The organism is Acidovorax sp. Leaf73 (genome assembly GCF_916855635.1).
Lineage (GTDB): Bacteria > Pseudomonadota > Gammaproteobacteria > Burkholderiales > Burkholderiaceae_C > Acidovorax > Acidovorax facilis.
This window is the reverse complement of sequence record NZ_CAKASI010000004.1, coordinates 1-453,004: the sequence shown is the minus strand read 5'-3', so window position 1 is coordinate 453,004 and position 453,004 is coordinate 1. Positions and strand designations below refer to the sequence as shown.

The window sequence follows — 453,004 nt, the reverse complement described above, 5'->3', positions numbered from 1 at the left end:
GTCCGAGCGCGAGAACGCACGCACCGACTTGGTTGCAGCGAGCCACAGCCTGCGCTTGCTGATCGTCACCGTGACGATTCCCTTTGCCTTGCAGTGGAGCGGTCTGCATGGCCTGGACATTCTGCCGCCCACCGTGCGGGCGGTGGACTGGCCCGGCTTGGCGCTGATGGCGCTGCTGACGGGTGCTGGTGCCCTGGTGATGGACCGGCTGGGCCGTGCCAACCCCTGGTTTATGGGCGCCATGCTCGTGTCCATGGTGCTCACGATGGCGGGCATCAGCCTGTCCGCCGTGCCGGCGGCCATGGTGAACGCAGCGCAACTGGTGATCGGTGTGAGTCTCGGAGTGCGCTTTCGGGCTGATTTCCTGCGCACGGCTCCCCGCTGGCTCGTATCCGTAGCCGCCGGTACGCTGGTGTTGATGGGGGCGTGCACGTTGTTCGCGGGCCTGCTGGCCTGGGCCACGGGGTTGCCCTGGGTCACCTTGCTGCTGGGTACTTCGCCGGGCGGGATCACGGAGATGGCGATTACCGCCAAGGTGCTGCAATTGGGCGTGCCCGTGGTCACAGCGTTTCAGGTATGCCGGTTGATGGCGGTGCTGATGCTGGTAGGCCCGCTATATCGGCGTATCTATCCGGCAGCGGCGATCTGACCGAGGGGGCGCTCGCGTCACAATCTCCCTTTTATTGGCGCTGGAGGGTTGTCCTGGTGACGGCCGTTCCGCGTTTCTATCCGCTGCACACCCTGGATCATGAGCATTCACTACAACTTCGGAATACGCCCTCCCCAAGTGACGAAAGCCCAACTGGCTGCGTGGTTGGACCAGGCCATGCGAGCACACCGGGAGGGCGCCATTGCGCAGGCCAACCAGCTCTACAACACCATTTTGAAGAATGACCCCAAAAACGTTGGCGCCCTGCACATGCAAGGCGTTTTGGCGTACCAGGCGGGTCACTTGCAAATTGCGGTGGACCTGATCGGCCAGGCCATCAAGCTGGCTCCGGACGATGCTGCGCCCCATATCAATCGTGGGCTGGCTTTGAGCGCATTGAAGCGCCATGACGAAGCACTGGCGCATTTTGAGCGAGCCACCAGCCTGCGCCCAGATTTCGCAGAAGCCTACGTCAACCGGGGGATCACGCTCAAGGAGTTGTCGCGGCCCGAAGACGCCATCGCAAGCTACGACCGGGCCATCGCCCTTCAGCCCAGACTGGCTGCCGCCCATAACAACAAGGGTAATGCCCTGCGCCAGATGGAGCGGCTGGACGAGGCGCTGAAATGTTATGAACAGGCCTTTGCCCTGGACGGGCAGGACGTGGACGCGTGCCAGAACATGGGCATGCTGCACGCCGATGCCGGCCGTTCGGACGAGGCCCTGAAATGTTTCGATCAGGTTATTGCACTGAGGCCTCAGCACGCCGAAGCCCATAACGGCAAGGGGGCGATCCTGGCGCAAAAAGAGCAGTGGACGCAGGCCATTGCGCACTTCGAGGCCGCCATTCAGGGCAATGACAAACTGGTCCAAGCCCACAAGAACCTGGGGATCGCGCAGCGCAGCCTTTTCCAACTGTCCAATGCGGTACAGGCTTTTCAGAAGGCTGCCCAACTGAGCCCACTCGACGTGGAGATCCTGGCGTTTCTAGCCCTTTCGTTGCTGGAGGCGGGGCGGTATGCAGAAGCACTTGCCGTCTACGACCAAGCGATTCGGCTGGCGCCTGAAAGGCCAGACCTGTACTACAACCGCGCCAATTTGCACATCCGGTTCAACCGGCATCAGGACGCCGTGGCCGACTACACGCAGGTGTATCGCCTCAAGCCAGATGCGAAGTATCTGCTCGGGTATCTTGCGAGCTGCAGGCTCAAGACCGGCGATTGGGGGCACTTGGCAGACGACATGGCGCAATGTGAGCGGAGCATCCGGGCCGGTGAGCTGGGTGTGAAACCCTTCATCGCGCTTTCGTTGTTCGACTCGCCCGAGTTGCACAAGCAGGCGGCACAAGCTTCCGTACAGCAGGATTTTCCTGAATCCACCGTCCTGGGGCCCATCCTTGCGCGTGCTGGCGCAGGCAAGATCCGGGTCGGTTACTACTCTGCGGATTTCCACGGCCACGCCACTTCGTATCTGATAGCGCAGCTTTTCGAAGTCCATGACCGTGAACGCTTCGAGTGGTTTGCGTTTTCGTTCGGACCTCCCGCGACGGATGCCATGCGCGCGCGTCTGGTTGCAGGTTTCGACCATTTCATCGACGTGCGCGAGCGCAGCGAGATCGATATTGCCCGCTTGTCGCGGGAGCTGGGCATCGACATCGCCATTGACCTGATGGGTTTCACCACGGGCTGCCGCTTTGGCATTTTTGCCCACCGCTGCGCCCCCATCCAGGCCGGTTATCTGGGCTACCCGGGGACGACCGGGGCAGACTATATGGACTACGTGATTGCCGACAAGGTGGTTGTGCCCCCCGACGCGCGGCGCCATTTCACCGAAAGACTCGTCTACCTGCCGCACAGCTACCAGGTCAACGACTCGCAGCGCGCGATCAGTGACCGGATGTTTACCAGGGAAGAGGCGCGGCTGCCTGCCACGGGGAGCGTGTTCTGCTGTTTCAACAACAACCAGAAGATCCTCCCGCAGGTATTCGACAGCTGGATGCGCATTCTGCAAGGGGTGCCTGACAGCGTTCTGTGGCTTCTGGCAGACAATCCTGCTGTGGAGGACAGCCTGCGGCGCGAGGCGCAGTCTCGCGGCGTGGCGGCCGAGAGGCTGGTGTTTGCACAGCGCCTGCCTCTGAGCGAGCATCTGGCGCGCCACCGGTTGGCCGACCTGTTTCTGGATACCTTGCCCTACAACGCTCACACCACGGCCAGCGATGCCTTGTGGGCGGGTCTGCCGGTGCTCACGCGGCTGGGAGAATCGTTTGCGGCGCGAGTGGCGGCCAGCCTGCTACATGCTGTGGGCCTGCCGGAGCTTGTGACCTACAGCGCCGCCGAATATGAAGCCCTGGCGATCTCGCTCGCCCAGGACCCTGCGCGCCTGAAGGCGCTGCGCGACAAACTCCAAGCGGAAAAAGCCCAGTCCCCCTTGTTCAACACCCACCAGTTTGCGCGTGATATCGAGGCTGCCTATCTGGCGATGCATGAACGGCACCTGCAGGGGCTGCCGCCCGAGGTGATTGAGGTGTGACAACTGGGGGCGCTGCCCCAGTCTGCCGAGAATGGAGGAGACCGATCTGGGCCCCCTGGGCCATCCAGGGATGGCTGCTGTGGAGGATGCGGTCAGTGCACCACGACCGGGTTCTGTGCCAGGCCCGCATAGCGGTCCAGCGCGTCTTCCACTTCTTCCTGTGTGGGGGTGTCGCGCTGCCAGGCCAGGATCTGCTCCTGGAACATCTCGGCCCAAGAGCCGTCCAGGTACACCTCTTTGCCGGAGCGCTTGTCCACGATTTCAAAGCCGTGGCGCGCGAGCTGGGGAACGGCGGGGGCGGTGTCGTTGAGCACCTGGGCGCTCTTTTTCTCCACGGCGTCGGGCAGCATGTGGACCACCACGAAGGATTCTGAGTCGTAGAGCATGTGCATCGTGTTCCCCTTGTCGATATAGATGTCAGATGACAGCGGGTGCGCAGAGTTCAAGTGGCACAGGCAAAGCCCGTGGCTTTTGTCCCCTTGCCGATGCAGTATTTCATGAAAACCCGGTGCTTCCGGTTTCGCGGGTCTATTTTGGTGGGATGGCGCTCCTGCGCAACACTTTTTAACAAGACCCCTCCAGACTATCAAGGCGGGCCGCTGCGGCTCAGTTGCAGGTCGGCGAAGTCGCCGTTGGCTTGGGTGAGCTTGATGCGTACCGGCAGATAACCCAGTGCGGGGGCCACCCACAGTTCGGCCTTCTGGTCGTAGTCCTTGCGGGGCAGGCGCTGCAACTTGAGGGTGGGCGTGGCGCCTGCGGGCAGGTCCAGTGTTTCTGCACCCTCGATGGTGAAGGTCCAGCGGTCGGCGCTGCGCGCGCTCACCGTGGTGAGCGTGATCTGGGTGCCGGTCACAAACCGGGCAGGATCGGCGGCGAGCAGGGCACCGAGTTGGATGAACACACTCAGCCGGTCCTGCACCCCCGGGCCCACGGTGGCGTCCGGCGTGTTGGCGCTGAAGGTGACCCGGCCCTTGGTGTAGTCGAAGTGCGCTGCCTGCTCGCTGCGGGACTTGTCTGAAAATTTCTCGGGCAACAGCCCTTGGGCCGTGATGGCGCCCACGCTGCGCTGCGTGCGGGAGCCCACTAGGAAGGCGCTGATCTGCTGCCGCGCCTCGTAGCGGCTGCCATCGTGCTGCCACAGCAGCTCGGCGCGGGCACTGTAGGCAAATTTCTTGGCCTGCCCACTCACGTCAAACGCCAGCCGTGTAGGCGGGGGCAGGCGCACAGGCGGTGGTGCCGTGTTGGGCGTGTGGTCCGTGCCAGCCCCGGGTGGGGCGATGTCCACGCCTGTTGTGGCTTCAGAGGGGAGAGGCGCTGATGATGCCTGGGCTGGTGCCGATGCAGGGGAGGCTGCCGTTGTGGGGAGCGTTTCCTCCACAACGGTCGAGACAGCTTCGGCGGGGGCGGCCAGCGCGACGTCTGCACCCGCCTCGGTGCTGGGGGCCGTGGCCTCGGTGGAGGGGGATGCAGGGGATGGCGCCTGGGCGACCGGGGGTTGGTGTGTTGCCCGTGCCTGTGGTTTGGGGCGCGCGGGCGGCTTGGGCGCGACCGCAGGTTTCGCCGCAATGGGGGCAACGGCTGCCACAGCTGCCACAGCTGCCACAGCGGCAGCGGGTGGCGGCGGGGCCGCAATGCTGCGCGTGCTGAACACTTTGCCGACAGGCGACCGGGGGCTGTCCCAAGCCAGCGGCACGCCGCTCAGCACCAGCCAGTGCAGGGCCAGCACCAGGACTGTGATGAGAAAGAGCGCGCGCCGTGGCATCTACCTGCGTGCCGGGGCCGTCAGGCGCTGCCCGCGCCCAGATCACTGGAGAGCTGGGCCGCAGCCGCGCGCAGCGGCGCGTCGATGGCGCCGCCCCACTCGGGGTCGAAGGTGGCAATGGAGCCCAGCGTGGTGATGCCCAACTCCAGGTGGCCGTCCGCGTCAAACACGGGTGCGCAGAACGCCACGATGCCAGGCAGCAAGGTATCGACCACCCGCGCGGCACCGCGTTCGCGTACCTCGGCCAGCAGGGTGTTGACCTCGGTCATGGTCGAGGGCAGGTCGGTGCGGCGCATCTTCACGGCGCGGGCCAGCTCCTCCTTGAGCAGCGGCGCCACCACATCAGGCGCCATGTGCGCCGCAAAGCAGCGGCCGGTGGCCGACGACAACAGCGGCATCACGTCACCCAGGCGCAGGTTGGCAGTGACAGCCTGGGGCGACTCCTCCCAGTGCACGATGGTGGGGCCGTGGTTGCCCCACACGGCCAGCGCCAGCGTGTGACCGATGGCTTCCATGAGTTCCGGCATGCGCTCGCGCGCCAGGCGCACGGCATCGAGCCGGGCCAGCGACGCCAGCCCCAGCTTGAGGGCGGCGGGGCCCAGGTCGTAGCGGGCGTTGCGCGGGTCTTGTGTGACCAGGCCCAGGCGCTGAAAGCTCACCAGATACCGGTGCGCCTTGGCCGCGCTCATGCCCGCCGAGGCCGCCACATCCTTGAGCATGAGCGGCCCGCGCGAGCGGGTCAGCCCCTCCAGCAGGGCAAAACCCACCTCGACCGATTGAATTCCTGCACGTTCTTTGTCCATGTGCACTAAAATTTGCGAGTTTTGTTTAGTTAAATCAATTTACCCAAGCGTAATTCGTGTTGGGTGAAGACTTTCAACCCCTTGAGACAAAGGTCCTGCCACCATGAAACTCGCTACCTACAAAGACGGCTCGCGCGACGGCCAACTGGTTGTCGTCTCCCGCGACCTGGGCACGGCCCATTATGCGACCGGCATCGCCAGCAAGCTGCAGCAGGCGCTGGACGACTGGGGCTTCATCTCGCCCCAGCTGCAGGACCTGTACGACCAGCTCAACAGCGGCCGCGCGCGCCACGCGTTCCCGTTTGACCCCAAGCAATGCATGGCCCCGCTGCCCCGCGCCTACCAGTGGGCGGATGGCTCGGCCTACATCAACCACGTCGAACTGGTGCGAAAAGCGCGCAACTCCGAAGTGCCCGAGAGCTTCTATACCGACCCCCTGATGTACCAGGGCGGCAGCGACGACTTCATCGGCCCTTGCGACGATGTGGTGGTGCCCAGCGAAGCCATGGGCATCGACTTTGAGGCCGAGATCGCCGTCATCACCGGCGACGTGAAGATGGGCACCACCGCCGACCAGGCGCTGGACGGCATCCGCCTGGTGATGATTGCCAACGACGTGAGCCTGCGCAACCTGATCCCTGCCGAGCTGGCCAAGGGTTTCGGTTTCTTCCAGAGCAAGCCCGCCACCGCCTTCGGCCCTGTGGCCGTCACGCTGGACGAGCTGGGCGACGCCTGGGACCATGGGCGCGTGAACCTCACCGTGCAGTCCACCTGGAACGGCCGCAAGGTCGGCATGTGCGACGCGGGCCCCGAGATGACCTTCCACTTCGGCCAGCTGATCGCCCACGTGGCCAAGACGCGCAACCTGCGCGCGGGCTCCATCATCGGCAGCGGCACCGTGAGCAACAAGGGCGTGACCGACGCCAACGGCCGCACCGAATGGCCCAAGGGCTACAGCTGCATCGCCGAAAAGCGCTGCATCGAGACCATCCAGGACGGCAAGCCCAGCACCGAATTCATGAAGTTCGGCGACACCATCCGCATCGAAATCAAGGGCAAGGACGGCGCGAGCATCTTTGGCGCCATTGACCAGAGCATCGCAGCCCCCTGAGCCGCCTTCGGCGTCTTCCCCCTCAGGGGGACGCCACCCGTGGCCTGGCAAAGCCAGTTCCACGGTGGTGCTGGCCTTAGCGCGCGCCGGTTTCAAGCGACGCGCGCATGTGCAGTCAAAAATACAAGAAAAAACAGGCTCTAGCGCTTATTGGATAAGCGTTAGCAGCTATTAATTTAATAGTTTCATATAGGAGACAACCCCATGCAGCGTAGAACCCTCTTGTCCGCCCTGGCCGCCGCAGGCGCCACCACCGCCGCCCCTTGGGCCCTGGCCCAGCAAGCAGCTTGGCCCGACCAGCCCCTGCGCTGGGTGGTGCCCTACCCCGCAGGCGGCGGCACCGACGTGCTGGCCCGCACCGTGGCCGAAGCCATGCGCCAGACGCTGGGACAGCAGATCATCGTGGACAACCGCCCAGGCGCCTCCACCAACATCGGCGGCCAGGCCGTGGCCACGGCCAAACCCGACGGCTACACCTTCATGTCGGCCGACAACGCCATCCTGGCCTACAACGAACACCTGTTCACCAAGCTGCCGTTCAACCCCGAAAAAGACTTCACCTACGTGGGCGGCATCAGCCGCTTCCCGCTGGCGCTGGTGGTGCATCCATCGTTCGAAGCCAAGACGGTGAAGGAGTTTCTGGACTACGCGCGTGCCAATCCCGGCAAGCTCAACTACGCATCGCCCGGCAACGGCTCGCCACACCACCTGGCGATGGAGATGTTCAAGAACCGCACCAAGACCTTCCTCACCCACATCCCCTACCGCGGCGCCGCGCCCGCGCTGCAGGACGTGATGGGTGGGCAGGTGCCGTGCATGTTCCTGGACCTCGCCGCCGGCTTGCCCGTGATCACCTCGGGCAAGGTGCGTGCCTTGGCCATCGGCTCGGCCAAGCGCGTGGCCGCGCTGCCGGACGTGCCCACCCTGGCCGAAGCCGGTGTGCCCAACACCGAGGTGTTTGCGTTCCAGGGCATCTTGGCGCCCGCCGGTCTGCCCGCTGCGATCACGGCGCGCCTCAACGGCGACCTGAACAAGGCCCTGCTCAACCCCGCCGTGGTCAAGCGCATGAACGACTTCGGCATGGAAGCCCTGCCCGGCACGCCCGAGCAGTTCCGCGCCATGGCACGCTCCGAGTCCAAGCGCTGGGGCGAGATCATCAAGGCGGCAGGCGTGAAACTCGACTGACCCCCCTGAGCGGCTGCGCCGCTTCCCCCCAAGGGGGACGCACCCGGTGGCCTGGCAAAGCCAGTTCCACGGGTGCACTCGCTTGGCGACGCGCCCTCTGCGGGGGGGGGCTGCGGTGTTTCTTACTCCGGCAGGTGGCACACCGCTTCGATGTTGTTGCCTTCCGGGTCGATGACAAACGCGCCGTAGTAGTTCTCGTGGTAGTCGGGCCGCAGGCCCGGGGCTCCGTTGTCTTTGCCCCCGGCTTCCATGGCGGCGCGGTAGAAGGCATCGACCTGGGCCCGCGTGGTGGCCCGCCACGCCAGGTGACAGCCCGTGGTCGCGGGCGGGCCGCCGTAGGGCGAGGGGCCATCGATGAACCACACATCCGCCTTCTTGCCGTCGGGCTCGGACGGAGCCGGGTAGGCATAGCCCAGCATGTTGGAGCCGTAGTTGCCTTCAAAACACAGGTTGTAGCCCAAAGGCGCGAGGGCAGCGGTGTAGAACGCCTTGGTGCGGGCGATGTCGGTGACACGGAAGGTCATGTGGTCCAGCATGGGAGGGACTCCTAGGGTTGTTGTGTGCGGTTTTATATCTGAAATACTGATATTAAACACAGTATTTTTCATCTGGATACAGAACTCACCGCAGCCTCAAAGGCCGCCCCGCCCATGCCTCTGACTCATCGGACTGGCGCTCTTCAGGTCCACCCCTCCAGCACCAGCTTGCCCCGCGCCTTGCCGCTCTCGATGAGCGCATGGGCGCGTTTCAGATTCGCCGCATTGATGCTGCCCAACCGCTGGTCCAGCGTGGTGCGGATCAGCCCCGCATCCACCAGCTGCGCCACCTCGGACAGCAGCCGGTGCTGGCCGATCATGTCGTCCGTGCCAAACAGCGCACGCGTGAACATCAGCTCCCAGTGCAGCGACACCGACTTGCGCTTGAACTTCGTCACATCGAGTGACACTGGGTCGTCGATCAGCGCGAACTGGCCTTGCGGCGCGATGGCCTCGACGATCTGGTCGAAGTGCGCATCGGTCTGCGTGAGGCTCACGATGATGTCCACCGTGGGGTGGCCGATGCGGGCCAGCTCTTGCGTGAGCGGCTGGCTGTGGTCGATGACGTGGTGGGCGCCCAGGTCGCGCACCCACTGCTGGGTTTCGGGGCGTGATGCGGTGCCGATCACCGTGAGGCTGGTGAGCCGAGCCGCCAGCTGCGTGAGGATGGAGCCCACACCACCGCTCGCGCCGATGATGAGCAGGGTCTTGTTGGTGGGCTGCTTGCCTGGCGTCACGCCCAGGCGGTCAAACAGCAGCTCCCACGCGGTGATGGTGGTCAGCGGCAGCGCAGCGGCTTCGGCAAAGTCCAGCGACTTCGGTGCGTGGCCCACGATGCGCTCGTCCACCAGATGCAGCTCGCTGTTGGTGCCGGCGCGCGCGATGGAGCCTGCGTACCAGACGCGGTCGCCGGGCTGGAACAGCGTCACCTCTGGCCCCACGGCGCGCACGATGCCGCTGGCGTCCCAGCCCAGCACCTTGTAGTCGGGGCCGTCGCCGCTGCGCGAGCTGCTTTTGCGCACCTTGGTGTCCACGGGGTTCACCGAGACGGCATGCACCTCCACCAGCAGGTCGCGGCCGGTGGCCACGGGGTCGGCTTGGGTGATGTCGAGCAGCGATTCGGGGTGGTCGATCGGGTGGGCGGTTTGGTAGCCGATGGCTTTCATGGGGTGGTCCTGGCTCTAAAAATGAGATGCCTCGATGATTGGTCTTGCGGGTTTGTTTTTAAATGGGTGGATAGTTGAATGAATATTCAATCAATATTTGAAAATAAAGCCGACAACACCTGAAGTCGCCATGAAAAGCCTTCAAGACCTGGACATCTTTGTGCGTACCGTGGACAGCGGCAGCCTGTCTGCTACGGCCAGGGCGCTGGACCTGACACCGGCTGCAGCCAGTGCGGCGCTCAAGCGGCTGGAGGCCGAGCTGGGCGTGCTGCTGTTCGTGCGCTCCACGCGCAGCCTGCGGCTCACGCCCGAGGGCACGCTGTTTCTGGAGCACTGCCGCCCCGCGCTGGCCGCGCTGCAGCAGGTGCAGGGGCAGCTGGCCAGCGGCCGGGCGGGTGCGCTGAGCGGCACGCTGCAGCTGGCGGCGCCGTCCGACCTGGGGCGCAATGTGTTGTTGCCCTGGCTCGACGAGTTCCAAGTCGAGCACCCGGGCATCGCCGTCCGATTGCAGCTGTCAGATCGCATGGCCAACGTGTACAGCGAGCCGGTGGACGCCGCCTTTCGCTATGGCAAGCCCCAGGATTCGGCCCTGGTCGCGCTGCCGCTGGCGGCCGAGCACCGGCGCGTGCTGTGTGCGGCCCCGGCCTACCTGGCGGCCCACGGCGCGCCCGCCACCCCGCATGCGCTGGTGGACCATGACTGCCTTTGCTTCATGCTGGGCGAGGATGTGCACGACCGCTGGCGGTTCTGGGATGCGGCGGGCCAGGAGGCGCAGGTTCGTGTGCGCAGCCACAACGTGGCCAATGACGGCGATGCCGTGCGCCGCTGGGCCGTGCTGGGGCGCGGCATTGCCTACAAGTCGTACTTTGACGTAGCGCACGATCTGGCTGCCGGTCGTCTGGTGCCACTGTGCACCGACTGGACCACGGAGGCGGTCCCGCTGTTTCTGGTGGCCCCCAGCCGCAGGCAGCTCACGCCGCTGGTGCGTGCGCTGCGCGACTTCATGGCCACGCGGCTGCAGGCGCTGCTGCAGTAGCAAGAGGTCGCCTCCTGATCTTTGCGTGTCGCGGGCGAGGGAGGAGGGGGGGGCCGCCGGCCGCCAATCGGTGGTCCGGATTCAGCGAGTGCCTGGGGCAGGGCGGTTTTACGCTCCGGTCGGAGTGGGGCGCCAAGCCATCGCTCGCCCGGCTGGCGGCGCAACTGGCGCCCGGCATTTCTCCCCAAGACCCAAAGGCATCTTCATGAATATCGTTCTTTTGCACGGCAGCTGGCATGGCGCCTGGTGCTGGCACAAATTGGTCCCGCTGCTGCAGGCCCGGGGGCACCAGGTGCATGTGCCTGACCTGCCCGCCCATGGCCGCCACTGGCGGGTGGCGCGGGGGCGCACCACGCTCTCGGCCATGGCGGCGCATGTGTGCCGGGTGCTCGATGCGCTGGACGGCCCGGCGCTCATCGTGGCGCACAGCCGGGGCGGCATTGTGGCGTCCACGGTGGCCGAGTTGCGGCACCACAAGCTGGCGGGTGTGACCTACCTGGCCGCTTACATGCTGCGCCATGGCGAGCGGGTGACCGACTTTTTCCGCCAGGACAAGGCCTCGCTGGTGGCGCGCCACATCCATGTCAGCCGCAGCACCTTGACCGACCACCTGGCGCCCGAGGCCTACCGCCCCGCGCTGTACGCCGATTGCTCGGACGCCGACGTGGCGCTGGCCCAGGCGCTGCTCACGCCCGAGCCTTCGCTGCCCGCACTCACCCGGCTTGCGCTGACGGCGCCGCGCTACGGCAGCGTGCCCCGGCACTACATCGAGCTGACGCAGGACCGGGCCGTGACCATCGAGCTGCAGCGCAAGATGATCGCGGCCTCGCCCTGCGCCACGGTGTCGTCCATCGAGGCGAGCCACTCGGCGTATTTCTCGCAACCCCAGCGGCTGGCGGACACCGTGCACCAGATCGCCGGTTTCCGCTGAAGGGCCCGGGATGAGCGCGGCGGTGGCAGGGCTATCGCCCACGCGACGCCGCCGGGGCGCGGGTGCGCCGCACAATGCGACCCCCAACGGCGCATGCGCCTGCCTCGCCCAGAAAGACCCCCATGCTGAATTTCGACTTCCACAACCCCACCCACATCGCCTTCGGCCAGGGCCGCATTGCCGACCTGGCCAAGCTCGTGCCCGCTGCCGCCAAGGTGCTGATCCTCGTGGGTGGCGCCAGCGCCGAAAAGACCGGTACGCTGGCCGAGGTGCGCGCCGCGCTGGGCGAGCGCCAGCACGCCACCTTCAGCGGTATCGAGCCCAACCCCAGCTTTGAGACCTCCATGAAGGCCGTTGCGCAGATCCGCGAAGGCGGGTTTGACTTTCTGCTCGCCGTGGGTGGCGGTTCGGTGATCGACGCCACCAAGTTCATCGCGGCCGCTGTCCGCTTTGAAGGCGATGACCCCTGGGCCATCCTCGAAAAGCACGGCCGCAACGTCAAGGGCGCCATGCCGTTTGGTTCCGTGCTCACGCTGCCCGCCACGGGTTCTGAAATGAACAACGGCGGCGTCATCACCCACCGCGCCAAGGGCGCCAAGCTGTCGTTTGGTAGCGTGCACACCTACCCCGTGTTCTCGGTGCTCGACCCCACCAAGACCTACACCCTGCCGCCGCAGCAGCTGGCCAACGGTGTGGTCGATGCGTTTGTGCATACGGTGGAGCAGTACCTGACCTACCCGGTCAACGCGCCCGTGCAGGACCGTTTTGCCGAAGGCATCCTGCAGACGCTGATCGAGATCGGCCCGCGCCTGCTGACTGCCCCCGAGCCTGTGTACGACGACCGTGCCAACCTCATGTGGGCCGCCACCATGGCGCTCAACGGCCTGATCGGCGCGGGCGTGCCGCAGGACTGGGCCACGCACATGATCGGCCACGAGCTGACTGCCCTGCACGGCATCGACCACGCGCGCACCCTGGCCATCGTGCTGCCCGCGCTGCTGAATGAGCGCCGGGTGGCCAAGCGCGCCAAGCTGCTGCAGTACGGCGAGCGCGTATGGGGCATCACCACCGGCAGCGAGGACGAACGCATCACCGCCGCCATCGAGCGCACGCGCGACTTCTTTGAAAGCATGGGCATCGCCACCCGCCTGTCGGGCTACGGCCTGGGCGCCGACACCGTGGGTGCCGTGGTGGCGCAGCTGGAAGCGCATGGCATGGTGACCCTGGGCGAGCAGCGCGAGATCACGCCCGCCGTGAGCCGCCGCATCCTCGAAGCCGCGCTGTAAGCCGCCGCCGAGCGGGAGGGCGGGCGGGCAGACGCTCGCGCCTCCCGTGGTGCATTTCGCGCCGCGCAGCGGCGTTTCGTCGCAGGGCGCTGGAGCCCGCTGCGGGTGCTGCCTACAGTGCCGTCAAGCCGCCACCTCGGGCGGCCATTGACGAAAGGCGCACCGTGATCCTCATCCTCTTCCTGGCCCTCCGCACCACATGGCGGGTTGCCCGTGCCCCGCTGCTGGCAGCTTTTGTGGCAATGCTGGCCTGGGCCGCGCCGGCATCGGCCCAGCACGCCGGCCTGCGCACCCTGGTGGTACCGGGCGCAGAGCCCGTGACCGTGGCGCTGTTCTACCCCACCCCGGTGGTGGCGCGCACCCAGCCCATGGGGCCCTGGCGGCCCGTGGTCACGCCGGGCGCCCCGGTGGCAACCGCGCCCCTCAAGGGCCTGATCCTCATCTCGCACGGCACGGGCGGCCATGAACTGGGCCACCACAACCTGGCCACACGCCTGGCGGCCGACGGCTATCTGGTGGCGGCGTTGCGCCACCCGGGCGATAACTGGGAAGACCGGTCGATGATTACCTCGGGCCGCTACTTCAGCGAGCGCCCCCGCCAGGTGAGCCGCGTGCTGGACGCGCTGCTGGCCAGCCCCGAATGGGGCCCCCGCATTCCGGCCGGGCGCATTGGTGCCGTGGGGCATTCGGCAGGTGGCTACACCGTGCTGGCCCTGGCCGGTGCGCAGGCCGAACCGGCCCGTGCGGCGCAGCACTGCCGCAGCGTGTCGGACGACCCCGGCTTTTGCAGCCTGGGCAAGCTGCCCGCCCGTGGCCAGACCGCCCAGACTTCCAAGGAGGCACCTGCGGCCGCCACTGCGGCACCCACGCAGGCCGGCGCCTCCGCGCTCGATGGTCCACTGGTCTCGGTGGCAGACCCCCGCATCCGCGCCGTGGTGGCCATGGCGCCCATGGCGGTGGTGTTCACGCCAGACAGCCTGAAGGCCATCAGCGTGCCCGTGCGGCTGATGGTGGCCGAGCGCGATGCCGTGCTCGTGGGCCCCTACCATGGCGGCTATGTAGCGGCTAATTTGCCGTCTGCACAGGCCAGTACGGTGCCGGGTGCAGGCCACTTCGCCTTCATGGCCCAGTCTGTCTGGCCGCTGGCGTCCGAGGCGGGAGACGCCGCAGCCAACCCCGAAGGCTTTGACCGCGTGGCTTACCATGCCACGCTGGAGAACGAGGTGGCGGAGTTCCTGGCCAGGCAGCTGCGCTGAGATGCTGGGGGGCTTACAGCGCGGTAGTACCGTCCTGTAAGCCAATGCCGCAAACCTGCCTGCATCGCGGGACAACGGGCCCTATGGCTGGTACGGTGGTGGTTTGCTTTTTCCGATCAATCCCCACAACGAAAGCGACCTCCATGGCACACATCCTCATGGTTCTGACGTCCCACGACCAACTGGGCGACACCGGCAAAAAGACGGGCTTCTGGCTGGAAGAGTTTGCGGCACCGTACTACGTGTTCAAGGATGCAGGCGTGCAGATCACGCTCGCATCGCCTCACGGTGGCCAGCCGCCCCTGGACCCCAAAAGCGACGACGAAAACGCCCAGACCGATGCCACGCGCCGCTTCAAGGCCGATGCTTCAGCGAAGCAGCAGCTGGCCAGCACCGTGCCCCTGTCCAGCGTGAAGGCCGAGGACTTTGACGCCGTGTTCTACCCCGGCGGCCATGGCCCCCTGTGGGACTTGGCCGAAGACGCGCAGTCCATCGCACTCATCGAAAAGACCTTTGCGGCCGGCAAGCCGCTGGCGCTGGTGTGCCACGCACCCGGCGTGTTGCGCCACACCAAGGCGCCCGACGGGTCGCCCCTGGTGAAGGGCAAAAAGGTCACGGGTTTCACCAACACCGAAGAAGACGCTGTGCAGCTGACCCAGATCGTGCCGTTCCTGGTGGAAGACATGCTCAAGGCCAACGGTGGTGTGTATTCCAAAGGCCCTGACTGGGCACCCTATGTGCTGACCGATGGCACGCTGATCACGGGGCAGAACCCGGCATCGTCAGAGCAGGGCGCCCATGCCTTGCTCAAGCAATTGGGCTGATGAGGAAAAGGGGCTTCGGCCCCATATTTGCGCTGGGTGGCTGCACCGGAATATCCGTGTTCTACATTGGAAGCAAAAAAGGCAGCCAGCGCTTTATCCATCAGCGCAAGCAGCTATCAAATTGGAAGTTATCGTGTGGTGATGCCTGTCGCCAGCCCACGCAACGCGCTCGCTTCATTCAATACGGCAGGATGCCTGGCAACAGCGGGCGGTCCAGCCGGTGGCGCCACCACTTGAGTGCCTCGCCCATGTGCTCGGGTCGCCAGGCCAGCCAGAAGGTTTCGTCCGGGCGGGGCTCCTCCACCTGCAACTCCATCAGAATGCCGGTCTCCAGCTCCACGCGTACACAGGCGCGGGGCACAAAACCGTGGCCCAGACCTGCGGCCTGGCAAGCGATCTTGGCCTGCATCGATGGCACGGTGATACGGCGCTGGCCTGACAGCAACCCCACCGTGCGGTCGTTCAGCGAGCGCGCCCCGTCGCCCACCACCACGGCCGTGTGTTCCAGCAAGTCGCTGCGCGTGAGCGGCCGCTGCAGCTTGGCCAGCGGGTGTGTGGCCGTCACGCAAAAAGCGAAGGCCAGGCTGCCCACGGCCACCGCCTTGTAGCCACCCCCCGCTGGGCCTTCGCCTGCGGCCACGACGATGTCTGCGCGCCCTTCGCGCAGCGCCTCCCAGGTGCCTGTCAATGCTTCGCTGCTGATGCGCAGTCGGGTGCCGCAGTGCAGGTCTTCAAACGCGCAGATGTCCTGGTTGAACGCGTGCGTGGGGATGAGCGAGTCGTGCATCAGCCGCAGCTCGGACTCGAAGCCCGTGGCGATCTGCCGCATCCGCGATTCGAGCTGCTGCGCGGCGGCCAGCAGCCAGCGCCCCTCCTTGAGCATCTCTTGGCCGGCAGGGGTGAGCGTGACGCGCGGGCCGTTGCGGGTGAACAGGGCCAGGCCCAGCTGGTCTTCCAGCTTGCTCACGGCGTACGAGATGGTGGACGGCACCTTGTGCAGCCGCTCGGAGGCACCTGCAAACGAGCCGTGGCGGGCAATGGCGTCGATGGTTTCAATGGCTTCCAGCGTGAGTTTCAGCATGGTCCAATTCCTTGATCTGCATCATCGAAATTATCGATGATGAGTTGGAAAACCTTTCAGCATACGCCCCGGAACGGCGCGAGATACTTTCTTCACTGCAGCACTGAAGCCTTGATGAATAGGGCGGTGAGGCAAAAACCTCCCAGTGTGAATCACATCGACGAAGAAAGGACCTGCACCATGCTCGACATCCGCAAAGCCCAACACCGCGGCAACGCCAACCACGGCTGGCTCCATTCGCGCCACACCTTCTCGTTCGGCCACTACCACGACGCCAACCAGCAAGGCTTTTCCGACCTGCTGGTTATCAACGACGACCGCGTGGCCCCGGGCAAGGGCTTCGGCACCCACCCGCACCGCGACATGGAAATCTTCTCGTACGTGCTGGAAGGCGCGCTGGAGCACAAGGACTCCATGGGCACGGGCTCGGTCATCCGCCCCGGCGACGTGCAGATGATGAGCGCCGGCACCGGCGTGCGCCACAGCGAGTTCAACCACTCGGGCGTTGAGCCGGTGCACTTCCTGCAGATCTGGATCGTGCCGGGTGTGCGCGGCGCTGAGCCCCGCTACCAGCAGGTGCACTTCAGCGAGGCCGACAAGCGCGGCCGCCTGCGCCAGATCATCTCGCCCGAAGGGGCTGACGGATCGCTGGCCGTGCACCAGGACGCCTGGGTCTATGCCGGCTTGTTCGACGGCAGCGAAGAGGCGGCCGATCTGGACGTGGGCCCGGGCCGCAACGTGTATGTGCACGTGGCCCGCGGCAGCCTGGAGGTGAACGGCGAGCGTCTGTCCGAAGGCGACGGCGCCCGCATCCGCGACGCTGGGGCCCTGCGCTTTGCCAACGGCGAAGGCGCCGAGGTGCTGGTGTTCGACCTGCGGCCCAACGAGCTGCCCACGATGCCGCACTGAGCGCATGGGGCGCACTGGGGAGCGGGGTGGGCGATGCCGCCCATCCCTTGCGCCCCGGCCCGCCGCATTGCCTTGTCTATTTTTTGTTTTTCTCGACGTCCTTCATCTTCAATTTCCAGGGAGTTCACCATGACCAACGCCAACGCCAACGCCAACGCCAACGCCAACGCCAACGCCAACGCCAACGCCAACGCCAACACGACCGCCGCAGCCAACGCCACCGCCCGCCCCGTCGCCTACGCCAAGCCCGGCGCCACGCTGCTCAACGCCGGCGACCACACCCTGGTCATGATCGACTTCCAGTCGCAGATGGCCTTTGCCACGCACTCCATCGATGCAATCACGCTGCGCTCCAACGCGGGCCTGGTGGCCAGCGCGGCCGCCGGGTTTGGCGTGGACACCATCCTCACCACCGTGGCCGAAAAGAGCTTTAGCGGCCCCATGTTCGAGGAAGTGACTGCACCATTCCCCGGCCAGGCGCTGCTGGACCGCACCTCCATGAACACCTGGGAAGACGAGGCCGTGATCGCACGGGTCAACGCCATCGGCAAGCCGCGCATCGTGCTGGCCGGCCTGTGGACCAGCGTGTGCATCGTGGGCCCGGCGCTGTCGGCGCTGGACCAGGGCTTCGAGGTGTATGTGATCGCCGACGCCAGCGGCGACATCTCCGTGGAAGCCCACAACCGCGCCATGGAGCGCATGGTGCAGGCCGGCGCGCGGCCCATCACGGCATTGCAGTACCTGCTGGAGCTGCAGCGCGACTGGGCGCGGGGCGAGACGTACGACATGACGACGGGCATCGCCAAGAAGTTCGGCGGCGGCTATGGCCTGGGCATCACCTACGCCAAAAGCATGTTCAACGCCCAAGAAGCCTAAAAAAAGGGTGCATTGGCCTACTGCGCGACCCGATCCCGCACCTGCGGTTCTCGCCGTACGCTTGTACGGCTGCGGTCCTCGATGCAGGCTAGGGCCGCTCGCTACGGCCAATGCACCCTTTTTGCGCTCTGCCATTGCTGAATTTTCGAAGCAGACCATGACACAACCTGCCATCACCCCCGACCTCATCCTGCGCAACGGCCGCTTCACCACGCTGGACCGCGCCAATCCCACGGCCAGTGCGGTCGCCATTGCGCAAGGGCGCTTTACCAAGGTCGGTGACGACCGCGAAGTGATGGCGCTGGCTGGTGCGGGTACGCGGGTCATCGACCTGGGCGGGCGCAGCGTGCTGCCGGGGCTCATCGACAACCACCTGCACATCATCCGCGGCGGCCTCAACTTCAACATGGAGCTGCGGTGGGACGGCGTGAAGAGCCTGGCCGACGCCATGGCCATGCTCAAAGCCCAGGTAGCGGTGACGCCCGCGCCGCAGTGGGTGCGCGTGGTGGGCGGCTTCACCGAGCACCAGTTTGCGGAAAAGCGCCTGCCCACGCTGGCCGAGCTGAACGCCGTGGCGCCGGACACGCCCGTGTTCATCCTGCACCTGTACGACTGCGCGTTGCTCAACGGAGCCGCGCTGCGCGCCGTGGGCTATGGCAAGGACACGCCCGCGCCGCCCGGTGGAGAGATCGTGCGCGACAGCGCGGGCAACCCCACGGGCCTGCTGCTGGCCAAGCCCAATGCGGCCATCCTGTATGCCACGCTGGCCAAGGGCCCCAAGCTGCCGCACGACTACCAGGTCAACTCCACGCGCCACTTCATGCGCGAGCTCAACCGCCTGGGCGTGACCGGCGCCATCGACGCGGGCGGCGGCATGCAGAACTACCCGGATGACTACGACGTGATCCAGGAGCTGGCCGATGCCGACCAGCTCACCATTCGCCTGGCCTACAACCTGTTCACGCAAAAGCCCCAGCACGAGAAGGAGGACTTCCTGAACTGGACGGCCACCTCGCAGTACAAGCAGGGCACGGACTACTTTCGCCACAACGGCGCGGGCGAGATGCTGGTGTTCTCCGCCGCCGACTTCGAGGACTTCCGCCAGCCCCAGCCCGAGCTCGCGCCCGGCATGGAAGGCGAGCTGGAAGAAGTGGTGCGCATCCTCGCGCAGAACCGCTGGCCCTGGCGCATGCACGCCACCTACGACGAGACCATCGAGCGCGCGCTCAACGTGTTCGAAAAGGTCAACCAGGACACGCCGCTGGCCGGCCTGAACTGGTTCTTCGACCACGCCGAGACCATTTCGGAAAAGTCCATCGACCGCATCGCCGCCCTGGGCGGCGGCGTGGCCGTGCAGCACCGCATGGCCTACCAGGGCGAGTACTTCGTGGAGCGCTACGGCGCCGCGGCGGCCGAGGCCACGCCCCCGGTCAAGCGCATGCTGGAGAAGGGCGTCAATGTGTCCGCCGGCACCGACGCCACCCGCGTGGCCAGCTACAACCCCTGGGTGTCGCTGTCCTGGCTAGTCACCGGCAAGACGGTGGGCGGCCTGCAGCTCACGCCGCAACGCAACTGCCTCACCCGCGACCAGGCCCTGCGCATGTGGACCGAGAACGTTACCTGGTTCAGCAACGAGCAGGGCAAGAAGGGCCGCATCGAGGCGGGCCAGCTGGCCGACCTCGTCGTGCCTGACCGCGACTTCTTTGCCTGCCCCGAGTCCGATATCGCCGACACCACGGCCCTGCTCACCGTGGTGGGCGGCAAGGTGGTCTATGGCGTGGGCGACTTCGCGCGCTTCGACGACGCGGCCCCGCCGCCCGCCATGCCCGACTGGTCGCCCGTGCGCACCTTCGGCGGCTACGGCGCCTGGGGTGCCCAGGGAGGGGCGGACGGCGCGCCGCTGCAGGCCGTGCTGCGCAACGCGGCGGCGAACTGCGGCTGTGCGAGCAACTGCAACCTGCACGGCCATGCCCATGCCACGGCCTGGAGCAGCAAACTCCCCGTGTCCGACCTGCAGGGCTTTTGGGGTGCGCTCGGCTGCGCCTGCTGGGCGGTGTGACGGTGCAGCACGCATTGCAAAACGCCGCCACCGCGCCCTGGGTGCAGACGCTGGCGCTGCTGTGCCTGTGCGCCGCGTACCTGCAGGGCGGCATCGGCAAGGCCCGCAACTTTGCGGGCGCCGTGGCCGAGGTGCGCTCGCTCGGCCTCGCGCCCGCCGCGCCCATCGCTGCCGCCACGCTGGTGCTGCAGCTTTCGGCCTCGGCGCTCATCCTGTCGGGTTGGTACCGCTGGCTGGGGGCGCTCGCCCTTGCGGGCTTCACGGCGCTGGCCACCTTGCTGGCAGACCGCTTCTGGGCCGCGCCGCCCGCCGAGCGGCAGCGCAGTGCCAACGCATTTTTTGAACACTGGGGCCTGGTGGGCGGCATGCTGCTCGTCGCCTGGCACGACCTCGGAGGCCGCCATGTCTGATCACCGCCCAACCAAACCCGACACCACCACCGCACCGGGCAGCTTTGCGCCGCTGGCCATTCCCGTCTTTGCGGTGCTGTGGACCGCCACGGTGCTGGGCAACATCGGCAGCTTCATGCGCGACGTGGCCAGCGCCTGGATGGTGACCGAGCTCTCGTCCAGCCCCACCGCGGTCGCGCTGATCCAGACGGCCGCCACGCTGCCCGTCTTTCTGCTCGCCATCCCTGCGGGCGTGCTGTCGGACATCCTGGACCGCCGCCGCTTCCTCATCGGGGTGCAGGTGCTGCTGGCGGCCGTCAGCGGAACGCTGCTCATCCTGGCCAACACCCACACGCTGACGGTGGAGTGGCTGGTGGCCCTGACCTTTGTGGGCGGTATCGGTGCCGCGCTCATGGGGCCCACCTGGCAGTCCATCGTGCCCGAGCTGGTGCCGCGCAGCGAGCTCAGGAGCGCCGTGGCGCTCAACTCGCTGGGCATCAACATCGCACGCGCCATTGGCCCGGCGGCGGGCGGCCTGCTGCTGGCCAGCTTCGGCGCGGCCATGGCCTACGGCCTGGACGTGCTGAGCTATGTGTTCGTGATCGCCGCGCTGCTGTGGTGGAAGCGCCCCAAGGCCGAGGCCTCAGGCCTGAACGAGCAGTTCTTCGGCGCCTTCCGCGCCGGCGTGCGCTACGCCCGCGCCAGCCGCGAGCTGCATGTGGTGCTGCTGCGCGCGGCCGTGTTCTTCCTGTTCGCCAGCTCAGTCTGGGCGCTGCTGCCGCTGGTGGCGCGCCGCATGCTGGGCGGCTCGGCAGGCTTTTACGGTGTGATGCTGGGCGCCGTGGGCGCGGGCGCCATCCTGGGCGCCGTGCTGCTGCCCCGCCTGCGCCAGCGGCTCGACACCGACGGGCTGGTGCTGCTGGCCTCGCTGCTCACCGCTGCTGTCATGGGCGTGCTGACCGTGGCCCCGCCCCAGTGGGCCGCCGTGGCGCTGATGCTGGTGCTGGGCCTGGGCTGGATCATCGCGCTGACCACCCTCAACGGCGTGGCCCAGGCCGTGCTGCCCAACTGGGTGCGCGGCCGGGGCCTGGCCATCTACCTCATGGTCTTCAACGGTGCGATGGCCGCGGGCAGCCTGGGCTGGGGCCTCATCGCAGGGCAGGCCGGTTTGCCGGTCACGCTGCTGATGGGCGCGGTCGGTCTGGTGGCGGCGTCGCTCATCTTTCACCGCGTGAAGCTGCCCACCGGTGAGGCCGACCTGCAGCCCTCGAATCACTGGCCCGAGCCGCTGCTGGCTGAGCCTGTGGCGCACGACCGGGGCCCGGTGATGGTGCAGATCGAGTACCGCATCGCCAAGCCCGATCTGCCTGCCTTCCTGCAGGCCATGCAGCACCTGTCTGCCGAGCGCCGCCGCGACGGCGCCTACGCCTGGGGCGTGGCCGAACACACGGGCGAGCCGGGCAGGGTCATCGAATGGTTCCTCGTCGAATCGTGGGCCGAGCATCTGCGCCAACACCACCGCGTGTCCAAGGCCGATGCCGACCTGCAAGCGGAGGCGCTGCGTTTCCATGTCGGTCCGAAGCGGCCCGTGGTGCACCACTTTCTGGCACTGACGGCTGGCGGATCGGATGGGCAGGGCGCAGCCCCTTCAACCACGGCCTTGCACACGCATTGATGAAGAATGTGATTGAAAATGGCCTCTAGCGCTTATTGGATAAGCGCTGGCAGCTATCAATTTGATATTGCGTCAGGTTAGCAGGTGACGCCCGCGATCAGGCGGATGCCAACGCCAGGGTGTCCGCCGAACTGGCCTCCACCTCCACCAGGCAGTCATAAAACGTCGGCGCGCGGCCCAGGTCCGTGAGGGCCTGGCTGGTGACCTCGTTCACATTGGTGCCGCCCAGCCCCAGCTTTCTCCACCAGATGCCCAGGCCATTCACAACCCCGGGCCGTGCGCGGCGCGACACGGTGGCGTGGCACAGGTAGCTGCCCCGGTCGTTGAACACGCGCACCACGGCGTCGTTGGCAATGCCGCGTGCTTCGGCATCGTCGGGGTGGATCTCCAGCACGGGGCGGCCCTCGATGTTGCGCAGGCTCTGCACGTTCACGAAGGTGGAGTTCAAGAAGTTGCGCGCGGGCGGCGAGATCATGGCCAGCGGGTAGCGGGCGTCCGTGCCCTGCAGTTCGTAGTTGGGCAGGTGGTCGGGCAGGCCGTCCAGGCCCTGGGCGGCCAGGCGGGCGCTGTAGAACTCGCACTTTCCAGAGGGTGATGGGAAGTTGCCTTCGGCGAACGGCGCATCGGGCAGCGCCAGCGTGGCAAAGCCTTGGCTTTCGAGCAGTGCGTAGTCCACTGCGTCGCCAAACGCCTGGCGGCACAGGGCCTCGTCGCTCTCGGCAAAACAGGGCTCGGCAAAGCCCATGCGCGCCGCCAGGTCGCGGAAGATCTGTGCGTTGCTGCGCGCCTGGCCCTGCGGCGCAATAGCGGGGCGGTTGAGCAGCACGTCGGTGTGGCCGTAGCTCAGGTGCACGTCCCAGTGCTCCAGCTGCGTGGTGGCGGGCAGGATGTAGTCGGCGTAGTCGGCCGTGTCGGTGCGGAAGTGCTCCAGCACCACCGTGAACAGGTCTTCGCGCGCAAAGCCTTGCACCACCTTGCCCGAATCGGGCGCCACGGCCACGGGATTGCTGTTGTAGACCACGATGGCCTCCACCTTAGGTCCGAACGCAGGCGAGGCCTCGCGCAGCAGGTCGTCGCCAATGGTGGACATGTTGATGGTGCGCGGTGTCTGGGCGGGCATCAGGTCGGGTCGCTGCAGCACGGCGCGCTGCGCGGGGAACTGGCCCGAGCTGGACAGCAGCACGCCGCCCGCTCGGTGGCGCCAGGCGCCCGTGAGCGCCGGCAGGCAGGCCACGGCGCGCACCGCATTGCCGCCGCCACGCACACGCTGCATGCCGTAGTTCAGGCGGATGGCGACGGGCTTCGTCGTACCGTAGTCCTTGGCCAGCTGGCGGATCTGTTCCACCGGAATGCCGCACACCTCGGCCGCGCGCTCGGGCGGCCACTGCAGTGCACGCTCGCGCAGCTGGTCCCAGCCCAGCGTGTGGCGGGCGATGTAGTCGTGGTCCAGCCAGTCGTTCGCGATCAGCTCGTGCATTAGCGCCAGGGCCAGCGCGGCGTCGGTGCCGGGGCGCAGGGCAATGTGCTCGTGGCATTTGTCGGCCGTCTCGCTCTTGCGGGGGTCAATGCACACCAGCTTGGCGCCATTCCTCTTGGCCTGCTGGGCGTAGCGCCAGAAGTGCAGGTTGCTGCCGATGGAGTTGCTGCCCCAGATGATGATGAGCTGCGATTCGGCGAAGAACTCCACCTTCATGCCCACCTTGCCGCCCAGGGTCTGCACCAAGGCCTCGGCGCCGGCCGATGCGCAGATGGTGCGGTCCAGTTGCGAGGCACCCAGCTTGTGGAAGAAGCGGCGGTCCATGCTCTCGCCCTGCACCATGCCCATGGTGCCCGCGTAGCTGTAGGGCAGGATGGCTTCGGGCGCGCGCGCGGCGATGGCCTGCAGGCGCTGGGCGATGTCGCTCAGCGCCTCGTCCCAGGTCACTGGCACGAACTGGCCGGCCCCCTTGGCGCTCGTGCGCTTGAGCGGCGTGAGCACGCGCTCGGGATGGTAGCTGCGCTCGGTGTACTTGCTCACCTTGGCGCACAGCACGCCGTCGGTGTGTGGGTGAGCGGGGTTGCCCTGTACGCGGGTGGCCACGCCGTTCTCTACAGTCGTCAACAGGGCGCAGGTGTCTGGGCAGTCGTGGGGGCAGGCGCCGCGCACCTGAGTCGGTACAGATAGAGGGGGATTTGCAGCAGAAGACGTGGGCATTTGGTAGGTTGATCGTTAAACTGGCAATCAGGGTTGGAACGGTTGTGCATATCTAGCCACCCTTCCAAGGAGGCTGCCTACCGGCAGCGCAGAGGGATCGCCCTCGATTCACAAGAGCAGAGATTTCACCATGAACCAACCGGTATTGGGTCGTAGACAGTTTTCCGTGGGCCTGGGCGCTGCAGCGCTGGGGGGCTTCCAGCTGGCACACGCGCAAAGTGAAGGCCGGATTGTGCTGGGCCAGTCTGCTGCCTTCACGGGCCCCGCCGCGCAGCTGGGCGTGCAGTTCAACCTGGGTGCCAAGCTCTTTTTCGACCAGCTCAATGCGCAGGGTGGCGTGGGCAAGCGCACGGTGGAAATCCGCACGATGGACGATGGCTACGAGCCCGACCGCTGCGCCGAGAACACCCGCAAGCTCATTGCCGAAGACGTGTTCGCCCTGTTTGGTTACATCGGCACGCCCACCAGCCTGGCGGCGATGCCCATCTTCACCAAGGAAAAAGTGCCATTCTTTGGCCCCTTCACGGGGGCCGAGGCGCTGCGCCAGCCGTTCAACCGGCTGATCTTCCATGTGCGCGCCTCGTACTACGACGAAACCGCACTCATCGTGCGCCAGCTCACCAACCTCGGCCTCAAGAAGATTGCGGTGTTCTACCAGAACGACGCCTACGGCAAGGCCGGCCTCGATGGCGTGACGAAGGCGCTGACCGAACTCAAGCTCTCGCCTGTGGCCACTGCCACGGTGGAGCGCAATTCGACCGACGTGAAAGCGGCTGTGGACAAGCTGGTGCCGGCCAAGCCGGATGCCGTGGTACAGATCACTGCCTATGCCTCGGCCGCATCCTTCGTGCGCGCAGCGCGCAAGGCGGGCTTTGGCGGCACGTTCTACAACGTGTCTTTCGTGGGCACGCAGGCGCTGGCCGACGAGCTGGGCAAGGATGGCGCCGGTGTGGTGGTGTCGCAGGTCGTACCTTCGCCCTATCAGCCGTCGCGCCAGATTACCCGCGAGTTTCTGGAAGCCATCAAGAAGGGCGGCGACAAGGTGCAGGCCAACTACTCCAGCATGGAGGGTTTTCTGGCCGCCCGCATCTTCACTGAAGGCCTGCGCCAGGCCCAGGGCAGCGGAAGGCCCACCCGCGAGAGCCTGATCACCGGCATTGAGTCGCTGGGCAGCCAGGTGATTTCGGGCTTTCCGGTCACCTACAGCGCTACGAGCCATGCGGCATCGAAGTTTGTCGAGATGTCCATGCTGACGGGCGACGGCCGCGTGAGGACTTGACTGCAGCGCCGCAGGCCCCGGCGGAGGGCTCTGCGGCATCTATCTGCAAGGCGATCAGTCCAGTGTGCGTGTGCGCGCCAGACCTTGCATGAAGGCCTCGCAGCGCGCCAGTTGTTCCAGGCTCACGTATTCGTCGGGCTGGTGGGCCTGCTGGATGCTGCCGGGGCCACACACCACGGTGGAGATGCCTGCGTTCTTGAACAGGCCCGCCTCGGTGCCAAAGGCCACCAGCGTGGTGCTTTTTTCGCCGCTCAGCTCCTGCGCCAGGCGCGTCACCGGGTCGTCCTTGCTGCCCAGAAAACTCGGAATCTCGCAGATGGTCTCGAATTCAAAGCCTGCTGCGGGCGCCACCTTCTTCATCGCAGGCTCCAGCGACTTGGCATAGGCCACCACCTCGGACTGCATCTGCGCAGCATTGGCCGTGGGCAGGTCGCGGAACTCGTAGCGGAACTCGGCGTCGCGCGGCACCACGTTGTCGGCAATGCCGCCGTGGAACTGGCCCACGCTGGTGGTCGAAAACGGCACGTCGAAGCCCTCAAAGCGGGGCTCGTTCTTTTCAAAGTCTTCCGCCATGTCGCGCACCCGGCCCACCACGCGGGCGGCCATCTCGATGGCGTTGACCGAATGCGGCGTGAGGGACGAATGCGCCTCCTTGCCGCGCACGCAGCACTTGTAGCGGTACACGCCCTTGTGTGCGATGGCGGGCACCATGCTGGTGGGCTCGCCCACGATGCAGGCCAGGGGCTTGATGTTGGCATCGCGCAGGTCGGCGATGAGCTCTTTTACGCCAAAGCAGCCGATCTCTTCCTCATAACTGAAGGCCAGGTGGATGGCGAAGGGCGCGTCGCTGTTCAGGAATTGCTCGGCGTGCGAGACCGCAATGCCAATGAAGGCCTTCATGTCTGCACTGCCACGCCCGTACAGATTGCCGTCCTTGACCAGAGCGCTCAGTGGGTCCATGGTCCAGTCCTGCCCGTCCCACGGCACTGTGTCGGTGTGGCCCGAGAGGATCACGCCAGCGGGTTTGCCCTCGCCCAGCGTGGCGAACAGGTTGGCCTTGGTCTTGTCGTCGTTGAAGGTCAGTCGGCTTTTCACACCCAGCCGAGCCAGGTGGTCGCGGATGAAGTGGATCAGCTCCAGGTTGGAGTGGTGGCTGACGGTGTTCATGCGCACCAGGGTTTGCGCGAGTTCGAGGGCGTGGGGGGAGAGTGTCATGTTGCAGTGCAAATAAACCCGGAGTGGCGCAAGGGACGGCCAGCGGGCTAGACTGTGAGATCGTAAGGACACATATCATGAACGTTATTGACTCCATCGTCACCCAGGCGGCCAGTATTGCAGCGGTGCGCCGGGACATTCACGCCCACCCCGAGCTGTGCTTTGAAGAGGTGCGCACCGCCGACGTGGTGGCCCAAAAGCTCACCGAATGGGGCATTCCCATCCACCGGGGGCTGGGCAAGACGGGCGTGGTGGGTATCGTCAAGGGGCGCGACGGTGGCGCCAGTGGCCGGGCGATTGGCCTGCGCGCCGACATGGACGCCCTGCCCATGCAGGAGTTCAACACCTTCGCCCACGCCAGCAAACACCAGGGCAAGATGCACGCCTGCGGCCACGACGGCCACGTGGCCATGCTGCTGGCGGCGGCCCAGCACTTTGCCAAGCACCGCAACTTTGACGGCACTGTGTACCTGATCTTCCAGCCCGCCGAAGAAGGCGGCGGCGGCGCCCGCGTGATGATCGAAGACGGCCTGTTCGAGCAGTTCCCCATGGAGGCCGTGTACGGCATGCACAACTGGCCCGGCATGCCGGTGGGCACTTTTGCCGTCAGCCCCGGCCCGGTCATGGCATCGACCAGCGAATTCAAGATCACCCTGCGCGGCAAAGGCGGCCATGCGGCCCTGCCGCACACAGGCATCGACCCGGTGCCGATCGCCTGCGGCATGGTGCAGACCTTCCAGACCATCATCAGCCGCAACAAGAAGCCGGTGGACGCGGGCGTGATCTCGGTCACCATGATCCATGCGGGCGAGGCCACCAATGTGGTGCCCGACAGCGTCGAACTGCAGGGCACGGTGCGCACCTTCACCGTGGAAGTGCTGGACCTGATCGAAAAGCGCATGCGCCAGATTGCCGAGCACACCTGCGCCGCACACGACGCCACCTGCGAGTTCGAGTTTGTGCGCAACTACCCGCCCACCATCAACTCGCCCGCCGAGGCCGAATTTGCCCGCAAGGTGATGGCGGGCATCGTGGGTGAGGAGCGTGTGCTGCCCCAGGAGCCCACCATGGGCGCCGAAGACTTCGCCTACATGCTGCAGGCCAAGCCCGGTGCGTACTGCTTCATCGCCAACGGCGACGGCGCGCACCGCGAGATGGGCCACGGCGGCGGGCCTTGCATGCTGCACAACCCGAGCTATGACTTCAACGACGACCTGATCCCGCTGGGCGCCACCTACTGGGTCAAGCTGGCCGAGGAGTGGCTGGCCCAGCCCGCTGACGCCGCCTGACGCACAGATCCGAGCCATGCCCGCTCTGGCGCCCATCGCGCGCGCCGGGGTGTTTTGTTTCCACCCCCGTCTGAAAGTCCCTGTCCATGATCGGTCTCGTTGACGCGTTTTCGCCCAGTTACGCTAAGGCGCGTACAAAGTTTCTGGAGGCGGCCGCCACCGCAGGCCTGCCCATCGAGTCACATGCCCACCCCCTGAAGGGCCGCGATGGTGAAGACCTGGCCATGGACGTGGTGCGCGACGGCCCGGCCGATGCCAAGAAGCTGCTCATCGTGAGCAGTGCCTGCCATGGCGTCGAAGGCTATTGCGGCAGCGGCGTGCAGGTGTTTGCACTGCACGACGCCGAGTGGCGTGCGAAGGCGCGCGACGCCGGTGTGGCCACGCTCTATATCCATGCGCTCAACCCGTATGGCTTTTCGCACGTGCGCCGCTTCACCCACGAAAACGTGGACCTGAACCGCAACTTCCAGAACTTTTCAAGGCCCCTGCCCGTGAACACTGCCTACCGAGAGGTGCAGCCCCTGCTGCTGCCCGAGCAGTGGCCACCCGGCCCCGACAACGTGGCCGCCGTGGAGCAGTACATCGCCACCAAGGGCGAAGCGGCATGGCAGGCCGCCATCTCGCAAGGCCAGCATGAGTTTCCGCAAGGGGTCTTCTTTGGCGGCACCGAGCCCACCTGGAGCAACCGCACGCTGCGCCAGGTGCTGCGCCAGCACGGTGCAGGTGCGTCGCACATTGCCTGGATCGACCTGCACACCGGCCTGGGCCCCAGCGGCCATGGCGAACGCATCTATGCGGGCAATGACGACGACGTGGCCGTGGCCCGCGCGCGGGCCTGGTGGGACGGCGGCGGCGCCACGCCAGTCACGTCCATTTATGACGGCTCGTCCACCTCGGCCTTCCTCACCGGCCTGATGTGGACCTCGATCTACGACGAATGCCCGCATGCCGAGTACACCGGCATCGCCATGGAGTACGGCACGGTGCCCGTGCTCGACGTGATGAACGCCATCCGTGCCGAGCAGTGGCTCAACCTGCACCCCGACACGCCCGCCGACAAGGCCGCCCAGATCAAGGCGCAAATGCTGGCTGCCTTCTACACCGACACCGATGCCTGGAAGGGGCAGATCATCAGCCAGGCGCGGCAGTCGATGTTCCAGGCGGTGGAGGGGCTGGTTTCTTGAATACTTGGTAAAAAATGGACCTGGCGCTTATCCAGAAAGCGCAAGTAGCTATAAAAAATATAGTATTTCAGGTCCATGGGCCTGGTTTTTACGAGGGAGCCGCTGGCGCATGGCGGCTACCATCGTTCCTAAAAACCAGGAGACCCTATGGCGCCACGCCCCCGCACACTCCCCATCCCGCACGCAGCAGAACACGCTGGCCCATGAGGCCGCCCAGCGTGGCACACGTGGCAGCGCAAGCGCAGCAAGCCGATCCACTGCGCGCGCTCAGCCGCAGCCTGCTCAAGCTGGCTGAACAGGTCCAGCACGCGCCGCCGCAGGACCTGCTGCACCAGGCGCTGCAGACGCTGCGCGGGCTGGTGCCTTTTGATTCGGCGTGGTGGGGCGAGGTGTCTGCGGGCGAGTCTTGCGCAGGGGGCGGTGCGCTGGAGGTGCAGGCCGCACCACGCAACTGGCTGCACGGCAGCATCGGCCTGGCCCGGGGCTTTGCCGACGAGTGGAACGCCCTGGCCGCTGCGGACGATTTTGCGAAGCATTCCATGCGCCACCTGGGCGAGGTGATCCGCGAGCGCGACCTGGTCGGCGCGCCACCTGAAGACCCGCAGGTGATGGCCTTCGCAGAGCGGCACGGCCTGTACCACTGCATGGCCCTCACGGCCGAGCTGCCGCACAGCGGACTGCTGTTTTTTGTCTCGGTCTACCGGACGCCCACGCGCAGCGAATTCACCGATGCCGAAACCGTGCTGTTTGGCGAGTTTGTGCTGCACCTGCTGCAGCACTGGCACCACCGGCTGCAGCGGTTGCAAAGCGATTCGCCACTCCGCCCGTGGGACAGCTTTGCGCTGGCCCAGCTCACGGGCGAGCTGCTGTTTGCGGGCTTACGCATCAGCCAGGCCTTGCGCGCGGCCTACCCGGAGTGGGCGGGCACCCGCCTGCCACCGGCCGTGGTGCAGGCGCTGCCCGGCGCGCCCTGCAACCTGGTGCTGGGCAAGGCCTGCCGCCTGCGGCTGGAGCCCTGCGGCCCGCTGGTGGCGCTCAGCATTGCCTCGCGCCAGCACAAGCAAGTGCTGGCCCCGCGCGAGCTGAGTGTGGCCATGCTCTACGCCCAGGGGCAATCGCACAAGAACATTGCCGCCACGCTGGGCCTGACACCCGCCACGGTGCGCACCTATCTGCGCACCGCCTACGCAGCGCTGGGCGTGCGCAACAAGCTGGAGCTGGTGGCGGCGCTGCGCAACGCGTAGGGCGTGACGCGCAGAGCACCTTCCGGCCCGCTAGCGTTAAGAGCGCCTGTTGCCGTGCAGGCTCGGTAGTTTCCCGCTCCCTCTGCATTTGCAGAGGCCGCAGCGGCAGCTTCTTTTTCTATCGTCCGCACCGGAGTCCCAGAGACTGCGGTGGCGCTGCCGCCACAAGCTGGGCTCCTGAGAAAAACACACCACAGGAGACTTTCCGCATGTTCTCGAACCCCACCCGCGCCGCCGTGGCGCAACCCCGTCGCACCGCACTCGCGGCACCCTTGGGCCGATGGCCCGCGCGTGCGCTGAGCGGCCTGGGCGCCGCAGCCACCCTGGCGCTGACGGCCTGCGGCGGTGGCGGCGATGCCCCTGCGCCCCTGGCCAGCAAGCCCCTGGCAGAAGCTTGCGCTGCCTACACGTCAACCACCTTGCCCCATGGCGCCAAGCTCACGCGCACCGAGCTGCGCAAGGCCGAGGGCACGTTGCCCGACGTGTGCATCGTGCGCGGGCAGATCGTGTCCTCGCCCGACTCCACCATCAACTGGGCGGTGGAACTGCCCACGCTGGCGCAATGGAACAGCAAGACGCTGACCATCGGCGGTGGCGGCTTCGACGGGTTTATCCCCACGGACGACCCGTGGTACCAGCAGCTGGTGGGCCCATCGGCCAATCCGTATGTGAAGATCAGCTCCGACTCCGGCCACCAGATCCAGGGTTTTGCCTGGGGCAAGAGCGATGTGGCGCTGCGCAACCATGCGTTCGACGCCAACCATTTTGTGCTGGAGGTGGGCACCGCCATCGCCACCGAGTTCTACGGCAAGCGCCCTGTGCGGCGCTACCACATGGGCCATTCCAACGGCGGGCGCTCAGGTCTGATCTCCACGCAGAAGTACCCCAAGGACTACGACGGCGTGGTGGCCATGGAGCCCGCCATCGCCCAGCAGGCGCACCAGGTCAACCTGGGCCCCACGGTGCTGCGCCACATCTTCAAGAGCCGCGAGAACTGGATGAGCCCCGCCAAGATCGCGCTCTACGCCAAGGCCGAGACGGCCGCGTGCGACGGGCTGGACGGTCTGAAGGACGGCATCATCGGCAACGTCGAGGCCTGCAACTACGTGCCCACCGAGCTGCTGTGCCAGGGCGCGGACAGCGACAGTTGCCTCACGGCCGGTCAGATCGAATCCATCCGCCTCATCTACAGCGACCACAAGACGCCCGTGACCCTGTCGCGCGGCGCAGTGGGCTACCCGCGCTTTGGCCGGGGCGGCGCGTCCACGTCCGATTGGCAGTCGTACATGTTCGGCACCAGCTTCGATGCCCCCGATTCGTTCAACCATATGGCCGTGACGGCGGCTGCGCGCCTGGTGGAGGGCAACCCCAACGCCAACATCCTGAGCCACGACCCCACGCAGTACCAGGCGCAGTACAGCCGCCTGGCCGAGATGATCGACGGCACCGACCCGGACATTGCTGCCTTTGCCGACAACGGCGGCAAGCTGCTGATCTGGTACGGCGCGGGCGACACCTGCGTGTCGATGTACCGCACGGTGGAGTACCTCGACACGGTGAAGCAGCGCCTGGGCGCCAGCAAGGTGCAGAGCTTTGCGCGCATGGTCACCTCGCCCTCCAACGGGCATGACCTGGACGGCGCGGGCACCGAGCCCCGCTCCATCGACCTGCTGGCCGCCATGGACGCCTGGGTGGAAAAAGGCACGGCGCCCGACAAGCTGGTGGCCACCAAGTTCGCACCCGGCACCACCACACCAGTGGCCCAGCGCCCGGTGTGCGAGTACCCCAAGTTCCCGCGCTACAACGGCACGGGTGACGTCAGCAAGGCGGAGAGCTTTACCTGCTCGGTGACCTGATGGTGCAGGGGGCGGATGGCGGGCTGCGCTGCGGGTGTCCTGCGCGCAGCCCACGGTCTGGGGCTCACAGTCCCAGATCGCTCAGCCCCGCATGGTCGTCCGGCCGACGCCCGAGCGGCCAGAAGAACAGCCGGTCTGCGGCCTGGATGGGCCGGTCGTTGATGCTCGCGTGGCGCACAGCCATCAGACCCGCATCGTTGAACTCCCAGTTCTCGTTGCCATAGCTGCGGTACCACTGGCCCGCGTCGTCATGCCATTCGTAGGCGAACCGCACGGCGATGCGGTGGCCGCTGAACGCCCAGAGCTCTTTGATGAGGCGGTAGTCCAGCTCGCGCGCCCACTTGCGCTCCAGCAGCTGCCGGGCGGCCTCGCGGCCCACGGGAAACTCAGCCCGGTTGCGCCAGCGGGTGTCCTCGGTGTAAGCCAGGGCCACACGCGCCGGGTCGCGCGAGTTCCAGCCGTCTTCGGCCAGGCGCACTTTCTGGATGGCGGTTTGCAGGGAGAAGGGGGGAAGAGGCGGACGGGTTTCCATGGGGAGCACCTTGGGGTTGTGGGTCAAGAGGAATTGGTAGACAAGTCTGTCTACATCGCATCATAGCGAAATGTAGACAGACTTGTCTACAATGCACGCATGATTCCCCTGCCGCCTTCTGACTGGAAAGACCTGCCTGCCCGCGACCGCCTGCTGCAGACCGCGCACGCGCTGTTTTACCGCGACGGTATCCGTGCCACGGGCATCGACCGCGTGATCGCCGAGTCGGGCGTCACCAAGGTCACGTTCTACCGGCATTTCCCCAGCAAAAACGATCTCATCTGCGCCTATCTTGAATACCGCCATGCAGGCTGGATCGCATGGTTCGCTGCGGCCCTGGAGCGCCATGGGGGTGCAAAGCGTGGTGGTGCGTCCGGCCTGAATGCGCTGGTGGCCACGCTGGCCGAATGGTTTGGCCGCGATGACTTCCGGGGCTGCGCCTTCATCAACAGCGTGGGCGAGCTGGGCAGCACGGTGCCGGAGGTGATGGAGATTGCACAGCGTCACAAGCATGAGATGACGGACCTTCTGGCCACCCTGCTGCCGCCTGGCGCACAGCGGGCGCGCGACGCGCAGGCCGTGACGCTGGTGGTGGAGGGCGCCATCGTGCGTGTGCAAATGGGCGAGCCGGTCAAGGCGGTGCTGGGCAGCGTGGAGCGCCTGCTGGCGGGCCTGGCCGCATAGCCTGCCTGCCCGGAGCTGCGCATCACCTCACGCGTACTGCGCCAGGCCGTGGCCGAAGGACCAGTTCTCCTTGGCCACCTCGACGATGTTGATGAACACGTCCTCGGGCCGCAGGCCCGGGCTCTCGCCCAGCAGCTGCGCGATGCGCGCAAACAGCGCCTTCTTCTGCTCCAGGCCGCGCGTGTTGTTGGCGGTGATCTGGATGAACACTACGTCGTCGCTGCGGGCCACGCCCAGGTAGGTGGGGCTGTAGCGGAAGTTCGCGGCTTCGTGCTCGGTGATGGTCATGAACTGGTCGTCCTCGGGCACGTTGAAGGTCTCGCGCAAGGCGCGGTACAGCGTGTCAAAGATCGCCTGCCGGTAGGCCGCAGGCTTGCCGGCGCGCATGGCAATGTGGATGAGGGGCATCGCAAGATCCTTTCTGAACAAGATGCTGGCGAAATCCTATCCATATGAATATGCTATGGATATCTATTTCAGAAATATCAAATTCAAATGGTTGAGCGATCCCTGGATCTGGATGCCGTCGAAGCCTTTGTGCGCATTGCCGAGCTGGGCAGCTTCACGCGCGCAGCCGAAGCCATGGGCACGGCGCAGGCCGCGATGAGCCTGAAGCTCAAGCGGCTGGAGGACCGGCTGGGCTGTCGCCTCATCGAGCGCACGCCGCGCCACGTGCAGCTGTCGGCCCGGGGCGCGGCATTTCTGGAGCATGCGCGTGAACTGCTGGCCGCGCACGACCGGGCGCTGGCCACGTTCGCTCAGGCCCGCCAGCGCCTGACCATCGGCATCAGCGACCATGTGGCCGGGCCGGAGCTGCCCGCGCTGATCGCCCGCATGAACCAGCAAGACCCACAGCTGCTCATCGAGATCCGCATCGGCTCGTCGGGCGACCTGCTGCAAAACTACGACCGGCGTGAGCTGGATGCCGTACTGGCCCGCATGCACGTGGGCCGCAGCGATGGCGAGCTGATCGCCGAAGAGCCCTTCGGCTGGTTCGCCGCCCCCGGCTGGCAGCACCGTGCGGGCGAGCCCTTGCCCCTGGCCACGCTGGCCGAGCCCTGCGGTGTGCGGGCGATGGCGGGGCAGGCGCTGGACGCTGCGGGCATCGCCTGGGCCGAAGTGTTTGTGGGTGGAGGCGTTGCGGCCGTGGCGGCGGCCGTGATGGCCGGGCTGGGCGTGGCGGCACTGGCGCCGCGCATGCTGCCGCTGGGGGCGGTGGATGTGGGTGCCCGCCTGGGGCTGCCTGAGCTGCCGCGTCTGCCGGTGCTGCTGCACACACGCAACCAGGAAGGTCGCCCGCGCGATGCGCTGGCAGCGTTGTCGGCGGCCTTTCGCAGCGCGGTGCGGGGATAGCGCACAAGCCTGTACGTTTGTTGATGGACCCGGCCTTTCACTCCAGCCTTGCGCCTTGCGATGCGCCGTGCCGCGTGTCGCGGTCGTACTGTTTTTCGCGCTCCGCGTGTTCGCGCAGCAGGCGGTGGCCCAGCGTGTTGGCCCGGCGCTCCAGCGCCGCGCAGTCGGGGGCAGCAGGCAGTGCGGCAATGCCCTCGTCAATGGCCTGCGCCGCATCGCGCCCGAACTGGACATGGCCCTGTTCGTGGCGGGACAAGGCGCGCAGGTACCGGTCGAAAACCGCCTGCTGGGCGGGCGTGCCACTGCGCAATTCGGGCAATTGCACTTCGGTGCGCAGCCGGGTGGTCACCTCGGTGATGGCGCAGCGGCCCGATGCCTCGCGCCACCAGCGAAAGGTCCAGCGCACGTTCCAGCGGGTGTAGCCGTGAAAGCGCTGGCCATCGACGGTGATGGGCGTGGCGGCGTTCAGCGCTTTCCGCAGGGTCTCGCCGGGCAGGGCGCGCACGGGGTAGGGCTGCTGGATATGTTCTTCCGTGACGGCGGCATGGGCGGTGCCCGCGCAGACCAGGGCCAACAGCACCCCGGCAAGGTCCACCAAGCGCGCCCTCAGCACCACCGAGGCTCCCCGGTTCACTCGCCCCAGGGCAGCATCAGCGTGAGCAGCGACAGCTGGTCAAACTCGGGCGCAAACGCGTCGATGATCTGCTGCGGCTCGGGGCAGAGCGTGGTGTCGGTGATCACGCCAAACTGCACACCACCACCGTAGCTCAGGATGGAGACACCGAGGCCGATGTCGCCCGACTGCGGCACCCAGAACATGCACTGGGTGACGCGTGAGCCGCACAGTGTCAGCTGCTCCTTGGGCCCGGGCACATTGGTCATCACGGCAGTGGTCTTGCGGCCGAAAAGATTGAGCAGCGCGTCCTGCGCGGGTTTGATCATCAGTCCCGCCACGGCCAGCATCGCAAAGGCCAGGATGGGCTGGGTGCTGCCCTTGAGCGCGTTCATGCGCTTGCGCACCTCGTACACGCGCTCGACGGGGTTGGCCACGCCAATCGGCAGTACCAGCGGCACCAGCCCAAAGCGGTTGCCCAGCTTCCAGGCCTCTTCCATGGGGCGCAGGTTGACCGGAATCATGGCGCGGATCTCCTGGCCCGTGGGGTCGTCGCCCTGGCTGCGCAGGTAGCCGCCGATGGCGCCCGCCACGCACGACAGCAGCACATCGTTGATGGAGCAGTTCAGCGCCTTGCCAATGGCCTTGACCTCTTCGAGCGGAATCGGCGGGCACCAGGCCACGCGCTTGGCGCTACCGGGCTGGCCCTTCAGGCGCGTGGGCGAGTCATCGGGCATCAATGCCAGGGCAGCGGCATCGCTCACCAACTGGTAGGCCACGCGTGCCATGTCCATGGTGCCAGCCAGCCCATGGTGCATGGTCTTCTCGGGGTCGCTCAGCATCTTGAACGACTTGGCTGCGCCGTCACCGGCCAGATCCAGCGCCTTCACCGTCATGTCGGTAAAGGGCTTGATGAGCGCGTCCGCAATCCAGTCCTCGGCCGTGGCAGCCTGCTCGCGCTCTTTGCGGGTGCGCTTGGGCGGTTCGGCGCCGCCGTCCACGATGGACATGGTCACCGAGATCAGCGCAATGCCGTCCGCAATGCAGTGGTGAATGCGCACGATGAGCGCGCTGCCGGGCTGGCCGTCGTCACCTACAAAATCTTCGATCAGGTGCATTTGCCACAGCGGCCGCCGGGTATCGAGCGGCTGCATGGCGAGTTCACCCACGCGATCTTGCAGGGCGCGCTGCATGCTGTGGCCTTGTCGGTGGGGCAGCTTCTCGCGCAGCACATGCGCGGCGATGTCGAAGTTGCGGTCCTCCACCCAGGTGGCGCCCGCCGCGTCTTCCACCACGCGCTGGCGAAAGCGCGGGTACTGCAGCAGGCGCTGCTGAACGCGCTCACACAGGGCGTCCCAGGTGATGCCGGGCGACAAGGTCCACACGCCGTTGATCATCATCAGGTTGCTGTGCGAATCCATGCGCAGCCAGGCGGTGTCGACCTTGGTCATGCGTTCGCCCGACAGGCCCAGCATGCCGGTGGCAGCGCGGCGCACGTTCTTCTGCACCACGGTGGCGGCCTTGCGGGCGGCTGGGGGCAGGGCCTGGGCGGCCTTGCGCGCCACCTCGGGGGCCTGGTTGCGCATCGTGCGCAGGGGGCTGGAGCCTTTGCCCGGAGTGGCTTTGCTGGGGGCTGGAATGCGGGTCACCATCGGATGTACACCTGTTGTTTGATTTTTGGGGACTTGCCTCTATGGATTGAGCGGTCCCAGACTGTGCTCAGCCCGTAAGATACAACGCAGCAAACCCTTGCCGACACCGTTCTTTCCCTCCCCCAAAGATCTCAAGGAGCACACCGACATGGCCGACCTCAACGCCACCTTCGAAGCCGCCGTGGCCAATTCCAAGAACCTGAGCGAGCGTCCCGACAACGCCACGCTGCTCAAGATCTACGCGCTGTACAAGCAAGCCACCGCCGGCGACAACACCGAGAAGAAGCCCAGCTTCTCCGACATGGTGGGCCGTGCCAAGTGGGACGCTTGGGAAAAGCTCAAGGGCACGGGTGCCGACGAGGCCAAGCAACAGTATGTGGACCTGATCACCTCGCTGAGCTGATACGGCGGTACCCCAAAGCAAAAGGCGACTTCGGTCGCCTTTTGCTTTGGGGGCAAAGGTGCCTAACGCCGGACCCACCCCTTGGGCAGTCCCGCTTCCGGCGTCATGCCGTAGACCGGCTCTCCTGGCAGCCCCGCCTGCAGCGGCGCGCGTGCGGCCATCAGGCGCTCCAGGTCTACCCCTGTGGCAATGCCCATGGCTTCGAACATGAACACCAGGTCTTCCGTCACCACGTTGCCCGACGCGCCCGGCGCATAGGGGCAGCCGCCCAGGCCGCCCAGCGACGCATCAAAGGTGCGCACCCCCACGTCGTAGGCCGCCAGGCAATTGGCCAGGCCCAGGCCGCGGGTGTTGTGCATGTGGGCCGCACCGGCCTTGGCGCCCAGCTCGGCGCGCAGGCGCGTGAAGAGGCGGCGCACCTGGGCCGGGTTGGCCATGCCGGTGGTGTCCGACAGGCCCACCTCGTCGGCCCCGGCCTCTGCGCACAGGCTCGCGAGCCAGATCACGTCGTCCTCGGGCACCTCGCCCTGCAGGGTGCAACCAAAGGCGGTGGACAACCCCACCTCCACCAGCATGCCGGGGGCCTGCGCGTCGCGCAGGTGGGCCACGGCGCGTACTTCCTCGACCATGGCCTCGCGCGTCTTGCGCACATTGGCCAGCGAATGGGCGGCGCTGGCCGACACCGGCAGCGTGACCTTGTGCACACCTGCCGCGAGGGCCGCCTCGGCGCCACGCAGGTTGGGGGCCAGCGCCATCACAGTGATGCCAGGGTGGGTCAGCGCGTGGCGCACCACCTCGGCCACATCGGCCATCTGGGGCAGCAGGCGGGCAGGCACGAACGAGCCCACTTCAATTTCGCGCAGCCCGGCGGCCACCAGGGCGTCGATCCAGCGCAGCTTGTCGGCCGTGGGCATGGTGGCTTTGACGGACTGCAGGCCATCGCGCGGGCCGACTTCGCTGATGAGGACTTGGGGTTGCGTCATGGTGCGGAATGTTGTCGGACGTGCGTGGAATGTGCCGGATGCGGGAGGATAGCGCCCCCATGCCCCCATGGCGCGGGGCCGACGATTGTGCAAAGTGGCAATTTGTTCTGCCATACAGGCAAACCACTCCACAACATGCGGCAGTTTGGGCAATTCCCATTGCTGCGTTGCTCCGGGACACTGCTTGTATCCCACCCGGAGACAAGCACCATGCCTTCCAAGAACCACTTTTCCACCCTCTACCTCAGTGCGCCCGATGTCATCGAGTTGGTGCAGCGCAAAGGCGTCGAGGCTTGCCTGCGCGGCATGGCCGACTATCTGCATGCCGACTACCTGCGCTGGAACGCCTTCGACAAATCGGCGCGTGTGGCCAGCCACTCGCGCGATGGCGTGATCGAACTCATGCCGATTGCCGACAACCAGACCTATGCGTTCAAGTACGTCAACGGCCATCCCAAGAACACGCGCTGGGGCTTGCCGACCGTGATGGCGTTTGGCGTGCTGGCCGATGTAGCCACCGGCGCGCCGCTGCTGCTGAGCGAACTCACCCTCACCACCGCCCTGCGCACCGCCGCTATGTCGGCCGTGGCCGCCCACGCCCTGGCACGCCCCGGTGCGCGCACCATGGCGCTGATCGGTAACGGCGCCCAAAGCGAGTTCCAGGCGCTGGCCTTCCACCACCTGCTGGGCGTCACCACGCTGCGGCTGTTTGACACGGACCCGGCCGCCACCGCCAAGCTGCAGGCCAACCTGCAAGGCACGGGCCTGCGCACCGTGGTCTGCACCAGCACGGCCGAGGCCGTGCGCGGTGCTGACATCGTCACCACGGTGACGGCCGACAAGACCAATGCCACCATCCTCTCGCCCGACATGCTGGCGCCCGGCATGCACATCAACGCCGTGGGGGGCGATTGCCCTGGCAAGACCGAACTGCATGCCGACGTGTTGCGCCAGGCCCAGGTGTTTGTGGAATACGCGCCGCAGACGCGCATCGAAGGCGACATCCAGCAGTTGCCTGCCGACTTTGGGGTGACCGAGCTGTGGGAAGTGCTGGCAGGCCAGCACACCGGCCGGGCCAGCGATGCGGCGGTGACGGTGTTCGACTCCGTGGGTTTTGCGCTGGAGGACTTTTCTGCGCTGCGGTTCTTGCGCGATGCGGCCACCGAGCTGGGCATGGGCCAACCCATCGAACTCATCCCCCAGCTGTCAGACCCTAAGAACCTGTTTGGGCTGCTGCAACCAACGGCCTTCGCAACGGACACCTCCTTCGCTCCCCGGCTCAAAGCCGTCGCTTGACAAAGGTGTTGGGGCTGGGCCTGGTCAGCCCCGACGCAACACCACTAGATCGGATTCGGCGATGAGCAAGCTGTTGGGCTCAGGGTTGTGGCAAGCGAGGCCATGCCCTGCTATGTCAACATCCCAGCGCACCAGAATCCGCCTCTCGGCGTTTGGCGGTGTGAGCACCGTGCCGGTAGCCCCCAGCAGCAGCCAATAGTTATCGGAGGGTCGGCAATTTGCGGGGGCGTAGGTCGTCCCGAGAAAGGTCTGCAGCGCCACGCGTGCACCTGGCTCGTATGAAGCGCTCATTTACTCCCTCCACACCACGCTGCTCCCCGGGTCGGCGCGAGTGGTGCGGAAATGGTTGGCCGGGTGGGCGGTATCTGCCACGCCAAACGAGATGCCGCAGACGATGCTGCGGTCCTCTCCAATGCCCAGCACCTCGCGCAGCACGCCGGGGTAGGACGCGAGCGCGGCCTGTGCAATGGAGCCCACGCCCAGGCTGTGCGCGGCGAGCATGAAACTGCTCACGTAGGCGCCGCAGTCCACCGCGCCGTACACGCCCAGTGCCTCGTCGCTGCTGATGATGGCCACATGCGGCGCGCCGAACATCGCGAAGTTCTGCGCCGCCTGTTGCGCGGAGGCTTCGCGGTCGCCCTTGGCAATGCCCAGGGCTTCGTACAGGCCCCAGCCACATTCGCGCCGCCGCTCCTGGTACACGCCCCGGTATTCGCGCGGCCAGGGCAGGTCGGGCGCAGGGGCTGCGTTGGCCATGTGCGACTGCAGCGCGCCGCGCAGGCGCTCCAGCGTGGCGCCACTGGCGATGGTGAGCTGCCAGGGCTGCGCGTTGCACCACGATGCCGTGCGCTGCGCGGTGACCAGGATGGCTTCGATGGTGGCGCGCGGTAGGGGTTCGGGCAGAAACGCGCGGCAGCTGTAGCGGGTGTGGAGCAGCGTGGAGAGGGTGTCGAATGCCGTGCTGTGGGTGGCAGAGTCCGTGACGGTGGATGTCATGGTGACGGCCCTGGTGGCTATGCCTTCTTGGCTTTGGCGGCAGGTTTGGCCGCCGCCTTGGTACCCTGCTTGTCTGCGCCTGTCTCAGCTGCGTGCTTCTTCTTGTCGGCCGCGGGCTTCTTGGCGCCGGGGTGGGGTGCGTTGAGCAGGGCATCGAGCTGTTCACCAATTTCGGCCTCGATGCGGTCCTTGAACGCGCCGAACAAAAAGCCCAGCTGCGCCTTCATCTCGAACTGGTGGGCATCCACGAGCAGCGTGCCCTTGACGCCCGAGCGGGTGAATGTAAGCAGGTCTTCCGTCTCGCCCTCTTCGTAGGTGCACTCCATGTCGAATTTTTCTTCGGCCTTTTCGGCCCAGGAGAAGGCGACCTTGCGGGCCTCCTTGAAGCCCAGGTGGTGGTCGCGGTGGATATGGATGTCAGGCACCGGGTGTCTCCTTGAGGTGGTGGGTATCAGATAGAAGGGCGCGTAGTGCCTCGTGCCGTTGTGGCTGGGGCTGTTGCGTCAGTTGCCGTACGGCATCATAAAACCGGGGCCAGTCGCGGCCCTCGCGTTCGAACAGGGCTTCGAACGCGGGCACCAGTTCATCGTAGGCAGCCTGGGCGGCAAAGCTGGCGTTGTTGGCCTTGGCCACCCAGCGGTCGTAGCCCGCCACCTGGGCGGTGGTGGCTTGGGGTGCCCCCCCGCTGGATGTGTTCAGCCATTGCGTGCGCAGGGCCGCGTAACCGGTGCGGAAAGCCTCCATTGCTTCACTTTTCATAGCTGCTAGCGCTTGATCATCCAGCGCTAGAGCTTCTTTTTGTTCATAAATGGCTGCCAGCCGAGCGCGGGTGGCGCGGGTCAGCGCGCGGAAGGCGCTGCGCCGTGCCTCGCTGGTGGCAAAGGCCTTGCGGGCCTCCGGGGTGGACTGGGTTGCCAGCCACTGCACAACGCCGATGCGCTCCACCGCCGTGGCAAAGGACTCGTTGAACAAGGTGTCGTTCTTGGCATAGACCACCTGGTGCGCCAGCTCGTGGAACAGCAGGCGAACAAAGTCGCCCTCGGGCCAGGCGACAAAGGTGGAGAGCAACGGGTCGCCGCCCGCCCAGTTCATATAGCCCAACGTGGAATACGCGGGCACGCCATACACCTCCACTTCCAGCCCCTGGGCGGCCAGCTCCGCTGCCTCGGCTTGCGCGGCAGCCTCGGTGAAGTAGCCCCGGTAGCCAATGCAACCCGTCACAGGGAAGCACCAGGTGTGCAGCGTGAGGGAGTACGGCGGCGCGGCCACCACGTTCCAGACGGCGGCGGGGCGTTTGAGGTCCGCATAGCGGCGGTAGCTGGCGTTGTCAGGCAGGCCCAGCTCGGCCACGGCAAAGGCGCGGGCGCGCTGCGCCAGTTGCAGCCGCTCGCGCAGGGCGGGGGGGATGTCGGTGCGGGCGATCCAGCGGTCGATGGGTTCGGCCGCCTGCATGATCTGCATGTGCCCCTGCACCGACTGCCAGTAGTAGCCCAGCATGCTGGTGGGGCCGGTGGTGCTGGCGCAGCCCGCCAAGGCAAGGCTGATCATGAGGGGAGACACGGCTCGCAGATGGGGGAGAAACTGGCGCATGCGGGCAGTTTATGGGCAGATCGCGCGGAGCGTTTGAAGGGGTGTCAGCAGTGTGGCCGGTGCAGTTTCTAGAATGCAGCGCATGACCGCTGAATCCGCCCCTGACCTGCCTGCCGGCCTGTTTGCCGACGAGGCCGATTGCCCACGCTGCATCTGGTGCCAGGCCACGCCTTTCTATCGCCATTACCACGACCACGAGTGGGGTTTCCCCGTGGCGGACGACCGGCGGCTGTTCGAGAAGATCTGTCTGGAGGGTTTTCAGTCGGGTCTGAGCTGGCTCACCATCCTGAACAAGCGCGAGGGCTTTCGCGCCGCGTTCGCGAACTTCGACGCCGAGCAGGTCGCGGCCTTCGGCCCCGCCGAGGTCGAGCGTCTGGTGCAGGACGCGGCCATCGTGCGCCACCGGGGCAAGATCGAGTCCACCATCAACAACGCGCGCCGCGTGCTGGAGCTCAAGCGCGAGTTCGGCTCGCTGGCGCACTACGCCTGGCGCTACGAGCCCACTGCCGCCGACCGGCCCGAGCGCATCACGCGCGAGGTGGCGCGCACGCTGTCCACTTCGCCCGCATCCATTGCCATGTCCAAGGACCTGAAAAAGCGCGGCTGGAGCTTTGTGGGACCCACCACGGTGTACGCCTTCATGCAGGCGATGGGTCTGGTCAACGACCACCTGGAAGGCTGCCACTCGCGCCCCGCAGCGCTCGCGGCGCGGAAGGCGTTTGAGGTGCCGCGCGGCTGACCGATGGATTGATAGCTCGTTCAGGCCCGCGCCACGGGCCGCAGCAGCCACAGCGCTCCCAACGCGGCCAGGCCCAGCAGTGTGGTGAGCCACAGGGCAGCTGCCCCGGCGCTGTCCAGCAGCATGCCAAACAGCACCGGTGCAAAAGCCTGCGCCACGCGGGCGGGCACCATCATCAGGCCCTGGCGCGCGCCGTAGCCTGCTGGCCCAAACAGCACCAGTGGCAGCGTGCCCTTGGCAATGGTCAGTATCCCGTTGCCTGCTCCGTGCAGCACGGTAAATACTGCGGCAGCAGGCCCGCCCAGCACCATCAGCAGGCCCGCGCCCACGGGGTGTGCGGCGGCAGCCAGCTGGGCCGACAGCAGCGGGTGCAGGCGGCGCAGAAAACCAAACTCCAGCAGGCGCGCCGCCACCTGTGCCGGGCCCACCAGCGCCGCCAGGGCCACTGCCGCCTGCAGCGATGTGCCACTGGCCTGCAGCAGGCGAGGCAGGTGGGCTGCCATGGCGGTGCTCGTGAACCAGGTGACCGCAAACACGAAGGACAGCAGCACGGTGGTGCGCAGCGGGTGTGCTGGAGTGGGCGGGGCGGATACGGCCGGTTCTGTGGCGGGCGCTGCGATGGCGTCCGTCGATGGTTCGGTAGCCTTTTCTGCGGCGCCGGCGCGCGGCAGCCAGCCATTGAGCGGCACGCCCACCAGCAAGTGCAATGCGGCCCAGCCCGCACACGCGCCGCGCCAACCCCACTGCGTCTCCATCCAGGCCGACAGCGGCCAGCCCACGGTGCTGGCAAACCCCGCGATCAGCGTGATGCCGGTGATGGCGCTGCGCGCGTCCTGGCCGTACAGCCGCACCAGCGTGGCAAATGCGGCTTCGTACAGGCCTGACCCCATGGCCACGCCCATCAGTACCCAGGCGGCAAACAGGCCCACGGGGCCTTGCGCCAGCGCCATGCCGACCAGACTGGCGGCAAACAACAGATTGGTGCCCACCAGCACCGGGCGGCCGCCATGGCGGTCGATGCCCCGGCCCGCGAAAGGCCCGAGCAGCGCCGACACGATGAGCGCCACCGAAAACGCGGCGAACACGGTGGGTGTGGTCACGCCCAGGTCGCGCGCCATGGGCGCGGCCAGCATGGCGGGCAGGTAGTAGGACGAGGCCCAGGCCAGCGTCTGGGCCGTGCCCAGGCGCGCCACGGTCCAGCGTTGCGAGGTGGCGCTCATGCCGCGCGGTGGGCCATGGTGGGGGCGCGCGAGGTTGCCTCAGACACGCTGGCCCTGCGCGTTGATGACGACTTCGCCATCCTCCTTGGTGAAGGCGCCTTGTTGGGGCGCGGGCAGGATGTCCAGCACTTTCTCGGACGGGCGGCACAGCCGCGTGCCCAGGGGCGTGACCACGATGGGGCGGTTGATGAGGATGGGGTGCTGCAGCATCGCGTCGATGAGCTGTGCGTCGGTGACGCTCGGTGCGTCCAGTTGCTGCTCGGTGAAGATCGCTTCCTTGGTGCGCACGGCGTTGATCACCGGCTCGCCCGTGGCAGCAATCAGCGCCACCAGCGTGGCACGGTCGGGCGGGGTCTTGAGGTACTCAATGACCTCGGGCTCCACGCCGCTGTTTCGGATCATGGCCAGCGTGTTGCGGGACGTGCCGCATTTGGGGTTGTGATAGACGGTGATGGCAGTCATGGTGGGTGCTGTGGATGGCTGACGGGATGGAAAGGGTTACGAATAGGCAGGTTGTTGGCGTGAAAGTTTGCCACTGTGCAGGGGCCAGCCCGGCAACTGCTCCAGCGCGTTCAGTAGTCGCTGGCCTGCATTGCCCAGCGCGTCGTCGTTGTGTACCTCCAGGCTGACAGTGCCTGGGGGCGGTGTGTAGGCCATGGCCCGTTGCACGCGGGCCTCCACCTGCTCAGGACCCTCGCGGCCCCGCGACAGTATTCGCTCGCGCAGCACCTGGGGGCTGGCGGTGATGTGCACCGCTACGAGGTCCGGGAAGCGCGCCAGGGCCTCAGGCAAGTAGGCGCGCGAGCCATTGAGCAGCACCCAGTGGCCTTGGGCCAGCGGCGCCAGTTGTGCATGCCGCACGCCGTAGCCCAGGCCGTTGGCTTCCCAGTGCAGGGCAAAGGCCAGTTCGTGGCGCAAAGCAACAAACGTTTCGGGCGAAACACTTTCATGGGCTTCGCCGCCGGGCATGGCGGCACGGCTGATGGTGCGCTGCGCCCAGTGCACGGGGCACGGGGTGGGCAGGTGTGCCCGCAACCAGTCCAGCAGGCTGTCTTTGCCCGCGCCCGAGGGGCCCATGCAGTAGACCAGCCGGCCCGCGGTCATGCGCCCATCTCCAGGTGATCCAGCAGCACAAAGTCGGCGCCGGGTGTGGGCTCTGCGAACAAGGCCAGGCTGTTGAACTTCAGGATGGGAAGGTCCGAGAAGAACTCCTGCGCGGCCTCGAACACCAGCGCCTGCGTCTGTGTGTCCACCTGCGCCAGGCTGCCGGTGAGCGACATGTGGAATCGGAACTCGTCCAGCACAAACGGGTAGCCCCATTGCTCCAGCAGCGCGTCCTGCCGGGCAGTGAGCCCCGCCGCGCGGCGCCGGGCCAGGTCGGCGTCGGACAAGGGGGCGGCCAAAGGCTGCAGCGCCGTCACGCAGGTGGCGGCGGTCTCCTGGATCTGCGCATTGGCGGGGTGCAACGCCGGGGGCACCAGCGCCAGAAAGTCGTCGATCCGTTGCACCTGCAGGGGCGGAAGCACAAAGGGTTGCAGCCCGCGCGCCACGGACTGCACGGCCTGGTGCAGCGCGATCCAGTCGGTGCCGGGCGCCAGTGCAAACGGCGCCTTGAGCGTGGCGTGCCAGCCGTAGCGGCGGGGCGCCGCCGTCAGGCGGTGCAGGTGGTCCGCCGCCACGCCGTCGATGGCGAGCTGCTGCAGCGGCTGCAGCAGCGCGGCGCAGCGCCCCAGCCAATGGCTGCCGGCCAGCCAGCCCAAGCTGCCCGGGTTGGGTGCGAAATAGACCGCATAGCGGTGGTGGGTGGGTGGCATTTCAGGCGTTTTCATCGTGGTCAATGGTCAGTTTCACGCGGTCGCCCGCAAACCAGGCGCGCGCCCATTCGATGGGCGTGCCTGCCAGGTCCACGTTCAGGCTCTCTACCTGCAGCACGGGGCGTGAGGTGGGCTGGCGCAACTGGGCGGCCACTTCGGCGCTCGGCAGCTCGGCGGTGATGCGGCTTTCGCGGCGGGTGTAGTCGGCCACGCCGTGGGCGGTGAAGCCTGCGGTGATGGAGCCCGTTTCGCGCACCACGGCCGCCAGGTTTTCGAAGCGGGGCAGGGGAAAGTAGCGCTCGCTGATGTGCAGGGGCTGGCCCTCGGCGTCGCCCCGAACGCGCAGCGCCAGCAGCGGGCTGCGCGCGGGCACTTGCAGCGCCTTCGCCAGCGCCGCCGTGGCGCGCGTGGTCTGGGCCTGCAGCACCAACAGGCTGCCGCGCAGACCCGCTTGTGCCAAGCCCTGCTGGTGGCGCGTGCGCTTGCCCAGCACCAGGTCCACCGCAAAGTCTTCCACATAGGTGCCACTGCCCTGTGTGATGCGCACCAGCCCCTGGCTGCACAGGCTGGCGAGCGAGCGGCGAATGGTGTGGCGGTTCACGCCGAACTGCTCAGCCAGCGCGTGCTCCGAGGGCAGTCGCTGGCCTGGCGGATAGACGCCGCTGCCGATGGCCTCGGCCAGCTCGGCGGCAATGCGCGTCCAGAAGCTGTCGCGCGCAGGGCGCAGTGGTGGTGCTTGCGGGACCTGCAACGGGGTCGTGAGAGAGGTGGTGCTGGCTGTCATGAAACCTACATGCGCGCTCTTTAAGCTGGCGCCAGTTGTTCAATTTGTCTATACAACTTTCAGGGTACCACTTCAATGTTTCAAGCCTTTGACAACCCGGGGCCGGGCCGCCCCCTGGGCCGCGCGCAGTGGATGGCGCTGCTGGCCCGGGCGCCGCTGGGGCTGCTCGAATCTGTGTTGCACGAGCACGCCACGCGCCCCGCGCGCTGGCTGCGTGCACCAGAGACCGGCCTGATGATGGTGCAGGGCCGCGCCGGTGGCACGGGCGAGCGCTTCAACCTGGGCGAGGTCACCGTCACCCGCTGCGCGCTGCGCGTGGCCGACGCATCGGACGCCGCCGAGGCCACTGTGGGCGTGGCCTACGTGCTGGGCCGCTCGCACCGCCAGGTGCAGCTGGCGGCCCTGGCCGATGCGCTGCTGCAAGACCCTGTTCAGCAACCGGTGCTGGACGCACAACTGCTCGAACCCATCCGCAACCACCTGCGCAATACGCAGGCCGAGCGCCAGGCGCGGGCTGCCAGCACCAAGGTGGACTTTTTCACCGTGGCGCGCGAGAGCGGTGCCGACAACGACGAGGACACCGAATGAGCACGACCCCCTTGGCATCGCTGGGTGCCGGATTCTCGAACGAAGCTTTTGGCAGCCAGGCGGTGTTCCGCGCCGTGCTGCAGGCGCTGTCGCACCCCGGTCGCACGGTGGCGGTAGAACACGACGCGCAAGCTCCTGCCGTGGTGCATGCCGCATCAGCTGCCGTGCTGCTGGCACTGCTCGACAGCGACTGCACGTTGTGGCTCTCGCCCAGGCTGGCAGCCAGTGATGCCGGTGCCTGGCTGCGCTTTCACACGGGCTGCACTGTGGTGGCCGACGCTGCGCAGGCTCGTTTTGTGTGGGTGGCGCAGGGTGATGCGCTGCCTGCCCTGAACTGTCTGGCCCTGGGTACCGACATCTACCCCGATCAGTCAGCGACTTGCGTGGTCGATGTATCGCGTGCCGCCACCACGGTGGACGCGAGTGATGCGTGGCACTTGCGTGGCCCCGGCATCCAGGAGGTGGCGGCCTTGCAGGTGGATGGTTTGCCCGACGACTTCGAGGCCCAGTGGGCGGCCAACCATGGGGTGTTTCCACGCGGTGTGGATCTGCTGCTGGCCACTGCAGACCACATCGTGGGTCTGCCACGCACCACGCGGGCAACGCGCGGTGCCACTGCCCTTCAGGAGGCCTGAGCATGTACGTAGCCGTCAAAGGCGGAGAAGCCGCCATTCTCAACAGCTACCAGTTGCTGGCCCGCCAGCGCAGGGGCGATGCCGCACAGCCTGAACTCTCGGTAGCGCAGATCCGCCAGCAGCTCAAGCTGGCGGTGGACCGCGTCATGACCGAGGGTTCGGTGTACGACCCTGAGCTGGCGGCCCTGGCCATCAAGCAGGCAGCGGGCGACCTGGTGGAAGCCATCTTCTTGCTGCGCGCCTACCGCGCCACGCTGCCGCGCCTGGGCACCACCTGCGCGCTGGACACCAGCCGCATGGTGCTGGACCGGCGCATCTCCGCCACCTTCAAGGACCTGCCGGGCGGCCAGGTGCTGGGCCCCACCTACGACTACACGCAGCGCCTGCTCGACTTCAAGCTGCTGGCCGAAGGCCCGGTGGCGCCGCCTGCCGCTGCGGCAGCTGCGGTGCCACCCGGCCCCACGCCGCGCGTGGTGGACCTGCTCAACCAGGAAGGCTTGATCGAAACCCGCCCCGTGCCCCCGGGCGACCCGGCGCCCACAGACCTGACCCGCGAGCCGCTGCGCTTCCCCGCCAACCGCGCCACGCGCCTGCAAAACCTGGCGCGCGGTGATGAGGGCTTCCTGCTTGCCATGGCGTATTCCACGCAGCGCGGTTACTCGCACTCGCACCCGTTTGTGGGTGAGGTGCGCCTGGGCACGGTGGCAGTGGAGATCGAACCCGAAGAGCTGGGCTTTGCCATCGACATCGGTGATATCGAGATCACCGAATGCGAAATGGTGAACCAGTTTGCGGGCAGCAAGAGCCAGCCCCCGCAGTTCACGCGCGGCTACGGCCTGGCGTTTGGCCACAGCGAGCGCAAGGCCATGGCGATGAGCCTGGTGGACCGAGCCCTGCGTGCCGATGAGCTGGGTGAACCGGTGGAGTCGCCCGCGCAGATGCAGGAATTTGTGCTGGGCCATAGCGACAGCCTCGAAGCCTCGGGCTTTGTGCAGCACCTGAAGCTGCCGCACTACGTGGACTTTCAGTCCGAACTGGAGCTGGTGCGCAAGATGCGCGCCGCTGCCGCCCACCCCACCACCCCCGCTGAGGAGGATGCCGCATGAACGCGCCCATGGAACCCACCGTGATGGGCCTGCCCGCCGACGCCGCACCGGTGGACGGCCACTTCAACTTTGCCTACCTGGACGAGCGCACCAAGCGCATGATCCGCCGCGCCATCTTGAAGGCCGTGGCCATCCCCGGCTACCAGGTGCCCTTTGGCTCGCGCGAGATGCCGCTGCCCTATGGCTGGGGCACGGGCGGCATCCAGGTTACCGCGTCCATCATCGGCCCGCAGGACTGCCTCAAGGTCATTGACCAGGGATCGGATGACACGGTCAACGCCGTCAACATCCGCCGCTTCTTCGAGCGCACCACGGCCGTGGAGACCACCACCCGCACGCGCGAAGCCACGCTGATCCAGACGCGCCACCGCATCCCCGAGACACCGCTGACCGAAGGCCAGGTCATCGTCTACCAGGTGCCCGTGCCCGAGCCCATGCAGCGCCTGGAGCCACGCGAGACCGAAACGCGCACTCTGCATGGCCTGGCCGAGTACGGGCTCATGCACGTCAAGCTCTACGAAGACATCGCACGCTACGGCCACATCGCCACCACCTACGACTACCCCGTGCTGGTCAACGGCCGCTATGTGATGGCGCCGTCGCCCATCCCCAAGTTCGACAACCCCAAGATGCACATGAACCCCGCGCTGCAGCTGTTTGGCGCGGGCCGCGAAAAGCGCATCTATGCCGTGCCGCCCTATACGCCGGTGGAGAGCCTTGGTTTTGAGGACCACCCGTTCGAGGTGCAGCGCTGGGATGCTGCTTGCGCGCTGTGTGGCGCCACCGACAGCTTTCTGGACGAGGTCATCACCGACGACCAGGGCGGGCGCATGCATGTCTGTTCGGACTCGGATTACTGCCACGAGCGCCAGGCGCAGCAGGCCGAAACGGCGCAGGTGGAAGGCGGCGCGGCATGAGCGCCGTGCACATTCGCGAAGCCCGGCAGGCCGACCTGGAGAGCGTGCTGGTGCTGTATGCCGCCATTGAAGACAGCCCGGTCGACCTGCTGACCCTGGAAGAAGCCGAGGCCGTATGGTCCCAGTTCGCCCGCTACCCCAGCTACCGACTGTGGGTGGCCTGCGACCCCGCGCAGCACGGCGCCGTGGTGGGCACCTATGCGCTGCTCGTCATGCACAACCTGGCGCATCGGGGCACGCCCTCGGCCATCGTGGAAGACGTGGTGGTGGCACAGGACCAGCAGGGCCGAGGCATTGGCCGGCAGATGATGGCCCACGCCATGCAGCGGGCGCGCGATGCGGGCTGCTACAAGCTCGCGCTCTCGTCCAACGCCCGCCGCAAGGGCGCGCATGCCTTCTATGAATCCTTGGGCTTTGCGCAGCATGGCCTGAGCTTTGTGATTGAAACCCTCACATGAACCACTCTGAACCTGCTGCGCCGCTGCTGAGCGTGCGCAACGTCAGCAAGCGCTATGGCGACCGCGTGGCGCTGCAAGGCGCGTCCTTTGACCTGTGGCCCGGCGAGGTGCTGGCCGTGGTGGGCGAGTCGGGCTCCGGCAAGTCCACGCTGCTCAACGCCATTGCAGCACGCAGCGCTCCGGACGAAGGCACGGTGCAGTTCCGCCAGCGCAGCGGCGAGCTGCAGGACATCTACGCCATGACCGAAGCGCAGCAGCGCCTGCTGGCGCGCACCGACTGGGGCTTTGTGCACCAGAACGCGGCGGACGGCCTGCGCATGGATGTGTCCGCCGGTGCCAACGTGGGCGAGCGCCTGATGGGCCTGGGCGAGCGCCACTACGGAAAGCTGCGCGCCACGGCCACCGAATGGCTGCAGCGCGTGGAGATCGACGCGGCGCGCATCGACGATGCACCGCGCACGTTTTCGGGCGGCATGCGCCAGCGCCTGCAGATTGCCCGCAACTTGGTCACGCAGCCCCGCCTGGTGTTCATGGACGAACCCACCTCGGGCCTCGATGTATCGGTGCAGGCGCGCCTGCTGGACCTGCTGCGCCAGCTCACGCGGCAGATGCAGTTGGCGGCCATTGTGGTCACGCACGACCTGGCCGTGGCACGCCTGCTGGCCCACCGCATGGTGGTCATGCAACGCGGCCGCGTGGTGGAGGCGGGCCTGACCGACCAGGTGCTCGACGACCCGCAACACCCCTACACCCAGCTCCTCGTTTCTTCGGTACTGCAGCCATGAACCAGCCTTCCATTGCGCCCATTCTCCAGATGCAGGGAGTGGCCAAACGCTTCACCCTGCACCACCAGAACGGCATTGAACTGCCCGTGCTCGCCCACGTGGACCTGGCCGTTCAGCCCGGTGAATGTGTGGTGCTTGACGGACCCTCGGGCATGGGCAAGAGCACGCTGCTCAAGATGATCTACGCCAATTACCGGGTCAATGCAGGGAGCATCACCGTGCGCTCGGCCGATGGCGCCGTGGTGGATGTGACACAGGCCACGCCGCGTGCGCTGGTGCAGCTGCGGCGCGACACCGTGGGCTATGTGAGCCAGTTCCTGCGGGTCATCCCGCGCGTGTCGGCGCTGGACGTGGTGGCCGAGCCGCTGGCCGAAGACGCGGGCGACGACCCAGCGGGCATCGAGGCCGCGCGCGAGGCCGCCCGCCAGTGGCTGACCCGACTGCGCATTCCCGAGCGGCTGTGGCATCTGCCACCCGCCACGTTCTCCGGCGGGGAGCAGCAGCGCATCAACATCGCCCGCAACATGATCAAGCCCAAGCCGCTGTTGCTGCTGGACGAGCCCACCGCATCGCTCGATGCGGCCAACACCGAAACGGTGATTGCCATGATCCGTGAGGCCGTGGCGCGCGGCGCGGCCCTGGTGGGCATTTTTCATGACGCACAGGTCGGCGCTGCCGTGGCCACGCGCCGCGTGAACGTGGGTGACTTCCGGGGAGCATCGGCATGACTGCAACCGTGTTCAAGAACGCCCGCATGGTGCTGCCGGGCGAAGTGGTATTGGGCAGCCTGCACGTGGATGGCGGGCGCATTGCGTCGCTGGACAGCGGGGCCACCTCAGCTTTGCAAGGTATCGACCTGGGGGGCGACTACCTGCTGCCCGGGCTGGTCGAAATCCACACCGACAACTTCGAGCGCCACCTGATGCCGCGACCCAAGGTGCAATGGGCCGAGATGCCCGCACTGCTGGCGCACGACGCCGAGATTGCGGCCGCAGGCATCACCACGGTGCTCGACGCGCTGGGCGTGGGCGAGGCCGACGTGGACAGCCTGCGCGGCAGCGCCTGGAACCGTGTGCTCGACACCATCGACACCTGCACCGAGCGCAACCTGCTGCGGGCCGACCACCACCTGCATGTGCGCTGCGAGCTGCCTGCGCCCAACACCATCGACCTGTTCGAGCCGTTCCACGGGCACCCGCGCCTGTCGTTGATCTCACTGATGGACCACACCCCAGGTCAGCGCCAGTGGGAGAACATCGAGCAGGCGCGCACCTACTACACCGGCAAGAAGGGCTGGAGCGCCGAGAAATTCGAGCGCCAGGTGGCGCACGCTGCCACGCTGCAGGCGCAGTACGCCGAGCCACACCGTGCGTACTTTGTGGATTACTGCCGCACGCACGGCATCTCGCTGGCCAGCCACGACGACACCACGGTGGCCCATGTGGAGCAGGCCCATGCCGAAGGGGCCGCGATGTCGGAGTTCCCGACCACACTGGCCGCAGCCCAGGCCGCGCACGAACGTGGCTTGCTCACCGTGATGGGCGGGCCCAACGTGGTGCGCGGTGGTTCGCATTCGGGCAACGTGGCGGCGGCCGACCTGGCGCGCAGGGGGCTCTTGGACATCCTCTCGTCCGACTATGTGCCCGGCAGTCTGCTTAGCGCGGTGATGCGGCTGGTGCAGGACGACATCCTGCCTTTGCCACAGGCTGTGGCCACCGTCACCCACAACCCGGCCAAGGCGGCGGGCATGCTGGACCGGGGCGCGCTGGCGCCCGGCCTGCGCGCCGACCTGGTGCAGGTGCACATGGCCGAGCTGCCTGATGGCGGTCGCCAGGCCGTGGTGCGTGGGGTGTGGCGCGAAGGGCAGCGGGTGCTGTAGAGCGCGTGCAGGTCGTTTCCTGACATCCAAACTTCTCCCAACTGTCAAAGCACTGTCACGCCCGACCACCACACTCCGGTTGTCTAGACGACTTATTCCGTTTCCAAATCATCCGTGTCGTTGTTGCTTCGCCTTGCCGTGCTACAGCACTGTCTGCGGCTTCGCGCCTAGACACGAATGATTTGGAAACGGAATTAACCCCCCAAGGAGGCTGCCATGACCGCCGCACTGCACATCCACCAACTGAACAAGCATTTCGCCAACGGCAAACACGCCCTGCGCGACATCAACCTCACCGTGCAGCGCGGCGAGATGGTGGCGCTGATTGGTGCCTCGGGCTCGGGCAAGTCCACCCTGCTGCGTCATGTGGCGGGCCTGGTGGTGGCCGATGCGTCCAGCGATTCGCTGATCGAGGTGGACGGCCGCTGCGTGCAGCAGGGCGGGCGCATCCACAGTGACATCCGCAAGGTGCGTTCCCAGGTGGGCTTTGTGTTCCAGCAGTTCAACCTGGTGGACCGCTTGCCCGTGTTGATGAACGTGCTGGTGGGCCTGCTGCACCGCACGCCCTGGTGGCGCGGCTGGCTGCGCATGTTCAAGCCGCAGGAGCGCGCGCTGGCGCTGGAAGCGCTCCATCGCGTGGGCATTGCCGAATGCCATGCACAGCGTGCGTCCACCTTGTCCGGCGGGCAGCAGCAGCGCGCGGCCATTGCCCGCACGCTGGTGCAGGGCGCCAAGGTGGTGCTGGCCGACGAGCCCATCGCCTCGCTGGACCCCGAATCCTCGCGCAAGGTCATGGACATCCTGGCCCGCATCAACCGCGAGGACCGCTGCACCGTCATCGTGTCGCTGCACCAGGTAGATGTGGCCATCAAATACTGCCCCCGCGTGGTGGCGTTGCACCACGGCCAGGTGGTGTACGACGGCCCATCGGCGGCCCTCACGCCCGCACTGCTGCGCAGCCTCTATGGCGTGCACGCCGACGAAATTCTGTCGGATGCACCGGGTGCCCCCACAGCACCCGTGCACGCCCCAACACCCGTCCCACAGTGGGCGCCCGCCATGGTCCAGGCCGCCTGAACGGTCTTTTTGTTTCTTTTCAATTCCTTTCTCTGGAGTTTTCAACATGTTCAAGAAACTGTGTGCCGCCCTGACGATCGGGCTGGGTTTGACCACGGGCGCGTTGGCCCAGGACATCAACTTCGGCATGATCTCGACCGAGGCCTCGCAAAACCTCAAGGCCGACTGGCAGCCCCTGCTGGATGACATGGCCAAGCAGACCGGTCTGAAGATCAATGCCTTCTTTGCATCCGACTACGCAGGCCTCATCGAAGCCATGCGCTTCAACAAGATGCAGGTGGCCTGGCTGGGCAACAAGTCGGCCATGGAAGCCGTGGACCGCGCCAACGGCGAAGTCTTTGCGCAGATGGTGAACGCCGACGGCACGCAGGGCTACTACTCGCACCTCATCGTGCACAAGGACAGCCCCCTGGCCACCCTGGATGACGTGCTCAAGAACGGCAAGTCGCTGAGCTTTGGCAACGGCGACCCCAACTCCACCTCGGGTTTCCTGGTGCCCGGCTACTACGCCTTTGCACAGAACAAGATCGACGCGAAGACGCACTTCAAGATCACGCGCAGTGCCAACCACGAGACCAACGCGCTGGCTGTGGCCAACAAGCAGGTCGATGTGGCCACCAACAACAGCGAGAACCTGGAAAAGATCAAGGAGCGCCAGCCCGAGAAATTCAAGGACATCAAGATCGTCTGGACCTCGCCCCTGATTCCGCTGGACCCGCTGGTGATGCGCAAGGACTTGCCTGAGGCCACCAAGACCAAGATCCGCGACTTCTTCTACAACTACGCCAAGACCGATGCGCGCGAGAAGGAGATCGTGATGAAGATCTCCAAGCTCTCGGGCTTCAAACCATCGACCAATGCCCAGCTCACCCCCATCCGCCAGCTGGACCTCTTCGGCAAGCGCAACAAGATCGAGGCCGACGCGACGCTGGCCGATGCCGACAAGAAGACCCGCCTGGCCGAGATCGACCAGCAGCTGGCGTCGTTGAAGTAATTCGTAGGTTTCTTGTTGCGGCCCGGGTGTCTCCATGTCCTCTGCTTTGAATCCCTCGCTGGCCACACTGGCCAGCACCTCGTCGCCCAAGCGCAGCCTGGCCTGGTACCTGTCGTGGGGCATCCTGCTGGTGTTGCTGGCGGCGTCCTGGAAGGGCGCCGACATGCGCCCGCTCGACCTATGGAACGATTCGGGCAACATGGTCAGCTATGCGGCGGAGTTCTTTCCGCCCAATTTTGCACAATGGCAGATCTATGTGCAGGAGATGCTGGTCACGCTGCAGATTGCGCTGTGGGGCACGGCGCTGGCGGTGGTCACCGCCGTGCCGCTGGCACTGCTGGCCTCGTCCAACATCGTGCCCTGGTGGGTGTACCAACCAGTGCGCCGCGTGCTGGACGCCTGCCGCGCCATCAACGAAATGGTGTTTGCCATGCTGTTTGTGGTGGCCGTGGGCCTGGGGCCTTTTGCGGGCGTGCTGGCGCTGTGGATCCACACCTCGGGCACCTTGGCCAAGCTGTTCTCCGAAGCCGTGGAGGCGATTGACCCACAGCCGGTGGAAGGCATCCGTTCCACCGGTGCGAGCGCACTGCACGAAATCATCTACGGCGTGATTCCGCAGGTCATGCCGCTGTGGATCTCGTACACGCTGTACCGCTTCGAGGCCAACGTGCGCTCGGCCTCGGTGGTGGGCATGGTGGGCGCCGGAGGCATTGGGGTGGTGCTGTGGGAAATCATCCGGGGCTTCCAGTACGCCGAGACCTGCGCCGTGATGCTCATCATTGTGGTCACGGTGAGCGTGATCGACCTGGTGTCGGCCCGCATCCGCAAGGCATTGGTCTAGTAAGGAAAGACGATGGCATTGAGCCTTGAAGACATTGCCCACCTGCTCTCCACTCGGGGCGTGAACCAGTACGGCCGCGAGGCGGTCAGCCAGCTGGAGCATGCGCTGCAGTGTGCGCAGTGGGCCGAAAAATCGGGTGAAACCCCGGCCACTGTCGTCGCTGCCCTGCTGCACGACCTGGGCCACCTGCTGGCGCCCGGGGGCGACACGGCCGAGCAGGACGACCTGCACCAGTACATGGCCATCCCGTTCTTGCGGGGCCTGATGCCCGACGCGGTGCTGGAGCCCATCCGCCTGCATGTGGATGCCAAGCGCTACCTGTGCACCATGGAGCCGGGGTACTGGGAGACACTGTCGCCCGCATCGCAGCACAGCCTGGTGCTGCAGGGCGGTCCCTTCACACCCAAAGAGGCGATGCAGTTTGCGGCCCAGCCCTTTGCGCAGGAGGCCATCCGCCTGCGCCGCTATGACGACCATGCCAAGGTGCCGGGGTTGGTCACGCCCCCGCTGGGCTACTACATGGCGCTGGTGCAGCGGCTGGCGCCAGTTCCAGCGGCGGTTGCCGCTGCGGCTGAACTCGCCCCGGTGGCAGCGTAAAAAGCCGCGCGGCCAAGCCGAGGCCGCCCCTGCGCGTCAACCTCCCTTGTCGCCATTCACCCAGCCCAGGTCCAGCGGGCGGTCCTCGAACTCGGTGTTCAGGACCACCGTGCTGGTGGTGCGAGCCACGCCCGCGATGGCCTTGATCTCGTAGATCACGTCTTCCAGCGCGCGGGCGTGCGTGGTGCGGATCTTGGCCAGGAAGTCGTATTCACCCGCCACGCTGTGCAGCTCTTCGACCTGGGGCATGGCGCGCAGGCGGGGCGCGACATCGCGGCAGTGGATGCCGCCATCGTTGCGGATGGCCACGAACGCGGTGAAGTTCAGCCCCACACGTTCCGGGTCCACGCTGATCGAAAACCGGCGGATCACGCCCTTATCCAGCAGCTTCTTCACCCGCTCATGCACGGCGGCGGTAGATAGCCCCACTTCAGCCCCTACATCGGCATAGGAACGTCGGCCATCCGCACCTAGTGCCGAAATAATTCTGGCATCCATGTCATCTGTCTGAATATTTGCTTGCATAGCCGCTTGATTTTGGTAAAAATTCCGAAAACCTCGCGGTTTCCATAAATTATTCGGTCAGGTGAAGAATATGCCGGCAATTTTCAACGCGCAAGCCCGTGCACAGCGCAAAGGGGCGGTGGCCATGGCACTGCTGTTGGTCTACATCGTCTGGGGCACTACCTATTTCGCCATTGGTATTGCGCTGCAGAGCATGCCGCCGCTGCTGATGAATGCGATCCGCTTTCTGTGTGCAGGGGGGGTGATGCTGCTGATTGCGCTGTGGCAAGGCCATGCATTGCCCACGTGGGTGCAATGGCGCAACTCGGCGGTGGTGGGCGGCTGCATGGTGTTTCTGGCCATGAACCTGATGGGTTTTGCGCAAAAGCTGGGCATCGGCTCGGGCCTGATGGCCACGGTGGTCACCACCATGCCGATGTGGTTGGCGCTGTGGTCGCGCTGGGGCGGCGAGCGGGTGCCCTTCACCAGCTGGATCGGTCTGGCGCTGGGCGTGGTGGGCGCACTGCTGCTAGCGCTGGAGGGCGATTTCTCGGCCACCTGGCTCGGTGCGCTGCTGGCCTTTGGTGCGCCGCTGTGCTGGAGCATGGGCTCGTATGCATCGCGCAAGCTGTCGCTACCTGCGCCCGCCATGGCATCGGCCGCGCAGTGGTTTGCGGGGGGCGCCATGGGGCTGGTGGTGGCGTTGTGGTTTGAGCCTTTGAGCGCCCTGGGCCAGGTCACTGCCAAGTCGTGGGCGGCGTGGGTCTATCTGCTGGTGTTTGGTACCTTGGTGGCGCTCAATGCATACCTGTGGCTGCTGCAGAACACGTCGGCCGCGCTGGCGGGCAGCTATTCGTTCGTGAACCCTGCGGTGGCTTTGCTGGTGGGCGTGGCGCTGGGGGGCGAGCTGCTCACGGGCTGGGTGTTTGCCGCGCTGCCGTTGATTGGGGCGGCGCTGGCGTTCATTCTTTACGGTCAAGCGCTGCAGCGGTGGCTTGAAAAGCTCAGTCCGGGATTACAGCGGTTGCTTCAATCTCGATCTTCGCGCGCTCTTCCATGAGTCCCGCCACCTGCACACAGGCCATGGCCGGAAAGTTCTTGCCCAGCACCTCGCGGTAGACCGCACCCAGCTCCTTCAAGCGGCTGTTGTATTCGTTGCGGTCGGTCACATACCAGGTCAGCCGCACCAGGTGCTCGGGGCCTGCGCCGCCAGCCTCCAGCACCGCCCGCACATTCAGCAGCGTCTGCCTCGTCTGGTCGATGAAGTCGTCGCTTTCAAACTGCTGCTGCGCATTCCAGCCGATCTGTCCTCCGGTAAAGACCATGGTGCCGCGTGCGGCCACGCCGTTGGCGTAGCCCTTGGGGGTGACCCAGCCTTCGGGCTGCAAAAGGGTGTTTTTCATCGTCATGTTGTTTTTGTGGAAGTGGGCGATCCGGCGGAGGGTGATGCGGCCGCACCCTGGCGCAGCTTGAAGCGCTGCAGCTTGCCGGTTTCGGTGCGGGGCAGGGCCGTGACGAACTCCACCACGCGCGGGTATTTGAACGGGGCGATGGTGGCTTTCACATGGTCCTGCAGCGTCTTGACCATGGCGGCATCGCCCGTGTGGCCGGGCTTCAAGACGCAGATGGCTTTGACCACCATGCCGCGCTCCTCGTCGGGCACGCCGATCACGCCGCACTCGGCCACGGCCGGGTGGCGCAGCAGGGCGTCTTCCACCTCGGGGCCGCCCACGTTGTAGCCGGCGGTGATGATCATGTCGTCGTCGCGCGCCTGGTAGAAGAAGTACCCGTCGGCGTCCTGCGTGAACGCATCGCCCGGGTAGTTCCAGCCGTCCTTCACATACTTGGCCTGGCGCGGGTCGTCGAGGTACTTGCAGCCCGTGGGGCCGATCACCGCGAGCTTGCCCACTGTGCCGCGTGGCACCTCGTGGCCTTCGTCGTCCACCACCTTGGCGGTGTATCCGGGCACCACCTTGCCGATGGCGCCGCGTCGGCTCTCACCACCGGGCGAGGAAATGAAGATGTGGAACATTTCGGTGGCGCCAATGCCGTCCGTCATGTCCAGGCCGGTCGCCTCTTTCCACAGCTGGCGTGTGGCGTCCGGCAGGCCCTCGCCCGCGCTCACGCTGGTGCGCAGCTGGGGCAGGCCGATCTGTTTGGCGAACGGCGCCATCTGCCGGTAGAAGGTGGGGGCGGTGTAGCAGATGGTCACGCCCGCATCGCGCATCAGCCGCACCATGGTTTCGGGCGTGTAGGGCTGGTCGGGGAAGTACACGCTGGCCCCGGCCCACATCGGAAACACCAGCAAGCCGCCCAGGCCAAAGGTGAACGCCAGGGGTGGCGAGCCCGCCACGATGTCATCGGGCGTGGCCTTGAGTACATGGCGCGGCCAGGCCTCGCAGCCTGCCAGCACGTCGCGGTGGGTGTGCACGGCAGCTTTGGGCGCGCCGGTGGTGCCCGAGGTGAAGGCCATCAGCGCGATGTCGTCGGCCGACGTGGGGCAGGGCGGCGTTGTGCCGGGTTTGCCCTGCGCGCGCTGCAGCAGGTCGGCCGCATCTGGCGCTGTGTGGAAGGGCACGATGGTGGCGAGCACGGGGTGCTGCGTCTGCGCGGCTTGCAGCTCGGTCAGCAGGCGGCCGTCGCACAGCGCCAGCGTGGGTTGGGCGCGGTCGATGATGCTGCCCAGCTCGCCCGCGCGCAGCAGTGGCATGGTGGCCACCGCGATGAGCCCGGCATACACCGTGCCCAGCCACGCCAGCGCCATCTCCACCGTGTTGCCGCCGCGCAGCAGCACGCGGTTGCCGGGCACGAGGCCGTGGTCCTGCGTCAGTACCTCGGCAATGCGCGCGGCCTCGGTGCGGGCGTCGCGGTAGGTATACGTGCGGTGCGGGCCGCGCAACAGGGGGCGGTCGATGTGGCCCGCACGTTCGGCCTGGTCGAACAGCGCCTGCACCAGGTTGGCCTGGTTGGCGATCTGCAGTTCGGGCAGGTCGTAGCGCAGTGTGGGCCAAGCCTCGGGTGCAGGCAGGCGGTCGTGCACGAAATGGTCGGTCTGGGCGGAGGGGGCTTTCATGCGATTACTCCTGCAAAACGGCCTTGCCGATGATGAGCTGCTGCACTTCGGTGGCGCCTTCGTAAATGCGCAGCGAGCGGATGTCGCGGTACAGCGATTCGACCTTGCTGCCCACCTCCACGCCGCGCCCGCCGTGCAGCTGCAGCGCCATGTCGATCACCCGCTGGGCGTTTTCGGTGGCGGTCATCTTGGCCATGGCCGCTTCAGCCGTGACGCGCGTGCCGCCGCGCTTCTCGCCTTCATCGCGCAGCCAGGCCGCACGGTAGGTGAGCAGCGCGGCGCTGTCCACCAGCGCGGCCATCTCGCCGATCTTGGCCTGCGTGAGCTGAAAGTCCGCCAGCGTCTGGCCGAACATGCGGCGCTGGCGTGCGTGGTGCACGGCCTCGGCCAGTGCGCGGCGCGCCATGCCCAGTGCGGCGGCGGCCACCGATGCGCGGAAGATGTCGAGCGTGCGCATGGCCAGCTTGAAGCCGCCGTTCTCGTCGCCCAGCAGCGCGGTGGCAGGCACGGCGCATTGGTCGAACTGCAGCGTGGCCAGCGGGTGCGGCGCCATCACGTGGATGTGGCGCGAGGTGTCGAGCCCCGGCGTGTTTGCATCCACGATGAACGCGCTGATGCCGCGCGTGCCCCCGGCCGGGTCGGTCTTTGCGAACACGCAGTAGAAGTCGGCGATGCCGCCATTGCTGATCCAGGTTTTGGTTCCAGTCAGCGAATATGAGTCTTTTTGGCCGTTAGCGCTTGATGGATAAGCACTGATGGCTATAGTTTTCATAGCGCCAACGTCAGAGCCTGCTTCGGGCTCGCTCAGCGCAAACGCCGCGATCAGCTCGCCACGCGCCACGCCCTGCAGGTAGTGCGCCTGCTGCGCGGGGCTGCCCGCCAGCGTGATAGCACCGCTGCCCAGCCCCTGCATGGCAAACGCAAAGTCCGCCAGCGGCGAGTGATAAGCCAGAGTCTCGCGCAGCAGCACCAACGCGCGAGAGTCCAGCGAGGGCAGCGCGCCGCCGTGCGCGGCAGGCACGCAGTAGCGCAGCCAGCCGCCCGCGCCCAGGCGCCGCACCCAGTCGCGGCAGGCGGCGCGGTCGTCGGTTTCATCGACCTCTTGCGCGGCGGCCCAGGGCACCAGGCCTGCGGCCAGCGCGCGGTGGGCATCGTCGAAAAACGGCAGGGCCAGGTGCGCCGTCGAAGGTGGGCAAGGGGCGGGTGGCGTGGCTACGTGCATGTTGTTAGTCCCCTTGGAAAACGGGCTTCTGCTTGGCGGCGAACGCTTCGTAGGCGCGGCGGAAGTCTTCGGTCTGCATGCAGATGGCCTGGGCCTGCGCTTCGGCTTCGATGGCCTGTTCGATGGTCATGCTCCATTCCTGGCTGAGCATGGTCTTGGTCATGCCGTGGGCAAAGGTCGGGCCGTCGGCCAGCGCGCGCGCGGTGGCCTGGACGTTGGCCAGCAGGTCGGCGCTTTCGTACAAATCGTTGAAGAACCCCCAGGCCAGGCCTTCGTGCGCCGTCATCGCGCGGCCGGTGAACAGCAGCTCGCTCGCGCGGCCCTGGCCGATCATGCGGGGCAGCAGCGCACAGGCGCCCATGTCGGCCCCGGCCAGGCCCACGCGGGTGAACAAGAAGGCGGTCTTGGTGGCCTCGGTGCCGTAGCGCATGTCGCAGGCCAGCGCCATCATCGCGCCCGCACCGGCACAGATGCCGTCGATCGCGCCCAGCACGGGCTGCGGGCAGGCCCGCATGGCCTTGACCAGGTCGCCCGTCATGCGCGTGAACTCCAGCAGCTCGGGCATGGTCATGGTGGTCAGCGGGCCGATGATCTCGTGCACGTCGCCGCCCGAGCAGAAGTTGCCGCCCGCGCCGGTGACCACGATGGCCTTCACGTCGGTGGCAAAGCGCAGCGCATAGAAGAAGTCGCGCAGCTCGGCATAGCTCTGGAAGGTGAGCGGGTTCTTGCGGTCGGGCCGGTTGAGCGTGACGGTGCCCACACCATCGGTAAAGCTCCAGGCAAAGTGCTCGGCCACATAGCTGGCCTGCGGGTTGAACTGCTCGCGCATGGGGTTGCTCGCCCCGATGTAGTGCTTCATTCCGTTGTCTCCAAAGAATTGTTCTGTGTGTGTTCCTTCACCTTGCCCAGCAGGCGGTACAAGGTGGCGATGTCGCGCTCGCCCAGCGTGGCGAAGGCCTCGACGATCCATTGCTCGTGCTGGCGCGCCATGGTGTTGAACTGCTCGCGGCCTTGCGGCGTGAGGCGTACGAGGTAGGCGCGGCGGTCGCCCTCCACGTCCATGCGTTCCACCAGTCCTTCCGCCACGAGCTGGTCGGTGATGCCGGTGATGTTGCCGCTGGTCACCATCATGCGGCGCGAGAGTTCTTTCATCTTCATGCCATCGGGCGCACGCTCCAGCTGCGCCATCAGGTCAAAGCGCGGCAAGGTGGTGTCGAACTGCGCGCGCAAGTGGCTGCGCACCTGCTTTTCGATGAGCTGGGTGCAGGTGAGCAGGCGCAGCCACAGGCGCAGGGCCTCAGGGTGTTCGCTGGGGGCGGCGCCGTGCAGGCGGGCTTCGAGGTCCATGGTGGCTTACTCGATGGCTGCGGGTTTGCTGGATTCCTGCGCCGGTGCGGTCAGCGCGGCCATCTGCTTTTGCTTGGCAATCTCGCGCAGCATCTGGTCGCGGCCGCTGTGGTATTGCACAGGCCAGTCGGTGTGCGTTGCGGCCTGGGGGCTCAACTGCGCGGCGGCATGCAATGTCCAGGCCGGGTCGGCCAGGTGGGGGCGCGCAATGGCACACAGGTCGGCGCGGCCGGCCGCGACGATGCTGTTGGCATGGTCGGCTTCGGTGATAGCGCCCACGGCCATGGCGGCAATGCCCACCTCGTTGCGGATGCGGTCGGCAAACGGCGTCTGGTACATGCGGCCATACACCGGGCGCGAGTCGCGCGTGGTCTGGCCGGAGGACACGTCGATCAGGTCTGCGCCTGCCGCCTTGAACAAGCGCGCAATGGCGATGGCGTCGTCGGCAGTATTTCCGTCGGGGAGCCAGTCGTGGGCCGAGATACGCACGGAGAGCGGCTTGTCGGCCGGCCACACGGCGCGCAGCGCGGTCAGCACCTCCAGCGGGTAGCGGCAGCGGTTCTCCAGGCTGCCGCCGTATGCATCGGTACGCTGGTTGGTGGCGGGGCTCAAAAAGCTGGCCAGCAGGTAGCCGTGTGCGCAGTGCAGCTCCAGCCAGTCAAAGCCGCAGGCCACGGCGCGGCGGGCGCTGTCCACAAACGCGGCGGTCACGCGGTCCATGTCGGCGCGGGTCATGGCGGCAGGTGTCTGGTTCTGCGCGCCATAGGCGATGGGGCTGGCGGCCAGCAGGGGCCAGTTGCCCGCCTCCAGCGGTTCGTCCGTGCCTTCCCAGCCCACGCGGGTCGAGCCCTTGGGGCCGCTGTGGCCCAGCTGCAGGCCGATCCTGGCCGTGCTGCTGCCGTGCACAAAGTTGACGACGCGCGCAAAGGCGGCTTGCTGTGCGTCGTTCCACAGGCCGGGGCAGGCGGGGGTGATGCGGCCCTCGGGCGTGGGGCTGGTCATCTCCACCATCACCAGCGCTGCGCCGCCGAGGGCCCGGGCGCCCAGGTGCACCAGGTGGAAGTCCTGCGGCACGCCCTCGACTGCGCTGTAGGTGGCCATGGGCGAGACAACGATGCGGTTCTTGAGCGTGAGGCCTTTGAGCGTGAAGGGCGTGAGCATGGGCGGAATCGCGGCCTTGCCACCCGCGAGCCAAGCCTCATAGCCCTCCAGCCATGCGGCATCGCGCAGCCGCAGGTTCTCGTGGCTGATGCGCTGGCTGCGCGTGAGCAGCGAGTAGGTGAACTGCTCCACGGGCATGCCGACGTAGCGCGCCACGTTCTCAAACCACTCGGTGCTGTTGCGCGCGGCGTTCTGGATCTTCAGCACCTCCACGCTGCGGCGCGCTTCATAGTGCTGCAGCACCTCGTCAATCGGCAAACCCGTGGCGAATTCGTTGGCGAGGTCAATGGCGTCTTCGAGCGCGAGCTTGGTGCCGCTGCCAATCGAGAAATGTGCGGTGTGCGCCGCGTCACCCATCAGCACGATGGGCACCTGCTTGCCGCCGATGGTCTCGCGGTGCACCCAGGTGTTGCAGATCACGCGCGGGAAGCGGATCCAGTTGGCGGAGCCGCGCAGGTGCGTGGCGTTGCTGATGAGCGCGTTGCCGTCCAGGTATTTGGCAAACAGCTTTTCGCAGAATGCAATGGCCTCGGGCTGCTCCATTTGGTCGAGGCCGTGCGCCTTCCACACCGCTTCGGGTGTCTCGATGATGAAGGTGGAGGTGTCGGCATCGAACTGGTAGGCATGCGCCTGGAACCAGCCATGCTCAGTTTGCTCGAAAGCAAACGTAAAAGCATCCAGCTTTTTGTGCGTACCCAGCCAGACAAAACGGCACTCGCGCAGGTCGATATCGGGCTGGTAGGTGGTGGCGTAGCGGGTGCGGATGCGGCTGTTGAGGCCGTCGCTGGCGATCACCAGGTCGGCGTTGTACTGCACAGCCAGCGCCTGGTCGTCGGCCACGTCGGTCTCGAACACCAGCTCCACGCCTACCGCCAGGCACCGGTCCTGCAGGATGTTGAGCAGGCGCTTGCGGCCAATGCCGCAGAAGCCGTGGCCGGTGGAGCGCACGCTGCGCCCCTTGAAGAACACTTCGATGTCGTCCCAGTGGTTGAGCGCATCGCCGATGAGCGCGGCCGTGGGCGCGTCGGCCGTCTGCAGGTTGGCCAGCGTCTGGTCCGACAGCACCACCCCCCATCCGAAGGTGTCGAACGGCCGGTTGCGTTCGACCACCGTGACGCGGTGCGCGGGGTTTTGCTGCTTCATGAGCAGGGCGAAGTAGAGCCCGGCGGGCCCACCGCCAATGCAGAGGATGTTCATGCCAAAATAGTTTAGGCTTAAACAAAATGCTGTCAATGGGGCCTTCCCGGCGAAACCCCTGATGCCATCGCGGGGTGTTGACGCAGTGCAGCAAATTTCTCAAGATGCGCCGCATGAAGCACTTGCTGCACACCTTGGAGGGGCGGCTCGCGGCCTTGCCGGTGCCGATGGCCGTCCAGTTGCCTGCGGGCCAGCAACTGGGCGCGCCCGAGCCTGCTGTAACGCTGCGCTTTCGTGACCGCATGGCACTGGTGGCGCTGGCCACGGGCGAGATCGGCAATGTGGGGGCTGCCATCGTCGAGGGGCGCGTGGCGCTGGAAGGCGGCATGCGCGACCTGATGGCCGCCGCTGCGGGCCTGTTGACCCGCGACCCGGCCCGCGACCAGCACCACGGCTGGTGGCAGCGGGTGCTGGCACGCGCGCGGTCGATGGCGGTGCACACGCTGGCGCATGACGCGCGCCATGTGCAGTTCCATTACGACCTGTCGGACGACTTCTACGCGCTGTGGCTGGACCCGCGCCGCGTGTATTCGTGTGCGTACTACCGGTCCCCAGACCTGACGCTGGCCCAGGCGCAGGAGGCCAAGCTTGACCACATTTGCCGCAAGCTGCAGCTGCAACCGGGGGACCGGTTTCTGGACATTGGCGCGGGCTGGGGTGGCCTGCTGCTGTGGGCGGCCGAGCACTACGGTGTGGATGCCACAGGCATCACGCTGTCGCGCAACCAGCACGCCCATGTGCAGCGGCGCATTGAAGAGCGTGGGCTGCAGGGGCGCGTGCGCATGCAACTGGTGGATTACCGCGAGCTGCAGGTGGCGCAGCCCTTCGACAAGATCGCCTCGGTGGGCATGTTCGAGCATGTAGGCCGCGCGCAGATGCAGCGCTACTTTGAGACGGTGGCGCGCCTGCTGCGGCCCGGAGGGCTGGTGCTCAACCACGGCATCACAGCGGGGGGCGCAGACAACGCGCAACTGGGCGCGGGCATGGGTGACTTTATCGAGCAGTACATCTTCCCCGGCGGCGAGCTGTTGCATGTGAGCACGGTGCTGCACGACATGGCCCGCGCAGGCCTGGAGATGGTGGACACCGAGAACCTGCGCCCACACTATGCGCGTACGCTGTGGGCGTGGTCCGACGGGCTCGAAGCCCAATTGCCTGCGGCCCGTGAGGTGCTGGCCGCACAGGGTGGGGCGCAGCCGGGTGATAAGGTCTTGCGTGCGTACCGCCTGTATCTTGCGGGCAGTGCCCTGGGGTTTGAGCGCGGCTGGATGGCACTGCACCAGATGCTGGCCATCAAGCCTGACGGAGATGTGGCCACCGGGACCATGCCCGGCGCACAATCAGGCTATCCGTTCATTCGCGATTACATCTACCGCAGCTGAGTCTGCTTCTTCCACGAAAACGCTTCTCCATGCTCTACAAATTCAAATCCCGCGCCGCAGCCGATCTGATCATGCTGGAGCCGCAGGGCCGCCAGGTGGTGACCATCATGGGCAAGACACCCGGTGCCAGCGGCATCGTGACGGCCGCCCAGATCCCTGCCGCCATCGCTGCGCTGGAGTCCGCCGTGGCGTCCGAAGAGGCTCAGCAGGCGTCCGCAGACGCGGGTGGAGAGGACGAGGCCAGTGCGGAAGACCGCGCTGAGGCCGTGCGTCTGCGGCAGCGGGTGGCACCGCTGATCGACATGCTCAAGCGCAGTGCTGCGGCGGATGTGGACGTGGTCTGGGGCGTGTAGCGCCTCGTCTTTGAGCCAGTGGGTTGCGGGCAGCTTCGTTCGCGGCGCATCTTCACGGTAGCCCCCTGCAGGCTTCTTCTTTCTCGTGCAACCCTCCAATGACCCGCGACCTTTCTCCGCTGGCCGTCGTCCAGGCTCAGCTGGACGCCTACAACGCCAAGAACATCGACGCCCTGTTGGCGACCTACGCCGAAGACGCGCAGCAGTTTGTCCTCCACGGAGAACGGCTTGCGCAAGGGCATGCCGAGATGCGCCCGCGCTTTCTGGCGCGCTTTGCCGAGCCCGACCTGCATGCACGGCTGCTGTCGCGCACGGTGGTGGCGAATGTGGTGGTGGACTGCGAATTGATCACGCGCAATTTTCCCGAGGGCCTGGGGACGCTGGAGATGCTGTGCGTGTATGAAGTCTCGAACGGGCGCATCCAGCGCGCCTCGTTTGCCACGGGTGAAAAGCGCCTGCAGCACGCGCAGGCAGCCATCACGGGCTGACCCGCAGGCCCGTCACCACGGCAACAGGTCAGTCCACTTTCGCCCCCGACGCCTTCACCACCTGCGCCCACTTCTTGTGTTCGTTGTCGATGTGTTTGGCAAACTCGGCGGGTGTGTTGCCACCCGGAATAGCGCCTTGCGCCACCAGCCGTTCTTTCATCGCCGGGGTGGCCAGTGACTTGGCCACTTCCTGCTGGATGCGGTTCACGACCTCGGTCGGTGTACCGGCTGGTGCCAGCAGGCCGAACCAGGAGCTGGCCTCGTAGCCCTTGAGGGCCGGGCCTCCGGCCTGCTCCACTGTGGGAACGTCGGGCAGGGCGCTGGAGCGTTCTGAACTGGTCACGGCCAGGGCCGTGAGCTTGCCCGCTTTGATCTGCGCCATCGACGAAGGCAGGTTGTCAAACATCACGTCGGCGTTGCCCGCCACCATGTCCATGAGCGCGGGGCCGGAACCCCGATAAGGCAAGTGCAGCATGAAGGTGCCCGTCATGCTCTTGAACAGCTCGCCTGCCAGATGGATCGATGTGCCGTTGCCGCTGGAGGCCATGTTCATCTTGCCGGGGTTGGCCTTGGCGACGCGGATGAAATCCTGCACGTTGGCGATGCCCTGGGCCTTGGCCTTGTCGGCATTCATCACCATCACATTGGGCACCGCAGCCACCAGCGTGACGGGGACAAAGTCCTTGATGGGGTCGTAGGGCAGCTTCGCGTACAGCGCGCGGTTGATGCCGTGCGTGCCCACGGTGCCCATCAGCAGCGTGTAGCCGTCCCCCGGCGACTTGGCGACGATGTCGGCGCCTACATTGCCGCCAGCACCGGCGCGGTTGTCCACAATGAACTGCTGGCCAAACGCGCGCGAGAGTTCGGGCGCCATGGCGCGCGCCAGGATGTCGGTGGTGCCACCGGGGGCAAAGGGCACCACGATGCGCACGGGCTTGGTGGGCCAGGTGCTGGCTTGTTGTTGGCCGTGCGCAAGGGGCAGCAGGGCAGCGCAACCCAGGGCGGCGCAGGCCAGTGCCGCAACGGTGCGGCGGCGTGGATGGGGGCGTGTTGTCATGGCGGGGGCGTCCTTTCGCAGGTGTTTCGTATGCATGCAAAGCTTTTTACGCGGCACGGCGCGATCCGTGCAGATGGATTACCCCAAGGTGGTGGTGCCGAGCTCAATGGCAGGCACAAAAAAGCCGCCTCGGCCAAGGCCGAGGCGGCTATTCCATCAATGGCTGGAAGGGAAAAATTGATCAGTCTGCGTAGGTGCCTGCAGCCTTGATCACAGCGCCCCACTTGTCGATTTCGGCCTGTACAAACTTCTTGTGCTCGGCGGGTTCCATGCGCTTGTCGGTGACGACCACCGCGCCCAGGCCTTCTTGTTTCTTGATGAACTCGGGGTCCTTCAGTGCAAGCTTGAGGGCTTCGTTGATCTTGGTCACGACGGGAGCTGGCGTGCCCTTGGGCGCGTACAGGCCGTGCCAGATGCTGACGTTGAAGTCCTTCAGGCCCGACTCCGCCAGGGTGGGCAGGTCCTTCAGAGCCGGGGTGGTCAGGCGCTTGGGCGTGGTCACGGCGTAGGCCTTGACCTTCTTGCCTTCGATCTGTGGCGTGGTGTTCGTGGTCTGGTCGCACAGCAGGTCGATCTGGCCGCCAATCAGGTCGGTGATGGCGGGGGCCGTGCCCTTGTACGGCACGGGGGTCATGTCCACCTGCATGGCGCTCTGGAACATCAGGCCACACAGGTGCGACGCTGCGCCCAGGCCGGCATTGCCCAGGTTGATCTTGCCCTTGTTCTGCTGGATCCAGGCGGTGAGTTCCTTGAAGTTGTTCGCAGGCATGGTGGGCCGAGCGATCAGCGTCATAGGCACATCGTTGACCATGCCCAGGTATTCAAAGTCGTTGGGCACGCTGAACGACAGCTTGCGGTACAGCGCGGGCATGGTGGACATGCCAATGTGGTTGAGCAGCAGCGTGTAGCCGTCCGGTGCGGCGCGGGCTACGCGGGCTGCACCGATGGAGCTGCCGGCGCCGGCCGTGTTGTCCACCACCACAGTAGCACCCAGGGGCTTGCGCAGTGCTTCGGCCAGGTCGCGCGCCACGCGGTCGGTAGGGCCGCCCGCAGCAAAGGGAACCACGATGGTGATGGTCTTGTCCTTGGCGGGATAGTCTTGGGCACTGGCGCCAAAAGCGGTGGCTGCGGCCGCAGCGATCAATGCAAGTTTCAGCGTTGTTTTCATGGGTCTCTCCTGTGAATGACGGGCCATGATAGCGAGGGGGGTTTGCGGGAACATTGCGGATATTACGTAGCACACAGGGGGCATGGTCTTTAACAAAAAGACGTCTGTAGCGCTTGTCTATAAAGCGCTGAATGCTACAAAATAAGGAGCAATGCTAGGGTAAACACTGCGGCATGCCACCGCGCAAAGCGGGCACTTTTTGCGCTGACGCAAACCTTTGGGCGGAGCGGGAAGGGCACGCGTCTGCGCATTGACAGCACGCCCATGCCCCTCATCACCGAGACAGGCACGATCCGATGCCAGCGCCACCGTGGAACGCTTTGCCAGGCCACGGGCGGCGTTTCCGTTGGGGATAGAGGAGCTGCAGCCCCTGGCAGCTGCGGCTAGGCGCCGCAGGGCGCCATGGCGGAGGCTACTTATAGCTCCGCGCGTCCTCAATCACCTTGCCATCGTTGGGCAGCGTGCCAGGGGCCACCATCTGCACGTCGCCCCGCAGCTTGGTCACTTCGCGGATCGCGTCCGAGAGCTGGTGTGCCAGGCCCTCGGCGGTCTCCACGGTTTCCACCTGCAGCACCATCTGGTCGTTGGCCATCTCGCCGCTGACCACCAGGCGTGCGCGCAGCACCTGCGGAAAACGCTGTGCAATCGTGGCCACCTGGCCGGGGTGCACGAACATGCCGCGGACCTTGGTGGTCTGGTCGGCCCGGCCCATCCAGCCCTTGATGCGGGTGTTGGTGCGGCCCGTGGGGCACTGCCCTGGCAGCACGGCCGACAGATCACCCGTGCCAAAGCGGATCAGCGGGTAGTCGGGGTTGAGCGTGGTCACCACCAGCTCGCCCACCTCGCCCTCGGGCACCGGGTCGCCCGTGCCGGGACGCACGATCTCGACGATCACACCTTCATCGAGCACCAGGCCTTCGCGGGCCGAGGTCTCGTAGGCAATCAGCCCCAGGTCGGCCGTGGCGTAGCACTGGTAGCCCGCGATGCCGCGCTCGGCAAACCACTCGCGCAGTGAGGGCGGAAAGGCCTCGCCCGACACCAGCGCCTTGGTCACCGTGGGCAGCGTTACACCCATCTCGGCGGCTTTTTCGACAATGATCTTGAGAAAGCTGGGCGTGCCGATGTAGCCCGCAGGTTGCAGTTCGGCCATGGCCTGCACCTGCTGCTCGGTCTGCCCCGTGCCGCCTGCAAACACCGTGCAGCCCAGAGCGTGTGCGCCGGTTTCCATCATCGAGCCCGCGGGCACGAAGTGGTAGCTGAAGCTGTTGTGGATCAGCTCACCGGGCCGAAAGCCTGCGGAGTGGATGGCGCGCGCCATGCGCCAGTAGTCGCGCCGCGTGCCTTCGGGTTCGTAGATGGTGCCGGGGCTGGCAAACACACGCGGCATGGCCGCGCCAAAACCCAGCGCGCTGAAGCCACCAAACACGTTGGTGGCGCGGCCTGCCTGCTGGCGCTCCAGCAACTCGTACTTGCGCGTGACGGGCAGCTTTGCCAGGGCCGCGCGGCCGGTGATGGTGGTTGCATCCACGCCAGCCAGGATGCCGGCAAATGCGGGCGATGTCTTCTGGGCATGGGCGATCTGCTGCGGCAGCGCAGCCATCAGCGCCGCTTCGCGCTCGGCGGGGCTGCGCGTTTCCAGGGCGTCATAAAACGTGCTCATGCCTGGGGTTCCTTGTGAGGTGGTTTGAAGTGAAATTGGCCTCTGGCGCTCATCCATAAAGCGCAAGCAGCTATGAAATTGAGAGTGAATTTGTCCGAGGTCCGAAAATGAGCACTGCGCTGGCCGCCCGCGATGCCCCACCAGCGCACCCGTGGAACTGGCTTTGCCAGGCCACCGGGTGCGTCCCCCTGAGGGGGATGGCGCGTCAGCGCCTCAGGGGGCTCCCTAAGCAAGCCAGCGCTTGCGCCGCTTGTAGCTTTTGACATCCTTGAAACTCTTGCGCTCGCCGCCGCCCACGCCCAGGTAGAACTCCTTGACGTCCTCGTTGTTGGCCAGGTCGCTCGCTGCGCCGTCCATCACCACGCGGCCGCTTTCCATGATGTAGCCGTAGTCGGAATACTTGAGCGCCATGTTGGTGTTCTGCTCGGCCAGCAGGAAGGTGACCTTTTCTTTGGTGTTCAGGTCCTTCACGATGTTGAACACCTCCTCCACGATCTGCGGCGCCAGGCCCATCGAGGGCTCGTCCAGCAGCACCATGCTGGGGTTGGCCATGAGCGCGCGGCCGATGGCGCACATCTGCTGCTCGCCACCCGAGGTGTAGGCGGCCTGCGAGGTGCGGCGCGTCTTGAGGCGCGGAAAGTAGTTGTAGACCTTCTCCAGGTTGGCTGCGATCTCGGCCTTGCTGGTACGGGTGTAGCTGCCCGTCATCAGGTTCTCTTCAATCGTCAGGTGGGCAAAACAGTGGCGCCCCTCCATCACCTGCACCACGCCACGCTGCACCAGGTCCGCGGGCGAGAGGTTTTCGATGCGCTCGCCGCGCAGCTCGATGGAACCCTTGGTGACCTCGCCCCGCTCGCCCTGCAGCAGGTTGGAGATGGCGCGCAGCGTGGTCGTCTTGCCCGCCCCGTTCCCCCCCAGGATGGCCACGATGGAGCCCTGCGGCACCTGCAGTGACACGCCCTTGAGCACCAGGATCACGTGGTTGTAGATGACCTCGATGCCGTTGACGTTGAGAACGATATTGCTGTTGGAGTCCATGGTGTTGCCTTCCTGTACCAATCCAAAGAGCTGTTGCACAACCCTTTGGATTGGCGGCTGCCAGAAAGCAGCCGTTACGTCACTGGCCCTTGAAACGGTCGCAGCCTGAAATACCAGTGCCACCGCGCAAGGGCCGCCCCGCCGTGCTGGTGGCGTCCCCCTTCCCGCAGCGCGAAGCGCTAAGAGAGAAGGGGGAAGCGGCAAAGCCGCCCAGGGGGATCTGCTTAGCTCTGGCAGTCCGCAGCGTCGCGGCGCGTCATCTTCTTGTCGGCCAGGTACTTGTCCGCACCGGCCTTGACCATGGGCTTCAAGATCTGCTCATCGGCCTGGTACCAGTCGGACGAGAAGTTCCACTTGCTGCCATCCCAGGTGTGGACGCGCGCCCAGGTGGATCCCATGTGGTCAGCGCAGCTGGTGGACAGCGGACGCATCACGCCGCCAAAGCCCAGCGCATCGAGCTTCTTCTGGTCCAGGGCCAGGTTTTCCATGCCCCAGCGCACTTGTTCGCCGGTCATGACCTTGCCCTTGCCAAAACGCTCCTGTGCGCGGCGCACCGATTCGACGGCCAGCATCTGGATGATCACGCCGCGCGTGTACAGCACCGAGCCCACTTCGTCCTTGGGACCCGTGCCCTGGCCCTTGTCATGCACGTTCTTCAGAATGTCCTGGATCACCTTGGGCTGCTGGCCCGAGGTATTCAGTGCCAGCGCGTTGTAGCCCTTGGCACCTTCGCCCACGTCACGCACATCGGGCTCGGCACCAGCCCACCACACGCCGTACATCTTGTCGCGGGGGTAGCCGGTGGCCTGGGCTTCCTTGAGGGCGGTGGAGTTCATCACGCCCCAGCCCCACAGCAGCACGTAGTCGGGGCGGCTCTGGCGCACTTGCAGCCAGGTGGCCTTCTGCTCCACGCCGGGCGCGGTCACGGGCAGCATCTGCAGCTCAAAGCCGTGCATCTTGGCGCGTTCTTGCAGCAGCGGGATGGGTTCCTTGCCAAACGGGCTGTCGTGGTACACCAGCGCAATCTTCTTGCCCTTGAGCTTGTCCAGACCGCCGTTGGCCTTGCCAATGTGCTGGATCAGGATGTCGGCGCCGGTCCAGTAGCTGCCCATGAACGGGAAGTTCCACTTGAACGCCTGGCCGTCCTGCGCCACCGACAGGCCGTAGCCCAGCGTCATCAGCGGAATCTTGTCCACAGGGGCTTTTTCGGTCAGTGCAAACGTGATGCCGGTGGCCTGGGGGTCGAACAGCGACACGCCGGGGCGGCTCTTGAGGCGCTCGTAGCATTCGACGCCACGGTCGGTGGCGTAGCCCGTTTCACATTCTTCAAAAGTCAGCTTCACACCGTTGATGCCGCCGTCGCGGGCGTTGATCATCTTGATGTAGTCCTGCTTGCCGTTGGCCCATGGCACACCGTTGGGTGCGTAGGGGCCTGTGCGGTAAGACAGCAGCGGGAAGAACTGCTCCTTGGCTTGTGCGAGGGCGCTCGTCGCAACGGACGAGGCACCGGCAGCAACCACCGCAGCGGCGATCACGAGTTTCGAAAGCTTCATGGATGTCTCCTTTGGATGAATGTGTTGAAGCACTGGGAAAACTGGCAGGGGATCAATGGGGGAAGGGCCAGAGGCGGAGTTTTTGTTTGGCGGTGGACCACAGCTTGGCCAGGCCATGGGGCTCCACGATGAGGAACCACACGATCAGAGCGCCGAAGATCATCAGCTCGGCATGCGAGACACCGGCGGTGGACACCTCGATGCCAAAGATCCCCATGAAGGCCGGCAGGAACTGGTTGAGCACGATGGGCAGCACCACGATGAAGGCCGCACCAAAGAAGCCACCCATGATCGAGCCGAGACCGCCGATGATCACCATGAACAGCAGGCGGAACGAAATTTCCACCGAGAAGGCCGCAGGCTCCCACGCGCCCAGGTGCACAAAGGCCCACAGCGCGCCGGCCATGCCCACGATGAACGAGCTGACCGCAAACGCGCTGAGCTTGGCGTACATGGGGCGGATGCCGATCACGGCCGCAGCCACGTCCATGTCACGGATGGCCATCCACTCACGCCCGATGGCGCCGCGCACCAGGTTCTTGGCCAGCAGGGCCACCACCACCAGGATGGCTAGGCAGAAGATGTACTTGCTGGTGGCGCTTTCGATCGGCATGCCCAGCACCTGCAGGTTGGTGACCGACACCGAGCCCGAGTCGGAGTTGTTGGTAAACCACTTGATGCGCAGGAACATCCAGTCGCTGAAGAACTGCGCGGCCAGCGTCGCCACGGCCAGGTACAGCCCCTTGACGCGCAGGCTGGGCAGCCCGAACAGGATGCCGAAGAACGTGGCGCACAGCCCGCCCAGGATCAGTGCCGGGATCAGCGGCATGCCGGGGAAACGCACGAAGAAGTTGTAGGCCCCGTAGGCGCCCACGGCCATGAAGGCACCCGAGCCCAGCGAGATCTGTCCGCAGTAGCCCACCAGAATGTTCACCCCCAGGGCCGCCAGCGCCATGATGACGAAGGGGATCAGGATGGCACGGAAGATGTAGTCGCTGGCCAGCATGGGCACGGCGATGAAGGCAATGGCCAGGATGATGCCGATGGCAATGCGGTCCTGCGCGATCGGAAAGATCTGCTGGTCAGCGCGGTAGCTCGTCTTGAACTGGCCGTTTTCGCGGTAGAGCATGGAAGTCTCCTGTTCTTGTTGTTATGGGTTACACGCGGTCGATGATCTTTTCTCCGAACAAACCTTGCGGTCTGAACAGGAGGAACACCAGCGCCAGCACATACGCAAACCAGATCTCGATGCCTCCGCCCACGAACGGGCCCAGGTACACCTCGGAGAGCTTCTCGCCCACGCCGATGATCAGGCCGCCGATGATGGCGCCGGGCACTGAGGTGAGGCCGCCCAGGATCACCACCGGCAGCGCACGCAGGGCCACCGTGGTGAGCGAGAACTGCACCCCGAGCTTGCTGCCCCAGATCATCCCGGCCACCAGGGCCACCACACCTGCCACGCACCACACGATCACCCAGATGCGGTTCAAAGGGATGCCGATGGATTGGGCCGCCTGGTGGTCGTCGGCCACGGCGCGCAGTGCGCGGCCGGTAGAGGTTTTCTGAAAGAACACCGACAGCAGGGCCACCAGCGCGGCGGCAATGGCCGCAGCAATCACGTCTTCCTTGTTGATCAGGATGCCGCCCTGGAACACCGTGTCGAACGCAAAAATGGGCTCCTTGGGCATGCCCACGTCGATTTTGTAGATGTCGCTACCAAACAGCGTCTGGCCCAGGCCTTCAAGAAAGTACGTGATGCCCAATGTGGCCATCAGCAGCGTGGCACCTTCCTGGTTGACCAGGTGGCGCAGCACCAGCTTTTCAATCAGCCAGGCCACCACGAACATGATGGCGCCCGCAATCACGAAGGCGGCCAGGTTGGCCACGATGGGGTTGTCGATGCCGGTCCACTTGGGGATCCATTCGGCAAAGCGGGCCATGGCCAGCGCTGCAAACAGCACCATCGCGCCCTGCGCGAAGTTGAACACGCCCGAAGCCTTGTAGATCAGCACAAAGCCCAGCGCCACCAGCGAATACAGCATGCCGGCCATGAGGCCGCCGATGAGGGTTTCCAAAAAGAATGCCATGAGTTGTTCTCCCGATCAGTGGCTTGTGCCCAGATAGGCACTGATCACGTCTTCGTTGTTGCGCACTTCGTCGGGGCTGCCGTCGCCGATCTTCTTGCCGTAGTCGAGCACCACCACGCGGTCGCTGATGTCCATCACCACGCCCATGTCGTGCTCGATGAGCACGATGGTCGTGCCGAACTCGTCGTTCACATCGAGGATGAAGCGGCACATGTCCTGCTTTTCTTCCACGTTCATGCCGGCCATGGGCTCGTCCAGCAGCAGCACCTGCGGCTCCATGGCCAGGGCGCGGCCCAGGTCCACGCGCTTTTGCAGGCCATAGGGCAGCTGGCCCACGGGCGTCTTGCGAAACGCCTGGATTTCCAGGAAGTCGATGATGTGCTCGACGTACTCGCGGTGGCGGATCTCCTCGCGCTCGGCCGGGCCGATACGCAGCGCCTGCATCAGCAGGTTGCTTTTGATCTTGAGGTTGCGGCCGGTCATGATGTTGTCGATCACGCTCATGCCCTTGAACAGCGCCAGGTTCTGGAATGTGCGCGCCACGCCCATCTCGGCCACCTGGCGCGAGTTCATGTGCGAGAACGTCTTGCCCCGGAAGGTGATCGAGCCGTCCTGCGGGGTGTACACGCCGTTGATGCAGTTGAGCATGGAGCTTTTGCCCGCGCCGTTGGGGCCGATGATGGCGCGGATCTCGTGCTCTTTCACGTTGAACGAGATGTCGGTCAGCGCCTTCACGCCGCCAAACCGCAGGCTGATGTTCTTGACGTCCAGGATGACGTCGCCGATCTTCTTTTTGGTCATGGTGGGGTGTTGCTGCTCGGGCGGGTAGAGAGCGGGTTTCATGCTGCAGCCTTGACGGGCGCGAAGGTCTTTGTGTCCGACAGCTTCAGGGTGGCGCTCACGCTGCCTGTGCGGCCGTCCTCGAACTTGACCTGGGTCTCGATGTACTGCTCGGTGCGGCCTGCGTACAGCGCATCCACCAGCACCGCGTACTTTTCGGCAATGAATCCCCGGCGGACCTTGTTGGTGCGCGTGAGTTCGCCGTCGTCCGCGTCCAGCTCCTTGTGCAGCACCAGGAAGCGGCTGACCTGGCTGCCCGCCAGCATGGTGTCGGTGGCGAGGTCGGCGTTGACCTTTTCGATGCACTCGCGGATCAGTTCGTACACCTCGGGCTTTTGTGCCAGGTCGGTGTAGCCCGCGTAGGGCAGATTGCGGCGTTCTGCCCAGTTGCCCACGGCGTCGAAATCGATGTTGACCATCACACACACCTTCTCGCGGCCGTCGCCCAGCGCGACCACTTCCTTGATGTGCGGGAAGAACTTGAGTTTGTTCTCTACGTACTTGGGGGCAAACATCGCGCCGTCGTTGGCGCCGCCCTTGATGCGGCCCACGTCCTTGACGCGGTCGATGATCTTCAGGTGGCCATGCGCGTCGAGGAAGCCCGCATCGCTGGTGTGGTACCAGCCATCGGCCGTGAGCACCTCGGCCGTTGCCTTGGGGTTCTTGTAGTACTCCTTGAGCAGGCCGGCGGACTTGACGAGGATCTCGCCGTTGTCGGCCACCTTGATCTCCACACCGCGAATCGGCACGCCCACCGTGTCGGCGCGCGCCTGGTTGTCGGGCTGCAGGCAGACGAACACGGCGGTCTCGGTGGAGCCATACAGCTGCTTGAGGTTGATGCCGATGGAGCGGTAGAACGTGAACAGATCCGGGCCAATGGCCTCGCCTGCCGTGTACGCCACGCGCACGCGGCTAAAGCCCAGGTTGTTGCGCAGCGGGCCGTACACCAGCAGGTTGCCCAGCGCGTACTTGATGCGGTCCAGGGTGCCCACGGGTTCGCCGTCCATGAGGGCGGGGCCCACCCGCTTGGCCACGCTCATGCAGGCGTGGAACATGGCGCGCTTGATGGTGCCTGCGTCTTCCATGCGGATCATCACGCTGGTCAGCAGGCCTTCAAAAATGCGCGGCGGCGCAAAGTAGTAGGTGGGGCCGACTTCCTTCAGGTCGATGGTCACCGTGCTGGCCGACTCGGGGCAGTTGACCACGTAGCCGCAGGCCAGCCACTGGGCGTAGCTGAAGATGTTCTGGCCGATCCAGGCTGGGGGCAGGTAGGCCAGCACTTCTTCGCTGCTGGTGAGCTTGTCGAACTCGGCACCTGCGCTGGCGCGGTCCAGCAGGGTGCTGTGGGTGTGCACCACGCCCTTGGGGTTGCCCGTGGTGCCCGAGGTGAAGAACATCGCCGCCACATCGTCGGGCTGGGCCTTGGCGACCTCGCTCTGGAACCACTGGGGGTTCTTGGCGACGTGCGCCTTGCCTGCTTCGATCAGCGAGTCCAGCGACGCCAGGCCCTGTTCCTCGTAGTTGCGCAGGCCGCGCGGGTCGTCAAAGTAGATGTTCGAAATCTGGGGGCACTGCTCGCGGATCTCCAGCAGCTTGTCCACCTGCTCCTGATCTTCCACCAGGCAAAAGCGCACTTCGGCATTGTTGAGCGGGAACACGCATTCAGCCCCCACGGCGTCCTGGTACAGCGGAACAGGAATCGCGCCCAGTGACTGCGCGGCCAGCATGGTGGCGTAGAGGCGGGGGCGGTTGGCGCCGATCACCACCATGTGTTCATGGCGCTGCAGCCCGGCCAGGTGCAGGCCAGCGGCCACCTGCTCCACCAGCCGCACCAGGTCAGCCCAGCTGTGGGTTTGCCAGATGCCATATTCTTTTTCGCGCAGGGCCGGGGCCGTGGGGCGCTCGGCGGCATGCTTGAGCAGCAATTGCGGGAACGTGGTCAACATTGCAGGTTCCTGAAAGTAAGAGGTGTCCGTCCGGTGACTGCCGGGAGCGCGGCCTTGTGGCTGCGTATCTGTGTATGGGATGGATGCTAGGACTGACTTTGACGTCATCTTGTCTTGCCGACGACAATTTACGGGAAACTACTCCTCGGGTAAAACCCTGACGCACGGCGAATGGCCGATTGGCGAGGGTGGCGGACGGGGTATCGCGGAACGCTTCACAGGGGGGCGGTATCCTCACGGGCTATGTACGCCCCGTTCTTCGGCCTTCAGCACCCGCCGTTCTCCATCGCCCCCGACCCCCGCTACCTGTTCATGAGCGAGCGGCACCGCGAGGCGCTGGCCCACCTGCTCTATGGACTGGATGCAGGGGGGGGCTTCGTGCTGCTCACGGGCGAGGTGGGGGCGGGCAAGACCACCGTGTGCCGCTGCTTTCTGGAGCAGATCCCGTCGCACTGCAACGTGGCCTACATCTTCAATCCCAAGCTCACGGTGCGTGAGCTGCTGCGTTCCATCTGCGACGAGTTCGGGGTGCCGCACAAGCCCACCGTGCCGGGTGGTGTGGAAACGGTCAAGGATTACATTGACCCGCTCAACGCCTCGCTGCTGGCGGCGCACGCCGCCGGGCGCAACACCGTGCTCATCATCGACGAGGCACAGAACCTCTCGGCCGACGTGCTGGAGCAGCTGCGGCTGTTGACCAACCTGGAGACCAGCGAGCGCAAGCTGCTGCAGATCATCCTCATCGGCCAGCCCGAGCTGCGCGCCATGGTGGCCAAGCCGTCGATGGAGCAATTGGCCCAGCGCGTGATTGCACGTTTTCACCTGGGCGCACTGAGCCCGCAGGAGACACAGCAGTACATCGCACACCGCCTGGCCGTGGCCGGGCTCACCGGGCCGCTGCCGTTTGACCGGGGTGCCCTGCGGCGTGTGCATGCGCTCTCGCACGGCGTGCCCCGGCGCATCAACCTGCTGTGCGACCGGGCGCTGCTCGGTGCCTATGCGGCTGGCGCGCGGCAGGTGAACCGGGCCATCGTCAACCGCGCTGCGCGCGAGGTCTTCGATGCGCCGGCCTCGGCCGCTGCAGCGCGCAGCGCCCGGCAGGCGGGACTGCCACGCTGGGCTCTGGCGGGCCTGGGTGCCGTGGCGGGTGCTGCAGCGGTGGCGGCTGCGGGCTGGGGCATGGGGGTGTGGCCTGCGCACCGTGGCGGCCCGCAGGTGGCCACCACAGGCCCTGGTGCCGCCGTGGCGCCGGGGGCGGCGTCCAGCCCGGGCGCGAAACCCCCGGCGGCTGCGGCGCCTGCGGCAGTGCTGCCCGCATCCGCTGCGGCTGCCTCCGCCCCGGTAGCTGCCGCGCCCGCTGTACCGGCGTCATCGGCGGCACCGTCTTCTGCGCTGGACCAATTTATGCAGGCCCAGCCTGCCACCGATGCGCCGGCTTGGCAGGCGCTGGCCTCGGCCTGGGGGGCGGCTTTGCCTGCGGGCGCCGATGCCTGTACTACCCTGCCGCGCGAGGGCTTGCGCTGCTACCGCAACCGCCGTGCGGGCCTGAACCTGGTGCGCCAGATCGACCGGCCCGTCCTGCTTGCGCTGTACCCGTCGGAAGAGGCCGAGGCCCCTGTCTCGGTCTTGCTGCGTGGACTGGATGGCGACAACGCCACGCTCGAAGGCGGCGGCCGCAGCTTGCGCGTGCCCGTGGCCGAGCTGGCCCAAGTCTGGCGCGGCGAGATTGCCACGCTGTGGCGCGCCCCGGTGGGCATGCCCGACCGGGGCGAGATCACCGATTCACCGGCGGGCGCGGCCTGGCTGGACCAACGGCTGGCGAGCAAGGCCGCCGGTGGCTCGGGCCCCGGCAGCAAGCCGGTGACACCCGCCCAGCGCCAGTCGCGCATCCACCGGTTCCAGCTGGCCCAGGGCGTGACGCCCGACGGCCGCGCCGGCCCCCTGACCCTCATGCTGCTCAACCGCGCCACGGGCGTGAACGAGCCACGTCTGCGGAACACGCCTTAACCATGTCCTACATCCTTGATGCCCTGCGGCGTGCCGATGCCGAACGCGGCCGGGGCGCCGTGCCGGGCCTGCACACGCAGGCTGCGCCCACTTCTGGCGCTTCTTCCATGCCGGGTCAGGCCGGGCCGATCAACCTGTGGTTTGTCGCAGCGGGCGTGGTCGGAGCCGCTGCGCTGGCGGCCGGCGGCACCTGGTGGGCCCTGCGGCCCCAGGCCCCGGCTGTGGTGGTGGCAGCGGCCCCGGCTGTGCCAACGCCCGCTGCCGTGGCGCCCCCCGTGGCAGCGCCAACCCCGCTACCGCCCCCCGTGCCCGCGCCGGAGCCTGCCCCGGCACCCGCACCCGCACCGATGGCACCGCTTGAGCCCCGCAGCGCCGACAAGCGCCCGGCAGACAAACGCAGCGCAGCACCTCAGCCACCCCCGCGTGAACGTGAGCGGCCCGTGGCCTCCGTGGTGGTGGCGGCTCCTGCGGCGGCCCGCGCCCCCGCAGCCGAGCAGCCCGCGCGCCCGCGCAGCCCGGCAGCTGCGCCCGCCCCCCAGGCCCCCTCAGCGCCTGCGCCACGGCCGTCACCAGACGCCGGAGTTGCACCACCGCCCGCCAGCCCCGTGTTTGCGCAGGGAGACCTGCCCGAGGCCTTGCGCACGCAGTTGCCTGCGCTCAAGGTGACGGGCGCCACCCATTCGAACAATCCGGCCTACCGCATGGCCATCGTCAACGGTCAGGTGCTGCACGAAGGCGACCAGGCGGCACCCGGCCTGGTGCTGGAGAAGATCGAGCCTGGGCGTACCGTTTGGTCGTTCAAGGGCTACCGGTATGGGGTGGCGGCGCAGTAGGCTTGCAACCCTCGAGTTTTTCCGGCTCGCCAACTCTGTTTTACGCCCCTGTTTTCATGATGAAGATCATCCTTGCCGACGACCACACGCTGTTCCGGGAGGGCCTGCAGTACCTGCTGCAGGAACTGGACCCGCACGCGGTGATGCTGGCCGCCGGGGACTATGCCGCAGCGGCAGCCCTGTTGGAGGAGCACGCCGATGCAGCGCTTGCCTTGGTGGATCTGGACATGCCGGGGCGTGAGCGCGAGGGCGGAATAGAGCGGCTGATCGCGCTGGCGCCAACCATGCCGGTGGTTGTCCTGTCGGCCTGCGAAGACGCGAGCATGGTCCGGCGTGTGCTGGATGCGGGGGCCATGGGCTTCATCCCCAAGCGGGAGCGGCCGGATGTCATGCTGGGGGCGCTGCGTCTGGTGCTGGCCGGTGGGGTTTACCTGCCGCCGATGCTACTGGCCTCCACGCCCACTCCAGCGCCCGCCACGCCTCTGACTCCACGGCAGGCGCAGGTGCTGCACTGTTTGGCGCATGGCCATTCCAACAAGGTCATTGCGCGCCAACTGGGCATGACCGAGGCCACGGTGAAGGCACACACAGGCTCCATCTTTCGCAGTCTGGAGGTCAGCAACCGCGCTCAGGCGGTCCTGGTGGCCATGCGGCAGGGGCTGCTGCCACGGGAGTAAAGCGCTCCTGTTGCGTGCCGGCCTGGGGGCTGGGCTCCGGCGTTGCCGATGGGCGAGGGTTACAGATGTGGCTACCCGGTCAAGCCAGCCCGTGCTGCGGCGCGTGGACGGCGTGGCGCAGAAACGCACGCAGGCGGGCTGCTGCAACGGGCTTGTGCAGCACCGGGTGACCGCTGGCGCTGGCTTCACGCAGCCGGTCGGGTGCGGTGTCGCCGGTCACGATCAGCGCAGGAATATTGGCTCCCCAGGTCTCGCGGACTTGCGCAATCGCCTCGGCGCCGGTGCGTTCGTCACGCAGTCGGTAGTCTGCGACGATGGCCTGCGGGGCTTCGCGCAGCAGTGAAAGGGCCTCGCCGACAGAGCTGGCCAGCGTGACGCGATAGCCCCAGTCACCGAGCAGCAGCGCCATGGCATCGCGCACTCCCGCCTCGTCATCGATGACCAAGACCCGCAGGCCGATGGCGTCCGCGGTGCCTTCTGTCGCGGTTGTCGCCAAGGTGGATTCCGCCTCCAGCGCTGGCAATGCCAGCTCGAACGTGGTTCCACGCCCCGGGGCCGAAAACAAGGTAAGCGGGTGGTCCAGAAGAATGCCCAGACGCTCCACCACCGCCAGTCCCAGGCCCAACCCCTTGCTCCGATCCCGCTCAGGGTTGTGCAATTGGAAGAACTCCCGGAACACCGTCCTATGGTGTTCGGGCGGGATGCCAACGCCTGTGTCTTGCACGCGCACCACGGTTTGGCCTCCGCTGCTGCGCCATTGCAGGGACACTTCGCCCGCTGGGGTGTAGCGCACGGCGTTCGACAGCAGGTTGCGCAACATGGTTTCCAGCAGGGCCGGGTCGGAATCCACCATGGCCTCTGGCCCCTCGCTGCGCCATGCCAGCCCCTTGGCCTGCGCGAGGGGTGCGAACTCGGCCCCCAATCGGCCCAGCAGGTCGTGCAGGGCCACAGGGCTGCGCTGCGGCTGCATCACACCTGCGTCCAGCCGCGAGACATCCAGCAGTGCGTTGAGCAAACCTTCCAGGGCTGCCACGCTGCTGGCAATGCGGTCGGCCAAGGGCTCGTGGGCCGAACCCCTGAGGCGCTGCCGCATCGCCGTGACAAACAGTCCCAGTGCATGCAGCGGCTGGCGCAGGTCGTGGCTGGCGGCCGCCAGAAAATGGGTCTTGGCCAGGCTGGCCTGTTCGGCCACTTCCTTTTGCTGCTGCAGGCTTTCCGCCAGCGCGGTCTTCTCGAACTGCAGGCGGATGGTCTCCATGGTCATGCCATGGGCCTGGCCCATGATGCCGTACAGGATGCCCAGGAAAAACACCAGCCCGATGGCCATGCCCACGCCGCCTTCGCTGCCCTGCAGAGCAAGGCCCAAGGCCGTCAGGCCCACGGAGGGGACGGCAAAGGCGTATTCCGAGAGCGGCCAGAACGAGGTGACGAAGACCGAGCCTGCTGAGGTCCCGACGATCATTGTGATCAGCAGCATTTGCAGCGCGGGTGAGTCGGGCACCAGGAACAGCATGCCGGCAACGCCCCACGCCAGTCCGTCCAGAAGGGCCGAGACCGTCACCTCATTGGCCCAGCGCACAGCGCCTGCTGCATCTGCGGCAGCAGCGTGGTACCTGCGCACCAGCAGATAGCGCAGGCCTGGCGCGAGCAGGGCCGCCAGCAGCCAAGCCCCCAATTGCCAACCACCGCACCGGTTCCACAGCGCCGCTGCTGCGACCAGCGGCAACGTCGGCATGAGCGGTACCGCCCCGGCCAGGACGGCCTGCATGCGGCGTATCGCCTCCTGCTCGATCTGCGCCTGCGTGTGTGGCGGCTGTGGCTTGTCTTCCTCGGCCATGGCTTCTCCCGGACTTTTTGTAGTGAACCGATCCCACCGGCCTGGCATTTTGCGGGCTCTGGGGTCGTACGACCTGTGGTGTGAGGTCGTAGTCCTTCAGTCGAATGGATCAACTGCAGTGCTCTCAACACAATCAAAAGCTGACTGATCTGGCTCGGCCCATAACCCGCAAGACCCTCCCTGCGGTGGCTGTTTCACCATGAATGCCAGGTTTTCATCTCACTGGCCTGAGGTGCTGGTGCAGGGCTTGGCTACGCACCAGCAACTCTGTTCAGGCGCTTTGAGTCAATGCGATATATGCTCATAAATTCATAGCTGCTAGTCCTTATTGGTAAAGCGCTAGATCCACTTTTAGATCAATATCAAACATGAAAAATCTGCTCCGCACCACTGTTGCCTCGGTGCTCTTGTACGCGTGTGCAGCAGCCTGCGCAGCCCCGTACGCCATCACTTACACCGGTGTGGTCAGCAATTCCACGATTCCTGGGGTCGTGGATGGTGACAACTACCGCGTCACGTTTGTGATGGATAACGGAGGCAGCACGGCCCTGGGCCAGACCTGGATTCCTACCGAACTGCAGTGCACCATCTGGCGGCTGAACAGTGCAGGCACAGCCATCTTCCGGCACAACCTGCGCGCGGTTCCACTCCAGGTGCTCAACGGAAGTATCGCCACCGATGCCACGGGAGCGCTCACGCAGATGATGACGGCGCTTTCCATCACCAGCATGCAATCGAGCCAGTACGACACCAGCGGCATCGCGCTGGCTCCGCGAGTGTCGTGGAGGGCCAATGGCAACAACTGGGTGCTGTCTGACCGGAACAACGGCAGTGGAGGGACGCGCAGCTTCAGTGACGCGGCAGGTGGCGTGCAAATGGCCCCTGGCCAGTGGAGTGCCCCCCGCGCGGTCATGGGGCCCTGCGACGACACACCGGTGAACCCGGGGCCCCAGGCCACCCCTGTGCCCGCAGCGGGTGCGCCTGCCCTGGTGCTGATGGGGCTGACTGTGGCTGGCGTGGGTGTATTGCGGTTGCGCAGGCGCGGATGGCGGGGGTCTTTGTGACGGCATCTTCGCTTCCTCTATCTCCGATTCAAAAAATGCCAAAGGTGCATTTGATCGAAGGCCCTGCCGGGGCTGGCAAATCGACCTATGCCTATTCCTATGCCATGAACAACCAGGGCGTGCACATTGCGCTGGATACCTGGTTTTCGGTGCTTTTCAACGCAGATCGCATGGACGCCGGGCTTGACCCCGAGTGGTATGTGGCTCGCAAAGAACGGCTGACCCAGCTGATCTGGGACCACAGCCGCCAGCTTCTTGCCAACGGGGTGGACGTCATCCTGGAACTGGGGCTCATCCAACGCCGCGCCCGGGAGGTGTTCTTCAGGCAGGTGGAGTCAGACGGGTTTGAAATCCAGATGCACGTGTTGGACGCCCCTTGTGAAGTACGGCGTGCCAGGGTTTGGCGACGGAACCGGGAAATGGGGAGAGCACTGTCTCCCACGGCGTGGGAAGAGATTTTTGAGATGGACAGCAAGCTTTGGGAGCCTTTGGACGCTGCGGAGTGTGAGCAGTACCAGGCGGTTTTTGTGTCGGGTGCGAAATAGTTGGTTGGGAATTTTGGAATGCAGTGGCTCAAAGTAAGCAGAGGTCCCTTTGGGGCACTCCAAAGCTGGTATCGCGCTGTACTGGCGCGGCGTTTCAGGTGTTGGGGGCATCGCTGGGACTCATGGGCATCAGCGGCACTGCGCCCACCCGCACGGCCTGCATGCGGCGGATCGCCTCCTGCTCGATGGCGGCCTGCGAGCGCGCTGGCGTTGTCGTCTGCGGTGTGGCCTCTGCGGCCATGGCGCCTGGCTCGTTTGCGCGGTGCGGTGATCGGTTCTGCGGGCCTTGCGTCGTGCAGGTGCCCTGGTCGTACGACCAGGGTTTCGAAGTCGTAGTCCATCAGGCGAATGGACCCGCGCCGGGGCGCTTTCCAAAATCGCATGCAGTTGGGTGGCCGAAGCCGCCAGGCGTTGCCAAGCACTGCCAGCGCTGCTGGATGGACTGCTCATTTGCTCTCTATTTGATAGCTGTTTGCGCTTGCTGAATAAGCGCTGGAACTGTTTTTTTGTTCAAATTTTATGGCCGCATCTTTTCGCACTGTCCTTATCGCGTTCGTTCTGTCGACCGCCGTTGCCACGGTGGGCGCCGCGCCCTATGCCACCACATACGCGGGCACGGTGGCCGATTCGACGATACCCGGGGCGCTGGACGGCGACCGCTACAGCCTCACTTTGGTGATGGACAACGGGGGCACCATGTCCCGCGCGCAGACCTGGACTCCGGGCGATCTGCAGTGCGCCATCTGGCGGCTCGACAGCCAGGGCACGGCCGTCTTTCGGCACAGCCTGCGCGCGTTCCCGCTGGAGACGCTGGACGGCAACATCGCCACGGACGCGGGCGGCGCGCTCGCGCAGATGGCCAGTGCGTTGGTGTCCGACGGCTTGCGCAGCGGCCAGTTCAGCGCCACCGGCATCACGCTGGTGCCCCCCGTGACCTGGGAGGCCGACGCCACGAACCAGGTGTTCTTTGACCGCGGCGGCCCTGGCGGCCTCCCGCGTGGCTTTGGCGACGCCGCAGGGGGCGTGCAGATGGACCCGGCCCACTGGAGCGCGCCCCGCGCGGTGATGGGGCCTTGCGACGACACCCCGGTGGTGGTGGCGCCTGCGGCCGTTCCCACCGCCAGTGGACCCGCGCTGGGCATGGCGGCACTGGCGTTGGCCGGCCTGGGCGGGCTGCGGCTGCGTCGGCGTGCGGGACCGCGGGGTCCGCGGTTTTGAGGGGAACGAAGACATGGACATTTTTTTCAAGGGAGGTTTTCTGATGCACCTATCACACGCACATGGCGGCTTCGGCCGCAGCAGCGGCGCTGCGGGGCCTGCCCCACGGCGCCCGCGCACGGGGCTGCGCGCCTGGGCGCTGCCACTGGTGGCTGCGCTGGCATGGACCAGCGGCAGCGCCATGGCCCAGGTTTGCGCGCCCGCCCAGTGGCTGGCCGAGTATTTCCCCAACACGGCGCTGTCCGGGCCGGCGGTGCTGACCCGCTGTGAAAACGGCCCCATCGACCGCTACTGGATGACGGACAGCCCCGACCCCCGGCTGCCCGTGGACAGCTTCTCGGCGCGCTGGACGGCGACCCTGACGTTTACGGGCGGCTCCGCAACCTTCACCACCTTCACCGATGACGGCGTGCGCGTGTTGGTCGACGGGCAGCCGGTTATCAACAACTGGACGCCGCATGGCATCACCATGGACACCGCTTCCGTGCCACTGGCGGCCGGCGATCACACAGTGCGCATGGAGTATTTCGAAGCCGGCGGCGAGGGGCTGGCGCAGTTGGTGGTGGAGGGCACCGGCCAGGCGCCCACCCCCGCGCCGCGCATCGTGTCGTTCATGGCGGAGCCGGGCACCATCGACGCGGGCGGCGCCAGCACGCTGGGCTGGTCCACCGAGGGCGCCGTGGGGTGCGTGGCCTCGGGTGGGTGGACGGGCAACCGCCCCGCCAGCGGCACGGCCAGCGTCACGCCGGCCGCTACCACTACCTACAGCCTGGACTGCCAGAACGCGCAGGGCGACAGCGCCAGCGCATCGACCCTGGTGATGGTGCGCGGTACTCCACCGGGAGCGCCGACCATCGCTAGTTTCGGCGCCACGCCCAGCCGCATCCGGCGCGGCGAAAGCGCCAGCCTGAACTGGCAGGCAAGCAACGCGACAGGCTGCACGGCATCGGGCGGCTGGAGCGGTGCGCGCCCCACCCAGGGCAGCGAGCCGGTGAGCCCGTCCGCCACGACGGCGTATGAGCTGGTGTGTACCAACAGTGCGGGCCAGTCCGTCAGCGGGTCGGTCACGCTCGCGGTGGACAGCACCAATTCGCTGCCGCAGGTGAGCGGTGTCACGGCCAGCCCCACGTCCCAGGGCGTGCGCCTGGGCTGGAACCCCATTGCCCAGAGCGGCAAGTGGGTCTACGGCTACTACGCTGGCTGGTTCTGGACCATGTACCCACCCGAGGCGGTGGACATGACCACCATGACCCATTTCGTCTTCGGGCGCTACGCGCCGGGCACGGGCCCGCTGGGCGGGCAGGCTGGCGACCTGGTGGAGGGGGCGGGCGGCGCGCACACCGAGGTCGAGGAGCCACTGATCACCAAGGCCCACGGCAGCGGCGCCAAGGCGGTGATGATGGTGGGCGGCGAAGGGGATGGCCCCGGCTTCCGCGCCGCCACGGCCGACCCGCAGACCCGCGCACGGTTCATCAAGAACATCCTGGACAAGGCCGAGCAGAAGAACTACGACGGCGTGGACATCGACTGGGAAGAGGGCCTGGACACCGAGCAAAGCCGCGCCCAGGCGCTGGCCCTGCTGCGTGAGCTGCGCGCTGCGTCGCAGCAGCGTGCCCGCTACCAGGCCACGCCGCTGGAGATCAGCTGGCCCGGCTTCTGGGTGAACGTGAACCACAAGGATGTGACCGCCTGGCATGCCGAGGTTGCCTCGGTGGTGGACCGCTTCAACCTCATGACCTACAGCATGACCGGCGACTGGGGCTGGCTGTCTTGGCACCACTCGCCGCTGTTCGGCGAAGGGCCACAGCACCCGACTTCCGTGGCGTCCACTGTGCAGACCTACCTGGAAGCCGGTGTGCCACGAGCCAAGCTGGGCATCGGCATCGGCCTGTACGGCGCCTATTTCAACAACCCGGTGACGGGGCCGCGCCAGAGCACGGCCGGCATGCAGGGCTGGATGAACAACGGCGACTGGATGAACAACTACCAGCGCCTAGTGGAGGACAACGCCTTTGGCCAGATTGGTGCCACCTACCATTGGGACAGCGTGGCCAAGCAAAGCTACATCACCTATAGCAACCCTTGGTGGCGCGCTGCAGACACGCCCGTGACCTATCTGAGCTACGAGGATGAGCGTTCCATTGCGGAAAAAGGCCAGTGGGTCCGCGACCAGGGCCTGGGCGGCACGCTGGTGTGGACGGTGAACTACGGCTACCTGCCATCGGCCGGCACCAACCCGCAGATGCAGGCGGTCAAGCAGTCGTTCATCGCAGGGGCTGCGGCTGGCTACCGGGTGTACCGGGACGGTGTGGCGATCGCCACCACCACGAGCCCGAACTACACCGACGCAGCGGCGGCATCTGGCAGCCACAGCTACCAGATCGCCATGCTGGACGCATCCGGCAACGAAGGTCCGCTGTCCAATCCGGTGGTTGTTCAGGTGCCGTGATGCCGGGGCCCTGCGGATGCAGGGTCCGGTGATGAGATTCAGCGCAAAAACCTGCCGTCGCGCCCCACCAGCGTCAGCTCCACAAACCGCGATGCATTGCGGTCGGGGGTGCTGGCGTTGATTTCGAAGCCACCCAGGTCCCACTTCTTGAGGTTCCAGGTGGCGTCGATGAAAGCGGCTCGTGTGGGGTTGCGGCCCGCGCGCTGCAGGGCCTCGGCAAAGACGCGGGCGTTGATGTAGCCCTCCAGCGCCAGGTGCGATGGCTCGGCCGCGGCGCCCGAGGCCTTCCAGGCGGCCTGGAAGTCGCGCACCACCGGCATGACCACGTTGGAGGGCAGGGGCACGACCTGCGAGATGGCCATGCCCGTGGCATCTGCGCCCAGGGCCTTCACGGTAGCGGGGGTGCCCATCACCGACAGTGCATACAGCGTCACGCCGCGCTTGATGGCGCGAAACGCCTTCACGAATTCCAGTGTGGGCTTGCCTGCCAGGCCGATCACGATGGCTTCGAGGTTGCCGCTTGCCAGTTTGGTGGCTGCGGCGCCAGCATCCGACGCGTTGTTTTCGACCGTCACCGTCAGCGCCTCGGGCAGCTTGAGGCGGTCCATCGACTGTTTGGCGGCGGTAAAGATCTCTTTGCCGAACGCATTGTTCTGGTAGACGATGCCGATGCGCTGGATGCCGATGGTAGACAGGTGTTGCACCAGCTTTTCGGCCTCGTCGGCGTAGCTGGCGCGGATGTTGAAAACACTGCGAGCCTTGGTGCGGCTCAGCTGCGCGCCGGTGAAGGGTGCAAAAAACGGAATGCCGCTCTCGATCACCTTGGGCAGCATGGCGTCGATCATGGGGGTGCCCATGCAGTTGAACAGCGCAAAGTACCCAGGGTCTGCCAGGAACTGCTCCACATTGGCCAGCGCCTTGGGCACATCGTAGGTGTCGTCCTGCGTGACCAGTTCAATGGTCTTGCCGTGGATGCCACCCCGTGCATTGATGCCCGCAAACGCCGCCTTGGCACCCTGGTGCATGGCCGACCCGAGATCGCCCAGCGGGCCGGTGAGGGCGGTGGACTGTGCAATACGGATGGTCCCTTCCTGTGCGCGGGCGCTGCCCAGCCCCAGCCAGGGCAGGCTGATGGTGGCGGTCGCGGCAGCCAGCAACTGGCGCCGGGCGATGTGGGACGGTGGGCGGGCGGTGGTCGGGGGCAGGTCGGCGGGCATGTGTGTCTCCTCAAAAGGCCCGGGCCTGCGCAGCGGCGGCCGGGGGAGGCGACATCATCCAATCACGATTGGCATTTTTTTGTCGGTCTGGCGACAATTGGGGTCGTGGTATTCCCGCACTTCCCCATCGCGGCAGACTGCCCTTTTTCATGAGAACCTTCGCGCCATGGACTCACGCATGAACCAGGATCTGTCTTTGCACCAGCGTCGTCGGCCGCCCACGGCGGATGAGCTGGACGGCATTCCCTGGCTGCGACTGCTGCTGCCCGCCGAGCGCGAGCGCGCTGTGGCCTCGTTGCTGGTGGGGGATGCCAAGGCGGGCGACTATGTGTGCCGCGTGGGGCGCCCGGTGACCTACTGGTTTGGTGTGGTCGAGGGCCTGCTCAAGATGAGCACGGACAACGCCCAGGGCCAGACCATGACGTACGCGGGCCTGCCGCCGGGCGGCTGGTTTGGCGAGGGCACCACCATCAAGCGCGAGCCCTACCGCTACAACATCCAGGCGCTGCGCAAGAGTGTGGTGGCGGGGTTGCCGATTGACAGCTTTCACTGGCTGCTGGACCACTCCATCGGCTTCAACCGCTTTGTGATGAACCAGCTCAACGAGCGCCTGGGCCAGTTCATCGCCGCGCGCGAGATCGACCGCCTGAACAACCCCGATGTGCGTGTGGCCCGCAGCCTGGCATCGCTGTTCAACCCGGTGCTGTATCCGGGCGTGGGCGAGGTGCTGCGCATCACGCAACAAGAGCTGGCTTATCTGGTGGGCCTGTCGCGCCAGCGCGTGAACGAGGCGCTGGCTGCGTTGGAAGCGCAGGGCGCCATCCGTGTGGAGTATGGCGGCCTGCGTGTGCTGGACCTTGCTGCGCTGCGGTCGAGCGTGTTTCCCCCCTGAGGCGATCGGCGCCTGGGGACCACGCCCTTGCTGCGGGGCGGCCCTTGCTGGGCGTCCCTGGCGTGGGGCGCGCCGGTTTCAAAGTCCGGTTAGCTGCGCGGCAGGGCGCGGGGGCGGGAAGGTGGCGAGGACAGGGGGCGGCTGCCGGTGGTGCGGGCAGGGGCGGGCACAGCCATTGGCGATGCAGAGGGGCTGCCTGCCCCCCAGCTGTTGTCATCGCCGCCGTCGCGCGTGAGGCGGAAGGTGCCCACCATTTGTGTGAGGCGCCCGGCCTGGTCTTTGAGGCTGTCGGCGGCGGCGGCGCCTTCTTCCACCAGCGCCGCGTTCTGCTGGGTCATTTCTTCCAGCGCACCCACCGAGTGGCTCACGTGGCCAATACGCTGGCTTTGCTCCTGTGTGGCGGCGGTGATCTCGCCCATGATGTCCGACACACGGCGCACCGAAAGCACCAGTTCTTCAATGGTCTTGCCGGCGTGGTTCACCAGGGTGCTGCCTTCCTGCACCTGGTCGACGCTGGTACCGATCAGCGCCTTGATCTCGCGCGCTGCATTGGCCGAGCGGCCCGCCAGGTTGCGCACCTCGCCCGCCACCACGGCAAAGCCCCGGCCTTGTTCGCCTGCACGGGCGGCTTCGACTGCCGCATTCAGTGCGAGGATGTTGGTCTGGAACGCAATGCCGTCGATCACGCTGATGATGTCGGCGATCTTGCGCGAGCTGGCGCTGATGGTGTCCATGGTGCGCACCACCTGCGACACCACCTCGCCGCCGCGCGTGGCGGCATCCGATGCGGTGGAGGCCAGCTGGTTGGCCTGGCGGGCCGAGTCGGCGCTCTGCGACACCGTACCGGTCAGGTCCACCAGCGAGCTGGCCGCGCTTTGCAGGTTGTGCGAGGTTTGTTCGGTGCGCTGGCTCAGGTCCAGGTTGCCCGAGGCCACTTCCGAGCTGGCGACCAGGATGGAATCTGCCGTCTGGCCAATCTCACCCACCAGGGTGCGCAGGCGTTCCTGCATGGCGGCGATGGCTTCGAGCAGGCGGCCGGTTTCGTCGTGGATGCGCACTTCGACCTGCGAGGTGAGGTCGCCGCGCGCAATGCGTTCGGCCACCACCACGGCGCGGCCAATGGGGGCCGTGATGCTGGTGGTGATGCGCCAGGCAATCAGCGCGCCCAACCCAATGGCCAGCAGCACCAGCAGCCCGCCCACCACGCGGGCCTGGCTCTGCGTGTGCTCGGCCGATGCAGTGGCTTCGGCATTCAGCGTGTTTTGCAGGTCGATGAGTTCGCCCAGTTTGGTGCGCCAGGCGGTTTCGGCGGGGGCCACGCGGGTCATCAGCGCCAGGGTGGCGCTCACGGTATCGCCGTCGTCGGCGGCCTTGATGGCTGTGTCCAGTTCGGGGCGGGTCTTCTTGCCCAGGGCCTGCACTTCGCCCAGCAGTTTGATCTCGGTGGGGGTGGCGTTGGCGGGGGTCAGCAACTCCGCCAGCGCGGCTTCCTGGGTCGCATACAGCTTGAGCGTCTTGGCCACAGCATCAATCTGTTCGCGGGCCTGTTTGGGGTCGATGTCGTTGAGCATGGCCGCCGACCGGCTCTGAATGCCTATGGCGCTCACACTCTCCAGCATGCCATTGACCAGCTTGGCCTTGTTGGCGCCGATGCCCGTGATCTGGCGCATCTGCTCGTGCACCTTGCCCACCGAGAGCTGGCCCACGGCGGCCACCGCCACCAGCAGCACCAGCATGCAGCCAAAGCCCAGGCTCAGCCGGCTGGAAATCGACAGGGATTTGAGTGACGTTGCGGCCTGCATGGTGTTCCTTGGAGTCTCTGGGGACAATGAATCATGTGGGGAGAACGAAGCAATAAGGGTGCCCGTGTCAGCCACCTGCTGAATGGCCTTGGTCTGCGTCCGGGTTCAAGGCAGTGTAGGCACAAATTACAAAATGTGTCATGACGCTTGCGGATAGTGGTATGCCCAATGTGCATGGGCTCGTTGTTACAAATTTGCGGGCAGTTTTTTGCCATTTGTGAAAGCGTATGGCGGTATTGTTGCTTCGCAAGATTACAGATAGAACTGGTGTTTACGCCTGTATTTAAAGCATCAAATGCTATACAAAATATAGCAAGCCATTTTCCCTGGATTGCTCTGTGGCCACACGGGAGTGGCCCATCAGGTATAAATCCGTTACAGATGCGAGGCCCCACGATGAAAGCTCTTTCCTTCCCCTTGGTGCGCCATATGGCTGCCGCAGCGCTGGTAGGCGCCGCGCTGGCGGGTTGCGCCACCGCACCCGCACCAGAAACCAGCCAGCGCGAACTGGTCGTTGCGATCACGGCCTCGCACGAACTCATCACCTTCCACGCCGGCCAGCCAGACCGCATCCTGGAGCGGCGCCCCGTCACGGGCCTGCCCGCAGGTGAGCGGCTGGTGGGTATCGACTTTCGGGTGGCGCGTGGCGTGCTCTACGCGCTCTCTCAGGCGGGCCGCCTGTACACGCTCGACATTCCCACTGGCGCGCTGCGCCCCGTGGGGCCAGCACCAGCGGTCCTGGGCCTGCGGGGCACGGCCTTCGGCTTCGATTTCAACCCTGCGGCCGACCGGATCCGTGTGGTGTCGAACACGGGCCAGAACCTGCGCCTGCACCCCGACACCGGGGCTGCCGTGGATGGCGACCCGGCCGTCGAGGGTGTGCAACCCGACCCGGCCCTGCGCTATGCGTGGAGCGACACCCACGCCGGCCGCAATCCCGACATCGCAGGCGCCGCCTATACCTACAACGCCCAGGACAGCAAGATCACCACCAACTACGCCATCGACCGGACCCTCGGCGTGCTGGTGATGCAGGGCTCACGCGAAGGCACTACGCCTGTGGTGTCGCCCAACACCGGTCAGTTGCGCACCGTGGGGTCGCTGGGGCTGCCACGGCTCACCGACGTGGCGTTCGATATTTCGGACGTCGGCAATACCGCGCTGATTGCGGTGCGCACTTCGGTAGACAGCCAGACGCGGCTGCACCTCGTGGACCTGCGCACAGGGGCCACCCGGCCGCTGGGCACCGTGGGTGAAGGCGCCCCCCTGCTGGGCATGGCCATCGAACCATGACCACCAGCTGCCATGCCCAGCGCACCAGGGCTTTGTCTGCGCTGACCGGCGTGGTTGTGGTGTTTGTGGCGTGTCTGGCAGGCCTGCCCACCGCTGCCCAGGCTGCCACAGTGCAGGTGGAGGTGCTGGATGCGGCGGGCAGGCCGCTGCCAGACGCCGTGGTGTTTCTCGAATCCGCCGATGCCCGCAAGGCGGTCAGGCCGCTGTCCGGTGCGGAGATGGCGCAGGAAAAGCGGCAGTTTGTGCCCGGCGTGCTCGTGGTGCCCGTAGGCACCGAGGTGCGGTTCCCCAACCATGATTCGGTGCGCCACCACGTCTATTCGTTCTCGCCGGCCAAGAAGTTCGAACTCAAGCTCTATACAGGCACGCCTTCCAACCCTGTGCTGTTCGAGCGCCCTGGTGTGGCCGTGCTGGGCTGCAATATCCACGACCAGATGGTCGGCTGGATTGTGGTGGTGGACACCCCGTACTACGCCCGCACACCTGCCGCACCGGGCCGGGCGCAGATCGACAACGTGCCGCCCGGCACCTACACCTTGCGCACCTGGCACACGCGGTTGCCCGTGGGCGCGCCCGCGCAGGAGCAGGCGCTCACGGTGCCCGCCACGGGTGCTGCGGCGGCATCGGTGCGTTTGGCAGGGCTGCAGCCTTGAACCGGAAGAAGCTGTGCGAACTCGGGCGCAGCCTGATCTTGCGGCTGATTGGGCTCACGTTGCTGCTGTTGCTCATCGTGCAGGCTGCAGGTTTTGCCGTGGTGCGTGCCACCATCGAGCGCAATGCCCGTGCGCAGATTGCCCAGGCCCTGGACCTGGATGAAAACGTCTGGCGCCGTCTGTTGGAGCAGAACGCCGACAAGCTGCGCCAGGGTTCGGCCTTGCTGGCCGCCGACTACGGTTTTCGCTCGGCCGTGAATTCGGGCGACGAGGAGACCATCCAGTCGGTGCTCGAAAACCACGGCAACCGCATTGGCGCGGCGGTCACCGCGCTGCTGGGCACCGACCTGGAACTGCGCGCGGTCAGCCTGGCGGGCAACATGGAGGCGTTTCCGGCCACCTTGCGCGCGCTGGTGCCGCCGCTGGCCGCCCAGCCGCAGGGCAGCCAGATCGCGGTGATGGGCGGCGTGCCCTACCAGTTCGTGATGGTGCCGCTGCGCGCACCGGTGGTCATTGGCTGGGTACTGATGGGGTTCCCGGTCAACCAGCCGCTGGCCGATGAGATGCGGCAGCTGCTGGCGGTGCACGTGGCGCTGGTCGTGAAGGGCGAGGACGGCAGGGCCAAGGTGCCCGTCAGCACGCTGCCGCCAGGCTCGCTGGCGCTGCTGCAGCGCGAGGGTGTGCCCTCTGGCGAGCTGCAGACGCCCGAGGGCATCCTGCTGGCGAGGGCCATTCGCCTGGACAGCGTGGGGGGCGAGGTGCAGGCGCTGCTGCTGCGGTCGGTGGACGAAGTGCTCGCCCCTTACCGGCAGCTGCAGGTGCTGCTGGCCATCATCACCGTGGCGGGGGTGATGCTGTTTGCGGTGGGCACGGGGCTGGTCGCACAACGCCTGACCACGCCGCTGCGCTCGCTGCTGGCCGCCACGCAGCGGCTGTCGCGCGGTGAATACGATGTGCCGCTGGAACACACCGACCGCAGCGACGAGATTGGCAACCTCGCACGTTCGTTCGATCACATGCGCAGGGACATTGCTGCGCAGCAAACCGAGGTCCGCCGCCTGGCCTATTGGGATCGCCTCACGGGCCTGCCCAACCGGGAGCGCTTTCGCGAGGCTGTGGTGCTGGCCATTGCGCGCAGCACCGGCGGCGCGGTGCCCCCGAACCCGCTGGCCGTGCTCACGCTCGACCTGGACCGCTTCAAACACGTGAACGACGTGCTCGGCTATTCCTTTGGTGACCGCCTGCTGCAGGCGGTGGCCGAGCGGCTGCGCCAGCAGGTGCCATCGCCCGACAACATGGTCGCCCGCCTGGGCGGCAACGAATTCGCCGTGCTGCTGCGGGGCGCCGATGCGGCCACCGCCCATGCCACGGCGCTGCGCATCACCCAATCGTTCGAAGAGCCGCTGGCCTTCGAGGACCAGACGGTGGACCTGAGCGCTGGCATTGGCATTGCCTGCTGGCCTGGCGATGCCGACGATGCCGACACGCTGCTGAGCCGCTCCGAGATCGCCATGTATGCCGCCAAGCGAAGGCTCAGCGGGGCACAGCAGTACGACGCCTCATTTGATTCGGCCAGCGCGCAGACCCTGTCGCTGCTGACCGAGCTGCGCCACGCGGTGGAGCACCACGAGCTGCGCCTGTACCTGCAGCCCAAGGTGCCGCTGCACGGGCAGCCCGGCCGGGCTGCCGAGGCCCTGGTGCGCTGGCAGCACCCGCAGCGCGGCCTGGTGCCGCCCATGCAGTTCATTCCGTTTGCCGAACAGACGGGGTTCGTGCGGCAGCTCACGCTGTGGATGTTCGAAGAGGTGGCGCGCCTGCTGGCTGACCCGCGCACCCAGAGCCTGGCGCTGCGGGTGTCGGTCAACCTGTCCACACGCGATCTGCTCGACCCGGAACTCAGCACCCGCCTTGCCGACATTCTGGTGCGCCATGGCGTGCCGGCCAGTGCCTTCTGCCTGGAGATCACCGAAAGCGCCATCATGGACGACCCCCAGCGCGCCGAGGCCATGCTCAACCGGCTGTCGGAGCAGGGCTTCAAGCTGTCGATTGACGACTTCGGCACCGGCTATTCCTCGCTGGCCTACCTCAAGCGCCTGCCGGTCCATGAGCTCAAGATCGACAAGTCGTTTGTGATGGGCATGGAGACGGGTGAGGACGACGCGATGATCGTGCGCTCGACCATCGACCTGGCGCACAACCTGGGGCTCACCGTAGTGGCCGAGGGCGTGGAAACCGCCGCCATTCTGGAGCGCTTGCGCACCTTGGCGTGCGATGAGGCGCAGGGCTATCACATTGCACGACCACTGCCGGTCGATGATTTCCTGGCCTGGCAAGAGGGGCAGGCGCATCAGGTGCGCCAGGGGTAAGTTTCTTTAGTTCTTGGTCTGCCAGGCCCCGCAGGCGAAAATACGCGCAATGTCTTCTCCTTCCAGTTCTCGCCCGCCTGCCGGCCCCGCTGCTGCCCCCGCCCCTGCGCCGGCTGCAGGCGCCAGCGCACCAGCGGCACCCGCAACCCGTCCTGTTCTCCGCCGTCCCGCCGTGGCCGCCAAAGCCGCTCCCGTCCGGCCTGCGCCGCCGCCGCGCGCTGCCAGGGCGCCCGCGCCCCCCAACTACCGCACGGCGTCGGGCTCGTTTGTTGCGCCCATCAAGCAAGCGCCCGAACGAGCGTCCGCGACGATCACCGTGAACGGCATGGTCAGCTCCCGCCTGAACAAGCGCATGGCCGAGCTGGGCCTGTGCTCGCGGCGCGAGGCGGACGACTGGATCGCCCAGGGCTGGGTGAAGGTCAATGGCCAGGTGGCCGAAATGGGCGTGCAGGTGTTGCCTACCGACCGCATCGACGTGGACAAGGTTGCCCAGGGTTTCCAGGAGCAGCGCGTCACCATCCTGCTGAACAAGCCCATCGGCTATGTGAGCGGCCAGGCCGAGGATGGCCACACGCCCGCGGTGGCATTGATCAACCCCCGCACGCACTGGCGTGACGACCCCAGCCGCAACCGTTTTTCTCCGCCGCAGCTGCGTGGCCTGGCGCCTGCGGGGCGGCTCGATATCGACTCGGTGGGCCTCTTGGTGCTGACCCAGGATGGTCGGGTGGCCCGGCAGATCATTGGTGAGGACTCCGAGATGGAAAAGGAGTACCTGGTGCGCGTCGTCTACCAGGCACCGGGTCAGGTGGTGCCACGCCATCCCAGTGAGCGCTCCGCGCCGCTGCAGGAGATTGACGAGCGCGATCCTGTCAGCACCAATGTGCAGGCGGTGTTCCCGCCCGATTTGCTCAATCGCCTGCGCCACGGCTTGAGCCTGGACGGCGAGCCGCTCAAGCCCGCCAAGGTCGATTGGCAGAACCCCGAGCAACTGCGCTTTGTGCTCACCGAAGGCAAGAAGCGCCAGATCCGCCGCATGTGCGAGCTGGTGGGCCTCAAGGTGGTGGGGCTCAAGCGCATTCGCATCGGCCGCGTCACCCTGGGCAATCTGCCGGTGGGGCAGTGGCGCTACCTGTCTCCCAGCGAGCGGTTCTGAGTACCACCAGGCTCCCCGCGTCACCGCACCGCATCCCTTGAACGGAGCCTTCTCCATGCCTACCCCACCGCGACCGCGCGCTGATGCTGCCAACGCAGCCAAACCCCATCCGCTGCGCCAGTTGCGTGCGTCCGACTTGCGGGGAGTGGCGCGGTTGGCCACACAGGCCACCACGGGCATCAGCCGCGTGGCCGAGGGGGTGCACCAGTCGGTGCTGGGCACGCTGGGCCTGCCTGGAGGGGCGCAGCCGGGCCAGGCGCGCGGCCTGACCGGGCTGGTCTACCAGAGCATTCGGGGCGTGACACGCTTGGTGGACGCGGGCCTGCAGGCAGGCCTGGCGCGGCTGGAGCCGTTTTTTGAACCCGATGCGCCGCCCACCGCAGTGCAGTGGGAGCGCGAGGCCGTGCTCGCCGCCCTCAACGGCGTGATGGGCGACCGCCTGCAGCGCGACGACAACCCACTGTGCACCCGCATGGGGTTCTACCGGGATGGGCTGCCTTTGGACCTGCCCGCCCTGGCCGCCAGCGGCGGGGCCACGGGCAAGCTCTTGGTGCTGGTCCATGGCCTGTGCATGAACGATCTGCAGTGGCTGCACCAGGGCCATGACCATGGCGCCCACCTCGCGCAGGCGCTGGGCTATACGCCGGTCTACCTGCGCTACAACACGGGCCTGCACACGTCCGCCAATGGTGCCGAGCTGGCCGCCCAGCTGGAATCCCTGGTGGCGGCCTGGCCCGTGCCCGTGAAGGAGGTAGCGGTGCTGGCCCACAGCATGGGCGGCCTGGTGGCCCGCAGTGCCTGCCACCAGGCGGCGGCTGCGGGGCAGGGCTGGCTGGCGCTGCTGCGCCACCTCGTATTTTTGGGAACGCCCCACCATGGCGCACCGCTGGAGCGCGCGGGGCACTGGGTGGACACCCTGCTGGGCAGCACGCCGTATTCCCGGCCGTTTGCACGGTTGGCGCAGCTGCGCAGCGCGGGCATTACTGACCTGCGCCATGGCCATGTGCTGGAGGCCGACTGGCAGGGGCGTGACCGCTTCGTGCGGCACCCCGACCGGCGCACCCCCGTGCCCCTGCCCGAAGGGGTGGCCTGCCATGCCGTGGCCGCCACGCTGGCGGCGCGGCGCAGTCCGGCGGCCGAGCGGCTGGTGGGGGACGGGTTGGTGCCATTGCACAGTGCTCTGGGCATCCATGATGATGCGAAACGAACCCTGGGTTTTGCCAAGAGTCGGCAGGCCGTGTTCCACCGGATGGGCCACCTGGCGTTGCTGGGAGATGCGGGTGTGGCGCAGCAGCTGGAGCAATGGCTGCAGCCTGCGTGAAGACAAGCAAAAAAAACAGGCAACACGGCAGAACCGGAAAAGCGGTTCGGATGGCCTGTTTTTCCCCGCCAGCGGTCTTGCCGGGTGTGAGGCCACCGCTACCATGTGGCCACGAGATATGTAACAAGGAGAAGCTAGTGAGTGACGTGAAATACCGCCTGGTAACCCGCAGCGACTTTGACGGCCTGGTTTGCGCCGTGCTGCTCAATGAGCTCAACCTCATCGACGAGATCACCTTCGTCCACCCCAAGGACATGCAGGACGGCAAGATTGCCATCACCAGCCGTGACATCACCACCAACCTGCCCTATGTGCCCGGGGCCCATTTGGTGTTCGACCACCACGAGTCCGAAACCGTGCGCAATTCGGGGCGGCGCTCCGAAAACCACATCATCGAAGCCCATGCCCCCTCGGCAGCCCGTGTGGTCTACAACCACTACGGCGGCAAGGCGGCCTTTCCGCGCATCACCGACGAGATGATGGCGGCGGTGGACCAGGCCGACTCGGCCCAGTATTCGCGCGAAGACATCCTCGACCCCCAGGGCTGGGTGCTGCTGAACTACATGATGGATTCGCGCACGGGCCTGGGGCGCTTTCGCGAATTTCGCATCAGCAACTACGCGCTGATGATGGACCTCATCCAGTACTGCCGCGACCACACCATTGAAGAGATCCTTGCCCTGCCCGATGTGCAGGAGCGCGTGCAGCTTTACCGCGAACACGCCCCCAAGGCCCAGGAGCAGTTGCAGCGCTGCGCCATCCGCATTGGCAAGCTGGTCGTGCTCGATCTGCGCGAGGAGGACACCATCTGGGCCACCAACCGTTTCATGATCTACGCGCTGTTCCCTGACTGCAACATCTCCATCCACGTGATGTGGGGGTTGCAAAAACAGAACACGGTGCTGGCCACCGGCAAGTCCATCCTGGACCGCAGCAGCCAGGTTCACATCGGCAACCTCATGCTGGAGTTTGGGGGCGGTGGGCATGCGGCAGCGGGCACCTGCCAGGTGGCCAATGACAAGGCCGACCAGATCCTGCAGTCGCTGGTGCAGCGCATCACGCTGGAAGGCTGACGGGGCAGGCCGCCACAAGGCCCGCATGGTTTGCATTCAACCGGAATGCCAGGCTGGAAGCTGCCGACAGTGCTGTTGCGCGGCAAGGCACGTCGCACCAGTGATCCCTTGCGCTTCGCGCCACCCACGGCGCACGAAGCTGGCGCGGCCCAGGCCAGTGCTCCCGCGCAAGGGCCGCCCCACCGCGCTGGGAGCGTCCCCCTCCCGGCTCGCGCAGCGAGGCGAGAGAGGGGGAAGGCGCGAAGCGACTCAGGGGGTGTTTCACTTCAGTCGTCGCTCAGCAGCGCGCGGTAGATGGCGGCGCCCAGCAGTGCGCCTGCAATGGGCGCGGCCCAGAAGACCCACAGTTCCGACAGCGCATAGGCTGGGCCAAACAGCGCCGGACCGGTGCTGCGGGCCGGGTTGACCGAGGTGTTGGTCACCGGGATGGAGATCAGGTGGATGAGCGTGAGGCACATGCCGATGGCCAGCCCGCCAAAGCCGCTCGCCGCACGTTTGGCCGTGGCGCCCAGGATCACGATGAGGAAGATGGCTGTCAGCACGACCTCCGTCACCACGGCGGCCATCAGCCCATAGCCGCCGGGGGAGTGTTCGCCGTAACCATTGGTGGCAAAGCCCCCGATGTCTGCGCCCGGCTTGCCCGTGGCAATGAGGTACAGCACGGCCGCTGCAGCAATGGCGCCCAGCACCTGGGCCACCACGTAGCCCGGCAGCTCGGACGCCTTGAATCGGCCCCCCAGCGCCAGCCCTACCGACACGGCAGGGTTGAAATGCCCGCCCGAGATCGGCCCCAGCGCATAGGCCCCGGTCAGCACTGTGAGGCCAAAGGCCAGGGACACGCCGACAAAACCGATACCCAGCTGCGGGAAGGCGGCAGCCAGTACGGCGCTGCCGCAACCGCCAAATGTCAGCCAGAACGTGCCGAGGAACTCGGCGGACCATTTTTTCAGGGATGTGGGCATGGCAAGAGGGCTCCGGAGGAAAGGGGCAGAGGATGGGAAGGCGGCTTCGCACCGAGCGCCTTCGGTGGCGTGCATCTTATGGGGTCTAAATGACAGAAATTGCTGCCAAATGCCTGCAAATTGTCAACAATCTTCAGCGCCGAAATGGCTGTGCGGGATGGCTTCGGTGCGGGCCGCGGGTGGTGAGGGGTGTGCGCCGCACAGTGCAACCCTTGAAATCACCGAGTCCGCCCCGAGGTGAACACGCGCGAATGCCTTTCCTGGCCTCCTGGGCGTGAAACGCGTTCTTTTTGCACCTTACACAGCAACCTCCAAGACACCATGAGCACAAAACAAACCCTGTCTTTCCAGGCCGAAGTAGCGCAACTGCTGCACCTGGTCACCCATTCGCTGTATTCCAACCAGGAGATCTTCCTGCGCGAGCTGATCTCCAACGCGTCCGACGCCTGTGACAAGCTGCGTTTTGAAGGCCTGAACAACTCCGCGCTGTTTGAAGACGCGCCCAACCTCGAAGTACGCGTGACCTTCGACAAGGCCGCCAAGACGCTGACCATCACCGACACCGGCATCGGCATGAGCCAGCAAGAAGCCATCGACCACCTGGGCACCATCGCCAAGAGCGGTACCAAGGACTTCATGGGCCGTCTCTCAGGCGACCAGAAGGCGGATGCCCAGCTCATCGGCCAGTTCGGCGTGGGCTTTTACTCCGGCTTCATCGTGGCCGACAAGATCACCGTGGAATCGCGCCGCGCGGGCCTTTCGGCCGAAGAAGGCGTGCGCTGGATCAGTGGCGGCACGGGCGACTTCGAGGTGGAAACCATCACCCGCGCCCAGCGCGGCACCAGCATCATCCTGCACCTGCGCGACGACGCCGAGGAATACCTCAACGCCTGGAAGCTCAAGCAGGTCATCGCCAAATACTCCGACCACATCAGCCTGCCCATCCTGATGGAAAAGGAAGAGTGGAAAGACGGCGAGCTGATCAACCCCAACGACGAAAACGGTGGCCGCCAGCCCGGCGGCATGGTCAAGACGGGCGAGTGGGAAACCATCAACAAGGCCAGCGCCCTGTGGACGCGTCCCAAGAAGGACATCACCGACGAGCAGTACGCCGAGTTCTACAAGACCATCAGCCACGACCACGAAGCCCCGCTGACCTGGGCGCACAACCGCGTCGAGGGCAATACCGAGTACACGCAGCTCTTGTACATCCCCGCCAAGGCGCCATTCGATTTGTGGAACCGCGACAAGAAGGCGGGCGTGAAGCTGTATGTGAAGCGCGTGTTCATCATGGACGACGCCGAAGCGCTGATGCCCACCTACCTGCGTTTTGTGAAGGGCGTGATCGACTCCGCCGACCTGCCGCTGAACGTGAGCCGCGAGCTGCTGCAGGAAAGCCGCGACGTGCGTGCCATCCGCGAAGGCTCGACCAAGCGCGTGCTCTCGATGCTGGAAGATCTGGCCAAACACGACAAGCATGACACCGCAGCGGGCGCCGACGGCGTGACCGATGTGGTGGATGCCGACGACAAGGCCAAGGAAGGCAAGTACACCGCGTTCTACGCCGAGTTTGGCGCCGTGCTGAAGGAAGGCCTGGGCGAAGACTTTGGCAACCGCGAGCGCCTGGCCAAGCTGCTGCGTTTTGCATCCACCTCCAGCGACGCCGTGACGGTCGGTTTTGCCGATTACAAGGCCCGCATGAAGGAAGGCCAGGAGGCGATCTACTACATCACCGCCGACACCCTGGCCGCTGCCAAGAACAGCCCGCAGCTCGAAGTCTTCAAGAAGAAGGGCATCGAAGTGCTGCTGATGACCGACCGCGTGGACGAGTGGGCGCTGAACTACCTGCACGAGTTTGACGGCACGCCGCTGCAAAGCGTGGCCAAGGGCGCCGTGGACCTGGGCACGCTGCAGGACGAGGCCGAGAAGAAAGCCGCCGAAGAAGCTGCCGAAGCCTTCAAGCCTGTGCTGGCCAAGCTGAAAGAAGCGCTCAAGGACAAGGCCGAAGACGTGCGCGTGACCACGCGCCTGGTCGATTCACCCGCCTGCCTGGTGGTGCAGGACGATGGCATGAGCACCCAGCTGGCGCGCATGCTCAAGCAGGCTGGCCAGCAGGCGCCCGAGACCAAACCTGTGCTGGAGGTGAATGCCGAGCACGCGCTGGTCAAGAAGCTCGATGGCAGTGTGCACTTCCACGACCTAGCGCACATCCTGTTTGACCAGGCCCTGCTGGCCGAGGGCGGCTTGCCTGAAGACCCCGCCGCGTATGTGAAGCGCGTGAACGCCTTGCTGGTGTAAAAATAAGGCCAAATCGGCCTCTGGCGCTTGTACATCAAGCGCTATATGCTATAAAAATAGTAGTAAAAACCGGTGATGCCTGGCAACGCCGGTTTTTTTATGGGCATTCCAAAGCCGCTCAATCTTCGGGCTGGGCTTGCTCCAGGATGCGGCTGTGTGCCTGGTTGCGTTCCTGTGAGGGGGTGTCGATCAGCTCCTTGAGCGCGCCTTCTGGCAAACGCAGTCCCTTGCGCCGGTCGTTCTTGACCGGCAGGTTGCGCCAGCCCGACAGCACCAACCAGTCCCACAGCTCCCTGGGCAGCGGATGGGTGACGGCCATCTTGACCTGCCCCCGCAGGATCACGGTGCCCACGGCGGGCAAAGGCCCCACGGGAGCGGGCTTGCGCTTCTGGCGAATGGAGAGGAGCGTGCGAAACATGTCCTTCATGGGTGGGCCAACTCGCGGTAGATCGAAGATGGCGCAGCATAGCCCAGGGGCCCCCAGCCGGTCCACCACCCGTGCTGCCCACCGGGGTGGCGTGCACCCGTGGTGCAAACAATACGCAATACCGTTCGCAACCGTTAACGATTGTTGCCGCGCGGATTGCGCCCCCGTCCGTCGATAAATTCCAACCCAGCCTTGGTCCGTGGCGGCCACGGTACATCCACGCACTCCCTGCATTTTTTGCCAGCCCCTCGGGGCCTGGTGAGGTTGCGGCGTGGCCGGAAGTCGGAGCCATTCACCTCAGGAGTATTTTTGATGCTTTATCGATTGACGCGATCTTGGGAGGGCGCATGCGCCTTCTGGCGCGCGCGCACATCCAGTGGGCCCGCGCAGCCTGCTACAAGCCCTGCGCACAGCGCGGTACGCCGCTTTCGCTGGCTTTTGCTGGCGGGTGGCCTGTTTGCGGGTGCAGCCATGGCGCAGTCTGCCGACCTGGTGGTCAACCATGCGGATTCGCCGGACCCCGGGCCCGCAGGCGGCATCTTCACGTACACGCTGCGCATCGACAACAACGGCCCCAACGGCGCCACCGGCGTCACGCTGACGGACACACTCCCGGTGGGCTCCACGTTCGTGGATGTGGCCACCACAGCAGGCACCTGCAGCCAGGCGGCGGGTGTCGTCGATTGCACGTTGGGCAATATCCCGTTCAACAGCAACCAGACCGTGACCATCCGGGTGCGGCTGCCTTCCGCCGGGGTCTGGACCAACACCGCCACGGCTGGCAGCGCCACGTCCGACCCGAACACCAGCAACAACGTCAACAGCGTGCAGGACACCACCGCCACGCAGGCGGCCGACCTTGCGCTGGTGGCTACGCCCTCCACGGCCAACGTGGTGGCCGGCCAGGCCTACAGCTACGCGCTGCAGGCTGCCAACAACGGCCCGAACGCGGCCGATGGCAGCCAGCGCATTACCTTCACAGTGCCAGCCGGCGCGTCGATTACCTCTGTTCCGACAGGCACGGGCTGGTCCTGCACGCCATCGGGCGGCTATCCGCTGAGCAGCGGCAATGTGAACTGCACGCGCACGGGCACCCTGGCCAGTGGCGCGTCCGCCTCGGTGCTGACGGTTCCCGCCGTGTCCAACGTCAATGGCACGGTGACGGCAGCTTTTGCCATCGATGGCATCAAGCCCGACAACTCCGCCATGCCCGATGGCAACACCTCCAACAACACCACCTCGGCGGACGTAACGTCCACCTCGGGTGCCGACGTGTCCATCACCAAGACAGCCGCCAGCTCCAACGTGGCCCAGGGTGCCAACGTGGTGTACACGCTCACGCCGCGCCTCAACGGTGGGGTGTCGCTGGCGGGTCAGCCGGTCACCGTGACCGATACGCTGGGCGCCGGACTCAGCTTCGTATCTGCCGTCGGCACGGGCTGGGTCTGTGACGCCACGATCACCTGCACGCGCACCGAATACACCGGTGCCAACTTCAGCAACATGCCCACGATCACCGTGACCGCCACGGCCAACAGCGCAGGCACGCTGGGCAACACGGCCGGTATCAGCACGGCGCTGCCAGACCCGGTGCCCGCCAACAATTCGGCTTCGGTCAACGTGACGGCCAGCAACGACGCCGACATGCAGCTGACCAAGACGGCCAGCATCAACCCCGTGGTGCCGAACCAGGCTTTCAATTACACGCTGACCGCGCGCAACACCGGGCCGCTGGCCGTGCCCAATGGCCAGACCATCACCATCACCGACCAGGTGCCGGCGGGCGTGAGGCTCGACAGCCTGGTCAGCGCGACGGGCTGGACTTGCGACGCTTTGCCGTTCACCGGCCCAGGCAACTGGACCTGCTCGCGCTCTACCGGATTGAACGCCAATACCAATGCCCCTGCCGTCACGGTGTCGGCCGTGCTGACAGGCACTGGCACCGCCACCAACAACGCCTGCGTGGCGCTGGGGGCGGGTGTGCGCGTGGACAGCAACGGTGCGAACAACTGCGTGGGTGTGGGCGTGACCTCCACGGCCACCGAGGCCGACCTGCGCGTCGTGTCCAAGACCGCTGCGCCCGACCCTGTGGTCGCGGGCCAGAACCTGACCTATGTCATCACCGTGGACAACGTCGGCCCGGCCGCTGCCACGAACGTGGTGGTGTCGGATACGCTGGGCAGTCTTGTGAACACCGGAGGGTTTCAATCTGCCGTGGCCTCGCAAGGCAGCTGCACGCCCAACGCTGTCACCAACGGCACCTCGCAGAACCTGAGCTGTAACCTGGGCACGCTGAACTCCGGCGCGCAGGCCACCGTGACTGTGGTGGTGCGCCCCAGCATTGCCGTCAGTGGCCCTCGCACCAACACCGCGACCGTGCGCTCTACCGACGTGGGCGACCCCAACCAGGCCAACAACAGTGGCAGCGTGACCAGCCAGGTCACGGCCATCGTGGATGTGACGGCTGCCAAGACGGCCACTCCGTCCACCGTTGCGGCCGGGGCTCCCATCACCTTCGTGGCGACGATTGGCAACACAGGGCCTTCCACGGCACAGACCGTGCAGATGGTGGACACCCTGCCGTCCAATGCCGCCTTTATCGACGTGGTGAGCGTGAGCGGGGGCGGCAGCTGCGCGCCCATCGCCGCGGGCACGGTGGGCGGAACGCTCACCTGTAATTGGGCCAGCATCAATTCCGGATCGCAGCAGACGGTGAACTACCGCATGCGCCCCCTGGGCAGTGCAACGGGCAGCACGGTGGTCAACAGTGTTGCTGCGACCACGGCAACCGCCGAGTCGAACACCGCCAACAACAGCGCCACCACCAGCACCCCGGTCACTGCCGCGCAGCTGGACATCCTGGTGAACAAGGTGGACAGCGCTGATCCGGTCGACCTCGGACAAAACACGACCTACACGATCACGGTGAATAACAGCGGCCCGTCGTTTGGCACCAACGTGGTGATGACCGATATCTTCCCCGCACCGGGCTCCTCGCCCACGGCCACCTTCAGCTACCAGGGCGCGCTCACGGTGAATGCAGGCGGCGCGTGTACCGAACCCACGATGGGGGCGACCAGCGGCACGCTGACCTGTAGCTTTCCGGGGCTGAGCAGCGGCCAGAGCGCCACCATCACCTACGTCATGCGCGCGGAGACCCTTACCGTCAATGGCGCCACCAGCGGCACGGCCTTCAACCAGGCGAGTGTGGTGGTGGACGAAACCGAGACCACGCTGGCCAACAACGTGGTGACCCATGACACCACCGCGCGCCGCTTTACCGTGGCCACGGATCTGGCACTGAACAAAACAGCGCCGGCAGGTCCTCTTACGCCCGGCGCTGCGCTCGCCTACACCTTGGTGGTCACCAACAATGGCCCGCTGGCCAGTGATGGAGCGCAGGTCGTGGACGTGCTGCCCGCCGGGGTGAACTTTGTTTCAGCGCCAGGTTGCGTCAACGCGGCCGGGACTGTCAGCTGTGGTGTCGGAGCGCTGGCGGTGGGGGCATCGCGCACCTTCACGATCAACACCACCCTGGCCACCCCTTACAGCGGTGCGCGTCCTCTGGTGAACTCTGCCACGGTGGATGCACCGGGCGACACCAACCCTAGCAACAACACGTCCAGCGCCTCGACGACGGTGACGGGCAACGCCAGCAACATTCCGACGCTGTCGGAATGGGGCCTGATCCTGCTGGCTGCATTGCTGGGTCTGATGGCCTGGCAGCACCCTGCCATGGGCCGCCGCCGGTAGCCCGGCCGCCACCGCCGTCGCGATCACTTCGCGGCGGCGGGCTGAACGCCAAAAGGCCAGCACGCTGCAAAGCGTGCTGGCCTTTTTTTGTTGTTCAGGGAAGGAGCACGTGGCGGCTTGTGCGCCGTCCTGCGCGCGGCGTTTCAGCCGCGTGGGTCCGCCAGGGCCACCGTGTCTACCGTGTCCAGCCGGTACCCCATGCCATAGATGGCCGTGATCGCATAGCCGTGGGCCTGCTGCGTCAACTGCAGCTTGGTGCGCAGGCGCGAAACGTGGGTGTCGAGCGAGCGTGAAGGTGCTTCACTGCGCTCGCCCCACACCGCTTCGCGCAGGTGCGCGCGCGACAACAGGCGGCCCGCGTTGCGGAACATGAAAAGGGCGAGTTCGTATTCCAGGTTCTTCAGCGCCAGTGGCTCGCCGTGCAGGGATAACAGCCGCTTCTCCGGATCGAACCGGTAGGGGCCGAAGACCAGCTGCTGGCCCATGGCCTGCGGATACGCCCGCCGCAGCAAGGCCGCAACGCGGGCGACCAGCTCCCCCACACGCAGGGGTTTGACCATGTAGTCGTCCGCGCCCCGGTTGAGCGCTTCGATCACGTCACGTTCTTCATTGCGGCGTGTGACCAGCAGGATGGGCAGTTGCTGGCCGGCCATCTCGCGCAGGCGCTGAATGACCTCGATGCCATCCATGTCCGGCAGGTGCCAGCCAGAGATCAGCAGGTCAAAGGTTTCGTGCCGGGTGTCCTTGAGCAGGCTCGCACCGCTGGTATAGAAATGGCACACATGGTGGTGGCGCTCAAGGGCGCCCCGGATCATGTCGGGCAAGAGGGGGTCGTCGTGCAGGACGGCAATGCGCATGGTGTCGGTCTTCGGGCGCAAGCGCCCTTCGCAAGTCAGAAAACGCCTTTCCAGGAAGGCGTCTCTGGATGTTGCGCGACATCGCGCCCCTGTGCACACGGGTTGACAATCGTTTGCAATGCCCGGGCGCCTCTGGCGCCTCTCCGGGGCGCCGCAGCGGCTTGCACCACACCGCAGCGCAGGCGGCTCAGTGCGCGTTCATCTCACGCCACCAGGGGCTCTTCCTGCATGGCCTCAATCTGCTCGATCAGCATGTCCACCTGCCCGCGCCAGTAGTCGCTGGTGCCAAACCACGGGAAGTTGACGGGAAAGATCGGGTCCTGCCAGCGGCGCGCGAGCCAGGCGCTGTAGTGGATGAGGCGCAGCGTGCGCAGCGGCTCGATGAGCGCCAGTTCGCGGCGGTCGAAGCTGCGGAACTGCTCGTAGCCGTCGATCAGTGCGCCGAGCTGGTGGGTGCGTTGGCGCCGGTCGCCCGACAGCAGCATCCACAGGTCTTGTACGGCCGGGCCCATGCGCGCGTCGTCCAGGTCCACAAAATGCGGGCCGCCCCGGCCCCATTCATCCAGCGGAGTCCAGAGGATGTTGCCGGGGTGGCAGTCGCCATGCAGGCGGATTGCTGTCGCATTTTTTAAGCCAAATGAGGCTCCAGCGCTTGATGGATAAGCGCTAGCAGCTATCAATTCAAGAGCTTTGTCGCATTGGGCCTTCCAGGTGGCCTGCATGTCGAGCGGAATGATCTCGTTCGTGAGCAGCCAGTCGCGCGATGCTGTGCCAAAGGTCTCCAGGTCCAGCAGCGGCCGGTGCACAAACGGTTGGGCCGCACCCACGGTGTGGATGCGTGCCAGAAAGCGGCCGATCCATTCCAGCACCTCGAAGTCGTCCAGCTCGGGCTGGCGCCCGCCGCGCCAGGGGCTGACGGAAAACGCAAAGCCATCGTGCTGGTGCAGGGTGGTGCCTTTCAGCACCAGCGGGCCCACGGCGGGGACCTCGGCGGCCATCAGCTCGGCGGCAAAGGCGTGTTCTTCGAGTATCTGCGCCTCGCTCCAGCGGCCTGGGCGGTAGAACTTGGCCACCACGCGCTCGCCGTCTTCCAGTGTGGCCTGGTACACCCGGTTTTCGTACGACGACAGGGCCATGAGGCGGCCATCGCCATACAGGCCCACGCTGGCCAGCGCGTCCAGCACCTGGTCGGGCGTGAGGCGGGCGTAGGGGTGTTGGTCGTTCGAGGCGTTGGCAGCGGTATCGGGGGGCAATGGGGTCATGCCCCATTGTCGCCGCCGCGCCCTTGACGGCCCGGCATAGCGTTTCAGCCAGGCAGCATCGTCGCGATATGCCCGGCGCGCGGGTCGCCGCTGCCCGCCAGCACGCCCGCAAACAGCGCCTGCGTGGCCTGGGGCCCTGTATGGTGCTGCACCACCAGCCAGGGCTGCGGCCCGGCCGACACGGCGGTGCTGAACTGGTTCCACGCCGCCACCAGGCGCTCGTTCAGGCCCTGAGCGCCCCAGTCGGTGTTGCGCTTCTTGACCTGGGCGGGGGCGAAGAACATCACCGGGCGCGGGCCGGGCAGCTGGCCGGCTCCGCCCAGGTCCTGCACGTGGCTGGCGCCCACCGAGCAGCTGTAGGCCAGGCCCGTGAAGTGGGCGTGGATGCGCTGGCGCAGGCCCACGCTGCCCGCAAAGTCGATGTAGACACTGGGCGTCGCGCCGTCGATGCTGTCCAGTGTGTCGTAGGTGACCACGCGGCTGTAGCAGCCCAGGCTTTCGCAAAACGCCACATTGCCCGGCGAGGTGAGGCCAATGACCTCGATGCCCTCCCGCTGTGCAAGCTGGAAGGCGGTGCCGTAGGCCGTTTTGCTCGACGCGCTGGACAGCAGCATGCGCTTGGCGCCAAAGAACTGCTGGTCGGCCAGAAAATCGTCGATAAGCCACGAGGTGATGAACAGCGGCCGCAGCAGTGCCTGCACGTCCTCGTTGTCCGCGCGGTACAGCCCGTCGGTGCCGGTGCGCAGGTAGTGGTTGTAGACCGCATGCAGGCCCGCGCGGTGCGCGGCGCCGTCACTGAAGCCCGTGGGGTTGACGCGCTGGGGCGACAGCACGGCCTGACTGGCCATGGGCCAGTAGCCATAGAGGCGCTCGCCCACGGCCACCTCGGGGTGCTGTGACTCTGTCACCGTGCCAAAACCCCACACGGGCACGATGCCCCAGCCCGCTTCGCCGGTGGGGAAGAACTGCCAGTAGTTCAGCATGTCGCCCAGCGCGGCATAGGTGATGTTGTTGGCCGTGAGGGCGAACGACTCGACCCGCACGCGGACCTGGCCGCCTTCCAGCGGGGTGTCGTCGGCGGTCAACAGGCGGGTGCTGGCCAGGTTGTCCTGGCGCACGAGGAGGGTGGTGGTGCTCATGCCGCCACGCTAAACGAAAGCCCGGCGCGGCTCAAGCGGGCCGCGCCACCTCGGCGACAGCGGGGCCCACTCTTTGAACGGGCGCTTAGCCCGGGAACGTCTGGCCCAGCTGCTCGAACGGCAGCGCCTGTTTGACCAGGATGACGGTGCAGGGCGCATCACGCGCCACGCGGATGGGCACGGTGTCGATGAAGCGCTGCATCTGCAGCCCGTGCGTGGCGGCGCCCAGGATCATCATGCTCACGTGGTTGCTGGCTGCATAGCGCACCAGCGCCTGGGCCACGTCGCCCGCTTCGAGCACGTGGTAGCTCACGGCATGTCCCGTCAGGTCCAGACCCTGGGCCCACTGGCGCAGGCGTGCCATGTGCTGGCGGTGCAGCGTGGTTTCGCTGCGGTTGCTGTCGCTGGTGCTGCTGGCGCCGGGCGAGATCACCGTCACGCAGGCCAGCCGCGCGCCGGGGCGGATGCCCAGCGAGCGGGCCACGGCCTGGCGCAGCGAGTACAGCGTGGCATCGCTCACATCGGCATGGGGCACGGCGACCATGAGGATGGGCGTGTCCTCGATCTGCTGCGAGGGCAGGGGGCTGGGCGTGTAGTGCATGCCCGCAGCACGCAGCCAGCGGCGCACATGCGTGCGCAGTGGAGTGCGCTCGGTGCGTTCGCCGCGTTCGGTAACCTGCACCTGTTCGGGGTTCGAGAGGTCGAAGGCCAGGTGCGCGGCCGACGGGTAGCGGCTCCCTGCCTCAGGCTCCAGGCAGCGCAGGATGACTTCCTGCAGCCAGGGCGGGATGTCGGCGCGGTGCTTGCGCGGTGGCGCGGGTGTCATCCACAGGCGCTGGCGCATGCCGCCGCTGGTGGTCGGGGCGCCAAAGGGCAGCTCGCCCGTGGCCAGCTCGTACAGCATCACGCCGATGGCAAAGATGTCGCTGCGCGGGTCGCCGCGCACGCCCACCACCTGCTCGGGCGCAATCCAGGCGGGCGAGCCCACGGCCTGGCGCATTTCCTCGGCCAGCAGGTCGGGGTAGTGCGCGTGGCACGAGAGGCCAAAGTCCAGCAGCACGGCCGTGCCATCTTCTTTGATGAGCACGTTGGCCGGTTTGAGGTCGAGGTGGCACACGTTCTGCTGGTGCAGGCTGTGCGCCGCGCGCGCGGTGGCCGCGCCCAGGCGTGCGATGGTTGCTGTGTCGCAGCGGCCAGGCCCTTCGTCCAGCCAGTGCTGCAGCGTCTGGCCGGGGATGTATTCCATGACCAGGTAGGGCAGACGCACCAGGTCGCCCGCCGCCACAAAACGCGGCACATGCTGGCCGCTGAGCACGGGCAGGATCTGCAGCTCGACCTCGAAGCTCACGATGTTCTCGGCCCCGTCGCCCGCCGTCATGCGCGGGATCTTCATCGCCATGGGAAAGCCGGGGCTGCGGTCGGCCTGCGCGTATTCCACGGCGTAGATGTGGGCCATGCCACCCGCGTGGATGCAGTCCACCACGCGAAAGCCGTCGATCTCGGTGCCGGGTTCGAGCAGTTTCATTGACCATGCTCCAGCCTGTCGGCATAAAACGCGGGCAGTCCTGCCGCGCGGATGGCGGCGGCGGCGGCCAGGTGGTCATACGGCACGCGGTAGAAGGTGATCTGCCTGGCGGTGTCGTCGAACAGTGCGTACATGGCGCGCGCATCGCCGTCGCGCGGCTGGCCCACCGAGCCCACGATGCCCAGCCACTGGCGGTGCGGTGGCACGGGCACCGGCACGCCGGGCTCGGGTGCAAAACGCATCAGCTTGGCGGTGGGCGTGAGGAAGTACAGCACCTGCTCATGCACATGGCCGCAGAACACGTAGCGGATAGCGGGGTCGATGCCTTGCGCGGCGGTCATGCTGCGCTCGGCGGCGTTGGAGTCCTCCACGTAGCGCCATTGCTCCGGCATGTCGGCGCTGGCATGCACGAGCAGCGCGCTGCTGCCCAGACGTGCGGTGAGCGGCAGCGACTGCAAAAAAGCGATGTGGGTATTGCCGAGCTGGTCGTGCGTCCACTGCGCGCCCAGCTCGCTGCGGTTGCGGGGGTTGGCAGGCGGCGCCAGGGCCATGGCGTCGTGGTTGCCCAGCACGCACAGGGCGCCTTGCTGGGCGAGGTCGCGCACCTGCTCCACCACGGCCACGGGCTCGCCGCCGTAGCCCACCAGGTCGCCCAGCAGCGCAAACTGCTCGGCGCCCTGGGCGCGGGCGTGTTGCAGGCAGGCGTCCAGGGCCTGGCGGTTGGCGTGGATGTCGGACAGCAGGGCGATTTTCATGGGGTTGTCTCCAACCCCATCATCGCGCGCATGGCTGAATGGCAGCTTGCAGGCCGCAGTGCTTTCCAGGATTCAAAGCAAAAATAGCTGCTGCCGCCCGTCTATAGGGCGGTAGCAGCTATTGATTTGATAGCTCAGAGGCTGCGCTGTACGGCGGGTTTTTTGTCCAGCGCCAGCACCAGGCCCAGCGCAATGATCGCGGGCAGCGCCTGGCTGAAGAAGATCTTGGGCGCTGCGGTGGCGGCGCCAAACACCCCGGCCACGATCACGCAGGCCAGGAAGAAGATCTTGAACACCCGGTTGCCGGTGAACAGCCCCCAGAACAGGCCCGCCGCCAGAAAACCGTTGTACAGCCCCTGGTTGGCCGCCAGCGTGGTGGTGGCGTCGGCCAGCTCCTGGGTCAGGTTGAAGGTTTTCATGCCCAGGGGCTTGTTCCAGAAGAACATTTCGAGCACGAGGATGTACACATGCTCGATGGCCACCAGGGCCACCGCGATGCGGGGAATCAGCAGGCGGCCCATGGTCTTAGACGATCGTGATGGTCACGTCGATGTTGCCGCGCGTGGCGTTGGAGTAGGGGCAGACCTGGTGGGCTGCGTCCACCAGCTTCTGGGCGGTTTCCTTGTCCAGGCCGGGCAGGCTGATGGCCAGGCGGGCGGCGATGCCGTAGGCGTTCGGGATGGGGCCCAGGTCCACTTCGGCGTCGATGGACACGTCCTGGGGCACGGGAATGCCGATCTTGCCGCCCACAGCCTTCATCGCGCCGATGAAGCAGGCGGCGTAGCCGGAGGCAAACAGCTGCTCGGGGTTGGTGCCGGTGCCGGACGTGCCGGGCGAGGACAGCTTGACTTCCAGGCGGCCGTCATCGGTCTTGGCGGCGCCATCGCGGCCACCGGTCACGTGCGACTTGGCGGTGTACAGGACTTTTTCGAGCTTGGTCATGGTGTCTTCCTTGCGGTTGTTGCCCACTGGCGGGCGGTGGAGGGAATCGGTTCTTGCGTTGTCTGTAGGCCGTCAGCGTTGCTCGCTGAGCCGGTCCCGCAGTTGCTTGAGTTCGGTGGTCAGGGCCGTCAGCTCGGCAATCGAGCACTGGCTGCTTTGCAGCACACAGGGCGGGATGGCCTCGGCCTGGTCGCGCAGTGCGCGGCCTTGCGACGTGAGGGTGATGCGCACGCGGCGCTCGTCCTGCACATCGCGCAGCCGGGCAATGTGGCCCTGCGCCTCCAGGCGCTTGAGCAGCGGCGTGAGCGTGCCGGAGTCGAGAAACAGGCGCTCGCCCAGCTCGGACACCGTCACGCCGTCCTGTTCCCACAGCACCAACATCACGAGGTACTGCGGGTAGGTCAGGCCGATCTGGTCGAGCAGCGGTTTGTACAGCTTGGTCATCGCCAGCGAGGCGGAATACAGCGCAAAGCAGACCTGGTTGTCCAGCCGCAGGATGGCGGGGCTGGGAGTGTGGGGTGTGCTGTGGCTGGGCATGGGGTGAATTGTGAGCGTGAATTCAATTGTGTGCAATTGAATTGTGAAAAACTTTGTTAATGGATGGGATTGTGTCGGTGGGGGAGCGGCGCCGCGCCATCGGTGCTATTCGCGCGCTCCGCTGGCGCATGCGGGGGTGCCGCGTCCACGCCGCCCTCAGGGGGTGCTATCAATAGTGAAGCTGCTAGCGCATGATTTATCTGCGCTAGCGGTCGATTTGGCTTGAAATCTGGCGCGTGGTGGCTCTGGCGGCGACGCACCACCAGGACCTCAGCGTCCGCTGAACTGCGCGGGCCGGCGCTCGATAAACGCGCGCACGCCTTCGGCGGCGTCCTCGCTGTTGGCCAGAGCTTTCTGCACGGGGATGAAGTCCGCCACCGCAGCCGCCTGGCCTTGCTCGATGGCCTTGAGCACATTCAGGCGCGTGGCGACCACCGCGCGCGGCGCCTGGGCGGCAATGCGCTGGGCAATCGCCAATGCCTCATCCAGCTCCTGGCCAGCCGGCATGACTTTCTGCACAAAGTTCAGGCGGTACGCCTCGGCGCTGCCGAACTCGTCGGCCGTCAGCAGGTGCAGCAGCGCATTGCCCGTGCCCGCGCGCTCGGCCATGCGCAGCGTGGCGCCGCCCGTGGCCATGATGCCGCGCTGCACCTCCATCTGCGAGAAGCGGCAGTTGTCGGCAGCCACCACGATGTCGGCACCCAGCATCAGCTCGATGCCCACGGTGAAGCAGATGCCCTTGACCGCCACCACCATGGGCTTGGTGCGGCGCCGGTAGCCGGGCAGGCCGTAGTCGTGCGGCTCCACCAGGCCTTCGGGGATGGCTTTTTCGCCGCGCTGCATGTAGGCGCTCACGGCGGGCAGGTCCAGTCCGGCCGTGAAGTGGTCGCCCATGGCATGCAGCACACCGACGCGCAACTCGGGGTCATCGTCGAGGCGGGTGTAAGCCTCGGCCAGCTGACGGAACATGGGCGGCGTCCAGCCGTTGCGCTTGGCCGGGCGGTTGATGCCGATCAGCAGCACGTGGCCGAGCACGAGGGTGTCAATGCAGCCCTCGGGCGGGGGCGTGGTGCTGGATGGAATGGTGATGTTGGCTTCTGACATGACCGGGTCTCCTTTTCGTTTCCACGATTGAAAACCCGGTGCGCTCACTGCGCCGTCCCCAGGGGGACAACGCATGTGCGCAGGGCTCCCATGCGGCCGCGGCTTCAAAAACCGGCGCGGCGTCTTACCAGTGCCCCCGCGCAAGGGCCGCCCCGCCGCGCTGGGGGCGTCCCCCTCGGGGGGAAGGCGCGAAGCGCCTCAGGGGGGATCAATAGCTATACACACCTTGGCCCGTCTTGCGGCCCAGGCGGCCCGCAGCCACCATTTCCTTGAGCAGCGGACAGGGGCGGTACTTGCTGTCGCCAAACTCGGTGAGGTACACATCCATCACGGCCAGGCACACATCCAGGCCAATCATGTCCGCCAGCGCCAGCGGGCCGATGGGCTGGTTACAACCCAGCTTCATGCCCGCGTCGATGTCCTCGGGCGTGGCCAGGCCCTCGGCCAGCACGAAGAAGGCCTCGTTGATCATGGGCACCAGGATGCGGTTGACCACGAAGCCGGGCGCGTTCTTCACGGTGATGGGGCTCTTGCCCAGGGCCTCGGCCAGGGCCTTCACGGCGTCGTGCGTGGCGTCGCTGGTCTGCAGGCCGCGGATGATCTCCACCAGCGCCATCATGGGCACGGGGTTGAAGAAGTGCATGCCGATGAACTTGTCGGCGCGGCTGGTGGCGGCCGCCAGCTTGGTGATGGAGATGGACGAGGTGTTCGAAGCGATAAGCACCTCGGGCGCCACGATGGCGTCCACCTGCTTGAGGATCTTGAGCTTGAGCTCGTAGTTTTCGGTGGCGGCCTCGATCACCAATTGCGCGGCCTTGAGGTCGTCGTAGCTGGTGGAGGTTTGGATGCGCGCCAGGGCCGACGCCTTGTCGGCTTCGCTGATCTTTTCCTTCTTGATCAGGCGGTCCAGGCTGCCGGCCACGGTGGCCCGGCCTTTTTGCACTGCAGCATCGGAGATATCAACCATCACCACGTTGATGCCCGACACCGCACAGGCCTGTGCAATGCCGTTGCCCATGGTGCCTGCGCCGATGATGCCTACGGTCTGAATCGTCATATAGAGAGCCCTCTTCAAAGTGAAACGGATGAACGGAATGGTAAGGCGAATCGCACGACCGTTCGGTTATCGTGCGTCAAACCTGAACCAACAAGCCGCTGCGCAGCATGGCGGAGGAGACACAACAACATGTTCGACTACATCGTGATCGGCGGCGGCTCGGCGGGCTCCGTGCTGGCTGGCCGTCTGACCGAAGACCCCTCCGTGCGCGTGTGCCTGCTGGAGGCGGGCCCCGCCGACAACAGCGTGCTCATCCACTGCCCCGCCGGGCTGGCCGTGATGGCCAAGTTCGAACTGAATGGCTGGGGCTTCAACACCACGCCGCAGGCCGCGCTGAATAACCGGCGCGGCTACCAGCCACGCGGCAAGGTACTGGGGGGCTCCAGCTCCATCAACGCCATGGTCTACATCCGGGGCCAGCACGCCGACTACGACCACTGGGCCGCGCAGGGCAACCCGGGCTGGGGCTGGGAGGATGTGAAGCCTTACTTTGTGCGTGCCGAGAACAACGAACGCGGCGCCAACGCTTGGCATGGCCAGGGCGGCCCCTTCAACGTGGCAGACCTGCGTGCACCCAACCGGTTCAGCCAATATTTCACCGACGCAGGTGTGCAGGCCGGGCACCCGCACAACACCGACTTCAATGGCGCCACGCAGGAAGGCGTGGGCCTGTACCAGGTCACGCACAAGAACGGCGAGCGCCACAGCGCAGCCAAGGGCTACCTCACGCCGCACCTGGCGCGGCCCAACCTGCAGGTCATCACCGGTGCGCATGCCACGCGCATCCTGTTCGAGGGCACGCGCGCCGTGGGTGTGGAATACCGCCAGGGTGGCGCGATCCAGCAGGTCCGCGCCGGGCGCGAGGTGCTGCTGAGTGCGGGCGCGCTGCTGTCGCCGCAGCTGCTGATGCTGTCGGGCGTGGGGCCCGCGGCACACTTGCAGCAACAAGGCATCCCGGTGCTGCACGACCTGCCGGGCGTGGGCCAGCACCTGCACGACCACCCCGACGTGGTGCAGGTGCTGGACGCACCCGAGCTCAAGGACCTGTTCGGCCTGTCACTGTCGGGCATGGCGCAGACGCTGCGCGGCATTGCCGAATGGCGCAAGCACCGCACGGGCATGTTGACCACGAACTTTGCCGAGGCGGGGGGCTTCATCAAGAGCGACCCATCCGAGCCAGCGCCCGACCTGCAGCTGCACTTTGTGATCGGCAAGCTGGTGGACCACGGGCGCAAGACCGTGTTCGGCCATGGCTACTCGGCCCACGTGTGCCTGCTGCAGCCCAAGAGCCGGGGCGCGGTCACGCTGGCCAGCCGCGACCCCATGGCCTTGCCTTTGGTGGACCCGAACTTCCTGGCCGATCCCGATGACATGGCGCGCATGGTGCGTGGCTTCAAACGCACGCGGGAGATCCTCATGCAACCGGCGCTCGCGAAGTTCGGCGCCAAGGAGCTGGCGGCCTCGGCCAGTGCGCGCAGCGATGCCGAGATCGAGCAGTTCATCCGCCAGTACGCCGACACCATCTACCACCCCGTGGGCACCTGCCGCATGGGGCCCGGGCCGCTGGATGTGGTGGATGCCGAACTGCGTGTGCATGGCCTCGCGGGCCTGCGTGTGGTGGACGCGTCCATCATGCCGCGCATAGTGAGCGGCAACACCAATGCGCCCACGGTGATGATTGCTGAAAAAGCGGTGGACCTGCTGCGCGCCGCGCCGTGAACGATTTCACGTTTGGCGCGCGGAACGCGATTTTTAAGGTTTTCAAAGGGTCTGTTTAAGGAGTTTTTAACAGGCAAAAACGCGGCGAATTTCTAGACTTCATGGCATGGAAGCGGGTGCATGGTGCACCCGGCCCGGCGCCCAAAAAAAGGCGCTGAAAGAGCCCAACGAGGCCATGAAAGAACGTGATGAAGATTGATGCCCGCGAAATTGCCGCACTGACACAAGCCCAGCCCGCCGCCCCCCGCATGGACATGTACGCCAGCATCCACAAGGCGCTGCGCGCCTTCATGGCCGACACGCTGCTGGGCCTGGGCCGCATGGATGTCGAGGACGACCTGGAGTTTGCCCACACCTGCGACCGCGTGATGCAGCTGCTGGACCTGTGCCGCGCCCACCTGCACCATGAGAACCAGTTCGTGCACGCCGCCATGGAGGCGCGCCAGCCCGGATCCAGCCAGAGCATTGCCGGTGAACATGTGGAGCACGAACAGGCCATCACGGCCCTGGCAGACGGGGTGAACCACCTGATGGCCTGTGCCAAGCCCGCACGCCCCGCCGCCACCCAGGCCCTGTACCGCCAGCTGGCGCTGTTTGTGGCGCACAACTTCGAGCACATGCAAGAGGAAGAGACTGCGCACAACCGCGTACTCTGGCAGTGCTACACCGACGCAGAACTGGCGGGCGTGCACGACGCGCTGGTGGCCTCGATCCCGCCGCACGAAATGATGGTGGTGGCCCGCTGGATGGTGCCCTACATGTCACCCGCCGAGCGCACGGCCATGCTGTCGGACATGAAACAACATGCGCCTGCCCCTGTGCTGGCAGCGGTGCTGGCGCAAGTGCAGCCGCACCTCACGCAGCCTGAGTGGACCAAGCTGATGCGCAGCCTGGGCCTGCCGGTGGTGCCGGGTCTGGTGCACTGAGAAGGTGTGAACGAACCCGCCATGCCCGCTCATCCCGCCAAAACACACCCGTTCGTCGTTGCCAATGCTCGCCATAGCCCGAGCTATGGCTGCGCTTTGCGTCTCGATCGGGCGCGTTTTGACGGCCTGCTCGGGCTCGCCGGACTCATTCACACCTTCTGAGGCTCAAGCGTCTTCCAGCACCACAGGGCGCAGCACGCACAGCCGAAAGCGCCCGCGCCCCGTTTTTTCGATGTGGATGTGCGGGCAGTTCTCCTGCAGGCGGCGCTGCAGCAATAGCAGGCGGGCCTCCAGGTTGTCGGCCACATCGGGCAGGCGCAGGGCGGGGTCCAGCCGCAGTTCGCGGTTGGTGAAGTCCACGCGCCCGGTGTGCTGGTGGTCGCGCAGCAACTTCCAGACAATGGCGCCCGCCACGCCCTTGATCAAATAGTCGTCGTTGATGAACACGCTGTCGTTGGCCGCAAAGTGGCGCACCCGCAGCGCGCTGCCGCTCACCGGCGGTGCCGCTGTCGGAGTAGGCAGCGGCTCGGGCGCATCGGGCGCGGCCTGCAGCAGGTCGATGGCGGCGGCCAGCTGGCCCGCAATGGCCACCAGCAGGTCTTCGTCCTCGAAGCCAAAGCGCATGTCCTCGGGGCTCTCGGCAAACAGCACGCCCAGCAGGCGCCCGGCCGACAGCAGCGGCACCGCCACCTGGCTGTGCGGCTCTGGCAGGCCGGGGTAGGGGATGTCCAGGCCGCGCAACGGGGGTGCATCGGGTGTGGCATGCGCGTCCATGCTTTCGCGGATGGCATGGCTGTACAGGGCGGCGTGCGTCATGTGGCTGATGCGCACCGGCGTGCGCTCGCGCGCGGCCATGCCGATCACTCCCTGGCCCAGCCGGATTTCTGAACCCACGCCCGACGTGGCATAGCCGCAGCTGGCCACCGTGTAGAGCTGCTGGGCGCTGGCGTCCAGCATCAGCACCATGGCGTGCTGGATGCCCAGCTTGTCCTGCAGGCCCTGCAGCGCGCCTTGCAGCAATTCATCCAGCCCCGAGCAGCGCGCGATGCTCTCGCTGCACAGACGCAGCGTGTGCAGCAAGCCAGAACGCGGCGCCGGTGCCGGCAGGCCTTCGCCCGCTACCGATTCGATGCGCTCCACAGCGTAGATGTCGGCCCCTTTGAGTTCAAACACCTCGGCCATGCCCGCATGCGACGCAATGCCCGCCAGCTGCGCGCGCATGCTCTCGAACACCGCCCCGCTGTCCTCGGTGCGTTCGTACAGCAGGTGCAGGCGGTAGAAATGGGCGGTGACTGGGTCCAGCACCAGTACCGAAGCGCGCGGGTTGCGCAGGATGTTCTGGCGGGTCTTGTTAAAGAACTGGAACGACAGCGCCACGTGCGCCGCATCCACATAGACCACCTGCGAGATGTAGGCCACGTTGGGTGTGCCGTCAGGGTCGCAGGTCGCCATGATGGCGGGAATCGCCCCCTCCAGGCAGGGGCGGATGCTGTGCAGGGACGGCGCTGCGGAGCTCATGGCTGCAGTACGGGTGGTGTGGGTGGTGCGGGCGGCGCACACAACTCCGCGCCCGCGCGCGGGCCTGGGGTCTGGTCGAACGCGCTGGTGGGGGTGAAGGTCACTGCGACCACATCCTGCAGCGGTGCTGCCAGCATGGCGCCCACATACTGCGGCCCATAACCCACCCGGCCCACCTCCTGCACCATGGACTGCAGGTAGGCCTGCAACACCGGCAGGTCGCCATCAGTGGCCGGGCGCTGCGTGGCCCGGCGGGCCTTGAGCTGCAGCGTCTGGTGGGTGGACGGCACGCTGAACACCACGGCAATCTCTCCTGTGTGCGCAATGTCCTGCAGCAACTGTTCGGACTGGCTGCGCCGCAGGTACACCGTGACCTCCAGCCCATCGCCGCTGATGCGACTGCCCACGGCCCGCATGATGCTCGGCCGCAGGGCCGCATCGCGTGACGCCACGATGGCCGACACGCCCTTGGCCACCATGGCGATATGGCTGGGGCCGAGCAGCGCGGTCATGCCTTGAAGCGCTTGCGGGTCAGGGCCAGAGCCACCCAGAAGGCCACCACGGTGGTCACCACCAGCACCAGGCCGTGGCGCAGGGGGTGGACGGGCCACTGGTCCATGAACAGCGGGCGCACCAGCTCGACCGCGTTGGTCAGCGGCAGCCAGTCGGAGATGGTGCGCACGATGGGGGGCAACTGCTCGCGCGGGAAGAAAACGCCCGAGAGAAACATCATGGGCGTGAGCACCAGCGTGAAGTAGTAGGTAAAAAAGTCATACCCCTTGGCCAGCGCATTGAAGATGAGCGCGATGCTGGAGAACATCACCCCCACGAACAGCAGCACCGGCCAGGCCACCAACAGCTTGGGGCTGTGGCTGATGGAGAGGGCCAGCATGACGCCCAGGATGGCGGTGACGGTGAACAGCGCCTTGAACGCGGCCCACAGCATCTCGGCCAGCACCACATCGTCCAGGCTCACGGGCGCGTTCATGATGCCGTCCCAGGTCTTTTGCACATGCATGCGCGAGAAGGCCGAGTACAGCGCCTCGAAGCTGGCCGCGTTCATGGCGCTCATGCAGATGGAGCCACTGGCCAGGAACAGGATGTAGGGCACCCTGGTGTCGCCCGCTGCGCCACCCACGTTCACCTGCCCCACCAGGGCCCCCATGCCGTAGCCAAAGGCCACCAGCCACATCAGCGGCTCGGCAATGTTGCCCACCAAGCTGGGGATGGCCAGCTTGCGCCAGACCAGCAGGTTGCGCATGAACACGGGCCACCAGCGCACGGACAGGCTGGGCGGGCGCCATACCGACGGCGGGGGCGGGGCCACAGTGGCCACAGAGGGCGGGTGAGCGGTTTGCATCCGCTTATTGTGCGATGTTGGCGGGCGGGCGCACAGTCCCCGATGTGTTCATCGTCGCCACCTGGGCACGGCCATTGCTTGGGTACCCCTATGTCCACCCACGTCCTGAACCTGCCCGCCGGTGCCAGTGCCCTCTGGCAGAACCGCCTGGGGCTGCTGCTGGAGTCCACGGGCGAGGGGGTGTTTGGCATTGATCTGGCGGGCAACTGCGTGTTCATCAACCGGGTGGGCGCGCAGATGCTGGGCTTTGCCGCCGAGGAGGTGATGGGGCGCAACATGCACGCGCTTACCCACCACAGCCACCCTGACGGCAGCCCTTACGCCGACAGCGACTGCCCCATCTTCAATGCGTTCCGCCAGGGGCTACCCTGTCGTGTGGACACCGAAGTGTTTTGGCGCCGCGATGGCTCGGCATTTGCCGTGGAGTATTCAAGCCACCCTATCCTCGAAGGTGAACAGGTGCACGGCGCCGTCATTGCCTTTGTGGACATCACCAGCCGCAAGCGTGCCGCCGACGAGCTGCAGCGCGCGCACGACGACTTGGCCCGCGCCAATGACGAGCTGGAGCGCCGCGTGGCCGCGCGCACCCAGGAGCTGTCGCAGGCGCTGGCGCAGCTGCGCGAGCTGTCGGCCTACTCGGAGCAGGTGCGCGAGGACGAGCGCACCCGCATCGCCCGTGAGGTGCACGACGAGCTGGGCAGCCTGCTGGTGGTGCTGAAGATGGATGTCAACTGGCTGCACAAGCGCCTGGGCGAGCAGGGCGAGCGCACGCCCGAGGCCGCAGGCGACATGCGCACCCAGATGCGCTGCAAGTGCCAGAACATGAGCCGCCTGATCGAAAACGCGGTGGACAACGTAGGCCGCATCATCACCGACCTGCGCCCTAGCATCCTGGACCACCAGGGTCTCTGGGCCGCGCTGGAGTGGCAGGCGCAGGAGTTTGTGCAGTCGGCCGAGCTGGAGTTGGCGTGGCAGATGGACGTGCCCGCCACCCTCCACCTGCCCGAGCCCGCCGCCATCGCCGTGTTCCGCATCTTCCAGGAGATGCTGAGCAATGTGGGCCGCCACGCGCAGGCCAGCGCCATTGACATTGCCATCGACGTGCAGGACGAGATGCTGCAACTGCGCGTGCGCGACAACGGCGTGGGCGCCACCCGCCAGGCCTTGGAGGCGCCCACCGCCTATGGCGTGATGGGCATGCGCGAGCGGGCGCGGCAGCTGGGGGGGCAACTGAGCATCACCAGCGAGCCGGGCCAGGGCTCGTGCCTGCAATTGCTGATTCCTCTGGAGCTGTCATGAATTCCGTGGTTCGCGTATTGATCGGGGATGACCACCGCATCGTGCGGGAGGGGCTCAAGCAGGTGCTGGGCGACCCGGCCAATGGCGCGCCCGAGATCACCGTGGTGGCAGAAGCCACCCAAGGCAGCGAGGTGCTGGAGCAGGTCATCGCGCTGCAAGGACCTACGGGTGCACTGGGCGTAGACCTGGTGCTGCTGGACATCGCCATGCCGGGCATGGACGGCCTCGAAGTACTGCAGGCGCTGCGCAAGGCTTGGCCCGCGCTGCCGGTGCTGATGCTCAGCACCTACCCCGAGCGGCAATACGCAGTGCGCTGCATTCAAATGGGCGCAGCGGGCTACCTGCACAAGAGCGCCGACCCCGACGACATGGTGGCCGCCGTACGCAAGGTGGCTTCGGGCGGGCGCTATCTGACCGAGGCCACGGCCTTGGCGCTGGCGGGCGCGGTGGAGCGCACCGGCGTGGTGCGCACAGCGCAGCAGGGCGCGCCTGCGGGGGTGGACGCGCTCTCGTTCCGAGAGCACCAGGTGTTCCGCCTGCTCACTGCCGGCCAGAGCGTGAGCGAAATTGGTGCGCAGCTCAAGCTCGCGCCCAACACGGTGAGCACCTACCGCGCCCGCATCCTCGAAAAGACCGGCGCGCGCAACGATGTGGAGCTGGCGCTGCTGGCACGTGGCGCACCGGCAGAGTGAATTCGGTGCGTTGCACGACCGATTTGTAGTGCTGGCCCTACACGCTGTAGACGCCACACCCACGAATTCATGACAGCGGGCCGACACCGGCAAAAACTGGCCCGCGCTTTGCGTAACGCCTGGCACCAACTTCTTCGAGGTGTGCCATGTCCGAATTCTTCTCGCCCTACGATGCCGACCGCCCGTTGATGCTGAAATGCAGCTGTGGCCGCGACCACACGGTGGCCGACCACCACACCGAGGTGTCGGCCGATGCCGCCGCAGCCACCCTGCGCCAGCGCAGCGAGACCCGTGAGTTCGAGCTCTACAGCAACGAGTTCATCGAAGCCACGCTGGTCAAGGCGCTGTTTCCGCAAGACGCAGTGCGCCGCCGCTTCATCAAGGCGGTGGGCAAGGGAACGGCCATGGCGGCCATCGCCAGCGTGTTGCCCGTGGCCAGCATGCAGGCCATGGCGCAAGAGAAACAGGGTGCACTGGAGAAGACCAACCTCAAGATCGGCTTCATCCCGATCACCTGCGCCACCCCGCTGATCATGGCCCACCCGCTGGGCTTCTACAGCAAGCAGGGCCTGAGCGTCGAAGTCACCAAGACGGCCGGCTGGGCACTGATCCGCGACAAGATGATCAACAAGGAGTACGACGCCACGCACTTCCTGAGCCCCATGCCGCTGGCGATCTCCATGGGCCTGGGCTCCAACGCCACGCCGATGAACGTGGCCACCATCCAGAACGTGAACGGCCAGGCCATCACGCTCAGCCTCAAGCACAAGGACAACCGCGATCCCAAGAACTGGAAGGGCTTCAAGTTCGCGATCCCCTTCGAGTACAGCATGCACAACTTCCTGTTGCGCTACTACCTGGCCGAGGCGGGCTTGAACCCCGACACCGACGTGCAGCTGCGCGTGGTGCCACCCGCCGAGATGGTGGCCAATCTGCGTGCGGGCAACATCGACGGCTTCCTCGGCCCCGATCCTTTCAACCAGCGTGCCGTGTTCGAGGAAGTCGGCTTCATCCACCTGCTCACCAAGGACCTGTGGAACGGCCACCCCTGTTGCGCCTTCGGCACCAGCACCGAGTTCATCCAGAAGAACCCCAACACCTTTGCCGCGCTGTACCGCGCGGTGCTCACCTCGGCCGCGATGGCGCGCGACCCGGCCAACCGGGAGCTCATCGCCAAGGTGATTGCGCCCCAGGCCTACCTGAACCAGCCCGAGGCAGTGCTCAACCAGGTGCTCACCGGAAAGTTCGCAGACGGCCTGGGCAAGATCCAGAACGTGCCGGACCGCGCGGACTTCGACCCCATGCCGTGGCAGAGCATGGCCGTGTGGATGCTCACGCAGATGCAGCGCTGGGGCTACATCAAGGGCGATGTGGACTACAAGCAGATTGCCGAAAAGGTGTTCCTGATCACCGATGCGAAAAAGCAGATGAAGGCGCTGGACCAGAAGGTGCCCGAAGGCACGTACCCCAAGTTCAAGATCATGGGGCGCGAATTCGATGCCGCCAAGGCGAGCGAGTACGCCAAGAGCTTCCCCATCCGCAAGGCGGCATGACATGACTCCCGCCAAGAACCTCAACCTGCGCGCGGGCCTGTTGTCCGTGCTCATCTTCCTGGCCCTGCTGGGGATCTGGTACATCGCCACCGCTTCTTCGGGCGTGGGCAACAGCACGGCCGGCATGACCGCCGAGCAGATCGAGTACGCCAAGATGATGGGCAAGGACCCAGGCGCCAGCTCCAAGGGCAGCGGCTTCCCCTCGCTGGCAGAGATGGGCCGTACCGTGTGGGGGCACGTGTCCAACCCGTTCTATGACAACGGCCCCAACGACAAGGGCATCGCCATCCAGCTCGCGCATTCGCTGGGCCGGGTCGCGCTAGGGTTCGGCCTGGCCTGCTTGGTGGCGATACCGCTCGGTTTCGTCATCGGCATGTCGCCGCTGCTGCGCCGTGCGTTCGACCCGTTCATTCAGGTGCTCAAACCCATCAGCCCGCTGGCGTGGATGCCGCTTGCGCTCTACACCATCAAGGACTCATCGATCTCGGGCATCTTCGTGATCTTCATCTGCTCGGTGTGGCCCATGCTGGTGAACACGGCGTTTGGCGTGGCATCGGTCAAGCGCGAGTGGCTCAACGTGTCGGCCACGCTGCAGGTCAACCCGCTGCGCAAGGCCTTCCTGGTGATCTTGCCCGCCGCAGCGCCCACCATCCTCACGGGCATGCGCATCAGCATGGGCATCGCCTGGCTGGTGATCGTGGCGGCCGAGATGCTGGTGGGCGGCACGGGGATTGGCTACTTCGTGTGGAACGAGTGGAACAACCTGTCGCTCACCAACGTGATCTTTGCCATCCTGGTGATTGGCGTGGTGGGCATGTTGCTCGACCTGGCCTTCGGCCAGCTGCAGAAGGTGGTGACCTATGTGGAGTGATGTCGCCCAGCGCCCGGCTGTTCCAGCCCCTCTTGCCACTGACGCCTCGCAACGAAAGGCCTCTGCTGTGACCCAAGGCTTCCTCCAGATCGACCGGCTGAGCAAAGCCTTTGTGCCCGCCAAGCCCGTGTTTGCCGATGTGTCGTTCACGCTCGATAAGGGCGAATTCGTCTGCATCATCGGCCACTCGGGCTGCGGCAAGACCACCATCCTGAACGTGCTGGCGGGGCTCGACACCGCCACCTCGGGCACCGTCATCATGGACGGGCGCGAAGTGGCCGGCCCCAGTCTGGACCGGGGCGTGGTGTTCCAGAGCCACGCGCTCATGCCCTGGCTGACGGTGCGCCAGAACATCGCGTTCGCCGTGAAGTCGCGCTGGCCCGACTGGAAGAAGGGCCAGGTGGATGTGCATGTGGAGAAGTTCGTGGCGCTGGTGGGCCTGAGCCCTGCCATTGACAAGAAGCCTTCGCAGCTCTCAGGTGGCATGAAGCAGCGCGTGGGCATTGCGCGCGCGTTCTCCATCCAGCCCAAGATGCTGCTGCTGGATGAACCCTTCGGCGCACTCGATGCGCTCACGCGCGGCACCATCCAGGACGAGCTGATGGCCATCGTGCGCCAGACGCAGCAGACGGTCTTCATGATCACGCACGATGTGGACGAAGCCATCTTGCTGGCCGACCGCATCCTGCTCATGAGCAACGGCAACGAGACGCCCGAGGGCTACCGCCCCGGCGGCATCGCCGAGGTGGTGGTGAACCCGCTGCCACGCGAACGTACGCGCACCAGCCTGCACCACCTGGACGGCTACTACGCGCTGCGCAACCACATCGTGGACTTTCTCGTCACCCGAGCCAAAGCCCACTGATTTCCTGAATAACCCAGCACTGTCGTGTTGCCCCTTGGGGGGGCAGGGAGTGCTGCACCCTGAAGTTCCTGTTCCCTGTTCCAAAACCCATCCCACCGAAGGAGCCATCACCATGAACCGCAACGACGTTACCGAAAAGATCATCAGCACCAAGGTCGCCAAGGGCCTGCAATGGGAGGCCATTGCCAAGAAGGTCGGCCAGTCCAAGGAATGGACCACGGCCCTGTGCCTGGGCCAGATGACGGCCACGCCCGAGCAGGCCAAGATCGTGGGCAAGATCTTCGGCCTCACGGCCGAAGAGCAGAAGTGGCTGCAGGTGGTGCCCTACAAGGGCTCGCTGCCCACGCCCGTGCCCACCGATCCGCTGATCTACCGCTGGTACGAGGTGGTGAGTGTGTACGGCACCACCATCAAGGAGCTGATCCACGAAGAGTTTGGCGACGGCATCATGAGCGCCATCGACTTCAGCATGGACATCCAGCGCGAAGCCAACCCCAATGGCGACCGTGTCAACGTGGTCCTGTCCGGCAAGTTCCTGCCGTATAAACAGTACTAACCCCCTGAGTCGCTTCGCGCCTTCCCCCTTTCTCTCGAATTGCTGCGCAATTCGGGAAGGGGGACACCGCCAGCGCCCGCCAGCGAAGCGCCGCCTGTGCGGCTTGGCGGCCCTTGCGCGGCGGTCGCTGGTATAGGCCGTGCTCGTTACACCGGCGTGGGCCTATGCATTGCGCCGAGTGGGGTAACGAAGACAGTCAGAGCACCTTGACCGCCCGGCCGATGAACTGGATGGGCCCCGTGGGCTTGCCAATCGGCGAGCCCGTGGGCGGTTCCAGCGTCAGCTCGAACAACTGGTTGGGCTGCAGCGGCGGCAGCTTGTCCAGCGGGATCTGCAGGGGCTGACCGGGCTGCACCAGGCCCAGCGATACGGGGCCGCTCCAGCCGTCGGCCTTGGTCCAGAACTCCAGGGCCTTGTCGGCCGGTACTTCGGCCATACCCAGCGGAATCAGGCTGATCTGCCGGGGCGAGCTGGCCTGCACCACCCAGCCTGGGGCCTTGTCATGCGGTGCGACCAGCACCACCATGAACTGCGGCGGCGCGGCCACTGGGGCGGTGCGGGTGACGAGCACTGCCGCGAGCACCGCCGCCATGGCAAAGCCCGAGCCGGCGAGGGCCCGCCACAGGCCCAGGTGGTCCCACCAGCGCACGGACGGTTTGCGTTTTGTTTCTGCGCGGGGCGGTGCAACGGGTGTCGCAGTCTGTTGAGGGCTCGCCGCTCGCAGCGACTCGTCGATGCGCGCCCACAAGGCAGCGGGCGGCGCGATGGGCTCTGCCAGCTGGGTCAGCGGCAGCAGGCGGGCTTCCCATTCGGCAACCGCCTGTTGCAGTGCCTTGTCACCAGGCAGGCGTTGCTGCACACCCTGGCGTTCGGCAGCGGGCAGGGTGCCCAGCACGTACTCGCCGGCCAGCACGCTCAGGTCTTCCGGCGAGGGGGTGGACGGTGTGTTGCGCACGTCGGTCATGCCATGCACTCCCGCAGCGAAACCAGGCTGCGCCGGATCCACGCCTTGACGGTGCCCAGCGGCGCGCCGAGGCGCTCCGCAATTTCTCCGTGCGAGCAGCCGTCCACATAGGCGTGCAGCACGCAGTTGCGGCGCGCGGGGTCCAGGGCCTCCAGGCAATGCTGCAGGCGGCCCAGGCTGGCGTTCAGCGCAAAGGTTTCCTCGACCTCATGGTGGGCCTGCACAGACATGTCGGCCTCCAGGGCTTGGGTGGTGGTGTCGTCCACATCAACGTGGCGGCCCGCGTCGCGAACGGCGTTCAGGGCCAGGTTGCGCACCACGCTGTAGATCCAGCCGCGTGCGCTGCCCCGGCGCGGGTCGTAGCTGGCGGCGCGGGTCCAGATGTTCACGCAGGCATCGTGCACGATGTCCTCGGCCAGGGCCCGCTGGCGCACGATGCGCAGCGCAACGCCCAGTAGCCGCGCGCCCTCCTGTTGGTACAGGCGGTGCATGGCCTGCCGGTCGCCCGCTGCGCAGGCGGCCAGAGCGGCTTCGTAGTCAAAATCGCCAGGGGTGTCGGGCACGGTGTGCAGGCAGCGGGGCCTCGTCTAAAGAGTGGGCGCATCGTAGCCGCAAACCCGCCACCGCCTGGCGGTAGCCCCCGCTGGGCAGGGGATTGCGTGTGCGTGGTTTACGCGGCCTTCCAGAAGATGTAGTCGGCCTGGTACTTCACGATCTGACGCTCGCCCTTGTTGGCGGTGGTGCAGGCAGCAGCGGGTGCCACGCCGCCCTTGAGGGCCACGCGCTGGATGAAGGTCACGCCGGTCATGGCGCCCGAACCCATGGCGGGGTTGGCCTTGACGAGCTGGTAGGGCAGGTTACCCGTGCCCGAGGGCGCCACGGCTAGCTGGGTGGCTGTCAGCTTGGACCCATCGCTCGACTCCCAGGTGGCCGGCGGGCCGTAGTAGGTGCCCACTTGTTTGCCGCTGCGGTCATTCAGCACGGCCTTGGGGCCCACGAACACCCATTCGGTCTGGCCGGGCATGTTGGCCTTGTCGCGGCATTCGTAGGTGATCTCGCCCACGCCCACGGTTTCCATCGCCACCTTGTTGCCAGCCGGCACCTTGATGCTGTCGGGCAGGCTGTCCTGCGAATACATGGATTTGGAAGGCGACGACATCATCGAACCGCAGGCGCTCAGCAGCACGGCGGCGGCAATGGCACCCGTCAGGGGCAGCAGGCGGGAGATGGGGGACGTGTGGACGGTCATGGCGTTTCTCTCTGGTCTGTGGGTTGATAGGACAGCAGCAAGTTGCGCTGCTGTAGGTACTACCCACGAAAACGCCGTTTGGATGCAGTGGATGCCAAAATTTTTTACCGGTGCCAGCCCGGGCAAGATTGCCGCCCGGGCCCGAGGCTGCCTCAATGCAGGGTCAGCGGCCGGGTGGTGGTCTTGACCCGCACCACGGCCGCCCGGTGCTCATAGGGGGCCACCGGCTGGCCCAGGATGGCGGCCGCCAGCGTTCGCGCCTGCCGGGCAATCGGTTCGATGTAGCGGCTGCACTGCCCTTCGATGCTGATGCAATCGCCCAGTGCATGGATGCGGGATACGCTGGTTTGCAGCGTGCCTGCGTCCACCGCAATGCCATGGGTCCAATCAAGCCCTGCACTCTGCGCCAGGCGGTGGGGGGGCAGCAGGCCTGCAGCCACCACCACTTCGTCCGCCGCAAAACGCCGCCCGCTGGTGGTGGAGACGCGGTAGCGCGAGCCCACGCGTTCCACCTGCTCCACCTGCAGACCGCCTTCAAAGCGGATGGACAGGTCTTTCCAGGCGTCCAGCAGCTGCGGGCCCGCCTGCTGGTCGTGCCAGCGCGCCAGTGGTTCGGTGGCCGTGTCCAGCAGCGTGATGTGGTGGCCGCCCAGTGCCAGGTCGTTGGCCAGCTCACTGCCGACCAGGCCCGCGCCGATGATGAGCACGTCCTTGGGCTGGTCGCCCAGGTGCTGGCGCAGGCGCTGGTAGGCGTCCAGGTGGTTGATGCGCCAGCACAGGCTGGCGGGCAAGCCCGGAGGCAAGGCGGCCTGCGCACCGTGGGCCAGCACCAGGTGGCCGTAGCGCAGCACGCCCCGCGTGGTGCGCAATTGGCGGGTGTCGGCGCAGATGCGCACGGCATGGGTGTGGGCCAGCAGGGTGACGCCCAGGCGGTGCGCCGCATCGCGACCGGTTTCGGACACCAGGGCCAGCGGGTCCAGCTGGCGCGCCATGGCCACCGACAGCAAAGGCTTGTCGTACCGGTCGCCCGCGCAGGCCGTCACCAGGGTGATGGGCAGCGTGGCGCTGTGTTGGCGCAGGGTTTCGGCCAGTTGCCAGCCTGCACGGCCCGCGCCGACGATGACCACGCCCAGCTCGCCACGCACGCGCAGGGAGGCGGCTGGCGCTGCGCTGGCCTGCGCCCGCAGCGCCTCCAGCGTGGGGGCTTCGTACGGCGAAAAATCGGCCTTGGTCACGCCGCACAAGGGGCAGGCCCAGTCGTCGGGTATGTCTGCCAGCCGCGTGCCGGGCGGCAGGCCGCCATCGGGGTCGCCGTCGGCCTCGTGGTAGACGTAGCCGCAGGCGTTGCAGATGTAGCTTTGCCAGGGCGCCTGGGTGGCCGCGTCGGCAAACGCATCGCACAGCGCCTGCGATGCCGCGCTCAACACGAACTCGGAGGCAACTGACGGCGTGGTGGCGGTGGGGAGGGCGGGCGTCATCCAGGCATCTCCTCGGTGCTGAGCCGGGCGATCTCCTTGCGCAGGTGCTTGATGGCGGGCGTGACGATGGCCACAAAGTGCGACTCGCGCACGCGCCGCTGCACGTCCGAGCTCATGAGGTAGCCGCGCGCACCCTGGTGCATCAGGGCGGACTGGGCGGCGCGCAGGCACAGCTCCGCGCCATGGGCACGGGCGTCCAGCACGTCGATGAAGAAGTCGGTGCTCGTGTCGAACGGGGTCTGGGCCAGTTGCATGACGCGTGCAGTCAGTGCATCCAGTTCGGCCTGCAGCGCGTCGGGCCGGTCTTCCAGGAACTGGTTGACATGGCCCAGTTGGGCCTCCACCGCCCACATCGAGTCGATGGCGCCCTGGGTGATGCCCACGGCCATGCCACATTGCAGCATCACAAACGCAGCGCGGATGCGGGCGATGAAAGGCCGGGTGGGGTCGGCCATGGTGTCGGCCGTGCCGATGAAATGGTCATTGAGCCGCAGCGCATAGGTGCCCGTGCCCTCCATGGCGGAGAAGCTGGGGCATTCGCGCATCTCCACGCCCGGTGCGTCGCAGCGCAGCAGGAACATCACCTCGTGCTGGCTGGCCGCACCGTCGGCCTCCACCACCGCCGCAATCGCGCCGCAGTAGTGGTCGGGCCCCAGGTTGCTCACCCAGGGCAGGGTGCCGTTGACGAGGTAGCCGCCCTCCACCGGCGTGGCCTTGAGCAGCAGGCTTTCGATCTGCGCGTAGCTCTTCATGGGGTTGGACAGCGCCGTGCCGCCCCTGCCTGCGCCGCTGGCGTGGCGCTGCAGCACATCGCCCATCAGCGCGGGGTTGCCCGACTGCTGCAGGTACAGCCCACACACCGCCTGGCACCACATCATGAAGCCGGTAGCGCCGCACACGCGCGAGGCCTCGGCCATGGCGCGGATGGCCAGGCCGTAGTCGGCCGGGCCGGCCGTGCTGTCCAGGTGCGCGCTCATCGCGCCCACGGCGGCCAGCTGCTGCAGCTCGGCGCAGGGGTAGTAGCCGGTGCGGTCAATCGCCTCCACCTGCGCGGCCAGCGGGCCCTGGGCGATCTGGCGCACGGCGGCCAGCAGCGCATCGCCCCGCAGGGCGCCGTCCAGGTGGAGTTGGGGAGGGAGGTCGGCGGGATTCATGGGGCTCCTTGGGTGCGCAGGGCGGGCTCGGTTGCGGGGCTGTTTAGTCCGCGAGGCTGATCTCGAAGGGGATGGGGTTGCGCATGCTGTTGGCCACGGGCGAGTAGAAGTTGGCGTGCTGCACGATCTCGTCCAGTACCTCGCGCGGTGCATCGCCCTCCACCAGCACCTTCACGCGGATCGCCTGAAAGCCCATCTCCGGCGGCGTCTTCTGCAATGCGCCACCCGCACCCCAGGCGGCGGGGTTGCCGATGTCGCCTTCCATGAAGACCTCGATCTTGCTGAGCTTGACCTGCTTCCAGGTGGCCACGGCCGTGATGCCCACGGCCAGGCAGCCGCCCAGGCCCGACAGCACGATCTCGCCGGGCGCAGGTGCCGTGTCCTGACCGAACAGGTGCAGAGGCTCGTCCACCACCACCGGCGCATGGTTGCCCACATAGCTCAGCGAGCGGTACTGCCCCTCCATCACCGTATGGACCTTGTTGGTACCCCGGCTGGCAGGGTTGTTGCGGCCCTTGTCGGCAAAGGCCATCAGCCCGTCGCGGTCGATGGGGCGCAGGTGCGTGTGCACGGTGGTGACGGGGGCAGATGGTTCCAGCAGATCGGTGGACATGGTGTTCCTTGGAGAAAGAGAAGGGAATGCAAAAAAGAAGGACAGGGTTCGCAGCGGGCCACGCCCGCTGCAACAACGCACAGGGCTCAGGCCGCCAGCGCCAGCGCAGGCTTTTTGGGGAACTTGACTAGCGGCAGCCCGCTTTCAATCGGCAGCTTGTCGTCGCGCGACCATTCGTTCCACGAGCCGAAGTACATGCGCACATCGGCAAAGCCCGCCTGCTTGAGCGCGAGGAAGGTGTTGGACGCACGCGCGCCTTTAAAACAGTACAGATACACCGTGTCCGCAGGGCTGATGCCCGCCGTGGCGCATTCAGCGCGCACTTCGTCGGGCGACTTGAACACCGGGCCTTGGGGCGAGGGCTTCATGAAGCGGTACCACTCCAGCCACTTGGCACCGGGCAGGCGGCCTTTTCGCGGCGCAAAGTCCTTGCCATAAGGGCTGGAGCTGTCGCCAATCCACTCGTCCACATCGCGCACGTCCAGCAGCACGGTGTCGGTGCCCAGGGCCTCGATCACATCCTCCTTGGTCAGCATCACGTCGGTGGTGGCCAGCTGGGTGGGGAAGATGGCGGGTGTGGGCACCACGGCCTCGGTGGACGTGGGCAGCTCTGCCGCCTTCCAGGCCGAGTAGCCGCCATTGAGTACCTTGACCTTGGGGTAGCCCAGCCAGGTCAGCAGGTAGTAGCCCCGGCACGACTGGCCGTAGCCGCTGTTGAGCGCGTCTTCATAGAACACGGCCGTCTCGGCGCCCGACAGGCCGATGGCGCCCAGGTGCGCGGCAAAGGTGTCTTTCAGTTCCTGCAGCCCCTGGGGCGTGGAGGTGGCGAGATACGTGAAGGTCTCGCGCAGGTTCACCGCGCCGGGGATGTGCCCCAGCGCATAGGTGTCGGCGTCGCGGGTGTCGATCAGCACCACAGGCTCTGCGGCTTGCAGGGCCAACAACTGGGTGGGCGAGATGAGGACGGCGTCGGAGGCGGATGCGGTAGGGGTGCTCATGACAAAACCTTTCGATGCGGAGGTGGGCGGGATGCCTTTCCTCCTTATTGCAACAGGTGTGCCAGAGCTTGTGAATGCAAAGAAATTTGAATGAAATAGGCTGCTAGCGCTGATTGGTAAAGCGCTGGAAGCTATTGATTTGATAGTATTTTGTGCCGACTATCACCAGAGCGCAGCCTGTCCAACGCGGACGCTGAACACTGTGTCTACAAATTGTTGACACAGTGTTGGGCGTCACTTCAAGCCTGCTTTGCGCAGCCGGTAAGCGAACTGCCGCAGCGTCAACCCCAGGCTCTGCGCCGCGCGCGACTGGTTGCCGTGGTGTTCGACCAGCGCGGCCTGCAGCACCTGAACGCTGTGGGACTGGGCCGAGGCGTAGTCGCGCACCAGCGGTGCTGCGGCGATAGGGGTAGACGGCATCTCGGCCTGAATCTGCTGAACGGGCGCCGGTGCGGGTGGCAAAACCACAGCCGCAGCGGGCAGAAACCGGTCCAGCTCGCCACGCGTTACCAGCGTGTCATTGGTCAGCAGCACCAGGCGTTCGATCACATTGCCCAGCTCGCGGATGTTGCCGGGCCAGGGGTGTTCTTCCAGCCGCGCCAGCGCGTCGGGCGAGAGGTTCACGTTGCGCTGGTGCGCCTGGTTGGCGCGGCTCACAAAGTGCAGCGCCAGCGCGCGGATGTCTTCACGCCGCTCGGCCAGCGAGGGCAGATGGATCGGAATCACGTGCAGGCGGTAGTACAGGTCCTGCCGAAAGCGGCCGGCCTCCACATCGGCCGCCAGGTCGCGGTGGGTGGCCGCCACCAGGCGCACGTTGACCTTGACCTCGCGCTGCCCGCCCAGGCGCACCAGCGTGCCCTCCTGCAGCGTGCGCAGCAGCTTGGACTGCAGGGCCAGCGGCAGCTCGCCAATCTCATCAAGAAAGATGGTGCCGCTGTCAGCCTGCTCAAACCAGCCCGCGCGGGCTGTGCTGGCGCCGGTGAACGCGCCTTTCTCGTAGCCAAACAGTTCGGATTCGAACAGCGCGTCCGGAATGGCCGAGCAGTTGACCTTGATGAAGGGCCGGTCGCGCCGCCCGCTGGCCAGGTGCACGGCGCGTGCGAACAGCTCCTTGCCCGTGCCCGACTGGCCCAGCAGCAGCACGGTGGCCTGGGTTTGCGACACGCGCTCCAGCTCGCTCAACGCCTGCAGCAGCGGTGGCGAACTGCCAATGAGCCCGTAGCGCGCGCTTTTGGTGTTGAGCGCGTTGGCCAGCACGGCATTGCGCGCCTCCAGCTGCCGCGTCTGGTCGGCCACCAGGGCTTCGAGCTGCAGCAGCTGCCCCACCAGCGTGGCCAGCACGCGCAGCACGGCCAGGTCGTCGTTCAGGTGGCGCTGGCGGCTGCGGATGCGGTGGCAGGCCAGCACGCCGATGGGCGCGTTGTTGACCTCGATCGGCAGGGCGATGAAGGCCACCGTCTCGGGCGGCAGCTGGCTGCGCTCCACTGCGCGTGCCAGAAACAGCGGTTCGGCATCAATGTCCTGCACGATGGCAGGCTGCCCCGTGGCCAGCACGCGGCCTGTGATGCCCTCGCCCCAGGCGTACCGCCCGCGCTGCACCTCGGCCTGGGTGAGGCCGTACGCATGCTGGATGGAGGCGGTGCGCGGCGCGCCGGCTGGGGAGGAGGGAGCGTTGTCCACCAGCACGATGCGCCCCCGGTTCAGGCCCAGCAGCTCGCTCATCAGGTGCAGCATTTCGCGCAGCACCAGGCCGGGCGCCAGGCTGCGGCCGATGAGGCGCATCACCTCGCGCATCAGCAGCAGCTCCTGGGCGTGCCAGTCGGTGGGGCTGTGCGAGCGGGCCGTGCTGGAAGGGGAGGGCATGGGCGGTGGGGGCATGTCAGGGCGATTGCAAGTTCTGCGCCCGGGTGCATTAAAGTCGCCTGCGTCCCGCCATTTACCGACTTTTTCACCTTCTCGAAAGCACCCACCATGACCACCCTCGGAACCCCTCTGTCCCCCCATGCCACCAAAGTCATGCTGCTGGGCTCGGGCGAGCTGGGCAAGGAGGTGCTGATCGCGCTGCAGCGCCTGGGGGTGGAAACCATTGCCGTGGACCGCTACGACAACGCCCCCGGCCAGCAGGTGGCCCACCACGCGCGCACCATCACCATGAGCGACCCGGCCCAGCTCAAGGCCCTGATCGAGGCCGAGCGCCCGCACCTGGTGGTGCCCGAGATCGAAGCCATCGCCACCCCCATGCTCGAAGAGCTGGAAGCCGCGGGCACCGTGCGCGTGATCCCTACGGCCCGCGCAGCGCGCCTGACCATGGACCGTGAAGGCATCCGCGTGCTGGCCGCCGAAACGCTGGGCCTGCCCACCAGCCCTTACAAATTCTGCAATTCGCTGGAAGAACTGCAGGCCGCGATTGATGCAGGCATCGGCTACCCCTGCATCGTCAAGCCCGTGATGAGCAGCTCCGGCAAGGGCCAGAGCAAGATCGACGGCCCCGCCGACGTGCAAAAGGCCTGGGACTACGCCATGGCCGGTGGCCGGGTGAGCCACGGCCGCGTGATCGTCGAGGGCTTCATCGACTTTGACTACGAAATCACCCAGCTCACCGTGCGTTCGGTGGGCACAGATGGCCAAATCACCACCAGTTTCTGCGACCCCATCGGCCATGTGCAGGTGAGTGGCGACTATGTGGAAAGCTGGCAGCCCCACCCCATGCACCCGGCCGCACTCGAAAAGTCGCGCCAGATCGCCAAGGCCGTCACCGACAACCTGGGCGGCCAGGGATTGTTTGGCGTGGAGCTGTTCGTCAAGGGCGAGCAGGTCTGGTTCAGCGAAGTCAGCCCCCGCCCGCACGACACCGGCCTGGTCACGCTGTGCACCCAGCACCAGAGTGAGTTCGAGCTGCACGCCCGCGCCATCCTGGGCCTGCCGGTGGACACGAGTCTGCGCAACCCCGGCGCCAGTGCCGTCATCTACGGCGGTGTAGAAGCCCAGGGCATCGTGTTCGATGGTGTGGAAGAAGCCCTGCGCGTGCCGGGCACCGACCTGCGCCTGTTCGGCAAGCCCGAGAGTTTTGTGAAGCGCCGCATGGGCGTGGCGCTGGCGCGGGCTGAGAATGTGGACACGGCGCGTGCGAACGCCAAGCTGGCGGCGAGCAAGGTCAGGCCCCGCGTGGCCTGATAGCCTGCGGCCGCAGTTGCGGCGGGCCGGTGCGACGACGGCGCTTCTGAAGGAGAAACCCCTGTGAGCCTGAGTGCGCGGATCTTGTGGCTGGTGCTGGCAGCCTCTTTGTTGCCTGTGCCGGCCCTGGTGTGGCTGCTGCTGGAGTTCCGGGTGGCCACCACCGGACAGGCGCGCGACCGGCTGGTGGCCCGGGCAGGCATCATTGCCAGCGACCTGGACGACAAGATCGCTGGTACCGGGCAACTCTTGTTTGGCCTTGGGCGCGTACCCCTGCTGGCAGCGGGCGACAAGGCCGCCTGCTCTGATTTCCTGGCAGATGTCCTCAAGGAACATCCCCAGTACACCGGCATCCTCACCATTCAGCCCGATGGTTCCCTGTTCTGTGATTCGCTGCGCAGTGGCCGTACCCTGGACCTGCGGGACCGCAGTTACTTTCAGCGTGCGCTGACAGCCTCCGGGCCGGTGCTGGAAGCGGTCATAGGCCGCCTGACGGGCAAAGGGGTGCTGCAGGTGGCCTACCCGGTGCGCGATGCGGGAGGCGCGTTGCGCTTCATCCTGCTGGCCTCGCTCGACATGCAGGACTACGGGCAGGCCACGGTGCATGCACAGCGCTATGAGCGCATGCATCTGCAGGTATGGAATGCCGACGGTTCGGTGGTCATGGACTTCCGCCGGCCGGAGGTGGCGCCGCTGACCCTGGGGGACGCCGAACGCACTTTCATGCTGCAAGCAGTCGAAGGGCATGCCGTGATGGAGGGGGCCGATGGCGTGCGTCGCGTCTGGGTGCGCGCCCAGTTGCCGCGCGCACAGGGCTCGGATCTGCGTCTGGCCCTGGCCGTGCCCGAGGACGACCTGCGTGGCCCGGTGGAGCGCCAGTTCCGGCGCGCACTGCTGGGGGTGCTGGCACTGGCGGCCATCGTGTTCGTTGCTGCTTTTCTGTTGGTGGAATTTGCGGTGCGCCGCCATGCCATGCGCGCCATACGTGCCATTGGCCGCATGGATGCTGGCAACTACGCCGAACCCATTGGTACACCCTATCCCCCGGGAGAGCTGGGGCAGGTGGCCCGGGCACTGGACCGGATGGCGGAGTCCCTGCTGCGCCAGCAGCAGTCCATCGCGCTGCACACGGAGACGCTGGAGCGCCAGGCGCGGCGAGACCCCCTGACCGACTTGGCCAACCGCTACAGCCTCACGGAGCGGCTGGACGCGGCGTTGGACCGGGCGCGGGAGCAGGGCCACTGCGTGGCCGTTCTGGCCATGGACCTGGACCGGTTCAAAGGGGTGAACGACAGCCTGGGCCATGCCCGGGGCGATGCCTTGCTCAAGGAGGTGGCGGCCAGGTTGCAGGGTTGTGTGCGTCCTGGCGATGTGGTGGCCCGGCCGGGTGGGGATGAGTTTGTGGTGGTGCTGCCCGACCTGCCGGACCCGGCGGTCGTGGAGCCCATGGCGCGGCGCATTGTGCGGGCGCTGACCCTGCCTGTGGAGACCGGCACGTCCAGCTGGTTGCTGGGCACCAGCCTGGGCATTGCGGTCTTCCCGCAGGATGGGGACTCTGGCGACCTGTTGTTGCGCAATGCAGACGTGGCCATGTACGACGCCAAGGACCTGGGGGGGAATCGGCTGGCTTTCTTCAGCCCGCACATGACGGAGGTGTTGACGGAGCGCCTGCGGGTGGAGGCGGGCCTGCGCCATGCCATCGAGCACGACGGGCTGCGCCTGCACTATCAGCCCATCATGGATGCGCGGACGGGGCGTTTGTCGTCGGTGGAGGCGCTGGTGCGGTGGGCGGACCCGGAGCGTGGGCTGGTGTCTCCGCTGCAGTTCATCGGCATTGCGGAAGAAACGGGGCTGATCGTGCCCCTGGGCGAATGGGTGCTGAACGAGGCCTGCGCGCAGGCACGCCGGTGGCTGGATGCCGGGTGGGGGGAGATCCCGGTGGCGGTGAACCTCTCGGCCCGTCAGTTCCAGGAGCCCGAGCTGGACCAGGTGGTGGCCCGCGCCTTGCAAAGCACCGGGTGCCCACCCCGGTTGCTGCAATTGGAGATCACTGAAAGCTCGATCATGGAGCCCGTGGAGGAGGCCCTGCAGACCATGCAGCGCCTCACCGCGCTGGGCGTGCAGCTGGCCATCGACGACTTCGGCACCGGCTATTCGTCACTCAGCCAGCTCAAGCGGTTTCCGGTGCGCAAGCTCAAGATCGACCGCTCTTTCGTCAACGACCTGGGGAGCAACGACCGGGGCGAGATGCTGGTGGACGCCATCGTGGCCCTGGCGCAAAGGCTGGGCCTGCGCACGGTGGCCGAGGGCGTGGAAACCGACCACCAAGCCCAGTGGCTGGCCCGGCTGGGCTGCGACGAACTGCAGGGTTACCTCTTTTCCCAGCCTTGCGCGCCACAAGACCTTGAAAACTGGTGGCAGGGTCGGGTGGCAGGCCGTTCCGCCGGCCCTATTCCCGGATCTGCCGCCCCGTGAGCTTGAGGAACAGGTCTTCCAGATTGGCCGGCCGGTGCAGCGTGCGCAGGTGGCCGTGTGCGGCCAAGGCCTGCAGCAGTGGCTGGGCGTTCTGGGTGTAGAAAAACACGGTCTCGCCGCTGATTTCCACGCGGGCGGCCTGGGCACGCAGCGCGGCGTCTTCGGCCATCTGGGCGGCCCCCACGCCGAACACCTCCACCACATCCGGCTCCAGGTGCTGGGCGATTAGCTCGCGCGGGCGGCCTTCGGCAATCTTGCGGCCGTGGTCCAGCACCAGCAGGCGCGAGCACAGGCGCTCGGCCTCGTCCATGAAGTGGGTGGTCAGCAGGATGGACTTGCCTTGCTGCAGCAGCAGTTGCAGGCGCTCCCACATCAGGTGGCGGGCTTGCGGGTCCAGGCCGGTGGTGGGCTCGTCCAGCAGCAGCAGGCGCGGGTTGTTGACCAGGGCGCGCGCCAGCGACAGGCGCCGCTTCATGCCGCCCGATAGCTCGCCCGGCTTGGCATCGGCCTTGTGGGTGAGGGCTGCGAACTCCAGCAACTGGGGTACACGCTGGTCCATCACTGCGCCCTTCAGCCCAAAGTAGCGGCCGAACACGCGCAGGTTCTCGGCGCAGGTGAAGTCCGGGTCGAGGGTGTCGAACTGCGTGACCACACCCAGCTGCGCCTTGATGGCCAGCGCATCGCGTGGCATGTGCAGCGGTGCGGTGCCGGGCTTGGAGGTGAAATGCACTTCGCCGCCATCCGGTGACGCCAGGCCCAGGCACATGCGAATGGTGGTGGTCTTTCCAGCACCGTTGGGGCCGATGACGCCCAGGCATTCGCCGGGAGCAATCGCGAAGGACACGTCGTCCACCACCGTGGTCTCGCCATAACGTTTGCGCAGGTGCAGAGCTTCAAAAAGTGCGGTCATGGAGGGATTGTGTGCGACGTGGGCATACCCGGTGTTGCGCGCAGTCGTTGTGGCAAAGATCAACACTTAGCGCAGGTGGATAGTGCACTGATTGCTATCAAAAGAGGATCAATTGGCTCAGTCCGCTGCGACCAGCCGCCCACGGCCCGCCGTCTTGGCTGCATAGAGGGCGCCATCGGCACGGGCCATCAGTTCCGCCAGGGCGGCCTCACCGGGCTGCAGGACGGCCATCCCGGCGCTGTAGTCCAGCGCAAAGCCCAGCTCGGCCACACTGGCTGCATGCAGGCGCCTGCGCAGTCGCCGGTCCAGGGCCAGTCCGGCGGGCTCGCTGTTGTGCAACAGCAGCACACCAAACTCCTCGCCACCCAGGCGGCCAACCAGGTCGCCGCTGCGGCAGGTGTCGCCCAGCAGGCTGGCAAACAGTTGCAGGGCGCGGTCCCCGGCCTCGTGGCCATGGGTGTCGTTGACCTGCTTGAAGTGGTCCAGGTCCAGCATCATTGCCGTCATGGGCAACTGGTGGCGTGCGGCGTGGGCCAGCAGGCTGCTGCCTTGGGTGGTGAAGCCGCGCCGGTTGAGCACGCCGGTGAGGCCGTCGGTCATCGCCAGCGTGCGCAGCTTGTGTTCAGCCTCCGACCGCCAGGCCACCAGTAGGGCGACCGTGCCGAGCACCAGGCTCACGTTGGTGGCCACGGCGGCAGCGAGGTTGACAGGATGGGGAGTGCGAAAGCTGGGGTACTGGTCGGTGAAGGCGCCCAGCATGCCCCGCGCCAACGTGAACGCGGCCGACGTCAGCAGGCAGCCCAGCAGCAGGCTGCGCCAGCGCAGGTTGGCCTCGACCACCGGCGCCAGGGTGGCGCGCGCAACGATGCACAGGATGGTGGCCAATACAAAGTTGGCCCAGCCCACGCGCCAGGCGTAGTGACCAAAGCCCAGGGTGTAGCCCAGTGGGGCGGCTATCACCAGCACCAGCAGCAGGCGGCGCAAGGGACGGGGGCCCAGCCATTCTTCGAGCGCCCGGTACAGCATCCACTGTGCGGCCGCGTTGCAGGCAATCGACACGGTGGAAAGGGTCTGGTCCCACAGGGTGGATGAGGCAATGATGGCCGCCCAGGCCACGGCCTGCAGCAGCATGCTCGCCTGCACATGGCGGGCCGCGCGGCTCACGTCCCGGCCCATGATCAGCGGCAGCGCGGCCGAGATCATGAACAGGTTGGCCGCCATGACCGTCATCAGCGTGAGGAAATCCAGTGGCATACGCAGTGGCCCCGGGGCCTGTGTTTACTGAAAAGCGACCTCGGCAAAGCTGCGCAGCTTGCGGCTGTGCAGGCGGTCCACGCCGCCGTTGCGCAGGATCTCGATGGCGCGCATGCCGATGCGCAGGTGCTGGTCCACCCGCTCGCGGTAGAAGTGGTTGGCCATGCCGGGCAGCTTGATTTCGCCGTGCAGGGGCTTGTCGCTCACGCACAGCAGGGTGCCGTAGGGCACGCGGAAGCGGAAGCCGTTGGCGGCGATGGTGGCGCTTTCCATGTCCAGCGCCACGGCGCGGCTCTGGCTGAAACGGCGCTGGGGCGTGTTGTCGGGCAGCAGCTCCCAGTTGCGGTTGTCGGTGCTGGCCACGGTGCCGGTGCGCATCACGCGCTTCAGGTCGGCGCCGCTGATCTGTGTGACATCGGCCACGGCCTGCTGCAATGCGAGCTGGATCTCGGCCAGCGCCGGGATGGGCACCCACAGCGGCAGGTCTTCGTCCAGCACGTGGTCCTCACGCACGTAGGCGTGGGCCAGCACGTAGTCGCCCAGCTGCTGGCTGTTGCGCAGGCCCGCGCAGTGGCCCAGCATCATCCAGGCGTGGGGGCGCAACACGGCGATGTGGTCGGTGATGGTCTTGGCGTTGGCGGGGCCTACGCCGATGTTGACCATGGTGATGCCGCTGCTGTCTGCGCGCACGAGGTGGTAGCCGGGCATTTGCGGCAAGCGCGGCGGGGCTACGCCCAGTTCGTCGCCGGGCTGGGCACCCAATCCCACGCGGCGGGTGACCACGTTGCCCGGCTCGATGAAGGCGATGTATTCACTGTCGGGCTTGGCCATCTCGGCGTGGCCCAGGCGCACAAATTCGTCGATGTAGAACTGGTAATTCGTGAACAGCACGAAGTTCTGGAACCACTCGGGCGCCGTTCCCGTGTAGTGGCGCAGGCGGTGCAGCGAGTAGTCCACGCGCGGCGCGGTGAACAGCGACAGCGGCTGCGCCTCGCCTGGGCGGGCCTGCCAGGTGCCGTTGGCGATGCCGTCGTCCATGGCAGCCAGGTCGGGCAGGTCGAACACGTCGCGCATCAGCATGCGGCGCTCGGGCGTCAGCGTGCCCTCGATGTGGTCGTGCTCGGCAAACGAGAAATGGATCGGAATGGGGTGGGCGCTGGTGCCCACTTCCAGCTCCACGTTGTGGCTGGCGCGCAGCAGGCGAAACTGCTCGGCGTAGTAGTGAGCGAACAGGTCGGGCCGGGTGAGGGTGGTTTCGTAGCGCCCAGGGCCTTCCACAAAACCATAGGCCAGCTTGGTGTCGGCCCGCGCCACGGTGGTGGTGTGCACCCGTACAAAGGGGTAGAACGCGCGCACGGCGCCTTCGGGCGTTTCGCCTGCCACAAAACGCTGCATGGCGTCGCGCAGGTGGCCAATCTGTTGCTGGTAAATGCGCTGCACCTGGGCCAGTGCGTCGGCCGGGTCGGTGTGGCGGGTGGGGGCGATGAAGTCGGGGATGAGGGGCATGCCCCTATTGTCCACAAGCCGGGAACGTGTCTGTGTGACGGCACCGGGAAGGGATCGGAAACAGGTTCTTAAACCGGCAAATCGCGCATCCAGCGCTGGAGCGCCACGGCATCCAGCGGCACCGACACCACATGCCCCTGGATCAGGTCACACCCCAGGCCCTTGAGCAATTGCACCTGCGCCGGGGTTTCCACCCCTTCGGCCACGGTTTTGAGCTGCAGGCTGCGGGCCATCTGAATGACGGCCGTGACGATGGCCACGTCGTCGGGGTTGCCGGGCGTGTCCACCACAAAAGACCGGTCGATCTTGAGGCTGTCGATGGGGTAGCGCTTGAGGTAGGCCAGCGACGAATACCCTGTGCCAAAGTCGTCGATCGAGATGCCCACGCCCAGCGCTTTGAGGGCATTGAGGGTGTCCAGCACCTGGCCGGTCTGGTGCATGAGCACGGATTCGGTCAGCTCGATCCCCAGGTACTGCGGCGCCAGGCCGGTATCGCGCAGCGCCGCGGCGATTTCGCCAGCGACATCGCGCTGGCGAAATTCGAGGGCCGACAGGTTCACCGCCACGGGCACCAGGGCCAGGCCTTCGTCCTGCCATTCCTTGAGCTGGCGGCAGGCCTCGCGCATCACCCAGCGGCCGATGGGGGTGATGAGGCCGCGCGATTCCGAAAAGGTGATGAACTCGTCCGGCCCCACCAGGCCGCGCTGCGGGTGGCGCCAGCGCACCAGAGCCTCCAGCCCCTGCAGGGAGCCGTCTTCCAGGCTGATCTGGGGCTGGTAGTGCAGCACAAAGGCGTTGTCCACAATGGCCTCGCGCAGAAGGCGCTCGTGCTGCAGCACGTCGATGGCGCTGGCTTCCATGCTCGGGGTGTAGAACTGGCGGTTGCCGCGGCCGCTTTCCTTGGCGTGGTGCATGGCTGCATCGGCGCAGCGCAGCAGTGCATCGCCGGTGGTGGCGTGTTCGGGGAAAAGGCTGATACCGATGGAAGGGGACACCGTCAGCGGCACCTGGCCCAGGGTGAACACGCCGTGCATGGACGCCAGCAGCTTGTCGGCCACCCGGGCGGCATCGTCGGGGCCCTGCACATCGGTCAGCACCACCACAAACTCATCGCCGCCCAGCCGCGCCACCACGTCAGCGTCGCGCACGCCCTGGCGCAGGCGTTCGGCCACGTTGCACAGCAGCTGGTCGCCTGCATGGTGGCCCAGCGAGTCGTTCACCGTCTTGAAATGGTCCAGGTTCACAAAAAGCACGGCCGCACGGCCGTGGCGCCTGCGGGCCAGCGACAGCACCTGCGACAGCTGTTCCATCAGGAAGTGGCGGTTGGGCAACTGCGTGAGCGTGTCGTGCAGCGCAATGAAGGCCTCGCGTTCCTGGGCCTGCTTGCGGGCCGTGATGTCACGCACCACCACGATGCGGTAGTCGGCATGGTGCAGTGGCATGGTCTTGCCCACCACCTCCACGGGAATGACATGACCGTCCTTGTGGCGGATGGTCACTTCGTAGGGGTCTTCGCGCCCGGTGCGCGTGTAGTCCAGCGCCACGGCCCTCCATTCCGGACTGATGAAGTGGAAGATGGAAAACCCCACCACCTCCTGCAGCGCATAACCCGTCAGGCGGGTGAGTGCCTCATTGCCGTCGGTGATGATGCCGTCGCGGTGGAACACGATGGCCTCGTCCGTGGCCTCGGTGAACTTGCGCATGCGCTCTTCGCTCTGGCGCACTTGGCGCTCCGCGCGCCAGCGCTCAGTGATGTCGGTGATCAGAACGAACGAGCCCAGCTGCTGCGCGCTGGCGTCAAAGTGCGGGATCAGGTTGACCTCGATCATGCGGGCCTCGCCATTGGGCAAGGTCTGCTCACGTGTGTACTTCACATGTTCGCCGCATGCGGACCGTTCCACATGCGGCTGGATGGCCAGCCAGGCCTTGTCGCCGATGGCCTCCTGCACCGTGAGGCCCAGGATGGACTCGGTCGTGTGGCCGTTGTAGGCGGCATAGCCTTGGTTGGCGAACTGGCAGCACAGGCCGGGCAGGTTGTAGTAGGCCATCAGCGCGGGCACGGAGTCTGCAATCAGCCGCAGCAAAGCATCGCTGGAGCCTCGGGGGCCAGGGGTGGGGGCTGCGTTGGTGAGGTCTTGCATGGGCAGGCGCTGATGGGTTTTGTTATAGCCGATAGACCTGACAGCAAGGCTTGGGGCAACTCCCCATGCAAGTTTGCTGCGCGGGTGGGTGGGTTGCGGTGGGTCTTTCTGTCACCATGGGGCATTGCCAGAAGAACAAAAGACAGGAAAGGTGCGGGAGTTCCATGCAGGAGTTCGGAGGTTTTTCCTCAGCGCTGGCCGTGCTGGCGAGCGCAGCGGGGTGCGGTTTGCTGATGGGTATTGAGCGCGAGCGTCGCAAAGGGGCGGGGCCCGACCGGGCGCTGGCCGGGGTGCGGTCGTTCACCCTGGCTTCCCTGGGGGGCGCGGCAGCTGCGCTCACGGCGGTTCCTGTGCTGGTGGTGGTGGGGGCCGTGTTGGTAGCGGCCCTCACGGTGGTGGCCTATGCGCGCGACCGCTCTGGCGACCCTGGCGTCACTACCGAGATCGCCTTGTTTCTGGCCTATCTGATCGGGGTGACCTGCGCGCGCGACCAGTTGCTGGCCGCCGCCCTGGCGGTGGTGGTGACGGGGCTGCTGGCGTTGCGGGACGTGTTGCACCAGTTTTCCAACCAGTGGCTGCAGCCCGGCGAGGTGCGCAGCGGGCTCATTCTGGCCGCCTTGGCTTTGCTGGTGTATCCGCTGGCCCCCAACACCCCCCTGTGGCAAGACGTGCTGAACCCGCAGGTGGTGGTGCGCCTGGTCATCGTGTTGCTGGTGATCCAGTCGCTGGCGCACCTGGCCAAGCGACTGATGCAGGCGCGCCATGCCGTGGCGCTGTCGGCGCTGGCCTCCGGGTTTGTCTCGAGCACCGCCACCATTGGCAGCCTGGGTATGGAGGTGCGAGCGGGCCGTGCCACAGCGCACACCAACGCAGGCGCTGCGGTGCTGTCGTGTGTGGCCACCATGGCCCAGATCGTGGTGGTGGCCGCCACCGTGCAGCCGCAGTGGCTGGCGCGGCTGTGGCTGCCCGCGCTGGCGGGCGGGTGTGTGGCGGCCGCCGTGGGATGGTGGGGCGGGCGCGGCGCGGCGCACCTGTCTGCGAAGGCTACGGACGCCGGTGCGGAGGTGGCGGTTGCTGTACCCCCTGACACCCCCATGTTCAAGCTGCGCGATGCCTTGCTGATTGCGGCTCTGCTCACTGGCATTCAGGCCGGTGTGCAGGGGCTCACGGCGTGGCAAGGCGACGCGGGCATGCTGGCGGGCGCGCTGCTGGCGGCCCTGGCCGACGTGCATGCCGCCACGGCGGCCGTGCTGGTGCGCGGCGGCCCGCACAGCGCGGCCGCACCCGCCATCGCGCAGGCCCTGATGGCCGCGCTGCTGGTGCATGCAGGCAGCAAGTGCGCGGTGGCCCTGGCCAGTGGTGGCTGGCGCTACGCGCTGGCTGTGGCACCGGGCGTGCTGGCGCACACCCTGGCTTTTGTGGGGGTGTTGGCCCTGCAGGCATAGCGGCTGGTGAAGGCGGGGCCGGATAATCGGCCCATGACCTCCAAAGAAAACCAAGCCCGCACTGATTTCAGCACGCTGGCCCTGAGCCCCGCCACGCTGGCCAACCTGCAGCAGCTGGGCTATACCACCATGACCCCCATCCAGGCGGCCAGCCTGCCGCCCGCGCTGCTGGGTAAGGACCTGATCGCCCAGGCCAGCACCGGCAGCGGCAAGACCGCCGCGTTTGCCCTGGCCCTGCTGGCCAACCTCAACCCCCGCCGTTTTGCGGTGCAGGCGCTGGTGCTGTGCCCCACGCGCGAGCTGGCCGACCAGGTGACCACCGAGATCCGCCGCCTGGCACGGGCCGAAGAAAACATCAAGGTCGTGACCCTGTGTGGCGGCGTGCCGCTGCGCGCCCAGACGCTGAGCCTGGAGCATGGCGCGCACATCGTGGTGGGCACGCCCGGCCGCGTGATGGACCACCTGGAGCGCCAGCACCTGTCGCTGGATGCGCTCAACACCCTGGTGCTCGACGAGGCCGACCGCATGCTCGACATGGGCTTCTTCGACGACATCGTCGTGGTGGCCAAGCAGTGCCCCAAGGAGCGCCAGACGCTGCTGTTTTCGGCCACGTACCCTGAGGGCATCGCCAAGCTCAGCGCCCAGTTCATGAAATCGCCCGAGCAGATCACGGTGCAGGCGCAGCATGCCGAAGGCAAGATCGAGCAGCGCTGGTACGAGGTGAAAAACAGCGAGCGCCTGCACACGGTGTCGCAGCTGCTCAACCACTTCCGCCCAGAATCGTCCATCGCCTTTTGCAACACCAAGCAGCAGTGCCGCGACCTGGTGGGGGTGCTGCAGGCCCAGGGCTTCAGCGCGCTGGCGCTGTTTGGCGAGCTGGAACAACGTGAGCGTGATCAGGTGCTGGTGCAGTTTGCCAACCGCAGTTGCTCGGTGCTGGTGGCCACCGACGTGGCCGCGCGGGGCCTTGACATTGCCAACCTGGCCGCCGTGATCAACGTGGATGTGACGCCCGACCCCGAGGTGCACATCCACCGCATTGGCCGCACCGGCCGGGGCGATGCCGACGGCCTGGCGCTGAACCTGGCCAGCCTGGACGAGATGGGCTCCGTGGGCAAGATCGAGCAACTGCAGGGCCGCGAGTCGCGCTGGTTCCCGGTGGCGGACCTCACGCCCACGGGCAGCGGCCCGCTGGTGCCGCCCATGGTCACCATCCAGATCATCGGTGGCCGCAAGGAAAAGATCCGTGCGGGCGACGTACTGGGCGCGCTCACCGGCGAGATGGGCTACACCCGCGAGCAGATCGGCAAGATCAATGTGAACGACTTCTCGACCTACGTGGCGGTGGATCGCGCCATCGGCGCCCAGGCCGCCCAGCGCCTGAACCAGGGCCGCGTGAAGGGCAAGACCGTGAAGGCGCGGCTCGTCACGGACTGAGAGGCTGAGAGTCTTTTATCCATGCCCGCCTTGCACGCGAAAACGCCCCGGCTCGTCGTTGCAAATGCTCGCCATAGCCCGAGCTGTGGCTGTGCTTTGCGCCCAGATCCGAGGCGTTTTCGCGCGCTTTTCGGGCTCGCCTAAAAACTCTCAGCCTCTGAGGCGCTCACGTGGGGCCAGCGCCGCTGCGCGGAGGCTGGCTGCGCTGGTGGCAGGTGAAAGTTTGGGTGAAAAATGCCGCCAGCGCTTGATGGGTGTCATTTGTTGCTATCTGTTTGATAGTTACCAGGTTCTGCCCGGCGGCGGATCATTTCCGCAGCTGTTTTTTCACGCCGCCTGTGACATCTGCGCATTGCGTCAAGACCTATAGAGGACTATAGTTCTTGGCATGACCACATCCCACAAAGTTGTTGCCTTTGCCAGTGCCCCGGGACTGAGCCGCTACGCCGCCCTGGCCGCCGCCCTGCGTGCCCGCGTGGTGGCCGGGGAGTGGCCACCCGGCTCGGCCCTGCCGGCAGAAAGCCTGCTGGCCACCGAGCACCAGGTGGCGCTGGGCACCATGCGCCGTGCGCTGGAACTCCTGGTGGCGCAAGGCCTGGTAGAACGCATACACGGCCGGGGCACCTTTGTGCGCCAAGGGATTGCCGGTGCGTCGATGCTGCGCTTTTTTAGGTTTGACAGCGGCAGTGGCGAAATGCCACGCTCGCGCATCCTGTCACGCCAGCGCGTGGCGGCCCCGGCCGCCGTGGCCCGCAGGCTGGGCTTGGCCACGGGCGAGATGGTGCTGCGGCTGCAGCGTTTGCGCCTGCTGGCCGACCAGCCCTGTCTGCTGGAAGAGCTGTGGTTGCCGCTGGATGTGTTTGCTCCCCTGGCCGAAGGCAGCACCGCCGAATGGGACGACCTGCTGTACCCCATGTTCGCGCGGCGCTGCGGCGTGCATGTGCACCGTGCCGTGGACGACATTGGCTTTGCCGTGCTGACGGCCGCTCAGGCCATCCCCCTGGGGCTGGCCGCAGGCCATCCGGGCGTGGTGGTGCAACGGGCCGCCTACGACCTGGGCGGGCGCTGCGTCGAATGGCGCACCACGCGCGGCGATGCCCATGCCTTTCACTACACCGTGACCATTACATGAACGACAACCGCGGGGGGGGGGCCGTGGCCTGGCAAGCCAGTTCCACCCCCCCCTGCTGGACTTGGAGCGCCAGCTTCCTGCGTGGCCCCCTGAACGCCTGAAAACTCAACCAAGGAGACCTGTATGCACCATCTGTCCGATCCTCTGAACCCCCCTGGTCTGTCGCGCCGCGCGGCGCTGGCTGCCGTGGGCGCCACCTTGGCCGCCCCCTGGGTGCACACCCGCGCCGCGGGCGTGGGCGGCGGACGCACCGTGACCCTGGTTGTCTCTTACCCGGCAGGCGGCGGTGCCGACCTGATGGCCCGCATCATCGCGCCCCGCATGGCCGAGGCGCTGGGGCAAGGCGTGGTGGTGGACAACAAGCCCGGCGCCAGCGGCCAGCTGGCCGCATCGGCGGTGGCCCGTGCCACGCCGGATGGCACCACACTGCTGCTCGATGCATCGTCGTTCGCTGTCAATCCATCGCTCTACCCCAAGCTGCCCTACGACAGCAACGCGGCCTTTGCGCCACTGGCCGTGTTGGCGACCTTTCCGAACGTGCTGGTGTGCCACCCGGGCTTCGGCGTCAATTCCGTCAAGGAGGTCATCGCACGCGCCAAGGCCAAGCCCGAGGACGTGGCCTATGCGTCGTCCGGCAATGGCTCGGCCCAGCATCTGGCGGGGGCGTTGTTTGAAGAGCGCACAGGCGTGCGGCTGTCCCACATTCCCTACCGTGGGGGCGGCCCTGCCATGAACGACGTGATGGGCGGCCAGGTGCCGCTGTTCTTTGCCAATGTGGCCTCGTCCCTGGGCCACATCCAGGCGGGCAAGCTGCGACCGCTGGCAGTGACCAGCGCCGTGCGCGCCCGTTCGCTGCCCGATGTACCCACCATGGCGCAGGCCGGCGTGGCCGACTACGAAGTGCTGGAGTGGAACCCCGTGCTGGCTCCGGCGGGCATTGCGCCCGAGGTGCGCACGCAGCTGGTCAACGCCATCCGCAAGGCGCTGGCAGACCCTGAGGTGCTGGGCCGCATCCGCGCGCTGGGCGGCGATGCCTTTCCCGATGCCACCCAGGCCAGTGCGGGCAAGTTCATCCAGGCCCAGCAAGCGCAGTGGGGCAAGGTCATCCGTGAGCGCAAGATCGTGGTGGGCTGACCCATGGGTGCGCTGGCCACATCCACACCGTTGCGGGATGCCCTGGAGGGATGGGACACGCACATCCATGTGTTTGATGCCGCCGCCCCGGTTCAGGCCGGGCACTACCAGCCTGCGCACCAGCCTCTCGAACGCATTGAGGCAGAAGCCGCGAAGCTGGGCGTGGGCCACCTCGTGTTGGTGCAGCCCAGCGTGTATGGCACCGACAACCGGCTGGTGCTCGACGCCCTGGCCCGCGAACCGGGTCGGCACCGCGCGGTGGTGGTGGTGGATACCGACATTGCGGATGCTGTGCTGCAGACCATGCACGCCCTGGGCGTGCGCGGCGTGCGTTTCAATCTGGTGTCCCCCGTGGGCAACGGGGCGCAGGCCATGCAGGCGCTGGCGCCCCGCCTGAAGGCGCTGGGCTGGCATGTGCAGTGGTACGCAGCACCCGCACAACTCGCGCAGATTGCCCAGCTGCATGCGCAAACGGGGCTGCCCTGTGTGCTGGACCATCTGGCGGGGATGCACGCCGCCTTGGCGCAGGACGATGCGGCCTGGCAGGCGCTGGCAAGGCTGGCCGACCTGGGGGCGTGGGTCAAGCTGTCGGGCTGGTACCGCCTGCAGGCCGTGGCGCCCTACGCCGAACTGCACGGCGCGATCCGCCGCGTGGCCGGGCTGATGGGTGAGCGGCTGGTGTGGGGTTCGGACTGGCCCCATACGGCGTTTGCTCCGCACGCCATGCCCGCCTACGCGAGTGTGTGGGAGCCGGTGGTGGAGGCCCTGGGCGCGGCGCGCGCCGACAAGGTGCGCATGGCGGGCGCTAAGCTGTACCGCTGAAGCGAAGTGCGTATGGGGGCATTGGCATGGGTGCTTCCCGCACCCGCCGTCTCTTTACCTGGCGCCTGCCTCTTCCAGCATCCGCACCATTTCGCTGAAGCCGCGCTGCCGTGCAAGTTGGAGCGGCGTGTTGCCCTGCCGGTCGGTCAGCGTTTGGCTCGCACCCGCCCGCAGCAGGGCTTGCAGTGTCGCTTGGTGGCGCGGGCCGCCGTTGCCCAGCACGATGGACTCGATGAGCGCCGTCCAGTGCAGGTTGTTCACATGGTCCAGCGGCGCGCCAGCGGCGATCAGCTGCCGCACCACGCCGTCGTGACCCAGGTGGGCAGCGGCGATGAGCGCCGTGCCGTCGTAGCGGCTGGTCACCTGTTTGGCGCTGGCGCCCAGTTGCAGCAGCACGCGCAGCGTGGCCTCGTCGTCGGCCACGGCGGCAATGGTCACGGCGTCGTAACGGTCGTTTTCCAGCAGGTCCAGGCCAGCGCCCGCTTTGGCAAGGGCGCGGATCGCTTCGGCCTGCCGGGCGTATGTGGCCACATGCAGCGGTGTGCGGCCGTAAGCGTCGCGGGCGTTCAGATCACCCTTTGCGGCAATCAGCTTGTTCAACGTCGGCATGTCACCCCGCGCCGCAGCGGCATGCAGGCCCTGGTAGGCCGCTGTTTCGGCAGCCGTCGGAGGCACCTGGGCCTGGGCCGTGGTGGCACAGGCCAGTGCAGCGGCCAGTGTGAATACAAGGTTCCAGTGCTTCATGGGTGTCTCCGATGGCGTACGTTGCAGGTGTGGGCGGGGGGTTACTTCAGCAGATCCTGCACCTTGGCGATGCCGGCCACGGCGCACTGCTCGTCCAGGTGGCCACCGGGTGCACCGCCCACGCCTACGGCACCGATCACCTCATTGCCCACCTTCACCGGCACGCCGCCGCCCAGCAGCAGGTAGCCGGGGATGTGCACCAGGTTGGCCGCCGCAGGGTTCTTCTGGGCGCCTTCCATCATGGCCAGCGTGGTGTTCTTGGCCGAAGCCGAGGTGTAGGCCTTCAGGCGGCTGGCTTCCAGCGTGTGGGGGCCTGCGTTGTCGGCGCGGTGCACAGCGCGCACGGTGCCTGCGCGGTCCACCACGGTGGCGGTCACGTTGTAGCCGTTGGCGCTGCAGGTGGCGACGGTTTGCGCGGCGATCTGCGTGGCCAGGTCCAGCGAGATGTTCTTTTCGATGCGTACGCCTTCGGCGCTGGCCGCTGTGGCGATCAGGGACAGGGTGAGGGCGGCGATGGTGGCGAGGCGGTTTTGCATGGTGTTCTCCGGTGTTTTTGACGTCGGCACCACCCGTTGTGGCGCCGTGGGAGAACTGTAGAAAACGCTGCGGTTTTCAGCCATTCGGGCGGCTACGCGCGGGCCTCCGTAAAACTACGGAAGGCCTTGGCAAAGCAGCTCAGGATGCCGCATCCACCAGCGCCGCATACCGCCGTATCAGCTGCGCCAGCGATTCCGCCCCCAGCTTGCCAAACAGGTTGGCGCGGTGCGTTTCCACCGTGCGGGGCGACAGCTCCAGCGCCCGGCCAATTTCCTTGTTGGTCAGCCCTTCGACGATCAACCCCAGCACCTCGCGCTCGCGGGCCGAGAGCTGCGCAAAACGCTCACGTGCCTGCTGGTCGGCCTGGTGGCGCTCGCGGGATCGCACGTGCTGGCGCACGGCGTTCTGCAGCGCCTCGATCAGCACTTCGTCATCCACAGGCTTTTCGAGAAACTCCGCCGCACCGGTCTTGAACGCGCGTCGGCACATTTCTACCGTGCCGTGACCGGTGAGCAGGATCACCGGCTGGTCCACGCCCTGCGCCAGCAGCTGCTCGAGTACCGTGAGACCGCTGATGCCGGGCATGCGCACATCGAGCACGATGGCGCCGATGCTGGCGCGGTCAAATCCCGCCATGAAGGACTGCGGGTCGGCCCAGGCCTGTACGCGCAGGCCCACGGTGCTGATGAGCAGGGAGAGGCTGTCGCGCACGGCGGCATCGTCGTCCACCAGGTGGATCAGGGGCGAGAGGGATGGCGCGCTATCGGTCATGGGCGGGCGGTGCGGTGGGCAGGGTCAGCACAAACTCTGCGCCCCGTAGGTCTTGGGCTGGCGCAGCGGCCTCCGGCGCCAGGGCCAGCTGCGCGCCCATGGCCTGCGCCAGGCTGTCGCACAGTGTCAGGCCCAGTCCCAGCCCGCCCGTGCGTGTGGTGTAGAACGGCTCGAACAGGCGCTGGCGGGCCTCGGGTGGTATGCCCGGGCCGTGGTCGCGCACCGACAGGGCCACGTGCCCGGTATCGGTGCGCGCCATGGCAATGTGCAGCTGGCGTTCGGTGGCTGGCACCTGTTCCAGCGCCTGCAATGCATTCATCAGCAGGTTGTGGATGATCTGCTGCAGGGCCACAGGCTCGGCCAGCACGGTGGGCAGGTCGGGGGCGGTGGTCACGCTGGGCACCACACCCCGCTGGGCCAGCTCGGGCTCCAGCAGGTGCAGCGCGTCGTGCACGGCCGTGGGCAGCGCCAGCGGCTGGGCCTGGCCTGCCAGGTCGGGGCGCTCCACCAGGCGGCGCAGGCGACCCACCACGGTGGAGGCGCGGCGTGCCTGCTCCACCGCACGGGCCATGGCCGTCTGGGCGGTGTCGAGGTCGGGCGGTTCATCGGCCAGCAGGCGCTGGGCGGCCTGGGTGCTCGACAGCAGGGCCGTCAGCGGCTGGTTCAACTCGTGCGCCATGCCGGCGGCCAGCTCGCCCAGTGTGTTCAGGCGTGCCACCTGGCCCAGGCGCAGCAGCTCTTCGGCCCGCTGGCGGGCCACGCGCTGGCGCCACAGTGCGTGGCCTGCAGCCCACAGCGCAGCGGTCAGCACGCACCAGCCCAGCATGCCCCACCACGGCAGCTCGTTCAGGCCCACGCTGCGGCGGGCCACCACGTCCAGCGGCTGGCTTGGTGCCGCCAGCAGCTTGTGAAACTCGTAGGTGCGGCTCCAGGCGCCCACCTCGGATCGGCCCGGCTGTACGACGAAAGCCTCGCCATCGCGCTCCAGCGTCACGCGCACGGGGCTGGTGGACCTGTCCATGGGCCACTCGTCCATGGGAATGGTGCTGCGCAGGTCGATGTGCAGTGCGTAGCTGGCGGGCGTGCCTGTCAGCACCAGGTGATAGCGGCCTGCGGGCAGGTTCAGCCCTGCCATGGTCGCATGGCCGGTGCGGCGTGAGGAGGCTTCAGCGGCCGCCAGTTCTGCCTGCAGTGCGGGGGGCCATTCACTCTGCGCCGTGCGCTGCAGCACCGCCAGAATTTGCGGGTAGACCGAAGGCAGGCGGGGCAGGGGGGATGCGGCGTCGGTGCCGTTGCTCGCTGCAGCGGTGGGCTGCAGCAACGCCAGCGTGGCCATGATGGCATCGTGCTGCACCACACGCTGGCTCAGTAGCCGGTGCACGATGCGCGCGTCGGTCTCGAACGCTGCGTGCAGCTGCTGCAAACGCGCGACGGCCAGCCAGCTGGCGCCTGCGCATGCGACCACGGCCCAGAGCAGCAGGCTGGGGAGATGCAGGGTGCGGTACGAAGGAAGGCGGCGGCGCCATGCCGGGATCATGTGCGGATTCTGGCATGGGGGCTTGCGCGGGACGCGCTTCGCCGAAGGTAGCGCTGTCTGAGCAATCGGCGTAAAGCGGGTCTTAAGGCCGCTCTGGTGTAATTCCGGCTCGGTTCTTCAGCGCTGCTCCTCCAATACCTCCACCCATGTCCAACCCTGCTCCAAAGCCTCACCAATGGCTCACACCCCGCAATCTGCTGTGGGCGTCTATTGCGGTGGCGGGGATCACCATCGCGCTCAAGACGCTGGCCTGGGTGGTCACTGGCTCGGTGGGCCTGCTGTCGGATGCGATGGAGTCGTTTGTCAACCTGGCCAGCGCCATGTTTGCGCTGGCCATGGTGACCGTGGCGGCGCGGCCTGCGGATGACGACCACCCCTACGGCCACCACAAGGCTGAGTATTTTTCGTCAGGGTTCGAAGGCATCCTCATCGTGGGGGTGTCGGCGGGCATCCTATGGGCGGCCGGGCACCGGCTGATGGACCCGCAGCCCATCGAACAGCTGGGCTGGGGCCTGGGCCTGTCGGTGCTCAGTTCGGCGCTCAATGGCTTTCTCGCGTGGCTCATGTTCCGCTCGGCCCGCGAGTACCGCTCCATCGCGCTGGAGGCCGATGCGCGCCATCTCGTCACCGACGTGTGGACCTCGGCCGGTGTGCTGGTGGGCATTGCGGGCGCGGCCCTCACGGGCTGGCTGTGGCTGGATGCGCTGGCGGCGATTGCCGTGGCGCTGAATATCCTGAAAGAGGGCGTGGAGCTGGTGTGGCGATCCTCCCAGGGCCTCATGGATTCAGCGGTAGAGCCCGAGGTGCAGGCCACCATCGACGCCACGTTGCAGCAGTTTGTGCTATCGCAGGCGCCCGGTGCCGTGCGGTTTGACCATGTCTCCACCCGCCGTGCGGGCCAGCGCCAGTTTGTGGACATGCACCTGCACATGCCCGCCGACTGGACCCTGCGGCACGCCGCCGAACTGCGCGGCCAGGTCGAGCGTGCGCTGATGACCGCCGTACCCGGCCTGCGCGCCACCATTGAGTTGCTGCCCACCGATGTGGAAGCGCATTTTGATGATCCCCGTGACGATTTGAAGGATGCCGTGAAGTGATCAGCGTATTGCAACGTGTGCGCGAAGCGCGCGTAGATGTGAACGGGCAGACTGTGGGCGCCATCGGCGCAGGCCTGCTGGTGCTGGTGTGTGCCGAACGCGGTGACACGGAGATGGAGGCCGACAAGCTGCTGGCCAAGATCCTCAAGCTGCGCATTTTTTCGGACGCCGCAGGCAAGATGAACCAGAGCGTGCAGGACACCGGTGGCGGCCTGCTGCTGGTCAGCCAGTTCACGCTGGCGGCAGACACCACCGGCGGCAACCGCCCCAGCTTCACCCAGGCGGCTGCACCCGATGAGGGGCGGCGGCTGTACGACTATGTGGTTGCCCAGGCGCGCAAGGTGCACCCCGAGGTGGCCACGGGCCAGTTTGCCGCCGATATGCAGGTGCACCTCATCAATGACGGCCCGGTGACCATCCCGCTGCGGATACCTCCTACAGCGGCTTAGTGGTCAAAAAAGATAGCATTCAGCGCTTGATGGATAAGCGCTATGGCCTTGTTTTCCTTTTATTTTCGAGAGAAACCAAGGGCGACACCGGCAGCACCCGGAACCCTGCCGACGCCAGTGCCAGCCAGGTGGAAATGGCCAGCATGACGGCCGTGTAGGCATCCCACCCCTGGCGCTGCGCCCAGGTGGCGACGATGCCAGTGAACCACTGCATCAGCGCCACACCCAGGAACATCGCCATGGTGTAGGCCGACAGTGCCCGGCCTGTGAGCGTAGGCGGATAGGAGGCCCGCACATCGGCGTACTGCAGCACGCCATAGCCCGACAGCAGGCCCATCAGCAAAATCAGCACCACGCTGGCCGCAGCGCTCCCGTGCAGGAACGCCAGCACCATGAACAGGCTCGCCATGAGCAGCGATGCATTGCCGATCCAGCGCCTGCGGCGGGCGATGCCCGGGTCCAGCCGACCGCCCAGACCCGGCGCGAAGAGGGCAATCAGCGAGAGCCCCAGCGCAACGTTGCCACTGTCTACCAGCGAGAGGTGGTAGCGGTCCATCAGCAGCGGTGCCAGCCACAGGCCGCGCAGCGACAAAAATGCGGCGTAGCCCGACATGCCCAGCAGCAGAATGCCCCAGGTGTGCGGCACGGTGAGCAGCTGGCCAAAGCCCAGCAGCGCCTGGCCCCAGGTTTCGCGCTGCGCCGGGGGCGGCACCAGAGGGGTGGGCTCGTGCACGCGCAGCCAGATCAGCAGCCACGACAGCGCGCTGAGCACCGCCAACACGGCATAACCCGTGCGCCAGCCACCGCCGTGTTGCACCAGCCAGGCCAGCGGCGTGCCGGTGAACAGCAGGCCCAGGCCACCCACACCCATCGCCACGCCCGACAGGTAGGCAAACCGGTCCGCTGGAAAATGCCGTGCAATGAACAGCGTGCAGGCCAGAAACGCGGGCGAGCAGCCCACGCCGATCAGCAGTTGCCCTGCCATCAGCCAGGGGTAGGTCGGCGCGGTGGCCGAGAGCGCCGACCCCGCAACCGCCAGCGGAAACGCCGTGAGTACCGTGCGCCGCAGGCCGTACAGGTCCAGCCCCACGCCCATCAGCAACTGGGCCACGCCGAAGGAAAGGCCAAACAGCCCCGCAAACGCGCCCAGCGACCCTGGCGAGAGCCCGAAGTCTGCCGTCAGTCCTTGGGCCACCATGGCCGTGGTGGTGCGAAAGGCCTGGCTCAGTGCAAACCCGCTGAGCAGCGCAAGCAGCATGGCCCACAGCGCACGCGGTGATGGCCGGCCGCTGTCCGCAGGAAGGGATGGAGATGCCGACGAGGACGGCAGGGGGCTGCCGCTCACTGCCGCCAGAAGAACAGAGCGGCCATTACCAGCCCGGTAGCCACAATGCCCCAGCGCAGCACGTTAGCAGGCAGCTTGCGCGCTACGCGTGCACCACCATACCCGCCTGCGGTGGCGGCCACCATCATCATCAGCGCCTGCTGCCACAGCACCACGCCACCTGCCGCATAGATGAGCACGGCAATGGCGGTAAGCAGGGCCGACACCCAGTTCTTGAGGCCATTCATGGCGTTCAGGTTCGTCTGCCCCAGCAGGCCAAACAGGGCCAACAGCAAAATGCCCAGCCCGCCGTTGAAGTAGCCGCCATAGGCGGCCACCGCCAGCACGCCCACCGTGGCCTTGGCGGTGGAGGGTTTGCCGCCCGCCAGCATCCGGCGCAGCTGCGGCCCGAATGCAAACAGCGCCGTGGCCGCCAGCAGCAGCCAGGGAACCACGCGGCGGAAGGTGGCGTCGGGTGTGACCAGCAGCAGCGCGGCCCCGGCCGCGCCCCCGATGAGTGAGAGCACCACCAACAAGCGCATCGACAGCCCCGGCGGCGGGGCCGTGTCTTCGCGGAACCCCCATGCGCCGGCCATGTAGCCGGGCAGCAGGGCCACCGTGCCCGTGGCATTGGCCACCACAGGCGGCACGCCGGTGAAGACGAGGGCGGGCAGGGTCAGAAAACTGCCGCCTCCGGCGACGGCGTTGAGGGCGCCGGCAACGAAGGCGGCGGTGAGCAGCAGGGCGGTGTTAAACATGCACCGATATTAGAAGGCGGCGCAGCGGTCATTAGCGCTGGCGCGGGTGCAACAGTTTTGTCTGCGTACGTCCGATGGCCAACGTCCACATGACAGCTCGTACGGTGTGGCGTTGACGTTCCGGGTGGAGTTGTAGTCCTTTACGTCATTGTCCACGGCGATGCCTGAGGGTGCCGAGGGACCGGAGGCCCAGGCACCGGAGGATCGAAAGCATGGTAGCGGTGCTTTTCTTCTCGAGGGCGGTCAGTAAAGATACAGCGCACCGTCGAACTGGTTGTCTGCCCCGACGGCAAGCGTGTGTCCATCGGCCGACAAGGCCAGGGTCCGGCCGAAGGCCAGCGACATCTTGGTGCTCATTGGCTTTACATAGGCGCGCTGGTTCCAGGTGCTGCCGTCGCGGCGGTAGATATACGCGGCGCCTGCCTGCCAGACGGTGTTGTCGGCTTGGTTGCCATTCATGCCGGTGGCGCTGCTTGCCTCTTGGGGGGCGCCCACAGCCAGTGTGTTGCCGTCAAACGATAGCGCCAGGGCATTGCCGAACACGTCCCCCGTGTCGGTATTGCTGGCCTTGATATAGGCCTGCTGGTTCCAGCCGACGCTGCCGCGCGTGTAGACGTAGGCGGCCCCGGCTCCTTGTGCAGAGTTGTCACTCTGCACCCCCTGGATGCCCGTGGCCTTGCTGGCTTCGCCCTGCGCGCCCACAGCCAGTGTTGCCCCGTCGCCTGAAAGGGCGAGGCGATAACCGAAAAAGTCGTTGGCATCGGTGTTGCTGGCCTTGATGTAAGCCTGCTGGATCCAGACGCTGCTGCTTCGCGTGAACAGGTATACGGCCCCCGCTTTGTTCGCGGACCTGTCTGCCTGGTTGCCGTTGATGCCCGTTGCCGCACTGCGTTCGCCCAGCCCACCAACCGCCAACGTGTTCCCATCGGCTGACAAGGCCAGGCTGGTGCCAAATTGCTGGGCGTTGGCGATGACGTTGATGAACCCCGGGGCTGTCACGTATTCGGGCGTCTGCTCGGTGTTGCTTGCCTTCACATAGGCCTGCTGGTTCCAGGTGTTCGCAAAACGGCTGAATACGTAAACAGCCCCAGCGCTTGGCATCACGGAATTCGTCTGGTCGCCATGGATGCCGGTGGCGTTGCTGGATTCACCCACCGCGCTTACGGCCAGCGTGTTGCCATCTGCCGCCAGCGCAACACTCCAGCCGAACGATTGGGCCACGCCGGTGTTGCTCGGTTTCACATAGGCTTGCTGAGTCCATTGGCTGTTGCTGCGGGTGAAGACATACGCCGCTCCGGGGCTGCCCGGCTTGGAGGTGTCCATCTGGTCGCCGTTGATGCCCGTGGCACCGCCACGTTCCCCAATGGAGCCCGCGGCCAGCGTATTGCCGTCGGCCGACAGTGCCACACTGAAGCCAAATGACGTTTCGGACGCGGTATTGCTGGCCTTGATGTAAGCCTGCTGGGTCCAGCCGCCGCCGCTGCGCACGAACACCACCACGGCGCCGGAGCCGGACGCTGCGGCGTTCCCCGGATCCCCATTGATGCCGGTCGCGCCGCTGTCGTCGCCCGTCGCCCCCACCGCCAGGGTGCTGCCGTCTGCAGAAAGGGCCACGCTGCTGCCCCATCGTGCCGATAGGCCCGTGTGGTTGGGCTGGATCTGGCCAATGGCTTTCGTGAGGTCGGGCACCAGCGCGGCGGTAAAGGCACCGCAGCCGCTGGCATGGCAGGCGCGCACGCGGTAGCTGGCATTTACCCGCTCGTGCAACAACTGGGATGTCAGGCTGTGTGCGTAAGCGGTGTTTGCAAGCGTGCCTCCGATCTGCACCTCTGGTTGGGAGCCCGTTGCGCCATCGGGGTCCTCGAACAGTTCATACCGTGTGGCGTTGGTGCTGGGGTTCCAGCTGAAGTTGTAGGCCTTGACGTCATAGCCCACGGTGAAGCCCGTGGGGGACACGGGGCCGGGGGGCGCAGGATCAGAGGGCTGGGCGCTGCCGGAGCCACCGCAGGCCGTCAAAGCCAGAGCCAGGGGCGCAGCGAGCAACAATGCGCTCAGGCGCCGGGGGATCAATACCATGGTTGTTTCCTGGTGAAGTTTCGTTTCTGCGCGCCGGGTCAGTGGGTGCTTATGGGTACATCGCGCTCGAGGCCGTCAATACAGGTACACCGAACCGCCGGTTCCAGTCTGAACGGTGTTGGGGTCTGTTGCGCTGGTGGCCTCAGATCGAGAGGCTATTGCAAGCGTATTTCCATCTGCCGATAGTGCTATGGCCTGGCTGAAATCAATGTGGCTGGCCGTGTTACTGGCCTTGAGGTAGGCCCGCTGGCTCCAGGCGTTGCCGTTTTGCGTGAAGAGATAGGCAGCGCCCGCGAGCCTTGCGGAGTTGTCCATTGGGTCGCCATTGATGCCGACGGCCTTGCTCATTTCCGCAGGGGCCCCCACGGCCACTGTGCGGCCGTCCGCCGACATTGCGAGCGTTCGGCCAAATCCCTCCAATTTTTCGGAGATGGTGGGTTTAAGGAGTGTCTGCTGGCTCCATTGGCCGACCTGCCGGTGGAATGTGTACACGGTCCCCGGCGCAGCCGTGTCCGGAGGGGAAACTGGGCGCGGCGTGACGGCATCGGTATATCCAGGAGCGCCCACCGCCAGCGTGTTTCCGTCGGTAGACAGTGCGAGCGCGGTGCCGAAAGCGGTGTATTCGATGACCGGGGGTTTCAACGCTGCTTGCTGAGTCCAGGTTGCACCATTGCGGGTCAGGACATAGGCCGCCCCCACGCTGCTCACATACCGCCCACTCGGGTGGAGGGCATCTGGAGCCAGAAAGCCTTTTCTGTGGGGGGCGCCGACGGCCAGCGTCTGCCCATCTCCCGAGATGGCCAATTGGGTGCCAAAGTGGTCACTATCTTCGGCTTCGCTGGAAGTGACCCGGCTATGGACGGTCCATGTGTCGTTGTTGCGCGCGTACACATGGACCGCACCCCCAAAGTTGACCTGACTGGGTGTATTGAGACCGTTGTATTCGCCGGGCGATCCCACGGCCAATGTCTTGCCGTCTGCCGAGAGGGCCAAGGCTGACCCAAAAAAGGTGCTGGGTTGCAACACCTCCAGCACGGGTTTGATATAGGCCTGTTGCGCCCAGGTTCCCGTTGTGCGCCTGAACACATAGGCGGCCCCCGCACCAAATACGGATGTGTCGGCCTGATTGCCATTGACCCCCGACGCATTGCTCGATTCGGCGGGCGCGCCTGCGACCAGTGTGTTGCCGTCCGCCGAAAGGGCCACGGTGGCACCAAAACTGCCGCCTTGGTTGCTGGCCTTGATATAGGCTTGCTGATCCCACCGGCCGTTGACTCTGGCATACACGTAGACTGCGCCGCTATAGTGGGTTGCTTCGGATGGAGATGGATCGCCATTGATGCCGTGCGACGCGCTGCTGTCCCCGGGTGCACCGATTGCCAGGGTAGAGCCATCGGCCGATAACGCCACACCCCTGCCGAAGTCATGGGTTCCGAAGCGTCCGGACCAGCGGGGTGCAGGCGCGCTGGCCCGGAAGTACCCGATGGCACGGGTCAAGTCGGGCACCACGGCGCTGGTGAAAGCGCCGCAGCCGCTGGCATCGCAGGCGCGCAATCGGTAGCTGGCGTTCACACGCTCGTACAACAGTTGTGCGGCCAGGCTGTGCGCGTAGCTGTTGGGGGCGATGGCTCCACCCACCTGGGCTTCGGGCAAGGGGCCGAGGCCGTCTGGGTCCTCCACCAGTTCGTAATGTGTGGCGCCTGCCGTAGCGCTCCAGTGGAACAGGTAGCCCTTGGTGTCGTAGCTGACCGAGAAGCCGGAGGGGGCAGTTGTTTTGTCCAGGGACGCATCGCCACTGCCTCCACCACAGGCGCTGATCGCCAAAGCAGCAAAAACACCCGTTGCACTGAACTGAAAGGCGCGCAGCAGCATGCGCCGTGCCTTCACATCTGGTAAAAGCATCATTTCCAACTCCCTGAAAGTTGGAAACTTTTATACCACCTGGTAAAGGAACAGAAGAACTGATACCTTTTGTTTCCGGGACGTTTTGGTCTGTGTTCCAAAGACTGGGGCTGAGTGCCTCCCGCAACAGGGGAGCTATAGACCAGTGGCGTAAGGGTCTGCAAACCCCAGTTCGCGCAGGATGTCCGTTTCGTAGGACTCCATGGCCTGTGCATCTTCTTCACTGGTCTCGTGGTCCCAGCCCTGGGCATGCAGCGTGCCATGCACCAGCATGTGGGCGTAGTGTTCTTCCAGGCTTTTGTTCTGCTCTTTGGCCTCGCGCTCGATCACGGGGGCGCACAGCACCAGGTCGGCCGTTACCAAGGGCTCCTGGGTGTAGTCGAAGGTGAGCACGTTGGTGGCGTAGTCCTTCTTGCGGTACTCGCGGTTGAGCTGCTGGCCTTCTTCGGCCCCTACGATGCGTACGGTGATCTCGGCATCGGTGGCCAGCGCGTGGCGAATCCAGCGGGTGACCTTGTGGCGTGGCAGCACGGCGCGGTGGGCGGCGGCTCCGTCGAACGGGCCGAACTGCAGCGACAAGGAGAGTTGGTTTAAAGTCATTTTTGCTGTTTTTGGCCGTCAGCGCTTGATGGATAAGCGCTGAAAGCTATCAAAATGATAGTGCTAGTCCCGGCTGCGAGAAGCCGGGGCGCGGCGCGGCGCGTCGTAGGCATCCACAATGCGCGCGACCAGCGGGTGGCGCACCACGTCGGCCGTGGTGAAGCGGGTGACGGAGATGCCCTTCACCCGCTTGAGCACCCGCTCTGCATCAATCAGGCCGCTCATGGCCCCCTTGGGCAGGTCGATCTGGCTCACGTCGCCCGTGACCACGGCCTTGGCGCCAAAGCCGATGCGGGTGAGGAACATCTTCATCTGTTCGGGCGTGGTGTTCTGCGCTTCGTCCAGGATCACGAAGGCGTTGTTCAGCGTGCGCCCGCGCATGAAGGCCAGCGGCGCAATTTCCAGCGCATTGCGCTCGAAGGCCTTCATCACCTTGTCGTAGCCCATCAGTTCGTACAGCGCGTCGTACAGCGGGCGCAGGTAGGGGTCCACCTTTTGCGCCAGATCGCCGGGCAGAAAACCCAGGCGCTCGCCCGCCTCGACGGCCGGGCGCGTCAGCACAATGCGCTGCACGGCGCTGCGCTCCAGCGCATCCACGGCGCAGGCCACGGCGAGATAGGTCTTGCCGGTGCCTGCAGGGCCGATGCCAAAGGTGATGTCGTGGCTGGCGATGTTTTCGAGGTACAGGTTTTGTGTAGGCGTGCGGCCGCGCAGGTCGGCCCGGCGGGTGTTGAGCACAATGGCGCCTTCGGGCGCCTCCACCAGGGCGGAGTCTCCGGCCAGCATGAGCTGCAGGTGGTCCTCGGTGATCGGGCGTTCGGCCATCTCATACAGCGCCTGCAAAAGCTCCATCGCCTGCGTGGCCTTCGCTTTGGGGCCGTCCACCTTGAACTGCTCATGCCGGTGCGCAATGCTCACCGAGAGGGCCACTTCGATGGTGCGCAGGTGCGCGTCGGCCGGGCCACACAGGTGCGTGAGTCGGGTGTTGTTGTGGGGGGTGAAGGTGTGGCGCAGGATCACGCGGATAATTCCCGTTGGATCGCCGCAGTGCGCGGCAAAGGACATCAATGATAGGCAAATTGACCGGCACCCTGCTGGAGAAGAATCCCCCCGAGGTGCTGTTGGACTGCCATGGCGTGGGCTATGAGGTGAATGTGCCCATGAGCACGTTCTACAACCTGCCTGCTGTGGGCGAAAAGGTGAGCCTGCTGACCCAGTTCATTGTGCGCGAAGACGCGCAGCTGCTGTATGGCTTTGCCACGGCGCCCGAGCGCCAGGCGTTCCGCGAGCTGATCAAGATATCGGGCGTGGGGCCGCGCACCGCGCTGTCCATCCTGAGCGGCATGGGCGTGGCGGATCTGGCCCAGGCCATCACGCTGCAGGAGGCAGGCCGCCTGGTCAAGGTGCCGGGCATTGGCAAGAAGACGGCCGAGCGGCTGCTGCTGGAGCTCAAGGGCAAGCTGGGGGCCGACATGGGCGCTGCCCACGGGCCCGCTGCCAGTGACGCACAGGCCGACATTCTGCAGGCACTGTTGGCTTTGGGCTACAACGACAAAGAGGCTGCGGCGGCCCTCAAGGCCCTGCCACCAGAGGTGGGTGTGAGCGATGGCATCAAACTGGCGCTGAAGGCGTTGGCCAGGTAGTGCACTTGCGGGTTTGTTGCGGCAGTTGTTTTCGTGTTCAATGGCGGTTTTGACCGGAGCGAGGGAAAGAAATGAAAAATGGAATGATGTGGCGGATGGGCGTTGCCTGGGGTGCGGCGCTTGCCTTGTTGGCCGGATGCGGCGGAAGCGGTACCGAGGCCAGCGCGCAAAAGGCGGCCTCTGTGCTGATGGTGGATGGCTGGGTGCAGCCCGCCAGCGTGGACCAGGGTGTCTCGAACATCAAATCCCGCAGCGCGCTTGTCACAGCGCCCACGCCTTCCCGGGTGAGCCTTGGAGCCTTGGATGCATCCAAGACGGCTTCGCTGGGTGGCGGTATCGGCCCACGCCAGGTGGGTACAGCGCGCGATGTGGTGGCCACCCGCGCCGCAGCCCAGACACAGCAGCAGTTGCAGTGGAAGCCCACCGCCACTGGCGGTAAGGTGGCTGCTATCAGTTTTTCGGCCGAAGGTGCGTACGGATTGCGCCTGGGCGTAGTGGTCAAGGCGCTGCCACAAGGCACAGTGCTGCGTGTGTACAGCCAGGCCAACGCCTCCAAGGTGTTCCAGATTTCCGGCCAGGAAGTGCTGCAGCGCATTGAGCGCAATGCGCAGGCGGGCGACACCACTCTGGACGGTCAGACCTGGTGGACGCCAGATACCGGATCGGACGAGGCCACGCTGGAGCTGGAGCTGCCCGTAGGTGCGGATGCCAGCACGGTGGACATCTCGGTGCCGCGCGTGTCGCACATCTTCGAGAACCTGTCGATCCCTACGGAGGCAGAACTCTCCACCAAGATCAACGAATCGGCTTCGTGCCACCTGGATGCCACCTGCTACGATACCTATGCGACTGAGCGCAATGCCGTGGCGCGCATGTTGTTCACGTCCGGTGCCAACACCTATCTGTGCACGGGCACATTGCTCAATGACAGCCGGTCTTCGGGCACGCCGTATTTCTTGACGGCCAACCACTGCATCTCCAAGCAGTCCGAAGCCGCCTCGCTGCAGACCGACTGGTTCTTCCGTTCGCCAACGTGTAACAGCCGCACCTTGTCGAGTGCCACCATCCAGCGCGTCAACGGCGCATCGCTGCTCTACGCCTCGGGTGCCATGGACATGGCCCTGCTGCAGCTGAACGACACACCTCCTGCAGGGGCCGTCTTTGCCGGTTGGGATGCGGGCACCCAGGCTTTGAGTACACCTGTGGTGGGTCTGCACCATCCCCGGGGCGACCTGCTCAAGGTCAGCCTGGGTACGTTGAACAGCCTGATTTCCTGCACTCCCACCAGTGAAACCCAGTTCCAGTGCAGCGGTACAACGGGCAACTACTACCAGGTGAACTGGACCCAGGGCACCACCGAAGGTGGCAGCAGTGGCTCGGCCTTGTTCAAGGGTGGCACACATGTGATCGGTACGCTCTACGGCGGTGGTTCCAGCTGCACGGCCACCACAGTCCCCGATTACTATGGCCGTTTTGACGTGGCGTTCAACGCAGCGCTCAAGAACTGGCTGTCGTCTGCCACGCCACCCACTGGCCCCACGGAGCGGGTGCCTGTCTATCGCTTCTACAACAGCGCTGGCCTGGAGCATTTCTACACCAGCAATGTTGGCGAGCGGGATCTCCTGATCAAACAGTTTGGATCGAACTTCATCTACGAAGGTCCGATCTTCTACGCTTACCCCGTTGAAGGCTCCAACCAGGACTCCAGCCTGTTCCCGGTGTATCGCCTGGTCGATCTGGCCCGCAAGATGCACCTTTACACGGCCAACCCGGCAGAGCGTGATGGTCTGATCCGTGCTTTCCCCACTGTGGCGCTGGAAGGCACCGCATGGTGGGGGCAGGCTGCACCGGGCAATGGTGCTATGCCTGTCTACCGCTACTTCAACCGCAGCACGAACACCTACTTCTACACAACCAGTGCAGCGGAGCGCAACTACATCAACGCCAACCTGAGCCAGCAGTACCTTGAAGAAGGCATTGGCTTTTATGTCTGGGCGGACAAGTAACCGCGCTGCATGACGATCCAGACCGACGACTTCGCCCCCGCCCCCGCAAAACGCGTCATCTCGGCCGTGCCCGCATCGCCCCAGGAGGAGGCGATCGAGCGCGCGCTGCGCCCCAAGCTCCTGCAGGAGTACGTGGGCCAGGCGAAGGCGCGCGAGCAGCTGGAGATCTTCATCGGCGCGGCGAGGAAGCGGGGCGAGGCGCTGGACCATGTGCTGCTGTTTGGCCCGCCCGGTCTGGGCAAGACCACGCTCAGTCACATCATTGCGGCTGAGCTGGGGGTCAACCTGCGCCAGACCAGTGGCCCTGTGCTCGAAAAGCCCAAGGACCTGGCGGCGCTGCTGACCAACCTCGAAAAGAACGACGTTCTTTTCATTGACGAGATCCACCGCCTGTCGCCTGTGGTGGAGGAAATTCTCTACCCCGCGCTGGAGGACTACCAGATCGACATCATGATCGGCGAGGGGCCTGCGGCGCGCAGCATCAAGCTCGACCTGCAGCCCTTCACGCTGGTGGGCGCCACCACACGTGCGGGCATGTTGACCAACCCGCTGCGCGACCGCTTTGGCATCGTGGCGCGGCTGGAGTTCTACACAGCCGAAGAGCTGGCGCGCATTGTCAAGCGCAGCGCGGGGCTGCTCAATGCGCCCATGGATGAAGAAGGCGGCTTTGAAATTGCCCGCCGCTCGCGCGGCACACCCCGCATCGCCAACCGGCTGCTGCGCCGCGTGCGCGACTACGCCGAGGTCAAGGGCGACGGGCGCATCACCAAACCCATTGCCGACAAGGCGCTCGCCATGCTGGATGTGGACCCGCAGGGTTTTGACGTGATGGACCGCAAGCTGCTGGAGGCGGTCATCCACCGCTTTGATGGCGGCCCCGTGGGGCTGGACAACATTGCCGCCAGCATCGGGGAAGAGGCGGGCACCATCGAAGACGTGATTGAGCCCTACCTCATCCAGCAAGGCTTTTTGCAGCGTACGCCGCGTGGGCGCATTGCCACGCTGGCGGCGTTCCGACATCTGGGGGTGGCGCCGCCCAAGGCGGCTGGCGGGCTGTTTTCTGAATGACGGAAGGCACAGCGCATGGCGACCAGGGCAGATCTGTGAATAGGCGCTGGTTTGCGGTTGCGTTGGGCGCTGTCGTGCTGGTGGTGGCTGCCTTCACCGGGGCGATGGCGCTGCGTGGTCCGCAGGTCGATGCCCTGTTGGTGCAGTCGGCGCCGCTGGTGCGCACGCTGCAGTTTTCGGCGCGCGTGGCCACGTTGTCGCGGGTGGATGTGGGCAGCACCATCACCGGCCGCGTGGCCGAGGTGCGGGTGGCAGAAGGCGCGCAGGTGCGCCAGGGCGACGTGCTGGTGCAACTGGAGTCCGACGAGCTCGCGGCGGCGCTGGCGCAGGCCGTGGCGGCAGAGCGTCAGGCGCAGTCCCGCCTGGTGGGTCTGCGCAGTAGCGGCCGCAGCGCTGCACAGGCAGCGCGCGCGCAGGCCAATGCCACACTGCAAGCGGCCAGCGCCAGTCTGGCGCGGGTGCAGCAGCTGGTGGCCCAGGGGTTCTATAGCGCCGCGCAGCTCGATGAGGCGCAGCGCGCCGTCGATGTTGCCCAGGCGCAGCAATTGAGCGCGCAGGCACAGGTCCAGGCCAACGCCGATGCCGGCACTGACGTGGTCCAGGCGCAGGCGCAGCTGGCGCTGGCCCGGGCGGCCACGGTGGCGGCCCAGGCCCGCCTGGCACAGGCCACGCTGGTAGCCCCGGCCGACGCCCGCGTGCTGGTGCGCGACGTCGAGCCCGGGCAGATCGTGCAGCCTGGCAAGGCCTTGCTCAGCCTGGCGCTGGCCGGGCCCACCCAGCTGGTGGCCCAGGTGGACGAACGTTTTCTGGACCAGTTGCTGCCGGGCCAAAAGGCCTCGGTGGTGGCCGATGCCTTTGCGGGCCAGCGCTTTGCAGCGCGTGTGCTCACCATCGCACCCTCGGTGGATGCCCAGCGCGGTGCCATCGAGGTGAAGTTTGCGCTGGAGCAGCAGGCCCCCGCCTTTCTGCGCGAGGACATGACCTTATCGGTCGAGGTAGAGACTGCGCGGCGCGAGCGGACCCTGGTACTGCCCCAGGCGGCCCTGCGCGGCCCGGTGGAGGGCGACCAGGCGACGGTGCTGGTGTTGCAGGAGGGGCGCGCCCAGGCCCGCCCCGTGCGGCTGGGGCTGCGCACACTGGACGCTGTGGAGGTACTGGACGGCCTGGCCGAGGGCGACACCGTGCTGAGGGGCGGTGCCGTCCAGGCGGGCGACCGCGTGCGTGCCCGCCCGGTGGCCTGGTCCGCAGGTGCGGCCACCGCCGTTTCCCCCACCCCGGGGGGCGATGTCGGCTCCGCATTGACGAACGCCATGGGCCGCTGAGCCGCCATGTGGATCTGGCCTGGCTTCGAGTTGCGCGTGGCGCTGCGCTTTCTGCGCGAGGGCCGCATGCAGACCGTGCTCATCATCGTGGGGGTTGCGGCGGGGGTTGCGGTCATTGCCTACATCTCGGCGCTGATCAGCGGTCTGCAGTCGAACACCCTGGCCAAAACACTGGGCGCCCAGGCGCACATCACCCTGCGGGCGCCGGACGACCTGGTCATACCGGCAGCCCCTGCCTTGCCTGGCACCGCTGCGCTGACCGAAACCCAACCGCGTGCCCAGCGCCTGCGGTCCGTGGCCAACTGGCAGGCGCTGGTGCCGCTGCTGGAGCGCTTGCCCGAAGTCGCCGGGGTGTCGCCCATGGTGTCCGGCTCAGGCCTGGCGCTGCGCGGCGAGGCATCGCAGGCCATTGCCCTGATGGGCGTGGACCTGGACCGCTATGACCGCGTGGTGGGGCTGCGCTCCAAGGTGGTCAGTGGCACGGCGCGGTTGTCACCGGGCGAGGCCATCGTGGGGCGCGAGCTGGCCTCCGACTTGGGCGTGCGCGTGGGAGACCGCCTCACGGTGCAGACGAGCGGCGCGGGCGGTACGGTGAGTGATTCGGTGCGCGTCACCGCGCTCGTGGACCTGGGGGTGAAAGACCTGAACCGGCGCACCGTGATCGTGCCGCTGCGCGCGGCGCAAAGCCTGCTGGCGCTGCCGGGGGGCGCCAGCCAGCTCGACCTGACCTTGAAGGACGTGTGGGTGGCCCAGACGCTGGCGCGCGAACTGCAGGCCCAGTTCCCCTACAAGATCGAGAGCTGGCAAGAGAGCAATGCCCAGCTGGTGTCGGCACTCAATGCGCAGTCCATCAGCACCTCCATCATCCGGGGCGTGGTGTTGGCGGTGGTGGTGCTGGGTATTGCCAGCGTGCTGGTGGTCTCGGTGGTGCAAAAGGGCCGGGAGATCGGCATCCTGCGCGCCATGGGCGCCACGCGGGGCCAGGTGCTGCGCGTGTTTCTGGTGCAGGGCGCCGTGGTGGGTGCGCTGGGCTCGGTGCTCGGCCTTCTGCTGGCGGTGGCGCTGATCTGGGTGTTCACGCATTTTGTGCGGGGCTCGGATGGCCTGCCGTTGTTTTCGATCGCGCTGCCGCTGGGCATGGCATTGCAGATTGCACTCATTGCCTCGGTGTGTGGTGTGCTGGCGGCGGTGGCGCCTGCGCGGCGGGCAGCGGCGCTGGATCCAGCGCAAGCCATCAGGATGTGATGACCCAACCCGCCGCTCCCGAACTGATCGTGCTCGACGCCGTGCGCAAGAGCTACAACCTGGGCCGCCCCAGCGAGGCCGAGGTGCTGCACGGCATCCAACTGCAGGTGCGCCGGGGCGAGTTCATCGCGCTGATGGGGCCTTCGGGCTCGGGCAAGAGCACGCTGCTCAACATCCTGGGCCTGCTCGAACGCATGACGACGGGCAGCTATCTGCTGGACGGCGAGGCGGTGCAGGGCCTGGACGATGCGGCACTCACCCTGCGCCGGCGCAGCACCCTGGGCTTTGTCTTTCAGTTCCACCACCTGCTGCCTGCTTTCTCCGCGCTGGAGAACGTGACGCTGCCGGCCCTCATGGCCGAAGGCCGCGTCACCCCCGCCCACCGCGATCACGCGCGCAGCCTGCTCGACGCCGTGGGCCTGGCCCAGGCCATGGACAAGCGCCCCGCAGAGCTGTCAGGCGGCATGCAGCAGCGCGTGGCCATTGCGCGCGCGCTGGTCATGAACCCGCCGCTGGTGCTGGCCGATGAGCCCACGGGCAACCTTGACACCGCGTCCTCTGCCGAAGTGTTTGCCCTGCTGCGCCGTATCCATGCCGAGCGGGGCACGAGTTTTGTCGTGGTCACGCACGACCCCCGGCTGGCCGCGCGCTGCGACCGGCTGGTGGAGCTGATCGACGGCCGGATTGCCCGCGACGAGGCCATCACTGTGGGCGTGGAGCCTGCGCCCAGTGGGTGAGCTGCAGGCAGGTGATTTGCTATCAAATAAGTAGCTATTCGCACTTTATGCGAAAGCGCTGGCGGCAATTTTGGCTAAAAAACCATCGCACAGAGCACACAGGTGCTCAGGAGGAGCGTGAAGCCGTCCCTGGGGCGATGTTCGGAGCCCTGTCCCTAGCCATGTGCGTGCGGCCCTCTTCTCCGGCCGCGCCCGTTCGCTGCACTGCGGTGGCAGGCTCCGGGGCCTTGCTGGCCAGCCATCCACTGACGATCAGCGCCTGCGCCGCATAGTACGTGGCCAGCACCCAGACCTGCGCCATCGGCAGCGGCATCACAAACCGGTTGGTGGCCAGCAGCGAGTCGCTGAGCATGAAAAACCCGGCGCCGACCGCTACGAGCAGCGACGGCGCATCGCGCAACACCGTCGCCCGGCCGATGGCCTGGGCCGCCATCAGCGCGATCACCAGCACATAGGTCGCCACCGGCGCGCGCAGTGCAGGCGGCAGGCCACCCGCCCACAGAAAGGCGTACATGGCCACGCCAATGCCCAGTGTGGCGGCCAGCGCACCCCGGTGCGGAAACCACGCCTGCCCGCTTTTGAACAGCGCCACATAGAACAGATGCGCCACCAGAAAACTCACCAGGCCCGGGATGAAGAAGCCCTGGAACATGAGGAACACATCCCCGGCCAGCGATCCGGCCAGCGCGGCCGCGAGGAGACGCAGGGTCTTTGGGTTAAATTGGCCTCTAGCGCTTGGCGAATAAGCGCTAGCAGCTACCAAAACAAGAGCAAAAACCATCGTCAGCGGTTTGAACAGCCAGTGCCATTCCATGAACCCCAGCGCGCTGGTGGCGGTGGCCAGCGCGCCGCTTTGCAGCATCAGCGCCATCAGCACGGTGATACGTCCCTGCATCACTGCGCCCAGCGACCATTGCACCGTCAGCAGCACTGCAAACCAGATGGCGTTGCGTGCCAGCGGCGCCGCATCGGCCTGCCATAAAAATGCCGCCACACCCGCCAGTAGCAGCGCGAACTGCACCAGCGCAAACCACTGCACGGCGCGCGACATGGGCGGGTGGTACAGCTGCATCTGTGCCATGCGGAAGGCGGGCTTGGGAAAGCGCTCTGCCACATCGGCAGGCCGCCAGCCCGGAGGCTTGACCCAGACCTTGAGCTTGTCGAGCCAGCTGCGCGCGTGCCAGCTGTCATGTGCCAGCCCGGCGTACACCTGCGCGTTGGCCCAGAGTGGGTCCCAGCTGTTCAGCAGGCCGCGCGTGCCGTACACACACTTCTCCTGGTCGTCTTCGTCCTTGAAGGTGCCAAAAAGCCGGTCCCACAGGATCAGAATGCCGCCGTAGTTCTTGTCCAGGTAGGCGTCGTTCACTGCATGGTGCACCCGGTGGTTGCTGGGGCTGCAGAACCAGCGGTCAAACCAGCCGAGCTTGCCCACCTGCTCGGTGTGCACCCAGAACTGGTAAAGCAGATCGATGAGCGCCACCACGCCAAACACCAGCGGCGGCACGCCCGCCAGTGCCATGGGCACATAAAAGATCCAGCCCAGCAGCGCGCCCGAGCTGGTCTGGCGCAGCGCGGTGGAGAGGTTGTAATCCTGGCTCTGGTGGTGCACCGCGTGCGCGGCCCACAACACGGCCGATTCATGCCCCATGCGGTGCAGCCAGTAGTAGCACAGGTCGTAGAACACCAGTGCCAGCAGCCAGCCGGGCAGGCTGGTCCAGAATGCATCGTTGCGCCACAGCGCCACGTGCTCGAACAGGGCCGTGTAGATGCCGATGCGCAGCAGCCGGGTGAACACTGCGCTGGTCTGGCTCAGCATGCCCAGACTGATGCTGCTGACGGCATCGGCCAGGCGGTAGGTGTTGCGCTGCCTTCTGTAGCCCACCGCCAGTTCGATGGCGATCAGCAAAAAGAAGACGGGGGTCGCAAGGACAATGATCTGGCTGGGGCTCATGGGGACACCAAAATGTCCGCCGATTCTTGCCGCAATCAGGTCAGCGCGCCTCTGGCATCAACCCTGATGATGCGCTCCACAGTACCCGTCGCCAAACCGCCGCGCACGCCGATCAAAAAGTCGTGCAGGTTCACCGTCGGGTCGCAGTGGCCCGGGATGAGCCAGAGCATATGGCCCAGGCTGGGCAGGCGGGCGTCGGGCGCGTCGGCATACAGCAGGCCGTGTTCATCACCACCGTTGGCGTAACGCAGGGTGCGGTCGGCCGGCAGCAGGGCCACGGTGGGCAGGCCAGAGTCGATGGCGTGGCTCTTGTGGCCTGCGTCGCACACGGCGTGGGTGTCGCGCACCGACACCACCTGGGTCTTGACGTACAGCGCGTGTTCAAACGCGGGTTGTGCCGGTTCGCGCTCGTTGCGGGCGTAGTCGGCATCCATGAACAAGAAAGAGCCCGCCTGCAGCTCGCCAAACACGCCGCTGGCAGCCTCGTGCACCAGGGTGCCGGTGCCTGATCCGGTGACCAGCGGCACGGGCAGCCCGGCGGCTTCGATGAGCTGGCGCGTGTGGTCCGCCGCGCGCACCACGGCGGCGATGGTCTCGCGCCGACCCACGCTGCTGGCCAGGTGCTGGGCGCGCCCATGGTAGGCCTGCAGCCCCGCAAACCGCAGGCGGGGGCTGCGTGACACGGCCAGCGCGAGAGGCACGGCGGCCTCGCCCGGCGGCACGCCGCAGCGGCCCTGGCCCACGTCGATCTCGACCAGCACGTCGATGCCCGCATCGCTGCCGGATTGCGCCATGGCTTCGGCCAGGCGCTCAATGCCGTCGATGTGGTCCACGGCCACGCCCAGGCGCCCGCCGCGTGCCGCCAGTTGGGCGGCCAGCCGCGCCACGCGGTGCAGCTTGGGCATGGCGATGACCTGGTTGGTGATGGTGATGTCATCCACCCCACCGGCCGCCAGCGCCTCCGCCTCGGCCACCTTCTGCACGCACACACCCTGTGCGCCCGCGCGTTGTTGTAGCAGCGCGATTTCGGCACTCTTGTGCAGCTTGGCGTGGGGGCGCCAGCGCACCTGGTGCTTGCACGCAAAGTCGGCCATGCGCTGGATATTGCGGTCCATGGCGTCCAGGTCCACCACCAGAGCGGGGGTGTCGATCAGGTCCACGCGTTGGCCGACGGTGGATTGCAATTCAGGCGTGGGTTTCATCGCGCAGGACGACTTGGTCAAGGTGTTGGGTGTCTGCCCAGCCGACGAGGGTAAGGCCGTCAGGCGTCCACAGCAGGCGGTTGATGGCGGCGTTGGACAGTTGCCAGGTGCGCGGCGCCTGGATGTCCTGGCGCGTGGCCAGGCGGTACAACACATCGAGCACGCCGCCGTGCGCCACCATCACCACCTGCTCGCCCACATGCTGCTGCGCCAGGACGGTCACGGTGCGTTCGATGCGCTCGCGCAGCGCGACGAGCGACTCGCCACCTTCGGGGGTGTAGTGCGGATCGCGCTTGCGCCAGCGCAGCGCGTCTTCGGGCAGCTCGGCCTCGATCTCGGCAAACGTGCGGCCCTGAAAGTGGCCAAAACTACGTTCGCGCAGGCCGGGATCGGTCACCAAAGGCGCGCCCGTGGTGCGGGCCACGGCCTGGGCCGTGGCGTGCGCGCGCTGCAGGTCGCTGGTGTAGATGGCGGCAATCGGTTCACCCACCAGTGCCTGGGCGACCTGATCGGCCTGCCACAGCCCGGTGTTGTTGAGCGGAATGTCCAGGTGGCCCTGGATGCGGGTGTCCACGTTCCAGGCGGTTTCACCGTGGCGGATGGCAATGATGCGGGTAGCGTGCATGTCAGTTTTCGATGGCGTTGGATGTAGCTCGCAGCCGCTCAGGGGAATGTTTCATTTTTGCGCCAGGGGCAGGCGCACCTGTCGAGGGCCCTGGGGTGGTTTGGGAAAGCCATCGAGTGCGGCGTCAAACAGCACACCATAGACGGCCGGGTCACTCACCCACACATCTTCGTGCACGGCCGAGGTTTCGTACACCACCGCCTGGGTGTTGGCATCGCGCATCACGATGCTGACAGCGCGGCGGTGCAGGGGCGTGGGCTCGCCAAAGCGCCACCTGCCATGCACGCCCCAGCCTCGGCCATACCAGCCACCCACGCCCCAAGGGCCGGGGCCATACGCACCGTAGGGCCCGTAGGGGCTGAAAGGATCGTTGCGCGGCACCGTGTCAGCCTGCACGCCCAGTTGCACCCGCAGGCGGGGCGCGGCATCGTCGCGTTGCAGGCCGGCGCGTGCCAGGGACTGTTCTGCCAGTGCGGCGATGGCGTCAAACGATGGGGTTTGCTGCGAAGGCAGGCGTTCGATGCGGTAGGTGGCAGGTGCAGGCGCGGCCGCCAGGGTTGAGAAGCTCTGTACTTGCCCGTCGACCACGCGGGTGGTGCTGCAGCCCGCGAGCAAGGCGGTTGCCAAGCCCAGTACAAGAAGGGGAATCCATCGGCGTTGCGTTGTCATGGTCAGACGCTCCAGAAAAAGAAGTCTCCATGAGAGTGCCCCAGCTTGCCAGGGTTCACGACAGCTGCACCACCTGCACGCCGGGCAGCGATGGCGAGGGCGCCACAAACTCTTCCTTGTCAAACGCCTTGTCGCCGTCTTCGCTGGCGATGCCCGTGGCCTTCGCGTTCTTGAAGTCGTACAGGCTGCCGTCCAGCAGGTGCGATGGCACCACGTTCTGCAGCGCATTGAACATGTTCTCCACCCGGCCCGGGAAGCGCTTTTCCCATTCGCGCAGCATCTCGCCCACCTGCTTGCGCTGCAGGTTCTCCTGGCTGCCGCACAGGTTGCACGGGATGATGGGGAAGTTGCGGTGCGCAGCCCAGCGGGTGGTGTCCTTCTCAGCCACGTAGGCCAGCGGGCGGATCACCACATGCTTGCCGTCGTCGCTGACCAGCTTAGGGGGCATGCTCTTCATCTTGCCGCCAAAGAACATGTTGAGCAGCAGCGTCTGCAGGATGTCGTCGCGGTGGTGGCCCAGCGCGATCTTGGTGCAGCCCAGCTCATCGGCCACGCGGTACAGAATGCCCCGGCGCAGGCGGCTGCACAGGCTGCAGGTGGTCTTGCCCTCGGGGATCAGCTTCTTGACGATGCTGTAGGTGTCCTCGTTCTCGATGTGGAAGGGCACGCCGGTGCTGGCCAGGTATTCGGGCAGCACATGCTCAGGAAACCCCGGCTGCTTCTGGTCCAGGTTCACGGCCACCAGGTCAAAGTGAATGGGCGCGCGGGCCTTGAGCTTGAGCAGGATGTCGAGCAGCGCATAGCTGTCCTTGCCGCCGGACATGCACACCATCACCTTGTCGCCTTCTTCGATCATGTTGAAGTCGACGATGGCCTTGCCGACCTCGCGGCACAGGCGCTTTTCCAGCTTGTGGGTTTCGCGCTCGATCTTCATGCGGGCGGCGCCGCTGGTGGCTTCGGTGCTTTCCTCCGTCCAGCCAGTGGATTGGGCGGAAGTTGGGGCTTCATTCAATACTGCGCTCATGGGGTCACCACTGTCCTGTCTCGATGCGAATGGCCACTTCGCAGTCGTCAAAAATTTCGAGTTTGGCAATCTTCACCCGCACCCCCAGCACGCCGGGCAGCTGCATGAGGCGGTTGGCCAGCTTGCCGATCAGGCTCTCCAGCAGGTTCACATGCTCTGCTGTGCACTCGTCGATGATGATCTGGCGCACACGGCGGTAGTCCAGCACATGGCCGATGTCGTCGTCGCGCGGGGCCAGCGGCTGCACGCCCAGGCTCAGTTCGGCATCGACCTGGATGGGCTGGGGGTCGGTCTTTTCGTGGTCGAGGATGCCCAGGTTGGCGTCAAAGCGCAAACCGGTGAGCGTGAGGATCTGGGTGCCTGCAGCGGTGGTCATGAATAGGTCCTGGAGTGAGCGGGCGCTCACATCAAAGAGAAATCGCGGTCAAACTTCATCAGATGCTGGCCACCGTCGACCAGCAGCGTGGTGCCGGTCATCGACCGGTTCTCCAGCGCAAACTTCACCGCACTCGCCACGTCCTCGGCGGTGGACGAGCGGCCCAGGGGGCTGAGGGAGTGCAACTGGGCAAACTTTTCGTCGCTGAGCATGTGGCTGGTCAGCGTGAGGCCCGGCGCCACGCCCACCACGCGCACGCGCGGCGCCAGGGCGATGGCCAGCATGGTGCCCGCAGCTTCGAGTGCAGCCTTGGAGAGCGTGTAGCTCACAAAATCGGGGTTCTGGTTCCAGAGCTTCTGGTCCAGCAGGTTGACCACGGCGCCCTGCGCGTCGGCCTCGCCCTGGGCCGCGCGGTCGGCCACGTGCTGGTGCAGCGCCTGGGCCAGCAGCACGGGGGCGGCGGTGTTGCTGCGCAGGTGCTTTTCGAGCGCGGCAAAACCAAAGGTGGCGGCGTTGTCATGCTCGAACAACGAGGCGCTGTTGACCACCGCATCCAAACGGCCAAAGTGCGTCACCACGCGGGGCAACAAGCCGCGCACCGCAGCCTCATCCTCAAAATCAGCATCAAAATGGGCGCTAGCGCTTGTCAGTCGTGCGCAAGCAGCTACCGTATCGATAGCGTCCTGCTCGGACGATCGGTAGTGCACCGCTACTTGCCAGCCACCCGCCGCCAGGGCCAGCGCAATGCTGCGGCCCAGGCGCTTGGCGGCGCCTGTGACCAGAACGGTGCGTGGGTGGGAGGGAGTAGGCATGTGGGCTGGGAGACAATGCGGGCCGTGACCCAAAGACCCGACAGTTTAACGACCGCCCTGCACCAGCACATCACCCAGGCCATTGCCGCCGAGGGCGGATGGCTGGGTTTTGACCGCTTCATGGCCTTGGCCTTGTACACGCCCGGCCTGGGCTACTACGCCAACGGTTCCACCAAGTTCGGCGCCATGCCTGAGTCCGGCAGCGACTTTGTGACCGCGCCCGAGATGACCCCACTGTTCGGCCAGACGCTGGCCGTGCAGGTGGGTGAAGCCCTGGCCCAAACCGGCACCGACGAGGTCTGGGAGTTTGGCGCGGGCTCCGGCGCGCTGGCGCTGCAGTTGCTGGATGCGTTGGGCGATCAGGTGCAGCGCTACACCATCGTCGATCTGTCGGGCAGCCTGCGCGCGCGCCAGCAGGCCAAACTGGTGGCGCATGCCCACAAGCTGCGCTGGGTGGATGCCTTGCCCGAAAAATTCAGCGGCGTGGTGGTGGGCAACGAGGTACTGGACGCCATGCCCGTGCAACTGCTGGCGCGCCACGGCGGCCAGCAGGGCGGTGTGTGGCATGAGCGCGGCGTGGCGGTAGCTCAGGACGGCAGTTTTGCCTGGGCCGACCGCCCCACCGACCTGCGCCCGCCCATCGACATCGAAGGCCCGCAGGATTACCTGACCGAGATCCACGCCCAGGGCGAAGGCTTCATGCGCATGCTGGCCGACCGGCTCACGTGCGGCGCAGCCTTCTTGCTGGACTATGGGTTTGGCGAAGACGAGTACTACCACCCCCAGCGCCACATGGGCACCGTGATGTGCCACCAGGGCCACCTGGCCGATGGCGACCCGCTGGTGGCGGTGGGGCTCAAAGACATCACCGCGCACGTCAACTTCACCGCCATGGCGCTGGCCGCGCAAGAGGCGGGCCTCAATGTGCTGGGTTACACCACGCAGGCGCATTTCCTCATCAACTGTGGTTTGCTCCCCAAAATGGAGCTGCTACCACAAGCGGGACGGGCGACAGCGGCCAAATTGATCATGGAACACGAGATGGGCGAGTTGTTCAAGGTGCTGGCCGTGGGGGCAGGCGAGCCTTGGGAACCCGTGGGGTTTGCGCACGGGGACCGGTCGCACCGGTTGTGATCCAGGTATTCGTGTGCTTCGAGAAAGATAGCTGCAGGCGCTTGGTGGGCAAGCGTTAGAGCCGAATTTGGCTTGAAGTTTCCTTGGCTTCGACCGGTTCAGCCTGAACGGTCGGAGATCTGGTGGGAGCTCCCCGCCACCAGCGTCATCCCATCGCTGCGGTCCTTGAGTCCCACCCCCGTCAGCCCCAGTTGCCGCGCCTCCTGGCACAGCCACCACAGGCGCGCAGCGGCAGCGGCGGGGGGCAGGCCTTCCGGCCGCACGTTGGAGATGCAGTTGCGCTGCGCATCGTTACGCCCCACCTGCGGGTGCCAGGTCAGGTAGATGCCCAGGCTGTCGGGCGAGCTGAGGCCCGGCCGCTCGCCGATCAGCACCGCCACCAGGCGGGCGCCCAGCAGCGCGCCCACCTCGTCACCCAGCGCCACGCGGGCCTGCTGGGCAATCACCACGGGGCCCAGCTGCCAGCCTGCAGGTGTTTGCTGGCGAATCGCGTCGATGAGCGGCGGCGCCTGCCGCGCCACGGCCAGGGACGAGAGGCCGTCGGCCACGACCAGCAGCAGATCGATGGGAGTGGTTCCGTTTGCAGAGGACTCCCGCAGCGCCTGCGCATCGGCGTCGCACAGCCGTCGGCCCAGGTCGGGGCGCAGCAGGTAGGTGGCACGGTCGGGGGCGGCGCTGTGCACGGGGAGCGTTGCGCAGCCCTGGGCCTGCAACTGGGTGGCCAGCGCGTCGGCGTCCAGCGGGATGTGCACGGCGTCGCGCGCCTGCGCATGGGCCAGGCCAAAACGCAGCAGCTCGGCCGTGGGCAGGGCCGCGCCCGCGCGCCCCAGGGCCAGGCGCGCCTGGGTGTGGGCGCGGAGGTCGTCCCAGGGGTCGGGAGGGATGCCGTGTGGCGCTGGTTCGTGTGTCATGCGCCCAGCCTCCATTGCCGCATTTGTGCCAGCGCCGGGTGTTGATCGTGGGCAGGCAGCAGGCGTCCGCCTGCATCGGTGATGCGCATGCGCTGCAGCCAGGCGCCAAACTCGGGTGCGCACTGCAGGCCCAGCACCTCGCGCAGATAGAGCGCGTCGTGGAACGAAGTGCTCTGGTAGTTGAGCATGATGTCGTCCGCCCCCGGCACGCCCATGATGAAGGTCAGGCCCGCCGTGCCCAGCAGCGTCATCAGCGTGTCCATGTCGTCCGAGTCGGCCTCGGCGTGGTTGGTGTAGCAAACATCGCAGCCCAGCGGCACGCCCAGCAGCTTGCCGCAGAAGTGGTCTTCCAGGCCCGCGCGGATGATTTGCTTGCCGTCGTACAGGTATTCCGGGCCGATGAAGCCGACCACCGTGTTGGTCAGCAGCGGCGCAAACGCGCGGGCCACGCCATAGGCCCGAGCCTCACAGGTCTGCTGGTCCACGCCATGGTGCGCGTTGGCCGACAGGGCACTGCCCTGGCCGGTTTCAAAGTACATCACGTTGTCGCCCACTCCATCGCCAAAGTTTTTCCCGCGCCGCAGGGACAGTGCAGCCTCGCGCGCTTCTTGGAGCAGCGCCAGCGAAATGCCAAAGCTTGCGTTGGCCGCCTCGGTGCCCGCGATGGACTGGAACACTAGGTCCACCGGCGCGCCTTGCTCCACCATCTGAATCGTGTTGGTCACATGCGTGAGCACACACGACTGTGTGGGGATCTGCAGCCGCTCGATCACATCGCCCAGCATGTGCACCAGTCCGGTCAGGGCGGCGATGCTGTCGGTGGCGGGGTTCACGCCAATCACCGCGTCGCCCGCGCCGTACAGCAGGCCGTCGATCATCGACGCCGCAATGCCGCGCAGGTCGTCCGTGGGGTGGTTGGGCTGCAGGCGCACGGCCAGGTGGCCCGGCAGGCCGATGGTGTTGCGAAACCGCGTGACCACGCGGCACTTGCGCGCCACGGCGATCAAGTCCTGGTTGCGCATGAGCTTGCTCACGCCCGCCGCCATCTCGGGCGTGATGCCGGGTGCCACGGCGGCGAGCATGGCGCTGTCGGTGCCGTGGGCCAGCAGCCAGTTGCGGAAGTCGCCCACCGTTAGGTGGGCGAGGGGTGCGAACGCGGCGGCGTTGTGGGTGTCGAGGATCAGGCGGGTGACCTCGTCGCTTTCGTAGGGGATGAGTGCCTCGCTCAGAAAGCGCGTCAGGGGGATGTCGGCCAGGCACAGGCGCGCGGCGATGCGCTCCACAGCCGATGTGGCTGCCACGCCTGCCAGGGCGTCGCCCGAGCGCAGCGGCGTGGCCTTGGCCATCACTTCGCGCAGGTCGCTGAACTGCCAGCGCTCGCCGCCAATGGTGTGCTGGTAGGCCATGGTGTGCTCTGCCCCCTGTGAATGCCTCAGGCCACTACGATGTGACAGCCCGCTGCCTGCAGTGCCGAGAAGGCGGGCAAGGACCTGGCACCTGCGTCGGTGACCAGCGTGCCCACGTCGGCCAGGCTGGCATAGGTCACGCGGCTGGCTTGTCCCACCTTGCTGTGGTCGGCCAGCAAGATCAGCTCCTTGGCCTGCGCGGCCATGGCGCGGGCCACGGCGGCCTCGTGGTGTTCAAAGCTGGTGGCGCCACTGTGCACGCTGATGCCCACGGGCGAGAGCAGCGCCACGTCGGCGCGGTAGCGGTGGATTTCGGCCACGGTGGTGTCGCCGTGCGTGGCCTGCACGGCAGGGTCGGTGCGGCCACCGAGCAGGATCACGTCGTTGCGCGTGTTGCGCCCGGCGTCGGCCGCAGCGAGCTTGAGCGCCACGTTCAGCCCGTTGGTAATGATGGTCAGGCCCGACAGGCTCGACAACGCTTCGGCCAGCAGGGTGGTGGTGCTGCCCGCATCAATGAACAGCGTTTGCCCCGGCTGCAGCAGTTGCAAGGCGGTGCGGGCGATGGCGCGCTTTTCGCGCTCGCGCACCGCCTGGCGCACGGCCAGTGGGGGTTCGGGCTCTGGCCCCTGGGCCACCACGCCGCCGTGCACGCGCCGCAGAATGCCCTGCGACTCCAGCGCGAGGATGTCGCGGCGCACGGTCTCGCGCGACACATCCAGGTCTTGCGCAATGCGCTCGGTGCTCACACGCGAGAGCGTGGACAGCAGGGTGCGGATGCGGAGGAAACGTTCTTCTTGCAGCATGGTGGCGATGTTAGGCGGGCTTGGAACCTGGGGTGCGTCGGACGCGGCGCTGCGTGCCAAAGTGCAGCAGCAGCGCCAGCGAGCCCACCACCGCCATGATGCAGGTGGAGAACGCTGCCGCCTGCGAGGTCAGCCCCGCTTCATCCAGCCGCATCACCGTCACCGCCCCCATGGGCAGCGAGGGCGTGATGAGGAAGATGACCGCCGACAGCGTGACCATGGAGCGCATGAACAAGAACACCAGCACCGCCAGCAGCGTAGGCAGCAGCGCGGGCAGGTACACATCGCTCAGCACGCGGGCGGTGCTGCCGCCCAGCACGGTGGTGGCGTCTTCCAGCGTGGTGGGCACGTTGCGCATGCCGGTCATCATGGTCATGAAGCCCTGCGTGTGGTAATGGTAGTAGTTGCACAGCGCCAGCAACATGGCCGTGCCATACAGCATGCCCCAGGGCCAGGTGGCCGTGTTGAAGGTGAACACATAGGCCAGCCCCAGCACCAGCCCAGGCACGCCTACCGGCAAGGCTGATAGCGCTGTGGCTGCCTGCGCCAGCCGCCCCGGCAGGCGGCGGATGCCAAAGCACAGCACAAACAGCATCGCCGTGCCCACGCTGGCGGCCAGGGCCGACACCCACACCGAGGTCCACAGCGGCGCATAGCCGCCCGCAATGGTGATGTCGTAGTGCTTGAGCGTGAGGTCCAGCCGGTAGGGCCACAGCCGGATGAAGCTGGCCACCACCACCGTGAGCACCAGGGCCACGATGCTGCCCGCAATGCCCATGCAGGCGATGAAGAATGCGGTATCGCGCCCCGGGCGGCGGGTGAGCGTGGGCGGCAGGGCCGATTCGGCACCTGCCCCGGCGCGCTGTGCGGCCATGCGTTCGATGAACACCGACAACGCGGCGGGCGCCAGCAGCAGCATGCCCACCACCGCGCCCATGCCAAACTTCATCTGCCCGCTGACCTGGTTGTAGATCTCGGTGGCCAGTACGGCAAAGTTGCCGCCAATGACCACGGCGTTGCCAAAGTCAGTGATGGTGATGGTGAACACCACAAACCCCGCGCTCAGCAGGCCGTAGCGGGCCTGCGGCAGCGTGATGTCGCAAAACTGTCGCCACGGCGTGGCGCCCAGCACCTCGGCGGCGTCGTAATGCCGGGCATCGCCCTGGCGCAGCGCGGTGCGCACGATGAGCACGGCCTGCGGCAGAGCATAGAGCACGTCCGCAATCAGCAGGCCCCAAAAACCATAGATTTCGGGCCGCACGCCTAGCATCTTGCCCACGATGCCGTTGCGCCCCAGCAAAAAGATGAGGCCTAGCCCCAGCACCAGCGAGGGCGCCAGCATGGGTAGCGCCAGCGCACCGGCCACAAAGCGGCGGCCCGGCATGCAGGTGCGCTCCAGGCCAAACGCCACCACAAAGGCCAGCACCAGCGTGACGGCCGTGGTCACCGCGCCCAGCAGCAGGCTGTTGGCCAGGGCACGCCACACGCCGGGGGTGTCGAGCAGCGCGGCGTAGTTGCCCCAGCCGATGCCACCCGTGTCCTGCACCAGGCTGCGCCAGGCAATGGCCAGCATGGGCACGCCAAAGAAAAGCACCAGCGCGGCCAGCGGCAGAAGCAGGCAGGCGCGCAGCAGCCAGCGCTCGCTGGCATGCATGGGCGGCAGGTGGAGGGCTGCGGTGGTGTTCATGCGTGCACCCAGGCGCAGTCCTTCGCGCTCACCGAGATGTCCACGTTCTGGCCAGCCTTCCAGGTGCTGGCGCTGCTGGATTCGGCCAGCAGGTCCAGGTCGTTCCAGCGCAGCAGCACCCGCTGGATGCTGCCGAGGAAGGTGGTGCTGATGACGCGGCCCGCGCCCTGCGCGCTGGCCTGCAGCTGCAGGCGTTCGGGGCGGATGCACAGCAGGGCGGATTCGGGCGCCATGCCTTCGGGGGCATCGCCCAACGCGGGCTGCAGCAGCCGTGCCTGGGCGGGCGGCAGCAGGTTGCTGTGCCCCATGAAGTTGGCCACGAAGCGGGTGCGCGGCGCCAGGTACAGCTCGCGCGGCGAGCCCGCCTGTGCAATGCGACCGCCCTGCATGCAGACGATGCGGTCGGCCATGGCCAGGGCTTCTTCCTGGTCGTGCGTGACCATGATGGTGGGAATGCCCAGGCGGCACTGCACCTCGCGCAGCTCATGGCGCAGGTCGGCGCGCACGCGGGCGTCCAGGGCCGACAGGGGCTCGTCGAGCAGCAGCAGAGAGGGGTTCACCGCCAGTGCCCGCGCAATGGCCACGCGCTGCTGCTGGCCGCCCGACAGTTGCGCCGGGTAGCGCGTGCCAAAGTCGGCCAGCTTCACCATGTCCAGCAGCTCGGCCGTGCGCGCCTGCACCACATCGGCCGGCGTGCGGCGGATGGCTAGGCCGTAGCCCACGTTCTGCGCCACCGTCATGTGCGGGAACAGCGAGTACGACTGGAACACGATGCCAAAGCCCCGGTCGCGCGCCGGCAGCGTGGCCAGGTCGCGGCCGCCCAGCGTGATGCGGCCGCCATCGGCAGGCAGCAGCCCCGCGATGATGCGCAGCAGCGTGGTCTTGCCGCATCCGCTGGGGCCGAGCAGGCACACGAACTCCGAGGCGCCCACCGCGAGGTGGATGCGTTCGAGCGCGACCTGGCCGTCAAAGCTCTTGTGCAGGTCGGTGATCTGCAGGGACATGGTGTGTGGTCCTCGGGGAGTGCGGTTCAGTGCAGCGGTTCGGTACAGCGGTTCAGCGGCCGATGGTCTTTTGCCAGGCGCTCAGGATCGCGTCGCGTTCCTTGGCGGACTTGGCAAAGTCCATGGGGTAGAGCACCTTGGAGAGGTCGGCGGGCAGGCCTGCCGCTGCGGCCGCCTTGGATTGCGGCACGCCGGGCACGGTGACGATTTCCTTGTACTTGGTGTAGAGCTGCGCCGCGCCGGGCGACAGCGTCCAGTCCAGAAAGCGCTTGGCGTCGGCCTTGTTCTTGGAGCTGGCCATCAGGCCCGAGGCTTCCAGCTCATAGCCCGCGCCGTCGGTGGGGATCACCATCTTGACCGGGTAGCCCTCGTCCACCGACTGCATGGCCGCAAACGCCAGCGAGGTGCCAATCGCAAACTCACCCGCCCGCGCGGCCTTGCAGGGGCGCGAGCCCGACTTGATGTACTGCGCCACGTTGCCGTCCATAGCCTTGATGAGCTTCCAGCCCTCGTCAGTGCCGCGCGACTGGATCAGCGCGGCGATCTGCAGGTAGCCTGTGCCCGAGGACACCGGGTTGGGCATGACGACCTCGCCCTTGTAGACGGGGTTGGTGAGGTCCTTCCACGACGTGGGCATGGGCAGCTTCTTGGCCTTGAGCACCTCGGTGTTCACACAGAACGCGGCCATGTAGCCGGTGGTGGTGAACCATTTGCCATCGGCGGCCTTGTCCTTGGCAGCCAGCTTGTCGCTGCCCTTGGGGCTGTAGGGCTCCAGCAGGGCGGTGATGCGCGGGTCCAGCGTGTTGGTCAGCGCCCAGCCCCAGATCACATCGTGCTGCGGATTGGCGGCTTCGGCCAGGATGCGCGCGCCCAGGTCGCCGGTGGACAGGCGCAGCACTTTGACATCCACATCGGGCAAGTCCTTTTTGGCGGCGGCCAGGTATTCCTTGATCTCGTCTTCTTCGAGCGCGGTGTAGGCCGTGACGGTGCCCGCCTGGGCGGCGGTCAGCCCGCAGGCCAAGGCGCCCAGCACGGGCAGCAGGCGCAGGGCGGCAAAGAGGGAGGAGCGTGTGCGCATGAATTTCTCCAGAACGGTGCGTTGCCAAAAAACAGTGCGGGGTCACCGCAGGCCAGGGGATTTGTTCACCAAAGTTGTGCGTTTTATTGCACTTGTGCAAATTATTGTTTTTGCACGAAAATACACAAGCACTAAATATGCCAACCCGTTCATGCCGAGCGGAAGGCCCTTTTTCATTGCCCAACCACTGCCCGGACCTCTTCCCTTGACCCTTCCCATGAACACTTTGCCAACCCCCGTTTCCCCCTTCCTGGCCCTGGCGCACGCCCTGGCCGATGCGGCCCGTGTGCACTCACTGCGGTACTTCCGCACCCCGCTGGATGTGCTGACCAAATCGGACGAGAGTCCGGTCACCATTGCCGACCGCGAGGCCGAGGCCGCGATGCGCGCGGTGCTGCAGGCGCAGGCGCCCACGCACGGCATCCTGGGCGAGGAGCATGGCCGCGAGCGGCTGGACGCCGAGTACGTGTGGGTGATCGACCCCATCGACGGCACCAAGAGCTTCATCACCGGATCGCCGCTGTGGGGCACGCTGGTGGCACTGCTGCACCAGGGCCAGCCCGTGCTGGGGCTCATGGATTTGCCGGTGCTGGGTGAGCGCTGGACGGGGCTGGCAGGCCAGCTGACGCAGTGCAATGGCCAGCCTGTGCGGGCCAGCGGGTGTGAACAACTGGCGCAGGCCCGCATCTACACCACGTCGCCGGACGCCTTTGGTGCGGCCGACTGGCAGTGTTTTGACGCGCTCAGCCGCCAGTGCGCGCTGCGCCGTTTTGGCGGCGACTGCTATGCCTATGCCCAGCTGGCGGGCGGGCATGTGGACCTGGTGGTGGAGGCAGGGCTGCAGCCCTACGACTACCTCTCGCTGGTCTGCCTGGTGGAAGGCGCGGGCGGGTGCATTACCGACTGGCAGGGCCGCGCGCTCACGGTGGCATCGGATGGGCGGGTGGTGGCGGCTGCCACGCCGCAGCTGCATGCCCAGGCGCTGGCCCTGCTGGCTGACCGGGTCGACCGGGCCACGGCGTAGCCGAATGCGGTGGCGCCTACACTCGGCGCACCATGTTCCGCTGGCTCCTCGTCATTCTCCTGGCCCTGATGTTCATCAGCTGGCTCACACCGCTGCTGCGCCGCCTGGGCTTTGGGCGCCTGCCGGGGGACTTCCGGTTTCGCTGGCTGGGGCGCGACTGGGATGTGCCGCTGGCGTCCACGCTGCTGCTGAGCTTCGTGGTCAGCCTGATCACCAAGCTGTTGTAACGGGCCGCAGCTGGGCGGCTACCCCGCCGCCTGCAATGCGTCCAGAAACGCCTTGCGCCACCAGTGCACGTCGTGCTGGCGTATACGGGCCATCAGCTTTTGATGGCGCGCCTGCCGCTCCACCAGCGGCATCTGCAATGCCTGCTGGATGCTGTCGGCCATGCCTTGGGTGTCGTAGGGGTTCACCAGCAGCGCTTCTTTCAGCTGCTCGGCCGCACCGGCAAAGCGTGACAACACCAGCACGCCCGGGTCGTCCGGGTCTTGCGCCACCACGTACTCCTTGGCCACCAGGTTCATGCCGTCGCGCAGTGGCGTGACCAGCCCCACGGCGGCGGCGCGGCACAGGCCCGGAACCCGCTTGCGGGCCACCATACGGTGGATGTAGCGCACGGGCATCCAGTCCAGTTCGCCGTAGTCGCCGTTGACAGCGCCACACAGACCTTCCAGCTCCTGGCGCAGGTCGGCATAGGCGTTGACGTCGTCGCGCGTGGGCGAGGCGATCATGATGAGCGTGGCGCTGTCGCGGTTTTCCGGGTAGCGGTCCAGCAGTTCGCGAAAGGCCCGCACACGTTGCGGAATGCCCTTGGAGTAGTCGAGCCGGTCAATGCCCAGCAGCAGGCGCCTGCGTGAATACTCGTCGCGCATGTTCTCGTAGGTTTCCACCGCGTCGGGCGCGTGCGTGAGGCGTGTGAATTCGTCCACGTCGATGCCGATGGGAAAGGACTGCACCACCACGGTGGCTCCAAACGCGCGCACGCGCTTTTCGTCCACCTCTTCCGCGCTGCCTTCGTTGCGCACATAGCGCGTGAAATGCGACACGTCGGCCTCGCTCTGCAGACCGACCAGGTCGTAGGCAAACAGCGAGCGCATCAGCCACTCATGCTGCGGGATGGCCGCCATGATGAGCGGCGGCGGCATGGGAATGTGCAGAAAGAACCCGATGCGCTGCTTGCAGCCCATGGCCCGCAGCTCGGCCGCCAGCGGGATCAGGTGGTAGTCGTGCACCCAGATCACGTCGTCGTCGCGCAGCAGCGGCAGCAGCTTGCGCGCAAACATCTGGTTCACGCGGCGGTAGCCCGCGATGTAGCTGGCGTTGAAGTCGGCCAGGTCCAGGCGGTAATGGAACACCGGCCACAGCACGCTGTTGCTGTAGCCGTGGTAGTAGCTGTCGTGGTCTTCGCGGCACAGGTCCACGGTGGCCAGGGTGACGGCACCTGCCTGCCGGGTGTGCAGTTCGCCCTCGCCGGGTGTGCCGCCTTCGACCACAGTGCCGCTCCAGCCGAACCAGAGGCCCCCGGTCTGGTTCAGGGCTTCGCCCAGGGCGACGGCCAGGCCGCCGGCGGCGGGTTTTCGGGGGTCTGCAAGGCGGTTGGAGATGACAACAAGACGGCTCATGGGTTCATCATCGTTGTGGATCGCCCCGGGCCGCTGTCGGACAGTGCCTCAAATCACGCTGTCCCAGGGGGCCGACAGGCGCACGGCGGCGTTGATGACGCCCACCATGGAGTAGGTCTGCGGAAAGTTGCCCCACATTTCCTGGGTCTCGGGGTGCGTGTCTTCGGACAGCAGGCCCAGCGGATTGCGGGCGGCCAGCATGGTCTCGAAGATGGCGCGGGCCTCGGCCTTGCGGCCAATGCGCGCCAGCGCGTCGATGCGCCAGAAGGTGCAGATGTTGAAGGCCGTCTCGGGCTTGCCGAAGTCGTCGGCCGCCTCGTAGCGGCGCATGTAGGGGCCATCGCACAGGCTCTTTTCCATGGCCTCCACGGTGCTCACAAAGCGTGGGTCCTTGGGGTCGATCAGGCCCACCTCGGCCATCAGCAGCACGCTCGCGTCGAGTTCATGGCCGCCAAAACTCTCGGCGAACGCCTGGCGCGCTTCGCACCAGGATTTGTCGAGGATCTCGGCGCGCATGCGGTCGGCATGCTGCTGCCAGTGGCTGGTACGGTCGGCCAGCTGCAGGGTGGCGGCGATCTTGGCCAGCCGGTCGCAGGCTGCCCAGCTCATCAGCGCGGACGAGGTGTGCACCCTGGCGCGCGTGCGCAGCTCCCACATGCCGGCGTCGGGCTGGCCATACACACGCACCGCGTTCTCGCCCACCTGTTCCAGCCGCGTGAACTCGGCCAGGCCCGCACGGTGCAGCAGGCGGTGGTCGTGGAACGCCTGGGCTGCGCCCAGCACGATGTTGCCGTACACATCGTGCTGAAAATGCTCGGCCGCCTGGTTGCCCACGCGCACCGGACCCATGCCCCGGTAGCCCGCCAGCTGCGGCACAAGGCTCTCGGGCAGTTCTTGCTCCAGGCCAATACCGTACAGCGGCTGGATGTGGCCATCTCCGCCTTCCACCACCACGTTGCTGAGCCAGCGCAGGTAGTCCTCCATGGTGCCCACTTCGGAGATGCTGTTGAGCGCGCGCACCACGAAGAACGCATCGCGCAGCCAGCAGTAGCGGTAGTCCCAGTTGCGGCCGCTGTGGGCGGACTCGGGGATGCTCGTGGTCATGGCGGCCACGATGGCGCCGGTGTCTTCGTACAGCGAAAGCTTGAGCGTGATGGCCGCGCGGATCACGGCCTCCTGCCACTCCAGCGGCACGGCCAGAGCGCGGGTCCAGCTGCGCCAGTAGGAGGTGGTCTCCTGCTCAAACAGGCGCGCGGTGTCGGCGATGCCCTCCACCAGCGTCTCGTCCGCCCCCAGCAGAAAGTTGTGTTCGCGTGTGAGCACAAATGCCTGGCCCGACAGCACATGCGACACCGGCGCATCGGTGGACAGGCGCAGCGTCATGCTCTCGCCCACGTAGCGGATGTGGTTGCTGCCGCGTGTGATCTCGGGAGTGGTTTGGCCCCAGTCGTAGCGCACCTTGAGCGCCACACGGATGCGCGGCGCACCCTGGATGGGGCGCACCCGGCGCACCAGCGTCATGGGGCGAAAGTAGCGCGAGCGGCTGTAAAAGCGCGGCGCAAAATCGGTGATCTCGATGCCGTGGCCCGCCTTGTCAAACAGCTGCGTGCGCAGGATGGCGGTGTTCGGCTCGTACCACTGGTGGGCCGATGCCAGGTCTTCCAGTTCGATCGCGAAGTGGCTGCCTTCGTCGCCGGGCTGCAGCAGGGCGTTGAACACCGGGTCGCCATCAAAACGGGGCAGGCAGCACCACACCATGCGGGCGTGGTTGTCGATCAGTGCGCTGATGGCGCAGTTGCCGATCATCCCGAGGTTGAGTGAGCCCGCTTGGGGATCGTTGGCTGCCGTGTTCATCGTTCGCGCTCCAAGGTCGTACGTGCAGAAGACAGCCAGCCGCGCAAGGCGGCGGATGTCATGCAGCGGTGTTGTGCCATGGTCGGCCCTTCGCCCACCTTGATGCCCCAGCCGCCTAGTGCCTGAACTGCGGCAAAGCCAGCCTCATCGGTGACGTCATCTCCCACAAAGACTGGGGTGCGCCCGGCAAAGGGGGCCTGTGTCATGAAATCGAGAATGGCCTGGCCTTTGTGGACGCCCCGGGGCTTCACTTCAAAGACACATTTACCGCGCAGCAGTTCCACACCCTCCACCTGCTGCATGGCGCGCACGAGGGTGTCGTGGCACAACCCTTCCAGGTGGGGGGCCTGGCGGTAGTGCAGGGCCACGCTCGCGCGCTTGGGCTCTACCAGCAACCCCGGATAGTGCGCCGCAAGGTCGTACGCAGCCCGCAGAACGTTCTCCAGGTCTGGCGGCAGAACGGCAGGGTGGGATGTGTCGGTCAGTCGGTATTGGGCACCATGCTCGCTGGCCAGCGGCAGGTGCAGCGGGGCCAGAAATCCGTCGATGTCGGCCTCAGGCCGCCCGGTCACGATGGCCAGCGCGCCGTCCAGATGGGTGTACAGCGATGACAGCGTGGGGACCAGCCCGGAAGCGATGCGCACCGCCTCGGGGCGCGGCGCCAGCTCGGTGAGCGTGCCGTCAAAGTCCAGAAAAAGCGCATGGGCAGTTGTCAGTAGGGGGAGCAGCTGCATGGGCGAAACCTTATCAGACGCAGTGAAGCTGACCCGGGTGAAAGGGTGTTTCAGCGCTGGTAAACGCGCGCAAGGTGTGCGACGGGGTGCAACATCAAGACCTCAGGACTGCTAGGCCCGCTCTTGAAACGCCCGGCTTGTGCCGCCATGTGTAAGAACCTGTTGCGATCCCCGAAAAGATCTTGAACAGGTTCTAAGAGGCCCGCTTTTTGCTCACACCGATTGCCGCACCATGACCGAAGCCCTGCACATCGTCTGCCCCCATTGCCACACCACCAACCGCGTGCAGCGCGCCGACCTGGGCAACGCGCCCGATTGCGGAAAGTGCCATCAGTGCCTTTTCGCGGGGGCGCCGCTGGAGCTGGATGCCACCAGTTTTGACAAGCATGTGGTGCGCAGCCACATCCCCGTGCTGGTGGACTTCTGGGCGCCCTGGTGCGGGCCTTGCCGCCAGATGGCCCCGGCCTTTGCGCAGGCCGCCCGCGAGCTGGAGCCGCGTGTGCGCCTGGCCAAGCTCAACACCGAAGACCACCAGGCCATCGCGGCGCGTTATGCCATCCGCAGCATTCCGACCATGATTTTGTTCCAGCAGGGGCGCGAGGTGGCGCGCGTTTCGGGCGCGCTGGGGGCTGCGGACATCGTGCGCTGGGTGCGAACAGCGGCAGTTTAAAAAAGACAGGCGCCTCAACGAATTCCGAGTGCCCGGTCCAGTGACACGTTGCCTGCGCCGCGCCCCACCAGGTACAGCATCAGCCCCGCCCATGACAGGTGCGTGGGCCAGGCATCGGGGTACACGAACACCTGGATGACCAGCGTCATGCCCAGCAAGGCCAGGGCCGACAGGCGCGTGAGCAGGCCCAGCACCAGAAGAACAGGGAACAGATGCTCTGCCACGGTGGCCATCTGCGCCGCCAGCTCGGGTGGCAGCAGGGGCAGCTTGTACTCGTCGCGGAACAGCGCATAGGCGCTGTCGGAGATGGTGAACCACCCCTCGACTTTGGTGCGCGCTGAAAGCCAGAAGATGCCTGCAATTGCCACGCGGTTGACCATCGCCAGCAGGCTGTGCGGGGTGAGCGAGGTGGCTGCATCGGCCAGGCGCGCCAACAGCTTGCGCTGGCCTTTGGCGGGTGCAGTGGGGAAATGTGTGCTGGTGGTCATCAGGGGCTCCTTGGCCTCGGGGTGAATTGGTGTGAGTCGGTGGGTATCAATGCACCTGCGTCCAGCAGGGTGCCCATCAGGGCCGCAAAGTCTGCGGTGGGCTCGGCCGCAAGGGCTGAAGTGGCGGCGGCCTCCAGCGTCTGGCCTTGGGCACAGGCGTCCAAAAAGGCCACTCCGGCGCGCGACAGTGGGCGCCACGTCACGGGTGCGTGGGGCCGGGTGAGCAAGGCCCCATCGCCGGTCCAGTCCAGCGGCTCTGTGGGGAGCAGACCTTCGCGGTGGCTCTGCCACAACGCGTAGGCGGGATGCTCGTCGCACCAGGCCCAGCGTGCGGCGGGGTGGGGGCGCAGTTGCACCAGAGGCAATGTATCGGGCGCCTGCTGTGCCAGCCAGTTGCGGTCCACAGCGGTGGCGTCTGCCGCCAGATGGCATTCAGTCCAGCCGCGGTCCAGGCGCGCCACGGCCGGCAGATAAGGCAGCTCGGCCGCTGGTGCAAAACCGGCCAGAAAGTCAGCAAACCCCGCGCCGTAGTCCATCAGCAGTCCGTCAACCGGCGGCTGCGTGCGGGCGTACACCGCCGCAGCGGCGCGGAGCCAGTCTTCGCCCACCAGCTGGCACACCGTGGGGTAGCTGGCCTGCAGGGCATCAATGCAGCCCTTGAGCACGGTGTTGCGGTACACGGCAAAGCCGGGCTGGGATTCCAGCGCAGACAGCCACGGTGAGTGCTCGGCATGGCCGAACAACGCGGCAGAGAAGCCGTCCTGGAATGCGCTCAGCTGCATGCTGCCTCCTCGGGCTGCGCCGCTGTGAGCGCGTTGTGGGCCTTGTCGCGCTCGGCCAGCAGTTCGCTGAAGGCGGGCAGATTGTCGTCGCGTTCGATGAGGGTGGGCACGGGGCCTGTGCGCGCGATCACCTGCCCGTACAGCGCCCACACCGCCGGGGCGATGGACGCGTCGTGGCTGTCGATCAGCAGGGCATCGCCATGCACCGGGTCGGCATGGTGGCCCGCCAGGTGGATTTCGGCCACGGCGTGCAGGGGAAAGGCGTCGAGGTAGGTCTGCGCGTCAAAGCCCAGGTTGTTGGCACTGACGTACACGTTGTTCACGTCCAGCAGCAGGGCGCAGCCAGTCCGCTGCACCAGCTCGGTCAGAAATTCGGTCTCAAGCCAGTCGTGGCCGTCGATGTGCAGGTAGTGCGTGGGGTTCTCGATGGCGATGGGGCGCTGCAGCGCATCCTGCGTTCGGGCGATGTTGTCTACGATGCGGTGCAAGGCGGCCTGCGTGCGCGGAAACGGCAGCAGGTCGGGCAGGTACTGCCCGCGCCACTTGGACCATGCCAAGTGCTCCGAGATGATGACTGGCTCCACCCGCCTTGCAAGGGCTGCCAGTCGCGCCAGGTGTGCCGCGTCGGGCGGAGTATCGGCAGCAAGCGACAGCGATACGCCGTGCAGCGCCACGGGGTGGCGAGCGCGGATGGCCTCCAGCCAGGCCAGGCGGGGGCCACCCTCGGCCAGATAGTTTTCGGGGTGCACCTCCCACCACAGACCCGTGGCGGTGCAGTGCAGCGCCTCGTCATAGTGCTGGGGCTTGAGGCCCAGGCCAGCGGTGAGAGGGCACAGGGCCATCGGTCAGGCCTTGATGGGGGTGAGCGAGCCCATGCCCTTGGGCGTCTTGATGGTGGCGCAGGTGCCTGCGGGCACAAACTTCCAGGCGTTGCCCTGGTAGTCCACCTTGGCGGAGCCCGCACAGGTGGTGCCGGGGCCGGCAGCGCAGTCGTTCTTGCCAGCCATCGAGACGCCGTAGCACTTCTCCATGGCGGGTTTGGCGCCGTCCATGGGGGCGGAGGTGGTTTGGGCCATGGCGGCGCCAGAGGTCAGGGCTACAAGGGCAAGGGCGCCGAGGCTGAGGGTGCGAGTGGTCATGGTACGGTTCTCCGAGGGTTGGGTCAGGGTTGAATCCGATCGGGGTGCAGCGAGAGGCCGCGTTGAACTGCCCGATCTGCGTTGTAATTCGCGCAGCGCAACTTGCGGGTTACAGCGCTGTACGAAAAATTTCGGAGCGGCATGGCGAAACATTTTTTGCGATGCCTGTAACCCAATGGCTCCGGCATACGAATTTCTTGCAGGGAGACACCATGGAGAGTGTGGAAGAACGCCTGCGCGGCTTGTTGATGCAGGGGCTGGATGCCGACGCAGCCGCCTACCAGCGCTTTTTGAAAGAGCTGAGCGCCCACCTGCGCGCCTTTTTGCGCCGCCGCCTTGCGCAGCGGCCCGATGAGGTGGAAGACCTGGTGCAGGAGACGCTGCTGGCGGTGCACAACCAGCGCCACACCTACCGGCCCGAGATGCCGGTGACGGCCTGGGTGCACGCGATTGCGCGCTACAAGCTCATCGACTGGTTGCGCTCGCATGAAGTCAAAGAGGGGCGCAACGACCCGCTGGACGATGCCGACGAGTTGTTTGCCCGCAGCGACAGCGAGGCCGCCGAAGCCCGGCGGGACCTGGGGCAGTTGCTGCGCACGCTGCCCGACAAGCAACGGCTGCCGATTGAGTATGTGAAATTGGAAGGTTTGTCGGTGGTCGAGACGGCGCGCCTCACGGGGCTGTCGGAGTCGGCTGTCAAAGTCGGCGTGCACCGGGGGCTCAAGGCCCTGGCCGCCAAGATCAGGGGAATGGCATGAAAACCGATGAATTGATCCACTTGCTGGCCACCGATGACCGGCCGGTGCAGCGCAACGCGATAGAGCAGCGCTTTGTGGTGGCCGCACTGGCGGGCATTGCCGGCGCCGGGGTGCTAATGCTGTCCCTGTTCGGTCTGCGCCCAGATCTGCTGGCCACCATGGCGCTGCCCATGTTCTGGGGCAAGCTGGTGTTTGCCGCCGCGCTCGCTGCTGCCGGGCTGGCGCTGCTGCGCCGCATGGCCCGCCCTGGCATGGCGCTGGGCCACGCAGCCCTGTGGCTGGCCGTACCGCCGCTGGTGCTGTGGGCCATGGCCTTGTGGGCGTTGTCGCAGGTGTCCGCCGCAGAGCGCATGCCGCTCATCCTGGGCAGCACCTGGCGCACCTGCCCGTTCAATATCGCGGCGCTGTCGGTGCCGGCATTTGTTGCAGGCTTTTGGGCCCTCAAGGGCGCTGCCCCCACGCGCCTGGTGTGGACGGGTGCGGGCGCTGGTTTGCTGGCGGGTGCGCTGGGCGCCTTGGTGTACGCCCTGCATTGCCCCGAAATGGCCACGCCCTTCCTGGCTGTCTGGTATGTGGCGGGCATGGCCATCCCGACTGCGCTGGGGGCGGTGCTGGGGCCGCGCCTGCTGCGCTGGTGAGGGGGCGCGGCAAGTGTGCCAAGCGCCCTGGTGGTTCAGGCGCTGACGCGTTTGTTGTAGGCTCGGAAAACCGTGTCCAGCGTCCAGCCCAGCGATTCGTAGAGGGACTGCGCGGTGGTGTTGGTGTGTGCTGTGGTCAGGTCCATGCGCACCTTTCCATGGGTGCGGGCCGTGGCTTCTGCTGCCATCAGCAAGCTGCGCCCGGCGCCTGTCTTGCGGGCGGCGGGGGCCACGAACAGGTCGTACAGCGTGTAGATAGGGGCGGCCTCCACCGAGCAGAACGTGGGGTATAGCTGGCAAAAGCCTACCGCCGTTTGCGACGCATCCAGCGCCAGCAGGATCACCGACTCTTCACGCTCTAACCGCTCCGCGATGAAGGCCTTCGCTCCGGCCAGGTCTGGCGCCTGCTCGTAGAACTGCCGGTAGGCATCAAACAGCGGCGCGACGGTGTCAGCGTCGGCCGGGGTGGCAAGGCGGATGTGAACAGTGGTCATGGAGACGTTGGGATGGCTGTGCGGGCGCGAAACTGCACCAGGGTTTTGCAAGGCTGTACCCCGGATGGAATACAGGCGGACGCGGATTGTAGGAGGGGCTGTCCGCGTCTTGGGCGGTGGTGTGCAGGGTCAGGCAACGTGCAGCCACTGCGCCACCGCTTCCACCCGCGCCTGGTGGATCAACGCACCCACCTGCGGCCCAGCCACGCCCTTGGCCGCCGCCTGCGCTGCAATGTCGCGCGTGACCACCGACTGCACGGCCGCCAGCACAGCCGCCAGCCGCTGGCGCTGCGGGTAGGCGGATTCTTCAAACCCCAGCCGTCCGCGCGCATCGCATTCGCAGGCCAACAGGATGTCGGCGAACCGCTCGGGCTTGCGAATGGCGTCGCAGCGCTCCAGCAGGCGCACCAGCGCGGCGGCCGAGAGGTCGCCGCTGCGGTGGATGTGGCCGTGCTCGCGGGCCACCACATCGGCCGTCTCGCGGCAGTCCACGGGCACGCGCAGGCGCTCGGCCACGTCTTTCAGCAGCTCCGCACTGCGCTCCTCATGCCCGATGTGGCGCGGCAGCATATCGGCGGCCGTGGTGCCCTTGCCCAGGTCATGCACCAGGCAGGCAAACCTCACGGGGAGTGGCGCCTGCAGCCGGGCCGCCATGTCCAGCACCATCATCAGGTGCACGCCCGTATCCACCTCGGGGTGGTACTCGGCCCGCTGGGGCACGCCCCACAGGCGCGCCGCTTCGGGCAACAGCACCTGCAGCGCGCCGCACTCGCGCAGCACCTCGAACATTCGCGAAGGCTTTTCTTCCATCAGGCCCCGCGCCAGCTCCTGCCACACGCGCTCGGCCACCAGGTGGTCCACCTCGCCATGCGCCACCATCTCGCGCATCAGTTGCATCGTCTCGGGCGCCACCGTGAAGTCGGTGAACCGCGCTGCAAACCGCGCCACGCGCAGAATGCGCACCGGGTCTTCGCGGAAGGCGTCGGTCACATGGCGCAGCACCCGCGCCTCGATGTCTTTGGCGCCAGAATATGGGTCAAAAATGCCTCCAGCGCTTGTCCCATAAGCGTTAGTAGCTATTGCATTGATAGTGAGGTCGCGGCGGGAAAGGTCTTCTTCCAGCGTCACGTCGGGCGAGCTTTCCACCACAAAGCCCCGGTAGCCCCGCCCACTCTTGCGCTCGGTGCGTGCCAGTGCATATTCCTCGCGTGTCTCGGGATGCAAAAACACCGGGAAGTCTCGGCCCACGGGCAGGTAGCCCAGCTCCAGCATCTGCTCGGGCGTGGCACCTACCACCACCCAGTCGTGGTCATTCACCGGCCGGCCCAGCAGCTTGTCGCGGACCGCGCCGCCCACCATGTAGATTTGCATCGGTGTAGTTTAGGACGAGCCCTCGGTCGTATATTCCAGCCCACCATGTCCCTATCGTCCGAACTCACCATTGCCCAGCTCAACCCCGACGGCAGCGTGCCCGTGCCCACGGCGCCCGACGCAGCGGCCAACGCCGCCGCAGAAGCCCTGCGGCGCGAGGCACAGTTCGAAGCCCTCAAGGCCAAGGTGGACGACCTGCAAGAGATCCTGGCCAAGCCGCTCAATGAAATCCTGGCCGACCGCGACAAGTTCAAGGAAGCGATGGCCGCGTGGGATGCCTTCGGCGCCATGTGGATGCTGTCACAGCGCGCCATGAAGCGCGTGGCGCTGGATCTGGCTGCGCAGCAGGGTGTGAGCGACGAAGAGGTGGTAGCACGTGCGCTCGCCTATGCCAACCAAGTGCTGAACGCGGAGGAGGAAGACCTGGGCGGCACCATTGCCCCGGCGCAGTTGGCGCACATTGCGCGGCACAAGGCGTTCTTGCGCAAGCAGTTCCGATAGCTCGTTGTTGGAGGTCTGGACGAACTGATCAGCGTTCTGTCTGTGAGGTGATGGACGTGCAATGAAAGGAGTGCGAGCTATGAAAAAACGTGTGACGGTTTTCACCTTTGCCTTGTCGGCTTTGCTGATGGGAGCCGCTCTTTGGCCGTACGCTCCTCCATTTGAAACGCTTACGGCGGAGAGCGCGACAGTTAGGGTGAAGCACCCGGGGCCAGTGGTTCAGGAGGCCGTCTTTCAGACTGCCTCGGGCTCGGAGGTTTCCTGCAAGAGGGGAAAGTCGGGCAGGTGCCCTATCGAACAATTGGTCAGGATGGAGGCGCGTCAAGCGCAACTCACTGTTTGGCACGATGGTGCGCGCGTGTTCCAGATCGCCGACAAGGAGCGGATCCTCTATCCATACGAAGCTGTCTACGATGGCCGCGCATTTCTATTCGCGATCGCAGCCATTGTCGCGCTGGTGGGATTGGGCCAGATGGCGATTCACATTGGCTGGGCTAACGAATATGACGATGAAGGCAAGCTGATCGTGCGCGAATAGACAGAGTCCTCGCGCTGGGCTTCCTACTGACCCGACCTGAAGTCTTAGTTGAACACCGGCCTGAAAAAACTCCGCTCGTAGCTCGCGATGCACCCCGTCTCCTCGGCGTAGCGGAACGCTGCCTGGCACTCCGCGTCCTGCATCGACTGCTGGCGGTACACCTCGTAGGCCGCGAGGCTCTCAAACGTGAACAGCGCCAGCGCGATGTTGTTGGCGCCCTCGCTGGGCATGAAGTAGCCGTGGTGCTGGCCGCCGAACTTCTCGACCAGTGGAATCCACAGCCTGCCGTAGTGCTCGAACTCCTTGAGCTTGCTGGTGTTGAGCACGTAGCGCAGGTAGATGGTGACAGCCATGGCGATGCTCAACCCTCGGTATGGCGCAGGCGGTACGGCTCTTCGAAGTCCAGAAAGTCCTTCTCGGCCAGGGCTTCGTCGATCCAGGCTTTCACGCCGGGCAGTGCGCGCACGCGGTCTACATAGGCCTTGATGGGGGTGGGTACGGGCAGGGCATAAGAGTGCAGGCGCATGCACACGGGGGCAAAGTAGGCGTCGGCCACGGTGAACTCGCCAAACAGCAGGGGGCCGCCGTGCTCCTGCAGCAGTGCACTCCACATCTCTACCAGGCGCTGCACGTCGGCGCGCACGCCGGCTTTGTCGCGCCAGATCAGCGCGCCGGCATCGGCCAGATTCGCCTCAATGTTCATGGGGCAGTTGCCGCGCAGGGCGGTGAAGCCGCTGTGCATCTCGGCGCAGACGCTGCGTGCGCGTGCGCGGGCCTTGGCGTCCGCGGGCCAGAGCTTCTTGTCGGGGTGGGTTTCGGCCACGTATTCGGCAATCGCCAGGGTGTCCCAGACGACCAGATCGCCATCGACCAGTGCAGGCACCTTTCCCGTGGGGCTCACGGGGCTCATCACACGCTTGAACTCCGAATCGGCGTCAAAGCTGTCGAAGCGCACGCGCACTTCTTCAAACGCAATGCCCGCCTGCTTGAGCAGCACCCAGGGGCGCATGGACCATGAGGAGTAGTTCTTGTTGCCGATGTAGAGCTTGAACATGGGGACACCTGAAAAATGAAGGTCAGCCCGCCATGCTAGCGGCTGCGCGATGCGCCAGCGATGCCAAAAAAGGTCTGAATGATGCGCAGCGCGCATCACCGGGCCCCGAGGAGCCGGTCTGGCCGGTCAGACAGGCCAGACTACCCCGTTGTCGTTCAGGATGGCATCGAGCGGCAGGTCGAACTCCTCAGGCTCGAAATCATCCAGATAGCCATGGGTGAAGCCCAGACCCACGGTGAACGGCTTGGGCTGCAGCGTGGCCAGCGTGCGGTCGTAAAACCCACCGCCATAGCCCAGCCGGTAGCCACCCGGCGCGTAGCCCACGCACGGAACAAACAGCAGCGTGGGCACGATGACCTCAGTGTCCTTGGGCTTGGGGATGCCGTAGGCGTCTTCTTCCATGGGACAGCCGGGGTACCAGGCGTGGAAGGTGAGGGTCTTGTGCTGCTTGTTGACCACGGGCAGGCCGATGCGGCGGCGCAGGGGCTCGTCCAGCAACTCGCCGTCTTCCTTCCAGCGGTGCAGGGCGGGCAGGGGGTCAAACTCGCCCTTGATGGGCCAGTAGGCACCAATCACCGTATCGGGCCGGTTCACCAGCCAGATGCGCATCACCTGCTGTAACAGGTCGGCCCGCTGTAGGCGGTCCGGCAGGTTGAGGCGTTCTTCTATCAATGCGCGCCGAAGGGCTGCTTTGTCCATCAGATAATTCCCCCATGCAATTTCTCAGAGCGATTCTGACACCCCTTGTGGCCGCCACCCTGCTGGCTGCTACCGCGCCCCTTGTCATGGCGCAAAACCGTGGTGACGATACCCTGCTGGAGATGCAGCAGGCGTTCCGCAAGGGCGACCGCAACAAGCTCGCGCAGCTGCTGCCTGCGGCACGCGGCCATGCGCTGGAGCCCTGGGCTGCCTACTGGGAGCTGCGCGTGCGTCTTGGCGAGGCCTCGCCACAGGAGATCCAGTCCTTTATGCAGCGCTACGCCGGCACCTACCAGGAAGACCGCCTGCGCAACGACTGGCTGCTGCTGCTGGGTCAGCGCCGCGACTGGAGCCAGTTTGCCGAGCAGCACCCGAGCTACCGCATGTCGGACGACAAGGAAGTGCGCTGCTACGCCCTGCTGATCGACCAGATCAAGGGTACGGCACCAGCCACCGTGGCCGAGGACGTGCGCAGCAACTGGTATGCGATCCGCGACGCCGACGATGGCTGCACCCACGCCGCGCGCGAGCTGTATGGCTACAAGAAGCTCTCGGCCCTGGATGTGTGGCGCAAGGCCCGCCTGGGCGTGGAGGCCAACCGGCCCCGCGTGGTGCGCACGGCGGTCGAAATCGTCTCGCCGGAATCGCTGCCGCAACTCAAGGATGTGCTCGATGCGCCCAGCAAATACCTGCTCTCGCGCGCCACTGCCGCTGGCAAGGCCCGGCAGGAACTGGTGCTGCTCGCCCTGTTGAAGCTGGCCACCAGCGACCCGGACAGCGCGGCCTACCAGCTGGAGAACAAATGGGGCGTGCACCTCTCTGCCGAAGAGCGCAACTGGGCCTGGGGCGTGATTGGCAAGACCGCCGCGCAGAAGCTGGCCAGCAACGCCCATGGCTACTTTGCCAATGTGACCAAGGACAGCGACCTCAACGACGACCTGCTGGGCTGGAAGGTGCGTGCCGCCCTGCGCGCTGGCCAGTGGAAGGCCGTGGGCAAGGCGGTGGACGCCATGGGCCCTGAAGGCCGCCAGGACAGCACCTGGGTGTACTGGAAGGCGCGCTCGCTGCTGGCGGGCCGCGTGAGCGATGCCGAACGCGCCGAAGCACGGCAACTGCTCGAAGGCATTGCCGGAACGCGCGGCTTCTATGAGCAGCTGGCGCTCGAAGAGCTGGGCCAGCGCATCACCACGCCGCCCGCGCCCGCGCCCCTCACCGCCGAAGAAAAGGCCGCCGCTCGCGCCAACCCGGGGCTCAACCGCGCCCTGTACGCCATCCTGCTGGGCCTGCGCAGCGAAGGCGTGCGCGAGTGGAACTACACCACCAACCTGCACCAAAGCGGCGGCATGCCCGACCGCGAACTGCTGGCCGCTGCCGACTTTGCCTGCCAGCGCGAGGTGTGGGACCGCTGCATCAACACCAGCGAGCGCACCAAGAGCGTCGTGGACGTTACGCAGCGCTTTCCCACCCCCTTCCGCAGCGCGGTGGTGGAGCGTGCCAATGGCATCGGCCTGGACCCGGCCTACGTGTACGGCCTGATCCGCCAGGAAAGCCGCTTCATCATGGATGCGCGCTCGCACGTGGGCGCCTCGGGCCTCATGCAGGTGATGCCCGCCACCGCGCGCTGGACGGCCAAGAAGATCGGTCTGAACGGTTTCACGGCCGACCAGATCAATGACCGCGACACCAACATCACCATCGGCACGGCCTACCTCAAGCTCGCGCTGGACGACTTTGCGGGTTCCATGCCCATGGCCGCGGCCGCCTACAACGCTGGCCCCGGCCGCCCGCGCAGCTGGCGCAACGGCCCGGTGCTGGACGCCGCCATCTGGGCCGAGAACGTGCCGTTTGCCGAGACGCGTGACTACGTGAAGAAAGTGCTGTCCAACACCACCAACTACGCGGCCATGCTCACCGGCCAGCCCCAGTCGCTCAAGAGCCGCCTGGGCACGATCGGCCCGCGCGATGCGGCGTTGCCAGAGGTGAACAAGGATTTGCCTTGATGGGCCGGTGGTTGCTATAAATAGAAGAGCTGCTGGCGCTTATCAGATAAGCGCTAGGGCCTATTTTTGCCAATATTTGGAGGGGTAAGCCATGGGAAAACTGGGTTGGGTGGCCATGGTCGCCCTGGCGATGGCTTTGGGCGCAGCAGCGCAGGCGCAGCCGGTGTACAAGTGGGTCGATGCCGACGGCAAAACCCATTACGGATCGCAGCCGCCGCCTACCTCACAGGATGCCGAGCCGATGAAGCTGCAGAACAACAACGGTACCAGTGGCAGCGGTGGGGCAGGCAGCAAGGGCAGTGCCTCTTCTGCTGGCAAGTCGGCGGGTGCCACCCAGTTCAACCCCGACGGCACCAAGAAGATTCCGAAAGACGTTCAGGAATTTGGCGAGGGGCTGAAGAAGGCCCTGGGCACGGTGGACGGCAAGCAAGTGCCGCTCAACTGCGCCACCGCCGTGGACAACATCCACTACCAAGCCGACCTCATGCTGGAAGTGGGCCAGAAGAACGTGCGCGACGGTTACATGGCCCAGGCGGACTTTGACAAGGCGGCACCCAAGATCCGTGAAGCCAAGGGCAAATACAGCGTATCGGACTGCCAGGGCGCATCGGGCAACAAGAAGGCGTTCTACCAGTGCATGTCCAGCAGCAACAACCATGTGACGGGGTGCGACAAGCAGCACAAGCATTGAAGCCGTGCCGAGGCGCTGTGTGCCGTCCCCCAAGAGGGACGCCTGCAGCGGCCCGGTCAAGGGCGTGCCTGGCGGCACTGACTGAGGTACGTTGCTGCGTTCATCGGGGATGCCAAGGTCCGGGCGGACGTCGTATCTATGCGTTGTGCAGCATGTCGCCTTGGCGGGTGGCCGCACCGGACCGCACCAGTTCGTCGCTCAGGCTGCCAAGCCATTCAACCTCGGCCTGATCGGCAAAGTGGCGCTCGCGCAGCATGCCGAAGTAGGGCGTGGCCTGCGCCCATGCAGCCAGGTCCTGGAGGCTGATCTGCTGCCATTCCAACAGCTTGTACTTGAGCAGCACCTTGGCCGCATAGAGCGCATGTTTGCCCGGGTTGCGCACAAAACCGTCCAGGCGGCGGCGTGCGCCATCGATGGCACGGGGCGCATCGACAAACACCGGCCCGTGGCCGGGGATCACGACCTGGGGCGATAGCTGCTCGATCACATCCAGCGTTGCGGCCACCTGGGCGAACGCGTCTTCGCCTTCCAGCTCGGGAAACACCACGCCAAAGCCGTTTTCCCACAGCGCATCGGCCGAGATCAGCACACGGCCCTGGGGCTCGAACAACACCACCGAATGCGGATCGTGCCCCGGCGCGGCATGCACCTGCCAGGGCTTGTCGCCCAGCAGTACGCAGGAGTCGGGCACCAGCAGCGTGTCGGCCCGAAAGGGTGGGCATTCCTGGCCCGTCGGTGTGTAGCTGAGCGCATAGGCATCCCACTGGCGCACATGGTCGGCCTGGCCGGGTGGAATGGCCGTGAGCACGCCGGGCCAGGCCTTTTGCAGCGCGGCATTGCCGCCGCAGTGGTCGCTGTGCAGGTGGGTGTTGAGCAGGCGGTCCAGCCTGCGGCCCGCGAGAGCATCGCGCACCAGCTCCACGGTTTGCTCGGCATGGCTGCAATAGCCGGTGTCCACGATGGCCGTGTCGTGGTGGCCGATGAAGAGGATGTTGTTGGCCGACAGCCAGCCGCGTTCGAGAACGGTGATTTCAGGGGGCAGGAGATCGTGGGGCGCTGTGGTGGGCATGGGTGCAGGAATTCGGGGCATCGGTGGCGGGCATCAACGCCGCGCCGTGGGCTGCTGCCCAGCGTACCGCAGGTCGCGCCTGCCCGAAGTCCTCCAAAACCCGCAGCCTGGCCACCCAGGCTGTGTCAGAACGTCACGCCCGCCACCAGAATCACATTGGCATAAGGCGTGCACTCACCCGTGCGCACCATCACACGGGCTTGCTGGGTCAAGCGCTTGAACTCATCGTGCGATACGGCCTGGGGATCCACCGGCAAGTGGCACCAGGCGGGCAACTGCCCTCTATTGCGCTCCACGGCTTCGGTGGCGATCAGCGCTTTTTCGACCTGCATTTCGTCCAGCACCACCCGCAGCACATCGGCCACGGCCGGGATGCCCGGCGTCAGCGCCAGGTCGATGCGGCGCGGGCCATTGGGGATGGGCAGTCCCACGTCGCCAATCACCAGCATGTCGCCGTGGCCCAGGGTGGCGATGGCGTGGGAGAGTTCGGCGTGCAGCAGGGCGGTGCGTTTCACAGGGGGCTCCAGGCGGGCGGTTGGGGGCTTTGCGCCACGGCGGCGCGGGTGGGGATGGAAGGCTGGGCGCCGGGCTGGGTGACGCACAGGGCCGATGCCCGAATGCCTTCGCGCACGGCGGCGTCCAGCGGATCGCCGCGTGCCAGCGCCACGGCCAGTGCCCCCAGGAAAGTGTCACCAGCGGCCGTGGTGTCCACGGCTTTCACGACCAGGCCGGGGTGGTAGCGGTTGCCTGCCGCATCGGCGGCCACGGCGCCCGCAGCGCCCAGAGTTACTACGACCTGTGCGGGGCCCTTGGCGCGCAGGGCTTGTGCGGCCTGCGCGGCATCGGCGGGGGTGTCCACGCTCTGGCCCGCCAGCGCGGCGGCTTCCACCTCGTTCACCACCAGCGTGTGCACCAGCGGCCACATCGCATCGGGCAGGGGCTGGATGGGCGAGGGGTTCAGCACCACCGGGCAACCCGCCCCACGGGCCATCTCGGCGGCGGCCAGCACCTGGGGCAGGGGGGTTTCGAACTGCAGCACCAGGCCGCCTGCGCCGTGCAGTGCGGTGCCCAGCGCGGCGGCATCCAGCACAAAGCGGCCGTTGGCGCCGGGCACGACCACGATGCGGTTTTGCCCGCTGGCCTCCACGGTGATGGCGGCCACGCCGGTGGTGGTGTCGGTGTCGGTCTGCACGCCGCTGTGGTCTATGCCGTCGGCATCGAGCCCGGCGCGTAGCGTGTGGCCGTAGCCGTCATCGCCCACGCGGCCAAACAAGGCCACCTGGGCGCCCTGGCGCGCGCAGGCCACCGCCTGGTTACCGCCCTTGCCGCCGGGGACCAGGTGCAGGGCGTCGGCCAGCACGGTCTCGCCAGGGCCCGGCGCGTGTTGAACCTGCAGCACCAGGTCCATGTTCAGGCTGCCGACGACGGCGATGCGGGGCGTGTGGGTGGTGCTCATGCCGCACCTCCAGGCGCATGGGCCGTGGAGGCGCGCACGCGCAGTTCGGGCTGCAGCATCACTTTGCGTGCGTCCTGGCGCTTGCCATCGATGCGCTCGAGCAGCATGTCCACGGCCAGCGCGCCGATGCGCTGCTTGGGCTGGGCCACGGTGGTGAGCGGCGGGCTGGTGAAGGCGGCCAATTCGATGTCGTCAAAACCCACGATGGACAGTGCCTCGGGCACGCGCAGGTCGCGTTCGTGCGCGGCACACAGCGCGCCCATGGCCATGAGGTCGTTACACACGAAGACGGCGGTGGGCGGCTCGGGCGCGCGCAGCACGGCGTGCATGGCTTCGTAGCCACCCTGGCTCGTGAAGTTGCCATGCCACAGCAGGCCCTCCCCCGCGCCGCAGCCCGCGTCGGCCAGCGCGGTGCGCCAGCCGGCAATGCGCTGCTCGCTGGGTGCAATGCCGTCGGGGCCGCCAATGCAGGCAATGCGGCGGTGGCCCAGCGACAGCAGGTGGCGCGTGGCCAGCAGGCCGCCCTGCATGTGGGCGGTTTCCACCAGGTCACAGGGCTGTTGTTCGGCGATGTCGATTTCTCGGTCCACCAGCACGGTGGGGATGGACAGGCCCGCCAGCTGCGTGGCCAGCGTGGCGTCGTGCCCGGTAGAGACCACGATGAGCCCATCAATGCGCCGCTCGGCCAGCACCTGCAGGTAGGTGCCCTGGCGGTGGGCCTCGTCATTGGTGTTGCACAGGATGACGTTGTAGCCTGCGCCAAAGCAGCGGTCTTCCACGCTGTGCACGATCTCGGCAAAGTAGGGGTTGGAGCTGTTGGGGATCAGCATGCCCAGCGTGCGCGTGTTGTTGCTCTTGAGGCTGCGCGCAATGGCGCTGGGCACGTAGCCCAGGGCGCGGATGGCGGCCTCGACGCGCTCGCGCCCCTCGGGGCTCACGCGGCGCGTGCCGTTGACAACGTGCGACACCGTGGTGACCGACACCTCGGCGTGGCGCGCAACGTCCTTGATAGTAGCCATGCAAAAAGAAGAATGAGGTCGTTGTTGGTGGGGCAGACGGTCGCGGTAATCAGTCTCTCAGACCTTGGCGCGGCGCTGGCGCAGCGTGTCCACGATGACGGCCGCCACGATCACAAAACCCGTGATGATGCGCTTGCTGGGTTCGCTGGCGCCCACCTGGGCCAGACCCGCCTCCAGCACCGCGATGATGAGCACGCCAAACGCGGTGTTGACCACCGAGCCGCGCCCGCCCATGAGGCTGGTGCCGCCAATCACCACGGCCGCAATCACCTGCAGCTCCATGCCGGTTCCGGCGTTGGGGTCGGCGGCTTCCAGCCGGGCCGACTGCATCAGCCCCGCCAGGCCCGCCAGCAGGCCGGTCATGGCAAACACGATGACGCGGATGGGGCGCGGGTCCACGCCTGCGAGGCGCATGGCTTCTTCATTCGTGCCAATGCCCACCACGCAGCGGCCGAACACCGTGCGCGACAGCACCAGCTGCGCCACCACCACCAGCACCACGGCCAGCAAGAACGCGAACGAGATGCCGCCAAAGAAGGGTGCCGACAGCCACGAGATCGCATCGCCCACGTACTGCGTGCGCGAGTCGGTGACCACGTAGGCGCTGCCACGTACGGCTTCGAGCATGCCCAGCGACACGATGAACGAGGGCAACCGCCACGCGACGGAAATGGTGCCCGTGATGGTGCCGCACACCAGGCCCGTGGCCAGTGCCAGCGCGGCGGCGGCGGGCACCGTCCAGCCCCACTGCAGGATGGCAGCGGCCGAGGTGGCGGCGGCCAGCGCCATCACAGAGCCCACCGACAAATCGATGCCCGCGATGATGAGTACAAAGGTCATGCCCACGGCCATCACGGCCAGGGCCGGGATTTCGTTGGCGATGGTGATGAAGGTCTCGGCGCTCCAGAAGTATTCGGACAGCGACGAGAACAGCGCCACCATGCCTGCCAGCACGGCCAGCAGGCCCAGGTAGGTGCCCAGCTGGCTGCGCCAGACCGAAGCGGAGGAAGGCGCCGCAGCGGGCGCGGCAGATGCGGTGGGAGCGTTCATGCGGTCACAGGAGAAGAGGTTGAAGGGGTGGTGCTGGTGCGCCTGCCGGGCTCGGAGAACGCGGCCGCCAGCAGCGATTGCTCGGACCACTCGCCGCGCTCGAACACGGCCACCAGGCGGCCTGCGCTCATCACGCCGATGCGGTCGGCCATGGCCATGAGTTCGCGCAGGTCCGACGACACCATGAGCAGCGCGCGGCCTTCTGCGGCCATGCGGTCCAGCTCGCCATACAGCTCGGCGCGTGCGCCCACGTCCACGCCGCGCGTGGGTTCATCGAGCAGCAGCACGCGGCCTTCGCGGTGCAGCCAGCGGGCAAACACCACCTTTTGCTGGTTGCCGCCCGACAGTTGCCCCACGGGCTGCTCTGCGCCGTGGCAGCGCACGCGCAGGGTGCGGATGAATCCCTGCACCAGGCGGCTTTCGAGCCCGCGCTGCAGCCAGCCGCCGCGCGACACGGCCGACAGGTCGGACAGCGTGGCGTTGATGCGGATGGGCTGCGACAGCAGCAGGCCCTGGGATTTGCGGTCTTCGGTGACCAGGCCCACACCGGCGGCGATGGCCTGCAGCGGCGACGCGAAACCACGGGGAATCGTGCGGGGTGCGGCCTGGGAAACCGCAGGTTTCTGGTTTGCTATGTTTTGTATAGCTGGTTGCGCTTGCACATCAAGCGCTAGAGGCTGTTTTTGTTCAAATTCTGGGTGCAGCGTCACGCTGCCGCGGTCTGCCCGGTCCGCGCCGAACAGCAGGCGGACCAGCTCGGTGCGGCCCGATCCAACCAGCCCGGCAATGCCGAAGATCTCGCCCGCGCGCAGCTCCAGGCTCACGTCCTGCACGGCGGTGCCCCGGCCCAGGCCCTGGGCGCTCATCACCACGGGGCCGATGGGGCGGCGCGGGCGGTGGTCCAGGTCGCTCACCACGCGGCCCACCATGCGCTGCACGAGGTCGTCTTCGCTCATGCCCGCCATGGGGCGCACGTCCACCAGGCGGCCATCGCGCAGCACGGCCACGCGGTCGGCAATGCGGCGCAGCTCTTCGAGCCGGTGAGACACGTAGATGATGGCCACGCCGCGTGCGGTGAGGTGGGCGATCTGCTCGAACAGGTAATTGGTCTCGCGCGGCGTGAGCATGGCCGTGGGCTCATCCAGCACCAGGATGCGCGTGTCGTCCTGCAGGTTGCGCGCAATCTCCACCATCTGCTGCTGGCCGATGCCCAGCTGCGAGACCGGGGTGGCGGGGTCGATGTTGTCGAGCCCGATCTTGGCCAGCTGCGCACGGGCGGCGGCGTGCAGCACATCGCGCTGCAGCCAGCCCAGGCGGTGCGGCAGGCGGCCCATCAACAAATTCTCGGCTACGGTGAGCGTGGGCACCAGGCCCAGCTCCTGCATCACCATGCGCACGCCGTGGTGCTCGGCATCGCGGCGCGACGTGGGGGCGTAGGCCTGCCCCGCCAGCAACATGCCGCCGCGCGTGGGCTGCTCCAGCCCGCAGAGGATCTTGGACAGCGTGCTCTTGCCCGCGCCGTTCTCCCCGGTCAACGCCAGCACCTCGCCCGCAAACAGCTCCACGTTCACGCCGTCGAGCACGGTGGCGGTGTAGTCCTTGCCCACGGCCTGGATGGCGAGCAAGGGCGGGGACTGAGGAGCGGGCGAGCGACTGGGCATGGGGGCTTGAAGTGGGCGGCTGCAGGGCGGGGTTTATCGGTTGAGCGGCGAACAACGCCAGAAGGGCCTTGTTCGCCGCTCTCGGATTTACTTGCTGTCTTTCGTCACCAGCACCACATCCGTCTTCACCGCGGCGGGCAGCTGGTTCTGCGGCGTCTTGGCGGCCAGGGCCTTCTGCGCCAGTTCGATACCGAACACGGCCTGCTTGGCGGCGTACTGGTCGGCGGTGGCCAGCACGCGGCCGTCGGCCAACATGGGCTTGATGGCGCCGATGTTGTCGTAGCCCACCACCTGCACCTTGCCGGTCTTGCCAGCGGCCTTCACGGCGGCCACGGCGCCCAGGGCCATGCTGTCGTTGCCGGCCAGCAAGGCCACGAGGTCAGGGTGCTCGCGCATCATGCCGGCGGCCACGGTGTTGCCTTTTTCAATTTCCCAGTTGCCGGACTGCACGCCCACCACGGTGATGTTGGCGGCCTTCATGGCGTCCTGGTAGCCCAGGGTGCGCTGCTGCGCATTGAAGGTGGTGGACACGCCTTCGATGATGCCCACCTTGTCGCCCGCCTTCAGCGTCTTGGCCAGGTGGTCGCCCACCAGCTTGGCGCCTGCGCGGTTGTCCGGGCCCACGAAGGGAACGGTGATGTTCTTTTCCTTCAGCGCGTCGGCATCGAGCTGGTTGTCGATGTTGACCACGAGAATGCCTTTGTCGATGGCCGCCTTGACCACGGGCACCAGCGCCTTGGAGTCGGCCGGGGCCAGCACGATGGCGCTGACCTTCTGCGCCATGGCTTGTTCGATCATCTTGATCTGCGCTGCCGTGTCGGTCTCGTTCTTGATGCCGTTGGCCACCAGCGTGTATTCCTTGGCGTGGGCCTTCTGGTGCGCCTTGGCGCCGTCTTCCATGGTGCGGAAGAACTCGTTGGCCAGCGACTTCATGATGAGCGCGATCTTGGGCTTGTCCTGCGCGAAGGCAGGGCTGGCCAGCAGGCTGCCCACAACGGCGAGGGCGGCGGCGGTCTGAACGGAACGGCGGGTGAACTGCATGGGTGTTGTCTCCAGGTTGGAATGTGGACAAAGGCAACGCTGAACAAGCCTCTCGCGCCCGGCGCATCCCTGGCTCAGGACGGTCTGCAGCGTTGCAAATCCTCGCGATAGCTACGGCTATCACTGTGGTTTGCGCCTTGCAGCCCATCCCGATCCAGGGCCCGCCGCATCGCGGAGGCTTATTCAGCGTCGCCCTAAGGCGACCGACAGCGTGGAGGGAAATCCCCGGCAGCGCCCCCAAAAAGGAGCGGCTGCGGATGCCCGGTGCCTTGTCGCGATTGGGATGATAACGAAAGCAAACGTTTGCGCAAACGTTTGCTAGTCGGTGAAAACCCGAAGATGCAGACATTGGAGTACCGGTGCAGTGGGGCGACCTGCATGGTCGGAACCCAAGAAAAAGGGCGCCGAAGCGCCCTGGGGGAGGTGGCAGGGGGCGGCGCTTGGCGCGCTGCCCTTGTGAACAGCGTCAAGCCTTGCGCAATTCCCTGCGCAAGATCTTGCCCACATTGCTCTTGGGCAGCTCGTCGCGGAACTCGATGTACTTGGGGCGCTTGTAGCCCGTAAGGTTCTGGTGGCAGTAGTTCGCCACTTCGTCCTCGGTCAGGGCGGGGTCGTTCTTGATGATGAACACCTTGATGGCCTCGCCCTGTTTCTCGTCGGGAACGCCAATGGCCGCGCATTCGACCACGCCGGGGCACAGGCTGATGACCTGCTCCAGCTCGTTGGGGAACACGTTGAAGCCGCTCACCAGGATCATGTCCTTCTTGCGGTCGATGATGCGGGTGTAGCCCTGCGGGTCCATGATGCCGATGTCGCCCGTGCGCATGAAGCCGTCGGGCGTGAAGGCCTTGGCGTTTTCTTCGGGCTGGTTGTAGTAGCCCACCATCACGTTGGGGCCGCGGATGCAGATCTCGCCCGACTCGCCCTGGGGCAGGCTGTTGCCTTCGTCGTCCTTGATGGCGATGTCGATGCCCGGCAAGGGCAGGCCGATGTTGCCGCTGAAGGTGGTGCTGATCACCGGGTTGTTGGTGCCGATGGCGCAGGTCTCGCTCATGCCCCAGCCTTCGATCATGGTGCTGCCGGTCACTTTCTGCCACTGCTTGGCCGTGCCCTCGCTGGCTGCCATGCCTCCGGCCTGCGACACGCACAGGTGCGAAAAATCCAGGGTCTTGAACTGCGGGTTTTGCAGCAGCGCGTTGAACAGCGTGTTCACCGCAGGCAGCATGTGGAAGGGGCGCTTCTTGAGTTCGGCCACGAACTTCGGAATGTCGCGCGGGTTCGGGATCAGCGTGAGGCTGGAGCCTTGGCGGATGGCCAGCAGGCACAGCGTGAGCGCGAAGATGTGGTACAGCGGCAGCGCGGCAATGGAGTTGGCCTTGGAGAGGTCGCCCACCTTGGACAGTGCGGGCGTGAACCACGCCTCGGCCTGCAGCGTGGCGGCCACGATGTTGCGGTGGGTGAGCACCGCGCCCTTCGACAGGCCTGTGGTGCCGCCCGTGTACTGCAGGAAGGCGATGGAATCGAGCGTGGCCTGGCTGGGCGCGAGCGACTTGTGCTCGCCCAGCGACAGCGCCTTCTTGAACGTGACGACCTTGCGGCCGTTGGACAGCGGCAGGTCATACGCAGGCACCATCTTGGCGAGGTGGCGCACGGCGAAGGTGATCCATTTGCCAAACCAGAAGCCCAGCAGGTCGCCCATGGAGGCCATCACCACATGCTTGACAGCCGTGTGGTCAATGACCTCAGCCAGCGTGTGGGCAAAGTTCTCCAGGATCACGATGGCCGTGGCGCCCGAGTCCTTGAGCTGGTGCTCCAGCTCGCGCGCGGTGTACAGCGGGTTCACGTTCACGCAGGTGTAGCCTGCGCGCAGCACGGCCGCCATGGTCACGCCAAACTGGGGGATGTTGGGCAGCATGATGGCCACGCGCGCACCCGGCTCCAGCCCCAGGCTCTGCAGATAGGCCCCCAGCGCGGCCGAGCGGCGCTCCAGCTCGCCATAGGTCATCCACTGGTCCATGCAGACCGAGAACGGGCTGGATGCGTGTTTGCGGAACGACTCTTCCAGCAGGTGGGCCACAGAGCGGTATTGCTCGGGCTTCACGTCGTGTGGGACGCCCGGGGGGTAGCTCTTGAGCCAGATCTTTTCCATGCGCTTGTTTCCTTGTGCTCGCCAAATGCCATTGATAGGTGGGCACAGATTGTGGAAGGCGGGCGCGTAACGGACTATCGGGCTTGTCCTAGTGTGCTGGCGAGCTGGGTCCCGCAGGTGACAGGATCGGCATCGAAGAGCAAATCCATCAGCGCGCGCTCGCGCTGCTCGATGGTGGCCAGAAACTGCTCCACCCCGCCGCGCTGGCGCGCGAGCTGGCCGAAGGTGTCAAACCCGGCCTCCAGAAACCTCTGCAACGCGCCCATGCCGGCCGCGTTGGCCGGGCCGCGCATCATGCGCAGCATCACCCGCAGCCCAGGTGTGCGCGTGAGGCGCGCCAGATCAGTGCCCATGGCCAGCACGCGCTGCAGCTGCTGCGCTCGTGCATGGCGCTGGCCCACAGTGCGCCAGGCAGCGGTGTAGCGGGTGGCAGCGTTGGCCGCATCGGCTTCAAGCAGCAACCACGCGCGGCCCATGTCCTGGTCCAGCTCCTCGGTCTGTGCGTGCAGCACGGCCAGGGCCACGGCGGTGGTCACCACGGGCTGGGGGAACATGGTCTGCAGCGTGCCCGCAATGCGGCCAAACTGCAGATCGCGGTCGGTGTAGTCGGTGTCGCTGTACAGCTCTTCCAGAAAGAACTGCGCTGCGGGTCCGAACGCGGGCGAGCCCATCAGGTCCGCATAGGTGCCCCGAAAGCGCCGCGCCTGCAGGCTTTTGACGCTGCCCACCGCCGCCCCCAGCGCCGGGTCGCCCGTGCGGTGCAGGCGCAGGGCGGTCACGTCGGCGATGCAGTCGCGGATGGTCTGGGCGGCATCCATGGGGCGGGGTCCTTTCTGCGTTCTGAGGGGTGCGGTGTCGGGCGGTGGTCAGACCGCACAATGCGGCTGGTCCATTACAACATTTGCCCTCACCACCATGATCGCGCGCTGGCAACGAATCCTGCTCCTGTTCATTCTGCTGACCATGGCCGCCTGGCTGGTGTGGCAGTGGCCCTATTCACCGTTGCGTGCCGTGCTGGGGGCACTGGTGCCGCTCTGCATTTACCTGGTGGTGATGGCGGTAGAGTTTGTGCTGATGCACATCACCAACCGTGCCGATACTGCGCCCCGCGCCCGCCTGTCACAGGTCGTGGGTGCCTGGTGGGCCGAGGTGTGGGTGGCGTTGATGGTGTTTTGCTGGCGCCAGCCGTTTCGCCACCAGTCATTGCCCGATTGGCTGCCTGCGCAGCCCGCCGGAAAGCGCGGCGTTGTGCTGGTGCATGGCTTCATGTGCAACCGGGGCCTGTGGCTGCCGTGGTTTGCGCCATTGCAAGCACGGGGACATGCCTATGTGGCGGTCAATCTGGAGCCGGTGATGGGGTCGATTGACGAGTATGCCGACATCATCGAAGACGCTGTGCGCCAAGTGACGGCTGCCACGGGGCAGGCGCCGGTGTTGTTGTGCCACAGCATGGGGGGCTTGGCGGTGCGGGCGTGGCTGCGGGCGCACCAGGCCGACGGCCGAGTGCACCGGGTGTTGACGCTGGGCACGCCCCACGGGGGCACGTGGCTGGGGCGGTTCAGCCGGGCGGTGAATGGGCGGCAGATGAGCTTGGCGGGGGATTGGGTGGTGGCCTTGCAGCGGGCGGAGCCTGCAGGGCGGGCGGCGTTGTTTACCTGTTGGTATTCGAACTGCGACAACATCGTGTTTCCGGCGACCACCGCGGCGTTGGCGGGGGCGGAACACCGCTTGGTGGAAGGGGTTGCGCATGTGCAGATGGCGTTTGACCCCGGGGTGATGGAGGCTTGTCTGGAGGAGATAGGTCGAGGGTGATTCTGTGGTTTTTTGGCTGCTAGCGCCTGTCTATAAAGCGTTGGTAGCTATTGATTTTGTAGTGTTTTGTTGCGTGCGCTGATTGGGGGCGTGCCTTTGTTGAGGGCGGAGGCCGGGAGTCGCCCGGCGTGCGAGTAACTTTCTTTTGCTTCGCCAAAAGAAAGTCACCAAAGAAAAGGCGACCCCCAGTCTGCGACCCCTTCGCTGTGCGAAGGGGCAAACCTGCGGCGGGGCGGTTGCGGGGTGCGCCGTGGAACTCGCTTTGCTGCTGCGCAGCGCCGCTCGGACAACCACGGCGAGTCAGATCACGAAGCATGGGCGCTTCGACGCCCATGCCACCCCACAACCGCCCCGCCGCAGGCGCAGCCAGCAGGGGGTTGGGCAGCCGAACATCCAAACATCCACACTTGCCATCGCTGCGCTCGGCCGCGCCTGCGCAGCGCGTGGCGCTTGCGCCCGCGAGATGGGGCCGAGCGAAGCAATGGCCCGAATGGATGTCCGTCGGGTTCCCTTCTGTATGCGCCTGGGGCGCGCAGGGCGCGGGGTGGGCATGGGCGTCGGAGCGCCCATGCTTCGTGAACTGACTCGCCGCAGTTGTTTGAACGGAGCGCGTCAGCGCGCAGTGAGTTCTGCGGCGCACCCCGTGACCGAGCACCCCAGGTTGCCCCGCAGCGCAGCGAAGGGGTCGCAGACAGTAGGGTCGCCCTTTCTTTGGTGACTTTCTATCGGCGACGCGAAAGAAAGTTACTCGCATGCCGGGCGACTCCCGGCCTCCGCCCTGAAACACTGGCACGCCTTCCAAACTAGCACGCCAAAGCTTCAAGAGGTTCAGCCCGTACGGCCGCTGAATGCTATGAAAATGGTAGCTATTGGTGCTTTATAGAAAAGCGGTAGCAGCCAATTTCATTCGAAAAGTCAAGCCGCAACAGCTTCCCGCTCATCCGCAGCAAACTCCGGCAACCCCCGCAGCCGCTCATAGATCGGCGCAAAGTCCGCCGCCGTCATCTCGAACAGCTGCTCAAAACTGTCGATCACAAAATACGTCTGCTGGTACGTATCGATCTTGTACCGCGTGCGCATGGTGCGCTCCAGTTGCAGCGGAATGCGCTGTGGCTCCGGGCTCTGCACTGAGTACGCCAGTTCGCCCGACGAACTCAAAATGCCCGCGCCATAGGCCCGCAACTGCCCCGCTTCGCGGATCAGCCCGAACTCGATGGTGTACCAGTACAAGCGGCTCAGCATCTCGCACGACCCCAACCCTTGAGCCTTCAGACCGCCCTGGCCGTAGCGCTGCACATAGTCCGCAAACACCGGGTTGAACAGCAGCGGCACGTGGCCGAATAGGTCGTGAAAAATGTCGGGCTCGACGATGTACTCGAACTCCTCGGGCTTGCGGATCCAGTCCGTCACCGGGAACTTGCGGTTGGCCAGCAAGGTGAAAAACGGCACCTCGGGGATCAGCCCGGGCACGCCCACCAGCTCCCAGCCTGTGGCCTTGTAAAGGCGCTCGTTGACCTCTTCGAAGCGCGGAATGCGGTCGCTGGCGCCCAGTGAGGGCAGGGCGTCGATGAACGCCTGGCTCGCCAGGCCGGGCAGCAGGGCGCGCTGGCGCTCGTACAGGCGGCGGTAGGTGTCGTGGTCGGCGTCGGTGTAGCTCGCGTAGTCCTGCGGGCAGGTGTAGTCCGCGTTGGCACGCGAGTAGTCGCCACGCGGTGGGCGGGTGGATTGGCCATAGACGACAGGGGCTTGTCCCATTTTTTTCTCCTTTGCCGCCATGGTCGGCGCACCGCGACGGGGGTGCGCACCAGCCCACGCGGCTGCTAATCGATCTTGATCTTTGCGGCCCGGATCAGGAACTCGTACTTGCTGTTTTCCGAGCGCACAAACTGCGCAAACCCGTCGAGCGTCAGCTCTTCGGGCGTGATACCCATCTTCTTGAACTTCTCCTTGCCAGCGGGCGAATGCATCGCTGCCGAGAACGCATTGGCGTAGCGGCGCGCGTCGGCATCGGGCAGCGAGGCGGGCGCGAACAGGCCGAACCAGGTCGACACGTTGAAGCCCTGGACGCTGTCGTTGATGCTGGGCACGTTCGGCAGCGCCTCATTGCGGCTCAACGTGGTTACACCCAGCGCCAGCAGCTTGCCCGACTGGATCTGCGGCAACGCCGAGGCCAGGTTGTCAAACACCATCAGCACCTGGCCGGATTCCAGCGCGGCCAGCGCGGGCTTGGAGCCCTGGAAGGGCGTGTGGCCCATCTTGGTGTTGGTGAGCGACTTGAACATCTCGGCCGAGATGTGGCCGATACTGCCGTTGCCGCCCGATCCGTACTTGGCCTGGTCCGGGTTCTTCTTGAGGTACTGCACCAGCTCCGGCGTGGTCTTGATCCCCAGCTTGGTGGCCTGCGCCGCGCTGACCACCAGCACGTTGGGCGTGCGGGCTACCAGCGCGATGGGCTTGAAGTCCTTGAGCGCGTTGTAAGGGAAGTTCTTGTACAGCCAGGGATTGACGGCGTGGGTGGCCACGGCGCCCATCAGCACCTGGTTGCTGGTCTTGGGTGATTTGGCGACCTGGTCCGCACCGGTACTACCACCCGCCCCCGGTTTGTTCTCCACGGTAATGGAGCCAAGCTGGGCTGCAGCACCCTCGGCCACGATGCGGGCCGAGGTGTCCAGCGGACCACCAGCGGGGTAGGGAACCACGATGGTGAGCGGGGCAGAGGGGCTTTGGGCCATGGCAAAGGTGGCCACACAGGTCAGGCCAACACTGAACAGGGTGCTACGGAGCGACATCGGGATCCTTATGAGTTCCGGGGAGCGCGCAGTATAGGCACCTGTTCAGGGTTAACCCTGGATGTCTGATGTCTTAGGTGTTCAGCACGCCACGGCGGATCTGGTCGCGCTCCAGCGATTCGAACAGCGCCTTGAAGTTGCCTTCGCCAAAACCGTCGCGGTAGTCGCCTTCGCGCTGGATGAATTCGAAGAACACCGGGCCCAGCATGGGGGTGGAGAAAATCTGCAGCAGCAGGCGGGGCGTGCCGTCGGCCGTGGTGCCGTCCAGCAAGATGCCGCGCGACTGCAGTTCGGGCACAGGCTGGCCGTGGCCGGGCAGGCGGGTGTCCAGCATTTCGTAATAGACCTCGTTGGGCGCGGTGGCCAGCTGCACGCCGGCCATGCCCAGCTTGTCCACCACGTCCAGCAGGTTGTCGCAGATCAGAGCGATGTGCTGGATGCCTTCGCCATTGAACTGCATCAGGAATTCTTCGATCTGGCCGCCGCCCTGCTTGGACTCTTCGTTCAGCGGGATGCGGATCTTGCCGTCGGGCGCGGTCATGGCCTTGGACGTCAGGCCCGTGTATTCGCCCTGGATGTCGAAGTAGCGGATTTCGCGGAAGTTGAACAGCTTCTCGTAGAAATTGGCCCAGAAGCCCATGCGGCCCCGGTACACGTTGTGGGTGAGGTGGTCGATGAGGTTCAGTCCATGGCCCACCGGGCGGCGGTCCACGCCTTCGATGAACTCGAAGTCGATGTCGTAGATGGATTTGCCGTCTTCAAACCGGTCGATCAAATACAGCGGCGCACCGCCAATGCCCTTGATGGCGGGCAGGCGCAGTTCCATGGGGCCGGTGGGGATCTCGATGGGCTGGGCGCCCAGCTCCAGCGCGCGGTTGTAAGCCTTGTGCGCATCCTTCACACGGAAGGCCAGGCCACAGGCGGAGGGGCCGTGCTCGGCGCCGAAGTAGGCGGCCTGGCTATGGGGCTCGCGGTTCAGGATGAAGTTGATGCCGTTCTGGCGGTACAGCACCACATCCTTGGAGCGGTGCTTGGCGACCAGGGTGAAACCCAGCTTTTCGAACACGGCCTCCAGCACGCCGGGCTGGGGCGAGGTGAATTCGACGAACTCGAACCCCATCAGGCCCATGGGGTTGTCCCAGGCTTCGAGCTGGGCGGCGGTTTCTTGCGGCAAGGCGGCGTTCATGGGGTGTCTCCGGCATTCGTTGAGGAATGTCATGGACTGTAGGCGCGCCCTGCCTCATGTTTCTGGCGAAATCAAGAGGCTTGGGCCTCCGATTTGCAGGAATATTGTGAATGATCAAATTTCAGCGCAAGACGAGGGCGCTACCCCGGTATGTGGCGGCTGTCTCTTGCGTGGGGCCAGGGGAGCTCAGGAGCCTGACGCAGCAGGTGGCAGGCGCCGCAGCGCCAGGGCGGCGTCGATGCGTTGTTGCTCCTCGGCGGAGAAAAGCTGCTGGCGCAGTTGCTGCAATGCGGGGCCTTCGCCTTGTTGGCCGCGCGCCTGGTTGTACTGGTCAAGCCGCTGCTGCCAGTGTTGTTCTTCCCGGTCGAGCTGGGCCATCGCGTGGGCGGCGGCCTCGCCGTATTGCGCACTCCGGGCCGCGTGGCGGGTGCGCTCGTCGGTGTTTTGCGCGTTGAACGCGGCGGTCTGGGCGGCGGCACTCAGGTGTTCGGTGGTGGCGGCGCGCTCGGCGCGGCGCGCTGCGGGCAATTCATTCTCTGCATCGCGCAAGGCCTGGGCGCGCTGTTCAGCGCTGAGCTGGGGGTTGCGCTCGATTTCCAGGCGTGCCAGGGTGTAGCGGTCCAGTTCCGCCTCGCGGGCGAACAGGGCGTCGTGCTCGGGGCCGTCAAAAAACTGCTGGCGCACCTTGTGGCGCGCTTCCAGCGCCTCGCGCAGGGCACCGGGGTCGTTCGGGTCCTGGGGAGGACGCAGTTGGCCCAGGGCCACGCGGTAGTCCACATAGCGCTCGGCCAGCGCCAACGCACGCGTAGCCAGGGCTGCCGGGAAGTGTTTGCCCACCAGCGCCGCCAGGCGTTGTTTGAGTGCGGCGGGGTCTGTCGCGCCGTCCTCCAGGGCTTCTGTGAGCAGTGCCTCCAGCGTGTCGCGCAGGCCGTGCGTCAGCAGGGGGTCTTCACCGCGGTCGGGGTCGGTGGCGCGGCGGGTGGCAAAGAAGCTGCTCTCCATGGGCCGCGCCGACAGGGTCTGGCCTGCACCGCCGGTTGGCGCTTCCGCCGCGCCGGGCACCGAACGCGGGTCCACCGCGCCCGGCAGGCCTTGCTGCGAACCCGGCCACCAGACCACGGCGGCCGCGGCGGCGACCAGAGCCACCCCTGCGGCGAAGGCGCGGGCGCGGTTCACGGCTTACAGGCCCTGTGCCTTGAGGCGGTTGGCGTGCTGGCGGTACAGCGTCACCGGGTCGGTGGAGAACCAGTCGCGCAGGCCCAGCAGTTGGTTCACTTCGTCGAGGTGGTTCTGCCGGTAGTCGCCCAGGTGTTTGCCCAGGCGCGAGGAGCAGGCCGACACCAGGCCGTCGTTGGCTTCGCCGAAGACCAGGCCCAACACGCCCAGCAGGGCGTCGCTCGCATCCAGCACGTTGGTCAGGGTCTTGGTGCCCGTCCAGGAGTAGTAGCGCACGCCGTTGACGAGTTCTGCGCCGCTGCCGCAGCCAGAGGTGGGGACGCCTTGCGGAAAGCGTCGGTTGAAGGCGGCGGAACCGGCGGTGGTGAGCGAGTCCAGCGCGGCGGTGGGCATCTGTGGCAGGCCCGAGCCGCCCGAAGTCAGGTTGATCAGCGCGACCAGCGCCGACGCCGCCCCGTTGGCGATGGTTTCGGAGACCGAACCCGCGGGTGCCACGCCACGCATGATGTCCGCCACCCGCGATCCCCGGTTGACCCCACCGACCGAGGTCACCGAGGCAACCTTGCCCGGCGCCACCCCGGCCACGTAGCGCGCCGTAGGCCCGCCGTGTGAATGCCCCACCAGGTTCACCTTGGCCGCGCCGGTGATGGCCAGGATGGTGTTCACCTGTGCGAGCAGCTGCTCACCCCGGACCTCGGTGCTGTTGGCGGCCGACACCTGGGCCACGTAGACCTTGGCGCCGCCCTGGCGCAGGGCGTCAGGGATGCCGTAGAAGTAGTCGACACCCAGGGCCGAATCAAACCCGAAAAGCCCGTGCACAAGCACGATGGGGTAGCGGGTCTGGGTGGTGCCCGTCTGGGCTTGCGCGCTGGCGCCGACGAGCAGCAATGCGGCGGTCGCGGCCAGAACAAATCGCCGCAAAAAGCGGCTGAGGAATCCGGTCATGCAGTTGTCTCCATAGGTATGTTTTTTGTATTTGCAAAAAAAGAACGACCGTTCGTTTTTGCGAGGTTTATTCTTCTTTTCTTCGTGTGGAGTCACTATCGGGACATACCCGAGCCTGCAATTCAGAAGGCGCGAAAAGTCAAAACTTCATAAAATCTTGCGCCATGCAAGCTTTAAACGCACTCGACAAGCTGGACAGGGCCATCCTGCGCCGTCTGCAAGAAAATGGCCGTGAGACGTACGACGTCATCGGTGAGCAGGTGGGCCTGTCGCCCAGTGCGGTGTTGCGCCGCGTCAAGCGCCTGGAGGAAAGCCGCGTCATCGACCGGTACGTTGCATTGGTGCCCCCCGAGGCCGTGGGCCTGGGGCTGACGGCCTACCTCAACGTCCGGCTCGAAAAACACACCGAAAGCCACAAGCGCAACCCCATGGACCTGTTCCGCGCCAGCGTGCAGACCTGGCCCGAAGTGGTGGAGTGCGCGTCGCTCACGGGCGAGATGGACTACCTGCTGCGCGTGGTGGTGGCTGACATGGCGCACTACAGCCGGTTCATCATGGACACGCTGCTCAAACACCCCAGCGTGCAGGACTGCAAGACCAGTTTTGTGCTGGACCGCGTGAAGGCGACCACAGCCGTGCCGGTGTAAATAGGCTTTTGAACGGGTGCTGAAGGTGCCGCGAGCGTGACACCCCATGTTGCCCCGCGCCCCATGCCGCTATACCCTTGCGGGAAGCCGTTGGCGGAGGCGCCCAGCTTGCCAAGTGGGGCAGGAGTGCTGTGTGGAACAGGTTTGAGCTACCTCACTAATTTGTTGCAACGCAGCATTTTTGCTGGAAATAATGAGGGAAAACCCTTATATTTGCAGCCATGATCGCAACCAAAGACTGGCTCAAGGCATCCTGGTATGCAGGCAGGGATATGCTGCGCCCGGTGATGGGCGAATCGCCTGCCCATGAAACTCGCGTCAAGCAGGAGGTCCCCGTGATGGTTCCCATTCGTGCCCTGGGTCCCTCCTACCGGGAGCGGATCACCCAACATTTGCTCCAGCTGGAGCCCGCAGACCGCTACCTGCGTTTTGGCTACGCCGCCAACGACGAGCAGATCCGGCGCTATGCCGAGCAACTCGACTTCAACCGCGACGAGATATTCGGCATCTACAACCGCCGCCTCGAACTGATCGCCATGGCGCATCTGGCCTTCTCGGAGCACCCAGAGTACAAACATTGCGCCGAATTTGGCGTGTCGGTGCTCAAGCAGGCGCGTGGCCGGGGCTTCGGCGCACGTCTGTTCGAGCGGGCCGTGATGCATGCGCGCAATGAAGGTGTGAACATGGTTTTTATCCATGCGCTCTCCGAAAACACCGCCATGCTGAAAATTGCCCGCAAGGCCGGTGCCACCGTGCGCCGCGATGGTTCGGAGTCCGAGGCTTACCTCCAGATCGAACCGGCCAGCCTGGACACGCGCATGACCGAGATGGTCGAGCAGCAGTTCGCCGAGGTGGATTACCAGATCAAGAAGCAGGCCAAGCAGTTCTGGGACTTTTTGGCCAGCGTGCAGGAAGTGCGCAGTGGCGTGCAGCACGCGCGCCACCAATCTGCTGAATAGTCGGTCCATCCATCCCAAGGTCGCGCTGCGCGGCCTGCGGGGTTTGCGTAGCGGGCCGTCACAACTATCCGCTATCCTAGGGGCCTGATTCACTACCGCACGTCGTGCACTCCAGTGTCTGACCCGCATCCCGCGCACCCCGGGCGACCACCCGAGAGGGAAGACAAGCGCACCTTCCTGCAGAAAGTGGCCGAGTTCATCCATCCGGGGCCAGACTCCACGGAAGAACTCATTGAGACCTTGGCCGAAGCCGAAGACAACCAGGTCATTGGGGCCGATTCGCGCGTGATGCTGGAGCGCGTCATCCGCATGGCCGACATGACGGCGGGCGACGTGATGGTGGCCGCCCCCCGCATGGACCTCGTCAACATCGACGCACCGTTTGACGAGATGCTGCACCTTGTCATCAACACCGCGCACTCGCGGTTTCCGGTGTACCAGGGCGAGCGCGAGAACATCATCGGCATCCTCATGGCCAAGGACCTGCTCAAGTTGCAGCGGGCGCCGGAGCTGAATATCCGAGCGCTGCTGCGCCCGGCCGCCTTTGTGCCTGAAAGCAAGGGCCTGAATGACCTGCTGCGCGAGTTTCGCGGCAACCGCAACCACCTGGCCATCGTGATCGACGAGTTTGGCCGCATGGCCGGGCTCATCACCATTGAAGACGTGCTCGAACAGATCGTGGGCGAGATCGAGGACGAGTTCGACATCCCCGAAGACGACGGCGACATCTTTGGCCTGGCCGACCGCACCTACCGGGTGAGTGGCGACACCTCGGTGGAGCGGGTGTGCGAGGCGTTTGATGTGCTGGTTCAGGGCAGCGACCCCCATGAAACCTTCGAAACCATCGGCGGCCTGATTGCCCATGAAATGGGCCATGTGCCCAAGCGCGGCGAGCACCTGCAGCTGAGCGGCCTGCACTTCGTCGTGCTGCACACCAAGGGCGGCGCCGTGCGCTGGTTCAAGGTGTCGCGGGTCGAAGAAGCCAGCGCCAGCGACTGATGGCCCGCGCTACTTCCACGCCGGGGCTGCCGCTGGCCCTGCAGGCGCTGCTGGCCGTGGCTGCCGGCGTTGCGCAGGCGGCCTCGCTGGCCTGGCCCTGGAGCGGAGAGCCTCTGTGGTGGCTGCAGATCGCCTCCATGGCGGTGCTGGCCTGGCTGGTGCGACCACATGCCACGGTGTCTGTCTCCTGGCAGCGCGGCGCGGCCATCGGTGGCCTGTTTGCCACGGCCTGGCTGGCCGGGACCTTCTGGTGGCTTTTCATCTCCATGCACACCTACGGCGGGCTGGCAGCGCCGCTGGCCGTGGCGGCGGTGCTGGGGCTGGCGGCGTTCCTCGCCAGCTACTACGCGGCGATCTTGGGGATTTTTTGCCGCCTGGCGCTTACCAGTAAAGCGCTAACAGCTATCATTTTTGGAGCATTCTGGCTGGTGGCCGAACTGGCGCGTGGCACCTTGTGGACGGGGTTCCCCTGGGGCGCTGGCGGTTATGCCCATGTGGATGGGCCGCTGGCGGCGCTGGCGCGCTACGGGGGCGTCTATGGGCTGGGGGCGGTTGCTGCGATGCTGGCGATGGGGGCGGTGCAAGTGCGGCGCGCCGACTTCCGTGGCTGGCGCCTGTGGGCGCTGCTGCTGGCCTTGGGGGCAGCGCTGGCCCTGGCCACGGTAGACCGCTTTTGTGCCATCCATCTCTGCTCCACACCCCTGCAGCGCCCGGCGCCTTCCCTGAGTCTGGAGCTTCTGCAGGGCAATATCCCGCAGGACGAGAAATTTCAGTCGGGCAGCGGCGTGCCGCTGGCACTGAAGTGGTATGCCGAAGCGCTGCGCGACGCCAAGGCCGATCTCGTGGTGGCGCCGGAAACGGCCATCCCGCTGCTGCCCCAGCAGCTCATACCGGGCTATCTGGAAGGCATCCAGCAGCGCTACGCGCAGGGTCCGCAGGCCGCGCTGCTGGGCATTCCGCTGGGCGACGAGGCGCAGGGCTACACCAATTCGGTGCTTGGCATGAGCCCCGCCACCGGGGCCACGCCCTACCGCTACGACAAACACCACCTGGTGCCGTTTGGCGAATTCATCCCGCCCTTCTTTAAATGGTTCACGGCCATGATGAACATTCCGTTGGGCGACTTCAACCGGGGTGTGGTGGGGCAGCCCTCCTTTGCCTGGGCGGGCCAGCGCATTGCGCCCAACATCTGTTACGAAGACCTTTTTGGCGAAGAGCTGGGGGCTCGTTTCATCGACCCGGCTCAGGCGCCCACGGTGTTCGTCAACTTCAGCAATATCGGCTGGTTTGGCGACACCGTGGCCATTGACCAGCACCTGCAGATCAGCCGCATGCGTGCCCTGGAGTTCGAGCGCCCCATGGTGCGCGCCACCAACACCGGCGCCACCGCCATCATCGACCACCGGGGTGTGGTGACGCACCAGCTGGCGCGCACTACACGCGGCGTGCTCAAGGGCGAGGTGCAAGGCCGGGGGCTGGATGCGCAAAGTGGCTGGGCCATCACGCCCTACGCTTGGTGGGTGTCGCGCTGGGGCCTGTGGCCGCTCTGGATGTTCGGGGCGCTGGTGCTGGCGCTTGGCGTGTGGGCCAGAAACAAGGACATGGGGGCGCGCCGCCATTGATCCAGGTCAGGCGCCGACAGGGCGGGGCGGGTGGCTTGGCAGGCCATTGTTTAGAGGCAGCTCCCTATGCCTTGATAATAGAGCCCCGCAAGACGGGGCTGTATTGCATACAACGATGATTTGAGGCGGGCCAACCGCTGTTCTGGAGCACGACTGAAAATGGCAGATTCCTTTTCCTACGAACAACTGATCGCCTCGGGCGAGGGCCGGCTGTTCGGCGCCGACAGCGGGCGCCTGCCGCTGCCGCCCATGCTGATGTTTGACCGCATCACGCACATCGACAGCGATGGTGGCGCGCACGGGCTGGGAAAGATCCGCGCCGAGCTCGATGTCAAACCCGACCTGTGGTTCTTTGCCTGCCACTTTCAGGGCGACCCGGTCATGCCCGGCTGCCTGGGGCTCGATGCCATGTGGCAGCTCATCGGTTTTTACCTGACCTGGCTGCAGCTGCCCGGCCGGGGCCGTGCGCTGGGTGCGGGCGAGGTCAAGTTCACGGGCGAAGTGGGCCCGGACGTGAAGCTCGTCACCTACGAAATCGACATCAAGCGCGTCATCAAGCGCAAGCTGGTCATGGCCATTGGCGATGCCCGCCTGCTGGCTGATGGCAAGGAAATCTATGTAGCCAATGACCTGCGCGTGGGCTTGTTCAAGCGCGAGGAAGACGGCAAGGACGCAGCATGACCACCAAGAAGCGCGTAGTCATCACCGGCGCGGGCATCGTCTCGTGCATTGGCAACGACTTGGCCACCGTGGAAGCCTCCCTGCGTGAAGGCAAAAGCGGCATCAAGGCCGTCGAAAAATTCACCGAACTGGGCCTGCGCAGCCAGGTGGGTGGTGCGCCTGAGATCGACATCGAGGCGCGTATCGACCGCAAGCAGCTGCGCTTCATGGGTGATGCGGCCGCGTACGCGCAGATCGCGCTCGAAGACGCCATTGCCCAGGCGGGTCTCACGCCTGAGCAGGTGAGCCACCCGCGCACCGGCCTCATCATGGGCTCGGGCGGCGGATCGCCTGCCAACCAGATCGAGGCGGCCGACACGCTGCGCGAAAAGGGTATCCGCCGCGTCGGGCCCTACCAGGTCACGCGCTGCATGAGCTCCACCGTCTCTGCCTGCCTGGCCACCAACTTCAAGGTCAAGGGCATCAACTACTCCATCACCTCGGCTTGCTCCACCTCGGCCCACTGCATCGGTGTAGCCGCGCAGCAGATTGCCTGGGGCATGCAGGACGTGATGTTTGCGGGTGGTGGCGAGGAATTGAGCTGGGGCATGTCGCTGCTGTTTGATGGCATGGGTGCCATGTCCAGCAAGTACAACGCCACGCCCGAGAAGGCCTCGCGCGCGTACGACGCGAACCGCGACGGTTTTGTGATTGCGGGCGGTGGCGGTGCTGTGGTGCTGGAAAGCCTCGAACACGCCCAGGCGCGCGGCGCCACCATCCTGGCCGAAGTGGTGGGCTTTGGCGCCACCAGCGATGGCGAAGACATGGTGGCCCCCTCGGGCGATGGCGCTATTGCGTGCATGCAGCAGGCCATGGAAGGGCTCGACGCCCCCATCGACTACATCAACACCCATGGCACCTCCACGCCGGTGGGCGACATGCAGGAAGTGCGCGCCATGCGCGCCCTGTTTGGCGACAAGGTGCCGCCGTTTTCGTCCACCAAGTCGCTCACGGGCCACTCGCTGGGTGCCACGGGTGTGCAAGAGGCCATCTACTGCGTGATCATGCTCAACAAGGGCTTCATCGCCGGTTCTGCCAACGTGGAGACGCCCGACCCGGCACTGGGTGACATGCCCCTGGTTACGCAAACGCGCGATGCGCAGCTGACCACGGTGTTGTCCAACAGCTTCGGCTTTGGGGGCACCAACGCCAGCCTGGTGCTGCGCCGCTGGAACCACTGACCGCAGCCTGCCCACTGCAACGGCCTGCCTGTCTTTGGACATGCAGGCCGTTTTTCATGGGCTAGGAGGCTGCGCGGCGGAAGGCATCGAAGCGAAACGCGCGAAAACCGAGGATCGCGTGGAGCTACCGACAAGCCCAGGGTGGGTCCCTGGGCGCAGGAGGTAGTACCGCGCGAGACCGGTTTATCGCGCGTTGCAGCCGATGCTCCTTCTGCAGCGCAGCCTCCTAGCGCTTGGCAGGCTTGGGGTTGGGCTGCAGGGCCTCGTGCAGCAGGGTGGGCAGCATCGCCAGCATGCGCGTGGCCTGCAGTCCTGGTGGCAACGCCCTTGCGTGGTAGCTGTACAGCGACATGGGGGGCAGTTCGTGCAGCTCCTGCGCCACTATCTGCGCGGGGTCGAGCCCCTTGGCGGTGAGAAAGTCCACCACCGTCCAGCCCATGCCCCGGCGCACCAGCTCCAGCGCCAGGCGCGATGTCTGCACCTGGATGCCAGGCCCGGCGGGAGAGCCCAGCCGTTGCGCGAGTTCGTCAATCGCCTGGCGCATGGGGTCGTCGCCCACCAGGCGGATCACCGGCACCTGCGCCAGCCGCGCGCCGGGGCTGGCGGCACGGGGTGCACGTGCCCACACACTGGTCGCCACCGCCAGGTACAGCCTGCCGCTGACCAGCAGGTCGCTCGCAATTTGCGGGTGCGGGTGTTTGTAGAAACCCAGGCAAAAGTCCACGCTGCGCGTGAGCAGCGCCTGCGTCATCTGGTCCTGGTGGATGGTGCGCACCTCTACGCCCACCTGCGGATGCTGCTCGGCATGGTGTTGCAACAGGCGCGGCAGAAACTCGTGGGTGATCGACGGGATCGCCCCCAGGCGTACATCGCCCGAATCGCTGGTGGCCAGGTTGCGCGCAGTGCGCTTTAGTGCGTCGAGCTGCCGGTAGATGCCAGTGGATTCGGCCGCCAGCACCTGGGCCTCGGGGGTGGGGGTCAAGCCCGAAGGTGTGCGGTTGAACAGCCGGTAGCCCAGCTGCAGCTCGGTGTGCGCAATGGCCTTGCTGACCGCCGAGGGCGTGATGCACAGCAGGCGCGCCGCTGCGCTCATGTTGCCAGTCTGCAGCACGGCCTGAAAAACTTCCAGTTGCCGCAAGTTCATTCCAGCGATGCTCCGGTGTATGTGCCTGTGCGACCCGAATACTGGGATCGTGTGGAGGTGTTGGGGGTGTGAGTGAAATTCATAAGGGTGGGTCAATTATTCCGCATGACTGTGTTCTGCTTTCTCATAGGATGCGGCACCGCTTCACGGGCGGGTTTTGCAAAGAGCGGCGCAACGCGCGCCGCCAACCCCCAAAAAATCAGGAGACACCCTCATGCGCATTTCTTCCTCCCCCACTGCCAGCCGCTGGCTCGCAGGCTTGCTGTTGTCGGCCGCGTCCGCTGTGGCCATGGCCCAGGCTGCCAAGCCCAATGTGGTGGTGCTGGCCACCGGCGGCACCATTGCAGGTGCTGGCGCCTCGGCCGCCAACAGCGCCACCTACGCTGCTGCCAAGGTGCCGGTCGATAAACTGCTGGCAGGCCTGCCCGAGCTGGCCAATGTGGCCAAGGTGTCCGGTGAGCAGGTGTTCCAGATCGCGTCTGAAAGCTTCACCAACGAGCACCTGCTGCGCCTCGGCCAGCGCGTCTCTGCCCTGTCCAAGCAGGCCGATGTGGACGGTATCGTCATCACCCACGGCACCGACACGCTGGAAGAAACCGCGTACTTCCTGAACCTCACCGTGCGCACCAACAAGCCCATCGTGGTGGTGGGCTCCATGCGCCCCGGCACGGCCCTGTCGGCCGACGGCGCGCTGAACCTGTACGACGCCGTGACCGTGGCCGCCAGCAAGGACGCCGCTGGCAAGGGCGTGCTGGTCACGATGAACGACGAGATCCAGAGCGGTCGCGACGTGAGCAAGACCATCAACATCAAGACCGAGGCTTTCAAGAGCCAATGGGGCCCGCTGGGCATGGTGGTGGAAGGCAAGAACTACTGGTTCCGCGCGCCGGTCAAGCGCCACACCACCCAGTCCGAGTTCAACATCGACGACATCAAGGCGCTGCCCGCCGTGGACATCGTCTATGGCTACAGCAACATGAACACCACGGGTATTGAAGCCTACGGCAAGGCTGGCGTGAAGGCGCTGATCCACGCCGGTACGGGCAATGGCTCGGTGGCGGCACAGGCGGTGGATTCGCTCAAGGCACTGCGTGCTGCGGGCGTGCAGATCGTTCGCTCGGCCCGCGTGCCCGACGGTTTTGTGCTGCGCAATGCCGAGCAGCCCGACGACAAGTACGACTGGGTGGTGGCCCACGACCTGCGCCCCCAAAAGGCCCGCATCCTGGCCATGGTGGCCCTCACCAAGACCAATGACAGCAAGGAACTGCAGCGCATTTTCTGGGAGTATTGAGAAGACCCCCTGAGGCGCTGTGCGCGCCTTCCCCCTGAAGGGGGACGCCCCCAGCGCGGCGGGGCGGCCCTTGCGCGGGGGCACTCGCCCAGGCAGCGCCTTGTGGTGGCGCTCCGGCCAGTGCGATGGATAGTTGATTTGACTTGGCGCACAACACGTGCGCCGACGGGCTACCCGCAAAGGTGGTCACTGGTACGCAACGGGCTATAGCCTGCGTGACTGGTTGGGAAGGCTGGTGCTCCAAAAGGGCTCCGGCCTTTTTTCATGGGCGCGGGTCGATGTTGCTGGCGCTGCCGCAGCATGTGCGGCTGCGCGCCGTAAAATCACCGGTTTGCGCGCGCGAGGCCCGTCCTTGCTACCTTTGGGTGGCAGGCGCCGGGGCTGGCATCCGCACCGCCTTTTCTTCTTTTTCCCCTTACTTGCTCGGCCCTGGCTTGCCAGTGCCTCAGCCAAAGACGCCATGTTGACATTCCAGCAAATCATTTTGAAGCTGCAGTCCTACTGGGACGCGCAGGGTTGCGCCCTTTTGCAACCCTATGACATGGAAGTGGGCGCCGGCACATCGCACACCGCCACCTTCCTGCGCGCCATCGGCCCCGAGCCCTGGAAGGCCGCCTACGTGCAGCCCAGCCGCCGCCCCAAGGACGGCCGCTACGGCGAGAACCCCAACCGCCTGCAGCACTACTACCAGTACCAGGTGGTGCTCAAGCCCGCACCGGCCAACATCCTGGAGCTGTACCTGGGCAGCCTCGAAGCCTTGGGCTTTGATCTTAAAAAGAACGACATCCGCTTTGTGGAAGACGACTGGGAAAACCCCACGCTCGGTGCCTGGGGCCTGGGCTGGGAGGTGTGGCTCAATGGCATGGAGGTGACGCAGTTCACGTACTTCCAGCAGGTGGGCGGCATCGATTGCAAGCCCGCCACCGGCGAGATCACCTACGGCCTAGAGCGCCTGGCCATGTACCTGCAGGGCGTGGACAACGTCTACAACCTCAAGTGGACCGACACCCTGAGCTACGGTGACGTGTACAAGCAAAACGAGGTGGAGCAGTCCACCTACAACTTCGAGCACAGCGACGCGGACTTTTTGTTCACCGCCTTCAACGCGCACGAAAAGCAGGCCAAGTACCTGATGGAGCAGCAGCTGGCGTTGCCCGCGTATGAGCAGGTGCTCAAGGCCGCACACAGCTTCAACCTGCTGGATGCGCGCGGTGCCATCAGCGTTACGGAACGCGCCGCCTACATCGGCCGCATCCGCAACCTGGCCCGTGCCGTGGCGCAGAGCTACTACGAAAGCCGCGAACGCCTGGGCTTCCCCATGGCGCCGCGCGAGTGGGTGGAACAGATGACGAAGAAGGCTGCGTGAGCGCGCGGAAAGAACAAGAACATGACGACTCAAAACCTCCTCGTTGAACTGTTTGTCGAAGAATTGCCCCCCAAGGCACTGCAAAAGCTGGGCGATGCCTTCGCTACCGTGCTGGGCGACCAGCTCAAGGCCCAGGGCCTGGCGACGGCTGCCTCAGTGGTCACGCCCTTTGCCTCGCCTCGCCGCCTGGCTGCGCATGTGACCGCCGTGGCCGACAAGGCCGCCGACAAGGCTGTGCAGCAAAAGCTGATGCCCGTGACCGTGGGCTTGGACAAAGACGGCAACGCCACGCCTGCGCTGCTGAAAAAGCTGCAGGCGCTGGGCGCCGATGTGTCCAACCCCGCAGCCGCTGTGGCTGCCTTGAAGCGCGCGCAGGACGGCAAGGCCGAAGCCCTGTTCTACGACAGCGTGGTGGCCGGTGCCACGTTGGCGGCGGGCCTGCAAAAGGCGCTGGATGAAGCCATCGCCAAGCTCCCCATCCCCAAGGTGATGAGCTACCAGCTTGAAACCGACTGCGAGCTGCCCGGCTGGACCAGCGTGAACTTTGTGCGCCCCGCACACGGCCTGGTGGCGCTGCATGGCAGCACCGTGGTGCCGGTCAAGGCGCTGGGCCTCACGGCTGGCAACAGCACCACCGGCCACCGTTTCGAAGCCGCCGTTTCGCCCGTGGTGCTGGCCGATGCCGACAGCTACGCCGCCACGCTGAAGAAGGATGGCGCCGTGATCGCCAGCTTTGCCGAGCGCAAGGCCGAGATCGCGCGCCAGCTGGCCGCTGCTGCTGCGAAGGTGGGCAATGGCGCCCGCCCCATTGAAGACGAGGCGCTGCTCGACGAAGTGACCGCGCTGGTGGAGCGCCCCAACGTGGTCATCTGCCAGTTTGAAGAGCAGTTCCTGGGCGTGCCGCAGGAATGCCTCATCCTCACGATGAAGGCCAACCAGAAGTACTTCCCGCTGCTGGACGCTGCAGGCAAGCTGACCAACAAGTTCCTGGTGGTCAGCAACATCAGCCCCGAAGACACGAGCTTTGTGACCGGCGGCAACGAGCGCGTGGTGCGCCCCCGTTTGGCCGATGCCAAGTTTTTCTTTGATCAGGACCGCAAGAAGACCCTGGCCTCGCGCGTCGAAGGTCTGGGTAAGGTCGTGTACCACAACAAGCTAGGCACGCAGGGTGAACGCGTGGAGCGCGTGCGGGCCATTGCCAAGGCCATTGCCACGCGACTGGGCGACGCTGCTCTGGTGGCCGATGCCGACCTGTCCGCGCAACTGGCCAAGACCGACCTTGTGACCGACATGGTGGGCGAGTTCCCCGAGCTGCAGGGCATCATGGGCGGCTACTACGCCCTGAACGACGGCCTGGGCGAGACCGTGGCGCACGCGATCGAAGACCACTACAAGCCGCGTTTTGCGGGTGATGCGCTGCCGCGCAACACCGCAGGCGTCGTGGTGGCCCTGGCCGACAAGCTGGAAACCCTGGTGGGCATGTTTGGCATTGGCAACCTGCCCACGGGGGACCGTGACCCGTTTGCGCTGCGCCGCCACGCGCTGGGCGTGATCCGCATGCTGGTCGAGAAGGATCTGCCGCTGGAGATGAATGCGCTTCTGGCTGGTGCAGTGCCCGCCTTTGGCGACAAGATCACCGATGCTTCAGCGGCCCTGGCCGACTTCATCTACGACCGCCTCGCCGGCAGCCTGCGTGAGCAAGGCTACAGCGCCCAGGAAGTCGACGCGGTGCTGGCCCTGCGTCCGCAGCGTCTGGCACTGGTCGAAAAGCAACTGGCCGCAGTGCGTGCCTTCGCCGCCTTGCCCGAAAGCCCCGCCCTCGCTGCCGCCAACAAGCGCGTGGGCAACATCCTTAAAAAGGCCGAGGTCGAAGGCCCGGTGGACGCGCACGTGAACCCCGAGCTGCTGCAGGAAAAAGCCGAGCAGGACCTGTACGCTGCCCTGCAGCGCTTCGTGCCCGAAGCCAACGCCCAGTTCGATGCTGGCGACTACACCGCATCGCTGCAGACCCTGGCCGTGCTGCGCGCGCCTGTGGATGCGTTCTTTGACGATGTGATGGTCAACGCCGAACAGCTGGACGTGCGCATGAACCGCCTGGGCCTGCTCAAGATGCTGCACAACGCGATGAATCGCGTGGCCGACCTCTCGCGTCTGGCGGCCTGACCCCGAGGCTGATAGGCTGGCGGTCTGTTTCCACAAGGCACCTCCTCCTATGAAACTCGTCATCCTGGACCGCGACGGCACCCTCAACCCGCTGGGTGATGACTACATCACCTCGGCCGACGAGTGGACGGCCGTGCCTGGCGCGCTGGAGGCCATTGCGCGGCTCAACCACGCGGGCTGGCATGTGGTGGTGGCCACCAACCAGCCGGGGCTGGGGCGCGGGCTGTTTGACGTGGTGGCGCTCAACGCCATCCACGCCAAGATGCACCGCCAGGTGGCGGCCGTGGGCGGGCGCATCGACGCTGTTTTTTACTGCCCCCACGCGGCCGACGAGGAATGCGCCTGCCGCAAACCTGCCCCCGGCCTGCTGGAGCAGATCAGCGACCGATATGGGGTGGAACGCCACGATGTGCAGGTGGTGGGCAGCTGCGCCGCACACCTGCAGGCCGGGGCCGCGCTGGGTGCGCAGTTGCACCTGGTGTGCACGGGGCAGTCGGCGCAGGTGCACCCGATGGGGCCGCTGCCTGTGGGGCTGCCACCGGGCCTGCGCGTGCATGCCAGCCTGGGCGATTTTGTGGACCAGCTTTTGCCTGCTGTGCAGCCCGCTGCGGCACCCCTGGCGGCTACACCCCTGCCAGCGCCTGGTGGTGCCGCTGTCTGATGCTATTACTTTAATAGCTGTTAGCGCTTGATAGATAAGCGCTGGCGGCCAAAATGACCATCAAAATGGCCTTTATCCGTTCCGTCATTCACCTTCTCTGGATGGGCATCACTGTGGTGCCCTATGCGCTGACCATCATGCTGGGCACGCTGCTGGGCGTGCGCGGCAAGCCGCTGTACCGCATCGCCCGCGCGTGGCTGTCACTGTGCATCAGCGGTGCCCGCGTGATCCTGGGCATCCGCGCCAACGTGATCGGCATGGAGAACCTGCCGCAGGGCGAGAACGCGGGGGCGGTGCTGCTGGTCAAGCACCAGTCCACGTACGAGACCTTTCTGATGCCCGCGATCATGCCGCGCCCCCTGGCCTATGTGTTCAAGAAGGAGCTGCTGCGTGTGCCGTTCTTCGGCTGGGCCATCGGCCGCCTCGACATGATCCACATCGACCGCGATCAGCGCACCCAGGCCTTCCACAAGGTGGTGCAGCAGGGCAAAGACCTGTTGGCCCAGGGCATCTGGATCATCATGTTCCCCGAAGGCACGCGCATCGAGCGTGGGCAAAAGGGCAACTACAAGACCGGCGGTACCCGCCTGGCCATCGACACCGGCGCGCCAGTGGTGCCAATTGCTGTGACGTCCGCCAAGGTCTGGCCGCGCAAGGCGTTCATCAAGCGCCCGGGCGTGGTGGATGTGTCCATCGGCAAGCCCATTTCCAGCGTAGGCCGCAAGCCCGACGAGCTGATGCGCGAAGTGGAGGCATGGATCGAGGCCGAGATGCGCCGCCTGGATCCTGATGCGTACCCAGCCGTGGTCATCCCCCCGCACGCCAAGGCGGGCGAGAAGTAGGCCACAGCGTGATGCAGCGGCTTGTGCAGTTGGCGCTCGACTTTTTCGACCCGCCGGTCGCACCGGCAGGACCGGCTGCGGTGCCGGGGGTGAAGGCTGCAGATTCCAAGTCAAAACTGCCCCCAGCGCTGGATGGGAAAGCGCCAGTAGCTCCTAAAACAGTAGTGAATCGGCCTGCTGCACCTGCTGTACCGCTGCCATCTCTGCTGTCTCCGGCCGAATTCCGCCACCCGCAGGCCAGCCGCGAAGTGCTGCTGGGCGATGCCGTCGTGGCCTATGCGTTGCAGCGCGCGCGGCGCCGCACCATCGGCTTTACCGTGGGGGCCGATGGACTGTCGGTACGTGCGCCCAGCTGGGTCACCCTGTCGGGCGTGGATTCTGCGCTGCGCGAGAAGTCCGAATGGATCCTGCGCAAGCTGTCTGAGGCGCGCGAGCGCCACCAGCGCATGGAAGGCGGTCGTATTGTCTGGGCCGATGGCGCCGTGTTGCCCTATCTGGGCGAGCCTTTGACCGTGGTGCTGGACCCGAGCCACGGTTTTGCGGGCAAAGGCGGTGCGCTGGTGGCGGGCACGGATGTGGTGCCACACAGCCTGCACATCGGCCTGCCTCACAGCGCCAGCCCCGCGCAGATCCGCGACGCCGTGCAGGCCTGGCTCATGCGCGACGCGCGCCGCCACTTCACCGAGCGGCTGGATCACTTTGCTCCGCTCTTGGGCGTGCGCTGGGCCAGCCTGCGCCTGTCGAGCGCCAACACCCGCTGGGGCAGTGCCAAGGCCGACGGCTCCATCCGCCTGAACTGGCGCCTGCTGCACTATCGCCCAGCCATCATCGACTACGTGGTGGCGCACGAACTGGCCCACCTGCGCGTGATGGACCACAGTCCGCGCTTCTGGGACACCGTGGCCACCGTGGTGCCCGACTATGCGCAGCTGCGCAGCCGCTTGCGGGATGAGCCCGCGCCTTTGTGGTGAATCCCCCTGAGTCGCCTTTGGCGCCTTCCCCCTAGGGGGACGACGCCCTCGCTGCGGGGCGGCCCTTGGCTTGCGTCCCTCGCACTGGTCGCGCCCAGTTCAAACGTTTTGCCTAGTGCCCAGAAAGGATCCAAACCATGACAAATACGCTCTCCTCCGTTTCTCCCGCCGACGGCTATGCCGGTGACGTGACGCCCCAGCAGGCCTGGCAGTGGGTACAGGCCGGCCGGGCCGTGCTGGTGGATGTGCGCAGCGACGCCGAACGTGAATGGGTGGGGCAGGTGCCCGGCGCCATCGCCGTGGCGTGGAAGCAGTGGCCGGGCATGGTCATGAACGCGGATTTTGATGCGCAGATGCGCACGGCCGTGCCTGAGGGCGCCCGGGCTGTGCTGCTGTGCCGCAGCGGCGTGCGCTCCATCGCCGCCGCGCGCCGCGCTACTGAGCTGGGCATCACGGCCTACAACATCCTGGAAGGTTTTGAGGGCGACGCCGATGCGCAGGGTCAGCGCGGCAAAAAGGGCGGCTGGCGTTTTCACGGTCTGCCGTGGAAGCAGGGTTGATGCTCCCAAAAAAATAGCTGCCAGCGCTTTATAGATAAGCGCTGGCAGCTGGCTCTAAAGCTTGACTTGCCCCGGCGTTCCGTTCGTCTGGGGCGTCGGTACACCCCCGACTCAGGCCAGTGCACCCGTGGAACCGGCTTTGCCGGGCCACCGGGTGCGTCCCCCTTGGGGGAAGGCGCCGCAGGCGACTCAGGGGGTTACTTGGCCTGCGGGATCCGCAGCTTCTGGCCGGGGTAGATCTTGTCGGGGTGGCTCAGCATGGGCTTGTTGGCCTCGAAGATCACGGGGTACTTGTTGGCGTCGCCATAGAACTTCTTGGCAATGGCGCTCAGAGTGTCGCCGCGCACCACGTCGTGGTACTGGGCTTCGGGCTCGGGGTTGGTCACATCCATCAGGTTCTCGACGCTGGTCACGCTGGCCACGTTGCCGCAGCACAGGGTGACTTTTTCCTTGGCCGCCTGCGTAGGGGCTGTGCCCTCCACGGTAACTTTGCCTTCCGGTCCTTCAAAGGCGACCTGCACATTGCTGGCGCCAAGGTTCTGGGACGCGATGTAGGTCTCGATGGCCTTGGATGCCTTGGCGTTGAGTTCATCTTGCGTGGGGGCTGCTGCCGTGGCGGCCTGTGCTTCTTTGCCGCCGAACAGCTTTTCGCCGGCTTCCTTGATGAAACTGAAAAGACCCATGTCGTACCTCCTAATGTTGCAGAAACAGGAAGGACCACTGTAGCGGGTACGGGCGGCTGCGTCGTGTCGGACAGGGGCGCGACACGATTTTTCACAATTTGTGGGCGGGCAGGGGTGGTGCAGCCGGGGGCTGTCGCCCTCGGGCAGAGGTGCATCGCAAAACTCGGGATAATCCGCCGCATGACTTTCCTGGCCATCGACGTCGGTAACACCCGTCTCAAATGGGCGTTGTACGACGCTCCCCGCCCCGGGGCTGCGCTCATTGCGCATGGCGCCGAGTTTCTCGATCACATCGACCGCCTGGCTGAAGGTAGCTGGGAGTCGCTGCCCCACCCGGAGCGCATGCTGGGCTGCGTGGTGGCGGGCGATGCCGTCAAACGCCGCGTGCAAGAGCAGATGGAAATCTGGGACGTCACCCCCTCCTGGGTGGTGTCGTCGGCGCAGGAGGCGGGGCTCACCAACGGCTACGACCATCCCTCGCGCCTGGGCTCGGACCGCTGGGTGGCCATGATCGGCGCGCGCCACCATGTGTTGGCACGTGGCCCGGCGCGGCCGCTGGTGGTGGTGATGGTGGGCACGGCCGTGACGGTGGAGTGCATCGACACCGAGGGCCGCTTCATGGGCGGCCTCATCCTGCCCGGCCACGGCATCATGCTGCGCGCGCTCGAATCGGGCACCGCCGGCCTGCATGTGCCCACGGGTGAAGTGCGCCCGTTTCCCACCAACACCAGCGATGCACTGACCAGCGGCGGCACCTACGCCATCGCGGGGGCCGTGGAGCGCATGTATCAGCACCTGCTGCAGCACTGTGGCCAGGAGCCCGCCTGCATCATGACCGGCGGCGCCGGATGGAAGATGGCGCCCAGCATGACACGGCCGTTCGAGCTGGTGGACAACCTGATTTTTGACGGCCTGCTGGAGATTGCCGCGCAGCGGTTTGGGGGCTGAGGGCTTTTGAGCTCCGCATCCATAGCAGCGCGACACGGCAATCTACTGCAAACCTCTGTGCAAAACTGGCGCTGCGCAAGCCAGAGACACCGAGCAAGGGCCGTCCCGCAGCGAGGGTGTCGTCCCCCTTCCCGAATGGCGTAGCCAGTCGAGAGAAGGGGGAAGCGGCAAAGCCGCTCAGGGGGATGCCTCTTACTCTTCTTCCAGTTCAGCCCGCGCCATCTCCACATCCAGCCGCTCCATGGCATCCATGGGTTCAGCGGCGGCGGCCTTTTCGTAGAGCGCGGTGGCTTCCTGCATTTTCTTGTCGCCCTCCAGCATGACGAGCGCATTGGCGTACTCGATCATCGCGATGGCCGATCCCGGGTTGAGCTTGAGGGCTTCCTGAAACAGCTTGAGGCCCGTGTCCTTCTTGGCGCCATAGGTCATGCCGCCAATCAGCGAGCCCACCTTGTCGATCACCTCGGCATGGAAGGCGCCCAGCGCAATGCGCGCATCGGCGTGTTTGGGCGACAGGGCAATGGCCTTCTCCAGCGAGTCCTTCACCTTGCCACCCAAGCCCTGCGCCAGCGCCTTGGCCACGCTGATGCCCTGGCTGTAGCGGCCCAGTGCGTAGGCGTGCCAGTACCAGGCGTTGGCGTTGTCGGGCTCCTTGGCGGCCTGGGCCTCCGCCCGTTCGGCCACCTGCATGAACAGATCCAGGCGCGCCTTCTCCTTCGGCTCCAGGTAGTTGGCATAGATGGAGGTGGCCTTGTTGGCGGCAGTGATACCCGCGCCACCGGCAGTCAGGCCCGCTGCCGCAGCTTTCTCAAAATCACCGTTGTGGAACAGCGCCCAGGCTTCCAGCACGGCAGCCTCCTTGGGGCAGGGTTCGGCATCACCGCCATGCAGTCGTGCCCAATGCTTCTTGACGCTCGCAGCGTCAAATTGGTAGTCGCCAGCGTGGGGGAAGGGGGTCCATTTGGCCATGGTGTGTGTCTCCGGAAGTTCTTGTTGGTGGGTGTCTGTGGCGGGTGGGCCGTGTATCAGCCTGGCGCTGGTGCGTAGGCGCCGACCAGCTGCAGCAGGTGGGCGCGCTGGCCGCTTTCGAGGTAGGGCATGAGCAGGTTCAGCACATGGTGGGCTCCGCGCAGCAGCGCAGCCTGGGCGCTTTCGGGCTCCAGTGCACGGCGCGGGTCGCGCACGTATTCAAAGCTCAGCCAGTAAGTGAGCACCACGACCATGCTGGTGGCGGTGGCCTCCAGCTCGCGCGAGTCGATGTGCAGTGCATCTGCGCGGCCCATGCCGTCGAGCATGGCGCGCACGGCGCGGGTCTTGTTCTTGAGGATGGCCTGGAAGTGGGTTTCCAGGCGCCGGTTCTTGGACAGCAGGTCGTTGAGATCGCGGTACAGGAAACGGTACTGCCAGATCAGCTCGAACAGCGAGTGCATGAAGAACCAGGCGTCCTCCACATTGCGCACACCATCGGCGGCGGCCAGTAGTTCGGTCAGCGAGGTTTCGTAGCGATCAAACAGCGCGTTGATCAGCTCGTCCTTGGCCGGGTAGTGGTAGTACAGGTTGCCGGGACTGATGCGCAGCTCGGCCGAGATCAGGGTGGTGGAGACGTTGGGCTCACCGAACCGGTTGAACAGGTCCAGCGTCACTTCCAGAATGCGTTCTGCGGTGCGGCGTGGCGCTTTCTTCACCATGTGTGCGGGCCCCTTCGCGTCGTTTGGCGTCGTTGTTGCGTTGTCTCTGATGGCTACTCTAACCCACGCGGTCATGCTGCAGTGCGACATGAACGTAGGGTGCGTATGCAGTACCTAGGCTGCTTGTAGCGCACTTCATGGGTTTCACCAAAAAAAGAAAAGCGGTCCAAACGCCTTGGCGCGTGGACCGCTTGGAGCGGGCTGGGTGCTTGCCGGTGGCAAGCCGTGATCAGCTGGCCGATGGCGTGCTGGTGGCTGCGTCGGCAGCGGCACGTGTCGCGGTCTTTTTGGCCGCAGCCTTCTTGGCGGGGGCCTTGGCGGCTGCCTTGGCAGGAGCCGCCTTCTTTGCCACTGCCTTCTTGGCGGGGGCCTTGGCTGCGGGTTTGGCGGCTGCCTTGGCAGCAGCTTTGGCGGGTGCAGCCTTGCTGCCCTTGGCCAGGGCGTCCACACGGGCGTTCAGGGCTTCCAGGTCGCGGGCCGAGGGCACGCCCAGCTTGGCGAGGGCCTTGGCCACGCGGTCTTCAAAGATGTTTTCGAGCTTGTCCCACTGGCCCTGGGCCTTGGAGCCGATGTCGCTGGCCATGGTGGTCACGCGGCTGGTGGCTTCGGTGATCTTTTCTTCGGCCACGGCCTGGGTCTTGCGCTGGATGGTCAGGCCTTCCTTGACCAGGGCTTCAAACACCTTGCCGCCTTCTTCCTGTGCCTTGGAGAAGGCACCCAGGCCTGCCAGCCAGATCTGCTGGGCGGAGTCCTTTACGGTGCTGGACAGTTGGGCGTTGCTCTTCTTTTTGTCGGCGCTGAGTTTCTGCAGTTTCTTGACCATGGGGCCTCCGTTGTGCGGTTGGTTGGGTTTGCCGGGGCGGGTTGCCTTCGACGCATGGCCGCACTGTACGCCGCACGGCGCGACAGGTGTAGGCGCGCGCTCCTAAAAATGTAGAGCGTGCCATCTAGCGGGGGCGTTCGCTGGCCGCCTAGCATCGGCGCGGGTTTCTGCTGAATCGGTGCGCGCAGGCCTTGGGCAAGAATGAAGCTATCTCAGAGGAGTTATCCATGCAGTATTTCGTGACGGGGGCAACGGGGTTCATTGGCAAGCGGCTGGTCAAGAAGCTGCTGGAGCGAAAGGGGGCGGTGGTGCATTTCCTGATCCGCAAGGAAAGTGCGGACAAGGTGGCCGACCTGCGTAGCTTCTGGGGTGTCGGGCCCACGCGTGCGATTCCCGTGTTTGGCGATCTCACCGCGAAGAAGCTGGGCGTGGCGGCGGAAGACGTCAAGAAGCTCAAGGGCCAGATCGACCACTTCTACCACCTCGCTGCCGTCTACGACCTGGGTGCGGACGAGGAAACCCAGGTGGCCGTGAACATTGAGGGCACGCGCAACACGGTGGACCTGGCCAAGGCGATTGATGCCGGGCATTTCCACCATGTCTCCTCCATCGCGGCTGCCGGGCTGTACGAAGGCGTGTTCCGCGAAGACATGTTCGAGGAAGCCGAGGGCCTGGACCACCCGTACTTCCAGACCAAACACGAGAGCGAAAAGATCGTGCGCCAGGACTGCAAGGTGCCCTGGACGGTGTACCGCCCGGCCATGGTGGTGGGCGACAGCCAGACCGGCGAGATGGACAAGATCGACGGCCCCTACTACTTCTTCAAGCTCATCCAGCGCCTGCGCCAGTTGCTGCCGCCCTGGATGCCCACGGTGGGCCTGGAGGGCGGGCGCGTGAACATCGTGCCCGTGGACTTTGTGGTGAACGCGCTCAACGTCATCAGCCACCAGAAGGACATCGGCAAGAAGTGCTACCACCTGGTGGACCCGGTGGGCTACCGCGTGGGCGATGTGCTCGATATCTTCAGCCGCGCAGCCCATGCGCCGCGCATGAACCTGTTCGTCAACGCCGCGTTGCTGGGCTTCATCCCCAAGAGCGTGAAGAAGAGCCTGATGGCGCTGGCGCCCGTGCGCCGCGTGCGCAACGCGGTGATGAAGGACCTCGGCCTGCCCGAGGACATGCTCACCTTCGTGAATTACCCCACGCGCTTTGATTGCCGCGAAACGTTGGCCGCGCTCAAGGGCTCCGGCGTCACATGCCCCAATCTCAAGGACTACGCCTGGCGGCTGTGGGACTACTGGGAGCGCAATCTGGACCCCGAGCTGTTCATCGACCGCACGCTCAAGGGCACGGTGGCGGGCAAGGTGGTGCTGATCACCGGTGGATCGTCCGGCATTGGGCTGGCGGCAGCGCACAAGTTTGCCGAGGCAGGCGCCACCACCATCATCTGCGGGCGTGACCAGGACAAGCTCGACGAGGCCTGTGCCGAAGCCAAGGCCAAGGGTTACCAGTTCATCGCCTATTCGGCAGACATTGCCGACATGACCGACTGCGACCGTTTTGTGCAGTTGCTCATCGACAACCACGGCGGTGTGGACTTCCTCATCAACAACGCGGGCCGCTCCATCCGCCGCGCCATCGAGTCGAGCTACGACCGCTTCCACGACTACGAGCGCACCATGCAGCTCAACTATTTCGGCTGCCTGCGCGTGACCATGGGCTTTCTGCCCGGCATGGTGGCTAAGCGCAAGGGCCATGTGGTCAACATCAGCTCCATCGGCGTGCTGACCAACGCGCCCCGCTTTTCGGCCTATGTGGCCAGCAAGGCGGCGCTGGACGCGTGGACGCGCTGTGCCTCCAGCGAGTTTGCCGACCAGGGCATCACCTTCACCACCATCAACATGCCCCTGGTGCGCACCCCAATGATTGCGCCCACCAAGATCTACAACAACGTGCCCACGCTGAGCCCCGAGGAGGCGGCGGACATGATCGCCCAGGCCTGCATCTTCAAGCCGGTGCGCATCGCCACGCGGCTGGGCATCACCGGCCAGCTGCTGCACGCGCTGGTGCCACGCGTGGCGCAGATCACCATGAACACGAGCTTTCGCATGTTCCCGGACTCCACCGCCGCCAAGGGCAGCAAGGACGCCAAGCCGCAGCTGTCGGCCGAGGCCGTGGCGCTGCAGCAGATGATGCGAGGCATCCACTTCTGATGACCCGCCGGCCCGGGCAGAAATACCCGCGTTGAACTCTGTTACCCGGGGGCCGGGCGGGGTGGGATAATCGTGGGTTCTGCCGAGCAGGCATTTCACACGGCCCTCCCTATGATTCTGGTTACTGGCGGCGCGGGTTTCATCGGCGCCAACTTCGTTCTTGACTGGCTTGCTGCCTCCAGCGAGCCCGTGGTCAACCTCGACAAGCTCACCTACGCGGGCAACCTGCACAACCTGGACAGCGTGCAGGGTGACGCGCGCCACATCTTTGTGCAGGGCGACATCGGCGACACCGCGCTGGTGGCCCGCCTGCTGGCCGAGCACAAGCCCCGCGCCGTGGTCAACTTCGCGGCTGAATCGCATGTGGATCGCTCCATCCATGGCCCCGAGGATTTCATCCAGACCAACATCGTGGGCTCGTTCCGCCTGCTGGAGGCCGTGCGTGCCTACTGGAGCGCGCTGCCCGAGGGCGAACGTGCCGCCTTCCGCTTCCTGCATGTGTCCACCGACGAGGTCTACGGATCGCTGGCCCCCACCGACCCGGCCTTCGCCGAGACGCGTGGCTTTGAGCCCAACAGCCCTTACAGCGCCAGCAAGGCCGCCAGCGACCACCTGGTGCGCGCCTGGCACCACACCTACGGCCTGCCGGTGCTCACCACCAACTGCAGCAACAACTACGGGCCCTACCACTTCCCCGAAAAGCTGATCCCGCTGATGATCGTCAACGCGTTGGCTGGCAAGAGCCTGCCCGTGTATGGCGATGGCATGCAGGTGCGCGACTGGCTCTACGTCAAGGACCACTGCAGCGCCATCCGCCGCGTGCTGGAGGCCGGCGCGCCCGGTGAGACCTACAACGTGGGGGGCTGGAACGAGAAGCCCAACATCGAGATCGTGAACATGGTCTGCAGCCTGCTCGACGAGCTGCGCCCCCGTGCTGACGGCCAAAGCTACCGCACCCAGATCACCTATGTGAAAGACCGTCCGGGCCACGACCGCCGCTACGCCATCGACGCCCGCAAGATCGAGCGCGAGCTGGGCTGGAAGCCCGCCGAGACCTTCGACACCGGCATCCGCAAGACCGTGCAGTGGTACCTGGACCATGCGGACTGGGTGGCCAGCGTGCAGACCGGCGCCTACCGCGACTGGGTGCAGACCCAGTATGCGCAGGAGGCCTCCGCTGCGGCTGTGACGGGCGCCACTGCATGAACATCCTGCTGTTTGGCAAGGGTGGCCAGGTCGGCTGGGAGCTGCAGCGCAGCCTGTCGGTGCTGGGCTCCGTCACGGCGTTGGACTTCGATAGCACCGAGCACTGCGGTGACTTTTCCAACCCCGCCGGCGTGGCTGATACGGTGCGCGCCCTGCGCCCCGATGTCATCGTCAATGCCGCCGCCCACACGGCCGTGGACAAAGCTGAGAGCGAAGCCGAGTTTGCCCGCACCCTCAATGCCACAACGCCCGGAGCCCTTGCGCAGGAGGCCGCGAAGCTGGGTGCTTGGCTCGTGCACTACAGCACGGACTATGTTTTCGATGGCAGCGGCAGCCGCCCCTGGGTGGAGACCGATACACCCGCCCCGCTGAGCGTTTACGGCCGCACCAAGCTCGAAGGCGAGCAGCTCATTGCAGAGGCGGGCGCCAAACACCTGATCCTGCGCACCAGCTGGGTCTACGCAGCACGCGGCGGCAACTTCGCCAAGACCATGCTGCGGCTGGCGCAAGAGCGTGAGCGGCTGACGGTGATTGATGACCAATGGGGTGCGCCCACCGGTGCCGACCTGCTGGCCGATGTGACCGCCCACGCGCTGCGCCACCTGCAGCAGCGCCCGCAGGATGCAGGCCTGTACCACTGCGTGGCTGCGGGCGAGACCAACTGGAATCAGTATGCAAAATACGTGCTGGCGCAAGCCCAGAAAGCGCAGATAGCTGCAAAAATAATAGCAAAAGAGGTCGCGCCTGTGCCCACAAGCGCATTTCCCACACCGGCCGTGCGCCCCCACAACTCGCGCCTGGGTACCCACAAGCTGCAGTCCACCTTCGGTTTGCAGATGCCCCATTGGCAACAGGGCGTGGCGCGCATGCTCACGGAAATTCTCTGAACGGACCCCAGACCATGACGCAACGCAAAGGCATCATCCTCGCAGGAGGCTCCGGCACCCGGCTGCACCCGGCCACGCTGGCCATCAGCAAACAACTGCTGCCCGTTTACGACAAGCCCATGATCTATTACCCGCTCAGCACGCTGATGCTGGCGGGCATCCGGGACATCCTGGTTATCAGCACCCCGCAGGACACGCCGCGTTTTGCCCAGCTGCTGGGGGATGGAAGCCAATGGGGCTTGAACCTGCAATACGCGGTGCAGCCCAGCCCGGACGGCCTGGCGCAGGCGTTTGTGATCGGGGAGTCTTTTCTGGATGGGGCTCCGAGCGCTCTGGTGCTGGGAGACAACATCTTCTACGGGCACGATTTCCATGAACTGCTGGGCAACGCTCAACAGCGCTCTGCGGGTGCCAGCGTGTTTGCCTACCATGTGCACGACCCGGAGCGCTACGGTGTGGCCGAGTTCGATGCCCAGGGCAAGGTGTTGTCGTTGGAGGAAAAACCTGCTCAGCCCAAGAGCAGCTATGCCGTCACAGGCCTCTACTTCTACGACAACCAGGTTGCGCAGATGGCCCGGAGCTTGAAGCCATCGCCACGCGGCGAACTGGAAATCACCGACCTGAACCGGCTGTACTTGGAGCAGGGGCAGCTCAATGTCGAGATCATGGGCCGCGGCTATGCCTGGCTGGATACTGGCACCCATGAAAGCCTGCTGGAGGCCAGCCAGTTCATTGCGACGCTGGAGCATCGCCAGGGCCTCAAGATTGCCTGCCCCGAGGAAATTGCCTGGCGCGCCGGCTGGATCGACAGTGCCCAGTTGCAGCGCCTGGCACAACCTCTTGCCAAGAACGGCTACGGCCAGTACCTCCAGCGTTTGCTGAACGACAAAGTCTATTGATCCCCCATGCACTCCATCCGGCAATCCATCCCAGACGTTGTCCTCCTTGAGCCCAAGGTGTTCGGCGATAGCCGTGGTTTTTTCTACGAAAGCTTCAACCAGCAGGCCTTCCGGGAGGCCACGGGTGTCCAGTGCGACTTTGTGCAGGACAACCACAGCCGCAGCAGCCAGGGTGTATTGCGGGGCCTGCACTACCAGTTGCCCCCCAGGGCGCAGGGCAAGCTCGTGCGCGTGGTGCGTGGCGCTGTGTTTGATGTGGCGGTGGATATTCGCAAGGGGTCACCCACCTTTGGCCAGTGGGTGGGGGCCCTGTTGACCGAAGACAACCACCAGCAGCTTTGGGTGCCGCCGGGGCTTGCTCACGGTTTTCTGGTGTTGTCCGAATCGGCTGACTTCCTTTACAAGACCACCGACTACTACAGCCCAGAGCATGAGCGCTGCATTCGCTGGGACGATCCACAGCTTGCCATCGCCTGGCCAGCCGTGGAGGCCGCCATTCAGCTTTCGGCGAAGGATCAGGCGGGGCGCTGGTTCGCTGAGGCAGACCTTTGACGACGGCGCAGGGGCGTGCAACGGGCGGATCTCTGGACCGCCCTGCCAAGCTGCGGATCGCCCTGTTGGGAGCCAGGGGCATCCCCGCGAGCTATGGGGGGTTCGAAACCTTTGCCGAACAACTCTCGATACGCCTGGTGGAGCGTGGCCACGAGGTCACTGTGTATGCAGAGACCAGCGAGTCGTCCGTCGAAGACACCTTCTACCAAGGTGTTCGCGTGCGCCACAAACGTCGGCCCCGGTGGGGAGCTGCATCGGTCCTGGCCTACGACTGTGCCTGCCTGTGGGACGCCCGGCGGGGGTACGACCTGGTCTACATGCTGGGGTATGGCGCTGCCTGGGCCTGCTGGTGGCCCCGGGTTTTTGGGGTTCCGGTCTGGATCAATGTGGACGGACTGGAGTGGGCCCGCAGCAAATGGGGGAGGGTTGCACGCATCTACCTGCGCTGCATGGAGTGGGTGGCCAGCCGGGTGGCCACGCGCCTCATCGCCGATGCCGAGGCCATTGCACAGCGGTTCCGCGAGACTTATCCCAAGGGGGCTCCGTCGAGCTTCATTGCCTACGGCGCCGAACTGGTGCAGGACCGGGACGTGGACCCTTCCGTGCTTTCTGCCTGGGGGCTGAAGCCCCGCCGCTACATGCTGGTCGTGGCGCGCCCGGAGCCGGAAAACCATATCCTTGAAATCGTTCAAGGCTATGAGATGCACGGCGGTGACTGGCCGTTGGTCATCGTAGGGGATGTGTCCGGTGCCACGGCCTACCAGCAACTGCTGAGGCAACATGCCAGCGACCGCGTGCGTTTCTTGGGGGGCATCTACGACACCGGGCAGCTCGCAAGCTTGCGTGTACATGCGGCCTGTTACCTGCACGGGCACTCGGTGGGGGGGACGAACCCTTCGCTGCTCGAGGCACTGGCCTGCGGAAACTGGGTCATTGCGCATGACAACCCGTTCAACCGCGAAGTGGCACGCGATGCGGCCGACTACTTTGCCACCCCCGAGCAACTCGCTCGCAGCCTGGACCTGGTGGTTGGCCAGTCGGACGCCATGCTGCCGCAGCGAAGCCAGCGCGCCCGCGATATCGTGGCGGAGCACTACACCTGGGAGGGCATCGCAGATGCCTACGAGGCGCTGATGCTTTCAGAATGCCGGCCCCACAGCGCTGCAACAACCAGCACGGGGACCGTGTGACTGAGCCGACTCATCGATTGGCCTCACGCGGAGGGGCGGGCGGGGCTGCCCCGTCGCAGTCACCGCTGGTGGATGTGCTGCTGGCTACGTACAACGGGGCGAAGTATCTCCGTGCCCAGCTCGATTCGCTGTTGGCCCAGACCCACCAGAATTTCCGCCTCCTCGTCAGCGATGACGGGTCTTCGGATGACACGCTTGCAGTCCTGGAGAGCTACCGGGTGCGCTTTGGAGAGCGTTTGGTACTTGTACCCAATCCCCACCATGGGCAAGGGCTGGTCCGAAACTTTGAGAATCTCATGGTGGCCAGCCTGCATGATGGTGTGGCTGCTTGGGTTGCTTTCTCGGACCAGGACGATGTCTGGCTCCCTCCGAAAATCGAGCTGTGTCTCCAAGAAATGGTGCGAATGGAGCAAGAGGGTGGTGCGGAATTGCCTTGTCTGGTGCACTCCGACCTGACGGTGGTGGATGAGCACTTGGGCGTGATTTCGGAGTCCTTCGCCACATACCAGCGTATGGACCCTCTGCAGTGCTCGCCACTTTCGCTGCTCAGCGTGAACCAGGTGACGGGATGCACGATGATGGTGAACCGCACCCTGTTGCGAATGGCCTTGCCCCTCCCGCAGGAAACCATCATGCACGACTGGTGGTGTGGCCTGGTGAGTGGAAGCGGCCATAGGCGTTTTGTGCCAACCCCGCTGATCCTGTATCGCCAGCATGGCGCCAACCAGGTAGGAGCCAAGGATCGTAGCCTGAAGACGCGTCTGCTCCGGCTGTTGACGAACGGCCAGGGGATCGTCCGGCGTGTCCGGGGGCTGGGTGGGGCTACCTATCTGCAGGCGCAGGCGCTGCAGCTGCGATTGCGCGCCTTGGGGCTGGATGAAGGCTACGTGTCAGAATACCTTGCGTGGAGGGATGGGCCTCTGAGGGCGAGAATTTTTGGGTATCGCGAATATTATGTGGGCCCCGAATTGGATCGATTAAGCCGCTGTTTGCTGTGGTTCAAGTGATTCACTCCGCCCGAGTGAGACAAGTCGGGCCCGGGTATTGGGTGGTTGGAAGAATGTTCAAAGGCGTTGGTAATGAAGCTCTCGGCTGAAATTGGTGAAGTGGAAAGCGTCGATATCGCTGCGCCCAGGCTCGGTGAGATGCTCCTTGCGGACCAGAAGTTGTCGCGCAATGACCTGGAGAGGGCGCTAGAGGTCCAGCGTTCCATGGGCGGTCGCCTGGGGCGCCTGCTTATCAGTCTGGGGCTGGTGTCTGAGGTGGATGTCTACTCCGCACTGTCCCGGCAGGCCGGATTGCCTTTGGTGCGTCAGGACGCTTTCCCGAAGGAAAAGCCGGAAACTTCACGACTGAACACCAGCTTTTTGCTGGCCAACAACCTGCTTCCTTTGGGAAATGCAGAGGATGCAGAGTCCACGCCGGATTTCGCGTCGGTAGATCCGAAGAGCGCGGCATTGCGCGATGCATTGCGCCTGGTCTTTGGGGATGTGCCCAGGGTCTTTTTTGGCCTGGAGTCTGAAATATCCAGTCAGCTCAATGCCTGGTACGTCCAGGAGTCGGAGCCGGAAGGAGAAGTCGTTGCGGACCAGTTTGAGGCTTCGGAATTCATCGAGCACCTGAGGGACATGGCCTCGGAGGCCCCCATCATCCAGCGCGTGAGCCATATCCTCTCCCAGGCCGTGGCGGCCCAGGCCTCCGACATTCACATCGAAACCTACGAAGAAAAATCGGTGGTCCGGATACGGGTGGACGGCGAGCTGTACCCCATTGACGAGATTGATAACAAGGATGCCCCCGCTGTGGTGTCCCGCATCAAGATCCTTTCGCAGCTGGACATTGCGGAACGCCGGATGCCGCAGGACGGGCGCACCAAGCTGCGCGTGCATGGCAAGGAAATGGACTCTCGCGTGTCCACCATTCCCACCATGTTTGGTGAATCGGTCGTCATGCGCTTGCTGGAAAAGAACTTCGACCTGCTCTCGCTGGAGAGCCTGCACTTCACGCCACCCACTTTGAAAACCATGCGTCAGCTGCTCAGCGTGCCACATGGGATCTTTCTGGTGACCGGTCCCACAGGCTCCGGGAAGTCCACCACGCTGTATGCCTCCATGCAGGAACTGGAGGGCGAGAACCTCAAGATTCTGACGGTGGAAGATCCGGTGGAGTACCGGCTGCAATGGCTCAACCAGGTGCAGGTCCAGCCCCAGATCGGGCTGACCTTTGCGAAGGTGCTGCGATCCTTTCTCCGCCAGGATCCTGATGTGATCATGATCGGGGAAATGCGCGATGGCGAAACCGCTGAAATTGCGGTCCAGGCGGCATTGACGGGCCACTTGGTCATGTCCACCCTACACACCAACAGCGCGCTCGGGGCCATCGTGCGGCTCATCAACATGGGGGTCGAGCCCTATTTGATCACGGCGTCCGTCATTGGCGTGCTGGCGCAGCGCCTAGTGCGCAAGCTGTGTGAGGAATGCAAAGCGCCGTTGCTGCCGGACCAGGCGCAGGCTGCCGCAGCCTCCCTGGGCATGGCCATGGAGGAGGGCCAGGTCATCTATCGGTCCGTCGGTTGTTCTGCATGCCGGGGGACCGGCTACCGAGGGCGGTTGGCTGTTCATGAATTGCTGGTAATGTCAGAAGACGTAAAAAAAGTGGTGCTCGAAAGAGGTTCTTCGTTGGGGGGCGGAGATGGCGCCTATGCCGGGGGGAACTTGTTGCAGGATGGCGCCACCAAGGTCTTCAAAGGTCTGACGACTGCGGAAGAAGTCCTGCGCGTTGCGCGTCAAAATGATTGAATTTCAATACGATGGAATCACGTCCGATGGCAAGGCCTGCCAGGGGACGATCCGCGCGCTGAACGTGGAGACCGCGCGACTGCGACTCATTGGGCAGGGCGTGACGCCGGTTCGTATTGCAGACGAGTCGGCAGCAGTTGCCCAAGATGAGCCGCAAAGCCGAGGGGGCAAGCTCAAACGTGGCGAGATCCTTTTGTTCAGCCGCGAGATGGCCCACCTCAAGCAGGCCAACATGCCGCTGGACAAGGCGCTGGTCATGCTCAAGGAGACGGCCAACACGGAGCGGCTGAAAGCGTTCATTGCCAAGGTCGAGGAAGGGGTGCGTGGCGGTAAGTCTCTGTACCAGTCGCTGCTGCCGTTTGAGCGGGATCTTGGGCGCCAATATCTGGTTCTGATTCGGGCGGGGGAAACTTCTGGTTCGCTGCATGTGGTTCTGAAAGAACTCACAGTGCAACTGGAGGCAGAAGACAAGCTTCGCAACTACGTCATTTCCTCCATGACGTACCCCGTCATCTTGCTGATTGTTGCGGTGCTGTCCGTCGTGATGCTCCTGGCATTTGTGGTTCCCCAGTTTCGGGAAATTTTTGATTCCATGGGCGACAAACTGCCTTACTCCACGCGCTTGGTGGTCGATCTCAGTGATCTGATCCGCTCGCACTGGATGGCAATCCTGTTAGGCTTGACGGTGGTCTTGTTCCTGGGCTCCCGCTGGGGCGCGACGCCTGCGGGGCGGTTGCGCGTTGACAGTGTGCTGTTGGGCCTCCCCCTGTTCGGCAAGGTGTTGCGGAATCTGCAGTTTGCTATTTATTTCCGCACCTTCGGCATCTTGCTGCAGCGGGGTGTACCCATGGTGGATGCGTTGCGCATTGCTGTGGACACACTGACCAATACCGCATTGCGCAAGGATATTGAACCTCTGGTGGGCATTGTAAAAACAGGCAAACGACTTTCCACAGGGTTTGTCTCTCCTTACTTCGGGAAATCCAGCACCCCGCAGCTTATTCGGGTTGCTGAGGAAACAGGGCAGCTTGATATTACTCTGCTGGGTTTGGCAGATCGTTACGAGGATGAAGGTCGGCGTACCATGGGGCGTGTTTTGGCAGCCATGGAGCCCTTGATTATTATTGTTTTGGGGGCCTTGGTTGCCTTCATTATTATTGCGATTCTGGGTGGCGTTTTGTCGATCAACGACACAATTTGATTCTGGATTATTTGAGAGATTTTGAAATGAATGTAGTGAATTTTGAACACAAAGCAATGGCGCGAGCGCAGCGTTCCTCCGGCTTCACGCTGATTGAGTTGCTGGTGGTTCTGGTGATTCTGACGTTGCTTGCCGGGCTGGTGGGCCCGAAGGTGCTTGATCAACTCGGCGGTGCCAAGTCCAAGACGGCCCGCATTCAGATCTCGGAAATTGAGCAGAGTCTGGACCTTTTCAAGCTGGATGTCGGCCGTTATCCCAATGATGCGGAAGGGCTGCGTGCCCTGGCAGAGCGGCCTGCAACGGCCCAGGGATGGAATGGTCCCTACCTGAAGAAGGGCCTGCCTTCTGATCCTTGGGGTGCCGCCTATTTGTACAAAAACCCGGGACGCAATGGCGGGCCCGACGTGTTCTCTCTGGGGTCCGACGCCAAGCCGGGCGGTGACGGTGAGAACGCGGACGTTTTTAACTGACGCTCTGTTGCGCTTTCCACTCCCCAGTGCCGTCTGGTGACTTGTTTCGCATGAGCCGCCCTTTGTTGGCGTCAGACCTCCGCATCCGTGGCTTCACCTTGTTGGAGATGCTGGTCGTGCTGGTGCTGGCTGCCATTACTGTATCCGTGGTAGGGGCGGGCGGGCAGGCGTACATGGAGCGGTCACGCTACAACCAGACGGTACGGGATGTTTCCAGCCAATTGAACAAAGCGCGTGCGCTCAGCGTCCAGGAAGGCCGTTCGGTGACCGTGACCTACCAGTCAGACATTCGCAGGCTGGTGGTTGACGGGCGCCTGGCCCTGGAGGTGCCTGCATCACTGGTGGTCCAGTGGGAAGCGATTGAACGCAATTCGCGGACTGGCAAAACTGCAACTGCCGTGGGAGAACCTATTTTTGTGTTCAATTCCGACGGCGGCGCACGTGGCGGGCGGCTTGCAGTGCTAAGAGGTGGGCAGGGCGTCAGCTTTCGCGTGAACTGGCTCCTTGGGACGGTGGAGCAATCCATGGTCGCGGCCCAGTCATGACCGTGACGTGCTGTCTGTTGCCCCTGATTGATCCTATTTTCAAGTCATTCAGGCGAGCGCCACGGAATCAACGGGGGTTCAGTTTGCTGGAGGCCTTGGTCGCCATGGCAATTGCTTCCATTGCGCTTGCGAGTCTTTACCGCAGCGTGGGGCAAGGCTCCAAAAATGTGGTGGATGTGGAGGCTCGGGTGGAGGCCTCTCTCGTGGCCAGGTCGGCAGTGGCTGCTGGAACCTTTGCAGAGGATTTGATGCGACAGGATTCCGGGCGGGCAGGCGATTGGAATTGGCGGATTCAGGTGGCGCCCGAACCGGTCCAAATGATGGACGAGAGTGGTCGCCCGGTGGCCGGGCCACCTGTGCGTGCGGCAAGGGTGACCGTAGAGGTCAGTAAAGATGGGGTGACGGCCGTCACATGGACCACATGGAAGCCCTACAGGTCTGCACCATGACCCACTCTTTTCGAAAAACTTCCCGTGGTTTTACCTTGTTGGAGTTGCTGGTCGCATTGGCCGTGACGTCCGCAGTGGTCGCTCTGATGTTTGCGGGCGTGGGAGTCATCGGGCGTTCGGAAGAGCGCAACCAGCGCGTCATTGAGCGCTCTGAACGCATGTTGGTGGTCAGCCAATGGCTTGGGCGCAAGTTTGACACCCTGCGCTTGTTGAGTCGGCGCGACGAAAACATCTTTGTGAATTTCTTTAGCGGAAATGCTGCGGGTGCGATCTGGGTTGCGCCATTGCCGGAGCGGGGGGATGCTGGGGGGCTCTATGTATTTCGCATGAGCCCCCTGCGCCATGCCGATGGGCGCGTCGATCTGTCGGTAGAAGCCGTTCCTTATGACGGAGCACTGATGGCGCTGGACTGGGGCAAGGCTTTGCGCGAAACACTTCTGTCGGATGTGCGAACGCTTCAGTGGCATTACCAGGACGGACTGACGGGGCAGTGGACTCAGCAATGGGACTCTGCCAAAGCGCAGTACCCGGCACGTATCCGGGTGGAAATTGCCGATGCGCGCGGAGACTGGCCTCCTCTGGTGTTCCCTCTCGCGAGGGCAAGGTGATGAAGCGGTCGAAACACGGCAGCCGGGGCGCAGCGCTGATTCTGGTGCTGTGGCTGGTTGCGTCCTTGTCATTGGTGGTGATGGCGAGTTCACGGGGGATTCGCCAGCAAACGCAGCGCGCAGGGCTGGATTTGGAACGCTTGCGCGCTGAGTCCGTGCTGGACGCCGCGATCCAACTGACTGCGCAGCGAATGATGACCGAAAAGACCGCAGACAGTTGGTACCGCATTCAACGTTTGCCAATGGGGTCGAATGACATCTGGGTGGAGATCACGCCCTCTGGAGGGCTGGTAGACGTTAATGTCGCCAGCGAAGCTTTGCTGCAGGCGCTCTTTCAAAGAGCTGGAGGGCTCTCCTCGGGGGAGGCTGCCATCTTGACCTCACGTGTGCGGGACTTCATCGACCCTGACGACACGCCAGGTGGGGTGGGCGGGGCTGAGGCTGCCCAATACCGCGCTGCTGGCTGGCCCTCCCTGCCTCGAAATGGCGCGCTGGATGACCTTTCGGAACTGAGATCAGTCCTGGGAATGACGTCTGAGCTCTATGAGATAATCGCGCCCCACTTGGGTATCAATGGGCAGCAACGCATCGAAATCGATTCAGCCCCTCCCGCCCTGATCGACGTCCTCACGGGACAGCCAGGTTTGGGGGCGCGCATTCACAACTCCCCACCGGAAACGCGGGCTGGCGTGCTTTTGACAGGAGCTGCAGCCGAATTTTTCTCGCCTGCCCGCGCTGGAGGCGGTCTGACAGTGCGCCTCAATGCTTTTGTGCGGGCTGAAGGTGATCGCTGGTGGCAGCGTGAGGCATGGATCGATCTCAGCGAGCGTCCCGGTGGTCTGACGCCCTGGACAACGCTCTCTTTGGAGCCGACACGCCGCTTAAACAAGCCGGAACAGGAATTCAAGCCATGACAGGTTGGGGGCAGCTATCTCTTCGTGCGCAAAAAACACTGGACCGAATGGCATGGGGTTTCGGTGATCTCAAGCGCGTTCTCATGGAGCATGGCGCCTGGCCTGCAATCGCGAGTGCAGCCATTGCGTCCGACGGAGGGCGTTGGACCATCACTGGAACCCGTGCCCGCAAGCGCGCCAACAATCGAAAGGCTTCCAGCCTGCTGGTACCGGAGTCCGGCTGTCTTTGGGGCACCGTGCAGTTGCCGGATATGCCGCGGCGCTCGTTGGCAGGCGGCGTCGAAGAAGCCCTGTGGCGGGTCTCTCCCATGCCGCCGGAACAGATTGTGGCGGCATGGTGGGCAGAACCTCAAGCCCAAGGTGGTTGGATGGTGGAGTGGGGCATGTGCCGACGCAACACCCTGGCCGAGCAATTGACGCAGCACGGGTTTGCCGAAAATGCCCCTGTATATCTGATGCGCCAGGGGCGCGCGCTTCCCGTCCGTACAGCGGCGTGGCAAAAGCAGTACAACCGCCAGCGTTGGATGGATTGGTTGGGGGTGGGGCTGGTGCTTGTCCTGCTCGCCGCACTGTCATTGCCGGCACTCATGCCTCTGGTCTTGAAGCGCCAGGCGGTGGTCCGCGCTGTGGAGCACGTCAACATGCTGGAGCCCAAGGCGGCTCCCTTGCGCCAGAAGATGGATGAACTGCGCCGCCAGGCAGACTTGGCGGAAGAGCTTCGCAAGAACATCAGTACGGACCTGCCTCTCGCCAGTGTCGTGGATGCGCTTTCCGCCGCTATTCCTGCCGACACCTGGCTGGATCGCATCGAAGTCAACGGTAGCGAAATCCGGATCACGGGATTGACGGCAAATGCTACCGAACTTATTGGGCATCTAGGGCGCCAGCCTGGCCTGGTGGATGTGCGCGCCACCGGGGCAAATGTGCGCGACGGCACGCTGAATAAAGAGCGCTTCACGTTTGAAATGCGCTGGCGGGGCGAGGGAGCAAAACCATGAAAATGAATGTATGGCGCCGTCATTCGGTGGTTTTGCTGCTGGTGCTGTTTGTTGGCGCCTTGGCTTGTGCCGCTCTGATTTACAGCACTCTCTGGGCGCGTTACAACAACGCCCTGCAACAACTGGAGCCCCGTAGCGAACGCCTGGAAGGGGTGGTGAACGCCGGCGCTGAAATCGAAACCCTGCTCAGCGCTGCAAGCAGTACAGTGGCCCCGCTGGTGCACCCTGCTGGCGAAACTTCTCAAAACGATATCCAGCAGAAGCTTCGCCAGATGATCATGGCTTCTGGCAGCACGCTGGTTTCATCCCAGGTCGCGCTGGAGCCTGGGGTGGATGGCAAGCTGGCGCGCATACGCTTGACGGCAACCGTGAATGGTGAATGGGTCAAGTTGGTGAGTTTTATGGAAAGTCTTCAGACGCACCGCCCTCCTTTCTGGGTGCGCACCGCCAACATCACGCGTGAGGGGGCAAGTTCTGGCGCGGGTCCGCAAAATGCACGCCTGTCTTTGCAGCTGGAGGCCCCCTTGGCACCAGAAAAGGCCAAGCCATGATCAAACCTTGGTACGTCGGCCCCGTCCTGGGTGCCGTAGCTGTGGCTGCGAGCGCTTACTGGTGGCATACCGAAAAAGAGCGCTGGAACCCGCCGCAAGCGCGCCGGCCCGATCTTCCAAAGGTTGAGCCCATGCCCCCTGTGATCAAGGTCCGGGCAAAGCAGGCAGTGGAGCGCCCCTTGTTGTGGGCATCGCGGCGCCCGGTGGCGGTGGAAGAAAAAAAGACCAGTTTGGTCACGGAGTTGCTGCAGGCGCGCCTCACTGCAGTATTTGAGTCTGGCAAGGAGCGTGTGGCCATCTTGCAGCGCCCCGATGGCAGCACCCTCAAGATCACCGGGGAAACCAAACCCTGGCGAGTTGAGTCCTTTGATGGCCGCAAGGCTCTCTTTGTGTCAGCTGATGACCAACGTGTAGAGCGCCCGCTGGAAGCGGGAAGTGCGGCGGCCGTGAAAGCCGGACCGATCGGTGACCGCCTGCGCAGGCCTGCAACAAATCAATAAGCCCTAGCGGCGTACCCCAATATTGGAGCTATCTCTATGAATATTCGGCCATCCATCCTCTTGCTCGCATTGCTGGCGGCAGGCTGTGCCAGCACGCAGGGAGGTCCTGCGGCGTCCGGAGTTGCGGACTCCAAGGTCGCAGTTGGCGGAGCACCGGGGCCATCGCAGCCTGTTGCAGCTGCGGCTGCGCCAGTGGCGCCAAGCCCTGCACCGGCGGCGTCAGCGCCCAAGGAGCAGGCGCAAAAGAATGCTTCTTCCAGCACCAAGCTATATCCTGGCAACGACCAGTTTTTCAAGCGCGACAAGGCGCCTGCAATCGATCCCGTGCTTGCCAAGGGCGACAAGGTGGCGCTCAATTTCGAGAATGTCACTGTCAGCAACTTGGCTACAGCGTTGCTAGGTGACCTGCTCAAGCTCAACTACACCATCGACGCAGGTGGCGAAACGGTGGTGAGCCTGCATACGCGCCAGCCGCTGCTGCGCAGTCAGGTGCTGGATGTGCTGGATGCGGTGCTGTTGCCCCACGACTTGGCCATCGTCCGCGACAACGCGGGGGTCTATCACGTGACCAAGCGTACCGTTACCGTAGGCGCGCGCCCGGTGGTAGGGGCGTCCAAATTCAAGGATCTGTCAGGTGCCGGGACGGTTATCGTTCCCTTGAACCACATAGCAGCGGCCGAGATGGCCAAGATTCTGGCGCCTATCGCACCCCGTGAGGCCATCGTCTACGTGGACTCCCTGCGCAACCTGCTGGTGCTGCAGGGCAGCAAGGCCCAGTTGGGTGGTTGGCTGGAAATGGTAGAAGCGTTTGACGTGGACTTTCTCTCTGGCATGTCGCTGGGTGTGTTCGTGTTGGAAAACGCCAACGTCAACGTGGTACGGGATGCTCTGCAGGCGATGCTAGGCTCCGACAAATCCTCCGATCCCTATGGGGGGGCTGGTGCCGCACCTGCGGGGGGGGCGCCTAGCACGTCGGGTGCTGCTGCAGGTGGTGCGGCCGCAAGTGGTGGTGCCAGCGGTGCCGGCGCCCAGATGGCGACCCCTTTGGGTGGCTTGATTCGCGTCTTTCCCGTTGAGCGTCTGAATGCCCTGGTGGTGGTCACGCCGCGCAGTCATTTGTTGGCCCAAGTGGAAACCTGGATCCGTCGCCTGGACCGTCCCACCGATACGCTGGAGGCCAGCCTGTTCGTGTATCCGGTGCAAAACGGCTCGGCATTGCAGCTGGCGGAAATGCTCAATGGCCTTTTTGGTGGGCAGTCCGGGCAAGCCGGCTCGGGTGGCGTCGCGGCGGGCTCGGCGCCCACGCAGTTCTCTCGGGGGGCGGGGGGCTCCGGTCTGGGGACGGGCAGCACTGGCAATACGGGCAGTTCCAGCGGCCTCTATGGCAATAGCAGCAGCTCCGGCACGGGCAGTAGTCCTTTGAACGCCGCGCTGGGTGCTGGCGGAAACAGAACTTCTTCGAACAACACATCCCTTACGTCAACGAGTCAATTGGATGGCAATGTGCGTGTGGTTGCAGACGAGAAGCGCAACGCTCTGCTGATTCGCGCTCCGCGCACCGAATACCGCCGGATCGAGCAGGCATTGCGCGAGCTGGACAAGGCTCCGATGCAGGTGTTGATCGAGGCCAGCATCGTGGAGGTGAGCCTCACGGGCAACCTGGAATACGGCGTTGAGTGGTACTTGCAAAACGGTCTTAGCAGGGGGCGTCAAGGCGAGGCGCTGCTGGACTCCAACAACAGCAGTGGCATAGGCGCCAAAGTACCCGGTTTCTCGTACACCATCAGCAAGGCGGATGTAGTTCGCGCCACGCTGAACGCCGTTGCCACAAAATCGCAAGTGCGGTTGTTGTCCAGTCCGTCTATCTTGGTTCTGAACAACCACACCGCCAATATTCAGGTCGGTCAGCAACAACCCATTCTGAGTTCAACGGCGGCCGCTACGGGCAGTAATTTCATTACTCAGTCCATAACATACAAAGACACTGGCGTACTGCTCACCGTCACGCCATCCGTCAATGCGGGAGGGTTGATCTCCATGGACATCTCTCAGCAAGTCACCGATGTGGGTGAAGAGGATGCTGTGACAAAACAGCGGTCCTTTCAGACCCGGCAAATACAAACGCGTGTCGCAGTGCGTTCCGGCGAGTCCATCGTTCTGGGCGGGTTGATCCGTGAAAATGACAGCAATACTCGTAGCGGGTTGCCGGGGCTTGCGGATGTCCCATTGTTGGGGGCCTTGTTCTCCAACACGTCAAACCAGCGCAACCGCACGGAGCTGCTGGTGTTAATGACGCCCCGCGCCCTGGAGGACGATGATCAACTGCGTTCGGCCAGTGCGGAGATGCGCGAACGCATGCGCTCCTTGTCTTTGCAGGCCCAACCCATGAGTTTCCGCCCCCCAGATGCCCAGTTGCAACCTTCGCGCTGACTGCGCCTGGCTGCTATGGCCCTAGTCAGCGTGGCGTATCCCATATATAGATAGTCAATCAGGAGATTCTTTACATGACAAAACCTGTTACCCGTCGTCATCTCGTCGCGACCTTGGCAGCGCCTGCGGTTTTGGCGGTGCTGGTGGGCTGTGCTGCCACTGGTGGCTCAGTGGTGTCGGCCGAAGATGACCAGGCAGCACTTCTAACGCGCACAAAAGCGTACTGGGCGCTGATTCAGAAAAATGATCGTGTAGGCGCTTGGGCCTATGAGGCGCTGTCCAAGGACCCGGCCGCCACGTTGGAAGGCTACCTCAAGCGTGGGGGCATTACATTTGATGCCGTGGAGGTGCGTGGTGTTCGCAGCATTGAGGGGGATCGCGCTATCGTCACAGTGTGGATGCGCTACTCATTACCATTGTTGCGTGTAAAAAAACTGGAGGCCGTTCTGGAAGACGAATGGCGTCGCATTGATGGTGCATGGCACCATGTACAGCGGCCTAGTGTCATGTTTCCAACAGCGCAGTGATGGTTCGTTGTTTGAGTGCAACAAACTGCCGTGCAGTGGTTTTCTGGCTGAAATAGGTTGAAAAAATCGAAGGTATCAGTATAAGATTGCATCAACCCAAACGGAGTACGGATGGGTTGCAGATCCCGCACAGGGTGGGAAAGCTTCCTTCAATTATCTAAGGACTGAGAAGATGAAAAAATTTGCAATGGCAGCCGTTGCAGCCGCTGCGCTGAGTGCAGGTGTGGCGCAGGCGTACACCGTGGGTACGTACAGCAATGGTTTCGTGGTTCCTAACGTGATCCACAACGGCGATGCCGATACCACCGCAGTGGGTATCGTCAACAACACCGGCAACGTTGTGCCTGTGTTCTGGACGTTCTTTGATGCGAACTCCAACCACGTTACCGACGGTTGCTTCCCCATGACCAACAAGGACTTCGAGCCCTTCATCTGGTCGCAGCAATCTGGCAATGGCTTGGCTGGCACGCGTGGTTACCTGGTGTTCGCTGTTGGTGCAAACACTGCAACCACCAGCGCAGCTACCGCATGTAACGTGGCTAACGCAACGGCTGGTGTGGCTGCTAACGGCCAAATCGGTGCGAGCGCCTTCCACGTGACCACTGGCGCCCAAGACGTGGCTTATGTTCCAGTGATCGACGGCCCTCTGACGCTGGCTACTGGCTCTGATCTGACGATCCTGGGCCCAATGAGCCTGCTGAACGTTGCTGGCGCTCGTTCGGTGACGGGTAACGTTGCTTCGGCAACGCCTGCTTTCGCCATGCGCTACGCTGTGGACAACACCCTGAATGCAGGTCTGGAAACCCGCATTGTGGTGTGGTCGACTGGTGACCATCGTGGTACCCACACGGTCAACATGTACGATGCGGCTCAAAACCGTAAGTCTGTGAACTTCGCTCTGGCTGAAGCCGAACTGTCGTTCTTCAACCCAGAAACGATCCCAGGCCGTCCTGCAAACTTCGCCGATGGTTTCATCGAGTGGTCGCCTATGTCTGCTGAGCCAGCTGACTACCCAGGTACTTCTGGTCAGTCGCTGTTCTCCCTGGGTGGCTCTGTGTTCACGTACAGCGTGATCTCCATGCCTGCCTTCGGCGCTGTGCAGTCCATCCTTGGTACGCACAACTAATTTTTCTTGATATACACGGCGATTTCTGCTGTGTATAAAATAGAAAAACAAGCAGTCCCATTGGGGCTGCTCCAAAAAAATGGCGCCAAACGGCGCCATTTTTTTTGCATGTCTGGGGTTCCTATGAAATTCTCTTGCTCTGTTCCTTTCCGACTTCTTGCTGTGCTGGGTGTTTGGGCTCTGGCGGGTTGCCAAATGCATCCTGTATCTGTTGAAGGGGGAGTGGCCCCTCCCGCCAAGGCGCCGGACACTCAAAAGGCTTCTGATCGAATGGCCATTGAAGCCCACATGGTCTGGGGTGGTGAGGTGCGCTGTTTTGCCAAGGGAGAGTGCCGCTTCGTGTTAGTCGAGCATGAAGAGGGGCGGGTGGTTCTGCACCAACTCAGCGGAAGAACCTCTCGTCAGCTGGATCGTCAACCTGTGGCCTATCATCCGGATTCTGCGGTGTGGTTGTCGGACACTCTGGTGGCGGCAGCTGTTGAAGCTACGGGTAGCCTCGATATCTTCAGGGTTGAGGGCGAGCGCCTAGTACGGATACACCAGGCTCCCGTCGGATTTGCCCCGCGTGATGTCATCTTGGTGAGTGCGTCACAAGGCCGATACAAGTTGTTGGCAACACCTTACAGCGGAAAGAATGTGGCTTGGATCGATTGGCATGAAGACAATCGACAGGCAGCAGTGCCAAAAGCGGTGCGATGGTGTGAGGCTCCGTGGCATCCTGTTCGCGTAACCAAAATTCCTGGCTTGGCAGGGGGTGGGTTTGCCGTCGCTTGTCTTGACGACCGCAAGGTTGTCGCAGTCTCCGATGCAGATCTCTTGGCGGCACCTCGTGTGCTTGCCACTTTTGGTGCCGTCGCTCGCCATGCGCGGCCTTCACCTTCGGGTCAATGGTTGTATGTGGCGCTAGAGACCGGCGCACGCAATGCCCGTATCAACATGCAAACCGGGGAACTCCAATACATACAGTCACCTCTGACGGGCAGTGTTGCTGTCGCTCCACTGTCTGACGATCTGGTGGTGTGGGCTGAAGATGGAAAGATGTATCTGCAGCGCCTTGATGCTGACGCGAAAGTGTTGGAAACGCGCTGGATAAAGACCAGCGGATTCTCTACGGGTCTACAGCTCATCGATGTGGATGGCGATGGTGAGCAGGATCTGGTGGTGCTCAATTCCGTCGATACCGTTGTGGATGTGATCTACGGCCCGCTTTGGAATCGCGCTGTCGAACGTCTTTGAGTTTGTTTTTTTAGTTATTTCTATGACCCCTTCTTTGTGCAACTCGGGCTGGCTTCGAGCCTTGGTAATGTGTGCTGCGGTCGCTGCTGCCTCGCTGGCAAGTGCGTCGGAGACGTTGGTTCGTCTATCCAACGGTGAAACGATCAGTCGCGATGACTTTTCGGCCTACGTGGAGAGGCGGGTAGATCTGCGTGCTTCTAGTCGCAACGTATGGGGTGTGCAAACCGTATTGCGGGAAATGGCCACAGTGCGGGTGCTCTCCCTAGAGGGCGCACAAATCGGGGAGCCGCGCCAAGATGGACGGGAGGAACAGCGTTTCGATGATGTCTATGCGCAAGCTGTCTATGCCAAGTTGCTTCCTGTATGTGCGCCTCCTGCTGACGAGAAGGCATCGCGACAGTACTTTAGCGACAACCCTCAAGCATTCCGGGTGCCGCCGATGGCTCGGCTCAGTCGAGTTATTCTTCCTGCATCCGAGACCCTGGATGGTGAGCCTGCCGCAGCTTGGCTTATGAAAGAGGCGGAAGCCGTTGCGTCGGGGAAGAAGTCGTTTGATGATTTGGTCAAGCAAGCAGAGGCCGTGTACAAGCTGAATCCCCAAGGCGATTTGGGATGGGTTACCCTCTTTGACGAAGATGTGAGTGTGCTGCGTGTTTTGGCTACGACAAAACAAGGGGAGATGGTAGGCCCACTGCGCGAAGGTGATTTCGCCTATCTTTTCAAGGTGAATGAAAAGCGTGAGGGGCGTCAGTTGGCGTGGGAAGAGGTTGCTGTGTCTGTGCCCGCCCGTGCCGTCTCCTTTTGTCGCCAAGAGGGTGTCAAGAAGGTTCGAAGCGATTTGTTTGCTAAGTACGGCGTTGAACTGGATAACGCTGCAATCAGATCGTTATTCTTGAAGCAGCCTCCAGCCAAATAACCGCTGACGTAATTGGAAGCCGGGGAGGGGCGCCACTTTCGGGTGGCGCAGTACAATGGTCGGTTTTGCAGATTGCCATGGCGCTCTGCCAGAAATGTGCAATCTGACGACAAGGCGCATGGCGCTATCTTCCTATTGAGCCCCCGCCAATTCTGCCAATGACTGAAATACGCGCCTCCGTGTTGATCCCCGTCAAGAACGGAGGGCCCTTGCTGGGTGAAGTGCTGGATGCTGTGCTCTCGCAGCAAGCACCTTGGCCATTCGAGGTTATCGTGGTGGATTCCGGTTCATCCGATAATTCTGTGGAATGTGCCCGGCAGCGTGGTGTTCGTGTAGAGACCATTCCTGCTGCAGAGTTCGGCCACGGCCGTACCCGCAATCTACTGGCTTCCATGGCAAGGGGGCAGTTTCTGGTGTTTATCACGCAAGACGCGCGACCTGCGGGCCCCAAATGGCTGTACAACATGGTGCAGGGCTGCGATGCTGAGCCAGGCGTCGCGGGGGCTTTTGGTCCTCATCGAGCCCATCCCCAAGCGCGGCATGTTACGCACTGTGAGCTGAATCAGCATTTTGCCGGCTTTGGTGACAAGCTGTCTGTGGTTCGCCTTGAAGACCCCGCCCGGTTTGCCAGAGATCCTGGTTATCGCCAGTGGCTGCACTTTTTCTCCAGCAACAATTCATGCATTCGCCGCTCGGTGTGGGAGCAATTGCCTTTGCCAGAAGTGGCATTTGCAGAGGACCAGACATGGGCGCTGCGCGCCATTGAGGCGGGGCACGCGAAGGCCTTTGTGCCAGATGCGGTGGTCTACCATTCGCACGATTTCGGTGTGTGGGAGACGTTGCAGCGCAATTTTGACGAAGCACGCTCATTCCATCTCTACTTTGGCTATCGCATTCAGGACAGCTTGGCGCAGGCTTTGAAGTCTGGTCTGTACTTGGCTAAGCGGGATCTTGGCTGGTTGCGCAGCGGGGGGCTGCAGGGCTGGCGCCTTTGTAAAAATGCGATTTACATGGGCTTCATTGAAATGGCGAGGGTTTCGGGACAATACCTGGGCACGCACCATGACCGTTTGCCCGCTTGGCTGCTGCGCTCGGTGTCGCGCGATGAGCAATTGCAGCGTGCGGGAGCTGTCTGACCATGGCGTTGAATCTGTCCAAGAAGATTTGGCGTGTGAAAGAAATGGCGCGCAAGGAAGGCGTTTTTGCCGCCCTGCGTGCTGTGGTGCGTCGCCTGCGCCAAGGCCCAGGGAAGTATGTGGATGTCTTTCGCCACTACGACTTTGCCCTGCCTTATGTCTTGCCTGCCCAGTCGGGTGAGGCCAAGCCGGGCACCTTGCTGTGGTTCATTCCTGACTTCAATGTCGGGTCCGGTGGCCATCTGAACATCTTCCGCACCATCTGGCATCTGGAGCAGATGGGCTACACCTCCAGTATCGTGATCGGCAAGCCCGTCATGCACCACGATGCGCAGGAGGCCCGCGAGGCCATTCGGAAGCACTTCTTTCCGCTTCAGGCGCAGGTGTTGTTGGGTCTTGAAGATCTGCCGCCGTGCGAATTCTCCATTGCTACGGGATGGGACACTGCCTACACCGTACGCGCCTTTACGGGCGCGAAGCACAAGCTCTACTTTGTACAGGACTACGAGCCGCATTTTTACCCCGTCGGGTCGGAGTCGGTCCTGGCACAGAATACTTACAGCTTTGGATTTTTCGGGATCACGGCGGGCGGCTGGCTGGCCAGCAAGTTGGCGAATGAATATGGCATGACCACCCACGCTATAGGTTTTGGTGTGGAACTAGAGCGTTACCGGCGCTTGCCGCGCAGGGAGCCGGAGATTCGCCGGGTGTTCTTCTACGCGCGTCCCCCCACTCCCCGCAGGGCGTTTGAGATAGGACTTCTGGTGCTGAATGCAGTGTGGGAGCGGATGCCCGACGTCCAGTTCGTACTGGCAGGCTGGGACACGGCTGGCTATCACATTCCGTTTCCACACTTGGGGTGTGGAACCGTGGCGCTCGATGATCTGCCGGATCTCTACAGCCAGTGCGATGTGGCGCTGGTTCTGTCGCTCACGAATGCATCGCTGTTGCCCCTGGAGTTGATGGCTTCGGGTTGTGCTGTGGTTTCGAATCGGGGGCCCAATGTGGAATGGCTCCTCAATGAAGACATGGCCGCTCTGGCGGAGTCTTCGCCCGAGGGGTTGGCGGATGCCGTCTGTGACTTGTTGCAGAACGATGAACGGCGCCATGCTTTGAGCGCACGGGCCGAAAAGTTTGCGCGGGCGCAGACTTGGGACATGGTTGCGAAGGACTTTGAAGCAGCCCTGCTGCACGCGCGCACCCAGCAGCAAGTGGAGGCTTTCTGATGCGTTGCGCGATTCTGGGAGGTGCTGGGTTTCTGGGGCGCCATATTGGGCGTGCCATGGCGTCGGAAGGCGCAGAGGTGTGGTCGGTAGACCGGTCATTGTCGGCTGCGGGTAGTGCTCCCTGGCTGGCGGGAGAGGTGCAGGCAGATTGTTTTGACCTGCCCTCCTGGTGGGATGTGGTGGGGGGGGCAGACGTGATTGTTCACCTCGCTTCCTCCACGGTGCCGGCCACGGCCAGTGAGGACCCCATCCAGGATGTCCAGACCAATCTGGTGGGAACCTTGCGCCTTCTTCAGGAGTTGCGCAAAAAGGCCGCGCGCCCCAAGTTGCTGTTTGCGTCATCCGGTGGGGCGGTGTACGGGCGGCCGCAGTATGTGCCTTTGTGTGAGGCCCACCCCACCATGCCCATGGGGGCCTACGGCGCCACCAAACTGGCGATTGAGCACCACTTGCGCATCGAAGAGGCACAGCATGGCCTGCCATGCCGGATTCTGCGTTTGAGCAATCCCTACGGTGAGTGGCAGCAACCCCATGGGGTCCAAGGTGTGATTGCCGTTTTTGCACACCGTGCGCTCAATGCGCAACCGCTGGATGTGTGGGGGGACGGGTCCGTGGTGCGCGATTTTGTTTACGCTGCGGATGTGGGATATGCGTTCGCAGCAGCGGCGCGCCATGAGGGGGAGACCCGGATATTCAACATTGGCGGTGGTGCAGGGCACAGCGTCAACGATATTGTGCACACACTGGAGCAGTTGTTGGGGCATGCCGTAGAACGGCGTGTATTCCCTGCGCGTCCTTTTGACCCACCGGTCAATGTGTTGGACATTCAGCGTGCCCGGAACGAGCTGTTCTGGAAGCCGACGATGGCTTTCGAGGATGGGGTGGCCAAATCGGTCGAATGGCTGCGGACGGTAGCATGACGCGCCCTGTTTCCCATTCCACAGGGGTCTCATCGGCAGCGCCGCGCAATGCGCGCCAGTTGTGGGTGCTTTGGCGGTACTGGATGGTGCGCGAGTTCAAGACGCGCTATGCCGGTTCGGTATTGGGTTTTGCCTGGGCTTTTGTTCAGCCCGTAGCCACGCTGGCTATTTTCTATGTTCTTTTTGGCTTGGTGCTGGCGGTGCGGGTGCCCGGGCTGGACGTGAACAATGGCTATCTGCTGCACCTTCTGGCGGGGCTTGCAGTCTGGCTGCCCTTTACCGATGCCATTGGCCGGGGGGTTGGGTCTTTGGCAGCGTACGAGGACTTTCTGCGCAAGCAGCCTATGCCTGCGGAGATACTGCCCGCAGTGTCCGTTGGAGGTAGCCTGCTCGTTCTGGGTATTGGCTATGCGCTGTTGATTGTCTTGTCGGTGGTGCAGGGTGTGGGGCCTTACGCGTCACTGGCTTGGCTACCGGTTCTGGTGCTGGCCCAGATTGCGCTGACCTTTGGTCTTACGTTGCTGCTGAGCATGGCCCACTTTCTGTGGCGTGATGTGGGCTCCATGGTGGCCTTCGCACTACAGCTCTGGTTCTACCTGACACCTGTCGTATACCCCCTGTCCCAGGTGCCGGAGAAATTCCACAACTGGTTCCTTTTCAACCCCGTAGCTTGCCTGGTCCTGATGGTGCAGAGCACTGTATTGCATATGCCGGTACCGCCAGGAGCCCCCGTGGCCTTGGCCGTATGGGTATTGTTGCTGGGTGGAGGGGGGTGGTGGTTCTTCCGCTCAATGAAGTCTGCACTGGGCGAGGCCTTGTAAAGCCATGACGATCCGCTTTGAAGGCATTGAAAAGACCTATATGGTCTACAGCCGTCCGCAGGACCGGCTTTGGGAGTGGGTGACGCGTAAGCAGCGCCACCGTATACATGTCGCTTTGACCGGGGTGGATTTTGAGGTGCAGGCCGGCGAAACGTTTGGCCTCATCGGTGAAAACGGTGCGGGCAAAAGCACCTTGCTGAAAATCGCGGCAGGCACCATCCGTCCCACCCGTGGGCAGGTGTTTCAAGAAGGCCGCGTTGCCGCGTTGCTGGAGCTTGGGGCGGGGTTTCACCCGGAGGAGTCCGGCTACGACAACATCCGCTTCATGGCCGCGTTGCATGGGCTGGAGGGCGCCGCCATGGAGGCCTTCGTTGTCCGTGCCACTGCGTTCTCGGAGTTGACCAAGGAAACGCTGGAGCGGCCGGTGAAGACCTACTCATCGGGCATGTTCATGCGGCTGGCTTTTGCCGCTGCGACGGCCATCGATCCGGATGTATTGATCGTGGACGAGGCGCTCTCCGTGGGGGACCTGCATTTCCAGAAGAAGAGCCTCAATCGTATTCTGGAGCTTCGTGAGCGAGGCGCCACGGTGCTTTTCTGTTCCCACAACCTGTATCAGGTACGAAGCCTCTGTCAGCGGGCGGCATGGATACACGGCGGTCGCGTGCAGGCGATCGGAGCTACCGAGGACGTGGTGACCGCCTACGAATCCCATGAGCGACGCAGGTATGCCCACCTGCGCGTCGAGGCCCATGAGGCTGCAAAAAAGGATGAAGCAGCGCAGCCCGCAGCGGCGTCTTCGTCGGGAGCGCCATTGGTAAAAATCGCCGGCCTGACGATCGAAACGGGGGACGGCATCAACCCTGCGCAAGTGGATTCGTTTCAGGATCTGTCGGTAGAGATCGAGATCGAGTCCTATGGGGACGCGCCGTTTCATGTGTTGTTTGCAATTGTTCGCCCGGACAAGGACAACGTTTTTGGCACGAGCACGCAGTTTCGTGCCGAGGGTAAGCCGCTGCAGGGCACTGGCAGCCACCGCATTCGTGCCCGGTTCCCACGCTTGCCGCTTCTGTCTGGTGAATACCTCTGGAGCGTGTATGTCCTGGATGATTCAGGTATCCAGGTGCTGGACATGGCCGAACTCATCCAGCCTTTTACCGTGCTGAACCAGAAGCACCGGGAGTTTGGTGTTGCCTGGCTGGAACACGAATGGGTGCTGGTGGAATGACGCGAGCCTGGTCTCTGGACCTGCTTTTCCCTCTCATTGCCCGGCTGCCTACGACCCTGCCCTGGCGGCTGGTCGGGCGGATAGGGCGGGAATCAGCGGCGGAGCGCGAGCACCTGCTGCGCTGGCTCGAAAGCTTGTTTGCCCGGGTCTTCCCGCAAGCCACGGGGGGGCAGCATGCGCAATGGGCTCGCGCCCACTTGGACATGTTAGCGCAGGAGATGGTGGATGCCATGGCCTTCAGCCGCCTGGGCCGTTCCGGAGGGCCGACCATTGATCTGCAAGGTGCCGAGTTTGCCAAAGTCCTGGCTCGTCAAGGCAAGGGCTTCATACTGGTTCTCAATCACTATGACCGGCTTCTGACGGCCCCGGTTGCTTTGGCGAGGGAGGGTGTCGCCACCAATGTTCTGACCATGCCGGTCTTGGACAACCCGGAGCTTGAGGCTGCGCAGCGCCGTTTTTTGCTGCGAAAAATTCAAGGCTATACCGAGGTGACCGGTGGAAAATGGCACACCACGAGTGAAGGGCTGCGCCCGGTGCATGAAAGTCTGCGGGCGGGGCAAGCGTGGGTGATTCTGGCTGATGCATGGCGACCTGAGTTTGGCCGTTTGCGTGGTAACCCTTTTCTGGGCGGAAACCTGAGTCTGCCCACAGGTATTGAGCGTCTGGCGCAATCCACGGGCGTTCCGTTGCTGCATGCTGTGACTTATTCCCGACGCCCTGACCATCTGGAGGTTGTCGTCGAGCCATTGCCGGAACATCCCAGGCAGGCGATCGATAGAGTCATCCAGCGGCTGGAGCAGGATGTTCTGGCCCGGCCTTGGGCATGGTGGCAGTGGGGATTGTGGGATCAGATGTGGCAGCCCGAACCGGCGCCAAAGGCGGAGGGAAATCCATGACCAATATTGAGCGATACGACTACGCATTCGACCCGGATGGTGAGGAGTGGGCCGCTCGGTTGTTGCGCCGCGTACCACCAGGTGGCGGCTCGGTCTTGGAGCTTGGGCCGGGCCCTGGCGCCATGACCCGTGTTCTCCTGGCTCGGGGCTATCGCGTCACGGTGGTGGAAAACGACCCCGAGGCGCTGGAAGTGCTCAAGATACTGGACGTGGAGGTCATCCCTGGAAATCTGGACAGCACCGACTGGTTGGATGCGCTCAAGGGTCGGCAGTTTGATACGGTGATGGCGTGTGATGTGCTGGAACACCTCAGAAAGCCCGAAGATGTGCTGCAGCGGTTGAGTGAGTTTGTCGCGCCCATGGGCTGTCTACTGATTTCCGTTCCGAACATCGCCTATGCCGGGGTGCTGGCTTCTATGCGAAGCGGCATCTTTGACTATTCCGACAAGGGCCAACTGGACAGGACCCATGTCCGTTTCTTTACCAAACGCAGCATGGAGAAGATGTTGCTGGACTGCGGATGGGCTCCCCGGGTCTGGGAAGCCAACAGGGTACCCGTTGAATGCAGCGAATTCGCCGGCTACTGGAGCGCCCTGTCGGGCGACCAGCGCCAGGCGTTGTTGGCTGGGTGGCAGGACTTTGACGTCTACCAGTGGATGGTGGTGGTCACGCCTTCTGTGGATGCCCCAACGTGGGAGCTGAAAGAGGCTCGGGGCATGGCGGAAAGCTTGCGCGACGAGTTGCAAGCACTGACGGTGCTGCACCAGCGCGAACGAGCTTCGTTGCTGGAGCACCAGAAGGCCTTTGCGGAAGCCAAGGACCTCATTGGGAAACTCCAGCAAGAGATCAATGAGTTGCGCACAGAGGTGGGTTCGCTGCGGTCCGAAAAGACACTGGTGGAGTCTGAGCTTGCGACCACGCAAATAGCGTTGCAGGCCAGGACGGCGGAGCTGAACGATCGCGCATGGCGCAGCCGTTGGCGCAGGCTCATGGGCTCGCATCACAGCCGGTGAACATGACGGACATGCTGCTGGGAATTCCTGCTTTCACGGCGTCACACGCAGGTGTGGATCGCATGGGCGCCGAATGTCGGATCGACCCGTCCGTCTCGGTCATGCGTTTCGGCCAGCGCTCCGATGTCTTGTGCCTGGCCGACGGGGTCAGTATCTATGCCCAGACACGGCTGGTGCTGGGCGATGTGGTGGCAGATCCCTGCGTGGGTATCCGCATCGGAGCCCGTACCATCGTCAATGTGGGAGGCTATCTGTCGGGTGAAGGTGGCCTGGAGATTGGTGAGGATGTCCTGATTGGCCCCCATGCCAAGCTGCTGTCTGCCGGCCATGCCATCGATGGGGGGGATGTGGTGATTGCGCGCAACCGAATCACCCGGGCAAGAATCGTTGTGGAAGACGGCGCCTGGATCGGTGCTGGCGCGATTGTTCTAGAGGGCGTGACGATTGGCCGTGGCGCGGTCGTGGCAGCCGGGGCGCTGGTACGACAGGATGTCCCGGCGGGCATGGTGGCTGCAGGTATGCCCGCCCGGCTGATCCGTTCAAGGCGGGGGGAGGCATGGCCGGAGCCTGAGCCCGAGGCAGCGGCCTCCTGGTTTCAACGGGTCGGTGCTGGGCTGAAAAGTTTCTTTCGCGAAGGGCGCGAGGTCAAATGAGAACCATGAGTCTGTTTTGGAAGGAGTCTGACGAGCGCGACCTCCCATCGCTTGGGACGGTCATGCGTGGTGTCATGCTCTTGGTTTTTCTGCTTGGGGGATGGTTGCCATCCTCCTGGGCGAACCAGGTGTGGGAGTTTGTGGATGGGGAGGGCGTAACCCACATCGGCAATGTGCCTCCTTCGGCGGCTACGCGGGGTGTGATCTGGCTCAGCCGTGTGCCTCCCGCCTCGGTGGTGAAGGGCAAGGATCGCAGCCCCTCTGCACTGCAGTTTCCAGGCTATGACGACGTCAAGCAGCACCTGGAAGCGGCGGCGGTGGCGCAGTCGCTGGACCCCGCATTTGTGATTGCCGTCGCGGCAGCAGAGTCGGCCTTCAATGTGAAAGCCGTTTCGCGCAAAGGTGCGTTGGGGCTGATGCAGGTCATGCCGGCAACGGCTGAGCGTTATGGGGTTGCAGCGCGCCCTTCGTCAGACGGAGAGCATGCCGCGATGGAACCCAAAGTGAATGCGCAGATTGGCACCCGCTACCTGGCCGATCTGCTGCGCATGTTCGATGGCGACAAGGAACTGGCGCTGGCGGCGTACAACGCAGGGGAAGGTGCCGTGATCAAGTATGGTCGGCGCATCCCTCCGTATCCCGAAACGCAGCAGTACGTGGAAAAGGTGATGCGTTTTTACCGTGGCTTGCTTCGGTAGTGGCCCCGGGTTCTGACCGCATGAACCTCTCCATGGCCCCCTCGGGGTTGTCGGGGAGACGGCCTGATTCAGGCTCGGACCTTCGTGGTGGCGTCTTGCCAGGTTCTCCTCACATAGCATCCTTGCAGCATGCCAGCAGCCCCAGCCCGCTGGGATGGGGCTGCGTGGATAGCGCTTTCTTACAGGCACTGGGACCGAGTGCGGGTACCATCGGCCGCTCATGATCTGGTTATCTGTGGTGGCATTCATCGTTGCAGCGTTGGCGGCAGGGTTCATCGTGCGGTGGATGCACAGCCACGCTTCCGTGTACGGCAACGGCATGCCTCAACGCTTTCATCTGGGGGACGTTCCCCGCTTGGGGGGGGCCGCATTGCTGCTGGGCATTGGGTGCAGTTGGGGCCTTGGTGTTCTTCAATCTACCCATTGGGGTGATCCTGGCTCGCTGAAGCTCGGAGCTTGGGTGGGGGGTTGGCTGGTGGCCTTGCTGCCCGCCGCGCTGGGCGGCATTGCGGAGGACATGACCCAGCGCCTGTCCGTGCGTTACCGGTTGAGCCTGACCGGTGCATCGGGCGCTCTGGCGGTGATCCTGCTGGATCTGACCTTGCCGCGCATGGGGTGGCCCTGGCTGGATTCTTTGCTGGCCGCTGCTCCGTGGCTGGGCGTTGCGGTGGTTGTTCTGGCGGTTGCGGGACTTCCCCATGCATTCAACATCATTGATGGCTACAACGGCCTGGCGGGCATGGTGGCTCTGATCGTTTGCCTGGCGCTGGCCCATGTGGCCCTGCAGGTGGGGGACCGTGCGTTGGCGGCGCTGTTGGTGTCCACGGCGGCGGCGACGGGCGGGTTTCTGGTCTGGAACTACCCGCGCGGCATGCTGTTCGCGGGAGATGGCGGTGCCTACGTGTGGGGCGGCGTGATTGCCCTGGCCAGCATTTCCCTGGTGCAGCGCAACGCCGATGTTTCGCCCTGGTTCCCCATGCTTTTGTTGATCTACCCCGTCTGGGAAACGATCTTCTCGATTTACCGCAAGACCGTGCGGGGCGTTTCCCCCGGCGTGGCCGATGCGCTGCACTTTCACCAATTGATTTACCGTCGCATTGTTCGGGGTGTCTTCCATGACGATGAATCGCGCAGGGTGTTGATGCGCAATAACCGCACATCCCCCTACCTGTGGGGCTTCACCTTGCTGACGGTGGTGCCTGCGGTACTGTTCTGGAGCAATACCCCACTGCTGATGGCGTTTTGCGGCCTGTTCGTCATCAGCTATGTGATGGCCTACCTGGCCATTGTGCGTTTCAAGGTACCCAACTGGTTGCGCCACTGACGGCGGGTGTGCTGGCAAACCCAGCGCGCCGCGCGAATGCGGCACAATTTGCGCCTCACCGTTTTCTCTGGATGGCCCGCCTCCATGACCGACCTTCTTTCGATTGCCCCGCGCGACAAGGCTGAAATCCTGGCCCAGGCGCTGCCTTACATCCGCAAGTTCCATGGCAAGACCATGGTCATCAAATATGGCGGCAACGCCATGACCGACCCCGCGCTGCAGGCCGACTTTGCCGAGGACGTGGTGCTGCTCAAGCTCGTGGGCATGAATCCCGTGGTCGTGCACGGCGGCGGGCCTCAGATTGAGACGGCGCTGAACCGCCTGGGCAAGAAGGGCGAGTTCATCCAGGGCATGCGCGTGACCGATGCTGAGACCATGGAAGTGGTCGAGTGGGTGCTGGCCGGCGAGGTGCAGCAGGACATCGTGGGCCTGATCAACCAGGCCGGCGGCAAGGCCGTGGGCCTGACGGGGCGCGACGGCGGCATGATCCGTGCGCAGAAGCTCAAGATGGTGGACAACAAGAACCCGTCCATCGAGCACGATGTGGGGCAGGTGGGAGACATCGTCTCCATCGATCCGAGTGTGGTCAAGGCGCTGCAGGACGACGCCTTCATCCCCGTCATCAGCCCCATCGGCTTTGGTGAGAACAACGAGAGCTACAACATCAACGCCGACGTGGTCGCCAGCAAGCTGGCCACGGTGCTGCAAGCTGAAAAACTGATGCTGTTGACCAACACGCCCGGCGTGCTGGACAAGGCGGGCAATCTGCTCACAGACCTGACGGCCCGCGAGATCGACGCGCTGTTTGCCGACGGCACCATCTCTGGCGGCATGCTGCCGAAGATTGCGGGAGCTCTGGATGCTGCCAAGGCCGGCGTGAACGCAGTGCACATCATTGATGGGCGTGTGCCGCACGCCATGCTGCTCGAAATCCTGACCGACCAGGCCTACGGGACCATGATTCGTAGCCATTGAAATGGTCTATCCCTCTGAGTCGCTTCTCGCCTTCTCCCTTCTCTCGCTTCGCGGGGTGGGTGACGTCGCCAGCGCCAGCACAGGGTATTGGCTGCCCTTGCACGGCGGCCGCCGGATGAGGCTGCGCCAGCCTATCGGGCATGCTGCTATGCACAGCGAACAAGTGGGTTGATATGCGACTCTTGCTGGTCGAAGACGATGTGATGGTTGCCAGCGGCATCAAGCTGGGGTTGACCGACGCGGGGTACGCCGTGGATTGGGTCGGAAGCGGTGAGCGCGCCGAAGAGGTGCTGCGCACCGAGTCGTTCGACGCGGCCATCATCGATATCGGCCTGCCGGCCATGGATGGGCTGGAACTCACCCGCCGCCTGCGCCGCCCTGATATGGCAAGCCCCGCCCTGCCGGTGCTGATCCTCACCGCGCGCGATGCACTGCACGACCGCGTGCAGGGGCTGGACCTCGGGGCCGACGACTACATGGTCAAGCCCTTCGAGTTGCCTGAACTGCTGGCACGCCTGCGCGCCCTGCTGCGCCGCTCGCAGGCCGCGACCACAGCGGTGTTGAGTTTTGGTCCGCTGGAGTTGGACACGGCTGGCCGCCGCGCCAGCATCCGTACCGGGGACGGGGAGCAGGTCATTGAGCTCGGTCCGCGCGAATGGACTGTGCTGGAGTACCTGCTCATCAATGCCCCCAAGCCTGCCAGCAAGGACAAGCTTCTGCAGGCTCTGACGGGCTGGGACAAGGAGATCACGCCCAACGCGGTGGAGGTCTACGTCTCCCGGCTGCGCGGCAAACTGGAGCCGCATGGCGTGGCGCTGCGTTCGATCCGCGGGTTCGGCTATCGGCTTGAACTCCAGGCCGCCTGAGCGGAACCGGCCTGGCTGAAGCCGTCGGTAAGGATCATGATGACGCCGCCGGACCGAGCCATCCCTTCCCCACGGCCCGGCCTGCGTGCCATGACCTCCGACCTGCGCAATCGGCTGCTGATCTTGCTGGTGCTGCCTTTGTGCGCGCTGGCTCTGGTGGGCGTGTGGCTCGACTACCGCTCGGCCGACGAGGCCGCCGGGCGGCACGACCAGCGCCTGCTGCGGCTGTTGCCCGCTCTGGCAGATTCGGTGCTGGCCCCCTCCATCCGTGACCACGAGCCGCCCTTGCTGCTGCTGGCGCCTCCGGTCGAAGACTTTCTGCGCCAGAACACCGGGTTTGCGGGTTACAGCGTGCGCGACATCTCTGGACGCCTGCTGCTGGGCGACGACTGGGTGCACAGTGCCGTGCCCACCACCCATGCGCCCGAATTCCACAGCGTTGAGTTTGGCGGGGTGACCTATAGGGTGGCGGTGCAGCGTGGTCGCACCGGGGCTGGCGAACTGGTGGTGGCGCTGGCCGACGGGTCTGACCCGCGCCAGCAATGGGCGCAGCAGCTCCTGCTGCGGGTGCTGCTGCCCAACCTGGTGCTGGTGGCCGCCGCCGCGCTGGCCATCCACTGGGCTGTGGGCCGGGCCTTCAAACCGCTCGTGGACTTGGCCGAAGCGGTGGAGCACCGTTCGCCGCGTGACCTGAGCCCTATCGACGAAGCCTCGTCGCCCGCCGAGGTGCGCCCGCTCGTGCACTCGCTCAACCGCCTGTTTGCACTGGTCAATGCGCAGGCGGAAGGGCAGCGCCGCTTTGTGGCCGATGCGGCGCACCAGCTGCGCACCCCGCTGGCGGGCCTGCAGGCACAGGTCGAAGCCTGGGCCATGATGGCCAAGGCGGCGGCACCACCCCGGGTGTCCTTGTCAAATTTTGAGGGAAAATTGCCACTAGCGCATGATGGGCAAGCGAAAGGTGCTATTGTTTTAGGAGTTGATCAGATCGAGAAGCTGCGCAATGCCACGCGCCGCACTTCGCAGCTTGCCCACCAGCTGCTGGCACTGTCGCGCGCCGATGCGCGCAGCCTGGACGCGCAGCCGCCCCAGCGTGTAGACCTCAAGGACCTGTGCGAAACCCTGCTGGAGACCTTTCTCGACCCAGCCACCGGCAAGGGGCTGGACCTGGGGCTGGAAGTCCAGCCCGTGCATGTCACCGGCCATGGCTGGCTGCTGCGCGAGTTGTTGTCCAACCTGGTGGACAACGCCATCAAGTACACCCCGGCGGGCGGCATTGTGACCATACGCTGTGGCATGCGCCAAGGGCGCGCAGGGCCGCCACGTGTGTTCATCGAGGTGGAAGACGATGGGCCTGGCGTGCCCGATGCCGAGCGAGGGCGCGTCATGCAGCGTTTTTACCGGGTGCCCGGTACGGTGGGCGAGGGCACGGGGCTTGGGCTTGCCATTGCCGACGAAATTGCGCGCGTGCACCGCGCTGCCCTCACGCTGGGCACCGGCCCGCTGGGGCACGGCCTGCTGGTGACTGTGGTGTTTCCGCTGTAAATCGGCGTAGCGGCAACTGCTCTCGCCCGTGCCCATGGGGCCGCCCCAGGGCCTGTGCGAGAATCATTTCCACACATGATTTACGCCCTGCCGCAGGCCGGTGCATGCCCACCTGGCATGTGAACCCGGCGCAGGGTGCCCTTGGCCGCATGGCCTTACCCCAGCCCTTGTTCCTGCATGTCTGAACTTTCGCCCCTCCCCGAGCCAGCCAGTACCGACGACGGGGGCGAAACTCCGGCTGCGCGCAAACGGCCCAAGCCGGGTGAGCGGCGCGTACAGATCCTGCAAGCGCTGGCGGCCATGCTCGAGCAACCCGGGGCAGAGCGCATCACCACCGCCGCGTTGGCGGCGCGTCTTTCAGTCAGCGAGGCCGCGTTGTACCGCCACTTCGCCAGCAAGGCGCAGATGTTCGAAGGGTTGATCGACTTCATCGAGCAGACCGTGTTCACCCTGGTCCAGCAGATTACCGGCCGCGATGTACCCGATCCGGACCAGTCTGCCGAAGTGGGCACGCGCCAGGCTGCGCGCATCGTGGCGTTGCTGCTGCAGTTTGGCGAGCGCAACCCCGGCATGGTGCGCGTGATGGTGGGCGATGCCCTGGTGTTTGAGCACGAGCGCCTGCAGCAGCGCATGAACCAGTTTTTTGACCGCATTGAATCCACCCTGCGCCAGTGCCTGCGCCCGGCGGTAGCGGGCTCTGCCACACCCACTGTGGATGCCCAGGTCGCGGCCAGCGTGCTCACGGCGTTTGCCGTGGGGCGCCTGCAACGCTACGCGCGCTCGGGTTTCAAGCGCCTGCCATCGGAACACCTGGAAGCCAGCCTGGCGCTGATTCTCTGATACCACCGCCTGGGTGCCGCCTGCCGTGGGCGGCCCTGTGGCGGGGGCGGAAGCGATGGGGTGGGGCAGAGGGTGGCACCGCCGCAACGAATGGTTTGGGTGGGCCTCCCTATTTTTTCCGGGGGTTTTGGTCGGGCGGAGAATTTGCTGCAGAATAGAACGAACGTTCGTTTTTATTTGCCCGCATGTCCGCCACCTCTTCATCCAGCCAGGTCACCCGCATCCCGCGCGCTCGCAGCGGTACCGGCCGCGCCCTGCAAAAAGGCCAGCAAACCAAGGCGGCCATCGTCGAGGCAGCGCTGGGCCTGGCCACGCACATCGGGCTGGAAGGCCTGTCCATTGGGGCGTTGGCCGACGTCACGGGCATGAGCAAGTCGGGCGTGTTTGCCCATTTTGGCTCTCGCGAAGAGCTGCAGATCTCCGTGGTTCGTGAATACCACACGCGTTTCGAGCAGGAAGTGTTCTACCCCGCCATGTCCGCGCCGCGTGGCCTGGCCCGGCTCAGCGCCATGTTCGACAACTGGATGAAGCGCACCTCCATCGAAATCGATTCGGGCTGCATCTACATCAGCGGTGCGGTCGAATTTGATGACCGCACCGGCCCCGTGCGCGACGCGCTGGCCAGCTCGGTGCTGACCTGGCACGCCGCCATGCGCCGCGCCATCGAGCAGTGCAAGGGCCTGGGCGAGCTGCGCGCGGACACCAATGCCGAGCAGATGCTGTTCGAGATCCACGGCCTCATCCTCGCGCTGCACTACGAGGCGCGCTTCCTGCAGACCCCTGGCTCCATGGCCCGGGCCGTGCAGGGCTTTCACAACATCCTGGCGCGTTACAGCGCCGCAAAACCTGGCGCCACCGCAGAAGCCGCCCCCGCTGCTGCTGCCAAGCGCCGCAAAGTTTCCAACCAAACCACCACCTCCAAGGAGTAAACCCCATGCCTATGTACACGCCGCCCCTGCGCGACATGCAATTCGTCATGCACGAAGTGCTCAAGGTCAGCGATGAATTCAAGGCCATGCCGCCCCACGCCGAGGTGGATGTGGACACCATCAACGCCGTGCTCGAAGAAGCCGGCAAGTTCACTGCCGAAGTGACCTTCCCGCTGAACATCAGCGGCGACACCGAAGGCTGCGTGCTCAACAAGGCCACCCACGAAGTGAAGACCCCCACGGGCTTCAAGGATGCCTACGCCAAGTACGTCGAAGGTGGCTGGGCGGCACTGTCGTGCGACCCTGCCTACGGCGGCCAGGGCCTGCCCTTCGTGCTGAACCAGTGCCTGTACGAGATGATGAACTCGGCCAACCAGGCCTGGACCATGTACCCCGGCCTGTCGCACGGCGCGTACGAAGCCCTGCACGCCCACGGCACCGAAGAGCAAAAGGCCCTGTACCTGCCCAAGCTGACCAGCGGCGAGTGGACCGGCACCATGTGCCTGACCGAACCCCACTGCGGTACCGACCTGGGCCTGCTGCGCACCAAGGCCGAACCCCAGGCCGACGGTACCTACAAGCTCACCGGCAACAAGATCTTCATCAGCGCCGGCGAGCACGACATGACCGCCAACATCGTGCACCTGGTGCTGGCCCGCCTGCCCGACGCGCCCAAGGGCAGCAAGGGCATCAGCCTGTTCGTCGTGCCCAAGTTCAATGTGAAGGCCGACGGCTCGCTGGGCGAGCGCAACCCCATCTTCTGCACGGGCCTGGAGCACAAGATGGGCATCCACGGCAACGCCACCGCGCAGATTGCCATCGACGGCGCCATCGGCACCATGGTGGGCCAGCCCAACAAGGGCCTGGCTGCCATGTTCGTGATGATGAACGCCGCCCGCCTGGGTGTGGGCAACCAGTCGCTGGGCCTGACCGAAGTGGCTTACCAGAACGCGCTGGCCTACGCCAAGGACCGCATCCAGATGCGCAGCCTGTCGGGCGTCAAGGCAAAAGACAAGGATGCTGACCCCATCATCGTGCACCCCGACGTGCGCAAGATGCTGCTCACCGCCAAGGCCTACGCCGAAGGCGGCCGCGCGCTGCAGATCTTCTGCACGCTGCTGCTGGACAAGGTGCACAGCCACCCCGATGAAAAGGTGCGTGCCGAATCCGAAGAGATGGTGGCCCTGCTCACCCCCATCGTGAAGGCCTTCATCACCGACAACGGTCACATCTCCACCAACGCCTGCATGCAGGTCTTCGGCGGCCATGGCTTCATCAAGGAATGGGGTATGGAGCAGTATGTGCGTGACAACCGCATCAACATGATCTACGAAGGCACCAACACCATCCAGTCGCTGGACCTGTTGGGCCGCAAGATCCTGGGCAACAACGGCGCCACGCTCAAGAAGCTGGGCAAGCTGATTGGCAAGCTGGTGGAAGAAGAAGGCGTGAACGAGAAGATGGCCGAGTTCATCAACCCGGTGGCCATGCTGGGTGACCAGATGACCAAGTTCACCACCGAGATCGGCTTCAAGGGCATGCAGAACCCGGACGAAGTGGGCGCTGCTGCAGTGGACTACCTGCGCGTGGCTGGCCACCTGGTGTTCGGCTATCTGTTCGCCCGCATGGCCCAGGTCGCCCTGCGCGAGATCGCCGCTGGCAACACCGACCCGTTCTATGGCGCCAAGCTGCAGACGGCGCGCTTCTACTTTGCCAAGCTGTTCCCCGAAACCGCCACGCTGATGCGCACGGCCCGTGCCGGTAGCAAGGTGCTCATGGACACGGATCTGGCCCTGGCCTGATCGGTAGACCTGCGGATTTCAAGCTTTTTTGGCACGGAGCGCCTATGTATAAAGCGGTAGCAGCTATTGTTTTTGTAGCGTCTGCGGCACCCGTCTGGGCGCAGGCGACGCCCGAAGGCCTGTGGCGCAACATCGACGACAAGACCGGCGAGGCCAAGGCCGAAATCCGCATCCGCGACATCGGCGGCGGCGTGTTGAACGGGGCGCTGGAAAAGCGCCTGTCCAAGGACGCCAAGCCCGATGAGGTCTGCGACGAATGCTCGGATGACCGCAAGGGCAAGCCCATCTTGGGCTTGGAGATCATCCGGGGTGCCAAGAAGGCTGACGGCAAAGAGGTGTGGGAAGGCGGCAAGATTCTCGACCCCGAGAACGGCCGCAACTACACCCTGCGCATGACCCCCGTCGAGGGCGGAAAGAAGCTTGAAGTGCGGGGCTCGATCGGCCCGTTCGGCCGCACGCAAACCTGGATCCGCGTCCAGTAAACCCCATTCCCGTGGCCTTGCGCGCCCCCTGCGGTGTTGCGCAACGCCCCAACCAGGAACCCAACCCATGTCCCGATTCCAAGTGAAAAAAGTCGCCGTACTCGGCGCAGGCGTGATGGGCGCGCAGATTGCCGCCCACCTCGTCAACGTGAAGGTGCCCGTGGTGCTGTTCGACCTGCCCGCCAAGGAAGGCCCCAAGAACGGCATCGTCACCAAGGCCGTCGAAGGCCTGAAAAAGCTCAAGCCCTCGCCCCTGGGCGTGGCCGACGACGCGGCGCTGATCCAGCAGGCCAACTACGAAGAGCACATGCACCTGCTCAAGGAATGCGATCTCGTGATCGAGGCCATTGCCGAGCGCATGGACTGGAAGCTCGACCTGTACACCAAGATTGCTCCCCACGTGGCCAAGCACGCCATCCTGGCGTCCAACACCTCGGGCCTGTCGATCACCAAATTGAGCGAAGTGCTGCCCGAGAGCATCAAGCCCCGCTTCTGCGGCATCCACTTCTTCAACCCCCCGCGCTACATGACGCTGGTGGAGTTGATCAACACCCCCACCACCCAGCCCGAAGTGCTGGACCAGCTCGAAGCCTTTGTCACCAGCGGCCTGGGCAAGGGCGTGGTGCGTGCGCACGACACGCCCAACTTCGTCGCCAACCGTGTGGGCATCGCCGGCATGCTGGCCACCATGAAGGAAGTCGAGAACTTCGGCCTGACCTACGACGTGGTGGACGACCTCACGGGCAAGAAGCTGGGCCGCGCATCCAGCGGCACCTTCCGCACCGCCGACGTGGTGGGCCTGGACACCATGGCCCACGTGATCAAGACGCTGCAGGACAACCTGAGCATTGAGACCGACCCGTTCTACGAAAGCTTTGGCACGCCCGCCGTGCTGAAAAAGCTGCTCGAGCTGGGCAACCTGGGTCAGAAGACCAAGGCAGGCTTCTTCAAGAAGGTCGGCCGCGACGTGATGCGCTTCGAGCTGGAAAGCGAAGAGTACGTGCCCGCCGGCCAGAAGGCCGACGAGGTGTATGCCCGCATGCTCAAGAAGCCTGCGGCCGAACGCCTGCGCCTGCTGCGCAATGCCGAAGGCGCGCCCGGCCAGTTCCTCTGGGCCATCCTGCGCAACAGCTTCCACTACGCAGCCGTGCACCTTTCAACAATAGCCGACAACGCCCGCGACGTGGACCAGGCCATGCGCTGGGGCTTTGGCATGAAGCAGGGTCCCTTCGAGCTGTGGCAGGAAGCCGGCTGGCTTGAAGTGGCGAAGATGATCCAGGAAGACATCGACGCTGGCAAAGCGCTGTGCAAGGCACCGCTGCCCGAGTGGGTCTTCAAGGGCCCCGTGGCCGACGCCGGTGGCGTGCACACCGCGCAAGGTTCGTGGAGTGCATCGCAGAACAAGTTTGTGCCCCGCCGCCAGCTGCCCGTGTACGAGCGCCAGATCTTCCCCGAGGCGCTGCTGGGCGAATCCAATCTGCCCGACTGGCGCACCGCTGGCACCACCATTGCCGAATCGAAAGCCCTGCGCACCTGGACGCTCGATGGCCAAGTGCTCATCGCCAGCATCAAGAACAAGATGCACGCCATCAGCCCCGAAGTGATGGAAGCGCTGATGGAAGCGCTGGAACTGGCCGAGTCTGAGTACCAGGGCATGGTCATCTGGTCCGGCGACGCGCCCTTCAGCGTGGGGGCCGACCTGGAAGCCACGATGCCCGCGTTCATGGTCGGCGGCGCCGATGCGGTGGAAAGCATCGAGCAGGAGCTGCAGAACCTGATGATGCGCATTCGCTATGCGCAGGTGCCTGTCGTCGCAGCCATCCATGGCATGGCGCTGGGCGGTGGTTGCGAGCTGGCCGTGTATTCGGCCAAGCGCGTGGCCCACATGGAAAGCTACATCGGCCTGGTCGAAGTGGGCGTGGGCCTGGTGCCCGGCGCGGGCGGCCTGACCTACATTGCCCGGCGCGCGGCCGAGAACATGGCCGCTTCGACCAGCAAGGACATCCTGCCTTTCCTGACCGAAGGCTTCACCGCCGCGGCCATGGCCAAGGTGGGTACCAGCGCCATCGAATCGCGCAAGCTGGGCTTCCTGCTGGATAGCGACGTGATCGTGCCCCACAAGGACGAGCTGCTGTTCGTCGCCATCAACGAAGCCAAGTCCATGGCTGCGAGCGGATGGCGTGCACCGCACAAGCGCCTGTTCCCCGTGGCGGGCCGCAGTGGTCTGGCCACCATCAAGGCCCAGCTGGTGAACATGCGCGACGGCGGCTTCATCAGTGCCTACGACTTCAAGATCGGCGCCATGATCGCCGAGGTGGTCTGTGGCGGCGATGTGGATGCTGGCTCGATGGTGAGCGAGGAATACCTGCTCACGCTGGAGCGCAAGGTGTTCTGCCACCTGATCGCCCAGCCCAAGACGCATGAGCGCATCCTGGGCATGTTGTCCACCGGCAAGCCGGTTCGCAACTGATCCGGACGTCGATTGATAACCGGTAGACCGACATGAGCGAACACGCCCCCAACAAATTGCAGCGCTCGCTGATGCGCCTGGACGAGGCCCCCGCCTTCCTGCGCGGCTTCGTGCAGAACATCATCCTGCGCCGGGCTGTGCCTTTCACTGGCACGGCCGGGGTGAAGTTCGTCTCGCTCACACCCGAGCGCGTCGAGGTGCACCTGGCCAATGACCACCGCGTGCAGAACCACATCGGTGGTGTGCATGCCTCGGCCATGAACCTGCTGGCAGAAACGGCCACCGGCATGGTGGTGGGCATGAACGTGCGCGACGACTGCATCCCGCTGGCCAAGGAGTTGTCCATGGCGTTCAAGAAGCGCGCTACGGGCGGCCTCAAAGCCGTGGCCACGCTGACCGCCGAGCAGCGCGCCGCCATGTTGGCCGGCGACAAGGGCGAGGTGCAGGTGACAGTCACCGTGACCGACGAAGCCGGTGTGGAGCCGGTCGAATGTGTATTTACGTGGGCCTGGGTTCCTTCCAGTCGCCCCCCCAAGAATTGAAGGAGTTTCACCATGGCTCAAAAACAAGTCCAGGACGCCTACATCGTCGCCGCCACGCGCACGCCCATCGGGCGCTCGGGCCGCGGCTATTTCAAGAATACCCGCCCCGACGACCTGCTGGTCGCCGCCATCAAGAGCGCCATGCTGCAGGTGCCCACGCTGGACCCCAAGGCGATTGAAGACGCCATCATCGGCTGCTCTTTCCCTGAAGGCGAGCAGGGCATGAACATGGCCCGCATCGCCGTGGGCCTGGCGTTCGACCACCCCGTGGGCGGCGTGACGGTGAACCGCTTTTGCGCATCGGGCATCACCGCGCTGCAGATGGCCGCCGACCGCATCCGCGTGGGCGAGGCTGACGTGCTGATCGCCGGTGGCGCCGAGTCCATGAGCCTGGTGCCCATGGGCGGCAACAAGCCCTCGTTCAACGCCGAGATTTTTGCCAAGGACGAAAACGTGGGCATCGCCTACGGCATGGGCCTGACCGCCGAAAAGGTGGCCCAGCAGTGGAAGGTGAGCCGCGAAGCGCAAGACGCGTTCGCCCTCGAATCCCACCTGCGCGCCATCAAGGCGCAAAAGGCCGGGGAGTTCAGCGACGAAATCACGCCGTTCGAGATCGTGGAGCGTTCGCCCAACCTCGCTACCGGCGAAGTGGTGGAAAAGCGCCGCACCGTGAGCCTGGATGAGGGCCCGCGCCCCGACACGTCCCTGGAAGGTCTGGCCAAGCTCAAGCCCGTGTTTGCGGCGCGCGGCAGCGTCACGGCGGGCAACAGCTCGCAGACCAGCGATGGCGCGGGTGCGCTCATCGTGGCCAGCGAAAAGGCGGTGAAGCAGTTTGGCCTGACGCCGCTGGCGCGTTTTGTGAGCTACGCAGCGCGCGGCGTGCCGCCCGAAATCATGGGTATCGGTCCTATCGAAGCGATTCCTGCGGCCCTGCGTTATGCGGGTCTCAAGAGCGATGACATTGGCTGGTATGAGCTGAATGAAGCGTTTGCTGCGCAGTCGCTGGCCGTCATCAATACGCTGGGGCTGAACCCTGCGAACGTGAACCCCATGGGCGGCGCGATTGCATTGGGGCACCCGTTGGGCGCCACCGGTGCCATCCGTGCGGCGACGGTGGTGCATGCGCTGCGTCGGCACAAGCTGAAGTACGGCATGGTCACGATGTGCGTGGGCACAGGCCAAGGTGCTGCTGGAATTATTGAAGCACTGTGATGGGCTGGTGCGCAGCGGTTGAGACTGGCGCGACTTAGCCCAGCAGCCGCCGCGCAAGGGCCGCCCCGCCGCGCTGGCGGCGTCCCCCTTCCCGCGCATCGCGCGAGAGAAGGGGGAAGCGACGAAGTCGCTCAGGGGGTAGTTCCGAATTCAAGCCGGCGTAGATCGGTTTCGAACCAAGGAGACAGACATGAACAAGCAAACCTTGCAGGTCAACGGGGCAGTGTCTTTGGCGCTGCGTGTCTACGAACCCCAGGGCGCGCCGCGCGCCAGCGTTGTCATCGGCGGCGCGATGGGGGTGCGGCAGTCGTATTACGAGGCCTTTGCGCTGTGGATGGCGCAGCAGGGGTTTCGGGTCACCACGTTTGACTACCGAGGCCACGGCGATTCGCTGCAGGGCGCGATGCGTGATGTGAAGGCGGATCTGTTTGACTGGGCACAGGACTACGAGGCGGTGATCTCTGCTGCCAAGGCCGCGCTGCCTGCGCAGCCGCTGTATTTGCTGGGCCATAGCCTGGGCGCGCAATTGCCAGGGCTGCTCAAGAAGCCCGAGCAGGTGGCGGGCCTGCTGAGTGTGGCCGCAGGCAGCGGCTACTGGCGTGACAACGCGCCGCAGCTCAAGCGCATCGTTCCGTATTTCTGGTGGGTGCTGGTGCCGCTGGCCACGCGGCTGTGCGGGTACTTCCCGGGGCGCACGCTCAAGAAGGTGGGCGACCTGCCTGCGGGGGTGATCCTGCAGTGGCGGCGCTGGTGTCTGGACCCTGCTTACAGCGTGGGGGCTGAGGGACCTGCGGTAGCGCAGAGTTATGGCGCGGTGCGGTTCCCGGTGCTGGCGCTGTCGATGTCCGACGACGAACTGATGACCTTGCGCGGCACACACAACCTGGTGAACCTGTACGCTAACACCGAGCGCCGGGTGGAGAGCATCACGCCGGCCGACCTGCAGGTGCGGCGCATTGGGCACTTTGGTTTCTTTCGCGACCAGTTCCGCCAAAGCCTGTGGCCGCGCGCAGCGGCTGCGCTGGCCACGCTGGGCGGCGGCGTAATGCCCCACGGCGAAGTCTCCGGTACGACGGCCTGAGCGGTCGTTTCGCGGCACACTTGCAGCATGACTTCCTCTTCATCCACTTCTTCGTCTGCGTCTTCGTCCTCCGCGACCCACCCGCTGGACGAGGCGCTGCAACTGACGGCCTCGTCCGATGCGACGGGCCAGTACGAAGGGCAGACCCACCCCGGCTACTGGAACATGGTGGGCCCGTTTGGCGGCATCACCGCCGCCACGCTGCTGCAGGCCGTTCTGCAACATCCCGACCGGCTGGGCGACCCGCTGTCGCTCACGGTCAACTATGCGGGCGCTTTGACCGCTGGTGCGTTCACGGTGCAGGCAACTCCTGTTCGCACCAATCGCTCCACCCAGCACTGGACGCTGTCGATCCTGCAGGCCGGTGCCGACGGCGCGCAGGTGGTCACCACCACGGCCACCGCCGTCACGGCCGTGCGCCGCGAGACCTGGAGCGTGGGCGATGTGCCCATGCCTCAGGTGCCTCCGCCTGCAGAGCAAAAGGCCATCGTCGCCCCCTTGGGCGCCGTGGAATGGCTCAACCGCTACGAGATGCGCCCCATCGCTGGCTTCATCCCGCGCACCTGGGACGGCAGTGGCGACCACAGCCTCACGCAGCTATGGATGCGCGACACACCACCCCGGCCGCTCGACTTCGTGGCGCTGTCCGCATTGGCCGATGTGTTCTTCCCCCGCGTGTGGCTGCGCCGCGCGCGCCAGGTGCCTGCGGGCACGGTGTCCATCACCGTGTACTTTCACGCCACGGCAGAGCAACTGCAGGCCACGGGCACGGGCTTCCTGCTCGGCCAGGCGCGCGGGCAGGAATTCCGCAATGGTTTCTTTGACCAGACCGTGCAGCTGTGGAACGAGGCTGGCACCATGCTGGCCACCAGCCATCAGATCGTTTACTACAAGGAATAGGAAGTCGGCCTGTTGCCCTGTGCCGTACCGCATTCCTCTCGTCCCAATCCATCCGACCCGGAACCTCCATCACCATGATCGAAGCCACCCAAGACATCCTCGTCCACTCCGAAGCGGGCGTGACCACCATCACCTTCAACCGCGTGGACAAGAAGAACTCCATCACGCGCGACATGTACGCCGCCATGGCGGATGCGCTCGATGCCGCCAAGGCCGATGCCAGCGTGCGCGTGGTGGTGTTCCAGGGCGATGTGGCGATCTTCAGTGCGGGCAATGACATTGGCGATTTCTTGCAGCAGCCGCCCGCCACGCAGGACTCGCCCGTGTTCCGTTTTCTGCGCGGCATCGCCACTTTCCCCAAGCCCGTGATCGCCTCGGTGTGTGGCCCGGCCGTGGGCATTGGCACGACGATGCTGTTCCATTGCGACCTGGTCTATGCGGGCGACAACGCGGCGTTCTCCATGCCATTCGTCAATCTGGGCCTGTGCCCCGAGGCAGCATCCAGCCTGTTGGTGCCGCAGATGCTGGGGTACCACCGCGCTGCGGAAGCATTGCTGCTGGGCGAGCCTTTCATGGCCGAGGCTGCGTTGGAAGTGGGGCTGGTGAATCGTGTGGTGCCGCCCACCGAGTGCAATGGCGTCGCACAGGCGCAGGCGAAGAAGCTGGCGGCCAAGCCGTTGTCGTCGCTCATCGAAACCAAGCGGTTGATGAAGGGTGGGCAGACGGCGAAGGTGTTGGAGGTGATGGCGGAAGAGGGCGAGAGCTTTGGGCGCATGTTGCGTGAGCCTGCAGCGCGGGAAGCGTTTGCGGCGTTTATGGAAAAGCGCCGCCCCGACTTCAGCGCAGTCTGAAGGCGGGTAGCCGCGTCAGCGGCGTGGACTGCGTAGCAGGCCGATGGCGGTTTCGCTAAAAGCACCGACCGGATTTCGGCGCACTCTGAAACCTTGGATCTTGGTTATTTGGCTGCTGGCGCCTTTCTATCAAGCGCTAGCAGCTATTGTTTTTATAGTTGTCGAGTTTCCGCCTACTGTTTGAGCTGAGCCGATCGAAGCCAGGGAGCGCTGGGTTGGAAGGTGTGCTTGGTTTCAGTGCGGAAGCCGGGTCTCGGCCCGGCGGCCGAGGTACTTGTTCTTTGTTTCGCCAAAGAAAAGTACCCAAAAGAAAGGCGACCCCCAGTCTGCGACCCCTGCGCTTTGCTACGGGGCAAACCTGCGTCGGGGCGGTTGCGGGGTGCGCCGCAGAACTCACTGCGCTGCTTCGCAGCTCCGTTCGGACAACTGCGGCGAGTCAGAGCACGAGGCATGGGCGCTTCGACGCCCATGCCACCCCACAACCGCCCCGCCGCAGGCGCAGCCAGCAGGGGGTTGGACAGCCGAACATCCAACAGCCGAATACCCACACGGGCCTTTGCTTCGCTCGGCGCCATCTCGCGGGCGCAAGCGCCACGCGCTGCGGAGTCTGGGCCGAGCGCAGCGATGGCCCGAATGGATGTCCGTCGGGTTCCCTTCTGGATGCGCCTGGGGCGCGCAGGGCGCGGGGTGGCATGCGCGTCGGAGCGCGCATGCCTCGTGAACTGACTCACCGCAGTTGTCCGAGCGGAGCGCCAAAGGCGCGCAGCGAGTTCTGCGGTGCACCCCGTGACCGAGCACCCCAGGTTGCCCCGTAGCGCAGCGAAGGGGTCGCAGACAGTAGGGTCGCCCTTTCTTTGGTGACTTTCTTGTCGAGCAAGCGAAAGAAAGTTACTCGCATGCCGGGCGACTCCCGGCCTCCGCTCTTCGCATGGGCATGCCATCTGCTTCCAAATGAATAGCAAATGAGGCAGTGAATGCTGGCGCTTAACCTCAAAAAACACCCGCAGCAATCATGATCAGACAAGCTATCTATTTTTACAAAGCACTTGCTTGCTAAAAATAAACAGTTTTGCTATCGTGCCCGCATGGATTCACCCGTGCCGCGCACCAGCGCCATCGCCCCCGCTCCCAAGAAACCCCCGGCCCGCCCTCGCAGCAAGGCCGTAGCCTCCTCCGACGCCAATGCAGCCACTGCAGAGGCAACCCCCACCCGCCGCCCCCGCGGCCGCCCCCGCAAAACCGCCGAAGAACTCGACGACGGCAACCGCCGCCGCAAGCTCATGGACGGCGCGGCCAAGCTGTTCCGCACCCAGGGCTTCGCCGCCACCAGCACGCGCGACATTGCGGCGGCGGCGGGCATGCACAGCGGCTCGCCCTTCTACCACTTCGAAAGCAAAAGCGCGCTGCTCTACGCCGTGATGAGCGAAGGCATGACCATGGCCACGCAAAGCCAGCAGCAGGCACTCGATGCGCTGCCAGCCCAGGCCACACCGCGCGAGCAATTGCACACGCTCATTCGCCACCACTTCGAAATCCTGCTCGGGCCCCGCAGCAGCTTCATCCCTGTGATGCTGTACGAGTGGCGCTCGCTCACGCCTGCGCAGCGCAAGGGCATTGCCCGCATCAAGGACAGCTACGAGGCCACCTGGATGCCCGTGCTGGAAGCGCTGGCACAGCAGGGCGCGCTGCAGGCAGAGCCCGGTGTGGCGCGGCTGTTCATCTTTGGGGCGCTCAACTGGGCGGTGCAGTGGTTCTCGCCCAAGAAGGGCAAGTCGCTTGACGCGCTCACCGACGAGGCGCTGGCCTTGTTCATCCGTTCATAACAAACAACCCCATCAAGGCAGAGTCACCATGGCCCCCACAGCGCGCAACGCCTACCAGTCTGTGTTTGCTCCGGGCCTGTTCCAGGGCCAGGTGGTAGTGGTCACCGGCGGCGGCTCGGGCATTGGCCGGTGTACGGCACACGAACTGGCGCACCTGGGGGCGCATGTGGTGCTGGTGGGGCGCAAGCCTGACAAGCTGCTGGCGGTGGCCGAAGAGATCACTGCCGATGGCGGCCGTGTTTCCTGTGAGGTGTGCGACATCCGATCCGAAGAAGGCGTGGTGGCGCTGGTGCAGCAGATCCTTGCTGCGCAGGGCCGCATCGATGCGCTGGTCAACAACGCGGGCGGGCAGTTCATGTCGCCGCTTGAATCCATCAGCGCCAAGGGCTGGGAGGCGGTGCTGCACACCAACCTCACCGGCGGCTTTTTGATGGCGCGCGAGTGCTACCGGCAGTGGATGGCGCAGCACGGCGGCTCCATCGTCAACATCGTGGCCGACATGTGGGGCTCCATGCCGGGCATGGGGCACAGCGGGGCTGCGCGCGCGGGGATGGTCAGCTTGACGGAAACGGCAGCGCTGGAATGGGCGCACAGCGGTGTGCGCGTGAACGCCGTGGCGCCGGGCTACATCGCCTCCAGCGGCATGGACAACTACCCGCCTGAGGCGGCAGACATGCTGCGTGCCATGCCGCGCACGGTGCCGCTCGGCCGCTTTGGCAACGAGGCCGAGGTGTCGGCGGCCATCACCTTTTTGCTCAGCCCGGCAGCCAGCTTCATCAGCGGCACCACGTTGCGGGTGGACGGCGCACGGCCCCAGGTGCGCATGGGCTGGCCGCAGCGCCCGCCTGGTGCCACCGCCGCTGCACACCCGGCCGTGCGGCCATTTGACGGCTTTCACCGCGCGCAGGTGCCGCAGGTGTTTGCCCCTTCCCATACCCCCAAGACCGAGGCCGCATGACTGCCGTCTTCACTTCCCGATTCAACCCAGGCAGCGCCGAGGCCACGCAGCGCCGCGCGGCGCTGCAGTCCCGCCTTCATGCCCTGCGCGCGCTGGAAGAGCGTGCCGCCGCCGCCTCGGCCCGGTCGCTGCCCCAGTTTGAAAAGCGCGGCCAGCTGCTGCCGCGCCAGCGCGTGGCGCTGCTGCTGGATGCGGGTGCGCCCTGGCTGCCGCTGTGCACGTTGGCGGGCTACCTGCAGGACGTGAAAGACCCCGAGAAGTCCGTGCCCGGTGGCGGCATGGTCGCGGGCATCGGCTTTGTCAGCGGTGTGCGCTGCATGGTGGTGGCCAGCGATTCGGGCATCGAGGCCGGTGCCATCCAGCCCATGGGCCTGGAAAAGATCTTGCGCGTGCAGGAGATCGCGCTGCAAAACCGCTTGCCGTTCATCCACCTGGTGGAGAGCGCAGGCGCCAACCTCATGCGCTACCGGGTGGAGGGCTTCGTGCACGGCGGCACGCTGTTCCGCAACCTCGCGCGGCTGTCGGCGGCGGGCATTCCGGTCATCACCGTGCAGCACGGCTCGGGCACCGCAGGCGGCGCCTACATGCCGGGGCTGTCGGACGTGGTCATCATGGTGCAGGGCCGCTCGCGCGCCTTTCTGGCCGGGCCGCCGCTGCTCATGGCCGCCACGGGGGAGGTCGCGACCGAAGAGGAACTGGGCGGCGCCGAGATGCACACCGCCGTCTCGGGCCTGGGCGAATACCTGGCCCAGGATGACCGCGAGGCGATTGGCCTTGCACGCGATGTGGTCGCGCAGCTGGGGTGGAACACCGCCGCGCGACCCTGCGCTCCCGGCCCCACACTGCCCGCCGACGACCTGCTGGCCCTGATGCCGGACGACCTGCGCCAACCCGTGGACATGCGCGAGGTGATGGCGCGGCTTGTGAACGGATCGGAGCTGCTCGAATTCAAGGCCCGCTACGGCATGGCCACCGTGTGCGCGCAGGGCCATATCCAGGGCCACGCGGTGGGCTTTATCAGCAACAACGGCCCCATCGACGTGGCGGGCGCCAACAAGGCCACGCACTTCATCCAGTGGATGTGCCAGCTGGGCCACCCCATCGTCTACCTGCAGAACACCACGGGCTACATGGTGGGCAAGGACAGCGAGCAGGGCGGCATGATCAAGCACGGCAGCAAGATGATCCAGGCCGTGACCAACGCCACCGTGCCGCAGATCACCATCCAGTGCGGCGCCAGCTTTGGCGCGGGCAACTACGGCATGTGCGGGCGGGGCTATGCGCCGCGCTTCCTGTTCAGCTGGCCGGGTGCCAAGACGGCGGTGATGGGCGGCGAGCAGGCCGCGCGCACCATGCAGATCGTGACCGAGGCGGCACTGGCCCGCAAAGGCATCACGCCCGACCCGGCTGAGTCGCAGGCCCAGTTCGACAAGATCGTCGCCATGTTCGAGGCGCAAGCCGATGCGTTCTACACCAGCGGTCTGCTGCTGGACGACGGGGTGATCGACCCGCGCGACACGCGGGCCGTGCTGGCGTTTTGCCTGGATACCTGCGCCGAGGCCCAGGCCCGCACGCTGCGGCCTCTGAGCTTTGGCGTGGCGCGGATGTGAGGGCTTCCGCACGATATGGCCGAGCCTCTCAAATACCTGCTCAACGACACCGTGCCCCCGCGTATCGCGGCCATGGTTCGCGGTGCGTGGCGCAAGTTCGATACCACTGCGTTTTTGCAGCATATCGAGCCCGGCTACGAATCGCTGGAGCTGATGGCACGCGGCCAGCGCATTGCGCAGGCCCTGCAGGCACACCTGCCGCAAGACGTGCCGCGCGCGCTGGGTGTGCTGGTCGATTCGATGGACCCGCCGATGGGCATCGATGCCGCCGGTGAGCCCGACGCGGGTGACCGCCCCTACAGCGCCTTTCTGTACCTGCCCCACAGCATCTACATCGGCACACACGGTCTGCCGCATTTCGAGGCGGCCATGGCCGCGCAGCACGCGCTCACCCAGCGCTTTACCGCCGAGTTCAGCATCCGCCCCTACCTGCTGCACCACCAGGGCGCCACGCTCGCGCGGCTGCGGGACTGGGCGCAGGATGGCAACGCCCACGTGCGCCGCCTGGTGAGCGAAGGCACGCGGCCCCGCCTGCCCTGGGCGCCGCGTTTGCCTGCATTCCAGAACAACCCGCAACTGGCCCTGCCGTTGCTCGATGCGCTCAAGGACGACCCATCGTCCTACGTGCGCCGTTCGGTGGCCAACCACCTGGGGGACATCGCCAAGGACCACCCCGACCTCGCCGTGGGCACCGCGCGCACCTGGCTGCAGGGTGCGCCCGCCCCGCGCGAGGCCCTGGTGCGCCATGGCCTGCGTTTTCTCATCAAACGCGGCGACGCTGGCGCGCTCGATGCCTTGGGCGTGGGCCATGCCGTGGCGCTGGATGTGCGGGCCGCGCGCGTGCTGCCCGCCCGCGCACGCATTGGCGACAAGGTGCGCATCGAGGTCGAACTGCACAACCCCACACCCCAGCCCCAGCGCGTGCTGGCCGACCTGAAGGTGCACTACGTCAAGGCCCACTGCGGCGCGGCGCCCAAGGTGTTCAAGCTGCAAACGCTGGACATCGCCCCCGGCGCCACCGTGGCCGTAGGCAAGACGCTGTCGCTGCAGCAGATGACCACACGCACCCACTACCCCGGCGCGCACCAGGTGGAGCTGGTGCTTAACGGGCGGCCGCTGCCGCTGGGGCAGTTTCAGCTTTCGTGATCGAGGTTTGCAGGCACACCAACACACAAACGCAACAGCAGGAGACAAGCACCATGCAGTTCACGCACGAGCACCGCGAGATCCAGAAGACCCTCAAGCGTTTCATCGACGAGGAGATCAACCCCCATGTGGACGAGTGGGAGGCGGCCGAGATCTTCCCCGCGCACGAAGTCTTCAAGAAGATGGGCAACCTGGGCCTGCTGGGCCTGTGCAAGCCCGAGGAATACGGCGGGCAGGGGCTGGACTACTCGTACAGCCTGGCCATGGCCGAGGCACTGGGCCACATCCACTGCGGCGGCGTGCCCATGGCCATTGGCGTGCAGACCGACATGTGCACCCCGGCGCTGGCCCGCTATGGCAGCGAAGAACTCAAGCGCAACTTTCTGGCCCCTGCGATTGCGGGCGACATGGTGGGCTGCATCGGCGTGAGCGAGCCTGCGGCGGGCAGCGACGTATCCGGCATCAAGAGCGTGGCGCGCAAGGACGGCGACGACTACGTGATCACCGGCCAGAAGATGTGGATCACCAACAGCCTGCAGGCCGACTGGATGTGCATGCTGGTGAACACCGGCGAAGGCCCCGTGCACAAGAACAAGAGCCTGGTGATGGTGCCCATGCGCGATGGCCCGGGCGGCAAGCTCACCAAGGGCATCGAGGTGGCGCAAAAGATCCGCAAGATCGGCATGCACAGCAGCGACACCGGCCTGATCTACTTTGACGAGGTGCGCGTGCCGCAGCGCTACCGCATCGGTGCCGAAGGGCAGGGCTTTATCTACCAGATGCAGCAGTTCCAGGAAGAGCGCCTGTGGTGCGCCGCCAGCACGCTTGAATCGCTGAACCACTGCATCCAGTGGACCATCGACTACGCACAGGAGCGCAAGCTGTTTGGCAGCACGCTGGCCGACCAGCAGTGGGTGCAGTTCAAGCTGGCCGAACTCAAGACCGAGGTCGAAGCGCTGCGCGCACTCACCTACCGCGCCTGCGATCTGTATGTGAACGGGCAGGACGTGCTGGAGCTGGCCAGCATGGCCAAGCTCAAGGCCGGCCGCCTGAACCGCGAGGTGCCCGACACCTGCCTGCAGTTCTGGGGCGGCATGGGCTACACGCTGGAGAACAAGGTCTCGCGCATGTACCGCGATGGGCGGCTGGCGTCCATCGGCGGCGGGGCCGACGAGGTAATGCTGGGCATCCTGTCCAAGCTCATGGGCATCGCCAAGCGGCCCGTGCACTGACATGGCTGATTCGCTGTTGATCGACCGCGCGCCGCTGGCTAGCGGCAGCGTGGAAACTTGGACGCTCGACGACCCCGCCAGCCGCAATGCGCTGTCAGAAGCCATGGTGGACGCCCTGCTGGCCGCGTGTGAGCGGGCTGCGGCCGATGCCGACCTGCGCGGCGTGGTGCTGCGCGGCGCGGGTGGCCACTTTTGCGCGGGGGGCAGCCTGGGCGGCTTTGCCAAGACCATTGGCCAGCCCCTGGCGGCCGGCGAAGCCGACCCGCTGGTGCCCCTGAACCGCCGATTCGGCACGCTGCTGCAGGCCCTGTGCGCGCTGCCGCAGTGGCTCATTGTGGCGGTGGAGGGCGCGGCCATGGGCGGCGGCTTTGGCCTGGTGTGCTGCGCCGACCATGTGCTGGCCCACAGCGGCGCGCAGTTCGCCACGCCCGAGGTCACGCTGGGCATCGTGCCTGCGCAGATCGCGCCCTTTGTGGTGCGGCGCCTTGGCCCGTCTGCTGCGCGGCGGTGTTTGCTGACAGGGGAGCGCTGGGATGCTGCTGTCGCCCAGCGCTTGGGCCTGGTCGATGACGTGGTGGAGGGCGACATGGATGCGGCTGTACGGGCTGCCATCGCACGCCACGCCGCCGCCGCACCCCAAGCTGTAGCCGCCACCAAACGTTTGTTGCTGGCCCAAGCCGAAACGCCGCTGCCCGCACTGCTGGACGAAGCGGCAATTGCCTTTTCGCAGGCGCTGCGTGGCCCCGAGGCGCCGCAAGGGCTGGCGGCGTTTGCTGCGCGCAAGGCGCCGCCCTGGAGTGCGAACTCATGAAGAAAATCCTCATAGCCAATCGATCAGAGATCGCACGCCGCATCATCCACACCGCCCACCGCATGGGCATCGAAACGGTCGCGGTCTATTCCGACCCCGATGCCAACGCCCTGCACGTGCGCGAAGCCACCCAGGCCGTTGCGCTGGGCGGCGCGGCCAGCGCCGACACCTACCTGCGCACCGACAAGCTGCTGGCTGCGGCGCGTGCCACCGGCGCTGATGCCGTGCACCCCGGCTATGGCTTCCTGAGCGAGAACGCCGATTTTGCCCAGGCCGTGGTCGATGCGGGCCTGACCTGGATTGGCCCGCCGCCCGCCGCCATCCGCACATTGGGCAGCAAGGCCGGGGCCAAGGCGTTGGCCCAGTCGCATGGCGTGCCCTGCCTGCCCGGCTATGCGGGCGACGACCAGAGCGACGAGCGCTTTGCCGCCGAGGCTGCGCGCATCGGCACGCCCCTCATGGTCAAGGCCGTGGCGGGTGGGGGAGGGCGCGGCATGCGCCTCGTCACCGACCTGGCGCAGTTGCCCGCAGCACTGGCCAGCGCCCGGTCGGAGGCGCTGGCGGGGTTTGGTTGTGGCGACTTGCTGATCGAACGTGCGCTGCTGCAGCCGCGCCATGTGGAGGTGCAGATCTTTGCCGACGCCCATGGCGCGTGCATCCACCTGGGCGAGCGCGATTGCTCGGTACAGCGCCGTCACCAGAAGATCATCGAAGAGTCCCCCAGCCCCGCCGTGGACGCCGCGCTGCGCGAGCGCATGGGCGCTTGCGCCGTGGCGCTGGCACAGGCCGCTGGCTATGTGGGTGCGGGCACGGTGGAATTCCTTCTGGATGGGGCTGAATTCTTCTTGATGGAGATGAACACCCGCCTGCAAGTGGAGCACCCGGTGACCGAAGCGCTCACGGGGCTGGACCTGGTGGAATGGCAAATCCGCGTGGCGCGGGGTGAGCCGCTGCCGCTCACGCAAGATGAGGTGCATCTGCAAGGCCACGCCGTCGAAGTGCGCCTGTGTGCCGAAGACGCGCACTTCCGCCCCCACACCGGCCGTGTGCTGCAGTTCAGCGCACCTCCTGCCACCGCGTTTGAGCGGGCTGCGCCGGGTGCGCTGCGCTTTGACCACGCGCTTGAGGAGGGGGCAGAGGTCACGCCTCACTACGACGCCATGCTGGGCAAGCTTATCGTGCACGCGCCCACGCGGCCCGAGGCCATTGCCGCGCTGGTGCGTGCGCTGCAGGGCACCCGCGTGCTGGGCTTGCCCACCAACCGCGCGTTTCTGGCGGCCTGCCTGCAGCACCCCGTGTTTGCCAGTGGACAGGCGCTGGTGCCGTTCCTGGCGGAGTACTCTGCTGGCCTACAGGAGTTGCTATTAAATGAAGAGCTATCAGCGCTTGTTCCTCCTGCGCTAGAGGCCATTTTTGCTTCAAATCTTGCGTCAGATTTGCCTTGTTCCATGGCCCGGCCGCTGCGCCTGCGTCACCAGGGCGAGGTGCACGCGGTCGCCGTGCGCGAGCTGGGCGGTGGGCGGCTGCAGATTGAGCAGGCTGGGGCAGAACCTGTGACTTTGCAACTGCCCCAGCGTGGTGTGCATTACGTTGCGGTTGGGCCGTTGCGCTGGCACTGGCAAACCGGCAGCGTGGACGGCTGGGTGGAAGACGCCTCATGGGAACCCGCTGCGCGCGCGGGTGCGGCGGGCGATGCGACGGAACTGCGCGCCCCCTTCAACGGCAAGGTGGTGGCGCTGCCTGTGGCCGCAGGCCAGGCGCTGGCGGCGGGCGATACGGTGGTGGTCATCGAATCCATGAAGCTCGAACACAGCCTGGCCAGCCCTGCAGCTGCCACCGTGGTCGAATTGCTGGTGGTCCCCGGCCAGCAGGTGTCGCCCGGCCAGGTGCTGGCCCGCTTTGCACCCGCCCCGCAAGGAGCGCCCGCATGACCGCCACATCCGATGCAAGTTCTGTGAGCGACGAAGACCGCACCGCCCTCACCGACACCGTCACCCGCTTTGCCCGCACCGAGATCGCGCCGCATGTGGGCGCGTGGGATGCCGCCGGTGAATTCCCCCGCAGCCTGTACCGCCGCGCGGCCGACCTGGGCCTGCTCGGGCTGGGCTACCCCGAACAGTACGGCGGCACGCCTGCCAGCTACGCCTTGCGCTTGCCACTGTGGCGCGCGCTCAGCCGCCACGGCGCCAGCGGCGGCGTGCTGGCCAGCCTGCTGTCGCACAACATTGGCTTGCCGCCCGTGCTGGCGCATGGCAGCGACGCGGTGCGTGCCGAGGTCATCCCGCCCGTGCTGGCGGGCGAACAGATTGCCGCGCTGGCGATCACCGAACCCGGGGGCGGGTCCGACGTGGCACAGCTCAAGACCACCGCGCGGCGCGAGGGCGATGAGTACATCGTCAGCGGTGAAAAGGTGTTCATCACCTCCGGCATGCGCGCGGACTGGATCACGGTGGCTGTGCGCACTGGCGACGCTGGCAGCAAGGGCAGTGGCGGCATCTCCATGCTGCTCATCCCCGGCCACAGCGCAGGCCTGTCGCGCAGCAAGCTCGACAAGATGGGCTGGCTCTGCTCCGACACCGCCCACCTGCGCTTCGACAACGTGCGCGTGCCTGCGCGCTACCTGCTGGGCGAAGAAGGCGCGGGCTTTCGCATCATCATGACCAACTTCAACGGCGAGCGCTTTGGCCTGGCCGTATCGGCCCTGGGCTTTGCCGAGGCCTGCTACGACGAAGCCCTGGCCTGGGCCCGCCAGCGCAAGACCTTTGGCGCCGCGCTGGTGGAGCACCAGGTCATCCGCCACAAGCTGGTGGACATGCAGATGCGCATCCAGTCCACCGCCGCGTGGTGCGAGTCCGTGGCCGCGCAGGCCGATGCGGGCCGCACCGGCCCCGAGTGGGTAGCGCAGGTGTGCCTGCTCAAGAACCACGCCACCCAAACCATGCAGTTCTGCGCCGACCAGGCCGTGCAGATCCTGGGCGGCATGGGCTTCATGCGCAGCACCGTCAGCGAACGCATCTACCGCGAGGTCAAGGTCATGATGATCGGCGGCGGTGCGGAAGAAATCATGAAAGACCTGGCTGCAAAACAGCTGGGCATTTGAATGAAGGAGACAGGCCCCATGCACAGCACCGACCACAGCAACAAAGCCATCATCACCTGCGCCATCACCGGCGTGCTGACGGACCCCGGCCAGCACCATGTGCCCGTCACGCCCGGACAACTGGCAAAAGAGGCCCGCCGCGCCTACGACGCAGGCGCCGCCGTGGTGCACGTGCACTTTCGCAACCAGGAGCCCGGCAAGGGCCACCTGCCCAGCTGGGACCCGCAGGTGGCGCGCGACTGCGTGCAGGCCATGCGCGAGGCCTGCCCGGGTTTGATCATCAACCAGACCACCGGCGTGGTCGGCCCCCACTACCAGGGCCCGCTGGATTGCCTGCGCGCCACCCGCCCCGAGATGGCGGCGTGCAACGCCGGCTCGCTCAACTACCTGAAGGTGCGCAGCAACGGCACCTGGGCCTGGCCGCCCATGCTGTTCGACAACCAGCCCGCCAAGGTCAAGGACTTCATCGACGTGATGCTGGAGACCGGCACGCTGCCCGAGTTTGAGTGCTTCGATGTGGGCATCGTGCGCTGCGTGGAGATGTATGTGCAGACCGGCATGTACACGCAGGGCCTGCCCGAATACAACTTTGTGATGGGCGTCGAATCCGGCATGCCTGCGGACCCGGACCTGCTGCCCATCCTGCTCAAACTCAAGATCAAGGACGCCCCCTGGCAAGCCACCGTCATCGGCCGCAGCGAGATCTGGCCCGTGCACCAACGTGTGGCGGAACTGGGCGGGCATTTGCGCACGGGGCTGGAAGATACGTTCTATCTGCCGGATGGGGCGAAGGCAGATTCGAACGGGCCGTTGATTGAGAAACTGGCGGAGTACGCACGCAATGCGGGGCGGGAGGTGGCGTCGCCGCAGGAGGCGCGGAGGATGTTGGGGTTGAAGGCTACGGGCACGCAGCTATAGCGATTGGCGCTGGTGCCGAATTACTCAACGCTGTCCCCCTATCAGGCCAAGCTCGACTTTCTAGATGATGTACTTTGCTCGAAACTCTTCAGCGCTATGAACAAGCGCTGTGCGGTGAATCATTCGGTGGCAGTTTGCGCACAGTACCGTGAAGTCGCTTTTGGCATCCAGAGTTAGTTTTTGCCCTTTGAAGTCGGCGATCGGTAGCAGGTGATGGGCCTCGATGAAGTTTCGCCCAATGCTCCCGTACTTTGCTTCAAAGTCGAAACCGCATGCTTTGCACGTATAGCCATGGGCTAGCTTGGCTCGATGAGCTAGTTTTCGGTTTCGCTCAACCCTTTTGTGCTCACGCAATTTTCTGAGATCTTCTTCCCCTAAGTTGCTTTCATCCTCCTCGGCTTCAGCACGTTCGAAAAGCTCTGGCTCTCTCGATACCAGTACGAAATAGAGATCAACAAAGCGCCGGAGATCCGCTTCAAGAACGTTGTCGTTAGGCAGCTCTTCTCTGGGGTAGTAGATGGAGCAAACGTTACCCGCCTCGTAGTAAGAGCTGAGATTGGCCGAGCCTCCAGAAGCAAGATCGAGATCGCCAGTCAATAGTCCGTCAGCTAGAGGGCCCAGTCGAGCGAGAAAGTCGGCGGCTCTCACTCTCAGCGCCCTTTTTGCCTCTGCCCCGTACTGCTTCCGAGCGCTTGTTACCCCCTGGTTGATCGAGAGATGAATGCCTCTGAAATCTTCGCGCACTAGGTAGACGATGTAGTAGCTGTCTTGCGCGCTCTCAGTGATGAACCGGTCGTAAACGGCGGCCCAAGGTGCGCGTGCCCAGTTTCCTTGTCCGGGACTCCCGTGGGTCAGATAGCGAGGATTTGGCCCAACTGCTTCGCTTAGAACCCTCGGTACTTCGTTGCGAATGAAGTCAGCCACCGCATCGCCTGCGAACTTGCGTTCCATGGCTTTCGGATACTCATCGAGGAACAAAGTGAATGCTGCGTTAAGGCTCATGTGATTTAAAGGGGAACTTTTCGGCAACGCCTTGTATGGCGGTGGGCCTATGCAAGTGGAACATAGCGCTGAACTGCAGCCCTTAACGCGAAAGGCGACTTCATTTGATCAATATGTTGGCCGAAATCCTTCGATTGAATCGCGCGTTTTTGCATCCACCGAAAATTGAGCACCATACTTCGCCGCCAGTTCATCCGCACGCTTCAAGAACGCCCCAACACCCGTTCCATAAATGAACTGCGTTGCCCCCCCCGTCCACGCCGGAAACCCAATCCCAAAAATCGACCCAATGTTCGCGTCATGCACGCTGGTCAACACGCCCTCGGCCAGGCAGCGCGCGGTTTCGATGGCCTGGCGGTAGAGCAAACGGTCCTGGATCTCCTGCACGCTCCATTCCACGCTGGGCTTTTCGAACAGAGGCTTCAGCTCCGGCCACAGGTGCTTCTTGGCGCCTGCGGGGTAGTCGTAAAAGCCGCCACCACCCGCGCGGCCGGGGCGCTTCAGCTCCTTGACCATGCGCTCCACCAACAGCTCGCCAGGTGTGGCGGTGTAGGTCTTGCCTTCGGCCGCGTAGTCGGCGCGGGTCTGGTCCAGCACGTGCACGCTCAGGGTCAGCGCGGTTTCGTCCAGCACGGCCAGCGGGCCCACGGGCAGGCCCGCTTGCATGGCGGCGTTTTCAATGGCGGCGGCGGGGATACCTTCGCCCAGCATGGCGGCGCCTTCCATCACAAAGGTGCCGAAGGTGCGGCTGGTGTAGAAGCCGCGTGAGTCGTTGACCACGATGGGCACTTTGCCCAGGGCCTGCACGTAGTCGAACGCGCGGGCCACGGTCTCGTCGTCGGTGGCCTTGCCGCGAATGATCTCCACCAGCTTCATCTTGTCCACGGGGCTGAAGAAGTGGATGCCGACAAACTTCTCGGGCCGGCTGCTGGCCGTGGCCAGGCCGCTGATGGGCAGGGTGGAGGTGTTGCTGGCAAAGAAGCCGTCGGGCGCGAGTTGTGGCTCGGCTTCGCGCGTGACCTGGGCTTTGAGGTCGCGGCTTTCGAAAACGGCTTCGATGATGAGGTCGCAGCCCGCCAGGTCGGCCGCGCTGGCGGTGGGCGTGATGCGGGCCAGCAGTGCCTGTTGCGCCTCGGCCGTCATGCGTCCCTTGTCCACCCGGGCTTGCGTGAGCTTGGCGCTGTAGGCCTTGCCGGCCTCGGCCTTCTCCGCGCTCACGTCCTTGAGCACGGTGGCGATGCCCCGGCTGGCCTGCGCCCAGGCGATGCCCGCGCCCATCATGCCGGCGCCCAGGATGCCGACCTTTTGCGGCTTGTAGCGTGGGGCCACAGCTCCATTTACAGCGGGGCGCGACTTGCCGCTCTTGATCGCGTTCATGTCGAAGAAGAACGTGTTGATCATGTTGCGCGCCACGGGGCCGGTCATCAGGCGGGCGAGGTAGCGGCTTTCGATGCGCAGGGCGGTGTCAAAGTCCACCATCGCGCCTTCGACCATGGCGGCCAGCGCTGCCTCGGGCGCGGGGTAGCGGCCGCGCGTGGTCTTCTTGAGCATGGCGGGTGCGACGGTGAGGGCGCCTGCAATCTTGGGGTTGGCGGGCGTGCCGCCGGGCATCTTGTAGTTCTTGTCGTCCCACGGCTGCACGGCGTGTGGGTGGGTGGCGATGTGGGCCAGGGCTGCAGGCAGCAGCTGCTCCCGCGTGGCGACCAGCTCGTGCACCAGTTGCAGCTCCAGCGCTTCGGCGGGGTTGAAGAGCTTGCCTTCCAGGATGTAGGGCTGCGCGCCCATCAGGCCCAGCAGGCGCGTCATCTTGGTCACGCCGGTGGCGCCCGGCATCAGGCCCAGCGTGACCTCGGGCAGGCCGAACTGGATCTTGGGGTCAGCCACGGCAATGCGGTAGTGGGCGACCAGCGCCACCTCCCAGCCGCCACCCAGCGCGGCGCCGTTGAGGCAGGCCACCACGGGGATGCCCAGGGTTTCGAGCGTGCGAAAGTGCTTCTTCATGCGCTCGATTTCGCCAAACGCGTTGGGCGAATCGGCGGGTGTGAGGCGCATGGTGGCCTTGAGGTCGGCACCGGCAAAGAAGCTGGTCTTGGCCGATGTCAGCACGATGCCTTTGAGCGCGGCGCCCAGCCGTTCGCGGTCGCCCAGCACCTGGGCTGTGACCTCGCCCAGCTCTTGCTGCCACTGGCGGCACATGGTGTTGACGGGGGAGTTGGTTTCGTCAAACGTGATGACGGCGACCTGGCCTTCGGTGCCCTGGGCGGGGATGAGTTCGTAGCGGATGGTTTGCATGTTGTTGTCTCCTTCCGAGTCAATCAGATTCGCTCGACGATGGTGGCAATGCCCATGCCGCCGCCCACGCACAGCGTGGCCAGGCCATAGCGCTGGCCCCGGCGGTGCAGCTCGTCAATCAGGGTGCCGAGGATCATGGCGCCCGTGGCACCCAGCGGGTGGCCCATGGCGATGGCGCCGCCGTTCACATTGACCTTGTCGTGCGGCACGCCCAGCTCGCGCATGAAGCGCATGGGCACGGCGGCGAAGGCCTCGTTGACTTCGAACAGGTCGATCTGGTCGATGGTCATGCCCGCACGGGCCAGCGCCTTCTTGGCAGCGGGCACGGGGCCGGTGAGCATGATGGTGGGGTCGGCGCCGCTCAGTGCCGTGGCCACGATGCGTGCGCGCGGCGTGAGGCCGTGGGCCTTGGCTGCGGCTTCGTTGCCAATGAGCACGGCAGCCGCGCCATCGACGATGCCGGAGGAGTTGCCCGCGTGGTGCACGTGGTGGATGCGCTCCACCTGCGGGTAGCGCTGCAGCGCCACGGCGTCAAAGCCCATGCCGCCCAGTTGTTCGAAAGAGGGCTTGAGCGCGCCCAGGCCTTCCAGCGTGGTCTTGGGCTTGATGAATTCGTCTTCGGCCAGGATGGTCTGGCCGATGAAGTCGCGCACGGGCACGACCGAATTCTTGAAGTAGCCCGCTGCGCGCGCAGCGGTGGCGCGGCGTTGGGATTCGAGTGCGAAGGCGTCCACATCGGCGCGGGTGTAGCCGTCCAGCGTGGCGATCAGGTCGGCGCCGATGCCCTGGGGCACGAACAGCGTGGCAGAGTTGGTGGCGGGGTCTTGCGCCCAGGCGCCGCCGTCGGAGCCGATGGGCACGCGGCTCATGCTCTCCACGCCGCCTGCCACCACCAGGTCTTCCCAGCCGCTGCGCACCTTCTGCGCGGCCAGGTTCACGGCTTCGAGGCCCGATGCGCAAAAGCGGTTGACCTGCACGCCCGCACAGCGAAAGTCCCACCCAGCCTTCAGCGCTGCCACCTTCGGTAAAACCGAGCCCTGTTCTCCCACGGGCGAGACGATGCCCATGACCACGTCGTCCACTGCCGCGGTGTCAAAGCGGTGGCGCGCTTGCAGTTCGGTCAGCAGGCCCACCAGCAGGTCGATGGGCTTGACCTCGTGCAAGGTGCCGTCCTTCTTGCCCTTGCCGCGCGGGGTGCGCAGCGCATCGAATACATAGGCTTCGGTCATGAATGGTCTCCGGTGGTTTCTCTAAACTTCAAGCAGTGCGGCGGTAAAGCAGCTGGGCTGGCTCACGCCACTACAAGGTGCTTTCTGACGCGGGTGCAGTGGTTTTTGCACTATCTTTCGGCAGTTGCTGTCTACATTTCTGGTTATGGAACGAAATACATCCCCTGCATTGCAGCGCATCGCGCGCAGCGCCATCGAATACGACGACACGCGCGAAGGGTTTGCGCTGGAGCACCATGTCGTGCTGGCTGCATCCAGTGCGCTGGCGGTGGCGGCCTTCATGGCGCCCAGCCGCAGCTCGGCGGCCATTCGCGGAATTGGCGCAGGCTTGTTGCTGATGCGCGCGCTGAGTGGCAGCCAGGGTGTGCGCTCCTGGCTGAATGTCACCGACCGCCGCCCCGGTGCGCCGCTCAGCCCCGAAGAAGCGCGCGCCGCCTGGTATCTGTAGCGGCATTCGGCGTCCACTGCGGCGTGGTGCAGGGAGTCGGGCACTGCTTTATTCACGGCGCGGTGCATTCCGTTATTTGCCCAGGCCCATGGCCCGTGCAATCACTTCTTTCATGATCTCGTTGGTGCCGCCATAAATGCGCTGCACGCGTGCGTCGGCATACGCGCGGGTGATGGGGTATTCCCACATGTAGCCATAGCCGCCAAACAGCTGCACGCATTCGTCCATCACCTTGCACTGCAGGTCGGTCGTCCAGTACTTAGCCATGCTGGCGGTTTCGGTGTCGAGCTGATCGCGCACGATCAGCTCACAGCATTTGTCCACGAACACGCGGGCCACCTGCACCTGCGTTTGCAGCTCGGCCAGGGTGTGGCGGGTGTTTTGAAATGACGCCACGCTCTGGCCAAAGACCTTGCGCTGCTTGACGTAGTCCAGCGTCCAGTCAATGGCGGCCTGGGCGGCGGCCACGGCGGTGATGGCGATCTGCAGGCGCTCCCAGGGCAGCTGCTCCATCAGGCAGATGAAGCCACGCCCTTCCATGGCGGGGCCGCCCAGCAGGTTGTCCACCGGCACCTGCACGTCGTTGAAGAACAGCTCGGACGTGTCCTGCGCCTTCATGCCCATCTTCTTGAGGCGCTGGCCTTTTTCAAAACCGGGCATGCCGCGCTCCACCAGCAACAGGCTGGTGCCCTTGGCCCCGGCCGCCGGGTCGGTCTTGGCGACCACGATCACCAGGTCGGCATGCCAGCCGTTGGTGATGAAGGTCTTGCTGCCGTTCAGCACATAGTGCGACCCGTCCGCACTTTTGATGGCCGTGGTCTTGATGCCTTGCAGGTCGCTGCCCGCAGCCGGCTCGCTCATGGCGATGGCGCCCACCATGGCGCCGCTGGCCATCTGCGGCAGGTACTTGCGCTTTTGTGCCTCGGTGCCGTAGTGCAGGATGTACGGCGCCACGATCTCGCTGTGCAGACCAAAGCCGATGCCGGTGGTGCCTGCACGCGCCAGCTCTTCCATCTGCGCCACCGAATACAGCTTGTCGGCCCCGGCACCGCCGTATTCCTCGGGCAGGCTCATGCACAGAAAGCCGTTGGCGCCTGCCTGGCTCCACACATCGCGCGCCACGTACCCCTGGTCTTCCCAGTCGGCATGGTGGGGCGTCACTTCCTTGTCGATGAAGCGGCGAAAGCTGTCGGCAAAGGCCTGATGGTCGGGCTGGAAAAGGGTGCGTTCGATCATGGTGGGGCAACCAGGTTATTTATGCAAAGTTACTGCTTGGTTAAATTCTGCCACCGACTGAGCCGGGATGCACCCCCTGGAACGCAAAAGCCGCCCGAAGGCGGCTTGAAGGAGGCGGGTCAGGCGCTCATGGCTTGACGTAGTCGGAGACCACCTTCCACTTGCCATCGGTGATCTGCGACAGGCGAGAAAGATCGCTGCCCAGGCGCTTTTGTGGGCCAAAGGTGCCCTCGGCGCTGCCGAACATGTCGGGCGGAATCACCATGGTGTCCATGGCCTTGATGAAGCTGTCGGTGCTCAGGTTGGGGCCCGCCTTCTGGGCCGCCTTGATGAAGGCGTCGATGGCGTTGTAGCCGTAGACCGAGAACACGGTGGGGTCTTCGTTGAACTTGGTCTTGTACTTGTTGGCCCAGAAGCGGATGGGCTGGCTGGCTTCATCCAGGTAGGGGTGTTGCACCGTCATGGTGGCGTACAGCCCGTCCATGGGCTTGCCGCCCAGCTTGTGGATGAGGTCGGTGTAGGCGGCGCTGGAGCCCAGGAAGGTGGGGTTGAAGCCCGTCTTGCGCGCCTCGCCAATCGTGCCGATGGTCTCGCGAATGATGGTGCCCAGGATCACGAAGTCGCACTCGGACGACTTCATCTTGGCGACCTGTGAAGAGAAGTCGGTGGCGCCGCGCTTGTACGAGGTCTTCTCGGTGAAGTCCATGCCCATGGACTTGAGTGCCGCCTCGCCCCCGCGCATCACCTCCAGGCCAAATTCATCGTCCTGGTAGATGGTGCAGATCTTCTTGGCGCCTTTTTCCTTGATGAGCTTGGGGGCGGCAAGGCGGATCTGGTCGTAGTAAGTGGCGGCAAACGAATACTTGAGCTTGTGGAAGGGCTCGTACATTTCCCGCGCGGCCGTCACCGGGAAGAAGTTGATCACATTCTTGCTGAACTGCACCGGCATGGCGGCCAGGTTCTGCGCCGTGCCGATGTGCGCCACCATCATGAAGATCTTGTCCTGGTTGACCAGCTTCTGCGCGGCCAGCACGGCTTTCTTGGGGTCGTAGCCCGAGTCTTCCACCTTCAGGTCCAGCTTGCGGCCATTGACGCCGCCTTGCTCGTTGGCCTCGTCCACGCGCAGCATCATGCCCAGCCGCACCTGCTTGCCAAAGCCCGCCAGCGGGCCGGACAGATCCTGGATGGAACCCAGCGTGATGGTGTCCTTGCTCACGCCCTGGCTGGGCTGGGCCTGTGCAGCACCTCCGGCCATGGCCACGATGGCCAGCGCGGCAATGTGATGAAACTTCATGGCACGTCTCCTTTGGTTGGATCGAACTCGGTTGCTCGTTATAGAACGATGCCCGGGGTGGGGCACCAGCACTTTCCCTATCCTGATGGGCGTGGCCTGTGGTTGCGTGACGTGCGCACCTACCGGTACATCGCCTCAATCTGCGGTGCGTACTTCTGCTGCACCAGCTTGCGCTTGAGCTTCATGGTGGGTGTCAGCTCTTCGTCCTCGGCCGTGAGCTGTGTGTCGAGCAGGAAGAACTTCTTGATCTGCTCCACGCGGGCGAACTTTGCATTGACACGGTCGATCTCGGCCTGGATCAGCTCCTGCACCTCGCGCGTGCGGGTCAGGCTGGCGTAGTTGGAGAACGGCACGTCGTTGTCCTGTGCGTACTTCTCCACGTTCTCCTGGTCGATCATGATGATCACCGTGAGGTAGGGCAGCTTGTCGCCAATCACCACCGCGTCGGTGATGTAGGGGCTGAACTTGAGTTCGTTCTCCAGCTCGCTCGGCGTGATGTTCTTGCCGCCCGCCGTGATGATGATGTCCTTCATGCGGTCGGTGATGCGCAGGTAGCCATCAGCGTCGATCAGGCCCACATCGCCCGTGTGCAGCCAACCTTCGGGGTCGATGGTTTCGGCGGTTTTCTCGGGCTGGTTGAGGTAGCCCTTGAACACATTGGGGCCACGCACCAGGATTTCTCCCGTGGCGGGGTCGATGCGCACCTCGTTGTAGCTGGCCGCGGGGCCGATGGAGCCGGGTTTGATGCGGCTGGCCGGCACACCGGTGGAGGCGCCGCAGGTCTCGGTCATGCCCCACACCTCCAGCATGGGCACACCCAGCGCCAGGTACCACTTCACCAGATCGGGCGAAATGGGCGCTGCGCCTGTGACCAGAAAGCGCGCACGGTGGATGCCGATGAGCTTGCGCACATTGTTGAGCGCCAGAAAGCGCGCCAGCATGAACTGCGCCTTCAGCCAACCGCCCACCGGCTGTCCGGCCAGCACCAAGTCAGCGATGCGGGTGCCCACGCCAATCGACCAGGCATAGGCCGCCTGCTGCATGCGCGTGGATTCCTTGAGCGCGATCATCACGCCCGAATAGAACTTCTCCCATACCCGCGGCACGGCGGTGAACACGGTGGGCGCGATCTCTCGCACGTTCTCGGGCACGGTGTCGGGGTTCTCGACAAAGTTCAGGCGCGCGCCGGTGTAGAGCGAGAAGTATTCGCCGCCCATGCGTTCGGCAATGTGGCACAGGGGCAGAAAACACATGGTCTCGTCAGCCTCACTGCGCGAGATCAGCGTGTTGTAGCCGCGCACGGTGTAGGTGAGCGCGGCGTGCGTGTGCATGGCGCCCTTGGGTTTACCGGTGGTGCCCGAGGTGTAGACCAGGATGGCCAGGTCTTCGGGGCGGCAGGCCTTGACGCGCTGCATCAGCGCGTCGGGGTGTTGCGTGTTCCAGGCACTGCCCAGCTCGCGCAAGCCCGCAAGGCTCAGCACATCGGGGTCGTTCAGGCTGCGCAGGCCTTCCATGTCGAACACCACCACCTTGCGCAGCAGGGGCAGGCTGCTGCGCACTTCCAGGGCCTTGTCGAGCTGTTCATCGTCTTCCACAAACAGCACGGTGGTGCGAGAGTCTTCGCTCAGGTAGTGCACCTGCGCCGCCGCGTCAGTGGGGTAAATGCCATTGGCTACGCCGCCGCAGCTCAGCACGGCCAGATCGGCCAGCACCCATTCGATGTTGGTGTTGGACAGGATGGATGCACATTCGCCGGGCGCAAAACCGAGCGACATCAGGCCGCCCGCAATCTCCCGCACGGCTTCGGCCGTCTGGTCCCAGGTCCAGCTCTTCCAGATGCCCAGCTCCTTCTGGCGCATCCACACGCGCGGGCCGCGCTCGGCCACGGCGTTCCAGAACATGGCGGCGATGGTGTCGCCCGCGAGCACGTCGGTGCCTGCGGGCTGGATGTGATCGAGGTCCCAGAGGTTAGACATTTGCGCTTATCTCCAGGTCTTCTTTTTCTTCCAGCGCCGCTCTCCGCGCACGCCGACATCTTTCATCCCAAGGTAGAACTCCTTGATGTCGTCCTTCTCGCGCAGGCGCTCGCAGCTGTCTTCCATCACGATGCGCCCGTTCTCCAGCACGTAGCCGTAGTCCGACGCGTTGAGCGCCATGTTGGCGTTCTGCTCCACCAGCAAGATGGTGGTACCGCGCTCACGGTTGATGCGCACCACGATCTCGAAGATCTCCTTGGTGAGCTTGGGGGACAGGCCCAGGCTGGGCTCGTCCAGCAGGATCAGCTCAGGATTGGCCATGAGCGCGCGCGAGATCGCCAGCATCTGCTGCTGCCCTCCCGACAGCAGGCCCGCGTCCTGCGCGGCGCGCTCCTTCAGGATGGGGAAGTAGCCGAACACGGTTTCGATGTCGCGCGCCACTGCGTCCTTGTCGGCGCGCGTATAGGCTCCCATCAGCAGGTTGTCGCGCACCGAGAGCAGCGGGAACACCTCGCGCCCCTCGGGCACGTGCATCAGGCCCCGACGCACGATCGCTGCCGGGTCGTTGGCAGTGATGTCGGCGCCCGCGAATTCGATGGAGCCCTTGCGCGGGTCGATGATGCCGCTGATGGTCTTCAGGATGGTGGTCTTGCCCGCGCCGTTGCTGCCCAGCACGGCGGCGATCTCGCCGCGCCGCACCTGCAGGCTGACGCCCCGGATGGCCTTGATGGGGCCGTAGGCACTTTCCACGTTCTGCAGGCGCAGCAGGGGTTGGTCAGCTGCTGCAGCAACTGGTGTGCTGGTAGCGGCAAGTACGGCGCTCATGCCCGAACCCCCATGTGAGACCCCGCCGGGCGGCGCAGGTTGCTCACATCGTCGATGGTGCCCAGATACGCCTCGATCACCCCGGGGTGCGTCTGCACCTCGCGCGGCGTGCCCATCGCCACCACCTCGCCCTGGTTCATGGCCAGCACGCGGTCGGATACCTTGGAGACCAGCGACATGTCGTGCTCTACCATCAGCACGGTGATGCCCAGCTCGTGCTGGATGTCCTGGATCCAGAAGGCCATGTCGTCCGTCTCCTCCACGTTCAGGCCCGACGAGGGCTCGTCGAGCAGCAGCAACTGCGGCTCAGTGCACAGCGCACGTGCCAGCTCCACCACCTTGCGCACGCCGTAGGGCAGGCCGGCCACCATGGTGTCGCGGTAGTGCTGCAGGTCGAGAAAGTCGATGACCTGCTCGGCCTTCTCCCGGGCCTGAACTTCGCCTTCACGCACCTTGCGCGTGAAGAACATCTCGGCCCACAGGCTGCTGTGCTGCCGGGTGTGGCGGCCGATCAGCAGGTTGTGCAGCACGCTTGCGTGCTCGAAGAGTTCGATGTTCTGGAAGGTGCGTGCAATGCCCAGGCCCGCTACCTTGTGCGGCGGCTGGTCGGTCAGCGGCAGCAGGGCGCCGCCCGGGCCCGCATAGGCGATGGTGCCGGTGGTGGGCGTATAGATGCGGCTGATGAGGTTGAACACCGTCGTCTTGCCCGCGCCGTTGGGGCCGATGAGGGTGAACACCTCGCCACGGCGCACGTCAAAGCTCACGTTGTTGACCGCGAGCACGCCGCCAAAGCGCACGCTGAGGTTCTGGGCGCTGAGCAGGATTTCGTCAGTCATGGGTACAGCAATTTGGGTCATTTCACTGGTCCAGTGTGCTGAATGCCGTCCGCAGCCTTTGCGACTGGCGTGACCGAGGCCAGTGCCCCCGCGCAAGGGCCGCCCCGCCGCGCTGGGGGCGTTCCCCTCCCGAATCGCGCAGCGAATCGAGAGAGGGGGAAGGCGCGAAGCGACTCAGGGGGTGCTTCATTTCAAGCGATCTGATTTCTGGAACGACTTCTGCCGCTTGAACAAGCCCTTGCGGTAGAACGGGAACATCTGCAGCCAGGTGCGCACCTTGAGCCAGCGGCCATACAGGCCCATGGGTTCGAACAGCACAAAGGCGATCAGCACCGCGCCGTAGACCACCGCCTGCAGGCCCGGTGCCTGGCCGATGGCGGCGGGCAGCCAGTCCTTGCTGAGCGAAATCATCTGCGGCATGGTGATGAGGAAGATGGCGCCCAGGAACGCTCCATGCACCGAGCCCAGCCCGCCGATCACGATCATCAGCAGCAGGTCGATGGACTGCAGGATGTTGAACTGGTCGGGCGAGATGAACTGCAGCTTGTGCGCGTACAACGCACCGCCGACGCCTGCCAGTGCGGCCGATATGGAGAACGACAGCGTCTTGTAGCGCGCGAGGTGGATGCCCATGCTCTGTGCGGAGATCTCTGAATCACGGATGGCGACAAACGCACGGCCCGTGGGCGAGCGCAGCAGGTTCAGGATGGCGAGGGTGCTGACCACCGCAATCACAAGGCACAGAAAGTAGAACGACTCTGTGGTCTCGAACGAGTAGCCCGCGATTTGTGGCGGCACCAGGTGCTTGCCGGAGTTGCCGCCTGTGACCGACTCCCACCGCGCGAACACCTCTTCCACGATGAAGCCGAAGGACAGCGTGGCCATGCCCAGGTAGATGCCTTTGACGCGGAGTGCCGGCAGCCCCACCACCACGCCTACAGCCGCCGACAGCCCCGCCGCGCAGGCCAGCGACAGCGCAAACGGCCAGCCCATGCCAGTGAGCACCGCCTGCGTATATGCCCCCACGCCCAGAAACGCTGCATGCCCCAGCGAGAACAAGCCGGTGAAGCCCGCCAGCAGCATCAGCCCCAGGCCCACGATGGCGTAGATGAGCACGAAGGTGAGCTGTGCTAGCCAGTATTCAGGCGCCACCCAGGGCGCGGCGACCAGGGCCAGGCACAGCAGGCTGTACCAGAACACATGCCCGCCATGTTTGGCGAGGCGAATGTCTTGCTCGTACGAGGTCTTGAAGAGAAAGCGCATGGGTCAGACTTTCTTTCTCAGCTTCTCGCCGAACAGTCCGTTGGGTTTGACCATCAGCATGATCAGCACGACGATGTACGCGGCTGTGTCCTTGAACCCATCGGGCAGATAGAAGCCCGAGAGCGATTCGACAATGCCAATCACCAGCCCGCCCACGATGGCCCCGGGCAGGCTCCCAAAGCCGCCCACCACGGCGGCGGGGAAGGCCTTGAGCCCGATCAGCCCCATGTTGGCGTGCACAAAGGTGATGGGCGCCAACAGCAGCCCGGCTACCGCCGCCACCGCCGCGGCAAGCCCCCAGGCCAGGCCGTTAAGGCGCTGCACGGGAATGCCCATGTAGTAGGCCGCCAGCTGGTTCTGCGACGCGGCCTGCATCGCAATGCCGAGCTTGCTGTAGCGGAACATGGCAAACAGCAGCACGCACAGCACGCCTGTGGCGCCGATCACCACCAGCTGCTCGGCGCTGACCACCAGCTCGCCCAAGCGCAGGGACTGGTCCTTGTAGGGCACGGGCAGCGTGTGGGTGTCGGTGCCGATGTTGGGGATCATCGTGACAAGGCCGCGCAGCACGTAGCCGATGCCGATGGTGAGCATGACGATGGAGAACGCGGGCTGGCCCAGGATGGGGCGGATCACTGCGCGCTCCAGCACCGTGCCAAACAGCCCCATGGCCAGGATGCTGGCGAGCACCGCCACCCAGAAGGGAAAGCCCAGCACGGTCATGAGCGCCAGGCCACAGAAAGCGCCGAGCATCATGAGTTCGCCCTGGGCAAAGCTCACGGTCTCCGTGGCTTTGTAGATAAGCACGAACCCGAGCGCGATCAGCCCGTAGATGCACCCCTGCGAGACACCGCTGATCAACAGTTGCACAAATTGCACACTGGCTCTCCAGAATAAGTGATACGCAAAGCGGGTAAATGCGGGGTGGATGCCTCGTGGGCATGGGATGGCCGCATCGTCGCTTGCGCAGGTCCTGCAGAATATTTATACAAAGCGATTGCTTTGTATAAATAATGGTGCACGCGCGCTGTGCATACCGCACTCGGGGCTAACCCTGATGGGGCGGGCGAGCGGGTAGCGGCGGATATTGACGCAGTGCTGCACCCTGCGCAATAGGAGTAACGTCGGGTGGGTGAACAGGTTCTGACGCCGGGCCACAGGAGAGCCGCATATCCGCAGAGGTTGAAGTGCAAGGTGGTGTCACGCTGGTGACATGGCGCAGGCCCGATGTGCAAAACGCGGTGGATGCCAGCACAGCCCGCACCAGCGCGCTCGCCGCCGAAGGGCTGCTGTTACGGCGAGCCTTGCTGCAGGAATAGGCGGGCGGCCGCGAATGCCTGGCCGAAGCACTGCGCGGCGCCTCGCGGTTTGCCGCAGGGCAAGTGCGTCACGGCCAGTTTTAAGTAAAAATAGCCTCTAGCGCTTATCTATTAAGCGTGAGAAGCTACAAAATCAGGAGCATCTGGATGGTTTCGATTGCACGCACCATCCCGCAGTGACCCCCAGGAGACCCATGAGCAAATCCACCGCCACCCCAGCCCCGCAAGCCTTTGAGCCCGAGTTCATTGCCGGGCTCAAATCCATCTTTGAAGAAAAAATCGTGTTCAACCAGGTGCTGGGCCTGAAGATCACGTCACTGGCTCCCGATGGTGTGGTGGGTCGCATCGACATGAAACCGGACCTGGTGGGCCACTATGCCTACAACCGCATCCACGGCGGCGTGATCAGCGCAGGGCTCGACGCCATGGGCGGGCTGGCCGTGATGGCCGCGATTGGCGCCAAACACCTGGATGAAGCACCCGAGCAGCGCCTGCACCGCTTTGCCAAGCTGGGCACCATCGATCTGCGCATCGACTACCTGCGCCCCGGCATTGGCAGCCACTTCGAATTGCGCGCGCAGGTGCTGCGCCTGGGTTCTCGTGTCGCAACCACGCGCATGGAGTTTCTGGGGCCGGATGGGCAGATCATGTCAGCCGGAGCTGCGGCTTACATCGTCTCTTGATTCGGGCGCGCTGCTGAGCCGCCTCGCCACGGGGCGTTGCCATGCGCCGGATGTGTGATCCCGCAAGCCTTGCAAGCGCATGCTACGAGAGAACCGTTTGGTTACCGTTCTTGCGTAACCAGGGCATCTTTCACGGGGCGCGATACCTACGATGACTCTCTTTTCAAGGAGATCTGATGGCCGTGCAAAACCCCTTCTTTGGCAAGCGTGAACCCGAGTCGTTCCAACCCCGCAACAGCACCACTTCAGGCTCCGTATTGGGGAGCTCAGCGGCGAGCAGTGCTGCGGCTGCACAGCCGGTGCCCAGCCCTGCTGTCCCCAAGGCCGCCAGCAGCAGCGACAGCTCGGGCAGCAAGCTCACGGTGGGCCCGAACATCAAGCTCAAGGGCGTGGAAATTACCGATTGCGACACCCTCGTGGTCGAAGGCACGGTGGAAGCCACCATGGATTCGCGCGTGATCCAGATTGCTGAGCATGGCGCCTTCAAGGGCTCTGCCGAGATCGACATTGCCGAGATCCATGGCGAGTTCAACGGCACACTCACCGTGCGCCAGAAGCTGGTGATCTACAGCACCGGCAAGGTCAACGGCAAGATCCGCTACGGCAAACTGGTGGTGGAAGAGGGCGGTCAGCTGGCGGGTGAGATCGAGGCCGGGTTCTCGCCCTCGTCATCCAGCAGCACTCTGCAGCGCACGGCAGCTCCTCTGCGCACCGAACCGGCCACTGCACTGGCCGCCTGACCGGTCCAAGAAGGCGTCCGCGCACCGCCAGGCGCGGTTTGCGCGAGCCGACCTTCCGTGTTCTCACGCCGGCGCGTTGTGCTTGGGCACCGGGCGCGGCCTGCCCTGGTCGTCGATGGCCACATAGGTCAGGCGCGCCTCCGTCACCTTCACATACCGGCCCTGGTCGGTAAACCGTTCGGCATACACCTCCACCTCCACGGTGACCGAGGTGTTGCCCACCCGCGTGATGGACGAGAAGAACGACAGGATGTCGCCCACGCGCACGGGCTGCTTGAAGATGAATTCGTTGACGGCCACCGTGGCCATGCGCCCCTGGATGTAGCGCGCGGGCAGCACAGAGCCCGCCAAGTCCACCTGCGCCATCACCCAGCCGCCAAAAATGTCGCCATTGCCATTGGTGTCGGCGGGCATGGGTATGACCTTGAGCACCAGTTCCTTGTCGGTGGGCAATGCGGCGGGTGGTGGGCTGAAAACGGCAGACATGGGCACAATCTCGGTTGGGGCTGAGCCAATCCTTGTCGGAACCTGGGGTTTTGCAAGGCGGCTGGCCCGCAAAAAACCACCTTGGCATCAGCCGGGTCGGTAAAAACAACAACAACCGGAATTGTCCCCCATGCGCCACCTTGGCGAAACCGCCCCCCCCACCCCTGGCACGCCCGCGCCCCCCAAGTCCGACTGGGTCACGCTGAGGCGGCTCCTCCCTTACCTGTGGCAATACAAGTGGCGCGTGGTGGCGGCCATTGTGTTCATGGTGGGCGCCAAGCTGGCCAACGTCAGCGTGCCGCTGCTGCTCAAGACACTGGTGGACGCGATGGCGTTCAAGCCTGGTGACCCCGCCGCGCTGCTGGTGGTGCCGGTGGGCTTGCTGGTGGCGTACGGGGCGCTGCGCCTGTCCACTTCGCTGTTCACCGAGCTGCGCGAGCTGGTGTTTGCCAAGGCTACGCAGGGCGCAGCGCGCTCGATTGCGCTGCAGACCTTTGAGCACCTGCACGCGCTGAGCCTGCGCTTTCACCTGGAGCGCCAGACCGGCGGCATGACGCGCGACATCGAACGCGGTGTGCGCGGCATCGAGTCACTGATCTCGTTTTCGCTGTTCAACGTGTTTGCCACCTTGATCGAGGTGATCCTGGTGTTGAGTGTGCTGGCCGTCAAGTTCGATGCCTGGTTTGCCTGGATCACGCTGGCCGCGCTGGTGCTGTACATCGCCTACACGGTGCTGGTGACCGAGTGGCGCACCAAGTTCCGCCGCGAGGCCAACGAGTTCGACTCGGCAGCACACTCCAAGGCCGTGGATTCGCTGCTCAACTACGAGACGGTCAAGTACTTCAACAACGAAGGCTTCGAGGCCCGCCGCTACGACGAAAGCCTGGAGCGGTTGCGCCTGGCCCGCCTCAAAAGCCAGACCACGTTATCGATGCTCAACACCGGCCAGCAGCTCATCATTGCCGTGGGCCTGGTGGCCATGCTGTGGCGCGCCACACAGGGCGTGGTCGATGGCCGCATGACGCTGGGCGACCTCGTCATGGTCAACGCCTTCATGATCCAGCTGTACATCCCGCTCAACTTTCTGGGCGTGATCTACCGCGAGATCAAGCAGAGCCTCACCGACCTGGACAAGATGTTCACGCTCATGGACAAAGAGCGCGAAGTGGCCGACGCACCCGGCGCCCAGCCGCTGGCGGGGCTGAGCCAGCCCACCGTGCGTTTTGAGAACGTGCGCTTTTCCTACGACGTGCGCCAAGGCAGCGACCTCAGCAGCGGCCGGCCCATCCTGCAGGGCATCAGCTTCGAGATACCGGCGGGCAAGACGGTGGCGGTGGTGGGGCCTTCGGGTTCGGGCAAGTCCACACTGGCCCGGCTGCTGTTTCGCTTCTACGACATCCAGGAGGGGCGCATCACCATTGCGGGGCAGGAGATCCGCAGCGTGACGCAGGCGAGCGTGCGCCAGGCGATTGGCATCGTCCCGCAGGACACGGTGCTGTTCAACGACACGGTGGCCTACAACATCGCCTATGGCCGCACTGGTGCCAGCCAGGATGAGATCGAAGCCGCCGCCCGTGCCGCACGCATCCACGACTTCATTGCCAGCACGCCCAAGGGCTACGCCACCATGGTGGGCGAGCGCGGGCTCAAGCTCTCGGGCGGTGAAAAGCAGCGCGTAGCGATTGCCCGCACCTTGCTCAAGAACCCGCCCATCCTGATCTTTGACGAGGCCACCAGCGCGCTGGACTCCGCCAACGAACGCGCCATCCAGGCCGAGCTGCAGGGCGTGGCGCAGAACAAGACCACGCTGGTGATTGCGCACCGCCTCTCCACCGTGGTGGATGCGCACGAGATCCTGGTCATGGACGCGGGCCGCATCATCGAGCGCGGCACGCACGCGCAACTGCTGGCCCAGGGTGGCCGCTACGCGAGCATGTGGTCGCTCCAGCAGGAGGCCCCCCCTGAGTCGCCTGCGGCGCCTTCCCCCTGAGGGGGACGACGCCATCGCTGCGGGGCGGCCCTTGCTAGGCGTCCCGCGCCTGGGCCGCGCCGGTTTTGTACGCTCTGCGCGAAGCGCACGATGCAAAGCGTAGCGTCCCGTTTTCTTTTTTCGAGATTGCACTATCCCATGAAGCCTGTACTGCTTGCCCTCATGTTCCTGTCCGAAGAACATCGCGCCCAGATGGCGCAGTCGTTCGAGCTGGTCTACGCGCCCGACGCTGCGCAGGCCGCAGCCGCCATTGCCGAGCATGGCGCGCGCATCACCGTGGTCCTGACCATCGGCGCCACGGGCCTCTCAGCCGCGCAGATCGATGCGTTGCCTGCGCTCACGCTGATTTGCGCGCTGGGCGCAGGCTACGAGAACATCGCCGTGGCCCACGCCAAGGCGCGGGGCGTTGTGGTGGCCACGGGCGCGGGCACCAATGACGACTGCGTGGCCGACCACACCTGGGGCCTGCTGATTGCCGCGCAGCGCCGCATCCTGCCGCTGGATAAGGCCACGCGCGCGGGCATCTGGCGCACGGCCTTGCCGCTGCCTCCCAACGTGTCGCACAAGCGCCTGGGCATCATCGGCCTGGGCACCATCGGCAAGAAGATCGCACAGCGCGCGCTGGGCTTCGAGATCGAGGTGGGCTACCACAACCGCAGCGCGCGCACCGATGTGCCGTACCGCTACTTTGGCGATGTAAAGGCGCTGGCCGAATGGTCGGACTTCCTCGTGGTCGCCACGCCCGGTGGCGCGGGCACCAAGCACCTGGTCAACGCAGACGTGCTGAATGCCCTGGGCGCGCGCGGCGTGGTGGTCAACATCGCGCGCGGCAGCGTGATCGATACCGCCGCCCTGACCGCCGCGCTGGTCGAAGGCCGCATTGCGGCAGCAGGCCTGGATGTGTACGAGAGCGAGCCCGCGCCCCCGGCTGAACTGCTGGACCTGGACAATGTGGTGCTGACACCCCATGTGGCGGGCTGGTCGCCCGAAGCGGTGCAGGCTTCGGTGGACCGTTTCCTGGAAAACGCTCGCCGCCATCTGGCAGGCGAGGCGCCGGTGTCTCCGCTCTGAAATTTGAATGAAAAATGGCTCTAGCGCTTTATGGATAAGCGCAAGCAGCTATCAAATCAGGAGTTTTTGCAATGTCTCTGGATGTCGATGCCTTGCAGGCGCGGCTGCGCGTCTTTGCCGCAGAGCGGCAGTGGCAGCCGTTTCACACCCCCAAGAACCTGGCGATGGCGCTGATGGTGGAAGCGGCAGAACTGACCGAGATTTTTCAGTGGATGACCCCCGAGCAGTCGCTGGCGGTACGTGATGACCCGGCGCTCACGGAGCCCATTGCCGATGAGGTTGCCGATGTGCTCCTGTACCTGCTGCAGCTGGCAGACCACGCGGGTGTGGACCTGGCGCAGGCGGTGGAGAACAAGCTGCGCAAAAACGCCGTCAAACACCCGGCGCCGCGCGTTGGGGGTGCAGCCGTGGGTGGTCGTGATATTTAGATGAAAAGTGGCTCTTCTAGCGAATGCTAGTGATGCCTCTTTAATCGCGCCCTATGGCCCTCATCTTTAAGGTACGACGCTCTTGCGTCTGCCCCAGGAGAAGGCCATGCGACAGCAACAGATGACGCGCTTGATCCACAGCTTGCCCCAGCTGACGCACCACCAGCGCCAGCAACTGGCAAGCTCCTTGCAGGCGCTGCTCGATCACAGTCAAGCCATCGCCGTTGTAGAAGCGCACAGCGGCGGTTCCCGGGCTTGCCCGCGTTGCAACAGCTCCCTGCTCGTCAAGAACGGCTCGGCCAATGGGCTTCAACGTTTCAAGTGCCGCCATTGCGCACGCACCTTCAACGCCTTGACTGGCACACCGCTGGCGCGTTTGCATCTGCGGGACAAGTGGATGGGTCAGGCACAAGCTCTGGGCGAAGGCCTCTCGCTCAATCAGGTGGCCCAGCGCCTGGGCGTGGCGCAAAGCACCGCCTTTCGCTGGCGCCACCGCTTCCTGGCCTGCCCAAGCAACCAGCAGGCTCGCCAGCTTGTGGGCATTGCCGAAGCCGATGAGTCCTACTTCCTGGTCTCCTGCAAAGGCCAAAGAGGGTTGCTGCGCAAGGCCCGTCGCCGGGGAGGTAAAGCGCTGGCTGGCTGCAAGGGTTCGGAGTAAACACCCGTACTGATGGCGCGAGACCGTGCGGGAGCAACGGTCAACCTCATCCTGGAGACGAACAAGGCCGTCAGTGTGCAAGCGGCACTCAAGCCCTTGTTGCCACCGGACACCATCCTGTGCACCGATGGCAGCGTCACTCTGGCCAGTGCAGCGCGACTCTTGGGTGTGCAGCACCAGGCAGTGAACGTGAGCCGGGGCCAGCGGGTGAGCGGCCCCTGGCATGTGCAGAACGTCAATGCCTATGTCAGCAGGCTGCGCGGCTGGATGCAGCACTTCAAGGGCGTTGCAACGAAATACCTTGATTCGTACCTGGGGTGGTTCAGGTTGTTGGACCGATCAGGCCCGATGGGCACACAGCCCGCCCTGGTGCTGGGGACGGCCATGGGGAATCAAGACGTCACTAGCATTCGCTAGAAGAGCCTGAAAAGTGCCTCTGGCGCTTTACTGGTAAGCATTGAAAGCTATCAATAGTGAAGCGACCGGCTCGCACCCTGCAACGATCCAGCGACAGCAAAAAGCCCCGCGAGCGGGGCTTTTATTGGAGGCTTTGGCGAACCAGCGCCTGACTTATTGCTTGCGGGCCGCAATCGCCTTCTCGGCCGAGGTCACCAGGTCGGCACCAATCTGGCCCTTCCACTTGTCATATACCGGGCGTGTGGCCTTCACAAAGGCGGCGCGTTCGGCGGGGCTCAGCTGGGTCACCGTCACGCCCAGTGCGGCGATGTCTTTGAGCAGAGGTTTGTCGGCTTCGACCACGCCCTTGCGGGCCAGGGCGATTTCTTCCTTGCCCGCGTCGATGGCGGCTTGCTTGACGATCTCGCGGTCGGCTGGGGTCCAGCTGTTCCAGATCTCCTTGTTCACCACAAAGATCAGCGGATCGTTCACGTAGCCCCACAGCGTGATGTGCTTTTGCGCCACGCTGTGCAGCTTGGCGGCGGTGAAGATGGATAACGGGTTTTCCTGTCCGTCCACCGCGCCGCTGGCAAAAGCGGGCTGTGCGTCGGCCCAGCTCATCTGCGTGGGGTTGGCGCCCAGGGCGGTGAAGGTGTCGAGGAACAGCGGCGAGCCCACCACGCGAATCTTCAGGCCTTTGAGGTCTTCAGGGCTCTTGATGGCCTTTTTGGAGTTGGAGATTTCGCGGTAGCCGTTCTCGCCCCAGGCCAGTGGCATCACACCGGCCTTGTCCAGCGTGGCGAAGATGCTCTTGCCCACATCGCCCTGCGTCACGGCGTCCACGGCGGCGTAGTCGGGGAACAGGAAGGGCAGCGAGAACAGGTTGAGTTGCTTGACCTGGGGCGACCAGTTGATGGTGGAGCCCACGGCCATGTCGATCACGCCCTGGCGCAGCGCGCTGAATTCACGCGTCTGGTCGCCCTGGATCAGCGACACGCCGGGGTAGAGCTTGATGTTGATGCGGCCATTGGTGCGCTCGCGGACCTTGTTGGCCCACAGCTCGCCGCCCTTGCCCCACGGGAATGCGGGGCCCAGCACCAGCGACATGCGGTATTCGCTCTTGTACGCAGTTTGTGCGATGGCGGCAGGTGCGGTGAAGGCCAGGGCGGCTGCAGCGGCCACGGCAGAGGTGAGGAAGGTGCGCAGTTTCATCGGTTGTCTCCTTGTTGGATGGTGAATGGGTGAGGAAAAATCAGTAGCCCAGCCGTTGGGGCAGCCAGAGCGCAATCTGCGGAAACACGACGACCAGCAGCATCGCCAGCGTCATGGCCAGCACCAGCCAGACGACCCAGCGGGTGGTCTGCTCCATGCGTACACCGGCAATCTTGCTGGACACCATCAGGTTCACGGCCATGGGCGGGGTGAACTGGCCGATGGCCACCGTGAGGGTCAGCACCACGCCGAACCACACCACGTCCCACTGGTAGTGCTGCATGATGGGCATGAGCAGGGGCACAAAGATCAGGAAGATGGAGATGCCGTCGAGGAACATGCCTGCGATCAGCAGCATGACGATCAGCACGCCGAGCACACCCTGCTCGCTCAGCCCCGACTGCACGATGGTGCGGGTGATGGGGTCGATCACTCCCAGGGTGGACAGCGAGAACGCAAAGATGCCAGCCAGCGATACCACCACGAGGATCACGGCCGACAGTTCACCGGCTTCGCGCAGGATGGTGAACAGGTCGCGCACACGGACCGTGCGGTGAATGCACATGCCCACAAACAGGCCGTAGAACACGGCCACCACGGCAGCCTCGGTGGGAGTGAACCAGCCGGCGCGCATGCCGCCCAGAATCACCACCGGCGCGGCCAGCCCCCACGCCGCCTCGCGCAGGCTGCGCCAGAACGGCGGGCGGGGCATGTCGGCTTCAGCGCCACCCATCTTGTGGTGCCGTGCCAGCCACACGGCGGGCACGATCAGCGCAATGCCCGCCAGGATGCCTGGGAACATGCCTGCGGCAAACAAGGCGGGCACCGAGGCGCCCGGCACCAGCACCGAATACACGATGAACGCCACCGAGGGCGGGATGAGGATGTCGGTGGCTGCTGCGCCCGCCACCACACTCGCCGAGTAGGCAGCGGGATACCCGGCGCGCGCCATGGCGGCGATCATGACGCCACCCACCGCCGCTGCGGTAGCAGGGCCCGAGCCGGAGATGCCGCCCAGGAACATGGCCACGGCAATCGCCACCAGCGGCAGCATGCCGGGCCCTCGGCCCACGATGGACACCGCAAAGTTCACCAGCCGCAGCGCCACGCCTGAGCGGTCGAAGATCGAGCCCACCAGCACAAACATCGGGATGGCCAGCAGCGGGTATTTGCCCAGGCCTGCGTAGAAGTTCTGCGGCACGGCCAGCAGGCCGAACCAGGGGGTCTCGGCATTGGCCACGGCAATCGCCGTGGCGCCCGCAAGACCCAGGGCCGCACCAATCGGAACGCCCAGAAACATCATGCCCAGGAAGGCGACAAACAGCAGGGTAGCGATCACGGGCGGGCCTTCGGTGCGGTCGATGCGGCCGATGCACGCCGCAGGCGGGCAAACAGTTGCAGTGCCCGGGCTGTGGTCAGCGCGCACAGCACAGGCAGCCAGACGGTGTACCACCACTGCGGCACACCGATGCCGGGCGATGTCTCTTCAAACCGGTAGTCGTCCCACACCACGCGGATGCTCAGCACCGTGATGAGCCCAAACAACAGCGCCACCATGAGAGCACCAAACTGCGCCAGCACCTGACGCCGGTGCTCGGAGCCGCCATCGGCAAAGAACTCGATGCGTATGTGCAACTGGCGCGCCACGGCGGCGGAGCCGCCGACCATGGCCAGCACGATCATCAGGAACACCGATATTTCTTCGGTCCAGGCGAAGGACGCATCGGTGAAATAGCGCAACACCACGTTCACAAAGGTGATGAGCGCCAGGGCGGCCATGGTCAGGACGATGAGCCAGTCTTCCAGGCGCAGGGAGCGGGGTTCGTCAGCGGCAGCGGGCGCTGCAGGCACTATGGGCGCAGAGGGCTGCCCATCGGGAGTGGAGGTGGACATGAACGCGGGGAGTCAGAAGAACACGGGGCAAATGCCGATCTTGCTGCCCGGCGGCGTTGTGCACCTGGGGCGTTGACCGAGGGAGAAGCGGGGTAGACGCGCTGGGTATTATGCGTCGCTCGCTATGCATGCACAGCATTGGTGCGGGGGCCAGCGCAGCCGGGAGACGCGCATGGAGCCGAGGGCCGCAGGCGCACGGGCCTGTGGAAACCCTGATGCCCGGTGCCAGCACGTTGCAGCGCCCGCGCGGATAATGCGCCGATGGAAACCAAGTGGCTTGAAGATTTCGTCAGTCTTGCGGAAACCCGCAGCTTCAGCCGGTCAGCGCAGCTGCGGCATGTGACGCAGCCCGCGTTCTCGCGGCGCATCCAGGCGCTGGAAGCCTGGGCTGGCACCGATCTGGTGGACCGCAGCTCTTACCCCACCCGACTCACTCCGGCTGGCAAGACCCTGTACGACCAGTCTCTGGAAGTGCTGCAGGCGCTACAGAACACGCGTGCCATGCTGCGGGCGCACACCAGCGCGGGCAAGGACATGATCGAGTTCGCCGTGCCGCACACGCTGGCGTTCACGTTTTTCCCGGCCTGGGTGTCGAGCTTGCACGACAAGTTTGGGCCATTTAAAAGCCGGCTGATTGCGTTGAACGTGCACGACGCCGTGATGCGCCTGGTGGAGGGCGGGTGCGATCTGCTGATTGCCTACCACCACCCTTCGCAGCCCTTCCAGCTGGATGCCGACCGTTACGAGATGGTGAGCCTGGGGCAGGAAGTGATCTCCCCCTACAGCAAGGCCGACGCCGACGGACAACCCGTGCACCGCCTGCCGGGCCGGGCCGGGCAGCCACTGCCCTACCTGGGCTACGCCCCGGGCGCCTATCTGGGGCGCGTGACCGAACTGATCCTGAAGGAATCCGGCACGCCCATCCATCTGGAGCGCGTGTACGAAACCGACATGGCCGAGGGCCTCAAGGCCATGGCGCTCGAAGGCCATGGCGTGGCCTTTCTGCCGCACAGCGCCGTGAAGAAAGAATTGCGTTCGCGCCGCCTGGTCAGCGCAGCACCGGTCGATAGCGAAGGCCTGCAGATGACCATGGATGTGCGCGCCTACCGTGAGAAACCAGCGGGCAAAGAGGCTCCCAAAGGCACGGCACAGGCGCTGTGGATGTACCTTCAAGCGCAGGCCGGGTCATGCTAAGGGTAAATACGGATATAAACACTTTGCATAGTTGCGCGCGCAAACGGCATTGGAATTTCACGGTAACGACACGTACAGTCGGCGCCATCGCTGGGTCGGCTGCCGCAGCGTGTGCCGTCTAAGAGCAGATTCTTAGTCCCCACGGTGGCACGAACATTGCGAATCCGATCCATCCACTCACCGAGACGCCGTATGAAAGTTCAGCATTGGGGAATTGCCTGGGGCCTTGCCGCTGCAAGCTGCGCTTTCGCGGCCTCTGCGCAGGCCTCGGTGCTGGAGCGCATCGGTGCCGGCGGCAAGCTGGTGATTGCGTACCGTGAATCGTCGGTGCCCTTTTCGTACATCGACACCCAGTCCGGCAAGCCGGTGGGTTATGCCATGGACCTGTGCCTGCGCCTGGCCGAGGTGGTGCGCAAGAAAACCGGCAAGAAGGACATGGAGGTCGAGCTTGTAGCGGTCACGCCGGCCAACCGTATCGCCATGATCGAGCAGGGCAAAGCCGACATGGAGTGTGGCTCTACCACCAACAACGCCGAGCGGCGCCAGAAGGTTGCGTTCACCATCCCCCATTTCATCACTGGTGCGCGGCTGCTGGTGAAGACCTCCAGCCCCATCGACCGCGTGGAAGACCTCAATGGCAAGAAGCTGGTGTCCACCAAGGGCACGACACCGCTCAAGGCCGCCGATCAGGCCAACCGCGAGCGCCTGATGGGGATCACCATTGTTGAGGCGCCGGACCACGCCAAGGCGGTCGAGATGGTCGAGAAGGGCGAGGCCGATGCTTTTGTGATGGACGACGTGCTGTTGTATGGCCTGGCCGCCGGGCGGCCTGACCCCAAGGCGCTCAAGGTGGTGGGCCGCTTCATGACCACCGAGCCACTGGCCATCATGCTGCCCAAGAACGACCCCGAGTTCAAAAAGCTGATTGATGAAGAGATGCGCCGTCTGATCACCAGCCGGGACATCTACCCCATTTATGACAAGTGGTTTAACAAACCCATCCCTCCCAACAACACGGTGCTGAACCTCCCGGTCAGCTACTTGTTGCGCGACTTCTGGAAATACCCCACCGACCAGGTTCCGTTCTGACTAATATCCCGGTCGAGGTTTCTGTTTTTGGAGAATGCGACCTGCCGGCACTGCTGGCGTGGGCGAATCTCTAGAATCCCCCCGTTTTTAGCTTCACACACAAGGAGATACCAATGAAGAAGCATTTGCTCGCGGTTGCCGTGACCGCCCTGGCTGCAGGTAGCGCTTTCGCTCAAGCCACCGATACCCTGGCCAAGATCAAGGCCTCGGGTAGCGTGACGCTGGGCGTTCGCGAATCTTCCGGTCTTTCCTACACCCTGGGTAACGGCAAGTTTGTGGGCTTCCACACTGAAATGGGCGAAATCGTCCTGGCCGACATCCAGAAGCAACTGGGCCTGCCCAAGCTGGAAGTCAAGTACCAGCCCGTCACCTCGCAAAACCGTATTCCCCTGGTGACCAATGGCACCGTGGATCTGGAGTGCGGCTCCACCACCAACAATGCCGCCCGCCAAAAGGACGTTGCCTTTGCCGTGACCACCTACGTGGAAGAAGTGCGCACCGTTGTCAAGGCCAACTCGGGCATCACGTCCATCAAGGACCTGAACGGCAAGACCATCGCCACCACCACGGGCACCACTTCGGTGCAAACCCTGCGCAAGCATGAGCGTGCTGGCGGCATCGACTTCAAGGAAGTCTTTGGCAAAGACCACGCTGACAGCTTCCTGATGCTGGAAACCGGCCGCGCCGATGCGTTTGTGATGGACGGCTCCATCCTGGCTGCCAACATCTCCAAGTCCAAGAACCCTGCCGACTACAAGATCGTCGGTGAAGTTCTGAGCGTGGAGCCTATCGCCTGCATGCTGCGCAAGGACGATCCAGCCTTCAAGAAGGCCGTGGACGACTCCATCAAGCGCCAGATTGCAGACGGTTCGCTGGCCAAGCTGTACGACAAGTGGTTCATGCAACCCGTGCCACCGACCAACACCAAGATTGGTCTGCCGATGTCCGACGCTACCAAGGCAGCATGGGCATCGCCCAATGACAAGCCCATGGAAGACTACGCAAAGAAGTAATTTTCTGAACGCTTGTGCCCCTTCGGCCAACCGGTTTGAAGGGGCTTTTTTGTTGGGCTCGCAAAGGGTTGCGCCCAACGCAATACCAAGAATTTAAGGGGTGCTCCTATGAGTTGGGATTGGCAGGTGTTCTGCCAGGACACCATGGACAGGGAAGTCGTGCAAAGCTGCTTTGGCAAGGGCGGCGATATCACCTACCTGGACTGGATGCTGTCGGCCTGGGGTTGGACGGTGTCTGTTTCGGTGCTGGCCTTGGTGCTGGCGCTTGTGTTGGGTTCCTTGATCGGGACGCTGCGTACCTTGCAGGACCGGCCCATGATCGTGCGCTTGGGCAATGCCTGGGTCGAGCTGTTTCGCAACATTCCGTTGCTGGTGCAGATTTTCCTGTGGTACCACGTGCTACCCAGCCTGTTTCCGGTGCTCAGGGGCGTTCCTGGCTTTGCGCTGGTGGTGCTGGCACTGGGCTTCTTCACGTCGGCACGTATTGCCGAGCAGGTGCGCTCCGGCATCCAGGCGTTGCCACGCGGTCAGCGGTACGCAGGTCTGGCCGTAGGCTTCACCACGTTCCAGACCTACCGCTATGTGCTTCTGCCCATGGCGTTTCGCATCATCATCCCGCCGCTGACCAGCGAGACGATGAACATCTTCAAGAACTCGTCCGTGGCGTTTGCCGTGTCGGTGGCTGAACTCACGATGTTTGCCATGCAGGCGCAGGAAGAAACCTCGCGCGGCATCGAGGTCTACCTGGCGGTGACGACGCTGTACATCATCTCGGCATTTGCCATCAACCGCATCATGGCCTTCATCGAAAAACGCGCACGCATCCCTGGCATGGTCGTGAGCGGCGCGGCCGGAGGGGGGCATTGATATGAATATCGATTTCTCCTTCTACAACTGGGAGCTGATCTCCAACTTCGTGCTCAAAGGGCTGTATTTCAGCCTGCTGCTCACGCTCATCGCCACCATCGGTGGCGTGATCTTCGGCACGGTGCTGGCGCTCATGCGCCTGTCGGGCAAGAAGTGGCTGGATGTTCCTGCGACCATCTACGTCAACGGCATGCGATCCATTCCGCTGGTGATGGTGATCCTGTGGTTCTTCCTGCTGGTGCCAGCCATCATCGGCCGCCCCATTGGCGCGGAAGTGTCGGCGATCATTACCTTCATCGCCTTTGAAGCGGCCTACTTCAGCGAAATCATGCGCGCTGGCATCCAGTCCATCCCACGCGGCCAGGTGTATGCCGGCCAGGCGCTGGGCATGACGTACGGCCAGAACATGAAGCTGGTGGTGCTGCCCCAGGCGTTCCGCAACATGCTGCCGGTGCTGCTCACGCAGACCATCATCCTGTTCCAGGACACGTCGCTGGTCTACGCCATCGGTGCCTACGACATGCTCAAGGGCTTTGAAGTGGCGGGCAAGAACTTTGGTCGTCCGATCGAGGCATACCTGGCCGCTGCGGTTCTGTACTTCATCATGTGCTACGCGCTGTCCTGGGCGGTCAAGCGCTTGCACCAGAAGATCGCGATCATCCGCTGATCGATGCTGGTGCAAAAGAGATTGGATTGAGGAAAAAGAAATGATCGAACTCAAAAACGTATCCAAGTGGTATGGCCCGGTGCAGGTGCTCAACGAATGCACGGCCACCATCCAAAAGGGTGAAGTGGTGGTGGTGTGCGGCCCCTCGGGCTCAGGCAAGTCCACGCTGATCAAGACCATCAACGCGCTCGAACCCTTCCAGAAGGGCGAGATCACGGTGGACGGAATTGCACTGCACGACCCCAAGACCGACCTGCCCAAGCTGCGCAGCCGCGTAGGCATGGTGTTCCAGCATTTCGAGTTGTTTCCGCACCTGTCGGTGACGGACAACCTGACCATTGCGCAGATCAAGGTGTTGGGCCGCAGTGCGGACGACGCCAAGAAGCGCGGTCTGAAGATGCTCGAACGTGTGGGCCTGATGGCGCACAAGGACAAGTTCCCCGGCCAGCTCTCGGGCGGCCAGCAGCAGCGTGTGGCCATTGCGCGCGCGCTGTCGATGGACCCCATCGTGATGCTGTTCGACGAGCCCACCTCCGCGCTCGACCCCGAAATGGTCGGCGAAGTGCTGGACGTGATGGTGGGTCTGGCCAACGAAGGCATGACCATGATGTGCGTGACCCACGAAATGGGCTTTGCCCGCAAGGTGAGCAACCGCGTGATCTTCATGGACGTGGGCGGCAAGATCCTGGAAGACTGCTCCAAGGACGACTTCTTCAACAACCCCGACGCACGCCAGCCGCGTACCAAGGACTTCCTCAACAAGATCCTGCAGCACTGAACGGTGCTTGCACGCCCGTGCCGCAGGGGTTTGGGGCTTCATAAAGCGCTCTCCGGAGCGCTTTTTTCATGGGGCCCCCCAAGGCTGAACGACTGCTGCGCGCAGGCTAACGCTTGCCCCGCCGACCGGCTGGCGGGTGGCCTTCCACGATGAGCTGCGACTCGAAATCCGTCCACAGATCATCGCGCCGCTTCAGTGCCTCGGACACCGCCTTGTGCCGCAGCTGGGCCACGGCCGACACCAGCGCGTTGCACAGGAAGAACGCGGCGGTGTACGAGTCGAACGGCGATGCGTTGGACGTGCGCACCTGCAGCCGGTGGTGGGACAGCGCGGCCAAGGGCGCTGCGGCGCTGTCGGTGATCGCCAGCACGTGGGCCCCCGCGTCGCGAAAGCGCTGCGCCACTTTCACCGGCCCGCTGGCGTAGCGGCGGATGCTGAAGACCAGCAAGGCATCTTCGGGCTGGATCCACAGCAGCTGGTCGGTGGCGTCCACCGCGCCAGCCCCCAGTTCGTGCACGCCCGGGCGGCACATGTTCAGGTGCAGCGCCAGCCAGGCGGCCACTGGGGCGCTGTTGATCTGCGCCAGCACAAAGATGCGTCCCTTGCCCTGTGCAATGCGCGCCACCATGGCCTCGAAGGCCGCCATGTCCAGCCCGTCGCGCGTGGTGGTGAGGTTGTGCTGGTCGTGCAGCAGCGCATCGTCCACGCACTGTTGCAGGCTGCGCCGGGTGCCGATGGTGACGGGTGCGCGCTGCCCGGCCGTTTGCAGCAGGGCGGTGACCTCGGCCCGCGCCTCGCGCTGGGCCTCGGCATAGCTGCCGTAGCCCAGCTTGGCAAACAGCCGCACCACGGTCGATGCACTGGTGCCAGTGCGCGCAGCGAGGGCGGTGGCGGACTCCAGCAGGGCGTGGGGGTAGTCGCGCCCCAGGGCCTCGGCCAGCGCCCGTTCGCTGGCTGTCAGGTCGGCGTCCTGGCGGGCCAGCCGCTCGGTCAGCAAGGCGCTGGATTCGTGCAATGATGATTTCATAAAATTCTCATTCGTGCAAAATACGTTGCAGAACCCCGGGTCGCGTGCAACACTGCGACCCAAATTTTGCCCCTACCTGGGGCTTGCCCAAGGACAACGATGCTCAATACCCTGAATGAAGGTCTGCTGCCGGTGCGTGCGCAGGTCCTGGACTGGCTGGCCAGACAGCAGCAGTCCATGCAAGACCTGTTGCAAAAAGTGGTCAATATCGAGAGCGGCAGCCGCAATGAGGCGGGCGTGACGGCCGTGGCGCATGCCCTGGCCGAGCGCCTGCAGGCGGCCGGTGTTCCGGTGCAGTTTGAGCCCGTGCCCGGCTATGGCGTGCTGCTGCATGCGCAGGTCAACCCGGCAGAGGGCGCTGCAGCCGATGGCGCGCCCATCATCCTCATGGGGCACATGGACACGGTGTTTCCAGATGGCACCGTGGCCAAGCGCCCCTACCGCGAAGAAGCAGGGCGCGCCTACGGCCCCGGCGTGGCCGATATGAAGTCCGGCCTGGTGCTCAACGTGTTTGTGGCCGAGGCCTTTGCTCGCTGCGGCGGCCTGCAGGCACCGCTGCACCTGTTCTTCTCGTGCGATGAAGAGATCGGTTCGCCCGCCACGCGTGACCTCATCATGGCCCGCGTGCGGGGGGCGCGTGCCGTGTTCAACGCCGAGCCGGGCCGCGTCAGCGGCAACGTGGTCACCAGCCGCAAGGGCTCGATGGTGGTGGAATTCGAGGTGCAGGGCGTGGCCGCGCATGCAGGCATCAACCACGCCGCTGGCGCCAGCGCCATCGAAGCCCTGGCCCGCAAGACCTTGGCGCTGCATGCGCTGACCGACCCAGCCACGGGCGTCACCTGCAACGTGGGCGTGGTGCAGGGCGGCATCGTGCCCAACATGGTCGCCCCACACGCACGCGCCGAGGTGGACCTGCGCTTCACCGCCGACACCGACCCCGACCAACTGCTGGGGCGCGTGCGCGCCATCGTCGAAGAAGAGTCCGTGCCCCGCACCCAGGGCCGTGTCATCGCCGCGCGCCGCACGATGCCCATGAAGCCCACCCCGGACGACTTGCTGGCTCTGTACCAGCAAGGCGCAAGCGCGCTGGGCTTTGAGGTGCAAGGCGAATTCACCGGCGGCGCGGCCGACAGCGGCCTGACCGCATCGGTGGGCGTGCCCACGCTGTGTGCCACGGGCCCGGTGGGCGGACATGCACACACCGAACGCGAGTACTGCGAGCTGTCCACCTTTGTGCCGCGCGCGCAGGCCGTGGCGCTGGCCGTGCTGTCACACCCTTGATTCTTTCCGCATCTTTTCAACCTGTTTCTTGAGTTCTTTGACCGCCATGAACACCACACCTTCCCGCCGCCACCTTCTGACTACCGGACTGGGCCTTGCCGGTCTTGCCGCGCTGCCCGCCATGGCACAAGACAAGTTCCCTTCGCGCCCGATCACGCTGGTGGTGCCGTTCCCGCCCGGTGGGTCGGTGGACATCATGGCGCGCCAGTATTCCGAGCCGCTGTCGCGCGTGCTGGGCGTGCCCATCGTTGTGGAAAACCGCGCCGGCGCGGGTGGCTCGGTGGGCGCGCAGTATGTGGCGCGCTCCAAGGCCGACGGCTACACCCTGGTGGTGTCGTCGCAAAGCAGCCACCTGGCCAACCCGCTCACCCAGCCCAAGATCGGCTACGACCCCGTCAAGGATTTTGAAAACATCGCCATCCTGGGCCGCCAGCCCAACGCCCTGGTGGTGCACAGCAGCCTGCCTTTCAAGACCTTCAAGGAGTTCATCGACTACGCCAAGAAGAACCCCGGCAAGCTCAACTACGGCAGCGGTGGCGTGGGCAGCATGGGCCAGCTCAATGTGGAGATGCTCAAGGTCTCCACGGGCGTGTTCACCACGCACATTCCCTACCGTGGGGGCACGCCGCTGATCACGGGCGTGCTGGGCAACGAGGTGCAGTTCATCCTCGACAACCTGGTCATCATGCTGCCGCACATCCAGGCGGGCAAGGTGCGCGCCCTGGCCGTAGCGGCCGACCAGCGCCTGCCCCAGCTGCCCGATGTGCCCACCATGGCCGAGGTCGGTCACCCCGAGCTGAACCTCACCTCATGGACGGGCTTGGCCGCGCCCGCGGGCACGCCTGAAGCGGTGGTGCAGACGCTGTACAAAGCCGTGCGCCAGGTTGCCACATCGCCCGCCATGGTGACGAACCTCAAGGAGCGCGGCGTGATCGTGCCCGAAGAGATGCCGCCCGCCGCGTTCGAAAAGATGATGGCAGAGCGCCTGGTGAAGTTTGGCGATGTGGTGCGCAAGGCAGGCATCACCGCCGAATGACGCGGTGTTGCTCTGAATTTTGAGTGTTTTTGGCTGCTAGCGCTGATTGGATAAGCGCTAGCAGCTATCAAAACAATAGTTGATAACCCGATGGGACAATGCTGCCCATGACAGCCGCACTCCACACCCCCACCGCGCCCACCACCCTCACCATCACCCGCCCCGACGACTGGCACCTGCACGTGCGCGACGGCGAGCCCCTGCACACCGTCGTGCCCCACACCGCCGCCCAGTTCGGCCGCGCGATCATCATGCCCAACCTGCGCCCGCCCGTGACCACGGCCGAGCAGGCACTGGCCTACAAGCAGCGCATCCTGGCCGCCGTGCCCGCCGGCATGAGCTTCGAGCCGCTGATGACGCTGTACCTGACCGACAACCTGCCGCCGGAAGAAATCGTGCGTGCCAAGGCCGCAGGCGTGGTCGCCTGCAAGCTCTACCCCGCAGGCGCCACCACCAACAGCGACGCGGGCGTGACGGACCTGCGCAAGACCTACAAGACGCTTGAAGCCATGCAGAGAGCCGGCATGCTGCTGCTGGTGCACGGCGAGGTGACCAGCAGCGACATCGACCTGTTCGACCGCGAAGCCGTGTTCATCGAGCAGCAGCTCATCCCGCTGCGCCGCGACTTCCCCGAGCTGAAGATCGTCTTCGAGCACATCACCACCAAGGACGCGGCGGACTACGTGGCAAGTGCCGATCGCTTCACCGCCGCCACCATCACCGCGCACCACCTGCTGTACAACCGCAACGCCATCTTCATCGGTGGCGTGCGCCCGCACTATTACTGCCTGCCCGTGCTCAAGCGCGAAACCCACCGCGTGGCCCTGGTGCAGGCCGCCACCAGCGGCAGCAACAAGTTCTTCCTGGGCACCGACAGCGCTCCGCACCCTGCGCACCTCAAGGAACATGCCACCGGCTGCGCGGGCTGCTACACCGCCCACGCGGCCATCGAGATGTATGCCGAGGCGTTCGACAACGCCGGTGCGCTCGACCAGCTCGAAGGTTTCGCCAGCTTCCACGGCCCCGATTTCTACAGCCTGCCGCGCAACACCGGCAGCATCACCCTGCGCCGCGAGTCGTGGACACCGCCCGATAGCTTTGCGTTTGGCGAAGCTGAGCTCAAGCCCCTGCGCGCTGGTGAAGCCCTGCCGTGGCGGTTGGTGTAAGCGAAGCCTTCGACGCCATCGACTGGAGCGCCCCCTGGCTGGCGCCGTGGCGCAATCAGGGCCAGCCCGTGGCGCAGCAGCTGCAGCACGATACTGCAGTGCACCGGGCGTTGCAGGCCGCAGCGCCGCCAGCGTTGCCGGTGGGTTTTGTGCCCCAGTCCGAGCTGCCCGAAGGCACGGCCTACGAGCAGTACATCTGGGACACCCACAGGGTGCCCACGCGCGACAACCTGCACGACTTCTTCAACGGCCTGGTCTGGCAACAGTTTCCGCACACCAAGCGGCGCCTGAACGAGCTGCAGGCCCGGGCCATCGCCGCCGATGGTGTGCAGGCTGTGCGCGGGCCGTTGCGCGATGCGCTCACGGTGTTTGACGAGAACGGCGCCGTACTGCAGGCGCCGCCCGCGCTGTGGGCCGCGCTCAGGGTGCGAGACTGGCAGCGCCTGTTCATCGACCTGCGCCCGCTGTGGGGGCAGGCCCGGCTGGTGGTGTTCGGGCACGCGCTGCTTGAAAAGCTGGTTATCCCTCGAAAACCCATGGTGGCGCATGTGTATCAGGCGCCAGTAGCTATTGAATCAATAGCAATTTTGGATGCTTGGCTGGCGCAGGAAATTCAGCCGCAGCCGTGGTCTGCCAAGCCCTTCACCCCGCTGCCCGTGCTGGGCGTACCCGGCTGGTGGCCCCCTAACGAGACGCCGGACTTTTATGCCGACACCCAGGTGTTCCGCCGGCCCCGGGCTGTGTCAGGGGGCTAATTCCCGTCAACGCTTGTGTGATAAGGCCTGTGCGCGGGTTTGCACCTACCATAGCGCGATGAAATCGCGGCCATGGGGCTGCCAGGGGCGTGCAGTGGCCCCAGCAGCGGGTGTTTGGTGCTTGAAGCGCAACACCCGGCCCCCATCTGAGCCAGCAAACACTTGTTGTTGTTTACCCCACGGAGAAACCATTCCATGAAGCGGATCCTTTTGTTTGTGATGACCAACCTGGCCGTCGTTGTCGTGCTGGGGGTGGTGGCCAGCCTGCTGGGCGTCAACCGCTACCTCACGGCCAACGGGCTCAACCTGGGCGCGCTGCTGGGCTTTGCGCTCGTCATGGGCTTTGGCGGCGCCATCATCTCGCTGCTCATCAGCAAGCCCATGGCCAAGTGGACCTCGGGCGTGCGCGTGATCGACGGCTCCGGCTCGCCCGACGAGCGCTGGATCGTCGAGACCGTGCGCAAGTTCGCCACCGAAGCCAAGATCGGCATGCCTGAAGTCGGCATCTTCGAAGGCGACCCCAATGCGTTTGCCACGGGCGCGTTCAAGAACTCGGCTCTGGTGGCGGTGTCCACGGGCCTGCTGCAAGGCATGACGCGCGAAGAGGTCGAGGCCGTGATCGGCCACGAGGTGGCCCACATCGCCAACGGTGACATGGTCACCATGACGCTGATCCAGGGCGTGATGAACACCTTTGTGGTGTTCCTGTCGCGGGTGATCGGCTATGCGGTCGACAGCTTTCTGCGCAAGAACGACGAGAGCAGCTCGGGCCCCGGCATCGGCTACTACGTGACCACCATCGTGCTCGACATCCTGCTGGGCTTTGTGGCCGCGATGATCGTCGCCTGGTTCAGCCGCCAGCGCGAGTTCCGTGCCGATGCAGGCGCGGCGCAACTGATGGGCCGCCGCCAGCCCATGATCAATGCCCTGGCCCGCCTGGGTGGCATGCACCCGGCCGAGCTGCCCAAGAGCATGGCCGCCATGGGCATTGCCGGTGGCATTGGCAAGCTGTTCAGCACCCACCCGCCCATCGAAGAGCGCATTGCTGCGCTGCAGAACGCGCAGCAGCAAGGCTGATCCGGTTCAACCTGGCCCTTGAAGGCCGCTGCAGGGGTTGCCCCTGCGGCGGCCTTTTTGTTTCTGGGTGGGTTGTCGGCCTTGTGGGGCTGCTCAAGGGTTTGTAACCTTTTGTCGATAACCAGTGGAAACCCAATCCCGCATGCCGTGCGGACAGCAGCGGGTTGCCGATCCTTATTCCCACGAGAACACCTTATGTCCATCTCCCACGCACGTGTTGCGGTCCGTCTGGCCCTGGCCTTTGGCATTGTCTGTCTGGTCATGTCGCTCTCGGCCGCCGTCGGTATCTGGCGGCTGGCGGGGCTGCAGGACATTGCCGACGACCTGGGCGGCGCATCGTCCGAGCGCGCGCTGCTGGCGCGTGAGCTGCACGCCATCGTGGTGCTGAGTTCCGCACGCGCCGAAACGCTGCTGGAGATCGACAACCCCGCCTACGCGGCGCGCATCGACGCGGACCGCAAAACCACGTCGACCCGTTCGTCCGAAGTGCGCAAGCGCCTGGACGAGCTGGCGGCAGACCCGGAATCCCAGGCCTTGTTCGATGCCATCGACAAGGCAGGCAACGGTTTTCGCACGGTGCGGGACGACCTTGTCAAGCGCCGCAAGGCGGGCGATGCCCTGCCGCCCGACGCCATTGCCAACCAGCTGCGCCCTGCGGCCGATGCCTATGCCGCTTCGGTGAACAAGCTGGCCGAGTACCAGCGCCAGCGTGTGGCCGAGGCCCGCGAGGCTGCCGCCCGCAGCGAGAGCCAGGGCATCACGCTGCTGGCCGCAGGCTCGCTGGTGGGGCTTCTGCTGAGCCTGGCCTGCGCCTGGCTGCTGTCGCGGTCCATCCTGCAGCCGCTGGCCCATGCGTCCGAGGTGACCGACCGCATTGCCGAGGGCGACCTCACCTCTCCCGTGCCCGCGCCGCAGGCGGGCAGCCGCGATGAACTGCAGGCCCTGCTGGCGCGCCTGGGGGGTATGCAGGCGCGGCTGGCGGAACTGGTGGTGGGCATGCGCCAGGCCAGCACCTCGGTGGCCGGTGCCAGCAGCGAGATCGCGGCGGGCAACAGCGACCTGTCGGCCCGCACCGAGCACACAGCTTCCAATCTGGAAGAAATCGCCGCCAGCATGGAAGAACTGCTGGCCACCGTGCGCCACAGCGCCGACGCCGCAGCGCAGGCCAGCACGCTGGCCACCGGTGCCAGCAGCGTTGCCCAGCGCGGGCGCGACGCCGTGGACCGCGTGGTGGGCACCATGGATGGCATCGCGCTGTCGTCGCGCCGCATTGCCGACATCACCAGCGTGATTGATGGCATTGCGTTCCAGACCAATATCCTGGCGCTGAACGCGGCCGTGGAAGCGGCCCGTGCCGGTGAGCAGGGGCGAGGCTTTGCGGTGGTGGCCAGCGAGGTGCGCAGCCTGGCCCAGCGCTCGGCCACGGCGGCCAAGGAGATTGGGGGGCTCATCAGCGACAGCGTGCGGCAGGTGGACGAAGGCACCAAGCTGGTACATGCAGCGGGCGGCACCATGGGCGAGATCGTGAACTCGGTGCAGCAGGTGGCCACCATCATTGGCGAGATCAGCACGGCTGCGCGTGAGCAGACCACGGGCCTGAGCCAGGTGGGCGAGGCCGTCTCGCAGCTCGACCAGATGACGCAGCAGAACGCTGCGCTGGTGGAGGAATCCTCCGCCGCAGCCCAGGGCCTGCGCGTGCAGGCGCAGCAACTGGCCGAGCTGGTGGAGGCCTTCCGGCTGCCCGCAGGCAACGCGCTGCGCTGAGCTGGGCTGGGCGGAGAGCAGGGGCGTACCGCTCTACTTCACCTCCACCCGCCAGCGACGGCGCGGCGCACGCAGCGCATGGCGCTTGCGGTACTCGGACGGGGCCATGCCGGTGTAGCGCACAAAGATGCGCCGGAACGCAGCCGGGTCGGCGTAGCCGCAGGCCACGGCAATGCTGGGCACGCTTTCCAGCGTCACCTCCAGCATCACCCGGGCACGCGCGCAGCGCAGGCCGTGCAGGTGGTCCAGCGGCGACTGCGACAGCTCTTGCTGAAAATGCCGCAGCAGGGTGCGTGTGCTCACCGATGCGGCCTCGGCCAGCCGGTCCAGCGAGTAAGGCTGGTCCAGGTGCGCCTCCATGAAGGCAATGGCGCGGGCGAGTGTGCTGTCGCGCGTGGCGGGTATGTGCTGCTGTGCGTTGGCCTGCAGCGCCGCGCGGGCGCGCTGGTGGTCGGGGGTCATCACGGTCTCGCAGGCGGCGGCCAGCTCCGGCCCCAGCGCCTGTCGCACCAGGGCGATGGCCAGCAGGTTCACGTTGCTGGGCAGCGCGCAGCTCAGCCAGGGGCCGTCGTCCGACAGGTCCTGGCCCAGGCTGTGGCCGATGCCCGGGAAGTCCCGTTCAAACCCCGCGATGTAGAACCAGGGCAGGCAGGCCTGGCGCCCATTCAGCCGCCCGCTTTGCGCCGCCAGCCAGGCGCCATTGCCCATGGTGAGCAGCTTTTGCCCTGCGTCCAGCGCAATGCCCAGCTGGCGTGACAGTGCCTGGTGGCGGGCTGCCACGGCACGGATGGCCGGGATGTCTGGCGCGTGGAACGAAGGGATGAACAGCGCCTGGGTGGGGGCCAGTGCCGCATCCTTGTCATCTGGCACCGTGTAGGCTGCCAGGGGGCTCGGCAAGGGTGCCAGGGGCAGGCCCTCGGCGTCAAGCAGGCGCCATGCCAGGCGGGGTGCTTGTGCACCCAGCCGCTGGCTGGCCAGCAGGTTGGCGCCGCGCAGCAGGTCGATGAGCTGCAGGGCACTGCCTGCGGCCGATTCGGGCAGCAGCGGGATGTCCACGCGGAACACCGGGGGCTTGGGTGCCGCCGAAGGCAAGGACGAAGGTGACGGTGGCATGGCGATATTGGCTCTGTGTATGGCGATTTTCGCTTGTCATGAAGGCAGCGTGCGCTTTTAGCATGAACGTGCTTTTCGCTTCCCCACCCAGGCCCTCGTGGCTGTTCACTCCCTACGGATCTGCCCATGCACAAACCCCTCTCTGCCATCGCACTTGCCGCCGGCCTCGTCGCCAGCGGGCTGACTTTTGTCTCTTCGGCCCAGGCCCAGGCGCTGGATGCCGCGGGCCTGCAGACCATCGACGCCGCCGTGAACGCCGTGGCGCCCAAGATGGTCAACTGGCGCCGCGACATCCATGCCCACCCCGAACTCTCGGGCCAGGAAGTGCGCACCGCCAAGCTCGTGGCCGAGCACCTCAAGAAGCTGGGCATGGAAGTGCAGACCGGCGTGGGCGGCACGGGCGTGGTGGGCACGCTCAAGGGCGGCCTGCCCGGCAAGGTGGTGGCCCTGCGCGCCGACATGGACGCACTGCCCGTGCTGGAGAACACTGGCCTGCCCTTTGCCAGCAAGGCCAAGGCCAACTACCTGGGCAAGGAAGTGCCCGTGATGCACGCCTGCGGCCACGACGCCCACACCGCCATGCTGATGGGCGCGGCCGAGGTGCTGGCGGGCATGAAGGCCCAGCTACCCGGCACGGTGAAGTTCATCTTCCAGCCCGCAGAAGAGGGCGCGCCGGTGGAGCCCGACGCCAATGGCAAGGTGCCCAGCTTCGGCGCCAAGGCCATGATCGAAGCCGGTGCGCTCAAGGATGTGCAGGCCATCTACGGCCTGCACATCACCTCCAACCTGCCCGGCGGCGTGGTGGGCTACCGCAGCGGCCCGCTGATGGCCGGGTCGGACAACATCACCATCCATGTGGAAGGGCGCGGTGGTCATGGCTCCTCACCCTGGGCCACCATCGACCCCATCGTGGCCGCCAGCCAGGTGGTGATGGGCCTGCAGACCGTGGTGAGCCGCCAGCTCAACATCAGCCAGGAACCGGCCGTGGTCACTATCGGCCAGATCCAGGGCGGCACCCGCTACAACATCATCCCCGACAAGGTGGAGATGATGGGCACGCTGCGCACGTTTGACGAAGACATGCGCCAGGAAGCACTCAAGCGCATCACCACCACGGCCGAGTCAATCGCTGCCGCCAGCGGCGCCAAGGCCAGCGTGCGTTTTGGCCCCGTGGCCTACCCCGTGACCACCAACCCTGCGCAACTCACGCAGGCGTCGCTGCCCGCGCTGAACCTGGCCATGGGCGGCAAGACCATGGTGATCCCCAAGGTGGCGGGCTCGGAGGACTTCTCGGAGTTCCAGAAGGTCGTGCCGGGCTTCTTCTACTTCCTGGGCGCACCGCCCAAGGGCAAGGAATTTGCCAAGGCGCCACCCAACCACTCCGCGCTGTTCGATATCGACGAGGACCAGCTGCCGACCGGCGCACGCAGCCTGGCCGCACTGGCCGTGGACTTCCTGCAGCGCAAGTAAGAAGCGAAAAGCAGAGGGGCGCCGCGCGGCTCAGGCCGTGCGGCGGGGCGAAGCCAGTCGGCTGCCGATGAGCAGGCGAAATGGCAGCAGCAGCGCCACGCCCAGCCCCAGCTTCACCGCGAGGTCACCCAGTGCCCAGGTGATCCACGGGTCGCTGGTGCCCCCAAACGCAATGCTCCAGAACACGGCGGTGTCCAGCACCGCTGCGAGCAGCGTGGCTACCAGCGGCGCGCGCCACCAGGTGCCATGGCGCAGACGGTCAAACACGCTGATGTCCAGCCACTGCGAGAGCAAAAACGCCGAGCCCGACGCGATGGCAATGCGCGCAGGCGCCAACACCAGCGAGGCGGCCACCGCCACCCCAAACCCCACCCAGGCCACCCGCCGCGCCTGCTGCGGGCCGCGGGCGCGGTTGACCAGCTCGCTCACCAGAAAGGCCACCGGGTAAGTGATGGCACCCCAGGTGAGCCAGTCATTGAGGGGGAACTGGACCAGGATGTTGGACGCCAGCACCACGGCGGCCATGGCCAGGGCCGCTGCTGCAAACTGCAGCGGGGTGGGCGCACGCATCATGTGGCGGCACCGAGCAGGCTGCGCGCTACGGCTTCGCCCACCTTGATGCCATCCACGCCCGCCGACAGAATGCCGCCCGCGTAGCTGGCGCCTTCGCCCGCCGGGTACAGGCCCGGCGTGTTCAGGCTTTGCAGGTTCTCGCCACGCCCGATCTTCAGGGGCGATGAGGTGCGCGTCTCCACGCCCGTCAGCACCGCGTCGTGCATGTCAAAGCCCTTGATCTTGCGGCCGAACACGGGCAGCGCCTCGCGCAGCGCCTCAATGGCGTAGCCGGGCAGGGCGGCGTGCAGGTCGCCCAGGGCCACGCCGGGTTTGTACGACGGCTCCACGCTGCCCAGCTGGGTCGATGGCTTGCCGGCAATGAACTCGCCCACCAGTTGGCCCGGTGCGCTGTAGTCGCGGCCGCCCAGCACAAACGCATTCGATTCCAGCTGGCGCTGCAGCACGCTGCCCGACAGCGGGTGGAACTGCCCGGCGGGCAGGGCCTCGACGCCATAGGTCTGGCCCAGGTGGGTCTCAAATGCCTGCGCGTCCTGCGGGTAGTCGCGGGGGTCGATGCCCACCACCATGCCCGCGTTGGCATTGCGCTCGTTGCGCGAATACTGGCTCATGCCGTTGGTCACCACGCGGTTGGGCTCGCTGGTAGCGGCCACCACGGTGCCACCGGGGCACATGCAGAAGCTGTACACCGCACGGCCGTTGGCGGCGTGGTGCACCAGCTTGTAGTCGGCTGCGCCCAGCAGCGGGTGGCCGGCGTGTCGGCCCCATCGGGCGCGGTCGATCACGCCCTGTGGGTGCTCGATGCGAAAACCGATGGAAAACGGCTTGGCCTCCATGGCCACGCCGCGCTGGTACAGCATGGCAAATGTGTCGCGCGAGCTGTGGCCTAGCGCCATCACCACGTGGTCGGCACGCAGCTCGGTGGTCTCGCCCGTGGCCTGGTTCAGCACCTTCAGGCCGCGCAGGTGGCGGGCTTCTCCGGTGCCTTCGATGATCACGTCCGTCACGCGCTGCTCAAAGCGGATCTCGCCGCCCAGCGCAATGATCTGCTCGCGCAGGTTTTCGACCACCTTCACCAGCTTGAAGGTGCCGATGTGCGGGTGGGCCACGTACAGGATTTCGTCGGGCGCACCGGCCTTGACGAACTCGTTCATCACCTTGCGGCCCAGGTGGCGCGGGTCCTTGATCTGGCTGTAGAGCTTGCCGTCACTGAAGGTGCCGGCGCCACCTTCGCCAAACTGCACGTTGCTTTCGGCATGCAGCTCGCGCTTGCGCCACAGGCCCCAGGTGTCTTTGGTGCGCTCGCGCACGGTCTTGCCGCGCTCCAGCACGATGGGCTTGAAGCCCATTTGCGCCAGCACCAGTGCGGCAAAGATGCCGCAGGGGCCAAAGCCCACTACCACGGGGCGCAGCGGCAGGTTGGCAGGCGCCTGGCCCACTGGGTGCCAGGCCATGTCGGGCGTGGGCTGGATGTGCGGGTTGCCTGCGAACTGCGCCAGCAATGCGGCCTCGCGCGCTGGCTGAGCCAGCGTGATGTCCACGATGTACACCGCCAGCAGGTCCACCTTGCGCGCATCAAAGCTGCGCTTGAAGACGTGCAGGTGGGAGATGTCGGCATCGGCGATGCCCAGGATTTGCGAGGCAGCGGCGCGCAGGGGCGCCTCGGGGGCTTCGGCCACGGTGAAGGGCAGCCGGATTTCGGAGAGTCGGATCATGTTCTTGCGGGCCCGTGTCGATCGGGCGGGTTGCAATGGCGTGGGGCCGCGATGATACGGGGTGCTCGCCACCCACGGAAGCCCTGGCGTGCAGGGGGCGTGGAGCCGTGTGCCTAAAAAACTATCAAATCAATAGCTGTTCGCGCTTGATGGATAAGCGATAGAGGCACTTTTGAATCATATTTTTCGAGCTGTTGGAACTTCATCATCGCTGCCCGACTGTTGGCGCCAGCGCAGCTCTGCCACACCAAAGGCTATGGCCGCCAGCACCAGTGGCCCAAAGTAATACAGCGCCCGGTAGGCCAGCAGGGCCGCCAGCACTTCTTCCTGCCCCAGCGCCTGGGTGGCCAGCAGCGCCACGCCCACGGCCTCCAGCACACCCAGGCCCGCAGGCACGCGCAGCACCAGCCCGGCCACCGCCCCCAGCAACACGGTGGCCAGCGCGGCGGGGTAGCTCACCTGGTGTTGCAGCACCGTCCACAGCGCGGCGCCCATCAGCATCCAGTTAGCGGCCGACACGGCCACCTGCCACAGCGCCACGGGCCAGCCGGGCAGCGGGAACGCGTGGCCTCTCAGCGTGAGGGCGCGGCCACTGCGCAGGGCACACAGCGCCACATAGGCCAGTGGCAGCAATCCCAACACGGTGCCGCCAAGACGCCACTGCCAGGACTCTACAGCCCACCCGGCCACCGCAGGCGGCTGCCACGTCCACGCCAGCACGCCAGCCAGCAACAGGTAACCCACCCAGTTCGTCACGATGCTGGTGCCCACCACCTGACCGATCGTGCCGGGGTCCACGCCACGCCGGTCGTACAGTCGGTAGCGCACGCCCACGCCGCCAATCAGCGAGCCCAGGTTGAGCGTGAACGGGTAGCTCGTCATGGCGATGGCCAGCGTGGTGGTGCGCGCCAAGCGGTGGCCGCTGCAATGGCGGCCCACCCAGTCAAAGCTGCCATAGGTGAAGTGGCTCAGCAGCGCCAGCGCGCCACCCACGGCCAGCGCGGTGGTGGGCAGGTCGCGCAGCGCCTGCAGCACGGCGGGCCAGTCTACGGTGCGCGCCTGCCGAAAGATCAGCCCGGCCACCACCGCAAAAAAAGCGGCAGCGAACCCCCGGGTGGCCCACGGCCACCAGGCCTGCTGCGGCCAGTGGCGCCAGCCGCGTGGGCTGCTACTGGTGCTGCTGCTGGGGGCAGGTGATGCCATGGCGTCGGCGGCGCCCGTCTGGGTGTCCGCGGGCAGTGTGGAGGTGGCCATGGCGGGGGCTCCGGGGCGCCGTCAGGTGGCCGCGCTGCTGGCGGGCTCGGCCGACGACGTGCCCGGGCTGGCCAGCGTGATCGTGGGCTCATGGTGGGGCAGCCAGCCCGCCCACGCCGGGAACCAGCGCATCAGGTGGTACACCGCATAGCTGCGCAGCAGACGCAGTCCATTCCAATGGCTGGGCGCTGCAGCTTCGATCTGCTTGCAACTGGTGTCCATCAGGTGCGACAGGCGGCGGTGCAGGTGGGCGTTGAAGTCGCGGTCCTGGATGATCACGTTGGCCTCCAGGTTCAGCGACAGGCTCAACGGGTCGAGGTTGCTGGAGCCCACGGTGGACCAGTCCTCATCCACCAGCGCAACCTTGCCGTGCAGCGGGCGGTCGCAGTATTCGTACACCCGCACGCCCGCGCGTTGCAGGTGGTCGTACAGCAGGCTGGCTGCCGTCTTCACGATGGGCATGTCGGGCTGGCCTTGCAGGATCAGCCGCACGTCCACGCCCCGCTTTGCGGCCCGCCGCATCTCGCGGATGAAGCGGTAGCCCGGGAAGAAGTAGGCATTGGCAATCACCACTCGGCTGCGCGCGGCGCGCAGGGCCACGCGGTACTGGCGCTCGATGTCGTTGGTGTGCTGCTGGTTGTCGCGCGTCACAAACATGGCGTTGGCTGTGCCTGCGTGGGGGCGGCCGGTAATGTCTGTGGCGTGGGGACGTTGGTGCGCGCTGCGGTCCAGCACCGCCTCGCGCGTGAAGCGGTGCATCTGCGCCACAACCGGGCCGCGTACCTGCACGGCGTAGTCCTGCTTGGCCTCGGGGCCGAAGTCGGCCATGTGGTCGGCTGAATAGTTGATGCCGCCGATAAAACCCAGCTGGCCGTCCACCACCACGATCTTGCGGTGCATGCGACGCAGCACGTTCAGCCGCTGCCCGAGAAAGCGGCGGCCCGGGTCAAAGATGCGAAAGCGCACACCGGCCTCAACCAAGCTGCCCACAAATGTGTCGGACAGGTCGGGCGAGCCAAAGCCATCCACCAGCACATGCACCTCGACACCGCGCTTGGCTGCGGCCAGCAGGGCGGCATGCAGTTCCTGCCCGATCTTGTCCTCGAACAGGATGAAGGTTTCCAGCATCACCTCGCGCCGGGCCTGGGCAATGGCGTTGAACACACGCGGGAAGAACTCCTCGCCGTTTTCCAGCAACTCGAAGTGGTTGCCCGGAACCCAGCGGGATGAGCGTGGCAGGCTGAAAGCAGGGCGCTTCATAGCAGGATCTCCGCCGCCAAAGGCGCATGGTCCGAGAGCTTGTCCCAGGGTTTTTTGGGCAGTGACAGCGGCGCATGCACAGCGGCGTTGCGCACGTAGATGCGGTCCAGCGCCAGCAGCGGCATGGAGGCTGGAAACGTGCGCACCGCACGGCCAAAGGCCTGCACAAACACCTCTTGCAGGCCCGCTTCGCGGTGCAGGATGTCGTGCGCGCGGTTGCGCCAGTCGTTGAAATCCCCCGCCAGCACCACGGGCTCGTTGGCTGGGAAGCTGCGCAGCAGATCGCACACACGCAGCAGCTGCCGCTGTCGATGGGATTCCTGCAGGCCCAGGTGCACACAGACCGCATGCACCGGCAGGTGGTGGCCCGGCGGCTGCAACACGCAATGCAGCATGCCGCGCCGCTCGGGCCCGCTGATGGAGATATCGTGGTTCTCGTAGTGCGTGATCGGAAACTTGGACAACAGCGCATTGCCGTGGTCGCCGTTGTCATACACCGCATTGCGCCCGTAGGCGTATTGCGACCAGATGGTGTCCGCCAGAAACTCGTAGTGCGGCACCTGCGGAAAGTTGGCGAAGCGGCTGGCATGGCGGTGGTGCGTGCCCAGCACCTCCTGCAGAAACACCAGATCGGCTGCCACATCCCGCACGGCATCCCGCAGCTCATGCAGCATGAAACGCCGGTTGAAGGTGGTAAAGCCCTTGTGCACGTTCACGGTGAGCACCTTGAACGCGATGGGCTGGGGATCGGTAGCGGCGGTGGTGGCCATGGGCAGTCAAACAATCTTTGGAGTGGGTCCCCCGCGAAGCCGCCGCGGTGTGCGCAATGGCCACTAGGGGCAGGCCGAGGGATGACTTGATTGTTTGGGCTGCACTGCCTTGCCGCTGTAGGACGGCTGGCCGTGGTTTTGTGCTGCTGGGGACGAAAAAAATGGGGCCTGATAGCCCCATTTCGTACTGCAAAGTGCTGCACTGGCGGCAGCGGCGCTTAAGCCGGCAGGAAGCCTTCCACCGACAGGTAACGCTCGCCCGTGTCGTAGTTGAAGCCCAGCACCTTGGCGCCCGCAGGCAGCTCGGGCAGCTTTTGCGCAATGGCGGCGAGCGTGGCGCCCGACGAAATACCCACCAGGATGCCCTCTTCGCGCGCAGAGCGGCGTGCGTATTCGCGGGCCGGTTCGGCATCGACCTGGATCACACCGTCGAGCAGGCTGGTGTCCAGGTTCTTGGGGATGAACCCCGCGCCAATGCCCTGAATGGGGTGGGGCGACGGTGCGCCCCCCGAGATCACGGGCGACGCCGTGGGCTCCACCGCAAACACCTTCAGGTTGGGGAACTTGGCTTTGAGCACCCGCGCCACGCCGGTGATGTGGCCGCCCGTGCCCACGCCGGTGATCAGCACGTCGATGCCATCGGGGAAGTCCGCCAGGATCTCCTGCGCCGTGGTGCGCACATGCACATCGATGTTGGCGGGGTTCTCGAACTGCTGGGGAACCCACGCGCCGGGTGTCTGCGCCTGCAGTTCTTGTGCGCGGGCAATCGCGCCCTTCATGCCCTTCTCGCGCGGGGTCAGGTCAAACTGCGCGCCATAGGCCAGCATCAGGCGGCGGCGCTCGATGCTCATGCTGTCGGGCATCACGAGGATGAGCTTGTAGCCCTTGACGGCCGCCACCAGCGCCAGGCCAATGCCGGTGTTGCCCGAGGTGGGCTCGATGATCGTGCCGCCGGGCTGCAGGGCGCCCGATTTTTCGGCGTCTTCCACCATCGACAGTGCGATGCGGTCCTTGATGGAGCCGCCAGGGTTGCTGCGCTCGGACTTCACCCACACGTTGGCCGCCGGGCCAAACAGGCGGTTGATGCGCACGTGGGGCGTGTTGCCGATGGTTTGCAGAATGTTGTCAACTTTCATGGCGTCTCCTGTGAGGGGCAAAGAAGGGGGTTGATCCAATCCAGCCCTTCAGAACAAATCCGTTCGGGCTGAGTCTGTCGAAGCGGGGCGCGATGGCGAACTCTTCCACAAACTCAAGCGAACGAGTTCCAGGGCTGGCATTGCGGCACCACGCGCATTCTGAACCAGTTGTTCTACAGCCTTGGTGATATGGATATAGCCAAGGCATCCACCCCAGTCTCTGCAACCCGGCTTACAGCTGCGGGCTGATCTCCACCAGCATGGCTTTGTCCACTGGCGTGATCTGCACCCGCACCGGCAAACCCAGTGCAATCGTCTGCGCGTTGGTGGCCGTGTGCTGCGTCACCTCCGTGCAGGTGTAGCGCGCGGCCTGCCCACTGCGCCACACCGCCAGGGCCAGCGGCAGCATCCACTGATCGGCCAGGTTCGGGCCTAAGGCACCCGCGCTGCGCTGGTAGTCGCGCACCTCATCCACAAGCCGCTTGGCAACCTGCTCGGCCGACAGGCTGCGCTCGCCCAGCTGGCAGAACACCTCGGTGATGTGCTCGTACTCCAGCGTGGCGATCAACGCGTTGCCCGGGCCTTCGTTCTGGCGCGTAGGGGGCTGGCGCAGTCGGCCGGATTCAAAGGTCCAGCCCATGCGCTGGCCCAGCGCGTCCAGCTCCCGCGTGGCAATGTTGCGCGCCAGGCCCGGCACCAGTGCCTCGCCCCAGGCGTCTTGCAGCGGGCCGCGCTCCAGCACATCCACGGGCGTCAACGGCAGCGCTGCGGGCGTGATGTGCGCCAGCAGCTCGCCACCCCCGGCGGGGTAGAAGCCGCGCCGCTGCAGTTGCAGATCCAGGCCCACGCCCAGCCGCCGCACCAGCGGTGCAAACGCCCGCTCCAGAAAGTCAAACGGCGGCGCCATCGGGTTGTGCGTGCCGCCCGAGAGTTGCACGCGGCTTTCTCCATCGGCCAGCATCAACGCGGGCAACACCGTCTGCAGCACCAGCAGGCAACTGCCCGCCGTCGCGATCTGAAAGCGGTAGTCGCCTGCGCGCACGGCGCTGGGCGTGAACAACAGCGTTTGCGACCCCAGCTCGGCCCCGTCGGCCTGCCCACCGCACACGGCCATGGCCGCCTGCACGCAGGCCAGGTGCTGGCGCATCAGCCCCGGCTTGGGCCGCCCGGCGCGGATGCGTGTGATGTGCAGCGGGCGGCCGGTGACCATGGCAAGGGCCAGGCCGGTGCGGAGGATCTGGCCGCCGCCTTCGCCGGTGGAGCCGTCGAGGGTGAGACAAGCGCTACTCATTTAAAAGCTCGTTCGCGAACATATGGTCGATGGCCTCTGTCGCCAGAGCCAGATAAATGCAAACACCTTCAAGCAATGAAGCAAGCTGATGAGTAGATGGGCCAGTCTGTATGAACACCTGCCCCTGCTCCCGCACTTCCATCATGTGAACTAGAGAAGAAACGCCCGCGTGGACGTAGTCCGATAGGGCAGAGTAGGAGAGCGCATAGGTTCTCTCTTCACCGGCTCTTTTTGCCCATTCGGACAGCTTTATCTCGTGCTTCTTGACCCGTACCCCAAGCTCACGCTCCGTCTCCTGTAGCTCGGTTCGATACTTCGCTTGTTCTTCGTTGGTGAAGACCTGGGAAACATTCGGTAGCCCAAGTGCACGTCGGATGATTTGGTATTGAGCCACTCTTTCCTGCTCTACATAGTCCTCGGGCGAAACAGCATCGAGGCAGAGTGCCTTGAGCTTGAATAGCGTCTCAAGGCACATTCGACCCATAGCCGCATTTGCCGCAGCGAGACCTGCTCGCCCCATGGCTTCGCTCCCGCGAGAGAACTCTAGTAGTCGTTGGGCAAGGCCAAGAACAAGACTATGTTTTAGGGTGGACTTGAATGCGTACTTGTCCAACGCGTTGTCAAAGCCCGCAATGGAGGCGTCTACGGCTTTGAAGTTGTCTTCGTAGGCAGTAAGTATTTCTTGTTCCGTCATCCTCACCCCTTCACACACACGACCTGCTTGAGCGTGTACACCACCTCCACCAGGTCTTCCTGCGCCGCCATCACCGCGTCAATGTTCTTGTAGGCCATTGGAATCTCGTCGATCACATCCGCATCCTTTCGGCATTCCACGCCTTCGGTCGCCTTGATCTGGTCTTCGACCGTGAACAGCTTCTTGGCCTTGGTGCGGCTCATGGTGCGCCCTGCGCCGTGGCTGCAGCTGTTGAAGCTCTCGGGGTTGCCTTTTCCGCGCACGATGAAGCTCTTGGCCCCCATGCTCCCCGGGATGATCCCCAGCTTGCCTTGCTCGGCACTCACCGCGCCCTTGCGGGTCACGAAGACCTCTTGGCCGAAGTGCGTCTCACGCTGCACGTAGTTGTGGTGGCAGTTCACCGCTTCCACATGCGTTTCGAACGGCTTGGTGATCACCGTGCGCAGCGCGGCAATCACGCGGCCCATCATCACTTCGCGGTTGGCGGCAGCAAACTTTTGCGCCCACCCCACGGCCTTCACGTAGTCGCCGAAATACTGTGCGCCTTCCTCGAAGTACGCCAGGTCCTTATCGGGCAGGTTGCGCTGGTTCATCTCGGCGTCCTTCTTGGCCAGCTCGATGAAGTGGGTGCCGATAGCGTTCCCCACCCCGCGTGAGCCGGAGTGCAGCATCACCCACACGGACTGGTGTTCGTCCAGGCAGATCTCGATAAAGTGGTTACCCGTTCCCAGCGTCCCCAGTTGCTTGTAGTTGTTCGTGTTCTTGATGCGCGGGTGCGCTTCGCAAATCTCGTCGAACTCATCCACCAGCGCGGCCCAGGCGCGGTCGGTCTCGGCGGGCGGGGTATCCCAGCTGCCCTTGTCGCGGCCCATGCGTTTGGGCGTCATCCCCACCGGCACGGCGCGCTCGATGGCGGCGCGCACACCCGCCAGGTTGTCGGGCAGATCGCTGGCCGTCAGCGTGGTCTTGCACGCCATCATTCCGCAACCCAGGTCCACACCCACCGCAGCGGGAATGATGGCCTTGAGCGTGGGCACGACCGAGCCGATGGTGGCGCCGATCCCCAGGTGCACATCGGGCATCACCGCCACGTGCTTGAATACGATGGGCAGGCGCGCAATGTTGCGCAGCTGGTTCCGGGCTTCTTTTTCCACGGGCACGCCGTTGGTCCACATCTTCACGGGCACGCCGTTGGGTACTTCATATTGTTCGTAGTTGTTCATGTTTTTTCCTGTTCTGTTGTTCATCTTCAGCTGGCCATTGCATCAAAGACAGCTGCAATGCGTTCGGTCAGCGGGTAGTGGATCTGGCCGCATTTGGCGCATGCCGGGCGCCAGTCGGCGGGTGGCCCGTCCTCTGTCAGCTTCAATAGCTTGTGTGCCCACGCGGCTTTGACTTGCGGATCATTCAGCCATGCCTGCATGGCGGCCTGAAAGGGCGCCTCGGCAAACGCGTTGGAGATCGCTCCGCCATTCGTCCAGTATTCCCAGTAGTAGGAATCTACAAAGTTCAGTGTCGCGGCTTCGCGGTCGTCGGCTAACCAGTCGTCCAGCAAGGGCTGTATGGATACTCCGGCGTAGTCCCACATCAGCAGGATGCTGAATGCGTGCTCTCCCTGGAAAAGGCCGTCGCTGTCCGGCTCCCACTGCGCCAGGCCCTCGGCGAAGAATGCCCGTGCATAACCCAGCACGGCAGCCCTCTCGTCAGATGCGTAGGCATCGGCAAGGCAACGCCCCAGCCGGTCGAGATAGATCTCGGTGGAGTGGTGCAATCGGGCTCCTTGCGCCAGCAATTCCAGCATGCGAGGCAGGTAGTACTTGATCTCGTCAGCGGGCTGTACCTGGCTCTTGGCAGAGTCGTTGTATTGATAAAAGTGTTCCCGCGTCAGTTGGCGCAGCGGCAGGCATCGCATCTCGCGCTCCAGTTCGGCATCCATGCAGCAGCCGGTGCAGACATCCAGCAGCCCATGCGGTGCCTGGTATTTCGCAAAGGTCTGGTAGACCGCCTGTGTGGCGGCTTCCAGAGGCATTGCAGCAGTCGTTGGTTTCTTTTTCATGGTTCTCTTTCAGCGCATCTTCACCAGGCCGTTCAGCACCTGATCCAGTCCGCCAAACACCGAGATCTTGTCGATCCGTTCAGCCACGCGTTCCAGCGTCTCCAGCTCCTTCATGCGCAGGGCGACGGGGTTGTCCTCCATCACCTTTGCCGTGTTGAGCAGCGAGCGCGTAGCGGCAGTCTCTTCGCGGCGGCGGATCACGTTGGCCTGGGCCTGTTTCTCCGCCTGCACCACCTGGGTCAGGATGGTTTTCATCTCGCCGGGCAGCACGATGTCCTTCACGCCCACGCTTTCCAGCTGCATGCCGTAGGGCGATAGCTTGGCGGCCATGTGCGCGGTCACCACGTCGTCGATCACCGTCTTGTTCTCCAGCAGCTCATCGAGCGTGCGGGTGCCCACGGCGGCGCGCAGCGCAAACTGCAGCTCGCGATACAGGTGATCGGCAGGCTTTTGCAACTGGGCAAAGGCGCGCAGCACATCGGTGTAGCGGAAGGTGGCAGACAGGTTCAGCCGCAGGCTCACCTTGTCACGGGTCATGATGTCTTGGCCTGATACCTCCACGGCTTGCAGGCGCAGGTCCACCAGCTCCACGGCGATGGTGCGGCCGTACTTCCAGAACGCGTAGGCGCCTGCGGGCAGCAGTCGATCCACCTTGCCGTCGATGGTGAGCAGCGCGCACTGGCCCTCGGGCACCTGCACCTGCAGCACGCCGGTCAATCCGGTCACGCTGCGCTGGCGCAGCTGGGTCTGGGTGAGGCGCGCCACCAGGGTAGCGGGCAGCTCGGGGCCAGCGTCGAGGTCGATCACCTGCACGTTCACCTCCACCAGGCCTTTCCAATAGAGGCGACGGGTGCCAGGGGGCAGCACTTCGACCAGCACACCGTTTTCGCTGCGCAGGCCCACTTGCTGCTCCGACAGGTTCACTTGCACGAATTCGGCAGCCACCACGGCAGGCTCGTGCGCCATCAGGTAGTCGGCCAGGCCGTGGGTGAACGCAGGTTGTTCGAGGGCGAAGGTCTCTACCCGCGACTGGTCCATGCCGGCAAACAGCCAGTAGGTGCCGCTTTGGAGCACGCGGTCAAAGCTGCCGTTGCGCAGCAGCAGGGCTCGTTCGTTTTTCTTCACGGTCACTCGTTCGATCAGCTTCATCATTTTTCTTCTCCTTGTTCTGTCGTTGTCGTTACTTCTTCGTTGTCGTTGCAATCAGGGTGCCGTTACAGCAATGGCGGGGTGCCAGGGGGCACAGCCAGGGCCCTGCAGTGCGCCGTGGTTGCTGCCCTGCAAGCAGGGCGGCAGCGTGGCTGGCTGCGGGCGCGGGCTGTGCCGGGTGCTGGCACAAACCGCCACCGGCTGACGGGGTCTTGCCTTGCGGTTGCGTCCAAAAGAGGGGCAACCCTGGGGCAACTCCCCGCGTTCGGCGGGTGGTCTTTCGACCGTTTCTCAGTTCCAACCATTCGGTCGGATGAATGGGCAGGAGTCGAACCTGCTACAGCCCTCTTGCGAGGGTGCTCTACCAATGAGCTACCAATGGAGGCAAGCCGGGAGTCGAACCCGGCACCCCTTTCGGGATGGCTACCACTGCCGTGCCGTTACCCAGCGCTCACGGTGTGCGGCATGCGGGGAATCGACAGGGCTTTGAGAGCCCGGATTCCCTGCACCGGCGGGGCGAACGTTGGTCCTAACCCCGGCCTGTGAGCGGTCACCGCCTGCGCTGTATGTCTTATCTATTGCCAGATGTGTGCCAGCCTGATTTTTGTCGGTTGAATTTCTTCAAGTCGTTGATTTGTATAGAGAAATTCATCCGTAAGATTTTTTGCTTCTTAGGTGAATTTGAAATTAATAGAATTAAAGCTAGCTAAATAGATGAACAGCATGCGCAAAAACAAAGTCGTGATCGGTTTCCTTGGCACCCAGCTCGACTCCGGCCGGGGCGCGGGGCGGTGGGAGAAGTGGCGCCCCACCGTATCGCTCGTGCAACATGAGGACGTGGTGATCGAGCGGCTGGAGCTGCTCTACACGCCGCCCCACCAGGACTTGGCGCAACAGGTGCGCGCGGACATGGTGATCGCGTCCCCCGAGACCACGGTGAACCTGGTACTCCTGCCCATTGCCGACCCGTGGGACTTTGGCGAGGTGTATGCCAAGCTGTTTGACTGGGCGCAGGCCTACCGCTTCGACACCGAGCGCGAGGAATACTGGACCCACATCACCACCGGCACCCACGTGGCGCAGATCTGCCTGTTCCTGCTGGTGGAGTCGCGCCGCATTCCGGGCGTGCTGGCGCAGACCTCGCCGCCCAAGCGCCAGCAGATGGGCGATCCGGGCAGCTACGCGCTGATTGATCTGGACCTCTCGCGCTACGACGTGATCGCCCAGCGTTTTGGCGCCGAGCAGCGCGATGCGGTGGACTTCCTCAAGAGCGGCATTGCCACGCGCAACGTGCGCTTCAACGCGCTGATCGACGAGGTGGAGCGGGTGGCGGTGCGCTCGCGCGCGCCCATCCTGTTCACCGGGCCCACGGGTGCGGGCAAGTCGCACCTGGCGCGGCGCATGTTCGAGCTGAAAAAGTCGCGCCACCAGGTGGAGGGCGAGTTCGTGGAAGTGAACTGCGCAACGCTGCATGGCGACGGCGCAGCGTCCACGCTGTTCGGCCACAAAAAGGGCGCCTTCACTGGCGCAGCGGCCGACCGTGCGGGCCTGCTGCGCACGGCACACAAGGGCGTGCTGTTCCTCGACGAGATTGGCGAACTGGGCCTGGACGAGCAGGCCATGCTGCTCAAGGCGGTGGAGGAAAAGCGCTTCTACCCCATGGGCAGCGACCGCGAGGTGGCCAGCGACTTCGAGCTGATCGCCGGCACCAACCGCGACCTGCGCACCGAGGTGGCGGCCGGGCGCTTTCGCGAAGACCTGTATGCGCGCATCAACCTCTGGAGCTATGTGCTGCCCGGCCTGGCGCAGCGGCCTGAAGACATCGAACCTAATGTGGACCACCAGCTGGCCCGCGCAGGCACCGAGCTGGGCCGCAGCGTGCGCTTTTCCAACGAGGCGCGCGCGGCCTACCTGCGCTACGCCCAGTCGCCGGAGGCCCTGTGGACCGGCAACTTCCGCGACCTTTCGGCCAGCGTGACGCGCCTGGCCACGCTGGCCGACAGCGGCCGCATTGGCCTGTCCCTGGTCGAGGCCGAAATGGCCCGCCTGCGCTGGCTGTGGCAACCCGCCAGCGATGCGCGCAACGGTTTGGCGTCCACGCCCGGTACGCTGGGCCGTGACCATCTCTCGGATCTGCTCGGCAAGGATGCCGTGGAGTCCATGGATCTCTTCGACCAGCTGCAACTCGCTGCCGTGCTGCAGGTCTGCCGCCAGGCCCGCACCCTGTCGGACGCAGGGCGCCTGCTGTTCCAAGCCTCGCGCACGCAGCGCACGGTGGTCAATGATGCGGATCGGCTGCGCAAGTACCTGGCGCGGTTCGGGCTGGACTGGGAGCGGTTGACTTCGGCGTCGTTCCCGTCATGGTTGGGACGACGCCATTAGACACAGTGCGTGGTCCCGCGCGGTGTTTGCAGCGCAAGCCTCGGCGGCCGCCCTGCGATGGCTGGCGGGGCAGCGCCCAGCCGCGCAGCAGGGCGGTGATGCGGGAAACGTCTCACTGCTCGCGCGCGAAATGGTGAGTCTGGCCATCTGTCCAGGTGATGATTCCTGTTCCCAGCAGGTCGAGCTGCCAGTGAAGTTGGCGTTCGCCCCGAGCGTTTACTGCGAACCCTTCCGCGTAGCAGCCAGACCAGTCACGTTGCGCGAACCCTTCTTCCGGGACGCGCTTGGCTTCGTGCAGAAAGTACGTCCTTAATTCGGCTTCACTGAAGCGCGGTGCTTCGCAGCGGTTACGTGTGCCTTCTTTGACGGCGAAACTCTGTACCCAATGAAGGTTGGATGGCTGTGCCACTGCGGACGCGCAGGCCCAACAAGACAAGAGGGTGATCAGCGCCACCCTCATTGGAACACCAGGCTCTTGGCCTCATCGGCCTGTTTGTAAGAGATGTCGGAGTGACGGTAAACGTCCGTTTGCAAGTCCAGCCCGTAGTGGCTACCCAATGCCTGCGTCAGCCATTTCAGCGATTCGGTCTGCTCTGCCGTGGGGCGCTCGAACAGTTTTGTCTTTGGGTCGAATTTGGCTACCACTTCAATGGCCACGGAGTCACCGTTGGTTGGATATCGATCGGGGTAGGCCTTGGCCTGCTCCCGGGTGTTGAGCGCTTTGACTTTGGCGCCGTAGCTTGCAGACGAGTTCATGAGCGTGTCGATCGCCGTTTTCTCTTCTTTGCTGCAGGTTCGGCTGTCATCGCATCGGGAGCGGATTTTTCCGACGCTGTAGACGCTCTGGTCCAGTCGCGCAGTTTGGTAAATGGTGCCGTCTTTTTCGATGTAGAAGTGCGCGCCGATCCCGTCGGTCTTGGCGTGTTCTAGATTCATGGTGCTGCTGTCGGTTTGGTGCAGCACGATGGCATCGACCCTGGTCATGGCGCCGTGTTCCAGTGCCGCAACGCGCTTATCGACTACGCGTGGGTCGACGATAAAGCCGTCCTTGATGGTCAAATCTTCATTGACTCCGTGGCCACCCGGAACTCCTCCCGCATGGGTCGTTGCAGTCACGTTCATTGGCATTCCTCCTGATGTTGCTGTGGTAAACGGTGCGGGGCCAGTGTGCCCATTGAGAACCCGTGGCGCCATATGTGTGATTACCAGTGAGACAGTATTTCTGGTTTCATCCTGTAAGTAGTCATTGCGCGGCCCGTCACGATCTAGGACCCGTTTTCAATGGCTGCTTACCCTTTGTGCATGCAAAGCCGGAAAGCGACTCAGGCAAGTCGACAAGTGGCCACCCGCCTACCGGGGCGCACTAAGTGGATTTTTGAGACAGGTGCAGCTTGCGGATGGCGCAGCGCCGTGCGCCGTGGCCAGGGGCGATGCGATAATCGCCAGCGTGAAGCGCGCCAGACCGCCGCTGGTGCAATCTGGGAAACCAGGCACTGGAGGAACGTCCGGACTGCACAGGACAGCGTAGCAGCTAACGGCTGCCCACCGTGAGGTGAGGATCAGAGCAACAGAGACGAGTCCCGGGGGAGTGCCGCAAGGCAAACCACCGGGGGTGAAACGGGCAATCTCTACGCGCAGCAATACCAAGTAGGCCAACGTTGATGTGGTTCCGCAGAGTTGGCGGGTAGGTAGCACCGAGCCGTGGTGGCGACACCCGGCCCAGATTAATGGCGGTCACACTGCGGGCAACCGTGGTGCACAGAATCCGGCTTATCGGCGCGCTTCACACTTTATTTCCCATCCCCGGTTTCCCCACCGCGGTTCCCAGGCCCTTCGCGCCTCAAGCTCTGCCGATGGCGGGAATAAGCCGGCCTTGCCCAGCAAGGGGCGGGGGCTGGCTCAGTTTTTCGTGCAATGGGGCGCATGCCCCTTTTCCAGCTCGCTGGCTCGCGCCACGGTGTCGGGGTGGCTGCTGAGCAGCGACCAGACAGGGTGCGACGCCATCTCTTCGGCCGTCTTGCGCTGGCGCGAGCGTTCGGGGCTGCTGGCGCCGGGCTTGGCCGTGGGTGCGGCTGCCTGGTTCTGGCCTGCTTTCTCTTCTTCTTCTTTCTTCTTGTTTTCTTCTTCTTCCTCTTCGTCATGGGCAATGGCCAGCAGCAGCTTGCCCATGGGTGCCGTGGGCAGGGCCGTGTGGTTCATGAGGGCGATGGCGTAGCAGTCGGCTTCGCGTTCGTGGCTGCGGCTGTAGGCCAGGCCGGTGAGCAACGATGCGCCTGTGGACACCACGGCCGACACGTCCCCGAGCGCCAGGCCCAGGCCCATGTTGAGCACGCCTTGTTCCACCACCATGCGGGTGGTGTGGCGGTACACCACATGGCCGATCTCGTGGGCCAGCACGCCCACCAGGGCGTCGTCGGGCAGGCCCTGGTCGGTGGCGGTTTTCACGATGCCGTCGGTCATCACGATCTTGCCGCCGGGCAGGGCAAACGCATTGGCGCCCATGCCCGATCGGAACTCCAGCGACAGCGGCGGACGGTAGTCGGGGTAGCGGTGCATGGTTGTGGGCGTCTGCTGCACCAGGGCGTCAAAGCGGGCCTTGAGCTGCTCCTGTCGCTCCTTGGGGAGCTTGCTGGGCTTCAAGGTGCCGTCGTCCATTTGCTTGAGCACGTTCTCGGCCACGCTGGTTTCCCAGCCCAGGGGCACAAAGCGGGTGAGCTGTGTGGCTGCCCAGGGTGTGCCATAGCGGTAGAACAGCGTAAGGCCGATGACGGCGGCAGCTGTCACACCCAGCAGTACGGGCCAGCGGGTCTGCATGCGCTGGGCCAGGCCGTGGCGCTCGCCAGCGGCTGCGAGGGCGGCACGCCAGTCGCTCACGGCATCGATCTCCAGGCTGCCGTGGTCCCGCAGGTCCACGACCACCCGGGGCTGGGGCTTGTGTTCGTTCCAGGCCTCTGGCCAGCCCACGTCCTTCCAGGCGAACACGACCGGCTCGGCGCCCGGCTGTGAGAGCGGGTGCAGCACCAGCGACGGGCCCTGCGGCGTGGGCCGCAGGCTCACCATCACGGGGCGGGCTCTGCTGCTCTGGCCGTCGAACCAGCGTCCTTGGAGCAGGTCTGTGTTCACGGGGGCGGGCATGCTCAACCGATGAGGTCCAGGCCTGCCGCATCGGCCAGCGCATCGCCCAGGCCGCCCTGTTGCTGGCGCACCATGGCGCCCGCCACCTGTTCCACGCCGCCCTTGACGTGCAGGGTGACGGATTCGCATTTCATGCGGTATTCACTCACCCGTGCAAACGGGCGGTAGAGGCCGAGCGTGAGCAGGGTGAGCAGCATGTTCTTGATGCGCAGCCCCACGTAGCTGCCGCTCTTGAGGTGGCACTTGAACCGTGCCACATGGCTCACGCCGATGTTGTTCCACATGAGCTGGAACATGCGCGCCTCGCGGTAGGCGCGGGCGGGGGCCGAAGCCAGGATCAGCATGAAGATGCCCGCGACGATGGACACGATGATCACCAGAATCATCCACAAGCCCATGCGGCTGCTCTGACCGGCGAACAGGGCGATGGAGCTGCCCGCCAGCACGCCAATCAACACCGAGAACCCCACCACGGTCAGCACGAAAACGGCCACCGTGGCCAGCCACACCTTGACGAAATCCATGTACACCGGCTTCCAGCGGCCTTTTTCGGCGCCTACCTGGGCCTTGAGCACCAGCAGGCTCTTGTAGTTGTATTCCAGGCGGATGAAACACAGCACGGTCAGCACCAGGCCCAGCAGCAGCAGGGCGCCCATGGCCGGGGTGAACGAAGGCATCTTGGGGTTGGCGGCTTCGTCCTCCACCTCCTGCAAGACGTCGGCCAGTTCGGGCGAGAGGATCTGCATGCCAAAAAACACGCCAAACCACACCAATGCCAGCGCAAACAGGGGCCAGCTCGCGAGGTAGACCTCTTTCCAGTGGGCAGTGAACTGCAGGCGCAAGCCGCGCCAGCGCGTGGCGCCCAGCCGAAAACGCATGGCACTGCCCCAGATCAGCGGCGAGAGCACGGCGCCCGTCAGCAGCAAGACGCCCACGGCAGCATCCTGCCCCGTGTTGGCCGCGATGTTGTAGGCCAGGGTGATGAGCATCAGCAGCACAAAGCCCATCACCATCTTGCGCTGCTGCGCGGTGAATTCGAGGGGGCTGCCTGCCACCAGCGTGTGGCTGTAGAAATACTGCGCGGTGCGGCGCCGGGCCCAGGGGGTGTAGATGCCCAGCGTGACGATGGACAGCAGCACGTTGACGATCCACACCCGGAAGTATTCGCCCCCGCTGCCCGTGAACTCCATCGGGTGTGCATCGATGTTCTGCGGCATGAACGTAGACATCGGCCCCGCAGCGCTGTCTCTGTCTGATGAAACTTGGCTCATGAACTCCCTCCTGTTTGCCGCGCAGTGTAGCAGCGGTCAGTGGAAGAAAAATTTATGCCAAATTGGCATCTGGCGCTTTTCCAACAAGCGCTGGCAGCTATGAGTTTGATAGCTGCGAACTTGTCGCTTGGAAGCTGGGGCTTACCGTTCGGGCCGAGCATGTCCAAGCTTGGCGCCGTGCTTCGACAAGCTCAGCGTGAACGGTTTGGGTTGGTCTGATACCGAACCCGTCGGCAGGGTCGCCAAGCGGACGGTCGCACCGACGTAGCCACGGGGCTCGCGGCCAGACCAGTGCCACCGTGGAACTGGCTTTGCCAGGCCACCGGTGGCGTCCCCCCGGGGGGGGACGGCGCCGAAGGCGACTCAGGGGGGATTCAAAATCTTTCCCAAGGCTGCAAATACCGCCACTGCCCTTCAGGCACCTTCGCCAGCGGCACGCGGCCGATGCGGATGCGCTTCAAGGCCACCACGGCCAGGCCCACGGCCTCGCACATGGCCGGGATCTGGCCGGGGCGGATGCCCTTGAGGGCAAAGCGCAGCTTGGTCTCGTTTTGCCAGCTCACCTTGATGGGCGGCAGCGGGCGGCCGTTGAACGAGAGGCCGTGGCACAGGCGCTGCAGCCCGTTCGGTGCAATGTCGCCTTTCACCTCCACGATGCACTCCTGCTCCAGCGACTCGATGTCTTCCGCCAGCTTGCGCGCGATGCGCTTGTCCTGCGTGTAGACCACCAAGCCACTGGCCTCGGTGGGCAGCGGGGTGAAACATTCCAGCTGCTTGAAGTGGCGCTGCAGCACACGGATGCCTGAGGCGTCCTCAGGCAGGTGGGATGCCGGGCCCAGCAGGGTGGTGGCCGCAGTGGCGCCCTGGCTGCGGCTGGCATGGGCCGCCTGCCCGGCGGGCAGACCCAGGCCCGCTTCAAACCCCACTGGCTTATGTAGCAGCAAGGTCACCGGGGTCAACTCCAGCAGGCTGGCGTCTGGCGCCACCGTCACGGCTTGGTCGGGGCGCACGCGTGCGCCGGGGGCTTCCACCACCTGGCCGTCCACGCTCACAAAGCCGCCTTCGACGAACTGCTCGGCCGTGCTGCGCGAGCAGTTCAGTTGGTCGGCCACACGCTTGGCTAGGCGGATGTGGGAGGGTTCGGGGTTTTTGTCATTCATGGGTTGGGGCGGCTTTCTTTGTTGGATGGATTGTGTGGGCACGCCTCTTGTTGTTCGTGGCGCGTGCAGCGGGCGCGCTCTCCGCCAGGGACGCCAAGCAAGGGCCGCCCCGCAGCGAGGGCGTCGTCCCCCGGATGGGGGAAGGCGCCGCAGGCGACTCAGGGGGCGAACATTCTTATTCGCTCCACATGCGCCAGGAGCGAGCGCTGCGCAACGGGCCACATGCGCGGCGGCACGTCGGCGTAGGCGTGCCGCACCCAGTCTTCCATGCTGCCCTGGGGCAGCGCCTGCATGGCGGCCAGCACCTTGGCCTCGCGTGCCAGGCGGTGGGACTTGAGCTTGGCGATGGCGCTACGGGCATCGCCCAGAACATAACCGTGCGCAGGCAGGATGAACTCCACGCCATGCTCGGCGCACACGGCGTCGAGCTTGTCCAGCGAATCGAGGTAGTCGGCCATGTTGCCGTCGGGTGGGTCCACCACCGTGGTGCTGCCGTTCAGGATGTGGTCACCGCTGAACAGCAGGGCGTCTTCCACCAGCAGCAGGCACAGGTGGTTGGCGGCGTGGCCCGGGGTGTGGATGACCCGCAAAGTATGGGTAATATTGTCCTCTGGCGCTTGTCCATCAAGCGCGAGTAGCTCATTATTTTGTAGCGATCTGTCGGGTGTGAATGTGCTGGCCGTGCGCGCGGTGGGCGCCGAGGGCAGGCCCAGGATGGGGGGCCGGGCTTTGCCCGCCTGCACACACAGTGCCTGCAGCGGCGCGGCGCCCGGCGAGTGGTCGGGGTGCGAGTGGGTGCACACGATCATGCGGATGTCGCCCCCGGCGGCGCGCCAGAGCTTGTCCAGGTGTTCGGGGTCTGCCGGGCCGGGGTCGATGGCGATATAGCCCGTGGCGGGGTCGCCCACCAGGTAGCTGTTGGTGCCGGGGCCGGTCATCACACCGGGGTTGGGGGCGGTCAACCGCTGTACGTTGCGCAGCAGCGGCACGGGGCGCTCGGTTTGCCAGTCCAGCGGGTGCACGATCTGGCCGTCGGGGCACACCAGGGCCAGCTCGCCGTAGGGCATGTCGCTTTCCATGTACCGCGCTTCCTTGCCCGCCAGCGTGCCCGCGCGCGGGCAGCTGGTCCACAGGGGCAACTCGTGGGCCAGCGCGTCGAACACCGCCTGGGTGGTGGCAAACGTGGCCAGCCGCTGCAGCGTGCGGATGGTCGGAAAGATCATGAAGAACTGCCCCGCTTCATGCCGCGCCAGCGCATCGGCCGGGCGCACCCAGACGGGCTCGAACTGTTCGGACTCGTCGGCCACGGGCTCCTGGCCCTCGGGCATGCGGGCGACGAGAAATGGCACGTCGAAGCGGCGCGGCAGGTCGCGGTCGGTGATCCAGTGGGCCAGCATGAAAACGCTGTCGGCCGCCAGCCGCAGGCCGCGCGCGGTGCATTGCGCCACAAAGGGCTGGTGGCGGTCGATGGCGGCGATGTCCTGCGCATCGGCCATCAACCCCTTGCGGGGGCCGTCGGCATGGCGGGCCAGCAGCACACCCAGTTCTTCAAAACTCTCACGGATGGCGGCGATGGCCTGGGTGAGGTGCAGGTCGCTTTGGGTGGGGCGGCGGTCGGCGGCGGTGTGCGACTGCGCATCCAGCGCATCGATGCCCCCGCCCGGGAACACATAGGCACCCGGTGCAAAGCTGGCCTTGTCGGAGCGCCGGGTCATGAGGACTTCGATGCCTCCCGCATTGCCGGGTGCATCGCGCAGCAGCAGCACAGTGGCGGCCAGGCGGGTGGCTACAGGTTCGCGGTAGGGGTGCAGATGTTGGCTGGTGCGGGGCATCGGGCCATTATCGAGGGGAGGCGCGCCGTGTGCACACGTCCCACTTCGGTACGGCCCATGGGCCGTACTACGGCGGGTGTGCTGGGTTTGACCACTCAGCGCAACACCCGCAGCTGCTGCAGGCGCAGCAGCACCGCATCAATGACGGCGTTGGCGCCTTCCACGTCGCAGCTCCACAGCATCTCCAGCAGTTCGATCAGCGCGATGGCGTTGGTCTCCTGCAGTGCCGCCTGGGCAGCTGCCTGGAGGTTGTGCGCGCCCAGATCGTCCAGAACGTTGACGGTTAATCCCATGAGGTACTCCCTGTTTTTTTAAGGAGGTCCATCGTAGGTGCGCGGCGGCCGTGCGGCGGGCTGGTCGGCATGATCAATATCAAGGGCGGGCGAGAAAGAAAGCGACAGTGCGCACCCCCTCCTCGCTCAACCGCGTGCCGGAATTGCCAGACCCCTGATCACCGGAGGGCGTGCCACAAACACGTCCAGCACGCGCTGCACGTCGGTGAACTGGCCAAACTCCACGAGGTCGCCCGCGCCGTAGAAACCAATCAGGTTGCGCACCCAGGGCAGGATGGCGATGTCGGCAATGGTGTACTTGTCGCCCATCACCCACTGGCGGCCTGTCAGGCGCTGGTTCAGCACGCCCAGCAGGCGCTTGGATTCGGCCACGTAGCGGTCACGCGGGCGCTTGTCTTCATAGTCCTTGCCCGCAAACTTGTGGAAGAAGCCGAGCTGGCCGAACATCGGGCCCAGGCCGCCCATCTGCCACATCACCCACTGGATGGTTTCGTAGCGCGCAGCGGCCTCCTGCGGGATCAGCTGGCCGGTTTTCTCGGCCAGGTACAACAGGATGGCGCCGGATTCGAACAGCGCCAGCGGCTGGCCACCCGGGCCATTCGGGTCGAGGATGGCGGGGATCTTGTTGTTGGGGTTGAGCGACAGGAACTCGGGCGAGGTCTGGTCGTTGGTGTCAAAGCTCACCAGGTGGGGTTCATACGGCAGGCCCAGCTCTTCGAGCGCAATCGACACCTTCACGCCGTTGGGCGTGGGCAGCGAATACAGCTGGAGGCGGTCGGGGTGCTGGGAGGGCCATTTGTGGGTGATGGCGAAGGCGGAAAGATCGGGCATCAAAGAGTCCTTGGCGGGTGGCAGCCAGAGCGGCGCCCAAAGAGCGCAAGCCTAATGGGGCCGTGAAACCGGCGCTGCCTGAGGTTATTGGCGGCCCACCGACGATAATCTGACGGATGCAGATTCGCTTTACCAAAATGCAGGGCGCGGGCAACGATTTCGTGGTGCTCGACGAAACCCAGGGCCGGCTGGGGCTCAGCACCGCCCAATACCGTTTTCTGGCCGACCGCCACTTCGGCGTGGGGGCCGACCAGATCCTCACCGTGCGTCCTTCGCCCGCTGACGGTATCGACTTCGAATACGTGATCCACAACGCCGATGGCGGAGAGGTGGAGCAGTGTGGCAACGGCGCCCGCTGCTTTGCGCGCTTTGTGCACGACAAAGGCCTGTCGGGCAAAGACACCCTGCGGGTGCAGACCCAAAGCGGCGTGATCGCCCCCCGCCTCACGCCCGATGGCCGTGTCACCGTGGACATGGGCCGCCCGCAGTTCGATCCCGCGCAGGTACCGTTCGATGCCAGCGGCCTGAGCCCTGTAGAGCAAGGATCAGGGCAAAAATGGCCTCTAGCGCTGGATGGTAAAGCGCTGGTAGCTACTTTTTTGATAGCAGTGGTCTCCATGGGCAACCCCCACGCCGTACAACTGGTGGACAACGTGGACACCGCCCCCGTCGCCGAAGCGGGCCCTTTGATCGAGCGCCACGCGCGTTTTCCGCAGCGCGTGAACGCAGGCTTTTTGCAGATCGTGGACCGCACCCACGTGCGGCTGCGCGTGTTCGAGCGCGGTGCCGGTGAGACCCTGGCCTGCGGCACGGGCGCCTGCGCCGCCGTGTCGGCCGGCATCCGCCTCGGCCTGCTCGATAACGAGGTGCATGTGGACACGCGCGGCGGACGCCTCACCATTGCCTGGAGCGGTGCCGACACCGATTCCGTTTTCATGACAGGCCCCGCCACCACGGTGTTCGAAGGCCAGATCGACATTCCTGACACCCTCCTATGACGTCCCACATCCCACCGATCACCGAAGACGACATCGCCCAGTTCCTCACCAACACGCCGGGCTTTTTCGAACGCCATGCCGAGGTGCTGGCTAGCGTGCAGATCACCAGCCCCCACGGCGCGCGCGCCGTGAGCTTGCAGGAGCGACAGGCCGAAATGCTGCGTGAAAAGATCAAGGGCCTGGAGCAGCGCATCATGGAAATGGTGCGTAACAGCACCGAAAACGCTGCCATTGCCAACAAGGTCCACCAATGGACCGGCAGCCTGCTGCAGGTGCGCGACCCGTTCGACCTGCCCCAGGCTGTGGTGGATGGTGTGCGCACCCTTTTCGACGTGCCCCAGGCGGCGGTCCGCGTGTGGGAGGTGGCCGCGCCGTACATCGACGCCGACTTCACCCAGGGCGCCAGCGAAGACGCCCGCGCGTTCGCCTCGTCGCTCACCATGCCGTTCTGCGGCCCAAACCTGGGTTTCGAGCCCGCCGCCTGGCTGGCCAACGAGGCGGGCGAGCCCGCCCAGTCGCTGGCTCTGCTGCCGCTGCGCGCAGGCGCCATCGACAGCGCCACGCCCGCCTTTGGCCTGCTGGTGCTGGGCTCGCAAGACCCGCAGCGTTTTGATGCCACGATGGGCACCGAATTTCTGTCGCGCATGGCAGAACTCGCCAGCGCCGCATTGCTTCGTCTGAAGTAGCCAGACGGCCAGCGGCCACTCTGCGGCGGCTCAGCCACGGCAACCATGTCTGACACGCCCACTGCGCCCACCACGCTCGACCCCCACGTCCTGCGCTACCTGGAGCACGTGCGCGTCGAAAAGCGGCTGGCAGCGCGCACGCTCACGCTCTACGCGCTGGACCTTGAAAAGCTCGCGCAGTTTGCGGCGGCGGTCAGCGTGCCGCTGCTGCAGCTGCAGACCGCACACATCCGCCGTTTTGTCGCGCAGATGCACAGCGGCGGGCGCAGCGGGCGCGGCATTGCGCTCATCCTCTCGGGCTGGCGCGGTTTTTTCATCTGGGCGGGGCGGCAGGGGCTGATTCCGCACAACCCGGTGCAGGACGTGCGCGCCCCCAAGGCGCCCAAGCCACTGCCCAAGGCGCTGGGCGTCGATGACGCCGTCCGGCTGGCCGAATTCGACAACACCGGCGCCGACCCCTGGCTGGAGGCGCGCGATGCTGCGATGGTCGAGCTGCTCTACGGCTGCGGCCTGCGCGTGGGTGAACTCGCGGGGCTCGACGCCATCCCCAATGCCGACACGCAGCGCCAGGGCCGTGGCTGGGTGGATCTGCAAGCCGGGGAGGCCCATGTGTTCGGCAAAGGCAGCAAGCGCCGCAGTGTTCCCGTGGGCAGGGCGGCCACGGCAGCGCTGCAGGCCTGGCTGCAGCTGCGGGCCACGCCCTTCGGCGGTGAAGGATCAGCGCGGCTTGACACCGCACTGTTCGTCGGCCAGCGCGGCAAGCGGCTCACGGCACAATCGATCTGGTTGCGCCTGCGCCAGCGCAGCCAGCAGGCGGGTTTGACCACGCCGGTGCACCCGCACATGCTGCGCCACTCGTTTGCCAGCCACCTGCTGCAAAGCAGCGGCGACCTGCGTGCGGTGCAGGAGCTGCTGGGTCACGCCAACATCACGACCACGCAGGTCTACACGCGCCTTGATTTTCAGCACCTGGCCAAGGTGTATGACGCGGCGCATCCCCGAGCTAGAAAAAAGCCCCCCTGAGCGGCTGCGCCGCTTCCCCCAAGGGGGACGCACCCCCTGGCCCGGCAAAGCCGGTTCCACGGGTGCACTGGAATTGGCTGCGCTCACAGCAGGTGCTGGGGGAGATCCGCAATGGCCTGCCTCACGGAACCAAGTTGCAACAGGGCGCATCCGAGCAGAGCGCTTGCTTTGAAGCTACTTGGAGTTGTCGTCATGCTGCTGAAATGGATCAAATCGAACCGTGGGTTCATTGTGTTGCTGCTGTGCTTCGGCATCTTTCGCACGGCGGTGGCGGACTGGAATCCGATTCCTTCGGGGTCCATGCGGCCCACGCTGCTCGAAGGCGACGTCGTTTTTGTCAACCGCCTGGCCTACGATCTGAAGTTGCCGCTGACCGATGTGGTGCTCGCCCGCCTGGGCGAGCCCGAGCGGGGCGATGTGGTCACCTTCTCGTCGCCGCGCGATGGCACGCGGCTCATCAAGCGCATTGCGGCGTTGCCCGGCGACACTGTGGAAATGCGCGACGAGGTGCTGTACCTCAACGGCGAGGCGGCGCGCTATGACGCGCCCGAGGCGGTGACCGAAACCCTGCTGGAATGGGGCGCCCAGGTGCCCGCCACCCGCTGGACGGAGCACCTGCAGGGCCACGAGCGCCGTGTGCAGTGGCTGCAGGGCGTGACCGCGCACCGCAGCTTCGGCCCGGTGACGGTGCCCGAGGGTGAATACCTGGTGCTGGGCGACAACCGCGACAACAGCGCCGACTCGCGCTACATCGGGTTTGTGCCGCGCCACCTGCTCATCGGCCAGGCGCGCCGGGTGCTGGTGTCGGCCGACATCCTTGACAATTGGGCCCCGCGCCTGGGGCGTTTCGGTCACGCGCTTTGATTCGGCGTGAGCGCTGAACCGCGTTGTGCGGTGGGCGCTGAGAGGCATCGTGGCCACGTCCGCTACTCGGGCAGCGCTTCACTTTCGCCTTGATTGGTCGCATGCAAGCATGGGGTAGAGCTCGCTGGAGGCGTGAGGGACGGGGGCTGCTGACCCCGCATTCAGAGGGAATAACTCTGGAGCTTGCGGCCGCCTTAGGTAGCAGATTGTCAACAAGTGTTGCATTTCGGTGGCTATTGTCGCTTTGCGTAACGCCTCCCCCTATGATCGCGGCCACACTTTTGAGCCTGCCCCGATCTATGCGCTTCCCCGGTTCTCTGCTGCGTCCCCCGACCTTGTCTGCCGTGCTGATGGGTGCGGCTTCTTTGCTGAGCGGCTTTAACGCTGGCGCTCAGACTCTGGACGTATACCTTTCACCGCCCGGCGAACAGAACACGACGCGATCGGGCGCCATTGTTGAAACCTTCTCGGGTGCAGCGGGGGCAATTGGTGCGACGGGGAGTTTTGCCATCGGGGCTTGGACGGGTGCCACCGGGGGTGTCAACCGCACTGCGGCTGACCAGTATGGTGGCGCAGATGGGACAGGGAACTACCTTGCTATAGGAAACGGCAACCAGGTCACCATCACCCTGATTGGCGACCGGAAGTACGTTGGATTCTGGTGGTCGGCGGGCAACGCCGGCAACACCATCGAGTTCTATGACGACACCAACACCTTGTTGGCGCAGTTCACGACGAACTCGCTGACAACGCTGCTGGGTGGGGGCGGCAACATCACGGCGATCGATGGCAATTCGTACGCCAAGGCGGACTACTTTGGCAACCCCAATCCGCCTGCGGGTCGCAATACAGGAGAGCCCTATGGCTACATCAACCTGTTGCTGCGGGGGGCCAGCGTCAATTTCAGGACCATCGTTGTCCGCCACGCTGGAGGAGGGGGCTTCGAGCTGGACAACCTGGCCGTGACCGATGCAGCCACGGTGCCAGGCACCTGGGTGGATGTTGGAACCGTGACGGTGACCTTGCCGCCTGGAGCCATCGGCGCGGTGGACGACACGGCCACCACCCCGTTCAACACCCCTGTGCCGGGCAATGTGGCCACCAACGACACGACCGTGGCTGGCTCCACTTTTGCCGTGGTTGCGACACCCGCCAACGGCTCTGTGGTGCTCGATCCATCCACGGGGGCCTACACCTACACGCCGCAACCTGGTTTTTCAGGCCAGGATACGTTCACCTATCAACAGTGCAAGCCAGCACCTGATCAGGCAACCTGCGTCCCCGCTACGGTCACAGTGACCGTCGGCCCGAATGCGGTAGATGACAATGCAGGCCCCGCCACCCAAGGGGTGCCGTTCAATGCTTCGGTCACGGGCAATGATTCCGCCCCGGTGGGTTCCACGTACGCGGTGCTCGCGAGCACCGCCAACGGCACCCTGAATCTGAACAGCGCGACGGGTGCCTATACCTACACGCCGAATGCTGGCTTCAGCGGGACCGACACATTCACCTACCGGGTGTGCCTGCCTGCTCCGAACGCGGCTCTTTGTGACGATGCGACGGTGCAAATCTCGGTGGTTGCGCAGGTGCCCCCCGTGGCCCTGTCCGTGTCCGTTGCGGGCGTGCCGACCATTGGGCAACCCGCCACAGGCAACTACACCTACACGGACGCCAATGCAGACGTGCAGGGTGCGTCCACCTTCCGCTGGGTGCGTAGCCCCAGCAACAGCGTGGCGGCAGGAACGAATGTCGCCACAACGATGGGGTATACCCCGGTGGCAGGCGATATGGGCAACTTCCTGTTTTTCTGTGTGACGCCAGTGGCCGCTACCGGGGCCACGCCGGGTCTGGAAGTGTGTTCGCCGGCAAGCCAGATCGGGTTTGCGTCACCCATTCCTACGCTGTCCCAGTGGGGGATGATCATTCTGTCGATTCTGATGGGCTGTTTCACCACGGCCTTTGCACGCCGTCGCCGCTGATGCATAACCAATGAACTACTGCGGTGTCGGTGTATCGGCCCCGCAGTGGTAAGCAATGCGGCTTATACGAACGGCGGGGCGGCTTTCGGCGGAATTTGCAGAGGCAGCGACAGCGTAAATGTGGAGCCCTCGCCCACCCGGGACTTGACGGTTAACGTGCCGCCCAGCAGTTGGGCAAGCGCACGAGACAGCGACAGCCCCAGTCCGGTGCCCCCGTGTTGGTAGCTGACGCGGGCGTGGCCCTGGCTGAACTTTTCGAAAATGACCTCGTGCAGGTTTTCCGGGATACCCGGGCCTGTGTCTGTGACATGGAACTGCACATGGTGACCGTCTGCGCTGGTATCCACGGCCAGGCACACGGTGCCCGACGGGGTGAATTTGATGGCATTGGACAAGAGATTGTTCAGGATCTGCTTGAGCTTGAGGCGGTCGGTTAGCAGAGAGTTCGGGACGTTGGCGGCCGTGGTCGCCGTGAGCGCCAGCAATTTGGCCACTGCACTGACACGGAACAGCTCGATCACATCGTGCAGCAGACCGGGCAGTTCCACGGACTCGGGGTGCGTTGGCATGGCACCCGCTTCAATTCGCGCCAGATCGAGGATTTCCGTCAGCAGAGCGTTCAGGTGTTCTGCGCCCTGGCGGATAAGGCTCGATTGCTCCCGGGTCTGTGGATCGTTGCTGCGCAGCTCCATGAGTTCAGCAAAGCCGCGGATGCTCGTCAGCGGAGTACGCAGCTCGTGCGACATGGCGGCCAGGAATTCGCTTTTGGCCTGGTTGGCGCGTTGGGCTTCGGCCTCGCTGCGGGTCAGGGCCGCGTGGCTGACCGCCAGCCTGCGTATGCTTCCCAGAAATACGGCGACAAAGGCCACAACCGCCAGGCTCAACAGTGCCGTCAACCACAGGATCGTGTCGCGTGTGGTGCGCCAGCGGGCGAAAGAGTGTTCTTCTGAGGTGCCGCTGAGTACGGCAAGCGGGTAACTTCCGACACGGCTGAAACCAATAATGCGCAGTCTGGCGTCGGACGATGGCGACAACATGGCCCCGCTGTCCTGGCTGCGCAGTGCTTGCAGGAGGGGCGCGGGCAGTTGCATCCCAACCTCTGTGCTGACACCTCCCAACACGCGCACACGGATCACTCCGTCAAGCCCCGCAAGTCCCACACCGCCGTCGCTGCCCAGTTGCACGCCCCGGTACACGTCGGCGAAATGGCGTGGATTGAGTGACGCCACCACCACCCCCAGGACGCGCCCATCCGCGGCCGTGACTTTGCGTGAGAGCTGGATGGTCGATACCCCCGACACCTTGCCCAGCAGGGACTTGCTGATGAAAAGGCCGTTGTGCAGCATGCCAGAGCTGGGCGGGGCCGCTTCGGCGGGCAGCAAGTGCACCCGGATATGGTCGCGGTCCATCAGGCTCACATGGTTGCTGCGCGAGCCGTCGGGGTCTAGGTTGCTGCCCTGAAAGCGGCCATCGGGGCCCACGAAGGACAACTGCGTCAGGATGTGCGGCACCATGCCGGTTTCATTGGCGATGGTTGCCAGGTCCTCGCCGTTGAGTGGTCCGTCTTCGGCGGTATGCTGCAAACGCCACATGGCCTGGTCCACCGTGTCCAGGATGCGCAGCGTGTGCTCCTTCAGTGCCAGGGCGGTGTTGGTGTTCTGGCGCATCTCGGCGTCCAGGGTTTCTTTCCACTGCCAGCGCAGCATGGCGGCCATGGTGGCCCAGGCACCCAGCAGCACTACAGCGCTGAAAACGCAGGCCACCACAAAGTACATCAGCGCCGGGCTGCTACGCCAGTCGGAGGATTGGGGCTTGCTGGGCTTCCTGTTCATGTGAGCGGGGCTGGCATCGTGTCCGTGTAGCCTGCGGTGAGCAGCATGATATGGAAGATGGTACCGCCGTCGGGCCCGTTGGTGGCATGGATGCGCCCCCCATGCGCTTCGACAATCTTGCGGCAAATGGCCAGGCCCAGGCCCGTTCCGCCTGAGCCATCGCGCGTCTTGCTCGATTGCACGAATGCCTGGAACACGGTCTCCAGCTCTGCGGGAGGAATGCCCGGGCCTTGGTCGCGCACCTGGATGTGGATGCTGTGGTCGTCCGAGACTCCGGCGGTGATGTCGATGATGCTGTCTTCGGGAGAGAACTTGATGGCGTTGCTCAAGACATTGCGCACCACTTGCTGAAAGCGCGATGGATCCACTTTGGCGATCAAAGGCATGCGGCCCAGGCGCAAGCCCAGGCCCAGGCGTTTGCGGTCCAGCAGCAACTCCATCTCTGCCGCCACTTCCTCGATGAGATCGCGCACGTCGGCGCGTTCGAATTGGAAGGCTCCAACCGTGCTCTCGATCTTTGCAATGTCGAGCAGGTCATTGACCAGCACCAGCATGCGCTGGCCCGCGTCGTGGATGTCGCTGAACATGGACGCCAGCTTGGATTGATGGCGGCCCCGCGCCAGTCCGAGTTCGGAGAAGCCCAGGATGGATTGCAGGGGCGTGCGCAACTCGTGGCTGATGTTGGCCACAAATTCCGACTTGGAGCGCGACGCCTCTTCGGCCAGATCGCGTGCGGCCCGGAATTCCGTGATGTCCATCTTGGCGGTCAGGATACCGATGGGCTGCTTGCCATTGGTGGTGACGAGCACCTTGGTGACCTGCACGTCCCGGAAGCTGCCATCGGGTCGGCGCATGCGCTCTTCGTAACGGACACGACCGCCCTCGCGCAACAGTTGTGCTTGGTGTGCGCAGTACGCCTGCGCCTCCTGCCTGGGCAGAAAGTCGATGTTGCGCATCCCCAGGACGCTTATGCGCGAGAGCCCCATGAAACTTTCCCAGGCCTGGTTGACCGAGAGAAGACGTCCTTCAGTGTCGGTCATGCAGATGGGCAACGGGTTGCATTCGAGCACCTGGCTTGTGAGGGCCAGCTGCTCTTGCAGGCTTTGCTGGGCGGCCAGCAGGGCTGTCACATCCACCGCGCTGCCCGCAAAGCCGCGCAACTGACCCGACCGGTCACGCAGCGGAACCACCGAGATGTCCAGCGCGCGCGTTTCTCCTGCGGGTCCCGTGAGGCGGACCTGCGCCATGCGCACGCCCGGGGGCTGGGTGGCGTCGAACAGAGCATCCACGCCATCGCGGCACTCGGGGTGGACGACGTCCCGCAGACGCTGGCCTCGGGCCGATTCGGGTGGTTGGCTGGTAATGGCATGCCAGCGGGGATTGACGAACCGGATGGTCCCTTGGGCATCGGTGCGGAAGATCAGCTCCTGAACACTTCGGAACAGGACGGACAGCTCTTGCTCGCGCCGTGCAGTTTCTTGCTGGGCCTCATCGCGCTCACGTTGCGCAACTTCTTTTGCGCGGGCATTGCGCCAGGACGCATGGGTGAGAAGTCCTATCAGCGCCAAGGCCACCCCCATGAACAGCAGCGGTCCTCGCATTGCGGCCAGCCACTGCTGGGTCGTGGCTTCATAGGGTTGCTCTACAAAAGCCACCAGAGGCTGGCTATTGGAACTGCGCCAGGCGCCCAGGCTATGGGCCTGAAAGGTTTGCAGCGGGCCGTAAGTTCCTTTGTGCGCTGGCAGCAAACCCTGGAACAAAGGGTGGGAGCCCAGGCTGCTACCAAGATTCAAGGTGTCGTTGCCCACCTGGGTGAGCAAGGTCCCGTTGTCCAATGCCAGCATGACCTGTGTGCCAGGGTGGCCTGCCTCCATCAACTGCCGCTGGTAGGTGGCCAGGGCGTCGGGATTGATCTGTGCCACCAACGTCACCACAGCGTTCGATGGCAGGCGAACCAGGCGCACCATGGGAATGTAGCCAAGGCCCGCTGGCACGGCTGCATTGCGCATATCTTGGGTGAGTGTGCGGCCACGCACCCAGGCTCCAATGACCACCCGCTCATCGGTCGCTGGTGAAGGAGGCAGGCGCTGCAGATCCACCTTGCCACCCCGGTCCGAGGCGGTCGTGGAGGCCAGCACCAGCCCTTCGGAGCTGACGATGGCGATGCTGCGCAGAAAAGGCAGGCCTTGCAAGCGGTAAGACTGCTGTGCTTCGAGCTGCGCGGGAGTGTGATTCTCGGTGGTCAGGTTTTTCGCAAGGCTGTCCAGGGTGAGCTTGGTGTTGTCGAAAACTTGGCTGGCGTGCGACTCCATGACGCTGGCCAGTAGTTCGAGCTGCTTGCGGTCCTGAGCTTCTGTGCGGCGGAACTCCAGCCACATCAGCGATGCGGTGCCGACGATTACGGCCAGCATGAGAAGTGTGCCCCCGAAGAGCGCCCTGCTGCTGGCTACTTCCAGCAGGCTGAGCTTGGCAAAGGGAATGGATCGTTTCATGGCAGAGGCATCAGTTCAGGAGGATGCTTTCGAGTCCGTGGCGCCGTGCTGCCGTTTCCAGGCGGCCGTCCTGCCGAATCCGGGCGACAAAAGCGTTGAGCACGGCTCGCCATTCGACGTCGCCTGGTTTGCTGGCATGGGCGTAGGGGAGCGTATAGAACGGCTTGGGGGGGGCCACCAGTGCGGCCCATTCCGTGCTTTCGATCAGTGCGCGACCGTAGGGGTAATCGGTCATGAAGACGTCCACGCGGCCAGCAATGAGCTCGCGTTCGCGCGTCTGTGGCAGGTGGATGGAGACGAGACCTGCATGCTTGAGGCGTTGCCGCATGACGGGCTCCATGAACGTTCCAGCCTGCACGCCTACCTGCACGCCGGGTTGGTCGATGTCACTCCACTGCCGCACGATGCGGCTGGTGCGTGTGGTTACGGCATAGATATCGCTTTGCAAATAGGGCGTGGAGAACTGGAGTTGCTCCATGCGCTGCGGCAGCATGGCGATGCCGAACATCGCTACATCGCATGTGCCTGCCTGCAGGTCCTGCACCAAGGTGACGAAGGACGAGTCCACGAATCGCAGCTTGACGCGCAGATCAGACGCCAATGCGGTAGCCAGATCGATGTCCAGGCCGCTGAGCTGGCCGGAGCGCGGGTCCCGAAACGAGATGCGCTGGTACGCGGGCCAGATGCAGACCCTGACTTCGCCCCGGGCCTGAACGCGGTCCTGCACCTCACCTGCTGTGGCACCCCAGGAGGCCACTGCGCCAGCCAGGAGCAACAGCACCGCAGCCACCACACGGTATGTGGGCAAGATCATGGCGCATCCTGCTTGTGGTTGATCAGGTCGGCGAAGGCCATGCGTCCGGCCGTGACCTGCTCACGCAGGGCAGAAATGGCGGGGCTGTTGCGCAGGAAGCAGTCCACGATGTCCGGGTCAAAGGCCTTGCCCCGTTCGGCCAGGAGCATCTCCAGCGCTTTTTCGTGGCTGAAGGCTGGGCGGTAGACCCGGTCCATGGTCAGGGCGTCATAGAAGTCCACGATGCTCACAATGCGTCCAGACAGCGGAATGGCTGGGCCCGCCAACTGGTTCGGGTAACCCTTGCCATCCCAGCGTTCATGGTGTGCAAGCGCAATTTCGGCCGCCATCTGGAAGAGGGCGATGCGCGATTTGCCCAGGATATCTGCACCGATGGCGGAGTGCTGGTTCATGGTTGCGCGCTCTTGGGGCGTGAAGGCACCGGGTTTCTTCAGCACGTCGTCAGGAATGCCGATCTTGCCGATGTCGTGCATGGGGGCCGCCTTGCGCAGCATCAGCGCATAGTCCTTGGGCTCGCCCAAGAAAAGCGCCAGGGCCTCAGCCAGGAATCCGATGCGCACGATGTGGATGCCCGTGTCGCCGTCTTTGTATTCCGCCGCCATGGACAGCAGAAACAGTGCCTCGTGGTGGGCGCGGGCCACTTCCTGCAACGCCTCGTTGCGTTCCTGGTACATGCGGCCCAGGTCGAAGACGATCTTCTCCATCTGCTCGGCCGCCGCAGGGCTGAACTGGGTATTTTCACGTGCAGCTGCAACCATGTTCATGGCGCCTCGCCGGGGGTTGTGCCCAGGTGGTTGATGGTTTCGATCAGTTTGAGGGGGCTGAAGGGCTTGAGCAGATAGGCGTCGGCCCCGGCCATCATCCCCGCCTCGATATCCTGGCTTTGCCCGCGAGCCGTCAGCAGCACCACCCAGGGTTTGCCCAGCGATGGGTCGCTTTTGACAAGGCGGCACAGATCGAGTCCGTCCATGCTTCCGGGCATCATGATGTCCAGTAACAGTAACTGGGGGCGCAGCGTTCGCACGGCCTCCAGGCCCTCGTCGGCGTTGACGGCTTCATGGATGTCGTGGTCTTCGAACTCCAGGGTCATGCGGATCAGTCGGCGGATATCCGCATGGTCTTCGATGATCAGAATGCGTTTGTTCATGGTTGGGCACTTGTTGCAACTAGTTTTATCAATTTTATCACAAAAGTGATTTTTCGAAGTGATAAAATTCGCCGCTATGGAACTCAGTCTTCTCTCTTCGCTGCCGGTGGATTGCAGTACCCGTGATGTGGCGCGGGTGCTGGGCATGGCGGTTCGTTCTGTTCAGCTGATGGTGGACCGGGGTGAGCTGGAGGCCTGGAAAACACCAGGAGGTCATCGGCGCATCGCGAAGGCATCGGTCGAGCGCTGGCTGGCCCAGCGGCAGGGTCAGCCCGTTGTACCGGTTGCCGAAGTTGCCGTGTCTGGTGTGGTGGTCGCGCCAGACGATGGGGTGGTCAAAGCTGCTCCCAGGCGCGCCGAGCAGGTCGGCGCTTCTCGCGAACCAGCGGGTACACACGGCCAGCGGGTGTTGCTGATCGAGGATTCCGCACATTTCCAGACCCTGGTGAAGCTGTTGATGGCGCACGATTTCCCGCAAGTGGAACTGCATGTGGCAGACGACGGCATCGTTGGCTTGGCGATGGCGGGCGAACTGCAGCCGGATGTGCTGATTGTGGACATCCTTCTTCCTGGCATTGATGGCGCAACGCTGATTGCGCGTCTGCGCTCGCATCCCCAGTTCCAGCGCAGCCGTCTGATCGTTGTGACTTCGCTCGACGAAGAGCAGCGCAGTCCCTACGCCTTTGCGCTGGCCGGGCTGCCTGTGGTGCACAAGCCCCGCTTGGTGCAGGAGTTGCCTGCGTTGCTGGCGGGGTTCCTGCGTCCTGTGGCCGAGAAGGCCTGAGCGCCGTCGTGACGCAGCCGCGCGTGCTGTTGGTAGAGGACGATCCGTCAGTGCGCCGGTTTGTCCAGCTGGCGCTCGATCCCCTCGGCGTGAATCTGGTGCCATGCGCCACGCTCGCCGAGGCGAAGCAGGCGCTGACCACCGAAGTGGCACCCCTGGTCCTCACGGATCTGACCCTGCCCGATGGCTCCGGCCTTGATCTACTGGTTTGGATGCAGACACGTCTTTCGCCACAGGGAGCGGTCTGCCGCACCGTGGTGTTCAGTGGTGGGATTGACCCAGCCACGCAGTGCACGCTGGAGTCGCTCAACGTCTGGCGCGTTCTGCACAAACCCGCCTCCGTGGGGGCGCTGATGGCATGTGTTTCTGAGACTCTGGCCAGCCTCGACTTGGGGGCTCAGGCCGATTCCGCCGTCGTCACCGTTGCTCAACACAATCCAGTGGCCGAGTTTTTCGGCGGCAACCGAGCGCTTTACGAAGCTTATCGACAGGCATGCCTGGCCCGGTTTCCTCAAGATGTGATGGAAGGCGATCTGGCCGTGGCGGCGCAAGATGCACAGGCGCTGCGGCGCGTGGCGCACAACCTCAAGTCAGTGTTGACGATGCTGGGTGAGGCGCCAGCTGCCCAGTGTGCGCGAAGCACCGAGGAGTGGGCTGCAGGGGGCCATTCTGACCTTATGCAACAGGGATGGCGACAGTTGCGGCAGCAGGTGCTGCGTGTGGTTTCTGTTCAAGGCGAAAGTTGAATTCTTTGCATCTCGCAAACGGCAGCCTATTGCCGGTACGTGGATCATTTCACAGCTTCTGAACAAAGAAAAACCACCCGAAGGTGGTGATTCCAAGGGGACTTCAACAGCTGACGCCTGGCGTCTGGCGTCTGGCGTCTGGCCTTGAGGCTGTCGGGCTTGGAGTGTCGATAGCGAAAGTTGCCCCTGGGGGGCAACTTGCAGCCGACGTTTTCCAAGTCCGGCGGGTTCCTAGAAGTTTTCCCACTCTTTCTCTGCATGTGGAGCGGCAGTCACGAGTTTTGCCGAAGGCAGATGCGCTACGCCCGATTTCGCCATTGCCACACTTCGGACAGCCGCCTTGATGGCGGAGGTCGCTGATCGCTGGTTTGGGGCTTTCCGGGCCATCGGAGGCCGTGAAGCGTATGTGGTGGATGTGCTGAGCGCTCCTTGTGCGGGCACCAACGCAGGGCGCTCTTCCAAAGCCAAGGGCGAAATCTTGAAGGAGGAAACCACGTTGACCAGCTCCGCTGCCTGGGTGTTGAGGCTGCTGGCTGCTGCTGCCATTTCCTCCACCAGTGCTGCGTTCTGCTGGGTAGCCTGGTCCATCTGGGTGACGGCTTCGTTCACCTGGTCCACGCCCTGGCTCTGCTCGGAACTGGCTGCGCTGATCTCCGCCATGATGTCGGTAACGCGGCCAATCGCCGAGACCACATCGCTCATGGTCTGGCCTGCCCGGTCCACGAGGGCGGATCCGGCTTCTACCCGCTCCACGCTGGCGCCGATCAGCACTTTGATTTCGCGCGCGGCGTCTGCGGATCGGCTTGCCAGGTTGCGAACCTCGCTCGCAACCACTGCAAAGCCACGGCCTTGTTCACCCGCTCGGGCGGCCTCCACGGCGGCGTTCAGGGCCAGGATGTTCGTCTGGAAGGCGATGCCGTCAATGACACCGATGATGTCCGAGATCTTGCGGGAGCTGTCGTTGATGTCTTTCATCGTGCGGACCACGTCTGCGACAACTTCGCCGCCTTGGCTTGCCACGTTCGACGCGTTCTGCGCGAGCTGATTGGCTTGCCGGGCGTTCTCGGCGTTCTGGCGAACCGTCGAATTCAGCTCCTCCATCGATGCTGCGGTTTCTTCCAGTGCACTAGCCTGGTTTTCGGTGCGTGCCGAGAGATCGCTGTTGCCCGCCGATATCTCCGCGCTGGCAGTGGCCACGCTGTCGGAGCCTTGGCGTACCTGCGAGACAACCTGTGTCAGCGATGTCTGCATGTCGGAGAGCGCTTGCAGCAGCGGGCTGAATTCATCGTTGGCGTTGTCAATGACCTCTCCGGTCAGGTCGCCATCGCGCACGCGGGCAGCGATCACTTGCGCTTCAGACACCCGGCGCTGAAGGACGCTGCCGACGTACCAGGAAAACACCATCAAACCGGCTGCAATCGCCGCGACGGCCGCCACAAGGCTGTAAAGGGTCTGTTTGGCGTCGACTTCGATTTCTTGAAGGCTTTCGCTCAGCAAACTGTTTTGGTGTTGCTTTTGCTTGCTCAGCATCTCCAGCACCACGTTGCGGGCAGGAATCGTCTTGGCGACCAGGAAGTCGAAGCCTTCTTCCTTGTTACCTTGCTCAATCAACTGGATGTTTTGCCCTGCGATCTGCCAGAACGTGCCCAGCGCCTGAACGAGTGCAGCGTACTCAGTCTTTTCGGTCGTGGTGACAGCAGTTTTCTCCAGTGCCAACTGGTCGGTGTCGATCAGCTTCTTTTTCTCCGCAATGTCTGCCAAGGTGGCCTTCACGTCGCTGGGTGTCCTGACCAGCAGCGCATGGCGCAACTGGAGAGATGATCGTGTGACGTTGAGCTCCATGGCTGCCAGCCGCAACTGGTGGGGAACGGACTCTGTGGCGACTTTTCGGGTTTGGGCGGTGACCTCGGAGAGGTTGAACCATGCGAGAAGCGCGACCAGGGTCAGGCCACTGATGAGTGCGAAGGACAGCAGGTGTAGGCGTTTCGCAATGCCGAATGCTCTGAAGAAGTTCATAGGGATTCCGTGTAGGTGTGTTTGTGTTTCGTGGCAATGCGACAGCGCGTCATTGCACGGTGAGGGGCGATGGCAACGAGGGTGCCAAGAGCTTTTCGATGTCGAGCAGGATGAGCATCCGGTCATCGACCGATCCGATGGCCAGCAGGTGGTCCCGATCCACGTCCATGTCGAGTGCGGGGACAGGGCGCAATTGCTCTCTCTCCAGCGTGAGCACATCAGACACGCCATCCACCACAACGCCCACGACGCGCTGACCAATGTTGAGCACGATCACCACGGTCAGATGGTCATAGCGAGCCTCTGGCAAGCCCAGTTTCAGACGCAGGTCGATGATGGGCACGATCACGCCGCGCAGGTTGACCACGCCCTTCAGGTCGGCGGCGGCATTGGCGATGGTGGTGGGCTTTTCGTACGAACGGATCTCCTGCACCCGCAGGATGTCTACGCCGTACTCCTCGTTGCCGATCTTGAATGCCAGGAACTCGCGAAGATCGGTCAAGACCGTTGGGGCTGCATCAGGGATAGAACCCAGGCTGGATAGGGTGTGAAGATTCGCTGGCATGTTTGTTTGATAAAAATGATAGTTGTGCGAATTTTATGAGAGATGAATCAAATTTGTCAAATAAATGATTCCAAAAAATGATAAATATGCTTTCTCACCAGCGCTGTGGGTGGTCTTTTGTGCAAACGGGCGGGCTTATCGCAGGGGCAGCGCGTGCTGTTTTTCAAGGGATGATGGTTGGACGGCAGCGGTGAGCCCGCACAATCCGGGGCATGAAAACCCTTCGCCTTCGCCCTGGCAAGGAGCGCTCGCTCCTGCGCCGCCACCCCTGGATCTTTGAATCGGCCATCTCCAAGGGCGGCGGCGACAGCGGCGAGACCGTGCGCGTGGAATCGCACGAAGGCCAGTTTCTGGCCTGGGCTGCGTACAGCCCCAGCTCGCGCATCCGTGCCCGAGTGTGGAGCTTTGATGAGGCGCAGCGCATTGATGCTCCGTTTTTTATAGCTGCTTGCGCACGTTCCATCATCGCCAGGGCACGTTTTGACGTGCAAAGCGATGGCGTACGCCTGGTGCATGGCGAGTCCGACGGCCTGCCCGGGCTCATCGTGGACCGCTATGGCGATACGCTGGTGGCGCAGTTCACCAGCGCAGGCACCGAGCGCTGGAAGGGGGTGATTGCCGATGCGCTGCTGCGCGAAACGGGGCTGACCAAGCTCTACGAGCGCTCGGATGCCAGCGTGCGTTCGCTGGAGGGCCTGGAGCCCGCCACCGGCTGGCTGCGCGGCGGGCCCACGGGTGCTGCAGGTGATGGCGAGGGGCCGCCGCTCGAACTCACGATCCGTGAACACCAGTGGCGTCTGACGCTCAACATCGCTGAGGGCCACAAGACCGGCTTCTATCTGGACCAGCGCGACAGCCGCCAGCGGTTTGCTGACTACACCCAGCGCCTGGGTTTCAAGCATGTGCTCAACTGCTTTTGCTACACCGGCGGCTTCAGCGTGGCGGCACTGGCGGGTATGCGTGCAGCGGGCACCGTGGCCGACGGGCACGTGACCTCCATCGATTCCTCGGGCCCGGCCCTGGAGCGCGCCCGCGCCCATGTGGCGCTCAACGGGTTCGATCCGAACCGAGCCACCTTCCTCGATGCCGACGTGAATGCCTCGCTGCGCCAGTTCCTCAAGGAAGGCCAGCGCTTTGACGCCATCATCCTCGACCCGCCCAAGTTCGCCCCCACAGCGGCCCACGCCGAGCGGGCCGCGCGCGCCTACAAGGACATCAACCGGCTGGCGTTGCAACTGCTGACCCCGGGCGGGGTGCTGTTTACCTTCTCGTGTTCGGGCGGCATCAGCGCCGACCTGTTCCACAAGATCGTGGCGTCGGCGGGCGCGGATGCAGGGGTGGACGGCTACATCCTGGAGCGCCTGGGCGGCGCGCCCGACCACCCGATGACCCTGGAATTCCCGGAAGGGGAGTACCTCAAGGGCCTGGTGGTGATGCGGAAATCTTGATGTTTTTGGCCTCTAGCGCGTATCTCTTATGCGCTAGTGGCTATCAAAGTGATAGTGCATCGGGTGCAGTACGTGCCAGGTAGTCTGAGGCGAACTGCACAAACCAGTCGATGCTCTCGGGCTGCGCCAGCGCGTCGCGGTTGAGCACCCGCTCGGCCGGGTGGCCCAGAAGCAGCTTTTTGATGGGCAGCTCCAGCTTCTTGCCTGTCACGGTCTTGGGGATTACTGGCACCTGCAGGATTTCGTCGGGCACGTGGCGCACCGACAGCGCGGTGCGCAGCGCCTGGCCAATGCGTCGGCGCAGCGGCTCGTCGAGTGTGGTACCTGCGCGCAACTGCACGAATAGCGCCAGGTAGGACGGGCGGCCCAGGTATTCCAGATCCACCACCAGGCTGTCGAGCACGTCGTCCAGCCCCTCGACCACGCGGTACAGCTCGGCCGTGCCCATGCGCACGCCCTGGCGGTTGATGGTGGCATCCGAGCGGCCGTAGATGATGCCGCCCACAGCCTCGGGCCGGGCCACCAATCGCAGCCAGTCGCCCTGGCGCCACACGGGGCGCTGCTCGGCGTCGTAGAAGGTGTCGAAGTAGCTCTCCTTGTAGCGTGTGCCGTCGGCGTCGCCCCAGAAGTACAGCGGCATCGACGGAATGGGCCGGGTACAGACCAGCTCTCCCACCTCGTCCATCACCGGCTGGCTCGCGTCGTTCCAGGCCTGCACGCTGGCGCCCAGCGCACGGCATTGCATCTCGCCCAGGTGCACGGGCAGCGTGGGCAGGCCCACCAGGAAACCCCCTGCGATGTCGGTGCCGCCGGAGACCACGTTGAGCCAGAAGTCGTCCTTGACATCGTAGTAGAGCCAGCGGTAGGCCTCGGGCGACAACGGTGATCCGGTGGAGCACACGGTGTGCAGGGCCGACAGGTCGGCCACCTGCCGGGGCACCACACTGGCCTTCAGGCAGGCGTGGTGGATGGCGGCTCCCACGCCGAAGGTAGTCACGCGCAGACGGCCTACCAGGCGCCACAGATAGGCCCAGTCGGGGTCGGCCCCCCCGCCGCCCGCACCGGTGACGGAGCCGTCGTACAGCACGATGGTGGCGCCGCCCAGCAGTCCCATCACATGCGCGTTCCACACCATCCACGAGGTGTTGACCGCCCACAGCACCCGGTCGCCGGGGTGCAGGTCGTTGTGCAGCACCATGGCCACCAGGCTGTTGGCCAGCACGCCACCGTGGCCGTGCACGATGGCCTTGGGCAGGCCCGTGGTGCCGGACGAATACAGCGTCCACAGCGGGTGGTCGGGTGCGAGTGCGAGCGGCTCAAGCGGTGCGTTGCCTGCCACGGCATCGGCCCACGGCACCACGGTGCGCGCCTGCGCCTGCGCGGGGGGCGCTGCCGCCGGGTCGAGGCAGGGTACCCAGACCACGTGGCTCACCGTGGGCAATTGGTCCAGGATGTCGCCCAGCGCAGCGCGGCGGTCAAACGGTTTGCCCGCGTAACGGTAGCCATCCACCGCGACCAGCACCTTGGGCTCGATCTGGCGGTAGCGATCGCTCACGCTCACGGGGCCCATGTCGGGCGCACACAGTGCCCACACCGCACCGATGCTGGCGGCCGCGAGGAAGGCCACCACCGCTTGCGGGATGTTGGGCAGGTAGCCCACCACCCGGTCGCCCGGCTGCACGCCCAATGTGCGCAGCGTGTGCGCCAGCGCGCCCACCTGGCGGCGCAGTTCGGGCCACGAGATTTCTCCGGCGCCACCGGACTCGTCCTCGAACACGATGGCCGGTGTATGTGGCTGCGTGCCTCCTGGCGTGTGGCGCAAAAGGGTGTCCACCAGGTTCAGCCGCGCGCCTTCGAACCATTGGGTGGCGGGCATCGGGTCGTCCGAGCGCATGCGGCGCGGGGCTTGCGCCATGGGTACGTCGAAGAAGGCCAGCAGTGCGCTCCAGAACGCTTCGGGTTCGTCCACCGACCACTGCCACAGGGCTTCGTAGCCGCCAAAGTGCAGGCCTCGCTCGCGCGCCAGCCAGGCCTCCAAGGCGGTGATGAGGGCGCGCTCGCGGCGTGCAGCGCTGGGTTGCCAGAGCGGGGTGTCCGGGGTTTCAACAGGGGGCGAGGCTGTTGGGGGCAAGGCTGTCAGGGTGGTCATGAAACGGTTCTTTCGCCTTCTCTTCTCAGGTGTCCGCCGTGAAGCCGATGTTCTTCACATGCACCCGCCACTGCTCGGCCTCGGCGCGCAGCCGCGTGACTAGCTCTTGCGGTGTGGACGAGCGTGCCGTCATGCCGAATTCCGCCAGGCCGCGCACGAAGTCCGGCTGGGCCACGGCAGCGCGCATGGCGTCGGCAACACGCTGCACCGTGGCGGTTGGCGTGCGCGCGGGCACGAAGACACCAAACCATTCGGTCATGTCCAGCGCAAAGCCCTGTTCGCGGTAAGTGGGCAGGTCGGGCGCGAAGGCGCTGCGCTCGGTGCCCGAGACGGCCAGCAGGCGCAGTCGGCCGGATTTGAGATGCGGCAGGTAGCTGCCCAGCACTGTCGAATAGGCCGGCACCTGTCCCCCCATCAGGTCCTGCAGCCCGGGTGCATCTCCGCGGTAGGCAATGTGGGTGAAGTCGATGCCCGCCATCTTGCCCAGCACGCTGCCCACCAGATGCGGCGTGGAGCCCGACGCCGGCGAGCCGAAGCTGGCCTTGCCGGGATTGGCCTTGGCCCAGGCGACAAAGTCCTGCAGCGTTCGCACGCTGTCGGGCACGGCCGGCCCCACTGCCAGCGCAAACGGGAAGGTGCAGGCCATGGACACGGGTGCCACGTCCTCCAGCGCATAAGGCAGCTTGCGGTAGGTGTAGGGGTAGACGGTGAACGGGGAGGGCGGCGACAGCAGCAGCGTGGTGCCGTCAGGCACGGCGTCCTTGAGCGCGCTCACGGCAATCTGGGTGCCCGCGCCGGGCTTGTTGTCCACAAGCACGTTGGCGGCATAGGTGCCGCGCAGCTTCTCGGCCAGGCGCCGGGCCACGTTGTCGGTGCTGCCCCCAGGCGGAAAGCCCACCAGCAGGCGGGCCAGGTCGGACTGTTGCTGTGCCTGTGCGGCAGAGAAGGTGCCGGTGCCCAGTGCGGCCAGGCTGGTGAGTTGGACAGCGAACTGTCGGCGGGTAGTCATGGTTTGTCTCCTGGTTTTTGGTGTGCCACTGCGGTGGTGCGGTGCGACTGTGCCGCAAGGGCGCAGGGGCTGCTTTCCAATTACTGCGGTGGGTATCGCAAAACTGCGGACCTAGGGGAAAACCTGGGCATCGCGCGCGGTGGGGTGAGACCCCCGGGGCGACTGGGCACGCTACGAGCGGCGATAGTCCGAAGGCGTTACACCCCAGTGGCGGCGAAAGGCGTGGCTGAAGTGGGCCGCCGAGGGGTGGCCGGTGAGCAAGGCGATCTCCAGCAGGGGCTTGCGCGAATCGCGCACCAGCCGTGCGGCCAGCTCCATGCGCTGAAAGTGCACCCAGGAGTGGGGCGTGGCGCCAAACGACATTTTGAAGGCGCGCGCAAAGTGAAACGGGCTGAGCCCCGCGATGCCCGCCAGGCGGGCTACCGGCCAGGGCTCGTGCAGGCCGGCCATCACGGCCTCGGTCAACTGGCGCATCTGCCGCGAGGTGAGCGTGGCGCCGGTGCGCGGGCGCTCGCCGGGCAGTGCGTAGTTTTCTACGAGGTGGATGGCAATGCCCATCGCGATGTGTTCGCCAAACGCGGGTTGCAGTGAGGCGTTGTTGTCCAGCGACGCCAGAAGCAGGTCGGCAAAGGCCGCGAGCACCGGGTCCTTGCGGCCGAAACACTGGCCCAGCGCCACATCGCCGCCTGCGGCACGATGCAGCCAAGCGGGGGCCAGGTCGATGTGGATGTTGTCGCGCACGGCCGAGCTGCGCCAGAAGCTCGGGGTGTCGCCGGGCAGGATCACCGCCTCTCCACGCTGCCACAGCGTCTGCCCCACCTGGTCTCCATGGCGCTGCAGCAGCCGGGTGGGGGCGCCCCTGCGCACGAGGATGACGCAGTTGCTGTGGGCGGGCACATACAGGTCGCCTACGGGGCCGACTTGGTGCCACACCGTCAGGCCCTGCCAGGGGCGCCCGGCGCTGGAGCGGTGAACGTGGTCCGGCAGCGCCTGCCAGGGGTGGTCCAGGCGGTTGTCCACCAGTGCCTGCCAGCGCACTGTGTCAAAACCTTCGATGGCAAGCGGAATGTGGCGGGCGGTTAGAGGCGGCGTCATGGTGAGGTTGGGCAATGGAGTGCCACCGGCGGCCTATCGTAGAGGGTTCCAGGTTCTGGGTACCTGTGTTTCCCGTCGGGCTGGGCGATGGTCGGACCGCGCTCTGGTGTGGCCAGGTGCCAGCAGGGGCTTGACAGCCTCGGTACACTGAAAAACATGCCCCTGGGTGGGGCACTGCGCCATGCAGCGCAAGTATTTGATTCCCTTGAAAGACAGATTTATGGCACTGATCCCCGTCACTATCCTCACCGGCTTCCTGGGCTCGGGCAAAACCACGCTGCTCAAGCGCCTGCTCTCCGAAGCCCATGGCCAGAAGATCGCCGTGATCGAGAACGAATTCGGCGAAGAGAACATTGACAACGACATCCTCGTGACCGAGTCCAAGGAGCAGATCGTGCAGATGAGCAACGGCTGCATCTGCTGCACCATCCGCGAAGACCTGCGCGAGACGCTGCAGCTACTGGCCGCCAAGAAGCGCAAGAACCTGCTGGAGTTCGACCGCATCGTGATCGAGACCACCGGCGTGGCTGACCCGGGGCCGGTGGCGCAAACCTTCTTCATGGACGAAGAAATTGCCGAGACCTACCTGATCGACTCCATCATCACCCTGGTGGACGCCAAGCACGCACCCCAGCAGCTCAATGACCGCCAGGAGGCGCGCCGCCAGGTGGGTTTTGCGGACCAGATATTCCTGTCCAAGACCGACCTGGTGTCCAAGGACGAGACCGAGGCGCTGATCCATCGCCTCAAGCACATGAACCCGCGCGCGCCCATCAAGGCCGTGCATTTTGGCGAAGTGCCGCTCAAGGAGGTGTTGGACCTGCGCGGCTTCAACCTCAATGCCAAGCTGGATATCGACCCAGACTTCCTGAAGGAAGAAGGGGACGGGCACGACCACCATGATCATGACCACGAACATGGCGAGCACTGCAGCCACCCCTCGCACCAGCATGAACATGGTCACCACCATCACCACGACGATGATGTGAAGAGTTTTGTGTACCGCTCCGACCGGCCATTCGACCCGGCCAAGCTGGAGGACTTCCTGGGGGCCATCGTGAATATTTACGGCCCGCGCATGCTGCGCTACAAAGGTGTGCTTAATATGAAGGGCACTGAACGCAAGGTGATCTTCCAGGGGGTGCACCAGCTCATGGGAAGCGATCTGGGACCCCAATGGGCCGAGGGTGAGACGCGCACGAGCAAGATGGTCTTTATTGGCATTGACCTGCCCAAGGACATCTTCCTGCAGGGGCTGGAACAAAGCCTGGTCTGACCCTCACCGGGGCCTGTGCCGCCCAGGGGAGAACGGCGTGTTTGTGTTGTATCTGCAACGTTTTCGTTTGCGTCAGCCCAGGTCGATACAATCGCGCCCCGGTAAAACCCCGGAAGGCTTGCCACCCGCCCTTGGCTGCGAATGCAGCTAGGGCCCGCCCGTACTGCGAGGAGACCAGGAAGTGAAAGCCGACACCAGCAAATCCAAGGGGGCCACCAAGGCAACCCCTGCCGCGGCGAAAAGCGCCGCCGCCCCAGCGGCACCCAAAGTTGCTGCGAAGGCCACTGCCAAGGCTGCTGCGGCGCCCAAGGTGGCCGCCCCCCCCGCCGTGGCGGCTCCTGCTCCGGCACCCGTGCTGCAAGCAGGCTCGCAGGTACCCGTGCGCACAACCCGGCCTTCTTCACGATTGGCCCAATTGACCGTACCATCCATGGCACAGACAGTGGCTTCGACCGCTGCCAAAGCCAGTTATCTACATACCATGCCCACGACCGCGCAAGCACAGCCTACGTATACGGCTGCCAAAAAAGACCCCAAGCTGGCGAACAACTGGAAAACCAAGTCCGCCGCTGAGTTGACCGATGCCGAAGTCATGGCCATGCCTGACGACGAGTACATGAACGACAAGCAGATGGCCTTCTTCCGACTGAAGCTGGTGCAGCTCAAGCAGGAGATCCACAACAGCGCTGGTGAAACCACCGAACACCTTCGTGAAGACACCGTGGTGGTGCCCGATCCGGCCGACCGCGCCACGATCGAAGAGGAACACGCCCTGGAGCTGCGCACCCGCGACCGCGAGCGCAAGCTGCTCAAGAAGATCGAGCAGTCCATTGCCCGCATCGACGCAGGTGACTATGGCTACTGCGACGAAACCGGCGAACCCATTGGTGTGGGCCGCCTGATCGCGCGTCCTACTGCCACGTTGTCCCTCGAAGCACAACAGCGCCGCGAACTCAAGCAGAAGATGTTTGGTGATTGACCGGGCCGTCTGGCCTGATCAACCCCAAGCGCACCCTGAGCCATGAGCAAGGAAGAAACCACCCCCGGAGGCCTGCTGTCGAAGGTGGTTCGGTTCGTGAAGAACCCGACGGTGAACTGGACCGAGCTGGACTCCATCCAGGACGACCGGGAGAGCCAGTACAGCAAGCAGATGCTCAAGGAGATGATCGAGCGCAAGCGCCGCAACGATTTCGTGCGGCGCCGCGAGTTCGATCAGTTGCGCAAGCTGCGTCAGCGCGAGGTGCTGCAAGGCCAGCGTGTGGAAGACGCCGCAGGGCGCCCCTCGTTCTTTCAGAGCAGCATGGCCTCGCCCGACGAGCGGGCCGTCACGCTCAAGAAGATTGACGAGATCGAAGCGCAGATGTCGCAGCAGTGGTGGAAGAGTAAGCAAGGTGCAGAGGCTCCCACGCAACCCGGCGCCATGCCTGTTGCTGCCGACGCAGCTGCGTCCTCTGATTCCGCCCACGCAAGGGCGTATGCGCCCACGGCACCCGGCAGCCTGCCAGCGCCCCTCGAAAACAAGGCCGGTGTCCAGCCGCTGTTTGCCGATGACAGCATGGCCATTGGCCGGTTTGGCGGCACCGATGCGCAAATGCTCGCGGGTGCAGGTCCTGGCGAAGCGTCCTTCAGCCTTGCGGCAGCTACTGCGGTAACGCCAGCGCCCGCATCCGAACCGGAGGAATTCGTGCACGAACCCGATTTAGAAGAAGCTGCCATCCGTTTTGCCAATGGCGACCACGCCGGGGCTGAGTCCGGCCTGCTCGATGTGCTGGCCCAGCACCAGCAGGATGCGCCCGACGACCAGCTCGAAATCTGGATGACACTGTTCGACCTGTACCGTGCAACGGGCCAGCACGACCGGTTTGACACCCTGGCCATCGACTTCGCCGCCCAGTACAGCCGCTCCGCACCGCTGTGGTTTTCCATGCCCGAGCAATTGGGCATGGCACCGCCCGCCGCAGCGGCTGCGCCTGGAACGGCTGCAGCCGCACCGGCAGGCGCGGTGCGCCGCGATTTCAGCTGGAACGCGCCGCCCACGCTGGCTGTGTCTTCGGTGGCCGCACTCCAGGCCTCGCTGGCACGCGCCGCGTCGCCCTGGACCCTGTCCTGGGCCCGCTTGGGCGCTATCGATGACGCTGCCGTGCCTTTGCTGGCGGACCAGTTCACCCAGTGGGCCGAGCGTGATGTGCAACTGGTGTTCTCCGGGGTAGAAAAGCTCAACGCCCTGCTGGATGCCAAAACCCAGTCTGGCGACCGCGCCACCAGCCCCGAGTGGTGGCGCCTGCGCATGGCGGCGCTGCGGCTCATGGGCAAGCCAGATGAGTTCGAGCTGGTGGCGCTGGATTACTGCGTCACCTACGAAGTCTCACCGCCGTCGTGGGCGTCGCCGCGCTGCGGGTATTCGGACAACGAGGGTGTGTCTTCGGGCTCGGCGCCTCTGGCGGCCGACAGCGACTTCATGGCCTCCGACCTGGGTGAGTTGTCCGCCCCCGCTCCGCTGGAGGCGGGCCCCGTGGCGCAGCTCAGCGGCTATATCGATGGTGATGCCACGCCACTGCTGGAGCCTTTCCAGGCCTTCCTGCGCCCGGGTGTGCCGCTGACCATTGCCTGCGACAAGCTCATTCGTGTGGACTTCGCGGCTGCGGGCTCGGTGCTCAACTGGGCGGCCGAGCAGCAGGGCCACGGCCATGTGATCCAGTTCCAGAACCTGCAGCGGCTGGTGGCAATTTTCTTCAACGTGATCGGTATCAACGAGCACGCTTGGGTGGTACCCCGAAAGAACTGAAACCTCCATGGGGCGTACCACCAGCGCGGCGGAGCAACCCTTGCGCGGCGGCTGGGTGCGGGCTGTGACCGTTGCATAGTTTTTGGGTGGGCTGCAGGGCCACAGATTCGCTGGCTGCTCGTGGCAGTTAGCGTTCGGCTTCGCCTTGAAAGCGCTGCCCGTGCCCTCAACTGCCGCAGCTATGGACTCATCAAACGACAACCACCCGGTGTTCCACGGCACCACCATCCTGAGCGTACGCCGCCAGACGCCCCAGGGCGTTCAAGTGGCCATTGGCGGGGATGGCCAGGTCACCCTGGGCAACATCGTGGTCAAGGGCACGGCGCGCAAGGTGCGCAAGCTGCACCACGGCAAGGTGCTGGCCGGTTTTGCGGGCGCCACGGCCGATGCCTTCACCCTGTTTGAGCGCTTTGAAGCCAAGCTCGAAAAACACCAGGGCCACCTGGTGCGGGCAGCCATTGAACTCACCAAGGACTGGCGCACCGATCGCGTGCTGCGCCGCCTCGAAGCCATGCTTGCCGTGGCCGATCTGGAGGCCTCGCTCATCATCACCGGCAATGGCGACGTGCTGGAGCCCGAGCAGGGCATCGTGGCCATTGGATCGGGCGGGGCCTACGCGCACTCGGCGGCCAAGGCGTTGCTCAACCACACCGACCTCTCTGCGCAGGACATCGTCAAGAAGTCGCTGGAGATTGCCGGCGAGTTGTGCATCTACACCAACATGAACCACACCATCGAGACCTTGTAGGTCGGGTGTTTTTTGCAGGGCGGTCTTGACCGCATTTGATACGTTTTTGATAGCTGCTAGCGCTTGATAGATAAGCGCTAGAGCCCAATTTGACTGGAATTTTCGCCATGTCGTCCATGACCCCCCAGGAAATCGTCTCCGAGCTGGACCACCATATCGTGGGCCAGGCCAGCGCCAAGCGTGCCGTGGCCATTGCGCTGCGCAACCGCTGGCGCCGCCAGCAGGTCGAAGGCAGCCTGCGCCAGGAGATCACACCCAAGAACATCCTCATGATCGGCCCGACCGGCGTGGGCAAGACCGAGATTGCGCGCCGCCTCGCCAAGCTGGCCGATGCGCCCTTCATCAAGGTCGAAGCCACCAAGTTCACCGAGGTCGGCTATGTCGGCAAGGACGTGGATTCCATCATCCGCGACCTGGCCGAGATGGCTGTCAAACAAACCCGCGAGTCCGAGATGAAAAAGGTGCGCACCCGCGCCGAAGATGCTGCCGAGGAGCGCATCCTGGACGTGCTGATTCCCCCGGCCCGCGCAGCCGCGGGCACCGAGCCCGCGGCTGACAACACGGCCCGCCAAGTCTTTCGCAAGAAACTGCGCGAAGGCGCGCTGGCCGACAAGGAGATCGAGATCGATGTCGCCGAAGGCCGCCCGCAACTCGAAATCATGGGCCCCCAGGGCATGGAAGAAATGGCCGAGCAGTTGCGTGGCATGTTCAGCCAGATGGGGCAGGACAAGCGCAAGACCCGCAAGCTCAAGATTGCCGAGGCCCTCAAGCTCATCACCGACGAAGAGGCGGGCAAGCTCGTCAACGAGGAAGAGATCAAGACCCGCGCCGTTGCCAATGCCGAGCAGAACGGCATCGTCTTCATCGACGAGATCGACAAGGTGGCTGCGCGCCAGGAAACCAGTGGTGCCGACGTGTCGCGCCAGGGCGTACAGCGCGACCTGCTGCCGCTGGTGGAGGGCACCACGGTGTCCACCAAGTACGGCATGATCAAGACGGACCACATCCTGTTCATCGCATCCGGGGCGTTCCACCTGTCCAAACCCAGCGACCTGATCCCGGAGCTGCAGGGGCGCTTCCCCATCCGGGTCGAGCTGGAGTCGCTGTCGGTCAAGGACTTTGAGGCCATCCTCACGCAGACCCATGCGTCCCTGGTCAAGCAGTACCAGGCCCTGCTGGCCACCGAAGGCGTCACGCTCGAATTTGCACCCGAGGGCATCACGCGCCTGGCGCACATCGCCTTTGAGGTGAACGAGCGCACGGAGAACATCGGTGCACGCCGCCTGTCCACGGTGATGGAGCGCTTGCTGGACGAGGTGAGTTTTGATGCGACTCGCCTATCGGGTCAGACCATCACCATTGACGCTGCCTATGTGGACGCCCGCCTGCAGACACTGAGCCGGGACGAGGACCTTTCACGCTACATCCTGTGACCACTCGGTCAAGCCTTGAGAGGTCACTTTCATAGGCCTCTCTAAGTGCTTATTTTTCAACGACTTTTGGCTTTTTAAACTCTGCAAAGTCGCGTCTAAGTCGTTGATTTCATTACAAAAGTTTGTTGGACACCCTCTTGTTCGGTGTGCTTTTCCTGCTACAGTGCAAAAAAGTGCAATTAAGTGGTGAAAAGTGCCCTCAAGGTCCATTGCACGGACCCCCGAGGCGCAAAACCGAATTGGAAATCTGTCCGTGTTTCAAGGTGCCTCGTCGCTGAGTCTCGATGCGAAGGGTCGGCTGTCTGTGCCGACCCGGCATCGTGACGTCCTGGCGGCCACGGCATCCGGTCAGCTCACCATCACCAAACACCCGCACGGCTGCCTGATGGTGTTCCCCCGCCCCGAGTGGGAGAAGTTCCGCGAGCGCATTGCCCAGCTGCCCATGTCCGCCCAGTGGTGGAAGCGCATTTTTCTGGGCAACGCCATGGATGTGGACATGGACGCCACGGGCCGCGTGCTGGTTTCGCCCGAGCTGCGTGAAGCAGCCGGTATCTCCAAAGACACCATGCTGCTGGGCATGGGCAACCATTTCGAACTTTGGGACAAGGCCACCTACGACGAGCAGGAGGCCAAGGCCATGCAGGGCGAGATGCCGGATGTCTTCAAGGACTTCTCCTTCTAAGGCGCGCTGTGACATCCCACCTGCAACACACCACCGTCCTGCTCAATGAGGCCGTGGATTCTCTCCTGGGCGGCGCAAGCCCTGAGCCTGCGGGCACCTGGGTCGATGCGACCTTTGGGCGCGGTGGGCACTCTCGCCTCATCCTCCTTCGGCTGGGGCCGCAGGGGCGCCTTGTGGCCTTCGACAAGGACCCCGAAGCCATCGCCGAAGCAACGCGCATCACCGATGCGCGTTTTTCCATTCGGCACGAGGGTTTCCGCCATCTGGCCGATCTGCCGCCCGCCAGTGCTGCGGGCGTGCTGATGGACCTGGGGGTGAGCTCGCCCCAGATCGACAGCCCCGAGCGGGGCTTCAGTTTCCGTTTTGACGGCCCGCTGGACATGCGCATGGATACCACGCGCGGCGAAAGCGTGGCCGATTGGTTGGCCACGGCCGAAGTCGGTCAGATTGCGGAGGTGATACGTGACTACGGTGAAGAACGGTTTGCTGGCCCCATTGCAAAGGCGATTGTTGCTTGGCGCGAAGAACGGGGTCCTCTTTCAACCACCGCAGAACTTGCCGATCTCGTGGCTGGCGCGGTCAAAACCCGCGAAGCGGGCCAGAACCCTGCAACGCGCACATTTCAAGCTCTTCGGATTTTCATCAACGCCGAGCTTGAAGAGCTGCAACAGGCGCTAGAGGCCAGCCTCTCGGTGCTGCAGCCGGGCGGGCGGCTGGTAGTCATCAGCTTTCACTCGCTCGAAGACCGCATCGTCAAACAGTTCATCGCCAAACACTCCAAGGAGGTCTATGACCGCCGTGCGCCGTTTGCCGCGCCGCAGGCCATGAAGCTCATCGCGCTGGACCGCATCAAGCCCAGTGCTGCCGAAGTGGCCGCCAACCCCCGCTCACGCAGCGCTATCATGCGCGTGGCCGAGCGCACGGCGGTCGTCTGACATGACGAGGCTCAACGTGGTCCTGTTGCTGGCGGTGCTGGCCAGCGCGATCTATCTGGTGCACACCCAGTATGAATCGCGCCGCCTGTTCACCGAGCTGGACCGCGCTGTGGCCGAGGCCCGTCGTCTGGAAACCGAGCACCAGCGCCTGCAGGTGGAAAAGCGCGCCCAGGCCACGCCGCTGCGGGTGGAGAAGATCGCGCGTGCCCAGCTGAACATGCGCACGGCCACGCCGGCCATCACGCAGTATGTGTCTGACCCACAGGGTGTTGCGGCGGCGGCTGCAGCGGCCGCATCGCAACCGGCAGGGGTGCAGCCATGAGCCGCAGCGTGCTCTACACCTCCAGCCCGCTGCTTGCCAGCAAGACACCGGTCTGGCGCAGCAAGTTCATCGTGGCGATGATTGCGCTGGGTTTTCTGGGGCTGGCGGGGCGCGCTGCCTATGTGCAGGTGTTTGGCAACGCGTTTTTTCAGCGCCAGGGCGAAGTGCGTTTTGCGCGCACGCTGGAGCTGCCCGCCAACCGCGGCAAGATTGTGGACCGCAACGGATTGATCCTCGCCTCCAGCGTGCCGGCGGCCAGCATCTGGGCCATCCCTGAAGACGTGGACCAGGACAGGCCCGAGGTGCGCGCCAAGCTCAAGCAGCTGGCCAAACTGCTCGACATGCCGCAGGCCGAGCTGCAGAAAAAGCTGGCGGATGAAGACAAGACCTTTGTCTGGATCAAGCGCCAGCTCGACTGGGATGTGGGCCAGCAGATTGCTGCGCTCGACATCAAGGGCATCTACCAGCGCAAGGAATACAAACGCCAGTACCCCGAGGGTGAAGCCGCTGCGCACGTGGTGGGCTTCACCAACGTGGAAGACCATGGCCAGGAAGGCATGGAACTGGCGTTCGACAAGGAGCTCGCGGGCAAGCCGGGCTCGCGCCGCGTGATCAAGGACCGCCTGGGCCGCGTGGTCGAAAGCGTGGGCGAAACCGTGCCGCCGGTCGATGGCAAGGACATGCAGCTGTCCATCGACAGCAAGGTGCAGTTCTTTGCCTACCAGAAGCTGCGCGACCAGGTGGCCGCGCACAAAGCCAAGGCGGGCAGTGTGGTGGTGCTCGATGCGCACACAGGCGAGCTGCTGGCGCTGGCCAACTACCCGAGCTACGTGCCCGACAGGCGCCAGAACCTCACGGGCGAACAGCTGCGCAACCGCGCACTGACCGACGTGTTCGAGCCCGGTTCGACCATGAAGCCCTTCACCATCGGCCTGGCACTGGAGACGGGCCGCGTGCGTCCCGAAACCATCGTGGACACCACACCGGGGCGCATCAACATTACCGGCTCCACCATCTCCGACACGCACAACTACGGCGTGCTGACGGTGGAAGGCGTGATCCAGAAGTCCAGCAACGTGGGCACCACCAAGCTGGCCATGCAGATGCCTGCACGCGAAATGTGGGAGACCTTCTCAGCCGCTGGTTTTGGCCAGAAGCCGCAACTGCATTTCCCCGGTGTGGTGACGGGTCGTCTGCGCCCGTACAAGACCTGGCGCCCGGTGGAGCAGGCCACCATGTCGTATGGCTACGGCCTGTCGGCCAGCCTGTTCCAGATGGCGCGCTCGTACACGGTGTTTGCCAACGGTGGCCGGGTGATTCCCGCCACCATGCTCAAGACAGCCGAGCCCGCCGTGGGCGTGCCGGTATTTTCCGAGCGGACGGCCGACCAGGTGCGCAAGATGCTGCAGATGGCTGCAGGCCCTGGTGGCACCGGCCAGAAGGCCCAGACCGTGGGCTACTCGGTGGGCGGCAAGTCGGGCACGGCGCGCAAGCAGGTGGGCAAGAACTACGCTTCGGGCAAGTACCGCGCGTGGTTCACCGGCATGGCGCCCATCGACAAGCCCCGCATCATCGTGGCCGTGATGATTGACGAGCCCAGCAATGGCGTGTTCTACGGCGGTGCCGTGGCTGCACCGGTGTTCAGCGAAGTCGTGCAGCAGACGCTGCGCATGATGGGCGTGCAGCCCGACATGGCGGTCAAGCCACAGATCGTGGCCAACGCGGTGGAGGAATCGCTATGACGACGGTGCCTTTGCTCCAATCGGTGCACGATGCCGTGGCCTGGCTGCGCGAGCGGGTGACCGGCACCCTGCAGACCGACAGCCGCCAGATCCGTCCCGGCGATGGTTTCATCGCCTGGCCAGGCGCTGCCACCGACGGCCGCGCCCACGTCGGCGATGCGTTTGCGCGGGGTGCTGTGGCTTGCCTGGTGGAGCACGAGGGTGTCGAGGCCTTTGCGCTGCAAGGTCTGCCCGTGGCGGCACTCCATGGCCTGAAGGCCGCCACCGGCCTGATTGCGGCCGACTGGTTCGACCAGCCCACGCAGCGCTTGGACGTGCTGGCCGTGACGGGCACCAACGGCAAGACCAGCACCAGCTGGTGGCTGGCCGAAGCCCTCAATGTGCTATCAAAACATGAGCTTACTGCGCAAGGCGGATGCGCGCTGGTAGGCACTTTGGGCATGGGAACGCCGCCTGCACTCACCAGCACGGGCATGACCACCCCCGACCCGGTGCGCTTGCAGCGCGCGTTCCAGCGGTTCGCCGACTCGGGCCGCACGGCCTGCGCCATAGAGGCCTCTTCCATCGGCCTGGCCGAACACCGCATGGCAGGCACACGCATCCGTGTTGCCTTGTTCACCAACTTCACGCAGGACCATCTGGACTACCACCCCGGCATGGCGGCCTACTGGCAGGCCAAGAGCGTGCTCTTTGACTGGCCGGGCCTGCAGGCTGCGGTGGTCAACATCGACGATGCACGCGGCGCCGAGCTGCATGCCACGTTGGCAGACCGGCTGCTGGACCTGTGGAGTGTGTCCATCACCGGCCCCGCCCGTCTGGCGGCGCGCGACATCAGCATGGGCGAAGGCGGGCTGCGCTTCACCGTGGCCGAAGGTGTGCACACGCATGTGCTGCAGACCCGCGTGATCGGGCAGTACAACGTCTCCAACCTGCTGGGCGTGCTGGCCGGGCTGCGCGCGCTGGGCGTGCCGCTGCAGCACGCGCTTTATGCCTGCGCCCAGCTTTCCCCGGTGCCGGGCCGCATGGAGCAGATCCACCACCCTGGCCAACCCCTGGTGGCCGTGGACTATGCCCATACGCCCGATGCGCTGGACAAGGCCTTGCAAGCCCTGCGCCCGATCGCGCAGGAGCGCGGTGGCCAGCTCTGGTGCGTTTTTGGCTGTGGCGGCGACCGCGATGCAGGCAAGCGCCCGTTGATGGGCGCCGTCGCCCAGCACCACGCCGACCGGGTGGTGGTGACCAGCGACAACCCGCGCAGCGAAGACCCTGCGGCAATCCTGCACCAGATTCTGCAAGGCACCATCGCTGGCAACACCGTGCGCGCCGAGCCCGACCGCGCCGCCGCCATTGCGCTGGCCATTGCCGATGCAGCGCCCGCCGATGTGGTGCTGATCGCCGGCAAGGGCCACGAAGACACCCAGGAGACGGCCGGTGTGCGCCTGCCGTTCTCCGACATGGCCCATGCGCAGACCGCGCTGCAGGCCCGAGGAGCCCGTCCATGACCGCCACCCCTGGGGTGATGATGACCCTGGCGCAGGCGTTTGCGCTGCTTCAGCCGCGCATTCCCGCCGCCCGCCTGGTGGGCGATGGCGCTACGCCGCTCGCACGCGTGCACACCGACACGCGCACGCTGCAGGCGGGCGACCTGTTTGTGGCGCTCAAGGGCGAGCGGTTTGACGCCAATGCGTTCTTGCCCGACGCCCGCGCTGGTGGCGCCGCCGCTGCCATCGCCCATGGCGGCCTTGCCGCCGCAGGCCTGCCGGGCATCGAGGTGCCGGACAGCCTGGCAGCGCTGGGCGCGCTGGCTGCAGCGTGGCGGGCGCAGTTCAGCCTTCCGTTGGTCGGCGTGACGGGCAGCAACGGAAAAACCACGGTGACGCAGATGATTGCGTCCATCCTGCGCGCCTGGAAGGGTGACGCTGCCTTTGCCACGCAGGGCAATTTCAACAACGACATCGGCGTGCCGCTGATGCTTCTGCGCCTGCAGGCCAGCCACGCCGCCGCCGTGATCGAAATGGGCATGAACCACCCGGGCGAGATCGCCACGCTGGCCGCCATGGCGCAGCCCACGGTGGCGCTGGTCAACAACGCGCAGCGTGAGCACCTGGAGTTCATGCACACGGTGGAAGCCGTGGCCCGCGAGAACGGCTCGGTGTTCGCCAGTCTGCCTTCCGACGGTGTGGCCGTGTTCCCTGCGGGGGATGCCTACACGGGCCTCTGGCGCTCGCTGGCGGCAGGGCGCCGCGTTGTCACTTTTGGCGACGGTGGCGATGTGGCCTGCACGCGGGCTGCGTGGGGCCAGGGCGCTTGGGCCGTCACACTGGCCACGCCACAAGGCGAAGTGGCCACCCACCTGCACATTGCGGGGCGCCACAACGTGACCAATGCACTGGCAGCCGCTGCCTGCACGCTGGCGGCGGGGGCGCCCCTGGTCGCCATCGCCCAAGGGCTGAATGACTTTGTGCCAGTCAAGGGCCGCTCGCGCGCTTTCAGCGTGCACTGCGCGGGCCGCGACATCACCGTGGTGGACGACACCTACAACGCCAACCCCGACTCCATGCGCGCCGCCATCGACGTGCTGGCCGAGCTGCCCGGCCCGCAACTGCTGGTGCTGGGCGACATGGGCGAGGTGGGCGACCAGGGCCCGCAGTTCCACGCCGAGGCCGGTGCCCATGCGCGTGCGGCAGGCATCCCCCTGGTGTTCGCGCTGGGCGCGCAGTCGGTGCACGCCGCCACGGCCTATGGAGGTGCCCGGCATTTCAACGATATGAGTGCGCTGCTGGTGGCAGTGCGCGATGCCCTGTCCACCGTGGGCAGTGTGCTGGTCAAAGGATCGAGATTCATGAAGATGGAACAGGTGGTGGAGGCGATTGCCGCCACTGCAACCGCCGCAGCGCAGCCGCAAGAACAACAACAAAAGCAGAACCGGGCACCGGAGGGACACCATGGCGCAACACTCTGAAGTCACCCGTGTGGTGGCGGTACCCAAGGCCGTGCAAGCGGGGGAGGCCACATGCTGCTGATGTTGTCGCAATGGCTGCAGGGTCTGTCGCCCGAGTTCGGCTTTTTCCGCGTGTTCCAGTACCTCACGTTCCGCGCGGTGATGGCCGCCATGACGGCGCTGCTCATCGGCCTGATTGCGGGCCCCAAGGTGATCCGTGTGCTCACCTCGCTCAAGATCGGCCAGCCTATCCGGGGCTATGCCATGCAGACGCACCTGTCCAAGAGCGGAACGCCCACGATGGGTGGCGTGCTGATCCTGCTGTCGATTGCGATTTCCACGCTGTTGTGGTTCGACCTGTCCAACCGCTTTGTGTGGATCGTGCTCATCGTCACGCTGGGTTTTGGCGCCATCGGCTGGGTGGACGACTGGCGCAAGGTGGTCAACAAGGACCCCGAAGGCATGCGCTCGCGCGAGAAGTATTTCTGGCAGTCGGTGATCGGCTTGATTGCTGCGCTGTATCTGGTGTTCAGCATTTCCGAAAGCTCCAACGCCAAGGTGTGGGAGCTGTTCGTGGGCTGGGTGCAGTCGGGCTTCTCGCTGGACCTGCCACCCAAGGCAGGCTTGCAGCTGCCGTTCTTCAAGGAGATCAGCTACCCGCTGGGCGTGCTGGGCTTCGTGATCCTGACCTACCTCGTCATCGTCGGCTCCAGCAATGCCGTGAACCTGACAGACGGCCTGGACGGCCTGGCCATCATGCCGGTGGTGATGGTGGGTTCGGCCCTGGGCGTGTTTGCCTATGTCACGGGCAGCTCGGTGTACTCCAAGTACCTGTTTTTCCCGCACATTCCGGGCGCGGGCGAACTGTTGATCTTCTGCGCCGCCATGGCGGGGGCGGGCCTTGCCTTCCTGTGGTTCAACGCGCATCCAGCCCAGGTGTTCATGGGCGACGTGGGCGCACTGGCGCTGGGTGCTGCGCTGGGCACCATCGCCATCATCGTGCGGCAGGAAATCGTGCTGGCCATCATGGGCGGCATCTTCGTGGTTGAAGCACTGTCGGTGATGCTGCAGGTGACCTGGTTCAAGTTCACCAAGAAGCGCTACGGAGAAGGCCGCCGCCTGCTCAAGATGGCGCCCCTGCACCACCACTTTGAAAAGAGCGGCTGGAAGGAAACGCAGGTGGTCGTGCGCTTCTGGATCATCACCATGCTGCTTTGCCTCATCGGCCTGTCCACCTTGAAACTGCGATGAACGCTGACGAGCCTCTCATCCGTCCCACGCCCGCCGAACCCGGGGCGCCCGATGCCGCGCGGCCGTTGGCAGGGCCGGGTGCGGACGCCGACGTGAACGCGCCCGCCGGTGACGACTTTTTTGCACCGGACCCCACGGAAACTGTCGATGCCGATACCGAGGCGCTGAACACCGATGCGCAGCAGCCCAGCGTGGGCATTGCGGCTGAGCCGTCGTCCCGAGCTGGCGAACCCGTCGCTGCAGTGCCGCCTGAAATGGCCGCGCCGGACGTAACCCCTGCAGCCGGGAACGCACCCGCCAAGGGCCATACCTGGGACCCTGAAGCCGTGCCCGCCATCTCGGCTGCCAAGGCTGCCGCCGAATTCGTGGCGCAGATCTTTGCCGACGTATCGGCGCCCGAGGCCGCGCCCGTCGAGCACAGTGTCGACGTTGAAGACGTTGACGCCCCGGGTGCATCCGGCGCAGAGGCCGAGCCGCAGGTCGCGCCGCGCGAAGCCATGGCCCAACTGCTGCAAGGTCAGAACATCCTTATCCTGGGGCTGGGCGCCTCGGGCCTGGCCATGGCCCGCTGGTGCGTGCGCTGCGGGGCCGAGGTCACCGTGGCCGACACCCGCGCTGCGCCGCCACAGCTGCCCCTGCTGCAGCAGGAGCTGCCCCAGGTGCGTTTTGTCGCCGGTGCCTTTGATGCCAGCCTGGTGGAAGGCCAAGGCCTGAACGCGGTCTACCGTTCTCCCGGTTTGAGTCCTGAGGCAATAGCTCCTGTTTTGATAGCTGCTAGTGCCTGTGGAGTAAGCGCTGGGGGCGAACTAAGTTTGTATTCCATGGCGCTGAACGCGCTGCGGGCATCCCATGGCTACGCACCGGCGGTGCTGGCGATCACCGGTACCAACGGCAAAACCACGGTCACATCGCTCACGGGCCAGCTCGTGGAGCGTTCGGGAAAGAGCGTGGCCGTGGCTGGCAACATCGGCCCCACGTTGCTCGATACCCTGGCGGGCCACATCGACGCCGGCACGTTGCCCGAGGTGTGGGTGCTGGAGCTATCAAGCTTCCAGCTCGATGGTGTGACCAACTTTGAGCCCACTGCGGCGACCGTGCTCAACATCACGCAGGACCACCTGGACTGGCACGGTGACATGGCGGCCTACGCGGCGGCCAAGGCGCGCATCTTTGGCCAGACGGGGCTCATGATTTTGAACCGCGAAGACGTGGCCGTGATGCAGATGCTGCCGCCTCCGGTCAAGGTCAAGCTGCAAAAGCCCCAGGTGCGTGAGCACCTGACCTTTGGCGCCGACATGCCCCGGCGCCCCGGCGACTTTGGCATTGAGGTCGTGAGCGGCATGCCCTGGCTGGTACGCGCGATGGACGCGGATGAAACCCGCAAGCGCGGCCGCAACGAAGTGGCGGAAGACCTGCACATCCAGCGCCTGATGCCCGCCGATGCGCTGCGCATCCGGGGCCGCCACAATGCGGTGAACGCGCTGGCTGCGCTGGCCCTGGCCTCGGCCGCAGGCTGCACCTTGGCCCCGCTGCTGTACGGGCTGCGCGAATACCGGGGTGAGCCGCACCGCGTGGAGCCCGTGGCCATCATCAACGGCATTGAGTACTTTGACGACAGCAAGGGCACCAACGTGGGCGCCACGGTGGCGGCCCTTACCGGCCTGGGCGCAGAGCGCCGCATCGTGGTCATCCTGGGTGGCGAAGGCAAGGGGCAGGACTTCTCGCCGCTCGCAGCGCCGGTTTCGCGCTATGCGCGCGCTGTGGTGCTCATCGGGCGCGATGCGCCGCAGATCCGCGCTGCGCTGCAGGACTGCGGCGTGGTACTGCTGGATGCCGAGACGTTGCCTCAGGCTGTGGCTCTGGCCACGCAGCGGGCCCATGCGGGCGATGCCGTGCTGATGTCGCCCGCCTGCGCGAGTTTTGACATGTTCAAGGACTACGAACACCGCGCACAGGTCTTCTGCGACGCGGTGCGCACGCTGGCAGACGATGCCGGGCAATCCCTGGAGGGCATGGCATGACCGCCGATGTGCGCAACTCCACATTGCTGCAGCGGGTGACCGGCTGGTTTGGCGGCCTGCCCGGCAAGGCCTCCGACGTATTGCCCGTGCGCGTGGGCGGCACGGAGTACCGCCAGTCGTCGAGCACGCCAGCCAGCGTGCTGGGCTTCGACCGGGCCCTGCTGTGGGTGGTGGTCGCGCTGCTGGCCTGGGGGCTGGTGATGGTGTATTCGGCCTCGATTGCCATGCCGGACAACCCGCGTTTTGCCAACTATGCCTCCACCCATTTTCTGACCCGCCACGCGATGTATCTGGTGATCGGGTTTGTGGTGGCCTTGCTGGCCTTCCAGGTGCCGATGGCGCTGTGGGAGCGTGCGGCGCCATGGTTGTTCGTGGTCGCGTTGCTGCTGCTGATCGCGGTGCTGATCCCCGGCGTGGGCAAGGTCGTCAACGGCGCGCGGCGCTGGTTGTCCATCGGACCCATTGGCTTTCAGCCCTCTGAAGTGGCCAAGTTTGCCGTGCTCATCTATGCGGCCGACTACATGGTGCGCAAGATGGAAGTGAAGGAGCGGTTTTTCCGCGCCGTGCTGCCCATGGGCGCTGCCGTGGGCATTGTGGGCGTGCTGCTGCTGGCCGAACCCGACATGGGCGCGTTCATGGTGGTGGCGGTCATCGCCATGGGCATTCTGTTTCTGGGGGGCGTCAACGCCCGCATGTTCTTTCTCATCGCCGGGGTGCTGGTGGCGGCTTTTGGCGTGATGATCGCCAGCTCGCCTTGGCGCCGCGAACGCGTGTTTGCCTACCTCGACCCCTTCAGCGAGGAGCACGCTCTGGGCAAGGGCTACCAGCTCTCGCACTCGCTCATCGCCATCGGGCGCGGCGAGATTTTTGGTGTGGGCCTGGGCGGCAGCGTGGAAAAGCTGCACTGGCTGCCCGAAGCGCACACCGACTTTTTGCTCGCCGTGATCGGCGAGGAGTTTGGCCTGGTGGGCGTGGTCACGCTCATCGTGCTGTTCTTGTGGATGACGCGCCGCATCATGCACATCGGCCGCCAGGCGATTGCCCTGGACCGCGTGTTCGCTGGATTGGTGGCGCAGGGCGTGGCGATCTGGATCGGCTTTCAGGCCTTCATCAACATGGGCGTGAACCTGGGCGCGTTGCCCACCAAGGGGCTCACGCTGCCGTTGATGAGCTTTGGGGGGTCTGCGATTTTGATGAACCTGGTGGCGCTTGCGGTGGTATTGCGGGTCGACTACGAGAACAAGCTCCTCATGAGAGGGGGCCGCGTATGAGCGCGCAGAAGACTGCTCTGATCATGGCCGGTGGCACCGGTGGCCACATCTTTCCGGGCCTTGCGGTGGCCGAAGAGCTGCGCACGCGTGGCTGGCGTGTGCACTGGCTGGGCGCGCCCGGCAGCATGGAGGCGCGCATCGTGCCCACGCACGGCTTCGCCCTCGAACTGATTGACTTCTCGGGCGTGCGCGGCAAAGGCATCGTGACGCTGGCCCTGCTGCCGCTGCGCCTGTTGCGTGCCTTCTGGCAAGCCCTGCAGGTGGTGCGGCGCGTCAAGCCCGATGTGGTGGTGGGCCTGGGCGGATACATCACCTTTCCGGGCGGCATGATGGGGGTGCTGGCAGGCAAGCCGCTGGTGCTGCACGAGCAGAACTCGGTGGCGGGCATGGCCAACAAGGTGCTGGCCGGAGTGGCCGACCGGGTGTTCACCGCCTTCCCCAACGTGTTCAAACAAGGCCAGTGGGTGGGCAACCCCCTGCGCACGCCGTTCACGCAGCAGCCCGGTCCGGCCGAGCGGTTTGCGGGGCGCACCGGTCCGCTGCGCCTGCTGGTGGTGGGTGGCAGCCTGGGGGCGCGCGCACTCAACGAGATCGTGCCAAAGGCTATTGCCCTGATGCCTGCCGACCAGCGCCCGCAGGTGATTCACCAGAGCGGCGCCACGCAGATCGACGCCCTGCGGGCCAACTATGCGGCTGCAGGGGTCGAGGCGGAGTGCACGCCCTTCATCGATGACACCGCCAGCGCGTTTGCGGCGGCCGACATCGTCGTCTGCCGCTCTGGCGCGAGCACGGTCACCGAGATCGCTGCCGTGGGCGCTGCTGCCTTGTTTGTGCCCTTCCCGTCGGCGGTGGACGACCACCAGACCACCAATGCCAGGTTCCTCGTGGATGCCGGTGGCGGCTGGCTGGTGCAGCAGCGCGACCTGACGCCCGAAGGGCTGTCGCAAATGCTATTGAAATTGGAGCGCCCTGCGCTTGTAGATATTGCGCTGAAGGCCAAAAACATGCAAAAAATCAACGCCACCCGCGAAGTGGTGACTGCCTGCGAGGAGTTGGCATGAAACACGCGATTCGCCATATCCATTTTGTGGGCCTGGGCGGCGCGGGCATGAGTGGCATCGCCGAGGTGCTGTTCAACCTGGGCTACCGCATCTCGGGCTCGGACCTGGCCGACAGCGCCACGCTGCGCCGCCTGGAAGGGCTGGGCATCAAGACCTGCCTGGGCCATGCGGCTGCGCACATTGACGGTGCCGATGCCGTGGTCACATCAACGGCGGTCACGCCCGACAACCCCGAGGTGCTGGCCGCGCGCGAGAAAAAAATTCCCGTGGTGCCCCGCGCGCTGATGCTCGCCGAGCTGATGCGCCTGAAGCAGGGCATCGCCATTGCAGGCACCCACGGCAAGACCACCACCACCAGCCTGGTGACCAGCGTGCTGGCCGAGGCGGGCCTGGACCCGACCTTTGTGATCGGCGGCAAGCTCAACAGCGCAGGCGCCAACGCCAAGCTGGGCAGCGGCGACTACATCGTGGTCGAGGCCGACGAGTCCGACGCATCGTTCCTGAACCTGCTGCCCGTGATGGCCGTGGTGACCAACATCGACGCCGACCACATGGAGACCTACGGCCACGACTTCGGCCGGCTCAAGGGCGCGTTTGTCGAATTCCTGCACCGCATGCCGTTCTACGGCACGGCGATCCTGTGTGTGGACAGCCCCGCTGTGCGCGACATCCTGCAAAGCGTGACCTGCCCCATCACCAGCTACGGCTTCTCGGAAGACGCCCAGGTGCGCGCCATCAACGTGCGGGCCGAGGCGGGCCAGATGCGCTTTACCGTGCAGCGGCGCAACGGCGTCACGCTGCCCGACATGGAGATCGTGCTCAACCTTGCGGGCGAGCACAACGTGCTCAACGCGCTGTCGGCCATTGCCGTGGCCGTGGAGCTGAACATTCCGGACGAAGCCGTACAGCGTGCGCTGGCAGGCTTCAAGGGTGTGGGCCGGCGCTTCCAGCGTTATGGCGACCTGCCCGCCAAGGATGGCGGCCAGTTCACCGTGATCGACGACTACGGCCACCACCCGGTGGAGATGGCTGCCACCTTGGCTGCCGCACGGGGTGCCTTCCCGGGGCGCCGCCTGGTGCTGGCTTTCCAGCCGCACCGCTACAGCCGCACGCGCGATTGCTTCGAGGATTTTGTGAAGGTCATCGGCAATGCCGATGCCGTGCTGCTCACCGAGGTGTATGCCGCTGGGGAGGCGCCTGTGGTGGCCGCCGATGGTCGATCGCTGGCCCGTGCGCTGCGCGTGGCGGGCCGCGTGGAGCCGGTATTCATCGACAACGTGGCCGACCTGCCGCAAGCCATTGCCGACAACGCGAAGGACGGCGACGTGGTGATGTGCATGGGCGCAGGGTCGATTGGCGCCGTACCTGGCAAGGTGGTGGAGATGCTACAAAATAGTGAGCTTTCAGCGCTTGAAGGGAGCGCGCTATGACCGTTTTTGATTCCAATTTTGATGTGAAATCCCTGGGCAAGGTTGCTGTGCTGATGGGCGGTGACTCGGCCGAGCGCGAGGTCTCGCTGATGTCTGGCAGCGGCGTGCTGCAAGCGCTGCGTTCGCGCGGGGTGGATGCCCATGCCTTCGACCCCGCGCAGAACGCACTGGGTGACCTGAAGCGCGACGGCTATGCGCGCTGTTTCATCGCGCTGCACGGCCGCCATGGCGAGGACGGCACGGTGCAGGGCGCGCTGGAGCTGCTGCGCATCCCGTACACCGGTCCGGGCGTGATGGCCTCGGCCATCGCCATGGACAAGGTCATGACCAAGCGCGTGTGGCTGGCCGAGGGCCTGCCCACACCACGCTACGTGTGGCTGGCGCCCGACCGCCAGCAGCGCGAGGTGGTGCGCACCGTGCCCGATGAACTGGGCCTGCCCCTCATCGTGAAGCCGCCGCGCGAAGGCTCCTCCATCGGCGTGACCAAGGTGCGTGGCTACTCGGACATGCAGGAGGCCGTGCAGCTGTCTGCCCAGTACGACCCCGATGTGTTGTGCGAAGAGTTCATCGAAGGCGAAGAAGTGACCTGCCCCGTGCTGGGCCAGGGCGCCAGTGCCCGTGCGCTGCCAGTGATCCGCATCGTGGCGCCCGATGGCGCCTACGACTACCAGAACAAGTATTTCACCGATGACGTGAAGTACCAGTGCCCGAGCGGTCTGCCCGAATCTGAGGAGCGCGAGATCCAGCGCATCGTGCTGGAGGCTTACCGCACCCTGGGCTGCCGGGGCTGGGGCCGTGCCGACCTGATGATCCGCGCCAGCGATCGCAAGCCCTTCCTGCTGGAGATGAACACGTCCCCCGGCATGACCGGGCATTCGCTGGTGCCGATGTCCGCACGGGCTTCGGGCATCAGCTACGAAGAGCTGTGCCTGCGCATCCTGGCCGATGCCGCCTTGGACACACCGACAAGGTCGAAGGCCGACTGATGACCCAAACGTTGCCCGCACCGCTGGACGTCAAGCTCATGAACCTGACCGCATCGGTCTTGTTCGTGGGCTGCGTCCTGCTTGTGCTGGCGGCGGGGGCCTGGTGGGTGCTGCGCTACCCGGGCTTTGCGATTGCGCGCATCGTGGTGCAGGGCGAGCTGGTGCACAACAACGCGGTGACCTTGCGGGCCAATGTCGCGCCGCACCTGGTGGGCAATTTCTTCACGGTGGATTTGCGTGCCGCGCGCGAGGCCTTCGAGCAGGTGCCCTGGGTGCGCCGCGCCCAGGTGCGGCGGGTGTACCCCGGTAGCCTGCGCGTGGAGCTGCAGGAGCATGACGCCGTGGCGTACTGGGGGCCGGACACCGGCTCTGCGCTGGTCAACAGCCAGGGCGAAGTGTTCGAGGCCAACGTGGGTGATGTGGAACAGGACGGCCTGCCGCGCCTGCTGGGTCCTGCAGGCAGCTCACCCGAGGTGCTGCAGATGTTTGGCCTGCTGCAGCCGGTGTTCAAACCGCTCGGGCTGGAGGTGGAGACGCTGGAGCTGACGGGGCGGGGCGGTTGGCGGGCCACGCTGGACAGCGACGCCGTAGTGGAGCTGGGCGGCGGCACACCGCAGGAGGTGGTGCAGCGCACGCAACGCTTCACGCGCACCCTGACACAGGTGGCTGCGCAGTACGGGCGGCGCGTGGATGCCCTGGAGTCCGCCGATCTGCGGCATGCCGGGGGCTACGCCCTGCGCATGCGCGGTGTGACCACGGTGGTGACCGATACCGCAGCGGCGGCTGCTTCGGCAAGTGCCGTGCGCAGGAGGTAATGGCATGCAGCAACAGCAACAGCGCTGGTATGTGGAGCGGGACGCAGGTGGGTTCGTGAATGGGGCCGTGGGGCGGCGGGACAGAACAGAGAAGGGCAGAGACTGATATGGCAAGAGAATACAAAGACGTTGTGGTGGGGCTGGATATCGGCACCGCCAAGGTCATGGCCGTGGTGGCCGAGGTCCTGCCCAATGGCGAGCTCAAGCTTGCAGGCTTGGGCGTGGCCCCGAGCAATGGCCTCAAGCGCGGTGTGGTGGTGAACATCGACGCTACCGTGCAAAGCATCCAGCAGGCCCTGAAAGAGGCCGAGCTGATGGCCGACTGCAAGATCCAGCGTGTGTACACCGGCATCACCGGCAGCCATATCCGGGGGCTCAACTCCAGCGGCATGGTGGCCGTGAAGGACAAGGAAGTCACCTCGGCCGACGTGGCGCGCGTGGTCGAGACGGCCAAGGCCATCAACATCAGCAGCGACCAGCGCCTGCTTCTGGTGGAGCCGCAAGAGTTTGTGATCGACGGGCAGGATGTGAAAGAGCCCATCGGCATGAGCGGCATCCGCCTGGAGGCCAAGATCCACATCGTGACCGGTGCGCAGAGCGCGGCCGAAAACATCATCAAGTGCGTACGCCGTTGCGGCCTGGAGGTCGAGCAGCTCATGCTGAACCCGCTGGCCAGCAGCCAGGCCGTGCTGACCGACGACGAGCGTGAGCTGGGTGTTGTGGTGGTGGACATTGGCGCGGGCACGACCGATGTGGCCATCTTCACCGGCGGCGCGATCCGCCACACGGCAGTGATTCCGATTGCGGGCGACCTCATCACCAGCGATATCGCGATGGCGCTGCGCACTCCCACCAAGGACGCTGAAGACATCAAGGTGGAAAGCGGCTACGCCAAACAACTGCTGGCCGACCCCGAGGCGCAGGTGGAAGTGCCCGGCCTGGGCGACCGCAGCCCGCGCATGCTGAGCAAGCAGGCGCTGGCCGGTGTGATCGAGCCGCGGGTGGAAGAAATTTTCTCGCTCGTGCAGCAGGTGGTGCGCGAGTCGGGCTATGAAGAAGTGCTGTCGTCGGGCATCGTGCTCACAGGCGGTAGCTCGGTGATGCCCGGCATGATCGAGTTGGGCGAAGACATCTTCCTCAAGCCCGTGCGCCGAGGCATTCCCAAGTATTCCAGCGCGTTGTCTGACATGGTGGCCCAGCCCCGTGCTGCTACCGTCATGGGGCTTCTCGAAGAAGCGCGCCTGGCTCGTCTGCGCGGCTTCAAGGTGGCGCAAAAGAGCGGGTCCATGAAGACGGCGTTCGGCCGTTTCAAAGATTTCATCGTGGGGAATTTCTGACCATGAAATACCCAGGAATGAGCGCCGCCGGGCCGCCCCAAGGTGCGAAGGCCCCCTCGGGGGGCAGCGCAGCACACGCAGTGGCAAGCGTGGGGGCCTTGTGGTTAGCCCGTGGTAGCCCGCACGGCACTGCGCGAGAGCGATGGCGATGTACAGGACCGCCTCGTTCTCCAGCCACCAGTACCCCCTTCCCCATATGGCAATTGCCTACGAATTTAGAAACAGGAGCTCCAAGATGACCATCGAAATGATCGAAGCCGAAGAATTCAACCAGGGCACCCAGATCAAGGTGATCGGTGTGGGCGGTGGCGGCAGCAATGCCGTCGAGCACATGATTTCCCGCAGCGTGCAGGGCGTGGAGTTTGTCAGCGCCAATACCGACGCGCAGGCGCTCACGCGCAGTTCGGCCCACCGTGTCATCCAGCTGGGTGGCAGTGGTCTGGGGGCAGGCGGCAAGCCTGAAAAGGCGCGCGATGCAGCCGAAGCGGCAGTTGAAGACATCCGCGACGCCATCCAGGGCGCGCACATGCTGTTCATCACGGCCGGCATGGGCGGCGGCACGGGCACGGGGGCTGCCCCGGTGATCGCGCGCATCGCCAAAGAGATGGGTATTCTGACCGTGGGTGTGGTGACCAAGCCTTTCGACTGGGAAGGTGGCCGCCGCATGAAGAACGCCGACGAAGGCCTGGCCGAGCTGGAAGCCAATGTGGATTCGCTGATCGTGGTGCTCAACGAAAAGCTGCTCGATGTGCTGGGCGATGACATCACCCAGGACGAAGCCTTTGCACACGCCAACGATGTGCTCAAGAACGCCGTGGGCGGTATCGCTGAAATCATCAACGAGTACGGCCAGGTGAACGTGGACTTCGAAGACGTGCGCACCGTGATGGGCGAGCCCGGCAAGGCCATGATGGGCACGGCCACTGCCAGCGGCCCCGACCGCGCCCGCATCGCTGCCGAGCAGGCCATTGCCTGCCCGCTGCTCGAAGGCATCGACCTGTCGGGAGCCAAGGGCGTGCTGGTGCTGGTCACCGCGAGCAAGGGCAGCCTCAAGCTGTCCGAATCGCGCCAGGCCATGAACACCATCAATGCCTACGCATCGACCGACGCTCATGTGATCTTCGGCGCTGCCTACGACGAAACCCTGGGCGACGAGATCCGCGTGACCGTGGTGGCCACAGGCCTGTCGCGTGCCAACGCACGCCGCCAGCCCATCTCAGTGGTGCAAGGTGGCCTGCGCACGGGCACGGACAATATGGCCTACCAGATGCCCATGGCCGGTGTGGGAACGCTGGGGGGGGCTGTGGGTGTGCAAGGCGGCCACACGGGCAGCGCGCAAGCCGACTACGGCAGCATGTCGGTGCCCAGCGTGTGGCGCACCAACCGCACGCAGGCGGCAGCCCGCGTGGACGCGCTGTCCTCGGGTGGCATGGATGACCTGGAGATCCCTGCTTTCCTGCGCAAGCAAGCCGACTGATCGACAACAGGCTCTTCCATGGGCCGCAAGACAAGAAGCCCTGCCAGCACAAGCTGGCAGGGCTTCTTTTTTGGCAGCGAGGTTTGCTTGCGCTGTGCTTGTGCTGCTTCAGGTCCTTGGGGTCAGAAGGACTCCCAATCGTCGTTGTTGTTGTTGTCCGCTGCAGGTTTGGGGCTGCTGGCCTTGGGCGGCAGCGCCGCTGCCGGGGCCTTGGCGGGCGACGCAGGGCGGGGTGCAGCGGCCTTGGCCAGTGCGGGGCGCGGTGCGGCAGCGCGTACGGGAGCGGGTGTGGGGCGGGGTGTGGCCGCAGGGGCGGGCCGGCTTGCCGGGGACGGCGCTGGGGCATTGCTGCCATTGACCCGGAACAGTGCGACCACCTGGGTGAGCTTCATGGCCTGCTCGCGCAGACTGTCTGCGGCGGCAGTGGATTGCTCCACCAAGGCAGAGTTCTGCTGCGTCATCTGGTCGAGCTGGTTCATGGCCGTGTTGACCTGGGCAATGCCCTGGCTCTGCTCGGACGTAGCCGAGCGGATTTCGCCAATGATGTCGGTCACGCGCTGAACGCTTTCCACGATCTCGGTCATGGTGGCGCCCGCATTGCCCACCAGCTGCGTGCCCGACTCCACCTTTTCGACCGATGCGCCAATCAGGGCCTTGATCTCCTTGGCGGCTTCGGCACTGCGTCCGGCCAGGCTGCGCACCTCGCTGGCCACCACGGCAAAGCCCCGGCCTTGCTCGCCCGCGCGGGCTGCCTCGACGGCGGCATTCAAGGCCAGGATATTGGTCTGGAAGGCGATGCCATCGATCACGCCGATGATGTCGCTGATCTTGTTGCTGCTGGCGTTGATGTCCTGCATGGTGGCTACTACCCGGGACACCACTTCACCCCCACGTGCCGCGACCGCAGCGGCCGATGTGGCCATCTGGTTGGCCGTCTGCGCGGAGTCCGAGGTCTGCTTGACGGTGCTGGTCAGCTCCTCCATGCTGCTGGCCGTGCTTTGCAGGTTGCTGGCGGTGTCTTCGGTGCGGTGGGCCAGGTCGTTGTTGCCCTGCGCGATTTCGCTCGACGCGGTGGCGATGCTGTCGGTGGCGGCGCGCACGTCGGTGACCAGCTTGCGCAGCGAAGTGACCATGTGGGCGAGCCCATCGAGCATCGAGCCTGGGTGGGCCGTGGGGATGTGTGTATCGAGATTGCCTTCGGCCACTTCCGACATGATCGCGATGGCGTCAGTGGGCTCTCCCCCGATCTGGCGCAGCACGGAGCGCGATACGAACAGGCCGATGGCCCCCACCACAAGAATCACCACCACCACCATGGCCAGGCTCGACAGCAGGGCCTTGCGCAGCAGCATGTCCACGTCATCGGTATACAGCCCCGAGCCCACCATCCAGTTCCAGCCGTCTACACGGACGATGTACTGGAGCTTGGGCACCGGGGTGGTCTGGTTGGGGCGGGCAAACATGGTGGGGACAAACGCCTTGCCATCCTTGCTGCTGCGCATGCCGTTCACCAGCAGGGCGATGATGTCCACCCCCGAGCCGTCCTTGACCTTGCCCAGCATGTTCTGCCCATCCCACTCGGGTTTGAAGGGGTGCATCACCCCCACGCCCTCGATGGTCCAGATGTAGAAATACTCGGTCTTGCCCTCGGGGCCACCATAGCGCGCAATGCGCAGGGCGTCCTTGGCGGCCTTTTGGGCCTCCTCCTGGGGCATGGCGCCGCTGGCGGCCTTGGCCTGGTAGGCGGCCACAATGCTGTGGGCAGACTGGACGGCGGTGGTCAGCAGCTCTTTTCGGGACTCGGTGATGAGTCGTCGCTCCTGCAGGAGGGAGGTGACGGCCATGATCAGCAGCGCGACAAGCGCAGTGCCGATCATGAGCATGATTTTCATTTTGAAGCTGAGCTTGCTCATGGGAGTCTCCTGGGGGGCATCTGTGGTGTGTTCATGTTGTATCTTTTCAAGGCCCTCTGGCCCCAAATTGTGCGGCGAACCCGGGGGCCTGCGCAGTAGGTGAAAACGCGGCGGTAGCTCTACGTACGGGCCACAAGCGCTCCGGGCGTGGCGTCTGCAAGGCAGGCAAGACCTCAGCCCGTGCGGGACAGGGCGCCAGAAACTAAAATGGCGGGATGCTCCAGCAACGCACCCTCAAGACACTGACCCGCGCCGTAGGCGTCGGGCTGCACAGCGGCCAGCGGGTCGAGTTGACCCTGCGGCCCGCGCAGCCGGACACGGGGATTGTCTTTCGGCGGGTGGATCTGCCACAGCCCGTGGACATCCCGATCCGCGCCGAGGCCGTGACGGACACCCGGCTGGCATCCACCATCGCGGTCGGCAATGCCAAGGTGCACACGGTGGAACACCTGATGTCGGCCTGTGCCGGGCTGGGGCTGGATAACCTTTATGTGGACATCACTGCCGAAGAGGTGCCTATCCTCGACGGATCTTCCGCATCTTTCGTTTTCCTGCTCCAGAGCGCAGGGGTCGAGCTGCAAAACGCGCCCAAGCGCTTCATCCGCGTCCTGCGGCCGGTGGAGGTCCGCGAGGGCGAGGGAGCCAATGCCAAATGGGCACGTTTGACGCCTTACCACGGCTACAAGCTCAGTTTCGAGATCGACTTTGACCACCCGGCCGTGGACTCCACCGGCCAGCGTGTGGAGTTTGACCTGGGGCAAGGCAACTACAGCCGCGACATTGCCCGCGCCCGCACCTTCGGCTTCACCCGCGATGTGGAGATGATGCGCTCCAACGGCCTGGCGCTGGGCGGCGGGCTCGATAACGCCATCGTGATGGACGACTACAAGGTGCTCAACAGCGACGGCCTGCGCTACGACGACGAGTTCGTGAAGCACAAGATCCTGGATGCCATGGGCGACCTTTACCTCATTGGCAAGCCCCTGCTGGCTGCGTACAGCGCTTTCCGCTCGGGCCACGCCATGAACAACCTCTTGCTGCGCGAGCTGCTGGCCCAGCGTGATGCCTGGGAGGTGGTCACCTTCGAGGATGAGCGCCAGGCCCCCACCGGCTTCGCGCAACCTGCGCGCGCCTGGTAGCACGCACATGTTGATCTTTCGCTGGCTGGCCATGCTGCTGCTTCTGGCGGCTGCCGTGTCGTTTGCGTTTTATGCCGGTACCGGGCAGGCGCGCTACAAGCGCCTGGGGCTCATCATCCTCAAGTGGACGGTGATTGCCGCCGTCTTTTTCTTTGCGGTGATCCTCATTGGCCGACTCGCGTGATGCGCGGGCTCTGCAGCGCAGTTTTTTCTCTGGCCTATACTCGCGCCTGCTCCGGGGTGTGCTGATGCGCTGAGATGCAAGAGGCCTGAAGAAATTCAGACCAGCTTGCGAACCCGACGAACTTGATCCGGTTCATACCGGCGGAAGAAGAGCCGACCTCCTTGTCCCCGTGCCCGCAGTCCCTGTGGGCACGTCATGCCCCAGGTGCTGCCGCCCCTGGGGGGCGCACAGGTCCATTCCGGAGCAGACCCCACCGCCACCGGAACCAGGAGACCTGCCCATGAACGCCCCCGATCCCATCGCTCGCGAGAAGTTTGCTGAATTGCTGGCGCTGACGCGCGAGCCCTTCCCCGCATCGCGCAAAGCCTATATCCCCGGCCAACTGCACACCGACCTGCGCGTGCCCGTGCGCGACATTGCGTTGACCAACGGCGAGCTGGTCAGCGTGTACGACACCTCCGGCCCCTACACCGACCCTGAAGCCGTGATCGACGTGCGCAAGGGCCTGGCCAGCGTGCGCGGGGGCTGGATCACCGGCCGTGGCGATGTGGAGCACTACGAAGGCCGCGCTCCCGTGGCGCTGGACGATGGGCAAAAGAGCGAAGACGCCACGCGCCTGGCCCAGCTGCGCGCCGAGGCCGCCGCCCTGCAGCGCAAGCCGCTGCGCGCCAAGGCCGGTGCCAACGTCACGCAGATGCACTACGCCAAGAAGGGCATCATCACGCCCGAGATGGAATACGTGGCCATCCGCGAAAACGGCAAGCGCGAGTGGATGGAGCAGTACATGGCTGACGCAGTCCGCGAGCAGCGCCTGATGGGCAACCCGATGGGTGCCAGCATCCCGCGCATCATCACCCCCGAATTCGTGCGCGACGAAGTGGCCCGGGGCCGCGCCATCATCCCCGCCAACATCAACCACCCCGAAGTGGAGCCGATGGCAATCGGCCGCAATTTCCTGGTCAAGATCAACGCCAACATCGGCAACTCGGCCGTCACATCGAGCATTGAAGAAGAGGTGGAAAAGCTCGTGTGGGCGATCCGCTGGGGTGCCGACAACGTGATGGATCTTTCCACCGGCAAGAACATCCACACCACACGCGACTGGATCGTGCGCAACTCGCCCGTGCCGATTGGCACGGTGCCGATCTACCAGGCGCTGGAAAAGGTGGGCGGCGTGGCCGAAGACCTGACCTGGGAGATCTTCCGCGACACGCTGATTGAGCAGGCCGAGCAGGGCGTGGACTACTTCACCATCCACGCGGGCGTGCGCCTGGCCTACATCCACCTCACGGCGCAACGGCGCACGGGCATCGTCTCGCGCGGCGGCTCCATCATGGCCAAGTGGTGCATGGCACACCACCGCGAGAGCTTCCTGTACGAGCACTTCGAGGACATCTGCGACATCATGAAGGCGTACGACGTGTCGTTCAGCCTGGGCGATGGCCTGCGTCCCGGCTGCGCGTCCGACGCCAATGACGAAGCGCAATTCGCCGAGCTGCACACGCTGGGCGAACTCACGCAAGTAGCTTGGAAGCATGACGTGCAGACCATGATCGAAGGCCCCGGCCATGTGCCCATGCACATGATCCAGGCCAACATGACCGAGCAGCTCAAGACCTGCCACGAAGCGCCGTTCTACACCCTGGGCCCGTTGACCATCGACATCGCACCGGGCTATGACCACATTGCCAGCGCGATTGGCGCGGCCATGATCGGCTGGATGGGCACGGCCATGCTGTGCTACGTGACGCCCAAGGAGCACCTGGGCCTGCCCGACCGAGATGACGTGAAGCAGGGCATCATTGCCTACAAGATCGCCGCCCACGCGGCCGACGTGGCCAAGGGGCACCCGGGCGCCCGCTCGCGCGACGATGCGCTGAGCCAGGCGCGCTTCGACTTCCGCTGGCAGGACCAGTTCAACCTGGGCCTGGACCCGGAAACAGCGAAGGAGTACCACGACGAAACCCTGCCCAAGGACTCGGCCAAGGTGGCGCATTTCTGCTCGATGTGCGGCCCCAAGTTCTGCTCGATGAAGATCACGCAGGAAGTGCGTGACTTTGCAAAACAAAAGGGTGTGGCCGAGGCTGAAGCCCTGGCCCAGGGCATGCAGACCAAGGCGGCAGAGTTTCAGAAGGGCGGGGGCGAGTTGTACATCCCCCTGAAGCCCGTTTGAGAACAGTGCAATAAGCGCAGCTACTGGCCCCGAGGATTCCCTGAAGCAGGGCCACGGGGCCGTGCTTACCCTGTGCGGTGGATAGCCCCGCCCGGCATATAGTCCCGCCCACCCCCGGTTCAGAAGACCGGGAGGAAGGGCGTGTGGCACTAAATTTGCTATGCTGAGTTATCTGTTAAAAAATGTAAGGAAGAGCCATGAATGCTCTCGGCCGCTTCTCTATCCGCACACGTCTTTACTTCGGAACCGTTTTTTCGCTGATTCTTCTGATCGTCATTGGCGCCATGGGCTATGTGGCCCTGGACCGCACCCGGGGCACATTGCAGGAGCTGTTTTCGCAGCGGGTGCAAACCCTGACCGATATGTCCGACCTGCGCACGACCCTGGGTGACCTGCGCCGGACCGAAAAAGACATCATCATCAATTTCAACAACTCGGTCGAGGTCTCTGCCCTGCGCGAGTCCTGGGCCAAGACCCTGGCTGCCCTGCGCAAGAGCCTGGCCGAGGTGCGCCAGGTGCAGTCGGGCGATGCAGAGTTTGTGGCCTCCATCGACAAATCCCTGGACGAGATCAAGCAGTACGAAACCGGCATTGCCCCCATCTTCGAGAAGATCGAGGGGGCGCAGCTCGATGGTGCGGGGGGCGGTGCCTACGCCGACCGCCTGAAGGTCCACATGGAGGCCACCGACAAGCTGTTCTCCAGCCTGGCCAGCGCGGCCCGCTCGCAGATGGACGAGGCCCGTGCGGGGGTTGAATCGCGCACTTCCACCATGTCGGCGTTGATTGGCATCGGGCTGGTGCTGGGGTTGGCGGTGCTGATTCCGCTCACCTTCTTCAGCGTGCGCTCCATCACCAAGTCGCTGGGGCAGGCGCAGGAACTGGCCGACCGCATTGCCAGTGGTGACCTCTCTCGCGATGTGGCGGCCATGAACCAGGACGAGGTGGGCCAGCTGGTGTCGGCCATGGGCCGCATGCAGGACGCCTTGCGGGGCCTGGTGCGCCAGGTGCAGGACGCGGCAGGCAACATCACCACCGCCAGTTCCGAAATCGCCAGCGGCAACCATGACCTGAGCCACCGCACCGAGCAGACCGCGGCCAATCTGGAGGAAACCGCTTCGTCCATGGAGCTGCTGACCAGCACCGTGCAGCAAAGCGCCCAGTCCTCCCGCCAGGCCAGCGACTTCGCTTCGTCGGCCGCCGAAGTGGCCGCACGCGGTGGTGCCGTGGTGTCGCAGGTGGTGACCACCATGGACCAGATCACGACCAGCTCGCGCAAGATTGCCGACATCACCGGCGTCATCGACTCCATTGCCTTCCAGACCAACATCCTGGCATTGAATGCGGCGGTGGAAGCTGCTCGCGCAGGTGAACAAGGCCGGGGCTTTGCCGTGGTGGCCAGCGAGGTGCGCAACCTCGCGCAGCGCAGCGCCGAGGCGGCCAAGGAGATCAAGGGTCTGATCGGTTCGTCGGTGGAGCGCGTCGAAGATGGATCGCGACTGGTCAGCCAGGCCGGGCAGACCATGACCGAGATTGTCAGCAGCGTGCGCCGGGTGTCTGACATCATTGCCGAGATCACAGCCTCGTCGGCCGAGCAAAGTGACAACATCGGCCAGATCAGTCAGTCCGTGAGCCAGCTCGACCAGATGACGCAGCAGAACGCCGCGCTGGTGGAAGAGTCCACCGCTGCCTCTGAATCGCTGCGCGAACAGGCGCTGCACCTGAGCAGTGCGGTCAGCCAGTTCAAGCTGCAGGACGGCGGGGCTCCTGCACCCTCGGTCCTCAGCGCGGCAGCGGCGCCCGCTGCGCCAGCCGTGGCCCAGGCGCAGCGCAGGCCTGCGCTGCGCATACGTTAATTTTGAGCATTTTTGACCGCTAGGGACCCTCTGCACGAATCACCACGCCGTGTGCATCTGCGGTCTCGGGCGGTCTGCGGCGTTGCAAAACCTCGCAATAGCTACGGCTATTGCTGCGTTTTGCGCCTTGCAGCCCATCCCGATCCGCAGCGCACACTTGCCGCTCGATTCGTGCAGAGGATCCCTAGCGCTTATCTATTAAGCGCTAGTTGCTATCAAAATAATATCAAACTGGCCTCTGCGGCTGGCTAGTCCCGCGTCACCCGCAGCACTTCCTCGCGGCTGGTGATGCCTGCTGCAATCAGCCGTTCCCCATCCTCGCGCATCAGCGCCATGCCGTCGGCCAGCGCGGCGGTGCGGATGTCGGCTTCGGACGCCTGGTTGTGGATTTGCGCGCGGATCGCGTCGGTGGTCACCAGCAACTCGAACACACCAGTGCGGCCCGTGTAGCCCGTCTGGCCGCAGTGCTCGCACCCGCTGCCGTGGCAATGGCTGCAGTATTTGCGCACCAGCCGCTGGGCCAGCACGCCGAGCAGGGACGACGACAACAGGAACGGCTCCACCCCCATGTCGGTCAGCCGCGTGACGGCGCTGGCTGCGTCGTTGGTGTGCAGCGTGGCCAGCACCAGGTGGCCCGTCAGCGAGGCCTGGATGGCGATCTGCGCGGTCTCGAAATCGCGGATTTCGCCAATCATGATGATGTCCGGGTCCTGCCGCAGGATGGCGCGCAGGGCCTTGGCAAAGGTCAGCTCGATCTTGCTGTTGACCTGCGTTTGCCCCACCCCGGGCAGCTCGTACTCGATGGGATCTTCCACCGTCATGATGTTGTTGCGTGTGGCATCGAGCCGGCCCAGCGCCGCGTACAGCGTGGTGGTCTTGCCCGAGCCGGTGGGCCCTGTCACCAGGATGATGCCGTGCGGCTGGCTGATCAGGCCCTCGAAGCGGCGCAGCGTCTCACCCTGCATGCCCACGGCTTCCAGGCTCAACTTGCTTTCGCTCTTGTCCAAGAGGCGCAGCACCGCGCGCTCGCCATGGGCGCTGGGCAGGGTGGAAACGCGTACGTCAATGGCGCGGGTGCCCAGGCGCAGGCTGATGCGGCCGTCCTGCGGCAGGCGTTTCTCAGAGATGTCCAGGTCGGCCATGATCTTCAGGCGCGAGATCAGCGCGGCGTGCAGCGCGCGGTTGGGTTGCACCACCTCGCGCAGGGTGCCGTCCACGCGAAAACGCACGCTGGAATGGCGCTCGTAGGGCTCGATGTGGATGTCGCTCGCGCCATCGCGCGCGGCCTGCGTGAGCAGGGCGTTGAGCATGCGGATGATGGGTGCGTCGCCCGCGGATTCGAGCAAGTCCTCGACGGCGGGAAGCTCCTGCATCATGCGCGAGAGGTCCGCGTCGCTTTCGACCTCGCTCACCACGGTGGCGGCGCTCGATTCGCTGTGCGAATACACGGCGCTGATGCGCTGGGCCAGGGCCGGGGCGTCCAGCGGCAGTAACTGCTGCACCGGGTGTTTGCGCAGAACTTCGGACAGCGCACCGGCGTCGGGGTTGGGGCCATGCCACAGCACCAGCTGGTGGCCGTCGTCCTCCAGCAGCAGCTGGGCGGTGCGGGCAAAGGCGTAGGGCAGGGGGTGGCGCATGGGCGTGGGTCCGTCAGAGCGCTTTGGGCGAGACCGTGGCGTTGAGTGCCAGGCTGCGCACGGTGGCGGCAGCGGCATTGGCAGCGTCTTCGGTGTTGTAGGGGCCCACACGCACGCGGGTGAGCGTGCCCCGGTTGGTGTCTACCGCCTGGATGGACAGGGGCAGTGCCGTGCTGCGCAGCTTGGTCATGGCGCTGCGCGATTCCGCATCCTTGCCGAACACGCCCACGTTCACGTAGTACAGCGGCGCGGGGACCTGCGCCTGGGCTGTGGGGCTGGACTGCTCCACAGGCGCGCTGCTTTGGGGAGCAGTACCCGGTGTGGGTAGAGGGGGCGCTACAGGGGTGAGCTGCTGCATGGGAACGGGCACCGGCGCGGCGGGCTGCACAGGCATGGGGCTGGCGACCGAAGGCGCCCGCTCGGGCAGCGCGGGAAGTATGGGTGCGCCAGAGACCGAATTCATGACAGTGCTGGGGGCCGGCTGCGTGGCCTGCTGCAGAGCGCGGATCGCTTCGTAGCGGTCCACGACCAGTGCGTCGCTGGTGGCGTTGTCGCGCACCACGATGGGGCGCAGGAAGATCATCAGGTTGGTCTTGCGGCGCGAGCGGTTCTCGCTTTTGAACAGGTTGCCCACCACGGGCAGGTCACCCATCAGGGGTACTTTGTCCTCGCCCTGCGAGTAGGTGTCCTCCAGCAGGCCGCCGATGACGATGATGCTGCCATCGTCCACCACCACGTTGGATTCGACCGCACGTTTGCTGGTGGTGGGGCCGGTGGCATTGGACAGGGTGGAGCGGTCGATCTTGGAGATCTCCTGGTAGATCGCCATTTTCACCGTGCCGTTCTCGCTGATCTGCGGGCGCACCTTGAGCATCAGGCCCACGTCCTTGCGCTCGACGGTGTTGAACGGATTCACGGTGCCGCTGTTGCCGGTGTTCGCATACGAGCCCGTGACGAAGGGCACGTTGTCGCCGATGAGGATGCGTGCCTCCTCGTTGTCCAGCGTCATCAGGTTGGGGGTGGACAGCACGTTGGCATCGCCGCTGTTCTGCAGGAAGTTGGCAAGCGCGCCCAGGTAATACTGGCCGTTGATGCGTGGCGCCAGAGCCAGATTCAGACCCCCGCCCAGGCCGCTCGCGGCTGTGGCGATGCTGCTGGTGCTGCCCGAAGCCAGCGCTGCCGTGATCCCCAGGATGTTGGCACCTGCTGCACCGGAGTTGGTGCCGATCACGCCCACCGTGCCATCGCCTTGTTTGCCCAGAATGCCCTGCCACTGGATACCGAACTGCGCCACCTTGTTGGCGGCAACTTCCACGATCAGGCTTTCCACCAGCACCTGTGCGCGGCGTCCGTCGAGCTTGTCGATCACTGCACGCAACTGGCGGTACAGGGGCTCGGGTGCCGTGATGATGAGCGAGTTGGTGGTGGGGTCGGCCTGGATCTGGCCGCCCGTGGACGGCTGGTTGTTGTTGGTGCTGCTGGTGCCCATGCCACTGCTTCCCGAACCCAGTCCCCCACTGCTGCCACCTGATAGACCGCTGCCGGTGGACAGCATGTTGCCGCTGGTGCCGCCACCGCCCAGGCCTCCACTGGGCGCGGCCGGTGCGGCGCTTGCGCCCGCGCTGCCACCGCCCGTGTTGCCGGTGCCGCCCATGGCTGCCATGGCGGCACGCAGCGTGGTGGCCAGCTTGGTGGCGTCGGCGTTCTTCAGGTACACCACATGGATGTTGCCGGTGGACGCACTGCTGCCGGGCGCAGGCGCCTGGTCCAGCTGTGCCACCAGCGCGCGCACCTGGGCCACACGGGCCGGGTTGGCGGCGCGCAGGATCAGCGCGTTGCTGCGCGGCTCGGCAATCAGCGTGGTCTTGAACGAGGTGTCCGCCTGCCCCTGTGCGGCGACCGGCGCGGCACCGCTGCCCCCGTCGATCAGGCGCGCCACCAACGGCGCGAGGTCAGTGGCGACGGCGTTGCGCAGCGGGATCACTTCCACATCGCTGGCGTTGGAGACATCCATGGCCGCCACGATGCGCGCCAGGCGCTGCAAGTTGTCCGCGTAATCGGTGATCACCAGCGAGTTGTTGCCGGGGTTCACGTTGATGGTGTTGTTGGGGCTGATCAGCGGGCGCAGCACGGGCACCAGATTGGCGGCGTTTTCAAAGTTGAGCTTGAAGATCTGGGTGACGATCTGACCGCCACCGGGCGCGCTGCCAGAGCTGCCCTGCACCACGCTCACGCTGCCGCCTTGCAGCTTGGCGTCGGCCTCGGGCACCACCTTGTACAGGCCTGCAGCCTCCACCACCGTAAAGCCCTGCAGCCGCAGCGCGGCCAGGAACTGCTGGAAGGCGGCGGCGGGCGACACGGCGCGTTCGGTGACCAGGTTGAGCTGGCCCTTCACGCGCGGGTCGACCACCACGTTGCGGCCCGTGATGGTGGCCATGGTGCGGGCCACGGCTTCGATCTCGGCGTTGGCGAAGTTCAGGGTGACGGGCTCGCCGGCGCGCACGCTGCCGGTGCCGGTATCAATGGCGGTTTGGGCAATAATTTGGCCGCTAGCGCACGCCAGTAGTGCACTAGCTGCTATTGCTTTAAGAGCAAAACCCAGACGTGGTGACAACAAGGAGTTCATAGGTTCAACCCACGGTGATGATGGAGCGCGCGCCGTTGCGCCGTCCAATGATGTTCAGAAGATTCGACAGGGCGGCTTCGCGCTCGGGGGTGGCGCTGGCCTCACCCGCAAAGCGCAGGCGGTTGCCCACCCACTGGCCGGTGCCGTTGAGCTGCAGGTGTCCGTCCAGCGTGCTCAGCGTGAGCGTGGGCGCCTCGCCGCCCTGCACCGCCAGCCGGTAGCTGCCCATGGGGCGCAGGGTGGACAGGCGGGACGACATGGCCCGTGCATCCAGCTGCACCTGGCCTGCCAGGGACATGCGTCCGGCACTCCAGCGCATGGTGAAGCCACGGGTCTGCAGCGCCAGCTGGCCCTGGGGCTGCAGCGTGTTCCAGGGCGTGCCCAGCCCGGTCAGCACGGAGGCCGGCCACAGGCTCTCGCCGTCGATGATGGTCAGGCGCGTACCGGACCAGCCGGCACTCGCCTGCAGTCGCAGGGGTGTAGGGGTGCAGCAGCTGGCATTCAGTTGCGCGTGCAAGCCACCCCAGCCGGGGCGGATGCGCCAGTCCAGGCGGCTGGGCAGGGCGGCGCTGTCCTGGCTGGCCGAGCCCCCCGTCAGCACCAGTTGGGCCGAACCTGTCCAGACCGTACCGCGTGCCTGCAGCAACTGCACCTGTCCGCCCGTTGCGCTGGCGACGCTTTGTGCCAGCCAGTGCGCGGGTGCAAACGCCACCACGGCGGGCACTACGCCCGCCACAGCGCCGACCAGTGCCCAGCCCCATGCGCTGCGGGGAGTGCGGGGTACGGGTTTTCGGTGTCGTGAGGAGGTGGCCACGGGGAGAGGGTGTCTGTGCGGGGGGCTGATTCAGGGCTGGGCAGGCGGCAGGGCCAGCACCAGGGTGCCGTCCCAACGCGGCATCGCCGTGGCCGCGTTGCCCAGTTTGACCGGTGCCGGGGCGTTGGGCGCGGAGCCTGCAGGGGCAGCGCTGCGCGTCAGGCGTGCCTCCACCGGGGCGGCGCGGGCGTTGCTGCGTGCCTGGGCCAGCCATTGGGCCAGCGCATCGGCGGGAGCGCCTTTGAGCGTGACGGTGGCGCGGTCTCCCACCACATTGAGCTGGGCCGTATTGCCCAGGCGCTGTGTGAGCGCGGTACGCAGCGCACCGACGGAATCGCCGCGCGTGTTGCGCGGGGCCGACTGCAGCTGCTGCGCTTCGGCGCGCAGGCCTTGCATGCGCTGCAGCTGTGAGTCCAGCTCGGCATGGCGCGCAGGTGCGGCGCGCAACGTGGACAGGGCCGGGGCCACGGCCAGCCACCACAGCAGGGCAAACGCGACGAGGCCACCTGCGGCCAGGACCAGGGTCTGCTCACGGGGGGCCAGGGCCTGCCAGCGGGCCCGCAGGGCGGGAGAGGTGATGACAGTCATGGTGTGCCTTCAGCGCGCAGCAGCAGGCTGCCGTCGTCCAGCCGGGCCCGGTAGCCCGCAGCCTGCAGGCGGGCCGAGAGCACGGTTTCTTCATCGGGGGCCAGCGTGACGCCGCGCAGGCGCAGCTCGCCGGGGGCGTATTCGATGCCCGTGGGCTGGCGGCCGCTGGGGAGGGAGGCTCCGGCGGCGGCAAGCAGGGGCTCCAGGTCGCGGGCCGAAACGGCGCCGGCCGCCTGCCGCAGCTGGGCCAGTTCGCGCTCCATCTGCACCGGGGCATCCACCACGACTTGCACCTTGGGGAAAGTCTGGGTCAGCGTGGACCGCACGGCCGCCTGTTTGGCGGCCAGCGCCTTGCGCTCCTGCCAGGCCCAGGCATTGAGACCCACCAGATGCGCCACCACCAGCAGTGCTGCGCCCCAGCGCGCTGCGCGCCACTGCGGGGCGTTCAGCAGTGCGCTGGCCAGGCTGCCCGCCTTGCGCAGCGCCCGGGTGCGGCCGGTGCTGGCCAGATCGAACTGGGCCAGATCCCAGTCGCCACGCGCTGCGTCCAGCGCCCGCTGGCTGGCCGTGTGCAGAGCCACGCGCTGGCCCAGCGTGCGCTCTGCCAGGGCCGCGACCGCAGGCTCGGCGCGCACCACGGGCGCATCGTCTCCGTCCGTGGCCGCATCCTGGGGGAGCCCGGCACGGGCCAGCATCACGGAGGCAATGGACAGGGGCAACACGGCCACGCCGTGGTCGGCGCCTTGCCCAGTCAGCACCACGCAGGTGTCTTCGGGGGTGCCCAGGGCGCACAGCTCGGGGCGGCCACTTTGGGTGGGGCCGGGGGCGAATTCAGGCACGACACGCGACACGCGGCGACCAGCGGCTTCCAGGGCCTGCAGGTTGTCGCGCAGCCAGGTGCGGTCGCACACCGCTACCCACACGGGTTCTCCGGGATTGGCATCCGGCTGGATGGCAAAGTGCAGTTGCGATGCGTCGTCGAGCAGGCGGTCTTCAAGCAGACCCTCCAGCACCGACCGCAGGCGCGGTGTCTGCTGGCCCGCGCCCAGTGCCAGGCCGGGCGGCAGTTGCACCCGTTGCCAGGACAGCGCCCGGGCGGGCACCACGGCCACCACTTCGCCGCCGGGGCGCGTGGGTTCGGGCAGCAGCGCGGCCGGGGCAGTGGCGTGGCGAAGGGCAGTGTGGCCGTCCGCCGTCAGCGTGTAGCTGTACTCGGTGGCCGGCCCCGGACGGGCCGGCGGCAGGAAAAGGATGAGGGTGCTCATGGACAGGTTTTGCGGGCCATTTTAGGGGGCGGGCTTGACAGTGCGGGCCGAACCTGCGGATGTGTTGCAGATGTGTCAGATTTCAGCGCTGCGCCTCCCGAGCGCCCGGGGCGGTTTCGCGGTCAAAAGCACCCCGTTCGCGCCACAGTGTGGTGACCTCGATGCCCTGTTTGCGCACCAGGGATCGCTCGTCCACCATGGCATCGCCCAGGCGCAGGCGGCCGCGCACCTCAAAGTACGAAGAGGCCACGGCATGGGCGCCTTCATTGATGTCGATGCTGGCACCCAGCAGGTCGCGCACCTCGCTGAGCGTGCGGAAATGCCGGGCCTCGCGGGCCTGCAGCATCTTTTGGGCGCTGGCCATGTCCAGGCCATCGATGGCGGCCAGCAGCACGTCGATGTCGGCGGTGTTGAGGTTGACCGGCGCGCGCACGGGCAGCAGCGTCACGTGGGGCGCCAGGCGGGCCACGGTGGTGGGCGCCAGGCCCAGCCAGCCCAGTTGCGACATGGTGGGGGGCAGCAGCGGGGCGTTCGTGCTGTCGGTGCCGGTGGTGGCCTGCGCGCGCCGCAGGGCGTCGGTGAGCTGGCTCAGCTCCTGCAGCGGCAGGCCCAGGCGCTCGAACAGCCGCGTGAACTGCCGCAGTGCCAAGGTCTGAACATTGCCGTTGTCGACCAGGTTGGTCAGATTCAGGCGGCCCTGCATGTCCGAGATCTGCCCCGACAAAAAGGCCTCGGTGGTGTCGGTGGTGGCGTCGTCCACCTGGCTGACGTTCTTGTCGGCCGCGAGAAAGGTGGACAGCCGTGCCTCCTGTAGCGGCACGGCCCAGGGCTCGGCCAGGTGGTCCGCACCGCCCGAGCGCCCGTCTTCGCGCAGGATCAGGCGCGACCAGTCGAGCGCGCCGACCAGAATCCAGGTGGACTGCACGCGGCCGCGCTCGGCCGTCTCGACCTCGACCGCGCGCCATTGCTGCCACATGGACGCCGCTGCAAAGGTTGCCACGAGGGTGACCGTGAGCATGGCCAGCAGCAGCGCCGCACCGCGTTCCCTGCGGACCGGGCGTGGCCCCATGTGGCGTCCCCCTGGGTCGCTGTGAAACTGGCGCGGCCCAGGCCCGTGCCACCGTGGAGCTGGCTTTGCCAGGCCACCGGTGGCGTCCCCTTGGGGGGAGGCGGCGCAGCCGCTCAGGGGGGGGCTGATCATGTCCGACCCCCACCCAGCACGGGGTTCACCCAATCGCGTGTGAGCCGCCCCACCAGGGCCTGACCGGGCGGCAGGGTGATCTGCAGGCGCACGCCGTCTGGGATGGCCGAGGTGCCCACCGGGGTGGTGCCACTGCTGGACAGCGGGTTGGACCACGCACCGCCCCGGTAGTAGAAGATCTGCCAGTCCTCCAGCGGCAGCAGCGTCATCTCATGGCGCCGCTCGGCGTCGCCCGGGCTGCGCGCCCACTGCGCGGCCAGCTGCCACGCCTCCTGCCACTCGGCGCGCGTGCGCACCGGGGGCGACTGCCAGCGCATCCACTGGCCCACACCCTGGCCGCCCCGGCGCGTCCAGGCCACCACCAGGGCGCCCTCGTCGGGCACTGCACTGGTGCGCCGCGTCAAACGCAGCACCTGGCCGTCCCAGTCGAGCGGCGTGGTGTTGGCAATGGGCAGCAGTGCATCCAGGTCCGTGCCCCACTGGCCCAGGGCAGACTGCAGCACCAGCATCTCGTCGGCCCGCTGGCGCGTGATCTCCTGCGCCCGCACCATGCCATCCAGCCCCCGCCAGCTCAGGATGGCCAGCAGGCTCATCACCGCAATGGCCAGCAGCAGCTCCACCAGCGTGAAGCCGCGCGCGCCTTTCAAAACCGGCGCGGCGCGAGGCCAGTGCACCCGTGGAACTGGCTCTGCCAGGCCACCGGGTGCGTCCCCCCCAAGGGGGGAAGGCGCGAAGCGACTCAGGGGGGACATCTGGTCAATACCTTCCGATGATGGTCGAGATGCGCAGGATCGAGTTGTCGCCATCCAGCACCTGCGCGTCCATCCGGCGAAAGCTCGGGTTGGGCGTGGGCCGCACGATCAGGGCCACAGTGAGCTGGCGCCCGGCCTGTTCGCAGGTGACCTGGCTGTCGCCCACGCTGGGCATCTGGCGCGACAGGCGCGCATAGACCAGTTCGTTCTCGGCACACAACTGGGCCAGCACGATGTCTGACTGACGCAGCGCGTTGCGTGTGAGCGCCGTGGTGGCCTGCAGCCCCGCCATCAGTGCAATAGCCACGATGCTGAGCGCCACCAGCACCTCCACCAGCGTGAAGCCGCACTGCCGCCTGCAACGGCGTTGGGGGGGCAGGGTGGACTTCATTGGACGGTCTCGACGGTGAAGGGGCGCACCCCGTCGGTGGCAATGCGCAGCGTGCGCTCGGGATAGGCCTGGTGGGTGATCAGCACCTGCTGGGGGCCAATGAGGGGTTCTGGCCCCAGCACCAGCAACGTGGGCGCGCGCACCGTGGTGCCCGCATCCAGCCACTGGCCGGGCATCGCCGCCAGTGCGCTGGGCGGCAGGCCCTCGAACCGGAACCCTCCGGCATCGGCACGCCAGCGCACGGGCATTCCCCCGGCGCGCGACTGCGCACGCGCAGATTCCAGCAACGCCGCCAGCCGGGCTGCCTCTCGCTCGACCAGCGTCTGCCCGCTGTCGCGCATGGCGATGCTCACACCGGCGGTGGCCAGGGCAATGATGCTGATGACCACCAGCAACTCAAGGAGGGTGAAGCCCCCCTGAGCCGCCGCGCGGCTTCCCTTCGGGGGGGAGATGCCGAGAGCCTGGCGAAGCCAGTTCCACGACATCCCTGGCCGAGGGAGCGCCAGTTTCATGGAGCAGGGGTCTGTCGCGAAGAGCCGGTCGTCATTGCCAACTGCCAATATCAGCATCCTTGCCTTCACCGCCCGACTGCCCATCGGCGCCGAACGACATCACGTCGATCTCGCCCTTGATGCCAGGGTTCAGGTACTGGTACGGACGGCCCCAGGGGTCGTTGGGCAGTTTTTCGAGGTACAGCTTCCAGTTGTTGGGCACGGGGCCCGAGCTGGGCTTGACGATCAGCGATTGCAGGCCTTGCTCGGCCGTGGGGTAGCGCTGGTTGTCCAGGCGGTACAGCTTGAGCGCCTGCATGATGTTGGTGATGTCGGTGCGGGCAGCGGTCACGCGGGCGTCGTCGGCGCGTTCCAGCACATTGGGCACGATGAGGGCGGCCAGCACGCCGATGATGACGAGCACCACCATCAGCTCGATGAGGGTGAAGCCACGGGCCACGTTCGTGGCCAGGCGGTGGCGGGCGGAGCGCAAGAGGAGGGGGAAAGAAGTGTTCACTGCTGGCGGTCTCTCGGATGGTCGAATCGCGTGAATCATAATCCCCGCATGGTGACCAATACGTACAGCAAATGGGGCGTCCGCTTGGGGACTCTGGCGCTATGGGCCGCCGCAGGCGCCAGCGGGGTTTTTTGGGGGCTGCGCCTGTCGGCCCCTGCGGCCGGAGCGGCTGCGCCCGTGGTGCTGCCACCCCCCGTGGCGCCCGATGCGCAGGCTCTGGCCCGGCTGCTGGGGGCTGCGCCCGCTGCCCCGGGGGTGGTCGCAGCCGCCCCGGTGGCAACACTGGCCAGCCGCTTCGCACTGATCGGGGTGCTCTCGGGCCGCAACAGCGGGGGCGGCGCCGCGCTGATCGCGGTGGATGGCAAACCCGCCAAGCCGTTCCGCGTGGGCGCCGCGGTGGATGAAGGGCTGGTGCTGCAGGCGCTGGGCCCACGCCAGGCGCAACTGGGGCGCGATGCTGATGGCCCCGCCACCCTCACGCTGGACATGCCTCTCAAGCGTTGATGCTTGATGCCGGGGCGGGGGGCTCCGGCTCCTATCCCAGTTCGATCCTCTCCCACTGGCCCCAGCCCGGCGCGGCAACGGGCCATTCTTCTGAGCACGGCAGCACGCCGTTGCCGTGCGCCCTCAGCCACGCCACGCTGCGGATGACCCCGGCGTGGGTGATCCACACCACATCCTGTGTGGCCCCGGGGTCGTGGTCCTGCAGCGCAGCCGCCACGCGGGCCAGCACCGCCGCCAGGTTTTCCCCCAGGCCAGGGCGGTAGCTCGCGAAGGCGGCCGTCCAGGCGTCGATGTCGCTGCGGGCAATGGAATCCCAGGCCTGCCCCTCCCAGCTGCCAAAGTCCATTTCGCGCAGGCGGGCGTCGGGTTTTGATACCAAATCGGGCCGCAGCGCTTGAAGCTCTAGCGCAAGCTGCTCGCATCTTTGTAGCGTGGAGTGAATCACCCGCGCCTGGGGTGGCAGCGCGGCGGCCAGGTGTTCTGCGGCAGCGCGCGTGGCGGCGGGGTCGGCGGGGATGTCCAGCGCCCCGTAGCAGGTGCCGGGGGCCACCAGCGGCTGGGCGTGGCGCACCAGCCAAAGGCGAGTTTTGGGGGGGGCGCCGGTCACATCCAGCGCAAGGCCAGCGCCGCGCCCAGGTAAAAGCCGATTTCGCTGACCTGCTGCGTGGCACCCAGGCAGTCGCCGGTAAAACCCTGCAGCCTGCGCGCGAACCAGCGGGCCATCCAGGCGGCGGCAAGGGCGCTGCAGAGTACAGATGCTATAAAATAGATAGCTGATTGCGCTTGATAGACAAGCGCTAGCGGCATAAAACACCACAAAAATGCCGCCAGCAGCGCGCCGCCCGAAATCTGGTCGGCCAGCGGTTTGCTTTTGGACCGGGCGGTGTCGCCCACATGCGGCAGGCTGCGCACGATGAGCAGCGGCCAGAAACGAGACAGCACATGCGCCCCCACCAGCGCGGCCACAGCAGCCAGCAGGCTGTGGGCCCCCAGCAGCGCCAGCAGGCTGAGCTTGGCCAGCAGCGCCAGCACCAGCGCCATGGCCCCGAAGGCGCCAATGCGTGAGTCCTTCATGATGTCGAGTGCCCGCTCGCGATCGGCACTGCCGCCCAGGCCATCGGCCACATCGGCAAGCCCATCCTCGTGAAAGCCGCCGGTCATCAGCACCGTGGCGATGGTGCAGAACACGGCAGCCACGGCCGGGGCCAGCGGGTTGGGCGCCAGGGCCCAGTGCAATGCGGCATAGACGCCCGTGGACAGCAGCGCGGCCAGCCAGCCAATGCCCGGAAAGTGCGCCGCGCTGGCCCGCAACATGGCGGGGCTGTAGCCGACCCAGTCTGCCAGCCGACCGGTGACCGGGATGCGGGTGAAAAACTGCACGGCCAGCAGATAGTGGCGCAGGGCTTGCATGGGTTGGCTAGGGCTATGTCAGATTTGATAGCTGTCAGCGCTTGATGGATAAGCGCTGGAGGCCAATTGGGCCCATATTTTGGTTACTTGGATCGCAGGAACAGCCGGTAGGCCGGGTTCAGCGTCTCTTCCACATACGGATAGCCCAGCGTGGCCAGGAAGGCGTCGAACGTGGCGGCGTCTTCGGGCGGCACCTGCATGCCCACGAGGATGCGGCCATAGTCCGCGCCCTGGTTGCGGTAGTGGAACAGGCTGATGTTCCAGGTCGGCTGCATCAGGCTCAAAAACTTGAGCAGCGCGCCGGGCCGCTCGGGGAAGGTGAAGCGCATCAGCCGCTCGTCCTGCGCGAGCGCCGAATGCCCGCCCACCAGGTGGCGCAGATGCTCCTTGGCCAGTTCGTCGTGGGTCAGGTCCAGTGCCTCGAAGCCGTGGCGGCCGAAGTTTTTGGCGATTTTCTCCGACTCGCCCTTGCCATTGGTGGTGATGCCCACGAACACATGGGCCTGGGTGGCATCGCTGATGCGGTAGTTGAACTCGGTCACGTTGCGCGGGCCACCCGGCAGGCCGCCCACCACCTCGCAAAAGCGGCGGAAGCTGCCGCGTTCTTCAGGGATGGTGACGGCCAGCAGCGCCTCGCGCTCCTCGCCCACCTCGGCGCGCTCGGCCACAAAACGCAGGCGGTCAAAGTTCATGTTGGCGCCGCACAGGATGGCGGCGTAGGTTTCGCCCTTGGTTTTCTTTTCAGCAACGTACTGCTTGATGGCCGCCACGGCCAAGGCCCCGGCAGGCTCGACGATGCTGCGCGTATCCACAAAGATGTCCTTGATGGCGGCGCAGACGGCGTCGGTGTCCACCGTGATGAATTCGTCCACCAGACCGCTGTGGGCGATGCGGAAGGTCTCCTCGCCTACCAGCTTGACGGCGGTGCCGTCCGAGAACAAACCCACGTCGGCCAGCGTCACGCGCTCGTGCGCCTTGACGGACTGGATCATGGCGTCCGAGTCGTTCATCTGCACGCCGATCACCTTGATCTCGGGCCGCACGGCCTTGATGTAGTTGGCCACGCCCGAGATGAGCCCGCCGCCGCCAATGGCCACGAACACGGCATCGAGCTGGTTGCTGCCCAGGCTTTGCAGCTGGCGCAGGACCTCCATGGCGATGGTGCCCTGGCCGGCAATGACGTCCGGATCGTCGAACGGGTGCACGAAGGTCAGGCCCTGTTCCTTCTCCAGCTTCACCGAATGGCCGTAGGCATCGGAATAGCTCTCGCCAAACAGCACGACCTCGCCGCCCAGCGTCTTCACGGCGTCGATCTTGAGCTGCGGCGTGGTGGTGGGCATCACGATGACGGCGCGCGTGCCCAGCTTGTGGGCGCTCATGGCCACGCCTTGCGCGTGGTTGCCGGCCGAGGCGCAGATCACCCCGCGTGCCAACTGCTCGGGCGTGAGGTGCGCCATCTTGTTGTAGGCACCCCGCAGCTTGAAGCTGAACACGGGCTGCTGGTCTTCGCGCTTGAGCAGCACTTTGTTGTGCAGGCGGCGGCTGAGGTTCTTGGCGGGCTCCAGCGCCGACTCCACCGCTACGTCGTACACGCGGGCGGTCAGGATTTTTTTCAGGTAGTCGGCGGGGGTGAGGTGCTGGGTCATGGCAGGGCAGGTGGGCCGCCACGGGGCGGCGGCGGGGGTCCACATCATAGGGGGTCGGTTTTTGGGGGGGCGATGCGCCGCTGAGGGAAGCTATCGAGGCCAGTTCAGCCAAAAAAAAGCCCCAAGCCGTGAGGCCTGGGGCTAATCCATCCTTTGAGGAGATGGAGGAGACAATCGGTGCGGGACAAGTGCCGAAAACCGGGCTTCTTGCCATCTGCCTTTTCCATCCAGAAAAAGCAGCGCTTGGTGGAAGTTTAGCGCGAGTCTTGTTGCATTGCAGCAAAATCAACACCAAATTTTTATTTCGCCGGGCCATTCCGTGCGAAAAAAACCACGCACCAAAAAGGAGATAGACCATGGAATGCACAGTCAGCTGGACCGGAGGCACAGGAACCCGTTCTGGCATGGGCTTTGTGGCCGAGACCGGCAGCGGCCATGTTTTAACGATGGATGGCGCGCCCGATGCCGCCAATCCGGCCAACGGCGGGCTGAACCTGGCGCCCCGGCCCATGGAGACAGTGCTGGCCGGCACAGGCGGCTGCACGGCCTACGACGTGGTGCTCATCCTCAAGCGGGGCCGCCACGATGTGCGCGGCTGCAGTGTCAAGCTGACCACCGAACGCGCCCAGACGGACCCCAAGGTGTTCACCAAGATCCATATGCATTTCACCGTGACCGGCAAGGGTATCCCGCCCGCTGCGGTAGAGCGCGCGATCGCCATGAGCCATGACAAATACTGTTCGGCCAGCATCATGCTGGGCAAGACGGCGGAGATCACCACCGGGTTTGAAGTGGTCGAGGCATGAGGTAGACCTCCCCTTGAGTCGCCTGCGGCGCCTTCCCCCTCTCTCGCTGTGCGGGAGGAGGACGCACCCGGTGGCCTGGCAAGGCCAGTTCCACGGCGTCTGCTGGCTTGGGCTGCGCCAGTTTTTGAGGTCGTCGCGCGCGCGATGCCCCCTGGCGCACGCGGTCAGTGCGTGCGCAGTGCGGCCAGTGCTCAGAGGTAGTGCGCGGTGGTGGTCATCACCTTGGCGGCTACCTTCATCGCCGCCCGGGCGGGGGGCGGCAGTTCCAGTGCGCCCGATGCCCGGGCCTGGGCGGCATGGCGCTCCTCGTCGTCCTTCATACGGGCCACCACGGCCCGTGAGGGCAGGTCTTGTGTGGGAAGCCGTGCGAGGTGGCTTTGAAGGTGCGCCGCCACCTGATTTTCCGTTTCCGCCACAAAACCCAGACTTGCCCGGTCGCTGACCTTGGCGGCGACCAGCCCCAGCGCGAAGGCGCCCGCAAACCACAGGGGGTTCAGCAGGCTGGGCCGGGCGCCCAGCGCGTCCAGGCGCTGCTGGGTCCAGGCGAGATGGTCTGTTTCTTCGCGGGCGGCCTCCAGCAGGTGGGCTTGGAGCGCGGGGTCGCGCGTGATGGCTGCCTGCGCGGTGTACAGGGCTTGTGCGCAGACTTCGCCCACGTGGTTGACACGCATCAGCGCCCCCGCCAGCTTCTTCTGGGTGGGGTCGAGCGCTCCTTCGTCCATGCCGCGCGCCGGCGTGGGCTCGGATGCACGGGGTGTCGCAAAAAGTGTGCGCAGTGCGGTGTCAGCCGCAATTAGCAAAGAGTCCATGGAGGCTTTCAGGTTGGCAAGAGCGCAGAAACACAATTTTCACTTGGATACAAATCTCAGGCGCTGGCAGGAGCTGCTACAAGGCGCAGCAGATCGATTTTGCCGGGGTTCATGGAAATGTTGCAACACTGCAACGATTTTTCCCTTTCGGGTCGATTGTGGGTGAATTCCTTTGCGAAACCTGGCCGGGTCTGGTGCAATAAGAGCAACTTCCCCACCAGGAGGTTGGCCCGGGGAACCGGCGGGACTGTGCAGGTGCTTTCACCATAGACCCCCCGTACCGGAGCCCGATGTTTAACCTTGGAGTAACTCGCAATGAAAAAATCCCTGATTGCCCTGGCTGTGCTGGCTGCTTCCGGCGCTGCAATGGCTCAATCGTCCGTAACCCTGTTCGGTATCGTTGACGCTACCTACGCATACGGTTCCGGCAGCGTCGCCAACAAGTCCCAACTGACGAACTCCGGCTACAACAGCAGCCGTCTGGGCTTCCGCGGTGTTGAAGATCTGGGTGGCGGCATGTCCGCTTCGTTCTGGCTCGAAGCTGGCGTGAACAACGACAACGGTTCCGGTGCTGCTACCAATGCCACCAACCAAGCCTCCGCTGCTCCTCTGGGCAATGGTCAGCAAGGTCTGACCTTCAACCGTCGTTCGACGGTTAGCCTGAACGGCGGCTTCGGTGAAGTGCGTTTGGGCCGTGACTACACGCCCCAATTCTGGAACCTGACCGTGTTCGATCCGTTCGGCACGAACGGTGTTGGCACGACCCAAACCCTGAACTCCAGCCTGGGTGGCCCAACCACCGTGCGCGCTTCGAACTCCATCGGCTACTTCCTGCCTGGCAACCTGGGTGGTTTCTACGGCCAAGCCCAGTACTACATGGGTGAAAACCTGAGCAACGCAGCCAACAAGAAGGACGGCAACGGCCTGGCTCTGCGCGCTGGTTACGCCAATGGCCCCATCAACGTGGCTCTGGCTTTCTCTGACACCAAGTTCCTGTCGGGCAACATCAAGGCTGTGAACCTGGGCGGTCAATACGACCTGGGCGTGGCCAAGATCATGGCTCACTACAACCAAGACGACGTCAAGGGCGGCAACGAAGGCAAGGGCTTCCTGATCGGTGGTCTGGTGCCCGTGGGCGCTGGCGAAATCCGTCTGGCTTACTCCACCTACAAGATCGACACCGTTGGTGCTGACCCACGTACGAACAAGATCGCTCTGGGCTACGTGCACAACCTGTCCAAGCGCACGGCTCTGTACGCAACGTACGCTCACGTGAGCAACAAGAACGGCGCTGCTCAGTCCCTGAACGGTTCCGTGACTGCTGCTGGCGACAACTCCAACGGCTACGACTTCGGTATCCGTCACAGCTTCTAATATCGAGACTGGCTTCTGGCCAGTTACCGGTATCAAAGCTAAAAAAGCCGCCTTCGGGCGGCTTTTTTTTTGTCTGCTGATTTGTGCTTGGTGGTTGGTTGTGCGGACTTCCTGTATGTAACTCCGGGTACATCCGCCCTACGGATCGGTCGGTTGATGTCGGGCAGTGGCGTCCTCCGCACTGTCTCCGAGGTTTCTTCCTCTTGTTTGCTTTGGTGCAGATTCTTGGCACCATCCTTGCGTGCTGCTTCCCTACAAAATCAGCCCTTAGAGGCCCTTCGTAGTGCCCGGGATTCAGGGATTTCCCGTTGGCTATAGAGCAACCTTTACTGCATAGTAAAACTTTTATTCAAGAGGGTTCCATGAAACTCAAATACAGTCTTTTGTCGGTGGCTGCGGCCGCTGCACTGCTTGCAGCGCCAGCCCTGCATGCCAAGCCCTTCAAATGGGCAAGCCAGGGGGAAATCGCGACCTGGGATATCCATTCCCAGAACAACGCGCTCCAGAATGGCATCCATGCGAATGTGTATGAAAGCCTGGTTTACTACAACAGCAAGACCTTTGACGTAGAACCCGTGCTGGCAACGGCCTGGAAAGAAATCAGCCCAACGCAGGTGCGTTTCACCCTGCGCCAAGGCGTGAAGTTCCATGATGGCTCGGCCTTCACCGCCGACGATGCGGTGTATTCGCTGCAGCGCGCGATGGCCAAGACATCGAATTTCACCCCCTACATCCAGGGCATCAGCAAGATCAACAAGGTGGATGCGCAAACCATCGACGTCATCCTGACCGCGCCCAACCCTGTGTTGCTGCGCCAGATGACCGAACTGCGCATGATGAGCAAGGCCTGGGCGGAAAAGAACAAGTCGGTTGAGCCCAAAGACATCAAGGGCACCGACGAAAACTTTGCCCACCGCAATGCCATGGGCACCGGTCCTTACACGCTGGAATCCTGGCAGCCTGATGTGAAGATGGTGTTCAAGCGCAACCCCAACTGGTGGGGCAAGATGGACGGGAACGTGACCGAAATCGTCTACACCCCGATCAAGTCTGCTGCCACACGCATTGCAGCCCTGCTGTCGGGCGAAGTGGACATGGTGCTCGACCCCACTCCCCAGGATCTGGGCCGCTTGCGCGCTAGCCCCGACCTCAAGGTGATTGACGGCATTGAGAACCGCACCATCTTCCTGGGTATGGACCAGTTCCGCGACGAACTGCCAGGCTCCAACATCAAGGGCAAAAATCCGCTCAAGGACGTGCGCGTGCGCAAGGCCCTGTACCAGGCGATTGACGCAGAAACCATTTCCCGCAACATCATGCGTGGCCTGGGCAAGCCCACGGGCACCATCGTGGCCCCACAGGTGGCGGGTTATACCGAGGCCGTTGGCAAGCGTTTCCCCTACAGCGTTGAAGCCTCCAAGAAGCTGCTGGCCGAGGCTGGTTACCCCGATGGTTTTGAGGTGGACTTTGCCTGCCCCAACAACCGCTACATCAATGACGAAGCCATCTGCCAGGCTGTGACTGCCATGTGGTCGCGTGTGGGCGTGAAGGCCAAGCTGCGCACGCTGCCCCTGGTCAATTACTTCCCGATGATCCAGCGCTACGAAGCCAGCATCTACATGCTGGGCTGGGGCGTGCCGACCTTCGATGCGCTGTACAGCCTGCAATCGCTGGTCCGCACTGTGGGCCAAGGTGGTGACGGCAACTACAACGTGGGCCGCTACAGCAACCAGCGCATGGACTATCTGGTGGACCGCATCAAGGCAGAAACCGATGCACCCGTGCGCGCCCGCATGCTGACGGAAGCGCTGCAACTGTCCAACGACACCGTGTCCCACATTCCTCTGCATGACCAGGTGATCCCATGGGCCGTGAAGAAGAACATTGAACTGGTTCACCGCGCGGATAACCGCGTGGACATGCGCACCGTCAAGGTGAATTGACCGGTGCGTGACACACTGAGAGCAAGGGCCCCGAGGCCCTTGCTTTCTTTGTTTTGCTTTCTGGTCCGGTTTGACGACCGCATATTGCCTGCCAGCGCCCTGCCATCAAAAGTGGCTGTGGCGTTCCCATCGAACACTCAATCGACTCTCCGATGCTCGCCTTTATATTGCGCCGCCTGATACAGGCTGTGATTGTCATGGTCACGGTGGCCTTCATCTCCTTCATGCTGTTCCAGTACGTGGGAGACCCTGTGGTGTTCCTGCTGGGCCAGGACGCCACTCCCGAGCAGATCCGCGAACTGCGCGCCTCGCTCGGTCTGGACAAGCCCTTTTTCATACAGTTCTGGCATTTCTTGGTCAACGCAGCCCAGGGCGAGTTCGGCCTGAGCCTGCGCCAGGGTGCCAAGGTTTCGCGGCTGATTGCAGAGCGTTTTCCTGCCACACTGGAGCTGGCCTTGGTGGCTGCTTTCCTGGCCCTGGTCATTGGCGTGCCCATGGGCGTGTATGCAGCCCTCAAGCGCGGCACCTTCACAAGCCAGCTGTTCATGACCATCTCACTGCTGGGCGTGTCGCTGCCAACGTTCCTGATCGGCATTCTGCTGATCCTGGTGTTCGCTGTCACCCTGGGCTGGTTCCCCAGCTTCGGGCGCGGTGAAGTGGTACAGATGGGATGGTGGAGCACGGGCCTGCTCAAGGCCAAGGGCTGGCACCACATCACGCTGCCTGCCATCACGCTGGCGATTTTCCAGCTCACGCTGATCATGCGGCTGGTGCGCGCAGAAATGCTGGAGGTGCTGCGCACCGACTACATCAAGTTCGCACGCGCCCGGGGCCTGTCCAATCGCGCCATCCACTTCGGCCACGCGCTCAAGAACACGCTGGTGCCCGTGATGACCATCACCGGACTGCAGCTGGGTGGTCTGATTGCCTTCGCCATCATCACCGAGACCGTGTTCCAGTGGCCCGGCATGGGCCTGCTGTTCATCCAGGCCGTGACCTTTGCCGACATTCCGGTGATGGCCGCCTACCTGTGCCTGATCGCCTTGATCTTTGTGGTGATTAATCTGGTGGTGGACCTGTTGTATTTTGCGGTCGACCCACGCCTGCGCGTAGGCAAGGCAGGAGGGCATTGAATGAACTCCCCCTTGAGTCGCTTCGCGCCATCCCCCCAAAGGGGGGACGCTCCCAGCGCGGCGGGGCGGCCCTTGCGCGGGAGCGCTGGCCTGTGCCGCGCCGGTTTTGCCGGCTGCTGGCGCTGCACGAGCTTTCGGGACGCCTGACATGCAGTCGCTTCGATACAAAGCCGGAGGCCGGGCGTTTGCGCACATCGCGCAGTACCACCCCGAGCTGACCGCACTGCGCCGGGACCTGCATGCCCACCCTGAGCTGGGTTTCGAGGAGATCTACACCAGCACGCGCGTCAAAGAGGCCCTGAAGCTCTGCGGCGTGGACGAGATCCACGACGGCATTGGCCGCACGGGAGTCGTGGGCGTGATCCGCGGCCGCGGCACCTCCAGTGGCAGCATGGTCGGCCTGCGTGCCGACATGGATGCGCTGCCGCTGGCCGAGCACAACGATTTCTCCTGGAAGTCGTGCAAGCCGGGCCTCATGCATGGCTGCGGCCACGACGGCCACACCGCCATGCTGGTGGGGGCTGCGCGCTACCTGGCCGAGACCCGCAACTTCGACGGCACAGCCGTGCTCGTGTTTCAGCCGGGCGAAGAAGGTTTTGCTGGAGCCCGCGTCATGATGGAAGACGGGCTGTTTGACCGTTTCCCGGTGCAGTCCATCTACGCCATGCACAACTGGCCCGCGATGAAGCCCGGCACCGTGGGCATCAACTCCGGGCCCATGATGGCTGCGGCGGATCGCTTCACCATCGAGATCACGGGACGCGGCGGCCACGGTGCCCATGCCTACCAGACGGTGGACGTGCTGGTTGTGGCCGCGCACATCATTACGGCCGCGCAAAGCATCGTCTCGCGCAATGTGCGCCCCATTGAAAGCGCCGTGGTCAGCATCTGCGCCGCACAGGCTGGCGACCTGGGGGCCTTCAGTGTGCTGCCGGGCTCTGCCACCCTGGTGGGCACCGTGCGGACATTTGATCCGGTCGTGCAGGAGATGGTGGAAAAACGCCTCAAGGAGCTGTGCAACGCCATTGCCCTGGGCTTTGGCGCCACGGCCACGGTGCACTACGAGCGCATCTACCCGGCCACGATCAACAGCGAAAGCGAAGCCATCTTTGCCGGCGACGTGGCCGAATCCCTGCTGGGTGCTGACCATGTGGTGCGTGACCTGGAGCCCAGTATGGGCGCCGAGGACTTCGCCTTCATGCTCCAGACCCGCCCCGGTGCCTATCTGCGCATCGGCCAGGGCACAGGGGCCAGTGGCAGCGCCTTGCACAACAGCCGCTACGACTTCAACGACGACATCCTGCCCCTGGGCTCGGCGCTGCACGCAAGCCTTATCGAGCAGGCCATGCCTTTGGCGGCAGCTTGAAGCAACGTCCAGCCAGCCTGCCCATTTGCACTACCGCGCCACGGCCCAACCCTTTCACCCCGCTTTCCCCAACCTGGAGGTTTCCATGAAATTCCATAAAAAAATCGCTCTGACCGCTCTCTTTACCGCGTTGGCGGCGGCGAGCCTGGTGGCCCAAGCTCAGACCATCCGCATCGCCAACCAGGGTGACTCGCTGTCGATGGACCCCCACTCTCTCAATGAGTCGCTGCAGCTGAGCGTCACCGGCAACGTCTATGAGCCGCTGGTCGGCCGCAACAAGGACCTGAGCCTGGCGCCTGCCCTGGCGACGAGCTGGAAGCAGACGTCGCCCACCGTGTGGCGTTTCGAGTTGCGTAAGGGCGTGCAATTCCACGACGGCACCCCTTTCACGGCCGATGACGTGGTGTTCAGCTTCGGGCGCACCCAGGTGGAAGGCTCGGACATGAAGAGCTACACCAACGACTTCAAGGAAGTGCGCAAGATCGACGACCACACGGTCGAAATCGAAACCAAGACCCCCTTCCCGATCCTGCCGGATGTGATCTCGCTCGTGTACATGATGAGCAAGAAGTGGTGCGAGACCAACCAGGCCCTGGGCCCGGTGGACCGCCGCAAGGGCATCGAGAACGCCGCCTCGTTCCGTGCCAACGGCACGGGCCCCTTCCGCCTGCGTGAGCGCCAGCCCAACGTGCGCTCGGTGTTTACACGCAACGGCAGCTACTGGGGCAAGATCGAAGGCAACGTCAGCGAAGTCGTTTTCACCCCCATCGGCAACGATGCGACCCGTGTGGCCGCCCTGCTTTCGGGCGAGGTGGACGTGATGGAACCCGTACCCGTGCAGGACATCGAACGCGTGAACGGCAGCGCCAACACCCGTGCCATCACCGGCCCCGAACTGCGCACCATCTTCCTGGGCATGGACCAAAAGCGTGACGAGCTGCTGTACTCCAACGTCAAGGGCAAGAACCCCTTCAAGGACAAGCGTGTGCGCCAGGCCTTCTACCAGGCCATCGACATCGAAGGGATCAAGAAGACCGTGATGCGTGGTGCATCCAACCCCTCGGCCCTGCTCGTGGGTCCCGGCATCAATGGCTTCCAGCCTGACGCGAAGCGCCTTCCCTACGACGTCGAAGCTGCCAAGAAACTGATGGCCGAAGCCGGCTATCCCAACGGCTTCGAAGTGGCCATGAACTGCCCGAACGACCGCTACGTGAATGATGGCCGCATCTGCCAGACGGTGGCCGCCAACCTCTCGCGCATCAACGTCAAGATCAACCTGCAGGCCGAAACCAAGGGCACCTACTTCCCCAAGGTGCTGCGCCGCGACACCAGCTTTTACATGCTGGGCTGGACGCCCGCCACCTACGACTCGCACAACGCGCTCAACGCCCTCATGCGCTGCGTGGATGACAAGGGGTCCGGCCAGTTCAACCTGGGCGCCTACTGCAACCCCAAGGTCGATGAGCTGACACTCAAGATCCAGGCCGAGACCGACAAGGTCAAGCGCAACGCGATGATCAAGGAAGTCTTCGATCTGCACGCTGCCGATGTTGGCCACATTCCCCTGCACCAGCAAGCGCTGGCCTGGGGCGTGGGCAAGAACGTCAAGCTCGTGCAGCTGGCCGACAACTTCATGCACTTCAAGTGGATGAGCATCACCAAGTAAGAAGGGGTGCAGAAGTCCCTACGTTAGTCGATCGCAGAGAAAAGAGAGAACGACCGGTTCTTTGAAAGTCCACACCAACGCATGGCCGCTACCCGGGCTCTGCGTTGGTGCTTGTTTACTGGTTTCCCACAATGAAAACAACCCTTGCCCGCTGGTTTGACAGCGATGTTGGCTACAGCTTCCGCACATCGCCCATGGCGATGGTGGCCGCTGCCATCGCGCTGATCTGTGTGTTCTGTTCGGTATTTGCCGGATGGGTCGCGCCCCATAACCCCTTTGACCTGGCCACGCTCGAACTCAGCGACGCGCGGCTGCCCCCGGCCTGGAGCGCCGAGGGCTCCATGAAGTACCCCCTGGGCACCGACGACCAGGGCCGGGACATTCTTTCCGCCCTCATCTATGGCGCGCGCATTTCCCTTGTGGTGGGCCTCGCATCGGTGGTGCTGTCCGTGGTGGTGGGCGTGGCGTTTGGACTGCTGGCCGGCTTTCGCGGTGGCTGGATTGATGCCGTGCTCATGCGCCTGTGCGACGTGATGCTGTCGTTCCCCGCCATCCTGGTGGCGCTGCTGATTGCGGGTGTGGGCCGTGCGCTGTTCCCCAACGCGCACGAGTCGCTGGCATTTGGTGTGCTGATCATCTCCATCTCGCTCACGGGCTGGGTGCAGTACGCGCGCACGGTGCGCGGCTCCACCCTGGTCGAGCGCAACAAGGAATACGTGCAGGCTGCCCGCGTGACGGGCGTTTCGCCGCTGCGCATCATGCGCAAGCACGTGCTGCCCAACGTCATGGGCCCTGTGATGGTGCTGGCCACCATCCAGGTGGCCACGGCCATCATCACCGAGGCCACATTGTCCTTCCTGGGCGTGGGCGCACCGCCCACCTCGCCTTCGCTGGGCACGCTGATCCGCATCGGCAACGACTACCTGTTCTCCGGCGAATGGTGGATCACCGTGTTCCCCGGTGCCATGCTGGTGCTGATCGCCCTGAGTGTGAACTTGCTCGGCGACTGGTTGCGTGATGCCCTCAATCCGCGCCTGCGCTGAACAAGAACAAGAAAAGCGATATCCCCATGAGTCTCCTAGAAGTCAAAAACCTCGTTGTCGAATTCCCGGGCCGTCGCGGTACCCTGCGCGCCCTGGACGACATTTCCTTCTCCATTGCACCCGGCGAGATCCTGGGCGTGGTGGGGGAGTCCGGCGCGGGCAAATCGCTCACTGGCGCTGCCATCATCGGCCTGCTGGAGCCCCCGGGCCGCGTGGCATCTGGCCAGATCCTGCTCGAAGGCCAGCGCATCGACAACCTGAGCAATGAGGAAATGCGCCACATCCGTGGCCGCCGCATCGGCGCGATCTTTCAAGACCCGCTGACCTCGCTGAACCCGCTGTACACCGTGGGCCGACAGCTCACTGAAACCATCCTGGCCCACCTGCCGGTCACGCCCGCCGAGGCGCGCCAGCGTGCCATTGCGCTGCTGCAAGACACCGGCATTCCGGCCGCTGCAGAGCGCATCGACCACTACCCGCACCAGTTCTCCGGTGGCATGCGCCAACGCGTGGTGATTGCCCTGGCCCTGGCGGCCGAGCCCAAGCTCATCGTGGCCGATGAGCCCACCACGGCGCTCGACGTGTCCATCCAGGCGCAGATCATCACGCTGCTCAAGAACATCTGCAAATCGCGCGGTGCCGCGGTGATGCTGATCACCCACGACATGGGCGTGATCGCCGAGACCTGCGACCGCGTGGCCGTGCTGTATGCCGGGCGCGTGGCCGAGATCGGCCCCGTGCACGACGTCATCAACAAGCCCTCGCACCCGTACACCAGCGGCCTCATGGCCTCCATCCCTGACATGACGGTGGACCGTGAACGCCTGAACCAGATCGACGGCGCCATGCCCCGCCTGAACGCCATTCCCCAGGGCTGTGCCTACAACCCGCGCTGCCCCCAGACTTTTGACCGCTGCATGACTGATCGCCCCGACCTGATGGACGCAGGCTCCACCCGCGCCGCCTGCTGGCTGCACGCTGGTGCCACGACAAAAACCGAGGTGACCGCATGAGCGCAGCAATGAAAAGCAAGGCTTTGGTGCAGGCGCACGACCTGGCCAAGACTTTTGACGTGTCCGCCCCCTGGCTCAACCGCGTGATCGAGCGCAAGCCCCGCACGCTGCTGCATGCGGTGGACGGCGTGAGTTTCGAGATCGAAAAAGGCAAGACCCTGGCCCTGGTGGGTGAGTCCGGCTGCGGCAAAAGCACCGTGGCGCGCCTGCTGGTGGGTTTGTACGAGCCCACACGCGGCGGCCTCACGTTTGACAACCAGGATGCGCACGCCGCCTTCAAGGGCAACGACGCCAAGGCCATGCGCCGCCGCATCCAGATGATCTTCCAGGACCCGTATGCCAGCCTGAACCCCCGCTGGCTGGTCGAAGACATCATTGGCGAGCCGCTCAAGGAGCATGGCCTCATCACCGACAAGGCTGAGCTCAAGCAGCGCGTGGGTGAACTGCTCAAGTCCGTGGGCCTGTCGCCGCTGGACATGGTGAAATACCCGCACCAGTTCTCCGGCGGCCAGCGTCAGCGCATCTCCATCGCGCGCGCCTTGGCCACCGAGCCCGAGTTCCTGGTGTGCGACGAGCCGACGAGTGCACTTGACGTGTCGGTGCAGGCCCAGGTGCTCAACATCATGAAGGACCTGCAGCGCGAGCGGCATCTCACCTACCTGTTCATCAGCCACAACCTGGCCGTGGTGCGCCACGTCAGCGACCAGGTCGGCGTGATGTACTTGGGCCGCCTGGTGGAGCTGGCCGACAAACACACGTTGTTTGACACGCCCCGCCACCCGTACACCCGCATGCTGCTCGATGCCATCCCCAAGATGCACGACACCGGCAAGGCCCGCACCCCCGTGCAGGGCGAGGTGCCCAACCCGCTGAACCCACCACCCGGTTGCGCCTTCAACCCCCGCTGCCCGCATGTGAACGACCGCTGCCGCTCCGAGCGCCCCCAGCTCAAGAGCATTGGTGGCATCCGCATTGCGTGCCATGCGGTGGAGGAAGGGCGGATCTGATGCCAGCCGCCACGCGGGTTTGCTGACGCGCGGCGGAGGGACTCATCCGGCATTGCTACTGTCGCAGTAGCGATTGCTATCAATAAAATAGCTGCTAGCGCAATGAATACCTGCGCTTGCGGCTATTTTTTCTTGTAAACGCGCAGAAGATGCTCATCCTGGCTCCGCAGTCACTCCTTGGCCGGCTGCCGGCAGGGCCCGCCCCAGCAGGTAGTCAATGCAGGTGCGCACCGCACGCGTCTGGTGGCGGTTGGGCATGTAGAGCATGAACATCTGGGTGCCAAAAATGCTCAACCGCCAGTCGTCCAGCGTGGTCAGCACTTCCCCACTGGACACGGCGTCCTGCACCACGTAATCCGGTACCAGCCCTACGCCCAGCCCTGCCAGGATGCCTTGGCGCAGAAACGGAAAGTGCTCCGAAATGAGGGTGGGCTCCAGCAGGGCTTCCTGGCGCTGGTCACCCCGGTACCCGCGCAGGCGCAGCTGCTTGCCCACCACCCCTGCGGTGATCACCGGCGCGGCCTGCAGCGCTTCAAAGCTTTGGGGCAGCCCATGCGCCTCGGCGTACCCCCGCGATGCGCAGGCGATGTAGCGCACGCTGCCTAGGTCGCGCGCCACCAGCGTGGGTGGGGGCTCGGGCATCACGCGGATGGCGATGTCCACCTCATCGCGGATGAGGTCGTCCACCCGATTTTCAAAGCGCACATCCAGCACGATGCCAGGGTACAGCCGCTTGAAGTCGATCAGCCAGTCTGACATCACCATCTGCCCGTAGCCACTGGGCACGCTCAGGCCCACGCGGCCCTGCAGGCCCTGGCCCAGCGTGGCAATGGTCTCGCGCGCAGCCAGCATCTCGTTCTGAATGGCGCGGCCATGGGCATACAGGCGCAGGCCCACCTCGGTGGGCTCCACCCGGCGCGTGGTGCGGCGCACCAACTGCACACCCACTGACTTTTCGAGCTGGTGCAGGTGGTAGCTGACGTTGGCACGGGACATCTTCAGGTTGCGGGCGGCCTGGCTGAGGTTGCCGGCATCGAGGATGTCGACCAGCACGGTGAGGGAGGTGAGTTCCATTGAACAGGGAGGCGGTGCGGGATGCCGTTGCGGGGGAGTTTGTCAAAAGGCGTTTGACAGTCTGTCAACGGGCTATGTAATTGTCAAGATAACTTCACGCATCAACAATCACAGAGTCATTCACAGGCAGTCAATAGCCATCGACCAGGAGACTTTCCAGCATGGGCGCCGCCATTCCCGCATCTTCCGTTGTCACCACCGCGCTGCAGGGCGATGTGCTTGTCGTCACCATCGACAACCCACCCGTCAACGCCCTGGGCGCCGCCGTGCGCCAGGGCCTGTTGGCCGCCATGCAGCAGGCGCAGGCCGACGCCGCAGTGGCGGCCGTGCTGCTGGTGGGCGCTGGCAAGGCCTTCATTGCCGGGGCGGATATCCGCGAATTCGGCAAGCCACCGGTTGTCCCCATCCTGCCCGAGGTCTGCCGCGCCATCGAAAACCTGAACAAGCCCGTGGTGGCCGTGCTGCACGGTGCGGCGCTGGGCGGCGGTCTCGAAGTGGCTCTGTCAGCCCATTACCGCCTGGCATTGCCTGCCGCTACGCTGGGCCTGCCCGAGGTGAACCTGGGCCTGCTGCCCGGCTCGGGTGGCACGCAGCGTGCCCCGCGCCTGATGGGCGTGCAGACTGCCACCACCCTCATGCTCAGCGGCCAGCCCCTCAAGGCCCAGGCCGCGCTGCAGGCAGGTCTGGTTGACAAGCTGGTGGAGGGCACCGACCCGCTGGCCGCAGGCCTGGCCTATGTGCGCGAACTGCTGGCGGCCAATGCGCCCGTGCGCCGCACGCGTGACTTGGCCATTGCCGAGCCGCAGGCTGCGCTGGCCTGGCTCGAAGAGCAAAAGACCGAGACGGCCAAGAAGTCGCGCGGCCTGTTCTCTCCCCTCAAGATCATCGAATGCGTGCAGGCCGCGCTGCAGTTGCCTTTCGACGAAGGCATGGCCCGCGAGCGAGCGCTGTTCATGGAATGCATCGACAGCCCGCAACGCGCCGGGCTCATCCACGCCTTTTTTGCCGAGCGTGAAGTGGTCAAGGTGCCCGAGGCCCAGGCCGCGCAGCCACGCCCCGTGGCCAGCATCGCCGTCATTGGGGGTGGCACCATGGGTGCGGGCATTGCCGTGGCCGCGCTGGATGCGGGCCTGCCCGTGTCCATGATCGAGCGCGATGCTGAGTCCATCGCCCGGGGCCGCGCCAATGTCGAGAAGGTCTACAACGCCCTGGTCGCCAAAGGCCGCATGACCGATGCTGCCAAGGCCGCCGTGATGGCACGCTACACCGGCAGCACCGATTACGCCGACATCTCCCAGGTGGACCTGGTGATTGAGGCCGTGTTTGAAGACATCGAGGTCAAGAAGGCCGTGTTCCGCGAGCTGGACCGCGTGTGCAAGCCCGGCGCTGTTCTTGCCACCAATACGTCGTACCTCGACATTGACGCCATTGCCGCTGCCACTAGCCGCCCGCAGGACGTGATTGGCCTGCACTTCTTCAGCCCCGCCAACATCATGAAGCTGCTGGAGATCGTGGTGCCCGCCAAAGTGGCGCCCGATGTGGTCGCCACGGCGTTTGAACTGGCCAAAAAACTCAAAAAGGTGCCCGTGCGCGCCGGTGTGTGCGACGGCTTCATCGGCAACCGCATCCTGGCCGTGTACAAGCAGGCCGCCGACTACCTGCTGGAAGACGGTGCCAGCCCGTACGAGATCGACGCCGCCGTGCGCGGTTTCGGCTTTGCCATGGGCCCCTTCCAGGTGACAGACCTGGCCGGTGGCGACATTGGTTGGGCCACCCGCAAGCGCCGTGCTGCGACGCGTGACCCCCAGGCCCGCTATGTGGAAATTGCCGACCGCATCTGCGAGCGCGGCTGGTTCGGGCAGAAGACGGGGCACGGTTTTTACCTCTACCCCGAAGGCTCCCGCACGGGCCAGCCCGACCCCGAAGTGCTGGCCATTGTGGATGCCGAGCGCGCCAAGAAAGGCGTCACGCCCCGCAGCTTCAGCGCCGACGAGATCATGCGCCGCTACATGGCCGCCATGGTCAACGAAGGGGCCAATGTGGTGCACGAGGGCATTGCCCTGCGCCCGCTGGATGTGGATGTGGCCTTTGTCGCAGGCTACGGCTTTCCGCGCCACCGTGGCGGCCCCATGAAGTGGGCCGACATGACGGGGCTGGAAAAGGTGCTGGCCGACATCGAGGCCTTTGCCAAGGAAGACCCGCTGTTTTGGAAGCCCTCGCCTTTGCTGGTGCAACTGGTGCGGGAAGGGCGCAACTTTGACAGCCTGAACCAGGCTGAAAAGAGCTGAGCCTGCCTCGCGATTCGGTTTTCAGATTCATCAAATTCAAATCATTTTGGCCTCTAGCGCTTGATTAATAAGCGCAAGCAGCTATTAAATCAGGAGCAAATCATGCGTGAAGCCGTCATCGTTTCCACCGCCCGCACCCCGCTGACCAAGTCGCACCGGGGCGAGTTCAACGCCACGCCCGGCCCGCAGCTGGCGGCCTTTTCCGTCAAGGCGGCGGTCGAGCGCTCGGGCATCGACCCCGAGCTGATCGAAGACCTGGTGATGGGCTGCGGCTACCCCGAGGGCATCACCGGCAAGAACATTGGCCGCCAGACCGCGCTGCGCGCGGGCCTGCCCCTCTCGGTGGCGGGCATGGTGGCCAGCCGGTTTTGCGCATCGGGTCTGCAGTCGGTGGCGATTGCCGCAGGCCGCATCGTGGCCGAAGGCGTGCCCGCCATGGTGGCCGGCGGGGTGGAGAGCATCTCGGCCATCCGCGCAGGCAACCCGGCAGACATCGACCCCTGGCTGCAAGAGCACAAGCCCGACCTCTACATGGCCATGATCGATACCGCCGACATCGTGGCCCACCGCTACGGCATCAGCCGCGAAGACCAGGACCTGTTCTCGCTGCAAAGCCAGCAACGCACCGCCGCCGCACAGCAAGGCGGCGTGTTCGCCGACGAGATCGTGCCCTGCACCACGCGCATGATGGAAAAGAACAAGGAGACCGGCGAGGTCACCTACCGCGAAGTGACGGCCACGCACGACAACTGCAATCGCGCCAGCACCACGCTGGAAGGCCTTGCCAAGCTGGAGCCGGTGAAAGGTCCGGGCCAGTTCATCACCGCAGGCAACGCCTCGCAGCTGTCCGACGGCTCCAGCGCCTGCGTGCTCATGGAAGCGAAAGAAGCCGAGCGCCGGGGCCTGCAGCCCCTGGGCGCGTTCCGTGGCTTTGCGGTGGCCGGTTGCGAGCCCGACGAAATGGGCATTGGCCCCGTGTTTGCCGTGCCCAAGCTGCTGGCGCGCCACGGCCTCACGGTGCAGGACATTGACCTGTGGGAGATGAACGAAGCCTTTGCCTCGCAGGCCCTGTACTGCCAGCGCCGCCTGGGCATTCCGACCGAGCGGCTGAACGTGAACGGCGGAGCGATTGCCATTGGCCACCCCTTCGGCATGACCGGCGCGCGCCTGGTGGGCCACCTGCTGCTCGAAGGCCGCCGCCGCAAGGCCAAGTACGGCGTGGTGACGATGTGCATTGCCGGTGGCATGGGCGCTGCAGGCCTCTTCGAAATCTTCTGACCGTGCGCCACACCACCGAACTCTGAGACTGCAAGCGACCCGATATGGACCTGAATTTCACCCCCCAAGAGGAAGCCTTCCGCGCCGAGGTGCAGGCTTTCTTGAAAGCCAAGCTGCCCGAACGCATCGCCACCAAGGTCAAGGCCGGGCAGCGCCTGTCCAAGGCCGACCAGGATGAGTGGCACGCCATCCTGAACGAGCGCGGCTGGCTGGCCAACCACTGGCCCAAGGCCTACGGCGGCCCCGGTTGGGGTGCGGTCGAGAAGTTCATCTTTGACACCGAATGCGCCCTGGCCGGTGGCCCGCGCATCGTGCCCTTTGGCGTGAACATGCTGGGCCCGGTGCTCATCAAGTTTGGCAACGAGGCGCAGAAAAAATACTGGCTGCCGCGCATCCTGAGCGGTGAGGACTGGTGGTGCCAGGGCTATTCCGAACCCGGCGCGGGCTCGGACCTGGCTTCCGTGAAGACCACGGCAGTGCGAGTCACGGACGAAACAGGTGACCACTACATCGTCAACGGCCAGAAGACCTGGACCACCCAGGGCCAGCACGCCAACATGATCTTCTGCCTGGTGCGCACCGACCGCGAGGCCAAGGCGCAATCGGGTATCAGCTTTTTGCTGGTGGACATGCAATCGCCCGGCGTGGAGCTGCGTCCCATCCGCACGCTCGATGGCGACAAGGAAGTCAACGAAGTCTTCTTCACCGATGTGAAGGTGCCGGTGGAAAACCTGGTGGGCGAGGAGAACAAGGGCTGGACGTATGCCAAGTACCTGCTGACCTACGAGCGCACCGGCATCGCAGGTGTGGGTTTTTGCATCGCTGCGCTGGCCAAGCTCCAGGTGATTGCCGCCAAGGTCATGAAAAACGGAAAGCCGCTGGACCAGGATCCGTTGTTTGCCGCCCGCATGGCCCAGGTCGAGATCGACCTGGAGAACATGAAGACCACCAACCTGCGCGTGATTGCCGCCGTGGCGGGTGGCGGAGTGCCGGGTGCAGAAAGCTCCATGCTCAAGATTCGGGGCACCGAGATCCGCCAGGAAATTTTGTCGCTCATCCGCCGCGCTGTGGGCCCGTACGCGCTGCCTTTCATCGAAGAAGCGCAGTACGAAGGCTATGCCGATGAACCCGTGGGCCCGAAGGAGGCCGCGACGGCAGCCGCCAACTACTTCAACTACCGCAAGCTGTCGATCTTTGGCGGCTCCAATGAAATCCAGAAGAACATCATTTCAAAAATGATTTTGGGCCTGTGAGGTTGCCGCGATGAACTTTGAACATACCGAAGACCGCCGCATGCTGGCGGACACCCTGAACCGTTTTGTGGCCGAGCAGTACGGGGTCGAGACGCGCAACCACATCGCCTACGGCGACAGCGGCATGGACGCGGCGCTGTGGAGCCGCTTTGCCGAACTGGGCGCGGTTGGCGCGCTCTTCCCCGAAGCCGACGGCGGCTTTGGCGGCGCAGGCTTCGACGTGGCCGTGGTGTTTGAAGCCCTGGGCGCAGGCTTGGTGGCCGAGCCGTTTGTGGGTGCACTCATGGTGGGCCGGGCATTGGGCCTGGCGGGCAGCGCAGCGCAGAAGGAACACATCGCCAGCATCATCGACGGCAGCACCGTGGCGACCCTGGCGCACGAGGAAGCCGGCGCGCACTACGCCCTGGACCGCGTGACCACCCGCGCCGTGCGCAATGGCGACGGCTGGTTGCTCACCGGCCACAAGGCCGTGGTGCTGCATGGCGACCAGGCTCAACTGCTGTTGGTCAGTGCCCGCACAGCGGGCGCTGTGGACGATGAAGACGGCATCTCGCTGTTCCTGGTGCCCGCCGATACCGCAGGCCTGAGCCGCCGTGGCATGGGGCGCATCGATGGCGGCCGTGTGGCAGAAGTCAGCTTGCAGAATGTGCAGGTGGGTGCCGATGCACTGCTGGGCACTGAAGGGCAGGGCTTTGCCACGCTGGAACATGCCGTGGGCTGGGGCATTCTGGCCGTGTGCGCCGAGGCGCTGGGCGCCATGGATGTGGCCAAGAAGCACACGCTGGAATACCTGCAAACGCGCAAGCAATTTGGCGTGCCCATCGGCAGCTTTCAGGCCCTGCAGCACCGCATGGCTGACCTGCTGCTGGAAGTGGAGCAGGCGCGCTCTGCCGTCATCAACGCAGCGGCCGCCATGGAAAGCACTGACCGCACCGAGCGCGAGCGTGCGCTGTCGGCCGCCAAGGTCACCATGGGCCGCATTGGCGCGCTGGTGGCGGAGGAAAGCATTCAGCTGCACGGCGGCATTGGCATGACGTGGGAGCTGCCGCTGTCGCACTACGCCAAGCGCCTCATCATGGTGGACCACCAGTTTGGCGATGAAGACCACCACCTGGCGCGCTTCATTGCGCTGGGCCGGAGCTGAAGCCATGGAGCAGCCACTGCCTCTGCTGCAACGCCGCGAGGGCGCGGTGCTCGTGCTCTCCAACAACAACCCTGCCGCGCGCAATGCGCTGTCGCCCGCCTTCTATGCGGCGCTGACCGAGGCACTGACACAGGCCGAGGCCGACCCCACCGTGGGCGCCATCGTGCTCACGGGTGAAGACGGGCACTTTTGCGCGGGCGGCGACCTGCGCCAGTTGGCCAAGCGGCGCGAGCTGCCCGTGGAAGAGCGCCGCGCCAAGCTCGAAGGCCTGCACGACCTGATCCGCACCGTGCGCGACTGCCGCAAGCCGGTCATTGCCGCGGTGGAGGGCGCTGCGGCGGGCGCCGGCCTGTCGCTGGCGCTGGCCTGCGACATGCTGGTGGCTGCGCGCAATGCCGTGTTCTCGGTCGCGTATGTGAAGGTGGGCCTCACGCCCGACGGCGGTGCTACCGCCTTCCTGGCCGAGTTTGTGTCCCGCCAGGTGTTGACCGAGCTGTGCCTCACGGGCGAACGCATCTCCGGCGAGCGGCTGCATGCGCTCGGCCCCGTCAACCGCCTGGCCGAGCCGGGCGAGGCACTCGCCCAGGCCGTGGCCCTGGCTGCGCAAGTTGCCACCGGGCCTGACACCGCGATGGCGAACATCAAGGCCCTGTGCCGCAGCGCCTATGTGCAGTCGCTGGCTGACCAGCTGGAGCTTGAGGCACAGCTGATGGTGCTGTCACAGGCCACCGAAGAATCCCGCGAAGGCATCGCTGCGTTTCTGGAAAAGCGCCCGGCCGATTTCGCACGCTTGCGCCAGGCTCCTGCCACTGCCGCTACCCAACCCGACACTACGAAATGACCACTACAACACCGACACCCCCGCTGCCCGAGGGCATGGACTTCCCGCTCGACGGCGTGCGCGTGCTCGACCTCTCGCGCGTGTTTGCCGGGCCGCTGTGCGGCCAGGTGCTGGCCGACTTTGGCGCTGACGTCATCAAGGTGGAGCACCCCGGCCGGGGCGACGACACCCGCGACTGGGGCATGCGCATCGGCAAGACCGAGACCACCTACTACAACAGCATGAACCGCAACAAGCGGTCCATCACGGTGGATTTGCAGACGCCCGAAGGCGTGAAGATCATCCGCGATTTGCTGCCGCAGTGCGATGTGGTGATCCAGAACTTCAAGACCGGTGGTGCCGAGAAGCTGGGCCTGGGCTACGAGCAGCTCAAGGCCATCAAGCCCGACCTCATCTACTGCTCGGTGGCGGGCTACGACAGTTCCGGCCCCGAGGCCAAGCGACCCGGCTACGACCTGGTGATTCAAGGCGAGGCCGGGCTGATGGCGCTGAACGGCGAGGCCAGCCAGCCACCGCTGAAGTTCGGCGTGGCTGCCGTGGACATGATGACCGGCATGTACGCGGCGCAGGCCGTGCTGGCCGCGCTGTTTCGCCGCAGCACTACGGGCAAGGGCCGCCACATCGAAATGGCGCTGTACGACTGCGGCCTGATGATCACCGGCTACTACGGGCTCGACGCCATGCTGCTGGGCCACGACCCGCAGCGCTACGGCAATGCCCACCCGTCCATCGTGCCCTACGGCATGTTCGAGGCACAGGATGGTCCGCTCATCATCGCCGTGGGCAACAACAGCCAGTTCGACAAGTTCTGCCGCCAGGTGGTGATGCGCCCGGATATCGTCGAAGACCCACGTTACGCCACCAACGTCGAGCGTGCCCGCAATCGACTGACCCTGTTGCCCCAGATGAAGGCGCTGATCGCCAGCTTCCCGCGTGATGTGCTTCTCGAACGCCTGAGCGCTGCTGGCATCCCTTGCGGCAGGGTGGCCGGCCTGCACGAGGCGCTGACCAGCGAGCGTACGCGCCGCGGCGGCCTGCTGCAGGAAATGCCCCACCCCGTGGCGGGCACTACGCATGTGTTCGCGCCGCCTTATCGACTCGATGGGCAGCGCCTGCCCATCCGCAACGCCCCGCCCACGCTGGGCGCCGCCACGCGGGAGGTGCTGCAGCAACTGCTGCAGCTGCCCGAGGCAGAGCTTGAAGCCCTGCGCGACAAGGGCGTGCTCACGCTTCCGTCGCTCTAAATACTATAAAAATAATAGCTTTAATCGCTTGCTGGGTAAGCGCTGGAGCAAATTTTCAACCTCAACCAGGAGACAAACATGAACATCACCCACATTCACCGCCGCCGCGTCCTGCAGGGCTTGGCCGCCTTGGCCAGCACCGGCCTGCTGGGTTCCGCCATGGCCCAGTCGGGCAAGGAGGCCTGGCCCAGCAAGCCCATCAAGCTGATCGTGCCCTACCAGGCCGGTGGCGCCACCGACATCACCGCCCGCACGCTGGGCGAGAAGCTTTCGGCACGCCTGGGCCAGCCCGTGCTGGTAGACAACCGCGGTGGTGCGGGCGGTGTGACCGGCACTGACCAGGCGCTCAAGTCACCGGCCGACGGTTACACGCTGCTGGTGTCGCTGGGTACCACCATGCTGATCAACCAGTACCTGTACGAGCGCCTGCCGTACCAGCCGCAAAAGGACCAGGCCCTCATCACGCAGATCGCCCTGGCTCCGGTGGTGCTGCTGGTGCATCCGCAGCTGCCGGTGTCCACCGCGGCCGAGCTGATGAGCTATATCGACCGCAACAAGGGCAAGGTCGCCTACGGCTCGTGGGGCATGGGCTCGTATGCCCACCTGGCTGGCGCCTGGCTGTCCGACAAGCACAAGGCCGACATGAATCATGTGGCCTACAGGGGCGAGGCGCCCATGCTGCAGGACCTGGTGGGCGGGCAGTTGCAAATGGCATTTGCTAGCCTGCAGTCGGCCCGGCCGTACATTGATTCCGGCCGCCTCAAGCCGCTGGCCGTGACGGGCACCCAGCGCATGGATGCGCTTCCCAAGCTGGCCACCATGGCCGAGCAGGGCATCAAGGACGAGGTGTTCCAGGTGACAGGCTGGTTGGGCATGAGCGCCCCGGCCAACACCCCGCCGGAGGTCGTGGCCCGCCTGGGCCGCGAGCTGCAGGCCGTGATTGCGCTGCCTGAGGTGCGTGAGCGCATCCAGCAGATGGGTTTCATCCCCGTCGGCAGCAGCCCCGAACAGTTCGGCGCCCAGTTCAAAAAAGATGCACCCGTCTGGGAGCGCGTGGTCAAGGTGTCCGGCGCCAAGCTGGACTGATGCAACCCCTCCAACAACCTGAGCCCGTTTTGACCCCAATGTTTGTCTCTCGCACCTTCGCAGCCCGCCGCGCCGTGCTGGCCGTGTCCGCCGCTCTGGCGGCCAGCGCCCTGTGGGGCGCGGCCCCGGCACACGCCCAAGCCTGGCCCAGCAGGATGATCAAGCTGGTGGTGCCCTTCCCGGCAGGCGGCCCTACCGATACTGCCTCGCGCATCGTGGGCCAACGCCTGGTCGAACGGCTGGGCCAGCCCGTGGTGGTGGAAAACCGTGCAGGTGCTTCGGGCTCCATCGCTGCCGCCCAGGTGGCCAAGAGCCCGGCCGACGGCTACACGCTGATGATGCTGGCCACGCCCACGCTGCTGGCGCCGCATCTGTACAAGAAGGCGGGCTACGACACGGTGAAAGACTTCACGCCCGTGGCCACGGTGTACGACCTGCCCATCGTCGTGGTGGTCAATCCTGCCCAGATGCCTTCTGTGACCGATCTGCAAAAGCTCATTACCCATGCCAAGGCCCGGCCAGGTCAGCTCAACTACACCAGCTCAGGTGCGGGCAGCTTTGGCCATTTGAGCATGGAGCTGCTCAAGCAGATGGGGGGCTTTGAAATGCAGCACATTCCCTACAAAGGGGGCGTGCCCGCCATTACCGACACCATCGGCGGCCAGGTGCCGCTGATGTACGCCGATCTGGTGGCTGCGCTGCCGCACATCCAGACGGGGAAGCTGCGCGCCATCGCAGTGGGGTCGCCCCAGCGCGTGGCCATGCTGCCCGATGTCAAGACCATCGCCGAGCAGGGCTTCAAGGGCTACGAGGCCGTCTCGTGGGGTGGTCTGCTGGCGCCGCCCGGTACGCCCAAAGCCGTGGTGGACCGCATCGCAACCGAGGTGCAGCAAATCCTGGCCGAGAAGGACACGCAGGACAAGTTGTTGACTGCAGGCGCCATCGCTGCATACCAAGCGCCCGACAAGATGGCCCGCCGCATTCAGCAGGACTACGTCAAGTGGGGTACTGTGATCCGCGACAAGGGCATCTCGAACGAGTAAGCCTGCGCACCCGCTCTCCCACAACAAAAATCAAGGAAAACATTCCCATGAAAGTTCTCGTCCCTGTCAAGCGCGTGGTGGACTACAACGTGAAGGTCCGCGTGAAGTCGGACAGCACGGGTGTGGACATCGCCAACGTGAAGATGAGCATGAACCCCTTTGACGAAATCGCCGTTGAAGAGGCCGTGCGCCTGAAAGAAAAAGGCCTGGTGACCGAAGTCATCGCAGTTTCCTGCGGCGTGGCCCAGTGCCAGGAAACCCTGCGCACTGCCATGGCCATCGGTGCAGACCGCGCCATCCTGGTGGAAACCGACGTCGAGCTGCAGCCCCTGGCCGTTGCCAAGATCCTCAAGGCCC

At 65.3% G+C, this 453,004-nt stretch carries 413 protein-coding genes, 1 tRNA gene, 1 other RNA gene, 2 pseudogenes and 1 riboswitch (1 of these 418 cut by a window edge); of the genes and pseudogenes, 232 read left to right on the top strand and 185 right to left on the bottom strand.

What is annotated here, in order from left to right; genetic code table 11:
* Together LPA35_RS15350 and LPA35_RS15345 are read left to right on the top strand one after the other, a co-directional pair.
* Positions 1-649, top strand: partial view of an AbrB family transcriptional regulator gene (locus tag LPA35_RS15350; protein WP_228897570.1) — the 3' portion only. The gene continues 419 nt to the left of window position 1, outside the view; 649 of the gene's 1,068 nt are visible here — the last part of the coding sequence; the start codon falls outside the window, past its left edge; the stop codon is at positions 647-649.
* 99 nt (positions 650-748) lie between these two features.
* Positions 749-3,178: a tetratricopeptide repeat protein gene (locus LPA35_RS15345; protein ID WP_255669740.1), complete on the top strand. Its 2,430-nt coding sequence runs from the start codon at positions 749-751 to the stop codon at positions 3,176-3,178.
* Positions 3,179-3,270: 92 nt separating this feature from the next.
* On the opposite strand, the gene LPA35_RS15340 is transcribed toward LPA35_RS15345, so the two are convergent.
* The 3 genes from LPA35_RS15340 to LPA35_RS15330 all read right to left on the bottom strand — a co-directional run bounded on the left by LPA35_RS15340 (position 3,271) and on the right by LPA35_RS15330 (position 5,743).
* Entirely contained in the window at positions 3,271-3,570 is a 300-nt protein-coding gene (locus LPA35_RS15340) for a DUF3567 domain-containing protein (RefSeq protein WP_055392879.1), read from the bottom strand.
* Between the two features lie 194 nt (positions 3,571-3,764).
* Positions 3,765-4,940, bottom strand: a complete 1,176-nt coding sequence (locus LPA35_RS15335; protein WP_228897568.1) for a DUF3108 domain-containing protein — start codon at positions 4,938-4,940, stop codon at positions 3,765-3,767.
* A gap of 20 nt (positions 4,941-4,960) precedes the next feature.
* Positions 4,961-5,743: an IclR family transcriptional regulator gene (locus tag LPA35_RS15330; RefSeq protein WP_055396937.1), complete on the bottom strand. Its 783-nt coding sequence runs from the start codon at positions 5,741-5,743 to the stop codon at positions 4,961-4,963.
* Positions 5,744-5,846: 103 nt separating this feature from the next.
* Here LPA35_RS15330 and LPA35_RS15325 point away from each other — a divergent pair, with 103 nt between their 5' ends.
* Positions 5,847-6,854, top strand: coding sequence for a fumarylacetoacetate hydrolase family protein (locus tag LPA35_RS15325; RefSeq protein ID WP_055396939.1), 1,008 nt, complete (start codon positions 5,847-5,849; stop codon positions 6,852-6,854).
* A gap of 204 nt (positions 6,855-7,058) precedes the next feature.
* On the top strand, positions 7,059-8,039 hold the full coding sequence (locus tag LPA35_RS15320; RefSeq protein WP_121507768.1) for a tripartite tricarboxylate transporter substrate binding protein: 981 nt from the start codon (positions 7,059-7,061) through the stop codon (positions 8,037-8,039).
* Positions 8,040-8,161: 122 nt separating this feature from the next.
* Here LPA35_RS15320 and LPA35_RS15315 read toward each other — a convergent pair whose 3' ends face one another.
* Both LPA35_RS15315 and LPA35_RS15310 read right to left on the bottom strand, forming a co-directional pair.
* Positions 8,162-8,575, bottom strand: coding sequence for a VOC family protein (locus LPA35_RS15315; protein ID WP_121507767.1), 414 nt, complete (start codon positions 8,573-8,575; stop codon positions 8,162-8,164).
* A 143-nt stretch (positions 8,576-8,718) separates the two neighbouring features.
* The gene (locus LPA35_RS15310; protein ID WP_228897567.1) at positions 8,719-9,741 is read right to left on the bottom strand and encodes a zinc-binding alcohol dehydrogenase family protein; all 1,023 of its coding nucleotides are present in this window, start codon (positions 9,739-9,741) and stop codon (positions 8,719-8,721) included.
* Positions 9,742-9,871: 130 nt separating this feature from the next.
* Here LPA35_RS15310 and LPA35_RS15305 point away from each other — a divergent pair, with 130 nt between their 5' ends.
* The 5 genes from LPA35_RS15305 (at position 9,872) to LPA35_RS15285 (ending at position 15,074) form a co-directional block, all read left to right on the top strand.
* On the top strand, positions 9,872-10,777 hold the full coding sequence (locus LPA35_RS15305) for a LysR family transcriptional regulator (protein WP_228897566.1): 906 nt from the start codon (positions 9,872-9,874) through the stop codon (positions 10,775-10,777).
* Between the two features lie 205 nt (positions 10,778-10,982).
* Positions 10,983-11,708: an alpha/beta fold hydrolase gene (locus LPA35_RS15300; RefSeq protein WP_228897565.1), complete on the top strand. Its 726-nt coding sequence runs from the start codon at positions 10,983-10,985 to the stop codon at positions 11,706-11,708.
* Between the two features lie 122 nt (positions 11,709-11,830).
* Complete coding sequence (locus tag LPA35_RS15295) at positions 11,831-12,994, top strand: iron-containing alcohol dehydrogenase (RefSeq protein ID WP_228897564.1); 1,164 nt, start codon at positions 11,831-11,833, stop codon at positions 12,992-12,994.
* A gap of 164 nt (positions 12,995-13,158) precedes the next feature.
* Positions 13,159-14,250, top strand: a complete 1,092-nt coding sequence (locus tag LPA35_RS15290) for an alpha/beta fold hydrolase (protein ID WP_228897563.1) — start codon at positions 13,159-13,161, stop codon at positions 14,248-14,250.
* Positions 14,251-14,393: 143 nt separating this feature from the next.
* Complete coding sequence (locus LPA35_RS15285; protein ID WP_056745749.1) at positions 14,394-15,074, top strand: type 1 glutamine amidotransferase domain-containing protein; 681 nt, start codon at positions 14,394-14,396, stop codon at positions 15,072-15,074.
* Between the two features lie 178 nt (positions 15,075-15,252).
* Here LPA35_RS15285 and LPA35_RS15280 read toward each other — a convergent pair whose 3' ends face one another.
* Positions 15,253-16,155 (bottom strand): LysR family transcriptional regulator, encoded by a 903-nt coding sequence (locus tag LPA35_RS15280; protein ID WP_228897562.1) that lies wholly within the window; start codon positions 16,153-16,155, stop codon positions 15,253-15,255.
* Between the two features lie 180 nt (positions 16,156-16,335).
* Between LPA35_RS15280 and LPA35_RS15275 the strand changes: the two genes are divergently transcribed.
* The 5 genes from LPA35_RS15275 to LPA35_RS15255 all read left to right on the top strand — a co-directional run bounded on the left by LPA35_RS15275 (position 16,336) and on the right by LPA35_RS15255 (position 22,063).
* Positions 16,336-17,064, top strand: coding sequence for a pirin family protein (locus LPA35_RS15275; RefSeq protein WP_228897561.1), 729 nt, complete (start codon positions 16,336-16,338; stop codon positions 17,062-17,064).
* A gap of 129 nt (positions 17,065-17,193) precedes the next feature.
* The gene (locus LPA35_RS15270) at positions 17,194-17,940 is read left to right on the top strand and encodes a hydrolase (RefSeq protein ID WP_228897560.1); all 747 of its coding nucleotides are present in this window, start codon (positions 17,194-17,196) and stop codon (positions 17,938-17,940) included.
* Between the two features lie 157 nt (positions 17,941-18,097).
* On the top strand, positions 18,098-19,999 hold the full coding sequence (locus LPA35_RS15265) for an amidohydrolase (protein ID WP_228897559.1): 1,902 nt from the start codon (positions 18,098-18,100) through the stop codon (positions 19,997-19,999).
* A 2-nt stretch (positions 20,000-20,001) separates the two neighbouring features.
* On the top strand, positions 20,002-20,409 hold the full coding sequence (locus LPA35_RS15260) for a DoxX family protein (protein WP_228897558.1): 408 nt from the start codon (positions 20,002-20,004) through the stop codon (positions 20,407-20,409).
* Positions 20,402-22,063: an MFS transporter gene (locus LPA35_RS15255; protein WP_228897557.1), complete on the top strand. Its 1,662-nt coding sequence runs from the start codon at positions 20,402-20,404 to the stop codon at positions 22,061-22,063. Before LPA35_RS15260 ends, LPA35_RS15255 begins: the two co-directional genes overlap by 8 nt.
* 97 nt (positions 22,064-22,160) lie before the next feature.
* On the opposite strand, the gene LPA35_RS15250 is transcribed toward LPA35_RS15255, so the two are convergent.
* The gene (locus LPA35_RS15250; RefSeq protein WP_228897556.1) at positions 22,161-24,257 is read right to left on the bottom strand and encodes a molybdopterin-dependent oxidoreductase; all 2,097 of its coding nucleotides are present in this window, start codon (positions 24,255-24,257) and stop codon (positions 22,161-22,163) included.
* Between the two features lie 130 nt (positions 24,258-24,387).
* Between LPA35_RS15250 and LPA35_RS15245 the strand changes: the two genes are divergently transcribed.
* Complete coding sequence (locus tag LPA35_RS15245; RefSeq protein ID WP_218299015.1) at positions 24,388-25,536, top strand: ABC transporter substrate-binding protein; 1,149 nt, start codon at positions 24,388-24,390, stop codon at positions 25,534-25,536.
* A gap of 54 nt (positions 25,537-25,590) precedes the next feature.
* Here the strand turns inward: LPA35_RS15245 and argE are convergent, their stop codons facing one another.
* Positions 25,591-26,751: an acetylornithine deacetylase gene (gene argE / locus LPA35_RS15240; protein WP_228897555.1), complete on the bottom strand. Its 1,161-nt coding sequence runs from the start codon at positions 26,749-26,751 to the stop codon at positions 25,591-25,593.
* A 77-nt stretch (positions 26,752-26,828) separates the two neighbouring features.
* Between argE and LPA35_RS15235 the strand changes: the two genes are divergently transcribed.
* The 4 genes from LPA35_RS15235 (at position 26,829) to LPA35_RS15220 (ending at position 32,324) form a co-directional block, all read left to right on the top strand.
* Complete coding sequence (locus LPA35_RS15235; protein WP_218299013.1) at positions 26,829-28,040, top strand: M20 aminoacylase family protein; 1,212 nt, start codon at positions 26,829-26,831, stop codon at positions 28,038-28,040.
* Between the two features lie 86 nt (positions 28,041-28,126).
* Positions 28,127-29,224, top strand: a complete 1,098-nt coding sequence (locus LPA35_RS15230; RefSeq protein WP_228897554.1) for a M14 family metallopeptidase — start codon at positions 28,127-28,129, stop codon at positions 29,222-29,224.
* A gap of 218 nt (positions 29,225-29,442) precedes the next feature.
* The gene (locus tag LPA35_RS15225; RefSeq protein WP_228897553.1) at positions 29,443-30,468 is read left to right on the top strand and encodes a helix-turn-helix transcriptional regulator; all 1,026 of its coding nucleotides are present in this window, start codon (positions 29,443-29,445) and stop codon (positions 30,466-30,468) included.
* Between the two features lie 209 nt (positions 30,469-30,677).
* The gene (locus LPA35_RS15220; RefSeq protein WP_228897552.1) at positions 30,678-32,324 is read left to right on the top strand and encodes a tannase/feruloyl esterase family alpha/beta hydrolase; all 1,647 of its coding nucleotides are present in this window, start codon (positions 30,678-30,680) and stop codon (positions 32,322-32,324) included.
* Between the two features lie 64 nt (positions 32,325-32,388).
* On the opposite strand, the gene LPA35_RS15215 is transcribed toward LPA35_RS15220, so the two are convergent.
* Positions 32,389-32,856 carry a nuclear transport factor 2 family protein gene (locus LPA35_RS15215; RefSeq protein ID WP_218299009.1) on the bottom strand — a complete coding sequence of 156 codons (468 nt, stop codon included), beginning with the start codon at positions 32,854-32,856 and terminating at the stop codon, positions 32,389-32,391.
* Between the two features lie 99 nt (positions 32,857-32,955).
* On the opposite strand from LPA35_RS15215, the gene LPA35_RS15210 reads away from it, so the two are divergent.
* Positions 32,956-33,540: a TetR/AcrR family transcriptional regulator gene (locus LPA35_RS15210; protein WP_228897551.1), complete on the top strand. Its 585-nt coding sequence runs from the start codon at positions 32,956-32,958 to the stop codon at positions 33,538-33,540.
* Positions 33,541-33,567: 27 nt separating this feature from the next.
* On the opposite strand, the gene LPA35_RS15205 is transcribed toward LPA35_RS15210, so the two are convergent.
* Positions 33,568-33,948, bottom strand: coding sequence for a tautomerase family protein (locus LPA35_RS15205; protein WP_218299007.1), 381 nt, complete (start codon positions 33,946-33,948; stop codon positions 33,568-33,570).
* An 87-nt stretch (positions 33,949-34,035) separates the two neighbouring features.
* Between LPA35_RS15205 and LPA35_RS15200 the strand changes: the two genes are divergently transcribed.
* Positions 34,036-34,893, top strand: coding sequence for a LysR substrate-binding domain-containing protein (locus tag LPA35_RS15200; RefSeq protein WP_228897550.1), 858 nt, complete (start codon positions 34,036-34,038; stop codon positions 34,891-34,893).
* 37 nt (positions 34,894-34,930) lie between these two features.
* On the opposite strand, the gene LPA35_RS15195 is transcribed toward LPA35_RS15200, so the two are convergent.
* Entirely contained in the window at positions 34,931-35,527 is a 597-nt protein-coding gene (locus LPA35_RS15195; RefSeq protein WP_228897549.1) for a DUF922 domain-containing Zn-dependent protease, read from the bottom strand.
* Positions 35,524-37,158: a wax ester/triacylglycerol synthase family O-acyltransferase gene (locus LPA35_RS15190; RefSeq protein ID WP_055396977.1), complete on the bottom strand. Its 1,635-nt coding sequence runs from the start codon at positions 37,156-37,158 to the stop codon at positions 35,524-35,526. Before LPA35_RS15190 ends, LPA35_RS15195 begins: the two co-directional genes overlap by 4 nt.
* Before the next feature lie 148 nt (positions 37,159-37,306).
* On the opposite strand from LPA35_RS15190, the gene LPA35_RS15185 reads away from it, so the two are divergent.
* Complete coding sequence (locus LPA35_RS15185; RefSeq protein WP_055397012.1) at positions 37,307-37,561, top strand: acyl-CoA-binding protein; 255 nt, start codon at positions 37,307-37,309, stop codon at positions 37,559-37,561.
* 62 nt (positions 37,562-37,623) lie between these two features.
* On the opposite strand, the gene LPA35_RS15180 is transcribed toward LPA35_RS15185, so the two are convergent.
* A complete protein-coding gene (locus LPA35_RS15180; protein ID WP_228897548.1) occupies positions 37,624-38,544 on the bottom strand; it encodes a hydroxymethylglutaryl-CoA lyase in 921 nt (306 codons plus the stop codon).
* A 210-nt stretch (positions 38,545-38,754) separates the two neighbouring features.
* On the opposite strand from LPA35_RS15180, the gene LPA35_RS15175 reads away from it, so the two are divergent.
* Positions 38,755-39,840: an ornithine cyclodeaminase gene (locus LPA35_RS15175; protein ID WP_228897547.1), complete on the top strand. Its 1,086-nt coding sequence runs from the start codon at positions 38,755-38,757 to the stop codon at positions 39,838-39,840.
* Between the two features lie 24 nt (positions 39,841-39,864).
* Here the strand turns inward: LPA35_RS15175 and LPA35_RS15170 are convergent, their stop codons facing one another.
* From LPA35_RS15170 to LPA35_RS15155, 4 genes are read right to left on the bottom strand one after another with little or no spacing between them, the layout of a single operon-like run.
* The gene (locus LPA35_RS15170) at positions 39,865-40,131 is read right to left on the bottom strand and encodes a hypothetical protein (protein WP_228897546.1); all 267 of its coding nucleotides are present in this window, start codon (positions 40,129-40,131) and stop codon (positions 39,865-39,867) included.
* On the bottom strand, positions 40,132-40,836 hold the full coding sequence (locus LPA35_RS15165) for a nitroreductase (RefSeq protein WP_228897545.1): 705 nt from the start codon (positions 40,834-40,836) through the stop codon (positions 40,132-40,134). It lies immediately after the preceding gene.
* Positions 40,837-40,853: 17 nt separating this feature from the next.
* On the bottom strand, positions 40,854-41,261 hold the full coding sequence (locus tag LPA35_RS15160; RefSeq protein WP_228897544.1) for a polyhydroxyalkanoic acid system family protein: 408 nt from the start codon (positions 41,259-41,261) through the stop codon (positions 40,854-40,856).
* Positions 41,254-42,426: an aminopeptidase gene (locus LPA35_RS15155; RefSeq protein ID WP_228897543.1), complete on the bottom strand. Its 1,173-nt coding sequence runs from the start codon at positions 42,424-42,426 to the stop codon at positions 41,254-41,256. The genes LPA35_RS15160 and LPA35_RS15155 overlap by 8 nt, the downstream gene beginning before the upstream one ends.
* A 73-nt stretch (positions 42,427-42,499) precedes the next feature.
* On the opposite strand from LPA35_RS15155, the gene LPA35_RS15150 reads away from it, so the two are divergent.
* Complete coding sequence (locus tag LPA35_RS15150) at positions 42,500-43,165, top strand: DNA-3-methyladenine glycosylase I (protein WP_228897542.1); 666 nt, start codon at positions 42,500-42,502, stop codon at positions 43,163-43,165.
* A gap of 20 nt (positions 43,166-43,185) precedes the next feature.
* Here the strand turns inward: LPA35_RS15150 and LPA35_RS15145 are convergent, their stop codons facing one another.
* From LPA35_RS15145 to phnF, 5 genes are read right to left on the bottom strand one after another with little or no spacing between them, the layout of a single operon-like run.
* A complete protein-coding gene (locus tag LPA35_RS15145) occupies positions 43,186-44,385 on the bottom strand; it encodes an MFS transporter (protein ID WP_228897541.1) in 1,200 nt (399 codons plus the stop codon).
* A 39-nt stretch (positions 44,386-44,424) separates the two neighbouring features.
* Positions 44,425-44,847, bottom strand: coding sequence for an arsenate reductase (glutaredoxin) (arsC, locus tag LPA35_RS15140; RefSeq protein ID WP_228897540.1), 423 nt, complete (start codon positions 44,845-44,847; stop codon positions 44,425-44,427).
* Between the two features lie 36 nt (positions 44,848-44,883).
* Positions 44,884-45,489: a phosphonate metabolism protein/1,5-bisphosphokinase (PRPP-forming) PhnN gene (phnN, locus tag LPA35_RS15135; RefSeq protein ID WP_228897539.1), complete on the bottom strand. Its 606-nt coding sequence runs from the start codon at positions 45,487-45,489 to the stop codon at positions 44,884-44,886.
* Positions 45,486-46,214, bottom strand: coding sequence for a DUF1045 domain-containing protein (locus LPA35_RS15130; protein ID WP_228897538.1), 729 nt, complete (start codon positions 46,212-46,214; stop codon positions 45,486-45,488). The genes phnN and LPA35_RS15130 overlap by 4 nt, the downstream gene beginning before the upstream one ends.
* Entirely contained in the window at positions 46,201-46,983 is a 783-nt protein-coding gene (gene phnF / locus LPA35_RS15125) for a phosphonate metabolism transcriptional regulator PhnF (protein ID WP_228897537.1), read from the bottom strand. Before phnF ends, LPA35_RS15130 begins: the two co-directional genes overlap by 14 nt.
* 75 nt (positions 46,984-47,058) lie before the next feature.
* Between phnF and phnG the strand changes: the two genes are divergently transcribed.
* From phnG to LPA35_RS15065, 12 genes are all read left to right on the top strand, one after another.
* Positions 47,059-47,571, top strand: a complete 513-nt coding sequence (phnG, locus tag LPA35_RS15120) for a phosphonate C-P lyase system protein PhnG (RefSeq protein WP_228897536.1) — start codon at positions 47,059-47,061, stop codon at positions 47,569-47,571.
* On the top strand, positions 47,568-48,206 hold the full coding sequence (gene phnH, locus LPA35_RS15115) for a phosphonate C-P lyase system protein PhnH (protein WP_228897535.1): 639 nt from the start codon (positions 47,568-47,570) through the stop codon (positions 48,204-48,206). Before phnG ends, phnH begins: the two co-directional genes overlap by 4 nt.
* 2 nt (positions 48,207-48,208) lie before the next feature.
* Entirely contained in the window at positions 48,209-49,312 is a 1,104-nt protein-coding gene (locus tag LPA35_RS15110; RefSeq protein WP_228897534.1) for a carbon-phosphorus lyase complex subunit PhnI, read from the top strand.
* Positions 49,309-50,229, top strand: coding sequence for an alpha-D-ribose 1-methylphosphonate 5-phosphate C-P-lyase PhnJ (locus LPA35_RS15105; protein WP_304505257.1), 921 nt, complete (start codon positions 49,309-49,311; stop codon positions 50,227-50,229). The genes LPA35_RS15110 and LPA35_RS15105 overlap by 4 nt, the downstream gene beginning before the upstream one ends.
* On the top strand, positions 50,226-50,687 hold the full coding sequence (locus tag LPA35_RS15100) for a GNAT family N-acetyltransferase (RefSeq protein ID WP_228897533.1): 462 nt from the start codon (positions 50,226-50,228) through the stop codon (positions 50,685-50,687). The genes LPA35_RS15105 and LPA35_RS15100 overlap by 4 nt, the downstream gene beginning before the upstream one ends.
* Entirely contained in the window at positions 50,684-51,472 is a 789-nt protein-coding gene (gene phnK, locus LPA35_RS15095; protein WP_228897532.1) for a phosphonate C-P lyase system protein PhnK, read from the top strand. The genes LPA35_RS15100 and phnK overlap by 4 nt, the downstream gene beginning before the upstream one ends.
* Positions 51,469-52,200 (top strand): phosphonate C-P lyase system protein PhnL, encoded by a 732-nt coding sequence (gene phnL / locus LPA35_RS15090; protein WP_218298990.1) that lies wholly within the window; start codon positions 51,469-51,471, stop codon positions 52,198-52,200. The genes phnK and phnL overlap by 4 nt, the downstream gene beginning before the upstream one ends.
* Positions 52,197-53,351: an alpha-D-ribose 1-methylphosphonate 5-triphosphate diphosphatase gene (locus tag LPA35_RS15085; protein ID WP_228897531.1), complete on the top strand. Its 1,155-nt coding sequence runs from the start codon at positions 52,197-52,199 to the stop codon at positions 53,349-53,351. Before phnL ends, LPA35_RS15085 begins: the two co-directional genes overlap by 4 nt.
* Positions 53,352-53,567: 216 nt before the next feature.
* A complete protein-coding gene (gene phnC / locus LPA35_RS15080; protein WP_228897530.1) occupies positions 53,568-54,428 on the top strand; it encodes a phosphonate ABC transporter ATP-binding protein in 861 nt (286 codons plus the stop codon).
* Between the two features lie 46 nt (positions 54,429-54,474).
* Complete coding sequence (gene phnD / locus LPA35_RS15075; protein ID WP_055399982.1) at positions 54,475-55,422, top strand: phosphonate ABC transporter substrate-binding protein; 948 nt, start codon at positions 54,475-54,477, stop codon at positions 55,420-55,422.
* 34 nt (positions 55,423-55,456) lie between these two features.
* Positions 55,457-56,263 carry a phosphonate ABC transporter, permease protein PhnE gene (gene phnE / locus LPA35_RS15070; RefSeq protein WP_146870132.1) on the top strand — a complete coding sequence of 269 codons (807 nt, stop codon included), beginning with the start codon at positions 55,457-55,459 and terminating at the stop codon, positions 56,261-56,263.
* A 12-nt stretch (positions 56,264-56,275) separates the two neighbouring features.
* On the top strand, positions 56,276-56,860 hold the full coding sequence (locus LPA35_RS15065; RefSeq protein WP_228897529.1) for a phosphonate degradation HD-domain oxygenase: 585 nt from the start codon (positions 56,276-56,278) through the stop codon (positions 56,858-56,860).
* Between the two features lie 36 nt (positions 56,861-56,896).
* On the opposite strand, the gene LPA35_RS15060 is transcribed toward LPA35_RS15065, so the two are convergent.
* On the bottom strand, positions 56,897-57,358 hold the full coding sequence (locus LPA35_RS15060; RefSeq protein WP_056647474.1) for an Lrp/AsnC family transcriptional regulator: 462 nt from the start codon (positions 57,356-57,358) through the stop codon (positions 56,897-56,899).
* Between the two features lie 97 nt (positions 57,359-57,455).
* Between LPA35_RS15060 and LPA35_RS15055 the strand changes: the two genes are divergently transcribed.
* Positions 57,456-58,424, top strand: coding sequence for an EamA family transporter (locus LPA35_RS15055; RefSeq protein ID WP_228897528.1), 969 nt, complete (start codon positions 57,456-57,458; stop codon positions 58,422-58,424).
* On the opposite strand, the gene LPA35_RS15050 is transcribed toward LPA35_RS15055, so the two are convergent.
* The 6 genes from LPA35_RS15050 to LPA35_RS15025 are packed head-to-tail and all read right to left on the bottom strand — an operon-like array spanning position 58,369 to position 65,364.
* Positions 58,369-58,767 (bottom strand): RidA family protein, encoded by a 399-nt coding sequence (locus LPA35_RS15050; RefSeq protein WP_055400021.1) that lies wholly within the window; start codon positions 58,765-58,767, stop codon positions 58,369-58,371. The genes LPA35_RS15055 and LPA35_RS15050 overlap by 56 nt on opposite strands.
* A 2-nt stretch (positions 58,768-58,769) precedes the next feature.
* A complete protein-coding gene (locus LPA35_RS15045; RefSeq protein WP_228897527.1) occupies positions 58,770-60,437 on the bottom strand; it encodes an AMP-binding protein in 1,668 nt (555 codons plus the stop codon).
* 4 nt (positions 60,438-60,441) lie between these two features.
* A complete protein-coding gene (locus LPA35_RS15040; RefSeq protein ID WP_228897526.1) occupies positions 60,442-61,659 on the bottom strand; it encodes an acyl-CoA dehydrogenase family protein in 1,218 nt (405 codons plus the stop codon).
* Positions 61,660-61,663: 4 nt separating this feature from the next.
* Positions 61,664-62,518, bottom strand: a complete 855-nt coding sequence (locus LPA35_RS15035; RefSeq protein ID WP_055399996.1) for an enoyl-CoA hydratase family protein — start codon at positions 62,516-62,518, stop codon at positions 61,664-61,666.
* A complete protein-coding gene (locus tag LPA35_RS15030; RefSeq protein WP_228897525.1) occupies positions 62,515-63,006 on the bottom strand; it encodes a MarR family winged helix-turn-helix transcriptional regulator in 492 nt (163 codons plus the stop codon). The genes LPA35_RS15035 and LPA35_RS15030 overlap by 4 nt, the downstream gene beginning before the upstream one ends.
* A 6-nt stretch (positions 63,007-63,012) precedes the next feature.
* Positions 63,013-65,364 (bottom strand): bifunctional salicylyl-CoA 5-hydroxylase/oxidoreductase, encoded by a 2,352-nt coding sequence (locus LPA35_RS15025; protein WP_228897524.1) that lies wholly within the window; start codon positions 65,362-65,364, stop codon positions 63,013-63,015.
* A gap of 113 nt (positions 65,365-65,477) precedes the next feature.
* On the opposite strand from LPA35_RS15025, the gene LPA35_RS15020 reads away from it, so the two are divergent.
* From LPA35_RS15020 to LPA35_RS15010, 3 genes are all read left to right on the top strand, one after another.
* Positions 65,478-66,746, top strand: coding sequence for a class I SAM-dependent methyltransferase (locus LPA35_RS15020; protein WP_228897523.1), 1,269 nt, complete (start codon positions 65,478-65,480; stop codon positions 66,744-66,746).
* Between the two features lie 29 nt (positions 66,747-66,775).
* Entirely contained in the window at positions 66,776-67,099 is a 324-nt protein-coding gene (locus LPA35_RS15015; RefSeq protein ID WP_121422116.1) for a DUF1840 domain-containing protein, read from the top strand.
* A 98-nt stretch (positions 67,100-67,197) separates the two neighbouring features.
* Positions 67,198-67,587: a nuclear transport factor 2 family protein gene (locus tag LPA35_RS15010; protein WP_218298979.1), complete on the top strand. Its 390-nt coding sequence runs from the start codon at positions 67,198-67,200 to the stop codon at positions 67,585-67,587.
* A 28-nt stretch (positions 67,588-67,615) separates the two neighbouring features.
* On the opposite strand, the gene LPA35_RS15005 is transcribed toward LPA35_RS15010, so the two are convergent.
* The 9 genes from LPA35_RS15005 to LPA35_RS14965 all read right to left on the bottom strand — a co-directional run bounded on the left by LPA35_RS15005 (position 67,616) and on the right by LPA35_RS14965 (position 78,936).
* Positions 67,616-68,644, bottom strand: a complete 1,029-nt coding sequence (locus LPA35_RS15005) for a tripartite tricarboxylate transporter substrate binding protein (protein ID WP_176888129.1) — start codon at positions 68,642-68,644, stop codon at positions 67,616-67,618.
* A 181-nt stretch (positions 68,645-68,825) separates the two neighbouring features.
* On the bottom strand, positions 68,826-69,812 hold the full coding sequence (locus tag LPA35_RS15000) for a tripartite tricarboxylate transporter substrate-binding protein (RefSeq protein ID WP_121422117.1): 987 nt from the start codon (positions 69,810-69,812) through the stop codon (positions 68,826-68,828).
* Between the two features lie 412 nt (positions 69,813-70,224).
* On the bottom strand, positions 70,225-71,472 hold the full coding sequence (locus LPA35_RS14995; protein ID WP_228897522.1) for a phenylacetate--CoA ligase family protein: 1,248 nt from the start codon (positions 71,470-71,472) through the stop codon (positions 70,225-70,227).
* Positions 71,473-71,697: 225 nt separating this feature from the next.
* Positions 71,698-72,510 (bottom strand): ABC transporter ATP-binding protein, encoded by an 813-nt coding sequence (locus LPA35_RS14990; RefSeq protein ID WP_055400025.1) that lies wholly within the window; start codon positions 72,508-72,510, stop codon positions 71,698-71,700.
* A gap of 224 nt (positions 72,511-72,734) precedes the next feature.
* On the bottom strand, positions 72,735-74,063 hold the full coding sequence (locus tag LPA35_RS14985; protein ID WP_055400011.1) for an ABC transporter substrate-binding protein: 1,329 nt from the start codon (positions 74,061-74,063) through the stop codon (positions 72,735-72,737).
* Between the two features lie 52 nt (positions 74,064-74,115).
* Positions 74,116-75,192 carry a branched-chain amino acid ABC transporter permease gene (locus LPA35_RS14980; protein ID WP_055400013.1) on the bottom strand — a complete coding sequence of 359 codons (1,077 nt, stop codon included), beginning with the start codon at positions 75,190-75,192 and terminating at the stop codon, positions 74,116-74,118.
* Positions 75,193-75,220: 28 nt separating this feature from the next.
* On the bottom strand, positions 75,221-76,150 hold the full coding sequence (locus tag LPA35_RS14975) for a branched-chain amino acid ABC transporter permease (protein ID WP_055400015.1): 930 nt from the start codon (positions 76,148-76,150) through the stop codon (positions 75,221-75,223).
* A gap of 15 nt (positions 76,151-76,165) precedes the next feature.
* Positions 76,166-76,951 carry an ABC transporter ATP-binding protein gene (locus LPA35_RS14970; RefSeq protein WP_055400027.1) on the bottom strand — a complete coding sequence of 262 codons (786 nt, stop codon included), beginning with the start codon at positions 76,949-76,951 and terminating at the stop codon, positions 76,166-76,168.
* A gap of 38 nt (positions 76,952-76,989) precedes the next feature.
* Positions 76,990-78,936, bottom strand: coding sequence for a long-chain fatty acid--CoA ligase (locus LPA35_RS14965; protein ID WP_121507718.1), 1,947 nt, complete (start codon positions 78,934-78,936; stop codon positions 76,990-76,992).
* A 243-nt stretch (positions 78,937-79,179) separates the two neighbouring features.
* Here LPA35_RS14965 and LPA35_RS14960 point away from each other — a divergent pair, with 243 nt between their 5' ends.
* The 3 genes from LPA35_RS14960 to LPA35_RS14950 are packed head-to-tail and all read left to right on the top strand — an operon-like array spanning position 79,180 to position 82,453.
* Entirely contained in the window at positions 79,180-80,943 is a 1,764-nt protein-coding gene (locus LPA35_RS14960) for an ExeA family protein (RefSeq protein ID WP_228897521.1), read from the top strand.
* A gap of 2 nt (positions 80,944-80,945) precedes the next feature.
* The gene (locus tag LPA35_RS14955) at positions 80,946-81,776 is read left to right on the top strand and encodes a general secretion pathway protein GspB (RefSeq protein WP_228897520.1); all 831 of its coding nucleotides are present in this window, start codon (positions 80,946-80,948) and stop codon (positions 81,774-81,776) included.
* A gap of 56 nt (positions 81,777-81,832) precedes the next feature.
* The gene (locus tag LPA35_RS14950) at positions 81,833-82,453 is read left to right on the top strand and encodes a LuxR C-terminal-related transcriptional regulator (RefSeq protein WP_228897519.1); all 621 of its coding nucleotides are present in this window, start codon (positions 81,833-81,835) and stop codon (positions 82,451-82,453) included.
* Positions 82,454-82,532: 79 nt separating this feature from the next.
* On the opposite strand, the gene LPA35_RS14945 is transcribed toward LPA35_RS14950, so the two are convergent.
* The gene (locus LPA35_RS14945) at positions 82,533-84,290 is read right to left on the bottom strand and encodes a hybrid sensor histidine kinase/response regulator (protein WP_228897518.1); all 1,758 of its coding nucleotides are present in this window, start codon (positions 84,288-84,290) and stop codon (positions 82,533-82,535) included.
* Positions 84,291-84,658: 368 nt separating this feature from the next.
* Here LPA35_RS14945 and LPA35_RS14940 point away from each other — a divergent pair, with 368 nt between their 5' ends.
* Positions 84,659-85,354 (top strand): hypothetical protein, encoded by a 696-nt coding sequence (locus LPA35_RS14940; protein WP_228897517.1) that lies wholly within the window; start codon positions 84,659-84,661, stop codon positions 85,352-85,354.
* Positions 85,355-85,389: 35 nt separating this feature from the next.
* Complete coding sequence (locus tag LPA35_RS14935; protein WP_228897516.1) at positions 85,390-85,899, top strand: ATP-binding protein; 510 nt, start codon at positions 85,390-85,392, stop codon at positions 85,897-85,899.
* Between the two features lie 94 nt (positions 85,900-85,993).
* On the opposite strand, the gene LPA35_RS14930 is transcribed toward LPA35_RS14935, so the two are convergent.
* Positions 85,994-86,140: a hypothetical protein gene (locus LPA35_RS14930; RefSeq protein WP_228897515.1), complete on the bottom strand. Its 147-nt coding sequence runs from the start codon at positions 86,138-86,140 to the stop codon at positions 85,994-85,996.
* A gap of 278 nt (positions 86,141-86,418) precedes the next feature.
* Between LPA35_RS14930 and LPA35_RS14925 the strand changes: the two genes are divergently transcribed.
* Positions 86,419-87,117: a hypothetical protein gene (locus LPA35_RS14925; protein WP_228897514.1), complete on the top strand. Its 699-nt coding sequence runs from the start codon at positions 86,419-86,421 to the stop codon at positions 87,115-87,117.
* Between the two features lie 43 nt (positions 87,118-87,160).
* Positions 87,161-89,566 carry a glycosyl hydrolase family 18 protein gene (locus LPA35_RS14920; RefSeq protein ID WP_228897513.1) on the top strand — a complete coding sequence of 802 codons (2,406 nt, stop codon included), beginning with the start codon at positions 87,161-87,163 and terminating at the stop codon, positions 89,564-89,566.
* Positions 89,567-89,604: 38 nt separating this feature from the next.
* Here the strand turns inward: LPA35_RS14920 and LPA35_RS14915 are convergent, their stop codons facing one another.
* Entirely contained in the window at positions 89,605-90,783 is a 1,179-nt protein-coding gene (locus LPA35_RS14915) for an ABC transporter substrate-binding protein (protein WP_228897512.1), read from the bottom strand.
* 178 nt (positions 90,784-90,961) lie between these two features.
* Here LPA35_RS14915 and LPA35_RS14910 point away from each other — a divergent pair, with 178 nt between their 5' ends.
* Positions 90,962-91,675: a Crp/Fnr family transcriptional regulator gene (locus LPA35_RS14910; protein ID WP_199727044.1), complete on the top strand. Its 714-nt coding sequence runs from the start codon at positions 90,962-90,964 to the stop codon at positions 91,673-91,675.
* Positions 91,676-91,764: 89 nt separating this feature from the next.
* Here the strand turns inward: LPA35_RS14910 and LPA35_RS14905 are convergent, their stop codons facing one another.
* The gene (locus tag LPA35_RS14905) at positions 91,765-93,477 is read right to left on the bottom strand and encodes a methyl-accepting chemotaxis protein (protein ID WP_228897511.1); all 1,713 of its coding nucleotides are present in this window, start codon (positions 93,475-93,477) and stop codon (positions 91,765-91,767) included.
* Between the two features lie 396 nt (positions 93,478-93,873).
* Between LPA35_RS14905 and LPA35_RS14900 the strand changes: the two genes are divergently transcribed.
* The 6 genes from LPA35_RS14900 to LPA35_RS14875 all read left to right on the top strand — a co-directional run bounded on the left by LPA35_RS14900 (position 93,874) and on the right by LPA35_RS14875 (position 101,336).
* Complete coding sequence (locus LPA35_RS14900) at positions 93,874-94,770, top strand: DUF4394 domain-containing protein (RefSeq protein WP_228897510.1); 897 nt, start codon at positions 93,874-93,876, stop codon at positions 94,768-94,770.
* Complete coding sequence (locus LPA35_RS14895; RefSeq protein ID WP_228897509.1) at positions 94,767-95,423, top strand: methylamine utilization protein; 657 nt, start codon at positions 94,767-94,769, stop codon at positions 95,421-95,423. Before LPA35_RS14900 ends, LPA35_RS14895 begins: the two co-directional genes overlap by 4 nt.
* Positions 95,420-97,789: a bifunctional diguanylate cyclase/phosphodiesterase gene (locus LPA35_RS14890; RefSeq protein ID WP_228897508.1), complete on the top strand. Its 2,370-nt coding sequence runs from the start codon at positions 95,420-95,422 to the stop codon at positions 97,787-97,789. The genes LPA35_RS14895 and LPA35_RS14890 overlap by 4 nt, the downstream gene beginning before the upstream one ends.
* A gap of 325 nt (positions 97,790-98,114) precedes the next feature.
* Positions 98,115-98,942, top strand: coding sequence for a pseudouridine synthase (locus LPA35_RS14885; RefSeq protein ID WP_370641455.1), 828 nt, complete (start codon positions 98,115-98,117; stop codon positions 98,940-98,942).
* Positions 98,943-98,997: 55 nt separating this feature from the next.
* Positions 98,998-100,263: a triacylglycerol lipase gene (locus tag LPA35_RS14880; protein WP_228897506.1), complete on the top strand. Its 1,266-nt coding sequence runs from the start codon at positions 98,998-99,000 to the stop codon at positions 100,261-100,263.
* 137 nt (positions 100,264-100,400) lie between these two features.
* Positions 100,401-101,336 carry a hypothetical protein gene (locus tag LPA35_RS14875; RefSeq protein ID WP_055400141.1) on the top strand — a complete coding sequence of 312 codons (936 nt, stop codon included), beginning with the start codon at positions 100,401-100,403 and terminating at the stop codon, positions 101,334-101,336.
* 266 nt (positions 101,337-101,602) lie between these two features.
* Here the strand turns inward: LPA35_RS14875 and aqpZ are convergent, their stop codons facing one another.
* Entirely contained in the window at positions 101,603-102,298 is a 696-nt protein-coding gene (aqpZ, locus tag LPA35_RS14870) for an aquaporin Z (protein WP_055400143.1), read from the bottom strand.
* 321 nt (positions 102,299-102,619) lie between these two features.
* Here aqpZ and htpG point away from each other — a divergent pair, with 321 nt between their 5' ends.
* The gene (gene htpG / locus LPA35_RS14865; RefSeq protein WP_228897505.1) at positions 102,620-104,596 is read left to right on the top strand and encodes a molecular chaperone HtpG; all 1,977 of its coding nucleotides are present in this window, start codon (positions 102,620-102,622) and stop codon (positions 104,594-104,596) included.
* Positions 104,597-104,714: 118 nt separating this feature from the next.
* Here htpG and LPA35_RS14860 read toward each other — a convergent pair whose 3' ends face one another.
* On the bottom strand, positions 104,715-105,023 hold the full coding sequence (locus tag LPA35_RS14860; protein ID WP_055400148.1) for a hypothetical protein: 309 nt from the start codon (positions 105,021-105,023) through the stop codon (positions 104,715-104,717).
* A gap of 471 nt (positions 105,024-105,494) precedes the next feature.
* Here LPA35_RS14860 and LPA35_RS14855 point away from each other — a divergent pair, with 471 nt between their 5' ends.
* On the top strand, positions 105,495-108,776 hold the full coding sequence (locus tag LPA35_RS14855) for an IPTL-CTERM sorting domain-containing protein (protein WP_228897504.1): 3,282 nt from the start codon (positions 105,495-105,497) through the stop codon (positions 108,774-108,776).
* Positions 108,777-108,919: 143 nt separating this feature from the next.
* Here LPA35_RS14855 and LPA35_RS14850 read toward each other — a convergent pair whose 3' ends face one another.
* The 10 genes from LPA35_RS14850 to LPA35_RS14805 form a co-directional block, all read right to left on the bottom strand.
* Positions 108,920-109,633: a response regulator transcription factor gene (locus LPA35_RS14850; RefSeq protein WP_228897503.1), complete on the bottom strand. Its 714-nt coding sequence runs from the start codon at positions 109,631-109,633 to the stop codon at positions 108,920-108,922.
* Between the two features lie 203 nt (positions 109,634-109,836).
* Complete coding sequence (locus LPA35_RS14845) at positions 109,837-110,895, bottom strand: serine/threonine protein kinase (RefSeq protein ID WP_228897502.1); 1,059 nt, start codon at positions 110,893-110,895, stop codon at positions 109,837-109,839.
* A gap of 44 nt (positions 110,896-110,939) precedes the next feature.
* Positions 110,940-112,034: a DUF2855 family protein gene (locus tag LPA35_RS14840; RefSeq protein ID WP_228897501.1), complete on the bottom strand. Its 1,095-nt coding sequence runs from the start codon at positions 112,032-112,034 to the stop codon at positions 110,940-110,942.
* Between the two features lie 85 nt (positions 112,035-112,119).
* The gene (locus LPA35_RS14835; RefSeq protein WP_228897500.1) at positions 112,120-113,559 is read right to left on the bottom strand and encodes a bifunctional serine/threonine-protein kinase/universal stress protein; all 1,440 of its coding nucleotides are present in this window, start codon (positions 113,557-113,559) and stop codon (positions 112,120-112,122) included.
* Positions 113,556-114,314, bottom strand: a complete 759-nt coding sequence (locus LPA35_RS14830; RefSeq protein WP_055400155.1) for a metallophosphoesterase — start codon at positions 114,312-114,314, stop codon at positions 113,556-113,558. The genes LPA35_RS14835 and LPA35_RS14830 overlap by 4 nt, the downstream gene beginning before the upstream one ends.
* Before the next feature lie 134 nt (positions 114,315-114,448).
* Positions 114,449-114,835, bottom strand: coding sequence for a DUF1304 domain-containing protein (locus LPA35_RS14825; protein WP_056059676.1), 387 nt, complete (start codon positions 114,833-114,835; stop codon positions 114,449-114,451).
* 4 nt (positions 114,836-114,839) lie between these two features.
* Positions 114,840-115,256 (bottom strand): organic hydroperoxide resistance protein, encoded by a 417-nt coding sequence (locus tag LPA35_RS14820; RefSeq protein ID WP_108616176.1) that lies wholly within the window; start codon positions 115,254-115,256, stop codon positions 114,840-114,842.
* 72 nt (positions 115,257-115,328) lie between these two features.
* Positions 115,329-115,793 carry a MarR family winged helix-turn-helix transcriptional regulator gene (locus tag LPA35_RS14815; RefSeq protein WP_121422134.1) on the bottom strand — a complete coding sequence of 155 codons (465 nt, stop codon included), beginning with the start codon at positions 115,791-115,793 and terminating at the stop codon, positions 115,329-115,331.
* 270 nt (positions 115,794-116,063) lie between these two features.
* Positions 116,064-116,897, bottom strand: a complete 834-nt coding sequence (locus LPA35_RS14810) for a crotonase/enoyl-CoA hydratase family protein (RefSeq protein ID WP_228897499.1) — start codon at positions 116,895-116,897, stop codon at positions 116,064-116,066.
* A 208-nt stretch (positions 116,898-117,105) separates the two neighbouring features.
* Positions 117,106-117,954 (bottom strand): 3-hydroxybutyryl-CoA dehydrogenase, encoded by an 849-nt coding sequence (locus LPA35_RS14805; RefSeq protein ID WP_228897498.1) that lies wholly within the window; start codon positions 117,952-117,954, stop codon positions 117,106-117,108.
* Between the two features lie 129 nt (positions 117,955-118,083).
* Between LPA35_RS14805 and LPA35_RS14800 the strand changes: the two genes are divergently transcribed.
* The 3 genes from LPA35_RS14800 (at position 118,084) to LPA35_RS14790 (ending at position 120,761) form a co-directional block, all read left to right on the top strand.
* Positions 118,084-119,673, top strand: a complete 1,590-nt coding sequence (locus LPA35_RS14800) for a GMC family oxidoreductase (protein WP_228897497.1) — start codon at positions 118,084-118,086, stop codon at positions 119,671-119,673.
* A gap of 188 nt (positions 119,674-119,861) precedes the next feature.
* Entirely contained in the window at positions 119,862-120,599 is a 738-nt protein-coding gene (locus LPA35_RS14795; protein WP_228897496.1) for a hypothetical protein, read from the top strand.
* A 6-nt stretch (positions 120,600-120,605) separates the two neighbouring features.
* On the top strand, positions 120,606-120,761 hold the full coding sequence (locus LPA35_RS14790) for a hypothetical protein (protein WP_156379448.1): 156 nt from the start codon (positions 120,606-120,608) through the stop codon (positions 120,759-120,761).
* A gap of 3 nt (positions 120,762-120,764) precedes the next feature.
* Here LPA35_RS14790 and LPA35_RS14785 read toward each other — a convergent pair whose 3' ends face one another.
* Genes LPA35_RS14785 through LPA35_RS14775 form a run of 3 tightly spaced genes read right to left on the bottom strand, consistent with a single transcriptional unit; the run spans position 120,765 to position 123,477 of the window.
* Positions 120,765-122,117 carry a GAF domain-containing protein gene (locus tag LPA35_RS14785; RefSeq protein ID WP_228897495.1) on the bottom strand — a complete coding sequence of 451 codons (1,353 nt, stop codon included), beginning with the start codon at positions 122,115-122,117 and terminating at the stop codon, positions 120,765-120,767.
* Positions 122,114-122,629, bottom strand: coding sequence for a hypothetical protein (locus LPA35_RS14780; RefSeq protein ID WP_228897494.1), 516 nt, complete (start codon positions 122,627-122,629; stop codon positions 122,114-122,116). The genes LPA35_RS14785 and LPA35_RS14780 overlap by 4 nt, the downstream gene beginning before the upstream one ends.
* On the bottom strand, positions 122,626-123,477 hold the full coding sequence (locus LPA35_RS14775) for an ABC transporter permease (RefSeq protein WP_228897493.1): 852 nt from the start codon (positions 123,475-123,477) through the stop codon (positions 122,626-122,628). The genes LPA35_RS14780 and LPA35_RS14775 overlap by 4 nt, the downstream gene beginning before the upstream one ends.
* A 90-nt stretch (positions 123,478-123,567) precedes the next feature.
* On the opposite strand from LPA35_RS14775, the gene LPA35_RS14770 reads away from it, so the two are divergent.
* The 6 genes from LPA35_RS14770 to cynS all read left to right on the top strand — a co-directional run bounded on the left by LPA35_RS14770 (position 123,568) and on the right by cynS (position 129,313).
* Positions 123,568-124,776, top strand: coding sequence for a PAS domain-containing sensor histidine kinase (locus tag LPA35_RS14770; RefSeq protein WP_228897492.1), 1,209 nt, complete (start codon positions 123,568-123,570; stop codon positions 124,774-124,776).
* Positions 124,773-125,468 (top strand): response regulator transcription factor, encoded by a 696-nt coding sequence (locus LPA35_RS14765; RefSeq protein ID WP_228897491.1) that lies wholly within the window; start codon positions 124,773-124,775, stop codon positions 125,466-125,468. Before LPA35_RS14770 ends, LPA35_RS14765 begins: the two co-directional genes overlap by 4 nt.
* 146 nt (positions 125,469-125,614) lie before the next feature.
* On the top strand, positions 125,615-127,021 hold the full coding sequence (locus LPA35_RS14760) for a CmpA/NrtA family ABC transporter substrate-binding protein (protein ID WP_228897490.1): 1,407 nt from the start codon (positions 125,615-125,617) through the stop codon (positions 127,019-127,021).
* Between the two features lies 1 nt (position 127,022).
* Entirely contained in the window at positions 127,023-127,892 is an 870-nt protein-coding gene (ntrB, locus tag LPA35_RS14755) for a nitrate ABC transporter permease (RefSeq protein WP_228897489.1), read from the top strand.
* Positions 127,882-128,757 (top strand): ABC transporter ATP-binding protein, encoded by an 876-nt coding sequence (locus LPA35_RS14750; protein WP_228897488.1) that lies wholly within the window; start codon positions 127,882-127,884, stop codon positions 128,755-128,757. Before ntrB ends, LPA35_RS14750 begins: the two co-directional genes overlap by 11 nt.
* A gap of 112 nt (positions 128,758-128,869) precedes the next feature.
* Positions 128,870-129,313: a cyanase gene (cynS, locus tag LPA35_RS14745; RefSeq protein ID WP_008905293.1), complete on the top strand. Its 444-nt coding sequence runs from the start codon at positions 128,870-128,872 to the stop codon at positions 129,311-129,313.
* A 196-nt stretch (positions 129,314-129,509) separates the two neighbouring features.
* Here the strand turns inward: cynS and LPA35_RS14740 are convergent, their stop codons facing one another.
* From LPA35_RS14740 to LPA35_RS14705, 8 genes are all read right to left on the bottom strand, one after another.
* Entirely contained in the window at positions 129,510-130,277 is a 768-nt protein-coding gene (locus tag LPA35_RS14740) for an anti-sigma factor domain-containing protein (RefSeq protein ID WP_228897487.1), read from the bottom strand.
* The gene (locus LPA35_RS14735; protein WP_055396332.1) at positions 130,274-130,840 is read right to left on the bottom strand and encodes a sigma-70 family RNA polymerase sigma factor; all 567 of its coding nucleotides are present in this window, start codon (positions 130,838-130,840) and stop codon (positions 130,274-130,276) included. The genes LPA35_RS14740 and LPA35_RS14735 overlap by 4 nt, the downstream gene beginning before the upstream one ends.
* Positions 130,841-130,947: 107 nt before the next feature.
* The gene (locus LPA35_RS14730; RefSeq protein ID WP_116748784.1) at positions 130,948-131,526 is read right to left on the bottom strand and encodes a DUF3455 domain-containing protein; all 579 of its coding nucleotides are present in this window, start codon (positions 131,524-131,526) and stop codon (positions 130,948-130,950) included.
* 152 nt (positions 131,527-131,678) lie between these two features.
* Complete coding sequence (locus LPA35_RS14725) at positions 131,679-133,004, bottom strand: FAD-dependent oxidoreductase (protein ID WP_116748785.1); 1,326 nt, start codon at positions 133,002-133,004, stop codon at positions 131,679-131,681.
* Positions 133,001-134,158 carry an acyl-CoA dehydrogenase family protein gene (locus LPA35_RS14720; RefSeq protein WP_228897486.1) on the bottom strand — a complete coding sequence of 386 codons (1,158 nt, stop codon included), beginning with the start codon at positions 134,156-134,158 and terminating at the stop codon, positions 133,001-133,003. Before LPA35_RS14720 ends, LPA35_RS14725 begins: the two co-directional genes overlap by 4 nt.
* Positions 134,159-134,201: 43 nt before the next feature.
* Positions 134,202-134,771 (bottom strand): OsmC family protein, encoded by a 570-nt coding sequence (locus LPA35_RS14715; RefSeq protein WP_008905298.1) that lies wholly within the window; start codon positions 134,769-134,771, stop codon positions 134,202-134,204.
* A gap of 86 nt (positions 134,772-134,857) precedes the next feature.
* On the bottom strand, positions 134,858-135,769 hold the full coding sequence (locus LPA35_RS14710; protein WP_228897485.1) for a sulfurtransferase: 912 nt from the start codon (positions 135,767-135,769) through the stop codon (positions 134,858-134,860).
* Positions 135,770-136,003: 234 nt separating this feature from the next.
* Positions 136,004-137,632 (bottom strand): sigma-54-dependent Fis family transcriptional regulator, encoded by a 1,629-nt coding sequence (locus LPA35_RS14705; protein ID WP_228897484.1) that lies wholly within the window; start codon positions 137,630-137,632, stop codon positions 136,004-136,006.
* Positions 137,633-137,740: 108 nt separating this feature from the next.
* Between LPA35_RS14705 and purT the strand changes: the two genes are divergently transcribed.
* Both purT and LPA35_RS14695 read left to right on the top strand, forming a co-directional pair.
* Positions 137,741-138,943: a formate-dependent phosphoribosylglycinamide formyltransferase gene (gene purT / locus LPA35_RS14700; protein ID WP_228897483.1), complete on the top strand. Its 1,203-nt coding sequence runs from the start codon at positions 137,741-137,743 to the stop codon at positions 138,941-138,943.
* Between the two features lie 63 nt (positions 138,944-139,006).
* Entirely contained in the window at positions 139,007-141,418 is a 2,412-nt protein-coding gene (locus tag LPA35_RS14695) for a bifunctional diguanylate cyclase/phosphodiesterase (protein ID WP_228897482.1), read from the top strand.
* On the opposite strand, the gene LPA35_RS14690 is transcribed toward LPA35_RS14695, so the two are convergent.
* The 4 genes from LPA35_RS14690 to LPA35_RS14675 form a co-directional block, all read right to left on the bottom strand.
* The gene (locus tag LPA35_RS14690) at positions 141,393-142,328 is read right to left on the bottom strand and encodes an ATP-binding cassette domain-containing protein (protein WP_228897481.1); all 936 of its coding nucleotides are present in this window, start codon (positions 142,326-142,328) and stop codon (positions 141,393-141,395) included. The genes LPA35_RS14695 and LPA35_RS14690 overlap by 26 nt on opposite strands.
* 117 nt (positions 142,329-142,445) lie before the next feature.
* Positions 142,446-143,582: a GGDEF domain-containing protein gene (locus LPA35_RS14685; RefSeq protein WP_228897480.1), complete on the bottom strand. Its 1,137-nt coding sequence runs from the start codon at positions 143,580-143,582 to the stop codon at positions 142,446-142,448.
* Positions 143,583-143,606: 24 nt separating this feature from the next.
* The gene (locus LPA35_RS14680; protein ID WP_055396354.1) at positions 143,607-145,088 is read right to left on the bottom strand and encodes an AMP nucleosidase; all 1,482 of its coding nucleotides are present in this window, start codon (positions 145,086-145,088) and stop codon (positions 143,607-143,609) included.
* A gap of 68 nt (positions 145,089-145,156) precedes the next feature.
* Positions 145,157-147,229 carry a bifunctional diguanylate cyclase/phosphodiesterase gene (locus LPA35_RS14675; protein WP_228897479.1) on the bottom strand — a complete coding sequence of 691 codons (2,073 nt, stop codon included), beginning with the start codon at positions 147,227-147,229 and terminating at the stop codon, positions 145,157-145,159.
* A gap of 164 nt (positions 147,230-147,393) precedes the next feature.
* Between LPA35_RS14675 and LPA35_RS14670 the strand changes: the two genes are divergently transcribed.
* The 5 genes from LPA35_RS14670 (at position 147,394) to LPA35_RS14650 (ending at position 153,199) form a co-directional block, all read left to right on the top strand.
* The gene (locus LPA35_RS14670; RefSeq protein WP_228897478.1) at positions 147,394-148,674 is read left to right on the top strand and encodes a DUF4010 domain-containing protein; all 1,281 of its coding nucleotides are present in this window, start codon (positions 147,394-147,396) and stop codon (positions 148,672-148,674) included.
* A gap of 33 nt (positions 148,675-148,707) precedes the next feature.
* Positions 148,708-150,111: an ATP-dependent RNA helicase DbpA gene (dbpA, locus tag LPA35_RS14665; RefSeq protein WP_228897477.1), complete on the top strand. Its 1,404-nt coding sequence runs from the start codon at positions 148,708-148,710 to the stop codon at positions 150,109-150,111.
* A 388-nt stretch (positions 150,112-150,499) separates the two neighbouring features.
* Complete coding sequence (locus tag LPA35_RS14660; RefSeq protein ID WP_228897476.1) at positions 150,500-151,243, top strand: GntR family transcriptional regulator; 744 nt, start codon at positions 150,500-150,502, stop codon at positions 151,241-151,243.
* A 123-nt stretch (positions 151,244-151,366) separates the two neighbouring features.
* Positions 151,367-152,377 carry a tripartite tricarboxylate transporter substrate binding protein gene (locus tag LPA35_RS14655; RefSeq protein ID WP_228897475.1) on the top strand — a complete coding sequence of 337 codons (1,011 nt, stop codon included), beginning with the start codon at positions 151,367-151,369 and terminating at the stop codon, positions 152,375-152,377.
* Between the two features lie 3 nt (positions 152,378-152,380).
* Positions 152,381-153,199 carry an amidohydrolase gene (locus tag LPA35_RS14650; RefSeq protein WP_228897474.1) on the top strand — a complete coding sequence of 273 codons (819 nt, stop codon included), beginning with the start codon at positions 152,381-152,383 and terminating at the stop codon, positions 153,197-153,199.
* Positions 153,200-153,253: 54 nt separating this feature from the next.
* Here the strand turns inward: LPA35_RS14650 and LPA35_RS14645 are convergent, their stop codons facing one another.
* From LPA35_RS14645 to LPA35_RS14630, 4 genes are all read right to left on the bottom strand, one after another.
* Complete coding sequence (locus LPA35_RS14645; RefSeq protein ID WP_228897473.1) at positions 153,254-153,943, bottom strand: ankyrin repeat domain-containing protein; 690 nt, start codon at positions 153,941-153,943, stop codon at positions 153,254-153,256.
* Positions 153,944-153,984: 41 nt separating this feature from the next.
* A complete protein-coding gene (locus LPA35_RS14640; protein ID WP_228897472.1) occupies positions 153,985-154,479 on the bottom strand; it encodes a heme-binding protein in 495 nt (164 codons plus the stop codon).
* Between the two features lie 139 nt (positions 154,480-154,618).
* Entirely contained in the window at positions 154,619-155,251 is a 633-nt protein-coding gene (locus LPA35_RS14635) for a response regulator transcription factor (protein WP_228897471.1), read from the bottom strand.
* The gene (locus LPA35_RS14630; protein WP_228897470.1) at positions 155,241-156,788 is read right to left on the bottom strand and encodes a sensor histidine kinase; all 1,548 of its coding nucleotides are present in this window, start codon (positions 156,786-156,788) and stop codon (positions 155,241-155,243) included. The genes LPA35_RS14635 and LPA35_RS14630 overlap by 11 nt, the downstream gene beginning before the upstream one ends.
* 146 nt (positions 156,789-156,934) lie before the next feature.
* Here LPA35_RS14630 and LPA35_RS14625 point away from each other — a divergent pair, with 146 nt between their 5' ends.
* Together LPA35_RS14625 and dtd are read left to right on the top strand one after the other, a co-directional pair.
* Entirely contained in the window at positions 156,935-157,885 is a 951-nt protein-coding gene (locus LPA35_RS14625) for a cation diffusion facilitator family transporter (protein WP_121422165.1), read from the top strand.
* Positions 157,882-158,334, top strand: a complete 453-nt coding sequence (gene dtd, locus LPA35_RS14620; protein ID WP_228897469.1) for a D-aminoacyl-tRNA deacylase — start codon at positions 157,882-157,884, stop codon at positions 158,332-158,334. Before LPA35_RS14625 ends, dtd begins: the two co-directional genes overlap by 4 nt.
* A gap of 40 nt (positions 158,335-158,374) precedes the next feature.
* On the opposite strand, the gene LPA35_RS14615 is transcribed toward dtd, so the two are convergent.
* The 6 genes from LPA35_RS14615 to LPA35_RS14590 all read right to left on the bottom strand — a co-directional run bounded on the left by LPA35_RS14615 (position 158,375) and on the right by LPA35_RS14590 (position 166,014).
* Positions 158,375-159,664: a nitrate/nitrite transporter gene (locus tag LPA35_RS14615; protein ID WP_228897699.1), complete on the bottom strand. Its 1,290-nt coding sequence runs from the start codon at positions 159,662-159,664 to the stop codon at positions 158,375-158,377.
* A gap of 11 nt (positions 159,665-159,675) precedes the next feature.
* Complete coding sequence (locus LPA35_RS14610; RefSeq protein WP_176888182.1) at positions 159,676-160,416, bottom strand: sulfite exporter TauE/SafE family protein; 741 nt, start codon at positions 160,414-160,416, stop codon at positions 159,676-159,678.
* Positions 160,417-160,659: 243 nt separating this feature from the next.
* Entirely contained in the window at positions 160,660-162,492 is a 1,833-nt protein-coding gene (locus LPA35_RS14605; protein ID WP_228897468.1) for an FG-GAP repeat protein, read from the bottom strand.
* A gap of 75 nt (positions 162,493-162,567) precedes the next feature.
* Complete coding sequence (locus tag LPA35_RS14600; RefSeq protein WP_228897467.1) at positions 162,568-164,397, bottom strand: FG-GAP repeat protein; 1,830 nt, start codon at positions 164,395-164,397, stop codon at positions 162,568-162,570.
* A gap of 132 nt (positions 164,398-164,529) precedes the next feature.
* Positions 164,530-164,994: an rRNA maturation RNase YbeY gene (gene ybeY, locus LPA35_RS14595; RefSeq protein ID WP_228897466.1), complete on the bottom strand. Its 465-nt coding sequence runs from the start codon at positions 164,992-164,994 to the stop codon at positions 164,530-164,532.
* 63 nt (positions 164,995-165,057) lie between these two features.
* Positions 165,058-166,014, bottom strand: coding sequence for a PhoH family protein (locus LPA35_RS14590; protein WP_055396485.1), 957 nt, complete (start codon positions 166,012-166,014; stop codon positions 165,058-165,060).
* A gap of 47 nt (positions 166,015-166,061) precedes the next feature.
* On the opposite strand from LPA35_RS14590, the gene ruvA reads away from it, so the two are divergent.
* From ruvA to LPA35_RS14560, 6 genes are all read left to right on the top strand, one after another.
* Positions 166,062-166,637, top strand: coding sequence for a Holliday junction branch migration protein RuvA (gene ruvA, locus LPA35_RS14585; RefSeq protein ID WP_121507662.1), 576 nt, complete (start codon positions 166,062-166,064; stop codon positions 166,635-166,637).
* A gap of 71 nt (positions 166,638-166,708) precedes the next feature.
* Positions 166,709-168,643 carry a trypsin-like peptidase domain-containing protein gene (locus tag LPA35_RS14580; protein ID WP_228897465.1) on the top strand — a complete coding sequence of 645 codons (1,935 nt, stop codon included), beginning with the start codon at positions 166,709-166,711 and terminating at the stop codon, positions 168,641-168,643.
* Between the two features lie 9 nt (positions 168,644-168,652).
* Complete coding sequence (ruvB, locus tag LPA35_RS14575) at positions 168,653-169,711, top strand: Holliday junction branch migration DNA helicase RuvB (protein WP_055396394.1); 1,059 nt, start codon at positions 168,653-168,655, stop codon at positions 169,709-169,711.
* 35 nt (positions 169,712-169,746) lie between these two features.
* Complete coding sequence (locus LPA35_RS14570) at positions 169,747-171,033, top strand: efflux RND transporter periplasmic adaptor subunit (protein WP_228897464.1); 1,287 nt, start codon at positions 169,747-169,749, stop codon at positions 171,031-171,033.
* Positions 171,034-171,039: 6 nt separating this feature from the next.
* Positions 171,040-172,278: an FtsX-like permease family protein gene (locus LPA35_RS14565; RefSeq protein ID WP_228897463.1), complete on the top strand. Its 1,239-nt coding sequence runs from the start codon at positions 171,040-171,042 to the stop codon at positions 172,276-172,278.
* Positions 172,278-173,015: an ABC transporter ATP-binding protein gene (locus tag LPA35_RS14560; protein WP_228897462.1), complete on the top strand. Its 738-nt coding sequence runs from the start codon at positions 172,278-172,280 to the stop codon at positions 173,013-173,015. The genes LPA35_RS14565 and LPA35_RS14560 overlap by 1 nt, the downstream gene beginning before the upstream one ends.
* A 106-nt stretch (positions 173,016-173,121) precedes the next feature.
* On the opposite strand, the gene LPA35_RS14555 is transcribed toward LPA35_RS14560, so the two are convergent.
* The 7 genes from LPA35_RS14555 to LPA35_RS14525 are packed head-to-tail and all read right to left on the bottom strand — an operon-like array spanning position 173,122 to position 179,674.
* On the bottom strand, positions 173,122-174,966 hold the full coding sequence (locus LPA35_RS14555; RefSeq protein ID WP_228897461.1) for a lysoplasmalogenase family protein: 1,845 nt from the start codon (positions 174,964-174,966) through the stop codon (positions 173,122-173,124).
* Between the two features lie 35 nt (positions 174,967-175,001).
* A complete protein-coding gene (locus LPA35_RS14550) occupies positions 175,002-176,168 on the bottom strand; it encodes a DSD1 family PLP-dependent enzyme (protein WP_228897698.1) in 1,167 nt (388 codons plus the stop codon).
* Positions 176,152-176,793 (bottom strand): histidine phosphatase family protein, encoded by a 642-nt coding sequence (locus tag LPA35_RS14545; RefSeq protein ID WP_228897460.1) that lies wholly within the window; start codon positions 176,791-176,793, stop codon positions 176,152-176,154. Before LPA35_RS14545 ends, LPA35_RS14550 begins: the two co-directional genes overlap by 17 nt.
* A gap of 51 nt (positions 176,794-176,844) precedes the next feature.
* Positions 176,845-177,462: a DUF4136 domain-containing protein gene (locus tag LPA35_RS14540; RefSeq protein ID WP_228897459.1), complete on the bottom strand. Its 618-nt coding sequence runs from the start codon at positions 177,460-177,462 to the stop codon at positions 176,845-176,847.
* A 55-nt stretch (positions 177,463-177,517) separates the two neighbouring features.
* Positions 177,518-178,486 carry a tRNA 2-thiocytidine(32) synthetase TtcA gene (gene ttcA / locus LPA35_RS14535; protein ID WP_228897458.1) on the bottom strand — a complete coding sequence of 323 codons (969 nt, stop codon included), beginning with the start codon at positions 178,484-178,486 and terminating at the stop codon, positions 177,518-177,520.
* A gap of 4 nt (positions 178,487-178,490) precedes the next feature.
* Entirely contained in the window at positions 178,491-178,862 is a 372-nt protein-coding gene (locus LPA35_RS14530; protein WP_008907163.1) for a dihydroneopterin aldolase, read from the bottom strand.
* A gap of 26 nt (positions 178,863-178,888) precedes the next feature.
* Positions 178,889-179,674, bottom strand: a complete 786-nt coding sequence (locus LPA35_RS14525) for an SDR family oxidoreductase (RefSeq protein WP_228897457.1) — start codon at positions 179,672-179,674, stop codon at positions 178,889-178,891.
* A gap of 15 nt (positions 179,675-179,689) precedes the next feature.
* On the opposite strand from LPA35_RS14525, the gene LPA35_RS14520 reads away from it, so the two are divergent.
* Positions 179,690-180,808: a class I SAM-dependent methyltransferase gene (locus tag LPA35_RS14520; RefSeq protein ID WP_228897697.1), complete on the top strand. Its 1,119-nt coding sequence runs from the start codon at positions 179,690-179,692 to the stop codon at positions 180,806-180,808.
* 98 nt (positions 180,809-180,906) lie between these two features.
* Here LPA35_RS14520 and eutC read toward each other — a convergent pair whose 3' ends face one another.
* From eutC to LPA35_RS14490, 6 genes are read right to left on the bottom strand one after another with little or no spacing between them, the layout of a single operon-like run.
* A complete protein-coding gene (eutC, locus tag LPA35_RS14515; protein ID WP_228897456.1) occupies positions 180,907-181,719 on the bottom strand; it encodes an ethanolamine ammonia-lyase subunit EutC in 813 nt (270 codons plus the stop codon).
* Complete coding sequence (locus LPA35_RS14510; protein ID WP_228897455.1) at positions 181,716-183,125, bottom strand: ethanolamine ammonia-lyase subunit EutB; 1,410 nt, start codon at positions 183,123-183,125, stop codon at positions 181,716-181,718. The genes eutC and LPA35_RS14510 overlap by 4 nt, the downstream gene beginning before the upstream one ends.
* Positions 183,126-183,151: 26 nt before the next feature.
* Positions 183,152-183,928, bottom strand: coding sequence for a DeoR/GlpR family DNA-binding transcription regulator (locus LPA35_RS14505; RefSeq protein ID WP_228897454.1), 777 nt, complete (start codon positions 183,926-183,928; stop codon positions 183,152-183,154).
* Positions 183,929-183,938: 10 nt separating this feature from the next.
* A complete protein-coding gene (locus LPA35_RS14500) occupies positions 183,939-185,615 on the bottom strand; it encodes an ABC transporter permease subunit (protein ID WP_228897453.1) in 1,677 nt (558 codons plus the stop codon).
* A complete protein-coding gene (locus LPA35_RS14495; protein ID WP_228897452.1) occupies positions 185,612-186,619 on the bottom strand; it encodes an ABC transporter ATP-binding protein in 1,008 nt (335 codons plus the stop codon). Before LPA35_RS14495 ends, LPA35_RS14500 begins: the two co-directional genes overlap by 4 nt.
* A 52-nt stretch (positions 186,620-186,671) precedes the next feature.
* Positions 186,672-187,697, bottom strand: a complete 1,026-nt coding sequence (locus LPA35_RS14490) for an ABC transporter substrate-binding protein (protein ID WP_228897451.1) — start codon at positions 187,695-187,697, stop codon at positions 186,672-186,674.
* Positions 187,698-187,914: 217 nt separating this feature from the next.
* Between LPA35_RS14490 and hisN the strand changes: the two genes are divergently transcribed.
* Entirely contained in the window at positions 187,915-188,721 is an 807-nt protein-coding gene (gene hisN / locus LPA35_RS14485; RefSeq protein WP_228897450.1) for a histidinol-phosphatase, read from the top strand.
* A 32-nt stretch (positions 188,722-188,753) separates the two neighbouring features.
* Complete coding sequence (locus LPA35_RS14480; protein ID WP_055396419.1) at positions 188,754-188,948, top strand: DUF2905 domain-containing protein; 195 nt, start codon at positions 188,754-188,756, stop codon at positions 188,946-188,948.
* Positions 188,949-188,966: 18 nt separating this feature from the next.
* Here the strand turns inward: LPA35_RS14480 and otsA are convergent, their stop codons facing one another.
* From otsA to otsB, 3 genes are read right to left on the bottom strand one after another with little or no spacing between them, the layout of a single operon-like run.
* Complete coding sequence (gene otsA / locus LPA35_RS14475; RefSeq protein ID WP_121507649.1) at positions 188,967-190,343, bottom strand: alpha,alpha-trehalose-phosphate synthase (UDP-forming); 1,377 nt, start codon at positions 190,341-190,343, stop codon at positions 188,967-188,969.
* Between the two features lie 48 nt (positions 190,344-190,391).
* Complete coding sequence (locus LPA35_RS14470; protein ID WP_121507648.1) at positions 190,392-192,197, bottom strand: glycoside hydrolase family 15 protein; 1,806 nt, start codon at positions 192,195-192,197, stop codon at positions 190,392-190,394.
* On the bottom strand, positions 192,194-192,931 hold the full coding sequence (otsB, locus tag LPA35_RS14465) for a trehalose-phosphatase (RefSeq protein ID WP_055396426.1): 738 nt from the start codon (positions 192,929-192,931) through the stop codon (positions 192,194-192,196). Before otsB ends, LPA35_RS14470 begins: the two co-directional genes overlap by 4 nt.
* A 232-nt stretch (positions 192,932-193,163) precedes the next feature.
* Between otsB and trxC the strand changes: the two genes are divergently transcribed.
* A complete protein-coding gene (trxC, locus tag LPA35_RS14460) occupies positions 193,164-193,601 on the top strand; it encodes a thioredoxin TrxC (protein ID WP_228897449.1) in 438 nt (145 codons plus the stop codon).
* 14 nt (positions 193,602-193,615) lie between these two features.
* Here the strand turns inward: trxC and LPA35_RS14455 are convergent, their stop codons facing one another.
* The 4 genes from LPA35_RS14455 to LPA35_RS14440 are packed head-to-tail and all read right to left on the bottom strand — an operon-like array spanning position 193,616 to position 196,010.
* A complete protein-coding gene (locus tag LPA35_RS14455; protein WP_176888203.1) occupies positions 193,616-194,089 on the bottom strand; it encodes a DoxX family protein in 474 nt (157 codons plus the stop codon).
* Positions 194,089-194,871, bottom strand: coding sequence for a DNA-binding domain-containing protein (locus LPA35_RS14450; protein ID WP_228897448.1), 783 nt, complete (start codon positions 194,869-194,871; stop codon positions 194,089-194,091). The genes LPA35_RS14455 and LPA35_RS14450 overlap by 1 nt, the downstream gene beginning before the upstream one ends.
* Positions 194,862-195,713 (bottom strand): DUF692 domain-containing protein, encoded by an 852-nt coding sequence (locus LPA35_RS14445; RefSeq protein ID WP_228897447.1) that lies wholly within the window; start codon positions 195,711-195,713, stop codon positions 194,862-194,864. The genes LPA35_RS14450 and LPA35_RS14445 overlap by 10 nt, the downstream gene beginning before the upstream one ends.
* 3 nt (positions 195,714-195,716) lie before the next feature.
* The gene (locus LPA35_RS14440) at positions 195,717-196,010 is read right to left on the bottom strand and encodes a DUF2282 domain-containing protein (RefSeq protein ID WP_121507643.1); all 294 of its coding nucleotides are present in this window, start codon (positions 196,008-196,010) and stop codon (positions 195,717-195,719) included.
* A 212-nt stretch (positions 196,011-196,222) separates the two neighbouring features.
* Here LPA35_RS14440 and LPA35_RS14435 point away from each other — a divergent pair, with 212 nt between their 5' ends.
* Entirely contained in the window at positions 196,223-196,768 is a 546-nt protein-coding gene (locus LPA35_RS14435; RefSeq protein ID WP_228897446.1) for a sigma-70 family RNA polymerase sigma factor, read from the top strand.
* Entirely contained in the window at positions 196,765-197,406 is a 642-nt protein-coding gene (locus LPA35_RS14430; protein WP_121422194.1) for an NrsF family protein, read from the top strand. The genes LPA35_RS14435 and LPA35_RS14430 overlap by 4 nt, the downstream gene beginning before the upstream one ends.
* Before the next feature lie 35 nt (positions 197,407-197,441).
* On the opposite strand, the gene LPA35_RS14425 is transcribed toward LPA35_RS14430, so the two are convergent.
* Both LPA35_RS14425 and LPA35_RS14420 read right to left on the bottom strand, forming a co-directional pair.
* Positions 197,442-197,900, bottom strand: a complete 459-nt coding sequence (locus tag LPA35_RS14425; protein WP_176888209.1) for a GNAT family N-acetyltransferase — start codon at positions 197,898-197,900, stop codon at positions 197,442-197,444.
* Positions 197,901-198,029: 129 nt separating this feature from the next.
* The gene (locus tag LPA35_RS14420; RefSeq protein WP_228897445.1) at positions 198,030-199,271 is read right to left on the bottom strand and encodes a multifunctional CCA addition/repair protein; all 1,242 of its coding nucleotides are present in this window, start codon (positions 199,269-199,271) and stop codon (positions 198,030-198,032) included.
* A 45-nt stretch (positions 199,272-199,316) separates the two neighbouring features.
* On the opposite strand from LPA35_RS14420, the gene LPA35_RS14415 reads away from it, so the two are divergent.
* Positions 199,317-199,772 (top strand): hypothetical protein, encoded by a 456-nt coding sequence (locus LPA35_RS14415; protein ID WP_228897444.1) that lies wholly within the window; start codon positions 199,317-199,319, stop codon positions 199,770-199,772.
* Between the two features lie 79 nt (positions 199,773-199,851).
* Entirely contained in the window at positions 199,852-200,310 is a 459-nt protein-coding gene (locus LPA35_RS14410) for a hypothetical protein (RefSeq protein ID WP_228897443.1), read from the top strand.
* 44 nt (positions 200,311-200,354) lie between these two features.
* Here the strand turns inward: LPA35_RS14410 and LPA35_RS14405 are convergent, their stop codons facing one another.
* The 3 genes from LPA35_RS14405 to LPA35_RS14395 all read right to left on the bottom strand — a co-directional run bounded on the left by LPA35_RS14405 (position 200,355) and on the right by LPA35_RS14395 (position 202,063).
* On the bottom strand, positions 200,355-200,663 hold the full coding sequence (locus tag LPA35_RS14405; protein ID WP_228897442.1) for an NIPSNAP family protein: 309 nt from the start codon (positions 200,661-200,663) through the stop codon (positions 200,355-200,357).
* An 8-nt stretch (positions 200,664-200,671) separates the two neighbouring features.
* Complete coding sequence (locus tag LPA35_RS14400; protein ID WP_228897441.1) at positions 200,672-201,364, bottom strand: glutathione S-transferase family protein; 693 nt, start codon at positions 201,362-201,364, stop codon at positions 200,672-200,674.
* Positions 201,365-201,490: 126 nt separating this feature from the next.
* A complete protein-coding gene (locus LPA35_RS14395; protein WP_121422201.1) occupies positions 201,491-202,063 on the bottom strand; it encodes a 5-formyltetrahydrofolate cyclo-ligase in 573 nt (190 codons plus the stop codon).
* A 14-nt stretch (positions 202,064-202,077) separates the two neighbouring features.
* Here LPA35_RS14395 and LPA35_RS14390 point away from each other — a divergent pair, with 14 nt between their 5' ends.
* Both LPA35_RS14390 and LPA35_RS14385 read left to right on the top strand, forming a co-directional pair.
* Positions 202,078-204,063, top strand: coding sequence for a lytic transglycosylase domain-containing protein (locus tag LPA35_RS14390; protein WP_228897440.1), 1,986 nt, complete (start codon positions 202,078-202,080; stop codon positions 204,061-204,063).
* 91 nt (positions 204,064-204,154) lie between these two features.
* Positions 204,155-204,754, top strand: coding sequence for a DUF4124 domain-containing protein (locus LPA35_RS14385; protein ID WP_228897439.1), 600 nt, complete (start codon positions 204,155-204,157; stop codon positions 204,752-204,754).
* Positions 204,755-204,890: 136 nt separating this feature from the next.
* Here the strand turns inward: LPA35_RS14385 and LPA35_RS14380 are convergent, their stop codons facing one another.
* The 9 genes from LPA35_RS14380 to LPA35_RS14340 form a co-directional block, all read right to left on the bottom strand.
* Positions 204,891-205,823, bottom strand: a complete 933-nt coding sequence (locus LPA35_RS14380) for an MBL fold metallo-hydrolase (RefSeq protein WP_228897438.1) — start codon at positions 205,821-205,823, stop codon at positions 204,891-204,893.
* Positions 205,824-205,948: 125 nt separating this feature from the next.
* Positions 205,949-206,338, bottom strand: coding sequence for a D-ribose pyranase (gene rbsD, locus LPA35_RS14375; RefSeq protein ID WP_121507634.1), 390 nt, complete (start codon positions 206,336-206,338; stop codon positions 205,949-205,951).
* Positions 206,335-207,279 carry a ribokinase gene (rbsK, locus tag LPA35_RS14370; RefSeq protein ID WP_228897437.1) on the bottom strand — a complete coding sequence of 315 codons (945 nt, stop codon included), beginning with the start codon at positions 207,277-207,279 and terminating at the stop codon, positions 206,335-206,337. Before rbsK ends, rbsD begins: the two co-directional genes overlap by 4 nt.
* Entirely contained in the window at positions 207,276-208,298 is a 1,023-nt protein-coding gene (locus LPA35_RS14365) for a LacI family DNA-binding transcriptional regulator (RefSeq protein WP_218298903.1), read from the bottom strand. The genes rbsK and LPA35_RS14365 overlap by 4 nt, the downstream gene beginning before the upstream one ends.
* Before the next feature lie 57 nt (positions 208,299-208,355).
* Positions 208,356-209,348 carry an ABC transporter permease gene (locus LPA35_RS14360; protein WP_228897436.1) on the bottom strand — a complete coding sequence of 331 codons (993 nt, stop codon included), beginning with the start codon at positions 209,346-209,348 and terminating at the stop codon, positions 208,356-208,358.
* Positions 209,345-211,009, bottom strand: a complete 1,665-nt coding sequence (locus LPA35_RS14355; protein ID WP_228897435.1) for a sugar ABC transporter ATP-binding protein — start codon at positions 211,007-211,009, stop codon at positions 209,345-209,347. The genes LPA35_RS14360 and LPA35_RS14355 overlap by 4 nt, the downstream gene beginning before the upstream one ends.
* Positions 211,010-211,096: 87 nt before the next feature.
* Positions 211,097-212,050 carry a sugar ABC transporter substrate-binding protein gene (locus tag LPA35_RS14350; RefSeq protein WP_228897434.1) on the bottom strand — a complete coding sequence of 318 codons (954 nt, stop codon included), beginning with the start codon at positions 212,048-212,050 and terminating at the stop codon, positions 211,097-211,099.
* Positions 212,051-212,516: 466 nt separating this feature from the next.
* Positions 212,517-214,199, bottom strand: coding sequence for an AMP-binding protein (locus LPA35_RS14345; RefSeq protein WP_099731323.1), 1,683 nt, complete (start codon positions 214,197-214,199; stop codon positions 212,517-212,519).
* Positions 214,200-214,273: 74 nt separating this feature from the next.
* Positions 214,274-215,017 (bottom strand): hypothetical protein, encoded by a 744-nt coding sequence (locus tag LPA35_RS14340; protein ID WP_228897433.1) that lies wholly within the window; start codon positions 215,015-215,017, stop codon positions 214,274-214,276.
* A 97-nt stretch (positions 215,018-215,114) separates the two neighbouring features.
* On the opposite strand from LPA35_RS14340, the gene LPA35_RS14335 reads away from it, so the two are divergent.
* Complete coding sequence (locus tag LPA35_RS14335; protein ID WP_228897432.1) at positions 215,115-216,011, top strand: triacylglycerol lipase; 897 nt, start codon at positions 215,115-215,117, stop codon at positions 216,009-216,011.
* A 915-nt stretch (positions 216,012-216,926) separates the two neighbouring features.
* On the opposite strand, the gene phhA is transcribed toward LPA35_RS14335, so the two are convergent.
* The 5 genes from phhA to LPA35_RS14310 all read right to left on the bottom strand — a co-directional run bounded on the left by phhA (position 216,927) and on the right by LPA35_RS14310 (position 222,107).
* Positions 216,927-217,766, bottom strand: coding sequence for a phenylalanine 4-monooxygenase (gene phhA, locus LPA35_RS14330; RefSeq protein ID WP_218298897.1), 840 nt, complete (start codon positions 217,764-217,766; stop codon positions 216,927-216,929).
* A gap of 65 nt (positions 217,767-217,831) precedes the next feature.
* Complete coding sequence (locus tag LPA35_RS14325; protein ID WP_121422215.1) at positions 217,832-218,800, bottom strand: tripartite tricarboxylate transporter substrate binding protein; 969 nt, start codon at positions 218,798-218,800, stop codon at positions 217,832-217,834.
* Positions 218,801-218,873: 73 nt separating this feature from the next.
* Positions 218,874-219,986, bottom strand: coding sequence for a 4-hydroxyphenylpyruvate dioxygenase (hppD, locus tag LPA35_RS14320; RefSeq protein ID WP_056059508.1), 1,113 nt, complete (start codon positions 219,984-219,986; stop codon positions 218,874-218,876).
* 186 nt (positions 219,987-220,172) lie between these two features.
* Positions 220,173-221,162 carry a lipase secretion chaperone gene (locus LPA35_RS14315; RefSeq protein ID WP_228897431.1) on the bottom strand — a complete coding sequence of 330 codons (990 nt, stop codon included), beginning with the start codon at positions 221,160-221,162 and terminating at the stop codon, positions 220,173-220,175.
* Positions 221,163-221,165: 3 nt separating this feature from the next.
* The gene (locus LPA35_RS14310) at positions 221,166-222,107 is read right to left on the bottom strand and encodes a triacylglycerol lipase (protein WP_055396875.1); all 942 of its coding nucleotides are present in this window, start codon (positions 222,105-222,107) and stop codon (positions 221,166-221,168) included.
* A gap of 164 nt (positions 222,108-222,271) precedes the next feature.
* Between LPA35_RS14310 and LPA35_RS14305 the strand changes: the two genes are divergently transcribed.
* The 6 genes from LPA35_RS14305 (at position 222,272) to fabB (ending at position 228,235) form a co-directional block, all read left to right on the top strand.
* The gene (locus tag LPA35_RS14305; RefSeq protein WP_055396873.1) at positions 222,272-222,754 is read left to right on the top strand and encodes an Lrp/AsnC family transcriptional regulator; all 483 of its coding nucleotides are present in this window, start codon (positions 222,272-222,274) and stop codon (positions 222,752-222,754) included.
* 221 nt (positions 222,755-222,975) lie between these two features.
* Positions 222,976-223,713 carry a GNAT family N-acetyltransferase gene (locus tag LPA35_RS14300; RefSeq protein WP_055396871.1) on the top strand — a complete coding sequence of 246 codons (738 nt, stop codon included), beginning with the start codon at positions 222,976-222,978 and terminating at the stop codon, positions 223,711-223,713.
* 114 nt (positions 223,714-223,827) lie between these two features.
* On the top strand, positions 223,828-224,712 hold the full coding sequence (locus tag LPA35_RS14295; RefSeq protein ID WP_055396869.1) for an HlyC/CorC family transporter: 885 nt from the start codon (positions 223,828-223,830) through the stop codon (positions 224,710-224,712).
* The gene (gene lnt, locus LPA35_RS14290; RefSeq protein WP_228897430.1) at positions 224,712-226,334 is read left to right on the top strand and encodes an apolipoprotein N-acyltransferase; all 1,623 of its coding nucleotides are present in this window, start codon (positions 224,712-224,714) and stop codon (positions 226,332-226,334) included. The genes LPA35_RS14295 and lnt overlap by 1 nt, the downstream gene beginning before the upstream one ends.
* A 159-nt stretch (positions 226,335-226,493) precedes the next feature.
* Positions 226,494-227,015, top strand: a complete 522-nt coding sequence (gene fabA / locus LPA35_RS14285; RefSeq protein ID WP_008907199.1) for a 3-hydroxyacyl-[acyl-carrier-protein] dehydratase FabA — start codon at positions 226,494-226,496, stop codon at positions 227,013-227,015.
* Positions 227,012-228,235 (top strand): beta-ketoacyl-ACP synthase I, encoded by a 1,224-nt coding sequence (fabB, locus tag LPA35_RS14280; RefSeq protein WP_055396863.1) that lies wholly within the window; start codon positions 227,012-227,014, stop codon positions 228,233-228,235. Before fabA ends, fabB begins: the two co-directional genes overlap by 4 nt.
* Positions 228,236-228,461: 226 nt before the next feature.
* On the opposite strand, the gene LPA35_RS14275 is transcribed toward fabB, so the two are convergent.
* Complete coding sequence (locus LPA35_RS14275) at positions 228,462-229,379, bottom strand: LysR family transcriptional regulator (RefSeq protein WP_055396861.1); 918 nt, start codon at positions 229,377-229,379, stop codon at positions 228,462-228,464.
* 214 nt (positions 229,380-229,593) lie between these two features.
* Here LPA35_RS14275 and LPA35_RS14270 point away from each other — a divergent pair, with 214 nt between their 5' ends.
* From LPA35_RS14270 to LPA35_RS14240, 7 genes are all read left to right on the top strand, one after another.
* Entirely contained in the window at positions 229,594-230,670 is a 1,077-nt protein-coding gene (locus tag LPA35_RS14270) for an asparaginase (protein WP_228897429.1), read from the top strand.
* A gap of 460 nt (positions 230,671-231,130) precedes the next feature.
* Positions 231,131-232,036: a glycine--tRNA ligase subunit alpha gene (gene glyQ, locus LPA35_RS14265; protein ID WP_010462637.1), complete on the top strand. Its 906-nt coding sequence runs from the start codon at positions 231,131-231,133 to the stop codon at positions 232,034-232,036.
* A gap of 21 nt (positions 232,037-232,057) precedes the next feature.
* Entirely contained in the window at positions 232,058-234,199 is a 2,142-nt protein-coding gene (gene glyS / locus LPA35_RS14260) for a glycine--tRNA ligase subunit beta (RefSeq protein WP_228897428.1), read from the top strand.
* 49 nt (positions 234,200-234,248) lie between these two features.
* Complete coding sequence (gmhB, locus tag LPA35_RS14255) at positions 234,249-234,860, top strand: D-glycero-beta-D-manno-heptose 1,7-bisphosphate 7-phosphatase (protein WP_228897427.1); 612 nt, start codon at positions 234,249-234,251, stop codon at positions 234,858-234,860.
* A gap of 65 nt (positions 234,861-234,925) precedes the next feature.
* Positions 234,926-235,702: a 1-acyl-sn-glycerol-3-phosphate acyltransferase gene (locus LPA35_RS14250; RefSeq protein WP_228897696.1), complete on the top strand. Its 777-nt coding sequence runs from the start codon at positions 234,926-234,928 to the stop codon at positions 235,700-235,702.
* A gap of 11 nt (positions 235,703-235,713) precedes the next feature.
* Positions 235,714-236,673, top strand: a complete 960-nt coding sequence (locus tag LPA35_RS14245) for a M48 family metallopeptidase (RefSeq protein WP_228897695.1) — start codon at positions 235,714-235,716, stop codon at positions 236,671-236,673.
* A gap of 137 nt (positions 236,674-236,810) precedes the next feature.
* On the top strand, positions 236,811-237,233 hold the full coding sequence (locus LPA35_RS14240) for a rhodanese-like domain-containing protein (RefSeq protein ID WP_228897426.1): 423 nt from the start codon (positions 236,811-236,813) through the stop codon (positions 237,231-237,233).
* Between the two features lie 197 nt (positions 237,234-237,430).
* Here LPA35_RS14240 and lysM read toward each other — a convergent pair whose 3' ends face one another.
* On the bottom strand, positions 237,431-237,916 hold the full coding sequence (gene lysM, locus LPA35_RS14235; RefSeq protein WP_228897425.1) for a peptidoglycan-binding protein LysM: 486 nt from the start codon (positions 237,914-237,916) through the stop codon (positions 237,431-237,433).
* A 180-nt stretch (positions 237,917-238,096) separates the two neighbouring features.
* Between lysM and LPA35_RS14230 the strand changes: the two genes are divergently transcribed.
* Complete coding sequence (locus LPA35_RS14230) at positions 238,097-238,864, top strand: type III pantothenate kinase (RefSeq protein ID WP_055396845.1); 768 nt, start codon at positions 238,097-238,099, stop codon at positions 238,862-238,864.
* Positions 238,865-239,056: 192 nt separating this feature from the next.
* Here the strand turns inward: LPA35_RS14230 and LPA35_RS14225 are convergent, their stop codons facing one another.
* From LPA35_RS14225 to LPA35_RS14215, 3 genes are all read right to left on the bottom strand, one after another.
* Positions 239,057-239,833, bottom strand: a complete 777-nt coding sequence (locus tag LPA35_RS14225) for a hypothetical protein (RefSeq protein WP_228897424.1) — start codon at positions 239,831-239,833, stop codon at positions 239,057-239,059.
* Between the two features lie 56 nt (positions 239,834-239,889).
* Positions 239,890-240,552, bottom strand: coding sequence for a TetR/AcrR family transcriptional regulator (locus tag LPA35_RS14220; RefSeq protein ID WP_121422226.1), 663 nt, complete (start codon positions 240,550-240,552; stop codon positions 239,890-239,892).
* 229 nt (positions 240,553-240,781) lie between these two features.
* Positions 240,782-241,375: a phasin family protein gene (locus LPA35_RS14215; RefSeq protein WP_228897423.1), complete on the bottom strand. Its 594-nt coding sequence runs from the start codon at positions 241,373-241,375 to the stop codon at positions 240,782-240,784.
* Between the two features lie 227 nt (positions 241,376-241,602).
* On the opposite strand from LPA35_RS14215, the gene LPA35_RS14210 reads away from it, so the two are divergent.
* From LPA35_RS14210 to LPA35_RS13945, 54 genes are all read left to right on the top strand, one after another.
* A complete protein-coding gene (locus LPA35_RS14210; protein ID WP_228897422.1) occupies positions 241,603-243,588 on the top strand; it encodes an SDR family oxidoreductase in 1,986 nt (661 codons plus the stop codon).
* A gap of 111 nt (positions 243,589-243,699) precedes the next feature.
* Positions 243,700-244,794, top strand: a complete 1,095-nt coding sequence (rfbB, locus tag LPA35_RS14205; protein ID WP_228897421.1) for a dTDP-glucose 4,6-dehydratase — start codon at positions 243,700-243,702, stop codon at positions 244,792-244,794.
* Positions 244,791-245,681, top strand: coding sequence for a dTDP-4-dehydrorhamnose reductase (rfbD, locus tag LPA35_RS14200; RefSeq protein WP_228897420.1), 891 nt, complete (start codon positions 244,791-244,793; stop codon positions 245,679-245,681). The genes rfbB and rfbD overlap by 4 nt, the downstream gene beginning before the upstream one ends.
* A 14-nt stretch (positions 245,682-245,695) precedes the next feature.
* On the top strand, positions 245,696-246,580 hold the full coding sequence (gene rfbA, locus LPA35_RS14195; protein ID WP_055396830.1) for a glucose-1-phosphate thymidylyltransferase RfbA: 885 nt from the start codon (positions 245,696-245,698) through the stop codon (positions 246,578-246,580).
* Positions 246,581-246,586: 6 nt separating this feature from the next.
* Positions 246,587-247,132: a dTDP-4-dehydrorhamnose 3,5-epimerase gene (gene rfbC, locus LPA35_RS14190; RefSeq protein ID WP_228897419.1), complete on the top strand. Its 546-nt coding sequence runs from the start codon at positions 246,587-246,589 to the stop codon at positions 247,130-247,132.
* Positions 247,129-248,322 carry a DUF1972 domain-containing protein gene (locus LPA35_RS14185; protein ID WP_228897418.1) on the top strand — a complete coding sequence of 398 codons (1,194 nt, stop codon included), beginning with the start codon at positions 247,129-247,131 and terminating at the stop codon, positions 248,320-248,322. Before rfbC ends, LPA35_RS14185 begins: the two co-directional genes overlap by 4 nt.
* Before the next feature lie 68 nt (positions 248,323-248,390).
* Positions 248,391-249,329, top strand: coding sequence for a glycosyltransferase family 2 protein (locus LPA35_RS14180; RefSeq protein ID WP_228897417.1), 939 nt, complete (start codon positions 248,391-248,393; stop codon positions 249,327-249,329).
* Positions 249,330-249,401: 72 nt separating this feature from the next.
* Positions 249,402-251,120 (top strand): GspE/PulE family protein, encoded by a 1,719-nt coding sequence (locus LPA35_RS14175; RefSeq protein ID WP_228897416.1) that lies wholly within the window; start codon positions 249,402-249,404, stop codon positions 251,118-251,120.
* Entirely contained in the window at positions 251,113-252,321 is a 1,209-nt protein-coding gene (locus tag LPA35_RS14170; RefSeq protein WP_228897415.1) for a type II secretion system F family protein, read from the top strand. The genes LPA35_RS14175 and LPA35_RS14170 overlap by 8 nt, the downstream gene beginning before the upstream one ends.
* A 26-nt stretch (positions 252,322-252,347) precedes the next feature.
* Positions 252,348-252,791 carry a type II secretion system major pseudopilin GspG gene (gene gspG, locus LPA35_RS14165; RefSeq protein ID WP_055396821.1) on the top strand — a complete coding sequence of 148 codons (444 nt, stop codon included), beginning with the start codon at positions 252,348-252,350 and terminating at the stop codon, positions 252,789-252,791.
* 50 nt (positions 252,792-252,841) lie between these two features.
* Positions 252,842-253,336, top strand: a complete 495-nt coding sequence (locus LPA35_RS14160; protein WP_121422234.1) for a GspH/FimT family pseudopilin — start codon at positions 252,842-252,844, stop codon at positions 253,334-253,336.
* The gene (locus LPA35_RS14155; RefSeq protein WP_055396819.1) at positions 253,333-253,785 is read left to right on the top strand and encodes a prepilin-type N-terminal cleavage/methylation domain-containing protein; all 453 of its coding nucleotides are present in this window, start codon (positions 253,333-253,335) and stop codon (positions 253,783-253,785) included. Before LPA35_RS14160 ends, LPA35_RS14155 begins: the two co-directional genes overlap by 4 nt.
* Positions 253,782-254,393: a prepilin-type N-terminal cleavage/methylation domain-containing protein gene (locus LPA35_RS14150; protein WP_121507613.1), complete on the top strand. Its 612-nt coding sequence runs from the start codon at positions 253,782-253,784 to the stop codon at positions 254,391-254,393. Before LPA35_RS14155 ends, LPA35_RS14150 begins: the two co-directional genes overlap by 4 nt.
* On the top strand, positions 254,393-255,307 hold the full coding sequence (locus LPA35_RS14145; RefSeq protein WP_121507612.1) for a general secretion pathway protein GspK: 915 nt from the start codon (positions 254,393-254,395) through the stop codon (positions 255,305-255,307). Before LPA35_RS14150 ends, LPA35_RS14145 begins: the two co-directional genes overlap by 1 nt.
* Positions 255,304-256,305 carry a PilN domain-containing protein gene (locus LPA35_RS14140; protein ID WP_228897414.1) on the top strand — a complete coding sequence of 334 codons (1,002 nt, stop codon included), beginning with the start codon at positions 255,304-255,306 and terminating at the stop codon, positions 256,303-256,305. The genes LPA35_RS14145 and LPA35_RS14140 overlap by 4 nt, the downstream gene beginning before the upstream one ends.
* Positions 256,302-256,856 (top strand): type II secretion system protein GspM, encoded by a 555-nt coding sequence (gene gspM / locus LPA35_RS14135; protein ID WP_228897413.1) that lies wholly within the window; start codon positions 256,302-256,304, stop codon positions 256,854-256,856. Before LPA35_RS14140 ends, gspM (LPA35_RS14135) begins: the two co-directional genes overlap by 4 nt.
* The gene (locus LPA35_RS14130; protein ID WP_228897412.1) at positions 256,853-257,356 is read left to right on the top strand and encodes a hypothetical protein; all 504 of its coding nucleotides are present in this window, start codon (positions 256,853-256,855) and stop codon (positions 257,354-257,356) included. The genes gspM (LPA35_RS14135) and LPA35_RS14130 overlap by 4 nt, the downstream gene beginning before the upstream one ends.
* Positions 257,357-257,392: 36 nt before the next feature.
* Positions 257,393-259,786, top strand: a complete 2,394-nt coding sequence (gene gspD / locus LPA35_RS14125) for a type II secretion system secretin GspD (protein ID WP_228897411.1) — start codon at positions 257,393-257,395, stop codon at positions 259,784-259,786.
* Positions 259,787-259,860: 74 nt separating this feature from the next.
* Positions 259,861-260,313, top strand: a complete 453-nt coding sequence (locus LPA35_RS14120) for a hypothetical protein (RefSeq protein ID WP_228897410.1) — start codon at positions 259,861-259,863, stop codon at positions 260,311-260,313.
* Between the two features lie 172 nt (positions 260,314-260,485).
* Positions 260,486-261,439 (top strand): hypothetical protein, encoded by a 954-nt coding sequence (locus LPA35_RS14115; protein ID WP_228897409.1) that lies wholly within the window; start codon positions 260,486-260,488, stop codon positions 261,437-261,439.
* Positions 261,440-261,562: 123 nt separating this feature from the next.
* The gene (locus LPA35_RS14110; protein WP_228897408.1) at positions 261,563-262,675 is read left to right on the top strand and encodes a VCBS repeat-containing protein; all 1,113 of its coding nucleotides are present in this window, start codon (positions 261,563-261,565) and stop codon (positions 262,673-262,675) included.
* 22 nt (positions 262,676-262,697) lie between these two features.
* Positions 262,698-263,591 (top strand): peptidyl-prolyl cis-trans isomerase, encoded by an 894-nt coding sequence (locus LPA35_RS14105; protein ID WP_228897407.1) that lies wholly within the window; start codon positions 262,698-262,700, stop codon positions 263,589-263,591.
* A 158-nt stretch (positions 263,592-263,749) separates the two neighbouring features.
* On the top strand, positions 263,750-264,727 hold the full coding sequence (locus LPA35_RS14100) for a glycosyltransferase family 2 protein (RefSeq protein WP_121422242.1): 978 nt from the start codon (positions 263,750-263,752) through the stop codon (positions 264,725-264,727).
* 2 nt (positions 264,728-264,729) lie between these two features.
* The gene (locus tag LPA35_RS14095) at positions 264,730-265,953 is read left to right on the top strand and encodes a glycosyltransferase family 4 protein (protein ID WP_228897406.1); all 1,224 of its coding nucleotides are present in this window, start codon (positions 264,730-264,732) and stop codon (positions 265,951-265,953) included.
* Positions 265,953-266,873, top strand: a complete 921-nt coding sequence (locus tag LPA35_RS14090) for an NAD-dependent epimerase/dehydratase family protein (RefSeq protein WP_228897405.1) — start codon at positions 265,953-265,955, stop codon at positions 266,871-266,873. The genes LPA35_RS14095 and LPA35_RS14090 overlap by 1 nt, the downstream gene beginning before the upstream one ends.
* Positions 266,870-267,694, top strand: coding sequence for an ABC transporter permease (locus LPA35_RS14085; RefSeq protein ID WP_228897404.1), 825 nt, complete (start codon positions 266,870-266,872; stop codon positions 267,692-267,694). The genes LPA35_RS14090 and LPA35_RS14085 overlap by 4 nt, the downstream gene beginning before the upstream one ends.
* Positions 267,695-267,698: 4 nt before the next feature.
* Complete coding sequence (locus LPA35_RS14080) at positions 267,699-268,922, top strand: ABC transporter ATP-binding protein (protein WP_228897403.1); 1,224 nt, start codon at positions 267,699-267,701, stop codon at positions 268,920-268,922.
* Positions 268,919-269,818, top strand: coding sequence for a lysophospholipid acyltransferase family protein (locus LPA35_RS14075; protein WP_228897402.1), 900 nt, complete (start codon positions 268,919-268,921; stop codon positions 269,816-269,818). The genes LPA35_RS14080 and LPA35_RS14075 overlap by 4 nt, the downstream gene beginning before the upstream one ends.
* The gene (locus LPA35_RS14070; protein WP_228897401.1) at positions 269,815-270,831 is read left to right on the top strand and encodes a bifunctional 2-polyprenyl-6-hydroxyphenol methylase/3-demethylubiquinol 3-O-methyltransferase UbiG; all 1,017 of its coding nucleotides are present in this window, start codon (positions 269,815-269,817) and stop codon (positions 270,829-270,831) included. The genes LPA35_RS14075 and LPA35_RS14070 overlap by 4 nt, the downstream gene beginning before the upstream one ends.
* 2 nt (positions 270,832-270,833) lie before the next feature.
* Complete coding sequence (locus LPA35_RS14065) at positions 270,834-271,484, top strand: DapH/DapD/GlmU-related protein (protein ID WP_228897400.1); 651 nt, start codon at positions 270,834-270,836, stop codon at positions 271,482-271,484.
* A 5-nt stretch (positions 271,485-271,489) separates the two neighbouring features.
* The gene (locus LPA35_RS14060) at positions 271,490-272,182 is read left to right on the top strand and encodes a lytic transglycosylase domain-containing protein (RefSeq protein ID WP_370641451.1); all 693 of its coding nucleotides are present in this window, start codon (positions 271,490-271,492) and stop codon (positions 272,180-272,182) included.
* A 220-nt stretch (positions 272,183-272,402) separates the two neighbouring features.
* Positions 272,403-273,506 (top strand): glycosyltransferase family 4 protein, encoded by a 1,104-nt coding sequence (locus LPA35_RS14055; protein ID WP_029413975.1) that lies wholly within the window; start codon positions 272,403-272,405, stop codon positions 273,504-273,506.
* Positions 273,507-273,590: 84 nt separating this feature from the next.
* On the top strand, positions 273,591-274,481 hold the full coding sequence (argB, locus tag LPA35_RS14050) for an acetylglutamate kinase (protein WP_055396782.1): 891 nt from the start codon (positions 273,591-273,593) through the stop codon (positions 274,479-274,481).
* A 173-nt stretch (positions 274,482-274,654) separates the two neighbouring features.
* Entirely contained in the window at positions 274,655-275,347 is a 693-nt protein-coding gene (locus tag LPA35_RS14045; RefSeq protein WP_055396780.1) for a response regulator transcription factor, read from the top strand.
* 90 nt (positions 275,348-275,437) lie between these two features.
* Positions 275,438-276,889: a sensor histidine kinase gene (locus LPA35_RS14040; RefSeq protein ID WP_055396913.1), complete on the top strand. Its 1,452-nt coding sequence runs from the start codon at positions 275,438-275,440 to the stop codon at positions 276,887-276,889.
* A 177-nt stretch (positions 276,890-277,066) separates the two neighbouring features.
* Positions 277,067-277,729: a nucleoid occlusion factor SlmA gene (gene slmA / locus LPA35_RS14035; protein WP_121422251.1), complete on the top strand. Its 663-nt coding sequence runs from the start codon at positions 277,067-277,069 to the stop codon at positions 277,727-277,729.
* Between the two features lie 185 nt (positions 277,730-277,914).
* Positions 277,915-278,658 carry a TetR/AcrR family transcriptional regulator gene (locus LPA35_RS14030; protein WP_055400968.1) on the top strand — a complete coding sequence of 248 codons (744 nt, stop codon included), beginning with the start codon at positions 277,915-277,917 and terminating at the stop codon, positions 278,656-278,658.
* A gap of 5 nt (positions 278,659-278,663) precedes the next feature.
* Entirely contained in the window at positions 278,664-280,460 is a 1,797-nt protein-coding gene (locus tag LPA35_RS14025; RefSeq protein ID WP_228897399.1) for an acyl-CoA dehydrogenase C-terminal domain-containing protein, read from the top strand.
* A 44-nt stretch (positions 280,461-280,504) separates the two neighbouring features.
* The gene (locus LPA35_RS14020; RefSeq protein WP_228897398.1) at positions 280,505-280,942 is read left to right on the top strand and encodes a DUF2147 domain-containing protein; all 438 of its coding nucleotides are present in this window, start codon (positions 280,505-280,507) and stop codon (positions 280,940-280,942) included.
* Positions 280,943-281,009: 67 nt separating this feature from the next.
* Positions 281,010-283,412 carry a 3-hydroxyacyl-CoA dehydrogenase/enoyl-CoA hydratase family protein gene (locus tag LPA35_RS14015; RefSeq protein ID WP_228897397.1) on the top strand — a complete coding sequence of 801 codons (2,403 nt, stop codon included), beginning with the start codon at positions 281,010-281,012 and terminating at the stop codon, positions 283,410-283,412.
* A 32-nt stretch (positions 283,413-283,444) separates the two neighbouring features.
* Positions 283,445-283,954: a DUF4442 domain-containing protein gene (locus LPA35_RS14010; protein WP_228897396.1), complete on the top strand. Its 510-nt coding sequence runs from the start codon at positions 283,445-283,447 to the stop codon at positions 283,952-283,954.
* A 12-nt stretch (positions 283,955-283,966) separates the two neighbouring features.
* A complete protein-coding gene (locus LPA35_RS14005) occupies positions 283,967-285,166 on the top strand; it encodes an acetyl-CoA C-acyltransferase (RefSeq protein WP_116748882.1) in 1,200 nt (399 codons plus the stop codon).
* 190 nt (positions 285,167-285,356) lie between these two features.
* Positions 285,357-286,247, top strand: a complete 891-nt coding sequence (locus tag LPA35_RS14000) for an alpha/beta fold hydrolase (RefSeq protein ID WP_228897395.1) — start codon at positions 285,357-285,359, stop codon at positions 286,245-286,247.
* A gap of 27 nt (positions 286,248-286,274) precedes the next feature.
* On the top strand, positions 286,275-287,147 hold the full coding sequence (locus tag LPA35_RS13995) for an acyl-CoA thioesterase II (protein WP_228897394.1): 873 nt from the start codon (positions 286,275-286,277) through the stop codon (positions 287,145-287,147).
* 74 nt (positions 287,148-287,221) lie between these two features.
* Positions 287,222-287,998 carry an enoyl-CoA hydratase gene (locus LPA35_RS13990; RefSeq protein WP_228897393.1) on the top strand — a complete coding sequence of 259 codons (777 nt, stop codon included), beginning with the start codon at positions 287,222-287,224 and terminating at the stop codon, positions 287,996-287,998.
* A 1,085-nt stretch (positions 287,999-289,083) separates the two neighbouring features.
* Positions 289,084-289,821: a TetR/AcrR family transcriptional regulator gene (locus LPA35_RS13985; RefSeq protein ID WP_228897392.1), complete on the top strand. Its 738-nt coding sequence runs from the start codon at positions 289,084-289,086 to the stop codon at positions 289,819-289,821.
* Between the two features lie 28 nt (positions 289,822-289,849).
* Entirely contained in the window at positions 289,850-290,779 is a 930-nt protein-coding gene (locus LPA35_RS13980) for an SDR family oxidoreductase (RefSeq protein ID WP_228897391.1), read from the top strand.
* Positions 290,776-292,389, top strand: coding sequence for an acyl-CoA carboxylase subunit beta (locus LPA35_RS13975; RefSeq protein ID WP_228897390.1), 1,614 nt, complete (start codon positions 290,776-290,778; stop codon positions 292,387-292,389). Before LPA35_RS13980 ends, LPA35_RS13975 begins: the two co-directional genes overlap by 4 nt.
* Before the next feature lie 15 nt (positions 292,390-292,404).
* Positions 292,405-293,535 carry a DNA alkylation repair protein gene (locus tag LPA35_RS13970; RefSeq protein WP_228897389.1) on the top strand — a complete coding sequence of 377 codons (1,131 nt, stop codon included), beginning with the start codon at positions 292,405-292,407 and terminating at the stop codon, positions 293,533-293,535.
* 53 nt (positions 293,536-293,588) lie between these two features.
* Complete coding sequence (locus tag LPA35_RS13965; RefSeq protein ID WP_228897388.1) at positions 293,589-294,767, top strand: acyl-CoA dehydrogenase family protein; 1,179 nt, start codon at positions 293,589-293,591, stop codon at positions 294,765-294,767.
* Position 294,768: 1 nt separating this feature from the next.
* Entirely contained in the window at positions 294,769-295,578 is an 810-nt protein-coding gene (locus LPA35_RS13960; protein ID WP_228897387.1) for an enoyl-CoA hydratase/isomerase family protein, read from the top strand.
* Positions 295,575-297,509, top strand: a complete 1,935-nt coding sequence (locus LPA35_RS13955) for a biotin carboxylase N-terminal domain-containing protein (RefSeq protein WP_228897386.1) — start codon at positions 295,575-295,577, stop codon at positions 297,507-297,509. The genes LPA35_RS13960 and LPA35_RS13955 overlap by 4 nt, the downstream gene beginning before the upstream one ends.
* Positions 297,506-298,678: an acyl-CoA dehydrogenase family protein gene (locus tag LPA35_RS13950; RefSeq protein ID WP_228897385.1), complete on the top strand. Its 1,173-nt coding sequence runs from the start codon at positions 297,506-297,508 to the stop codon at positions 298,676-298,678. Before LPA35_RS13955 ends, LPA35_RS13950 begins: the two co-directional genes overlap by 4 nt.
* An 18-nt stretch (positions 298,679-298,696) precedes the next feature.
* Positions 298,697-299,596 (top strand): 3-keto-5-aminohexanoate cleavage protein, encoded by a 900-nt coding sequence (locus LPA35_RS13945; protein WP_228897384.1) that lies wholly within the window; start codon positions 298,697-298,699, stop codon positions 299,594-299,596.
* 60 nt (positions 299,597-299,656) lie between these two features.
* Here the strand turns inward: LPA35_RS13945 and LPA35_RS13940 are convergent, their stop codons facing one another.
* The 3 genes from LPA35_RS13940 to LPA35_RS13930 form a co-directional block, all read right to left on the bottom strand.
* Positions 299,657-300,598, bottom strand: coding sequence for an MrcB family domain-containing protein (locus LPA35_RS13940; protein WP_228897383.1), 942 nt, complete (start codon positions 300,596-300,598; stop codon positions 299,657-299,659).
* A 108-nt stretch (positions 300,599-300,706) separates the two neighbouring features.
* Entirely contained in the window at positions 300,707-302,890 is a 2,184-nt protein-coding gene (locus LPA35_RS13935) for a 3-hydroxyacyl-CoA dehydrogenase NAD-binding domain-containing protein (RefSeq protein ID WP_228897382.1), read from the bottom strand.
* A 23-nt stretch (positions 302,891-302,913) separates the two neighbouring features.
* Positions 302,914-304,119 carry an acetyl-CoA C-acetyltransferase gene (locus tag LPA35_RS13930; protein WP_108498492.1) on the bottom strand — a complete coding sequence of 402 codons (1,206 nt, stop codon included), beginning with the start codon at positions 304,117-304,119 and terminating at the stop codon, positions 302,914-302,916.
* Between the two features lie 145 nt (positions 304,120-304,264).
* On the opposite strand from LPA35_RS13930, the gene LPA35_RS13925 reads away from it, so the two are divergent.
* Positions 304,265-304,567: a hypothetical protein gene (locus LPA35_RS13925; RefSeq protein ID WP_225581100.1), complete on the top strand. Its 303-nt coding sequence runs from the start codon at positions 304,265-304,267 to the stop codon at positions 304,565-304,567.
* A gap of 72 nt (positions 304,568-304,639) precedes the next feature.
* On the opposite strand, the gene LPA35_RS13920 is transcribed toward LPA35_RS13925, so the two are convergent.
* The 7 genes from LPA35_RS13920 to LPA35_RS13890 all read right to left on the bottom strand — a co-directional run bounded on the left by LPA35_RS13920 (position 304,640) and on the right by LPA35_RS13890 (position 312,876).
* The gene (locus LPA35_RS13920; protein ID WP_228897381.1) at positions 304,640-305,803 is read right to left on the bottom strand and encodes an acyl-CoA dehydrogenase family protein; all 1,164 of its coding nucleotides are present in this window, start codon (positions 305,801-305,803) and stop codon (positions 304,640-304,642) included.
* Between the two features lie 127 nt (positions 305,804-305,930).
* Positions 305,931-307,097, bottom strand: coding sequence for an ABC transporter substrate-binding protein (locus tag LPA35_RS13915; RefSeq protein WP_056059375.1), 1,167 nt, complete (start codon positions 307,095-307,097; stop codon positions 305,931-305,933).
* Positions 307,098-307,216: 119 nt separating this feature from the next.
* Positions 307,217-309,073 carry a long-chain fatty acid--CoA ligase gene (locus LPA35_RS13910; protein ID WP_228897380.1) on the bottom strand — a complete coding sequence of 619 codons (1,857 nt, stop codon included), beginning with the start codon at positions 309,071-309,073 and terminating at the stop codon, positions 307,217-307,219.
* 6 nt (positions 309,074-309,079) lie between these two features.
* Positions 309,080-309,898: an ABC transporter ATP-binding protein gene (locus LPA35_RS13905; protein ID WP_108498494.1), complete on the bottom strand. Its 819-nt coding sequence runs from the start codon at positions 309,896-309,898 to the stop codon at positions 309,080-309,082.
* Entirely contained in the window at positions 309,895-310,734 is an 840-nt protein-coding gene (locus LPA35_RS13900; RefSeq protein WP_108498495.1) for an ABC transporter ATP-binding protein, read from the bottom strand. Before LPA35_RS13900 ends, LPA35_RS13905 begins: the two co-directional genes overlap by 4 nt.
* Before the next feature lie 186 nt (positions 310,735-310,920).
* Complete coding sequence (locus LPA35_RS13895; protein WP_228897379.1) at positions 310,921-311,997, bottom strand: branched-chain amino acid ABC transporter permease; 1,077 nt, start codon at positions 311,995-311,997, stop codon at positions 310,921-310,923.
* Between the two features lie 3 nt (positions 311,998-312,000).
* Positions 312,001-312,876, bottom strand: coding sequence for a branched-chain amino acid ABC transporter permease (locus LPA35_RS13890; RefSeq protein WP_121422272.1), 876 nt, complete (start codon positions 312,874-312,876; stop codon positions 312,001-312,003).
* Positions 312,877-313,510: 634 nt separating this feature from the next.
* On the opposite strand from LPA35_RS13890, the gene LPA35_RS13885 reads away from it, so the two are divergent.
* Together LPA35_RS13885 and LPA35_RS13880 are read left to right on the top strand one after the other, a co-directional pair.
* Entirely contained in the window at positions 313,511-313,999 is a 489-nt protein-coding gene (locus tag LPA35_RS13885) for a thioesterase family protein (protein ID WP_176888282.1), read from the top strand.
* Positions 314,000-314,175: 176 nt separating this feature from the next.
* The gene (locus LPA35_RS13880) at positions 314,176-314,739 is read left to right on the top strand and encodes a polymer-forming cytoskeletal protein (RefSeq protein WP_228897378.1); all 564 of its coding nucleotides are present in this window, start codon (positions 314,176-314,178) and stop codon (positions 314,737-314,739) included.
* 63 nt (positions 314,740-314,802) lie between these two features.
* On the opposite strand, the gene LPA35_RS13875 is transcribed toward LPA35_RS13880, so the two are convergent.
* The gene (locus tag LPA35_RS13875; RefSeq protein WP_121422273.1) at positions 314,803-315,225 is read right to left on the bottom strand and encodes an acyl-CoA thioesterase; all 423 of its coding nucleotides are present in this window, start codon (positions 315,223-315,225) and stop codon (positions 314,803-314,805) included.
* 130 nt (positions 315,226-315,355) lie between these two features.
* Here LPA35_RS13875 and LPA35_RS13870 point away from each other — a divergent pair, with 130 nt between their 5' ends.
* The 4 genes and pseudogenes from LPA35_RS13870 to LPA35_RS13855 all read left to right on the top strand — a co-directional run bounded on the left by LPA35_RS13870 (position 315,356) and on the right by LPA35_RS13855 (position 319,789).
* Positions 315,356-317,215, top strand: a complete 1,860-nt coding sequence (locus LPA35_RS13870) for an ABC transporter ATP-binding protein/permease (RefSeq protein ID WP_228897377.1) — start codon at positions 315,356-315,358, stop codon at positions 317,213-317,215.
* A gap of 138 nt (positions 317,216-317,353) precedes the next feature.
* A complete protein-coding gene (locus LPA35_RS13865; RefSeq protein WP_228897376.1) occupies positions 317,354-318,286 on the top strand; it encodes a 2-hydroxyacid dehydrogenase in 933 nt (310 codons plus the stop codon).
* A 71-nt stretch (positions 318,287-318,357) separates the two neighbouring features.
* Complete coding sequence (locus LPA35_RS13860; protein ID WP_228897375.1) at positions 318,358-318,714, top strand: nucleotide pyrophosphohydrolase; 357 nt, start codon at positions 318,358-318,360, stop codon at positions 318,712-318,714.
* A gap of 106 nt (positions 318,715-318,820) precedes the next feature.
* Positions 318,821-319,789, top strand: a pseudogene (locus tag LPA35_RS13855) (IS1595 family transposase).
* 153 nt (positions 319,790-319,942) lie between these two features.
* Here the strand turns inward: LPA35_RS13855 and LPA35_RS13850 are convergent.
* From LPA35_RS13850 to LPA35_RS13840, 3 genes are read right to left on the bottom strand one after another with little or no spacing between them, the layout of a single operon-like run.
* Positions 319,943-320,980, bottom strand: a complete 1,038-nt coding sequence (locus tag LPA35_RS13850; RefSeq protein WP_121507577.1) for a DctP family TRAP transporter solute-binding subunit — start codon at positions 320,978-320,980, stop codon at positions 319,943-319,945.
* A 40-nt stretch (positions 320,981-321,020) separates the two neighbouring features.
* Positions 321,021-322,319 carry a TRAP transporter large permease gene (locus LPA35_RS13845; RefSeq protein WP_228897374.1) on the bottom strand — a complete coding sequence of 433 codons (1,299 nt, stop codon included), beginning with the start codon at positions 322,317-322,319 and terminating at the stop codon, positions 321,021-321,023.
* Positions 322,316-322,873: a TRAP transporter small permease gene (locus tag LPA35_RS13840; RefSeq protein WP_121422278.1), complete on the bottom strand. Its 558-nt coding sequence runs from the start codon at positions 322,871-322,873 to the stop codon at positions 322,316-322,318. Before LPA35_RS13840 ends, LPA35_RS13845 begins: the two co-directional genes overlap by 4 nt.
* 261 nt (positions 322,874-323,134) lie before the next feature.
* On the opposite strand from LPA35_RS13840, the gene LPA35_RS13835 reads away from it, so the two are divergent.
* From LPA35_RS13835 to LPA35_RS13810, 6 genes are all read left to right on the top strand, one after another.
* A complete protein-coding gene (locus LPA35_RS13835) occupies positions 323,135-324,067 on the top strand; it encodes a LysR family transcriptional regulator (RefSeq protein ID WP_055400828.1) in 933 nt (310 codons plus the stop codon).
* A 192-nt stretch (positions 324,068-324,259) separates the two neighbouring features.
* The gene (locus LPA35_RS13830) at positions 324,260-325,156 is read left to right on the top strand and encodes an amino acid ABC transporter substrate-binding protein (protein ID WP_121422279.1); all 897 of its coding nucleotides are present in this window, start codon (positions 324,260-324,262) and stop codon (positions 325,154-325,156) included.
* A gap of 113 nt (positions 325,157-325,269) precedes the next feature.
* Positions 325,270-326,169 (top strand): amino acid ABC transporter substrate-binding protein, encoded by a 900-nt coding sequence (locus LPA35_RS13825; RefSeq protein WP_228897373.1) that lies wholly within the window; start codon positions 325,270-325,272, stop codon positions 326,167-326,169.
* 108 nt (positions 326,170-326,277) lie between these two features.
* On the top strand, positions 326,278-327,036 hold the full coding sequence (locus LPA35_RS13820; RefSeq protein ID WP_055400823.1) for an amino acid ABC transporter permease: 759 nt from the start codon (positions 326,278-326,280) through the stop codon (positions 327,034-327,036).
* A 1-nt stretch (position 327,037) separates the two neighbouring features.
* A complete protein-coding gene (locus tag LPA35_RS13815) occupies positions 327,038-327,703 on the top strand; it encodes an amino acid ABC transporter permease (protein WP_055400821.1) in 666 nt (221 codons plus the stop codon).
* A 40-nt stretch (positions 327,704-327,743) separates the two neighbouring features.
* Positions 327,744-328,481 (top strand): amino acid ABC transporter ATP-binding protein, encoded by a 738-nt coding sequence (locus LPA35_RS13810; protein WP_055400819.1) that lies wholly within the window; start codon positions 327,744-327,746, stop codon positions 328,479-328,481.
* 106 nt (positions 328,482-328,587) lie between these two features.
* On the opposite strand, the gene LPA35_RS13805 is transcribed toward LPA35_RS13810, so the two are convergent.
* Entirely contained in the window at positions 328,588-329,508 is a 921-nt protein-coding gene (locus LPA35_RS13805; protein ID WP_228897372.1) for a MurR/RpiR family transcriptional regulator, read from the bottom strand.
* 99 nt (positions 329,509-329,607) lie between these two features.
* Between LPA35_RS13805 and LPA35_RS13800 the strand changes: the two genes are divergently transcribed.
* The 6 genes from LPA35_RS13800 (at position 329,608) to LPA35_RS13775 (ending at position 336,587) form a co-directional block, all read left to right on the top strand.
* A complete protein-coding gene (locus LPA35_RS13800) occupies positions 329,608-330,789 on the top strand; it encodes a M20 family metallopeptidase (RefSeq protein ID WP_228897371.1) in 1,182 nt (393 codons plus the stop codon).
* A gap of 46 nt (positions 330,790-330,835) precedes the next feature.
* Positions 330,836-331,825: a tripartite tricarboxylate transporter substrate binding protein gene (locus LPA35_RS13795; RefSeq protein ID WP_055400813.1), complete on the top strand. Its 990-nt coding sequence runs from the start codon at positions 330,836-330,838 to the stop codon at positions 331,823-331,825.
* A gap of 98 nt (positions 331,826-331,923) precedes the next feature.
* On the top strand, positions 331,924-332,991 hold the full coding sequence (gene pyrC, locus LPA35_RS13790; protein WP_370641449.1) for a dihydroorotase: 1,068 nt from the start codon (positions 331,924-331,926) through the stop codon (positions 332,989-332,991).
* Entirely contained in the window at positions 332,976-333,746 is a 771-nt protein-coding gene (locus LPA35_RS13785) for a DUF3025 domain-containing protein (protein ID WP_228897369.1), read from the top strand. Before pyrC ends, LPA35_RS13785 begins: the two co-directional genes overlap by 16 nt.
* Positions 333,747-333,941: 195 nt before the next feature.
* Positions 333,942-334,823, top strand: a complete 882-nt coding sequence (gene htpX / locus LPA35_RS13780) for a protease HtpX (protein WP_010462430.1) — start codon at positions 333,942-333,944, stop codon at positions 334,821-334,823.
* A gap of 195 nt (positions 334,824-335,018) precedes the next feature.
* Positions 335,019-336,587, top strand: coding sequence for a methyl-accepting chemotaxis protein (locus LPA35_RS13775; protein ID WP_228897368.1), 1,569 nt, complete (start codon positions 335,019-335,021; stop codon positions 336,585-336,587).
* Between the two features lie 33 nt (positions 336,588-336,620).
* On the opposite strand, the gene LPA35_RS13770 is transcribed toward LPA35_RS13775, so the two are convergent.
* The gene (locus tag LPA35_RS13770) at positions 336,621-337,700 is read right to left on the bottom strand and encodes a GlxA family transcriptional regulator (protein WP_228897367.1); all 1,080 of its coding nucleotides are present in this window, start codon (positions 337,698-337,700) and stop codon (positions 336,621-336,623) included.
* A gap of 126 nt (positions 337,701-337,826) precedes the next feature.
* Between LPA35_RS13770 and LPA35_RS13765 the strand changes: the two genes are divergently transcribed.
* The gene (locus LPA35_RS13765; protein WP_121422286.1) at positions 337,827-339,170 is read left to right on the top strand and encodes an amidohydrolase; all 1,344 of its coding nucleotides are present in this window, start codon (positions 337,827-337,829) and stop codon (positions 339,168-339,170) included.
* A 30-nt stretch (positions 339,171-339,200) separates the two neighbouring features.
* Here LPA35_RS13765 and LPA35_RS13760 read toward each other — a convergent pair whose 3' ends face one another.
* The 12 genes from LPA35_RS13760 to LPA35_RS13705 all read right to left on the bottom strand — a co-directional run bounded on the left by LPA35_RS13760 (position 339,201) and on the right by LPA35_RS13705 (position 351,445).
* Positions 339,201-339,743 carry a VUT family protein gene (locus LPA35_RS13760; protein WP_228897366.1) on the bottom strand — a complete coding sequence of 181 codons (543 nt, stop codon included), beginning with the start codon at positions 339,741-339,743 and terminating at the stop codon, positions 339,201-339,203.
* Positions 339,740-341,458 carry an NAD(P)/FAD-dependent oxidoreductase gene (locus LPA35_RS13755; protein ID WP_228897365.1) on the bottom strand — a complete coding sequence of 573 codons (1,719 nt, stop codon included), beginning with the start codon at positions 341,456-341,458 and terminating at the stop codon, positions 339,740-339,742. The genes LPA35_RS13760 and LPA35_RS13755 overlap by 4 nt, the downstream gene beginning before the upstream one ends.
* A 177-nt stretch (positions 341,459-341,635) precedes the next feature.
* On the bottom strand, positions 341,636-342,712 hold the full coding sequence (locus LPA35_RS13750; RefSeq protein ID WP_121422289.1) for a lysylphosphatidylglycerol synthase domain-containing protein: 1,077 nt from the start codon (positions 342,710-342,712) through the stop codon (positions 341,636-341,638).
* Between the two features lie 21 nt (positions 342,713-342,733).
* Complete coding sequence (gene clsB, locus LPA35_RS13745; RefSeq protein ID WP_121422290.1) at positions 342,734-343,972, bottom strand: cardiolipin synthase ClsB; 1,239 nt, start codon at positions 343,970-343,972, stop codon at positions 342,734-342,736.
* Complete coding sequence (locus LPA35_RS13740) at positions 343,969-344,742, bottom strand: endonuclease/exonuclease/phosphatase family protein (protein WP_121507563.1); 774 nt, start codon at positions 344,740-344,742, stop codon at positions 343,969-343,971. Before LPA35_RS13740 ends, clsB begins: the two co-directional genes overlap by 4 nt.
* A gap of 218 nt (positions 344,743-344,960) precedes the next feature.
* Positions 344,961-345,878: a cysteine synthase A gene (gene cysK / locus LPA35_RS13735; protein ID WP_055399638.1), complete on the bottom strand. Its 918-nt coding sequence runs from the start codon at positions 345,876-345,878 to the stop codon at positions 344,961-344,963.
* A 232-nt stretch (positions 345,879-346,110) separates the two neighbouring features.
* On the bottom strand, positions 346,111-347,169 hold the full coding sequence (gene rtcA, locus LPA35_RS13730) for an RNA 3'-terminal phosphate cyclase (RefSeq protein WP_228897364.1): 1,059 nt from the start codon (positions 347,167-347,169) through the stop codon (positions 346,111-346,113).
* Positions 347,162-347,863, bottom strand: a complete 702-nt coding sequence (locus tag LPA35_RS13725; protein WP_228897363.1) for a DUF5677 domain-containing protein — start codon at positions 347,861-347,863, stop codon at positions 347,162-347,164. Before LPA35_RS13725 ends, rtcA begins: the two co-directional genes overlap by 8 nt.
* A gap of 2 nt (positions 347,864-347,865) precedes the next feature.
* Positions 347,866-349,086 (bottom strand): RtcB family protein, encoded by a 1,221-nt coding sequence (locus tag LPA35_RS13720; RefSeq protein ID WP_228897362.1) that lies wholly within the window; start codon positions 349,084-349,086, stop codon positions 347,866-347,868.
* Positions 349,087-349,112: 26 nt separating this feature from the next.
* On the bottom strand, positions 349,113-349,919 hold the full coding sequence (locus LPA35_RS13715; protein WP_228897361.1) for a hypothetical protein: 807 nt from the start codon (positions 349,917-349,919) through the stop codon (positions 349,113-349,115).
* Positions 349,920-349,928: 9 nt separating this feature from the next.
* Entirely contained in the window at positions 349,929-351,068 is a 1,140-nt protein-coding gene (locus tag LPA35_RS13710) for a slipin family protein (RefSeq protein ID WP_228897694.1), read from the bottom strand.
* A 313-nt stretch (positions 351,069-351,381) separates the two neighbouring features.
* Positions 351,382-351,445: transfer RNA gene (locus LPA35_RS13705), tRNA-OTHER, on the bottom strand.
* Positions 351,446-351,791: 346 nt separating this feature from the next.
* Here LPA35_RS13705 and rtcR point away from each other — a divergent pair.
* On the top strand, positions 351,792-353,450 hold the full coding sequence (gene rtcR, locus LPA35_RS13700; protein ID WP_228897360.1) for an RNA repair transcriptional activator RtcR: 1,659 nt from the start codon (positions 351,792-351,794) through the stop codon (positions 353,448-353,450).
* Positions 353,451-353,562: 112 nt separating this feature from the next.
* Here rtcR and LPA35_RS13695 read toward each other — a convergent pair whose 3' ends face one another.
* Together LPA35_RS13695 and LPA35_RS13690 are read right to left on the bottom strand one after the other, a co-directional pair.
* On the bottom strand, positions 353,563-353,904 hold the full coding sequence (locus LPA35_RS13695; RefSeq protein ID WP_228897359.1) for a hypothetical protein: 342 nt from the start codon (positions 353,902-353,904) through the stop codon (positions 353,563-353,565).
* A 2-nt stretch (positions 353,905-353,906) separates the two neighbouring features.
* Positions 353,907-354,572 (bottom strand): peptidoglycan recognition family protein, encoded by a 666-nt coding sequence (locus tag LPA35_RS13690; RefSeq protein WP_228897358.1) that lies wholly within the window; start codon positions 354,570-354,572, stop codon positions 353,907-353,909.
* 327 nt (positions 354,573-354,899) lie between these two features.
* Here LPA35_RS13690 and rnpB point away from each other — a divergent pair.
* Positions 354,900-355,239, top strand: an RNA gene (gene rnpB / locus LPA35_RS13685) — RNase P RNA component class A.
* Positions 355,240-355,349: 110 nt separating this feature from the next.
* Here the strand turns inward: rnpB and LPA35_RS13680 are convergent.
* The 6 genes from LPA35_RS13680 to LPA35_RS13655 form a co-directional block, all read right to left on the bottom strand.
* Entirely contained in the window at positions 355,350-356,585 is a 1,236-nt protein-coding gene (locus LPA35_RS13680) for a M48 family metallopeptidase (RefSeq protein ID WP_228897357.1), read from the bottom strand.
* Positions 356,586-356,587: 2 nt separating this feature from the next.
* Entirely contained in the window at positions 356,588-357,856 is a 1,269-nt protein-coding gene (locus LPA35_RS13675; protein WP_370628606.1) for a YjgN family protein, read from the bottom strand.
* Between the two features lie 374 nt (positions 357,857-358,230).
* Positions 358,231-359,016 (bottom strand): rRNA pseudouridine synthase, encoded by a 786-nt coding sequence (locus LPA35_RS13670; RefSeq protein WP_228897356.1) that lies wholly within the window; start codon positions 359,014-359,016, stop codon positions 358,231-358,233.
* A 158-nt stretch (positions 359,017-359,174) separates the two neighbouring features.
* Positions 359,175-360,848 (bottom strand): MBL fold metallo-hydrolase, encoded by a 1,674-nt coding sequence (locus tag LPA35_RS13665; RefSeq protein ID WP_228897355.1) that lies wholly within the window; start codon positions 360,846-360,848, stop codon positions 359,175-359,177.
* 95 nt (positions 360,849-360,943) lie between these two features.
* Positions 360,944-361,141 carry a hypothetical protein gene (locus LPA35_RS13660; RefSeq protein ID WP_228897354.1) on the bottom strand — a complete coding sequence of 66 codons (198 nt, stop codon included), beginning with the start codon at positions 361,139-361,141 and terminating at the stop codon, positions 360,944-360,946.
* Between the two features lie 126 nt (positions 361,142-361,267).
* Positions 361,268-361,972, bottom strand: coding sequence for a glutathione S-transferase N-terminal domain-containing protein (locus tag LPA35_RS13655; protein ID WP_228897353.1), 705 nt, complete (start codon positions 361,970-361,972; stop codon positions 361,268-361,270).
* Positions 361,973-362,088: 116 nt separating this feature from the next.
* Here LPA35_RS13655 and dapF point away from each other — a divergent pair, with 116 nt between their 5' ends.
* The 5 genes from dapF (at position 362,089) to LPA35_RS13630 (ending at position 367,522) form a co-directional block, all read left to right on the top strand.
* On the top strand, positions 362,089-362,970 hold the full coding sequence (dapF, locus tag LPA35_RS13650; protein WP_228897352.1) for a diaminopimelate epimerase: 882 nt from the start codon (positions 362,089-362,091) through the stop codon (positions 362,968-362,970).
* On the top strand, positions 362,967-363,656 hold the full coding sequence (locus LPA35_RS13645) for a DUF484 family protein (RefSeq protein WP_055399608.1): 690 nt from the start codon (positions 362,967-362,969) through the stop codon (positions 363,654-363,656). Before dapF ends, LPA35_RS13645 begins: the two co-directional genes overlap by 4 nt.
* A 45-nt stretch (positions 363,657-363,701) precedes the next feature.
* Complete coding sequence (locus LPA35_RS13640; protein ID WP_228897351.1) at positions 363,702-364,679, top strand: tyrosine recombinase XerC; 978 nt, start codon at positions 363,702-363,704, stop codon at positions 364,677-364,679.
* Between the two features lie 192 nt (positions 364,680-364,871).
* The gene (gene lepB, locus LPA35_RS13635; protein ID WP_228897350.1) at positions 364,872-365,543 is read left to right on the top strand and encodes a signal peptidase I; all 672 of its coding nucleotides are present in this window, start codon (positions 364,872-364,874) and stop codon (positions 365,541-365,543) included.
* A 299-nt stretch (positions 365,544-365,842) separates the two neighbouring features.
* Positions 365,843-367,522: an IPTL-CTERM sorting domain-containing protein gene (locus LPA35_RS13630; protein ID WP_228897349.1), complete on the top strand. Its 1,680-nt coding sequence runs from the start codon at positions 365,843-365,845 to the stop codon at positions 367,520-367,522.
* Positions 367,523-367,584: 62 nt separating this feature from the next.
* Here LPA35_RS13630 and LPA35_RS13625 read toward each other — a convergent pair whose 3' ends face one another.
* Genes LPA35_RS13625 through LPA35_RS13605 form a run of 5 tightly spaced genes read right to left on the bottom strand, consistent with a single transcriptional unit; the run spans position 367,585 to position 373,807 of the window.
* On the bottom strand, positions 367,585-369,354 hold the full coding sequence (locus tag LPA35_RS13625) for an ATP-binding protein (RefSeq protein WP_228897348.1): 1,770 nt from the start codon (positions 369,352-369,354) through the stop codon (positions 367,585-367,587).
* Complete coding sequence (locus LPA35_RS13620) at positions 369,351-371,846, bottom strand: PAS domain-containing sensor histidine kinase (RefSeq protein ID WP_228897347.1); 2,496 nt, start codon at positions 371,844-371,846, stop codon at positions 369,351-369,353. Before LPA35_RS13620 ends, LPA35_RS13625 begins: the two co-directional genes overlap by 4 nt.
* A 10-nt stretch (positions 371,847-371,856) precedes the next feature.
* Complete coding sequence (locus tag LPA35_RS13615; RefSeq protein ID WP_228897346.1) at positions 371,857-372,660, bottom strand: ABC transporter substrate-binding protein; 804 nt, start codon at positions 372,658-372,660, stop codon at positions 371,857-371,859.
* Entirely contained in the window at positions 372,657-373,418 is a 762-nt protein-coding gene (locus tag LPA35_RS13610; RefSeq protein WP_228897693.1) for an HD-GYP domain-containing protein, read from the bottom strand. Before LPA35_RS13610 ends, LPA35_RS13615 begins: the two co-directional genes overlap by 4 nt.
* A 2-nt stretch (positions 373,419-373,420) precedes the next feature.
* Positions 373,421-373,807: a response regulator transcription factor gene (locus LPA35_RS13605; protein ID WP_055399596.1), complete on the bottom strand. Its 387-nt coding sequence runs from the start codon at positions 373,805-373,807 to the stop codon at positions 373,421-373,423.
* A 76-nt stretch (positions 373,808-373,883) separates the two neighbouring features.
* On the opposite strand from LPA35_RS13605, the gene LPA35_RS13600 reads away from it, so the two are divergent.
* Positions 373,884-374,591 carry a response regulator gene (locus LPA35_RS13600; protein ID WP_228897345.1) on the top strand — a complete coding sequence of 236 codons (708 nt, stop codon included), beginning with the start codon at positions 373,884-373,886 and terminating at the stop codon, positions 374,589-374,591.
* 8 nt (positions 374,592-374,599) lie between these two features.
* Entirely contained in the window at positions 374,600-375,337 is a 738-nt protein-coding gene (locus LPA35_RS13595; protein ID WP_228897344.1) for a response regulator, read from the top strand.
* A 231-nt stretch (positions 375,338-375,568) separates the two neighbouring features.
* On the opposite strand, the gene LPA35_RS13590 is transcribed toward LPA35_RS13595, so the two are convergent.
* The gene (locus tag LPA35_RS13590) at positions 375,569-377,353 is read right to left on the bottom strand and encodes a methyl-accepting chemotaxis protein (RefSeq protein WP_228897343.1); all 1,785 of its coding nucleotides are present in this window, start codon (positions 377,351-377,353) and stop codon (positions 375,569-375,571) included.
* Between the two features lie 49 nt (positions 377,354-377,402).
* Positions 377,403-377,855: a chemotaxis protein CheW gene (locus LPA35_RS13585; protein ID WP_228897342.1), complete on the bottom strand. Its 453-nt coding sequence runs from the start codon at positions 377,853-377,855 to the stop codon at positions 377,403-377,405.
* Positions 377,856-378,130: 275 nt separating this feature from the next.
* On the opposite strand from LPA35_RS13585, the gene LPA35_RS13580 reads away from it, so the two are divergent.
* The gene (locus tag LPA35_RS13580) at positions 378,131-379,366 is read left to right on the top strand and encodes a class I SAM-dependent rRNA methyltransferase (RefSeq protein ID WP_228897341.1); all 1,236 of its coding nucleotides are present in this window, start codon (positions 378,131-378,133) and stop codon (positions 379,364-379,366) included.
* Between the two features lie 43 nt (positions 379,367-379,409).
* On the opposite strand, the gene LPA35_RS13575 is transcribed toward LPA35_RS13580, so the two are convergent.
* The 3 genes from LPA35_RS13575 to LPA35_RS13565 form a co-directional block, all read right to left on the bottom strand.
* Entirely contained in the window at positions 379,410-381,515 is a 2,106-nt protein-coding gene (locus tag LPA35_RS13575; protein WP_228897340.1) for an acetoacetate--CoA ligase, read from the bottom strand.
* Between the two features lie 25 nt (positions 381,516-381,540).
* Complete coding sequence (locus tag LPA35_RS13570) at positions 381,541-382,524, bottom strand: Bug family tripartite tricarboxylate transporter substrate binding protein (protein WP_228897339.1); 984 nt, start codon at positions 382,522-382,524, stop codon at positions 381,541-381,543.
* 171 nt (positions 382,525-382,695) lie between these two features.
* Positions 382,696-383,619: a helix-turn-helix domain-containing protein gene (locus LPA35_RS13565; RefSeq protein WP_228897338.1), complete on the bottom strand. Its 924-nt coding sequence runs from the start codon at positions 383,617-383,619 to the stop codon at positions 382,696-382,698.
* Positions 383,620-383,839: 220 nt separating this feature from the next.
* Between LPA35_RS13565 and LPA35_RS13560 the strand changes: the two genes are divergently transcribed.
* From LPA35_RS13560 to ftsZ, 20 genes are all read left to right on the top strand, one after another.
* A complete protein-coding gene (locus LPA35_RS13560; RefSeq protein WP_228897337.1) occupies positions 383,840-384,895 on the top strand; it encodes a GTP-binding protein in 1,056 nt (351 codons plus the stop codon).
* A gap of 181 nt (positions 384,896-385,076) precedes the next feature.
* Entirely contained in the window at positions 385,077-385,874 is a 798-nt protein-coding gene (gene dksA, locus LPA35_RS13555; RefSeq protein ID WP_082437502.1) for an RNA polymerase-binding protein DksA, read from the top strand.
* Between the two features lie 42 nt (positions 385,875-385,916).
* A complete protein-coding gene (locus tag LPA35_RS13550; RefSeq protein ID WP_218298804.1) occupies positions 385,917-387,680 on the top strand; it encodes an STAS domain-containing protein in 1,764 nt (587 codons plus the stop codon).
* Positions 387,681-387,861: 181 nt separating this feature from the next.
* Positions 387,862-388,428 (top strand): ATP-dependent protease subunit HslV, encoded by a 567-nt coding sequence (gene hslV / locus LPA35_RS13545; protein ID WP_055399580.1) that lies wholly within the window; start codon positions 387,862-387,864, stop codon positions 388,426-388,428.
* A gap of 107 nt (positions 388,429-388,535) precedes the next feature.
* A complete protein-coding gene (gene hslU / locus LPA35_RS13540; RefSeq protein ID WP_176888331.1) occupies positions 388,536-389,861 on the top strand; it encodes an ATP-dependent protease ATPase subunit HslU in 1,326 nt (441 codons plus the stop codon).
* A 253-nt stretch (positions 389,862-390,114) separates the two neighbouring features.
* Positions 390,115-390,543, top strand: a complete 429-nt coding sequence (gene mraZ, locus LPA35_RS13535; protein WP_008903734.1) for a division/cell wall cluster transcriptional repressor MraZ — start codon at positions 390,115-390,117, stop codon at positions 390,541-390,543.
* Between the two features lie 8 nt (positions 390,544-390,551).
* Positions 390,552-391,478, top strand: coding sequence for a 16S rRNA (cytosine(1402)-N(4))-methyltransferase RsmH (gene rsmH, locus LPA35_RS13530; protein ID WP_228897336.1), 927 nt, complete (start codon positions 390,552-390,554; stop codon positions 391,476-391,478).
* A 1-nt stretch (position 391,479) separates the two neighbouring features.
* Positions 391,480-391,800, top strand: a complete 321-nt coding sequence (gene ftsL / locus LPA35_RS13525; protein WP_055399574.1) for a cell division protein FtsL — start codon at positions 391,480-391,482, stop codon at positions 391,798-391,800.
* A complete protein-coding gene (locus LPA35_RS13520) occupies positions 391,797-393,542 on the top strand; it encodes a penicillin-binding protein 2 (protein ID WP_176888333.1) in 1,746 nt (581 codons plus the stop codon). Before ftsL ends, LPA35_RS13520 begins: the two co-directional genes overlap by 4 nt.
* Positions 393,539-395,044 (top strand): UDP-N-acetylmuramoyl-L-alanyl-D-glutamate--2,6-diaminopimelate ligase, encoded by a 1,506-nt coding sequence (locus LPA35_RS13515; RefSeq protein ID WP_218298801.1) that lies wholly within the window; start codon positions 393,539-393,541, stop codon positions 395,042-395,044. The genes LPA35_RS13520 and LPA35_RS13515 overlap by 4 nt, the downstream gene beginning before the upstream one ends.
* Complete coding sequence (gene murF / locus LPA35_RS13510; protein ID WP_218298800.1) at positions 395,041-396,504, top strand: UDP-N-acetylmuramoyl-tripeptide--D-alanyl-D-alanine ligase; 1,464 nt, start codon at positions 395,041-395,043, stop codon at positions 396,502-396,504. Before LPA35_RS13515 ends, murF begins: the two co-directional genes overlap by 4 nt.
* Positions 396,505-396,555: 51 nt before the next feature.
* A complete protein-coding gene (gene mraY, locus LPA35_RS13505) occupies positions 396,556-397,734 on the top strand; it encodes a phospho-N-acetylmuramoyl-pentapeptide-transferase (protein ID WP_121507542.1) in 1,179 nt (392 codons plus the stop codon).
* Complete coding sequence (murD, locus tag LPA35_RS13500) at positions 397,731-399,755, top strand: UDP-N-acetylmuramoyl-L-alanine--D-glutamate ligase (protein WP_218298799.1); 2,025 nt, start codon at positions 397,731-397,733, stop codon at positions 399,753-399,755. Before mraY ends, murD begins: the two co-directional genes overlap by 4 nt.
* Positions 399,752-401,026, top strand: coding sequence for a putative lipid II flippase FtsW (gene ftsW / locus LPA35_RS13495; RefSeq protein WP_228897335.1), 1,275 nt, complete (start codon positions 399,752-399,754; stop codon positions 401,024-401,026). The genes murD and ftsW overlap by 4 nt, the downstream gene beginning before the upstream one ends.
* Positions 401,023-402,087 carry an undecaprenyldiphospho-muramoylpentapeptide beta-N-acetylglucosaminyltransferase gene (gene murG, locus LPA35_RS13490; protein ID WP_228897334.1) on the top strand — a complete coding sequence of 355 codons (1,065 nt, stop codon included), beginning with the start codon at positions 401,023-401,025 and terminating at the stop codon, positions 402,085-402,087. Before ftsW ends, murG begins: the two co-directional genes overlap by 4 nt.
* Positions 402,084-403,517, top strand: a complete 1,434-nt coding sequence (gene murC, locus LPA35_RS13485) for a UDP-N-acetylmuramate--L-alanine ligase (protein WP_228897333.1) — start codon at positions 402,084-402,086, stop codon at positions 403,515-403,517. Before murG ends, murC begins: the two co-directional genes overlap by 4 nt.
* Positions 403,514-404,503 carry a D-alanine--D-alanine ligase gene (locus LPA35_RS13480; protein ID WP_121507540.1) on the top strand — a complete coding sequence of 330 codons (990 nt, stop codon included), beginning with the start codon at positions 403,514-403,516 and terminating at the stop codon, positions 404,501-404,503. Before murC ends, LPA35_RS13480 begins: the two co-directional genes overlap by 4 nt.
* Entirely contained in the window at positions 404,503-405,318 is an 816-nt protein-coding gene (locus tag LPA35_RS13475; RefSeq protein ID WP_121422313.1) for a cell division protein FtsQ/DivIB, read from the top strand. Before LPA35_RS13480 ends, LPA35_RS13475 begins: the two co-directional genes overlap by 1 nt.
* A gap of 107 nt (positions 405,319-405,425) precedes the next feature.
* The gene (gene ftsA / locus LPA35_RS13470; RefSeq protein WP_008903721.1) at positions 405,426-406,655 is read left to right on the top strand and encodes a cell division protein FtsA; all 1,230 of its coding nucleotides are present in this window, start codon (positions 405,426-405,428) and stop codon (positions 406,653-406,655) included.
* A gap of 235 nt (positions 406,656-406,890) precedes the next feature.
* A complete protein-coding gene (gene ftsZ / locus LPA35_RS13465) occupies positions 406,891-408,132 on the top strand; it encodes a cell division protein FtsZ (protein ID WP_055399554.1) in 1,242 nt (413 codons plus the stop codon).
* A gap of 122 nt (positions 408,133-408,254) precedes the next feature.
* On the opposite strand, the gene LPA35_RS13460 is transcribed toward ftsZ, so the two are convergent.
* Positions 408,255-410,045, bottom strand: a complete 1,791-nt coding sequence (locus LPA35_RS13460; RefSeq protein ID WP_228897332.1) for a methyl-accepting chemotaxis protein — start codon at positions 410,043-410,045, stop codon at positions 408,255-408,257.
* A 215-nt stretch (positions 410,046-410,260) separates the two neighbouring features.
* Between LPA35_RS13460 and lpxC the strand changes: the two genes are divergently transcribed.
* The 4 genes from lpxC to LPA35_RS13440 all read left to right on the top strand — a co-directional run bounded on the left by lpxC (position 410,261) and on the right by LPA35_RS13440 (position 415,394).
* Complete coding sequence (lpxC, locus tag LPA35_RS13455) at positions 410,261-411,184, top strand: UDP-3-O-acyl-N-acetylglucosamine deacetylase (protein WP_121422316.1); 924 nt, start codon at positions 410,261-410,263, stop codon at positions 411,182-411,184.
* 7 nt (positions 411,185-411,191) lie between these two features.
* Positions 411,192-411,368: a hypothetical protein gene (locus tag LPA35_RS13450; protein ID WP_176888338.1), complete on the top strand. Its 177-nt coding sequence runs from the start codon at positions 411,192-411,194 to the stop codon at positions 411,366-411,368.
* A gap of 42 nt (positions 411,369-411,410) precedes the next feature.
* A riboswitch (TPP riboswitch) is annotated at positions 411,411-411,534 on the top strand.
* Between the two features lie 114 nt (positions 411,535-411,648).
* Positions 411,649-413,541: a phosphomethylpyrimidine synthase ThiC gene (thiC, locus tag LPA35_RS13445; RefSeq protein ID WP_228897331.1), complete on the top strand. Its 1,893-nt coding sequence runs from the start codon at positions 411,649-411,651 to the stop codon at positions 413,539-413,541.
* Between the two features lie 197 nt (positions 413,542-413,738).
* Complete coding sequence (locus LPA35_RS13440; RefSeq protein WP_228897330.1) at positions 413,739-415,394, top strand: methyl-accepting chemotaxis protein; 1,656 nt, start codon at positions 413,739-413,741, stop codon at positions 415,392-415,394.
* Positions 415,395-415,642: 248 nt separating this feature from the next.
* Here the strand turns inward: LPA35_RS13440 and LPA35_RS13435 are convergent, their stop codons facing one another.
* The 10 genes from LPA35_RS13435 to gspG (LPA35_RS13390) all read right to left on the bottom strand — a co-directional run bounded on the left by LPA35_RS13435 (position 415,643) and on the right by gspG (LPA35_RS13390) (position 425,676).
* Positions 415,643-417,031, bottom strand: a complete 1,389-nt coding sequence (locus tag LPA35_RS13435) for a GspE/PulE family protein (RefSeq protein ID WP_218298793.1) — start codon at positions 417,029-417,031, stop codon at positions 415,643-415,645.
* Positions 417,032-417,044: 13 nt separating this feature from the next.
* Positions 417,045-419,657: a type II secretion system secretin GspD gene (gene gspD / locus LPA35_RS13430; protein ID WP_228897329.1), complete on the bottom strand. Its 2,613-nt coding sequence runs from the start codon at positions 419,655-419,657 to the stop codon at positions 417,045-417,047.
* 4 nt (positions 419,658-419,661) lie between these two features.
* Positions 419,662-420,471, bottom strand: coding sequence for a type II secretion system protein N (gene gspN / locus LPA35_RS13425; protein ID WP_121507533.1), 810 nt, complete (start codon positions 420,469-420,471; stop codon positions 419,662-419,664).
* 30 nt (positions 420,472-420,501) lie between these two features.
* Positions 420,502-421,059: a type II secretion system protein GspM gene (gene gspM, locus LPA35_RS13420; RefSeq protein WP_055398546.1), complete on the bottom strand. Its 558-nt coding sequence runs from the start codon at positions 421,057-421,059 to the stop codon at positions 420,502-420,504.
* Complete coding sequence (gene gspL / locus LPA35_RS13415) at positions 421,056-422,324, bottom strand: type II secretion system protein GspL (protein WP_228897328.1); 1,269 nt, start codon at positions 422,322-422,324, stop codon at positions 421,056-421,058. Before gspL ends, gspM (LPA35_RS13420) begins: the two co-directional genes overlap by 4 nt.
* 82 nt (positions 422,325-422,406) lie before the next feature.
* Positions 422,407-423,393: a type II secretion system minor pseudopilin GspK gene (gspK, locus tag LPA35_RS13410; protein ID WP_228897327.1), complete on the bottom strand. Its 987-nt coding sequence runs from the start codon at positions 423,391-423,393 to the stop codon at positions 422,407-422,409.
* Between the two features lie 128 nt (positions 423,394-423,521).
* Positions 423,522-424,199, bottom strand: a complete 678-nt coding sequence (locus tag LPA35_RS13405) for a type II secretion system protein J (protein ID WP_228897326.1) — start codon at positions 424,197-424,199, stop codon at positions 423,522-423,524.
* Positions 424,200-424,281: 82 nt separating this feature from the next.
* On the bottom strand, positions 424,282-424,668 hold the full coding sequence (gene gspI / locus LPA35_RS13400) for a type II secretion system minor pseudopilin GspI (protein WP_228897325.1): 387 nt from the start codon (positions 424,666-424,668) through the stop codon (positions 424,282-424,284).
* Positions 424,665-425,180 (bottom strand): prepilin-type N-terminal cleavage/methylation domain-containing protein, encoded by a 516-nt coding sequence (locus LPA35_RS13395; RefSeq protein ID WP_228897324.1) that lies wholly within the window; start codon positions 425,178-425,180, stop codon positions 424,665-424,667. The genes gspI and LPA35_RS13395 overlap by 4 nt, the downstream gene beginning before the upstream one ends.
* A gap of 31 nt (positions 425,181-425,211) precedes the next feature.
* On the bottom strand, positions 425,212-425,676 hold the full coding sequence (gene gspG / locus LPA35_RS13390) for a type II secretion system protein GspG (RefSeq protein WP_370109541.1): 465 nt from the start codon (positions 425,674-425,676) through the stop codon (positions 425,212-425,214).
* 48 nt (positions 425,677-425,724) lie between these two features.
* Between gspG (LPA35_RS13390) and LPA35_RS13385 the strand changes: the two genes are divergently transcribed.
* On the top strand, positions 425,725-426,180 hold the full coding sequence (locus LPA35_RS13385; RefSeq protein WP_228897323.1) for a type II secretion system protein N: 456 nt from the start codon (positions 425,725-425,727) through the stop codon (positions 426,178-426,180).
* A 31-nt stretch (positions 426,181-426,211) separates the two neighbouring features.
* On the opposite strand, the gene LPA35_RS13380 is transcribed toward LPA35_RS13385, so the two are convergent.
* From LPA35_RS13380 to ilvA, 3 genes are all read right to left on the bottom strand, one after another.
* Complete coding sequence (locus LPA35_RS13380) at positions 426,212-426,793, bottom strand: histidine phosphatase family protein (protein WP_370641454.1); 582 nt, start codon at positions 426,791-426,793, stop codon at positions 426,212-426,214.
* Positions 426,784-427,590, bottom strand: coding sequence for an adenosylcobinamide-GDP ribazoletransferase (cobS, locus tag LPA35_RS13375; protein ID WP_055398538.1), 807 nt, complete (start codon positions 427,588-427,590; stop codon positions 426,784-426,786). Before cobS ends, LPA35_RS13380 begins: the two co-directional genes overlap by 10 nt.
* A gap of 83 nt (positions 427,591-427,673) precedes the next feature.
* Positions 427,674-429,236 carry a threonine ammonia-lyase, biosynthetic gene (gene ilvA / locus LPA35_RS13370; RefSeq protein WP_055398557.1) on the bottom strand — a complete coding sequence of 521 codons (1,563 nt, stop codon included), beginning with the start codon at positions 429,234-429,236 and terminating at the stop codon, positions 427,674-427,676.
* A gap of 356 nt (positions 429,237-429,592) precedes the next feature.
* On the opposite strand from ilvA, the gene LPA35_RS13365 reads away from it, so the two are divergent.
* A complete protein-coding gene (locus LPA35_RS13365; protein WP_055398537.1) occupies positions 429,593-430,042 on the top strand; it encodes an OsmC family protein in 450 nt (149 codons plus the stop codon).
* Positions 430,043-430,233: 191 nt separating this feature from the next.
* Here LPA35_RS13365 and coq7 read toward each other — a convergent pair whose 3' ends face one another.
* Positions 430,234-430,851 carry a 2-polyprenyl-3-methyl-6-methoxy-1,4-benzoquinone monooxygenase gene (gene coq7 / locus LPA35_RS13360; RefSeq protein ID WP_055398536.1) on the bottom strand — a complete coding sequence of 206 codons (618 nt, stop codon included), beginning with the start codon at positions 430,849-430,851 and terminating at the stop codon, positions 430,234-430,236.
* Between the two features lie 315 nt (positions 430,852-431,166).
* On the opposite strand from coq7, the gene LPA35_RS13355 reads away from it, so the two are divergent.
* From LPA35_RS13355 to LPA35_RS13320, 8 genes are all read left to right on the top strand, one after another.
* Positions 431,167-432,225 (top strand): porin, encoded by a 1,059-nt coding sequence (locus LPA35_RS13355; RefSeq protein WP_228897321.1) that lies wholly within the window; start codon positions 431,167-431,169, stop codon positions 432,223-432,225.
* 362 nt (positions 432,226-432,587) lie between these two features.
* A complete protein-coding gene (locus LPA35_RS13350; RefSeq protein ID WP_121422332.1) occupies positions 432,588-434,168 on the top strand; it encodes an ABC transporter substrate-binding protein in 1,581 nt (526 codons plus the stop codon).
* Between the two features lie 152 nt (positions 434,169-434,320).
* Positions 434,321-435,301 (top strand): ABC transporter permease, encoded by a 981-nt coding sequence (locus LPA35_RS13345; RefSeq protein WP_055398533.1) that lies wholly within the window; start codon positions 434,321-434,323, stop codon positions 435,299-435,301.
* A gap of 148 nt (positions 435,302-435,449) precedes the next feature.
* A complete protein-coding gene (locus LPA35_RS13340; RefSeq protein WP_228897320.1) occupies positions 435,450-436,667 on the top strand; it encodes a M20 aminoacylase family protein in 1,218 nt (405 codons plus the stop codon).
* A gap of 85 nt (positions 436,668-436,752) precedes the next feature.
* Entirely contained in the window at positions 436,753-438,333 is a 1,581-nt protein-coding gene (locus LPA35_RS13335) for an ABC transporter substrate-binding protein (RefSeq protein ID WP_029413932.1), read from the top strand.
* A 131-nt stretch (positions 438,334-438,464) separates the two neighbouring features.
* Positions 438,465-439,376, top strand: a complete 912-nt coding sequence (locus LPA35_RS13330) for an ABC transporter permease (RefSeq protein WP_055398531.1) — start codon at positions 438,465-438,467, stop codon at positions 439,374-439,376.
* A gap of 26 nt (positions 439,377-439,402) precedes the next feature.
* Positions 439,403-440,389, top strand: coding sequence for an ABC transporter ATP-binding protein (locus tag LPA35_RS13325; protein ID WP_121422335.1), 987 nt, complete (start codon positions 439,403-439,405; stop codon positions 440,387-440,389).
* A complete protein-coding gene (locus LPA35_RS13320; RefSeq protein ID WP_228897319.1) occupies positions 440,386-441,396 on the top strand; it encodes an ABC transporter ATP-binding protein in 1,011 nt (336 codons plus the stop codon). Before LPA35_RS13325 ends, LPA35_RS13320 begins: the two co-directional genes overlap by 4 nt.
* Positions 441,397-441,549: 153 nt before the next feature.
* Here the strand turns inward: LPA35_RS13320 and LPA35_RS13315 are convergent, their stop codons facing one another.
* Positions 441,550-442,470, bottom strand: a complete 921-nt coding sequence (locus LPA35_RS13315; protein WP_056745237.1) for a LysR family transcriptional regulator — start codon at positions 442,468-442,470, stop codon at positions 441,550-441,552.
* Positions 442,471-442,631: 161 nt separating this feature from the next.
* Between LPA35_RS13315 and LPA35_RS13310 the strand changes: the two genes are divergently transcribed.
* The 9 genes and pseudogenes from LPA35_RS13310 to LPA35_RS13270 all read left to right on the top strand — a co-directional run.
* Positions 442,632-444,758, top strand: coding sequence for a 3-hydroxyacyl-CoA dehydrogenase NAD-binding domain-containing protein (locus LPA35_RS13310; protein ID WP_228897318.1), 2,127 nt, complete (start codon positions 442,632-442,634; stop codon positions 444,756-444,758).
* A gap of 102 nt (positions 444,759-444,860) precedes the next feature.
* Positions 444,861-446,036 carry an acetyl-CoA C-acyltransferase gene (locus LPA35_RS13305; protein ID WP_228897317.1) on the top strand — a complete coding sequence of 392 codons (1,176 nt, stop codon included), beginning with the start codon at positions 444,861-444,863 and terminating at the stop codon, positions 446,034-446,036.
* A 44-nt stretch (positions 446,037-446,080) separates the two neighbouring features.
* Positions 446,081-447,289, top strand: coding sequence for an acyl-CoA dehydrogenase family protein (locus tag LPA35_RS13300; RefSeq protein WP_228897316.1), 1,209 nt, complete (start codon positions 446,081-446,083; stop codon positions 447,287-447,289).
* A 10-nt stretch (positions 447,290-447,299) separates the two neighbouring features.
* Positions 447,300-448,433 (top strand): acyl-CoA dehydrogenase family protein, encoded by a 1,134-nt coding sequence (locus LPA35_RS13295; RefSeq protein WP_228897315.1) that lies wholly within the window; start codon positions 447,300-447,302, stop codon positions 448,431-448,433.
* A 4-nt stretch (positions 448,434-448,437) separates the two neighbouring features.
* Positions 448,438-449,274 carry an oxepin-CoA hydrolase, alternative type gene (locus tag LPA35_RS13290; protein WP_228897314.1) on the top strand — a complete coding sequence of 279 codons (837 nt, stop codon included), beginning with the start codon at positions 448,438-448,440 and terminating at the stop codon, positions 449,272-449,274.
* Positions 449,271-450,518: a CaiB/BaiF CoA-transferase family protein gene (locus LPA35_RS13285; RefSeq protein ID WP_121422342.1), complete on the top strand. Its 1,248-nt coding sequence runs from the start codon at positions 449,271-449,273 to the stop codon at positions 450,516-450,518. The genes LPA35_RS13290 and LPA35_RS13285 overlap by 4 nt, the downstream gene beginning before the upstream one ends.
* Positions 450,519-450,596: 78 nt before the next feature.
* Positions 450,597-451,604, top strand: a complete 1,008-nt coding sequence (locus LPA35_RS13280; protein WP_121507517.1) for a tripartite tricarboxylate transporter substrate binding protein — start codon at positions 450,597-450,599, stop codon at positions 451,602-451,604.
* Positions 451,605-451,642: 38 nt separating this feature from the next.
* Entirely contained in the window at positions 451,643-452,647 is a 1,005-nt protein-coding gene (locus LPA35_RS13275; RefSeq protein ID WP_228897313.1) for a tripartite tricarboxylate transporter substrate binding protein, read from the top strand.
* 47 nt (positions 452,648-452,694) lie between these two features.
* Positions 452,695-453,004: pseudogene (locus LPA35_RS13270) on the top strand (electron transfer flavoprotein subunit beta/FixA family protein); the annotation flags it as partial.

Excerpts from the sequence above, each read along its gene's own strand:
- LPA35_RS15310 (WP_228897567.1), bottom strand. The coding sequence starts at position 9,741 with ATGAAAGCCATCGGCTACCAAACCGCCCACCCGATCGACCACCCCGAA.
- LPA35_RS14430 (WP_121422194.1), top strand. The coding sequence starts at position 196,765 with ATGAAAACCGATGAATTGATCCACTTGCTGGCCACCGATGACCGGCCG.
- LPA35_RS13580 (WP_228897341.1), top strand. The coding sequence starts at position 378,131 with ATGAAAACCCTTCGCCTTCGCCCTGGCAAGGAGCGCTCGCTCCTGCGC.
- LPA35_RS14970 (WP_055400027.1), bottom strand. The coding sequence starts at position 76,951 with ATGACCAAAAAGAAGATCGGCGACGTCATCCTGGACGTCAAGAACATC.
- LPA35_RS14565 (WP_228897463.1), top strand. The coding sequence starts at position 171,040 with ATGTGGATCTGGCCTGGCTTCGAGTTGCGCGTGGCGCTGCGCTTTCTG.
- slmA (WP_121422251.1), top strand. The coding sequence starts at position 277,067 with ATGTCTGAACTTTCGCCCCTCCCCGAGCCAGCCAGTACCGACGACGGG.
- LPA35_RS15325 (WP_055396939.1), top strand. The coding sequence starts at position 5,847 with ATGAAACTCGCTACCTACAAAGACGGCTCGCGCGACGGCCAACTGGTT.
- LPA35_RS14935 (WP_228897516.1), top strand. The coding sequence starts at position 85,390 with ATGCCAAAGGTGCATTTGATCGAAGGCCCTGCCGGGGCTGGCAAATCG.
- LPA35_RS14560 (WP_228897462.1), top strand. The coding sequence starts at position 172,278 with ATGACCCAACCCGCCGCTCCCGAACTGATCGTGCTCGACGCCGTGCGC.
- LPA35_RS13280 (WP_121507517.1), top strand. The coding sequence starts at position 450,597 with ATGAACATCACCCACATTCACCGCCGCCGCGTCCTGCAGGGCTTGGCC.
- gspL (WP_228897328.1), bottom strand. The coding sequence starts at position 422,324 with ATGAGCACCCTCATCCTTTTCCTGCCGCCGGCCCGTCCGGGGCCGGCC.
- LPA35_RS13290 (WP_228897314.1), top strand. The coding sequence starts at position 448,438 with ATGGAGCAGCCACTGCCTCTGCTGCAACGCCGCGAGGGCGCGGTGCTC.
- LPA35_RS15340 (WP_055392879.1), bottom strand. The coding sequence starts at position 3,570 with ATGCACATGCTCTACGACTCAGAATCCTTCGTGGTGGTCCACATGCTG.
- LPA35_RS14670 (WP_228897478.1), top strand. The coding sequence starts at position 147,394 with ATGCAGGAGTTCGGAGGTTTTTCCTCAGCGCTGGCCGTGCTGGCGAGC.
- LPA35_RS14520 (WP_228897697.1), top strand. The coding sequence starts at position 179,690 with ATGCGGGCCGTGACCCAAAGACCCGACAGTTTAACGACCGCCCTGCAC.
- LPA35_RS14415 (WP_228897444.1), top strand. The coding sequence starts at position 199,317 with ATGTCCCTATCGTCCGAACTCACCATTGCCCAGCTCAACCCCGACGGC.
- LPA35_RS14995 (WP_228897522.1), bottom strand. The coding sequence starts at position 71,472 with ATGAGCACGTTTTATGACGCCCTGGAAACGCGCAGCCCCGCCGAGCGC.
- LPA35_RS13450 (WP_176888338.1), top strand. The coding sequence starts at position 411,192 with ATGTTGATCTTTCGCTGGCTGGCCATGCTGCTGCTTCTGGCGGCTGCC.
- LPA35_RS14115 (WP_228897409.1), top strand. The coding sequence starts at position 260,486 with ATGAAAAAATTTGCAATGGCAGCCGTTGCAGCCGCTGCGCTGAGTGCA.
- LPA35_RS14405 (WP_228897442.1), bottom strand. The coding sequence starts at position 200,663 with ATGGCTGTCACCATCTACCTGCGCTACGTGCTCAACACCAGCAAGCTC.
- LPA35_RS15100 (WP_228897533.1), top strand. The coding sequence starts at position 50,226 with ATGAGCGCCGTGCACATTCGCGAAGCCCGGCAGGCCGACCTGGAGAGC.
- LPA35_RS15145 (WP_228897541.1), bottom strand. The coding sequence starts at position 44,385 with ATGAGCGCCACCTCGCAACGCTGGACCGTGGCGCGCCTGGGCACGGCC.
- LPA35_RS13630 (WP_228897349.1), top strand. The coding sequence starts at position 365,843 with ATGCGCTTCCCCGGTTCTCTGCTGCGTCCCCCGACCTTGTCTGCCGTG.
- LPA35_RS13920 (WP_228897381.1), bottom strand. The coding sequence starts at position 305,803 with ATGATCGAACGCACCCTTTTCCAGCCCGACCATCAGGCCTTTGCCGAC.
- LPA35_RS15000 (WP_121422117.1), bottom strand. The coding sequence starts at position 69,812 with ATGAAAACAACGCTGAAACTTGCATTGATCGCTGCGGCCGCAGCCACC.
- LPA35_RS14740 (WP_228897487.1), bottom strand. The coding sequence starts at position 130,277 with ATGACCGACGTGCGCAACACACCGTCCACCCCCTCGCCGGAAGACCTG.
- purT (WP_228897483.1), top strand. The coding sequence starts at position 137,741 with ATGACCACCCTCGGAACCCCTCTGTCCCCCCATGCCACCAAAGTCATG.
- LPA35_RS13750 (WP_121422289.1), bottom strand. The coding sequence starts at position 342,712 with ATGGCCACCTCCACACTGCCCGCGGACACCCAGACGGGCGCCGCCGAC.
- LPA35_RS13755 (WP_228897365.1), bottom strand. The coding sequence starts at position 341,458 with ATGATCCGACTCTCCGAAATCCGGCTGCCCTTCACCGTGGCCGAAGCC.
- LPA35_RS14150 (WP_121507613.1), top strand. The coding sequence starts at position 253,782 with ATGACCCACTCTTTTCGAAAAACTTCCCGTGGTTTTACCTTGTTGGAG.
- LPA35_RS13605 (WP_055399596.1), bottom strand. The coding sequence starts at position 373,807 with ATGAACAAACGCATTCTGATCATCGAAGACCATGCGGATATCCGCCGA.
- LPA35_RS15065 (WP_228897529.1), top strand. The coding sequence starts at position 56,276 with ATGGCATTGAGCCTTGAAGACATTGCCCACCTGCTCTCCACTCGGGGC.
- rfbB (WP_228897421.1), top strand. The coding sequence starts at position 243,700 with ATGATTCTGGTTACTGGCGGCGCGGGTTTCATCGGCGCCAACTTCGTT.
- LPA35_RS13560 (WP_228897337.1), top strand. The coding sequence starts at position 383,840 with ATGGCACTGATCCCCGTCACTATCCTCACCGGCTTCCTGGGCTCGGGC.
- LPA35_RS14645 (WP_228897473.1), bottom strand. The coding sequence starts at position 153,943 with ATGAAGCACTGGAACCTTGTATTCACACTGGCCGCTGCACTGGCCTGT.
- LPA35_RS15190 (WP_055396977.1), bottom strand. The coding sequence starts at position 37,158 with ATGGTGACCCGCATTCCAGCCCCCAGCAAAGCCACTCCGGGCAAAGGC.
- LPA35_RS14830 (WP_055400155.1), bottom strand. The coding sequence starts at position 114,314 with ATGAAAATCGCCCTGCTGTCCGACATCCACGCCAACCGCCAGGCCCTG.
- hslU (WP_176888331.1), top strand. The coding sequence starts at position 388,536 with ATGTCGTCCATGACCCCCCAGGAAATCGTCTCCGAGCTGGACCACCAT.
- rfbC (WP_228897419.1), top strand. The coding sequence starts at position 246,587 with ATGCACTCCATCCGGCAATCCATCCCAGACGTTGTCCTCCTTGAGCCC.
- LPA35_RS13770 (WP_228897367.1), bottom strand. The coding sequence starts at position 337,700 with ATGCCACCGTCACCTTCGTCCTTGCCTTCGGCGGCACCCAAGCCCCCG.
- phnC (WP_228897530.1), top strand. The coding sequence starts at position 53,568 with ATGACCGCCGCACTGCACATCCACCAACTGAACAAGCATTTCGCCAAC.
- LPA35_RS14725 (WP_116748785.1), bottom strand. The coding sequence starts at position 133,004 with ATGACGCCCGCCCTCCCCACCGCCACCACGCCGTCAGTTGCCTCCGAG.
- phnD (WP_055399982.1), top strand. The coding sequence starts at position 54,475 with ATGTTCAAGAAACTGTGTGCCGCCCTGACGATCGGGCTGGGTTTGACC.
- LPA35_RS14880 (WP_228897506.1), top strand. The coding sequence starts at position 98,998 with ATGCCTACCCCACCGCGACCGCGCGCTGATGCTGCCAACGCAGCCAAA.
- LPA35_RS14685 (WP_228897480.1), bottom strand. The coding sequence starts at position 143,582 with ATGCCACTGGATTTCCTCACGCTGATGACGGTCATGGCGGCCAACCTG.
- LPA35_RS13435 (WP_218298793.1), bottom strand. The coding sequence starts at position 417,031 with ATGCGCCACCCCCTGCCCTACGCCTTTGCCCGCACCGCCCAGCTGCTG.
- LPA35_RS14355 (WP_228897435.1), bottom strand. The coding sequence starts at position 211,009 with ATGCCCAGTCGCTCGCCCGCTCCTCAGTCCCCGCCCTTGCTCGCCATC.
- LPA35_RS15300 (WP_228897565.1), top strand. The coding sequence starts at position 10,983 with ATGAATATCGTTCTTTTGCACGGCAGCTGGCATGGCGCCTGGTGCTGG.
- otsB (WP_055396426.1), bottom strand. The coding sequence starts at position 192,931 with ATGCAGCTGCTCCCCCTACTGACAACTGCCCATGCGCTTTTTCTGGAC.
- LPA35_RS13590 (WP_228897343.1), bottom strand. The coding sequence starts at position 377,353 with ATGAACTTCTTCAGAGCATTCGGCATTGCGAAACGCCTACACCTGCTG.
- gspM (WP_055398546.1), bottom strand. The coding sequence starts at position 421,059 with ATGACTGTCATCACCTCTCCCGCCCTGCGGGCCCGCTGGCAGGCCCTG.
- LPA35_RS14820 (WP_108616176.1), bottom strand. The coding sequence starts at position 115,256 with ATGACCAAGCTCGAAAAAGTCCTGTACACCGCCAAGTCGCACGTGACC.
- LPA35_RS14490 (WP_228897451.1), bottom strand. The coding sequence starts at position 187,697 with ATGCGCACACGCTCCTCCCTCTTTGCCGCCCTGCGCCTGCTGCCCGTG.
- LPA35_RS14030 (WP_055400968.1), top strand. The coding sequence starts at position 277,915 with ATGTCCGCCACCTCTTCATCCAGCCAGGTCACCCGCATCCCGCGCGCT.
- glyS (WP_228897428.1), top strand. The coding sequence starts at position 232,058 with ATGACGACTCAAAACCTCCTCGTTGAACTGTTTGTCGAAGAATTGCCC.
- rtcA (WP_228897364.1), bottom strand. The coding sequence starts at position 347,169 with ATGAGTAGCGCTTGTCTCACCCTCGACGGCTCCACCGGCGAAGGCGGC.
- LPA35_RS15245 (WP_218299015.1), top strand. The coding sequence starts at position 24,388 with ATGAACCAACCGGTATTGGGTCGTAGACAGTTTTCCGTGGGCCTGGGC.
- LPA35_RS13335 (WP_029413932.1), top strand. The coding sequence starts at position 436,753 with ATGAAATTCCATAAAAAAATCGCTCTGACCGCTCTCTTTACCGCGTTG.
- murD (WP_218298799.1), top strand. The coding sequence starts at position 397,731 with ATGAACGCTGACGAGCCTCTCATCCGTCCCACGCCCGCCGAACCCGGG.
- LPA35_RS14425 (WP_176888209.1), bottom strand. The coding sequence starts at position 197,900 with ATGACCACTGTTCACATCCGCCTTGCCACCCCGGCCGACGCTGACACC.
- LPA35_RS15060 (WP_056647474.1), bottom strand. The coding sequence starts at position 57,358 with ATGGATGCCAGAATTATTTCGGCACTAGGTGCGGATGGCCGACGTTCC.
- LPA35_RS13315 (WP_056745237.1), bottom strand. The coding sequence starts at position 442,470 with ATGGAACTCACCTCCCTCACCGTGCTGGTCGACATCCTCGATGCCGGC.
- rfbD (WP_228897420.1), top strand. The coding sequence starts at position 244,791 with ATGAACATCCTGCTGTTTGGCAAGGGTGGCCAGGTCGGCTGGGAGCTG.
- LPA35_RS13385 (WP_228897323.1), top strand. The coding sequence starts at position 425,725 with ATGGTGACCAATACGTACAGCAAATGGGGCGTCCGCTTGGGGACTCTG.
- LPA35_RS13310 (WP_228897318.1), top strand. The coding sequence starts at position 442,632 with ATGGGCGCCGCCATTCCCGCATCTTCCGTTGTCACCACCGCGCTGCAG.
- LPA35_RS15255 (WP_228897557.1), top strand. The coding sequence starts at position 20,402 with ATGTCTGATCACCGCCCAACCAAACCCGACACCACCACCGCACCGGGC.
- LPA35_RS13995 (WP_228897394.1), top strand. The coding sequence starts at position 286,275 with ATGACTTCCTCTTCATCCACTTCTTCGTCTGCGTCTTCGTCCTCCGCG.
- LPA35_RS14895 (WP_228897509.1), top strand. The coding sequence starts at position 94,767 with ATGACCACCAGCTGCCATGCCCAGCGCACCAGGGCTTTGTCTGCGCTG.
- LPA35_RS14170 (WP_228897415.1), top strand. The coding sequence starts at position 251,113 with ATGATTGAATTTCAATACGATGGAATCACGTCCGATGGCAAGGCCTGC.
- LPA35_RS14435 (WP_228897446.1), top strand. The coding sequence starts at position 196,223 with ATGGAGAGTGTGGAAGAACGCCTGCGCGGCTTGTTGATGCAGGGGCTG.
- LPA35_RS13865 (WP_228897376.1), top strand. The coding sequence starts at position 317,354 with ATGAAGCCTGTACTGCTTGCCCTCATGTTCCTGTCCGAAGAACATCGC.
- LPA35_RS13840 (WP_121422278.1), bottom strand. The coding sequence starts at position 322,873 with ATGTCCACCTCCACTCCCGATGGGCAGCCCTCTGCGCCCATAGTGCCT.
- gspK (WP_228897327.1), bottom strand. The coding sequence starts at position 423,393 with ATGGGGCCACGCCCGGTCCGCAGGGAACGCGGTGCGGCGCTGCTGCTG.
- LPA35_RS14020 (WP_228897398.1), top strand. The coding sequence starts at position 280,505 with ATGTATAAAGCGGTAGCAGCTATTGTTTTTGTAGCGTCTGCGGCACCC.
- LPA35_RS13970 (WP_228897389.1), top strand. The coding sequence starts at position 292,405 with ATGGCCGAGCCTCTCAAATACCTGCTCAACGACACCGTGCCCCCGCGT.
- aqpZ (WP_055400143.1), bottom strand. The coding sequence starts at position 102,298 with ATGCCCACATCCCTGAAAAAATGGTCCGCCGAGTTCCTCGGCACGTTC.
- LPA35_RS14245 (WP_228897695.1), top strand. The coding sequence starts at position 235,714 with ATGCAGCGGCTTGTGCAGTTGGCGCTCGACTTTTTCGACCCGCCGGTC.
- LPA35_RS13965 (WP_228897388.1), top strand. The coding sequence starts at position 293,589 with ATGCAGTTCACGCACGAGCACCGCGAGATCCAGAAGACCCTCAAGCGT.
- LPA35_RS13980 (WP_228897391.1), top strand. The coding sequence starts at position 289,850 with ATGGCCCCCACAGCGCGCAACGCCTACCAGTCTGTGTTTGCTCCGGGC.
- LPA35_RS13950 (WP_228897385.1), top strand. The coding sequence starts at position 297,506 with ATGACCGCCACATCCGATGCAAGTTCTGTGAGCGACGAAGACCGCACC.
- LPA35_RS14420 (WP_228897445.1), bottom strand. The coding sequence starts at position 199,271 with ATGCAAATCTACATGGTGGGCGGCGCGGTCCGCGACAAGCTGCTGGGC.
- glyQ (WP_010462637.1), top strand. The coding sequence starts at position 231,131 with ATGTTGACATTCCAGCAAATCATTTTGAAGCTGCAGTCCTACTGGGAC.
- LPA35_RS14650 (WP_228897474.1), top strand. The coding sequence starts at position 152,381 with ATGGGTGCGCTGGCCACATCCACACCGTTGCGGGATGCCCTGGAGGGA.
- LPA35_RS13915 (WP_056059375.1), bottom strand. The coding sequence starts at position 307,097 with ATGAAGTTTCATCACATTGCCGCGCTGGCCATCGTGGCCATGGCCGGA.
- LPA35_RS14470 (WP_121507648.1), bottom strand. The coding sequence starts at position 192,197 with ATGAACACGGCAGCCAACGATCCCCAAGCGGGCTCACTCAACCTCGGG.
- LPA35_RS14785 (WP_228897495.1), bottom strand. The coding sequence starts at position 122,117 with ATGAGCTCCGCAGCGCCGTCCCTGCACAGCATCCGCCCCTGCCTGGAG.
- LPA35_RS14555 (WP_228897461.1), bottom strand. The coding sequence starts at position 174,966 with ATGAGCCCCAGCCAGATCATTGTCCTTGCGACCCCCGTCTTCTTTTTG.
- LPA35_RS15295 (WP_228897564.1), top strand. The coding sequence starts at position 11,831 with ATGCTGAATTTCGACTTCCACAACCCCACCCACATCGCCTTCGGCCAG.
- phnN (WP_228897539.1), bottom strand. The coding sequence starts at position 45,489 with ATGACCGCGGGCCGGCTGGTCTACTGCATGGGCCCCTCGGGCGCGGGC.
- LPA35_RS14100 (WP_121422242.1), top strand. The coding sequence starts at position 263,750 with ATGACTGAAATACGCGCCTCCGTGTTGATCCCCGTCAAGAACGGAGGG.
- gspM (WP_228897413.1), top strand. The coding sequence starts at position 256,302 with ATGAAAATGAATGTATGGCGCCGTCATTCGGTGGTTTTGCTGCTGGTG.
- LPA35_RS14610 (WP_176888182.1), bottom strand. The coding sequence starts at position 160,416 with ATGTTTAACACCGCCCTGCTGCTCACCGCCGCCTTCGTTGCCGGCGCC.
- LPA35_RS15150 (WP_228897542.1), top strand. The coding sequence starts at position 42,500 with ATGCAGCGCATGACCGCTGAATCCGCCCCTGACCTGCCTGCCGGCCTG.
- LPA35_RS15305 (WP_228897566.1), top strand. The coding sequence starts at position 9,872 with ATGAAAAGCCTTCAAGACCTGGACATCTTTGTGCGTACCGTGGACAGC.
- LPA35_RS15105 (WP_304505257.1), top strand. The coding sequence starts at position 49,309 with ATGAACGCGCCCATGGAACCCACCGTGATGGGCCTGCCCGCCGACGCC.
- LPA35_RS13925 (WP_225581100.1), top strand. The coding sequence starts at position 304,265 with ATGGAACGAAATACATCCCCTGCATTGCAGCGCATCGCGCGCAGCGCC.
- LPA35_RS14495 (WP_228897452.1), bottom strand. The coding sequence starts at position 186,619 with ATGTCCCTGCAGATCACCGACCTGCACAAGAGCTTTGACGGCCAGGTC.
- LPA35_RS14340 (WP_228897433.1), bottom strand. The coding sequence starts at position 215,017 with ATGGATGCCGCCCAGACCATCCGCGACTGCATCGCCGACGTGACCGCC.
- LPA35_RS15055 (WP_228897528.1), top strand. The coding sequence starts at position 57,456 with ATGCCGGCAATTTTCAACGCGCAAGCCCGTGCACAGCGCAAAGGGGCG.
- LPA35_RS15250 (WP_228897556.1), bottom strand. The coding sequence starts at position 24,257 with ATGCCCACGTCTTCTGCTGCAAATCCCCCTCTATCTGTACCGACTCAG.
- LPA35_RS14835 (WP_228897500.1), bottom strand. The coding sequence starts at position 113,559 with ATGAAACTGCTCGAACCCGGCACCGAGATCGACGGCTTTCGCGTGGTG.
- LPA35_RS14715 (WP_008905298.1), bottom strand. The coding sequence starts at position 134,771 with ATGTCCACCGATCTGCTGGAACCATCTGCCCCCGTCACCACCGTGCAC.
- LPA35_RS14400 (WP_228897441.1), bottom strand. The coding sequence starts at position 201,364 with ATGTTCAAGCTCTACATCGGCAACAAGAACTACTCCTCATGGTCCATG.
- LPA35_RS13440 (WP_228897330.1), top strand. The coding sequence starts at position 413,739 with ATGAATGCTCTCGGCCGCTTCTCTATCCGCACACGTCTTTACTTCGGA.
- LPA35_RS15285 (WP_056745749.1), top strand. The coding sequence starts at position 14,394 with ATGGCACACATCCTCATGGTTCTGACGTCCCACGACCAACTGGGCGAC.
- LPA35_RS13760 (WP_228897366.1), bottom strand. The coding sequence starts at position 339,743 with ATGATGCGTGCGCCCACCCCGCTGCAGTTTGCAGCAGCGGCCCTGGCC.
- LPA35_RS14635 (WP_228897471.1), bottom strand. The coding sequence starts at position 155,251 with ATGACCGATAGCGCGCCATCCCTCTCGCCCCTGATCCACCTGGTGGAC.
- ilvA (WP_055398557.1), bottom strand. The coding sequence starts at position 429,236 with ATGACCCAGCACCTCACCCCCGCCGACTACCTGAAAAAAATCCTGACC.
- LPA35_RS14955 (WP_228897520.1), top strand. The coding sequence starts at position 80,946 with ATGTCCTACATCCTTGATGCCCTGCGGCGTGCCGATGCCGAACGCGGC.
- LPA35_RS14450 (WP_228897448.1), bottom strand. The coding sequence starts at position 194,871 with ATGCAGCTGAGCGCATTCCAGGACGGCTTCTCTGCCGCGTTGTTCGGC.
- LPA35_RS15185 (WP_055397012.1), top strand. The coding sequence starts at position 37,307 with ATGGCCGACCTCAACGCCACCTTCGAAGCCGCCGTGGCCAATTCCAAG.
- LPA35_RS14775 (WP_228897493.1), bottom strand. The coding sequence starts at position 123,477 with ATGCAAACCGCTCACCCGCCCTCTGTGGCCACTGTGGCCCCGCCCCCG.
- LPA35_RS13960 (WP_228897387.1), top strand. The coding sequence starts at position 294,769 with ATGGCTGATTCGCTGTTGATCGACCGCGCGCCGCTGGCTAGCGGCAGC.
- LPA35_RS14505 (WP_228897454.1), bottom strand. The coding sequence starts at position 183,928 with ATGCTGCAAGAAGAACGTTTCCTCCGCATCCGCACCCTGCTGTCCACG.
- cysK (WP_055399638.1), bottom strand. The coding sequence starts at position 345,878 with ATGAAAGTTGACAACATTCTGCAAACCATCGGCAACACGCCCCACGTG.
- LPA35_RS13990 (WP_228897393.1), top strand. The coding sequence starts at position 287,222 with ATGATCGAAGCCACCCAAGACATCCTCGTCCACTCCGAAGCGGGCGTG.
- LPA35_RS13880 (WP_228897378.1), top strand. The coding sequence starts at position 314,176 with ATGGCCGTGCAAAACCCCTTCTTTGGCAAGCGTGAACCCGAGTCGTTC.
- LPA35_RS14155 (WP_055396819.1), top strand. The coding sequence starts at position 253,333 with ATGACCGTGACGTGCTGTCTGTTGCCCCTGATTGATCCTATTTTCAAG.
- ntrB (WP_228897489.1), top strand. The coding sequence starts at position 127,023 with ATGACTCCCGCCAAGAACCTCAACCTGCGCGCGGGCCTGTTGTCCGTG.
- LPA35_RS14580 (WP_228897465.1), top strand. The coding sequence starts at position 166,709 with ATGAAAAATGGAATGATGTGGCGGATGGGCGTTGCCTGGGGTGCGGCG.
- LPA35_RS13795 (WP_055400813.1), top strand. The coding sequence starts at position 330,836 with ATGAACACCACACCTTCCCGCCGCCACCTTCTGACTACCGGACTGGGC.
- LPA35_RS14965 (WP_121507718.1), bottom strand. The coding sequence starts at position 78,936 with ATGTTGACCACGTTCCCGCAATTGCTGCTCAAGCATGCCGCCGAGCGC.
- LPA35_RS13800 (WP_228897371.1), top strand. The coding sequence starts at position 329,608 with ATGCTCAATACCCTGAATGAAGGTCTGCTGCCGGTGCGTGCGCAGGTC.
- LPA35_RS14805 (WP_228897498.1), bottom strand. The coding sequence starts at position 117,954 with ATGACGATTCAGACCGTAGGCATCATCGGCGCAGGCACCATGGGCAAC.
- LPA35_RS14540 (WP_228897459.1), bottom strand. The coding sequence starts at position 177,462 with ATGACAACGCAACGCCGATGGATTCCCCTTCTTGTACTGGGCTTGGCA.
- LPA35_RS14350 (WP_228897434.1), bottom strand. The coding sequence starts at position 212,050 with ATGCAGTTCACCCGCCGTTCCGTTCAGACCGCCGCCGCCCTCGCCGTT.
- LPA35_RS14110 (WP_228897408.1), top strand. The coding sequence starts at position 261,563 with ATGAAATTCTCTTGCTCTGTTCCTTTCCGACTTCTTGCTGTGCTGGGT.
- LPA35_RS14060 (WP_370641451.1), top strand. The coding sequence starts at position 271,490 with ATGAGTCTGTTTTGGAAGGAGTCTGACGAGCGCGACCTCCCATCGCTT.
- fabA (WP_008907199.1), top strand. The coding sequence starts at position 226,494 with ATGGCAGATTCCTTTTCCTACGAACAACTGATCGCCTCGGGCGAGGGC.
- LPA35_RS14915 (WP_228897512.1), bottom strand. The coding sequence starts at position 90,783 with ATGCCCGCCGACCTGCCCCCGACCACCGCCCGCCCACCGTCCCACATC.
- cynS (WP_008905293.1), top strand. The coding sequence starts at position 128,870 with ATGAACCGCAACGACGTTACCGAAAAGATCATCAGCACCAAGGTCGCC.
- LPA35_RS13355 (WP_228897321.1), top strand. The coding sequence starts at position 431,167 with ATGAAAAAATCCCTGATTGCCCTGGCTGTGCTGGCTGCTTCCGGCGCT.
- LPA35_RS15270 (WP_228897560.1), top strand. The coding sequence starts at position 17,194 with ATGACCAACGCCAACGCCAACGCCAACGCCAACGCCAACGCCAACGCC.
- LPA35_RS14130 (WP_228897412.1), top strand. The coding sequence starts at position 256,853 with ATGATCAAACCTTGGTACGTCGGCCCCGTCCTGGGTGCCGTAGCTGTG.
- LPA35_RS14905 (WP_228897511.1), bottom strand. The coding sequence starts at position 93,477 with ATGCAGGCCGCAACGTCACTCAAATCCCTGTCGATTTCCAGCCGGCTG.
- LPA35_RS14365 (WP_218298903.1), bottom strand. The coding sequence starts at position 208,298 with ATGGCTACTATCAAGGACGTTGCGCGCCACGCCGAGGTGTCGGTCACC.
- gspI (WP_228897325.1), bottom strand. The coding sequence starts at position 424,668 with ATGAAGTCCACCCTGCCCCCCCAACGCCGTTGCAGGCGGCAGTGCGGC.
- ruvB (WP_055396394.1), top strand. The coding sequence starts at position 168,653 with ATGACGATCCAGACCGACGACTTCGCCCCCGCCCCCGCAAAACGCGTC.
- rtcR (WP_228897360.1), top strand. The coding sequence starts at position 351,792 with ATGCGCAAAAACAAAGTCGTGATCGGTTTCCTTGGCACCCAGCTCGAC.
- LPA35_RS14770 (WP_228897492.1), top strand. The coding sequence starts at position 123,568 with ATGTCCACCCACGTCCTGAACCTGCCCGCCGGTGCCAGTGCCCTCTGG.
- LPA35_RS13295 (WP_228897315.1), top strand. The coding sequence starts at position 447,300 with ATGAACTTTGAACATACCGAAGACCGCCGCATGCTGGCGGACACCCTG.
- LPA35_RS14625 (WP_121422165.1), top strand. The coding sequence starts at position 156,935 with ATGTCCAACCCTGCTCCAAAGCCTCACCAATGGCTCACACCCCGCAAT.
- fabB (WP_055396863.1), top strand. The coding sequence starts at position 227,012 with ATGACCACCAAGAAGCGCGTAGTCATCACCGGCGCGGGCATCGTCTCG.
- trxC (WP_228897449.1), top strand. The coding sequence starts at position 193,164 with ATGACCGAAGCCCTGCACATCGTCTGCCCCCATTGCCACACCACCAAC.
- phnE (WP_146870132.1), top strand. The coding sequence starts at position 55,457 with ATGTCCTCTGCTTTGAATCCCTCGCTGGCCACACTGGCCAGCACCTCG.
- LPA35_RS14040 (WP_055396913.1), top strand. The coding sequence starts at position 275,438 with ATGACCTCCGACCTGCGCAATCGGCTGCTGATCTTGCTGGTGCTGCCT.
- ruvA (WP_121507662.1), top strand. The coding sequence starts at position 166,062 with ATGATAGGCAAATTGACCGGCACCCTGCTGGAGAAGAATCCCCCCGAG.
- LPA35_RS14055 (WP_029413975.1), top strand. The coding sequence starts at position 272,403 with ATGATCTGGTTATCTGTGGTGGCATTCATCGTTGCAGCGTTGGCGGCA.
- LPA35_RS14900 (WP_228897510.1), top strand. The coding sequence starts at position 93,874 with ATGAAAGCTCTTTCCTTCCCCTTGGTGCGCCATATGGCTGCCGCAGCG.
- LPA35_RS15180 (WP_228897548.1), bottom strand. The coding sequence starts at position 38,544 with ATGACGCAACCCCAAGTCCTCATCAGCGAAGTCGGCCCGCGCGATGGC.
- ftsA (WP_008903721.1), top strand. The coding sequence starts at position 405,426 with ATGGCAAGAGAATACAAAGACGTTGTGGTGGGGCTGGATATCGGCACC.
- gspG (WP_055396821.1), top strand. The coding sequence starts at position 252,348 with ATGAATGTAGTGAATTTTGAACACAAAGCAATGGCGCGAGCGCAGCGT.
- LPA35_RS14640 (WP_228897472.1), bottom strand. The coding sequence starts at position 154,479 with ATGCAAAACCGCCTCGCCACCATCGCCGCCCTCACCCTGTCCCTGATC.
- LPA35_RS14730 (WP_116748784.1), bottom strand. The coding sequence starts at position 131,526 with ATGACCGTCCACACGTCCCCCATCTCCCGCCTGCTGCCCCTGACGGGT.
- LPA35_RS13640 (WP_228897351.1), top strand. The coding sequence starts at position 363,702 with ATGTCTGACACGCCCACTGCGCCCACCACGCTCGACCCCCACGTCCTG.
- LPA35_RS13910 (WP_228897380.1), bottom strand. The coding sequence starts at position 309,073 with ATGTCTAACCTCTGGGACCTCGATCACATCCAGCCCGCAGGCACCGAC.
- LPA35_RS15210 (WP_228897551.1), top strand. The coding sequence starts at position 32,956 with ATGATTCCCCTGCCGCCTTCTGACTGGAAAGACCTGCCTGCCCGCGAC.
- rfbA (WP_055396830.1), top strand. The coding sequence starts at position 245,696 with ATGACGCAACGCAAAGGCATCATCCTCGCAGGAGGCTCCGGCACCCGG.
- LPA35_RS14210 (WP_228897422.1), top strand. The coding sequence starts at position 241,603 with ATGCAGTATTTCGTGACGGGGGCAACGGGGTTCATTGGCAAGCGGCTG.
- LPA35_RS14270 (WP_228897429.1), top strand. The coding sequence starts at position 229,594 with ATGCGCATTTCTTCCTCCCCCACTGCCAGCCGCTGGCTCGCAGGCTTG.
- rbsK (WP_228897437.1), bottom strand. The coding sequence starts at position 207,279 with ATGAGCACCACCCACACGCCCCGCATCGCCGTCGTCGGCAGCCTGAAC.
- LPA35_RS14675 (WP_228897479.1), bottom strand. The coding sequence starts at position 147,229 with ATGCAAGACCTCACCAACGCAGCCCCCACCCCTGGCCCCCGAGGCTCC.
- LPA35_RS14980 (WP_055400013.1), bottom strand. The coding sequence starts at position 75,192 with ATGCTCTACCGCGAAAACGGCCAGTTCAAGACGAGCTACCGCGCTGAC.
- LPA35_RS14920 (WP_228897513.1), top strand. The coding sequence starts at position 87,161 with ATGCACCTATCACACGCACATGGCGGCTTCGGCCGCAGCAGCGGCGCT.
- LPA35_RS14750 (WP_228897488.1), top strand. The coding sequence starts at position 127,882 with ATGTGGAGTGATGTCGCCCAGCGCCCGGCTGTTCCAGCCCCTCTTGCC.
- LPA35_RS13325 (WP_121422335.1), top strand. The coding sequence starts at position 439,403 with ATGAGTCTCCTAGAAGTCAAAAACCTCGTTGTCGAATTCCCGGGCCGT.
- LPA35_RS14345 (WP_099731323.1), bottom strand. The coding sequence starts at position 214,199 with ATGGAAAAGATCTGGCTCAAGAGCTACCCCCCGGGCGTCCCACACGAC.
- gspD (WP_228897411.1), top strand. The coding sequence starts at position 257,393 with ATGAATATTCGGCCATCCATCCTCTTGCTCGCATTGCTGGCGGCAGGC.
- LPA35_RS14070 (WP_228897401.1), top strand. The coding sequence starts at position 269,815 with ATGACCAATATTGAGCGATACGACTACGCATTCGACCCGGATGGTGAG.
- LPA35_RS15275 (WP_228897561.1), top strand. The coding sequence starts at position 16,336 with ATGCTCGACATCCGCAAAGCCCAACACCGCGGCAACGCCAACCACGGC.
- LPA35_RS15200 (WP_228897550.1), top strand. The coding sequence starts at position 34,036 with ATGGTTGAGCGATCCCTGGATCTGGATGCCGTCGAAGCCTTTGTGCGC.
- LPA35_RS14990 (WP_055400025.1), bottom strand. The coding sequence starts at position 72,510 with ATGGACTCCAACAGCAATATCGTTCTCAACGTCAACGGCATCGAGGTC.
- LPA35_RS14760 (WP_228897490.1), top strand. The coding sequence starts at position 125,615 with ATGTCCGAATTCTTCTCGCCCTACGATGCCGACCGCCCGTTGATGCTG.
- hisN (WP_228897450.1), top strand. The coding sequence starts at position 187,915 with ATGAACACTTTGCCAACCCCCGTTTCCCCCTTCCTGGCCCTGGCGCAC.
- LPA35_RS14360 (WP_228897436.1), bottom strand. The coding sequence starts at position 209,348 with ATGAACGCTCCCACCGCATCTGCCGCGCCCGCTGCGGCGCCTTCCTCC.
- htpX (WP_010462430.1), top strand. The coding sequence starts at position 333,942 with ATGAAGCGGATCCTTTTGTTTGTGATGACCAACCTGGCCGTCGTTGTC.
- LPA35_RS13610 (WP_228897693.1), bottom strand. The coding sequence starts at position 373,418 with ATGGTTGCAGCTGCACGTGAAAATACCCAGTTCAGCCCTGCGGCGGCC.
- LPA35_RS13805 (WP_228897372.1), bottom strand. The coding sequence starts at position 329,508 with ATGAAATCATCATTGCACGAATCCAGCGCCTTGCTGACCGAGCGGCTG.
- LPA35_RS13300 (WP_228897316.1), top strand. The coding sequence starts at position 446,081 with ATGGACCTGAATTTCACCCCCCAAGAGGAAGCCTTCCGCGCCGAGGTG.
- LPA35_RS14310 (WP_055396875.1), bottom strand. The coding sequence starts at position 222,107 with ATGACCGGATTCCTCAGCCGCTTTTTGCGGCGATTTGTTCTGGCCGCG.
- LPA35_RS14105 (WP_228897407.1), top strand. The coding sequence starts at position 262,698 with ATGACCCCTTCTTTGTGCAACTCGGGCTGGCTTCGAGCCTTGGTAATG.
- LPA35_RS15205 (WP_218299007.1), bottom strand. The coding sequence starts at position 33,948 with ATGCCCCTCATCCACATTGCCATGCGCGCCGGCAAGCCTGCGGCCTAC.
- LPA35_RS13690 (WP_228897358.1), bottom strand. The coding sequence starts at position 354,572 with ATGAACGTGACTGCAACGACCCATGCGGGAGGAGTTCCGGGTGGCCAC.
- thiC (WP_228897331.1), top strand. The coding sequence starts at position 411,649 with ATGAACGCCCCCGATCCCATCGCTCGCGAGAAGTTTGCTGAATTGCTG.
- LPA35_RS14950 (WP_228897519.1), top strand. The coding sequence starts at position 81,833 with ATGATGAAGATCATCCTTGCCGACGACCACACGCTGTTCCGGGAGGGC.
- LPA35_RS14720 (WP_228897486.1), bottom strand. The coding sequence starts at position 134,158 with ATGAATCCCGCCGACCTCCCTCCCCAACTCCACCTGGACGGCGCCCTG.
- LPA35_RS15050 (WP_055400021.1), bottom strand. The coding sequence starts at position 58,767 with ATGAAAAACACCCTTTTGCAGCCCGAAGGCTGGGTCACCCCCAAGGGC.
- LPA35_RS15315 (WP_121507767.1), bottom strand. The coding sequence starts at position 8,575 with ATGCTGGACCACATGACCTTCCGTGTCACCGACATCGCCCGCACCAAG.
- LPA35_RS14145 (WP_121507612.1), top strand. The coding sequence starts at position 254,393 with ATGAAGCGGTCGAAACACGGCAGCCGGGGCGCAGCGCTGATTCTGGTG.
- LPA35_RS14780 (WP_228897494.1), bottom strand. The coding sequence starts at position 122,629 with ATGACCGCGCTGCTCGGCCCCAGCCATATCGCCATGGTGGCCAAGGGC.
- argE (WP_228897555.1), bottom strand. The coding sequence starts at position 26,751 with ATGACACTCTCCCCCCACGCCCTCGAACTCGCGCAAACCCTGGTGCGC.
- LPA35_RS15015 (WP_121422116.1), top strand. The coding sequence starts at position 66,776 with ATGCTCTACAAATTCAAATCCCGCGCCGCAGCCGATCTGATCATGCTG.
- LPA35_RS14480 (WP_055396419.1), top strand. The coding sequence starts at position 188,754 with ATGTTCCGCTGGCTCCTCGTCATTCTCCTGGCCCTGATGTTCATCAGC.
- LPA35_RS14710 (WP_228897485.1), bottom strand. The coding sequence starts at position 135,769 with ATGAGCACCCCTACCGCATCCGCCTCCGACGCCGTCCTCATCTCGCCC.
- LPA35_RS14250 (WP_228897696.1), top strand. The coding sequence starts at position 234,926 with ATGGCCTTTATCCGTTCCGTCATTCACCTTCTCTGGATGGGCATCACT.
- hslV (WP_055399580.1), top strand. The coding sequence starts at position 387,862 with ATGGACTCATCAAACGACAACCACCCGGTGTTCCACGGCACCACCATC.
- LPA35_RS13765 (WP_121422286.1), top strand. The coding sequence starts at position 337,827 with ATGCACAAACCCCTCTCTGCCATCGCACTTGCCGCCGGCCTCGTCGCC.
- LPA35_RS13720 (WP_228897362.1), bottom strand. The coding sequence starts at position 349,086 with ATGAACAACTACGAACAATATGAAGTACCCAACGGCGTGCCCGTGAAG.
- phnK (WP_228897532.1), top strand. The coding sequence starts at position 50,684 with ATGAACCACTCTGAACCTGCTGCGCCGCTGCTGAGCGTGCGCAACGTC.
- dbpA (WP_228897477.1), top strand. The coding sequence starts at position 148,708 with ATGACCTCCAAAGAAAACCAAGCCCGCACTGATTTCAGCACGCTGGCC.
- LPA35_RS13895 (WP_228897379.1), bottom strand. The coding sequence starts at position 311,997 with ATGCGCTTTCTCTTCAAGACCTCGTACGAGCAAGACATTCGCCTCGCC.
- LPA35_RS14000 (WP_228897395.1), top strand. The coding sequence starts at position 285,357 with ATGAACAAGCAAACCTTGCAGGTCAACGGGGCAGTGTCTTTGGCGCTG.
- LPA35_RS14910 (WP_199727044.1), top strand. The coding sequence starts at position 90,962 with ATGAACCAGGATCTGTCTTTGCACCAGCGTCGTCGGCCGCCCACGGCG.
- LPA35_RS13330 (WP_055398531.1), top strand. The coding sequence starts at position 438,465 with ATGAAAACAACCCTTGCCCGCTGGTTTGACAGCGATGTTGGCTACAGC.
- LPA35_RS13665 (WP_228897355.1), bottom strand. The coding sequence starts at position 360,848 with ATGCCCCGCACCAGCCAACATCTGCACCCCTACCGCGAACCTGTAGCC.
- LPA35_RS14885 (WP_370641455.1), top strand. The coding sequence starts at position 98,115 with ATGGTCAGCTCCCGCCTGAACAAGCGCATGGCCGAGCTGGGCCTGTGC.
- LPA35_RS15155 (WP_228897543.1), bottom strand. The coding sequence starts at position 42,426 with ATGCGCCAGTTTCTCCCCCATCTGCGAGCCGTGTCTCCCCTCATGATC.
- LPA35_RS14655 (WP_228897475.1), top strand. The coding sequence starts at position 151,367 with ATGCACCATCTGTCCGATCCTCTGAACCCCCCTGGTCTGTCGCGCCGC.
- ftsL (WP_055399574.1), top strand. The coding sequence starts at position 391,480 with ATGACGAGGCTCAACGTGGTCCTGTTGCTGGCGGTGCTGGCCAGCGCG.
- LPA35_RS15130 (WP_228897538.1), bottom strand. The coding sequence starts at position 46,214 with ATGAAAACGCCTGAAATGCCACCCACCCACCACCGCTATGCGGTCTAT.
- gmhB (WP_228897427.1), top strand. The coding sequence starts at position 234,249 with ATGAAACTCGTCATCCTGGACCGCGACGGCACCCTCAACCCGCTGGGT.
- LPA35_RS13345 (WP_055398533.1), top strand. The coding sequence starts at position 434,321 with ATGCTCGCCTTTATATTGCGCCGCCTGATACAGGCTGTGATTGTCATG.
- eutC (WP_228897456.1), bottom strand. The coding sequence starts at position 181,719 with ATGACACACGAACCAGCGCCACACGGCATCCCTCCCGACCCCTGGGAC.
- LPA35_RS14930 (WP_228897515.1), bottom strand. The coding sequence starts at position 86,140 with ATGGCCGCAGAGGCCACACCGCAGACGACAACGCCAGCGCGCTCGCAG.
- LPA35_RS15085 (WP_228897531.1), top strand. The coding sequence starts at position 52,197 with ATGACTGCAACCGTGTTCAAGAACGCCCGCATGGTGCTGCCGGGCGAA.
- LPA35_RS13460 (WP_228897332.1), bottom strand. The coding sequence starts at position 410,045 with ATGAGCAAGCTCAGCTTCAAAATGAAAATCATGCTCATGATCGGCACT.
- LPA35_RS13515 (WP_218298801.1), top strand. The coding sequence starts at position 393,539 with ATGACGACGGTGCCTTTGCTCCAATCGGTGCACGATGCCGTGGCCTGG.
- LPA35_RS13395 (WP_228897324.1), bottom strand. The coding sequence starts at position 425,180 with ATGAAACTGGCGCTCCCTCGGCCAGGGATGTCGTGGAACTGGCTTCGC.
- LPA35_RS14120 (WP_228897410.1), top strand. The coding sequence starts at position 259,861 with ATGACAAAACCTGTTACCCGTCGTCATCTCGTCGCGACCTTGGCAGCG.
- LPA35_RS13725 (WP_228897363.1), bottom strand. The coding sequence starts at position 347,863 with ATGACGGAACAAGAAATACTTACTGCCTACGAAGACAACTTCAAAGCC.
- LPA35_RS15035 (WP_055399996.1), bottom strand. The coding sequence starts at position 62,518 with ATGAAGCACTACATCGGGGCGAGCAACCCCATGCGCGAGCAGTTCAAC.
- LPA35_RS15005 (WP_176888129.1), bottom strand. The coding sequence starts at position 68,644 with ATGACAACACGCCCCCATCCACGCCGCCGCACCGTTGCGGCACTGGCC.
- LPA35_RS15165 (WP_228897545.1), bottom strand. The coding sequence starts at position 40,836 with ATGACATCCACCGTCACGGACTCTGCCACCCACAGCACGGCATTCGAC.
- LPA35_RS15010 (WP_218298979.1), top strand. The coding sequence starts at position 67,198 with ATGACCCGCGACCTTTCTCCGCTGGCCGTCGTCCAGGCTCAGCTGGAC.
- LPA35_RS13475 (WP_121422313.1), top strand. The coding sequence starts at position 404,503 with ATGACCCAAACGTTGCCCGCACCGCTGGACGTCAAGCTCATGAACCTG.
- LPA35_RS14215 (WP_228897423.1), bottom strand. The coding sequence starts at position 241,375 with ATGGTCAAGAAACTGCAGAAACTCAGCGCCGACAAAAAGAAGAGCAAC.
- LPA35_RS14925 (WP_228897514.1), top strand. The coding sequence starts at position 86,419 with ATGGCCGCATCTTTTCGCACTGTCCTTATCGCGTTCGTTCTGTCGACC.
- LPA35_RS14065 (WP_228897400.1), top strand. The coding sequence starts at position 270,834 with ATGACGGACATGCTGCTGGGAATTCCTGCTTTCACGGCGTCACACGCA.
- LPA35_RS14545 (WP_228897460.1), bottom strand. The coding sequence starts at position 176,793 with ATGCACGCTACCCGCATCATTGCCATCCGCCACGGTGAAACCGCCTGG.
- LPA35_RS13875 (WP_121422273.1), bottom strand. The coding sequence starts at position 315,225 with ATGTCTGCCGTTTTCAGCCCACCACCCGCCGCATTGCCCACCGACAAG.
- dapF (WP_228897352.1), top strand. The coding sequence starts at position 362,089 with ATGCAGATTCGCTTTACCAAAATGCAGGGCGCGGGCAACGATTTCGTG.
- LPA35_RS14075 (WP_228897402.1), top strand. The coding sequence starts at position 268,919 with ATGACGCGAGCCTGGTCTCTGGACCTGCTTTTCCCTCTCATTGCCCGG.
- coq7 (WP_055398536.1), bottom strand. The coding sequence starts at position 430,851 with ATGGACTCTTTGCTAATTGCGGCTGACACCGCACTGCGCACACTTTTT.
- LPA35_RS15025 (WP_228897524.1), bottom strand. The coding sequence starts at position 65,364 with ATGAACATCCTCTGCATTGGCGGTGGGCCCGCCGGGCTCTACTTCGCC.
- pyrC (WP_370641449.1), top strand. The coding sequence starts at position 331,924 with ATGCTGCCCATGACAGCCGCACTCCACACCCCCACCGCGCCCACCACC.
- LPA35_RS13645 (WP_055399608.1), top strand. The coding sequence starts at position 362,967 with ATGACGTCCCACATCCCACCGATCACCGAAGACGACATCGCCCAGTTC.
- LPA35_RS14975 (WP_055400015.1), bottom strand. The coding sequence starts at position 76,150 with ATGGCATTCTTTTTGGAAACCCTCATCGGCGGCCTCATGGCCGGCATG.
- LPA35_RS13620 (WP_228897347.1), bottom strand. The coding sequence starts at position 371,846 with ATGAAACGATCCATTCCCTTTGCCAAGCTCAGCCTGCTGGAAGTAGCC.
- LPA35_RS15345 (WP_255669740.1), top strand. The coding sequence starts at position 749 with ATGAGCATTCACTACAACTTCGGAATACGCCCTCCCCAAGTGACGAAA.
- LPA35_RS13815 (WP_055400821.1), top strand. The coding sequence starts at position 327,038 with ATGAATATCGATTTCTCCTTCTACAACTGGGAGCTGATCTCCAACTTC.
- LPA35_RS13830 (WP_121422279.1), top strand. The coding sequence starts at position 324,260 with ATGAAAGTTCAGCATTGGGGAATTGCCTGGGGCCTTGCCGCTGCAAGC.
- phnL (WP_218298990.1), top strand. The coding sequence starts at position 51,469 with ATGAACCAGCCTTCCATTGCGCCCATTCTCCAGATGCAGGGAGTGGCC.
- LPA35_RS14045 (WP_055396780.1), top strand. The coding sequence starts at position 274,655 with ATGCGACTCTTGCTGGTCGAAGACGATGTGATGGTTGCCAGCGGCATC.
- ftsZ (WP_055399554.1), top strand. The coding sequence starts at position 406,891 with ATGACCATCGAAATGATCGAAGCCGAAGAATTCAACCAGGGCACCCAG.
- LPA35_RS14810 (WP_228897499.1), bottom strand. The coding sequence starts at position 116,897 with ATGTCAGAAGCCAACATCACCATTCCATCCAGCACCACGCCCCCGCCC.
- hppD (WP_056059508.1), bottom strand. The coding sequence starts at position 219,986 with ATGAACGCCGCCTTGCCGCAAGAAACCGCCGCCCAGCTCGAAGCCTGG.
- LPA35_RS13305 (WP_228897317.1), top strand. The coding sequence starts at position 444,861 with ATGCGTGAAGCCGTCATCGTTTCCACCGCCCGCACCCCGCTGACCAAG.
- LPA35_RS14230 (WP_055396845.1), top strand. The coding sequence starts at position 238,097 with ATGACTTTCCTGGCCATCGACGTCGGTAACACCCGTCTCAAATGGGCG.
- LPA35_RS15220 (WP_228897552.1), top strand. The coding sequence starts at position 30,678 with ATGTTCTCGAACCCCACCCGCGCCGCCGTGGCGCAACCCCGTCGCACC.
- LPA35_RS13285 (WP_121422342.1), top strand. The coding sequence starts at position 449,271 with ATGACCACTACAACACCGACACCCCCGCTGCCCGAGGGCATGGACTTC.
- murC (WP_228897333.1), top strand. The coding sequence starts at position 402,084 with ATGAAACACGCGATTCGCCATATCCATTTTGTGGGCCTGGGCGGCGCG.
- LPA35_RS14815 (WP_121422134.1), bottom strand. The coding sequence starts at position 115,793 with ATGCCCAGCCACAGCACACCCCACACTCCCAGCCCCGCCATCCTGCGG.
- LPA35_RS14765 (WP_228897491.1), top strand. The coding sequence starts at position 124,773 with ATGAATTCCGTGGTTCGCGTATTGATCGGGGATGACCACCGCATCGTG.
- LPA35_RS14845 (WP_228897502.1), bottom strand. The coding sequence starts at position 110,895 with ATGACCCCATTGCCCCCCGATACCGCTGCCAACGCCTCGAACGACCAA.
- LPA35_RS14015 (WP_228897397.1), top strand. The coding sequence starts at position 281,010 with ATGTCCCGATTCCAAGTGAAAAAAGTCGCCGTACTCGGCGCAGGCGTG.
- arsC (WP_228897540.1), bottom strand. The coding sequence starts at position 44,847 with ATGACTGCCATCACCGTCTATCACAACCCCAAATGCGGCACGTCCCGC.
- LPA35_RS14825 (WP_056059676.1), bottom strand. The coding sequence starts at position 114,835 with ATGGGCCGCCTGCTGATTCCCCGCATCGCGGTGGCCCTGGTGGCCATC.
- LPA35_RS15280 (WP_228897562.1), bottom strand. The coding sequence starts at position 16,155 with ATGCTGAAACTCACGCTGGAAGCCATTGAAACCATCGACGCCATTGCC.
- LPA35_RS13870 (WP_228897377.1), top strand. The coding sequence starts at position 315,356 with ATGCGCCACCTTGGCGAAACCGCCCCCCCCACCCCTGGCACGCCCGCG.
- LPA35_RS14945 (WP_228897518.1), bottom strand. The coding sequence starts at position 84,290 with ATGGCCGAGGAAGACAAGCCACAGCCGCCACACACGCAGGCGCAGATC.
- LPA35_RS13670 (WP_228897356.1), bottom strand. The coding sequence starts at position 359,016 with ATGAATGACAAAAACCCCGAACCCTCCCACATCCGCCTAGCCAAGCGT.
- LPA35_RS13615 (WP_228897346.1), bottom strand. The coding sequence starts at position 372,660 with ATGATCTTGCCCACATACCGTGTGGTGGCTGCGGTGCTGTTGCTCCTG.
- LPA35_RS14800 (WP_228897497.1), top strand. The coding sequence starts at position 118,084 with ATGTTCGACTACATCGTGATCGGCGGCGGCTCGGCGGGCTCCGTGCTG.
- LPA35_RS13900 (WP_108498495.1), bottom strand. The coding sequence starts at position 310,734 with ATGACTGACGAAATCCTGCTCAGCGCCCAGAACCTCAGCGTGCGCTTT.
- clsB (WP_121422290.1), bottom strand. The coding sequence starts at position 343,972 with ATGAAGCGCCCTGCTTTCAGCCTGCCACGCTCATCCCGCTGGGTTCCG.
- lysM (WP_228897425.1), bottom strand. The coding sequence starts at position 237,916 with ATGGGTCTTTTCAGTTTCATCAAGGAAGCCGGCGAAAAGCTGTTCGGC.
- phnH (WP_228897535.1), top strand. The coding sequence starts at position 47,568 with ATGAGCACGACCCCCTTGGCATCGCTGGGTGCCGGATTCTCGAACGAA.
- ybeY (WP_228897466.1), bottom strand. The coding sequence starts at position 164,994 with ATGACTTTAAACCAACTCTCCTTGTCGCTGCAGTTCGGCCCGTTCGAC.
- LPA35_RS13565 (WP_228897338.1), bottom strand. The coding sequence starts at position 383,619 with ATGACGCCGCCTCTAACCGCCCGCCACATTCCGCTTGCCATCGAAGGT.
- lpxC (WP_121422316.1), top strand. The coding sequence starts at position 410,261 with ATGCTCCAGCAACGCACCCTCAAGACACTGACCCGCGCCGTAGGCGTC.
- LPA35_RS14410 (WP_228897443.1), top strand. The coding sequence starts at position 199,852 with ATGAAAAAACGTGTGACGGTTTTCACCTTTGCCTTGTCGGCTTTGCTG.
- LPA35_RS15235 (WP_218299013.1), top strand. The coding sequence starts at position 26,829 with ATGAACGTTATTGACTCCATCGTCACCCAGGCGGCCAGTATTGCAGCG.
- LPA35_RS14275 (WP_055396861.1), bottom strand. The coding sequence starts at position 229,379 with ATGAACTTGCGGCAACTGGAAGTTTTTCAGGCCGTGCTGCAGACTGGC.
- LPA35_RS14175 (WP_228897416.1), top strand. The coding sequence starts at position 249,402 with ATGAAGCTCTCGGCTGAAATTGGTGAAGTGGAAAGCGTCGATATCGCT.
- LPA35_RS14455 (WP_176888203.1), bottom strand. The coding sequence starts at position 194,089 with ATGACCACCAGCACACATTTCCCCACTGCACCCGCCAAAGGCCAGCGC.
- LPA35_RS14840 (WP_228897501.1), bottom strand. The coding sequence starts at position 112,034 with ATGAGCACCACCACCCTCCTCGTGCGCCAGGACAACCTGGCCAGCACC.
- phnG (WP_228897536.1), top strand. The coding sequence starts at position 47,059 with ATGTTTCAAGCCTTTGACAACCCGGGGCCGGGCCGCCCCCTGGGCCGC.
- LPA35_RS13825 (WP_228897373.1), top strand. The coding sequence starts at position 325,270 with ATGAAGAAGCATTTGCTCGCGGTTGCCGTGACCGCCCTGGCTGCAGGT.
- LPA35_RS14530 (WP_008907163.1), bottom strand. The coding sequence starts at position 178,862 with ATGACCACCGCTGCAGGCACCCAGATCCTCACGCTCACCGGTTTGCGC.
- LPA35_RS13655 (WP_228897353.1), bottom strand. The coding sequence starts at position 361,972 with ATGCCCGATCTTTCCGCCTTCGCCATCACCCACAAATGGCCCTCCCAG.
- LPA35_RS13740 (WP_121507563.1), bottom strand. The coding sequence starts at position 344,742 with ATGGCCACCACCGCCGCTACCGATCCCCAGCCCATCGCGTTCAAGGTG.
- LPA35_RS14960 (WP_228897521.1), top strand. The coding sequence starts at position 79,180 with ATGTACGCCCCGTTCTTCGGCCTTCAGCACCCGCCGTTCTCCATCGCC.
- LPA35_RS13835 (WP_055400828.1), top strand. The coding sequence starts at position 323,135 with ATGGAAACCAAGTGGCTTGAAGATTTCGTCAGTCTTGCGGAAACCCGC.
- LPA35_RS15110 (WP_228897534.1), top strand. The coding sequence starts at position 48,209 with ATGTACGTAGCCGTCAAAGGCGGAGAAGCCGCCATTCTCAACAGCTAC.
- gspD (WP_228897329.1), bottom strand. The coding sequence starts at position 419,657 with ATGAACTCCTTGTTGTCACCACGTCTGGGTTTTGCTCTTAAAGCAATA.
- LPA35_RS15335 (WP_228897568.1), bottom strand. The coding sequence starts at position 4,940 with ATGCCACGGCGCGCGCTCTTTCTCATCACAGTCCTGGTGCTGGCCCTG.
- LPA35_RS14395 (WP_121422201.1), bottom strand. The coding sequence starts at position 202,063 with ATGGACAAAGCAGCCCTTCGGCGCGCATTGATAGAAGAACGCCTCAAC.
- otsA (WP_121507649.1), bottom strand. The coding sequence starts at position 190,343 with ATGAGCCGTCTTGTTGTCATCTCCAACCGCCTTGCAGACCCCCGAAAA.
- LPA35_RS13810 (WP_055400819.1), top strand. The coding sequence starts at position 327,744 with ATGATCGAACTCAAAAACGTATCCAAGTGGTATGGCCCGGTGCAGGTG.
- LPA35_RS14220 (WP_121422226.1), bottom strand. The coding sequence starts at position 240,552 with ATGGTGAAGAAAGCGCCACGCCGCACCGCAGAACGCATTCTGGAAGTG.
- LPA35_RS13675 (WP_370628606.1), bottom strand. The coding sequence starts at position 357,856 with ATGAGCCAAGTTTCATCAGACAGAGACAGCGCTGCGGGGCCGATGTCT.
- LPA35_RS13945 (WP_228897384.1), top strand. The coding sequence starts at position 298,697 with ATGCACAGCACCGACCACAGCAACAAAGCCATCATCACCTGCGCCATC.
- LPA35_RS14660 (WP_228897476.1), top strand. The coding sequence starts at position 150,500 with ATGACCACATCCCACAAAGTTGTTGCCTTTGCCAGTGCCCCGGGACTG.
- LPA35_RS15330 (WP_055396937.1), bottom strand. The coding sequence starts at position 5,743 with ATGGACAAAGAACGTGCAGGAATTCAATCGGTCGAGGTGGGTTTTGCC.
- LPA35_RS14690 (WP_228897481.1), bottom strand. The coding sequence starts at position 142,328 with ATGACCGCACTTTTTGAAGCTCTGCACCTGCGCAAACGTTATGGCGAG.
- LPA35_RS14860 (WP_055400148.1), bottom strand. The coding sequence starts at position 105,023 with ATGAAGGACATGTTTCGCACGCTCCTCTCCATTCGCCAGAAGCGCAAG.
- LPA35_RS14010 (WP_228897396.1), top strand. The coding sequence starts at position 283,445 with ATGAGCGAACACGCCCCCAACAAATTGCAGCGCTCGCTGATGCGCCTG.
- murG (WP_228897334.1), top strand. The coding sequence starts at position 401,023 with ATGAGCGCGCAGAAGACTGCTCTGATCATGGCCGGTGGCACCGGTGGC.
- LPA35_RS14795 (WP_228897496.1), top strand. The coding sequence starts at position 119,862 with ATGAAGATTGATGCCCGCGAAATTGCCGCACTGACACAAGCCCAGCCC.
- LPA35_RS14850 (WP_228897503.1), bottom strand. The coding sequence starts at position 109,633 with ATGCGCATTGCCGTCCTGCACGACGACCCCCTCTTGCCCGACATGATC.
- mraY (WP_121507542.1), top strand. The coding sequence starts at position 396,556 with ATGCTGCTGATGTTGTCGCAATGGCTGCAGGGTCTGTCGCCCGAGTTC.
- LPA35_RS14940 (WP_228897517.1), top strand. The coding sequence starts at position 84,659 with ATGAAAAATCTGCTCCGCACCACTGTTGCCTCGGTGCTCTTGTACGCG.
- LPA35_RS13520 (WP_176888333.1), top strand. The coding sequence starts at position 391,797 with ATGAGCCGCAGCGTGCTCTACACCTCCAGCCCGCTGCTTGCCAGCAAG.
- LPA35_RS14325 (WP_121422215.1), bottom strand. The coding sequence starts at position 218,800 with ATGTCGCTCCGTAGCACCCTGTTCAGTGTTGGCCTGACCTGTGTGGCC.
- LPA35_RS15320 (WP_121507768.1), top strand. The coding sequence starts at position 7,059 with ATGCAGCGTAGAACCCTCTTGTCCGCCCTGGCCGCCGCAGGCGCCACC.
- LPA35_RS14090 (WP_228897405.1), top strand. The coding sequence starts at position 265,953 with ATGCGTTGCGCGATTCTGGGAGGTGCTGGGTTTCTGGGGCGCCATATT.
- LPA35_RS13885 (WP_176888282.1), top strand. The coding sequence starts at position 313,511 with ATGAGCAAATCCACCGCCACCCCAGCCCCGCAAGCCTTTGAGCCCGAG.
- LPA35_RS14085 (WP_228897404.1), top strand. The coding sequence starts at position 266,870 with ATGACGCGCCCTGTTTCCCATTCCACAGGGGTCTCATCGGCAGCGCCG.
- LPA35_RS13715 (WP_228897361.1), bottom strand. The coding sequence starts at position 349,919 with ATGAAAAAGAAACCAACGACTGCTGCAATGCCTCTGGAAGCCGCCACA.
- LPA35_RS13955 (WP_228897386.1), top strand. The coding sequence starts at position 295,575 with ATGAAGAAAATCCTCATAGCCAATCGATCAGAGATCGCACGCCGCATC.
- LPA35_RS15020 (WP_228897523.1), top strand. The coding sequence starts at position 65,478 with ATGAAGCACTTGCTGCACACCTTGGAGGGGCGGCTCGCGGCCTTGCCG.
- LPA35_RS14550 (WP_228897698.1), bottom strand. The coding sequence starts at position 176,168 with ATGAAACCCACGCCTGAATTGCAATCCACCGTCGGCCAACGCGTGGAC.
- LPA35_RS13570 (WP_228897339.1), bottom strand. The coding sequence starts at position 382,524 with ATGACTACCCGCCGACAGTTCGCTGTCCAACTCACCAGCCTGGCCGCA.
- lnt (WP_228897430.1), top strand. The coding sequence starts at position 224,712 with ATGGCCCGCGCTACTTCCACGCCGGGGCTGCCGCTGGCCCTGCAGGCG.
- LPA35_RS14705 (WP_228897484.1), bottom strand. The coding sequence starts at position 137,632 with ATGCCCTCCCCTTCCAGCACGGCCCGCTCGCACAGCCCCACCGACTGG.
- lepB (WP_228897350.1), top strand. The coding sequence starts at position 364,872 with ATGCTGCTGAAATGGATCAAATCGAACCGTGGGTTCATTGTGTTGCTG.
- LPA35_RS13710 (WP_228897694.1), bottom strand. The coding sequence starts at position 351,068 with ATGAAGCTGATCGAACGAGTGACCGTGAAGAAAAACGAACGAGCCCTG.
- LPA35_RS15040 (WP_228897526.1), bottom strand. The coding sequence starts at position 61,659 with ATGCACGTAGCCACGCCACCCGCCCCTTGCCCACCTTCGACGGCGCAC.
- LPA35_RS14140 (WP_228897414.1), top strand. The coding sequence starts at position 255,304 with ATGACAGGTTGGGGGCAGCTATCTCTTCGTGCGCAAAAAACACTGGAC.
- LPA35_RS13275 (WP_228897313.1), top strand. The coding sequence starts at position 451,643 with ATGTTTGTCTCTCGCACCTTCGCAGCCCGCCGCGCCGTGCTGGCCGTG.
- LPA35_RS14095 (WP_228897406.1), top strand. The coding sequence starts at position 264,730 with ATGGCGTTGAATCTGTCCAAGAAGATTTGGCGTGTGAAAGAAATGGCG.
- LPA35_RS13660 (WP_228897354.1), bottom strand. The coding sequence starts at position 361,141 with ATGGGATTAACCGTCAACGTTCTGGACGATCTGGGCGCGCACAACCTC.
- LPA35_RS14390 (WP_228897440.1), top strand. The coding sequence starts at position 202,078 with ATGCAATTTCTCAGAGCGATTCTGACACCCCTTGTGGCCGCCACCCTG.
- LPA35_RS13550 (WP_218298804.1), top strand. The coding sequence starts at position 385,917 with ATGAGCAAGGAAGAAACCACCCCCGGAGGCCTGCTGTCGAAGGTGGTT.
- LPA35_RS15215 (WP_218299009.1), bottom strand. The coding sequence starts at position 32,856 with ATGGAAACCCGTCCGCCTCTTCCCCCCTTCTCCCTGCAAACCGCCATC.
- LPA35_RS13320 (WP_228897319.1), top strand. The coding sequence starts at position 440,386 with ATGAGCGCAGCAATGAAAAGCAAGGCTTTGGTGCAGGCGCACGACCTG.
- LPA35_RS13775 (WP_228897368.1), top strand. The coding sequence starts at position 335,019 with ATGTCCATCTCCCACGCACGTGTTGCGGTCCGTCTGGCCCTGGCCTTT.
- LPA35_RS14680 (WP_055396354.1), bottom strand. The coding sequence starts at position 145,088 with ATGCCCCTCATCCCCGACTTCATCGCCCCCACCCGCCACACCGACCCG.
- LPA35_RS13935 (WP_228897382.1), bottom strand. The coding sequence starts at position 302,890 with ATGCAAACCATCCGCTACGAACTCATCCCCGCCCAGGGCACCGAAGGC.
- LPA35_RS14025 (WP_228897399.1), top strand. The coding sequence starts at position 278,664 with ATGCCTATGTACACGCCGCCCCTGCGCGACATGCAATTCGTCATGCAC.
- LPA35_RS13905 (WP_108498494.1), bottom strand. The coding sequence starts at position 309,898 with ATGAGCGCCGTACTTGCCGCTACCAGCACACCAGTTGCTGCAGCAGCT.
- LPA35_RS13480 (WP_121507540.1), top strand. The coding sequence starts at position 403,514 with ATGACCGTTTTTGATTCCAATTTTGATGTGAAATCCCTGGGCAAGGTT.
- LPA35_RS15175 (WP_228897547.1), top strand. The coding sequence starts at position 38,755 with ATGCCTTCCAAGAACCACTTTTCCACCCTCTACCTCAGTGCGCCCGAT.
- LPA35_RS14300 (WP_055396871.1), top strand. The coding sequence starts at position 222,976 with ATGATCGCAACCAAAGACTGGCTCAAGGCATCCTGGTATGCAGGCAGG.
- LPA35_RS14630 (WP_228897470.1), bottom strand. The coding sequence starts at position 156,788 with ATGATCCCGGCATGGCGCCGCCGCCTTCCTTCGTACCGCACCCTGCAT.
- LPA35_RS15045 (WP_228897527.1), bottom strand. The coding sequence starts at position 60,437 with ATGAAAGCCCCCTCCGCCCAGACCGACCATTTCGTGCACGACCGCCTG.
- LPA35_RS13680 (WP_228897357.1), bottom strand. The coding sequence starts at position 356,585 with ATGCCCGCCCCCGTGAACACAGACCTGCTCCAAGGACGCTGGTTCGAC.
- cobS (WP_055398538.1), bottom strand. The coding sequence starts at position 427,590 with ATGCAAGCCCTGCGCCACTATCTGCTGGCCGTGCAGTTTTTCACCCGC.
- LPA35_RS14305 (WP_055396873.1), top strand. The coding sequence starts at position 222,272 with ATGCAAGCTTTAAACGCACTCGACAAGCTGGACAGGGCCATCCTGCGC.
- LPA35_RS13600 (WP_228897345.1), top strand. The coding sequence starts at position 373,884 with ATGGAACTCAGTCTTCTCTCTTCGCTGCCGGTGGATTGCAGTACCCGT.
- LPA35_RS14855 (WP_228897504.1), top strand. The coding sequence starts at position 105,495 with ATGGCGCAGTCTGCCGACCTGGTGGTCAACCATGCGGATTCGCCGGAC.
- LPA35_RS14225 (WP_228897424.1), bottom strand. The coding sequence starts at position 239,833 with ATGGCCAAATGGACCCCCTTCCCCCACGCTGGCGACTACCAATTTGAC.
- LPA35_RS13820 (WP_055400823.1), top strand. The coding sequence starts at position 326,278 with ATGAGTTGGGATTGGCAGGTGTTCTGCCAGGACACCATGGACAGGGAA.
- LPA35_RS14445 (WP_228897447.1), bottom strand. The coding sequence starts at position 195,713 with ATGGCCCTGTGCCCTCTCACCGCTGGCCTGGGCCTCAAGCCCCAGCAC.
- LPA35_RS13575 (WP_228897340.1), bottom strand. The coding sequence starts at position 381,515 with ATGACCACCCTGACAGCCTTGCCCCCAACAGCCTCGCCCCCTGTTGAA.
- LPA35_RS14335 (WP_228897432.1), top strand. The coding sequence starts at position 215,115 with ATGATCGCGCGCTGGCAACGAATCCTGCTCCTGTTCATTCTGCTGACC.
- argB (WP_055396782.1), top strand. The coding sequence starts at position 273,591 with ATGACCGACCTTCTTTCGATTGCCCCGCGCGACAAGGCTGAAATCCTG.
- LPA35_RS13940 (WP_228897383.1), bottom strand. The coding sequence starts at position 300,598 with ATGAGCCTTAACGCAGCATTCACTTTGTTCCTCGATGAGTATCCGAAA.
- LPA35_RS13365 (WP_055398537.1), top strand. The coding sequence starts at position 429,593 with ATGGAATGCACAGTCAGCTGGACCGGAGGCACAGGAACCCGTTCTGGC.
- ttcA (WP_228897458.1), bottom strand. The coding sequence starts at position 178,486 with ATGAGCGCAGTATTGAATGAAGCCCCAACTTCCGCCCAATCCACTGGC.
- LPA35_RS15030 (WP_228897525.1), bottom strand. The coding sequence starts at position 63,006 with ATGGACCTCGAAGCCCGCCTGCACGGCGCCGCCCCCAGCGAACACCCT.
- ftsW (WP_228897335.1), top strand. The coding sequence starts at position 399,752 with ATGACCGCCGATGTGCGCAACTCCACATTGCTGCAGCGGGTGACCGGC.
- LPA35_RS14510 (WP_228897455.1), bottom strand. The coding sequence starts at position 183,125 with ATGGCCTACCAGCACACCATTGGCGGCGAGCGCTGGCAGTTCAGCGAC.
- LPA35_RS13975 (WP_228897390.1), top strand. The coding sequence starts at position 290,776 with ATGACTGCCGTCTTCACTTCCCGATTCAACCCAGGCAGCGCCGAGGCC.
- LPA35_RS13930 (WP_108498492.1), bottom strand. The coding sequence starts at position 304,119 with ATGACCGAAGCCTATGTATTCGATGCGCTGCGCACCCCGCGCGGCAAG.
- LPA35_RS14605 (WP_228897468.1), bottom strand. The coding sequence starts at position 162,492 with ATGGTATTGATCCCCCGGCGCCTGAGCGCATTGTTGCTCGCTGCGCCC.
- LPA35_RS13850 (WP_121507577.1), bottom strand. The coding sequence starts at position 320,980 with ATGAAACTGCGCACCTTCCTCACCTCTGCCGTGGCCGCTGCAGCCGCC.
- LPA35_RS13625 (WP_228897348.1), bottom strand. The coding sequence starts at position 369,354 with ATGAACAGGAAGCCCAGCAAGCCCCAATCCTCCGACTGGCGTAGCAGC.
- phhA (WP_218298897.1), bottom strand. The coding sequence starts at position 217,766 with ATGGGACAAGCCCCTGTCGTCTATGGCCAATCCACCCGCCCACCGCGT.
- LPA35_RS13340 (WP_228897320.1), top strand. The coding sequence starts at position 435,450 with ATGCAGTCGCTTCGATACAAAGCCGGAGGCCGGGCGTTTGCGCACATC.
- LPA35_RS14525 (WP_228897457.1), bottom strand. The coding sequence starts at position 179,674 with ATGCCTACTCCCTCCCACCCACGCACCGTTCTGGTCACAGGCGCCGCC.
- LPA35_RS15265 (WP_228897559.1), top strand. The coding sequence starts at position 18,098 with ATGACACAACCTGCCATCACCCCCGACCTCATCCTGCGCAACGGCCGC.
- LPA35_RS14160 (WP_121422234.1), top strand. The coding sequence starts at position 252,842 with ATGAGCCGCCCTTTGTTGGCGTCAGACCTCCGCATCCGTGGCTTCACC.
- phnF (WP_228897537.1), bottom strand. The coding sequence starts at position 46,983 with ATGACAGCCAGCACCACCTCTCTCACGACCCCGTTGCAGGTCCCGCAA.
- LPA35_RS13985 (WP_228897392.1), top strand. The coding sequence starts at position 289,084 with ATGGATTCACCCGTGCCGCGCACCAGCGCCATCGCCCCCGCTCCCAAG.
- LPA35_RS14385 (WP_228897439.1), top strand. The coding sequence starts at position 204,155 with ATGGGAAAACTGGGTTGGGTGGCCATGGTCGCCCTGGCGATGGCTTTG.
- LPA35_RS14500 (WP_228897453.1), bottom strand. The coding sequence starts at position 185,615 with ATGAACACCACCGCAGCCCTCCACCTGCCGCCCATGCATGCCAGCGAG.
- murF (WP_218298800.1), top strand. The coding sequence starts at position 395,041 with ATGACCGCCACCCCTGGGGTGATGATGACCCTGGCGCAGGCGTTTGCG.
- LPA35_RS14005 (WP_116748882.1), top strand. The coding sequence starts at position 283,967 with ATGGCTCAAAAACAAGTCCAGGACGCCTACATCGTCGCCGCCACGCGC.
- LPA35_RS14440 (WP_121507643.1), bottom strand. The coding sequence starts at position 196,010 with ATGACCACTCGCACCCTCAGCCTCGGCGCCCTTGCCCTTGTAGCCCTG.
- LPA35_RS15230 (WP_228897554.1), top strand. The coding sequence starts at position 28,127 with ATGATCGGTCTCGTTGACGCGTTTTCGCCCAGTTACGCTAAGGCGCGT.
- htpG (WP_228897505.1), top strand. The coding sequence starts at position 102,620 with ATGAGCACAAAACAAACCCTGTCTTTCCAGGCCGAAGTAGCGCAACTG.
- LPA35_RS14380 (WP_228897438.1), bottom strand. The coding sequence starts at position 205,823 with ATGCCCACCACAGCGCCCCACGATCTCCTGCCCCCTGAAATCACCGTT.
- LPA35_RS14600 (WP_228897467.1), bottom strand. The coding sequence starts at position 164,397 with ATGATGCTTTTACCAGATGTGAAGGCACGGCGCATGCTGCTGCGCGCC.
- LPA35_RS13860 (WP_228897375.1), top strand. The coding sequence starts at position 318,358 with ATGTCTCTGGATGTCGATGCCTTGCAGGCGCGGCTGCGCGTCTTTGCC.
- LPA35_RS15170 (WP_228897546.1), bottom strand. The coding sequence starts at position 40,131 with ATGAGCGCTTCATACGAGCCAGGTGCACGCGTGGCGCTGCAGACCTTT.
- LPA35_RS14985 (WP_055400011.1), bottom strand. The coding sequence starts at position 74,063 with ATGAAGCTTTCGAAACTCGTGATCGCCGCTGCGGTGGTTGCTGCCGGT.
- LPA35_RS14080 (WP_228897403.1), top strand. The coding sequence starts at position 267,699 with ATGACGATCCGCTTTGAAGGCATTGAAAAGACCTATATGGTCTACAGC.
- LPA35_RS13350 (WP_121422332.1), top strand. The coding sequence starts at position 432,588 with ATGAAACTCAAATACAGTCTTTTGTCGGTGGCTGCGGCCGCTGCACTG.
- LPA35_RS14240 (WP_228897426.1), top strand. The coding sequence starts at position 236,811 with ATGACAAATACGCTCTCCTCCGTTTCTCCCGCCGACGGCTATGCCGGT.